The 341,486-nt window shown below is 36.3% G+C and carries 362 protein-coding genes, 2 pseudogenes, 5 riboswitches and 1 other annotated feature (1 of these 370 cut by a window edge); of the genes and pseudogenes, 123 read left to right on the forward strand and 241 right to left on the reverse strand.

The features are described 5' to 3' along the window. Positions 1 to 1,236 carry the 3' portion of a methyl-accepting chemotaxis protein gene (locus B3D94_RS20020; protein WP_291759804.1) on the forward strand. Its footprint begins 474 nt before the window's first position, so 1,236 of the gene's 1,710 nt are visible here — the last part of the coding sequence; its start codon lies off the left edge, out of view; the stop codon is at positions 1,234 to 1,236. 337 nt (positions 1,237 to 1,573) lie between these two features. On the opposite strand, the gene B3D94_RS20025 is transcribed toward B3D94_RS20020, so the two are convergent. The 6 genes from B3D94_RS20025 to B3D94_RS20050 all read right to left on the reverse strand — a co-directional run bounded on the left by B3D94_RS20025 (position 1,574) and on the right by B3D94_RS20050 (position 6,059). Further along, complete coding sequence (locus B3D94_RS20025; RefSeq protein ID WP_291759807.1) at positions 1,574 to 1,999, reverse strand: YfmQ family protein; 426 nt, start codon at positions 1,997 to 1,999, stop codon at positions 1,574 to 1,576. A 350-nt stretch (positions 2,000 to 2,349) separates the two neighbouring features. Beyond that, on the reverse strand, positions 2,350 to 2,847 hold the full coding sequence (locus B3D94_RS20030; protein ID WP_069481503.1) for a DinB family protein: 498 nt from the start codon (positions 2,845 to 2,847) through the stop codon (positions 2,350 to 2,352). Between the two features lie 210 nt (positions 2,848 to 3,057). After that, positions 3,058 to 3,705, reverse strand: a complete 648-nt coding sequence (gene catA / locus B3D94_RS20035; protein WP_291759811.1) for a type A chloramphenicol O-acetyltransferase — start codon at positions 3,703 to 3,705, stop codon at positions 3,058 to 3,060. Between the two features lie 209 nt (positions 3,706 to 3,914). After that, entirely contained in the window at positions 3,915 to 4,913 is a 999-nt protein-coding gene (locus B3D94_RS20040) for an NADP-dependent oxidoreductase (RefSeq protein WP_069481505.1), read from the reverse strand. 37 nt (positions 4,914 to 4,950) lie between these two features. Then, entirely contained in the window at positions 4,951 to 5,286 is a 336-nt protein-coding gene (locus B3D94_RS20045; protein ID WP_036126089.1) for an ArsR/SmtB family transcription factor, read from the reverse strand. 176 nt (positions 5,287 to 5,462) lie between these two features. Continuing rightward, entirely contained in the window at positions 5,463 to 6,059 is a 597-nt protein-coding gene (locus tag B3D94_RS20050) for an SCO family protein (RefSeq protein ID WP_069481506.1), read from the reverse strand. Between the two features lie 585 nt (positions 6,060 to 6,644). On the opposite strand from B3D94_RS20050, the gene B3D94_RS20055 reads away from it, so the two are divergent. From B3D94_RS20055 to B3D94_RS20075, 5 genes are all read left to right on the forward strand, one after another. Further along, on the forward strand, positions 6,645 to 6,980 hold the full coding sequence (locus B3D94_RS20055; protein WP_069481507.1) for a DUF485 domain-containing protein: 336 nt from the start codon (positions 6,645 to 6,647) through the stop codon (positions 6,978 to 6,980). Then, complete coding sequence (locus B3D94_RS20060) at positions 6,981 to 8,534, forward strand: solute symporter family protein (RefSeq protein ID WP_069481508.1); 1,554 nt, start codon at positions 6,981 to 6,983, stop codon at positions 8,532 to 8,534. Positions 8,535 to 9,015: 481 nt separating this feature from the next. Further along, positions 9,016 to 9,354, forward strand: coding sequence for a DUF485 domain-containing protein (locus B3D94_RS20065; protein WP_069481509.1), 339 nt, complete (start codon positions 9,016 to 9,018; stop codon positions 9,352 to 9,354). A gap of 8 nt (positions 9,355 to 9,362) precedes the next feature. Further along, positions 9,363 to 10,907, forward strand: a complete 1,545-nt coding sequence (locus B3D94_RS20070) for a solute symporter family protein (protein ID WP_025116303.1) — start codon at positions 9,363 to 9,365, stop codon at positions 10,905 to 10,907. A gap of 92 nt (positions 10,908 to 10,999) precedes the next feature. Further along, entirely contained in the window at positions 11,000 to 11,176 is a 177-nt protein-coding gene (locus B3D94_RS20075) for a hypothetical protein (RefSeq protein ID WP_175423030.1), read from the forward strand. A gap of 60 nt (positions 11,177 to 11,236) precedes the next feature. Here the strand turns inward: B3D94_RS20075 and B3D94_RS20080 are convergent, their stop codons facing one another. The 7 genes from B3D94_RS20080 to parE form a co-directional block, all read right to left on the reverse strand. Continuing rightward, the gene (locus B3D94_RS20080) at positions 11,237 to 11,986 is read right to left on the reverse strand and encodes a TatD family hydrolase (RefSeq protein ID WP_069481510.1); all 750 of its coding nucleotides are present in this window, start codon (positions 11,984 to 11,986) and stop codon (positions 11,237 to 11,239) included. After that, positions 11,976 to 12,725: an ABC transporter ATP-binding protein gene (locus tag B3D94_RS20085; RefSeq protein WP_069481511.1), complete on the reverse strand. Its 750-nt coding sequence runs from the start codon at positions 12,723 to 12,725 to the stop codon at positions 11,976 to 11,978. The genes B3D94_RS20080 and B3D94_RS20085 overlap by 11 nt, the downstream gene beginning before the upstream one ends. Next, a complete protein-coding gene (locus B3D94_RS20090; RefSeq protein WP_291759825.1) occupies positions 12,700 to 13,473 on the reverse strand; it encodes an ABC transporter permease in 774 nt (257 codons plus the stop codon). Before B3D94_RS20090 ends, B3D94_RS20085 begins: the two co-directional genes overlap by 26 nt. Beyond that, entirely contained in the window at positions 13,470 to 13,763 is a 294-nt protein-coding gene (locus B3D94_RS20095; protein ID WP_069481513.1) for a thiamine-binding protein, read from the reverse strand. The genes B3D94_RS20090 and B3D94_RS20095 overlap by 4 nt, the downstream gene beginning before the upstream one ends. Before the next feature lies 1 nt (position 13,764). Beyond that, positions 13,765 to 14,760, reverse strand: coding sequence for an ABC transporter substrate-binding protein (locus B3D94_RS20100; protein WP_069481514.1), 996 nt, complete (start codon positions 14,758 to 14,760; stop codon positions 13,765 to 13,767). Between the two features lie 155 nt (positions 14,761 to 14,915). Further along, positions 14,916 to 15,026, reverse strand: a riboswitch (TPP riboswitch). Positions 15,027 to 15,149: 123 nt separating this feature from the next. Further along, positions 15,150 to 17,588: a DNA topoisomerase IV subunit A gene (gene parC, locus B3D94_RS20105; protein ID WP_069481515.1), complete on the reverse strand. Its 2,439-nt coding sequence runs from the start codon at positions 17,586 to 17,588 to the stop codon at positions 15,150 to 15,152. After that, positions 17,585 to 19,561: a DNA topoisomerase IV subunit B gene (gene parE / locus B3D94_RS20110; RefSeq protein ID WP_069481516.1), complete on the reverse strand. Its 1,977-nt coding sequence runs from the start codon at positions 19,559 to 19,561 to the stop codon at positions 17,585 to 17,587. Before parE ends, parC begins: the two co-directional genes overlap by 4 nt. A 542-nt stretch (positions 19,562 to 20,103) precedes the next feature. Between parE and plsY the strand changes: the two genes are divergently transcribed. The 6 genes from plsY to B3D94_RS20140 all read left to right on the forward strand — a co-directional run bounded on the left by plsY (position 20,104) and on the right by B3D94_RS20140 (position 25,712). Further along, positions 20,104 to 20,706, forward strand: a complete 603-nt coding sequence (plsY, locus tag B3D94_RS20115; protein WP_069481517.1) for a glycerol-3-phosphate 1-O-acyltransferase PlsY — start codon at positions 20,104 to 20,106, stop codon at positions 20,704 to 20,706. A 19-nt stretch (positions 20,707 to 20,725) separates the two neighbouring features. Beyond that, a complete protein-coding gene (locus B3D94_RS20120) occupies positions 20,726 to 21,016 on the forward strand; it encodes a HesB/YadR/YfhF family protein (RefSeq protein ID WP_291759831.1) in 291 nt (96 codons plus the stop codon). A 147-nt stretch (positions 21,017 to 21,163) separates the two neighbouring features. Beyond that, positions 21,164 to 22,708, forward strand: a complete 1,545-nt coding sequence (locus B3D94_RS20125) for a spore germination protein (RefSeq protein ID WP_291759834.1) — start codon at positions 21,164 to 21,166, stop codon at positions 22,706 to 22,708. 27 nt (positions 22,709 to 22,735) lie between these two features. Continuing rightward, positions 22,736 to 23,935, forward strand: a complete 1,200-nt coding sequence (locus B3D94_RS20130; RefSeq protein WP_291759837.1) for a Ger(x)C family spore germination protein — start codon at positions 22,736 to 22,738, stop codon at positions 23,933 to 23,935. A gap of 4 nt (positions 23,936 to 23,939) precedes the next feature. Beyond that, on the forward strand, positions 23,940 to 24,173 hold the full coding sequence (locus tag B3D94_RS20135; RefSeq protein ID WP_036227300.1) for a hypothetical protein: 234 nt from the start codon (positions 23,940 to 23,942) through the stop codon (positions 24,171 to 24,173). Positions 24,174 to 24,206: 33 nt separating this feature from the next. After that, entirely contained in the window at positions 24,207 to 25,712 is a 1,506-nt protein-coding gene (locus B3D94_RS20140; protein WP_291759844.1) for a GerAB/ArcD/ProY family transporter, read from the forward strand. A gap of 53 nt (positions 25,713 to 25,765) precedes the next feature. On the opposite strand, the gene metA is transcribed toward B3D94_RS20140, so the two are convergent. After that, a complete protein-coding gene (gene metA / locus B3D94_RS20145) occupies positions 25,766 to 26,701 on the reverse strand; it encodes a homoserine O-acetyltransferase MetA (protein WP_036227305.1) in 936 nt (311 codons plus the stop codon). Positions 26,702 to 26,799: 98 nt separating this feature from the next. Then, a riboswitch (SAM riboswitch) is annotated at positions 26,800 to 26,909 on the reverse strand. 202 nt (positions 26,910 to 27,111) lie between these two features. On the opposite strand from metA, the gene B3D94_RS20150 reads away from it, so the two are divergent. Then, positions 27,112 to 27,483, forward strand: coding sequence for a nucleotide excision repair endonuclease (locus B3D94_RS20150; RefSeq protein ID WP_025116318.1), 372 nt, complete (start codon positions 27,112 to 27,114; stop codon positions 27,481 to 27,483). A gap of 46 nt (positions 27,484 to 27,529) precedes the next feature. Here the strand turns inward: B3D94_RS20150 and B3D94_RS20155 are convergent, their stop codons facing one another. Both B3D94_RS20155 and B3D94_RS20160 read right to left on the reverse strand, forming a co-directional pair. Continuing rightward, a complete protein-coding gene (locus B3D94_RS20155) occupies positions 27,530 to 27,913 on the reverse strand; it encodes a hypothetical protein (RefSeq protein ID WP_254664286.1) in 384 nt (127 codons plus the stop codon). A 21-nt stretch (positions 27,914 to 27,934) separates the two neighbouring features. Further along, positions 27,935 to 28,717: a TrmB family transcriptional regulator gene (locus tag B3D94_RS20160; RefSeq protein WP_291759858.1), complete on the reverse strand. Its 783-nt coding sequence runs from the start codon at positions 28,715 to 28,717 to the stop codon at positions 27,935 to 27,937. A 126-nt stretch (positions 28,718 to 28,843) separates the two neighbouring features. Here B3D94_RS20160 and B3D94_RS20165 point away from each other — a divergent pair, with 126 nt between their 5' ends. Beyond that, positions 28,844 to 29,614 (forward strand): TSUP family transporter, encoded by a 771-nt coding sequence (locus B3D94_RS20165; RefSeq protein WP_008178734.1) that lies wholly within the window; start codon positions 28,844 to 28,846, stop codon positions 29,612 to 29,614. A 44-nt stretch (positions 29,615 to 29,658) separates the two neighbouring features. Here the strand turns inward: B3D94_RS20165 and panF are convergent, their stop codons facing one another. From panF to B3D94_RS20240, 14 genes are all read right to left on the reverse strand, one after another. Beyond that, positions 29,659 to 31,104 carry a sodium/pantothenate symporter gene (gene panF / locus B3D94_RS20170; RefSeq protein WP_069481524.1) on the reverse strand — a complete coding sequence of 482 codons (1,446 nt, stop codon included), beginning with the start codon at positions 31,102 to 31,104 and terminating at the stop codon, positions 29,659 to 29,661. Then, positions 31,104 to 31,367, reverse strand: coding sequence for a YhdT family protein (locus B3D94_RS20175; RefSeq protein WP_069481525.1), 264 nt, complete (start codon positions 31,365 to 31,367; stop codon positions 31,104 to 31,106). Before B3D94_RS20175 ends, panF begins: the two co-directional genes overlap by 1 nt. A 321-nt stretch (positions 31,368 to 31,688) precedes the next feature. Further along, on the reverse strand, positions 31,689 to 33,167 hold the full coding sequence (locus B3D94_RS20180; RefSeq protein ID WP_291759868.1) for a class I adenylate-forming enzyme family protein: 1,479 nt from the start codon (positions 33,165 to 33,167) through the stop codon (positions 31,689 to 31,691). Between the two features lie 15 nt (positions 33,168 to 33,182). Further along, a complete protein-coding gene (fabG, locus tag B3D94_RS20185) occupies positions 33,183 to 33,914 on the reverse strand; it encodes a 3-oxoacyl-ACP reductase FabG (RefSeq protein ID WP_069481527.1) in 732 nt (243 codons plus the stop codon). Beyond that, positions 33,898 to 34,809, reverse strand: a complete 912-nt coding sequence (locus B3D94_RS20190; protein WP_291759872.1) for an alpha/beta fold hydrolase — start codon at positions 34,807 to 34,809, stop codon at positions 33,898 to 33,900. Before B3D94_RS20190 ends, fabG begins: the two co-directional genes overlap by 17 nt. Before the next feature lie 12 nt (positions 34,810 to 34,821). Then, the gene (locus B3D94_RS20195; protein ID WP_291759875.1) at positions 34,822 to 35,826 is read right to left on the reverse strand and encodes a 3-oxoacyl-ACP synthase; all 1,005 of its coding nucleotides are present in this window, start codon (positions 35,824 to 35,826) and stop codon (positions 34,822 to 34,824) included. Then, positions 35,823 to 36,839: a branched-chain amino acid ABC transporter permease gene (locus B3D94_RS20200; RefSeq protein ID WP_291759878.1), complete on the reverse strand. Its 1,017-nt coding sequence runs from the start codon at positions 36,837 to 36,839 to the stop codon at positions 35,823 to 35,825. Before B3D94_RS20200 ends, B3D94_RS20195 begins: the two co-directional genes overlap by 4 nt. Beyond that, complete coding sequence (locus B3D94_RS20205; RefSeq protein ID WP_193832124.1) at positions 36,836 to 37,708, reverse strand: branched-chain amino acid ABC transporter permease; 873 nt, start codon at positions 37,706 to 37,708, stop codon at positions 36,836 to 36,838. Before B3D94_RS20205 ends, B3D94_RS20200 begins: the two co-directional genes overlap by 4 nt. Before the next feature lie 16 nt (positions 37,709 to 37,724). Further along, positions 37,725 to 38,432, reverse strand: coding sequence for an ABC transporter ATP-binding protein (locus B3D94_RS20210; protein ID WP_193832125.1), 708 nt, complete (start codon positions 38,430 to 38,432; stop codon positions 37,725 to 37,727). After that, entirely contained in the window at positions 38,407 to 39,183 is a 777-nt protein-coding gene (locus tag B3D94_RS20215) for an ABC transporter ATP-binding protein (protein ID WP_291759884.1), read from the reverse strand. Before B3D94_RS20215 ends, B3D94_RS20210 begins: the two co-directional genes overlap by 26 nt. Positions 39,184 to 39,242: 59 nt before the next feature. Then, a complete protein-coding gene (locus B3D94_RS20220; RefSeq protein ID WP_291759887.1) occupies positions 39,243 to 40,481 on the reverse strand; it encodes a substrate-binding domain-containing protein in 1,239 nt (412 codons plus the stop codon). A gap of 800 nt (positions 40,482 to 41,281) precedes the next feature. Beyond that, complete coding sequence (locus B3D94_RS20230) at positions 41,282 to 42,118, reverse strand: alpha/beta fold hydrolase (RefSeq protein ID WP_291759891.1); 837 nt, start codon at positions 42,116 to 42,118, stop codon at positions 41,282 to 41,284. A 92-nt stretch (positions 42,119 to 42,210) separates the two neighbouring features. After that, a complete protein-coding gene (locus tag B3D94_RS20235) occupies positions 42,211 to 45,399 on the reverse strand; it encodes a BTAD domain-containing putative transcriptional regulator (RefSeq protein ID WP_291759894.1) in 3,189 nt (1,062 codons plus the stop codon). Between the two features lie 144 nt (positions 45,400 to 45,543). Then, the gene (locus B3D94_RS20240; protein WP_291759897.1) at positions 45,544 to 46,524 is read right to left on the reverse strand and encodes a diaminopimelate dehydrogenase; all 981 of its coding nucleotides are present in this window, start codon (positions 46,522 to 46,524) and stop codon (positions 45,544 to 45,546) included. Between the two features lie 283 nt (positions 46,525 to 46,807). Here B3D94_RS20240 and B3D94_RS20245 point away from each other — a divergent pair, with 283 nt between their 5' ends. Then, positions 46,808 to 47,122, forward strand: a complete 315-nt coding sequence (locus B3D94_RS20245) for a hypothetical protein (protein ID WP_069481538.1) — start codon at positions 46,808 to 46,810, stop codon at positions 47,120 to 47,122. A 79-nt stretch (positions 47,123 to 47,201) separates the two neighbouring features. Here B3D94_RS20245 and yeiL read toward each other — a convergent pair whose 3' ends face one another. Next, positions 47,202 to 47,864: a transcriptional regulator YeiL gene (gene yeiL / locus B3D94_RS20250; protein WP_291759900.1), complete on the reverse strand. Its 663-nt coding sequence runs from the start codon at positions 47,862 to 47,864 to the stop codon at positions 47,202 to 47,204. Positions 47,865 to 47,963: 99 nt separating this feature from the next. Between yeiL and B3D94_RS20255 the strand changes: the two genes are divergently transcribed. Further along, positions 47,964 to 49,115 carry an MFS transporter gene (locus B3D94_RS20255; protein ID WP_291759903.1) on the forward strand — a complete coding sequence of 384 codons (1,152 nt, stop codon included), beginning with the start codon at positions 47,964 to 47,966 and terminating at the stop codon, positions 49,113 to 49,115. Positions 49,116 to 49,152: 37 nt separating this feature from the next. Here B3D94_RS20255 and B3D94_RS20260 read toward each other — a convergent pair whose 3' ends face one another. Next, positions 49,153 to 50,328: an oxalate decarboxylase family bicupin gene (locus tag B3D94_RS20260; protein ID WP_291760688.1), complete on the reverse strand. Its 1,176-nt coding sequence runs from the start codon at positions 50,326 to 50,328 to the stop codon at positions 49,153 to 49,155. Between the two features lie 188 nt (positions 50,329 to 50,516). Then, the gene (locus B3D94_RS20265; protein WP_291759907.1) at positions 50,517 to 51,953 is read right to left on the reverse strand and encodes a PLP-dependent aminotransferase family protein; all 1,437 of its coding nucleotides are present in this window, start codon (positions 51,951 to 51,953) and stop codon (positions 50,517 to 50,519) included. Positions 51,954 to 52,060: 107 nt separating this feature from the next. On the opposite strand from B3D94_RS20265, the gene B3D94_RS20270 reads away from it, so the two are divergent. Continuing rightward, positions 52,061 to 52,663: a LysE/ArgO family amino acid transporter gene (locus B3D94_RS20270; RefSeq protein ID WP_069481543.1), complete on the forward strand. Its 603-nt coding sequence runs from the start codon at positions 52,061 to 52,063 to the stop codon at positions 52,661 to 52,663. A 41-nt stretch (positions 52,664 to 52,704) separates the two neighbouring features. Here B3D94_RS20270 and ileS read toward each other — a convergent pair whose 3' ends face one another. After that, positions 52,705 to 55,797 carry an isoleucine--tRNA ligase gene (ileS, locus tag B3D94_RS20275; protein WP_291759912.1) on the reverse strand — a complete coding sequence of 1,031 codons (3,093 nt, stop codon included), beginning with the start codon at positions 55,795 to 55,797 and terminating at the stop codon, positions 52,705 to 52,707. A gap of 61 nt (positions 55,798 to 55,858) precedes the next feature. After that, positions 55,859 to 56,097, reverse strand: a binding site (T-box leader). Positions 56,098 to 56,448: 351 nt separating this feature from the next. Next, entirely contained in the window at positions 56,449 to 56,895 is a 447-nt protein-coding gene (locus B3D94_RS20280; protein ID WP_291760690.1) for an Lrp/AsnC family transcriptional regulator, read from the reverse strand. A 139-nt stretch (positions 56,896 to 57,034) separates the two neighbouring features. On the opposite strand from B3D94_RS20280, the gene B3D94_RS20285 reads away from it, so the two are divergent. Further along, a complete protein-coding gene (locus B3D94_RS20285) occupies positions 57,035 to 57,619 on the forward strand; it encodes a DJ-1/PfpI family protein (RefSeq protein WP_291759914.1) in 585 nt (194 codons plus the stop codon). 57 nt (positions 57,620 to 57,676) lie between these two features. On the opposite strand, the gene B3D94_RS20290 is transcribed toward B3D94_RS20285, so the two are convergent. The 10 genes from B3D94_RS20290 to B3D94_RS23105 all read right to left on the reverse strand — a co-directional run bounded on the left by B3D94_RS20290 (position 57,677) and on the right by B3D94_RS23105 (position 66,997). Further along, positions 57,677 to 59,173, reverse strand: coding sequence for an S-layer homology domain-containing protein (locus B3D94_RS20290; RefSeq protein ID WP_291759917.1), 1,497 nt, complete (start codon positions 59,171 to 59,173; stop codon positions 57,677 to 57,679). 250 nt (positions 59,174 to 59,423) lie between these two features. After that, positions 59,424 to 62,129, reverse strand: coding sequence for an aconitate hydratase AcnA (gene acnA / locus B3D94_RS20295; RefSeq protein WP_291759920.1), 2,706 nt, complete (start codon positions 62,127 to 62,129; stop codon positions 59,424 to 59,426). Between the two features lie 607 nt (positions 62,130 to 62,736). Then, positions 62,737 to 63,093 (reverse strand): aconitate hydratase, encoded by a 357-nt coding sequence (locus B3D94_RS20300; RefSeq protein ID WP_291759923.1) that lies wholly within the window; start codon positions 63,091 to 63,093, stop codon positions 62,737 to 62,739. Further along, entirely contained in the window at positions 63,087 to 63,311 is a 225-nt protein-coding gene (locus B3D94_RS20305) for a transcriptional regulator (protein ID WP_069483361.1), read from the reverse strand. The genes B3D94_RS20300 and B3D94_RS20305 overlap by 7 nt, the downstream gene beginning before the upstream one ends. 519 nt (positions 63,312 to 63,830) lie before the next feature. Then, positions 63,831 to 64,511 carry a hypothetical protein gene (locus tag B3D94_RS20310; protein ID WP_069481550.1) on the reverse strand — a complete coding sequence of 227 codons (681 nt, stop codon included), beginning with the start codon at positions 64,509 to 64,511 and terminating at the stop codon, positions 63,831 to 63,833. Between the two features lie 384 nt (positions 64,512 to 64,895). Further along, on the reverse strand, positions 64,896 to 65,612 hold the full coding sequence (locus B3D94_RS20315; protein ID WP_414674004.1) for a peptidoglycan recognition protein family protein: 717 nt from the start codon (positions 65,610 to 65,612) through the stop codon (positions 64,896 to 64,898). Next, the gene (locus B3D94_RS20320) at positions 65,612 to 65,869 is read right to left on the reverse strand and encodes a phage holin (RefSeq protein WP_069481551.1); all 258 of its coding nucleotides are present in this window, start codon (positions 65,867 to 65,869) and stop codon (positions 65,612 to 65,614) included. The genes B3D94_RS20315 and B3D94_RS20320 overlap by 1 nt, the downstream gene beginning before the upstream one ends. Positions 65,870 to 66,002: 133 nt before the next feature. Then, a complete protein-coding gene (locus tag B3D94_RS20325; protein ID WP_291759929.1) occupies positions 66,003 to 66,131 on the reverse strand; it encodes a hypothetical protein in 129 nt (42 codons plus the stop codon). Between the two features lie 179 nt (positions 66,132 to 66,310). Beyond that, a complete protein-coding gene (locus B3D94_RS20330; RefSeq protein ID WP_175423121.1) occupies positions 66,311 to 66,718 on the reverse strand; it encodes an STAS/SEC14 domain-containing protein in 408 nt (135 codons plus the stop codon). Positions 66,719 to 66,778: 60 nt separating this feature from the next. After that, positions 66,779 to 66,997: a hypothetical protein gene (locus B3D94_RS23105; protein WP_414674005.1), complete on the reverse strand. Its 219-nt coding sequence runs from the start codon at positions 66,995 to 66,997 to the stop codon at positions 66,779 to 66,781. Positions 66,998 to 67,178: 181 nt separating this feature from the next. Between B3D94_RS23105 and B3D94_RS20340 the strand changes: the two genes are divergently transcribed. Both B3D94_RS20340 and B3D94_RS20345 read left to right on the forward strand, forming a co-directional pair. After that, on the forward strand, positions 67,179 to 67,565 hold the full coding sequence (locus tag B3D94_RS20340) for a hypothetical protein (protein ID WP_291759932.1): 387 nt from the start codon (positions 67,179 to 67,181) through the stop codon (positions 67,563 to 67,565). Between the two features lie 227 nt (positions 67,566 to 67,792). Next, positions 67,793 to 67,954: an SHOCT domain-containing protein gene (locus B3D94_RS20345; RefSeq protein WP_193833692.1), complete on the forward strand. Its 162-nt coding sequence runs from the start codon at positions 67,793 to 67,795 to the stop codon at positions 67,952 to 67,954. 386 nt (positions 67,955 to 68,340) lie between these two features. Here B3D94_RS20345 and B3D94_RS20350 read toward each other — a convergent pair whose 3' ends face one another. Together B3D94_RS20350 and B3D94_RS20355 are read right to left on the reverse strand one after the other, a co-directional pair. Then, the gene (locus tag B3D94_RS20350; protein ID WP_291759935.1) at positions 68,341 to 69,561 is read right to left on the reverse strand and encodes a stalk domain-containing protein; all 1,221 of its coding nucleotides are present in this window, start codon (positions 69,559 to 69,561) and stop codon (positions 68,341 to 68,343) included. 265 nt (positions 69,562 to 69,826) lie between these two features. Beyond that, positions 69,827 to 69,925, reverse strand: coding sequence for a hypothetical protein (locus B3D94_RS20355; protein WP_291759936.1), 99 nt, complete (start codon positions 69,923 to 69,925; stop codon positions 69,827 to 69,829). A 1,023-nt stretch (positions 69,926 to 70,948) separates the two neighbouring features. On the opposite strand from B3D94_RS20355, the gene B3D94_RS20360 reads away from it, so the two are divergent. The 5 genes from B3D94_RS20360 to B3D94_RS20380 all read left to right on the forward strand — a co-directional run bounded on the left by B3D94_RS20360 (position 70,949) and on the right by B3D94_RS20380 (position 76,081). Beyond that, positions 70,949 to 71,578, forward strand: a complete 630-nt coding sequence (locus B3D94_RS20360; RefSeq protein ID WP_291759938.1) for a LysE family translocator — start codon at positions 70,949 to 70,951, stop codon at positions 71,576 to 71,578. A gap of 73 nt (positions 71,579 to 71,651) precedes the next feature. Next, positions 71,652 to 72,878 (forward strand): MFS transporter, encoded by a 1,227-nt coding sequence (locus tag B3D94_RS20365; RefSeq protein ID WP_291759940.1) that lies wholly within the window; start codon positions 71,652 to 71,654, stop codon positions 72,876 to 72,878. Positions 72,879 to 74,054: 1,176 nt separating this feature from the next. Further along, complete coding sequence (locus B3D94_RS20370; protein ID WP_069481558.1) at positions 74,055 to 74,564, forward strand: DUF3231 family protein; 510 nt, start codon at positions 74,055 to 74,057, stop codon at positions 74,562 to 74,564. Between the two features lie 34 nt (positions 74,565 to 74,598). Next, a complete protein-coding gene (locus B3D94_RS20375) occupies positions 74,599 to 75,456 on the forward strand; it encodes a manganese catalase family protein (protein ID WP_069481559.1) in 858 nt (285 codons plus the stop codon). Positions 75,457 to 75,814: 358 nt separating this feature from the next. Continuing rightward, on the forward strand, positions 75,815 to 76,081 hold the full coding sequence (locus B3D94_RS20380; RefSeq protein ID WP_069481560.1) for a gamma-type small acid-soluble spore protein: 267 nt from the start codon (positions 75,815 to 75,817) through the stop codon (positions 76,079 to 76,081). A gap of 896 nt (positions 76,082 to 76,977) precedes the next feature. Here the strand turns inward: B3D94_RS20380 and B3D94_RS20385 are convergent. The 7 genes from B3D94_RS20385 to B3D94_RS20415 all read right to left on the reverse strand — a co-directional run bounded on the left by B3D94_RS20385 (position 76,978) and on the right by B3D94_RS20415 (position 79,427). Then, complete coding sequence (locus B3D94_RS20385) at positions 76,978 to 77,274, reverse strand: hypothetical protein (protein ID WP_291759943.1); 297 nt, start codon at positions 77,272 to 77,274, stop codon at positions 76,978 to 76,980. A 68-nt stretch (positions 77,275 to 77,342) separates the two neighbouring features. Then, entirely contained in the window at positions 77,343 to 77,573 is a 231-nt protein-coding gene (locus B3D94_RS20390; protein WP_291759946.1) for a YqaI family protein, read from the reverse strand. Then, on the reverse strand, positions 77,570 to 77,779 hold the full coding sequence (locus tag B3D94_RS20395; protein ID WP_291759949.1) for a hypothetical protein: 210 nt from the start codon (positions 77,777 to 77,779) through the stop codon (positions 77,570 to 77,572). Before B3D94_RS20395 ends, B3D94_RS20390 begins: the two co-directional genes overlap by 4 nt. Before the next feature lie 282 nt (positions 77,780 to 78,061). Then, a complete protein-coding gene (locus B3D94_RS20400; protein ID WP_291759952.1) occupies positions 78,062 to 78,328 on the reverse strand; it encodes a hypothetical protein in 267 nt (88 codons plus the stop codon). Further along, complete coding sequence (locus B3D94_RS20405; protein WP_171364974.1) at positions 78,316 to 78,591, reverse strand: helix-turn-helix domain-containing protein; 276 nt, start codon at positions 78,589 to 78,591, stop codon at positions 78,316 to 78,318. The genes B3D94_RS20400 and B3D94_RS20405 overlap by 13 nt, the downstream gene beginning before the upstream one ends. A gap of 220 nt (positions 78,592 to 78,811) precedes the next feature. Then, a complete protein-coding gene (locus B3D94_RS20410) occupies positions 78,812 to 79,108 on the reverse strand; it encodes a hypothetical protein (RefSeq protein WP_291759960.1) in 297 nt (98 codons plus the stop codon). A 16-nt stretch (positions 79,109 to 79,124) separates the two neighbouring features. Further along, positions 79,125 to 79,427, reverse strand: coding sequence for a hypothetical protein (locus tag B3D94_RS20415; RefSeq protein WP_414674006.1), 303 nt, complete (start codon positions 79,425 to 79,427; stop codon positions 79,125 to 79,127). Positions 79,428 to 79,656: 229 nt separating this feature from the next. Here B3D94_RS20415 and B3D94_RS20420 point away from each other — a divergent pair, with 229 nt between their 5' ends. From B3D94_RS20420 to B3D94_RS20435, 5 genes are all read left to right on the forward strand, one after another. Further along, the gene (locus tag B3D94_RS20420) at positions 79,657 to 80,019 is read left to right on the forward strand and encodes a helix-turn-helix domain-containing protein (RefSeq protein ID WP_291759963.1); all 363 of its coding nucleotides are present in this window, start codon (positions 79,657 to 79,659) and stop codon (positions 80,017 to 80,019) included. A gap of 187 nt (positions 80,020 to 80,206) precedes the next feature. Next, a complete protein-coding gene (locus B3D94_RS20425) occupies positions 80,207 to 80,851 on the forward strand; it encodes an SHOCT domain-containing protein (RefSeq protein ID WP_291759966.1) in 645 nt (214 codons plus the stop codon). A gap of 348 nt (positions 80,852 to 81,199) precedes the next feature. Then, positions 81,200 to 82,417 (forward strand): type I restriction endonuclease, encoded by a 1,218-nt coding sequence (locus tag B3D94_RS20430; protein WP_291759968.1) that lies wholly within the window; start codon positions 81,200 to 81,202, stop codon positions 82,415 to 82,417. Positions 82,418 to 82,779: 362 nt separating this feature from the next. Continuing rightward, positions 82,780 to 82,920, forward strand: coding sequence for an ImmA/IrrE family metallo-endopeptidase (locus B3D94_RS23110; protein ID WP_372429052.1), 141 nt, complete (start codon positions 82,780 to 82,782; stop codon positions 82,918 to 82,920). A 298-nt stretch (positions 82,921 to 83,218) separates the two neighbouring features. Next, positions 83,219 to 83,758, forward strand: a complete 540-nt coding sequence (locus tag B3D94_RS20435) for a hypothetical protein (protein ID WP_036227381.1) — start codon at positions 83,219 to 83,221, stop codon at positions 83,756 to 83,758. A gap of 279 nt (positions 83,759 to 84,037) precedes the next feature. Here the strand turns inward: B3D94_RS20435 and B3D94_RS20440 are convergent, their stop codons facing one another. After that, on the reverse strand, positions 84,038 to 84,586 hold the full coding sequence (locus B3D94_RS20440; protein ID WP_291759974.1) for a hypothetical protein: 549 nt from the start codon (positions 84,584 to 84,586) through the stop codon (positions 84,038 to 84,040). Positions 84,587 to 84,961: 375 nt separating this feature from the next. On the opposite strand from B3D94_RS20440, the gene B3D94_RS20445 reads away from it, so the two are divergent. Then, positions 84,962 to 85,351, forward strand: a complete 390-nt coding sequence (locus B3D94_RS20445) for a spore coat protein (protein WP_069481562.1) — start codon at positions 84,962 to 84,964, stop codon at positions 85,349 to 85,351. A 674-nt stretch (positions 85,352 to 86,025) separates the two neighbouring features. On the opposite strand, the gene B3D94_RS20450 is transcribed toward B3D94_RS20445, so the two are convergent. The 3 genes from B3D94_RS20450 to B3D94_RS20460 all read right to left on the reverse strand — a co-directional run bounded on the left by B3D94_RS20450 (position 86,026) and on the right by B3D94_RS20460 (position 88,548). Beyond that, the gene (locus tag B3D94_RS20450; protein ID WP_291759978.1) at positions 86,026 to 86,739 is read right to left on the reverse strand and encodes an ABC transporter ATP-binding protein; all 714 of its coding nucleotides are present in this window, start codon (positions 86,737 to 86,739) and stop codon (positions 86,026 to 86,028) included. Beyond that, positions 86,740 to 87,861 carry an ABC transporter permease gene (locus B3D94_RS20455; RefSeq protein ID WP_291759981.1) on the reverse strand — a complete coding sequence of 374 codons (1,122 nt, stop codon included), beginning with the start codon at positions 87,859 to 87,861 and terminating at the stop codon, positions 86,740 to 86,742. A 168-nt stretch (positions 87,862 to 88,029) separates the two neighbouring features. Further along, positions 88,030 to 88,548 (reverse strand): PadR family transcriptional regulator, encoded by a 519-nt coding sequence (locus B3D94_RS20460; RefSeq protein WP_069481565.1) that lies wholly within the window; start codon positions 88,546 to 88,548, stop codon positions 88,030 to 88,032. Positions 88,549 to 88,900: 352 nt separating this feature from the next. Between B3D94_RS20460 and B3D94_RS20465 the strand changes: the two genes are divergently transcribed. Beyond that, complete coding sequence (locus B3D94_RS20465; protein ID WP_291759987.1) at positions 88,901 to 89,131, forward strand: hypothetical protein; 231 nt, start codon at positions 88,901 to 88,903, stop codon at positions 89,129 to 89,131. Positions 89,132 to 89,279: 148 nt separating this feature from the next. On the opposite strand, the gene B3D94_RS20470 is transcribed toward B3D94_RS20465, so the two are convergent. The 4 genes from B3D94_RS20470 to B3D94_RS20485 all read right to left on the reverse strand — a co-directional run bounded on the left by B3D94_RS20470 (position 89,280) and on the right by B3D94_RS20485 (position 92,356). Continuing rightward, positions 89,280 to 89,417, reverse strand: a complete 138-nt coding sequence (locus B3D94_RS20470) for a hypothetical protein (RefSeq protein ID WP_175423033.1) — start codon at positions 89,415 to 89,417, stop codon at positions 89,280 to 89,282. Positions 89,418 to 89,512: 95 nt separating this feature from the next. After that, positions 89,513 to 90,172 (reverse strand): hypothetical protein, encoded by a 660-nt coding sequence (locus tag B3D94_RS20475; protein WP_069481566.1) that lies wholly within the window; start codon positions 90,170 to 90,172, stop codon positions 89,513 to 89,515. 46 nt (positions 90,173 to 90,218) lie between these two features. After that, entirely contained in the window at positions 90,219 to 90,692 is a 474-nt protein-coding gene (locus B3D94_RS20480) for a GNAT family N-acetyltransferase (RefSeq protein WP_069481567.1), read from the reverse strand. A 188-nt stretch (positions 90,693 to 90,880) separates the two neighbouring features. Then, positions 90,881 to 92,356 carry a methyl-accepting chemotaxis protein gene (locus B3D94_RS20485; RefSeq protein ID WP_291759992.1) on the reverse strand — a complete coding sequence of 492 codons (1,476 nt, stop codon included), beginning with the start codon at positions 92,354 to 92,356 and terminating at the stop codon, positions 90,881 to 90,883. Positions 92,357 to 92,492: 136 nt separating this feature from the next. Here B3D94_RS20485 and B3D94_RS20490 point away from each other — a divergent pair, with 136 nt between their 5' ends. Beyond that, positions 92,493 to 93,455, forward strand: a complete 963-nt coding sequence (locus B3D94_RS20490; RefSeq protein ID WP_069481569.1) for an MBL fold metallo-hydrolase — start codon at positions 92,493 to 92,495, stop codon at positions 93,453 to 93,455. Between the two features lie 107 nt (positions 93,456 to 93,562). On the opposite strand, the gene B3D94_RS20495 is transcribed toward B3D94_RS20490, so the two are convergent. Next, positions 93,563 to 95,380, reverse strand: coding sequence for a DNA ligase D (locus tag B3D94_RS20495; protein WP_291759995.1), 1,818 nt, complete (start codon positions 95,378 to 95,380; stop codon positions 93,563 to 93,565). A 108-nt stretch (positions 95,381 to 95,488) separates the two neighbouring features. Here B3D94_RS20495 and B3D94_RS20500 point away from each other — a divergent pair, with 108 nt between their 5' ends. Further along, positions 95,489 to 96,310 carry a Ku protein gene (locus B3D94_RS20500; RefSeq protein ID WP_291759998.1) on the forward strand — a complete coding sequence of 274 codons (822 nt, stop codon included), beginning with the start codon at positions 95,489 to 95,491 and terminating at the stop codon, positions 96,308 to 96,310. A 17-nt stretch (positions 96,311 to 96,327) separates the two neighbouring features. On the opposite strand, the gene B3D94_RS20505 is transcribed toward B3D94_RS20500, so the two are convergent. After that, the gene (locus B3D94_RS20505) at positions 96,328 to 96,873 is read right to left on the reverse strand and encodes an AAA family ATPase (protein WP_069481572.1); all 546 of its coding nucleotides are present in this window, start codon (positions 96,871 to 96,873) and stop codon (positions 96,328 to 96,330) included. A gap of 83 nt (positions 96,874 to 96,956) precedes the next feature. Between B3D94_RS20505 and B3D94_RS20510 the strand changes: the two genes are divergently transcribed. After that, complete coding sequence (locus B3D94_RS20510) at positions 96,957 to 97,709, forward strand: class I SAM-dependent methyltransferase (RefSeq protein WP_291760000.1); 753 nt, start codon at positions 96,957 to 96,959, stop codon at positions 97,707 to 97,709. Between the two features lie 60 nt (positions 97,710 to 97,769). Then, the gene (locus tag B3D94_RS20515; RefSeq protein WP_291760003.1) at positions 97,770 to 98,792 is read left to right on the forward strand and encodes a serine hydrolase domain-containing protein; all 1,023 of its coding nucleotides are present in this window, start codon (positions 97,770 to 97,772) and stop codon (positions 98,790 to 98,792) included. A 105-nt stretch (positions 98,793 to 98,897) separates the two neighbouring features. On the opposite strand, the gene B3D94_RS20520 is transcribed toward B3D94_RS20515, so the two are convergent. After that, a complete protein-coding gene (locus B3D94_RS20520; RefSeq protein ID WP_291760698.1) occupies positions 98,898 to 99,428 on the reverse strand; it encodes a dihydrofolate reductase family protein in 531 nt (176 codons plus the stop codon). A gap of 101 nt (positions 99,429 to 99,529) precedes the next feature. On the opposite strand from B3D94_RS20520, the gene B3D94_RS20525 reads away from it, so the two are divergent. The 3 genes from B3D94_RS20525 (at position 99,530) to B3D94_RS20535 (ending at position 102,080) form a co-directional block, all read left to right on the forward strand. Further along, entirely contained in the window at positions 99,530 to 100,474 is a 945-nt protein-coding gene (locus tag B3D94_RS20525; RefSeq protein WP_291760006.1) for a helix-turn-helix transcriptional regulator, read from the forward strand. 88 nt (positions 100,475 to 100,562) lie between these two features. Next, entirely contained in the window at positions 100,563 to 101,606 is a 1,044-nt protein-coding gene (locus B3D94_RS20530) for a DUF418 domain-containing protein (protein ID WP_291760009.1), read from the forward strand. Positions 101,607 to 101,834: 228 nt separating this feature from the next. Beyond that, entirely contained in the window at positions 101,835 to 102,080 is a 246-nt protein-coding gene (locus tag B3D94_RS20535) for a hypothetical protein (protein WP_069481577.1), read from the forward strand. Positions 102,081 to 102,276: 196 nt separating this feature from the next. On the opposite strand, the gene B3D94_RS20540 is transcribed toward B3D94_RS20535, so the two are convergent. The 7 genes from B3D94_RS20540 to queF form a co-directional block, all read right to left on the reverse strand. Beyond that, a complete protein-coding gene (locus B3D94_RS20540; RefSeq protein ID WP_291760014.1) occupies positions 102,277 to 102,669 on the reverse strand; it encodes a RidA family protein in 393 nt (130 codons plus the stop codon). Between the two features lie 776 nt (positions 102,670 to 103,445). Further along, positions 103,446 to 103,616, reverse strand: a complete 171-nt coding sequence (locus B3D94_RS20545) for a hypothetical protein (RefSeq protein WP_175422963.1) — start codon at positions 103,614 to 103,616, stop codon at positions 103,446 to 103,448. Between the two features lie 159 nt (positions 103,617 to 103,775). Next, the gene (locus tag B3D94_RS20550) at positions 103,776 to 104,315 is read right to left on the reverse strand and encodes a VUT family protein (RefSeq protein ID WP_291760019.1); all 540 of its coding nucleotides are present in this window, start codon (positions 104,313 to 104,315) and stop codon (positions 103,776 to 103,778) included. Positions 104,316 to 104,360: 45 nt separating this feature from the next. Beyond that, entirely contained in the window at positions 104,361 to 105,089 is a 729-nt protein-coding gene (queE, locus tag B3D94_RS20555) for a 7-carboxy-7-deazaguanine synthase QueE (protein ID WP_291760023.1), read from the reverse strand. Further along, complete coding sequence (gene queD / locus B3D94_RS20560) at positions 105,082 to 105,555, reverse strand: 6-carboxytetrahydropterin synthase QueD (RefSeq protein ID WP_291760026.1); 474 nt, start codon at positions 105,553 to 105,555, stop codon at positions 105,082 to 105,084. The genes queE and queD overlap by 8 nt, the downstream gene beginning before the upstream one ends. A 2-nt stretch (positions 105,556 to 105,557) precedes the next feature. After that, positions 105,558 to 106,217: a 7-cyano-7-deazaguanine synthase QueC gene (gene queC, locus B3D94_RS20565; protein WP_069481582.1), complete on the reverse strand. Its 660-nt coding sequence runs from the start codon at positions 106,215 to 106,217 to the stop codon at positions 105,558 to 105,560. A 120-nt stretch (positions 106,218 to 106,337) separates the two neighbouring features. Continuing rightward, complete coding sequence (gene queF, locus B3D94_RS20570; protein WP_069481583.1) at positions 106,338 to 106,838, reverse strand: preQ(1) synthase; 501 nt, start codon at positions 106,836 to 106,838, stop codon at positions 106,338 to 106,340. A gap of 123 nt (positions 106,839 to 106,961) precedes the next feature. Then, positions 106,962 to 107,008, reverse strand: a riboswitch (PreQ1 riboswitch). 451 nt (positions 107,009 to 107,459) lie between these two features. On the opposite strand from queF, the gene B3D94_RS20575 reads away from it, so the two are divergent. Together B3D94_RS20575 and B3D94_RS20580 are read left to right on the forward strand one after the other, a co-directional pair. Next, positions 107,460 to 109,814, forward strand: a complete 2,355-nt coding sequence (locus tag B3D94_RS20575) for a M13-type metalloendopeptidase (protein WP_291760031.1) — start codon at positions 107,460 to 107,462, stop codon at positions 109,812 to 109,814. A 521-nt stretch (positions 109,815 to 110,335) separates the two neighbouring features. After that, positions 110,336 to 110,485, forward strand: coding sequence for a hypothetical protein (locus tag B3D94_RS20580; RefSeq protein ID WP_164908719.1), 150 nt, complete (start codon positions 110,336 to 110,338; stop codon positions 110,483 to 110,485). A 317-nt stretch (positions 110,486 to 110,802) separates the two neighbouring features. Here B3D94_RS20580 and B3D94_RS20585 read toward each other — a convergent pair whose 3' ends face one another. From B3D94_RS20585 to B3D94_RS20635, 12 genes are all read right to left on the reverse strand, one after another. Then, positions 110,803 to 112,482, reverse strand: coding sequence for an SPRY domain-containing protein (locus tag B3D94_RS20585; RefSeq protein WP_291760035.1), 1,680 nt, complete (start codon positions 112,480 to 112,482; stop codon positions 110,803 to 110,805). 756 nt (positions 112,483 to 113,238) lie between these two features. Further along, the gene (locus tag B3D94_RS20590; RefSeq protein WP_291760037.1) at positions 113,239 to 113,442 is read right to left on the reverse strand and encodes a hypothetical protein; all 204 of its coding nucleotides are present in this window, start codon (positions 113,440 to 113,442) and stop codon (positions 113,239 to 113,241) included. A gap of 8 nt (positions 113,443 to 113,450) precedes the next feature. Next, entirely contained in the window at positions 113,451 to 113,993 is a 543-nt protein-coding gene (locus B3D94_RS20595) for a discoidin domain-containing protein (RefSeq protein ID WP_291760040.1), read from the reverse strand. A gap of 16 nt (positions 113,994 to 114,009) precedes the next feature. Continuing rightward, the gene (locus tag B3D94_RS20600) at positions 114,010 to 115,281 is read right to left on the reverse strand and encodes a discoidin domain-containing protein (protein WP_291760043.1); all 1,272 of its coding nucleotides are present in this window, start codon (positions 115,279 to 115,281) and stop codon (positions 114,010 to 114,012) included. 873 nt (positions 115,282 to 116,154) lie between these two features. Next, positions 116,155 to 116,346 carry an SPRY domain-containing protein gene (locus B3D94_RS23115; RefSeq protein WP_414674007.1) on the reverse strand — a complete coding sequence of 64 codons (192 nt, stop codon included), beginning with the start codon at positions 116,344 to 116,346 and terminating at the stop codon, positions 116,155 to 116,157. Positions 116,347 to 116,366: 20 nt separating this feature from the next. After that, on the reverse strand, positions 116,367 to 116,492 hold the full coding sequence (locus B3D94_RS20605) for a hypothetical protein (RefSeq protein WP_291760046.1): 126 nt from the start codon (positions 116,490 to 116,492) through the stop codon (positions 116,367 to 116,369). Positions 116,493 to 116,502: 10 nt separating this feature from the next. Further along, complete coding sequence (locus B3D94_RS20610; RefSeq protein ID WP_291760048.1) at positions 116,503 to 117,714, reverse strand: SPRY domain-containing protein; 1,212 nt, start codon at positions 117,712 to 117,714, stop codon at positions 116,503 to 116,505. 8 nt (positions 117,715 to 117,722) lie between these two features. Then, positions 117,723 to 118,253 (reverse strand): hypothetical protein, encoded by a 531-nt coding sequence (locus B3D94_RS20615; RefSeq protein ID WP_291760051.1) that lies wholly within the window; start codon positions 118,251 to 118,253, stop codon positions 117,723 to 117,725. Between the two features lie 277 nt (positions 118,254 to 118,530). Next, positions 118,531 to 119,796: a hypothetical protein gene (locus B3D94_RS20620; RefSeq protein ID WP_069481591.1), complete on the reverse strand. Its 1,266-nt coding sequence runs from the start codon at positions 119,794 to 119,796 to the stop codon at positions 118,531 to 118,533. Positions 119,797 to 119,811: 15 nt separating this feature from the next. Next, complete coding sequence (locus B3D94_RS20625) at positions 119,812 to 120,828, reverse strand: DUF1565 domain-containing protein (RefSeq protein WP_291760055.1); 1,017 nt, start codon at positions 120,826 to 120,828, stop codon at positions 119,812 to 119,814. A gap of 956 nt (positions 120,829 to 121,784) precedes the next feature. Beyond that, positions 121,785 to 122,177 (reverse strand): VOC family protein, encoded by a 393-nt coding sequence (locus B3D94_RS20630; protein ID WP_414674008.1) that lies wholly within the window; start codon positions 122,175 to 122,177, stop codon positions 121,785 to 121,787. A gap of 205 nt (positions 122,178 to 122,382) precedes the next feature. Next, a complete protein-coding gene (locus B3D94_RS20635) occupies positions 122,383 to 123,144 on the reverse strand; it encodes a glycosyltransferase (protein ID WP_291760058.1) in 762 nt (253 codons plus the stop codon). 662 nt (positions 123,145 to 123,806) lie between these two features. On the opposite strand from B3D94_RS20635, the gene B3D94_RS20640 reads away from it, so the two are divergent. The 3 genes from B3D94_RS20640 (at position 123,807) to B3D94_RS20650 (ending at position 125,499) form a co-directional block, all read left to right on the forward strand. Beyond that, the gene (locus B3D94_RS20640) at positions 123,807 to 124,085 is read left to right on the forward strand and encodes a hypothetical protein (protein WP_291760061.1); all 279 of its coding nucleotides are present in this window, start codon (positions 123,807 to 123,809) and stop codon (positions 124,083 to 124,085) included. Between the two features lie 502 nt (positions 124,086 to 124,587). Beyond that, complete coding sequence (locus B3D94_RS20645) at positions 124,588 to 124,908, forward strand: DUF4183 domain-containing protein (protein WP_291760064.1); 321 nt, start codon at positions 124,588 to 124,590, stop codon at positions 124,906 to 124,908. 198 nt (positions 124,909 to 125,106) lie between these two features. Beyond that, complete coding sequence (locus tag B3D94_RS20650) at positions 125,107 to 125,499, forward strand: hypothetical protein (protein WP_069481597.1); 393 nt, start codon at positions 125,107 to 125,109, stop codon at positions 125,497 to 125,499. Positions 125,500 to 125,614: 115 nt separating this feature from the next. Here B3D94_RS20650 and B3D94_RS20655 read toward each other — a convergent pair whose 3' ends face one another. From B3D94_RS20655 to B3D94_RS20665, 3 genes are all read right to left on the reverse strand, one after another. After that, entirely contained in the window at positions 125,615 to 126,196 is a 582-nt protein-coding gene (locus B3D94_RS20655; RefSeq protein WP_291760068.1) for a hypothetical protein, read from the reverse strand. Next, entirely contained in the window at positions 126,193 to 126,693 is a 501-nt protein-coding gene (locus B3D94_RS20660) for a sigma-70 family RNA polymerase sigma factor (RefSeq protein WP_291760072.1), read from the reverse strand. The genes B3D94_RS20655 and B3D94_RS20660 overlap by 4 nt, the downstream gene beginning before the upstream one ends. Positions 126,694 to 127,056: 363 nt before the next feature. Then, complete coding sequence (locus tag B3D94_RS20665; RefSeq protein ID WP_069481599.1) at positions 127,057 to 127,527, reverse strand: hypothetical protein; 471 nt, start codon at positions 127,525 to 127,527, stop codon at positions 127,057 to 127,059. A gap of 144 nt (positions 127,528 to 127,671) precedes the next feature. Here B3D94_RS20665 and B3D94_RS20670 point away from each other — a divergent pair, with 144 nt between their 5' ends. Beyond that, positions 127,672 to 128,304 (forward strand): hypothetical protein, encoded by a 633-nt coding sequence (locus B3D94_RS20670; RefSeq protein WP_069481600.1) that lies wholly within the window; start codon positions 127,672 to 127,674, stop codon positions 128,302 to 128,304. A 432-nt stretch (positions 128,305 to 128,736) separates the two neighbouring features. Here the strand turns inward: B3D94_RS20670 and B3D94_RS20675 are convergent, their stop codons facing one another. Both B3D94_RS20675 and B3D94_RS20680 read right to left on the reverse strand, forming a co-directional pair. Continuing rightward, positions 128,737 to 129,051 carry a hypothetical protein gene (locus B3D94_RS20675; protein WP_291760076.1) on the reverse strand — a complete coding sequence of 105 codons (315 nt, stop codon included), beginning with the start codon at positions 129,049 to 129,051 and terminating at the stop codon, positions 128,737 to 128,739. Positions 129,052 to 129,441: 390 nt separating this feature from the next. After that, positions 129,442 to 129,678: a hypothetical protein gene (locus B3D94_RS20680; protein ID WP_291760078.1), complete on the reverse strand. Its 237-nt coding sequence runs from the start codon at positions 129,676 to 129,678 to the stop codon at positions 129,442 to 129,444. Between the two features lie 113 nt (positions 129,679 to 129,791). On the opposite strand from B3D94_RS20680, the gene B3D94_RS20685 reads away from it, so the two are divergent. Beyond that, positions 129,792 to 130,337 (forward strand): hypothetical protein, encoded by a 546-nt coding sequence (locus B3D94_RS20685; protein ID WP_291760081.1) that lies wholly within the window; start codon positions 129,792 to 129,794, stop codon positions 130,335 to 130,337. A 359-nt stretch (positions 130,338 to 130,696) separates the two neighbouring features. After that, a complete protein-coding gene (locus tag B3D94_RS20690; protein WP_349679812.1) occupies positions 130,697 to 131,521 on the forward strand; it encodes a DUF2268 domain-containing putative Zn-dependent protease in 825 nt (274 codons plus the stop codon). Positions 131,522 to 131,837: 316 nt separating this feature from the next. Here the strand turns inward: B3D94_RS20690 and B3D94_RS20695 are convergent, their stop codons facing one another. Then, positions 131,838 to 132,707, reverse strand: a complete 870-nt coding sequence (locus tag B3D94_RS20695; RefSeq protein WP_069481604.1) for a LysR family transcriptional regulator — start codon at positions 132,705 to 132,707, stop codon at positions 131,838 to 131,840. Between the two features lie 90 nt (positions 132,708 to 132,797). On the opposite strand from B3D94_RS20695, the gene B3D94_RS20700 reads away from it, so the two are divergent. Continuing rightward, the gene (locus B3D94_RS20700; protein WP_291760085.1) at positions 132,798 to 133,997 is read left to right on the forward strand and encodes an MFS transporter; all 1,200 of its coding nucleotides are present in this window, start codon (positions 132,798 to 132,800) and stop codon (positions 133,995 to 133,997) included. 316 nt (positions 133,998 to 134,313) lie between these two features. On the opposite strand, the gene B3D94_RS20705 is transcribed toward B3D94_RS20700, so the two are convergent. The 4 genes from B3D94_RS20705 to B3D94_RS20720 form a co-directional block, all read right to left on the reverse strand. Then, positions 134,314 to 134,988 carry a phage tail protein gene (locus tag B3D94_RS20705; RefSeq protein WP_349679821.1) on the reverse strand — a complete coding sequence of 225 codons (675 nt, stop codon included), beginning with the start codon at positions 134,986 to 134,988 and terminating at the stop codon, positions 134,314 to 134,316. After that, positions 134,985 to 135,365 (reverse strand): hypothetical protein, encoded by a 381-nt coding sequence (locus tag B3D94_RS20710; RefSeq protein ID WP_291760091.1) that lies wholly within the window; start codon positions 135,363 to 135,365, stop codon positions 134,985 to 134,987. Before B3D94_RS20710 ends, B3D94_RS20705 begins: the two co-directional genes overlap by 4 nt. Before the next feature lie 96 nt (positions 135,366 to 135,461). Further along, positions 135,462 to 135,749: a hypothetical protein gene (locus tag B3D94_RS20715; RefSeq protein ID WP_069481608.1), complete on the reverse strand. Its 288-nt coding sequence runs from the start codon at positions 135,747 to 135,749 to the stop codon at positions 135,462 to 135,464. Positions 135,750 to 135,876: 127 nt separating this feature from the next. Continuing rightward, positions 135,877 to 136,104: a hypothetical protein gene (locus tag B3D94_RS20720; protein WP_069481609.1), complete on the reverse strand. Its 228-nt coding sequence runs from the start codon at positions 136,102 to 136,104 to the stop codon at positions 135,877 to 135,879. A 166-nt stretch (positions 136,105 to 136,270) separates the two neighbouring features. Here B3D94_RS20720 and B3D94_RS20725 point away from each other — a divergent pair, with 166 nt between their 5' ends. The 4 genes from B3D94_RS20725 to B3D94_RS20740 all read left to right on the forward strand — a co-directional run bounded on the left by B3D94_RS20725 (position 136,271) and on the right by B3D94_RS20740 (position 137,824). Then, the gene (locus tag B3D94_RS20725; RefSeq protein ID WP_069481610.1) at positions 136,271 to 136,615 is read left to right on the forward strand and encodes a hypothetical protein; all 345 of its coding nucleotides are present in this window, start codon (positions 136,271 to 136,273) and stop codon (positions 136,613 to 136,615) included. Positions 136,616 to 136,692: 77 nt separating this feature from the next. Continuing rightward, on the forward strand, positions 136,693 to 136,929 hold the full coding sequence (locus B3D94_RS20730) for a hypothetical protein (RefSeq protein WP_291760096.1): 237 nt from the start codon (positions 136,693 to 136,695) through the stop codon (positions 136,927 to 136,929). A gap of 212 nt (positions 136,930 to 137,141) precedes the next feature. After that, complete coding sequence (locus B3D94_RS20735; protein WP_291760099.1) at positions 137,142 to 137,285, forward strand: hypothetical protein; 144 nt, start codon at positions 137,142 to 137,144, stop codon at positions 137,283 to 137,285. 212 nt (positions 137,286 to 137,497) lie between these two features. After that, on the forward strand, positions 137,498 to 137,824 hold the full coding sequence (locus B3D94_RS20740) for a DUF3888 domain-containing protein (protein WP_069481612.1): 327 nt from the start codon (positions 137,498 to 137,500) through the stop codon (positions 137,822 to 137,824). A 38-nt stretch (positions 137,825 to 137,862) separates the two neighbouring features. Here B3D94_RS20740 and B3D94_RS20745 read toward each other — a convergent pair whose 3' ends face one another. Together B3D94_RS20745 and B3D94_RS20750 are read right to left on the reverse strand one after the other, a co-directional pair. Next, positions 137,863 to 138,393: a DUF3841 domain-containing protein gene (locus B3D94_RS20745; protein ID WP_291760106.1), complete on the reverse strand. Its 531-nt coding sequence runs from the start codon at positions 138,391 to 138,393 to the stop codon at positions 137,863 to 137,865. A gap of 114 nt (positions 138,394 to 138,507) precedes the next feature. After that, positions 138,508 to 138,663: pseudogene (locus tag B3D94_RS20750) on the reverse strand (RusA family crossover junction endodeoxyribonuclease); the annotation flags it as partial. 496 nt (positions 138,664 to 139,159) lie between these two features. Between B3D94_RS20750 and B3D94_RS20760 the strand changes: the two are divergent. Continuing rightward, positions 139,160 to 140,128, forward strand: a complete 969-nt coding sequence (locus B3D94_RS20760; protein ID WP_291760113.1) for a tyrosine-type recombinase/integrase — start codon at positions 139,160 to 139,162, stop codon at positions 140,126 to 140,128. 79 nt (positions 140,129 to 140,207) lie between these two features. On the opposite strand, the gene B3D94_RS20765 is transcribed toward B3D94_RS20760, so the two are convergent. The 5 genes from B3D94_RS20765 to B3D94_RS20785 all read right to left on the reverse strand — a co-directional run bounded on the left by B3D94_RS20765 (position 140,208) and on the right by B3D94_RS20785 (position 145,278). Then, entirely contained in the window at positions 140,208 to 141,413 is a 1,206-nt protein-coding gene (locus B3D94_RS20765) for an EAL domain-containing protein (RefSeq protein ID WP_291760115.1), read from the reverse strand. A 458-nt stretch (positions 141,414 to 141,871) separates the two neighbouring features. Then, positions 141,872 to 142,975, reverse strand: coding sequence for a hypothetical protein (locus B3D94_RS20770; RefSeq protein ID WP_291760118.1), 1,104 nt, complete (start codon positions 142,973 to 142,975; stop codon positions 141,872 to 141,874). Between the two features lie 14 nt (positions 142,976 to 142,989). Beyond that, positions 142,990 to 144,321, reverse strand: coding sequence for an SPFH domain-containing protein (locus B3D94_RS20775; RefSeq protein WP_069481616.1), 1,332 nt, complete (start codon positions 144,319 to 144,321; stop codon positions 142,990 to 142,992). A gap of 145 nt (positions 144,322 to 144,466) precedes the next feature. Beyond that, positions 144,467 to 144,841 (reverse strand): DUF423 domain-containing protein, encoded by a 375-nt coding sequence (locus B3D94_RS20780; protein WP_069481617.1) that lies wholly within the window; start codon positions 144,839 to 144,841, stop codon positions 144,467 to 144,469. An 11-nt stretch (positions 144,842 to 144,852) separates the two neighbouring features. After that, on the reverse strand, positions 144,853 to 145,278 hold the full coding sequence (locus B3D94_RS20785) for an acyl-CoA thioesterase (protein ID WP_069481618.1): 426 nt from the start codon (positions 145,276 to 145,278) through the stop codon (positions 144,853 to 144,855). Positions 145,279 to 145,662: 384 nt separating this feature from the next. Between B3D94_RS20785 and B3D94_RS20790 the strand changes: the two genes are divergently transcribed. Continuing rightward, entirely contained in the window at positions 145,663 to 147,168 is a 1,506-nt protein-coding gene (locus tag B3D94_RS20790; protein WP_291760126.1) for an SH3 domain-containing protein, read from the forward strand. Positions 147,169 to 147,610: 442 nt separating this feature from the next. On the opposite strand, the gene B3D94_RS20795 is transcribed toward B3D94_RS20790, so the two are convergent. Continuing rightward, entirely contained in the window at positions 147,611 to 148,042 is a 432-nt protein-coding gene (locus tag B3D94_RS20795) for a hypothetical protein (protein ID WP_291760129.1), read from the reverse strand. Between the two features lie 502 nt (positions 148,043 to 148,544). Here B3D94_RS20795 and B3D94_RS20800 point away from each other — a divergent pair. Both B3D94_RS20800 and B3D94_RS20805 read left to right on the forward strand, forming a co-directional pair. Further along, the gene (locus B3D94_RS20800) at positions 148,545 to 148,835 is read left to right on the forward strand and encodes a hypothetical protein (protein ID WP_291760131.1); all 291 of its coding nucleotides are present in this window, start codon (positions 148,545 to 148,547) and stop codon (positions 148,833 to 148,835) included. Positions 148,836 to 149,345: 510 nt separating this feature from the next. Further along, the gene (locus tag B3D94_RS20805; protein WP_255319037.1) at positions 149,346 to 149,474 is read left to right on the forward strand and encodes a hypothetical protein; all 129 of its coding nucleotides are present in this window, start codon (positions 149,346 to 149,348) and stop codon (positions 149,472 to 149,474) included. Positions 149,475 to 149,716: 242 nt separating this feature from the next. Here the strand turns inward: B3D94_RS20805 and B3D94_RS20810 are convergent, their stop codons facing one another. From B3D94_RS20810 to B3D94_RS20830, 5 genes are all read right to left on the reverse strand, one after another. After that, complete coding sequence (locus B3D94_RS20810; protein ID WP_175423035.1) at positions 149,717 to 149,857, reverse strand: hypothetical protein; 141 nt, start codon at positions 149,855 to 149,857, stop codon at positions 149,717 to 149,719. A gap of 240 nt (positions 149,858 to 150,097) precedes the next feature. Next, positions 150,098 to 150,364 carry a hypothetical protein gene (locus B3D94_RS20815; RefSeq protein ID WP_291760140.1) on the reverse strand — a complete coding sequence of 89 codons (267 nt, stop codon included), beginning with the start codon at positions 150,362 to 150,364 and terminating at the stop codon, positions 150,098 to 150,100. 374 nt (positions 150,365 to 150,738) lie between these two features. Next, positions 150,739 to 150,975 (reverse strand): DUF3953 domain-containing protein, encoded by a 237-nt coding sequence (locus B3D94_RS20820; protein ID WP_291760143.1) that lies wholly within the window; start codon positions 150,973 to 150,975, stop codon positions 150,739 to 150,741. Positions 150,976 to 151,411: 436 nt separating this feature from the next. Then, a complete protein-coding gene (locus B3D94_RS20825; protein WP_291760145.1) occupies positions 151,412 to 152,317 on the reverse strand; it encodes an NAD(P)/FAD-dependent oxidoreductase in 906 nt (301 codons plus the stop codon). A gap of 397 nt (positions 152,318 to 152,714) precedes the next feature. Next, entirely contained in the window at positions 152,715 to 153,590 is an 876-nt protein-coding gene (locus B3D94_RS20830; RefSeq protein ID WP_291760147.1) for a hypothetical protein, read from the reverse strand. A gap of 735 nt (positions 153,591 to 154,325) precedes the next feature. Between B3D94_RS20830 and B3D94_RS20835 the strand changes: the two genes are divergently transcribed. Then, positions 154,326 to 154,754, forward strand: coding sequence for a HEAT repeat domain-containing protein (locus tag B3D94_RS20835; RefSeq protein WP_193832231.1), 429 nt, complete (start codon positions 154,326 to 154,328; stop codon positions 154,752 to 154,754). A 291-nt stretch (positions 154,755 to 155,045) separates the two neighbouring features. Here the strand turns inward: B3D94_RS20835 and B3D94_RS20840 are convergent, their stop codons facing one another. Both B3D94_RS20840 and B3D94_RS20845 read right to left on the reverse strand, forming a co-directional pair. After that, entirely contained in the window at positions 155,046 to 155,846 is an 801-nt protein-coding gene (locus B3D94_RS20840) for a cytochrome c oxidase assembly protein (protein WP_291760152.1), read from the reverse strand. A 13-nt stretch (positions 155,847 to 155,859) separates the two neighbouring features. Next, positions 155,860 to 156,324 (reverse strand): DUF2243 domain-containing protein, encoded by a 465-nt coding sequence (locus tag B3D94_RS20845; protein WP_291760705.1) that lies wholly within the window; start codon positions 156,322 to 156,324, stop codon positions 155,860 to 155,862. A gap of 586 nt (positions 156,325 to 156,910) precedes the next feature. Here B3D94_RS20845 and B3D94_RS20850 point away from each other — a divergent pair. Then, positions 156,911 to 158,266 carry a lytic polysaccharide monooxygenase gene (locus B3D94_RS20850; RefSeq protein ID WP_069483365.1) on the forward strand — a complete coding sequence of 452 codons (1,356 nt, stop codon included), beginning with the start codon at positions 156,911 to 156,913 and terminating at the stop codon, positions 158,264 to 158,266. A 246-nt stretch (positions 158,267 to 158,512) separates the two neighbouring features. Here the strand turns inward: B3D94_RS20850 and B3D94_RS20855 are convergent, their stop codons facing one another. Together B3D94_RS20855 and B3D94_RS20860 are read right to left on the reverse strand one after the other, a co-directional pair. Continuing rightward, positions 158,513 to 158,800, reverse strand: a complete 288-nt coding sequence (locus B3D94_RS20855) for a hypothetical protein (protein WP_069481627.1) — start codon at positions 158,798 to 158,800, stop codon at positions 158,513 to 158,515. 200 nt (positions 158,801 to 159,000) lie between these two features. Then, complete coding sequence (locus B3D94_RS20860; RefSeq protein ID WP_291760764.1) at positions 159,001 to 159,162, reverse strand: hypothetical protein; 162 nt, start codon at positions 159,160 to 159,162, stop codon at positions 159,001 to 159,003. 320 nt (positions 159,163 to 159,482) lie between these two features. Here B3D94_RS20860 and B3D94_RS20865 point away from each other — a divergent pair, with 320 nt between their 5' ends. Beyond that, on the forward strand, positions 159,483 to 160,046 hold the full coding sequence (locus B3D94_RS20865) for a DUF7010 family protein (protein ID WP_089987252.1): 564 nt from the start codon (positions 159,483 to 159,485) through the stop codon (positions 160,044 to 160,046). A 242-nt stretch (positions 160,047 to 160,288) separates the two neighbouring features. Here B3D94_RS20865 and B3D94_RS20870 read toward each other — a convergent pair whose 3' ends face one another. Then, positions 160,289 to 160,930 carry a DUF998 domain-containing protein gene (locus tag B3D94_RS20870; RefSeq protein WP_291760161.1) on the reverse strand — a complete coding sequence of 214 codons (642 nt, stop codon included), beginning with the start codon at positions 160,928 to 160,930 and terminating at the stop codon, positions 160,289 to 160,291. 155 nt (positions 160,931 to 161,085) lie between these two features. Continuing rightward, positions 161,086 to 162,000 carry an EamA family transporter gene (locus tag B3D94_RS20875; RefSeq protein ID WP_069481630.1) on the reverse strand — a complete coding sequence of 305 codons (915 nt, stop codon included), beginning with the start codon at positions 161,998 to 162,000 and terminating at the stop codon, positions 161,086 to 161,088. A gap of 449 nt (positions 162,001 to 162,449) precedes the next feature. Between B3D94_RS20875 and B3D94_RS20880 the strand changes: the two genes are divergently transcribed. After that, entirely contained in the window at positions 162,450 to 163,385 is a 936-nt protein-coding gene (locus B3D94_RS20880) for an EamA family transporter (RefSeq protein WP_069483366.1), read from the forward strand. Between the two features lie 122 nt (positions 163,386 to 163,507). On the opposite strand, the gene B3D94_RS20885 is transcribed toward B3D94_RS20880, so the two are convergent. Both B3D94_RS20885 and B3D94_RS20890 read right to left on the reverse strand, forming a co-directional pair. Continuing rightward, positions 163,508 to 163,894, reverse strand: a complete 387-nt coding sequence (locus B3D94_RS20885; protein ID WP_291760165.1) for a hypothetical protein — start codon at positions 163,892 to 163,894, stop codon at positions 163,508 to 163,510. A 30-nt stretch (positions 163,895 to 163,924) separates the two neighbouring features. After that, the gene (locus tag B3D94_RS20890; protein WP_291760168.1) at positions 163,925 to 164,389 is read right to left on the reverse strand and encodes a DUF3291 domain-containing protein; all 465 of its coding nucleotides are present in this window, start codon (positions 164,387 to 164,389) and stop codon (positions 163,925 to 163,927) included. Positions 164,390 to 164,896: 507 nt separating this feature from the next. On the opposite strand from B3D94_RS20890, the gene B3D94_RS20895 reads away from it, so the two are divergent. Beyond that, positions 164,897 to 165,076 carry a hypothetical protein gene (locus B3D94_RS20895; protein ID WP_069481633.1) on the forward strand — a complete coding sequence of 60 codons (180 nt, stop codon included), beginning with the start codon at positions 164,897 to 164,899 and terminating at the stop codon, positions 165,074 to 165,076. A 236-nt stretch (positions 165,077 to 165,312) separates the two neighbouring features. On the opposite strand, the gene B3D94_RS20900 is transcribed toward B3D94_RS20895, so the two are convergent. The 8 genes from B3D94_RS20900 to B3D94_RS20935 form a co-directional block, all read right to left on the reverse strand. Continuing rightward, on the reverse strand, positions 165,313 to 165,684 hold the full coding sequence (locus B3D94_RS20900) for a hypothetical protein (RefSeq protein WP_069481634.1): 372 nt from the start codon (positions 165,682 to 165,684) through the stop codon (positions 165,313 to 165,315). A gap of 191 nt (positions 165,685 to 165,875) precedes the next feature. Next, the gene (locus tag B3D94_RS20905; RefSeq protein WP_291760172.1) at positions 165,876 to 166,460 is read right to left on the reverse strand and encodes a GNAT family N-acetyltransferase; all 585 of its coding nucleotides are present in this window, start codon (positions 166,458 to 166,460) and stop codon (positions 165,876 to 165,878) included. A gap of 137 nt (positions 166,461 to 166,597) precedes the next feature. Beyond that, positions 166,598 to 166,879, reverse strand: a complete 282-nt coding sequence (locus B3D94_RS20910; protein WP_069481636.1) for a hypothetical protein — start codon at positions 166,877 to 166,879, stop codon at positions 166,598 to 166,600. A gap of 132 nt (positions 166,880 to 167,011) precedes the next feature. Further along, a complete protein-coding gene (locus tag B3D94_RS20915; protein WP_069481637.1) occupies positions 167,012 to 167,728 on the reverse strand; it encodes a UDP-N-acetylmuramyl pentapeptide phosphotransferase in 717 nt (238 codons plus the stop codon). A gap of 75 nt (positions 167,729 to 167,803) precedes the next feature. Continuing rightward, positions 167,804 to 168,352, reverse strand: a complete 549-nt coding sequence (locus tag B3D94_RS20920) for an aspartyl-tRNA synthetase (protein WP_291760176.1) — start codon at positions 168,350 to 168,352, stop codon at positions 167,804 to 167,806. 4 nt (positions 168,353 to 168,356) lie between these two features. Then, entirely contained in the window at positions 168,357 to 168,764 is a 408-nt protein-coding gene (locus tag B3D94_RS20925) for a DUF6157 family protein (RefSeq protein ID WP_291760179.1), read from the reverse strand. Positions 168,765 to 168,843: 79 nt separating this feature from the next. Further along, positions 168,844 to 169,152, reverse strand: coding sequence for a hypothetical protein (locus tag B3D94_RS20930; protein ID WP_254664296.1), 309 nt, complete (start codon positions 169,150 to 169,152; stop codon positions 168,844 to 168,846). A gap of 180 nt (positions 169,153 to 169,332) precedes the next feature. Next, positions 169,333 to 169,812: a GNAT family N-acetyltransferase gene (locus tag B3D94_RS20935; RefSeq protein WP_069481640.1), complete on the reverse strand. Its 480-nt coding sequence runs from the start codon at positions 169,810 to 169,812 to the stop codon at positions 169,333 to 169,335. A 431-nt stretch (positions 169,813 to 170,243) separates the two neighbouring features. Here B3D94_RS20935 and B3D94_RS20940 point away from each other — a divergent pair, with 431 nt between their 5' ends. Further along, entirely contained in the window at positions 170,244 to 170,888 is a 645-nt protein-coding gene (locus B3D94_RS20940; RefSeq protein WP_291760182.1) for a pentapeptide repeat-containing protein, read from the forward strand. Between the two features lie 184 nt (positions 170,889 to 171,072). After that, the gene (locus B3D94_RS20945; protein ID WP_291760185.1) at positions 171,073 to 171,243 is read left to right on the forward strand and encodes a hypothetical protein; all 171 of its coding nucleotides are present in this window, start codon (positions 171,073 to 171,075) and stop codon (positions 171,241 to 171,243) included. Positions 171,244 to 171,344: 101 nt separating this feature from the next. Here the strand turns inward: B3D94_RS20945 and B3D94_RS20950 are convergent, their stop codons facing one another. Both B3D94_RS20950 and B3D94_RS20955 read right to left on the reverse strand, forming a co-directional pair. Continuing rightward, positions 171,345 to 172,172 (reverse strand): DNA alkylation repair protein, encoded by an 828-nt coding sequence (locus tag B3D94_RS20950; protein WP_291760188.1) that lies wholly within the window; start codon positions 172,170 to 172,172, stop codon positions 171,345 to 171,347. A 161-nt stretch (positions 172,173 to 172,333) separates the two neighbouring features. After that, on the reverse strand, positions 172,334 to 173,215 hold the full coding sequence (locus B3D94_RS20955) for a cation diffusion facilitator family transporter (protein ID WP_291760191.1): 882 nt from the start codon (positions 173,213 to 173,215) through the stop codon (positions 172,334 to 172,336). Between the two features lie 281 nt (positions 173,216 to 173,496). Here B3D94_RS20955 and B3D94_RS20960 point away from each other — a divergent pair, with 281 nt between their 5' ends. Both B3D94_RS20960 and B3D94_RS20965 read left to right on the forward strand, forming a co-directional pair. Next, positions 173,497 to 173,700, forward strand: coding sequence for a hypothetical protein (locus tag B3D94_RS20960; protein WP_193832251.1), 204 nt, complete (start codon positions 173,497 to 173,499; stop codon positions 173,698 to 173,700). 618 nt (positions 173,701 to 174,318) lie between these two features. Continuing rightward, positions 174,319 to 174,426 carry a YjcZ family sporulation protein gene (locus B3D94_RS20965; RefSeq protein WP_083244692.1) on the forward strand — a complete coding sequence of 36 codons (108 nt, stop codon included), beginning with the start codon at positions 174,319 to 174,321 and terminating at the stop codon, positions 174,424 to 174,426. 403 nt (positions 174,427 to 174,829) lie between these two features. On the opposite strand, the gene B3D94_RS20970 is transcribed toward B3D94_RS20965, so the two are convergent. From B3D94_RS20970 to B3D94_RS21000, 7 genes are all read right to left on the reverse strand, one after another. Continuing rightward, positions 174,830 to 175,552 carry an SDR family NAD(P)-dependent oxidoreductase gene (locus B3D94_RS20970; RefSeq protein ID WP_069481645.1) on the reverse strand — a complete coding sequence of 241 codons (723 nt, stop codon included), beginning with the start codon at positions 175,550 to 175,552 and terminating at the stop codon, positions 174,830 to 174,832. Between the two features lie 248 nt (positions 175,553 to 175,800). Continuing rightward, the gene (locus B3D94_RS20975) at positions 175,801 to 175,959 is read right to left on the reverse strand and encodes a hypothetical protein (protein ID WP_193832252.1); all 159 of its coding nucleotides are present in this window, start codon (positions 175,957 to 175,959) and stop codon (positions 175,801 to 175,803) included. 206 nt (positions 175,960 to 176,165) lie between these two features. Next, positions 176,166 to 176,453, reverse strand: a complete 288-nt coding sequence (locus B3D94_RS20980; RefSeq protein ID WP_069481646.1) for a hypothetical protein — start codon at positions 176,451 to 176,453, stop codon at positions 176,166 to 176,168. Then, positions 176,435 to 177,415: an anti-sigma factor gene (locus B3D94_RS20985; RefSeq protein WP_069481647.1), complete on the reverse strand. Its 981-nt coding sequence runs from the start codon at positions 177,413 to 177,415 to the stop codon at positions 176,435 to 176,437. The genes B3D94_RS20980 and B3D94_RS20985 overlap by 19 nt, the downstream gene beginning before the upstream one ends. 2 nt (positions 177,416 to 177,417) lie before the next feature. Continuing rightward, the gene (locus tag B3D94_RS20990) at positions 177,418 to 177,894 is read right to left on the reverse strand and encodes a sigma-70 family RNA polymerase sigma factor (RefSeq protein ID WP_069481648.1); all 477 of its coding nucleotides are present in this window, start codon (positions 177,892 to 177,894) and stop codon (positions 177,418 to 177,420) included. Positions 177,895 to 178,208: 314 nt separating this feature from the next. Continuing rightward, positions 178,209 to 179,054, reverse strand: coding sequence for an MBL fold metallo-hydrolase (locus B3D94_RS20995; protein ID WP_069481649.1), 846 nt, complete (start codon positions 179,052 to 179,054; stop codon positions 178,209 to 178,211). Between the two features lie 56 nt (positions 179,055 to 179,110). Continuing rightward, complete coding sequence (locus B3D94_RS21000; RefSeq protein ID WP_269781038.1) at positions 179,111 to 179,245, reverse strand: hypothetical protein; 135 nt, start codon at positions 179,243 to 179,245, stop codon at positions 179,111 to 179,113. 325 nt (positions 179,246 to 179,570) lie between these two features. Here B3D94_RS21000 and B3D94_RS21005 point away from each other — a divergent pair, with 325 nt between their 5' ends. The 3 genes from B3D94_RS21005 to B3D94_RS21015 all read left to right on the forward strand — a co-directional run bounded on the left by B3D94_RS21005 (position 179,571) and on the right by B3D94_RS21015 (position 181,076). Continuing rightward, positions 179,571 to 180,080: a DUF3231 family protein gene (locus tag B3D94_RS21005; RefSeq protein WP_069481650.1), complete on the forward strand. Its 510-nt coding sequence runs from the start codon at positions 179,571 to 179,573 to the stop codon at positions 180,078 to 180,080. A gap of 214 nt (positions 180,081 to 180,294) precedes the next feature. Then, positions 180,295 to 180,507: an RNA polymerase subunit sigma gene (locus tag B3D94_RS21010; RefSeq protein ID WP_232540606.1), complete on the forward strand. Its 213-nt coding sequence runs from the start codon at positions 180,295 to 180,297 to the stop codon at positions 180,505 to 180,507. Positions 180,508 to 180,734: 227 nt separating this feature from the next. Beyond that, positions 180,735 to 181,076: an ATPase gene (locus B3D94_RS21015; RefSeq protein WP_069481652.1), complete on the forward strand. Its 342-nt coding sequence runs from the start codon at positions 180,735 to 180,737 to the stop codon at positions 181,074 to 181,076. 112 nt (positions 181,077 to 181,188) lie between these two features. On the opposite strand, the gene B3D94_RS21020 is transcribed toward B3D94_RS21015, so the two are convergent. Next, a complete protein-coding gene (locus tag B3D94_RS21020) occupies positions 181,189 to 181,557 on the reverse strand; it encodes a DUF6713 family protein (protein ID WP_193832258.1) in 369 nt (122 codons plus the stop codon). 177 nt (positions 181,558 to 181,734) lie between these two features. Here B3D94_RS21020 and B3D94_RS21025 point away from each other — a divergent pair, with 177 nt between their 5' ends. After that, the gene (locus B3D94_RS21025; protein ID WP_069481654.1) at positions 181,735 to 181,935 is read left to right on the forward strand and encodes a hypothetical protein; all 201 of its coding nucleotides are present in this window, start codon (positions 181,735 to 181,737) and stop codon (positions 181,933 to 181,935) included. 112 nt (positions 181,936 to 182,047) lie between these two features. Here B3D94_RS21025 and B3D94_RS21030 read toward each other — a convergent pair whose 3' ends face one another. After that, the gene (locus tag B3D94_RS21030; RefSeq protein ID WP_291760206.1) at positions 182,048 to 183,130 is read right to left on the reverse strand and encodes a DNA alkylation repair protein; all 1,083 of its coding nucleotides are present in this window, start codon (positions 183,128 to 183,130) and stop codon (positions 182,048 to 182,050) included. 207 nt (positions 183,131 to 183,337) lie between these two features. Here B3D94_RS21030 and B3D94_RS21035 point away from each other — a divergent pair, with 207 nt between their 5' ends. Next, entirely contained in the window at positions 183,338 to 184,285 is a 948-nt protein-coding gene (locus B3D94_RS21035; RefSeq protein ID WP_069481656.1) for a helix-turn-helix transcriptional regulator, read from the forward strand. A 48-nt stretch (positions 184,286 to 184,333) separates the two neighbouring features. Here the strand turns inward: B3D94_RS21035 and B3D94_RS21040 are convergent, their stop codons facing one another. The 6 genes from B3D94_RS21040 to B3D94_RS21065 all read right to left on the reverse strand — a co-directional run bounded on the left by B3D94_RS21040 (position 184,334) and on the right by B3D94_RS21065 (position 187,996). Continuing rightward, complete coding sequence (locus tag B3D94_RS21040) at positions 184,334 to 184,807, reverse strand: GNAT family N-acetyltransferase (protein ID WP_069481657.1); 474 nt, start codon at positions 184,805 to 184,807, stop codon at positions 184,334 to 184,336. A 64-nt stretch (positions 184,808 to 184,871) separates the two neighbouring features. Then, positions 184,872 to 185,213 (reverse strand): aconitate hydratase, encoded by a 342-nt coding sequence (locus B3D94_RS21045; RefSeq protein ID WP_291760211.1) that lies wholly within the window; start codon positions 185,211 to 185,213, stop codon positions 184,872 to 184,874. Continuing rightward, on the reverse strand, positions 185,206 to 185,544 hold the full coding sequence (locus B3D94_RS21050) for a YolD-like family protein (RefSeq protein WP_291760214.1): 339 nt from the start codon (positions 185,542 to 185,544) through the stop codon (positions 185,206 to 185,208). Before B3D94_RS21050 ends, B3D94_RS21045 begins: the two co-directional genes overlap by 8 nt. Before the next feature lie 10 nt (positions 185,545 to 185,554). Beyond that, complete coding sequence (locus B3D94_RS21055) at positions 185,555 to 186,814, reverse strand: DNA polymerase thumb domain-containing protein (protein WP_291760217.1); 1,260 nt, start codon at positions 186,812 to 186,814, stop codon at positions 185,555 to 185,557. Further along, the gene (locus B3D94_RS21060; RefSeq protein WP_291760220.1) at positions 186,811 to 187,032 is read right to left on the reverse strand and encodes a transcriptional regulator; all 222 of its coding nucleotides are present in this window, start codon (positions 187,030 to 187,032) and stop codon (positions 186,811 to 186,813) included. The genes B3D94_RS21055 and B3D94_RS21060 overlap by 4 nt, the downstream gene beginning before the upstream one ends. Before the next feature lie 526 nt (positions 187,033 to 187,558). Then, on the reverse strand, positions 187,559 to 187,996 hold the full coding sequence (locus B3D94_RS21065; protein ID WP_069481661.1) for a carboxymuconolactone decarboxylase family protein: 438 nt from the start codon (positions 187,994 to 187,996) through the stop codon (positions 187,559 to 187,561). 322 nt (positions 187,997 to 188,318) lie between these two features. Here B3D94_RS21065 and B3D94_RS21070 point away from each other — a divergent pair, with 322 nt between their 5' ends. Further along, positions 188,319 to 188,819 carry an Rrf2 family transcriptional regulator gene (locus B3D94_RS21070; protein WP_069481662.1) on the forward strand — a complete coding sequence of 167 codons (501 nt, stop codon included), beginning with the start codon at positions 188,319 to 188,321 and terminating at the stop codon, positions 188,817 to 188,819. A gap of 102 nt (positions 188,820 to 188,921) precedes the next feature. On the opposite strand, the gene B3D94_RS21075 is transcribed toward B3D94_RS21070, so the two are convergent. Together B3D94_RS21075 and B3D94_RS21080 are read right to left on the reverse strand one after the other, a co-directional pair. After that, positions 188,922 to 189,548, reverse strand: coding sequence for a nitroreductase family protein (locus B3D94_RS21075; protein WP_069481663.1), 627 nt, complete (start codon positions 189,546 to 189,548; stop codon positions 188,922 to 188,924). 25 nt (positions 189,549 to 189,573) lie between these two features. Further along, a complete protein-coding gene (locus tag B3D94_RS21080; RefSeq protein ID WP_193832266.1) occupies positions 189,574 to 189,978 on the reverse strand; it encodes an Ohr family peroxiredoxin in 405 nt (134 codons plus the stop codon). 151 nt (positions 189,979 to 190,129) lie between these two features. Between B3D94_RS21080 and B3D94_RS21085 the strand changes: the two genes are divergently transcribed. From B3D94_RS21085 to B3D94_RS21100, 4 genes are all read left to right on the forward strand, one after another. Next, positions 190,130 to 190,567 carry a MarR family winged helix-turn-helix transcriptional regulator gene (locus B3D94_RS21085; protein ID WP_069481665.1) on the forward strand — a complete coding sequence of 146 codons (438 nt, stop codon included), beginning with the start codon at positions 190,130 to 190,132 and terminating at the stop codon, positions 190,565 to 190,567. Between the two features lie 315 nt (positions 190,568 to 190,882). Beyond that, a complete protein-coding gene (locus tag B3D94_RS21090; RefSeq protein ID WP_069481666.1) occupies positions 190,883 to 191,701 on the forward strand; it encodes a MerR family transcriptional regulator in 819 nt (272 codons plus the stop codon). A gap of 62 nt (positions 191,702 to 191,763) precedes the next feature. Then, positions 191,764 to 192,435 carry a DUF554 domain-containing protein gene (locus B3D94_RS21095; RefSeq protein ID WP_069481667.1) on the forward strand — a complete coding sequence of 224 codons (672 nt, stop codon included), beginning with the start codon at positions 191,764 to 191,766 and terminating at the stop codon, positions 192,433 to 192,435. Positions 192,436 to 192,667: 232 nt separating this feature from the next. Then, a complete protein-coding gene (locus tag B3D94_RS21100) occupies positions 192,668 to 194,089 on the forward strand; it encodes a VanZ family protein (protein ID WP_291760232.1) in 1,422 nt (473 codons plus the stop codon). Between the two features lie 273 nt (positions 194,090 to 194,362). On the opposite strand, the gene B3D94_RS21105 is transcribed toward B3D94_RS21100, so the two are convergent. Next, positions 194,363 to 195,643, reverse strand: a complete 1,281-nt coding sequence (locus B3D94_RS21105; protein ID WP_291760234.1) for a Na+/H+ antiporter NhaC family protein — start codon at positions 195,641 to 195,643, stop codon at positions 194,363 to 194,365. Between the two features lie 104 nt (positions 195,644 to 195,747). Then, positions 195,748 to 195,851: riboswitch (SAM riboswitch) on the reverse strand. Between the two features lie 117 nt (positions 195,852 to 195,968). Beyond that, positions 195,969 to 196,205, reverse strand: coding sequence for a DUF3953 domain-containing protein (locus B3D94_RS21110; protein ID WP_069481670.1), 237 nt, complete (start codon positions 196,203 to 196,205; stop codon positions 195,969 to 195,971). Positions 196,206 to 196,343: 138 nt separating this feature from the next. On the opposite strand from B3D94_RS21110, the gene B3D94_RS21115 reads away from it, so the two are divergent. Together B3D94_RS21115 and B3D94_RS21120 are read left to right on the forward strand one after the other, a co-directional pair. Then, positions 196,344 to 196,664, forward strand: a complete 321-nt coding sequence (locus B3D94_RS21115; protein WP_291760238.1) for a LysE family transporter — start codon at positions 196,344 to 196,346, stop codon at positions 196,662 to 196,664. A gap of 997 nt (positions 196,665 to 197,661) precedes the next feature. Continuing rightward, positions 197,662 to 198,576: a class I SAM-dependent methyltransferase gene (locus tag B3D94_RS21120; protein ID WP_291760241.1), complete on the forward strand. Its 915-nt coding sequence runs from the start codon at positions 197,662 to 197,664 to the stop codon at positions 198,574 to 198,576. 164 nt (positions 198,577 to 198,740) lie between these two features. Here the strand turns inward: B3D94_RS21120 and B3D94_RS21125 are convergent, their stop codons facing one another. Continuing rightward, a complete protein-coding gene (locus B3D94_RS21125) occupies positions 198,741 to 199,118 on the reverse strand; it encodes a VOC family protein (protein WP_291760244.1) in 378 nt (125 codons plus the stop codon). A gap of 162 nt (positions 199,119 to 199,280) precedes the next feature. Between B3D94_RS21125 and B3D94_RS21130 the strand changes: the two genes are divergently transcribed. Beyond that, positions 199,281 to 200,474 (forward strand): Ger(x)C family spore germination protein, encoded by a 1,194-nt coding sequence (locus B3D94_RS21130; protein ID WP_291760246.1) that lies wholly within the window; start codon positions 199,281 to 199,283, stop codon positions 200,472 to 200,474. A gap of 48 nt (positions 200,475 to 200,522) precedes the next feature. Here B3D94_RS21130 and B3D94_RS21135 read toward each other — a convergent pair whose 3' ends face one another. Then, a complete protein-coding gene (locus B3D94_RS21135; RefSeq protein WP_069481674.1) occupies positions 200,523 to 201,278 on the reverse strand; it encodes a class I SAM-dependent methyltransferase in 756 nt (251 codons plus the stop codon). 263 nt (positions 201,279 to 201,541) lie between these two features. On the opposite strand from B3D94_RS21135, the gene B3D94_RS21140 reads away from it, so the two are divergent. The 3 genes from B3D94_RS21140 to B3D94_RS21150 all read left to right on the forward strand — a co-directional run bounded on the left by B3D94_RS21140 (position 201,542) and on the right by B3D94_RS21150 (position 203,587). After that, positions 201,542 to 202,408 (forward strand): AraC family transcriptional regulator, encoded by an 867-nt coding sequence (locus B3D94_RS21140; protein WP_291760251.1) that lies wholly within the window; start codon positions 201,542 to 201,544, stop codon positions 202,406 to 202,408. 16 nt (positions 202,409 to 202,424) lie between these two features. Continuing rightward, complete coding sequence (locus B3D94_RS21145) at positions 202,425 to 203,006, forward strand: GNAT family N-acetyltransferase (protein ID WP_291760253.1); 582 nt, start codon at positions 202,425 to 202,427, stop codon at positions 203,004 to 203,006. Positions 203,007 to 203,149: 143 nt separating this feature from the next. Further along, positions 203,150 to 203,587, forward strand: coding sequence for a hypothetical protein (locus B3D94_RS21150; protein WP_069481677.1), 438 nt, complete (start codon positions 203,150 to 203,152; stop codon positions 203,585 to 203,587). A 228-nt stretch (positions 203,588 to 203,815) separates the two neighbouring features. Here the strand turns inward: B3D94_RS21150 and B3D94_RS21155 are convergent, their stop codons facing one another. Next, on the reverse strand, positions 203,816 to 204,661 hold the full coding sequence (locus tag B3D94_RS21155; RefSeq protein WP_291760258.1) for an alpha/beta fold hydrolase: 846 nt from the start codon (positions 204,659 to 204,661) through the stop codon (positions 203,816 to 203,818). 367 nt (positions 204,662 to 205,028) lie between these two features. On the opposite strand from B3D94_RS21155, the gene B3D94_RS21160 reads away from it, so the two are divergent. Next, on the forward strand, positions 205,029 to 205,253 hold the full coding sequence (locus B3D94_RS21160) for a hypothetical protein (protein WP_291760259.1): 225 nt from the start codon (positions 205,029 to 205,031) through the stop codon (positions 205,251 to 205,253). A gap of 33 nt (positions 205,254 to 205,286) precedes the next feature. Next, the gene (locus B3D94_RS21165) at positions 205,287 to 205,772 is read left to right on the forward strand and encodes a tetratricopeptide repeat protein (protein ID WP_069481679.1); all 486 of its coding nucleotides are present in this window, start codon (positions 205,287 to 205,289) and stop codon (positions 205,770 to 205,772) included. A gap of 39 nt (positions 205,773 to 205,811) precedes the next feature. Here the strand turns inward: B3D94_RS21165 and B3D94_RS21170 are convergent, their stop codons facing one another. After that, positions 205,812 to 206,024, reverse strand: coding sequence for a DUF3955 domain-containing protein (locus B3D94_RS21170; protein ID WP_291760263.1), 213 nt, complete (start codon positions 206,022 to 206,024; stop codon positions 205,812 to 205,814). Between the two features lie 285 nt (positions 206,025 to 206,309). Next, positions 206,310 to 206,549 carry a hypothetical protein gene (locus B3D94_RS21175; protein WP_291760266.1) on the reverse strand — a complete coding sequence of 80 codons (240 nt, stop codon included), beginning with the start codon at positions 206,547 to 206,549 and terminating at the stop codon, positions 206,310 to 206,312. A gap of 223 nt (positions 206,550 to 206,772) precedes the next feature. Here B3D94_RS21175 and B3D94_RS23120 point away from each other — a divergent pair, with 223 nt between their 5' ends. Further along, positions 206,773 to 206,850, forward strand: coding sequence for a hypothetical protein (locus B3D94_RS23120; RefSeq protein WP_414674015.1), 78 nt, complete (start codon positions 206,773 to 206,775; stop codon positions 206,848 to 206,850). Positions 206,851 to 207,246: 396 nt separating this feature from the next. Here the strand turns inward: B3D94_RS23120 and B3D94_RS21180 are convergent, their stop codons facing one another. The 5 genes from B3D94_RS21180 to B3D94_RS21200 all read right to left on the reverse strand — a co-directional run bounded on the left by B3D94_RS21180 (position 207,247) and on the right by B3D94_RS21200 (position 211,880). Further along, a complete protein-coding gene (locus tag B3D94_RS21180) occupies positions 207,247 to 207,660 on the reverse strand; it encodes a DUF4279 domain-containing protein (protein ID WP_069481681.1) in 414 nt (137 codons plus the stop codon). A 103-nt stretch (positions 207,661 to 207,763) separates the two neighbouring features. Then, entirely contained in the window at positions 207,764 to 208,807 is a 1,044-nt protein-coding gene (locus B3D94_RS21185; protein WP_291760270.1) for a phosphotransferase family protein, read from the reverse strand. A gap of 12 nt (positions 208,808 to 208,819) precedes the next feature. Beyond that, a complete protein-coding gene (locus B3D94_RS21190) occupies positions 208,820 to 209,596 on the reverse strand; it encodes an SDR family oxidoreductase (protein ID WP_291760273.1) in 777 nt (258 codons plus the stop codon). Further along, complete coding sequence (locus tag B3D94_RS21195; protein WP_069481684.1) at positions 209,593 to 210,828, reverse strand: acyl-CoA dehydrogenase family protein; 1,236 nt, start codon at positions 210,826 to 210,828, stop codon at positions 209,593 to 209,595. Before B3D94_RS21195 ends, B3D94_RS21190 begins: the two co-directional genes overlap by 4 nt. Before the next feature lie 158 nt (positions 210,829 to 210,986). Continuing rightward, on the reverse strand, positions 210,987 to 211,880 hold the full coding sequence (locus B3D94_RS21200) for a LysR family transcriptional regulator (protein ID WP_291760276.1): 894 nt from the start codon (positions 211,878 to 211,880) through the stop codon (positions 210,987 to 210,989). Positions 211,881 to 212,020: 140 nt separating this feature from the next. Between B3D94_RS21200 and hutG the strand changes: the two genes are divergently transcribed. Both hutG and gltS read left to right on the forward strand, forming a co-directional pair. Then, a complete protein-coding gene (gene hutG / locus B3D94_RS21205) occupies positions 212,021 to 212,989 on the forward strand; it encodes a formimidoylglutamase (protein ID WP_258269225.1) in 969 nt (322 codons plus the stop codon). Continuing rightward, positions 212,986 to 214,170, forward strand: a complete 1,185-nt coding sequence (gltS, locus tag B3D94_RS21210) for a sodium/glutamate symporter (protein ID WP_291760280.1) — start codon at positions 212,986 to 212,988, stop codon at positions 214,168 to 214,170. The genes hutG and gltS overlap by 4 nt, the downstream gene beginning before the upstream one ends. A 214-nt stretch (positions 214,171 to 214,384) precedes the next feature. Here the strand turns inward: gltS and B3D94_RS21215 are convergent, their stop codons facing one another. From B3D94_RS21215 to B3D94_RS21255, 9 genes are all read right to left on the reverse strand, one after another. After that, positions 214,385 to 215,653 (reverse strand): polysaccharide deacetylase family protein, encoded by a 1,269-nt coding sequence (locus B3D94_RS21215; RefSeq protein WP_069481688.1) that lies wholly within the window; start codon positions 215,651 to 215,653, stop codon positions 214,385 to 214,387. 290 nt (positions 215,654 to 215,943) lie between these two features. Continuing rightward, complete coding sequence (locus B3D94_RS21220; RefSeq protein ID WP_069481689.1) at positions 215,944 to 216,339, reverse strand: VOC family protein; 396 nt, start codon at positions 216,337 to 216,339, stop codon at positions 215,944 to 215,946. Positions 216,340 to 216,382: 43 nt separating this feature from the next. Further along, positions 216,383 to 216,769 carry a GNAT family N-acetyltransferase gene (locus B3D94_RS21225; RefSeq protein WP_414674016.1) on the reverse strand — a complete coding sequence of 129 codons (387 nt, stop codon included), beginning with the start codon at positions 216,767 to 216,769 and terminating at the stop codon, positions 216,383 to 216,385. Positions 216,770 to 216,940: 171 nt separating this feature from the next. Then, entirely contained in the window at positions 216,941 to 217,777 is an 837-nt protein-coding gene (locus B3D94_RS21230) for a D-alanyl-D-alanine carboxypeptidase family protein (protein ID WP_291760288.1), read from the reverse strand. Between the two features lie 182 nt (positions 217,778 to 217,959). Then, positions 217,960 to 218,487: a histidine phosphatase family protein gene (locus tag B3D94_RS21235; protein ID WP_291760290.1), complete on the reverse strand. Its 528-nt coding sequence runs from the start codon at positions 218,485 to 218,487 to the stop codon at positions 217,960 to 217,962. Between the two features lie 56 nt (positions 218,488 to 218,543). Beyond that, complete coding sequence (locus B3D94_RS21240; RefSeq protein WP_291760293.1) at positions 218,544 to 218,963, reverse strand: DUF3995 domain-containing protein; 420 nt, start codon at positions 218,961 to 218,963, stop codon at positions 218,544 to 218,546. Between the two features lie 103 nt (positions 218,964 to 219,066). Next, a complete protein-coding gene (locus tag B3D94_RS21245; RefSeq protein WP_069481694.1) occupies positions 219,067 to 219,573 on the reverse strand; it encodes a TetR/AcrR family transcriptional regulator in 507 nt (168 codons plus the stop codon). A gap of 272 nt (positions 219,574 to 219,845) precedes the next feature. After that, a complete protein-coding gene (locus tag B3D94_RS21250; protein WP_291760296.1) occupies positions 219,846 to 220,337 on the reverse strand; it encodes a DinB family protein in 492 nt (163 codons plus the stop codon). A 165-nt stretch (positions 220,338 to 220,502) separates the two neighbouring features. Beyond that, positions 220,503 to 222,191: an AAA family ATPase gene (locus B3D94_RS21255; RefSeq protein ID WP_291760298.1), complete on the reverse strand. Its 1,689-nt coding sequence runs from the start codon at positions 222,189 to 222,191 to the stop codon at positions 220,503 to 220,505. 93 nt (positions 222,192 to 222,284) lie between these two features. Between B3D94_RS21255 and B3D94_RS21260 the strand changes: the two genes are divergently transcribed. Continuing rightward, a complete protein-coding gene (locus tag B3D94_RS21260; RefSeq protein ID WP_069481697.1) occupies positions 222,285 to 222,716 on the forward strand; it encodes a DUF5301 domain-containing protein in 432 nt (143 codons plus the stop codon). Positions 222,717 to 222,974: 258 nt separating this feature from the next. On the opposite strand, the gene B3D94_RS21265 is transcribed toward B3D94_RS21260, so the two are convergent. Genes B3D94_RS21265 through B3D94_RS21275 form a run of 3 tightly spaced genes read right to left on the reverse strand, consistent with a single transcriptional unit; the run spans position 222,975 to position 224,225 of the window. Further along, positions 222,975 to 223,289: a YbjQ family protein gene (locus B3D94_RS21265; protein ID WP_069481698.1), complete on the reverse strand. Its 315-nt coding sequence runs from the start codon at positions 223,287 to 223,289 to the stop codon at positions 222,975 to 222,977. A gap of 17 nt (positions 223,290 to 223,306) precedes the next feature. Further along, positions 223,307 to 223,780 (reverse strand): nucleoside 2-deoxyribosyltransferase, encoded by a 474-nt coding sequence (locus B3D94_RS21270; protein WP_069481699.1) that lies wholly within the window; start codon positions 223,778 to 223,780, stop codon positions 223,307 to 223,309. A 10-nt stretch (positions 223,781 to 223,790) separates the two neighbouring features. Beyond that, a complete protein-coding gene (locus B3D94_RS21275; protein WP_258269213.1) occupies positions 223,791 to 224,225 on the reverse strand; it encodes a GNAT family N-acetyltransferase in 435 nt (144 codons plus the stop codon). A gap of 203 nt (positions 224,226 to 224,428) precedes the next feature. On the opposite strand from B3D94_RS21275, the gene B3D94_RS21280 reads away from it, so the two are divergent. After that, positions 224,429 to 225,463: a YdcF family protein gene (locus tag B3D94_RS21280; RefSeq protein WP_069481701.1), complete on the forward strand. Its 1,035-nt coding sequence runs from the start codon at positions 224,429 to 224,431 to the stop codon at positions 225,461 to 225,463. A 108-nt stretch (positions 225,464 to 225,571) separates the two neighbouring features. Here B3D94_RS21280 and B3D94_RS21285 read toward each other — a convergent pair whose 3' ends face one another. From B3D94_RS21285 to B3D94_RS21315, 7 genes are all read right to left on the reverse strand, one after another. Continuing rightward, positions 225,572 to 226,048, reverse strand: a complete 477-nt coding sequence (locus tag B3D94_RS21285; protein WP_069481702.1) for a DUF4259 domain-containing protein — start codon at positions 226,046 to 226,048, stop codon at positions 225,572 to 225,574. Positions 226,049 to 226,177: 129 nt separating this feature from the next. Beyond that, entirely contained in the window at positions 226,178 to 226,978 is an 801-nt protein-coding gene (locus tag B3D94_RS21290; protein WP_069481703.1) for a hypothetical protein, read from the reverse strand. 16 nt (positions 226,979 to 226,994) lie between these two features. Then, complete coding sequence (locus B3D94_RS21295) at positions 226,995 to 227,690, reverse strand: DUF4274 domain-containing protein (protein ID WP_291760307.1); 696 nt, start codon at positions 227,688 to 227,690, stop codon at positions 226,995 to 226,997. 13 nt (positions 227,691 to 227,703) lie between these two features. Then, entirely contained in the window at positions 227,704 to 229,362 is a 1,659-nt protein-coding gene (locus B3D94_RS21300) for a DUF6138 family protein (RefSeq protein WP_291760310.1), read from the reverse strand. A 60-nt stretch (positions 229,363 to 229,422) separates the two neighbouring features. Further along, the gene (locus B3D94_RS21305) at positions 229,423 to 230,484 is read right to left on the reverse strand and encodes a suppressor of fused domain protein (RefSeq protein ID WP_291760314.1); all 1,062 of its coding nucleotides are present in this window, start codon (positions 230,482 to 230,484) and stop codon (positions 229,423 to 229,425) included. A gap of 249 nt (positions 230,485 to 230,733) precedes the next feature. Beyond that, the gene (locus B3D94_RS21310) at positions 230,734 to 231,282 is read right to left on the reverse strand and encodes a hypothetical protein (protein ID WP_036126564.1); all 549 of its coding nucleotides are present in this window, start codon (positions 231,280 to 231,282) and stop codon (positions 230,734 to 230,736) included. An 811-nt stretch (positions 231,283 to 232,093) separates the two neighbouring features. Next, a complete protein-coding gene (locus B3D94_RS21315) occupies positions 232,094 to 232,531 on the reverse strand; it encodes a hypothetical protein (protein WP_069481708.1) in 438 nt (145 codons plus the stop codon). Positions 232,532 to 233,106: 575 nt separating this feature from the next. Between B3D94_RS21315 and B3D94_RS21320 the strand changes: the two genes are divergently transcribed. Further along, a complete protein-coding gene (locus tag B3D94_RS21320) occupies positions 233,107 to 233,448 on the forward strand; it encodes a DUF7668 domain-containing protein (protein WP_291760321.1) in 342 nt (113 codons plus the stop codon). Positions 233,449 to 233,929: 481 nt separating this feature from the next. On the opposite strand, the gene B3D94_RS21325 is transcribed toward B3D94_RS21320, so the two are convergent. The 3 genes from B3D94_RS21325 to B3D94_RS21335 form a co-directional block, all read right to left on the reverse strand. Next, positions 233,930 to 234,295 (reverse strand): hypothetical protein, encoded by a 366-nt coding sequence (locus tag B3D94_RS21325; protein WP_069481710.1) that lies wholly within the window; start codon positions 234,293 to 234,295, stop codon positions 233,930 to 233,932. Positions 234,296 to 234,377: 82 nt separating this feature from the next. Then, on the reverse strand, positions 234,378 to 234,593 hold the full coding sequence (locus B3D94_RS21330; protein ID WP_291760744.1) for a hypothetical protein: 216 nt from the start codon (positions 234,591 to 234,593) through the stop codon (positions 234,378 to 234,380). A 156-nt stretch (positions 234,594 to 234,749) separates the two neighbouring features. Further along, entirely contained in the window at positions 234,750 to 234,911 is a 162-nt protein-coding gene (locus tag B3D94_RS21335; RefSeq protein ID WP_175423041.1) for a hypothetical protein, read from the reverse strand. A gap of 136 nt (positions 234,912 to 235,047) precedes the next feature. Here B3D94_RS21335 and B3D94_RS21340 point away from each other — a divergent pair, with 136 nt between their 5' ends. The 6 genes from B3D94_RS21340 to B3D94_RS21365 all read left to right on the forward strand — a co-directional run bounded on the left by B3D94_RS21340 (position 235,048) and on the right by B3D94_RS21365 (position 239,286). Beyond that, positions 235,048 to 235,998, forward strand: coding sequence for an SDR family oxidoreductase (locus B3D94_RS21340; RefSeq protein WP_291760747.1), 951 nt, complete (start codon positions 235,048 to 235,050; stop codon positions 235,996 to 235,998). A 916-nt stretch (positions 235,999 to 236,914) separates the two neighbouring features. Continuing rightward, positions 236,915 to 237,352, forward strand: a complete 438-nt coding sequence (locus tag B3D94_RS21345; RefSeq protein ID WP_291760750.1) for a DUF4879 domain-containing protein — start codon at positions 236,915 to 236,917, stop codon at positions 237,350 to 237,352. A 34-nt stretch (positions 237,353 to 237,386) separates the two neighbouring features. Next, positions 237,387 to 237,728 carry a hypothetical protein gene (locus B3D94_RS21350; RefSeq protein WP_291760326.1) on the forward strand — a complete coding sequence of 114 codons (342 nt, stop codon included), beginning with the start codon at positions 237,387 to 237,389 and terminating at the stop codon, positions 237,726 to 237,728. A gap of 410 nt (positions 237,729 to 238,138) precedes the next feature. Further along, positions 238,139 to 238,390 carry a hypothetical protein gene (locus B3D94_RS21355; RefSeq protein ID WP_069481717.1) on the forward strand — a complete coding sequence of 84 codons (252 nt, stop codon included), beginning with the start codon at positions 238,139 to 238,141 and terminating at the stop codon, positions 238,388 to 238,390. Positions 238,391 to 238,492: 102 nt separating this feature from the next. After that, on the forward strand, positions 238,493 to 238,786 hold the full coding sequence (locus tag B3D94_RS21360; protein WP_069481718.1) for a hypothetical protein: 294 nt from the start codon (positions 238,493 to 238,495) through the stop codon (positions 238,784 to 238,786). 68 nt (positions 238,787 to 238,854) lie between these two features. Then, positions 238,855 to 239,286, forward strand: coding sequence for a hypothetical protein (locus tag B3D94_RS21365; RefSeq protein WP_258269156.1), 432 nt, complete (start codon positions 238,855 to 238,857; stop codon positions 239,284 to 239,286). A gap of 437 nt (positions 239,287 to 239,723) precedes the next feature. Here B3D94_RS21365 and B3D94_RS21370 read toward each other — a convergent pair whose 3' ends face one another. Beyond that, positions 239,724 to 240,488 carry a DUF7225 domain-containing protein gene (locus B3D94_RS21370; protein WP_069481720.1) on the reverse strand — a complete coding sequence of 255 codons (765 nt, stop codon included), beginning with the start codon at positions 240,486 to 240,488 and terminating at the stop codon, positions 239,724 to 239,726. A 305-nt stretch (positions 240,489 to 240,793) separates the two neighbouring features. Then, positions 240,794 to 241,006: a DUF3883 domain-containing protein gene (locus tag B3D94_RS23125; RefSeq protein ID WP_083244697.1), complete on the reverse strand. Its 213-nt coding sequence runs from the start codon at positions 241,004 to 241,006 to the stop codon at positions 240,794 to 240,796. A gap of 214 nt (positions 241,007 to 241,220) precedes the next feature. On the opposite strand from B3D94_RS23125, the gene B3D94_RS21375 reads away from it, so the two are divergent. The 4 genes and pseudogenes from B3D94_RS21375 (at position 241,221) to B3D94_RS21390 (ending at position 242,860) form a co-directional block, all read left to right on the forward strand. Continuing rightward, complete coding sequence (locus B3D94_RS21375; RefSeq protein ID WP_036126581.1) at positions 241,221 to 241,445, forward strand: hypothetical protein; 225 nt, start codon at positions 241,221 to 241,223, stop codon at positions 241,443 to 241,445. Between the two features lie 186 nt (positions 241,446 to 241,631). Further along, positions 241,632 to 241,703: pseudogene (locus B3D94_RS23130) on the forward strand (YjcZ family sporulation protein); the annotation flags it as partial. Positions 241,704 to 242,012: 309 nt separating this feature from the next. After that, the gene (locus B3D94_RS21385; protein WP_291760349.1) at positions 242,013 to 242,291 is read left to right on the forward strand and encodes a hypothetical protein; all 279 of its coding nucleotides are present in this window, start codon (positions 242,013 to 242,015) and stop codon (positions 242,289 to 242,291) included. 92 nt (positions 242,292 to 242,383) lie between these two features. Continuing rightward, positions 242,384 to 242,860 (forward strand): GNAT family N-acetyltransferase, encoded by a 477-nt coding sequence (locus B3D94_RS21390; RefSeq protein WP_012294844.1) that lies wholly within the window; start codon positions 242,384 to 242,386, stop codon positions 242,858 to 242,860. A 103-nt stretch (positions 242,861 to 242,963) separates the two neighbouring features. Here B3D94_RS21390 and B3D94_RS21395 read toward each other — a convergent pair whose 3' ends face one another. Beyond that, entirely contained in the window at positions 242,964 to 243,305 is a 342-nt protein-coding gene (locus B3D94_RS21395; protein ID WP_069481722.1) for a YolD-like family protein, read from the reverse strand. Between the two features lie 289 nt (positions 243,306 to 243,594). On the opposite strand from B3D94_RS21395, the gene B3D94_RS21400 reads away from it, so the two are divergent. Beyond that, the gene (locus tag B3D94_RS21400; RefSeq protein ID WP_414674017.1) at positions 243,595 to 244,257 is read left to right on the forward strand and encodes a cupin domain-containing protein; all 663 of its coding nucleotides are present in this window, start codon (positions 243,595 to 243,597) and stop codon (positions 244,255 to 244,257) included. A 107-nt stretch (positions 244,258 to 244,364) separates the two neighbouring features. Beyond that, positions 244,365 to 244,841 carry a DUF3231 family protein gene (locus B3D94_RS21405; RefSeq protein WP_291760354.1) on the forward strand — a complete coding sequence of 159 codons (477 nt, stop codon included), beginning with the start codon at positions 244,365 to 244,367 and terminating at the stop codon, positions 244,839 to 244,841. 146 nt (positions 244,842 to 244,987) lie between these two features. On the opposite strand, the gene B3D94_RS21410 is transcribed toward B3D94_RS21405, so the two are convergent. The 3 genes from B3D94_RS21410 to B3D94_RS21420 form a co-directional block, all read right to left on the reverse strand. Further along, the gene (locus tag B3D94_RS21410) at positions 244,988 to 247,594 is read right to left on the reverse strand and encodes a cation-translocating P-type ATPase (protein WP_291760356.1); all 2,607 of its coding nucleotides are present in this window, start codon (positions 247,592 to 247,594) and stop codon (positions 244,988 to 244,990) included. Positions 247,595 to 247,843: 249 nt separating this feature from the next. Then, complete coding sequence (locus tag B3D94_RS21415) at positions 247,844 to 248,131, reverse strand: hypothetical protein (RefSeq protein WP_193832314.1); 288 nt, start codon at positions 248,129 to 248,131, stop codon at positions 247,844 to 247,846. 88 nt (positions 248,132 to 248,219) lie between these two features. Further along, positions 248,220 to 249,413, reverse strand: coding sequence for an MFS transporter (locus B3D94_RS21420; RefSeq protein WP_291760357.1), 1,194 nt, complete (start codon positions 249,411 to 249,413; stop codon positions 248,220 to 248,222). 164 nt (positions 249,414 to 249,577) lie between these two features. After that, positions 249,578 to 249,677: riboswitch (purine riboswitch) on the reverse strand. 159 nt (positions 249,678 to 249,836) lie between these two features. Here B3D94_RS21420 and B3D94_RS21425 point away from each other — a divergent pair. After that, a complete protein-coding gene (locus B3D94_RS21425; protein WP_069481728.1) occupies positions 249,837 to 250,055 on the forward strand; it encodes a hypothetical protein in 219 nt (72 codons plus the stop codon). 19 nt (positions 250,056 to 250,074) lie between these two features. Here B3D94_RS21425 and lepB read toward each other — a convergent pair whose 3' ends face one another. The 3 genes from lepB to B3D94_RS21440 all read right to left on the reverse strand — a co-directional run bounded on the left by lepB (position 250,075) and on the right by B3D94_RS21440 (position 252,181). Continuing rightward, on the reverse strand, positions 250,075 to 250,635 hold the full coding sequence (gene lepB, locus B3D94_RS21430; protein WP_291760358.1) for a signal peptidase I: 561 nt from the start codon (positions 250,633 to 250,635) through the stop codon (positions 250,075 to 250,077). Positions 250,636 to 250,786: 151 nt separating this feature from the next. Then, the gene (locus tag B3D94_RS21435; protein ID WP_008178501.1) at positions 250,787 to 250,897 is read right to left on the reverse strand and encodes a hypothetical protein; all 111 of its coding nucleotides are present in this window, start codon (positions 250,895 to 250,897) and stop codon (positions 250,787 to 250,789) included. A 345-nt stretch (positions 250,898 to 251,242) separates the two neighbouring features. Continuing rightward, complete coding sequence (locus tag B3D94_RS21440) at positions 251,243 to 252,181, reverse strand: LCP family protein (RefSeq protein WP_036126598.1); 939 nt, start codon at positions 252,179 to 252,181, stop codon at positions 251,243 to 251,245. Positions 252,182 to 252,483: 302 nt separating this feature from the next. Here B3D94_RS21440 and B3D94_RS21445 point away from each other — a divergent pair, with 302 nt between their 5' ends. Both B3D94_RS21445 and B3D94_RS21450 read left to right on the forward strand, forming a co-directional pair. After that, positions 252,484 to 253,572 (forward strand): M24 family metallopeptidase, encoded by a 1,089-nt coding sequence (locus B3D94_RS21445; protein WP_291760359.1) that lies wholly within the window; start codon positions 252,484 to 252,486, stop codon positions 253,570 to 253,572. Positions 253,573 to 253,586: 14 nt separating this feature from the next. Then, on the forward strand, positions 253,587 to 254,801 hold the full coding sequence (locus tag B3D94_RS21450) for an aminotransferase class V-fold PLP-dependent enzyme (protein ID WP_291760361.1): 1,215 nt from the start codon (positions 253,587 to 253,589) through the stop codon (positions 254,799 to 254,801). A gap of 22 nt (positions 254,802 to 254,823) precedes the next feature. Here B3D94_RS21450 and B3D94_RS21455 read toward each other — a convergent pair whose 3' ends face one another. The 5 genes from B3D94_RS21455 to B3D94_RS21475 all read right to left on the reverse strand — a co-directional run bounded on the left by B3D94_RS21455 (position 254,824) and on the right by B3D94_RS21475 (position 258,804). After that, a complete protein-coding gene (locus B3D94_RS21455; protein WP_069481733.1) occupies positions 254,824 to 255,597 on the reverse strand; it encodes an IclR family transcriptional regulator in 774 nt (257 codons plus the stop codon). 322 nt (positions 255,598 to 255,919) lie between these two features. After that, positions 255,920 to 256,354: a MarR family winged helix-turn-helix transcriptional regulator gene (locus B3D94_RS21460; RefSeq protein WP_069481734.1), complete on the reverse strand. Its 435-nt coding sequence runs from the start codon at positions 256,352 to 256,354 to the stop codon at positions 255,920 to 255,922. A 25-nt stretch (positions 256,355 to 256,379) separates the two neighbouring features. Further along, positions 256,380 to 257,135: an SDR family NAD(P)-dependent oxidoreductase gene (locus B3D94_RS21465; protein ID WP_291760363.1), complete on the reverse strand. Its 756-nt coding sequence runs from the start codon at positions 257,133 to 257,135 to the stop codon at positions 256,380 to 256,382. Positions 257,136 to 257,306: 171 nt separating this feature from the next. Next, positions 257,307 to 258,311, reverse strand: a complete 1,005-nt coding sequence (locus B3D94_RS21470; protein WP_291760366.1) for an anti sigma factor C-terminal domain-containing protein — start codon at positions 258,309 to 258,311, stop codon at positions 257,307 to 257,309. Then, complete coding sequence (locus tag B3D94_RS21475) at positions 258,301 to 258,804, reverse strand: RNA polymerase sigma factor (protein ID WP_069481736.1); 504 nt, start codon at positions 258,802 to 258,804, stop codon at positions 258,301 to 258,303. Before B3D94_RS21475 ends, B3D94_RS21470 begins: the two co-directional genes overlap by 11 nt. A gap of 195 nt (positions 258,805 to 258,999) precedes the next feature. On the opposite strand from B3D94_RS21475, the gene B3D94_RS21480 reads away from it, so the two are divergent. Further along, positions 259,000 to 259,368 (forward strand): hypothetical protein, encoded by a 369-nt coding sequence (locus tag B3D94_RS21480; protein ID WP_008178511.1) that lies wholly within the window; start codon positions 259,000 to 259,002, stop codon positions 259,366 to 259,368. 231 nt (positions 259,369 to 259,599) lie between these two features. On the opposite strand, the gene B3D94_RS21485 is transcribed toward B3D94_RS21480, so the two are convergent. After that, a complete protein-coding gene (locus B3D94_RS21485) occupies positions 259,600 to 261,333 on the reverse strand; it encodes an ABC transporter ATP-binding protein (RefSeq protein ID WP_069481738.1) in 1,734 nt (577 codons plus the stop codon). Beyond that, positions 261,330 to 263,072, reverse strand: a complete 1,743-nt coding sequence (locus tag B3D94_RS21490) for an ABC transporter ATP-binding protein (protein ID WP_291760370.1) — start codon at positions 263,070 to 263,072, stop codon at positions 261,330 to 261,332. Before B3D94_RS21490 ends, B3D94_RS21485 begins: the two co-directional genes overlap by 4 nt. 993 nt (positions 263,073 to 264,065) lie before the next feature. On the opposite strand from B3D94_RS21490, the gene crcB reads away from it, so the two are divergent. Genes crcB through B3D94_RS21505 form a run of 3 tightly spaced genes read left to right on the forward strand, consistent with a single transcriptional unit; the run spans position 264,066 to position 265,116 of the window. Then, positions 264,066 to 264,428 carry a fluoride efflux transporter CrcB gene (gene crcB, locus B3D94_RS21495; protein ID WP_291760372.1) on the forward strand — a complete coding sequence of 121 codons (363 nt, stop codon included), beginning with the start codon at positions 264,066 to 264,068 and terminating at the stop codon, positions 264,426 to 264,428. After that, complete coding sequence (locus B3D94_RS21500) at positions 264,425 to 264,754, forward strand: fluoride efflux transporter FluC (RefSeq protein WP_291760375.1); 330 nt, start codon at positions 264,425 to 264,427, stop codon at positions 264,752 to 264,754. Before crcB ends, B3D94_RS21500 begins: the two co-directional genes overlap by 4 nt. A gap of 14 nt (positions 264,755 to 264,768) precedes the next feature. Then, on the forward strand, positions 264,769 to 265,116 hold the full coding sequence (locus B3D94_RS21505) for a hypothetical protein (RefSeq protein WP_069481740.1): 348 nt from the start codon (positions 264,769 to 264,771) through the stop codon (positions 265,114 to 265,116). Between the two features lie 321 nt (positions 265,117 to 265,437). On the opposite strand, the gene B3D94_RS21510 is transcribed toward B3D94_RS21505, so the two are convergent. The 12 genes from B3D94_RS21510 to B3D94_RS21565 all read right to left on the reverse strand — a co-directional run bounded on the left by B3D94_RS21510 (position 265,438) and on the right by B3D94_RS21565 (position 293,265). After that, positions 265,438 to 266,193: a class I SAM-dependent methyltransferase gene (locus B3D94_RS21510; RefSeq protein WP_291760380.1), complete on the reverse strand. Its 756-nt coding sequence runs from the start codon at positions 266,191 to 266,193 to the stop codon at positions 265,438 to 265,440. Positions 266,194 to 266,207: 14 nt separating this feature from the next. Further along, positions 266,208 to 267,596: a lysine 2,3-aminomutase gene (gene ablA / locus B3D94_RS21515; protein WP_069481742.1), complete on the reverse strand. Its 1,389-nt coding sequence runs from the start codon at positions 267,594 to 267,596 to the stop codon at positions 266,208 to 266,210. Next, a complete protein-coding gene (locus B3D94_RS21520) occupies positions 267,586 to 268,374 on the reverse strand; it encodes a thioesterase II family protein (protein WP_193833708.1) in 789 nt (262 codons plus the stop codon). The genes ablA and B3D94_RS21520 overlap by 11 nt, the downstream gene beginning before the upstream one ends. A 2-nt stretch (positions 268,375 to 268,376) precedes the next feature. Next, positions 268,377 to 271,574, reverse strand: a complete 3,198-nt coding sequence (locus B3D94_RS21525) for a condensation domain-containing protein (RefSeq protein WP_291760384.1) — start codon at positions 271,572 to 271,574, stop codon at positions 268,377 to 268,379. A gap of 21 nt (positions 271,575 to 271,595) precedes the next feature. After that, positions 271,596 to 276,452: a non-ribosomal peptide synthetase gene (locus B3D94_RS21530; RefSeq protein ID WP_291760387.1), complete on the reverse strand. Its 4,857-nt coding sequence runs from the start codon at positions 276,450 to 276,452 to the stop codon at positions 271,596 to 271,598. Positions 276,453 to 276,474: 22 nt separating this feature from the next. Beyond that, on the reverse strand, positions 276,475 to 277,728 hold the full coding sequence (gene fabD / locus B3D94_RS21535; RefSeq protein ID WP_051563268.1) for an ACP S-malonyltransferase: 1,254 nt from the start codon (positions 277,726 to 277,728) through the stop codon (positions 276,475 to 276,477). Between the two features lie 41 nt (positions 277,729 to 277,769). Continuing rightward, the gene (locus tag B3D94_RS21540) at positions 277,770 to 281,618 is read right to left on the reverse strand and encodes a beta-ketoacyl synthase N-terminal-like domain-containing protein (RefSeq protein WP_291760393.1); all 3,849 of its coding nucleotides are present in this window, start codon (positions 281,616 to 281,618) and stop codon (positions 277,770 to 277,772) included. Continuing rightward, the gene (locus B3D94_RS21545) at positions 281,596 to 282,909 is read right to left on the reverse strand and encodes an MFS transporter (protein ID WP_069481746.1); all 1,314 of its coding nucleotides are present in this window, start codon (positions 282,907 to 282,909) and stop codon (positions 281,596 to 281,598) included. Before B3D94_RS21545 ends, B3D94_RS21540 begins: the two co-directional genes overlap by 23 nt. Further along, a complete protein-coding gene (locus B3D94_RS21550; RefSeq protein WP_291760397.1) occupies positions 282,906 to 290,303 on the reverse strand; it encodes a condensation domain-containing protein in 7,398 nt (2,465 codons plus the stop codon). Before B3D94_RS21550 ends, B3D94_RS21545 begins: the two co-directional genes overlap by 4 nt. After that, entirely contained in the window at positions 290,296 to 291,018 is a 723-nt protein-coding gene (locus tag B3D94_RS21555; protein WP_069481748.1) for a 4'-phosphopantetheinyl transferase family protein, read from the reverse strand. The genes B3D94_RS21550 and B3D94_RS21555 overlap by 8 nt, the downstream gene beginning before the upstream one ends. A gap of 749 nt (positions 291,019 to 291,767) precedes the next feature. Further along, complete coding sequence (locus B3D94_RS21560) at positions 291,768 to 292,103, reverse strand: TRIC cation channel family protein (protein WP_291760402.1); 336 nt, start codon at positions 292,101 to 292,103, stop codon at positions 291,768 to 291,770. Between the two features lie 241 nt (positions 292,104 to 292,344). Further along, on the reverse strand, positions 292,345 to 293,265 hold the full coding sequence (locus B3D94_RS21565; protein WP_291760405.1) for a helix-turn-helix transcriptional regulator: 921 nt from the start codon (positions 293,263 to 293,265) through the stop codon (positions 292,345 to 292,347). A gap of 158 nt (positions 293,266 to 293,423) precedes the next feature. On the opposite strand from B3D94_RS21565, the gene modA reads away from it, so the two are divergent. Both modA and modB read left to right on the forward strand, forming a co-directional pair. After that, on the forward strand, positions 293,424 to 294,209 hold the full coding sequence (gene modA, locus B3D94_RS21570) for a molybdate ABC transporter substrate-binding protein (RefSeq protein WP_291760407.1): 786 nt from the start codon (positions 293,424 to 293,426) through the stop codon (positions 294,207 to 294,209). A gap of 3 nt (positions 294,210 to 294,212) precedes the next feature. Beyond that, positions 294,213 to 294,869, forward strand: a complete 657-nt coding sequence (gene modB / locus B3D94_RS21575) for a molybdate ABC transporter permease subunit (protein WP_069481752.1) — start codon at positions 294,213 to 294,215, stop codon at positions 294,867 to 294,869. A gap of 37 nt (positions 294,870 to 294,906) precedes the next feature. Here the strand turns inward: modB and moaD are convergent, their stop codons facing one another. From moaD to B3D94_RS21600, 5 genes are read right to left on the reverse strand one after another with little or no spacing between them, the layout of a single operon-like run. Beyond that, positions 294,907 to 295,140 (reverse strand): molybdopterin converting factor subunit 1, encoded by a 234-nt coding sequence (gene moaD / locus B3D94_RS21580; protein WP_069481753.1) that lies wholly within the window; start codon positions 295,138 to 295,140, stop codon positions 294,907 to 294,909. After that, positions 295,133 to 295,612 (reverse strand): molybdenum cofactor biosynthesis protein MoaE, encoded by a 480-nt coding sequence (locus B3D94_RS21585; protein ID WP_291760410.1) that lies wholly within the window; start codon positions 295,610 to 295,612, stop codon positions 295,133 to 295,135. Before B3D94_RS21585 ends, moaD begins: the two co-directional genes overlap by 8 nt. Continuing rightward, the gene (gene mobB, locus B3D94_RS21590; protein ID WP_291760413.1) at positions 295,609 to 296,133 is read right to left on the reverse strand and encodes a molybdopterin-guanine dinucleotide biosynthesis protein B; all 525 of its coding nucleotides are present in this window, start codon (positions 296,131 to 296,133) and stop codon (positions 295,609 to 295,611) included. Before mobB ends, B3D94_RS21585 begins: the two co-directional genes overlap by 4 nt. Further along, a complete protein-coding gene (glp, locus tag B3D94_RS21595; RefSeq protein ID WP_291760415.1) occupies positions 296,097 to 297,386 on the reverse strand; it encodes a gephyrin-like molybdotransferase Glp in 1,290 nt (429 codons plus the stop codon). The genes mobB and glp overlap by 37 nt, the downstream gene beginning before the upstream one ends. Before the next feature lie 13 nt (positions 297,387 to 297,399). Further along, on the reverse strand, positions 297,400 to 298,416 hold the full coding sequence (locus B3D94_RS21600; protein WP_291760418.1) for a thiazole biosynthesis adenylyltransferase ThiF: 1,017 nt from the start codon (positions 298,414 to 298,416) through the stop codon (positions 297,400 to 297,402). Positions 298,417 to 298,591: 175 nt separating this feature from the next. Here B3D94_RS21600 and B3D94_RS21605 point away from each other — a divergent pair, with 175 nt between their 5' ends. From B3D94_RS21605 to moaC, 3 genes are read left to right on the forward strand one after another with little or no spacing between them, the layout of a single operon-like run. Then, positions 298,592 to 299,086 (forward strand): MogA/MoaB family molybdenum cofactor biosynthesis protein, encoded by a 495-nt coding sequence (locus tag B3D94_RS21605; RefSeq protein ID WP_069481757.1) that lies wholly within the window; start codon positions 298,592 to 298,594, stop codon positions 299,084 to 299,086. Continuing rightward, the gene (locus tag B3D94_RS21610) at positions 299,083 to 299,673 is read left to right on the forward strand and encodes a molybdenum cofactor guanylyltransferase (RefSeq protein ID WP_291760422.1); all 591 of its coding nucleotides are present in this window, start codon (positions 299,083 to 299,085) and stop codon (positions 299,671 to 299,673) included. Before B3D94_RS21605 ends, B3D94_RS21610 begins: the two co-directional genes overlap by 4 nt. After that, positions 299,666 to 300,148, forward strand: coding sequence for a cyclic pyranopterin monophosphate synthase MoaC (gene moaC, locus B3D94_RS21615; protein ID WP_069481759.1), 483 nt, complete (start codon positions 299,666 to 299,668; stop codon positions 300,146 to 300,148). Before B3D94_RS21610 ends, moaC begins: the two co-directional genes overlap by 8 nt. 46 nt (positions 300,149 to 300,194) lie before the next feature. Here the strand turns inward: moaC and moaA are convergent, their stop codons facing one another. The 3 genes from moaA to B3D94_RS21630 are packed head-to-tail and all read right to left on the reverse strand — an operon-like array spanning position 300,195 to position 302,391. After that, complete coding sequence (gene moaA, locus B3D94_RS21620) at positions 300,195 to 301,211, reverse strand: GTP 3',8-cyclase MoaA (protein WP_291760427.1); 1,017 nt, start codon at positions 301,209 to 301,211, stop codon at positions 300,195 to 300,197. Continuing rightward, positions 301,212 to 302,030 (reverse strand): formate dehydrogenase accessory sulfurtransferase FdhD, encoded by an 819-nt coding sequence (fdhD, locus tag B3D94_RS21625; protein ID WP_193832336.1) that lies wholly within the window; start codon positions 302,028 to 302,030, stop codon positions 301,212 to 301,214. 13 nt (positions 302,031 to 302,043) lie between these two features. Next, positions 302,044 to 302,391: a DUF2294 domain-containing protein gene (locus B3D94_RS21630; RefSeq protein WP_291760431.1), complete on the reverse strand. Its 348-nt coding sequence runs from the start codon at positions 302,389 to 302,391 to the stop codon at positions 302,044 to 302,046. 580 nt (positions 302,392 to 302,971) lie between these two features. Here B3D94_RS21630 and fdhF point away from each other — a divergent pair. Genes fdhF through B3D94_RS21645 form a run of 3 tightly spaced genes read left to right on the forward strand, consistent with a single transcriptional unit; the run spans position 302,972 to position 307,447 of the window. Further along, the gene (fdhF, locus tag B3D94_RS21635) at positions 302,972 to 305,908 is read left to right on the forward strand and encodes a formate dehydrogenase subunit alpha (protein WP_291760434.1); all 2,937 of its coding nucleotides are present in this window, start codon (positions 302,972 to 302,974) and stop codon (positions 305,906 to 305,908) included. A gap of 4 nt (positions 305,909 to 305,912) precedes the next feature. Continuing rightward, complete coding sequence (locus B3D94_RS21640; RefSeq protein WP_291760438.1) at positions 305,913 to 306,392, forward strand: DUF1641 domain-containing protein; 480 nt, start codon at positions 305,913 to 305,915, stop codon at positions 306,390 to 306,392. Positions 306,393 to 306,403: 11 nt separating this feature from the next. Further along, positions 306,404 to 307,447 carry an Mrp/NBP35 family ATP-binding protein gene (locus B3D94_RS21645; protein WP_069481764.1) on the forward strand — a complete coding sequence of 348 codons (1,044 nt, stop codon included), beginning with the start codon at positions 306,404 to 306,406 and terminating at the stop codon, positions 307,445 to 307,447. 96 nt (positions 307,448 to 307,543) lie between these two features. On the opposite strand, the gene B3D94_RS21650 is transcribed toward B3D94_RS21645, so the two are convergent. From B3D94_RS21650 to B3D94_RS21665, 4 genes are all read right to left on the reverse strand, one after another. Further along, entirely contained in the window at positions 307,544 to 307,831 is a 288-nt protein-coding gene (locus B3D94_RS21650; RefSeq protein ID WP_069481765.1) for a hypothetical protein, read from the reverse strand. A 126-nt stretch (positions 307,832 to 307,957) separates the two neighbouring features. Next, entirely contained in the window at positions 307,958 to 309,070 is a 1,113-nt protein-coding gene (locus B3D94_RS21655) for a PA2928 family protein (protein WP_291760441.1), read from the reverse strand. A gap of 27 nt (positions 309,071 to 309,097) precedes the next feature. Then, on the reverse strand, positions 309,098 to 309,928 hold the full coding sequence (locus B3D94_RS21660; RefSeq protein ID WP_069481767.1) for a CbrC family protein: 831 nt from the start codon (positions 309,926 to 309,928) through the stop codon (positions 309,098 to 309,100). Between the two features lie 29 nt (positions 309,929 to 309,957). Next, complete coding sequence (locus B3D94_RS21665) at positions 309,958 to 310,266, reverse strand: antibiotic biosynthesis monooxygenase family protein (protein ID WP_069481768.1); 309 nt, start codon at positions 310,264 to 310,266, stop codon at positions 309,958 to 309,960. A gap of 86 nt (positions 310,267 to 310,352) precedes the next feature. Between B3D94_RS21665 and B3D94_RS21670 the strand changes: the two genes are divergently transcribed. Next, positions 310,353 to 311,039, forward strand: coding sequence for an ArsR/SmtB family transcription factor (locus B3D94_RS21670; RefSeq protein WP_291760445.1), 687 nt, complete (start codon positions 310,353 to 310,355; stop codon positions 311,037 to 311,039). Positions 311,040 to 311,073: 34 nt separating this feature from the next. Here the strand turns inward: B3D94_RS21670 and B3D94_RS21675 are convergent, their stop codons facing one another. The 4 genes from B3D94_RS21675 to B3D94_RS21690 all read right to left on the reverse strand — a co-directional run bounded on the left by B3D94_RS21675 (position 311,074) and on the right by B3D94_RS21690 (position 315,257). Next, on the reverse strand, positions 311,074 to 311,940 hold the full coding sequence (locus B3D94_RS21675; protein ID WP_291760448.1) for a DMT family transporter: 867 nt from the start codon (positions 311,938 to 311,940) through the stop codon (positions 311,074 to 311,076). Positions 311,941 to 312,088: 148 nt separating this feature from the next. Then, positions 312,089 to 313,027, reverse strand: a complete 939-nt coding sequence (locus tag B3D94_RS21680; protein ID WP_291760451.1) for an alpha/beta fold hydrolase — start codon at positions 313,025 to 313,027, stop codon at positions 312,089 to 312,091. A 200-nt stretch (positions 313,028 to 313,227) separates the two neighbouring features. Then, on the reverse strand, positions 313,228 to 314,586 hold the full coding sequence (locus B3D94_RS21685; protein ID WP_291760454.1) for a sensor histidine kinase: 1,359 nt from the start codon (positions 314,584 to 314,586) through the stop codon (positions 313,228 to 313,230). Continuing rightward, the gene (locus B3D94_RS21690) at positions 314,583 to 315,257 is read right to left on the reverse strand and encodes a response regulator transcription factor (protein WP_291760457.1); all 675 of its coding nucleotides are present in this window, start codon (positions 315,255 to 315,257) and stop codon (positions 314,583 to 314,585) included. Before B3D94_RS21690 ends, B3D94_RS21685 begins: the two co-directional genes overlap by 4 nt. A gap of 207 nt (positions 315,258 to 315,464) precedes the next feature. On the opposite strand from B3D94_RS21690, the gene B3D94_RS21695 reads away from it, so the two are divergent. Beyond that, the gene (locus B3D94_RS21695) at positions 315,465 to 316,346 is read left to right on the forward strand and encodes a hypothetical protein (RefSeq protein ID WP_291760460.1); all 882 of its coding nucleotides are present in this window, start codon (positions 315,465 to 315,467) and stop codon (positions 316,344 to 316,346) included. 102 nt (positions 316,347 to 316,448) lie between these two features. Here B3D94_RS21695 and B3D94_RS21700 read toward each other — a convergent pair whose 3' ends face one another. The 11 genes from B3D94_RS21700 to B3D94_RS21750 all read right to left on the reverse strand — a co-directional run bounded on the left by B3D94_RS21700 (position 316,449) and on the right by B3D94_RS21750 (position 326,420). Beyond that, a complete protein-coding gene (locus tag B3D94_RS21700) occupies positions 316,449 to 317,237 on the reverse strand; it encodes a lipid II flippase Amj family protein (RefSeq protein WP_069483376.1) in 789 nt (262 codons plus the stop codon). A gap of 383 nt (positions 317,238 to 317,620) precedes the next feature. Beyond that, positions 317,621 to 318,073, reverse strand: a complete 453-nt coding sequence (locus B3D94_RS21705) for a hypothetical protein (protein ID WP_069481775.1) — start codon at positions 318,071 to 318,073, stop codon at positions 317,621 to 317,623. A gap of 263 nt (positions 318,074 to 318,336) precedes the next feature. Beyond that, a complete protein-coding gene (locus tag B3D94_RS21710) occupies positions 318,337 to 319,602 on the reverse strand; it encodes an MFS transporter (protein WP_291760463.1) in 1,266 nt (421 codons plus the stop codon). Between the two features lie 70 nt (positions 319,603 to 319,672). After that, the gene (locus tag B3D94_RS21715; protein ID WP_291760467.1) at positions 319,673 to 320,323 is read right to left on the reverse strand and encodes an ArsR/SmtB family transcription factor; all 651 of its coding nucleotides are present in this window, start codon (positions 320,321 to 320,323) and stop codon (positions 319,673 to 319,675) included. Positions 320,324 to 320,478: 155 nt separating this feature from the next. Beyond that, positions 320,479 to 321,666, reverse strand: coding sequence for an MFS transporter (locus tag B3D94_RS21720; protein WP_069481778.1), 1,188 nt, complete (start codon positions 321,664 to 321,666; stop codon positions 320,479 to 320,481). A gap of 224 nt (positions 321,667 to 321,890) precedes the next feature. Beyond that, positions 321,891 to 322,760: a metal ABC transporter permease gene (locus B3D94_RS21725; RefSeq protein WP_069481779.1), complete on the reverse strand. Its 870-nt coding sequence runs from the start codon at positions 322,758 to 322,760 to the stop codon at positions 321,891 to 321,893. Then, complete coding sequence (locus B3D94_RS21730; protein ID WP_291760472.1) at positions 322,757 to 323,632, reverse strand: metal ABC transporter permease; 876 nt, start codon at positions 323,630 to 323,632, stop codon at positions 322,757 to 322,759. The genes B3D94_RS21725 and B3D94_RS21730 overlap by 4 nt, the downstream gene beginning before the upstream one ends. Positions 323,633 to 323,641: 9 nt before the next feature. Further along, positions 323,642 to 324,370: a metal ABC transporter ATP-binding protein gene (locus B3D94_RS21735; protein WP_069481781.1), complete on the reverse strand. Its 729-nt coding sequence runs from the start codon at positions 324,368 to 324,370 to the stop codon at positions 323,642 to 323,644. A gap of 9 nt (positions 324,371 to 324,379) precedes the next feature. Further along, positions 324,380 to 325,294, reverse strand: a complete 915-nt coding sequence (locus B3D94_RS21740) for a metal ABC transporter solute-binding protein, Zn/Mn family (RefSeq protein ID WP_291760476.1) — start codon at positions 325,292 to 325,294, stop codon at positions 324,380 to 324,382. Positions 325,295 to 325,458: 164 nt separating this feature from the next. Continuing rightward, a complete protein-coding gene (locus B3D94_RS21745; RefSeq protein ID WP_175423046.1) occupies positions 325,459 to 325,614 on the reverse strand; it encodes a hypothetical protein in 156 nt (51 codons plus the stop codon). Between the two features lie 197 nt (positions 325,615 to 325,811). Then, complete coding sequence (locus B3D94_RS21750) at positions 325,812 to 326,420, reverse strand: TetR/AcrR family transcriptional regulator (protein ID WP_291760479.1); 609 nt, start codon at positions 326,418 to 326,420, stop codon at positions 325,812 to 325,814. A gap of 161 nt (positions 326,421 to 326,581) precedes the next feature. Between B3D94_RS21750 and B3D94_RS21755 the strand changes: the two genes are divergently transcribed. Both B3D94_RS21755 and B3D94_RS21760 read left to right on the forward strand, forming a co-directional pair. After that, positions 326,582 to 327,319: an SDR family NAD(P)-dependent oxidoreductase gene (locus B3D94_RS21755; RefSeq protein ID WP_193832352.1), complete on the forward strand. Its 738-nt coding sequence runs from the start codon at positions 326,582 to 326,584 to the stop codon at positions 327,317 to 327,319. 126 nt (positions 327,320 to 327,445) lie between these two features. Further along, positions 327,446 to 328,474, forward strand: a complete 1,029-nt coding sequence (locus B3D94_RS21760; protein ID WP_193832353.1) for an S-layer homology domain-containing protein — start codon at positions 327,446 to 327,448, stop codon at positions 328,472 to 328,474. 22 nt (positions 328,475 to 328,496) lie between these two features. Here the strand turns inward: B3D94_RS21760 and B3D94_RS21765 are convergent, their stop codons facing one another. The 3 genes from B3D94_RS21765 to B3D94_RS21775 form a co-directional block, all read right to left on the reverse strand. After that, entirely contained in the window at positions 328,497 to 329,396 is a 900-nt protein-coding gene (locus B3D94_RS21765; RefSeq protein WP_291760485.1) for a LysR family transcriptional regulator, read from the reverse strand. Between the two features lie 177 nt (positions 329,397 to 329,573). Beyond that, positions 329,574 to 330,113 (reverse strand): flavodoxin family protein, encoded by a 540-nt coding sequence (locus B3D94_RS21770; protein ID WP_291760489.1) that lies wholly within the window; start codon positions 330,111 to 330,113, stop codon positions 329,574 to 329,576. 348 nt (positions 330,114 to 330,461) lie between these two features. Further along, positions 330,462 to 331,040 carry a TetR/AcrR family transcriptional regulator gene (locus B3D94_RS21775; RefSeq protein WP_291760492.1) on the reverse strand — a complete coding sequence of 193 codons (579 nt, stop codon included), beginning with the start codon at positions 331,038 to 331,040 and terminating at the stop codon, positions 330,462 to 330,464. 250 nt (positions 331,041 to 331,290) lie between these two features. On the opposite strand from B3D94_RS21775, the gene B3D94_RS21780 reads away from it, so the two are divergent. Then, a complete protein-coding gene (locus B3D94_RS21780) occupies positions 331,291 to 332,484 on the forward strand; it encodes an MFS transporter (RefSeq protein ID WP_291760494.1) in 1,194 nt (397 codons plus the stop codon). A gap of 175 nt (positions 332,485 to 332,659) precedes the next feature. Here the strand turns inward: B3D94_RS21780 and B3D94_RS21785 are convergent, their stop codons facing one another. The 5 genes from B3D94_RS21785 to B3D94_RS21805 all read right to left on the reverse strand — a co-directional run bounded on the left by B3D94_RS21785 (position 332,660) and on the right by B3D94_RS21805 (position 338,586). Beyond that, a complete protein-coding gene (locus B3D94_RS21785) occupies positions 332,660 to 333,802 on the reverse strand; it encodes an alpha/beta hydrolase (RefSeq protein WP_069481790.1) in 1,143 nt (380 codons plus the stop codon). 119 nt (positions 333,803 to 333,921) lie between these two features. After that, positions 333,922 to 335,319 (reverse strand): right-handed parallel beta-helix repeat-containing protein, encoded by a 1,398-nt coding sequence (locus B3D94_RS21790; RefSeq protein ID WP_291760499.1) that lies wholly within the window; start codon positions 335,317 to 335,319, stop codon positions 333,922 to 333,924. 46 nt (positions 335,320 to 335,365) lie between these two features. Beyond that, a complete protein-coding gene (locus B3D94_RS21795; RefSeq protein ID WP_291760502.1) occupies positions 335,366 to 335,983 on the reverse strand; it encodes a DUF2306 domain-containing protein in 618 nt (205 codons plus the stop codon). Between the two features lie 339 nt (positions 335,984 to 336,322). Further along, positions 336,323 to 338,068, reverse strand: coding sequence for an adenine deaminase (gene ade, locus B3D94_RS21800; protein ID WP_291760505.1), 1,746 nt, complete (start codon positions 338,066 to 338,068; stop codon positions 336,323 to 336,325). Between the two features lie 95 nt (positions 338,069 to 338,163). Next, positions 338,164 to 338,586, reverse strand: a complete 423-nt coding sequence (locus B3D94_RS21805; RefSeq protein WP_291760508.1) for a pyridoxamine 5'-phosphate oxidase family protein — start codon at positions 338,584 to 338,586, stop codon at positions 338,164 to 338,166. A gap of 163 nt (positions 338,587 to 338,749) precedes the next feature. On the opposite strand from B3D94_RS21805, the gene B3D94_RS21810 reads away from it, so the two are divergent. After that, a complete protein-coding gene (locus tag B3D94_RS21810) occupies positions 338,750 to 339,376 on the forward strand; it encodes a YczE/YyaS/YitT family protein (RefSeq protein ID WP_008181003.1) in 627 nt (208 codons plus the stop codon). Between the two features lie 85 nt (positions 339,377 to 339,461). On the opposite strand, the gene B3D94_RS21815 is transcribed toward B3D94_RS21810, so the two are convergent. After that, positions 339,462 to 340,097, reverse strand: coding sequence for a 50S ribosomal protein L25/general stress protein Ctc (locus B3D94_RS21815; protein WP_069481795.1), 636 nt, complete (start codon positions 340,095 to 340,097; stop codon positions 339,462 to 339,464). 143 nt (positions 340,098 to 340,240) lie between these two features. Further along, complete coding sequence (locus B3D94_RS21820; protein ID WP_069481796.1) at positions 340,241 to 340,942, reverse strand: YjjG family noncanonical pyrimidine nucleotidase; 702 nt, start codon at positions 340,940 to 340,942, stop codon at positions 340,241 to 340,243. Between the two features lie 275 nt (positions 340,943 to 341,217). Between B3D94_RS21820 and B3D94_RS21825 the strand changes: the two genes are divergently transcribed. Then, the coding region (locus tag B3D94_RS21825; RefSeq protein WP_291760517.1) for a radical SAM protein at positions 341,218 to 341,486 on the forward strand (269 nt) is incomplete at its 3' end.

Here is a 341,486-nt window from a genome sequence, read left to right on the forward strand (position 1 = left end):
TTATACGGTTCTATGGATGTAGGTATTTTTGAGGGCGATATCACAAAGGTCACGAATGAAATTTTAATAAAGGAAATTATGACAGTTGGTGTTGGCTGTTTAATCATCATTATACTAATGATTGTTATTTTTAATAAAATGTTCAAACCTTTGTTGTTAGCAGTTGATAAATGCAATGAAATGGGAAAAGGAGAATTCACTGAGTTAATCAACCAAAAGTATACAAGTAGAAACGATGAAGTAGGCAAGCTTACATATGCATTAAATGAGATGCAGAACAATTTTGTCGATTTACTTAATGAAATCAGTCAAACTTCAAAAAAGGTAACTGCATCTTCTGAAGAACTTAAAGATACTACAAGTATTTCTTTAGAGTCTTCAAAGGATTTATCATCCGCTGTTGAAGACATCGCTAAGGGTGCAGTGGAACAGGCAAAAGATACCGAATATGGGACTACAAGTATTGGAGAGCTTGGAGAATTAATTGAAAATAATCAAGGTCATTTAGAAAACCTAAATAAATTTGTCGATGAAGTAAGCAATATAAAAGATGAGAGTTTACTCATATTAAAGGAGCTTGTTGCTACAACAGAAGAAAATAATATGGCAGCAAAAGAAATTTATACTATCATTCTCACGACTAACGAAAGCTCTGGGAAAATTCAAAATGCAAGTCAAATGATAAGAACTATTGCGGAACAGACGAATTTACTAGCCCTAAATGCAGCTATTGAGGCGTCTAGAGCTGGTGAAGCAGGAAAAGGATTTGCGGTCGTTGCGGACGAAATACGGAAGTTGGCAGAACAATCCAATCAATTTACTAAGGAAATTGCCACGGTGATAGGGGATTTAACAGGAAAAACGGGACAAGCAGTTCAAACAATGCAAGAAGTGAATAATCTTGTCAATTCGCAAACAAAAAGTGTTGAAACTACAAATGGTAAATTCGAAGATGTTGCAGTTTCTATTGAAAAAATAAAAACGGTAATTGAGGATTTATATAACTTAGGCAATACTATGGGTGAAAAAAAAGACGAAGTCATAGATATTCTACAAAACTTATCTGCCATATCCGAAGAAAATGCAGCTGGGACGGAAGAAGCAGCCGCATATTTACAGAATCAAACAACCTCCATTTATGAAGTTGCCCATTCTAGTGAAGAATTAGCAAAGTTAGCTAATACAATGGAGGAAAATGTCTCTAAGTTTACAATTCAAACAAATGCAAATCGATAATAAAAGCAAAGCTCAATTTCTCTAATTTTATACAGAGAAATTGGGTTTTTTTCAAAAAAACAGCTTTTAATTCTTCCTTAGCACTACCTATCCGTTATACATAAGGTATCTGTAAGAATGCAATAAAAAAAGACGATTTATTGTAAGAACCTTTACATAAAAACTGAAAGATATTGTCTTGTGCCTGTATCTTTTGGTTCTTTTGTAATTCCTGCAAAAAAATAGTTAATTACTATACAAATGAGTGGAGAGATCAGCAGTTTGTGTAGAAGAGGGATTCTGCACCGAAACCGCAGTTTTAACCGAATCCCTACTTTTCAAAAATTTAATTAGTTGTTTAAATAGTGAACTTTTGTAAATTTTCTGAACTAAGACTATATGAAATCACTTTCTTTTTACGCTTCTTGACTACATCCACATGATCATCGTAGGGAAAAATTAAGAAATCCACATCTTTTTTGCCACTTTTTAAGTTGATGACAAATGGAGTAACATTCGTCTCAGGTCGTAAAAATAATTTTTCATTGCCCGGAAATATGTAATATTTTTTCAAAAAGATAGCTTTATTAAAAACATCTATAAATCTTATTTTTTCTCCCTCTTCTAAATTATTTCCATTAAACGTGACCGTAACTTCCTTTGAGTCTAGTTCTTTGTGAAGTTCAAATTTATTTACTATCCATGCCACAGCTATACTTGGTGGGCTCATTAACAATTTAATAATAGATCCAATCACTATCGTAATGATCAATCCTGCTGTCATCTTTTATCAACTCTTTCAGCCATTTTTTCTTCATAGCTATTACTTTATTAATTATTTGATTTTTCACTAATATGTAATGTGGCTATATGGATGTTTGATCATCCGCCTTTCAATAATAAAGGATTTATATTTTTTATCACCATCCAATTTTAAATTTTTTTGACCATCCACTTAGGATTAATACAATTTCATCAAAATAAAAGGAGCGTTCAAAACGCCTTGTCTTTTATAAGACAATTAGTTTTGGACGTTCCGTTTATACTAAGCATTTTCATGTAAGGTGGCAGACATTTGCTAAAATATGAGCTTTCAATCTAGGTTTCTACCTTTTTCGAATGAAGAACCTTCGCTCAAGGTGTTTGTTCGTCGGCCGAGGGACCGTAGATGCCAGGGACGGGAATATCGAGAAGGCGCAAGTATACCCCGAGTTGCGCCCTGTGGTGGACCATATGGCTTAGTCCGAAGGTACGGAATGCAAGTGCTCGTGGCTCGCAGCGGATGATATGATCACCTTGACGCAATGTCCATTCTTCACCTAGCATTTTCTCGTCACATTCAGCAAGCAAATGTTCAAGTTTGGCAACGTTTCCATCAAACTCATTTAGAATATCAGATTGTTTTTCTAATGGATCTCTTCTTAGCGGTACGGTTAAAAGATCAAACTCTAAGTATTGAAGTATAGCGATTTGCCAGTTCAATATGTTAATCAAATGTGTGGCTAGCCCACCGAGCGTCATCGATTTCTCGTGTGGTTTCCATGACAGATGCTCCTCAGGCAAACGTTCCAAAATGCGACGTGTAGCGGTCAATTCTTGCGATGTGTCACCGACGATTAGTTGTTTAATCATGATATCTCTCCTCCCTTTTGGTTAGTTTACTATAAATTGCATTTAAATAGAAAGTCTCTCTAGTTCCTAGACTGTTATACATAAAACGGTGGTTTCAAAAACATAACATTGGTGTCTTCAGCTATGACGGACGCTTCCACCTTCTCTTTACAAATAGTCTGCTAAGTCCAAGAAAAAAAGAAGCTGCAATCACAGCTCCTTTTATAAAAACTATAGCCACTCTGCACTATTATCAGCAAGTTTTTGCAGCTCATTCATAAAAATTCCTGCATGATAACCATCACAAACAGCATGATGAAACTGTAGTGAAATTGGTAAGCGGTACTCCCCATTTATAGAAGTATATTGAGCACCCGTTATTATCGGTAATAGATAATCTCCGCCATTATGAATGTTCAAATTAAATCCGGTGAAAGAACACCATGGTATCATGGAGATAGGGATATTATTTTCAGGTATAGGCATTTTTGGAAACATTCGATCTGTACCATTATATGTTTCTATATCTTGCTCATATTGCGTGTAGAATTCAGTAAATGTAGTGTAATTGGATGTCCAAACGCAAGAAAATGTGCATGACTGTTTATCAAAAATTGTGTATGAAGGCAACATTTCCTCCCAATACCCTAGCTGCCCTTCTGCGTTAAAGTTAGTTCTGAATTCTTGATGTGCATTGACAATTTTAGTTATCATAAATATAAACGCGGGATATAGTTTCAAATTCTTTTTCTTTAAATTCTCCATCAAAACAGTAATATTAATATCATTCGTTATACTGAATGATGTTTGTTGTTGCAAATAGTGTTCAAAATACTCTTTCCGTTGCCAATTCTCGCGGTCTATCAAATAAAATTTCATATTTTCACGCCTCCTAAAATGTTGGTTGGTTTTAGGAGGCTATTTTCACTGTTTTCTTCATTTAAATCATCCTTTTTTTCTAAATCAACCTTAATTATTTTCCTAATTCTAGCACTTATTTTACAGCAAAATTTGCTGTAATAAAACGAAATTTATAAGTGAGCATTTGCTTTGCCAACATGGGATAACAACCTGATTCTCTTAGACCATTACTTGATTTTGACAATAATCTTCCCCTTAGCCCTTCCAGACTCGGCATATTCCATTGCTTGTTGAGCTTCTTCAAATGAAAAAATTCTATCTATGACAGGTTTGATTTTACCTGATTCAATATAGTCCGCAATTATACGTAATTGCTCACCACTTGGCTTCATAAATAAAAATGAATAGTGAGCATCATGCTTCTTTTCAAGTGCCGTCAGTTTATAACTTGCTGCTGAAAACAATAATCTTTTAAAAAACCCTGAGCCATGCTCTTTCGCAAAGCGGGCATTCGGTAAGCCTGAAACTGAAACGATTTTTCCTCCACGTTTAATGATCTCAAAGGATTTTTCGAGTGACGTCCCTCCGAGTGTGTCGAAAACTGCATCGTAATTTTCTAATAGCTCCTCAAACTTTTCTGTCTTATAGTTGATTACTTCATCAGCACCGAGAGTTGTTACTAGATTTGCCCCAGCTTCACTAGCAGTCGTTGCCACAGTTGCCCCCATTAATTTAGCTAATTGAATAGCAAAAGTACCGACACCACCAGACCCTGCATGAATCAACACTTTTTGTCCTGTTTGTAATTGCATGATGTCATGCAATGCTTGATATGAAGTTAAGCCAACGAGTGGGATGGACGCAGCTTCCTCAAAACTTAAATTTTTAGGCTTTAACGCTATGTCATCCTCATGAATTGCGATAAATTCGGCAAAGGTACCAATTTTGCTTTTACGTGGCCGTGCATATATTTCATCTCCTACTTTAAATCGATTTACCTTTGTACCAACCCTTACCACAACTCCTGAAAAATCATTTCCGAGGATTAGAGGCATTTCATACTTAATTAATAGTTTTACTTTCCCATCCCGTATTTTAAAATCGATCGGATTAATACTGGCCGCACGAATTTCTGCTAGAATTTCATATTCACCAATATTAGGTGTAGGCACTTCTGCTAAACGCATGGGAGCATTGCCATATTTATCAATCACCATAGCTTTCATTGTTGATTCCTCCAATTCATGTCTGATACCAGTCGTTTCAATAATATTCCTTTAACAACGATTCAATATCTATAACAAGTGTTTTTAATAAACCTAATTTCGTACGTATATCGATATAGTAAAAATTTTTTGTCCCTTCTTTACGCATTAAAATAACGCCAGCATCTCGTAAAATTTTAAGGTGGTGTGACACAGCAGGTCTAGAGAGATGTGTTTGCTCTGTGATTTCACCAACACGCAAGCCTGTTTGACAATCTGTTGCCATTAGAACAAGTAAAATAGATTGACGTGTTTCATCACCAATTGCCAATAATACCTTTTGACAGTTCATAAAATTTTCTTTAATGGTGTGCAGTTGTTCCTCTTTAGTCATTGAGTGAATACCTCCTGTAATTAGTTGAATAGTTTAAGTTATTGAACCGTTGTGCATACAACAATATAATACAGGGCTACTCCGTGCAATATTGAGAAAGTAAATCGAGACGAATCAATTGAAGCATGCGTGTCCCTAAACAACAAAAAAACACAGAGGTCACATGGACCTCTGTGTTACTTGCTTTCATTGATAAGAGCCTTCATATCTCCAACGATTGTTTCAACTGGTACGTTTGTCGCGCCATCATAGTCTTTTACAACTGTGCCATCTGCATTCACTAAATAATAGCTCGACATATGTATGACTTGGTCTGAGTTAGGATCATTTTTGACTAATGAATTGAATGATTTACGTGCAAATTGCTCGATAAATTTCTGCTGATAACCTGTTAATAGCTGCCATTTGCTTTCATCTACAACGTTATACGTATTTAAGTAGTTTGTTAATACGTCTGGCTTATCCACTTCCGGATCTACACTAAATGCAACAATTTGATAATCTTCAAGGCCTTCATCCTGTAGCGCCTGCTGTACTTCTGTCATATTAAATGTCATAGGCGGACAGATTGTCGTACAGTTTGTAAAAATAAACATGGCCAACCAAGGCTTGCCCTTTAAATTATCTAGGCTCACTTGTTCATTTTTTTGATTGGTTACATTAAAATCTTGAACCTCAATATTTAGAGATGGCTCAAACTTGTAACTTCCGCAAGCAGCTAAAATGCTACTAAATGCTAGTACTAGAACTAGCAGCATGCTTTTCTTTTTCATTTATTTTTGCACACTTCCCTTCATTTCTTCACCTTATTTTATGCATTCTAGATGCCAAATACAAGATAATGAACTTATCCAATCGATGCATTTTGTGTAAGTTGTGAACATTAACTATTTTTGGCATTACATCACTCTACTTCTTCCAAATGACTCTCCTTTTCAAAAAAAATTTCAAAGCTTTTTTTTATTATTTTCGTTATTTCCCAAAGAAAAAAATCATTGTTATATAACAAATAATTTCACACTTTCAAACGTCGCTGGATATTAATAGCAGAATAATAAATTACAGAATATTCTCTTTTAAGTTCATATTTTCTCCTGTAGTCATTTTTATTAGCAACAATCTATTTCAAGAATATTATATCAATAGAAATAAACACTCTCTTCCATACAATATTTTTCTAGTAAATCCTTAATATTTCTATGTTATTACCATAAAAATGAAATGACTAAAAATTATAAAAACTCAAAAATTAGTATTGCATTATAAGAATATCCCCCATAAAATAAGTGAATATAACGGCGAATGAAAAAGAAATATGTCGTTTAAAACAGAAATATATAACTTTAGGGGGAATAATAATGGCGAATGTTTCTAGTGAAAAACAAGCACAACCCATTGATTATCATGCAATTGAGGCAATGGAATCGTTCAATAGCTTTGTAAAAAAGAAAAACACCTTCCTTTTTTCGATTACTGCAGTGTTTCTTATTCTTTATATTTTGCTTCCGATTCTTGCATTTCAGCCTGTACTACAACAAAAATTATTCGGAAATATTACAGGGGTATGGGTGTACTCAGCTGGATTATTTGTAATGACCATCGTGCTCTGTACAGTATATGTAAAAAAAGCTGCTTCATTCGATAAAGCTGCAGCTGCTGTGTTAGCCGAATATCGTGCGAAAGGAGGTAACTAAATGAATATTGTATCCGTAGGTTTCTTTCTAGCTATTGTTGGTTTAACACTTGTTGTTACCTATGTTGCAGCAAAGCGCACTTCCTCAGCAGCTGATTTTTATACAGCTGGCGGCGGATTAAAGGGGTGGCAAAATGGCTTTGCAATTGCTGGTGATTATTTATCAGCTGCAGCCTTTCTTGGGGTGTCTGGTGCGATTGCTTTAACTGGCTTTGACGGTTTCTTTTTCTCTGTGGGCTATGTGGTAGCCAACTTAGTTCTTCTATATATTATTGCTGAGCCTATGCGTAATTTAGGCCGCTATACACTTGCTGACATGTTAACGGCTCGTTTTAATGAAAAGCGAATTCGTGGCGTGGCGGCATCAGGTACGATTATTATAGTCATTCTTTATATGATTGCACAGCTAGTAGGTGCTGGTGCATTAATTAAACTACTATTCGGCATTGACTATTGGATTGCCGTGTTAATTGTAGGTGTGATGATGACTACCTACGTATTATTCGGTGGCATGACAGCAACTTCGTGGGTACAAATTATAAAAGCTAGTTTACTATTATTCGGGACAGGCTTATTAGCTACATTAGTATTAGTGAAGTTTGATTTCTCACTAATGAAAATGTTTGACACCATTGCTGTCGATCATGGGGAGGAATTCCTTATACCAGGAATTAAATACACAAGCACGATTGATTCCGTATCGATGATGATGGCCTTAGTTTTAGGAACATCTGGTTTGCCACATATTTTAATGCGCTTCTTTACTGTAAAAGATGCCAAAACGGCACGCTCGTCTATATCTTGGACAACTTGGATTACGGCTATCTTCTTCTCATTAACAATTTTTTTAGGCTTCGGTGCGTTAAACTTTGTAGGCTTAGATCAAATTTTAGCTGAAAGTAAGGCTGGTAATACAGCTGCCCCACTGCTGGCACATTATTTAGGTGGAGATGTGTTAATGGCATTTATCGGTGCGGTAGCCTTTGCGACAATTTTAGCGGTTGTTTCCGGCTTAGTTTTAACAGGAGCATCAGCGATTTCACACGATATATATGGAGAAATTATTAAAGGTGGAAAATTAACGGAAAAGCAGCAGGTGGTAGCAGCACGGACAGGCTCTATCTCAATTGCAATTGTCTCTATTGTTTTAGCGCTGTTTGCACAAAGCTTAAACGTTTCGTTCCTAGTGTCATTTGCGTTTTGTATTGGTGCATCCGCGAATTTACCTGTAATTCTTTATACGATCTATTGGAAGAAGTTCAACTCTACTGGTGCTGTAGCAGCGATGCTAACAGGTTTAATTTCTTGTTTAATCTTAGGAGCGATGGGACCAAATGTATGGAGTCCTGTTGAAGGTGCAGCTATTTTTGTTGGTAAACCACTTGTACCTCTAGCTGTTCCAGCCATTATTACCATCCCATTAGGCTTTATTGCAGGTTATTTGGGATCGGTCCTGTCATCTAGTAAAGTACCAACTGAAGAAGCCGAACGTATTTATAAAGAAATTCGTGTAAAAGCGAATACTGGAGTTTCTGTATCTGATATTTCACATTAATTTTTATACACCGTATGCATAATGAATCGAAATTCAAAATATACAAAAAAATAGGCAAAAAATTCGATTTTCGGTCGAGTTTTTCGCCTTTTTTGTTATTCCACAACTAGCAAATTACTTATCGAACAATATTATTCAACTTCCAAAATACAGAAAAAAACCAATTTTCACTAAGGCAATAGTATTTAAATATGGATAAAAAACCAAGGCATTTTTGTGGATTTATCGTTCTTTTTTTGTCAAGAATCTAGATTTCTCTTTGCTTCATTTATTTATCTGAATATTCTAAAACCCTAGATATTCTTGGTTTAGGAGGTTTTTTTCTCTTTCAGGACTATTTTCAGAAAAATTTTTTTTACATAATTTTTCTGAAATGTATTGCAATTTTGTGAACTCTTTCATAAAATGAGAATGTGAATTCACTAAACTAGCAAAATCAAGTCTTAAGGCAGAAAAAATATACACAAAATGGGGAATGTTAATGGCAAACAATCAAGCAAAAAAAGGTGTCGTGATTGACTATGATGCAATTGCAAACCAAGAATCGTTTAAGTCTCTTGTACGCAGAAAGAACTCTTTTCTTTGGTCTATAACTGCCATATTTTTATTGGCCTACATGTTGTTACCAATTCTGACATCGTACACAACAATTCTACACCAAAAGGCATTTGGGGAAATTACTTGGGTGTGGATTTATTCCGCAGGGCTATTCATCATGACATGGGGGTTATGTCATTTATATGTAGCTAAAGCAAACAACTTCGACAGAGAAGCAAAAGCGATTATCGCAGAATACGAGAACGGAGGTGGCCGCCGATGAATAACGGAATGAGTTTTACAGCCATATTCTTCTTCGTAGCCATTGTTGGTTTAACATTAGTTATCACATGGTGGGCATCTAAACGTACATCTTCTGCAAGTGACTTCTATACAGCTGGTGGGGGTTTAACAGGCTGGCAAAATGGACTAGCTATCGCAGGTGACTATTTATCAGCAGCCTCTTTCTTAGGGATTGCAGGTGCAGTAGCATTATTTGGATTTGACGGATTCTTCTTCTCTATTGGTTATTTAGTAGCTTACTTAGTGGTATTATACATCGTTGCTGAACCATTACGTAACCTTGGAAAATTCACTTTAGCTGACATGATTACAGCTCGTTTCAATAACTCAAAAGTACGTGGAACAGCTGCTTTAAGCACTATTACAATTGTTTTATTCTACATGATTGCACAACTAGTTGGTGCAGGAGCACTTATTCAATTACTTTTAGGTATCGACTACTGGGTAGCTGTATTGATCGTAGGTTTCATGATGACAACTTACGTATTATTCGGTGGTATGACAGCAACTTCATGGGTTCAAATTATTAAAGCTTGTCTTTTAATGCTAGGTACAGTTATTATCTCATTCTTAGTATTAAAAGAGTTTGGCTTCAGTATTGCAACAATGTTTAAAGAAATGACTACAGCAACTGACAGTGGTGCTGCTTATTTAAACCCAGGTCTAAAATATACAAATGGACTTGACACAATTTCTATGTTAATTGCATTAGTATTAGGTACTGCGGGTCTTCCACATATCTTAATGCGTTTCTTCACAGTAAAAGATGCAAAAACGGCTCGTTCATCTGTTATTTGGGCTACTTGGATTGTAGGTATTTTCTACGTTTTAACAATTTTCTTAGGTTTCGGTGCAGCAGCATTCGTTGGAAAAGAAGATATTATCGCGGCAAACGCTGCTGGTAATATGGCTGCCCCACTTCTTGCAGAAGCACTAGGTGGCGACATTCTATTCTCATTCGTATGTGCGGTAGCATTCGCAACAATTTTAGCGGTAGTAGCAGGTCTTGTACTTTCAGGTGCCTCTGCCCTATCACATGATATTTATGGTCAAATCATTAAAAAGGGTAAAATTACTGAAAAAGAGCAAGTTCTTGCAGCTCGTATCGGTTCAATTACGATCGCTATAATTTCCATTTTATTAGCACTTGGTGCACAAACATTAAACGTTGCGTTCTTAGTATCTTTAGCATTCTGTATTGCAGGTTCTGCTAACCTTCCAGTTATTATTTACACAATCTATTGGAAACGCTTTAATACAGCTGGTGCTGTTACAGCGATGTTAACAGGTTTAATCTCTGCATTAGTATTAGTAGCTATGTCACCTAACGTATGGAATCCAGTTGAAGGCAAGGCGATTTTTGTGGGTGATCCGTTAATTATGTTAACGAACCCTGCTCTAATCTCTGTACCACTTGGTTTCCTTGGTGGTTTCATCGGCACATTACTTTCTAAAGAAACTGATGATGCAAAGTATCGTGAAGTTGACGTTAAAGCAAACACAGGTATTTCTGTACAGGACGTATCTCACTAAATCTATGTCATAAACCTCGTAAGTTTTTGCTTACGAGGTTTTACTTTTTCTTTCGTTTTCGTTACTATAATTGTTAAAAGGAGGGAATGAACATGGCTCAATCTAGGGCGAAAAAAAAGCGAATGCATATAAAAAGAACTGTTGGCAAGGATGTGGAGAAAAATCGCCAATCCAATTCCTTCAGTACACATGAACGCACCACCAAAACAAAGACGGAGAAATTGATGCATGATTTCACTAAACATAAAAAGCAGTATACGGATAATTAGTTTGTATCCTATACTGCTTTTATTATTGCAGAAAACACATTTGTCACTTGCAAAATTAGTTTAAAGTCGATAAAAGTTTGTCGTATTCTGAGTGATAATTTGAGCCGCTTCTTGTATAGACAATCCTTTGATGGCTGCAATCACCTCAATCGTCGAATGCATCATCCACGGAGACGTAGGTTTATTTGTAAATGGTCCTTCAAACGGCCATGGACCATCTGTTTCTACCATCATCAATTCGATCGGGTAGATTTGAATTAACTGCTGAATTTCCTCTTCATACAATGCATCAGGCGTAATGGAGATAAAATAACCTTGCTGAATCATGCGTTTCACAACTACCTCGTCCCCTTTAAACCAATGGAAATGCGCCTGACGAAGCTGGTGCTTTTCTAGTAAATCGCACACGACGGGAGCGTCTTCATACACAGCATGTAAAACAATCGGTTTGTCCAGCTCCTTAGCCAATACGATAAATCGTTCCAATAAAGCCTCATACGGACGAACATCCAAAGCTTGTTCTTGCCTTAAAAAATAGGGTAAACCGACCTCACCGACTGCTATCATCTCATCACTATGGGAGCGAATCCAATCAAATAAAGCTTTCTCTTCTATTTCACTTGGTAAAGGCTGCTCAGGATGGAAACCAAAAGCCGCCTTCACCTTGGGATAGACCTTCGCTAAATTCAACGTATTTTGACAGGAAGACAGCTGCATACTCACCGCAATTAATGCCTCTACTTCTTCCAATAAAGAAGGTATTTCCACGTCCTTATACTGATCTAAATGAATATGGGCATCAATCAACATTCAGATCCCCCTTTTCTTCCTGTAAATACATGAATAATTGTTGCTTCAAGGCTGTGAATGTGGCCGAATGACGAATTTCTTCTTTGCGGGGACGCTCAAACGGCACAATGATTTCTTTTTTCACCGTTGCAGGCCGTTTTGATAAAACAAGTATACGATCTGCTAAAAAGAGTGCCTCTTCAATACTATGCGTGACAAATAAGATGGATTTTCGATACTCTTCCCAAATGGACAGTAGCCATGCCTGCATTTCCAGTCTTGTAAATTCATCGAGCGCAGAAAATGGTTCATCTAGACATAAAATAGGTTTATCACTGACAATGGCACGGATAAAAGATACACGTTGTTGCATCCCTCCAGATAGCTCGTTTGGATAAGCATGACTAAAGGAAGCAAGTCCTACCTTTTCTAGCCACCCCTTTGCACGTTCAACATTAGGCTTTTGCTGCAATTCCTCGACAATGGTTACATTCTCTAAAATGGTACGCCAAGGCAATAAACAAGGCTGCTGTGGCATATAGCCAATTGCTCCTCTTTTTCGCTGGATATCCTCTCCATTTAATAAAATTTCCCCTTGATCAACCGGGGAGACCCCACCAATTAATTGAAAAAGGGTACTTTTACCACTGCCTGATGGTCCTACAATGGCCACAAACTCACCATCCTTGACATCAAAGGAAACATGGTCAAGAACATGTAGACTGTTAAAGGACTTATCGATGTTTTGTATGCTGAGCATGATAACCTCTCCCCTTTACCATTAATTTTTCAAGCAAACGAATACTACTAAACAGCAATAAGCTTAACAAGACAATCGCAAAAATTGCGACAAACACTCGATCTGTACGAAAGGAGGATTGTGCTAAGGTCATGTATACACCAACTCCCTTTTTCGCACCAAGCCACTCCGCAATGACTGCCCCCATTACGCTATAGGTAGCAGCAATTTTTACGCCCGAGAAAATTGCTGGGTAGGCATGTGGCCATTCTAATTTCCAAAACGTTTGGGCCTTCGTAGCACCAATCATATCAAAGTAATGCTTTAACTCGGGTGATGTTTGACGAAAACCGTCCATTGCCGCAATGACAATAGGGAAAAAGCACACTAGACAAATAATAATGAGCTTTGGTAATAAGCCAAAGCCAAACCAAATAATAAGGAGCGGTGCTAACACAAGAATGGGTATGTTTTGCGACATAATGAGAATCGGATAAAATAATGACCGAATGAAAGCAAAACGATGCAAAACAATTGCCACGGTTAGACCACAGCCCACCCCAATAGCAAGTCCTAGTAAAGCTAATTGCACGGTAGCCAGAGCATGTGGCAGGAATGTCTGATACGATTGAAAGCTTTCTACTACAATTATGCTTGGTGCTGGAAGGAGCCAAGGAGGAACATCAGCGATATGCACAACAAGCTCCCATATGAATAAGAGGAAGGCGATAAAAATTATCGTCCTTCCCTTTTGTAATGCCCGTTTCATGACTGATATTTCTCCGTTAAAGTAGCCATTGTAATCCCATTTGGTTGATATAAAATTTTTACTTGTGTAATGACATTAATGGCTCCTAGCTCGACCATCTTAACATTCATTTTTTCAATGATTTGAAGAAGCGTTGTAAGCTCACCTTCCATTGTTGTTTCAAGGGGATGAACCTCATATTTCACACCTGATGCATCAATAACTGCAATGGCCGCATCTACATAAGGAATGACATCCTCATACTTCTCTGTCTTCGGAATGATTTGGACACTGATCAATGAATTTGCCATGTTAATTGGCCTCCTTTTTTGGTAAAAACTCATTCGTAAACGCTTGTTTTGCCTCAAACTCGCCTTCTAATACTTTGTTGCTCGACATCCATTTAGCATAGTTTTCCCACACTGAAAGCTTTTGCTCTCCCCATTGTTTAGCATCGTCCTGATATTTATCAGCCAACCACTCTTGGCTTTTATGCACTAACTCCTTATCTAAGTCCGGTGCCGCTTCTAGTAAAATATCAGCAGCTTCATTCGGATACTCGATTGCATATTCATAGCCCTTCGATGCAGCCGCAACAAAAGCTTTGACGATGTCTGGATTGTTTTGAATCATTTTTTCATTAGTTGCTAAAACAGGTGTATAGTAATCTAACTGATCACTGTAGTCCGTTAAATACAGCATATTAATCTTTTCCCCACGAAGCTCTGCCTCAATCCCTGTCCAAGCATAATAAATCCAAGCAAAATCGATATCCTTTTTCATCATTGTGAAGAAATCTAAATCTCCTGCATTGACAATCTCTAATTTATTTATATCAGCGTTTTCTTTTTGCATTAATGATTGTAATACGGCTTGTTCGAGTGGCGCTCCCCAACCACCATATGTTTTTCCTTCAAAGTCCTTTGGAGATGTAATACCCTTTGATGCTACAGAAGCAAATCCAGATGTATTATGCTGGATGATGGCCGCTATTGAGACAAGTGGCACATCCTGAACACGAGCCTGTGTAATGCCCTCCTGATAGCTCACGCCAAATTCTGCCTTACCAGAAGCTACGAGCTGATCGGCTCCTGCCTCTCCTGGCATAATAATATCAACATCTAAGCCCTGTTCTTCAAAATAACCGAGCTTTTTCGCAACATACAATCCTGTATGATTCGTATTCGGTGTCCAATCGAGAACCACTGACACCTTTTTCTTTGTATCAGCAGTTTGCTTGTCCTCCTTGTCGCTACAGCCTACTAACGTCAATAGCGCAGCTAATAGGATAAATAACCATTTTTTCATGCTAGTTCCTCCCAGTTTGTAATATGAAAGTGTTCATGAATGAATGTTGTCACCAGAAGAAAGCGTAATATACAGTTGGTAAGATATTGCTTGGAAAACAAAAAAACGCCTAGGATTCCTCCCAGACGTATTGCAATCAATCTCCAAAACTTTTGCTTTTTTGAATAGATGTTCCCTACGCTGGTACGAGCCAAATCAGGTTCAAAGGGTCAGTGTCTATCGGACACAATCTCAGCTAGCCATAACTAGCCCCCCTACATTCTTTCGCTATGAACTTTTCGTTGATTATTATACCCATAGTTGATCTAAAATGACAAGATGCTATTTTTGGATAGTTGTTCCACTCATACAAATAGCCCAGCTCTCCTATATAGAGACTGGGCATAATTTTAGCTTGGTTTTTGTTCTTTTTTGGCCGTTAAGACATGTGAAATGGCTCCATCTGTTGCAATATCCACTTTAAATGAACCATTAGAATGGCGATCAGCACGCGTCAATGCTTGAACATCAATAAACTCTTGGACGCCTTTTTCAGTTTCGATCACAACCTGCTCATCGTCTGTTGCTTGAATAACAGCGACAATTCGGTGAGGATTTGCTTTTAATTCTGTCAGGACTTTAAGACCACGTTTGGCACGACTTGCTACTTCTACCTCTGCGACATTCATTTTCTTAACAGCCCCTCGTTGTGTCACAATAACGACATATTGTGTTTCATCTGGCTGTAGAACATTGACCCCTACTAATGCTTCTCCATCTTTTAGCGTAATACCTTTAACGCCGCCCGTTTTCACACCAGTAACCGGCAATTCCTCAATAGGGAATCGAATAGCATACGCCGTATCAGTTGTTAAGAGCAGTTCCACATCATCCGTCATAAACGATGCATAAATCATGGCATCGCCGGCTTTAACATTCATTGTTTTAATCGGCTTCGAGTAACGCGTCACTGCATAATCTGCAAGTGGTGAACGTTTAATTTGACCATCTTTCGTAGCAGTTAAAATATACGTATTTGGCTGTTCAAATGTTTCAAAGCCATAGACCGCAATAATCGATTCATCTTCACTTGTTGGCACAATACTAGAAATATGCTGACCAAGGTCCTTCCAACGAATATCAGGCAGTTCGTGGACTGGCTGATAAATATAATTCCCTCTATTTGTAAATAACAATAAATGATGTTGCGTATTTAAGTTTGCTTCATACAATAAGTAATCGGAATCCTTCATCGCAAAATCTTGACCATTAGAAGCGGCATGAGATCGTGTAGATGTACGTTTAATATAGCCATCTTTCGTGACAGTCACCACAACCTCTTCACTTGGAACAAGGACATCTAATGTAATTTTAATTTCTTCTATCTCTTGTTCAATTTTCGAGCGACGTGGCTCAGTGAAGCGTTTTTTTATATCTAGCAATTCTTGTTTAATGACGCGTACAAGCTTGGCCTCGCTTTGTAAAATCCCTTCCAGCTTGGCAATCAATTTATTTAAGTCATCCTGTTCTTGGCGGAGCTCTGTAATATCGGTATTCGTTAAACGATATAATTGCAGGCTCACAATCGCCTCTGCTTGTACCTCGGTAAAATCGAACTTTGCTTGTAAATTGAGCTTGGCATCCTTCTTATCGTTAGAAGAACGGATCGTAGCAATGACTTCATCTAAAATAGATAGTGCTTTAATTAAGCCCTCCACAATATGGAAACGATCCTTTGCCTTTTGTAAATCATATATAGAACGATTTGTGACCACTTCTTTTTGGTGAGTAATATAGGCATCCAGCAATAGTGGCAATGTCATCATCGTTGGGCGACGATTATGAATCGCAATCATATTAAAATTGTAAGCTACTTGTAAATCTGTTGTTTTAAATAAGTACTGTAAAATCCCTTGTCCAGGAACATCCTTTTTCAGCTCGATTACGACACGTAACCCTGTACGGTCAGATTCATCACGAATTTCTGCAATTCCTTCAAGGCGTTTATCTACGCGCTGCTCATCAATTTTTTTGACAAGATTGGCTTTATTCACATCGTATGGTAATTCGGTAACAACGATTTGTTCTTTGCCACCCTTGATAGGTTCCACCACAGCCTGTGCACGGACAATAATTTTACCGCGCCCAGTTTCATATGCCTTTTTAATGCCGTCCACACCTTGAATAATACCACCAGTTGGGAAATCAGGACCTTTGATGACTGTCATCAATTCATCCACTGTCGCAGTAGGCTTGTCTAAGCGCATTAATACAGCATCCAGCACTTCATCTAATGCATGAGGTGGAATATCGGTTGCATAGCCCGCAGATATCCCTGTAGAGCCGTTTACTAGTAAATTAGGGAAACGTGCTGGTAAAACAGTTGGCTCCATATCCTGATCATCGAAGTTTGGCACGAATTCAACCGTTTTCTTCCCGATATCTCGTAACATTTCACCAGCAATCGCAGATAGTCTTGCCTCGGTATAACGCATGGCAGCTGGTGGATCTCCATCAACCGAACCGTTATTCCCATGCATCTCAATAAGCATATGACGAGCTTTCCAATCCTGACTCATACGTACCATCGCCTCATAGACAGAGCTATCTCCGTGTGGATGGTAATTACCGATTACATTACCGACTGTTTTAGCCGATTTACGGAAAGGTTTTTCATGTGTATTACCTTCTGTAAACATTGCATATAAAATACGGCGCTGTACTGGTTTAAGACCGTCACGTGCATCTGGCAACGCGCGGTCTTGAATAATATATTTACTATAGCGACCAAAACGGTCACCCATTACTTCTTCTAAAGGTAAATCTTGAAATATTTCTGTACTACTCATGCTTGGCCCTCCTCTTGTTGGATGAATTCATTTTCTAAAATGTTGGCATCATCCTCCATACCGAAGTCTACATTGGCTTCGATCCATTTACGACGTGGCTCTACTTTATCGCCCATTAACGTCGTGACACGTCTCTCTGCACGTGCACCATCCTCAATTGTGACACGAATTAATGTCCGTGTGTCAGGGTTCATTGTTGTATCCCAAAGCTGGTCTGCATTCATCTCACCAAGACCTTTATAGCGCTGTAATATGTAACCCTTTCCAACTTGTTTGATGGCCTTTTGTAAATCTTTTTCCGTCCAAGCATATTCAATCACTTCTTTTTTGCCAGTCCCTTTAGAAACCTTATAAAGTGGCGGTAACGCAATAAAGACTTTACCAGCCTCGATGAGCGGACGCATATAACGGTAGAAGAACGTTAATAGCAATACTTGAATATGAGCGCCATCCGTATCGGCATCGGTCATTATGACTACTTTATTGTAAGCTGAATCCTCTACAGCAAAATCTGTACCAACACCTGCACCAATCGCATGAATAATCGTTGAAATTTCTTCGTTTTTCATAATATCCTGGAGCTTGGCTTTTTCCGTGTTAATCACTTTCCCGCGCAGTGGTAATATTGCCTGGAATGTACGATCACGACCTTGTTTTGCAGAACCACCAGCTGAATCACCTTCGACTAAATATAATTCATTTTTCGCTGCATTACGTGACTGTGCAGGCGTTAATTTACCTGATAGAATCGTACTACCCTTTTTGTTTTTCTTACCATTTCTCGCATCCTCACGAGCTTTTCGAGCCGCTTCACGTACTTGCTGCGCACGAATCGCTTTACGCACAAGAGACGCTGACAATTCAGCATTTTCCTCTAGCACATATAAAATTTGCTCAGACACCACACTATCTACTGCTGAACGAGCCTCACTTGTACCAAGCTTGCCCTTTGTTTGTCCTTCAAATTGTAATAAGTGCTCTGGAATACGGACAGACACGATAGCAGCTAAGCCCTCTCGAATATCCGTTCCTTCCAAATTTTTATCCTTGTCCTTTAATAAGCCAATTTTTCTTGCGTATTCATTAAAGACACGCGTCAAGGCTGCTTTTGCACCTGTTTCATGTGTACCGCCATCCCGAGTACGTACGTTATTCACAAACGACAAAATCGTTTCTGAATAGCCATCGTTATATTGGAAGGCAAACTCTACTTCAATATCATCTTGAATACCTTCAACGTATTTCACAGGATGAAGAACATCTTTCTCTTCATTCAAATACGCAACGAAAGCTTCAATGCCGTTCTCATAAAAGAACACATCATTTTTGCCTTCCTCGCGCTCATCAATTAATTCAATTTTTAAGCCCTTTAATAAAAAAGCCGACTCACGTAAACGTTCTGCTAACGTATCATAATTAAATTTTGTGACAGAGAAAATCGTTTCGTCAGGTAGGAAATGAACAAGCGTACCAGTCTGCTTTGTTTGACCAATTTCTTCAAGTGTTGTCACTGGATGTCCACCATGCTCGAAGCGCTGGCGATATTTTTTACCATCACGATGGATGGTTACTTCTAAAAATGTTGATAGCGCATTCACGACAGAAGAACCTACACCGTGCAAACCGCCACTCGTTTTATAACCACCTTGTCCAAACTTACCACCTGCGTGTAGGACGGTAAAAATAATTTCAGGAGTAGGTTTACCCATCTTATGCATACCAGTTGGCATTCCTCGGCCAAAGTCGCGTACGCTAATACTCTGGTCTTTGTGAATCTTGACAATAATATGAGATCCAAAGCCAGCCAATGCTTCATCCACCGCATTATCAACGATTTCATACACAAGGTGATGAAGTCCACGGCCATCTGTCGAACCGATATACATGCCTGGTCGTTTACGCACCGCTTCTAATCCTTCTAATACTTGTATAGCGTCATCATTATAGACGCTAGGTGACTGTTTATTCGTCAACAAAATTCCCCTCCAAAAAACAAACACATGTTCTATTTATGTTCTCATCCTAATAATAATAGCATTTCCTGTCAATAGTTAGCGACAGGTCCAATTAAATTTTTAAAAATTGCTCACAGTTTTAATAAACATTTCAATAGTAAACATCTTCAACAGTTGCTTAAAATTGGAATTTAAGCAAGGCAGACTACCACTAGTATCCGTAAACACCTGACGCATCGTAGCTTATTTAGTTGCAGTATAGTTAATGTTTGCTGCGTCATCGTCATGTAAATGAATAAAGTTAGACTTCTATTCTACCAAAGGAATGAACGATTGACAAAATTGCCATTTTGCCTATATTTTAATAAAGAATTTTTTCGTTCCGTCATCACTCATGTCTAAAAGCCTACCTCTAACTTACTTTAGTTTCTTTTGTATTGAATTCAAGACTCCTGACGAAATCTCCTTCATAACATTGTAGATTAGCAAGAAAAAGTGTAAAATACTTGTTACAAACTATTAGTACCAAGTGATGGACTATGAATGAAAGGAGTCCAACTATGATCAATGGACTTATTATTTTATGTGCTTATCTAATCGGCTCTATACCTTCAGGGCTATGGATAGGTAAAATTTTTTATAATACCGATATTCGAGAACACGGAAGCGGTAATCTAGGAGCAACTAATACGTTCCGAACGTTAGGAAAAAAAGCTGGTATTGTTGTGACTGTGATGGATGTTCTAAAAGGGACTGCCGCTGTCTTACTAGCTGCACTTCCAATATTCTCAGACAGCTCTATCCATTCCTTAATCCTAGGTCTAGTCGCAGTGATTGGTCATATGCTTCCAATCTTCGCCAATTTCCGTGGTGGAAAAGCCGTTGCCACATCAGCAGGTGTTTTATTAGGCTATTCATGGCCATTGTTTGTCTTACTTCTAATTGCCTTTCTTGTGACATTAAAAATCACAAAAATCGTCAGCTTAACATCTATGATAGCCGCTTTAGTAGCACTTATCTATTCAATCGTTTATTATTTTGTTACAGGTGACTTTGCATTAAGCATCTTGGTAGCCTTTTTATTTACTTTTATTATTTATCGTCATCGTGCCAATATTGCACGGATTAAAAATGGTACCGAGCCAAAGGTAAAATGGCTGTAAGAAGAGAGGAGCATTCGCTATGAAAATTGCACTGACAAATGAAGCCCTACAATGGTTCAAACATGAGATGGAAGTAGAACCAGGCGATACTATTCGCTTTTATGCACGCTATGGTGGCTCAAGTCCTTTTCACGAAGGCTTTTCACTAGGCATGACGCGAGAAGAGCCCATCGCCATTGGAGCAGAAGCAGTCATTGATGGCGTAACCTATTACATCGATGAAAAAGATTTATGGTTCTTTAACGATCACAATCTACATGTGGACGTGGATGCTAGTTTAGATGAATTACAATACAAGTATCGTACATAAAGCAGTATTTTCCTTTCAGTCTCTGAAAGGAAATACTGTTTTTTTATTTGAAAAATAGTCGCTAGAATTTCATTCCTTTTTTCGTTTATCTCCGCACAAAGTTGTCCATTCTATAAATAATGAACATTCATTTGAGGAGGAAAACGCATGTCCATATCAAACAAGATCGAACCCTCCCCATCCCTTACAACGGACGATTTACTCAATACTTCCCTTGCCAAAAATATAAAAGTCATTCAAAACACTCTTGGTCATAGCAATGACATCATTATTCGAGAAATTACGATTGGTGAAGCTGAACCCCATCGGCTCGCCATTATTTCCATTGACGGCTTATCTGATAAAACGATGATTTCGGATTCTGTAATTGATAAATTAATGGCGAATATTGAGGAAGACCAAGAAATTGAAATTACTACCATTAATCAATATGTGCGAAGTTCCTATTTAACTGTTGGTGATGTGATGAATATCGAAAATTTCACATCACTGTATCATGCCATCCTTAATGGTGAAACCGTCATTTTATTAGACGGCTTTGCGGAAGGTATCGTAACAAGCACGAAAAGTGCAAAGGATAGAGCTGTTACAGAGCCTTCAACTGAATCCGTCATTAGGGGACCTCGAGAGTCCTTTACTGAAACTTTGCGTACGAATACCGCGCTCATTCGGCGCAAAATAAAAAGTCCAAATCTTTGGATTAAGTCCCGTGTCATTGGTGAAGTGACACAAACAGATGTCGCTGTAATGTATATACATGGTATTGCCAGTGACAAAATTGTTGCGGAGGTGTTAGCGCGGTTAGATCGCATTAATATCGATGGCATTTTAGAAAGTGGGTATATTGAGGATTTTATTCAAGATTCTAAAAATACCATGTTTCCAACCGTATACAATTCCGAACGTCCTGATGTTATTGCTGGCGAATTATTAGATGGCAAAATAGCCATTTTGGTAGATGGAACACCCTTTGTCTTAGTGGTGCCAGCATTATTTACTTCCTTTTTGCAATCAGCAGAAGACTATTACCAACATTGGATGATTAGTTCCCTCATTCGTATCTTACGTTTCTTTGGGATTAGTTTGGCATTGGTAGCACCCTCTCTCTATGTTGCGATTACTACGTTTCATCAAGAAATGCTACCGACGGCTATGCTCATTAGTATTGCGTCACAACGAGAAGGCGTGCCCTTCCCTGCCGTAGTCGAGGCACTCATTATGGAGCTTGCCTTTGAGATATTACGAGAGGCAGGGCTTCGAATGCCCCGAACAATCGGTCCAGCGGTGTCCATCGTGGGTACCTTGGTAATTGGTCAAGCAGCGGTAGATGCCGGTGTTGTCTCGGCTGTTATGGTTATTATAGTGGCATTAACGGCCATTTGTAGTTTTTTATTCCCTGCTTATGGTTTGTCCAATACGATTCGTGTACTGCGCTTTCCATTAATGATTTTAGCAGCTATGTTTGGTCTTTTTGGAGTTATGTTTGGCATTATTATCATTATTCTTCATTTATGCAGTATTCGTTCATTTGGTGTACCATATTTAAGCCCCTTTGCTCCTTTAATTATACAGGATCAAAAAGATGCATTTTTATTGCTCCCTCGTAGACGTTTATTAACACGTCCACGTTTAGTGAATCAGAAAAATATTGTTAGAGGGCATAAATATGTCCCTAGAACAGGTAGGAAATAAAACTACTGAACAAATGAGGAATGAAATATGGCAAAAGTAAAAGCAATTTGCTTACTATGCATCCTCACTTTACTGTTAAGTGGTTGCTGGAGTAAGCGTGAATTAAATGAATTAGCCATTGTTGTAGCGCTTGGTATAGACAAAGTGGATGATGAGTATGAGATTACCGTTCAAATAGTTGATCCTAGTGAGGTTTCCATGCGACAAGCTTCCACTCAGCGCTCCCCTGTTATCAGCTACCATTCTAGAGGGGAAACAATTTTTGAAGCCATCCGCAAAATGACGACCATTGCTGCACGAAAACCATATTTTGCCCATCTACGGGTAGTCGTTTTAGGTGAAGACCTCGCTAAAGAGGGAATCAGTGACTCATTAGATTTAATTTCACGAGACCATGAGTTTAGAAAGGATTTCGATGTCATAATGTCTCATGAAGCTACAGCTAAGGAAGTGTTAAATGTGCTAACACCTATCGAAAAAGTGCCTGCTAATAAAATTTTAAACTCCCTCAATGTTTCTGAAAAAGTTTGGGGCTCTACGATTGCTATTAATATAGACGAATTGGTCACTAGGCTCAGTGAAAAGGATAATGGGGTTTTGATTTCTGCGATTGAAGTTCACGGGGATAAACAGTTAGGTGCCGAGCAAACAAATGTCCAACGTGTTAAAACACCCGTGTTGTTAAATTATGCAGGGTTAGCCGTCTTTAAAGGGGATCGATACATTGGTTTACTTTCAGAGGGTGAAAGTAAAAGCATTAGTTTCCTTAGTGACAAAATACAAAGTACGATCGAAATCGTCACCTGTCCAAAGCAAGGTACACTCTCGACTGAGATTACGAAATCCTCCACAAAAGTAAAGGGGTCATTTAAAAATGGGAAACCGCAAATTGATGTCCAAATAAATGTGGAACAAAATGTAGGAGAGGTCGAATGTGATATCAATCTAACGAAAAATAAAACGGTGGATTATATCAATAAAAAGACAGCACAGGGCATCGATGAACGTATTGAAAAAACATTAGAAAAAATTCAACAGCAATACCAAGTGGATGTTTTAGGCTATGGTGATGCCCTACATCGTGCAGATGCTAAACAATGGAAAAAAATCAAAAACGATTGGCCAAATATCTTTCCTGATCTACCAATCCATGTTCATGTAAAAGTGACAACACAAGGTTTAGGCACAATGCAAAACTCATTATTAAAAAAGCCAAAGGAGGGATAGTGGATTGGTACTAGCAATAGCCATCTTAATCATTTCAATCATTATTGCGTTACTATATATCCCGAAACTCAAAAAGCAACAAGAGACCAAAACCATTCTTGTTTTTTCAATCCTATTACTAATTGGAACAGCGCTTAATATGGGCATTGCTCTCAAAATAGATATCCCGAGTCCTCTAGATTTTATAACCTTTATTTTTACACCAATTAAAGATTTTATCGTTTCACTCACAAAATAGTAGATACATCGTCATGAAAAGGAGGACAATTATATGGAAAAAGAAGTAATTAGTTCAAGACAATTTACAATTATCACATTCCTCCTTTCTATCGGTACTGCCATCTTAATCATCCCTTCAAGTATTGCAAGCTCTAGTAAGCAAGATGCGTGGATTGCTGCAAGTATTGGTATTGTCCTTAGTTTGCTTGTTGTGAAATTATTTGTGACGTTAGGCGACCAAACACCGACACTGAATTTTATTGAAGCAAATGAAAAACTTCTCGGGCGCTTTTTTGGAAAAATCACAGTGGTGTGCTTCCTTTCTCTTACCCTATTTGCGGGAGGAGAATTACTGTATTTTATTGGTGCTTTTATGAAAACAGAGGTAATGCCGGAAACGCCTACTATGGCATTTGCCTTGTTGTTTATTATTATAATTATGTATGCTACCTATTTAGGGATAGAAAACTTTGCTCGTTCAGCAGAAATACTTTTCCCTATGTTTGTCTTAATTTTTATTTTCTTTGTTGTCAGTATCACCCCACAAATTAAGTTTGAAAATATACAACCGATTATGGAAGCATCCAAAACATCCATCTTATATAGTATCATCCGCTTTATAAGTGTCTTTTCTTTTTCGTTAGTTATGTTATTAATGATTTACCCTGCTAGTGTCAATGTCCAGCAATCCTCAAAAAAAGGATTTTACATAGGCATGCTTCTCGGTGGATTTGTTCTAGTAACATTAATTACTCTATCCATTTTAGTCTTAGGGCCAGCCAACACGGCTTCGCGATCTTTCCCTAGCTATGCCCTAGCACAAAGAATCTCTATCGGAAATTTTTTACAGCGCATTGAAATTATCATGGCTTTTATGTGGATTGTATCCATTTTTATTCGAACGTTTATGTACTTCTATACAACTGTTGTTGGAATTGCACAAATTATGAAATTGAAGGATCACCGCCCACTAATCCTACCAATGGGTATTATTATGGTCGGACTTTCGCAAATTGTTCACCCAGACATCGTCCATTCCAACATTTATAATGATGAGATTTGGCCAATTTATGCATTTGTTTGCACCATATTATTACCCATACTTCTCCTCATTGTAGCTGTTATACGTAATCGAAAATCACTAGATAATTCAACTGAAATGGGTCATGCGGATTCTAATGAGGGGCAAATGACTGATGCAAGGAATGCGGTTTCTAATCAAGGCAATCAGACAAAACCTGGTAATATGGATTCCCTTCAGGAGAATCAGGTGAAACCAAATAATAAGGATTCCAATCAGGATATTCAGACGAAACCTGCTACTATGAATTCCAATCAGGAGAATCAGACTAACGATGCTAATACAGATAGCACTCAAGACAATCAGGATAATCAAGAAAAAACAGATAATCCAGTTTCTACTCAAGACAATCAAGATAAATCTGCTACGTCGAATTCCAGCCAAGTGATTCAGTCTGAAGCTGGCAACGCTACATCCAAACAGGACGATCAGGCGACTCCAGATAAAACGAGTTCTGACAAGAAAAATCTAGAATAACAAAGTCTAATTCCTTGCTGCTTAGTGAAGAAATTAGACTTTTTCAGTGTTATTTAAATATGATATTCAATTTCGTCTACAAAGTCCCATTCATATGGTGTCTCTTGGTATACGTAGTAGTTCAACCAGTTGGAGAACAATAAATGCGTATGGGCACGCCATGTATTCATCGGTGCCTTTGCTGGATCATCATTTGGGAAGTAGTTTACTGGAACGTCTATATGGATGCCCTTGGCAACATCGCGACTGTATTCATCGGCTAATGTTGTCGCATCATATTCTAAATGTCCAGTAATCATAATGTTTTTATTATCTTTTGATTGCACGATAAATACACCCGCATCCTCTGAATAGGATAATAAGCGTAAGTCTGGATGATTGCGAACCTCGTCAATCGAGACAGATGTATAGCGAGAATGAGGGGCTGTAAATAAATCACTAAAGCCTCGTACTAAATCTACTGTTAAATCAGTAATCACATGAGAATAAACGCCGGAGCATTTAGCAGAAAGCTCGACCTTTCCAATCCCATAATGATGATATAGCGCAGCCTGTGCCCCCCAACATATATGTAGCACGGATGTCACATTCTTTTTAGACCAATCCATAATTTCAGCAATTTCCTGCCAATAGTTAACCTCTTCAAACGGCATTTTTTCTACAGGAGCACCCGTAATAATCATACCATCATAGCGTCGATGACGAATTTGGTTAAACGTTGTGTAGAATAATTGCAAATGAGATTTACTCACATTTTTAGATTCATGAGTAGCCGTGTTTAAAAAAGTAATATTCACCTGTAATGGTGTATTTCCTAGTAATCGTAGTAATTGTAGCTCCGTTTTTTCTTTTTCGGGCATCAAATTTAAGATTAATATATTTAATGGACGTATTTGCTGTGTTCTCGCACGGTCCTCTTCCATCACGAAGATTTTTTCCTCACGTAAATGTTCTCCAGCAGGTAAATTTTTCGGAATATTAATTGGCATCTTGCGTTCCCCTCTCTTTTTTGCTCCTTTTTCGAAAAAATTAAAAAATCCTCCACATTCCATATGAGATAGAATGAGAAGGATTTTTTTCACGTTCACTCTTATCTCTCAAAGGAAAAACCTTTGCTGGAATTAGCACCTTTCTAACATTTGTTAGAGGTTGCTGAAGCGTCATCGGGCCAAATCCCTCTGCTTCTCTTGATAAGATTATTTAATTATCTTGAATTGTAACATGGACTAGTTAGAATATCAATAATTCATAGAATATTTTGTTATTCCTATGCATGTTCTCCCATCATTTGATAAACACTAAGCTTGCTGTATATGGTTATTCTACATGAAATTTTATGGTAAACATGCCGGTATTATGTTACCATATATCTTTAGTAATAGAGAGGAACGTGAATACTTTGATTAATATTGAATTTCCAAAACCAGATGTAGTCATTCGCCAACGCGAACAAGATGTAAAACCAGGTGATGTCCCAATTACACCATACTTTGGTTTCATCGACTTCCACAAAATCACACGTGATAAAGGCGGTATTTTCTTATTTTATAATGAAAAGAATGAGCTATTATTTGTCGGTAAAGCACGTAAAATTCGCCAACGAATTAAAAAACATTTTGAAGACAATGTATCTCCGATGAAAAACTATCGTGACGAGGTCTTCAAAATTGAAGTCTATGAAGTAGAAGATCCTATGGAACGTGAAATTTATGAAACGTATGCGATTAATACGTTCCGCTCCAAATACAATGTAGATAAAGTATTTTATTAATATCAACAAAAACCGAAATCTCTTTTTTAGGGATTTCGGTTTTTTATTACATCATAGTAATACGATCTATCGGCATGCTTTTTCCGTTAATATATAGTTCAATAATCGTCAGCTCCGGGCTTTTGTTGATAGCATAGACATACGGTTGAGCTTCTTTCTTTTGCTCGCTTCCTTCCTTGAAATGAATGACTAACCGATCTTCATTTGCTGCCGCGCTTGCTAGCACATTTCCTTTCGAAAACATGACAAGATAGTACGTCATGTTATCTTCATACAATAACTGAATTCTGTCTTTAGCTATAATATGTTGTTGGATATGGTCAGGAACGATTGTTAGCTCCTGAATCTTAGGAGAAACCGGCAGCGGTGCAGAATCACATCCGCCAATTAAAAATAAACAAAATAATACTGGCAACATCCATTTTTTCAAGATGCTCCCCTTCCCTTATAACTACTCTAAGAAAAATGCTTTACGTTCTTTAGCAATCCAGTCCTCAAGCTCTTTATCATCACGCTTCACTAGTCGATTGATAAGAACATCATGCCAAATATAATCCTCTAATAAATAAATATGCACTGGATCATTCGTTATAAAAGCTGTTTCCTGGTTCGACGGCGAGTGACCATAAATCATTTCTTGTCCATCAACCGATAAAATAAACCAATGAGGTGTAGAAGTCTTTCTCGTATAGTGAGTGGCTCTGTGCTGATCGATAGATGCCAGATGTTCTCCGACATATAAGGTAATGCCATGCACCTCCAAATGCTGTGATACCTCTTCGATATCCTCGCGTAAGGCATCGTACATATCCTCCCACATCGATAGGATAACTTTTGTCTCTGCTTTTTTTAATAAGGTTTGACAATAATTGAGGATCGTCTGCTTCCCTTTTAGCATTAACACTTTAGGTTCCGCTTCTTGTTCTTTCGTTTCTAATTTTTCTAGTTGATCACTAATCGACGTAAAATTCGATTGCCAGCGCTGTTGAATTTGCAGCAAAAACATCTCGACAGGAATGGAAGAATACGTCGTTTGATCCGCCGTTTCCTCTTTCAAAACGAATCCCTTCTCAACAAGACCATTTAATATGTCATAGATTCTAGCTCTTGGAATCCCAGAGTTTTTGCTAACTTGGTAGGCACTGACATGACTATTTTGTACGAGCGCTGTATAGGCCTTTGCCTCATATTCTGTCAATCCCAGTTCTTTTAATTGGGCGATTAATTCATTCATATCATCCCTCCATCTTTTTATTATAGGCTACTGTTGTGAACATTTGCCAATGAAAAAATTAGACTTTACAGCACCGAATAAATTAGTTACTATTTCAGTAGTAACTAATTAAGAAGAGGTGTAAACATGGTTTTCGATGTGGATGTACATATTTTAATACTATTAATTTCCTTTGGATTTCTGGCGGCCTTTATAGATTCAGTCGTTGGAGGCGGCGGTTTAATTTCCTTACCAGCCTTATTGTTTGTTGGCTTAAATCCCGCCGCTGCTGTAGCAACCAATAAATTAGCAGGCGCGATGGGCTCACTCACTTCGTCCATTTCTTTTTACCGTTCTGGTCAGCTTGAAATTCGATCTGTCCTGAAATATTTCCCTCTCGCCTTCATTGGATCATTATGTGGCGCATGGACTGTTCATTTAATTAACCCAGCCCTATTAAAACCATTAATGCTTATCATGCTGGCAGCTGTTGGGATTTATACGATCTTTAAAAAGGATTGGGGTGCTGTTTCAACAGTAAAAAATCTATCTAAAACCCACTTATTTTTATTTATGATGCTATTATTTGCTATTGGGTTTTATGATGGGTTTCTTGGTCCTGGAACGGGTTCTTTTTTAATCTTTAGCTTCTTGCTTGTTGGCTTTGATTTTTTAAAAGCGGCAGGAAATGCGAAATTTTTAAATCTAGCAAGTAATGTGGCAGGTGTTTGTATGTTTGCATACTTAGGCCAAATCCATTATGTATATGGTTTAGTCATGGGGGTAGCTCAAATTGGAGGGGCTATGCTTGGCTCTCGTATGGCCATTCAAAAAGGAAGCGGCTTTGTCCGTACGCTTTTTATCATTGTGACGATGACGCTCCTTGCAAAAAATGCCTACGATTATATGATTCATTAAATAAAAACAACGCCACAGTCAAAAATCTGTGGCGTTGTTTGATATTATAGGAGGAAGTGCTCGTCCTTAAATTTATGACTAGTAGCAAGACTTACGATTACAAAAATAATGAAGGAAGCTACAATAGGAATCGTAACGGTATGCATACCGAAAGCAGTCGGATAGAACCGGTCGATGAAAATATACAAAGCCATACCTGAAATCATTGACGAAATGGCACCATATTTGTTTGCTTTCCTCCAGTATAATCCGAGTACTACTGTCCAAATAAAGACTGCCTCAAGTCCACCAAATGCAAATAAATTTAACCACACTAATAAATCAGGTGGATGGAGTGCAAAGATGACAACTGCTAAGCCAATGACCGTTGTCACAATAAAACTGGCACGCTTAATTTCAGCATCACTTGCCTGTGGCTTCATATAATTCAAATAGATGTCTTTGACAACTGTAGAGCTTACTAGCATGAGCAGTGCATTGACAGTAGACATGGTAGCGGCCATTGGTGCTGCTAAGACAATCCCTGCTAAAAATGGCGGCAGTACCTTTAATGTTAAGAGTGGCATGACTTTATCACCAATATCGATGCCAGGTAGGACAGGTCGTGCTAACACACCAATTAGATGCATCCCAAACATAATTGTCCCGATGGCAATTGTGCCAATAATAATCGCTAAGTGCATACTTTTAGAATCCTTATAACTCATCGCACGCACGGCGATTTGCGGAAGTCCGACCACTCCTACACCAATTAATATCCAAAATGTCGAAACATACAGAGGCGTTAAATCCCCTTCTGCTCCAAATGGAGATACGAAATTCGGATTTTCTGCGACCAGCGAGGTCATAATTTTATCGATGCCTCCACCTGCAATAATAGTTCCGATTAATAAAATTACAGTTCCTATAACCATGATTGAGCCCTGTACAGTATCCGTTAAAGCAACTGCTCGGAATCCACCAATAATGACATACACTAAAACCGAAATCGCAAATATAAACAGTGCCGCCGTGTAATGTAAGCCTGTTAAAGACTCAATTAAACGGGCTCCTCCTACCCACTGTGCCATCATCGCTGAAAATAAAAAGACAATAATACTAATAGCAGACAGAATGACAATGACATGGCTTTTGTAGCGTTCTCGTAAAAAGTCGATGAGCGTAATAGCTTGGTAACGACGAGCAATAATAGCAAATTTTTTCCCTAAAATCATCAGGACAAAATAGCCCGCAGGTAGTTGTGCCATTGCGAGTAGCACCCAGCCGAGCCCCTTCGTATAAGCTACTCCTGGTCCTCCGATAAAGCTACTTGCACTACCATATGTAGCTATCATTGTCATCGCTAGGATAAATCCACCCATTTCTCGACCACCAAGGAAATACTCCTGTAGAAACGAGTTAGAAGAGCGGACATGTTTATTGGCCCAGAAACCAATTCCAAAAATAATAATTAGAAATAATAGCAATGGAAATACAACTTGCCAATGCATTAGCGGTCCTCCTCCTCATCTTCAAATGGAACCTCTTTAAAGAAGAGCTTCATAACAATCCAGATGAGCAGGATCATAAAGCCTGTCCCTGCGATACAGCTATAGAAAAACCAAGCAGGAAAACCCAAAACATACGAATAATTTGCGGGATCCCCTGCACCTAGTCCATAAGCAAAGCCAAACCAAATCGCAAAGTTGACAAGGACTAATCCAATTCCAATAAGCGCCTCTCGATGCGCAATTTTAAAGCGTTGATCTTTCACAAGACAATCCCCCTAACCTACTCTATTTTACTGATATGTTGGTCTGATGGGAAGAGATGTGAAAAAATAAGCCGTAACAAGAACTAAACAACGATAAATGGGGGTTCTTGCACGATTACCAGTCTAAAAAGCGCAAAAACCCTCGCCTATGACATTAGACGAAGGTTATATAAAAAGGTAATTTTTATTGGATCTTTCCCCAAACTTATAAGGTTTCAACGCTAAAGAATTGTGCATGTTGAATAAAAATAATAGGTTCTCCTTTTAATGACGCTATCTTTGATGGATCTGTCGATTCCGATAATAGAAACATGAACGCTTTTATTCACATGGCGTAGCATCTACAAGCATATGCAAAGCCTTTTTATCAATTTTACCGACGCTTGTTTTCGGTAATTCCTCTAAGAAAAGGATTTGTTTAGGAATCTTATACCGCCCTAGCTGTTGATGGCACAGATCGTGGAGTTCATCTAAAATGGTCGCCACTTGATTTTGACAGACAATGAAAGCAGTCACGACCTCTCCCCAATAGTTGTCTGCTACGCCAATTACGGCAACCTCCTGTACATCAGGATGCTGTAACATACACTGCTCGACTTCCTGAGGATAAACATTTTCACCACCAGAGATGATCATTTCTTTTCTACGCCCAACAATAAAGAAATCGCCATCCTCATCCATCATAGCTAAATCGCCCGTCTTTAACCAACCGTCTTGCATGATATTGGCCGTTTCGCGCTTGTTATTCCAATAGAAACGAAACATATGCTTACCTTTTACCAATAGCTCCCCCACTTCATGAGGAGCACAATTGTGTCCAGTCGGTTTGATGATTTTAGCTTCAATGAACTGCATGCTTTTCCCAACGGCTCCTTTTTTGGCATATGCATCCTCGCGAGCAATGAAAAAGTTATTAGGTCCTGCCTCCGTCAAGCCGTAGCCCTCTTTAAAAAATAACCCCTTCCTATAAAATGCATCGTAAATTGGATGAGGACATGGGGCACCACCTGATAAAAATACTTTCATCGAAGGAAATTGATTTTCCTGAAAATATTTCGTGGCAATCATTGCTTGATACATCGTTGGGACAAAAAGTGAGATCGTTGTTTTATATTGGTTTGTAGCTCGCAGTGCTGCCTCCGCTTCGAATTTATCGCCAATAATAACAGTCCCACCAGCCATCAGTAAGGGGATACAAAGCGCATTTAAGCCACCTGTATGAAACATGGGCATATAATTTAAAGTACGATCTTTGTCGTGCAAACCCCAACTAATAATTGTATTCATGGCATTCCAATTGACTGACTCAAAGGATAACACGACCCCCTTTGGCCGACCTGTTGTCCCCCCTGTATAAATCATGAGCCAGGGATCGTCTACTTCCATAGGTTGCTTATTAACGCTCCCATTCTTCTCTTGTTGGATACTTTGAAGCGAAAACATTTTGTCTAACACGACTGGACAAGTATCCTCCTCTTCATACAATAAGATTGAAGGGGTAGCATCCTCCAAAATTTGGGTTAGTTCTTCCTTACTCAAACGCCAATTTAACGGCACATAAATGAGCCCGCGCAGCCCACAGGCAAAGAGAACAGCAAAAAGTTGAATATGATTTTTGGCAAATACTGCGACTCTACTTCCCTTCAGTAGCTGCTGACGCTCGAAAAATTGACACCATTTACTGATTTCCTCACTTAATTGCTGATACGTCCATTGCTCTGCTGTAGCAAGATTAATCAATGCGATGTGGTGAGGTGTTAATGCAGCACGTTTTAAAATCCACGCTTGCTCAACAAACATGTAGTAAACCTCCCGTCACATCATAATGGCGCCATCCACATGAAGCGTATGACCATGGACGTAAGCGGCTTCATCAGATGCTAAAAACAAGTAAGCATTAGCAATATCTCGAGGTGTGCCTAAACGCTGTAATGGGACGATGGATCGCATTTGAGCAAGGATGTTTTCTGGCATTTTTTTTACCATATCGGTTTCTGTAAAGCCAGGAGCAACCGCATTGACATTGATCCCTTTCCGACCTAATTCCTTTGCCCATGTTTTGGTCATCCCTACAATCGCCGCTTTTGTGGCTGCATAATTCGTTTGACCAACATTGCCATAAACACCACTTACAGAGGATGTATTAATAATTTTGCCACCTCCAGCCGCAACCATATGAGGAATGACTTCCTGTGTACAGTGAAAAACGCCTGTCAAATTCACCTCTAACACTTGTTGAAATTGATCCTCCGTCATCTTTGTTAGCATTGCGTCTCTTGTAATCCCTGCATTATTCACTAAAATATCGATACATCCTACCTGTTCAATGACGGTTGCCACTAATTGTTTTACGCTCTCCCGATTCGCTACATCCACTTGTATAAATGTTGCCTTTTCACCTAATCGTTGTGCTGCAGCATTCCCCGCGTCGTTATCATAGTCAGCTATAATAACAACCGCCCCTTCTTCTATAAAACGCTCAGCAGCCGCATAACCAATTCCATTGGCGGCACCTGTAATAATAGCGACTTTATTGTTTAAGCGCATAATTTCCCCCTCCAATTTCTAAAAAGGTCTCAATTTCAGCTGTCAGCTGTGCGACATCATCCACCAATGGCGAGTGCCCACAATCTTTTAAGCTCACAAATTGAGCCTCTTTGCCTAAATCTTGAAGCAATTCTGCATTCATTTCTTCCGTAATGACTAAATCACGATCTCCTCTTAATACTAAAATGGGAATATTAATAAATAAGGCTTCCCGTGTCCCTTTAGCCACCTCATGATCAACAGCACTTATATTAAAAGTATTCAGTGCATGATAAACTTCAGCTAAATTTCGCTGTGTCAGCATATCCTCAACATATTCTTCATATTTTTCCTTGCTCGGCTGTTGATGGGTATAAATTAATGAATTCCACAGTGACTGTAAGCCTTCTCTATTTTTCGTATGATAAAAACCCTGTACAAGCTTCGTTTTCGATGTATCCACAAGTACTTCTTCATAGCTGTACGCTCTTTTGAAGGATGCAGGGTTACCCGTTCCTAAATCCGTGTAAAATGGATAGCCACGTGTGGAAGCAGATGCTAGTAAAATCAGTCGTTGACAATAGTCTGGATAATTGGCGGCAAACTGTAGACAGACTGCTCCACCCGTTGACCAGCCAATCATATCAAAGGTTTGTAATTTTAGTTCATCCACAAATAATTTAACATCCTCACTAAAATCTCTGATGGATGAAATAGGTTGATGGTAAGAAGATCCACCAAAACCTCGTAAATCAATCGCATAAATCGTAAATTTGTCGTCTAAAGCATCTATTAGTAAGTCCCAATGCTTAGAGGAGGTCATATTCCCATGAACCAGCACTAAAGGATACCCTCCACCCGAACGTTTTCGATAGGCCATCGTTTCCCCATTTGCTAACTGAACCGTTTTTAACATTCCAATTCCCCCTTATCCCCAACGTATCGTAATAGCCCCCCATACATAGCCAATGCCTGCACTAACCAAAGTAACAATATCGCCAGTTTTTATACGATTTTGTTCCAAGGCAAGCTGTAAGGACAATATTTGATCAATCTGACCAATATGCCCATAGTCTTGTAAATAAATAGATTGCTCAGGCTGCAGACTAAGCTCCGTTAAAATATAATCATGCGCGGACCTTTTCATATGCAGCATCGCTAAGTAATTTAAATTCTCTTCACTATATCCACTTTTCGATAAAGAGCTGCGAATGACCTTCAAAAAATTGCTTAAAGATTTCTGTTCTAACCGTTCTTTCATGCCAATCGGATCTAGAACATCCAACTGAAATAAATGTTCTGTCAAATGATAGGGTGTTAATGGCGTTTTCGTGCCACCAACAGGAACAACGACATCCTCAGAAAAGGTGCCATCTGTCATGATATCCGCCTCTAACAGCTGATTTTTCGGATAGTTTTTTTGTAACAGCATAGCGCCCCCACCAGCAGCCAAATTGTACATAAAGCGTGTGCGTGGATTGCGATAATTGATAAAATCAACATTGCGATAACCACCAGCGATGAGAATTGTGTTTATCGTGTCGTCGGAAGCCATTAAACTTTTTGCGACCTTCAGCGCCATAATCGTCGTGCCACAACGTAATTGCACATCAAATGCCCACGCATTGACCGCGCCAATCTCTTCTTGCATTTTGATGGAGGCTGTCCATAAAGGATATTCCTTATGCTCCTCTCCCATATAGATAACAACGTCAATATCTTTCGGCTCTATATGTGCTTTTTTAATAGCATCCTGTGCTGCCCATATCCCCATTTGCACTGTATGATCATGCTCTCCAGGAATCGGTTTTTCATGAATGCCCATTTTTTGACGGATAATATCCTCTGGAATATTGGAAAGTTCCGCAATTTCGCTCGATGACATTCTGTTTTGTGGTAGATAAATACCTGTACTGACAATACCTACTGTCATTCAAATCGCTCCTTTTCCTGCGGCAGGGCAACCTGTGTTTTTCTGTTTTTTACTTTTCCTCGCCATTTCCATATTAGCAAGCGAAGTGTACCAATAATGCCCTTTGGGAAAAAAATTACCGCTAAAATATAGAGAATCCCAAAGAAAATAATCCAACGTTCAAAAATAGGATAATCTCGTGCCAATCCAGATAAAGTGTGCTGAGCATATTCAATGACTGCTGCCCCTAATAATGGTCCCACTAAAGTGCCGACTCCACCAATAATAGTCATTAATAAAGCATCGAGTGTAATATCCATCGTCATCACACTTGTATTAACAAAGCGTAAGGATACGGCATATAATGAACCGGCGAAGCTCGCCACTATGCCTGCCACAACTGAAGCGATGACTTTATAGTGCAATGTGTTATAGCCTAATGATTTCGTCCGTTTCTCATTTTCCCTAACGGCAATTAAAATTCGACCTGTCGGAGAGTTAACGAAGCGATAAAGGGCTAAAAAGATAAGGACTAGGCTCCCGAGTACAAAAAAATAGAACGTCAGACGATCTCTAAACATATCTGGTGCTCGAAATGTAAAGCCATCATTGCCGTAAGTAACCGTGCGCCATTTTTCGGCTAGTACCAAAAATAATCCTGAAAAGGCTAATGTCAACATAGCAAAGAAATGACTTTTCAAACGAAGTGTCAGTAACCCTACTAAGAAGCTAACAAGTCCTGCTAACAGCATGCCGATCACGATGGACAGGACAAAAATAAACATTGTATTTTCCATTTGTTTAAGCATAACCGCTGTTGTATAGGCACCGATACCAAAAAACATGGCATGCCCAAACGACACGATTCCTGTATAGCCTAGTAAAATATCATAGCTCATTGCTAATATCCCAAAAATGAAAATTTGCGTTAATAAAATAAGTAATGTCCTTGAATCATTGACGAAAGGAAGTATGAGAAAAATCGCGAATAATAGGAAAAAGGCGATATGGGGTAAGGTAGTTTTTTGCTTCATGATGTTCGCTCCTTTCGCAACGCAAACAGTCCTTGTGGGCGGAAGATTAATACAATCGCCATTAATATCATATTGACTGCAAGTGATAGCACAGGCACATAATAAGCCATAAAGCTACCTGCAAGCCCTACTAAAATAGCCGCCAGCAAAGAACCTGAAAAACTGCCCATTCCACCAATGACTACCACAATAAAGCCTAAAATAGCGTATTCCATCCCCATTTCCGCATAGATTACCCCTGAATAGGGAGCCATCAACATACCACTTAGTGCTGCAAGTGCCGCACCAACCATGAAAACATATAAAAACACGCGTTTAATATGAATACCAAGAGCCTGCGCCATTTCCTTGTCTTGAACGCCTGCCCGAACAATTAAACCAATCTTCGTGCGCTTTAGCATATATTGGAAAATCCCAAAAATCACAAATCCAATGATAATAATAAATAAACGATATTTGATGATAATAATGTCACCAATTTCCCAGCTACCAGCTAAATAACTTGGTGTTTTCACGGCAACACCATTCGGGCCAAAGACTACTTTAATTAGCTCTTGCAAAACAAGCATCAACCCTAACGTGATTAAAATTTGCTGAATATGATTGCCGTAAACAGGTGTGATAATTAATTTCTCTGTTATAAATCCTAGCAATGCCCCCGTTAAAATAGCACCAATAATCCCTACAATGAAACTCTCCGTATACATATAAGTGAAGATTCCCGCATAAGCTCCCCAAACGAATAACCCACCATGCGCGAAGTTTAACACATCCATTAAGCCGAAAATTAACGTCAAGCCAGCCGCTAGTAGAAATATCAGCATGCCTGTTGCCAAGCCATTAATGATTAAATTGACGAACAGCTCCAATGATGGTCACCCCCTTTTATCCAATTCCCAAATACTTGCGTTTTAGTTCTTCATTATCAATAAGTTCCTGCATATTGCCTGAATGTACAGTTCTGCCATCATCAATTAATGTATAAGTATCACCGATTCGGCTAGCCATCATAAAGTTTTGTTCCACAAGAACAATTGACGTTTTCTTTTTCATTTCCACAATGGCCTCCATCACCTTTTCAACGACTATCGGAGCTAGCCCTTTCGAAGGTTCATCAATCAAAATTAATGGACTATCATTGATAAAAGCTCTTGCCATTGACAGCATTTGCTTTTGGCCACCTGATAAATGGCCACCAGCCTTCTTCCAAAATTTCTTTAAGTCAGGAAAAAGCTCAAGCACATATTGCTGTCGCTCTAACGTCACTGTATCCTCCTTACGCATCGCTACCTTCATATTCTCCTCTACCGATAAATCAGCAAAAATCCCTTGATTTTCTGGAACATAGCCTATCCCTAATTTGGCTACCTTGTAAGTGGGACTTCTTTTAATAGAGTGAGAGCGAAAGGCGATTTCTCCCTTTGTGGCAGGTGTTAAGCCCATGATCGTTTTCAGCGTTGTCGTTTTACCTGCACCATTACGACCTAGCAATACTGTCACCTGCCCCTCCTTCGCTTCAAAATTCACGCCCTGTAAGATGTGATATTGGCCGATATGCGTATGAACCTCATTTAGTGTCAGTAAGGTGTTCATCGTACAGCCTCCCCAAATATGCATGTTGTACGGTGTCATTATTCATGATTTCCTTAGGTGATCCGTCTGCTAATAATTGACCATTAAACAACACCATTATCGAATCCGATAAATCTAAAATCATGTCCATTTTGTGTTCAATGAGCAAAATGGTTTTATTCCCTTGCTGTTTTATTGTGCGAATCACTTCTAAAATGGTTGGTACTTCCTCTAAAGACATGCCAGCAGTTGGTTCATCAAGCAACAGAATTTCCGTATCTAACGCAAGCAGCATAGCAATCTCAAGCTTTCTTTTCTCCCCATGTGAAAGCATCGTTGTAAGGGCATCGCGTTTATTATCTAGTAACACAAGTGCTAATAGCTCTTCCGCTTTTTCAGTGATCGCCCTATAGCTTTGGTAGTGTCGAAATAGCTGATAACGAATTTTTTCCTTAGACTGCACAGCTAAACGAACATTTTCTAAAACCGTTAAGTTTGGAAAAACATTCGTAATTTGAAAGGATCGACCTAAACCCATACGTGTTCTTTCAATGGCTGACTTTTGTGCCAATGATTGCCCCTTAAAATAAACATCACCCGCAGTTGGCCTTAATTCACCACTAATTAAATTAAAGAACGTTGTTTTACCTGCCCCATTCGGTCCAATAATGGACTTCAGATGCTTTTCAGGCATTTGAAAATTGACACCATCCACAGCTGTATGCCCACCAAAACGGATTGTTAAATTATCAGTGCGTAATATAGGCTCCATCTCTACTCCCTTCCCTTCTACTAGTTATGTAGAGAGACAGAATTTCTGCCTCTCATAAGCTACTTCATAACAGGTGGTGCTGTTTCCTCAGGACTCAGCTCACGAATAAGGACTGGTACTGGGTATTCCACACCGTCTTGATTTTCTAATCGAATTGAATACATAGATTGAAGGGCTTGGTGATCCTCTTCACGGAATGTCATCGTACCTTTCGGTGTCTCAAATGACATCCCTTCCATCACATCAATTAGCTTATTAGCATCGGCATCCCCATCGGATTTCTTCAATGCCTCCACAATCGAAATGGCTGCGGACATACCTCCAGGTGTAAATAAATCCGGTACCTCATTGAAACGTTTTTGATGCTCCTCCACTAACCATTTATTCACATCATTTTGCGGTAACGTATGATAATACACGGAGAAGCCTTCCATTCCAACTAATGGATTCATAAATTGAAGCGCAATAATATCAGGCGCACCCGTAGAAATTTTAATGCCTTTTTCTTGAATTTTAAGATCAGCAATTTGATTCCAAGGAGAATTTGCCCCTGCCCATACGACAAATAAATAATCAGGCTTGGCATCCATCACCTTTTGCAGATTCGACGTAAAGTCTGTTGCGGCTGGATCAGCATACTCCTCTAGCACAATTTCTGCTCCCAACTTCTCTGCAGCTGTCTTAAATGCATCCACACCGTCCCATCCAAACGAATAATCTGGTGCAAACGTTGCAATCTTCACACCATCTCCCGCAATAGCTGCCGCCGCCGCATACGCATCCTGTGATGAATTACGTCCTGTACGGAAAATATATTCATTAAATTCTGAACCTGTAATACTATCTGCTACCGCAGGCTCCACAACCATAATTTTTTCATACTCCTCTGCAAGCGGAAGGACAGCCAGCGTATCACCAGAGCTCGACGACCCTACTAGAAAATCAACCTGATCATCCTCTAATAGCTTAGTGGCCTTTTGTACAGCAACCTCAGGTTTCGTCTCCGTATCCTCATAAACAATCTCAATTTTTTTCCCATTGACCTCCATCGTACCGCCAGTGGCATACTCTACCCCTAAATCAAACCCACGCTGCGTCTGTTTCCCATAAGACTCAAGTGCCCCCGTTAACGAAGCAAGCACCCCAATCCTAATTGTTCCTGCTTCGGCCGTAACAGCCTTCGTCTCACCATCAGAAGTGTCTGCATCCGCAACCTCTTCCTTTGTATCCTTTTCGCCACAAGCCACCAACAACACAGCTACCATCACTAAAAGAAACCAATACCAATGCTTCCTCATCCCATATCCCCCTTCAAAATTATCACCCAAGAAAGCGCTTTCGTTGCTATGACCTCACTATATATAAGTCCAGTTACAAATTAGTTACAAAAAATGCTCTGCACCTTTTAGTGCAGAGCATTTTTCTGTCCCGAAAGTGAAGCGTAGCGCAACGACAGGGACAAAACAATTATTTTCATTAAACACACAACAAACAGCTGGGGATATAAGAAATAATGCTGAAAATATTACGAATAAACCTGTCTCTTGGGTAATTAACAGTGATTTCCATAGTGATCATACATGAAATCATATTTATGGCTGACCTTGTATTTGTCGGTATGCATTCATCATTTTTCCCGTATTCCAATCCAACAAAATGGAAAAATATACAGTAGGAACGAAAAAAGATATCACTAAGTTAATAAACGAAAATAATAAAATGAAATTGGTATCGGATAAAATTAGTAATTTGGAAGAAGTTTCAATTCCTTGAGCCTATCAAAATTGGACTACTATTCATATCTACGTTATGGAATTGTTTATGAAAAATTTATATGTGTTAAAAGATTTGTAGCGAGTATTTAATTCAATCAGATAAAAAGGAAGACAAAAACGTTGAAAGGACAACATTTTTGTCTTATATATTTTGGAGCTATTCATTCGAAATTCCCGACTGCATACTGTAATTTCTAATGAGCATGCCATTGGATTTCATCATCCCAAATTTCTCATATAAAGGAACTAAGTCATCGTTACAACAGTGTTCCGTGAATTCTCGTAAAATTACTATGTTACTTGCTAGTATTAAGTCATTATTTTTAATCAATTTGATTATGCCTTCCTTGTTCTGCCTCTACTCGATTCAACCATTCACTCATTAAATTAGTAAACAATTCAGGTTGTTCAATTTGCAAATTATGACCAGCACTATCTACTATTGCGAAGGTTGCTCTAGGAAATTTTTCTAAAATCGTAAAGGCATCCTCATAGCCAACAACGGAATCCTGTTTGCCTAATAGGAAAAGGGATGGTTTAGCAAAGGACTGTTCATCCACAGCAAAAGAGAAGCCGTAACTTTGCTGAATTTTTTCTAAAAATGCATGATCTGCTATACTACATCCTACTAGAACCTCTGCTGTATATCGTTTCCAATTATAAGCATTCAGAACAACTTGATTCGACTGAAAATCTTCTAGCTCCTGCTGGCTTAATGTTGCTAAAAAGGCATGATCTGATGTCACAATACAATGTTCTGGCACTGTACGTTGCTCCTTCTCTGGAAGAATAAGAGGACAAATAAAGGCAGCCCCTAAAAGCCGCACCGCTGACTTTCGCATAATCCCACGCGCTAAATAGCCTCCATAAGATTCACCCACCAGCAAGTAGGATTCATCAGGAATCAGCGTTTGTATAAATTCATTGACCACTTCTAACATTTCATCTGAGTTCTGAATCGATGAATAGTTTGTAGTCTTTCCCATCCCAGGAAGGTCAAAATAGATACGTTTCCATCCCTCTTGCTCTAAAAAAATTGGCTCCATACAGCCCTTCATTAACCGATGATCAGGCGAAAAACCGTGTAGCATAATAATAGGTATTCCTGATCCGATTATTTCAAAGTAAATATTTGCTTTACTAGTCTGACAAAATGGCATTGTTGTACCTCCGAATATATGGTCTAAAATAAAGTTTTCTTTCTCATTTGAATCATGAGCCCCCTCACTGAGTAGCTTTTTGCCAACATTCTCTACCCCATAATCAAATCATAAACAGCCATTGTTGATTCCATTGGGGTAGTGTTCAATTCCTGAAGTAATTGTTGGACACATTTTTCATACCATCTTAAGGCTAGTGAACGGTTTTGAAGCTGGTAATGACTATACATGAGCAGGCGATACCCTTCCTCCCATAACGGGTCCTCTCGAAGCATTCTCTCTGCGTAGTCAATGGTCTTTTTATACTGTTGCTGTCTTATAGCGTTTTGGGCTAAGCGTTCAAGTATCTCAATATATAAATACTGTAGTTTTTCGCGATCGTGTGTCAGCCAGTCTAGTTGTTTTTTTTCCGCATATAGTGCGTCCGTATAACTCGCTAGAGCCAATTGTAGCCATTCATTGGACAGCTCTGGATCAAATTCCTCCATGCCTAAATGGTAGTAATAATGAAAGCGTTCTACGTCAATTTGAAGAAAAGAGATATGCTGTAACTGATACATATTATTTTTTCGCTGAATAAAAAGGCTATCCTGTCTGGCATGACGTTGTGGTTCCAGTACTTTTAGTAAGGTATTCAAAACCACTTTAAAATCTCGATCTAAGGACTCGACGCTCCGTTCAGGCCATAATGCTTGGGCAATTTCTTCCTTCGGTGTAAAACGATGACGATGACAATACAAATATACAAATAACTCCTTTGCTTTATCACGCTGCCACTCTTTATCTTCAAGCTTGCGTTGTCCCCTTATTAGGCTTACACTCCCAAAAAGATGGAGCTGAATTTCGTCATGCGAATAGCTCATACTCTCTTCCGGCTGTAAAAATTGTCGCAACCCAACGATGGCTGCATGCTCTTCACTACCGCATTGTTGATTGTATTGCAATAGCTCATAAAAAATCATTTGATTGCTTGGGCCAAGTATCATTTTCTTTTGCAGAAAATAATGATAGCCATTTGTCATGCACAATTGGGCGAACTGTTGAAATGAAGATTGAAATTGTTCGATTGACTTCTCTTGAAAGGCAATCACGGATTGATAAAATAAAACATGCATCAACCCATTACGATCACCACATTCTTGAAATAATTGCTGAGCTTTTATTAGCAACTCCTTCGCTTGTGCCGTTTCTTGCTGGGAAACAATGATTTTAACCTCTGCTATGAGAATTAGCGCCGTCATCCAAGCATCTTGGACCTGTTCTGTTTCCTGTAAGCCAAGCGCTAAATATTTCTTAGCAGCTTCCATATCTCCTAGCATATGTTTGACAATGGCCAGTCCCATATATGGTTCTGCCTTAACCCGGGAGATATTAATCGTATTCATTAATGTCAGTGCTTTTTCATAGGCATAACACGCCCCTTGATAATCTGGGTATTCCATTAATAACAAAGCATGAGCTTTTCTAATATAGCCAACAGCCTCAATGAAGACTGACTTTTCACGTAAACCCCTTTGAATACCATGCTGGGCTGCATACCAAGCATCTTTTCCTTCGCCTAACAATGTATAAACAAAAGCTGCTAACAATTCACTTTCACGATGAGTTGCGACTAGCTGAGGTGGTAATTCAAGACGTTTTCCTAATAATTCTTTTGCCTCTTGCAATTGCCCTGTGCGCAATAAGACACGTACATCGACATTTGCCCGTTGTACGACTTCCTCTGGTAAAGCCACATCATCGATAAATAATTGTGCCCCGTTTGCCTTCCCTAAATTCACTAAATTTTCAGCATATTGACGTTGAAGCTCTACTAATTCCGCCTTCGGTAAAGGAGTATATTTGGCCAGCTCTAAAGCTTTTTCTAAATGGGGTTCTGCCAATGCTGGTTGAATCGTGTCTAAGTAAATATGGGCTAATCCTGCTTGTGCTTTTGTCAAATAAACATCATCCCGCTGCTGCTGTGCAATGGTTGCACATTTCTCATAGCATTGCTTAGCTTTTTCATAAAAAGCACGGTAACGATGGCATTCTCCCTCAAAATAATATAATTTATAAAACTTTGTTTTTTCTTGTACGGTAAAGCGATTGATTTTTTCTAACAACCATTCAAATTGACCAGCTCGAATTAATGGCTCTGCATGATGCTGTAAGAGCTCTCCACAAAATTCATGATCATTTGTTTTAAAGGCATGATAAAGGGCTGCTTGAACATTATGTTGATCCACATAAAACAACGCTGCTTGTTGATGAAGGTCATTATATTGACTCGGATACTGTTGCCATTTTATTTCTAAAAAACGACTAAACAACGCGTGGAATCGATAAATACCATCTGTTGTAGCGGGCTGAATAAAGACGTGGCGTTGCGTGAATGGATTCAACATTTGTGCAAGTTCAGAGCCATAAAAATCCTCTAATAATTTCGCTGAAAAGGTTGGGAAAATCGCCAATTTTAAGATGATTTCTTGCTCAGTGGATGTCATCGTACTATAAACTTCTTCCGACAAATAACGGAAGAGATCATTTGTCGGAATGGTTAGCCAATGATCTAATTGAGTATGATGCCATTGCTCTGCTAATAAAGAAATACTAATAGCCCAGCCTTCCGTCATTTCTAAAATCTTTGCGATTTCAGAGCTAGATAAATGCACATCTACATATTCTTCAAAAAATACAGCAATCTCCTCGTTTGAAAATGCTAGCTCGTGCTCTGTGATAACAAGTAATTTTTTTTGTAGCTTTAATTTCCTCGTAATATCCCAATTGGGTAATGTTCTAGAGGCAATAATGAAATGAACAGTTGGCGGCGCAAACTCAATAATTTTCTCCATTAAATAATTTATGTGAAATACATGATCGACGAGATGATAGTCATCTAGAACAATCAGGAGCGGCTTATCTATGTTACATAAGCCATTGACAAATAGTTTATACCAGCGATTGAGCTCCTCCATTTTCGGAAAGCGAGATAATTGATCCCATGTATCAAATGTCTGACCAAAATTAGGCACAATTCGCTGTACACTGAAAATAAGATGCGTTAAAAAGGGTAAAATCGTATCATCTTCATCGGAAATATTATACCAAGAAAAACGTCGAGATTCGTGGTAAAGAAATTGAGTGAGGATGGTCGTCTTGCCATACCCTGCTCCACTATGAATAAATGTGCATGTATGCTGATGGCTTTTTTTTAAAGTTCTCATAAGCGCCGCTCGATTAATACAATGATTGGATGGATTTGGTGCTATACATTTGGATTGTATGATAATATCTGTCATGTAAACGATAACCTCCGTTTGTGTAAGGTTACAAAAATTCTGATTATTAAATTATTGACAGTTTACCATATTTTAATAGCTTTGATGGTAATAAATAAAAAACCCGACTATCAAATAAATGATAATCGGGTTTTTGTTCTATGATTATAGTAATTCTTTACGTAATTCAGCAGCTGATTTTGGTGAAAGCAAACTGAATGGGATATCAAATACTGTTTTCGCCCCTTTATCACCAGCTTGGCTTAGACGGTGTGCTGCACGTGCATAAGCGACTAAAACACTAGACGTGAAGTTAGGATTACTTTCTAATTTTAATGAGAATTCAAGAATTTGTTTATCGTTTGCACCACTATCACCACTGCGGATAACAAAACCACCATGTGGCATACCTGTGTGGTTTGCTTTAAACTCTTCTTCTGAAATGAAGTTTACAGTTGTGTTATATTCATCGAAGTAGTTAGGCATTGTCACAATTTCATGCTCAACTTTTGCCGCATCTGCGCCGTCTTCTAGTACAACCCAGCATTCACGAGCATGTTTCTCACGTGTTGTTAGCTCTGGATTTTCACCGTTACGTACACGATCTACTGCTTCTTTAATTGGTAAAGTATATTGTACAGCATTTTTAACGCCTTCAATACGACGAACTGCATCTGAGTGACCTTGACTTAGACCATCTCCCCAGAAAGTATACGTTGTACCAACTGGTAATACAGATTCACCTAATAGTCGATTTAATGAGAATAGACCTGGATCCCAACCAACTGAGATGACAGATACTTTGCCAGACTTTTGAGCTGCTGCATCAACCGCATCGAAAAATTCAGGAATTTTCGCATGTGTATCGAAGCTATCAATTGTATTAAACCATTGAGCAAAATGTGGACCTTGCTCTGGTAAATCTGTTGCTGAGCCCCCACATAAAATCATAACATCAATGTCATTTTGGAATTTTTCAGCATCCTCTACTAAATATACGCTCGCATTGCTAGCTACGTTTACTGTTGAAGGGTCTCGACGTGTGAACACCGCTACTACTTCCATATCTGGATTTTGTGATATAGCATACTCTACACCACGTCCTAAATTCCCATAACCAACAATACCTACTCGAATTGCACTCATTAAAATTCCTCCTCACGATTACGCGACTTTGTGAAAACCTTCACGTTAAATCTAACTACAATAATACTTCGTGTTAGAAAAATTCACAATAGTTTGAGTATGAGTTTTTTCGAAAGAATATATATCAGTTTTCTATGATTTTTATCCAATGATGGTATGAATACGGTTACAAATTACTTAATATTCCATGAACCTTTAAGTTTTCGTTAAAGCCTTGTAAATGACGGCTATTTTTCGAACCAGTCTTGTACAATAAATGTAACGACAAAAGGGGGCTTGTTGAATGAAAAGTACTGGTTACTCATTAAGCACAACAACGGCACAAGGAGAACTACTTGCATTCCATATGACACAAAATTCTGTGGATCACAACAGTGAAGCGATTCAAACTGTAAGGAAGCCGCTTGAAAGTTTTTCACCAAACAAACATTTATGTATCGGTGTTCTACCTTTTGACGTTATGGAAGACACCTTAGACAAATCCATTCAAAAAAACAGGGTTAATGAAGTAGACTTTTATAATAGCGGTAAGGAAATTGCTCGCTGGCTCATTAAAAAAAGTGAATACAACAAATCTAGCCATGACTTCTTAACTTGAAGTCTTGAAGAACCGTTTATTTCGAGTCTAGATCAAACGATAGCTTCATGCTCCTCCTGTTTTTAATTCCCCTCCCCTACTACTGAATCTCCTGAGCCAATTGTGCGAGGCGTACTTCATCAATAATATGATAGCCTGTCTTTCGTTTTTCTAAAATCTCCTCCTCACAAAACTGTGCCAATACATATAACAAATGGCGATAGGAAACCCCTAAATACTCACAGATTTCTGTATGTTTTTCCTTATAGACACCCTGATCCGCAGATAATTGAATAAAAGCTGCTAAACGACTTTCAAAAGGATATGCCTGATTTTGTGTATATTTGGAGGTCATTTTTGTTGCCTTTTCCCCTAAAAATACGCAAAGTCGGCGTAAGAATAATACGTCAGCAAGTAACTTTTCCTTACATGACTGAGTAATGGAGTAACAAATTGTCTTCGTTACTGTTTGAATTCCCTTCGTATATCTTGCCTCATTTAGCAATTCAATTTCTCCCATAAATAAAGGCCCCTCTAAATATTCGATAAGCGATACCTTGCCATTCTTATGCGTCATATAAAGCTTCGCCTTGCCCTCAATCATGTAATACAATGTTTCTGGAAAGGAGCCTTCCTGGAAAATCCACTCTCCTTTGTTAAATTCACAAACCTCTAAATAAGGATCAATATCAAATGAGAAAAAATCATGGATCGGATATTTTTCAAGATAATGGGTGCGATTTTCTGCTGTTAGAATATGCATTTTTTTACTCTCTCCTCTGAAAAATATGAGATATCTCACATTATTGTAGCGATGAACGTGCTATTATTCAACATAGTTAAATGGAGGTACGGTAAATTTATGAATAATCAACGATGGCTTTCTCAAAATTTCTTTACATTTTTTATTACTTGGGGCATATTCTTACCCTACTGGACAGGGTGGCTTGTGGATGCAAAACATCTGTCTGTGTCGCAGGCAAGCGTTGTAATGGGCTGTGGGTTACTTGCCCGTGCCACGTCTAATCTTTTCTTCTTCCCTACGCTTGCTAAATATGTAAACAATAAACGACTCATTACCATTTTAGCAGTCGGTGCTCTTCTGACAGCACTGCTTTACATACCTAGTTCGGGCTTTAGTGCATTATTAGTTGTAACTATTTTGTTTAGTATTTTTTACCCAGCGCTGTTACCAGCTGTAGAAAGTAGTGCCGCAACGCTTGTCCAGTATGGCAACATTCATTATGGTAAAAGCCGCTCCTATGGTTCCTTTGGCTTTGTTATTGCCGTATTAATTATTAGTATGCTAACAGGAGTATTCGGTAAAAATATTATCTTTTGGAGCATGATCATTGGTTTAATTGGCATGTTGCTCATGCAGCAATTCGCTACACCAAAGGAATTGCTTATTGTACCGACAAAAGAGCAACGTGCTAAATCATTGTCCATGAAAACACTATGGAATATTAAAGGCTTTCCTATTGTCTTATTCATCGTTATTTTATTGCAAGGTGCACATGCCTCCTATTATAGCTACGGTTATATTTACTTGGAAGATTTACATGTAGATCCATTTTATATGGGCATGATTATTAACATCGCGGTTATTTGTGAAATTTTATACTTTATGAAGGCCGATACACTATTTACGAAATGGCGTTCTTCTTCATTATTATTGTTAGCAGCAATCGGGTCTTCTCTACGTTGGTTACTAATATTTATGTTCCCAAATGTTTGGGTATTTATTGCCTCACAGACTTTGCATGCATTATCCTTTGCCCTGGCACATTTTGCTTTTATTCGTTATCTAACACAAACCCTTCCAAAGGAGCAAATTCCAAACGCACAAGGCATATATTCTGCATTAGCCATGGGGTTAAGCACAGCCATCCTGACATTTTTAGGAGGCTATTTATACGAAATATCGCCTGGTTTGTCCTTTGCAGCTATGTTAATTTGTACCGTTCCAGCCATTGCTATATTGCTCATGACACGTAGAAAATATCAATATTAATTTAAAACGCAGGTGAGAGTTACTTCACCTGCGTTTTTCATTTCGGATAATAGGAAAATCCAGGATATTTCACTACAGGCCACTTTTCTTTTCTTAGCGCTTGTATTAGCTCCGGGCCAACCTGTAGATTTCTTTGTACCAGATCGGTTGGTGTTAGCGCCATCCACTGATTTAAAGAGACGTCCTGGAAACGGTCACTTTTAAACATTTCTAAAAACCATAATGGCTCGGTACCCGTATTTTCAATATAGTGACCGGTCGCAAACGGCACATAGCCGACATCTCCTGCACGATAATCGAATGTTCGAGCAGTTCCATCTCCGGTGAATACCGTCATACGCCCTTTTCCTTGTAGATAATATTGCCATTCATCATTATTCGGATGCCAATGCAGCTCCCGCATAGCACCAGGCTCAATTTCCACTAATGCTGCCGCAATATTTTGAGAGATTGGGAAATTAGTCGAATCAACAATGCGCACACTGCCACCTGGTGTTTTCAAGGGTGGCTGAGCTAACAAACGGTGTTTAAAGGTTTGTGGTACCTTACCGTAAGGAGATTGAATTTTTTGCGAGTCAATCGATCCGGGCACATTGTCTTGGTATATATACACCTGTTCGCTCGGAATATCGTTAAAGGCACTAATCGGTACACCAAAGTTGGCTGATAGCACTTCCTTTGGCGTATGAGCAAACCAATCTGAAATCGAAAGTGTATTGAGATCAGAGAAATTCCCATCATCAAATACTAATAAAAATTCACAGCCACCCGCTAATCCTTGTATGGAATGAGGAATTCCTGGTGGGAAATACCACAAATCACCAGGACCTACATCCGCTATAAAGTTACAGCCATTTTGATCGACCGCCGTAATACGCGCATGCCCCAATAACATATAAGACCACTCTGCCTGCTGATGCCAGTGTAGCTCACGTACGCCTCCCGGTGTCAAACTCATATTAACACCTGCCATTGTTGTCGCAATTGGTAATTCACGGACCGTAATTTCGCGCGACCAGCCCCCTTGATTTAAGGTCATATGCGTGTCTGAAAATGAAAATCGTAGGTTTGGAATCAAACCTGCATCTGTTGTTGGTGGCACCAGCAAATCAGGATTTTCTAAATCTCGCATAATATCGCGTGGCCCTTTATCTATGCCTCCTGCTCCATCACTACGCATAGGCTGAGGCACCTGAAAATAACCTGACGACATATTTTCCAATCATTCACCTCTTTATGTTAGAAATCGAACTTACATGCTATGATTCTCTAAAATGTATGGGTATACAGCTTGGATTATGCACTTTACTTTCAAAGACGGTTTTCACTTATCATTTCGTTTCATCTATTTTGAATGCTCCTCTTACTTCTTGCAAACTGTACAGCCATCATGTACGGGCGTTACAAAATATCCGTAGCCTCCATCACACATTCATACAAAATGTCTAATCCTTCCTCCAATTCCTCGTAGGTTGCGTAGGCATAGGATAATCGAACATGATGCTGATCCTGAAGATCGTAAATATAGCCTGGATTAATTAAAACACGACGCTGTAATAGCTTGAGAAAGAAATCCTTATCCACAACAGGCTTGTGGAACTTAAGCCAAATGTAAAAGCCCCCCTTTGGCTTATGCCAGTCAGCCACCCCTCTAAATTTCTCTTGTAAAATTCGTTCCGTAAAATCAGCACGATTCTGTAATTGTTGACGTAAACGTATTAAATGTTTTTCATATTTTCCTGACCGCAGCCAGTGCAGCACAATTTCTTGTGAAATAGCACTGGAGCCATAGTCTGTTTGCATTTTTATATCCGCCAATCGTTCAATAACTGTCGTTGGTCCAATTAGCCACCCAATTCGTAATCCAGGGCTCAAGGATTTAGAGACACTACCAATATAAAGAACCTGTCCACTACTATCCATTGCCTTTATCGGTGGTAATGGGTCCTCAAAAAGCAATTCATGGTAAACATCATCCTCAATTATAGGAATGCGTTCTGCTTGGCAAACCTCATAGAGCTGCTTTTTTTCCAAAGAAGTCCATACATGGTTGGTTGGATTATGCAAGGTAGGAATGGCATAAAACACGGCTTGTTTTTTTCGCTTCCTTTGAGACAGCGTCTGAGCAAGCTGTTCATCACGTTGTATCCCAATCATTTGCATCCCAACCGATTGAAATGGATGAACAGAATTCAAATAGGAGGTTGGTTCCTGAAAAACGATGGACCCTTGCTCTAATAAACCAACGGCAATTAGCTGTAAAGCTTGTAGTGCGCCAGAGACAATACAAACGTTCTGAGGCTCCGCTTCGATGCCTCGTTTTTGTACATAATCACAAATAGCTGCCCGGAGTTCGTCATTACCCTGTGGGGATGAGTAGCCTAATGTTTTGGGCTGCAATGAAAGCTCCCTTAGTGAAGCTTCAATTTCCTCTGTTGGTAACAGACTCGGTGCTAGTTCACCTGTTCCTAATCGAATCACATCATCTCTCTGCTCATATTCGTTAATTAATTGGATCGTATGATAATTTGGCTTATGCAGGCTCGTTTCAATATAGTTTTGCCAATTTGGCTGTGTTTGTTGAAGGAGAGCATGCCAGGAATTGCGAGTGACATAAACTCCTGAGCCTACCGTTGCTTCAAGGATGCCCATCGCCTTTAATTCCTCTAAAGCCTGTTGAACTGTACTGCGATTCACGCCAAATTGCATGGCCAACTGTCTTTGAGGAGGTAGTTTGGTCCCTGCTGCCCAATCACCTCTTTCGACTTGTGCTGTTACCCATTGAACAATTTGTTGTTGTAATGTGCTGTCACTTTGTCTATTTGGCTGCCAGCTCATAATCATCACCTTCCATATAAAATTGGGTGGATAAAAAACCATCCAATTGGTCGTTTTCTTTTAGTTATACCATAGCTAAAATGAATAAGGAAAGGAGGGATTGATCGTTGGAAGCATTTTTTCATGGCATCATTTTAGCATTCGGTCTCATTTTACCACTAGGCGTACAAAATGTTTTTGTTTTTTCACAAGGTGCTACACAGCCAACTATATGGCGCGCTCTGCCAGCAAGTGTGACAGCTGCTATTTGCGACACAATGCTAATTTTACTGGCAGTTTTTGGTCTATCATTAATCGTCCTACAATTTGAATGGTTACGTATTACCTTGATGTCGGTTGGTATACTGTTCTTACTTTATATGGGCTATACGATTTGGCGCTCTAGTCCAGCAACTGCCGATCAGAGTGAAGCACTTCCCATAAAAAAACAAATTCTTTTTGCACTTTCTGTGTCACTTCTGAATCCACATGCCATATTAGATACGATTGGGGTCATTGGCACAAGTGCCTTAAAATATAGTGGTACAGAGCAAATCATTTTCACTACAGCATGTGTCCTAATTTCGTGGCTATGGTTTTTCGGACTTACTCTGACCGGAGCCTCTTTCCAAAAGCTTGATAGCTCTGGCAATCTGATGAGAATTTTTAATAAATGCTCAGCCATTTTTATTTGGGCAACAGCTTGTTATCTCGCTGTTGGCTTCCTGTAACCAACATAGAAAATGCTCAGGATTTCTCCTGAGCATTTCTTTTATAAGGAGACAAAAACCGTGAGCTTTTCATCAAATAGCTTTGTTTCTGCCGATCTTCCCTCTGTCCATTCTTCGCCATAATGTATAGATTTGACTAAAACATTGGCTTGTAATAACGCTTCATGCTGCTGAATGATGGAAAGTACCTCATCACTACCGCAAAAGGCGATTGATATATATTGTTCAACAGGCAGCTGCCACTTTTTACGAGAATCTTGAATGAACCGAATTAATTCTCGCATTTGCCCCTCTTGTAGCAAACTCTCGGTTAATTGAACATTCATCAATACACGGCAAGTACTATCTTCAGCTAAAATATAGTGGTCTTTCACAATCGCTTCAGCTAAGACATGACTTGATAATAATGTTAGCTGCTGCTCTTCTACCATGATCGGTACTTCCCCATTGCGCTGTAGCTGTTCTTTCTCCTCATCCGTTAACGTCAGCATATACGACTTTACTTGATTGACCTTTGAACCAAATGCAGCACCAGCTGTTTTAAAATTAAGCTTATATTGGACGCTTTCATAAGCTGAGAAATCATGCGTCCATCTGCAAGCTTTAATGTTCAATTCCTCTTGAATTAGCTCGCTATAAGTTTGATAATCAGTCAGCTCTCCAGATACAGCAACAATAAGCTCACTTAAAGGCTGTTTAACCTTCATCCCCTGACTATTACGAATACTCCTGCCAAGCTCTACAACTGTTAAAACCATAGCCATTTCCTGTTCTAGCTGGCGATTCACTAGTTTTTCGTGGTAGATTGGGTAGTCTTCTATATGCACACTCTTGCCTGTTAATTGTCGGTAAATATCTTCTGTAATAAAGGGTGTAAATGGTGCAAGTAATCGGCAAATGTTCGTTAAAACCTCATAAAGGGTACTAAATGCGCCTCGCTTATCCGCTGTCAGTCCATGTGCCCAAAATCTGGCACGTGATCGACGAATATACCAATTGCTTAGCTCTTCCATTAATTGTGCAATTTCCCTTGTTGCGTGAGTAAATTGATATTCATCCATAGCTGTTGTCACAAGCTGGATTGTGTGATGCAATCGGGACAATATCCACTGATCTAAAGGTGTTCGTGTACCAGTATTTGTAGCATCGTACGTAAATCCATCAATATTGGCATAGAGCTGATAAAATTTAAACGTATTATCCAATGTATCCACTAGCTTTGATTTAGCATCGACCACAATCTTTTTGGAAAAACGCTTTGGATTCCAAGGGGAGCTATCAACTAAAAATGCCCAACGTAATGCATCTGCTCCATATTGCTCTATTAACTCTACAGGCTCTAAAGCATTGCCTTTACTTTTTGACATCTTTTGTCCATGTTCATCCAACACATGCCCTAACGATAACACCTGTTTATAAGCAGGCTTTCCTGTAAATAACGTCGATACCGCTAATAAGCTATAGAAAAAACCGCGTGTTTGGTCGATCCCCTCAATAACAACATCTGCTGGAAACTGTTTGTGAAAAGTTTTTACATCTTCGAAAGGATAATGTTGCTGAGCAAAGGGCATTGAGCCGCTGTCAAACCATACATCAATGACCTCTGGTGTACGCGTCATATCCCCTTGACAAGTAGGACAAGTACAAACAATTTCATCAATAAATGGCTTATGAAGCTCGATTTGTTGATCGACACCTCCCTTGGCTAATTTTGTTAACGCTGCGATACTGTTGGGAGCCTCCTCATGCCCGCAATCCTGACAAATCCAGACATTCAACGGTGTACCCCAATAGCGGTTACGGCTTATATTCCAATCCACTATATTTTCGAGAAAATTGCCGAATCGACCGTCCTTAATATGATTAGGATACCAAGTCACCTGCTGATTGTTTCCTAGTAACTGCTCTTTTAAGGCGGTCATTTTGATAAACCAGCTGTCCGTTGCATAGTACAATAATGGAGAATCACAGCGCCAGCAATGAGGGTAGCTATGCTCATATTTTTCTTTACTAAATAAGAGCTCCTTTTTCGCAAGCATTTTTATAATATCCACATCACAATCTTTTACAAATCGTCCGACAAGCTCTGGCACCTCTTCTGTGTAACAGCCTTTCAGATCCACTACATTGACAAAGGACAAGCCATGCTGTTGAACCGTCTTATAATCGTCCTCCCCATATGCTGGAGCAATATGCACAATCCCTGTACCGCTATTCTCAGTGACATAATCAGCCATCACGACAACATGACCTTGCTGAACAGTTACATATGAAAATGATGGTTGATACGACACACCAGCAAATTCCTGCCCAGTATGCTCACTTAAAATTTCCACAGCTTCTGTGAAAACCTTTGATACTAATAATTTGGCAATAATAAATACTTTATCCCCTTGCTTTATCCGTACATATCGTAGGGATGGATTCATTGCCAATGCCACATTGGCAGGTAATGTCCATGGTGTTGTTGTCCAGCCTAAGAAATATTCATCACGATCAGCAAGCTTAAACATGGCTGTAACAGATAAATCTTTGACATCCTTATAGCCCTGTGCTACCTCATGTGAGCTTAAGGAGGTTTGGCAACTCGGGCAATATGGTGAAACTCGATGCCCTTTATATAAAAGCTGTTCCTTATGAACATGGCTTAAAATATGCCACACCGATTCTATATAGTCATTACTTAATGTGAGATATGGATCATCCATATCAAGCCAATAGCCAAGCTGTTCTGTAAAGGAACGCCATTTTTGTTCGTAGGTAAAAACACTATTTTTACACGCTTGAATAAAACGCTCCACCCCATAATTCTCAATCTCCTGCTTTCCTGAGATACCTAATGTCTTTTCTACTCCTAGTTCCACAGGTAAACCATGTGTATCCCAGCCTGCTTTTCGTTCAACCAAATAGCCTTGCATTGTTTTATAGCGGGCCACTACATCTTTAATCGTTCTACCAAAGGCATGCCCGACATGTGGTAAACCATTTGCTGTTGGCGGTCCCTCATAAAATACAAAGGGTTGCTGTCCAGCTCTATTTGTGACGGAAGCTAAAAATGTTCCCTCTTGCTCCCACAATGCCCGTATCCGTGTTTCTCGTTCAAGCGTCGATTCCTTCTTTTGTTCTGTTTTCATTTTATTTCCTCCTATACAATATTATTTTGTATAAAAGGCATACAAAAAACCCCGTCCCAAGGAAAGGGACGGGGTTAACCGCGAATACCACCCTAATTCTATTGACACCTTAGTCAATAGCACTCAGCAACGTACTATCATACGTGTTCTTTTTAACGGTAGACACCCGGGTTAGCTTACTATTTTCAGCTAACCTTCTCAGAGAGGATTTTCATGTAACATCTGCACACCGACTTCCACCAAATGTCGGCTCTCTGTAGAACAAAATGAAACATTACTTTTTCTCATCAACGAATTTGTATGCTTTTATTGTCACTCATCTTATCAAATTACCAATTGTCTGTCAACGGTGGACAACCTTAATTTATTTCGTTTAAACAAGTACCAATGCTAAAAGCAGTTGCATTATCCAATTGAACGAATATCAACTCTTCACCCCTTTCACTTGGCAAATTATTACAACTATTGTAACTGAATCCAACAACGAAGAAAAGCTTGGATACAAACCAAAAAAAGAGCCTGCCATTTAATGCAGACTCACTTATTGAAAATTATTAATCGAGTTACGCATTCATACTGCTTTGCCATTCATCTCGCTATACGGCCCTTTCACTCGATCACCTTTTTCAAAACAGCCGATGTATCATGAGCCTACATTGTATCGCTAAGACCTGTAAATGGTGTGATCACCTTTTTTTCATTTGAAGATAACACGATATTCGTAGAGGGTGTACCATAGGGCATGGTCGCATCAATAAATTGCTCTAATGTTTCTACTGAATAGGTAGCTAGTTTAACAATATAGCTGATCTCCCCTGCTACACGATAACATTCAAGAACATCCGGGTGGTTATTACAAAAAGCAGATAGGCTTTTACAATCGATGGATTTAAATAAAATAATTGCCTGAATGGTACGTTCCATTTTTTTGATGTTCACTTTAGCGTGATATCCTTCAATCACACCTTGTTCCTCGAGCTTTTTGACGCGTTCAATTACAGCAGGAGAAGATAAATGAACGGTAGCTGCTAATTCCTTCATTGAGATTTTGGCATTCTCCTGCAACTGCTGTAAAATTTGAGTATCAATTTGATCCACCATTAATCACCTTTCTTAATCAAGTTTTTTTCACATAATTCCTGTTTTAATAAGGAGATTTATCTAAAATACATTATACAGCTTCTGTTATCGGTTGGCCGCTTTGATTACAATAAAAGCATAAAGGAGGCAGAAACAAATGAAAAAAATAATGTTACTTTTAGCAAATGGCTTTGAGGCTGTGGAAGCAAGTGTTTTTACAGATGTGCTTGGTTGGAATAAATGGGAGGGTGATGGATCAACAGAGGTTGTCACTGTAGGATTACATACACAGCTTCAATGCACATGGAATTTTAAGGTCGCTCCTGAAAAGTTACTCCATGAAATTGATTTAGCAGAGTTTGATGCTTTAGCTATCCCAGGTGGATTTGAGGAAGCGGGCTTTTATGAGGATGCCTTTAGCGAGGAATTTCAAACGGTTGTCCGGCATTTTCATGAACAGCAAAAGCCAATTGCAACGATCTGTGTAGCTTCCTTAATATTGGGACATAGCGGTATTCTCCACAATCGTCAGGCGACAACCTACAACCATCCAACTAGTAAACGATTAGCACAGTTAGAAAGCTACGGTGCGACTATTGTCAACGAACGAATTGTGCAAACAGATCATATAATTACTTCCTCCAATCCAGGAACAGCCTTTGATGTAGCCTTTCGCTTACTAGAAACACTAACATCTACCACCAATACAGCAAGAGTAAAAGACTTTATGGGTTTTCACTAATTGGTAAAAAAGTAGGCTACACCATGTATTTGGCGTAACCTACTTTTAAATTCATTTTTATTTGCTTACTGGTGGTACTGTTTCAGTTGTGCTTAAATCTATTTCCTTTGCATTGTCTAGCACATCTTTTGGAATTGTAATTGTCGTCACAGCATTGAAATCATGGTATTTGATGGTCATTTGCTGTTTTGTTTTGATCGTATTGCCCTCTACTTTCATGCTTAATGTCATATCCATAGCAATTTCTTCTACATCAAATGTTTTTTTATTAATTACTAATTTGTATGTGAGGCTATCAAAAGACATATTGCCTAATTGTCCATCCAAATCAGCATCCATTCCTAAATCCATGGAACCAATCTGTTGCTTCACCAGCTCTGTGAATTTATCACCAGCACCTTTCAAGGTTAATTCATAACGGTCCGCTGTTTCCTTTAAAGTGAAATCCTCAGCAAATGATTGAAGCATTTCTAATTGCTCAGCTGCATCTGGCTGCATGCCTGTTTGACTTAGAACATCTTCAAATAATTGTTTCGGGAATTTTACCCAAGCCTTCTGGTCTGCCTCATACATATACATACCATCTTTAGCCGTCATATACATTTTAATTGGCAAATTAATCGCTTCACCACTTGTTGGATCTGTTAATGACATGGTACCATCTGCAAAGAACTGCATTGGCTCTGTAACAATTTCCATCTTCATATTGCCTTTAGAATCCATTTTCATGGTTTCCTGACCATCATTTGCTTCTACTGACTGTGAAATCGTCATAGAAGCCTTCATGCTTTTTACCTCTTTTTGCTTGGCTAATGCTTTAGTAAACACTTCCTCTAACAAAGCACTATCATTTGTTGTAGTAGGTTTTTCTTCCGTTACTGGCTCATCTTGAGGTTTTTCCTCTTTTTCTTCCGTTGTAGGCTGTGTATCCACAGTTAAGCCTAAGGCGTTAACAATAAATGTCGCCAACTGACCACGCGTTACATTTTTATCCACCCCAAATTCTGTTGCCGTAATGCCCTTCGCAATTCCTGTTTCATACAAGGCTGTTACAGCATCTGCAAATGGGCTATTTTGTGGTACATCCGTAAATGGACTCTTTCCTTCTGCTGTCAAGCCTGTTGCCTGTGCCAACATAACCGCCATTTGACCACGTGTAATTGTCTCATCAGGTCGGAAAGTATCATCCTCATAGCCATTTACAACACCTAAATTAACCAATGTAACAATCGCCTTATAATATGGACTAGATGAATCTACATCTTTGAAATTAGGATTTTCAACATTTTCCATATCCGTTGTCGTAAGATCGAAAGCCCCTGCAATCATCTTCACGGCTTCTCCGCGTGTTACGTCCTGTGTTGGTTTAAATGTTCCATCAGGAAAACCATTAATTATATCAGCTGCATGTAATGTTGAAATACTTTTAAAATGTGCATAATCTTCACTTACATCTTTAAATGGACTAACTGCTGATGCAGGTACAACAGCTACAGCCGTAATGGCTACCGCCGAAGTTGCCGCCATAAAAAACTTACTTTTTTTCTTTGTCATGATAATTCTTCCCCCATTTATGTAAAAATTTAAAGACTTACCCTTTAATTTTATATAAACATTTGGGAAAATGCTATGTATTTGGAAATTTTCAAGCTTCTTGTTTTTTCTCTCTGTCACATTTAGCGCTTTATTCGTCACTTTTGCCTCTCTATCCATCAAATTCCTTTTATCTTCATCACTTTATAAGGATTTCAAGACCAAACAAAAAAAGCCGACCTCTTAAGAGATCGGCTTGTGAATGTTATGATTATTCAGCAGCTTTTGCGCGTAGAACCATTTGTAGGATACCACCATGACGGTAGTAGTCTACTTCTACTTCTGAGTCGAAACGAGCTAAAGCTTGGAAAGTTTTAACTGTGCCGTCTTCAGATTTAGCAGTTACTGTTAAGATTTCACGTGGTTTCACGTTATCAGTAATGTTTACAGAGATTTCTTCTTTACCAGTTAAGCCTAATGTTTCAGCAGATTCACCTGGCATGAATTGTAGTGGAAGAACACCCATCATTACTAAGTTAGAACGGTGGATACGCTCGTAAGATTGTGCGATAACAGTTTTCACGCCAAGTAGGAATGTTCCTTTCGCAGCCCAGTCACGAGAAGAACCCATACCGTAGTCGTTACCAGCAAGTACGACTAAGCCAGTACCTTGCTCTTGGTATTTCATACATGCGTCATAGATGTACTCTACTTCGCCTGTTGGCCAGTAAGTAGTGAATCCACCTTCTGTACCAGGAGCAACTTGGTTACGGATACGGATGTTTGCAAATGTACCACGCATCATTACTTCGTGGTTACCACGACGAGAACCATAAGAGTTGAAGTCACGGATTGCAACACCGTTTTCAATTAAATATTTACCTGCAGGTGTATCTTTACCGATCGCACCAGCTGGAGAAATATGGTCAGTTGTGATTGAGTCACCGAACTTCGCCATAATGCGTAAGCCGTCTAAGCCTTTAATAGCTTCTGGCTCTTTTGCAAGACCTTGGAAGAATGGTGGGTTTTGGATGTAAGTTGATTTGTCATCAAATGTGTATAGAGACTCAGTTGATGTTTCAATTGCATTCCATTTTTCGTTCGCTGTGAATACAGTTTCGTATTCTTTTTGGAATAATTCACGGTTAACTACAGTACCTAATACTGCGTTAACTTCTTCAGTTGAAGGCCAGATATCAGCGAAGAATACTTCGTTGCCATCTTTGTCTTTACCGAATGAATCTTTTTGTAGGTCAACATCCACTGTACCAGCAAGTGCATAAGCAACAACAAGTGGTGGAGAAGCTAAGTAGTTAGCTTTTACAAGTGGGTGTACACGACCTTCGAAGTTACGGTTACCAGAAAGAACTGATGTTACAAATAAGTCATTTTCTTTAATTGCATCTTCGATTTCAGGTAATAATGGACCTGAGTTACCGATACATGTTGTACAACCGTAACCTACAGTGTTGAAACCGATTTGGTCAAGGTAAGTTTGTAAACCTGAATCTTCAAGGTAACCAGTTACAACTTTAGAACCTGGTGCTAAAGAAGTTTTAACCCATTTAGGTACTGTTAGACCTTTTTCTACAGCTTTTTTCGCTACTAAGCCCGCAGCAATTAATACGTATGGGTTAGATGTATTTGTACAAGAAGTGATCGCAGCGATTGCAACAGCACCTGTTGGAATTTCTACATCGCCTTCAGCGAATTTTGCTACAGTTGTTTTTGCAAATTCATCTTCTGTTAAACCGAAACCTTGTGTACCTTGTGGTGCCACTACTGCTTCTTTGTAACGAGAACGCATTTGAGATAGTGGAATTAAGTCTTGTGGACGTTTTGGACCAGAAAGGTTTGGTTCGATTTCAGCTAAGTTTACTTCTAGTACGTCAGTGTAAACTGGCTCTAAAGTTGGATCGAAGAACATGTGGTTAGACTTTAAGTAAGATTCTACAACCGCGATGTGCTCTTCGTCACGACCAGTTAAACGCATGTAGTTTAATGATTCTTCGTCAATTGCGAAGTAACCACATGTAGCACCATATTCAGGAGCCATGTTAGAGATTGTCGCACGGTCAGCTAGTGGTAATTTAGATACGCCAGGTCCGAAGAACTCAACGAATTTACCAACTACGCCACGTTGACGTAATACTTGTGTTACTTTTAATGCTAAGTCAGTAGCAGTAGTTCCGTTTGGAAGGTCGCCAACTAATTTAACACCGATAACTTCTGGAATTGGGAAGTATGAAGGTTGACCAAGCATACCTGCTTCAGCTTCGATACCACCTACGCCCCATCCAAGAACGCCAATACCGTTGATCATTGTTGTATGAGAGTCAGTACCTACTACTGAATCTGGGAATGTTTCGAATGTGCCGTCAGCATTTTCGTTTACGTGTACAACTGGAGCTAAGTACTCTAAGTTTACTTGGTGAACGATACCTGTTGCTGGTGGTACAGCACGGAAGTTATTGTAAGCAGTTTGAGCCCATTTTAAGAAGTTATAACGCTCAGCGTTACGTTCAAACTCTAGGTCCATGTTTGCTTGTAATGCAGATGCATTACCGTATTTGTCAACTTGTACTGAGTGGTCAATTACAAGGTCAACTGGAATAGCAGGGTTGATTTTGCTTGGGTCGCCGCCCATTTCCTTCATTGCTGAACGAAGAGATGCAAGGTCAACAACTACTGGTACACCAGTAAAGTCTTGTAATACAACGCGAGAAGGTTTGAATGGAACTTCTGCTTCTGGATCAGCACCATTGCCCCATTTTGCTAATTCGTTTACGTGCTCTTCTTTAATTACATATGCATCATATTGACGTAAAACAGATTCTAATAATACTTTAATTGAGTAAGGAAGGTTTGAAACTTTTGCAACGCCAGCTTTTTCAATCGCAGCTAAGTCATAGTAATTGTAAGTTTTACCATTCACTTCGAATGATGCACGGCTGTTGTGTAAATTACCTTGTGCCATTTGCGGATCCCCCTAAATATATCTTTTTGAAAAGGCTTTAAAAAGTGTAGCATCTTTTCTCCAATACCCATGATAACGCATTTATATTCATAAGTAAATTACATTAATATTATCTTTTTTGATAAGCATAACTTATGACCTTAGTTTCTATCCTGATGTTTTTAATTTTTTGATGTGCATAATAAAAAGGGTTTGTTTTTATAAGGGTTTCTATACCTATGTAACTAAGTGTATTTAAATGTATTTAACTGGGGTACGATGTGGGGTACAAATTGGGGTACTCTAGGTTTTTTAAAAAAAGGTGCCCAGTTAGTAAAACTAAAATGTAAAAAAGTTTGGACAGGTACTATTTTATAATAGAAGAAAAAATTTAACGGCTTAAAATTAATATTATTTCTTTGCCACATCCCGTGGCATTTTTTATGTACTGACAACAATCTACAATATCGATACAATTTTATTATTACAAATAAGTCCCAAGGGAGTAAATACCTTAAGAAGAAATTCTTTATTAATTCAACACTTCTATTTTCAGACGAAAGTAAAGTTGACGAATTTAATGTTTTGATAAATGATTCTGTATTAAAATAGAAAAATAACCAGGTACTCATTCGAGCGCCTGGTCTTTATTTTGGTGACTGATTAATAATTTTTCTATCTGGGTTTTTAGTGCCATATTAGCATAGCGAAGCACTACGTCATTTCCTGCTGTAGCTATATGCACATCACTAAAATACTCGTCTATCTTTTCTACCTTTACTAACCTAATTTTGTATTTTGCCAACCACCTCTTTGAATCGTAATAATCTAGGGTTATGTCTTTTAGTAACCTTTCGAGGATTGGCAAATAAATTTTACTCAGTTTTAAATTTTCTATTACTGGTAAATCACGTTGCAATGATTGTACTGCCATTTCTAGAATTAAAAATTTATGAAAAAGTTTCCGTTGTTCAGGTTTCAGCATACAACCGAACGATCCTTGTGGCTGATTGGAACAACTGCTAATACATTATCAATCATAAATGTGCGCTTGGCTTGCCTTGTAAAACAATACGCCTGAAACGAATCACCAACAATTTTAATAATCTTGATACGCCTTTTTGACACGTTGCTGTCCTTAGCTATGTACATCATATTTAATAATTGGTTCCGTTGCATTGCTTTAATTAGTTGTTCCCTCATCATTCCACACCTCTCAACAGGAACATTTGTTTGCATTATTTTAGAACAAACGTTTGTATTTTGACAAGTATTAATTTGTGGGAATAAAAAAGACAAGGTACTCAATTGAGCGCCTGGTCCTTTTGGGTATGAGAGTTTTGTTAAAATAAATTCGATAATATCAACAATGTTGGAACTTGATTATTTTATGATGGTTGGTATTATTAATAGTAATATTGAAGAAGAAATTAAAGTTAAAGTTAATTTTTTTGATAGTTTTTTTTGATTGGGACCTTCATAAAATCCTGAGAATTGTAATTTATTACGATATAGAACGAACAGTATAATGTATACTGCTATCCCTGGCAACCAGCCATTATCATTACCAATATTTATTTGTAAAGTTGAATAAATGGACTTTACTACTCCCCAAATAAGAAAACCAAAAACTATACAAATAAAAATGATTCTTATTAATTCTAAGAATACACTCATTGTATTCGATCTTTTCCCACTAACTTTAATCATCCCCTCTTATTCCTATTCGAATGCTCGTACTGAATAAGTTGAACCAGACGTTGTTGTAATGCGTATTTTAGCATTAGTATATGTATATACAACGCCTACTGCACCATAATCTTTCATTTCATTAAGAGTAAAAGCCTTAGAAAAATCCTTTGTTTTTGTACTATCTATTGAACCATCATAAACAACCCCAAATCCATTACCTCCAACAACTCCATAAGCAGAATTAGTTACCGAAAGTTCAGCTTTAGAGGTATCATGTCCAGAATTGAAATTAACAGTTATTCTTCCACCATAGCTATGGCTTAATAGATTGATATTAGAAGTAATAGCTCCCGAAAATTTAATTTTACCAAATCCGCCAGTTTTATCAAACTTCTCTGTATATGAGCTTTCAAACATACCCATCCCAAAAGGTTGTATATCACCTGTTTGACTAGTTTGCTCAACTTTATTATTAGCATAGTTTTGAACAAATTCAGTATCTTCCATAGAGAATGGTTCATATAATTCATATGTAGAGTTTATTTGTTCAAATCTATCATAAATTTCTTCTGATGTTAAATTCATATTAGCATCGTATACTAAATTTTCTTTATCTGTATTTATCATTTCTTCTGCAAAAGCAGGGGCAGTGGTAACACTAACTATTGCTGCAGTCAAAGCAGTTGCAGCTACAAATTTTTTATAAAACATTAATATCTCTCCCATATTTGAATTAATTTTAATATAAAATATATTTTTTTTGCTATAGCAGCTTAACTTTCCCTCGAAGTCATTTATTAACTTACCATCCAGGATAATACAATTTCAACAGTGAGTTCACGCCATTTTTTTGGCGTTACACCGCCATTTATTAACCATTTTTCTTTAATTCACGCCAAATCACGCCACTCAATGTATTTTTTTTTGGCGCACTTCACATTTCTTATACTATAATAGTAATGATATTTGTAAAAAATATGAATAAAGTGGTTTAAATATATATTTTGTGATTAAAAATCATTTAATCCCTGTTCACATATTTTACATATTTAAATAAAAAAGCCCATTACCAATTAAGGTAACAGGCTTCTGCTGCTAAGCGCTACGTTGTGCAATGATAATCTTCAATCCTTCAAAATCACCACTTGTCATAGTTCCTTTATCGAACTTCTCCAACCAAGATTTATCTATCAACTTTTTATCGACTGCTTGTTGAATGTAATCATGTACTGCAGCTTTAGTTGTCTCGTTTGTAAATTTCATTGCGTCATCATCCTTTTCTGTTGGTTTCTCAGAATCTTTTGGTTTCATTGCTTCTTCAATTCGTTTTAAGAATCTACCCCAACGATCTTCACTTAAGATTCGGTGAGGGCAATATTTACCGTTCCAGTCTTGGTGCTTTTTCACTCGGTCAATACCCCAACCGAACTGTTTTAAAAGCACTGCAATGTATTGAACAGCATTTTCCTCTGCTACTCCATAACGTACACCACCACTTTTGCTGTAACAAATTTCAATACCTATTGAAAGGCGATTACCTTTCTTTAAAGCGTTAGGGTCGGTACTACCTCCACCGTCCCCACAATGCCAAGCGTTACGGTTGAAAGGAATTGCTTGAATGACCTCTTTATCGTCTACAGCAATATGATAAGAAACCTGATTATTATTGCTAATCATGTACGAAATTTCATTAGCAGCAGGTTTGTCATTGGCTGTATTGTGTACTGTAATGAATTTTGGTGTCATGATGAAAGGTGCCTTAATTGAATACTTGTTTGAAGGTAAAAAGCATTGTTTGAATGTATAAGCCATTATTCATCATCCTTCGGTTTGTGATATGTTAACACCTGTTCACTATCTGACGTCCCACTAGTCGTTGGTTCAACGAAGACACCAACTAGAACTAAAAAAGCGAGTACAGTGTTAAATAACTCTGTAACTCGCTCATTATAAATTGTTGTATCGTAGCCGAATAGCGCCCCGATTTGTTGCACTAATAGTAATAGTAAAGCAAATGCGCCCACTAAGAATGGTTTGTGTTTTAAACGTACTTTCCAGTTAATTTTCATGAATTCATCCTCCAAAAATTGAATTTTGTAATGCTATAAATAAAACTCCAACGACACCACTAATTGCAGCAGCTAAAAAATAGCCTTTGATTTTATCACTGTTCTGTTCCATTTTTTCAACAGATTTTTCGATTTATTTAACACTTGAAGCTGTGTTGTACACAATAGGCTTAATCGTTGATACGTCTTTTTCTAGTTCCTGCAATCTTCTTTCATGGTCAGCTACAGTAACAGCTTGTTGAAAGGTTGTTTCTTGACTCATGCCCTATTCCCTCTCCTTCGTCCTTTAAAATAAAAAGACATGAGGCGAATCGAGATTCAGTACAGTGTACCTTTGCCCCATCTCGATTGCTCCCATAACTCATAATAAAAGCCCTCCACTGATTGATAGTGGAAGGCGCATTACTGTTGTTAAATCATTCATCAATTATATAATGACTCTTATATTGAATACTCGACCAACCATTTGAAAGCTAGTCCGTAATTATCGAAAAATTCAACAGACTCTTTTGTGTTGGATTGCTTTAAGTGGTTCATTATCTCTCCTTCTTCAAGGAGAAACGCAATTGCTTTGCTGTGTTTTAGAATGGTACTATTAAAAAACTTATCTTTCCATTCTTTCTGTACAGAAAAATGGTCTGGAATATAGCCTTTTCTATCAACCAACAATTTGTACTTTCGACCTTCAGAAATAAATTGCTGACACACCTTTTCAAAACCATTAAACCAATCATCAACATCTTCAATTTTTATGTGACCTATTAGGTGAGTAACTATTATATCTCCAAAAACTTCGGTGTTGATGCTTTTTTCTATCAACTTTGAATCATCTCCCTTAGTTTCTATTATCCGTTAAAGCTCAAGAAAATCAAATACTCACCATCTAATGTTTAGACAATAAAAATAACGCTAAGCTTCTGCCTGCGTCTCGAAATCTTGTTTTGTTATAGCCTTATATTGTTCAGGGGTAATCTCACCAAACGGATTGGCCTCCGTTTTCACTGCAATTCTTAATTGTTCAGCAGTCACCCACTTAAACATGAAAGCAATTTGCCGTTCAGATTGGTCTTTGTCAGAATCATAAGCATTTCCTGCGATGCTCATAACATCGTTTGCATACAAAGTCATTAATGATACTTATTTTTGTGCACTAGTAAACTGATGTTAATAGTACTGAACGAATTTTCAAAAACCTCCATTTATTAACTTTAACGGTTATAATAAAGTATAAAAAATACCAAATTAAACCTTATCCAAATTTAACTAAAGTGTTTGATTTAAAGTATTTTGTATTTAAGGAGAGTTATTAATGAAAATTCAAACCAGTAATACACTAAATTATTTGAAAGCAGAGGTAACTAAAAATATAAAAAGTGAAAGTCTCTTAGATTTATTTGGAATTAAAAATTTACATAAAGACGAAGACGAAAACGAGAAAAATATCAAACCTAAACTCGAAACCAGATATGAAGATGGTTATATACGTACATATCTTGTGAAATCGAATGGACAAAAATTAGTTAGACTACTTGTTAAGGAGATTAAACAAACCCAAGAAAACATGAAAGAGTCCATAGATTTAGAGGATATGTTGATACAAGAGCTTGAAAAGTTATCTAATCTCAAAAAATATGAACAGAATACTTCTATTTTTGAAAAAGAAAAAAATATTTATAAATATAAAACAGGTATTTGAAGACGAAACAGTAAAAACTATGATTAGAATTGATATTAATTAGCGAGGTTAAGAAATCCTTATTTATTGCTTATTGCCACAATCCTTGGAATGTGGCAATAAATTCCTATAATGCACACATCACTCCATTATCTGTTTTACAATGTTATCCTTAATACGCTTAATGCTTGTTGCTATAAAGCCATATGTTGACCTATCTAGCTTCACATTCCATTGTGCAAAAACAAATGCAAGATAGCAAAGATAACCCTCGTATGACTAATGATAAAAAGAAATTATCTGCCTCAGCCGATCCATATAGTGATTTAGAAAAAATTGCGAATTTACGAGATAAAGGGATTTTAACTGAAGAAGAATTTTTAGAAGAAAAGAAAAAAATTTTAGGCTAGCTCAGGATGCCATGTGGAAAATAATAATTAATACTAAATTTCATTTACAAATATTTAGTAAAATTATCAAAAGTATTTGAGAAGCTGGGTAAGTTGTGAGAGATATTAAAGATAAAGGTGCTTTAAAAACTAATTGAACATTCTAGTAACAGAACATGACATAAACATGTCCTGTTAAAATCGATATCTGACCATCTTAAACCACCTGCTTCGCCCCGTCTCATGCCAGTGGCAGCTAGAATTGACATTGTGCATAGCCCTAATAGGTTGACTCAAGCGATCTTCAATTTGTATCGCAGTGTGAATTGTTGACATGATCTCACCCCCTTTTGGCATAATAAAAAGAACACCATAAAATCACTGTTTTGGTGTTCTTGAGTTACAAATTATAAAATGCCTTTATTTTTTAAATCTTCACGGTTAATGTAAGTATCTCCATTATAAATTTTAAATCGTATTCCATTAAAAGTATTTTCAACATCTTTTTCATTATCCAGATAATCTATGGGCATATCTGGAACTTCGTATATTACTTTTTCAACAGTGCCAGTAAGAGTGCTAGTTTTTGAGAAAGCCATTATTAAAACGGTTTGATCCCCTACTCGTTTAGCATGTGCAGAGAAATTTATTCCCTCTGAATTCATATGAAACTCTTTCAATGAAATCCATTCATTGGGTTCTATGTTTTCTAAATCTATATCATTAAATGGATCTCTATCCAGAATATTAATACCTTCTTTAACTTCTAGATATCTATCAACTATTCTAGTGGCTTCTTGTGAATACATACCTTGGGTTAACCAATCCCGGTATGTTTCACCGAATGTTTTTGCTAACCAATTTTGATTTATTATACCGTCATTCTGCCCCAATAAACGCTCTAGAGAAGTAATATCTGAGAAAAAACTATATAGTTGACTTCTTGTATGAGTATAAGTTTCCCCATCGTATATCCAACTGATTTTCTCTTTCAAATCTTTAGGCTTTAAATCTTCATAGGTGACACTGTAAGAAGAAGAGTTTCCAGTATAGTAAATAGAATAATGATTTTCATATGGATAGCCAATTAACTTTTTATAATCAGAATATTTTCCTGTTCCATTAACTTCATAAATTTTTCCAAAATCAATACTATTTATATCTATGATAGTATCAAACTGAGTTGAAACGTTTGCTTGTTTGTCAATTATAGCTATATCTGTATCAATTAAAATGCGCTGGGTGGCACTATCCCATATAACATCGTGCCCTAAATATTCAGATATAAAGCGTAAAGGCACATAAGTACGATTGGATATTACTTGTGCAGGCGCGATTAAGTTTACAACCTTAGCATCAACTAATGCACTATTTTTCCCGATTTCTAAAATTATTTTATGACCACCTTTTACAATTTCCACCTGTTGTTTGGCTTGATTCCATTTTGTTTCGCCTTTTAAAGCAGTATTAATAGCACGTATCGGAACTAATGTACTACCATTAATAACTTTTGGTTGCACGTCCATTACCACTTTTTCATTTTGGTAAAATACGTCGATTGCGAAAGCTGTAGTAGATATACTCAGTGTTATAACTACAGTGAATACAAGTATTAAAATTTTTTTCATAATACCCCTCCTTATACACAAATATACATAATAAGAAGAGATTACTCTATAGCTATCTAGCATAATTATCTAATTTTTATCGTTTCTTACCTTTTCTAGATCCATGTTTCACTTCGTGTTCTTGCTTTTTGTCATCTGCAATTTTGACTTGTAGTGACGTGATGACACATGCTTTATCAGTCATTGATAGTGACATGTACTCAGACGGGAGACGACGCATTTTTTGTCCCACCAGTACATTATATTAGCTTCAACATCGCCGTCCTCAAGCTGCTTCATAGCCATTCGCTTCTTGAGCTTCGGCTGCCGCATTCGCAATTTCACCGATTGTCAGCATGTTCCCTAGTAACTGATCTGAGCCCATTGCGTCATAAGAGTCCTGTAGCTCTCCTCGCACTAACGAAATACGATTTGATACCTCTGCTATCTTTTGCTCATATTCCTTTAATTCAGCGAATGTACACGACGTTGTGCTTCTGTGAACACTGGATCACTAGTTCCACCACTTGCTTTTGGTAATGTTGCTTCAAGGCCATACATAGCTGTTTTAGCTCCAATCTAGCTGTTGTTATCAGCCTTTCGCTACTGGCTGCTTTGAATTATACGCTCGAAATTTGAAAGTAACAATTTTCTTCTTTTACCTTCTCCTTTTTCCCAAACACTATTCCTTTCCTTTGAAAAAGAGTGGTACGAGGAGAAAACACCATTTGCATCATCATCCTTCTCAGTAGCAAGCCCTAATAGTGCGTATCTTCAATTAAATCAGAATAATAATTTTGTTATCCTGTAACTGTATTTCTAAACGTCTGATAGCATGTTCGGCCTTTTTAATCCGCCCGCGCATTCTGATGCTAAGTTGTATGTACCGTGCTGTTTATGAAGTAAGTCGCTTTCCTCATGTTGGTTCACATTTTGGAGCTTATCAAAAAGGCCATTTTGAGTTGGTAGAGACTGTTATGCATTTATCAACACCCGTTGTAAATAAATATCTGGCACGTGTGGTTAAGCCGCCCGTCACACTTTTACCAAATATCAGAGGAATACATTAAAATCTAGCAAACTATCAGCTTAAAGGCGCATTGATTGGGTTAGAGGTCTTCATAAATGCGATGGGGCTTTTTAATTTGCTTTGAAAACTGCATCGAACAGCCAAAACACGATGAGTTGAGAGGACTGAGTTTGGTGTGGCTTTGAGAGTGAATTTGTAGAAAATTGTTCCAATAAACTTTTTTAATCGTATGATAATCAATGGGTGATTTTATGAAAAAAGCTAACACAAAATACCTCTAAAAACAAATCCTCCTATTAGAATTGTCCTTTTAAATTGTCCTAAAAGTTATTACTTTGGAATAAAATGCAAGTACATTTGATAATTGGAGGCTATTTTATGAATTCTTTATTTACCTTTATCTTTTTAGGAATATCAATGGCTGCAACAATAGGACCTGTTAAGACTGTCCTATTAAATACAGGTTTAAAAAATGGCTTTTTTCATGCATGGTTTTTTAGTTTGGGTGCCATAGCGACCGACATTATATATATGTTTATCGTATACTTTGGGATTGGCCAATTTATTAATTCCATCTGGTTAAAAACAATACTTTGGTCTTTCGGCTGTTTTGTTCTTTTGTACACCGGTATCGAAAATTTACTGTCACTACATAAAATTGAGATGGATTCGAAAACCGGTAAAAGAACACGACTGAGACAATCCCTCATGACTGGATTTTTCATGTCTTTTTTGAATCCACTAACCATCCTTTTCTGGCTGGGAATATACGGCTCCATACTTGCAAAAACAGCTGGTATCTCTACAGGGTATGAAATCATTTTGGTAAGTATCGCCATTTTGATTGGCATTATTTTAGTTGATTTTATTTATGCCTTTTTATCCAGTGTCGCTCGAAAATTATTATCCACACAGCTTTTGAAAACGGTCTCTTTTATCTCAGCCATATTAATGATTGGTTTCGGAATCTACTTTGGCGAGCAGGCTTACCAAGTGTTATTCCAATAAACTCAACAACAGCGAATAAAATGTACCCGAAAGGAAACCATACCTTTAAAAGAATTTTAGTCGAGGTGTGGTAATGGACAAAGAGAGGGTAAATGTCAGTGTCTGGTGTATTGTAAGTTTGACTTCTATTCCACTCATCATGACACTGGGAAATTCGATGCTTATTCCTGTGCTCCCTATACTGGAAGATAAGGTGGGGATCACATCATTTCAGTCTAGCATGATCATAACAAGTTATTCAGTCGCAGCCATTTTTCTTATCCCAGTAGCTGGCTATTTATCGGATCGCTTAGGCAGAAAAATAGTAATATTACCGAGCTTAATTTTAGCTTTAATTGGTGGTCTGATTGCTGGATTTGCTTCATGGAAAATGGATGACCCGTACACAATAATTATCGCTGGAAGAATTATTCAGGGAATAGGGGCCGCTGGTGCCATGCCGATCGTATTGCCTCTTGTAGGTGATCTTTATCAAGATGATGACGAAAAAATAAGTTCTACATTAGGGATAATTGAAACATCTAACACGTTTGGGAAAGTGTTAAGTCCCATTTTAGGATCATTATTTGCCGCTTTTTTGTGGTTTCTGCCCTTCTTTTCCATTTCAGCGCTTAGTCTGATTTCGATTGTCCTTATTTTTTTCTTCGTTAAAGCCCCAAAAGATGATGATAAACCATTGAAGCTCAAAGAGTTTTTACGTAATACAAAAAAAGTTTTCAAGGAAGAAGGAAAATGGTTGTATACCGTATTCCTTAACGGGATCCTTGTGATGCTCATATTATTTAGTATGCTATTTTTCTTGTCAGAAAACCTCGAAAAAGTTCATGATATAAAAGGTATAAAAAAGGGGTTTGTCCTGGCCATCCCGCTTTTATTACTTTGTATAGCTTCATTTATATCCGGTCGAAAAATTAAAGGAAACCTGGGAAGGATTAAAAAAATAATTATTGCCTCTTTAATTGCAATGTCTGTCAGTATTGTCTTCGTTGGGTTTACAAGCAAAAAACTGATTTTTTTATTAGTTGTAACGAGTATAGTGGGGATTGCTATCGGTGCATTATTGCCTGCACTTGACACAATTATTACTGACAATATTATAAAAGAGCTTAGAGGAACAGTTTCCTCTTTTTACAGCTCCGCACGATTTATAGGCGTTGCAGCCGGCCCTCCTATTATGTCACTTGTCATGAAAAACTATCTCAATGCCAGTTATATTACGGCAGGTGTATTGGGCTTCATTCTCCTGTTTGTTGTTTTGAAGTTTATCAAAGTAGAAGATATTGAAAAAACAATGAAATAGCATAAAAAATAAGGACCCTGACAGCTTTTGAGACTGAAGATCTTTTTGAAAGCACTTAGTTTTATCCTGATCTCATACTAAAAATAATAATGAAAATTTCGCTGAAAGAAGTAGCCTCTCGGCTACTTCTTCATTTGTTTCAATATATTGTTTCTGACCCTAAATAGTGTTGTACGAGATAATTTCATGCAATAGAGCGCATACTATTTCCATTTAGTAGTCTATGAAGGATCTCACACTCTCTATCTCTAAGTTCCAATGGAATACGCTTTTGCACCTCTGCAATTATTTACTCGTAATCCTTCATTCAATAGTTTAACAAATATACACGACATTGGCTTCTATATACACTGGATTATTCGTGCCTCTACTAGCTTTGGCAATATTGTTTCAATGACAAATACATAGCTGTTTTCGCCCCAATGTAACTATGGTTATCACAATCTTCGCTACTAGCTGGCGTGTTTCCTCAATGGTTTCAATCTTCCAACGATAATTCTACATCCAATGAAGTAAACCCTATTTCGTAACCTTAATTTCCCTGTTAACATAGGTTTGCCCTACTAAGTTGTAATGCTAATGACAAAGCCATATTTCAAAGAGCATGTAGCGTCTGCTAACGGTTTTTTATGTTTAAAAAGTTTATTACATGATGAATTTTGTGTGATGTCTTGCGATCATAAAGCTATAAGGGAAGTAACAGCTTTTTTATGTACCACAACCTGAAGATTGTGTTTTTAATTTGGTTGTTGTTGTTCTCCCTTTTGCTCTTTTCTTCATTTCTTTCTAATTCTACAGGAGTAAACTCAATAGCAATTTCCTCTGCTCGTTTATACTTTATTGGGAAGATCTATACTTTTAAATCTATACCAATATAAATCAGATGTATAAAAACTTAAAAAGCCAAAGTAAAGGAGCTGCAGAGATTTCACTCGCTCTGGCTTTTTTCAAAGTAAACGCCTATCATAGTCATTTTTGGATACATAATATAATCCTAGGTATTGTTACTCCTAACATTCACTTAGTTACTTGATCACTTTCTGAATAGAAGGTGGTCCTTTTTAATTTTATTTTATTAAACTCGACCTTAAATACTTTTTTTAAAAGTGAATGGTAATTATTATTTCACCCATACTAACCATGCTTTAGCCATAAAAAAGAAAAGGATGTGTAAGTATGGGTATTCTTGGTGGAAATCCAAAAGATGAACCGTTACATTACGGTGAGGTATTTGCTGTTTGGTCTAGCTTAATTGCTGACTATGGTATGATTTCAGGCTATCAAACATTTTATAATCACGCTGGTGATGAGGATTTAAAAAAAATAATTGAAGATATCATTGAACTTTGTAGAGATGAAATAAAACAATTAGAAAAAATCCTTAAAACAAATGGAATCGCTTTACCCCCTGCGTCACCTGAACGACCTGTAGCTAGAATGGAGGATATTCCTGCTGGTGCTAAATTTAATGATCCCGAAATAAGTGCTGCTCTTTCCGTAGACCTAGCTGCAGGATTAGTTGCGTGTAGCCAAGCAATGGGGACTTCTACTCGCGAAGATATCGCGTTAATGTATGGTCAATTCCATGCCTCAAAAGCTCTAATCGGGGGCAAATTACTGCGACTTAACAAAAATAAAGGATGGTTAGTTCCACCACCATTACATGTTAATTATCCAGAAAAATAAAATTGACTCTATTTCCCCGAATCGAGGAATGTAAATGTATTATTACAAAGAAGAATTAATTAACATCATTAAACCTGACAAACCGGATCCACAAGCAGCACGTGTCATGCAAGAAATATTAGGTGGTCATTACGGTGAAATGAGAACCATGATGCAATATTTTTTCCAAAGCTCTAATTTCAGGGGCAAAGAAACACAATATCGTGACTTACTTCGTGGCGTTTTCTTAGAAGAGATTGCTCACGTAGAACTTGTACAAAACACCATTAACCAATTACTAAATGATTCTGGAGAATCTTCTGCCCCAGGTAATAACGGTATGGACCAAGCTCCTTTAGACGAGGCCGTTAGACATGCTAACCCACACCATTATATTGTGGGAGCACAATCATCTTTACCTGTCGACGCTGCAGGTAACCCTTGGAATGGCTCTTGGGTGTATGCTCACGGAAATCTCATCGCAGATTTATTAGATAATTTAGTGCTTGAGTCAACTGGTGTACTTCAAAAAACACGTATATATGAAATGAGTTCTAATCAGACATTTAGGGAAACGCTTGCTTTTCTAATAGTTCGTGACAATGCTCACCAAAACGCTTTTGCCAAAGCATTGGAAACTTTAGGAGTAGATTGGGGAAAACTATTCCCGGTACCGAACTACGATATCAACAAATATCCTGAATGTAGGAAGTTCGTTGAAATGGGCTATCATAATGCTCAGTTTAACTTTAGATTAGATCCAACTCGTATCGGTGAAATCTTCCAAGGACAAACTCCTAGTAGAAATGGTGGAGAACTAAATGTGACTCCACCGCCTGAAGGATTCGCTGTACCAGCTATGCCAGAGATGCCAAACGAACACAGCCCTGGCCTTAAAGATATGAGAAATTAATTAACACATTTTAAGCTGTAGCGTGCGACGACGTTGCAGCTCTTTTCAATGTATGAATACTAATATTCTACACATACTAATAAAAGTGTTTCGCACACACTTGCTGTGGCGTTGGTTGACCGTCACGGCCTCCTAATTACTTAGAGTCACTACCAGCTCAGTGACTCTTTTTTGTTTCTTTCCTTAATAGTTCACTATTAGGCTAATGTACTAAACATATATATTTTAGTGCTAACCTAAAGAGAAACTTTCTTATTAGGTTAGTGCCCATATATACCACCATAATATTTTTTTAATATACAAAAATACGGATACTAACTCACCTTCTGTACAAACTATTTTCAGGAGGTGATTTTCAATGGTGAACAACAATCAAAACTTTAACTCACAAATTCCGAATGCAATGAGCCAAGAATTTGGAAACGAAACTGATGTTAATCAAATTAAACAACAAATCCAAAAAGCTGAAGCTAACAAAAAACAAGCTTCTGGTTCAACGAACTCGATGAGCCAAGAATTTGGAAATGAGACTGATGTTAATGAAATCAGACAGCAAATTCAGCAAGCTGAAGCTAACAAAAAATTTGCTTCTGGTCGTTTTTCAAACGAAAACAATACAAAGTAATTTTAAAATCCACAACCGGCAGCCTCTGCCGGTTTTTGTTTCATTCGTTTTTAAGTAAGAAACTATCTTCAAAAATCTATTTCACTTTTTACTATCCGAAGATTGTTAACCCTTTACCAATGAAATAATAAGTATAAATGTTAAATAAACAACCAAAATAAGATCGCGTAGTGCACCATACTTAAGGAGCTGCAGAGACTTCACACTCTTTAGCTTTTTGTTTTAGAATGATAAACACCTATCTTGGACTGTTTTATAAACGTAAAGAAAATTGAACTCCAAAAGATCACATCTCAACTTGTTGGAACATGGATATGGACGTTTAAAGCAACTGGATACGCAGACACGACTGTGACAGTATCTGTGCAGTAAAAAATATTTTTGAAGAGCGCCCATTTGTGCGTTCTTTTCTTTTTTGCCAATCTCCTCATCTTACTACTGAACATTTTGTTTCAACTAATACATAGTACAGCTCTTTTTTCTAGGAGCATATACGCATTGAAAATACGTTATTCTATAATTGAAATATGCTATTTGTTATAGGTGCCCTTGTTCTTTCAAGTAGAATGGGGAGATTAACAGGTTCCCTCGATTACAATTCAATTATTCCAAATAATTATGTTGCGATAGCATTCATTGTTATGGGACTTTCTGTTATGTCCATTTACTTTGATAAGCCCAGAAAACAAAAATGATTTTACTTAACCATATTTTCTATAAAACCTCTTCTAATCTATCACAAACTCGAAATTATCACTAATCTCCATCACCCTATAGTTTGGGTATCTACACGTGTAATCCAGTACCAAGCACCTGATTTCATTTCATCGTTATCCTTCTCCTGTTGAAATATCCAAGCAGGCAGAAAGACTTTGTGTGGTACGTTATGATTTGCCTCATTCGAGTGGTAATTCTGGCTTTTGTGCAATTGCTTCAGCTAATCGAATAGACGGGCCTGTTACACGTTGTCCACCACGAGGATATTGATACATGGCAACCTGTGCTAGTGCCGGACGTTTACAAGTGTCTAATACACGTTGCTCACCCTGGAATACGTTTTCAGGAAACTGTTTCGCCATAAAGATTTGTCCTTTGACTTCTGCCATCTCACAGGAGGAACTAACTTGTGCTAGTACCCCTTGTGGTTGTTGGAAAGGAATTGGATTATTAAATTGTTCTGCTAAGCTACTCATTGAAATTCCTCCTATAGTCCGCTATAATTGCTCTAATATTTGTTTTGTAAGCCACTCTGCCAAGTGGTTTATTTTTTTGTGAAAAATTTGGCATTATAGTGATCCTCTAAATACGTATGGATGTTATCTAGATGAACGATATCCCCATTTGAAAACTCCATATAATCATCATTGAAAACTATTAGACTACCATAGATATCACGGAAATCTGTCTCTATATATCGAAATGTAGGTACACTATTTACAGCTTCAATTGTTCCTAACACCATCGGATTCTCGACTTCAATAAGTTGTTTCACGCTATCGCCTCCTTTTGTTTACGTAAAACTTCTGCATATGATTTTGTGACAAAGCTTGTGTAGCGTACATTGTCCTCAATTGCTACTAATGTAAGTATGATCCCGGTAAACTCACTGATGATGTCATACTCAGCAAATCGTTCCTCAAACACTTCTGTTTCTATACGTACCTCTCGCATCTTTGGATTGAATTGATCAATACTCAAGATTCCCACCTTCTTTCTGATGGTGTCCCATCAAGCAACTCACAGTGGCAAAGCTATACCGTAGGGAGACGGTACTGTAAGCTGCTTGACGAGAGCGAGATAACACTCGCAAACGTTCAATTTTCATGCTATAATGCTTCTATATTCCATAGTTTATTGGCTGTTTAATCCCGCAATGATTAAACAGCTTTTTTATTGTGAATTAATTTCTCCAACAACTTCTTATCACAAAAGAAATGTACATAAATTAACCTCTGCTTTAACGTCATGTGTCGCCACGCTCTAGGCTTGATACGCATACTTTTTAATCACCTCACTAAGTAGCCCTCTTTCTTGTAAATCATTAATAACCCAAAGGAAATTTTGTTGATCCAGTATATGCGCTTTTAATCTCTCAATTTCATATGTTGCTTTCTTGATTTTTCTCATGCACTCTGCTGAAAGATGATATTCCCCCCGCTCGTTATGAACGCCAATAGCCACTAATAAATCCTCATTACAAGCCTCTAACATAGCTATTTTCAGCTTTAATTTTTCTACAATATCCATAAAAACACTCCTCCCATGAACATAGGTACTGTTTGTAAAAATTGAAGTGCTGCATCAGTACTAAACAATGTAGCTACAACAACATCTTGTGAATTTGTGACTGCTGCTGCTCTGGCTAAGAATTTAGCCTCACAAGCAATTAAATTTTGTTCTATACGACTAATCGTTGATTGTGTCGTGTGCATCAAATCTGCAAAAGCCTCTTGTGAAAGCTTGGCTTTCTTACGACACTTTTTTATTAATGTCCCAATGTCAAAGTCCATATTTATCCATCCTTTTTATGCGTATTGTGCATACTATGCAGCCGTTGCATAGTTTCTTTATGAAGTTAGCTTTAGTATTGAGATGAGAGGTAGTTGCCCCTACTTCTTGAATTTTTACTAAATTGGTAGTTTGTTTTATCAAGAGGCCATTTGCCCTGGCCTCTTCTAATACCTTGTTTCCTCAAAATATTACGTACCTGTCCGGGTAGTTTTATTGAAATTAATTATTAAGTATTTCTTCTAAAACAATGGCAGTTAGCTCGGATAACCATACTCGTTTAAATCTTGGTCCAAGCTGCCTTTGATTTTCCTTCATACGAGGATCACAAATAATATATTTTTCTAATGAAGCTTTACTGTATCTAGTTTCTCTAACTAGATCATCAATATCCCAATACATCGTTCGCTTTCTGAATGTGTCTTGTGCCATACGATCATACCTATCTAATAAAACCTTTTTATTAAGACCAGTTTTTTCTAAAACTAATTGAGATAAGTCATTTTCTTGAATAGCCATTTCAAACGGCCTCTCCTCAACAAGTATTAACCTTTTGATTTCTTTCAGTAATCAAACACTGTCGCTTAGTAACTGTTAGAAGTCCTAGATTTATCGGAGTATAAAATTTGTTTACATATTTACTTCCATTCCATATCCTCACCAACTTCTTTAGTGTAGAGAAATAGGTTATTTTGTGTACAAGATTCTTGTATATATAACCAAATAAAAAAGCCACATCTTCGTCTAAAATTTCAGAAACAATTAATGCTATCTCTAATCTTGGTTTTGAATAGCCTGTCTCCCTATTAGATATTGTTGCTTTACTAACAAATTTCAATAATTTCGCTAGTTTAGCTTGAGTAAGTTACTTCTTTTTTTGAGGCATTTATAAAATTCAAGATCTTCATTACAACTCACCTCCTTTTTGTATGGATAACTTGTACTTATATAGCAACATCAAGATTTTCATACGTCAATATAAATGTATGAATTTCTCATACTTTCAACTTTCTTTATGTATTTTGTTAAAGAAAATAGTACAATTTACTTGTACAGGGAGTGATATCATGTTGAGCCATCGTTTGAAGGTAGCAAGAAAGTCTAAAAAACTTACACAGGAACAATTAGCAATAAAAGTTCAAACTACTAAAGGTACAATCAGCAACTACGAAAATGGACATAGCACTCCTTCCAATGAAATGCTTGTACTTTTAGCCAAAACCTTAAATGTTACAACAGATTATTTACTTGATAATACAGATGAAACTATACAACTTTCACAACAAGAAAAAGAGGAAGCTGAGTTCCAAGCTTTTGCTAACAATCCATCCCTTGAAAAATGGTACAAAGAGTTACCTAAATCTAAGGAAGAGGACTTAGAAAAGCTACGTAAGATGTGGGAGATTTTGAAGGATAAAGGGGAATTGTAATCGTTATTTGGAGAAAACCTAATAAACGATTTTTAATTAAGACTAAAAGTAACATAATGATATCTATGAAAAGGACATGTTATAAACATGTCCTTTAATAGCACCATTATTAGGAAATTTACTTATTTATGTTTATATACTATTCTTTTACCTAATCATTTCAGGAAAATAAATACGAGGTGACAAAATGAGCTTTTTCAAAAAAATAATGGGGACATTTGAAAATACTCCAGAAAGACAAGCTGTTATAGATGCAAAAGAACGTACAAAACAAGAGGATATCCAACAGCGAGAGAAATATGTGGGGACTAGTTTATATAAAGGGATGAAGTACACCTTTTATAAGCCAGCAATCGATTATTTCGAAAACACTGTGCAGTTGGCCAATGAAATTGTTCTCTCCTCTTTACCAGCTGAATACGATTTTGGAAATTTAGAAAAAAAAGGTCTTTTGATAGCAACAAATATGCGAGTAGTTTTCGTTACAAAAATTGGTAATATCCAATTATATACACCTTTTAACTATAAATATATGGAAGGTGTTTTACTTGCCTCTGATGGTATTGCTCAAAAAGAATTGACCATCCTCACTCCATCTTTACGTGCAACATTTGATGATATTTTAAATGATAATCGTTTAAACAAGTTTATAGATGTTGTGCAAAAACAAATGCAAGATAGCAAAGATAACCATCGATTGACTAATGATAAAAAGAAATTATCAACCTCAGCAGATCCATATAGTGACTTAGAAAAAATTGCGAATTTACGAGATAAAGGGATTTTAACTGAAGAAGAATTTTTAGAAGAAAAGAAAAAAATTTTAGGCTAATTCAGTATGGCATGCGGAAGATAATAATCAATACTAGATTTCACTAACAAATCTTCGGTAAAATTATCAAAAATATTCTAGAAAATGGATAAGATGTGAGCGATATTGAAAGATAAAGGTGAGCTTTATTGAACATTCTATTAACAGGACATGACAAAAACATGTCCTGTTATAGAACTATTATTGGAAAAATTATTTAATTATGTTATATTATTTTTTTGTCATCACTATAGGTATATTTACGCAATAATTATTGACTATTAATATGAAAATGGATTTAATACAATAAGAAATTCTTTTTATTCCGAAGATTGCGCCTTGTATTAACCACAAAGGGAGAGTGTACAAATGAATTTAAAAGAAACTATAGAATTATTAAACAATGTGATATCCGAAAATAGTGAACTAATTAAAAACGAAGAATCTACAAAACAATTTCTTGTTTTACCATTGCTTAAAGGGTTAGGTTACGACACCTATAGTCCCCAAGAAGTCACTCCAGAATTCACAGCTGATTTTCATAAAAAAAATGAAAAAGTAGATTATGCTATTTCAATCAATGGGCAACCTCGAATTTTCATTGAGGCAAAATCGATCAATATAAAAATTAATAAAAGCGCCCCACAATTAAGTAGGTATTTCAGTACATTCCCTAGTGTCAAATTAGGTATCTTAACAAATGGGATTGAGTATCACTTTTTTACTGATTTAAATAACTCAAATATAATGGATTCTAAGCCCTTTTTTATCTTCAATATTATAAATCATAATGAGGAGGATTTTGAAAATCTGATTAAGTTTTCTAAAAATTTATATGATGAAGAAACAGTAAAAATCCTCGCTGAATCGTTAATATATTTTCAATCATTTAAATCTGTAATTAAAGAAATTTTTGAATCCCCAAATGATGATTTTATCAAATTTGTTATTAAAGAACGGTTTAAATTTAAGGTAACTCAACAGTTTATTAACACCTCTCGCCCTTTAATAGTAAAGAGTATTCAAGAGGCAATATCTGAAGTGATTAGTGAAAAATTTAATATAGATACATCACGATCTTCTCAAGAGATTGCTGTTACTAGCATAGATGCTATTACTAAAGAAGAGAAAAGGGTTTACTATACTCAAGATGAAATTGACTCATTAGGGAAATTTGAAGAGTTTGAGGGAGTAACGATTGTATTACCAAATCCAAACACCTACATAAAATTATTAAAGTTAACATCTGAAGAATACTCAGTTGAAAAAGGTAATCCATTAAGTGATTTCTTTATTTCTTCAGTTGTAACACAGGGTTCTACCATCGTAGGATATTTAGTTGGTCAGTATGTTAATCAAAAGGAAGATATAAAACTATATACAGTTAAATCAAACGAAATAGCAAATTTTTTGGGTGAAAACCCTATTCTTAAAGAGACTGGTTTCATTAACGCCCGATTAGGTTCCCGATTTAATAAAAATAATAATGAGACTACGTACTTCTTGAAAAGTTGCCTAAACAACCTATCATTTAGAGACATACCTAACCTTATTTCTAAAATTGAAGACACAGAGAAGTTTTTTTAGAAACATCATGTAGTCGAACTCTTAAATGACAACTTGAAAAAAGTCGATGCTGAGTTCAAGGCTTACGCCAACAACAAAGAGACTTTAATTGCAACAATTGCCATATACCTTTTATTCAAGCATTCATCTCCAAGTAGCCCCACTTCCCAAAAGTGGGGTTTTATTGTCTCTTTAAACAGAACACATATTCTCATTTTCTTATTAGGGGTTGATTCACTTGCACTATACTCACCTTGAAGATTATGTCCAACAGTTTTACACTTGTTTGGGTATTATGGACCCTGTCCTACTAAATTTTGAAGAAATGGCCTTTAGATGGGCTTGAAATTTTTTATTAGTCAGATAAGAGTCAAGCCTTATTTATTGATGGTCGATACTATATTTTCATTAATAAAAGCCAATCGCCAGAGCAACAATGGCAAGATTTTTGCCATGAGCTATCCCCTGGTATCCTTACTCGTATAAGTAGTCTTGTCGTGCTTGACTACGGTATGTCTCTGTAATGGATATATCCACTATACCGTAAGTACTTTTGCCTGACAGTCAAAAGGAGGAACTTTCGATAGTCACTTTTCAAGGCAAAATAAAACCATCCCGGAGGAATGCTTTTAACTTAATTTTTATAATCTTTAATCCATTCCTGTTCAATTTTTAGCCCCACCTCTCCATTCGCAGTTAACGCTCACTATTATTATATAGACATAATTCTTTTTATTTCAACCTTGGATATTTTTGTATATACAACTACCTACAAAACCTCTAAAATAGGTAGTATATTAAATTTTAGGAGGTAACTTTACTGTGAAGAAATTATTATACATAGGAGCATTGTCAACATTATTATTGGCAGGCTGTAGTGAAGAGAAAGCAAAGGAAGATACTTCAACATCCGATCATGTTGAAACTACAGAGAATGAGTTGGCTATCGATATGACTATTGCAAATGATAAAAACATTCCTTTAGAAGAGCGTATTGCCAAAATAGCTACTGATTTATTCGGAACTACTACTACTGATGGAAGTGAACGAAACATTATTGTTGAAGGCATGGGAGATTACTATTATTTATCGATGATGAATGACGATGCAATAACAAAAAAGAAAGCGATAGATTATGCTCAACAAAATACAGTTGAATTAATTAGAGTATTAAAAGGTGTAGAGGATTTGAGCAATATCCGTATCAATTGGCAAGCTAACTTTAAAGATGCATATGGTAACATCAATCCTGGATCTGCTATGACTGTCCTTCTTAAAAAAGGAGATTTTGATAAGATCGATGTAGCTAATTTTAAAGCTTCTGACTTAAAAGAGATAGCTACCTATTATCATGCTACATAATGATTTGAAGTAAAATAAAATAACTCGAAAAGTCACTCACGTTTAAATTTGAGTGACTTTTCGTATGTAAGCCATAAAATTCTGCCCATAATGTAGAGCCGCCCTCTTCCCCTACTAGCGGATGGGGCGACTTTTTTTGATGGCAAAGCATTCAAACAATACAAGGGAACGATTGAGGGTATTGTAGTAATTAAAAAAATGACAAAAGCCATCGAGTATGAAATTCTCGGCAACTTTTGTCAATAGGCTGAACTAACACTGTTGTAAATATTATTTACATTATTTCTTCTTATTCACATCATCTGGATAAACTATGGTATTAATCACTTCTCCACTTGATTCGTCTTTAAAAATTACTGTCACTTTATAATTCTCAACGTCTGAACCATTAAATAATTGATAGTACATGCCTGTTAGACCAAGTCCAAATGATGCCATTGTATCGAAACTAGTTTCAAATTCTTTTTTGTTTACAGATACTGTGAATTCTGAAAAGGATTTGTTATATGTAATATCTTTTACAGATTTGATATTATCACTAGTTTTAAGTTCATCTACACTTGCTAATATCCCTTCTTTTAAACCTTTCATCATTTCTTCGTGCTCTGGTTTAGGCATTTTATAAGTTAAAGATCCATCATCATTTTTAATGACTTCTTTAATCCCACTGTTTTTTGCCTTTGAAATAACAGAATCGATGTCTTGTCCTTCGAAAAATAAAGCGGGGATGGTTACTTCTACGTCCCCACCCTTTTCTTGATCCTCACTACATGCAGCCATCAAAGCACCTAGTAATAAAAGTAATGGTAACATCCATTTTCTAGCCATTAAATCTCCTCCTCATACACAAATATACAGAATATGAAGGGATTTCACTATAACTATTACAAAAAAACATTTATTCATATAGTAAATACTTTTCATCGGTCGCTATTATCTGTGTACGAATGCGGATAGAATCCTTCGACTCTTCATTAAAGATCACCTCCTGTTAATAAATAATAAAATCTATTTTTAGGATTATATTTTCACGATTGAAAATAAACAATATACATGTATTCATCGTATCCATCTTTAGCAGTCATACTGAAACCGACTCTTATGAATATTTTTATTAATAATTCTTCACTCTTCCTTCCTTATAGTCTAGAGAATCGTATTTCATATGAATAACTTATTTATAGGAATGGAGGTGAAAATAAAATGGCATCATTTGAAATTGGAGCAAGAGGGCTTTTCAATTTTAGAAACGAGCGCTTTTTCCTATTAGTTGAAGATGAAATTACAGTTCCAGATAAAGGTGTGGAGATTGATCCAGTTAATATATATGAGATTGACCAACAAACTTTCAATTTTATCAGAGATGAAGGAGATACACCTGTAGTTGTACCACGCTTTAATCTTCCTCCTGTACCACCTGGATTTGAATTAGAACGAAAATGTATTTTTACAGTCGATAATTCATACTTTGTCATCTATGAATTAGAAAATAGCACTGATAACTTTGTTATTTTAAGAATCAGTGCAGCTTTATTTAACTCATTGAGAAATTCGGGTGTTCGTGAATGTATTCCTCAGAATTTCATTAATTAAGAATGTTATAAGAAACAAGTAATCAGTTTATTTTTATTAAGCTGAAACTATTTTAAATAGAGAATTCTTGGTTAATGATTAAAAAGGATAGAAGAGCTTAAATAAAATTCGCTCTATCTATCCTCTTTTTACTACAAATGACCTTATTTATTACAACAATTAAATTAATCTAATGTTTTTTTACTCCACAATCGGGCATTTTTGTAGAGAAAATAATGTATAGCATTTTGCAATTTAAACTGTACTATTAGGCTTTTAAAATGATTTAAAGCTCTTTCCTGATTTATTTACTTTTTATTTTTACTAGTACTCAAATAAAAGTAATTATGCAATTGGCCCTAAAGCCGAAACAACCTCTGAAATAATTCCACTTCCCAAGATTGGAGATTCCCGTTCCGTGTTATTTGATCCTGCACGGGTTTCTTTGAAAGTAGCGCTATTTTTCTATTGAGTAAAGTCTTCAATCGTGTTCCAATACATATTTACATTCATCCTATATGGTTAGGTGTTTAGTAATTAAATCCTCCACTTATAAGCCCTTCCGTTTTTTGTAAAGGTCTTGACCTAGTGAACATGGGAGCCATCTTTGCAGCAAAACCTAATTTCGTTTTAATACTGTTTGTTACAATAATCATTGATTAATGCTCTTTAATTTTCTACAAAAATTTCTATTCTTACGTAGAGGTAATTTTCAAGTTTTCACAATTAAAGGATTCATCATGTTTAAGTCTGCCATCTTCCATTCGATACACTTTATCACAGTATTCAAGCATTCGTTCGTCATGGGTAACCATAATTGCTGCTTTGTTTCTTGTTTTTGCTTGTATAGCTATGAGTTGAACCACTTCATGAGCTCTTTTTGAATCCAGACTAGCTGTTGGCTCATCTGCCAGAATAATAGATGGGCTGTTTATAAATGCGCGGGCAATTGCAGTACGTTGGCGTTCTCCTCCAGATAACTGTTCGGGCAATTTATTCAGTTTTTCTGCTAAACCGAGACTTTGCAATAATTCCTTTGCATATTCCTTATCCTGTTTTAGAAGTTTCCCTGACATTCTTTTTACTACAAGTAATTGTTCAAGAACATTTAAATAAGGCACAAGATTACTGGTTTGTAAGATAAATCCTATTTCATCCAGCCGCAATTGAGCTAAGTTCTTTTGGTTTAACTGATTAAGGCTCTTGCCGTTAAGAATAACTTCACCTTCAGATGATTGGAGTAAGGCGCCTGCAATTGCAAGAAAGGTACTTTTACCCGAACCTGATGGGCCAATAACAGCAATAAACTCACCTTGTTCCACAGTTAGGGAAATATTATCAAGGGCAAGAACTTGATTTTCTCCCTGTTGATACAGTTTGGAGACATTTTCTAATTGTATACCTGACATTTATTCCATCCTCCCAATCGCTTGAAGTGGGTCTATTTTTGTAATTTTCCGAACTGAAACTAATGAACTTAAAATAGAAATGACAAGTAAGGACAGGGCATAAAGGACAACTATTTTAAGGTCAAGTGAAAATGGCATTTCATCAGGAAGAATAAGGGCTGTCCCATAGGTTAACAAGATACCTGCGGCAATACTAATAAATGATAATAGAAATACTTGTGATACAATAGCTTTCCCGAGGAAACGATTGCTGGCACCAATGGCCTTCAATATGCCAAACTGATTCGATTTTTGCAAGGTAAGTACGTAGAAGAATACCCCCAGTACAAATGCCGAAATGGCCAAAAGGAAAGCAAGCATCATCATAATTGTGCCATTCTCTTCCTTATAACCGGGCATTCCCTGTATGGCAGTGGCCTTAGTTACTGTTTCAGTATTTTTGAATACCTGGCTTAGTTTCTCGGAGTCAATTTTCTCCCCCTGCAGCATAATTGCGTTTACAGGTTTCTCAATACCTTTATCAGAACCAGGTGCTGCAAATTGAATGGAGCGCCATTTATCCAAAGTAGTAAAAATTGCAGGCAAATGATTGTATGTTTCATTTTTTACAAACCCGACAATTTTCAACTTCTCTAATGATCCCTCTATTTTCAGCGTATCACCAATTTTAAACCCCTTTTTCTTTAAAGTATCATTAGCGATAACTTCCAAAGACTGATTTGCATCGAGGTGCTTTCCTTCTTCAACATTAGGTTCCAGAAAACTACCGGGATTGATTCCTAGAATGGCAATATCTACTTTTTCATTTTTATTCGAACTTGAATTATTTGTTACTGTTCCCATAGTGGCACCCATTGCTGATACCGCTGAAACATTAGGTTGGCTTTCTAGTTTCCCTGCTAATGATTCACTCAATAGCGATCGGCTCATAGAGGCTCTTGATTCCTCTTCAAAGGTTACATAATCGGTATCCATATTTTTAAAAGTTGCTGCACTAAGAGTGGAAAGGCCGTTACCTAATCCAGATAAAATGAATACTAGCCAAGCAATTAGAATAGTTATAACGCCAATCATCAGAAAGCGTAATTTACCATACTTTAATTCTCTAATAGCAAGAAACAATATACGTCACTCCTTTATCATAAATATATAGTCATGTTTGACTAATTGAATTCTAATAGTTTATTAGTGATTAGTCAAGTATGACTATATAATTTTAATATGCACCTTTTTTTGATCCAAATAAAAAAAGGAACCCACTTTGGTTCCTTTTTTATTTGGATATACTATTTAATCCGAATGAATAAAATTTTGAATAGTATTTTCAAGAAAGACTATTTCTGCTTCTAACATGGTAATTTTATGTTTGACCGCTAGATTAACACCGGTTCGTATCCCATGTGTAGGAGTTTCCTTAAATACATCTATACGTTTTTTGTTTTTCTTTAATCGTTCTTTCAAGGCTGGTATTGCTTGATCCATAGGAAGGAAATCAATAAACATTAACCCAATATCTCCTTGATAATTAACACTTTCTGCAGAGGATAGATTATCCAATAGTAATTGATAAAAATACGTTCGGCCGCTTTCATTTATTGAGTATACTTTTCTGGTAGGCCTATTTCCTTCTTGCACTAGTTGAATATCTATATAACCCTTTTGATTTAGTCTATCCAGAGTAGCATAAGCAGTTGGCTTTTTCATATCTGTAACTGTACTTAAGTTTCTTTCGATAAATTCATTAATTTGATATCCATGTTGACTTTGTCCCATTAATAACCCAAGCAGAATTAGTGAGCGATGTTCCACAGAAATCCTCCTTTCTTTCAGCATTCTTTATATATTCTCTCTTAAATTCTACTTGTAGTCAATTGAGTGTTAATTTAGTGCTTTATCAGTGAATGGTTTTAAAATAAAGGGAACTTTTATATCTAGAAAAATAACATGTATATTTTCATTGCTTTCTATTTTAATTTTAAATTAACCTTATAGTGAGCAAATTATTATATTTTCACTATCATGTTATTTACAAAATGGCGCGATTATTTACTAAAGAGATGTGTATTTTTAAAAATTCCATTTATTGGTATTAAGTACTAATTTCTAAATACATACTCTAGAATAATTGGGGTAGAAAGTAACCAAGAAATGAGGTGTTAAAATGAATTTGTTACTTTGGATAACACTTGTTTTAATCGTAGCTGGACTTTTTGTCCTTATGTCAAAGAAAAAAAGCATGGAGGAAAGAGTTGCCTTCGCAATAGAAAACAAGGACAGTAAAGAAGAAAAACAGACATCAACTAAACCCGTAGTTTGGTGGATAGTAGGAGCCACTGTGTGGGGATTAGTAAGTATGTTATTAATCGTGTGGATTTTTTCTGTTTATGTATAAATCATGGATTTACTGTAGATAGGTATTGTAAATAATTGATTTTTGTGATAGTCCATATTTAAGGAAACGGGAGGGTGGTTTAATCCTCTTCAACTAACGGGATGCTTTAGTTGAGGAAGAGACAGCAAACGCTGTCTCTTTTTACTATTTAAATGAAATTTTCATCTGCTTGCCAGTGCGTAAAATAAATATGGACACCATCGGCCGCTCTACAAATGGCAGTTCCTATATCTCTTGGATTACTTGCGCCTGTTATGATCGCAATAGTATTTTGGACTTTACCCATTCTTTCTCCCCTTTCTTTCTACAAAAAAAAGAGCAAAACCATAATGGTCTGCTCAGCATTTAAAAATGAACGCTTGAAACCCGGCATTTCTTTATTCATTTATCGTACGCAAATATTTTATTTTGTATTTCAATATGGAATTGCTGTAATTCAAATTGATGATGCTTGATGATATCTTCAGCTACTTGTCGAGCTTCCATTTGAATCACTTCATCTTTCTCTTCTGTTAAATTGATGATGATATGGACATTTTCTGATGAAATCGTATAGTCGATGCTAAAGGCACCAACACGTTGTGCGGTCATCGCTTCAAATAAATGAGCCATAACATCATTATAGCTAAGTCTGATCGAGTTCGTGGCAGCAGGATCAGAAAGATTTTTAAGCGTCATTTGAAATGATATCGGGTTTAAATCATTTTTTAGAATACAATTAAGCATCATTTCCTCTATTTTTTGTTTGGACAACTGATCTATTTTTTCAGGTATTGACACAAGGAGCTCTATTTTCCCATTCGGCAGTACACCATAATCTAAATAGAAAATAAAAGATTCTTTTTGCAGGGCCATAGCAATATCACTCATTAGAAATTGATAATGCTGCATATAACCTAGTAGTTCATCGTTGCTGGGTTGCGATAGAGAAACATTTGATTTCTCTGCATATTGAATAGGTACATTGGCAAAAAAGAAAAAGCCACCACAAACGATGATGGAAAGAAGAAACCATAAGGTAAATAGTTTTTTGATAAACATTTATAGCCCCCTTATTCGGGACTATATGCAAGTTCAGTACCGTAAATTACGGTAGAATTTTATAAAATAACACACGGTCTTGATTTTCGCCGCCATAATCACTATGGATAGATATATGATCCATCACCTTGTCACCTTTCTCCATTCTAAACCCCATATTTGTGTGAAAGGCAATGGACACTTCGTTTATAGGTGATGTCACACACTTAACGATATTACGATGATATTGTTTCACCACATGGAAGAATACATCATACAACCTTTTTGCAATATTCTGTTTTCTATAATCAGGGTGAACCCCTACAAAATGAATGAACGCTTCATTTGTGTTGGATTGCGATAAAAAGCCGACAAGAAAACCAATAATCTCGCCATCCTTTTCCATAATGAGGCTTGTATTCGTAAAGTGATCGAAAAATAATTTAGGCAGTTTATCTGACATATTCCTTCCGCCCCACCACTCATTAATCACTGGTGATAACGTATAATAATCTGCACTTTGTAAGCTACGAATATTCATGGTATCCTTCCTCCCTTTCAACTTCACCTTTTCATTGGTCAGCATTATACAAAACACGCTACCAATGCATATAAGTTTAATTTGCAATTCAGGTATCTCAGATGAATAACAACACTATACCCTCGATCTAAGATGTTTAATCATACTGTTATTTTAACCTACCAATTATTTCAATTTCAATATTTCCCTTATATCTTTGCCATGACCAATGATTTTAATGTATCGCTTAAAGTTTGAATGCGATTTGTCGTGTCCGTCATCTTCCCTAAGAGCTGATTTTCGTCCTCCACAGAAAGTAATATATCACCTGTTGATGAGGCATTTTGCTCTGTCATTTTATTCAGCTTTTCAATTTGCAATTGGATTGCCTCAAACTGTAAGATAGCACTGCTTAATTCGTGCATGCCCCTCGTCAATTCTGTATTCGTTTCGGTAAATGAATCCTTTAAAGTAGTAAAGAAATGACTGACATCCTGTAATAGCTGTTCTCCGTGCTGCAATGCTTTTTCACCATCATCAGAACGTTGATGCGCCTCCGTCGATTTCTCAAACAAGGTTTTCGTCACATTCGTAATACTGACTGTAATGGCGGCACTTTCCACAGCCAGCTTTCGCACCTCTTCCGCTACAATAGCAAATCCCTTTCCATGCTCCCCAGCCCTAGCCGCTTCAATGGCTGCATTTAGTGCCAATAAATTTGTCTGCTGTGCAATATGCGTGATTCCCTGCAACAAGCTATCCACTGTTTGTAAACTATATTGAAGCTCGTTGACGGTTTCTGCGGTTGAACTCATCGCATGACTCATTACGCCTATTTGAGCCATCGCGTCTTGCATTTTAGCCCATCCTGCCAAAACCTCTTGCTGAAGTTCAGTAGATTTCACCACTGTGTCCTTTGAAATCGTCAAGGTTTCATTGACAAAATGAACAGAATCACTCATAGTGCCATGAATCATATGCAAGCTAGAAGCCTCTTGCTGAATACTTGCAGAAATATCCTCAGTCGCTAACAATATTTGTTTACTAGAGCCTGAAATATTTTGCATGGTTTGCTGGAATTGTGTCACATGCTCATCCAAAGCCTGGCTACTTTTCTCGATTTCCTGAAATGTATTTTGTAATTGATTGAAGGAAGCTTGGACCTCATTTTGCTGAATTTTCGCATGTTTTATTAGCTCATTGCCCCATTTAGCTAGTAAATAAAAAGCAATAATGACGCCGTTCATAATCGCTAGAAGTGTGACGAAAACAATGATGTCGTCAAAGGGCCCTAACAAAGATGACGAGTTGACCAAATATAAAATGATAAAACTAATATTAGTAAGTATTCCAAAAAACACGATTAATTCCTTCTTAAAATAAAGCGCGATAATAGCGATGGTGCACAGCAAAATATAATGTTTATTCAATGAAAAACTATCAAGTAAAAATAATGTAAACACTACACTTGAAGGAATAAGACCAAAGATAAATCCCTTCACATAAGTTTTAATCGGTAAGAAATAATTGCACACGGCTAAAGCGATGACAGCTAGTCCAACAAATAAAAATAATATTCCTTTTGATAGGATCATAGGTCCACAAATTAGAATGGCTAAAATCGATATTATTGCCAAATTAACTCGGTGCACTTTCCTTGTATCATAACGAATTTTGTTCTCCATAACGATCCCCCTAAAAATGAATGGACATTCAGTTTGATTTTCTATTATTATATAGTATAACTACTACTTTTTGTAGCTAAAATTTGACTTTTAGAGCATATGTTTCACATTTTCGAAATTAAAGGGGGAAATGCATTTGAGTAGAGTCCAACAAATCGCCGCAAATTTTTATTGTATTGATACACATGATTTAAATAGGGAACAGCGAACAAGCTCCTATCTATTAATTGATGAAAAAATAACCTTAATTGAAACGTCTGCTAGTCCATCCGTTCCATACATCATGGAAGGGTTGAAGGAATTAAATATTGCTTTAGAGGATATTCATTATGTCATTGTGACACATATTCATTTAGATCATGCTGGTGGTGCAGGCTTATTTTTACAGAGCTGTCCTCATGCAAAATTAGTCGTTCACCCTAGAGGGTCGGCACATATGATTGATCCGAGCAGACTCATTTCCAGCGCCAAAGGAGTTTATGGGACTGAGTTTGACCGTCTTTTTGATCCGATTGTTCCCATTGATGCAGCCCGAATTATTGAAATAAGTCATGAACAACAACTTCATTTAGGACAACATCATTTAACGTTTTATCATACAGAAGGTCATGCAAAGCATCATGTTTCTATGCTTTATTCCGCTACTAATGGCCTTTTTGTTGGAGATACAACGGGTGTACGTTACCCAGAAATGGACGGTGAATCAATTGATTTAATCATACCTTCCACTTCCCCAAACCAGTACAACCCTGAAACGATGGAGCGATCCATTCAATTGTACGAAAAGCTACAGGCAAGTGAATTATATTTTGGTCATTATGGAGCTTATAAAAATCCACCAGAGGCATATCGTCAAGTACGCTATTGGACACCTATTTTTTTAGAAGAAGGCCGGAAAGCACAAGCAGCATCCAGCCAGATTCAGGAACAAGTTCACTATTTAGATGCTCGATTAAAGGAGGTTTTATTTAGCTATTTACAATCAAATGATATACCGCCAGATCACCCTGTCTATCAAACCATCCCTTTCGATACGATTGTGTCATCGATGGGAATATTGGATTATTTAGAAAAAGTGAAAGCACAGGTACCACATTAATCGTAAAAGGAGATGTCTCAGGCTTCTCCTTTTTTAAATAGATGAAAAAAAAGCCATGAAGTAGCTTACAGTACTTCATGACCTTGTAAATTTTTTTGATAGAGCATTTATTCTTTTAAACGCTCTAAAACCGCTTGAAAATCCTGTTGTTCCCCTACTTCTCGAAAGTGTTTGAAGGGATTATTTATTTTCTTCATTCGCTCCATAACAGCAGGAATCGAAAAGTAATAAGGTTTTAAGTCGTCATTAACCTCTTCCCAATGGAGTGGCGTTGCGACTAAGCCTCGTTCATTTCCACGAGTGGAGTATGGGGCAATAATAGTCTTGCCTTCAGCATGCTGCACATAATCTAAATATAATTTATTATGGCGATTCTTTTTTAATCGCTCAATCGTATATAGATGTGGCTTTTGTTGGCATAAAAAACGACAAACAAATTCAGTAAAGACGCGAACTTCCTCATAGGTAAATCTGTTTGCGGGTAATGGGATATAAAGCTGTAAGCCTTTCCCGCCCGAAGTTTTGACAAATGACTGTAGCTGAAAATAATCAATAATTCCTTTTAGATCCAGTGCACCTGCAATCGCCAAAGAAAAATGTTCCGTTGAAGGGGGATCTAAATCGAAGACAATTTCTGTTGGATACATGGTTTGTCGTGTTTGAAACGGAATGTGCAATTCTAATGCCAATTGATTGCCCAGCCATAATAATGTTTCAAGGTTATTACAGACAATATAATCAATCTCATCCATCATCGCTGTGGCTACAAAATTAGGTAGTTTATCTGGTCTACTTTTTTGATAAAAGCTTTCCCCCGGCACACCGTGTGGATAACGTATTAATGTTAATGGTCGATCTTGAAGAAACGGCAATAAATATGGTGAAACACTTTGCAGGTACGATAAATAATAATCCTTTGTCACACCTATTTCTGGCCATACAGGTTTGTCAGGATGTGTAATGGGAACTGTTTCAGGAATAGGAAACAGCTGACGCTGCATATGCTGCCATTGACAACTATCTGGTGATAATTCCAATCGAAAGGCATGAAATTTTGGCTCACGAAGCTTACTACCATCAAAATCTATGCAGGCAATATCAACACAAATAGAGGGCTCTAGCTCCCATAATTCTTTCTTACGTTGCCCTTGAGCCTGAAAAAAGGCGACGAGTGTTTGATGCTCTTCTTCCTTCATGCCATGTTTAAATGTAACGACCACTCGTAAATGTCCCCCATCATAAACCGAACCTTGGAAGTAGCCATTACTATGATCATATTGCGTCACAATGACCGTCACATAACGCCAGTTTTTAATTTTTAACCAATGGCCTGAACGTGTGTTATCCAGCCACTTACTTGTTTTCTTCTTTGCAACTATTCCTTCCCCATTGTAGACCTTGATCGCCTGCCATAAAATTTTACTTTCCTCACTAGCCTGCACAATTTGTATAGCCATTCCATCTTCATAATCTACATTTGGAAGCTTTACCTTTGCCGCTAGCTTCGCCAATTGCTCTTTACGAGTTTTTAAATAACGATTGCTGTACGATTCTCCTTTCAACGTTAACACATCAAACACTAGAAACCGCATTGGAAAAGCTTGTGCATGTTTTGCAATGACATCTTGATTTTGCATTCTCCCCCTTTGTTGGACAACGGAAAATTCACTCTTATATGGATTGCTTAAATACACAAGCTCCCCATCAAAGGTGAGTGGTAAAAATGCTTTTACTGAGGCATATAGTTGGTGACAATAATCTATAATTTCCGGAAACGTATGATTTAAATTGCGCCCATTTCTACTAATAAGTACCGGTTGTTCATCCCATATTAAGAGGCATCGAAAACCATCATATTTCGTTTCATAAAGCCAGTCATCTCCTATTGGAATTTCATTTGATTCCGTTAAAAGCATTGGTTTCATGTCACAATACCTACCTTGCTTTTTATCTACAGTGTTTGACGATTTTGATTTACGATACATAAAAAACTGCAAAATATATCATAGTAAGAAAAACGAGGTGACAATTGTATGCATACAGTATGGAAAGGAAGCATTTCCTTTGGACTTGTCAATATCCCAGTAAAGCTTCATGCCGCTACAGAAAATAGAGATATTAAACTGCGACAGCTTCATAAGGAATGCCATACACCCATTAGCTATAAAAAGGTTTGCGAGGGCTGCAATCAAGAAGTAAAAGATGAGGATATTGTAAAAGCTTATGAATATACAAAAAATAAATTTGTCGTACTGGATCAAGAGGATTTAGAAAACCTACGAAAAGAAAATGAAGAGAAAGCCGTTGAAATTATTGATTTTGTACAATTAACGGAAATCGATCCGATTTATTTTGAACGCACCTATTTCCTATCCCCTGATTCAACGGGTGCTAAAGCCTATTCGTTATTGCGTAAAACGTTAGAGCAATCAGGTAAAATTGGTATTGCTAAAATCATTATTCGTTCAAAAGAACAGCTTGCGGTCGTGCGAGTGTATCAAAATGCCCTAGTGATGGAGACCATTCATTATCCTGATGAAGTAAGAAGTGTTGGTGATGTCCCGAATATTCCAAGCGAGCAAGACGTTGTACCAAAGGAATTAGAGACAGCTCTAATGCTTGTCGACCAATTAACGACCACATTTGACCCGGAAAAATATACAGATGATTATCGGAATGCATTGCTGGAATTAATTGAAGAGAAGAAAGCAACCAATATGGTAGCCACGAGCGATCAACAACGACCAGTTCCTGATAATGTCACAGATTTAATGACAGCGCTACAGGCATCCTTAGATAAAACGAAAAAGCCTACGACAAGAAAGCGTACAACACGCACGAAGAAAAATGCCTAAGCAAGAAGCGTATCCATTCATCGGGATACGCTTTTTATTGGTTGAAACTGACGAAAATAATTATCTACATCCTTTTTATGCCGAACGACTACTAGTTTATCTACTATGCCTTCCTGATTGCTAAAAAATTTAGGCTTCCCCACCTCCTCAAAACGTTTATTCCATCGAAACATTTTAAAAAAAATCGAAAAGGTTGGCTCATAATGAGCTTTTTCAATCCCTATTTTTTGTTTAAAAAATCTCTTAATAATTCGAGCAGTACGAATTTTATAAGGCGTATCCAAAAAGATGATACAATCCGCTTGCTGGAAGCTTTGTGTCACCCATTCCTCTTGATGAATTCCTTCAATAATCCACCCATCCGTTTGGATAATACTTTGTAGATATTCCTGCCTTTCTTGCTCCGTCCTTCTCATATCCCCGGATGATTTGCGAATCCAAACGACATTGTCTAATTCATGAAAAGGAAGCTGGAGTGTTTTGGATAATGATCGTGCTAATGTCGTTTTTCCACTACCAACAGAGCCAATAATATGTATTTTTTGCGGAAGTTCCATTGTCATTGTAGAATCACCTCTCATGTATCTTTGTAGAAATTTTACCTATATTATACAATAATATTAATAATAGAAAATAGGAGGACAAGATGAACCCACACAATTTCGAAAATAATTTACAGACTTATAATAATCCATCCGATTATGACTCTCTTTATGCCCACTACCAAGACGACCTTCACTATATTCAACGCTATCTTGGTACGAAAAAAGACCCAATTATTGAATTAGCCTGTGGCACTGGCCGTATAGCCATTCCATTAGCTGCTCGTGGAATTCCTGTCTTTGGGATAGATCTTCATGAAGGGATGATTCAGCATGGTATCGAAAAATCAAAAAAACAAGATGTGGAAGTGCAATTTATCATACAAGATTGTACACAGCTACAATTACCTATCACCACAAAATTTATGTATATGACAGGCAATTCCTTTCAACATTTTTTAACGAATGACAGTCAAAATGCATTATTGCAATCTGTTAAAAAGCATTTACAGCCAGGGGGTGAGTTTCTTTTCGATACAAGAAATGCTATTTTAAGTGAGCTTTCGAGCATTGATGAATATGAGGAACAAATGGTCACTAGCAACAGCGAACAACGATTTACTTTCTATCGTGAGGAATATGACCCTGTCACGCAAATTTTAACGTGCCATGCTGTCCATCAACAGGATGGAACAACCTACGGGGATTCCATTTTACTGCGCTATACATACCCTATGGAAATGATGAGACTATTGCAGCAAAATGGCTTTGAATTGGTACACCTATATGGTACTTGGCAAAAACATGAATTCCGTGCACAGAGTCCCTCAATGATTATTCATGTACGTTCAAGATAAGTAAGAACGTACATTCCTTTCTCATGTTATAATACAAGAAAAACTAGGAGCCTATATTATATGCTAACTATTTATGACCTCATGGTGCAAAATCAAATTGCAGGGCTTAGTCTTGCTTTTATTGAACATGGAGAGATTCGAAGAACAGAGTGCCTTGGAGTGTTAGAGGTTGGAACAACGGATTATGTAAATGAAGAAACCATTTTTAATGCCTGTTCGATTAGTAAATTATTGACAAGCATTTTAGTGCTAAAGCTAGTAGAGCAAGGAAAAATCGACTTAGATGAGGATATTAATCGTCATCTTCTTTCTTGGAAGTTGCCAGAGAGTGATTATACTTGGGCAAAAAAAGTGACATTGCGAAATTTATTAAGTCATCAATCTGGTATAGTTGATCCAGAAGATAGCTTTTCTCCCCTACATTCTTTGGCTCAATGGCCATCTATGAAGGATTTATTACAAGGTGCAACACCTTATTGCCACAGTCCAATCGAGAGCACACTCGAACCAAATCAAGAATATCATTATTCGGATGCAGGCTATTGCATCATTCAATTGCTAATTGAGGACCTCACAAATACGCCATTTTCATCTCTCATGGGCGACCTTATTTTTCAACCATTAGCCATGCATCACAGCTTTTTTTCATCTGCACTCCCAATAGCTCATACAGCAAGTGGTCACCATAAGGATGGCACTAGAACAATACCAAGCCACCCGCTGTATCCTTACGATGCAGCATGCGGCATTTGGACGACACCTTCGGATTTGGCTAAGTTGTTAATCGACATGATGCAAACACTTAGAGGAAAAGGAAAACTAGGTCTGACAGCTCCTACAATGCATGAACTCATGCATACAAAGGGTTGTAATGAATCTGTAGGACTTGGTGTATTTTTTGATGGCCAAGGTGAGCAGGTTGAAATTTCCTCATTAGGCTGGGGTGTTGGCTATCAATGCATGCTAGTTGCTTACCCCTATTTAGAAAAAGGCTTTGTTGTCATGTCTAACTCAGATTCAGGTGTTCATCAAATGCAAGGAATTATGGGTGATATTTACCGCTCCTTTGTCTCGTCGGTTTAGCGTAAGGTGAATGACTACATAAGATTTCTTACATTTATATAAATGATCTCACGAAAAAAAGGATAGATTTTCATCATCTATCCTTTCCTTTTAATCCGTAGTATCCTACTCCTCTTTCTTCACCTTGTAATGCATTTGAACCATTTGACCGTATCGTTTTGTCTCAAGCAGCTTTAAATCTTCAAAAGGTCGGGGCTGTTTAAATAATGGAATACCTGACCCTAATAAATGTGGGGTAATGGTAATGATCCATTCATCAACCAACTGCTCCTGTAAAAAAGCATCCAATATATCAGCACCACCGACCATCCAAATTTTTGCGCCGGGTTGTTCTTTTAATTTCTTAGTAAACGCCACCACATCCCCTTGAACAAACTCCACATGCTCATCTTTCCCCGTTTGAGATTTGCTGAACACATAACATTTCTTATCAGAATATGGGAATGTATCAATATGCTCTATGATATAATCATAAGTTCGTTTTCCCATTATAACGGTATCAATTGTTTGATACATATCCGTATAGCCATTATCCCCTTCTCCCTCTGTTTCTTCCAGCCACTGTAAGTCATCATTCTCTTTCGCTATAAATCCATCTAAACTTATTCCGATAAATACCACTATTTCTCGTGACATCATGTCAGCTCCTCTTCTTTTGAAAATCTTTTGTACAACGTCTATACTAAACATAAAACATGACAACTATTGACATGATTAATTAAAAAAGGTGAAGAAATATGTCCAAGGCTAAACGATTAATTGATATTTTGTTATTTGTCAGCGCTAAAAAGCAATTTACAGCTCAGGAAATTGCCGATGCCTTCAACATTTCGGTACGAACCGTGCATCGTTATCTGCTAGATTTAAGTGATATGGGGCTGCCAATTTATGCGGAGCAAGGAAGAAATGGTGGATATACAGTGCTTTCAAGTGCAATACTTCCCCCTCTTTTATTTACAGAGGAAGAAGCGGTCGCTATTTTCTTTGCGTTCCAATCGTTGCACTATTATCGTGATTTACCTTTTAATACGGAAATGAAGTCTGTGTCACAAAAACTATATGAATCCTTACAGAAGGATGCTCAAAAAAAGGTAGATAGTTTGCAATCCTATATGGCCTTTTGGAACCCTAAACGTGCCATATCTACCCCCCTATTATCAGACGTATTGGAAGCGGTTATTAACCATTCACAATTAGACATTCAATATGAATCAAAATCAGGCATCACGACTAAGCTTGTCCATCCTATTGGCGTATATGCGCATGATGGCTTGTGGTATATGCCAGCCATTCATTTACAAACAGAAAAAACCCTTTTATTTCGAGTCGATCGCATTCATTCAATGCATGTAAGCGATAAAGGCTATGAGACATCTGTTCATTTACAACAATGGCTAGAGAGTCCCCATGAACCTCAGCAGCCTATACGCTTGCATGTCGAATTAACAAGAGAAGGTGTAAGACAGTGCAGAAGTGAGCCAAACTTTGAGAAGGCAGTGATTACTCATGGCAATGGAACTGGCTATATCGATATGATGATCGATCAAGGAGAGATTCACTTTATAAGCTCCTTTTTTTATCGCCTAGGTCCGGATGCGATTGTCCAAGAACCACCTGAATTAATTCAGCATTTGCGGAAACATGCGCATGCTATATTATCGACATACCCTATGGACAGCTAATTCCAATATGACAATTTTGTAAGATTCACGTAACATTCTTCGTTACTAATTTTTAGGAAATGTCCTTATACTTGCTTATAAGGAGGAGATGACGTTGCAACCAACCGACAACAACAAACGTATTGATACATTAGATTACTTAAGAGGATTTGCCTTACTTGGGATTATTTTAGTAAATATTCCTGCATTGATGTGGATTGCACCACCCCAATTTGCTAGCGATATTGCCTATAGTCACTTTCTTACACTTTTTATAGAAGGTAAATTTTTCATTATTTTTTCTTTTTTATTTGGGATAGGATTTTATCTTTTTCTTTCCCGTGCAATGGCTAGAAATGATAGAGCCTATGTTTTATTTAGTCGCAGACTTCTAATCTTATTACTAATGGGTATTATCCATTTCTTTTTTCAACCAGGAGAAGCTTTAACTGTTTATGCCATCTTTGGCTTTTTAGCCTTAGCTTTTTATAAAGTGCGGAAAGAAATTAATGTAATAATTGGGCTTATCCTATTAGCCCTTACAGCTTATTTTGGGATGAAAATCTTCATGCCTTTCCCACTAATTTTATTAGGTTTAGCTGCTGGCCAATATCACCTATTTGAAAATATCCCACTACATCGAAAAAAAATCCTGATAGCGACAATTGTCATGTTCCTTGTAAGCATAGGAAGCTGGTTGTATCAATGGCAGTATGTCCCTACAGCCAATGTGGATATCCATCAATTATCCAAAATTCAGCTAGAAGAGCATATTACTAATATGGAGCAATTTGCGTTAATTGGACTACAGTTTAGCCCGTTTGTTTCAGCGTTTTACATGGGAGCCGTTATCCTATGTTTACAGAGTGCACTATTCCAACAACTATTATCACCATTAAAGGCTTATGGACGCATGGCCTTAACGAATTATTTAGGGCAAACGGCACTCATTTTAATCATTGGTCATACATTCCAACTAATAGGTCAACTTCGATTCATCGAATCACTATGGATTTGTCTAGGTATTTATGTGTTCCAATTGATTTGTAGTAAGCTATGGCTACACTATTTCCGCTTCGGCCCACTGGAATGGCTGTGGCGAATGGGCACCTATTGGACAGTGCCTCCCATAAGAAAAAGAAAAGATTCTTAGCCAAGGATATATACCTATCAACCTAAAGTGAAACGTCATATATTGGTAATGTACCCTACTCGCTTTCCATCTTTGCTCATATCTTCAGCAAGATACACATCCCCATTTTATTTGGTCACTTATTTTTCAATAAGTGACCTTTTTTGCTGCGTGACTCCCATGTTCTGCACCTGTCTCTTACAACATGCATACTATGCAAATAATACCCTTTTTTGCAGGGAGGATTGTATGAAAAATAACAAAGGCAATCGAAATAGTGAAGGAACTGAATCAGTGAGTCAAGCAGCTAAACTGGCTGTTATTGCGGGAGCCATCACAACACTAGGTGATGCACTAGCGACCATTGCAGCAGGTCTTGCTTTGGAAGATGAGATACAGGAGAACGAAAGTAAAAATAATGATATTAATAAACTGCAAAAACAAATTGATGATTTAAATTATGAAATGAAGCAATTAAAAAAAATGTTCCGATAATCTCGTGGCAATGGACGAAAAAAAGACGACAATATTCAAATGATATTGTCGTCTTCTAATTGTACAATGAAATAAAGTTAAGCAAGTGATTTTCACTACTGGCGGACGCTTTTCGCAGACGAGACCGCCCTCCCGTTCCAATCATCCTCGTAAAATAAACATTTAAAGAGATAAACGATGATGACGAAGCGTCGAATTAGTTAGCCGCCCAAATATCAAGCTCTATTTTAATTTCAGGTAAACCTAGTGCCGATACGTAGGCTATGGTCATTGATGGATAGGATTCGCCAAACATACCTTCCCATTGCTCGTAGAAATGATCCCAATCTATTTCCTCTGTAGCCCAAATATTGACCTTTACAATGTGAGTGGCATCAATTCCCTCTGAAGCTAAAATCGTTTCAATATGTTTAAAGGTATTTGTAATTTGTTCCCATAATGTCTGTGGTAATTGATCATCTTGGTCCAAACCAATTTGTCCTGAAAAAGCATACATTGTCGCATCTTTTGGAATAATTGTGACATGACTATATTTCCCGACAGGTTTAGGTCCCTGCATCGGATTTTTACGTATTAGTTTTGATTTCATGTTGAATCTCCTTTAGGTTTTTTTCTAAAAAAGGACAGACTTATCCCTTGATCAACCTTCTAGAAAAAAACAGCAGTGGAGAATCCAATGCCCATGCTTAAAAAACGTATAGATCTTTTTTTCATAAGCTATCTCCCCTTTACCTAAAGTTATTTCCATTTTACCATTTCTATCCCTCTATTTTCAATTTATAACTGAAACTATTCAGGAGTTTCTTTTTATGATCATTCAGGCAATTAACTATTTAACGATACCGAACCTAACATATACTTAATAGTGTAAAGCTAAATTGGCCTTACACCTCCGAATTGTTACTAGGGTTACTCCATCCCAAGTGACCCTTCCTTTTTTCATAATTAAAACTAGGTACTTCTTAGTGGAGTACCTAGTTTTTTGTTAGTATGCGTGTTCATCCATAGAATATCATGTCATCCTCTACAATTTTTCAACAAACTACCTTTAAGTGCTAGCGATTGTCTATGATAGCAATAATATTCTTTTCTCTTTTTACAAGTTACATGGTATACAATTTACAAAATAAGTAAATAATATATTTTGTAAGGGGGGAATCGCTATGAACACTAATGTGACTAAACCCTTTATTCCATCCCCTAGTTCATAGCGATTACCATTCTTAAAAATACAGGTCTCATTAGAGTACCTGTTTTTTATAGTTTTTATAATTTTTTAGGACCATACCAATTACTACGTATTGACAAGCATAACAAAAGGACTTGTAGTGATTTCAACTTCAAGTCCCTTGATAGTATCCATTGTTATTGTTTTATACTTTCTTTAATTTCTTCTAATAATTTTGTTTGTCTTTTAAGTTGCTTAGTCGTACTAATAGCAAACCAAATAATAAAAACAATCGGAATTATGTAAAATAGCAGTCCTAAAATAGAAAATAAACTAAAAATAATATCTGCACTGTTATATTTATTCAAAACCAAAAATCCCCCTATCTTTTCTATCTATAAAGAAAATCATAGCATACTTGAGTTGGTTTTGGCATAAAAATGGAAAAATCAATGTCATATAACTATTACTGAATGCAGGCTACTCACTTTTCCGATAAGACGCGAGTAGCCCTCTACTACAAAGAATTAGCCTGAAATAAGACGCTTTTCTTTTATTGCTCCCACTTGACCAAGAACTAGGGCACCGAACATTTGTATAATTGTCTTCACAATAATTTGCCCTAAAATAGCGGCTGGTACTGCTCCCCAAGGCAATATATTGGCTCCAAGTGGGCTCAAACCAATTACAACGAAGATTGCAGAATCTAGAAACCCTCCAACGATTCCACTGTATAACACTCGCCAAGCCATTGGTAATTTCAGTCGAGTATAGATTTCTGTATCAGCTGTTTCAGCGACAACAAATGAGACAGCCGATGCTACCACAATTAAAAGTGTATCCCCCAATATGAATGACACGACTGCTGATAAAATTAAAGCTGCAATAATAAATATATATGTCTTTGCTCTACCATATTTATTTTGCACAAGGTCCCGAAAAATAAAGGTTGCCCCAATTAAAAGCGTCCCCATGGGAACAATAAACATTCCAAACTGCAATGGCGCAAATGCCGCCGTTACCACATTAGCGATGACAATCGATAATAAATAAAATAAAATTCTCAAAATACTACTCCTCCAATAAATTTATAGACATTTTGTATCGGCACACTATACACCTCTTTTATTGCCCCATACAAGTGCATGCAGCTGTGGCAATACTTTGACATCTTTTAATTCATCATCTTTCATCACTCTATCAATCAATGCATGATATTTTTCTAATAAATCGCTTATTAAGCATGAATTGTCAACCGTTGTGAGATCATCATTTCCGACTTGCAGATAAAAAGGAATCATTGGATATTGAAAGTGAATTTGTTTGGCAAAATCGTAATCCTCTTGATTAAAAACGACTATTTTGAGTGAAGTATGGTGATTCCTATTTCGCCTTTTAAGTTTTTCGAAAATATCAGCGAGCACCGAATGATCGGTGGTCATTCCAGAACTAGGAGGCTTTGGTGAAATTGTTAATTCATCAATGTCATACATCCAGTTTTGCCACCTACTATCCTGTGTTTCGACTCCGACCTTTATGTCGTTTACTTTTAAAATGGCAATAAGTGCTTCTAAATTGGGATAAAGGGCAGGATTCCCGCCTGAAATCGTTACAAATGAAAAGCCATTACCTCCAAGGCGCTTCAACTCAGACCAAATCTCTTCCGCTGTCATTTGAACAATAAGATGTTTTCCGCTCCCGTCCCACGTAAAAGAAGAATCACACCAAGAACAAGAATAATCACAGCCCGCCGTTCTTACAAACATGGTCTTTTGACCAACTACCATTCCCTCACCTTGAATTGTTGGTCCAAAAATCTCGATAACAGGTACCTTACTCAACCTCCATCCACTCCCGTCTCGCTTCTGCATAGCTCGTCGGAGTTTCATATAGCCTGATAAACTCTACGCACGCACCGTTATCTCTTTGTTCTTCACGCAAGGCCTCTGCCAATTGTTCGTATATCCAAACAACTATATTTTCTGCTGTCGTATTCATAGGTGGAAGCGTTTCGTTTAAATAACGATGATCCAAATGAATCTCGATTTTTTGTTTCCATATTCTTTTAATATCGCCAAAATCAATCATCAAGCCGCGTTCATCTGTATATCCACTCAGCCCCAATACGACACGATACGTATGACCGTGTAAATTTTTGCATTTCCCCTCATATTGATGTAAATGATGCGCAGCGTCGAAGGTAAATTCTTTGCTTACAAGCACACGCTTAGCATGATAGTGCAATTGATTGCTTTGAATATCTTCACCTATTTTTTGAAGTTTATCGACAATTTTAAAATCTAACATGCCTAAAACTCCTTCCTATAGCTTAAATATTCATCAAGCCCTTTTTTTCGCAGTTTACATGCTGGGCATTCCCCACAACCATCTGCTATTACACCGTTATAGCAAGTCAATGTTCTCTCCCGAACAAATTCTAGTGCCCCAAACTGATCAGCAAGCTCCCATGTCTGTGCTTTATCCAGCCACATCAACGGTGTATCAATTACAAAGGAATCATCCATCGATAAATTTAACGTTACATTCAAAGACTTAATAAAAACGTCTCGGCAATCTGGATATCCGCTAAAATCCGTTTCACATACACCAGTTACGATATGCTTAGCTCCTACCTGGCTCGCTAAAACGCCGGCGAATGAAAGAAAAAGAAGATTTCGTCCAGGTACAAACGTCGATGGAAGCTCACCATTTTCACCGTCTTCCACCTTAATATCTTGGCGCGTTAATGCATTCGGAGCGAGCTGATTCAGGAGTGACATATCAAGGATGTGATGCTTGATACCAAGCTCCTCTGCTATCAGCTTCGCACAATCAATTTCAAGATGATGTCTTTGACCATAATCAAAAGTGACTGCCTCAATCTCTGCAAAACGTTCTTTTGCCCAGAACAAACAAGTTGTACTGTCCTGACCTCCACTAAATACAACAATTGCTTTTTCCTGCTTCATCAATAAAAACTCCCTTTGATTGAAAAAACAGCACTCTAAGAAAAAGTGCTGCCTTCCCCTTAGTTTTTTTAAGAGGGTAGCTAAAAACCTCTTTCTGGATTGCACTTACCAATTCCTCATTTATCGATTATCAATTTTTTCCGGATTAAGATCATGGTTCATTAAACGATAATTTGCGATTTCCTCGTATTTAGTTCCTGGTTTCCCATAGTTACACCAGGGATCGATTGAAATCCCCCCACGTGGAGTAAATTTCCCCCAGACCTCGATATATCGAGGGTCAAGCAATGTAATTAGGTCATTCATAATGATATTAACGCAATCCTCATGGAAATCACCGTGATTTCTAAAACTGAATAAATACAACTTTAGTGATTTACTTTCAACAATTTTTTTGTCCGGAATGTACGAGATGTACATCGTTGCAAAATCAGGTTGATTGGTAAGCGGGCATAAACTAGTGAACTCTGGACAATTAAACTTGACGAAATAATCTCGATTGGAATGAAGATTATCTACGGCCTCCAATACCTCAGGTGCATACTCAAATGAATAGTTCGTCCCTTGATTACCTAATAATGTTAAATCTTTCAATCCTTCTTCATGGCTTCGACCAGACATAAAAAAACCTCCTTGTTAAATGTTTCCCAACACTTTTCAAGAGAGGCTTCACCCATTAATCTATTCAAACATACGTCTAAACATAAAAAAGCCACGTCCGATATGGACATGGCATAATGTCATGTTTCCATAGTTTTTTATAGAGGGTATCAGCTATGAACCTCTCCCGTTTAAGTCCGGGCATTCTTTTCCTCCATATAATACGAAAAATAGTATGAAACGTCAATTGGTTTTTTTCATTCAAATTTCTCCGTAATACCTCTTTGGTAAACAAACACAGTATTACTACCCAATCATTTAGCAGTGCATGATGCCTTCGCTGAGCATAGATTTTTTATTATTCGTATACAATAAAACCTTAACCATTTATTTCATCGGAATGTATCTTAGTACATTATTATGTAAACCCTATCAGTCATTCTAAAGTGATTTTTAATTAAAAAAGTTACCTTTCTCAGCTCTATTAGCGCAAAATTAGCTAGATAATGCTCTCTTGAAATGAAAAAACTCCTAACATATTTTCAAACTAAAAAAAATCAACTACAATGTAAAAATGGTAGAAATTCTAAAATCTACCCAATTCCCTTTATTTATACAAATTCACTAAGAAGGAGCACGAAGATGAAAAAGAAGTTTTTATCCTTACTCATGGCCATTATAATGGCCCTGTCAGTAAGTGTAGCGGTATATGCCGATGAAAAGTCCCCAGCAGCGACAAGAGGAGAGATTGTTAAAACCTTGTTGCTAGCAGCAGATGCATATCAATCAGGACTAAATAAAGAAGCGATTATACAAGGCTCAAAAAACAAAGATTTACGAGAAAATGAGCCAGCTAAGAAAGTTGAAGCTTTAGTTATGTTGAGCAGAGCATTCGGCGAATTGCCAGAGCCTGTTGGAAATGATCTTCGTAGTGGCACATTTGGAGTTGAGTACACTGATATACCTACTTGGGCTAAGAAAGATATTGATAATCTGACAAAAGCAGGCGTACTGACGGGCAACCCTGACGGCACATTAGGCGCAAACGACCCTATTTCAATCGATGAGTTCCAACAGATGATCGCCAGAATATGGACACTCAAAGGCTCCCATTTACATGACGATTTTTACGAAGCAATCAATAAGGAATGGTTAAATAAATCAACAATTCCAGTAGGAGAAATCATGGGCGGTGGATTTCCTGAGCTTCAAAAACAGAATACAGATAAAATTGAAAAAATAATTACTGAGCTTTCTGGCAAACAATTTGCTGAAGGAACAAAAGAACAGAAAATTGCCGACTTCTATTCGACGGCATTAGATACAAACAATAGAAATAAACAAGGGATTGAGCCTATTCAAAAATATGTAAAGGCAATTGACGATGCTAAAACCCTTGGTGATCTTGTGCAAGCAGATCTTACCCTAGAGAAAGAATTGGGCCTAAGCTCACTATTCAGCTTTGCCATCATGAACGATGCAAAGAACAGCAGTAAAAATGCTCTGTATTACACTGGATTAGCTACTGGTTTAGATAAGAACAGTTTTGTAACAGAAGACTCTAAAGCGAAAAAAGCCTATATTCAGTATATGACTAAACTTTTAGTCGTGTCAGGCGAGAAAGAGTCTACTGCAAAAGCACTTGCCGAGAAAATTTACGAAATGGAAAAAGTCTTAGCTTCCGTATCGCTTGATCCTCATGAACAAGGCGACGTCAATAAATACTATAACCCATATTCAATCCAACAATTCGATGATATGTTCAAAACCGTAGATATGAAACAAGTTTTGAAGTCGATGAAAGTTGACAGTGCTGATAAAGTAATTGTATTTGATGTAAAGCTAGCACAAAAAGGCGCGGAGCTCTTAACTGACACTAATCTTAATGTGCTTAAGGCTTACTCTAAAGTGCAACTTCTTATGGCAACTGGCGGTCTGTTGTCAGATGAATTCGGAGATGCTGCTAACGAGTTTGCCGCAACATTATACGGAGTTACAGGAGAAAAAACAGAGCAAGAAATCGCAGTAGCTAAGACAACTAGCACAATGAGCGGCTATTTGGAGCAAATGTTTGCCGAACAACATTTTTCTCCAGAAGCTAAAGAAGATGTTGAACAAATGGTAGATAAGTTAATTGCTACGTATGAGGAAAGAATCAAATCTCTTGATTGGATGTCAGAAACAACAAAAGCTAAAGCCATTAAAAAACTGGATACGATGATTGTTAAAATCGGTTATCCAGACAAGTGGGATACGACATTAGACAAAGTAGCTATCAAAACATATGACGAAGGTGGTTCGCTATTCTCTAATACCTTCACAGTAACAAAAGCATATATTGATAACACGAAAGCCAAACTAGATAAACCGGTGGATAGAACGCAATGGGTAACAAGCGTATATACTGTAAATGCCTTTTACAATGCTCTTAATAATGAAATTACGTTCCCTGCTGGTATTCTTCAAGCGCCTTTCTATGATATAAATGCTAAACCTGAAGAAAATTATGGTGCCATTGGCATGATTATTGGCCATGAAATCAGCCATGCATTTGATAACAACGGCTCTTCATACGACGAAAATGGCAATGCTAATAACTGGTGGACAGAGGAAGACTTTAAGAAATTTGAAGAGAAAAACCAGAAACTGATTGAGTTTTATAATGCCATTGAGATTATCCCTGGTGTTTTAAATGACGGTCAGCTTACATTAAGCGAAAATGGTGCTGATTTAGGTGGAATGGCGGCTTCATTGCAAGTTGTATCCCAAATGAGTAATCCAGATTATAAAGCATATTTCGAAAGTAATGCAGAAATGTGGAAATCTACAACAACAAAAGAATTTGCAGCAATGCTGAGCAAAAACGATGTACATTCAGCTAATAAAGTTCGGGTAAACCGCACAATTGTTAACTTCCAGGAATTCTATGATACCTATGGAATTAATCCTGGAGATGGCATGTATATAGCTCCGGAAGATCGAGTTTCTATTTGGTAAAATGCAGAGTAGATAGAGTTAATTTCCGATAGCTCTTATTTCAGAGTATAAAAGCTAAGTGACTGTCCTAAGAAGCCCTTTTTAGTCTGGCTGCTTTCTCTAAGATTGTTACTGTTACAACAAAAAGACAGATTTAATCTAGAAAATTTTTAGATTAAATTCTGTCTTTTTGTTTCATGAGGTATCCATCTTTAATGAGTAATAGACAGAATAAAACTCAGATCCTTGGTGGTCATTTGAATAATTGCCCCTGAATTTATCACCACTTTTTAAAGCCTTGAAAATGTTCCTTCTTAGCTACTTTTTCGTTTTTGCACGCAATGATCTTTAATTAAAACACCCATTAGTGCAATAAAGAAGTATTCGTTTAATTTTGTTACCAAATCTTCATCCTTTAAAGGATGGACAAAGTTTTGTGGAATGAAAATGTTACTCAATCAAACCTTTTGTAATCACATATTGTAAATTAAGCGGATAAAAAATCATCTTTCACTCACACTAATGGTGGAGGTGAGATGATCATGGGTAATAATAAACATAAGAATAATAAAACTCAAGACAACAAAAAACAACAGAATCAAAATCAAAATGCTAACAGAGAGCGTAAAAACAGAGAAGAGTTCGCTGAGGAAGTAGATTTCAGTCGTATTCAAAATGAAAAAAATAAATAATTAATGTGGAACTGCCCCCCAATATTCACTTTTAACAAAATGTGTATTGGGGCTTTTCTTCGATTTCTTAAAGTACAAAAAACTAGAAATAGACCGGGCTAATTAACACTTGCTTTTTTTCCATACTACCATGTCTTGCTTTTACATATGTTCTTAAGAAAAACCTAAGGCAACCGGCTTTATTTTTCATTTGAAAGGGTTTATTCTCAATTGTGAAGTCATCTTCTTCGGAATTATTGCTTGTGTAGTAATTGCCTTGCCTTTAACGAAACTAGATTAAAGCTAAAGCACCTTGATATTCGGCTATTTAGGCATTTCTATTTAAACGTTAGAGATAATGGCTTTCGTGTTAATTGTACCTTTAGTGAATTTTGTGGTGTTAGCACATATTCCTTATGGATCATGATGTTGTTCAATGCGTTCATCTCTTGATTACCGTAATTAATAAAATTATGCACAGTGGCTTCTTGTAGCTCCACAAGTTTGAGATGCTTGTAACCAAATATGATTTCACCTATACCGACATAATCAGCACCTCCATTATTCGCTAATACATTTAATCGATAATAGCGATAAGATCGATGATTATTGATTGTATATGTTCTGGATTCATTCATCTTCCATCCTGTCTGATTTCTGATTTCACCAATTTTGTCGAAGTCGGTACCATCAGTGGATGCTTGTACATCGATATCCTTTGGTGCATTCAGTTCCGAACCAGATGCATTTCTACAGAATAAAGTGATTACGTTTATTTTGCGAAGAATACCAAAATCTAACTGTATGTATCCAGTTGTCAATCTATTAGAAGTGGCCCAATAATCATAGACATCTAAATTAGTTCCATTAAATGCTTTCCAGGGTAAGTAGTCTGTACTCCAGTTGCTACTAGCACTTGCTACTAGAGGGGCTGGTGAATTATTCGATGTCATCTTTGTGCCATATGCACCATCTTCTCCTACAACGGCATATGCTTTATTATCAAAACTAAATAAGATCTTCTCTTGTTTTACAGTTTCAAAATATAGCTCGTTAAATTGCACATAGGAGGCTTCACATTGGAATCTATAGGTTCCTTTTGGTAAATGATCACAAAGAACATACCACTTTTCTGTTATTGTTGTTGGCACAGTTTTATACAATGAATAAGTTTGAGATGCTTCGTCTAATTTGTAGATAAGGAGATTCTTCCCAGATGGTCCACCTGAATCACTATAGAGCCCACTAGATGCCCAAACTTTACAGTCATCTTCTACTGCAAATACAATCGTAGATGTGACTGGAACTCTAAATAACACAGCACCGTAATTCCCTTGTTTAGTAATTGTTCCATCATGTAATAGAGAAATCAACTGTTCAGGTGTTAATGAGACACCGTTTCCAAGTGGAGTTGCTAAATTACTAGACGACACATATCTAAATTTGACCGGGTCTTTTGTTGGAATGTTATCTGTTATTGAAAGAATTTTACTTTCATCATACGAAAGTGTGCCTTTCGGTAGATCTTTTGGCAAGAATCTAAAATCAGTTGCACCAAAGTTTGCAGTACACTGTACCCCTACAGCACTACCCCCAGAAGAAAATGCAGCAAATACTTCACCCATTGTTAAAATGTTTGTGAAAGCATACCCTTGTGACACTCCATTTTTATAATATTCAAGATGGCCATTATCTAAATCTAATAAAACACCGATAACATCGTTGAACGTATAAATGTTACCATATGCCAATGCACCTGGATATTTCCCGCCAGTGTAAGAATAATAATACCGTATATTATTTGATCCAAATTCTCCGGCAATTACTGAGGCCAACCCATTTATAATACCGACCATAGCATTTGTACTACCACCGCTTATATATGTTATTTCCCAAAAATACTTTCCTTTTGTTTTCCCAACGTTTGCTTTTGCAGCATAGCTTGAGTTTGCTACACTCGCTGTTAAATTATTATTGCTTAGCGTCACACCAGTACCAGCATTCCAAAAAACATCCATTTAATCTCCCTCCCTATTTGTTAATGACTTTTACTTTTTTGTATGTAAAAAAAAAGACGATAGTATTTCTTAAAATTTTAATTTTGATACAGTATACATCTGTCAGAGAACTAAAGTTCTAATACAAATCTGGTAAAGAGTATTAATTACCAAGCGTTCAATTATCTATGGGAAAAACAATTCCTTACTAAAATATACAGGAATTAAAAGTGGACATTGTACACTATTATTCATGAAAATGCGATAGTATCTATATTTTTGTCAATTTCCACGTAATATGTTTTAAATAGAATTGGCTACATGTTTGATTAGTAAATCCACCTAGCGTTTCGTAATTTACATCATTTTTATATGTTTGCAACGCAAGGATCTTAGGCAAATAGTTTAATTGCATAGATTTAAAAGACGTTTACTAGTACTTCTTCACTTAAGTGAATAGATAAAACTATTATTGGCACCAGCACTACTTGTTAAGATAGTTTTCAGAGTATAATTGACTCTATTAATTTTCGATAGGGTCGATAACCTTCACTTCCTTGTGTGCTACTATAGATGGAATTTGTAGCGAGAGGAATAACGCATGTTATCTTACTGATTTCATTCCAAATGTTGATTTGATATACAGTCTGTATTTTGAATAGTAATTATTGTTTTCAAAGTCAAAAAATCTCGTCTCTCCTGCACTCCATGGGGTTGTCGTGAATTCTGCTAGATCAATATAAGCTCCATTTTTAAATGCTTGAACTACGAAATCCTTTACACCCTAGTGATAGTCACTCGATCTACTTTTCTCGGTGTTCCGGTGTCATATGAAATCCATTGTGGCGTTCTTGCACCTGTATGCCAAGAACCGTTAGCATGAACAGTTAGCTTTTTATCAAAAGCCCTATAACCCTCATATGCAGTTCCGTATATACTACTTTGCTCAACAAGCCCAGATGGAGTCGTTGCAGATGTCATTGCTGGTACTATGCTATGGTAAATACTCTTGTTGCAGGGATCCACTTCTTATACCTTCCATTATGAAAGATGAGCGTCTTCTCGATGTGTGGAAAATAAGCGAACCTAATTTCTCCTATGTCCAATCTCACCCTACCATTATTCGCAGTAACAGTTATTCGTATATATCTTGTCAAATAGTTAAATGCAAGCATATATCTTCTCGACTCTGCAGAAAACCAATTCACTTCTTCGGTTAATGACCTCACCGTCATCCAATTGTTATCATCATTTGATATTTCTATAGTAAAATCTTTTGGAGCACCTCCAAGTGTACCGAGTCTTGCAGAAATTTCAACACCCCCTACCTTCTGTTGATTATTCTCACCAAAGTCAAATTTAATCCATCCGGCATTGGCATTAGCTGACCAACAAATGCTTCCATTTGTATTCACGCCATCAAAAGCTGTCCATCCTGCATAACCATTAGAGTAATCTGAATTAGTCATGACCTTATATGGTTTTGGTGTATTACTGGATTTCATCTTGATATCATGCCAAATTAAATCCAAGATTGATTCACCCCCTTTATTTTTCGATATTTAATTTAACCATTGGCATTGGATCTAACTCTATGATTTTATATTCTGCTAATGGAAGTAATGAATCCAAGCCTTGCTCATTGACTTCATTAAGCTCGATCGTTGACCAATAAGGTTGTTCGTTGGGTTTGCCTTCTCCTATTAATTCTAATTCCTGTATCGAAACACGCCCACTACTTCCAGAGTATTTAGTTATTAAAACTCTAACATATCTAAAGCTTACTGAAGGAAAGTTGATATAAGTTAAAATTTCTGTCAAAGGACTATTAACACGTGAATGTATGGTTTCAAAATCTATTCCGTTGTTAGACCCTTGGAAGTAGTGGGTATTGATATTATAAGTAGTGCGAGCATAAATACTAATAGCATATCCTGTTAAGGTAGTAGGCTTTCCGAGATCAAGCATCAACCATACAGGAGCAGTTGCAGTAGGTACACCGTTTGATAGCCAATAGGTATCTGTCTTTTTGTCTAAAGCTTTATATGCGGAATAGGTTGTATAGACACTATTTGAACTTGCAACTATACCGTCTTGTGTGTCACTGATGAAAACTGGTAATATACTACCTCCCTTTTCAGCAAGTTTCTCTTCATTCCATCTTTTATACTTGCCATCATGAAAGATTAGCATTTTATTCTTAATACCTTCAGACTTTGCTCTAATCTCTTCATTAGATAGAGATACTTCATAAACTGTTAGTTCTGTATAAGAGCGATTGACCATTGAATGTATTCCAGAACTATTGCAGTATTGACCTGTAAGATATGGAGCTCTTGCATGTGCAGAATGTGCAATAATGGTATGAATGAGTTGACCATCTAAAAATACATCGATCACATTTCCTGTCTTTCGATAAGCAATAATATACCATTTCCCTTTTTGAATGCTAACAGTTGATGGCACTAATACGTGACCTGTTCCGTAATAGCCTACACCTATTTTGTTTCCCCTACTTACTGTAATGGCACTACCTAAATAAGTACCATCAGTAATACCTAACACTTGGCATTCATAATGAACCGTATAAATAGAATCAACATTTAATCGGAAGGCACAGATAGCAGTTACGTTTGTATTATCTGTAAATCTCTGTGCGGATATAAAACCACTCTGAGAGCCAAATGTAGCCAATGTTTTCACTTGACCCTTTACTTTATCCGTGGTGAATGTAGGATTCCTATAAACATTTAATTTACATCCTCCCTCCCCTAAAAGGCTGGATTCTTCGAATGTCCATTTATCAAATAAGGCCGCCATATGTTCACCTACTCTCTTTTCATCATTACGATTGGCTCTAATTCTTTTGTGAATCGACCCAGTAATGGAAGTAACGAATCTATACCCTTTTCTGCTAATTGCTGTTTAGGAACCGTTATCTTTCCTCTAAGAAAACTTCATTCTCTTGTCCTATAAACTCTAAATCCCCAATGATAGAATATCCATTGGCAGCCCCGTTATTCTTTTCTACTAAGACTCTAAATGCTTTGAAATACGATGGAGAAATAGGAAACTCTCTTCTTTCTTTTGGGGATTTCCAATCAGTTATATATTGAATATCTATTACAGTCCAGTTTACTAAATCATCGCTTCCTTCGAATTTTTAAATTTGAGGGGCATATGTCGGACTACTTATATTGCCTAGAGTAATAATATATTTACAAATAATAGCTTTATTCTTAAAATTAAATCCTACCCATCCTCCGCTAGTAGAGAAAAAAACATCGCCGCCACTAGTATTTGCATTTACTTTATCAAACACAGAATAGTTGTATACTACAGAGCCATTAGAACTAGTGGAAAGACCGATTGCTTCCCTCCTGGATATGAAGTATTGCTTGTTAATGCGGGGATTATATTTTTAAAATCATTTTTGTTATATGATGGAACCCATTTTTTATATTCGCTATCATGAAGTATAAGGGCTTTATTAACAACTTTGATCATTGAGAAACCATCAAGAGAACGAACTCCCTTGTCTTTGATTAAGCCCTCCTGGTAAATGAATGGCGTCGCCCCGAAGTTCGCCGTGACAGTTGATGTTCTTCCTGTAGCTGCATTCGTAAAGTGAGCGAAGATGCCTCCTAAATTTAGAAGGTCTGTAAATGGTGTACCCATTAACTTATTGTTTTTTTAATACGTCAATGTGCCATTATCCATATCCAGGTAGACACCGATGACATCTCCCTTAGCATAACGCTCTCCAAAATTTTTATTGGTTGTTGTGCTACCTGTTCTGGTATATCCTTCTGATGAATAGGATCTTTGATATGGTGATACCTGAGTGTTTCCAGTTAGACTAGCACCAATATCTTTCCCTAACACACCTATGAATACTAGTCCTGCTAAATCGATAGTAATTTCCCAGTACCATTTACCACTGGTGATCGATCCTTTTTGTTAGCATAGTGAGTCGTTGCTAAGTTTCTTGCTGTTGCTGTTAGTTCTCCAATATTCCATTTTACGGTCAATAATGCTCACCTACTCTTGTTTAATCATTGCGATCGGATTAAATTCTTTTGCGACACGATTCAATAATGGCGATAACGAATCCATACCCTGTTCGATTAATTCAATAGAATCTGGAATCGTAGAAGAAACTACTGACCAACCCTCACCTTCCTCTATATCATACATCTCCAATTCACTCATTGAGATAACCGTAGTTAAGCTTCTTATTCTATATTGGAAGAAGCTTTTATTGTTATCAATGATGAATTCTTTAGATATATAAGGCAATGTGAATCCTGCGTTTTTTTGTTCGTCTAAGTTCTCCCAATTGACTCCATCATCAGATGCTTCCAACACAAAGTTATTACTACTACCTGGATCTATAACAGTCCCTTTTTGATAAGTACAAGAACTTGTAATTCTATAGAAGTTTACTCTTTTCTTTTTGCTGAACTTAAATCCAATGAAAGGTTGACCAGCTGTACCAGTGCAGTAAAACAATCTTCCATAACCCGTTCCTGCATCAGCTAAAGTCTTCTTTCCATCAAAAGCCCTCCATGCTGGATAGTTAGTATCGTCCACTCTAAACATGATTACATCTCCTGCTGCACTTGTATTGGATGTTAAAATAGGAATAAGACTTTCTTTCTTTGATTCTGTCCACTTCTTGTACTTATCCTCATGGAGCAATAATGTTTTATTTATTGAAGTTAAGTTTGTTGATCCATCATAAGAAAATGTGTTCTTTGGAAGATTCGATGGAATCATTTGAAATGGCGTGGCTCCGAAGTTTGCTCGAATTGTCATAGCATAGCTACTAGAACCACCGTTTATAGCTGCATAAACAAGCCCGAGCTCTTTTAAGTTATTGAAAGTAATACCTTGTGCCACACCATTTTTATAAAATGATAGGGTTCCATTGTCCATGTCAAGTAAAACTCCCATGATGTCTCCTATTGAATAACCAGCTGCGTAAGAAGCGCCACCTGGATATTTAGCGCCATTGTAATAATAGTAGCGGGCATAGGGATTTGTATGCGTAAAGCCTACACCTCCAGCTTCTCCGATAACTCCGACCATAGGATAACTCCCAGAGATATGAACCGCCTCCCAATACCATTTACCAGAAGTCTTACCGACTGTTGCACGAAGGGTTCCTGATGCAAAAGTCGTACCTGTTAAGCAATCCGCTGCCAAGCTTGACCCTGGGCCTAACATTTGTCTATCCCAATAAACTACCATGTATTCACCTACTTTATTTCTTCTTTATTCATTGGAATGGAATCATGTTCTTTCAATTGATCGATTAAAACTGTTGACCAGTATGGATTTGTTGCAGGGATAACAAGGCTAAGTAGTTCCAATTCGGCAACATAAATATAAGTACCAGAAGTTTTATTTTTAGTATCTTTAAACCTAAATACTTTATATTCCGCAACTTTATTCACAGTGAAAGGTTTTTTCTCTAGTGTTCCAGACCAGCTATGACCACTTAGAATATCTAAAAGATCCCAATCACCATTTACTCCATCTGTTGTATTATGAGAGCCCTGTAAAACCCAACTGGACGGAAGATTACCATTAACGCCAACAGTAGTATATCCAACAAAAACATATTTACTGAGATTCTTTTTTTCAGTGAACATCACACCAAAATCTGCAGTGACTGCTCCACTATCAAAAAACTCACTTGAACTTTTTGTTCTATCAAATGCCTTCCAAACAGGTGCTCTTGAACATTTGCTATTGTTCTTGATATAGAATTTGTAGCAATGCTCCATTTACTTAAATCGCCATAGAAGTCCTCATGTATTTCCACCATAATTCCACCTACTTATCATTTCATTGATCGATATCACCATTTCGATTCCTCGGTCTTAATCGATAACGTAGTGCCACCTTGAATTAGATCATTGGGTGCTTTGCATTTGCTAAGCTTCGCTCTTTTTGAGAAGATTATTCAGAATGCTCTTTAGTACTTCTAAGGTAGCCGTTTAATCTAAAAGATGCATGTCATCTAGTTGTTTTAGAAAGTAATGTAATACCCTTTGAATGTTGTCACGTTGACACATCCTCTAGCTTCATTTGTACAGCAAAACTTGCTTGAATTCTTTCTGAAATTTTTTGTATAGAATCGGATCGAAGAAGTCTTAATTCCTCTACAGTGAACATAGATAAGTCAATATCAAACCATTGATTATTATATCGATAGTAGGTTTTATTTTCGTATTTAATAAAATATTTGTCGAGATTTAAAAAATCTATAGAGATTGAGCCTTTTCCTCCTGTAGAGTGATCCGTTGACCCCCACCCACCGATACCTCCGTCTGAGTTGACACCTGAATAATCTAGGTCGGAATTTGGATCAGTGTAAAAAATGTTGATACTTCCTCCACCAGAACCTGATCCTGCTGCATCTGAAGCACCGCCTCCATTTGAACCTTTGGATGTAATCCGCCCCATTTTTCTGACTTCAGTTACAAAAAGAATGAGCAAACCCCCTGTGCCATTTTGACCTGGTTGTGGCACTGTCGGCATTGTTCCTGAACTTGCTCCATAAGTACCTGTGCCACCATTGTTGCCTGCACCGCCACCTGCAGACAAACGAGAGTTTGTTCCACTTACATTGGATTGGAGAGCATAACCTTTTCCTCCTACACCACCGTTTTCTTCTGGATTGTAAGGATGAGTGTATGTCCAGCTACCACTAGTATGCTTAACAATACCTCCTGCACCTGTACCACCCGAATAAGAAGTTCCGTTTCCGCCTTTTGCTCCGATTAATCTAGCATAGGAACTTGTCCATATATTTGTACAGGAAGATCCTCCGCCACCCGATTGTCTATTATTCCCATTATTTCCGTTATTCCCATATGTGATTTTACCACCATAACCACTAAAGGAAGAATCAATGGCTGCTCCACCCAAAGCTCCCCCAGCAGGAATAACCTGCATGACATTGTCTATTTCACATAGATTGATATTATTGCCAATCCCTTTTGCTCCAAGTGCAGTCATCGATATTTCACCGTGATTAATTAATATCCCCTGAATGAAAACTGCGAACCCCTTGCATCTCTTTTTGGGCCTAAGTGTTTGACCTTCGTTAATTGTTAGATCGCCTTTTATATTTAAAATGGTCAAAGGCCCATCATCTATATCATTGCCAAATTGTTCAACGCCATCATATATATAACTTTCAATTTTGTTAATAATATTAATATTTATCAACGTACCATCGATATCTATAGAGTGTAATCCATCTGGTATATCGATTAATGATAGATAGTCATGAAGACTTTTTAATCCTGTATAAGTCGCCATGTCTTCACATCCTTTCTAAGCAGACGGTTGTCGAACAGGTGTCACATTAACTTTGATAATGTCTTTATTTTTTTTGAGATTAATTTTTTGAGAAAATATAGCCATGACTTTCATCTCCTTATTATCTTTATTCATCCGTCCTTTTTGTATTTCAGTCGGCCTTCTGTCTAAATCACTAGCTGCTATCATCGCCTGATTTTCGAAATCAATAGACTCAATATTATCATCGAGTGTAACCCATTTCTTGGTATCATCTATTTTCTTGTATACATTGTCATGCTTAATTAAGAAATGATTTTTCATGCCGTTCCACGGATACAGGCCAGCGTACAATCCATAAACTTCATTTTTTGTAGGATCATTCAATACCAAAGTCACTGGATCGAAATTAGTTCCTATACTAATATTTGTGGCATCTTGCCTACTTAGAATTGTTGTACTTCGTGCAGCACAGTATTGAAAAGTCCCACCAGTAGTGGAGGCTCCTGTCTGTATGCCACCTAAATTGGGCGTGATCAAACAATTTTTAAATAGGAGTGGATTTAATATTGAGCTACTATTATTCGCTGTATATACAACATTCGTAGTTGGTATTAATGGCCCACCTGTAAATGCACAGTTATGAAACTCCATCATAAATGTAGAACCGTTATACCAATACTCCCATACACGTGCGTCTCCAGCAGCCCCACGCCTAAATATAATACCTAAGTATCGATACTTAGCTTTCATCTTGTATGCTGTGTTATATGTGCCTAGTAAATTGATTGCCGATTGCCGTTTTGCATCAAACAATGCATGACCTATAATATCTACGGAATAAGAGCTTCCTGAAATAGTAGCTAATGAAGCTACATCGTATGTCCCTTCTGCTAAGATAATCGCCGTGTTATTTGCCTTTACTTTTAATATGGCTGTAGGCAACGTTCTTAATGGTTTACTTTTACTGCCATCATTTGTGTCAGCACCTTTTACGACATCCACATATATAATGTTGCTATATGAATTCAAATCTAAATTTCTTCGTACCATCTTGTATTCCTTTCTTCAAAAAAGCTAAGGTCTACCCTTCCCGCCTATACACTCCAATAGGATCACTGCGATTATTTTTCTCACTAATGAAGAACACTTTTTAATGAAGTGAAGATTCATCGATTGGGAGTCCCTCCCATTCTTTTGTTGCCACATTACGCTGTAGTTTGAATTGACAATCCGCAAAGCCAATTCAGCAAATGGTATTTCTTTTCCGTTACGCCCTACCGGACTATTGGTTCTATTCACATTCCCCTCGATATCTGTCTTCACCTATTTTTCTTTTCACCTTATGTTTTTACGCCTGCTTCGCTTGCAAAAGATGATAGTCATACCATAGGTGAAGCATCATATGATAATTTCATTTACGTAAAATGTATTTTAAAAAAATATAACTCGTTCACCTATTTCATTACTGTTAGGATATGAGTTAATACACATAGTAAAATAAATTCTTTACCTGGCTGGTAAATATTCCAGTTAGGTCATCAGGCTGGATCGCCTAAACCCTAATAACCAATATCAATTATCCTGAAAGCATCCTTCTTTTGACATTCCACAAGAATAAGGTGTGTAATCTCCGCCTATCAGAGTTATATCTTTATTTCAAGATATCTCTTTTTCCTATGAAATCAGAAAATTTAAATTTAGATTCTTTTCGTATATAGCTAATCATCTCTTCACGAGAAATACGTACCTTTAGTTTCAAAACTTTCCTTACTTTCTCCTGCAATAGACTGGCATTCAACAAGAAATAAGACAAGTTCTTTTACTATCCCTATAACCAATCCAACATGAATACTATTACTGAAATAAACTATTTTAATAAAAACGAAATTCGTAGTTCAATCGTATGTATGTTCACTTCTTAAAAATAAAAAAAGATAGGATCTTTGTAGAATCCCATCTTGATTTATAGCCTTTGTTAACCAAAGTGCAATAAATTGTTTTTAATCTTAAATTACTGCTTTACAAATCATTAATAAATTTCCATCTAAATCTTTGAACACAAAATAAAAATCATCCAGTATTTCTGTAACAAGGTCAACATTATTGTCTTTCATAAATTGATATGCGGCATGAATATCGTCTGTTAAAAACTGGATTGAAGGAACTTGGTAAGTGGGAATATCACCATCTTCTTTTCTCCACTTTGGCATGGCATCTAACATTAAACTAGCTGTTCCTTCCATGGGTGCCACGAATAAATGCCCAAAATGTTCTTCTCCTCCTTCCAAACCAAGTATTTTTCTGTACCATTCTATTGCTTTCTCTAAGTTACGAACTGGAATAAACACAGCACCGATTCTATTTTTAATGAAGGTACTATTGTTAGGTGTAGTCAACATACATTCTCCTTTCATTAAGCTTTACATCTACTTTTGAATTCTATATCACCTTATTTTTCACCTCTATTAGTTAAGTAATAATCTATTACAGCATCACTAGATCATTAAAAACGTCAAAAAAAAGCGTTAATCGAATGAGGATTAACGGCACAATGGCTTCTTTATTTTTTTCTCTCATCTTGAAATCTAACTTAAGAACAAGTCTTTATCTATCTTGATTTTCATAATAGGCCTCATCTGCATATTTCCGGTCAGTCCCTTTCAGATAGGCTAAGATAATTGACGGACGTTTAAGTAAAATCCAATCTCCGTTTTTATCAAATTTCCTACTTGAAGTGATCATTCCATTTTGAATTGTCCCATATTTCTTCCCACTTTTTTGGCCCCACACTTTTAATCGTTTAGCGAAATCTGCATCTTCTGCCATAAGCATTTCTTCATTAAATCCATTAATCGATTGAAAGTCCTTTTTGTAACACCAAAAGATTCCCACAGAAATAGCTCCGTATTTAAAGAATAATGGGCCAATTAATAACAATGCCGAAACAAAAATTCCTAAGGACATTCTTTCAAACTTTCCTGTTACACCGCCGCCAATGTACTTTCCAGAGCTTAAATGCTCCTCTGCCTTAGACAACACATGATCATTCATCAGTGTATCTGCATCAATCGTAACGATGATTTCACCTCTCGCTATTTCAACAGCAGCGTTCCTAATTTTAGATAAGTTCTTGTCGTTATTCTTTAATACAATACAATTATACGATTTTGCAATTTCCTCCGTTTTGTCCGTACATCGATTTAATACAACAATGATTTCAACTTCATTTTCAAATGGTTTAGAAGCTTTTAAGATAGATTCTATGCATTTCCCAATGTACTTTTCTTCATTATGCGCGGGTATTACAATTGAAAATTTTATATGCTCCTTATTTTTTTCTTCTAAAGAGTTCTCCTTTTCGCTCATACAATATCTCCCCTTTTAATGAAGCCATTTTGACTTGACACAAGAGTGAACGAGATGGAAATGAAGTTGAAGTGACACTATCTATTTACTTCCCGCTACCAAACATCACCCTTATAAGGAATATTATCTCATTAAATATTGACTTGAACTAATCAAAATTTGAAATTTTTTCTAATTATTATGTATGGCAGTTATAAGACACTTAGAAGTCTTATTCGCACCAATTAGGAAATAAATTATTTTATACATTTATAGAGCTCTTTATTAAAATCCATACAGACAAATGTAAAAAATGGCAACTAGTCTTTCCTCCTTTGGAGCCATATCATCTCATTTTAGCTCTTTAAAAATACCATGGTTATTGTAATTCACTTTCCGGTCTCACGATTAAGATTGTATTATATTCTTCATCTGGAAAAGAAAATACTCTTTTTTAACCAAAAATGGTACATTAAAAAGGTATGAATGTATGTTTCGAAGAATGAGCTCCACAATAAACTATTTCGAGAGTAACGTGCGATGATGCTGCGACTTTTTGTAAAAAGGACTGATAAGATGAAAAGATTTATGTGGAATATCAGCTACATACCAAGCTTGTAGGGAGTGCCGATACATTCCTTGACCTCTCTGCAAGCTTGGGTTTCTCAAGGGAGCTGATATGGATGAAAAACCGATCAAAGGCCTATATTCGCCATCAAAGAGAGCGAACTATTCAAAAGAAATGGGCTATTTTACAGAATGTTATGTTACGGGAAAATGCATACATGCCTGTACGTGGTACATTGAGTAAAGATAAAGTGCACTGCTCTTGTAGAATGTGCCGGTATGAGCAGTATCACTCGATACCAAAAGCCAAACATAAAGCAAAGTTAAAAGCTATGGAACAGGAAATAGACGATTATGTCTGTTTCCTTTTAATTTGCTATTCTTGCATTCAATAACGATGTTGTATGATATTTCCCCTCGCTTGGAAATAAAAAATAATTTCCCGGGTAAGCGCAAGAAATGACAAGTTTAGTCTTCCCTACTAACACTAAGCGACTGATTTCATCATTATTCATGACTTGCTTAAGTAATTAAGCAAGCATTTTCCCTCGTAATAGTCCATTTCAATACTAGTAGATAATTAATTTCCTCATGTTGTGTTTATTGCCTGACCATGAATGTCTTGCCCTAAGCACGTTAATGTAGTGTTGGTCGGGCATCTGCCACTCACTACCCTATATTTCTTATCCTATATCAAATTTTCTTTAATAGACATATCGCCAAGCCATCCTCCATATTCAATTCATATAATAATAGTGGAAATAAGATAAGTTGTTTTTTCTTGAAAACTTTCATTTTCTGGTGTGAAAATAATCTACTTTTGGACCTGTATAACAACTTCGTAAATCTGAACTATTTTTTTCACTAAAGATTATTTTTTTGAAAGGAGGTGAAAAAATGGCACTTTCAATTATAAATATCCATGTAAATGTTACAGGAACTTCCACTAAATTCTTTAATATTTTAGCAGCAAATTTAGCTGTCACAGATGGCACGACTATTGCTGCAACTGCATTTTTAAATGATAGTGGAAATGCCGCTACTGCTTTCCCAGTAGTAACTAATGGCTACTATAATTTCTATATTAATGGGGTATTACAAGAAGGTGGCTCCTATACAGTTTCTTCAACAGAGTTAACCTTTAACGACGTTACGGGTACACTCACTGCAGGTACGCCTTTAGTAATCGAAGCAGTAGAATTAGTTACACAAACGTAATAAGTTAGTAAATCCCATTATTATTTGTTCGAGGGTCACTACATCCCCAAGTGACCCTTAAATTGCTTAAAGGATTAATAACATTAATTTTTCTCATACTTTTATAAAGTAATAAACTAATAAAACGTTCATAAAATAGCATTGCATCATTCATTTGATTAGGATGGATACTAAAATATTTAACGAAGGAGAATAACTATGAGCATTGAAATAATTAAACTCGCACCAACATTATTACATGTATTTAAAGCTGGAGAGTCGAATCCCCAAAAAGAAAAGCGCATTATTTATGGACAAGCTACATCAGACGCAAATGGTATCGCTACATTTTATGTTACAGACAATGCATTAGCGAATGGCAATCCTTTGTTATCAACTATTGATTTCGCAGTATCAAGCGTATACTCTACAAATGCATCGATTAATTTAAGACCTAGAGTACAAATGAGAGAAAAGAATATTGCTGCAAAATATGTCTCTGCTAATGTGACAAATATTAGTGGTGTAACGGTATTAGGCATTAATGTATTGGGGTCTGAAAATCCAGTAAGCGGCGTTGTTGTCGACTTTATGGTTCTAGGGAACCTTTGATCAATAAAAGAGGGTATGGGTGTTTTTCATTGGAATCCATCTATTTCACACTGTTTAATTACCACAATTATAAAAAAGTTGCCCAAAAAAGAGAGCCTTTTTGAACATCGGAACTTTATTGCAAGGGAATATTCAGTTCAATATTTTTCCCAATAGGATTGGCGTAATAGTTCAAATATAGTTTAGCCCTTCCATTATATTCTTCAAATTGTGTTGTCTCCACTACGTATTGCTCATCTCGTGAAATCGAAATACCTTTGAACTCTAACATCGTACCATCTTCTTTTATTGCATCAGAAAACATTAAAAATTTACCTTGATTATCCTTATTCATCGTTACTGAAACACTTTGCGGCGCTGCGGAAATATCACCATTAAAATAGTTAGGCTTCATGAGTATTTCTTTTGTGCCAAAATCAACTTCGATAAAATCCTCACCCTTTGGCACAATATCTTTTATTCCTTTATCTATTGCTATCGCTGATACAATTGCTTGAAAGCCAGATATTTTTGCAACTCGGCTAGCAATCGTTGGAGAAACGCGAATAGATAATATAAGACTTAAGCAAAGTATGGCGATGAATGTAACCGAAACAATGCGCTTCTTTATCTTTTTTTCTCGCTGGACTTTCCGAAACATGTCCATTCGAACTTGTTGAAGTTTCTCCTTTGGAACGTCGATCAATGGTTTACTCATAGCCAGTCCTCCTTTTCTTTAGCAAAGCTTCTAAGTTTCTTTAATATGTAATGAAGCTTAGACTTTACAGCACTCTCAGGAATTTGATTTAGCTCAGCAATTTCTTTATTCTTTAGCTGCTGGAAATATTTCGTATAGACGAGTTGCTGCTCCGACAAATATAAATGCTCCAATAATCTCTCCATATCTGAATAAATGACCCATTCAGATAGGTGGTGTTCCTCAATCTGAACAGTAGGTGGACGTTTTCTTAAATGGTCTTTACAACAATTAATGAAGACGCGCACAAGCCATGTTCTGGCATATTCTTGTTGTTGAACGGTATGCATTTTTTTTAGTGCTTTGTAAACAAGATCCTGCATTACGTCCATAGCATCCTGCTCATTTTTCATATATGTAAAGGCCATGCGATACAAAATATCCTCATCCATTTCAATAAGGGAAAGTATCGCTTCATGATCCCCGCGTATAGCACGTTGCTCTAATTCAAATTTCATCTTTTTCGCCTCCTTCCTCCATTAGACGGAGCGATTCTTCATTTCGTTCAAAAATTGTATAATTTTCTTTTAAATTGGAAGTGCTATGGTAGTATTTTTCACAAATTGAATAAAACCAGTAAAACACATCTACTGTGCCTTACTGGTTTTATAGAAGCCCACATTTTGTGAGATAGAGAATTCTAAGTTTGATGCTTCTGTGTTCCACTCATTGTCATTCTCGGCTACCAAAGCGCAAAATGTTGCATATTCCTTTCTCTGGTAACCCCTCGGTCATCGGTTCTCCTACTATCGTTTGTAGAATCATCGACCGTTTACCACCCCTGTGATTTAACCCCACGATAAAACGTTTACAAATATTGTTTACTGTGTATACACTCCTATGAAACCATCATCATTCCCATTATTAAGGAGTTTGATTTCCTCATAAGGATTCTTCTTGTTACTCTCTAAAAGAAATAGCTTTTTTTTATTTGCACTATTCCCTTCTGTAGTTGTATACGTAAGTGTTAAAATTTTCTTTTCCTTATTAAATTTAAATGAGTAATCAGAGTAATTCCTAGTAGTTGAATTTATCAAAATATATGTTTTATGTTCATTTTCATCATAAGCATAAATTCCATCCTTTAACTCATCTCCAAATATGTTAAGAACCTTTTTACTTTCTTCATGATTAGCATCCAGTTCTAGTACTCTTAAATTTTCTAATTTTGTATTTTCAGAAAGAACAATTTCGGGGTTGTTCTCTTCATAGTTAACATCCACACTATAGCTACAAGCCGTTTGCATTAACAATAATCCAAGTAAAGCACAAAATGTTAATCTCTTTTTCACGACTCTTTTTCCACCTTTTTTTAAAATTTAATAACCTTGGTTAATACTTACATATTATACAATAACCAAACCTAGTATATACAAATATTGCCACTTAGTATATAATGGAAATTGAATTACAAATACAGGGGAGGTTGTTAAAAGATGACAGCAATAACTGGAAATAAGTTACTTAGTTCGTTGTTCTTTAGCTTTGTGTTATTTTTAGTTTTTAGTTGCAGTAGCCTTTTAGTCCATGCAGCCGAGAGTGATTCAGAATTACTACCCTTTGAAGAATTAGAATTTGTGCCAGATGATAGGTATAGCGTACCAACAGAAGATGGCGGCATGATTCTGTTTGAATCAGAAGAAGATTACCAATCTTATGTGAATAACAGCATACAACCTTTATGTGCTACATGTAATCAGACAACACAGACAACACTTGAAAAATACACTGTTTCACGTGCATTTATTGGTTATCATCCTGCTACACCAGGTTGGGATAAAGTGAAAAGTGTATCCATCGCTGGTGGAATTACTTGGAGTATAAACGGCTCCTTTGCACAAGGTTCATCGACGTTCGGTATTTCATTTTCACATAGTTTCACGTCTACAAGGACTTATGAATCGCAGTACCCTAATAAATATATCCGAGTGGGTGTTAGAAAAGACGTTATTTACCACAAAGTAAAAAATGTAGTAAGAAATCCTATGGGTACAATTATCAACACGTATATAACTGAAACCGCAACACCATATGGTGATACGTATACTGAGTTAATGTATAGAAATTAAGTAGCTATTAAATTGTAGTACAAGTCATAAATATCATGTTACGAAAACCCAACTACAAACTTTTTTGTAGTTGGGTTTTTAATTTAACGAATGTATGGAAAGCAACTCAAACACACTCTTTATTAATTAAAATAGACTACTTAATTAAAATAGAATAAATCCAGGCGTCAATTGAGGGGTACAATCATTAGCTCATACCCCTTAATAGTTAACCATTTCTAGGCTTACCTAAAAATATTGTGTTCGTAAATGCCAGGTTTTTAATTAAGGTTCTTTAATTTTGAAGAATGGTGTAGTTAAAGTAATTCTAAAAATTATTTTTAAATCAATGTTTGTAATAAGGGGTTATTAAAGTCATTCAACTGGGGTAAAAGTGGAGTACGACCATTTTAAAGAGATTGTACCCCACTTTATTAGTTTGCATAATAATTATTATATGGCAGGTGTATAAAACTGTTCATGGCCCCTTTTGTTTCTATTGAGTATGGTTTCTTCTAGGCCTGTAACTTTATCAAAATCAAAACCATTAAATGAAACAATTCTTAAAGAACCCGATGCTGTTCTTTCTAAATATTGAACTTTGCAATGTAATCTTGGTTCCAACCAGATCATATCACTTTCAACCTTAGTTACAATTTGTTTAGCAATTTCCCTGAATGCGGTTTTTTCTTCAGGTTTAAAGCCAAACTCTACATTTGCCAGTGGTTTATATTTACCACTACTTAATTGTTTACCCACCAACATCATAAAAGGATTCTCTTTGTACCCAAGAATCACAACATCTGCAATTTTGAAATGTTTATATTTTAACCATTCATGTGAACGATGATTTGTTTTGTATGTTGAATTGCCTCATTTTCCTACAATTCCTTCCATGTTTCGTTCTTTAGTCAATTGAAAGATATTGCTGCCGTTGTCAACAACAGATGGTGTGACAAGTATGCTATTAGAAGGTTCAATAATTGATGAGAGGATTTCTTTCCGTTGTTCTAGTGGCTGCTGTGTATGAGGTTTATTCGTTGCCTGTACATCGAACGCAATGAAAGTAGCTGGATGGGTAAAGTAGCCTGTTCAATCTTGCTTGTATTTGTTAGTCTGCCATGATAGGCAAAGACATCAAATACCGAAATGCCATTTCTAAGACTCAATAATTGCTGTATGTTCATTTATTGAACGACCAACATCCTGTAACTCTGGAAACTTGGCAGTAACATTATTACCATGGCGAGTGTAAGCCTCTAGTCTGTCACCTTGTTTATGCAGAAGAATGCGCCAACCCTCCCATTTTATATCGTAAATCCATTTTGAATTATCTTCTATTTCTTCATTATTACCCATTGAGAGTAACATTGGTTTAATTGGAGTAAATAACATAACCTATTCCCCCTCAAATATAGAGTAAGGTAGTAAAGTTTCTCACTAACTAACGAAGTAGGATAGTTAAAGAACATTTGGGGTACGTTACTTCTAAAAAAGGAGCAATCTAAATGAAAAATCCATTCTTAATTATTTCGTTTGTTTTTATATTTTTGTTCAGTTTTTCTACGTTATTAGGAAATCCTGTTTATTCACAAACACCTACAGATAAAGATGAATATTTACATCCTGCAAATAAGGAAAAAGTTGTTGATGAAACTGTAGATGAATTTTACCAGGCATTAAGAGATCTAAAGTACCCTATACATCAGGAGGTTTATCAAACATATAAGCAGAAGCCAAAGCAACAGCAAAGACATTTGAATACTGTTCTTTTTAAAGAAATGCCAGGTGCATCTGTAAATGTTAGAAAAAAATTATTGTTCAATGAGGTAGAAAGATTAAATTATATAACTTTTGATGGAAATATTCTTCGTACCTACCCTGGTATAGATATTAACTATCATCAGACTGTTAGCCCCGACAGGCAAGTTTATTTCTTTTATTCCTTTAAAGATACAGAAAAGGAATTTAGAGGTAATTATGCAATTTATGATGTTGAAACAAAGGAAATGCTAGCAGGTGGAAGTACTTATATGCCAAAACTCAATCTTTAAAAAAATTTAGGTGAAATAGCAAAAGGGGTGTGTTCGTCTTATTGAACTAACGGTAACGTTAGTTCAATAAGCATAAGCTATAAGCGATTTAAGAAATAAGCTCAAATTTTAGTTATTCCTTTAAAGGGCGCTTTCTAAGGAAAGCGTCTTTCTTTATGAAAAGGGCTATTTAATTGAATAACACTTCTAAATTAAAAATAGGATTTTATATTAATCTTGATGTGAGTTTGTGAAACAGTGTACTTAAGGTAACGAGGCAGATTAGTTCAATAAGAAATTCAAAGTAATACGAGAATTAATACTAAAATATGGTAAAATGATTAGTTGAATAGTCTGTTTTTTACATAGGAGGATTTTATTTGAAAAATTATCAAAAAACAGTTGTCATATTTCTTCTACTAATTACGTTGCTAACACTTACTTCCTGCACACAAGCTGAAGAATCGAAAGCAAAGCAAGATATTGAAAGTATCGTTTTATCATTCGAACACCCACAAACAGGTCAAAAATTTAAAATAGTCAATGCCTATAAACTTTATCAAAACTATGCAGATAAAGTTGAAATTAATCCAAAACAATCACAATTGGAAATTTATAATGAAGAGATAATTAAACCAGTATATAGTGCTTGTTTTGAGAATGGTGAATATCCTAATATGGCAGAGGAAGTTCTAAATGTAGCTCCTGACCTTTTAACAGAAAATCAACTATTAAGTGAAAAAATTGATAGGAAAGTAATTGAAAATATTATTAAAGAAGCTCTTTTAAAATCTTCTGACTTTATTCCATCTGGAAATGAAACAACTGTTTGTGTTTTTCCTGCCACAAATACAAATACACTAATGACTACTGTGGGGGCAGGAAAAATAATAGTACTTTACAACAAATATTATAACGAAGATGTTTTAAGGTCTAGCATGGCTCACGAATACCATCATAGTGTTTGGACAGAGAAGTACTTACGTAATGCTCCATCTTTTACCGTTTTAGATAGCCTAATATTTGAAGGAAAGGCGTTTATGTTTGAAAAGTTAGTTTATCCTAATATTTATTATGTTCCAATTTATTCAACATACAACAAATATTATTGGTCAAAAATTGTAGTAGATCTCGAAAAGCATGATCTTAATCGGTCATACGAAATTATACTGGGAGGTAATGGCCTTCCTAATCGTTATGGTTAAAGTGAGGGCTATAAAATGGTAAAATCCTATCTTGATTTGCACCCAAATGTAACCCCAGAGGAATGGACTGCCTTAAGTGCAAAAGAAATTTTTGAAAAAGGAAACTATCTTGAAAACTATAAATAACAAATCTATGAATGAATTGACATATATGCTAGGGGTAAATATATGTTAATGATTAGTTAAAAATCATTGAGTTGCGTATGCAGCTCTTTTTTTCTTATTGAACTAAACAGGGGCTTTAGTTCAATAACGATATTCAACAATCGGGCGCTTTTCTGAATAAAGGAAAGTCCTGTTTTATCGCTGCAAATGTTCACTTAAAAACATTTTTTGCCACATGAAGAAATTCCTTAACTGCAGGCGAAGCATTTACAATAGAATGACAGGCAAGCGCTACTTCACGGCTGTTTTCAATATTTAGTGTGCTGATTTTTATGTTTTGCTGTGTCTTTAAATATAATTCTGGACCTATCGTAACGCCAAGTCCTTCCTGTACCATATTAGCGATGGTTGTACAGTCGTGTACTTCAAAAAGAATAGAGGGTTTAATTTGCGCTTCTGCAAATAATTCCTCAACATGTGATTGGTACATCCCTGTTGGCATAATAAAGGATTCATCCATTAAATCATTCATTTCTACTATTTCTTTAGAATGAAATTGATGAGCAGGGTGATAAGCGACTACCATCTTGTCCTTAATCAAAGGAATCAAATCGAAATTTGGGTTTGATTTTCCTTTTACTACAAATCCAATGTCAATAATACCTGAACCCAACCATTCCGTAATTTCTTCATAGGTTCCTTCATAAAATTTAAATTCTATTTTAGGATGCTTTTTCTGGAATTTTGCAAGTAATTTAGGCAATAAACAGGAAGAAGCACTTGCAAAAGTGCCGATACGAATAAGACCTGTTTCCAAGCTTGTCATAAGCGCAATTTCTTGATTAATAACTTCCACTCTTTTCAATATTTCTCTGATATGCGGCAGAATTTTTTGCCCCATTTCTGTAAGTATTATTCCTTTTTTTCGATCACGAATCAATAAAGAAACTCCCCATTCAGATTCTAAACTCGCAACTGCATGGCTCACGGCTGATTGAGTCATATTTAATGTTTCAGCAGTTTCTGTAAAGCTTCCTATCTCGACTACTTTTGCAATGATTTCGTAGCGCACAATTGTCATGAGTGATTACTCATCTCCCTTATTAAAAACATCAATTTTACTTATGTTAACATGGAACTTACAATAAAACAGTAGTTAAATTATAAGGAGATGTACAAATTGAAAAATAATATAAATCAACTAATCATCATACTTTTAGCTTTAGGGGCTTTTGTCACAGGAACAGCGGAGTTTGTTGTTTCTGGAATTTTAGAACTGATTTCTTTCGAATTAGATGTTTCAATTTCAATTGCTGGTCAGTTGATTACGATTTATTCCTTATCTTATGCTATTGGAGCATTGGTATTGGTCATGCTAACGTCTAAATTTGACCGTAAGAAAGTGCTTTTATGTGCCATCTCTATATTTATTCTAGGAAATCTAGTTGCATTTTTCAGTTATAATTTCGTCATTCTTATGTTATCCAGAGTTATTATGGCGATGAGTGGAGGGCTGTATATTGTTGTTGCCACCAATTATGCCGCTCAAATTGCAGTTCCAGAAAAAAGAGGTAGTGCTATGGCAACAGTCATTACAGGTTTCACGGTTTCATTAGTACTTGGGGTGCCTATTGGAACATTTTTAGCTGGATATTTTGATTGGCACTATATTTTCTTGATCATTGCGCTTGGTACAGTTTTTTTAATGATAGCACTATATAAATTACTACCAGCTATAAAAGGAAACCAAACGCTGCCATTTACACAACAGCTACAAATCATGAAAGATAAACGAGTCCTTACTGGTTTAATGACAACGATCTTTTGGATTTTAGGTTATACGATGGTGTTCGCCTACATTGCTCCATTATTAAGTCATACTGCTGATTTTTCTATAGAAATGACAAGTATCGCATTATTTGTTTTAGGCATTTTTGCTTTTATTGGCTCACGCTTCGGTGGATATGCGGTAGACAGATGGGGACCTAATCGAACAATATCATTAAGTTTATGTGTTCATATCATTTCTTTATTTGTACTGGCATTTACTCAGTATAAGACAGTGGGTTTATTTGTCACGCTAGCTTTTTGGGGAGTAGCAACTTGGACTACGACACCAGCAAAGCAGTTTTATCTGATCTCACTAAAACCACAATCCTCTGAAACAGTACTCAGTTTTAATACCGCCTTAATGAATGTTGGCATGATGCTGGGCTCTGCATTAGGAGGAATCATAATTCAATATACTAATATAAGAAATTTAAGCTGGATTGGTGGATTATTCGTTATACTTGCACTTATTTTTATCAGATATTCTTTCTACCTAAATAAAAAAAGTTATGAAGCACCCTCGACTTTAATAATTAAATAGTGGTTTCTAAACTCAACTGTCTTGATATTCAGTTGGGTTTTTATTTTTTAATATTTTCCGATATTTGGCATTTTATAAAAAATTTTGTTGAATGTTATAAAAGGGGGAATAACCACCCACATTTGGAGTTGCGAAGGGAGAGGAAATGCATGTTAGAACGAACGTATCCTAGTTATAGAACCAATATCTTCACCAACCTTTAATTGCGCCAATAATCGAGCCTCCTAAACCTAAGGAGTGTACCTTTGGCAGGAGGTGGTATTCTTTGGTGCTAAATTGTACGTTGTAGTAATTTAAAAAGTTTGATGCTTTATTCTTATTCTACAATCTCTATGCTTTTATCAATACGTTCCACTTCTAAGCGAATATTGGAGTCTGTCTGAGTTATGGCTGAGCGATACTCTTTAATCGACTCTTTTAAAATCTCCTGTGTCTCCGTTAATTCATCCGATAATGTTTGAGGTATTGCGTTTCCAATGACAACAGCCACGGTTTTAAATTCATCCGTTTCTTCATCGAATACTTGAGTGACCTCTAGTATTCGAGTCTGCATTTCATAATCCCATGGTTCGTAAATTAGCCATATACGTTCCCCAAGTTCTTTATCCAAAAGCTCAATTGAATCCAGCTCAATAGATAATTCTGGTTGAACTTTTAACGACTTTCGAGCTTTATCCATAAAATTCTCTGAATCTGAAAATCGTTCATCACTTATATCATCTGCATCCCGAAAACCCCATTTAGCTGCCTGTTGTGACGTGTATCTGACAACTAGATTGTCTTTATCCTTGGCACTAATGCGAGTCCTTAGGTTGTCTGTATTAACTGATTTAGATAGTTCAATAATATTGTCTCCATATTGGTATACGAAATCATTATTTGGACCAAGCATTTTACTGAAATGAATGCTGCTGTTTGGTGTGATCTCATACTCACATTCGAATGATTCACATATTTGATTCACTAATTTAACGATATTATAAGCCTCTATATAGCCATCTTCATTAAAATCACTAGTAAAGGTACACCCTGTATTCCGTAATGCAAAAGTGGCAAATTATTAAGAGTTTTATGTCCTCCGTTGGTTCCTTCTTGCCTGCGCCAGATGTTATCGAAAAAAATATGTTGAGCCTTTACAGACTTCACATTTCCCCTCGACTTCTGTTGCATTTGCTTAATCCTAAATTGAAAGCCCGCTGCCTCGATAAACCCTTCCTCTGCTATCAAATTGAAGGAATGAGGGTTATCACGTTCGCTGGCATCTAAAGTCAATTTAAATACACCATCGATGTTTTTTCTTACTACTGGCTTGCCTCTACATACCAACGCCTCTGTTAAAGTACCTTCGTAGTTAGTAATTGATAGCATTAAATCACCTTCTTTCGCAGTAAAAATACGCTACTCAATTGAGTAGCGCTTACTGAACAAAATCGAAAAATGATTTATCTGAGATAGCCATTCTCGTTATTTATTATCATCTTTTGTAGTATTGTTAGAAAAATGTCCCCAGCCTTCTGCTCTTGCTTTACTCATTAAAGCTTCAGCAACATATAAATTTGGGATTCTAGCTTGACCCATAGCAGGCTGCAAATGACCGTTAGGTCTTCTCCAAATAAATCTATAACCTTCTTCAGATGTTCCATCGCTATAATTATACTTACACCACTGTAGACAAAGTACCCAATCTTTCTTTAATCTACTTTCATCATAGACTACCTCATGTAATACATCCACTTCAGCACTAACAGCCATCTTCATCCATCCTTTCTTTTCATACGTATTTCTACGTTGTTGATAGAAAAAAGAATTCAATAATTATTTATTACTTACTCGCTAATACTGCTATCTCACGTTCTGCAATTTCTAACCCCACATAATGTTATAGTTCTACTGGCTTAACCTCTGCAACCGTCCTTACTTCACCCATGACACTTGTTGGCAATGTTGATTCAATGCCATACATAGCTGTTTTTGCCCCAATGTAGCTGTTATCACTAATTTTCGCTACTGGCTGCCTTGCTTCCTCAATCGTTTCAACCATCCATCGATAATTTTCAATCCACTGAAGTAAATCTTCTTTCGTAACTTTAATTTGCCCTGTTAACATAGCTTTGCCCTCCTGGGTTGTGTTAAAATGACTTATCTGACTAGCCTAAAAGGGCATAAACCAATTCGAGCTGTAGCGTGTGATGACGTTGCGGCTTTTTTTATGAAACTTTTTTTACCTTAAATCGTATATTAAGGAAAAGCAAAAATATAAGGAGGAAAACTCAATGATAAGATTTTGGCATTTTCCTGTAAGCGCAATTCTACTAATCATTGGTATAAATGCTGCAATCGATTTTATTACTTTTTTAGCTATTAACACGGAAATAAAAACTACGATATCTCAATTCTTTCCTTCATTAACAAGTTCAATTTATAATGCAGATGATTTTGAGATGTACAGTGAAAAACTTAATGAAACTAATATAGCTTTAATGCATAGTATTATTGATATTCGTTCTATACCATCTGCCATTATTTGTTTAATTACTGGAGTACTCCTCCTTATAAATCCCATCCGCGAAAGTATTGAGGATTTCGTTAAAAGTTTATTTAAACATTATTTCACATGATTTTAAGCTGTAGCGTGTGCAAACGCTGCGGCTTTTTTACGTTATAGTTTACATAAAATACATAACGAGGCAATTTAATGGATATTTTTACAGATATATCGAGCGCCGGGAGTCTGTGGTTTTTTATACCACGAATGATCTTGCTGCCAATTGTAATGATAGGATGCGCAGTAATTTATAAAATCCTATTAGGCAAAATTTTACCAACGAAGATTTATAATTTCTTACTTGGACCAATTGCCTTGCTTGGTTTCTTTATTTGGGCTATCCCAATGAACATGGGATTTTATGAATTTTTTAGAGCGATATTATAATCGCTCTATTTTTCATTTAGTCCTCATATTGTTCAATTGTACCTTTGTAAAAAAGGTTGCCGTTTTATATAAATGACTGATAATTTTCTATTCACCTCGTTAATTTTTCTTGGAAATATTTTTCATATTTATAGTAAAATTAAACATTGTAAAGAAAACTACATAATCTAACAATGCAGGTTTGTAATAAAAGATTTATCGGAGGGATTTTATTGAATAATAAAAAAGTTGGAATAATTTTCTCATTAATATTTGGTATTTTAACTATTTTAATTGTACTAATACTATTGTCTATTGCGTTTTTCGGCGAAGAAATATTAGAATTTTTCAAAGATGCTCTTTCTGAAGATTATTAGTATTACACGATCCTCATATTGTGCAGTAAGGTTTCAAATTCATATACATAAAATTTCTTCTATCTGCAAATAACAAAAACAAATGCAGAAAGGATTAAAATGTATGAAGAAAATAATAATCATCTCTTTACTTTTAATGAGTTCCCTAGCAATAAATTCTGCTTTAGCTAAAACGGATATACAATATTTCCCTCAAGACCAACCCCCCTAGTGTGATTGAGTTAGCCTTTTTACGTGAATTAGGTTTACCTATTCTTGAAACAATGTCTTCATATGGTGATAATCAATTATTCGAGTATGCAAGAATTGAAAAAATTGAACGAAATAGACAAAACGACTACTATGATATTAGTTTAAGGGTTATTTCTTTTGAAGGCGCACACGATCAACCATATAAACTAATTAACATCACTTTTCGTATACCTCCTGGTGAATCTGCAAAAAAATATAAAGTGATTTCCAATAAGGCCATCATTTCATATAAGGTTAAAAATATTACTCCTGAAGAAGTTGAGCAGTTATCTAAATTCACTAAGTAACTCATAAATTTTCTAAAATGAATTTAGAACTTCAAACATTATCCTTTTCCTATAAAACGTGTAACTTTCTTAACTTGCTCCATTGTAATTCGAGGAGTAACACCTTGTATCCAATGCTCTTTATATTTACCTGCCCATTCAATCGGTCTACTTGCTAACCACTCATGGTCAAATAATCGTTCCCAAGTTTTTGTAACTTCTTTTTTAGGAAATCCTCTTTCATTTAAAGAATCCCATTCTTTTTCACTATAAGTTATTGGATTATTATTTAGAATGGCATGCCAATCCTCGAATGATGACCATAAAATTTTATCTTCTGGCACATCTAATTTTAAAATAACCCATCTTTCACCTTTTGTTGCAAGTGCTTTTTCATTTCCGCTTGGCTTCCGTTGCCATAGCCATACAGGGTTGTTTTCCACTTTGCAATTGGTTATGCGTTTCTCCATTTGATTTATCATCCAAGCATAGGCTTCTGGAAACATAGCAAATTTCTTATCTCCTTCTAGGTATCCTCGCTCTCGCATTTTCTTATAAATAAATTCAGGTTGAACAGTGTATACAATCAAAAATAATCCTCCCCATACTATAAACCTTCCTATTATTTCATCAATATTTAAGTTGTACCATTTCATGTTCTGATTGTGAAAATAGAATGTATCTACCCTTTACTTTTCTGACCACTAAATCGTCACCTCTGCCATTGGATGCTCTGAATAAAACCTCCGAACATTCATCTCAACAATCTGTGAATCATCATACCAAATCACTTTGTTACACCCATCTTTTATGCCCTTTATCAGGTTATCCGCATCGGGTTTAGTTATTGGTCGTAAAAGAATATCAAGAACATAAAGCCAACAATTTTATGTATCATGCTTGTATACCTACTTTTATGTTAGATGAATTGCAACTACTTGATTGCACACCAAAAAATGGTGTTGAGACTTCAGGATTTATTTAATGTTGAGTACGAATTTGCTTTGAATCGTTTAACACAATATTACAATAAACAAATTATGCGAAACTTGAATCATATATCCTTATAAATTAATTAATGATTGAAAGAACGGATATTGAAAGGAGTGATGTCACATAAGCTTGCCCTTCTGTACACCTGCCCGTGTTGAAAAGGAGATGTATAATGGCTAGACAAAAACTAACTAAAACTAAAAAAGATAGTATCTATAGTTATATCGACACAGATAAAAAAAGAAATATGCTTATCGATATAAATTTTACGACGACAATAATAAAAGAAAAGAAAAATCAAAACATGGTTTCCTCACAATTCAAGAAGCTGAAAAAGCACTAATTGCAATTAAAGCTAGCGTTATGAGTGGTAATGAACAAACTCTGATAAACGAAAATATTACTCTTGATCAGTGGTTCATAAAATGGATGAAGTTAAAAGAAAATAGCTGGGAAATTACGACACAGCGTCATAAGGAAATGCTCTGTAGAAGGCACCTGTTGCCGCGTTTAGGTAATCTAAAACTTACTAAAATTACTAAATTAGTTGTACAAAATCTTATTGTTGATGATTTGATTGCAAATGAATACAGCAAAAATACAATTAAATCGGTTTGGGCTACCTTAGGTTCCATGTTAAACGATGCAGTAGCCGAGGAAATTTTAGATCGTAGACGATATACCAAATTAGATATGAAAAAAGCTAAGCCTACACGCAAAAAAGATGCGTTAACTGCACCAGAACTCGAAAATGTAATATTGACTACAAAATTTACTGAAAATGCTACACGTTATGCAATTTTACTAACTTTGGCTACTACTGGGATGCGTAAAGGTGAATTAGCAGGCCTTACATGGAACGATTTGGATTTCAAGCAAAATACCATATCAATTACTAAAACACGTGATGAATATGGAGTTCGTTCACCTAAGACCCTAAATAGTATCCGTACTATTAACATGAGTGAAGAATTATCGGAGCATCTAAAAAGTTTTAAAATATGGTGTAATGAGATGAAAAAAATTTACAACGATGAATTAAAAGAAGATGATTATATATTTATTACGGCTAACCTAGAACCAATTAGCAGTAATTATATATCTAAAATGTTTAATGCTTTAAAGATGAAACATAATTTTGAACGTTTCTCAGCACATATTCTTCGCCATACATTTGTAAGTATTCTTATTGCAGAGGGAACCGCTGTAACTACAGTTGCAAAAATCATTGGGGATACTCCCGAAATGGTGATGAGGGTATATGCACATTCCCTCGCGGATGAGGAATTAAAAGCAACGCAAATTCTTTCTTCTTTAATTAAAATTGAATAAATCATGATAAACATCAAATTTGGGGGGGTACAATCATAAATTATACCCCACAACCCTTGCTATATAAGCATTTCTAGGCTTACCTAAAAATATTGTGTTCGTAAAGATAGTCATAGGAAAGGTCAACAAACAAGTATTCATGTTCGTTGATAGCGATTGAAAAGGTTCTTGTAATTTCGCCTGTTTCAATATCACGATAAAGCTCAGAGATTTCTCCACTTTGATCGTTTCGCATTTTAATAATCGTTTGTAAGAAGTATGGGCGCCAGCTCCAATTTTTATTGATGGCACGTGGCTGCAACTCCCAATTTCCCTCTATTCTCATGACGTTCGGCGTTAATTGGAAACCATCCTCATTACAAATGTATAGTCTAAAAGAATAGTTATCCAGTAATTCAGCTAAATGCTCTAATTGTGAGGTATTATCACTCGTTGGTTTTACACGGTGAACAATAGCCTCCAATTCTTCTCTTAATTTCTTTAGCTGCAAAAATTGTGCCTCTAACATTTTCTTTTCAGACGTAATAAATTGCTGGCATTCCTTTTTAAAGCGTTCCTTTAATACCTCTTTATCAACAAGGTTCATATCAGGATTGGCTAAATAAGGGCCTTGATAATAGCGTCCTCCGTTTTTCCATGCAAATTGTAGCTGATAAACCGTTTCAATTTCTTCGAATAATAGATTCGCACCTATTTTATAGGCAAGACTGCCAATAGCAGAAATCATATCGGATTGAGCAGACCAAGAATCATAATTTAAATCACGTGTATTCACTTTTAAAATATGGGGCGCCAATAATGCAATATGTTCTAAATGACTTTCAGCTCCTACTTCCTGAACAGCAATTTTTACCCCAAACGTCGTAAAATACCTCAGTGCATGGTGCAGTTTATTAATATCTCCTAAAAATCGATGCTCAGACACGACAAATACGATACGGTGTAAATCTTCTTCCCCAATATATTGTTGGATAATATTAAAATGGCTTTCACCAAAATCTTGCATCAATAAATTGGGGTTACTAGGAATGTATATATCAATATCTGATGCAATTTCCCCAATTTGGGCTAGTGCTGCATGCAAAATTTTATGTTCCATATCTATTCGATATTCTTCTGGAATATCTTCATTATTGACGAAATCCTTTAAATTAATTTGCTGACCTTCAATTTGTAGATGTCCGGAAATTTCGTAGGCTATCACCGTATGCGCGTCTGCGCTAAATATCGGCTGATAATACCCATGTATTTGATCTAAATTCGTTAACACTTCAATTGCGTCCATCTTCGAAACCTCCATTATGAATAACCTTTTATTTGTTATTCAAAAATAACATTAAATAGTCTTTTAACAGCTAAAAAAATGCTCTCTGACTGTATAATAAGTTGTTTATTGTAAAATCGCAACTTCACTTATTAACATTAATGGCGTATCTGTCTGAAATTTTTACACCGTCTTCGTTGTCATACTAATAAATTTCCCATCATTTCTAACGGGATAGGCTACTTTTTTACGCCATCTTGTCATTTTATGCTTTCATTCTAACTAACATGTTATTTATTCTAGGCTGTTCGCTCATTTTACTATTCATTATAATTTATGCTACAAGCTTCCCTATCGGCTGGGAAAATGGATGATAATGATTTATAAAGTAGTCATTTCCCTAGCATCAAAAGACAATTTTATGAAAAAAGCAGTATTCCAAATGGTCAACTAAGCCCCTGATGGAATACTGCTCGTCATTATTCAGACATGAATAAATACCAAATGATGGCTATCACCATTAATGATAAGATAACAGCTATCGTTACACGCAGAGGTGATATAGGAGCATCCCCACCTACTCGACCTGTTTGCCCGTTGACCATAAAGCGATAAATTTTCTCTTTATAACGGAAGGAAGACAACCAAATCGGTAACATTAAATATTTGTATGTAATATCATCATGATTGGTCGAAAAGCGTAAATTCGATACTACATCCGCGCTATTTTCCCAACGAATTTTTGAAGTGATCTGCGCATGAAGATGATCATGGATATCCCTCTTGGCATGATGCCAGCCATCCTGTAAGCCAATGCTATATCGTTCAGACAAAAAGCCGGATACATACTCTGGTTTATAAGCCTTATTGTTTAAAAGATTAAAAGGCTCAATTTTTCGCATCATATTCTGATCATAGCGAGTAGTTGCACTTATTAAGTGATCGTCAATAAATTCCTGATAAAAACCACTTGTTGAATACCAATCTGTTTCTGTATGTGTTTTACCATCTTTATCTGTAACGGTGCGATGTCGTCCATATCGAGCAGAATATCTGGAGCTTGTTTTCGTATCAAACGTCCAGTATGGAAGATAGACCCCTTTAAAGGCATCCGGCCTAGCACTAATTTTGGCAGCTTTCGGTGTAAACAATCTACCTTTTATCCACTTTTGAAAATGTTCCCCAGCTTGCTTATCTGTTACTTCAAAAGCACATACACCATTTGGCGCTAATGTATTTTCAGCACTTGCTTCCATTACTTGATGGGAACCACAGTAAGGACAACTGTCAGCAACCTGTAGTGCATCGTATATCGTTTCTGCCGCACATGCTTCACAGATCACTGTTTTTTTCTCCACGCCCCAATTGAAATTGCCTCGTTCCTCCGCTGTTAAAAAATCCATTTCTTGAGCAGCTTTTTCTTCTTCTTGCTCTGGCGTAGCAATTTCTGTCTCAAAGCCACAATAGGGGCAAGTAAGCTTACCTGTCGCAGGGTTAAATTCAATTGATGCACTACATGAAGGACATTCCGCATCAAAATCAAGCTTTACTTGTTTGACATTCTCAACTTCTTGCGTTGACATGAATCATCCTCTCCTTACTTCACGTCGTTTTCATCAAACACATCGCCACATTCAGGGCAGAATTTTGGCGGATTAGTAGGATCTTCTGGCGTCCATCCGCATTTATCACATGCATATAATAACGCTCCTGTAGGTTTTTTTGTCCCACATTCACTACAGAACTTTCCTTTATTTACCGCACCACATGCACATGACCACCCTTCTTCAACCGGTTTCTCTGTCCCACAATTCGAACAGAATTTCCCAGTATTTTCATGACCACATGTACATGTCCACGCATTAGCTTCTTTTGTTGTTTGATTTTGCATAGCTGCTTGAGCCATTTGAGCTTGCTTATTTTGTTCATTCAATTGATAAAGTTGACTTGCATTAACGCCACCAGCTTGTGCTGCCATGTTCATGCCCATAAATCCTGACATTGCACCCGCATCATTGTTGGCAGCCGCAATCATCGCATCTGCCTGTGCCCCTGTTAAATGAGCCGCAGCCATCCCAGGATCACGCATCACAGCATTGCGTTGTAATTGTTTAATCATTGCCTCATCTTCTTCAGACGCTTTTAGTGTACTAATGCCAAATGACACAACCGCTAATCCTCGTGTCGCAAGCCATTTCTCTGATAATACTTTGTTAAGAGCATCTGCTAATGCAACTGTATGGGCAGGTATTTCACTATACCGAACGCCACTTGCTGAAATTTGTGCGAACGCCGGTTGTAGTGCTGTCATTAACTCTGATTTTAACTGGCTATCAATAGAGTCACGAGTATATTCACGCTCTACATTGCCACAAACATTTGTATAGAATAATAGTGGGTCTATAATTTTATAAGAATATTCCCCGTGACAGCGAATGGCAATATCAATATCTAAGCCAATATTGCGGTCAATTACACGGAAAGGAACAGGTGCAGGTGTTCCGTATTTATTACCTACAATTTCTTTTTTATTAAAATAATAAACTCGCTGATCTTTTGCAGGCTCTCCCCCAAATGTAAAACGTTTGCCAATTTGCTTGAAAGTCTCCATAATTCCCTGAGACAGGTCTGAACCATACATAATAGAAGGTTCAGTTGACGTATCATAAACATACTCGCCTGATTCTGAAGAAAACTCCACGACCTTCCCCTGCTCAACGATCATCATGCATTGCCCTTCATTTATCGCAATAATTGAACCATTACTAATAATATTGTCATTGCCTTTATTCGACCCACGTTTGGACGTGCGCTTCACTCCTTTAGTCACAAGCACATCTGCCGATAATGACTCACAATAGAAATATTCACGCCATTGATCCTCTAAAACACCAGATAATGCGCCAACTCCCGCTTTTAATAAACCCATTTGATTTCCCACCTTCACTTGATGTTTAGCTTATTTTATCATCTATAAACAATATGTAATACGCATAATCAGACAAATTGTTTCACTTTTCTTTATTCTCGCATAAAAAAACGAGCAGCTCTTGTGAGAACTGTCTCGTTTTCTTTTATGAGAATGCGGCAATCGCTACAAGTACCCAAGCGACAATAAATAGCATTCCGCCTATGGGTGTAATCGCCCCAAGTTTTTTCACACCTGTCACTGCGAGGACATATAAGCTACCAGAGAAGAAAACAATCCCTGTAAACATTAAATATCCTGCCCATGAAAGCAGGCTAGAACTTCCTAAAAGCGCCTCATTCGAAAGAATACCTAACCCGATAATCGCTAATGCATGATACATTTGATATTGCACAGCTGTTTCCCAAATAGCTGCATAATGAGGCGATGCAAATTTATCCTTTAGTGCATGTGCCCCAAAAGCACCTAAAATTACACCAAGACAGGCCAAAACCGCGCCTAATGCTAAAAACATTTCCATTTATGGCTCTCCTATTTTGCCACAACGGCAATTTCTTTATATTTTGCATCCCAAGCAGGATCCACTTTGCTTAAAGATACCGGACGCAATGTATCCTTATGAGCTAAAATATGTACAGACTGTGCAGTGGCCGCCACTGTACCATCCTCATGTAAAATTTCATAGCCATAAGTTGTTCGTAAACGATCATGCTTTTCTATCCAAGTACGAACCGTTGCCACCTGCCCGTAATGCATCGCAGCCTTATAGGAAATCGATAAATCCATAACCGGTGACACATAACCATCTTCTTCTAACGCCGCATACTTAAAGCCCGCATCACTCACAAGCTGTGTACGCCCAATTTCCATCCAAATGATATAGTTTGCATGGTAGACAACGCCCATTTGGTCCGTCTCTGCATATCGAATCTCAATCTTTTTTTCACTCACAAACATTTTCTTCACCTCGTCCTACATTATAGCGTAAAAGTGTTGATTTGGTGGGGTTTTTGCTCTAAGGAAATTGGAACGGTGAAAAATAGAACGTTGCTTTTCTTGGTATTTAAAATAAATATCGATTTTTCTAATATAAATTTTATTCAATATAAACTCATATAAACACTTTCAAGTGGGGTACTATCTGGGGTACCTCTTTATGATTAATAAATAAACATGCACGAGCAGTTACAAAACAACCTACAAAAACACCAGGTACTCATTTGAGCACCTGGTTATTTGTTTTTTGCTTATATTACCCCTATCCCAAATATTGGGTTTGTGATAACATATATCTGAATCTTTTAACTTTGGAAAATATGAAAGGAAGTGTAATAACCAGATATGAAAAAGATATTGAAACCATTGATTAATGTTATTGTCATTGGTGCCCTCTCTCTAACTATCAATATAGATAAAAATGTATTAGCTAATGATATTGCAAATACATGTAAGTATGATTCGGCATCGAAGGCCAACCCTGATTATTCCACAATGAACTGTTTGTTAACCGAAACAGCACTGAGTTATAATGTTCCTCCTGAAATTGTGAAGGCAATAGCGGAAGGTGAAAGTGGAAATTGGCGTCATTTCGATATTAATGGTGAAGCGATTGTGACAGCTGATAATGGAATTGGCATTATGCAAATTACAAATCAAGCTGGCTACAATCAAGATAAACTAAAAAGCGATATTGTCTATAATATTCGTGCTGGTGTAAAGACTCTAGATGATATGTTTAAGCGGAAGGATTTGCCTAGCATCAATGGTGGGGAAAGAGATGTATTGGAACATTGGTACTTCGCTATTATGGCTTATAACGGTACTAAGCCAGTAAATAGTCCATTTGTCCAAGCAACTGGTGAAATAAATGCAAATGCCTATCAAAAAAGAATTCTCCGTATTATTGAGAAATTGGAATTAATAGACTTAACAGAGCTGCCTTTTACACGCGAACATTTTCAATATGACTCTAACAGCAGGGAAAATATTAAATTTTCAGCGATGAACTATGATTTTGATTTACCATTAACAAAATCAAAGTACTTTTTTAAAACAAATCAAAAAGTTAGTTCAATAACTAATGTAACAGTTAGGACAAGACCTACTACGGATAGTCCTTCTAAGGGTACTTTACATAAAGGAGAAATTGTTACCATTACGGGCCCTTTTGAATATGAAGAAGTATCAACGAAGAAAAACCATTTTGTTTGGTATCCTGTGAAAAGAAATGACGGGACAGAGGGGTATGTAGCATCAAGTTATTTAAACTACTCAGCTTCAACACCAACGCCAACACCTACAACTCCAGTAGGTAGTATAGAAGTATCAAAGTTCGCTGATTACAAGGCAGACCAGTACTGGGCAGAGGATTTTCAATGGGCAGTAAACAAAGGTCTTATCAGCGGTTATCAAAACGTATACAACCCTGCAACAAAGAAATACGAAAACTTACTGAAACCAAACACAAATTTAACAGAAAATCAGATGTTATCTGTACTTTTCCGTTACTTTAAGTCTGATGAATTAGCTTCAACAAAACCTAGTTCTTCATGGAGTGCAGATGTAAACTATCAACTAGCAAGTAAGTACGCTCTACCAACGCTTGGTGGAAAATCAGCGTCTAAACAGGTATATGCAGTCAAAGATATCACACGTGGTAATTTTGCTCGTATCCTAGCATCTATGCATTATGGAAAAACAGTATCTCAGCCAGAAGCTATCCAGTTTCTACGTGACTTCGACTTAACAACTACTAAAACGGATGCAGAGTTTAAACCAAATGATTCTCTAACAAGAGCGCACGCAGTGGCATTCTTCCACCGTTTTGAGCAAATATTCAATAAATAAATTGCTACATACAAGTGATAAGGTGACTATAAAATTTTATTAAAAGTCAAGTTATTTTCTACTGTTAAAGATTTAATTACATGACAAATAGAATGTTACACATTATAATAGCTTTTTGCAGAATTAGTTGAAGGACTAATTCTGCTTTTATTTATATATAGATGTAGCTTTTTAATAAAGTTCGATTAAAAGTAAGTTGCAAACGCTGATTTTATACAGAAAGAAACCAACTGTTTTGAAACAAAGTTTGATCAAAACAGTTGGTTCTTGATTTATCTAGATAAAGATTGATTATTTCTGGTTGCGAATTTTCAATTAAAGCCCTCGTTAGTTTAAGTACATTTCTTCACATTCTTTTCTTTAAGGCTCTGTTAAATAATATTGTTGATTTTTAATATTTACAAAGAACTTCAGTATTTAGAAGTCCTTTGTACTCAATAAATTACATTCCTAAAACGGAAATGAACTTAGCTGAGACACTTTTTTCATTTATCCACGATTGAAATTCGGTAATCATCGAGATAAGCTGCTTAAAGTTTGTATCATAGTTTTCCAAAAATTCTTCCTCGGAATTGACGAACAGAAACCCTAAAACATCCTTCAGTGAATGTGGATTAGGATTATCAGATAGATATTGTTTCATTTTTTCTAATTCCCAAATAATTAACTTCCAAGTTTCTATATCTATTTCATTGAAAGCATAATAATCGAATTTCTTATAGCACTTTTCGAAGGCAGGCATAATATAGACAAAGTTTTCTTCTGTAAAGAAAATTGAAGATGTATTCCAACATTCTCCTTTATACTTATCAGGAAGAACCTCTATATAACAAGAGCCTTCCAGGGTTCTGGCATCATAAATTATTTCAATCATTTTATCACCCTTTTAAACATTAAATCTCAATAATCTGAGCTTTTTAAAAGTTGCATCCGTTGAGAATAGGAACCTATCAATCACCATTTTGCTTACCGATGCAATAACCTCTAATATTATCCACATAACTATATCTCCATATATTTTAATTTATGTAGTGTAATAATACTAATGTACATCATCTCAAATTTTTGCATTACTTTTTTATTAGACAAATTAATACGTCAAATCTTATTTTACAGTAAATGCTCATTCCTTTTGTGATTTCTTACTGAACAAACCTGCCTCGGTAGTTTAAGTACATTTCATCACAATCTTTATAGTTACATTAACATAAATATCTAAAAAAGAATAAATTTACAGAGGAAGGATGATTTTAATCAATCTTTATTACAAATTATCGTTCTTTAATATAAATAATCAATCTTTATACAAGCTACAATAGATAAGAATCAATTTATACTGTAAAATACTAGTAATAATAAGAGTGGTGGTGTATTTTATGAGTGATTATACATACTGTTTACCGGTTAGTGAGGAGAAATTCTTTCAAGTCATGATAAGTGAACTGAAAAGAAAACATTCAGATATGTCATGGGAGATTTTGAGAACAGCTACTTTATCTATTGAAGATTTAGGTACATCTTATTATGTTGATGGGGCAAGAGGAAGTCGTTGGGATGCTAAAGGTATAAATATAAAATTTGCATTACCTTCCGCAGCGATTGAAGAATTAGATAAACCCCAAATTAAATCAACCTTATTTGATGTTTGCCAAAGTTTAATTCCATAAGAAGTCGGCTATGATTTAAAAGGTATTATATTGATTTAACACTTGAATTTAGCTTAGACAGTGATATTGATACACTTTCAACAATTGACGTATTTGGTTCTGCCTCTCTTCAAATCCTTTCAGATGAAACAAAGAAAAATCTAAAAGAAGATAAACCAGAACTTGCACTAGTAGATTACATACATTCAGTAAGCTTTTTTTCAGACAACTATGTACTAAATATAAATTACCTTATGATAAAGAAGATGGATTACACACCTTATTCGGTAAGTATCGTAAGCACTTAGAGGCAAGTAATATTGTATTTTAAATGCCTTATCTCGATTTGGATCTCTAGCTCTAGCCATTTCTCATACACCTCACCTCCATCATTTGTTTTTAAACTACCTCAAGCTAGCTCCATACTTTTCCCGAATCTATTTAATATAAGAAAATAATAGATTTTAATATATTACTAGGTAATATTTTTCCAATTCATAGAATATAATTAAATAAGGAGGTGTTAGTAAAATGAAAAAGAAACTAGGTATGATTTTATTAGTTGCTGCCCTTTTCGGAGCTGCTGCTGCTTCTACAGCCCCTACTGCATCTGCTGCTCAGTGTTACTGGGTAGGGAAAGCTTGGATATGTGATTACTAAAAGATAAAGATAACAAATAAATATATATTTATTTGTAGCCACATTAATAGTGGCTTTTTTTATTAGAGTTGAACTTCTATAGCTATATCTCATAAACACTCCCTCCTGATACATGTCTGTACACGATGAACCAGACCTATTATGTATTTCACTCTCAAAAGTAAGTACCGTTGCCCAAAGGGGAGGAAACTACTCACTATACAGAGTAAAAGCCATATCCTTTGATATGACTTCCTAAAAACTTATTCACCTAATTCTTTATAAACACGCTCGACAAATTCTTCATACTCAATTAGACCTTTATCATGTAACAATTCAGCTAATGCTGCTACTGTATCAAAAGCTACATTTGCAAAGCTTATTTCTTCAGTCCTTTTTAACATCCGTTCTTTGAGTTCAGGGTATTTCTCTTATCCATAATATCACCTTCCATCCAATCATCCAGAAGATGAATATATGTAATAACTTTTTGCTCTCAAAACCACCAAACTCTGCACTCTCAAATAGTAATGTTTTGGCTGTTTGATGCAGTTTCTAAAGCAAAATAAAAAGCCACGCTCGAAAAAACGTGACCTGAAAGCTATATTTTATTTAGAAAACTAAAAAAACACTAATTCTGTATTTTATTCATACGGTAATGTCTCTATGGAATCACTTTTATTACAAGTAATAAGCTTAGCTTTAAATTCTATACTTGTTGAAAGTTTCTGTAACATACTTAACTCATTAGAAAACTTTTCTATCTCAACCAATCCTTCACTTTGCAATCCAGATATGACTAGCTCAAATTGTTTTAATGACTTTTGAATTAATTCTATATTCTCCATATATTTCCCTATAATAATTTCAGTGTCCACTATTTCTTCCTGATTGTTTGTGTCTTTAATCATTGATCGACTCTTCCTTTCTCTCTATTAAGTCATCTCTTCAGTGTGTACCTCAATACACTAGATATTAATAAACATATTAGGAAATGGAATAAAAACACCTCTTAAATCCTATTTAATTAGCACTATTATAAAGTGATTTAACTTTATTAACAATCTAATTTAATTTCATAGTTAATTTCATAATAAAAAGCCTCCATCCGAAGATGAAAGCTTAATATTGTGGTAATCCTATTGTCGAGTACTCACTTTTGACATCGTAGCAGAGCGTACCACGTTATTTCGTAATTGTGTTTTAGATTTATAGTGCTTTCCGTACACTTTGTTGATGTTATAAAGCGGACGAAGTTCACATATAAACCACTCCATTATGTTGATCATAGTGAAGCTGTGAATTGATACATTGATATATAAACCGCAAATAAAAATAGTCCGATTAATAACCAACCATAAACTTTTCTCTCGCTTTGAAATGCTTCAATACCTTTTGTTAACATGAATAAACCTGAGAAGAATACCATTAAAAAAATCAGATCGTAATCACGTGTTATAAGTAGGTAAGCTGAAAGAGAGACAGCTATGATAGCGAAAACAATTTGTAAAATGTTCATCATAATATTCCACTCCTCTTTAAATATCATATAACAAATAAGAAGTCGTGGAAATGATTGTAAATATTTTATCTTTTATAAGATACCTAATCTCTAAAAAAATATGACCCGGCCGTGTATGTCATGCTCCGAACAAGTTTGCTCAGCGCGGGTCGGTCGTCGGTCTGCCTTTCCCTAATATTTAGGTTTTCATAAATACCGAGGGAGGAAAACCCTATTCCGTCGACCTACCTCCGAGTTTTAATTTTTTGTACCCTAGTGTACCCCAATAAAGTTGCGAGAAATTTTATCTAAATTAAACCTTTTAAACAATGGTATCGAGAGCGTACCAGTTTGGGTTTCTTATACTAATCCCAACCAATGTTTGAAGTGTATGTCACAACCCATTAGCACTGATGTATAGTTCCTATTTAGTCGGAGCAAAGGTGTTATAACGTAATTAAAAGCGTTCCATCGTCAGATCAGTATTTACTGAAACCGCAGCTTTATTACCTTTCGCAGCTGAAATCATTAAAGAGGATGGTTTAGATCTTTCAGTTTCCCCTGCAATATATACGTTTTTTTGGGTTGTTCTACCAACACCATCTGTTATAACTTTTCCATTTTCATGAATTTCACAACCAAGCTTCTCTGCAAATTGATTGGGGCGATAATAAGATGGGGCAACAAATCCGCCCGATCTTAAAATTGTTGCTCCTGTTTCAAACTCTATTTTTTGTAAGTAACCATCATTACCTATGAAGTTTTTTATCTTTTCCGATATAATTTTGATATTGTGTTTTTGTAACTCCATTTTACCTTCTTTAGATAATTGAACGCCATTTGTTAAGACAACCAAATCCTGCGACCAGTTATAAATTAACTTAGTCAAATGCAGTACGTGCTCTTCTTTTTCTGCAATAACCACTAATGGCTTATCTTTTTGCTCCCAGCCATCACAATATGGACAACTAAATAGACTTTTCCCATAAAATTTTCTTATACTCGCTATAGTAAATACTTCTTGAATGCCGGTGGCGAGAATTATTTTTTCTGAAACAAGTTCCTGATTAGTGGATGTTTTGACAGTAAATCGCTCATTACCTATATCCTTAATAATTTCAGTAACTGTTGAAGTAAAATATGATACGGACGGGTAATTCTCCAACTCTTTTAACACTATTTCTTTAAACGCTTGTGGTCTTATCCCATCACGAGTAATAAATCCATGTGATGCTTGTGTCACTCTATTCCTATTCGTTCTATCGTCAAATAATGCAATGTTTCTCCTAGCCCTTCCTAAAGTTAAGCTAGCACTTAACCCAGAAGGACCTCCACCTATAATGATACAATCAAGGACATCCATTTTTTATCTCCTTATTGATTTGGTTTTATTCTGAATTGTGATTTGCATAAGAGAACTCATTATTTCCCACATCATGAATTTTCATTCTTTACTCGTTATTATTGGTTTGCTTGTTTTTTAACGGATCATTTTTGTTTATTCCACTATCCTCCCCGTTAATTTAAGTATATTTGTTCACAATCTTTGGTATACAGTCTAATTCGGTTATTCATGAATATGGCCCTATTTTTAAGAAAGACGCATTCCTTACTAAAGAAATGATCCCAATTGTTGAAGATCGTCCGTTAGCTTTAGTACAATTTCCTAAACTTAATATTACTTGGATTATAGAAAATAACTTAAATAAAAAGAAGCGTTCCTTTTTCTGAAAGAAACACCCCTTATGTCACAAATATATTTAATCAAAAGATCGGCATTGATTTTCGCTTTCTTCTTGCGAAATATATTTCTCTATTTTCACATCTGTCACTTTTAAGCCTGTTAGGTTCGAATCACTTATAGAAAAAGTAAGTTTATCATAATCTCCACCGTGGTGTCCTGAATAGTTTATGGCACTGCCAAAAATTAGATGTCTCCTAGGATCTCCATTAATGGGTTCAATTTTAATTTTTGGACACATAAAAAAGTCCGAAAAAGATGGACCCAAATGATATAAATAACGTGTAAACAATGCTTCTTCCAGTAATTTTTCTTTAGTAAGCCCATCCACTTCTTTTCTCCATCCTACAATGAGCCAATCATAAAGAGATTGTGACTTTAATCGCACTTTCTGTCTATTTTCCGAAACAATTAATTCTCCTTCTTTAGTTGTGCAGATTTCGTGTTTATTGTGAACTACACAAGTATATGCTGGTTCAATAGTGATTACTTCATTATCTGCCATTTTTAACGTCAATTTATTGGATGGATTATCTAAAGATACCTCAATTTTTTCATTCACTCGATCAGAGTTATTAAGCCAGTAAACCACTTTTCTAAGCACACGTTCTTGAAAACCATCATAGTTACTGAATAGACGCTGAATCCCTGAATTATTTTCAACTTTAATGTATTGAACATCATTATACTCTAATGAATGCGTCCTTAATTGTTCTAAAAACGGTTGATTGGGATTCTTCTTTGTTTCAGCACTTTGGCTGACTGAATTAATAAAATGTACATCAATAAAATACTTATTAATAAAATTTTGTTTAGGTACTTCTTGATTCGCAAAAACAGTAGTATTATTTACGAGAAATAAAATACCAAAAAGGATGTATAGTGTTTTCTTCAAATAAAGCCTACCTACCTTTTTTATTGGTATCTTTCCCGAATGTTCTTCAACTATCCTTTCCATTAGCTTAAGTGTAATCCACTACATTCTCGATAAAATATCTGTTCACTATATAAGAATATGGCCACTTTTATCAGAAACGACCGTTTATGGAAAGGTTAAAGAAACCTAAACCAGGCAAACAGCAAATGATCAATATTCCTAAAATACTCGTGTAAATAATAACTCTTATAATGATTCATCTCCCCCTCGAATAGTAAAGTAAGGAGTTTTTACGCTAATAACTGTAATTTACAATCTGGCTGGCCTTAAAATGGAAAAAGACGCATTCCTTATTAAGGAAACGCGCCAGATTGCTGAATAACAAATAAAAAACCTTGTTACCACATAGCCTTGATATTTAACTTTGATACGTTTCAGCATGATACACGATAAAAATTAATCTGTTTAAAAAATAGGTACAATACCTTCTTATATTATCAAGGCCGTATTAATGAAAAAGGCACAATGCCTTTTCAAGTAGGTATTGCACCCCGTTAGTTTAATAAAAAAGGCAAATCTAATAAAGAATAGTACATACTTTTGATAAGGTTCACCTTAATGTAGTTAATTTCCAATTTTTTCATATATACTTACCAGTGATTCATCGCTATTTTCACCAAGACAACGTATAATAAGAGAAGCAGAAGAAAAAGAATTCATTTTTCCTCTAGTTAAAAAAAGAGGTGCAATTACTTGAAACAGTTTGAAAAAGCATTACCTGAGCAGTATGAAACATTAAAAAAGCAGGCCAATTATACGTCTAGCTGGCGAGAGCGTTTAGACGCAGTCGAAAAGTTATCGGCTTATCAACATGACAAAATCATAGATTTATTAAAAAATCGTATGCAGCATGATACTGTCAACAAGGTGCAATTAGCAGCCTATGAAGCACTTGTGGCGCTTGGCGAGGACGTAGAGAAGCCATCACCTGCACGTTTTGATATCATCAAAGGAACAGACAAAATTTTCCTGCGAGTTAAAAAGAGCTTGCCAAAGGACCATACAGTGGCAGACTTTGCGGATAAGCTAAAACGTATGCGTTTAGATGTCTTTGATGCGTATGAAGGCGACAAAGGTGTACAATTTATGAATTGGTTAGAGGAACGTTGGGCAAAACTGTAATCAGTAGTTTTGCGATTTATAAAGGAAAGTCATTCTCTCCACAAGTGGAGAGAATGACTTTTTCTTATCTTACGCTGCCGTTTATCGAAACTCATATTAAATTGTATTACTTCTTCTTTATCATCTATCTTTTAATGTGGTCAATAGAAGTAGTTCAGCCTACACCGTTTAGGCTTCGTTAATGGCTGAAGACATTATCGGAGCAGGTGCCACATCGGATTCTCCAATCAAAAGTTACGCAAACCGTTCCTTAACCATTATTTAATTAAGTTAAAAATAGCTCGTTAACAATTATGGTAATGAGCTAATGGTCTTTGCAACAACAGTATTTCTTGTCCTTTTAAACCATTGGTAAAATAGTATAGAAACAAGTGCAATTTCAATTAGATCTCCGCCGTAGTACATAATCATAGCACCCTGCTCTGCTTGCTCAGGAGATACATGACTAGGAGGATACGCATAAATATATTTGGACAATATCGAATGAGCTGTTAAAGCTATCAATAAAACGACTGAACGAAAAACATAAGATAATGGATGTGGAGTTGGATCAATATAGATAAATGCAATAGTAAACAAATAACCTGCTAGAAAAATATGAAGGTGAATCAACATATACAAAACAGAGTTTTCGTGCATCATGTTAAATAGAGGGGTAGTATAGAGCAGCCATAAACCACCTACATTCAGTATAGTTGCTATGATAGGATTCGACACAAATCTGAAGTAAGAGTTACGTAGTATACGTGAAATAAAACGAGCCTTTTTCACAGGGATAGCCCTTAAGAATAAGGTAATAGGTGCCGATAACGCTATAAGCAGTGGCGCTAGCATTCCAAGCAATAAATGACCAACCATATGGGCTGAAAAATTTACATGTGCAAGCTCTGCTAATGGACCGATTAATGATAACATGGCACATAGATGCCCAAGTATCCAACATAATGTCCGAACAGTAGGCCATTGTTTTTTATGCTGATTGGAGAGTACGACTGCAACAATATAGGAAATAAAAGAAATAAAAAACGGGAAAACTATTAGGAGCTGTGCAATGATAGAAAAATTTTGAATGTGAGGTTCATGTGTATGCAAAGGTGGTACCCCCTTATTGATTAGTTTTAAATAATAAGACTATACCAATTACGATTAAAATAGCCGCTAGCACATTCCAAACAATATCATAGGGGACAATATTAACATCATATCGAATTTGATGTAGCCTCATGAATTTATGTTGAATTATACCATCGTAAAGTTGAAATGTTCCTGCACCTAGAAAAATTCCCCCAAGCCATCTTTTTAACCAAAATCCATGTTTTCGATGAAGATCTGCCAGTAAAAAAGCAGAACCAATTGTGGCAAAGAAGCTAAAGGCATGAAACAATCCATCAGAGACTAATCCCATATTAGCTGTAGATTTATCATAGAAATGATGCCAATGTAATAATTGATGAAAAACTACCTCGTCTATAAATGCTACTACACCAAAACCAAATAATATACCGGTCCACATATTACGTTGCCCATACTGAAAACGATTTTCGTGTTTATGATGTTTCTCCTCATACATTTTTGATATATCCAACCCATTCACCTCAATTTAAATTTTTATTAGTCTACCCATGAAATAAAAGGATTTAAACAATTTCAAGGAATCAACTCCTTTGTTTACACCGTGTAGTAAACCCACAATTCCTATTGGTAATCCCCTTTTCAACTTATTGCTTCATTCCCTTTAACCTCATAAATGGGTTTTCTTTATAGTCCAAATACAACCATCAGCGGTGATTGTGCCACTGCTACCACTTCTTGAGATGCTATTGGTTTGTTACTACGGGGCGAAACTGAGTCTGTCTTTTATTGACATCTCTAATGAGCTTTACAAGCCCAAACGGCTGTATATTTCGAAATAATATCAATTAGTACGAAAATAGACAAATTTAAATATTTTATTAGAATTTATAGCTTTTTTTAATAGAAATTAGCTTATTAAAATAACATTTTCAACTAAAAAAGAACTTTATACCTATATTTCCACAAAAATATTTTTTTACAAAATAAAACTATTGTATTATTTATCTCTAGTTTGAATAATTATTAATCTATTGCTATCATACTAGTCGCAATACAATTTCAAAATAAGGAGACGATGGATGATGAACACTAAATTTACAAAATTAAGCAAAAAAGGTCTGAGTGCTGCCCTATTAGCAGCTGGAATCATAGGGATTTCGACAGCTCCAAATGCATATGCACATGGATTTGTTGAAAAACCAGCTAGCCGAGCAGCCTTATGTACTCAAAATTATGGAGCTCTTAACTTAATGTGTGGAAGCATAATGTATGAACCACAGAGTCTAGAGGCGCCTAAAGGATTTCCGCAAAGTGGACCGATGGATGGAAAAATTGCATCTGCAGGAGGTCTTTTTGGTGGTATCCTTGATCAACAAACGACAGATCGTTGGTTTAAGAATACAATTACGGGAGGGCCTAATACGTTTACATGGAAGTATACTGCGCCACATTTAACAAGCAAATGGCACTATTATATTACTAAACGTGATTGGAATCCTAATAAACCATTAACCCGTGCTGATCTTGAGCCAATTGGAGCTGTAGCACATAATGGCTCTGCTGCATCGACTAACTTAACTCATACAATTAACGTGCCAACAGATCGTAGTGGCTATCACGTGATCCTAGCCGTTTGGGATGTCGCTGACACTTCAAATGCGTTCTATAATGTGATTGATGTAAATTTGGTGAATAACAGTGGTAATGTAGACACGGAAGCCCCAACTCAGCCAAATGGGTTACATACAACAAAAGTTACTTCTACTAGTGCCGAGCTAAAATGGAACCCTTCTACAGATAATGTAGGTGTAAAAGAATATCAAATATTACGTGATGGCAAAGTAGTTGCCACTATTCCAGGAACGACATTCACAGATAAAAATTTAAATTCCAATACAAAATATACTTACTCAGTAAAGGCAGTAGACGCAGCTGGGAATGTATCTGCAGTAAGTGAATCTCTAGTTGTAGAAACATTGAATGCTGCTCCAGATACAGAATCACCTACGCAACCAACTTCACTACATACAATGGGAATCACTTCTTCAAGTGCCGACTTAATGTGGGGTGCTTCAGAGGATAATGTAGCCGTTGACCATTATGTTATATATAGAGGGTCAACAAAAGAACAAATGACTGCTGTTGGGACTTCAACAATCACGTCATTTATGGACATGAATCTTCAATCAAATACTTCCTATATGTATGCAGTAACGGCCGTAGATGTAGCTGGGAATGAGTCCATTAAAAGTTCCATTTTAACTGTAACAACTAAAGAGCAAAGTACTTCTTATGAGCAATGGAGTCCATTTAAGGCGTACAAAAAAGGTGATATGGTAGAGTATCAAGGTAAGAATTATGAAGCGGTTCAAAGCTATCAAGGCTATGGAGATCCAAATTGGATAAACGCATTGTCTTTATGGAAAGAAATTAAATAAAAAATCAGTTTTTCTAAGAAGAGAATTCAGCATCGTTTTATTCCAATAGAAATTATTCAAGTAAAAAGCAGCTTGCATGCAAGCTGCTTTTTACACGCTAATAATCCAAGGAGATTACCCAACAAGTTAGGTACATATAATTTCAATGAAGGAACCGTTTTATGATTGAAAAGAGTTTTCACCGCAACGTTTAGACTACAGTTCGAAGAAATAACCCCACCATCAACTGAAGTTCATCTAAATTAATTATAGAGCTGTAATTTCCATCAAACTCCATGTTTCAGAAACTTCATTGTATATTGCTTTATACATGCTTATTGTACTATTACTTTGTTGAACACTAAATTGGAGGCTAATTTCACCAGTAGTTGAATGGATGTCCACTTTAAAATTAAAGTTATTATATGGAACTATCTCATCAAGACGAAATTCATTTTGTACCATTATCAGACCATCAGACCATCCTGCCAATTGCATATGGACTGTTTCTGAAAATAATACAGAAAAGCCATCTCTATTATTTGTTGTTCCCAAAGTAACTAAAGGTGCTCCTGGCACGCTATTCTCGTCTTATACATTCAGATGCTTTATAACGAGCCTTCACCATACAGGCGACTTTCATCGCATACGGTGATCCGTAAACAAAGTAGTCTTATTTTTAGTTTAATCAATAGTATCGCCACAAGGGAAAAATTTTTAACCTTCATTTGCAAATTCTCTATGTTGAAGGTGTATTACGGTCTCTTTTCAACAAATAACAAAATTAGTGTGGCGATTGGACCTAATATAACAGAAAGTAAGAACCAATTTAAACCCCTTCTATTCTTCCCTTGCGCCAATCCAGCATTGATTAACGCTAATGTACCCCAACCTACAAAATATTGATTATCCATCATCTGTCCCCCTATTCCATTTAACCATACTGACCGTTAGTAAACATTTTTCACAAATTTGATCATAACATATCCAAATGCTTCACATTGTGATTATGAACGTTTAGTTTTCAAAAGAATGTAATGGAAGAACAACTGACGAATGCAATGCTGGCTACCCCTTCATTTGACTGATTTTTTACGTTTCCCCTCCATTGCCATTTCCCTATATATTCCGCTAAATCAACAGAAAAAAATACCATTTTTGAGATAATTAAGTTAATATAATAATGAACTGTTATACTATACTATCTTCTTCCCATTTTATGAAAGGTGGTACATTTATGAGTAAAACTCTTGTAAATTTACAAAATGAGCTTATAGCTGAAACGAAAAAAGGATTCCCCATTCTACTATCTGGTGTCCTAGTCTTTTTAATTTTCACCCTCATGTATTTTGTTCTTCCAATAGAGGCTGTCCGTTTAATTTGGATATTTGGTTTGGGCGCTATTTTCCCTATTGGCATGTTCATTGGTAAAATTCTCGGCGTCAGTTTAAATTCTACAGACAATCCTCTAGGAGTTTTAGGAGGAATAGTGGCAGCTCCTCAAGCTTTTTATATACCTGTATTTATCATCGTGTATATGAAAATACCTGAATACCTTCCCTTCACAATTGGTTTACTTGCAGGCTCTCATTTTCTTCCATACATATGGATTTATAAAAGTAAAGCCTATTTATTCGTTACTTTAGGAACCTGTTTTTCGGCTCTCATCTTAGGTGGTTTCTTTGTTGATTATGCTTTCACTCTTGTACCTTTAGCTATTTCGATTGTGTATGGGATTGGCGTTGCTTTAATTCAAGGAGAACTTAAAGCCAAATCAGTATCGTCATCTGTTATAAGGTGATTTTTATGGAAGAAATTATATAAGTAAATTCCGAAAAAGTTATTTGCTTTATCATTGTGCTTGATGCTATATTTTTTCGGGATTTGTTGACTTTTTCCTTTTTATGTTTTATATTTACAATATCCATGTGCTGTTTAATCTCTAGTCAGATTAAGCAGCTTTTTTTATTGCTATGTATCGTTCCTGCTCCTTTTCATAATACTCTCTTTTTACGTGTATATAAAAAAATTACCAGGCTCAAGTCATTGAGTACCTGGTTTTATTTCTGATGAGCGTAATAAAATTGTTAGTCCCATCCCCCACACGAAAATTACTCCATAATAAAGTCTTTGTAATAAACCTGCTGGCAAAGGAAGGAAAAATAAAAGACCGATAAGGATAAGTAAAGCTATCAGTACCATTAAGTTATAATAAGTCCACCGTTTACCTTTAACCAATGATTTTGCATAGATCCCCATTCCAATTAAAACAGTTATCATGCCTATTTGAGCTAAAATCGAATGCCAAAATAAATGAACATCTGCTGGTATAACACCAGATACACTATTTCCTAGTGCAAAAATAAGAATACATACTGTTGCTAATTTATTGATTAAATTCTTTTCTAAGTATTGGGATAGATACAATACACCAACCGAAAATGATAAACCATTTACAATAAACAATACATTCATCCAAAAATGATACGGCGAACAAATTTCATGTGGCGCGATTGCGTAAGTATACTTCCCACATGAAGTCACTCCTAAATCACTCATAGCTTGTTGCATCATATTATAAGGTACAAGTGAAGTCATAATAAAAATTGGTTCTATTACAAAATATAAAATGGTAACAATCCAACTCACTATTCCTATTTTTTTAGATACATATATAATATCCATCCCCCTTTTTATAATTATATAGTTATTTCCATCATTAATTACCAATAAGTAGCCATTAAAACAATACGTTCTTCTTTCTTACCATATAAAAAAGCCTTCATCCAAAGATGAAAGCTTCTATTTAGGCAAACTACGTTTTATATTTAGATTGCATTTTAAAATTCCGTGGTTTCATGACCAAAACTGGCTATTTGCCTCTCTTTTCGTACATTTAACATTTGAGGTATGAAAATCCCCAATAAAATACATATAATACCTAGCCATTGCAGAGGAGACACGACCTCATGAACAAGCGTAATGGAAGCGATAACGGCTGTTGGTAGCTCGACAGCTCCTAAAATTGTTCCTAAACCCGTCCCTACTTTTGGGATACCAATAGAAAAACAAATAACTGGTATAACGACACCAAAAAAACCTAGGATTAGCGCATATTTCCATAGTCCAGCCTGCAATGTACCATCCATCAAGTATGTTGGGGGGAACATGATACAAACAAAAAGTGTTGCACTCGTTGTCATAAGAAAGCTTTTTGAATAGATCGGTACTTCGGTAGAAACACGTCCACTTGCAAATATATATAAAGAAAAAGTTATAGCTGCTAGTAGTCCAAAGAGTATTCCTTTCATAGATAATTGTTGTCCTAACCCTTCAAAAACACCCCCAGCGAACATCGTTCCTACAAATAAGATAACGATCGACAAAACCTTTTCGCGACTTGGGAAGGTTTTATTAGTAATCGCTTCAATGAGAACACCCATCCATGTGAATTGAAATAACAACACAATCGCAATAGATGCTGGCAGTTCTTTTACAGAAAAACCGTAAAAGATACTCGTTAAACTCATCGTTGTCCCAACCGCTAACAGTGATACTATATTTTTTGAGGATACTTTATGACGAGAAAAAGTAAGAACGAGTAATAATAGTCCAAACCAACCGAATACATATTGTCCCCCTAAAAGTTCAGGAAAAGTATAGCCATTTGAAAATCCAACTTTCAAAATGGAAGATAGGATCCCATAGCTACAGGCACCTAATAAAACCACTAAAGAAAACTTCAATTTTTTCAAAAAATCCCTCCAAAAAATAAAAAATCTCGTCGTCTATAAATAGACAACGAGCGAATGAAACAGAGTGGAAACTCTACAAAATTCCGCCACTCACGAACTTGCGAGCGTTTGCTTATAAAATTAGGACAATTGTATAAAAAAAGCTTCGAAGTGTCAATACTATTAATTTTCTCTCGCTAGCAAATCCAATACTCCCTTTTGAAAAATGTTTTAGTCACTATGTTAAGCCAAAGCCTTGGTATATATGGTTTTGGCCTTTTTACCTTTTCTAAAAATCTTCTTTCCTCCACTTAAAAATTCTTTTTCAACAGCCATGATTATCGAAAAAAAAGATTGTAAAATAGCAATCTGTGATTTATATTGGAGATTATGATTTTTTTTCTAAATCTCAAAATCATAACCAAATTCAATTTATATAAACGTTTTAGGAGGGAAGTGGATAAATGAAGATGTATCTTTATCCCCTACTAGTCATTATCGCAGCTAGTAGTTTTGGTATCGTTTCAACTATTATAAAACTGGCCATGCGTAGTGGGTTTTCTGTCTCTGAGGCCGTGACAAGTCAGTTTTTTATAGGCTTTTGTATAGCGGTATGTATCTTCTTAGTTACAAACAGATCTAAATTAAGCTTTAAAGGCGTTAAAATCCTTATATTCGCAGGTTTTTTAACAGGATTAACAAACATTTTATATGGTCATTCTTTGAACTTTTTGCCCGCTTCGTTGGCAGTTGTACTACTGTTTCAATTTACATGGATTGGTATGTTAATTTCTTGTATTACAAAAAGACAATTTCCAAGTAGAATTGAATTAATCTCTTTAATCATATTGGTAGCTGGAACCATACCAGCTGCTGGCATAATTGATGTTGATTTATCCCAAATCCCTATGCAAGGATGGTTATGGGGATTAGCAGCTGCTCTTTGTTATTCCTTATTTTTATATGTGAATGGAAAAGCTACAGCAAGTATGTCCACATCTAACCGTTTAGTGTTTGTTTCGTTCTTTGCCTTTATGATTACAGCGATTTTTCAATCTCCAGAAATTATTTGGAATGGGACTTTGTTTAACGAAGGACTTTGGGTTTACGGATTGGCATTGGGATTATTTGGTATGATTATACCCGTGTTCTTATTCACTATTGCCGTCCCTAAAGTTGGATTAGGGATGTCATCCATTTTAAGTGCTGTTGAATTACCAATCGCAGTGATGGTATCTATTATCTTATTAAGCGAAACGGTTACAATTTTGCAAATAGCAGGTATTGTAACGATTATTATTGGTATATGTTTACCAACCATATTAGATAAAGATAGCTTGTTAAGAAACAACCAAACAACATACAAAAAATCAAGCAAAGAAATAGCAAAAGGATCTTCGATTTAGATCCTTTCAGACTGTAGACAAACTCAATGAATTTTGAGCTTGCCTACAGTCTTTTTTCTTTTACAATAAAATAAACTAAAGCCGTTGATTTCCACTATGGGCGGGGTCGAACTGCTTAGAAATTAGTCCTGGTTGAAATGTAGCAAATGCTTTAAAGGAATTTTTTCAAAAAAATTATCATTCATCTTACCAGTATAAAACGTAAGATGAATATCACAATGAGCTAATGCAACATGATCCGTTAATTGTTTAGCAAATTGATCGATTAATTCTATATGTTCTCTTTTTACTTGTTTTTCGGAGTATACCTTCACAGTGATTAAATTCTCTCTTAAATCTTCTTCAAATACCCTTGCATTAGGAGGCAAGTTCAGATCCTTTATTTCAGAAGCACGGTTTTCATCTACAATTAACATCCTATAAATATCTTTTCCAAATCGAATATCCCATATTTCCATATCTTTAAATCTTAATTTACGTTCAAAATAATCAATCATAAAACCCTTCATTTATATTCATCCTTGCTCTATATGAATAATTTATGGTATACAAATAATCTCACCTTTTTCATCGAATGTAAGCTTAAAATCAAATGCAAAAGGAGTTGAACCATGTTCAATATAGTAGTTGTACCTCTTAAATGCCTCATCCCATGAGACACCCTTTACATACTCTGTCCACCAAACTACATAAGATAGGTGCTTTTCTGGGTATGGCTCGATCCATTTGCTCCTATCCCTTAATGCCTGTATATGCTGTCCTGAATAAGTAAAGCGATATAAAGATTGAAGGCTTCTCCATACTGTGAGCGTTAGAATTGGAGAACCCTTTCCCTTTACAGTTTCTTCGGGGAAAGTGACCCCTTCAGGTGAAAATGCCTCTATAAGTCCAGATTTAGTCGCCTGACGATATACTTCATTCCCCACTTGATAAAAATCACGAGAGATTGGGTGATCATAGGGATAGTTTAGCCTACCAACAGTATAGATTGAAACTAATGCCATAAACAGCCCTCCATATATACCCTTTTTTATAGATGTATTCAAGTAAAATTACGAAAATCCCTTCTTAATTAAATTGACTAGAAAGTTTTATTAAGAAAAATGCTACATATGTAACTCCATGGTTATTAATTAAAAACTTTCGGTTCTCAAGTTGTTCCTATTATCACTAATGGTTCTTTTTGATATTGATATAAATTTCCTTATTTGAAATTTGCACATTTTCTTCAGTTCTCCAGCTTTTAGCACAAGAAGTGGTGTACTCATTAACAATAACCTATTAAAAAAGGTAATAATATTCAAAACCTAAAGTTTCTTCAGCTAAATCCATTTGAGACTCTGAAGAAAGGCTACAGGATAAGCTTATGTGCTTTAATGATCGTCTCCATTAGTTAAAGGACAATATTTTCAGAAATAACTAAAAAGAAGTAGCCTATTGGCTACTTCTTCATTTATTTTAATATCTTAAGTGAAAATGTTAATCTAATCATTATAGGAGGTGGAACTATAATGGAAAAGCTTATAAATTTCTTTTTAAGTTTAGTAATCGGTTTAACTGCAGGTATTCTAATAGTTAATAATCCACTTAATATAACTAATAGGGTCTTCTTATTATTAATCTTACTATTAGCAACCGGTTTATTGATGATGGCACTTTACCGTAATCATAGAATTAAACTTAAAAAATAATAAAAGTACCATGAACAATAATAATTTTGTAACTGGATTTGCATTTAGTCGTGTAATACAAAATACAGCATGATAACACATACACATACTTTAATTCTACATTTCTTTTCATTATGTATGGCACCTTGAAATACTTGTTAGCGATTTGTTTATATGTGAAAGCCATTATGTCTCAACATAATTTTTGCTTGCTGTAACAAACGTACCCAAACGTACTTGTGTGAGTTTTAATTCTTTTATCTACCACTTTTTAATCTTTTCAACAAATAATCAAAAATTACAAATATAGTTATATAAATACTTCCCATTAATGAAGCTATATAAATAGTATCCTTAAAAGTATTAACATTAAAATTAATTAAACTAAATAATAGTGAAAAAATTAATGCACTTAATAAATGCTTCATATACATGAATATAACAATTTTATTTTTACTGTTTTTTTCAATTAAAAATGACACTACAACAGCTATAAGCATAGCTGGTGCAGTAAATGCTGTGCCATAAATACCGTATGAAATGCTGTATGTGGCTCCAATAAATAATGGAATAATAAATGCACCTATAATTAATGTAATAACAGCTGAGATAATTTTATTTTGTAACATCTTTTCACAATCCTCTTATTTTTTAACAACAATATATCTTACACAAATCATCAAAATATTTGTTAATCATTCCCTTCTCTCCTATTTTATATTAAAGCATAGTCATAGAACACAAATTTTGGTAATTAAAAACTTCAAACATTATAAATCTATGCTTCTTTATATTAAGAAAAGAAAAAAGCCACTGCTCATTACAAGCGTGACTCTTCATTTAGCTCGATATATTCACTTTTCAAGATTGAAAAAAGGACAAGATCAACATATTTCCCTTTTTCAAATTCATGTTGTCTTAAAACACCTTCTTGGCAAAAATTTAATTTTCCCAGCAATCTTATTGATGCTTTATTTTCAGGTTCAACTTTCGCTTCTATTTTATTTATTTCCATCGACGTAAAGGCAAAATGTATAATCTTGCCTAAAGTCTCTTGCATAATACCCTGCCCCCAATAATCCGGTTTCAAATCATAACCAATTTCTATACGGTTATGTTCTTTTTCATAATTCAAATAGCCACATGTTCCAATCACTTTTTTCGTTTTGGCTTCTTCAATTACCCATCTTAAACCGATTTGTTCCTTAAAAATTTTTTCATACCAATTGATTTCAACCATTGCGTCTTCGACTGATTCAAATAAATTTAATGGAAGATACTTAACCACATTTTCATTAGCATAAAGCTCAAAAATATCACTACAATCATCTACTGTGCCTTTTCTTAGAATGAAGCGTTCTGTTTCCAATTTAGGGAAATCTTTAAATTCGAACTTATTTTTCATAATAACTCTCCTTTTCACCATAAAATAGCATAATTGAATAGTAACATATTCAATTTAGAAAATTTTCAAAATTAATGATGATCCTTAACTATTAAAAAGCCACATCTAATTTTGGATGTGACTTGGTAATTGATTATTTATAATAGACTTCGTGACTTAGCATTGTTACCAGATACTATAAACTTTTCACTTTCTTCGTCAAAAAATAGATTGAATCTAAATTCGTTCATTATGCTTCCTGTATAATCACTAAGTCTTAATGTAGGACTTACCCAAAACACAACTTCATTTTCATCCATTTTCCAACCTTTTTCAAAGCCTTTGTGCTTTTCTTCAAGTCGTTCTTCAATAGATTGTCCGTTATTACTAATCGTATTTTTTACTAAATCAATAAAATTAGTTTGTGCCTTCATTTTCATTTACCTCACCCCCACTCACACTAATAGAAGCGCTTATGGTATTATATGGTTACAAATACAAAATTAAAACATTTAAGAACTTATATTCTGTAAAAAAAGCATCCATACCCATATTAGGGAAGCAGAACGATGTTACCAAATGATACGAAATTTACGTGAAGATTGCATGATGACCAAAATAATTGTTATCCCAACAACAGGATACCACAATAGATGAGCAGGGATGATGAATATGAATGCACCAAATAGTACAGCTGTTAAAGTGCTAATTGTAATGGCTTGGACATTCGTAAATTTATTGTGAATAAAATAATATAAAGTGAATGGTAGAGCTAACGTAAATATCGGAATATAAATGAATACAATAAAATGTTTAATGAGCGATATTGAAAGTACCGCTATGATAAAACCTATTGTTGTAGTAAGCGATTGTCCTATAAATAGGTTACCTGTGAAATAGCTATAAAGCAGAATAAGCATGATTGCTAAACAAGTAGAAATCCCGATTATTAAAATAAATGAATGGCCCATAAAGAAGGCTGCCATGGAGAAGCAAACTAAAGAGACCAATGGCAATAGTAATATTAAAGGATTTTGTCCTCTTTCTATATTCATAACATTTGTAAAGCCTACGAGAAATAATAAAGTAAAAGGAATCGCCAAATACCCTAATTCGATGTGGTTACTTAGATTAATATAATTCACCTCAAGACTGCCAACCATTATGATAACAAGTGAAGCAAAAATTTGACTAATTAATCTCCAAATGCTTGATAATTTAAATGCTTGAGTAAGCTTATCGGCTATTATAATAACTACGATGCCAATTAATAGAGCTGTATATAACAATTTTTTCCCTCCTGAAATACATTTTTAAAATAAATATGTAGAGCTATTCTCGCTTTAAACTATTATTCCATGCATTTAAAAATACGCATCTAGTTCTTCCTGAGTAATTTTATTAATGAGTGTTATTTCCTCTTCGTTCGGAGATGTATGGCCTTCAAAATACCAAATAAATAGACCTTCTAATCGATAGTTTTCTACTTCACTTGGTGGCAGTATGACGGCTAGATCTAGTATAGTAGCGTAACTTTCGCCGATTTTAACAAGTCGTTCGTCTCCATTCCTAATGAGTCCATAGATTAGACTATCGCCATGTCCTTTTATATCGTCCAATTTTTCATAGCCTCTCTCCATGTCCATTTGGCTCCAAGTAAGCATTTGGGCATTCCATCCAAAGAGCCCTTTTTCAACATAAGCAGCCCCTATATGATTCGTCTTTTTTATAAAAAAGAAGAGTGCCTTATCCTTTAGCTGATAGCTGGGGATTAACACTAAATCACTATCCTTTGACAATAACGCTTCTTGAGGTTCTGAGTAGGATTCTGATTTCGCTATCATCCCCCAAGCATAAGCAATGAAGACAAATGAGATTACTAGTAACCATTTTTTTATGAAGAATTCCCTCATACCGTTATTTACCCCTTCGTTTAGAACGCATACCATTTAATAAAGTGATTTGATCCGAATGGAGAAATCGCTCATACCCTTCACTATTAACATCATATAGTGCAAGTTTCCCTTCATCATCATAGTGTATTCCCCACCCGTATCTCTTTACTAAAGGTGAGGCTCTAAAACACGCTTTAGACTTTTGGAAAAATTGTTTTCTGATTTCATCTAATGAATTCGATTCAATTTGATTTTTAATCAAATACGTTTGGAATTGCACATCTTCCTCTTTGTATTTGTATGGGTTATGTCTAATTAAATCAAATTCAATTGAAGCAATAGTAGGCTTGTTGTTCCTTGGGAGAGGAGTAACTGCGGAAGTAACTTCTGAATCCTCTGAAATTTTAATAAAGGTATTTTTATAACTCATCGAATGAACCCTCCTTTATATTACCATAATTGTAAAAAGTGTAAAAATAAAGTTTGAAAGACCTTCCATCTCTAATAATTTAATAAAGCTTAGAAACACTCTTACAGTATTCTTCTAACTCTCTCCGTGTATATAATGATGTAACAGGGTATTCCCTTGAAGTTTCTATCGAATAGGTTAAATGAACGACTGCGTATTTATTCATCTTTTCAATCCAAAAAATCACATCATCATTATCTTCTCTTCTAGCCACCGCTATTGCCTCTTTCCCATAAAGAATATGTTGTTGTGAAATTTCTTTCTTTAACTCTTCATTTAATGCTTCTGACATACCTTTTGAAATCAGCCACCACGGATCGTTCATAAAATGATTGACACTTTCTCGCATCTGAGATCATCACCTCCGCTTATTAAATTTTTACATTTAGCCATAATTTAAAAAGAAGTAGCTACTTGGCTACTTCATCATTGTTTTCAATTTACTGTTTCTGCTACCGAACATCGTCGTACTTCCGTACATAGTCGTTCTCATACATAAAAGTTGGTCGTTATGTACTAGTTGCGTGTATTATTTTATGAATTGTCTCATAATAATTTCTTCGCCAATCCGTCCTATTAATCGCTCGTTCGTATCTTCAAATCCTACCTTTAAATATAACTTTTGTGCGGGGATATTATCTTTATCTACAACTAAGACAAGCTCATTACAATGAGGGAATTCTGATTGAACAAACTCAACTAGTAATGACATTCCCTGTTTTGCGTACCCTTTTCCTTGTTCAGCATGATTAATTGATAGTGCCGATATTAACAAAGCGTTCGAATTATTAGAGTATTTCTTTACTCGTTCATTTGAATTCAATAGAAAAAAACCAACAGGTGTATGATCACTTAAAATGACAATACGATACTGTCCTTCGTTGATTTCCTCAAAATTGCTTGGAAGCGCAGAGAATTGTTTTTGTTCCTCTGTAAGGACAAAAGAGTTTAACTCTTCCTTATATTCACTTGAGAAATGCTGTAGTTCAACCCTGTTCAATTTTTCCATATGACAATTCCCCCAATCACTTTTTCTATACTTTACCATTTAATGTGGTTTTGGTCATTCATTTATTTGAAATTTCTAAATAAACAATGCCCGCGCACTCCATTAGTGAACTGTTTCGGATCCTGTTTGTTGACTTTCAGTACCACTGAGACACTTATGCTTACTCAGTGGAACATCACGTAGGTATTTGTCATATGTTATAGAATGTTCTTCTACTGAAGACACTGGAGTCAGCAACAGATGGATTTATGTACGCTGGCTATTGGTAAGCCTATGCCTCTCTCCCTGCTTTGCAATATCATTGGAATGAACACTTTAATCCAAAATTGTGATAAAAGATTTGCTCACACTTTCCCTTAATATGAAAGACTTTTTATTTTATTTATTTTTCTATAAGATAGGTGCTAACTACATTCGAAGGGTGTGCTTATATGTCACTTAATTTCCAACTTACATCACCAAAAATACCTACTGATTTAGAAAAAGCCAATTTTCAAGATATTTTTTACGAGGAAGAACCTTTTTTATCAAATTGTATGATCGCAGATACAGTCATTGATAAGGAGGTTGTTGAGAGATTAATCGTATCTAAAGTTATTTTTAAAAATGTCACATTCATCAATTCTTCTTTTAAAAAAATGGATGTAACAGATGTCATTTTCGAAAACTGTGATTTATCTAACTTAAACTTAAAGGAAAGCCTTATACATAGAGTGGTTTTTAAAAACTGTAAATTATTAGGTGTGAATTTTTCCGAGGCTAATCTTGGAAATGTTTCTTTTGAAAATTGTATGGCAACCTTAAGCAATTTTCCTGAGGCTCGTTTAAAACAAGTAGTATTCGATAACACCAACCTACAAGGAGCGAATTATTTTGATTGCTTACTCAATAAAGTGGCATTCCATGAATGTGATATTAATGAAGTGGATTTTACTGAAACCTCTTTAAAGGGGATAGATATTAGTACGTGTACCTTTCAAAGACTTCAAGTATCTCTCGAAAGTTTGAATGGGTGCGAAGTATCTTCTGAACAAGCTATCGGCTTTGCTTCACTACTCGGGTTAACGGTTAAATGATACGACCCAGCAATGATTGATAAACTACTCAAAACAGCCTAGCATTTAAAAATAATTATGTTACGTTACAAGTAGCCCTTGAAATTTATTCCTTTTTGGCTACCTTTTTGTTTTATGAAAAAAAAAGCGTTTCTATTATAAAGCCTTTTGTTATAAGATAATCCGACTATTAGGAGGTGTCATAATGACCCTAAAGATGATTAAAACACTTTTATCTATTATTATGGTGTTCATGTATTATTTGGGCTTTTGGACAGAAACCTTCACGATAAAAATAGTTATCTTCTTTCTTATGCTCATCTTTATTTTCGAGGCAGGAGTGGAATCGGGGAAGAAACAAAATAACAGCATTTAATCAGAAAGTTTAAGGTATTTTCCTTCCCCTACCACCTATTCAACTAGTTCACATCAAGAACCTGTTGCTTTTGCATGAGCTATATTTTTTCCTTTTTATAGTTAATTGCCCTTCACTATTGTTCTTTTAGCTTTCTTTATAATTTTTGAAGTTTCTTTTGTATCAGATTCTTTACTCCATTTTTCACAAAGCATCATGACAAAATCAGGTTGGGTTTTACTGGCATCATTTAACCAATTCCCTACAGAATCTTGTACATACTTTGATGGATCTGATTTCAGTTGGTTTAAAATAGGAAGGGCTTTACTAGGGTTCTGTTTTAAATCTTCGATATGCTTGGCCCAAACACCACGAGGACGAATAACTTCCATGGAAAATCTCCGTATATTTTCATCCTCTTCTTTTGCCCATTCGGTTAACAATTCAATACTTTCATCAAGATGTTGCGCTATATCCTCTCTAATAGACATCCAAGAAATTTCTCGAACTCCAAAATGATGATCCCCAGCAAAGGGATAAATATAAGCTAATTTTTCTTTCAAAGAGGAGCTTCCACTTTTATTCATAAACGCTGCCCAACAGCGAACACTATCAGAAGGATGCGTCGCAAATTGTTTAATCATTTCTTCTTTTGTTTGGTCATTTTCTTGCTCTATAGCTGTATTCAATAGTTCACCAGTTAAACGAATTGCTTTCATTCCCGATTCAGCATTCTGTTTTAACATTTCTTCTACTATACTTTCTAATTTATGAGATAATCCTACTTTAGGTAAAACATGTTTCACTAACGTAATATGATTGATCCCCAACCATTCAGTTAAATTCACACTCTCTATTTCTCCTTCATTCAATAACGTTAGTACCTCTTCAGGGATTTCACTAACTTTTCTAGCCCCTTTTCTGTTTACTATGTCTATATGAATTGGCATGAAGACTTCCTCCCACTATAATCATTTTTCCAAAGTAAGTTTATTATACTAATAATTTCTATTTAATTTAAATAATTCACTTAAATATGGACAAATAGAGAAAAGCTTTTGACAAAGTAAAAAAAGATTAGGACTCAAATTCATTGAGTTCCTAATCCTTTTTATCGTTTTTCTTCATTGGGTTCCACATGAACATGAACTTCATATACGCCCTGCTCATGTATCATTTTATCTTCAACATGACAAGCTACATCATGAGCCTCTGTAATATCTAAATTTGCATTGACTAGAATGACAACATCGATGACTTCATTGTTGCCATAATTTCTGCCTCTAATTTCTTTAATACCAATGACACCGTCTAACTTTAAAATAATATTTTTGTAGTTTTGAAGTATTTGCTCATCAAATCCGTCAGATAGTTCATGAGAAGCTTCTTTGAAAATATCCCAAGCGGTTTTACAAATTAAAAAACCTACAATAATAGCTGTTACTGTATCTAACCATGGCATATGTAATTGTGATCCAAATATCCCTACTGCTGTTCCAATACTTACCCATGCATCTGATAAGTTGTCTTTGGCAGCGGCCATAACGGCTTTACTATTTATCTTGTCAGCCAATTTTTTGTTATAACGATATACAAAATACATGACCAATGCTGATCCAAGTCCTATATACGCTGCGAAAATGTCAGGTGATTCTTTTCCACCTTGAAAAATGGAAGTACATGCACCAAATAATACTTGAATACCTACTGCCATCATAATAAACGAAGCTACCATAGAGGCAATGGTTTCACTTTTCCAATGGCCATATCGATGATCATGATCGGCAGGTTTTTGTGAAAGCTTCAGACCTATAAGTACTGCAATTGAGGCAATAATATCAGTCGTATTATTTAGCCCATCCGCCTTTAAAGCTTCTGACCCACTCATGTAGCCAATACCAACTTTTACTACGGACAAAATTATATAAGCAATAATACTTATCATGGCACCACGTTCACCTAATTTAAGATTATTGTATTTTTCTTCTTCCAATTCATTACCTCCCACTTACGTACTTTTTTATAATAACAGCCCCACCCCGAGTGGGTCTACAGCAACCTTTTTGCCTAAGCCTACATAAGTGGAAGGGATATAAAAGAGTTGTTTATAGGAAAAATTCATTTCCTAAAGAAGTAGTATTCGGCCACTCCAACATTTATTTCAATATATTATTTTTACCCCTAACTTTCTTCGTATGGATCTCCTCTTACAACTAGAAATTGTTGCAGTTTTTTATGCTTGAATTTACATATACTGCATCGTGAGGTGATGAGATGGACAATGAAAAATTAGTCTGCAAGGCTTGTGGGAAAGATTCTTTTGCAACCGGTCAACTTGGTCATGGGAAATTATCCACTGATAGTAATGTCAGACCTATAGGCTCTTTTATGGCTTCAGGCTCCCCACTTATTTTGTCATTTTGTAAAAATTGTGGTGAAGTGGCATCATTCAAGGTAGCGAAACCTGAAAAGTTCTGATGGAAGGATCTTATGAGGTAAATGATTGAATATGGGGTATCACTCAATTCTAAAAGCGAAGCATCAAGCACAATTCAAAGCCACAAAAATTTTCTCTACGGAGCACGGGCAGGGTCCGACTCCCTTCGTTTCAATCAACTTTTGGGGTGATAAAATAGGTGGACCATACACGACTAAAAATGTTAACAGTTGTCCTATCAGTTCCCCAAGATCACTATTTATTTTTCGCTTATTTATCCAGCCTCTATTTAGGCATTCACAAAGTAAATATGGAGACAACATGATAAAAGCCGTCGAGAATGTTTCTTCTCGATGGCTTTTGTTTACAGAAGACAGGTTGTCTGTCCTTCTTTATGTCGCATTCGTTCTACTAAAACCAAGACGGGGCATTTTACATAACCTTTCAAGTAACCATTAAGATGTATTCTTTTTGGTTACTTTTTTGTGTGAAGGGCTAAATCAACCCTTTTCTATTGATTTTTTCTTTCACATATCGCTTACCCCATCTAGCAAATGATTCATCTGCTCAAGCTCTTTTCCCTATACGTCTGGATAAATACCTTTAAACTTCCTCTAACGATACATACTATACATATAGAGAGAAAGGAGGGATACTTTATGAGTTATTACGGAGGCAATAACGGCAGCGGTTACGGTTCAACATTCGTTCTAGTTGTTGTTCTATTTATTCTATTAATTATTGTCGGCGCTTCAGTTTTATATTAATCTCCCATTACTCATTTGTCCTTTATAGGAACAAATCGTAATGATAGATAGCCATTTTAAAGCCATTTATCTATCCCAAATCACCAGACTAAAAATCTATTCCCCTTCTCCCAACACAATATTTTCACATTTTCATATGAACCTCTATTCATGAACAATTAGAGAATGGGCGAAGGAGATTAAGGTAAAGGTTATGGCTCTAAATCATCATTTAGTTTAATATTGTCGAGATAAGCCTTATATCTAAATATTAAAAAAATCCGACACTTCTCTGATGATATTGTTCGCCTCTAATGTTCATAACTACTAATACCACTTATTGTGTAAAGGGTCACAATCCTCTTTGTGGCCCTTATTAATTCACACATGTACAATCAAAGCTTCTAACACCAATACGGGAACATCAAGCATTTACATCTGTTATGGCAGGGACATTAATTTCCTTGACACATGAAGCGGGTGATAAATTAACCACACATTGCACAATAGCTACAATATCTTGGACAGGGATACGTGTACCTTCATATAATTGAATGGCCTTTTCTGCTCCTTCCTCATAAGGGACTTCTGCTGCTAGCTCCCCAGGATTAATACAAGTGACAGAAATTTTGTCTTCTCTTAAATGTTCACGTAAAGCATTTGTAATGCCTCGTAAACCGAATTTAGATGTGACAAATGAAACCTGTGCATTGTTTGTATGGTCTAACCCTGCCGTTGAACCAATTAAAATAACTTTTCCATGTTTCGCTTGTCTTAAATTTGGTAAAAGTGCCTGAATATATGTAATAGTGGATGTTAGATTGATATTGATTAAATTTGAAATATCCTCGACTTCATCTCTATCAAATGAATAATCATCCTCGAAGCCACGCTTTTCCCAAACCCCAACATTATAAATTAATACATCTATAGCGATATCTTTTAATTGTTCTTTTAATGACGGTATTTGTTGTTGGCTAGACAAATCAATGGAAAGCCATTGACGATTTACGCCATCATTGATATCTAAACTTTTAGGTCGTGTACGTGAAACTACCCATACAGTATCCCCCTTCACGGGTAAGCCTTTTACAAAAGCGTCGCCTAACCCCTGACTTGCTCCGAATACAATAATATTTTTACTCATTTTTACCATCCTTTCAATACCAGCATTAATTAGTAGATTATAGTAACTTTAACATTAAGTCCATTTTGAGCTAGACTTGGGTCATCAACATTAAAAACAATATGTATGAAATATGAACACGGAGATAGCCTATACTTGTTCGATGAGTCGTTATTAATAATGGCTTGGCAATAAAGCTTAAAAATAAAAAAACCAGGTACTCCGCAGAGCGTCTGGCTTCCTTGTATTGGATTGCGTTTTAAACATAGTTATTGGGGTAATTCAGAGGATTTTTCAAATTCTAGTATATACCCATCTATTTTTGCTTTTTCTAATACTTCCATATATTCTTCTTTTCTTTCATCAAGTCTAGAATCTTGTGTGTTTTGATAACCTGGAAATAGATTGTAATCTACTGGTTTACCCATAAGTCCACCTCTTATTCTCTATTTTTTTACTCATTATAGAATATATTGATATTTTCTGACAATTACTTTCGCTATTTTTGATTACATAGGCTGACATGACATTCCAACTGTCGACTTATAAAAAACTCGTATCTATACTTTATTACCTATACATATTATGCTTCAAAAATCTTACAACGCATAGGTTATGGCCATGCTTGCTTGTATTAAGGAAATGGAGTAATAGACCAGCCAACAAAAAATAGAACTGTCATAAACAAAATAAGATAGCCACCAATAAAGAGTCCCCACTTGCCTAGAGAACGACTGGGTCTCGAAAGGATCGCAATGAACCCAAAAACGATTGTCAAGGTAATGAAATTTTTACTTGTAAATGGAGCACCATAGCCAACGATAATCCAACTATTAACCATGATAAGCGTCCATAGGCCAGTGCTAACACTAGCCCATCCAAAAACGTTGAAAATAATCTTTTTTAACGCACCCAATTCCATAATTTAACCTCCCCTAGTCTCATATGCTTAATCATTGTTAGACTTTGTAGTTGTTCAACCTCAGCTTTTGGCCCTGTAACGACAACCCCATATGTTTTCATATCATGCTGTTTTAAATAATGGATTCTCTCTTTTAGGTCCAGATTTTTATGAGCGGAAACAGCAGTAGCCGTCTCCTCATAATCAACTAGAAAATTTAAGATGGATAAAAAAGTTTGTTCATGAGAAGTAGCACCTTTAAATGGCGACCAATTTGTTTGATCAGGTTGTACAGGATAGCCAATAGGCGATACAACATTCCCATTTGCACTTAGCATGGTGTCCTCTACTCCTGTATAGATTGCTGCCCATGTAACATCTACATTTGGCATTTGCTGAACAACTTGATCTACTGTATATAAATCATTGAAAGAAAGATACGCTTCTACAACGGTTTCATTGGGTAACCCTTTTAATTTTGTTTGCTCCTCAATTGTATTAAATTCTCCTCGATTATTAGGATGTACTAACCATTGATTCGTTTCAGTTGGATATTTTGGATATGATTTTTCAAGTTTTGAAGTAATCTTCTTTCCCACTAAATTATTTAACATATAGCGTGTATCATAATGCTTCACGGGGTAGACCTCGTCACCAATTTGCTTGTATTGCTCAAATGATAATCCCATTGAAAAGAGCGAGAATTCCATATCAAATTCAAGTTCCTCCAATGTCGTATTCGGTTCCGTTACATAAAGAGTCTGACTTGTCACATCCATTAAGGTTGTAGACTTTGTACCAAAAGCATAGTACAAAAAAGTTAGCATATAACAAGTTGGGACAATTAAAAGGGCAATTGTCAGTGTTGTTACAATCAGTTTCCACTTAGATGATGCAATGGCTTTTTTTATAACATTTGTTGAAGGTGCCTCCCCTTTTTCACTATTCTTTGCTTGCTGTAATAATTGTTTATAAGAATCCACCTTTATTCCTCCCTTATAATTAGTGCGCGCAGTTTTTTGCGACCTCGCGCTAAATGACTTTTCACCGTATTCACATTTAATTGCAAGATGTTTGCAGCTTGCTCATTTGTACAGTCATGTACATCACATAACAAAATAATTTGCTTTTCGATTGGTTTAATTTGTTCTAGTAGGTTGATTAATTTCAAATAAGCATCTTGTTCGACTATGATTTGCTCCGGTGTATTGGAATAAATTTGTTCAATTTTATCGGAAGTTACATACCGCTTCTCTTTTCGTGTACTGTCGATATATGTATAGTAAGCTACTTTAAAAAGCCAAGGTTTGATGTCTTGAATTTCTTGGCCAAGAAGGGTAATATGCGCTTTTGTAAATGTGTCCTGAAGCAAATCCTCCGCTGCACTATGATTTTTCGTAAGTGAATATAAATAGCGATATATATCATTCATATAGGTGATATATATTGTTTCAAGTTCCATCTCTTCCCACCTTTCAACCTATCCTCGTATAAAGGCCACAAAAGGTTGCAAATAATTTAAAATTATTTTAAATGTTTACTTCAAAAAAGTGGTAACACATCAAAAAACGGCAAATATCCATACATAATAAATGGATTTTGCCGTTTTATCTATTTTAGAAATCAGTCAGTTTACTTAGAAACACTATTGCCAGACAGTCAAATTATCTGTATAGCAAAACAGTGCCTTACAAACTTCTTCAATGTTCATAAAAGACATAGCTAATCCCGAGCTATTTAATGTGACAAGACAACGCTACGTTTCTCAAACATAAATTAATGAAGATATTTACCTTGTTTTGGGAGAGCAATTTGTTCAAAATTATCTACAAGTTTTTTTAATTCTCTTGTCAATTCTTTACCTTCCATTGGTAATCCATGACCCGTGATCGCAACAGAGGGTTTTAATGCTTCTAATTTTTCAACAGACTTTCGAGCAGCTTGCCAATTCGTTGTTAAATATCTAGGTGGACCACTAATTTCCTTTGTCTGTGTAATAACTTTATAAAGGGATTCTTGTTTGACAGTCACAAATGCATCTCCAACAATAAGAGCTTTATCCTTTTCGCGATATAATGATATATGACCGGGAGTATGCCCAGGAGTGTGAATCCATTGGAAATCTTGCATAAATGGTACACTACCATCTGAAGGAATTGCTTGAATGTTCTCCCCTAAATTAATGGCTTTGTTTGGAAAAAGAGGCGACATTTTTGCCACCAACCCGCTACTTACAGCAGGGTCAGCTTCTGGATAGCTTTCTGTTCCAGTTAAATAGGGCATTTCCAAAGCATGGGCGTAGACAGGGACATTCCATCGGTTTATTAGTTCGATAATTCCTCCCACATGATCAAAATGCCCATGCGTCAGAATAATCGCTTTAGGCCGAGCATTGGGACCAAAACGTTCCTCAACTACTGAAATTATCTCCTCTGCGCTTTTGGGCATTCCTGCATCAATGAGCACAAATTCTTTTGTATTTGGGTCACCATAAAGTACAATATTCACAATTTGAATAGTATATTGATATAAATCAGGCACTACTTCTAGACCAACGCCACTCCCTATAGAAGTTGCCGGAATAAATTTATAGTCACCACCATAATTTAAATCTTTGTCCATATAAACCCTCTTTCTTTATAAATGAAGCCACAACCCGAGGATTGTGGCTTCATCTCTTACTTCTTTTCTATATTAGGAAATGGCTGTTCTTTTTTTTGCTCTTTTTCTTCTTTTATTTCGAGTTCTTCTGGATTCAATTCCATTCCGATTTCCTCTTGCTCTAATTCATTCTTTTGCTTTTCTTTTGTCAATTCATTCACCTCCAATAAGTTTTAACTTATCCTTCTGGTGACATTCTATACTTTTAATTTTATGTTTTCATATAAATATAACGTATAATTTGACAATAAACAGCCAATATAAAACTGCGTAGTGTCTCACTACTTAAAGAGCTGCAGTGATTCCGATCGCTGTGGCTTCTATTAGTGAATGCAATAAATTTTCTTGTCGGCTAGATACTGGTATAACAAAAATTGATACCTCAAATAATTTTTTAAAAATGGGTATTCCATTTCCCTTTTCACTCATACTACTCTTGGATAAAAAAAGGTGAAAACCAGAAAAGGAAGTGAAAGTATGGGTATTCTTGGTGGAAATCCAAAAGATGAACCATTGCATTACGGTGAAGTATTTAGTGTTTGGTCAAGTTTAATTGTAGACTATGGTATGATTTCTGGCTATCAAACGTTTTATAATCACGCTGGAGATGAAGATCTAAAAAAAATCATTGAAGATATCGTCGAAACATGTAAAGAAGAAGTAAAGCAATTAGAAAAGATTTTAAAAACAAATGGGATTGCTTTACCTCCAGCTTCACCTGAAAGACCTGTAGCAAGATTGGAAGATATTCCACCGGGCGCAAAGTTTAATGATCCGGAAATAAGTGCTGCACTTACCGCTGACGTTGCTGCTGGATTAGTTGCATGTAGCCAAGCTATGGGTACTTCTACACGAGAAGATATCGCTTTAATGTATGGTCAATTCCATATGGCAAAGGCTCAACTTGGTGCTAAACTTTTACGCTTGAATAAAAATAAAGGCTGGCTTGTTCCACCACCATTACATGTGAATTACCCAGAAAAATAAAATTAACTCTATTCCCCGAATCGAGGAATATAAATGTATTATAGGCTGTAGCGTGTGACGACGTTACAGCTAGTTTTTTTTATGTATAAGTAATCACAAATGACACACACTATGATAGAGTGTATCGCACGCACTGATTAAGGCTGTGGCGCTAGTTGACCGTCGCAGCCTCCTTAGAGTGATGAGTAGTACACCATTATAATTTACATAAGAGGTGTTTCGGTTGACCACATTAGGAAAATTACTGTATTTTGCTTTCCTTGTAACATTATTTTTAATTACTATGATATGGGACTATTTCATAAATGATAATTGGGCTTTGCTCGAAAATTTATTCTTTTCCTTTTGGGTAGCGAGTTTTATATTTATGGCATTGCTACTTAGAAGTAAAAAAGATGACACAGAAAAAGCTAAAAATAGAAGCTGATTAGAATCATATCTAATCAGCTTTTTTTCTATGTATAGTCTCCTCTTCATTACCCTTTTCACATTAGTTATTTTGATTTAAATATTGATAAATCTTCTACTAATCTACCCACCTATTTCTTAATCAAAGATGAATGATGAATACAACTAGAGATTTAACAAGGAGCTACATATTATATAAAGGTAATCTGCAGATTATATATTTTCTAGTTGCAAGGAGGTGAATACATGCCTTTAACTACTGGTCCAATTGAAAACACAGGAAATCAACCAGCTAATGCAAGTAGTGTTCGTGTTAAAGTTCTTAATCTCACTGGAGGTTTGCTAACTGGCGTAGTAAGAGTTTTTAGACTAAACGGTTCGAGACAATTATTGTCCACTACACCTTTTGCGGCAGTTGCGAATGGTTCTACTTTTGTAACTCCAGGTGTTGGAAGTTCGCCTCAGTATGAAGTTGAAATTGTTCCCAATCAAAATGGCGGAATATATAGCGTTTATGGACGCACAGCTTCAGGTACTATCATTGCTGCCCAACGGTTTGTAAATTCGGAATTAACACAGATTTTCTAGATTTTAGTTCATGCTGAAAAGCCTTATACATTAGTATAGTATAGGGCTTTTCATTTTTTCCTTTGTACCAAAGGATAGTCTCCATTTAAATTTAATGCCTTAAAAGATGTGACTAAACATTTATTAAAAAATATAAGTGGATGGCTGCAAGAATTCCCATCGGATAAATGATAGCTCTTGAAAACGAGTTTTTAAATCCATTTCGAGGATGTCTTTCAAATAATAGGTGTAGGATTGTATGTATGATAAAGAATATATCCAGAACCCAAAAAGTTATTGTTTGATAGGGACTGAATAATAAGGAAAGAATAATGACATAAAGAAAAAGATGAATGACTGTGAAAACTTGATAAGCCTTTGAATCTTCCATATCTTTTAATACGATAAATAATCGCCACTCCGAGCGCCTTATCGCATCCATTTCATGCAAAAGAAATATAGACAGGTTTAATAAAAAAAGGATTAGCAATAAATCAGGCATATAAAACCTCCTCATCTTTATACACCCTATGTTACTATAAAACCATTTTTCAAATTCCAAGTAAATCCTCTAAAATATGTCGATATAAAGTTGTGAATAATGTTGAACTATGAGCTAGAATGTCAAATTACCCTTTTTATGATACAATTTACATATATTACATAACGAGGTGATGGCGTGGAGGATACAAAGTTAGTTTGCAAGTCCTGTGGTAGTAATTCTTTTACGATTGGACAAGTTGGTGGCGATTTTAATCAAGGTAATGTTAGACCTATTGATTCTGTCTTTTCAGTTGGCTCCCCGTTTATTTTTAACTTTTGTAAAGACTGCGGAGAAGTAGCCTCTATTAAAGTAGAAAAGCCACAATTTTTTAAATAATCTAGTTAAATGGGGTCACTCCCATCTCAGTGACCCTTAAGTGGTTTATTAGCCTCCTATATGTCTCTTCAATACTTTCATTAAAGTCGCTCATCCAACCAGTATGGTTACTTTAGCGTTCAACGCAAAATTCTGTTGTAGCTAGCTCCTTTCCATTTATTATTACCGCTAGCTTATGTCGACCTGGATAATGCTTTCGGGTTGTTAAATCTTGAAAATGGTGATTCCGTGTATATTGGTGACTCTCTTTTTCGAAGGTGCGTTCCGTTACTTTGAATAACTTCCTTGAAGTCGTTCCATTTGCTTTGACAAAATCTATCGCATATTCGATACGGAGCTTCTGTGGTGCTGTAGAATTAGTCTGAACTGTAAATGCAAAATCAAGGGTTTGTCCAATCGCCAACCTATCTTTTCCTAGCGCTAACTCATGGATTGTTACATCTGGAGAGTTGTCAAAGCCGAACAAGAAAAGTACCTCAGCATCTCCTTTTCTCAATAAACCTCGACATCCATGCTTAATAATCCAATCTGTTATTGAACTCTCTCCGTGCCATTCACGCGCAAGGCGTTTCACTAGTTCGGGATGGTCCTTGGAAATATCATTTACATTATTAGCGACACTTTTCTGTACATAGACAGATGGATCCTGTTTGAGCAGGTTCAATATCGGTAAGATTGGTGACGGGTCCAATTTGTATATTTCCAATGCCGATGCCCAAGGTAACCTAGGGCGACACCCCTCACTAGCTAATCGTCTAATATGAGGATTAGAATGGCTCGCCCACTCTAACATTTGATCCATCATCTTTTGAGGGTCCTTTGAAATAAAAGGCCGAACAGCAAACTCTGCGCTGGAGAATTCCGTAAACACTTCTAATCCATGAATGGAAGTTTGCCAATCATCTAGTCCATTTACTTCTACAAAATCAGGTAAAAATAAATATTCCACTCCCTTACACTTTGGTGCAATTTTCATCAATATTGATAATGCCTCACAGTAGGATGTCGGCAAAGTTGTCCGTAAAGAAGTACTGATATGCCTAATACGCTGTTTGAATTTTTTCATTTCCCAATCGTCATCATAGATTAAATTCATGAACTTATGTGAATCAAAGGCAGGGTATTCAGCCTGTAATATAGTTATAAATTGATGGAAAAAATCTGTTGTATATTTACCCTCAAATGTGTCAGCCATGACCCATCCCCCTTTTCGTTAACATCACTTCCACTTCAAAGTTGTGTTTGTCTTGTGCCATTTTTTCTCCTTTTATGCTCTTCATGATGTGGTCAATGTACTTTTTATTAAAAGTTCATAAACATTGACTTCAAGTTTTACTATACCGGATAATGGTGACAACTACTGTCACTATTAATTTAGTTTTTTAATGAGGAGGAGCTTTTGATGCACAAGGCGCAAAGACTTATTCAGCTCATGATGAAGGTCAATGAACGTAAAAAGTTTACCATTCAGGAGATGGCTGAAGAATGTGGTGTTTCACGCCGAACAATGATTCGTGATTTAATGGAACTGAGTGAACTAGGTGTACCGCTTTATTCCGAAGTTGGGCCTAATGGTGGTTATCGTGTTTTGCATGAAAAAGTGCTACCACCTATCAGCTTTACCGAACACGAGGCAATTGCATTGTTCTTTGCTTGCCAATCATTACATAATTACAAAGCTCTCCCCTTCAAAAATGAAGTAAATACGGCATTGGATAAATTTTTCTACTTTTTATCAAGTGAGCTAAAGCAAAAGATTGAAAGTATGCAGCAACGTCTTTTATTTTGGGTGCCTCCGCATGAATTAAAAGTGCCCTTTTTAAAGGAATTACTGGAGGCTGCACTTGAACAGCATGTTGTCACAATTTTGTATGAAGCGGCCACTACTAAAAATAGAACTATTCAACCTCTTGGGATCTATACGATGAATGGGCTTTGGTACTGTCAGGCTTATTGTTTCCTAGCAGAGGATTATCGAGTATTTCGCATAGATCGGGTGAAAGATTTTTCTTTAGCTGAAGATCAAAGCCTGAAATTGGACATGACAAATGAGCACATCAAGTCGTGGATCGTGCCAGCGAATGAAGAACATATGTTAGATCTTGAGGTTGAGTTAACACCAGAAGGAGTAAGACGTTGTCAATCAGAACTATGGTTATCCCAGTGGATGGAGCTTCGTGAGAATGGATACGGGAAGATACTCGTAAAAGTGAACTCTTCCTTTACACCGTGGTTAGTCCATTTTTTTCTAGGCTTAGGCACGGAGGCCAATGTAAAACATCCCCCAATAGTACGGGAGCAAATTAAAAGCAAGCTACAGGAACTTATGAAGCAATACAATGAAGAATAAAAACCAGGTTCACAGTGAGCACCTGGTTTTATCTTTTTTGCCGTAGCTTCAAATATTCATGTTCATTTTTCTACTTATCCCCTTCATTCCTATATGTTCGTAAAATGCAATTGCATTGGCATTAAACTCCCAAACATTTAATTCTATAGATGTAGCTCCCCTTGCTTTTGCCCATTCCTTACAACCTGTAAATAATAATCCTCCAACACCTTGATTTTGTAGAGCCTTTCTCACACCAAAATCATGAATATAGCCATATTTACGTCGTACTAAAGATTGAAATGAAGGCGAATGTTCAATGCTAATTATTGCAAATCCTACAACTAATTCATCGTTCTTGGCGATAAAAATATGACTGTTTTGATCTTCAAGTAAGTCTTTAAAATAAGATTCAGGCATAACCGATTCAACGCTTTTAAAAATGGCTGGTTCTTCTATAACATGCTCTTCGTGCCCTTCTCTCACAAGGCTATTCACGGCATAATAATCATTGCTAGTAGCTGTACAAATAGAAATGCTCACAGTTATCTTCCCCCAAAATATCCCTTTTGGTATATTGTAACTTATGACTCATTTTGAAAACCAATCATTTATCGAGATAACGGAGGACGAGCTTTTCCACCTGTGTCTTCAAAGCCTGGTTAGCATAGCGGAGGACTACATCATTACCTGCCGTTGCAATTTGGACATCGCTAAAATATTCATCCACACGATGCCAGCCTACCACTCGTATATGTTGCTGGTTAAGCTGCCTTTTGAGATCAAAATACTCTTGGCGTAAATCTTTTAATAATGCATCCATTAAAGGTACAAACACGATTTTCATTTTAAATTGTTCAGCAAATTGGTAATCATGCTGTACTGATTTTACAGCTAATTCCAACAATAAATACTTGTGTAATAGCTGGCGTTGTTCCGCTTTAATCATAATAATCAGCTTCTAGTTGAGCTGATTGGATATGCTGGATTGGAACACGTCTCGTTGTCAGTAGTGTTTCAAGTAACAGTTCGCTTGTAGATAGGTTGATGGCATGAATGATTCCCGTCCAATACATGATTTTTCCATCGTTCCAAACATTTAATTGAACATCTTGCCGTTGATGATAGGCTGTATCGATTGTTTGCTGTAACTCTTCCAATTCCCACTCTGTCAGCTCTCTTGGTTGCGCTGTATAGACTTCTTTGCATTCCCTTAGTAGATCCAAATGCTCCGGCATCATCATAGATGCCCATTTTATATTACCTCTGTCTTTTATCATTCAATCACTCCTATGCCAAATGACCACCAACTAAGCGATCACGCTTGATGGCTGTCCCTGCTCCAGTAAACGAAACCGCTCGTAACAATGCTGTTGCTCCAAACCTGTTGCGTATGGCATCCATCGTAGGTCCAATGAGCTGCCGTTGTGGTTTTCTTTCATCAAATAAATCCAATTGGATACTATGCTCCCTCTCAAGATTGGATATTCTTACCGATAACTGCCTTGCCGGTTCTCCCGCAAAGTGTTCATCCAGCAATTCTATGCACGTTTTATACATGACAAGTGTTTCATTTGTTGGTGTATCAATCGTTCTAGATCGATGAAACCCTTTGGTCATCGCATTTCGACTATATGAAAGACCCAGGCTAATTGTACGACCAACAAAACCAGCATCTCTCGCTCGCTTCATGACATCCTCACACATTTCTAAAAGCACTACCGATAGATCTTTTCGTGTATGATAATCTCTCATTAACATTTGACCCTTTCCAAAACTTAATGCTCCATTGGTAATTAACGGTTCTCCTAGCTTTGATAGATCAATTCCCCATGCATGATGATATAGCTGATTGCCTATAACACCAAATTGCTCTTCTAAATCATTCAAATCTGCATTGGCTAACCCACCAACTGTTTGAATCCCCATCTTATTTAGGTTGGCTTCCATCTGTTTGCCGATTCCCCACATTTCGGATAAAGGTCTTACTGGCCAAAGCTTTTTTGGTATATCATCGTACGTCCATTGAGCAAAACCCGTTTTCTTTGCTTCAAGGTCCAATGCCAATTTAGCCATTAGCATATTGGGACCTAAGCCAACAGCACTTGGTACATTATATTGATCCAAAATGGCGGCCTGTATTTCTCGAGCTGCTTTTTCAGGTGATCCCCAAAGCTTTTCAGTACCTGTTAAATCGACAAAGCTTTCATCTACACTGTAAACATGTATGGCATCCACAGGAACATAATTAGCGATGAGCCTAGTAATAGTCATCGACATCTGTATAAAAAAGGACATTTTAGGTTCAAATAATTGGATATCGGGATGTTTCGGAATTTCGTAACGTCTGCTGCCAGTCTTGATTTTATATTTTTCCTTCATCAATGGTGATGCAGCAAGGACTACACTGCCTGGTTGGTCGAAATTGGCTACTACAGCGACAGGTGTTTCTAAAATATCAATCCCATGTAGCATAGCGATACAGCTGGCATAAAAGCACTTCATATCTATACACATAATAGGTTTATTCGGCATTTCCTCATAGTTCATACAACCTCACGCTCTTTTCGGAAAACAGGAGTAACCGCGAGAACATTTCTGATGATAAAGGAACGCTTTGCTTGCCTCGTAAAACAAAATGCTTGAAATGAATCGCCAACAATTTTAATGACTCTTACACATCTTTTTGTGACGGAACCATTTTTGGCTATATACATAATGTCCACTAATTGATTGCGCTGCATAGCTTTAATCAGTTGCTCTCTCATCGTAGTTTCCTCCACTATCTCTCAAAATTTTGGTGTACCTTTAGTTTCCATTCCTACAACTAGTAACAGCTTCAGTGAACCCAACTTTATCCAATTTAATGAATGGATTTCCCTTCACTTATCATATGTAAGAACATTTGTTTGTATACATATTAGAACAAACGTTTGTTTTTTGGCAAGATGAAATTTTTGGAAACAAAAAACGGGAAAAAAATAAACTAAATTTTAACATTCATTTTCATGTGTACGATAGGGTTTACCACTTATTTAAAGATGAAATTACAGAAAAACGCGGAAGTATAATGGAAATTTGCTGAAGTGATATTAATATTGGAGATGAAACAGCCATTGGAGCTCACCATGTTTGCTCAACGTAAACATGAAAAATGTGACGTGGAAAATGAATTAACCATCAATTCATTAGATCATATCGAGAAAGCTGATTTCCAATGAAATAAAAAAGCAGAAATGCTGGTTTATCAACATTTCTACCTACTATTGATTCATTTAGAACAAATCCTTTATATTATTCTGCGAAGTTGCCCATAGCAATCGAGATTCTATTCCAGCTGTTGATTTGGTTAATTAGAATGACTAAATCTACATATTCCTTCTCTGTATAATAATTACGAACTCGTTTATATAAATCATCTGGTACACGCATTTCAGACACTAAAGTAATGTGTTCGGTTAACTCTAAAGCGACCTTTTCTTCTTCTGAATAGAATGTACATTCTCTCCAAGCACTTATGCAGAATAGACGCTGTTCAGTTTCCCCCATTTTTTTTGCATCAGCAGTATGCATGTTTATACAGAAGGCACATCCATTTATTTGTGAAGCACGGATTTTAATTAGCTCACGAAGTTTTCTATCGATACCATTCTTTTTCGTGTATTTCTCCATTTCCATCATGATCTGCATGGCATCAGGTGCAATATGATAATAATCCATACGTTGTTCCATGTTACATTCCTCCGATTCAATTAAATTCCTTGATTGATGATCGTTTAGTAAAATTCATTCTTATTCAATCACGCCATTCTTGGGCATGAAGAATTTGAAAATTATTTGTTCCGATTAAATTTACTTACCACACTGCCTCCCTACAAGAAATTAAAGACAATCATAATCGTCGATTAATCTAATCGTTGATTACTAATGTCTTTAATATATGCCTGTTTTTAATTTTTGTCAAATTGATTTAATTTAGATGAAGTATTTTTGAGGTATGATAATATACAAGGTACATGTAAGTTTTCTAAAGGGATTAGAAGTAGGTGAATAAATGAAATATAGTGTCATGGTAGAGTACGCATTACACAGCCTTGTCTATTTAATAGATGTACCACCAGAAGAAAGTATTGGAATTAAGGATTTATCAGAATTTCAAGGGCTATCAGAAACATATTTATCAAAAGTATTAGGTAAGCTATCTAAAGCCGGGATTGTCAGTTCAGTATCTGGTGTTAAAGGAGGATATAAGCTTAGTAAAAAGCCTGAAGATATTTCTTTTTGGGATGTTGTAAAAGCTGTAGAGGGTGAAAGTCCCATATTTCAATGTAAGAACATCAAAGCAAATTTTGCAAACCAAACTGGAAATTGTGATTCCTGTGCATCAGGTACATCCAATTGCACCATTAATATAGTGATGTTAGAAGCTGAAGAGCAAATGCGGAACTATTTACGAGGTAAAACAATTGCATGGTTAGAAGAAGAGCTTAATCGTACATTGCCAAGTGAACGTATAGCAATGGCAAAAGAATTCTTCCACAAGAAAAATAATTAAATCAAAACAAGTACACATACCGAAACAAAGCACAGCCTCTTAGCGACTGTGCTTTGTTTTTGCTTTATTTACTCATCCCGCAATGAGCGAACTGCCTAAAAATTATTGATTAAACCTTACAAGGCGATCTATTGGAAGACGTGAAGAACCGTAAGCAGGTGCCGCCGCTTCACCAATTGCTAATAATAAAATAGGTATTTCATTTGCAGGTAATTTCATGTATTCCGCAAACTTAGCTTTATCAAACCCACCCATCGGAACTGTATCATAACCCATTTCTTTCGCTAATAACATAATTTGCATCGTTATTAAGCCAGCATCAAAATGGACGATGTTCTCTAATGTTTTTGTCGAAGCTGACCCATACATTGTTAATGCGTCCTGAGCCAGTTTTTTCGCAATCTCTTCTGGCATATAGCCTAACTCCACATTTTTTGCATAGATTTCCTCAGCATTTACATACATCTCCATATCTCCAATGACAGCAATAATAGCAGAGGCTGTTTCGATCTGCTCTTGATTAAATGAAAAGAAATTAATATTCTTTTGGATTTCCTTATCATCAATGACGATAAATCGCCATGGCTGCATATTGCTCGAAGAAGGCGCTGAAATAGCATCTTGTAGTAGCTGCATGATTGTTTCACGAGATATTTTAGTATTCGCATTGTATTTACGAACAGATTTACGCTCCTGCATAATTTGTTTTAGTGTTGAAGTTGATAGCATATGATTTCCCTCTTTTTCAAAAAATTTAAACTGCTTTAATTGTTACATCAATATTTCCCATTGTCGCTTTTGAATAAGGACATACAGTATGTGTTAGCTCTAATAATTGCTGTGCCTCTTCCAGCGTTACCCCTTCAATATGTCCTTCGATATTCACAGCAAGTACATAATCAAAAGCAGCTTGCTCCATTAACTTAACGGTTACTTGAATTGTTGATGCATTTTTAAGCTTTTTTTGGCGTTTAATCAAATCTAACGCACTATTAAAGCAGGCACTATACCCCGCAGCAAATAATTGCTCTGGGTTTGTTACATTGTCTAATTTTGAGCCTGGTGGTGCAATTTTTAAAGACAGGGATTGATCCTCTGCATAGGATGTGCCACTCCGCCCACCCTCATTAATCATAGTCGTTGAGTATAATTCTTTCATAAACGAAAACTCCTTTTCTATATCCATTATTTTAAATTGTACACAATTTAATTTTTACAAATTGAATTGTACACAATTTAGTTGCGTTTGACAAGTAGGAACTTTATTTTTAATATAAATGTTAATAGAAGAACATGAAGAGGGGATTTTTATGCCTAATCATTTAGATAATCAACTATGCTTTCTTTTGTATGCCACATCAAAGGAAATCATTCGACACTATACATCATTATTGAAGCCATATGATTTAACTTATACAGGCTATATCACCATTTTAGCGTTGGAGGAAAACGAACAAATAACGGTAAAAGAATTAGGACAACGTTTATTTTTAGATTCGGGTACATTAACACCATTGCTAAAAAAATTAGAGACAAAGGGTTATATTTGTCGTGAGCGTTCCAAAGATGATGAACGTCAAATGCAAATCTATTTAACAGAGGTGGGCAATGATGTTCGTCGCAAGCTACCTGAGGTATCGCGCCAAGTCATGCAACAATCAAATATTTCAGAGCAGCAATTTATACAACTAAAAAATGTTCTTCAAGACATCATACACAATGATTGGACCATGAAAAATAAAAATTAAGCAATGAATAGTATCACCTAAAACTTTAGATTCATGCTAGTGACAATCATTTTATACAATTAACGATAGAACCGTAATTGCACTGCATCTCATCCAATACGGTTCTTTTCAACATATCTGGGCAATTTGTAAAACACATTCACTTATCTCCCCTCTCTAATCTGGCGGTCTATACCCTACCCGAAATGATGCTCTTTTTTGTCCAAACAAACTCGATAGCATATCGACGCTCTCGTACAATACCTAATTTTTATCGGGCTCGGACAAAATCAAGTACTATAATGATAATAGGACGTTTTTTAAAGGAAGATATAAATGAAAAATAGATTTTCAATTGGTGAAATGGCTAAGCTCCATAAAACAACTATAAAAACCCTTAGATATTATGATGAAATTGATTTATTAAAACCCATGCACACAGATAAAAACAACGGCTATAGATACTATTCAACAGAACAATTTGAGCAATTAAATACTATCAACTATTTAAAGGAATTAGGCTTTTCATTAAAGGAAATTAAAGGGCATTTAGATCACAGGGATATCGACGACTTTTTGCATCTCTTAGAGGAACAGAAACGATTAACCGAAGAAAAGATTCAAGAACTGGAACGAATTAATCGAAGGTTCCAAGATCGAATTAAGGATATTAAATGGGCACGAGAGATAAAGGCATTGGGAGTCCCATTCATAATGGAAAAACAAGAGCGAAGAATCGTACGATTAATGGAAAAAATCAGTTCCGAGCATCAACTGGAAATTTCTTTGCGACAATTAGAGAATTTGTCGAATATGAATTCTTCTATATTTATTGGGGGCGTTGGCCTAACCGTAAGTATTCGTCATCTATTAAATAACCAGTTTCATGAATACAATTCAATATTTATTTTAGTCGAGGAGGAGGATAGGCATAGTCCTTTATTGGCCACGCTTCCTGAAGGAAAATATGCCTGTATTTATTTTAACGGCAATCATAATCATTCTCCCGCACATTATAAAGCCTTACTGAATTTTATTAAAGATCAAGGTTTCCAAGTGATTGGAGATTCCATTGAAAGAACCATAATTGACCATTATATTTCAGGAAGTAAAGAAGATTATTTAACAGAAATACAAATACCAATAAAGTCTTGACCCTCCCCTTACCGGAGGGTTTATTTTTTTACGTAAGAACACTTTTTTAAGGAGAATGAATTATGTTAGGAACAATATTTAATACAATGATGATTATAGTCGGAAGCATCATTGGAAGTATTTTTAAAAATGGGATAAAAGATGAATACCATCAAATCCTCATGCAGGCCATGGGATTAGCAGCAATGGGATTAGGAATAAATGCTCTAGTTCAACATTTACCTTCCAGTAAATATCCGGTACTTTTTATTGTCAGTCTAGCTATAGGCGGATTATTAGGTCAAAAACTTAATTTAGAATCAAAATTTAATGCTTTAGTGAATAAATACTCTAAGGGGAATTTAGCTGAAGGATTATCGACTGCGATTTTATTATTTTGTATTGGGTCATTATCTATATTAGGTCCTATAGAGGCTGCATTAAAGCAAGATTATACATATCTGCTCACGAACGGTATATTGGATGGAATTACTTCGGTTGTTTTAGCCACTACATTTGGTATTGGGATAGCTGTTGCAGGTATTGTACTATTTCTATGGCAAGGTTCCATTTATTTAATAGCTAGTTTAATGGAGAATTCCATCAATAATGATCTTCTAAATGAATTGACGATTATAGGAGGTATATTGATATTAGCGTCTGGTTTAAGTATTTTAGGCATAAAAAAATGTAATACCTTAAATCTTCTGCCATCATTAATAATCCCTATTATTGTATTTTTGTTTATACATTAAAGAGCGATCAAAATCCTTATTAACAATCAAGTTTATTGTCTATAACGAACAAGTTAACTGCCCAAGCACAAAATAATTGCGTGCTTGGGCTTTCCCTTTTCTTAAGAAATCTTCATAAATATTCTCTCTAATTATTAATAATTTCCATTTACAATAATGAAGGTCGACATTACTGAGAATTATCTGGCATATAGCATTTGAAAATCATCATCAGAAAAAGGAGTATCACATCTTGGGAATTACTGAAATCATGAGCAACATCAAAATTTTGATGCTGCCCGTCATTATAATTATTGGCCTTGAATTTTTACTAATTGGACTTTATTTCTTTTATTATCAAAGACGACGATCAGATCACCAAAAACAAATTCCTGTAAAGAAGCTTCTTCTTGGAGCAGTCTTTATCGGATATATTGTATTTGTTTTGGAGCTAACAGTGATTGGCCGTGGAACTTCACATTTCATGCAGTTGAACCTTCAGCCATTCAGCGGTTATATAGACGCGTGGAAAAAATACTCTTTACGTGATCTCCAAAATTGTCTATTTAATATATTAATGTTTGTACCATTAGGAATGTTTTTACCTTTACTTATGGCTAAATTTAAAGAGTTTAAGTGGCTTCTTCTAGTAGTTGTAGGTGCGACAGCCTCTATCGAAACTTATCAAGCACTTTCAGGAGCAGGGATTTTTGAGCTTGATGATTTAATCAATAACTCACTTGGCGGTATTATTGGCTACCAATTATACAAACTTGTCACTTCTATTGTCCATAACAAAAAGGTAAAGGTAAAAACACTGATTGGAAACCTTGCTATACCTCTATTGATGGGCTTAATCTTTATCGTTATGAACATTGTCTACGCCCAACAGGAGTTTGGTCATCTAGCAATAAACGCATATACAAAATCAAAAATGTCAGATGTTCATGTATCCACATCATTGGAATTAAGCGCAGCACCCATCGTTGCTCCTGTCTATAAGAAAATCATTCAAGAGGATGACGTAAAAGACCTATTACAACAGAAACTAGGGTTATCAGAGATGAATGCATCTGATGCCAAGGAAAATGACGAAACGCTAGTGGAAGATAAAAATGGGGTCCCGTATACATTGGTTACAAATAATTCAGAGGGACAATGGTGGTTAACCGAGAATAATTATTCGCCGGAGCAAACTTCAGCTGAAGGGCAAGAAGAAAAGGCGAAGTCATTGATGGATGAACTTTCTATACTACCACCTCAAGATGCAGAATTTGCTGTACAGGAGGATGGTGAATTTGAATGGACGTTACCAGACCGTCCTGATGTAAATAAAGATTACTGGACTGGAGAGGCCAGTCTTGGCCTAAAGCCGGATGGTCACATTTATTCATTAACATACAGTCTTCATGAAAATCAATTTATACGGGAGGTAAATATACTGTCTCCTGCAGAAATATATGAACGAATAAAGGAAGGCGATTTTCCTCAAATAAAGTATAACGCACTCGTACAGGAGGAAGACCTGATTATAAAAAAAGGAGACCAAATTGAGATTGAATCGATTGAGCTTTCGTATATGTATGATACAAAAGGATTCTATCAGCCCATATACAATGTTTCTGGCAAGTTCAACGACAATGATTGGTTTACTTTAATTCAGGCAAGAAAGTAACAGCTCGTTCCAAATACTTAAACAAAGCCCAGGCTCCAATTAATAGAGCAACTGGGCTTTGTTATTTTCGACTGTAAAGGGCTTCGATGACGAAAAATCAAATCTATGAGCGTGAACAATTAGAAATGTTAACGAATGATCAATTAGGTTTAGAGAGCATCTACCTTCAAAGAGTATGTTGAATTTGGTAGTATATTACCAAATATTAAAAATGACAAAAGTCATCGAGAGTGAACTTCTCAACGGCTTTTGTCTACAGTCTGAAAATAAAGTTTAGGCTTTCTTTTTTTTCGGGTATCCAATGAGTATCGCTATCATACCACAAATACCAATAAGAATTGGATAGAAAGAGTACGGCAAGATACTAACTGGCGATATTTTAGCTACGCTTGCGGCTACAAGGAATTGGGCTCCGTATGGGAGAAGACCTTGGACTGTACAGGAGAAAATATCTAAAATACTTGCGGACTTTCTCGGCTCAATCTCATACTGGTCAGCAATATTTTTGGCAAGCGGCCCGGCAATTAAAATAGCAATTGTATTATTAGCCGTAGATAAATTAGTTAGACCCACAAGGCCAGCTATACCAAATTCAGCACCCTTCTGCGATTTAATCCTGCGCGTTACAAGACGGAGCAAAAAGTCAATTCCACCATTAAATTTAATAACCTCCACCATTCCAGCTATTAATATAGCTAGAAAGGCGATTTCATACATCCCTTCCATTCCTTCGCCAATCTTTTGTATAAGGCTCATTATGTGATAGCTACCATCTGCTAAGCCAACAGCACCGGCGAGAATAATCCCTAATGCAAGAACGAGGAAAACATTCATTCCAGATAACGCTAAAATAATAACTAAAACATAGGGAATAATTTTTATCCAATTATAGCTTAGATGCTCTACTTGAGCTGCTTCCCCGGATGTCATAAACCCTAAAATAATGCTTGTGATAATAGCTGCTGGCATTACAATCCAAAAATTGACCTTAAATTTGTCCTTCATTTGCGCGCCTTGTGAACGAACGGCAGTAATAGTAGTATCTGAAATAAAAGATAAATTATCACCAAACATCGAACCGCCTACAACCGCTGCCATCACTAAAGCAATAGATAGCTCCGTAAGATCGCTTATCCCAACTCCAATTGGCGCCAGCGCAACAATCGTCCCCACTGATGTACCCATGGATAGAGAGATGAAACAGGCAATGATGAATAAACCTACGATAAGCAGGTTTTGCGGAATAATCGATAAAGCAAAGTTAACAGTGGAATCTACGGCCCCCATCCCCTTCGCTACCTCTGAAAATGCCCCTGCTAATAGAAAAATAATAACCATCAGCATGACATTTAAATTTCCCGCACCTTGGCAAAAAATATCAACCTTTCGGGAAAACGATTCTTTTCGATTCATCGCTAGAGCTACAGCACCCGAAATACTGATGGCTACAATGACAGGGAACGCATAAAAATCACCCATTATAACCCCTGAACCAATAAATAAAATCATAAAAACAACAAATGGGATTAGCGCCCATGGATTCTCTTTCTTCATTGTCTACCTCCAAATATTAAAAATCAGCCATGTTTTTTATTTTTTCACCATAAGAAAGGCCTCATCTTGAAATAACAAGAAGAGGCCTTATATTTAAAACGCTCCTCTTATCTATCAAGAACATTGCTTGCTGGATTTGGCACAGTAACTTAATAGTTCCGCTGCCGAGATTTCATCGGGCCAGTCCCTCCATCTCTCTTGATAAGAAGAAAAAATATTATTTTTGACACAATATTAAAATACTAAAATAAAATATCCATAATTGCAACATATTTTTAATTAGAAAAAATTCTCAGAATTATCATCAAGTGCGGAATTCAACTTTTTAGACTAATAATACGAAGCTTTGAATGGACACATAAACAGAAAAGATAAATACCCCGACTAGAAACCAACCATATAATTTTCTCTCTCTCCGAAATTCATTAATTCCTAATGTTAACATAAATAAACCTAGAAAAAGGATCATTAAAAAGTTTAACCGATAATCATGTGTCATAAGTCCGTAAATGGAAAGCGTGATGCCTATCATTGATGAAATAATTTGTACTGTTTTTAACAAAATGATTCCCCCTTTTTGCTTGAACGAATACTATCAATTATCTAACCTTTTTTGAATAAACAAATTCTATGATGGGTGAGATGACAAATGTAAGCCCAACAACTAAGATCAAGAGATATTTTTCATGTCATTTAAATCATGCTTTGCCTTTTAACCTTCCAAGCTTTCCGAGATACGTTTGCGCCTAAAAAGCTAGATTTACATGGAGAAGCGATTGAAAAGACATCATTATGGGCCTATTTTTTTACAGGCGTTTGGTTAGTAGTTTCTGCACCAACTGCAATCGTTTGGTTCGCAACGGTTGGTAGCAGTGTAGCATGTACAACTATTGGACATTCAGCTACTGAAAGCTTACTTCCCTTCTTCTTCGGATTTATCACCGTTTCAATCCTTTGGGAGCTAATCCTTTCATATTTAAGTAGCATAGGTGGTAAAATAATGGGGAAAAGGCTTATGTAAATAGGTTCGTTTATTTCAGAATTACTCTTTTTGTACGTTACTTTTTATGTATTCTTGAATGGTTTTGAAAAACCTATGTTTTTAATGTTGGTGGCAGAGAAAAAATAAGCGCTTATCCGTGTGTTTATATCTGTCACATTAGCACATTTCATTGCATGATGCCTGCCAAATACTAGTAGTGGTGGTAGAGGGCTAGATTACCCCATAAATTAATTCTCTTAAAATCTCATAAAACAAAAAACCAGATGCCCCTCATAGAAGAGCGCCTGGTTTTATTGTGAAAGTGAATCTTACTAACTTACTTAGTTTTGATTCGTATTAATACTACGCTAAGTTGGGGCGTGGAACAAGTTAAAATATTTTCCATTCAATTTTTGGTAGGAATTTATGTTTTTTCGAGCATAGGAGTTACGCATGTCCTATGTATTTTGCAAGTAGGAAACCTACAAAAAAGACTAGATACCTACATAATTTATGCAAGTTCTAGCCTTTTAAGTGAAAGTGAATCTTACTAATTAATATTGCTTAGCTTTAGATTCATTTATGAATACGCATAAACAGCTAAAAGGTTTCATTATTTGTCCTATTTTTTCGTAAAAAATAGGATTACCCGCACAAAAAGACCAGGAAGTCACGAAATAAGTGAATCCTGGTCTTTTTGAGAAAAGTGAATGTTACTAGCTTGCTTTAGTTTTTTTGTATTCTACTAATGAGATAGACGGTTGACGTTGCAATAAGTTACATAAAATTTAAAAATATTTTAATCGATTACTTGAATGGCAAACCAAATATACCCTCTACCCCATCTTCTGTAATACTACCTTTTTTATAAATAAAAATATCCAATTATATTTTAATCACATTCAAACTGCTGGACATACACAAAAACTTGACAAAAAAAGTTATTTGTTCTATAATTTACATTTGATATTTTTTCTTATATAATAGGATTCTCCTGGCCAGGGGAATCCTATTTTTTATTGTAAGGAGTGTTCGGATGAAGAAGCAGAAATCTAGTATAACTTCATTAATAGCCGCCTTTAGCAGAGCCCACCATAGTCAATTTGATACGCCGAAAATATTTGATGATTATCTAGCACAGGAATTAATCTCCAAGGATGAATTTCAAAGCATTGAAGACAATATGGTGCAAGGTATTGAATTCTTCAACGAGGAAATTGCCAAAAAATATAAAGGCAAATCGAGAGAATTATTAAAATGGATTACGCAAGTTCAACTAGCGCCGACTCCCTTGGCACGTTCCGCATACTGTGAAAGAGTCTTACAAAACGAAATACAGCTCGGTGTTGAGCAATATGTTATTTTAGGTGCTGGTTTGGATACATTCGCTTTTCGACACCTCCACTTAGAACATGTATTAGAAATATTTGAGATTGATTTCCCAACCACACAAGCATTCAAAAAACAAAAATTACAAGAAGCGTCACTCAACCGCATCAATAATTTACATTTTGTGGCGATGGATTTTACGAAACAATTTCATAGTCATCCTCTTTTGGATCAAGGCTTTCAGTTTAAGAAAACATTTTTTAGTCTCTTAGGTGTCTCCTATTATTTAACGAAAGAAGAACTGGCTAGCTTATTAGACCATCTATTTGCGCTAGTTCCAGCAGGTAGCTCACTTGTCTTGGACTATGCTGATGAATCGCTATTTAGTGAAAAGGGCATCTCTAACAGAGTAGATCATATGGTGAAGATGGCGGCCGCTGGTGGTGAGCCCATGAGATCGTGCTATCGTTATGAGGAAATGGAGAAGATGCTAGATCAATCAGATCTACTTATTTATGAACATCTATCTCCATCTACAATTCAACAGCTTTATTTCCAACATCGAACAGATTATCTATCAGCTTTTGAAACGGTCCATTATATGCACATTGTTAAAAAATAAGGTCTACCCCATTCATTTTTAAAATAATTCTTAATTTTCTATCTATTTCCCGGGCAATTAACTATTTTAATATAAGAATTATGTATATGATAGTAGTGTAAAGCTAATTAGCCTTACACCTCCTAGATTTGTTACTAGGGTCACTGTTTATAACAGTGACCCGCTTATGATTGGCAAACCCCTAATGGATTTCCATCTAGATCATAGAAGGTGAAATATTTTATTTGCCCTTCACCTCCCATAGGATTTACGTTCACTTGTTGCTCAACTAGTGATTGGTAGGTCTCTTCAATTGATGAAGAAAGAAAATTGTAGTATTTCCCAACCCCAAAATGGTTATCTGGAAAATGTAATGGTTGATGATTTTCCGTTTTTACTAAGCATACGACCGTAACAGATCGTTCCGCTATTTTCATGACCGCTGCGTCTTCTTCTATATATAAAAGCTTAAATCCAAGCTTTTCCTCATACCATTTGGCTGATAATTGAGGGTCTTTTATCGGGATAAAAATGGCCTCTACTCCATTTAATAATGATTGCATCTCTTTTCTCCTCCTATTTAAAATGATTTATATACTTTTTCTGTATATAGACTTGAATGTCCTCTAAAAAATTTCACCCTTGCATCTCTTCTTGTTTATTTTCCCTATTATTTGCTTATCCTAATTAGTATCGGAAATGTCTTTGCCCTTTTCCTAGAGGAGGTGCCAATCATTAAACACACGGTGTCATTTTTTCTCATACTTCTAGTCGTTTTGTTGTTAACTGGGTGTTGGAATAAGCGGGAGTTAAATGAATTAGCCATTGTCACAGCTGTTGGAGTCGATAAAACGGATGAATTCATAGAGATTTCCGTTCAAATTGTTAACCCAAGTCAAATTGCGCCGAAGAATTCAACAAGCTTTCAAGTCCCTGTTTTTACCTATCACGCAAAAGGGAGAACCTTATTTGAAGCTATCCGAAAATTAACAACACTGACGCCAAGGAAACCCTATTATGCACATGTTCAAGCTATTATTATTGGTGAAGAGATGGCTGAATATGGTATGAATAGTATATTAGATTTATTTCAAAGGGATCCTGAGGGAAGAAGCGATTTTAATATTATTGTTGCTCATGAATCAACAGCGCAAGATATCTTAAGTATTTTAACACCATTAGAGGATATTCCTGCTAGTAAATTGTTAAAATCCTTAAAGGACTCTGAAGATGTATTGGGAACAACTGAGTCAGTGATTTTAGACGATTTAATCGAGTCTTTAGGGAGTATTGATCATAGTGCTGTTCTGCCCTCCATTCAAATACTTGGAGATGCAGAAGCCGGAAAAAGGAGCTCCAATATAGAAAAAATGGATAGCCCCGCCAATTTAAAATACGGTGGACTTGCTGTTTTTAAAAACTATAAGCTTATAGGCTTCTTAACAGAGGAAGAAAGCAAATACTATAATTTCTTACACAACCATATAAAAGGGACCGTTCAAAAAGTGCCTTGTTCGGAAAAGGGGAAAATATCAGCAGAAGTTTTAAATTCCTCTACAAAAGTTACTGGTAGCATAAAAAATGACAAACCTTCCATCCATATTCAGGTTGATCTTGAACAAAATATAGCGGAAATAAGTTGTCCAGTGGATATAACAAAGCCAGAAACGATTGATGTTATTAATAAAGAAACAAGTAAATTAGTTCAAGAAAATTTAGAACAAACAATGCACACGATTCAGAAAACCTATCAAGCTGATATTTTAAAGTTTAGTGAGGTACTTCATCGTGAAGACCACCAAGCATGGAAACGTATCAAAAAAGATTGGGCCACGCTTTACCCTAATCTACCCGTGCATATTGAGGTAAATGTGAAAACAAAAGGTATTGGTACAGCTAGAAAATTAAAAGTAGATTAAACAATAAAAAATGACCAGACACTCCTTGAGAGTGCTGGTCATTGCTAATTAACGTATAGCTTCGAATGTAATAAATGATGAATGTTCATCAGGCTGTTGCTGAAATGTGTAATTAGCAGAGCATGTGATACCGGAAAAGCCTATACTTTGTAAAAGCAGTTTAAATTCTTCTAGACCGTACCAGCGTAATAAAAATTTTTGTAGCTCTGTATCAATCAATGTACCACTCTGCCATTTTTCATATTTTAAAACCGATAATGTATATTGGTCCATCCAATTAATCGCAATCGATTTCCTTTCAATCGATATCCCTTCATCTTCGGAAGTTGGATGATAACTTGTAGTAATTTCTCCAGTTTTCCAGTCTGTCGGTACGATTAAATCTAATAGAATACGTCCACCTGGAACAAGGTGATGATACATATTTGTTAAAGTCGACACGGCATCTTGATAATTTTCTATTAAACAGAAAGAGCCTGCTGGCATGATGATAGCTTCATATTGCTGATCTAATGTAAAATGACAAACATCGCCTTCATAAAGAACTGGTGTAAGCCCTCTATCGTGACATCGTTTACGACAGGACGCCAGCATTTCTGAAGAATTGTCAATCCCTTCTACATCAAAACCACTCTCCATGAAAGGAATATAGAAACGGCCTGAGCCGACACCTGCCTCAAGAACCTTACCTGTTAGTCCCTGTAAACGTTCCTTATAATATTCAATATCCCCACCAATAGAATATCCTACTGGTTTTGTTAAATCGTAAAGTTCCGTACATAACGGTCCATAATTACTATACATATTGTCTCCTCCGATTATTTGCGGAAGAATAATCCTTTTTAATTCTTCCACACCTTCATATTATTTAATGGAAAATTAGAGCTGACTATCATTATGGATCACTCGCTTTCTTGTAAATTTAAATAAATTATACCTTTATTTGTCATTCATTTCAATATATCTATTGATTTCGTTTCCAGTCCACTATAATGTACAAATTAGCATAAATTATCAAAAAACATTCCCATGTAAACGGTACGATGAAAATAAGAAAGGATGATCGTATGGATTATTTTGGAAAAATTCAAAACGCTATAGAATATATAGAGGATAACCTACAAGAAAAAATGTCGATCATAGATATTTCTTCGCAATCGTATTGTTCAGCCTTCCATTTTCAGCGACTGTTTCAAGCGATAACTGGATTTTCCGTACAGCAGTATATTCGCAATAGAAGGCTTTCTGAAGCAGCCGTTTTATTAATAACAACCTCTCAAGCTATACTTGAACTGGCAATTAGCTTTCAATACGGTTCTCAAGAAGCTTTTACAAGGGCATTTGTTCAGTACTTTGGGATATCACCAGCTAAGTACAGGAAGAGTGCTAATTCTATACCATTACAACACAAAATAAACTTTTTGGATTATAAAATGGATGGTGAACTCCCTATGCAAAAACCAACAATTGTACAGGTAGGTAAAAAGTTAATCACCGGCTATCCCTATCAAACATCATTAAAAGATGAGAGGTATTATGCTGAAATTCCAGGCTTTTATCATGATTTTGGTCGCCAGCACTATTATGAATGTATTACACAAAAAGTGGCACCTAATATGGCCTATGGAATCTCTACAAGCTTTCAGGAGGATGGTGAGTTTTCTTTTATTGTTGGTGAGGAAGTCCAAGTATTTGATGAGCATGTTCAGCAAGAATTTATCCATTTAGAATTACCTTCTGGTCAATATGCTGAATTTATCTTAAATAGTAGTGCAGAAGGTATACAGAATACAAGACGTTACATTTACGGGGTATGGTTGCCTAACTCTAATTACGAAAGAGATATGGGTCCTGATTTCGAAATAACAGATGTCATGCAATCTATCTATCCACATAATATGAAAATGAAAATTTACATTCCTATTAAAGGTTAAGAAAGGAAGCCAAAAAATGATGATTGAAAAGGTTTTTACTCAATTTCCTCTGCTACATACGACTAGTATAACATTAAAGAAAATAGAAGCGTCTCATGTAGAAGAGTTGTTTGCCATTTATGATAATACTAAGGTTTTCGAGTTTTGTGGTATTATTCCAAAACACAACTATCAAACCGTACAGAAAATGATTGAGCATTTTGAAAGAGACTTCAAGAAGAAGAGTAGAATAAAATGGGGTATTTTTGAAGCGTCCCAAAGCGAGAAATTAGTGGGTATTATTGAGGCTATGGACTTTAATCAAAAAGTAAATATGGTGACAATTGGATATTACTTGGCGGAAGATTTTTGGGGAAAAGGCATTGCTACGAAGGCAGTTGAAATGGTCGTGAACTATTTTTTAGAGGAGGTTCAGGTGAATCGAATTCAAGCTGAAGTTATGCCATTAAACGAGCCCTCGAAAAAAGTACTACTAAAGAATGGCTTTATAAAAGAAGGTTTATTACGACAAGCAACATTCTGGTCCGGCAAAGGCATTGTTGATCTAGAAATATATGGATTACTGAAAGAAGATTATGTAAGCCATTCAAAAGACTAGACTCTATTTAGGAGTCTAGCTTTTTCTTTTATATGACAAGTAGATGGACATATTACCAACTCGAGATAGCTCTTTTACATAGATTAGAAATAGAAGACTAGCGCTAGAATTTACATTCAAAACCATAAAGGAGCGTATCAAAAATGGATGAAAATCGATATTTAACACGATTGGATAGAAATTTAAATAATTATCATAAATTTTCTAAATGCTATTGTGAATCAAAGAACTATTGCACAGGTCACTATTACGGCACGGATGATATGGCAGAAGAAGATTCATATCGCATCAAGTATTATAATAGTTCTCAGGATGGGAAAAAACAATTGGAGAGCCACGTAAGAAACAAAGATAAAAAACATTGCGAGGGTTGTATTTGTAGTCAGTTAGAATGTTTCGATCCGGGGACATTAGTAGATGTCTATCTTTCTGATGGCCATTGTTTTTGCGGTATTTACTTTATCTATCTCGATCCACATAGCTGCTGTGCCTATTTCCTTCAAATCGATGACACGGCTAGACCCGTTATTATTGACTGCCAGCAAGTGAATGCTATTAGCAAAACTAATACGGTAAGCTAGTGCATTGGCTCTTCCCTTTTGGAAGTAGCCTTTTGTAGGTGTTTAATAATGATCTTTCACCTACTTGGATTCCTGTTGATCAGCATGTGCGCAACGAATGATTGGACTCTCCTACCTTACGATAGGGTGAAAGATTTTCACCGTTAACGGCTATCTCCTTCCTATTTCTACATGAAAAAAAGAGCAGGATGATAACATATGTTACCAACTGCTCTAAGTTTTAAAAAATTATCCTTCGTTTATCCAATTAATGAGCTGTTCATCAAATGACTCAGGCTCTTCAAACATAGGGTTATGACCACTTTGTTCAAATATAACTTTCTTAACCTGAGGAGCATCCTCTATTGCCTCCCATAATGAAACAGGAGCAACTAAAAAATCATACCTCCCTAGTCCAACAAAAACTGGTTTAGTGAATGATCGAGTTAGTTGTAAAAGATTCTTCTCAGCGAAAGCCCTCCCCCAAAGATAATCTATGACTGCCATATTCGTATAAACGCCTTCCCACATAGCTGTAGCATTAAATGAATAATCATAGAAACTATGTGCACCCATACGAATACACATATGAACAAAACGTCGTTCAGGTTCCATCTTTAAATCTTGCGCTAAGAGAGCAATTTCGCGTTCAAATTGTTTTTTTCGCGCGACACTAGCATTAGCATCAAAAAAGGACAGACTTTGCTGTTGTCTTTCTTGGCTATTTGTTGTAGCTGTATTTAATAGAATCACCTTCCGAACATGCTGAGGGTATGTGTTAGCATACGCCATCGCCATAAATGCATGCCCTGAGTGCCCTAAAATAATGAAATGTTCCAACTTTAACAATTGTCGAGCTTGTTCAATATCATCGACAATTTTCTCTAAAGTATAATCCTCTTGTTTTAAAGGACGAGGAGGCTTCACAAATCCACGATGATCTAAAAAAATAAGCTGAAAATGCTGGGAAAGGTTTTCTGAGAACAATCGCGGGTAATACACACTGCTTCCTACGACTAAAATAGGCTCACCCTGTCCCTTTATACAATAGTGCAATTCAAATCCGTCACAAATAATCTTTTGGTCTCTTGTCATTTTTTATCCTCTTTTCTTATTAATCTATCACTCCCTTTCCTCTTTGCATTCCCGTGTCTTTTCCATCGAACGCTCTAGCATTCTATTCACCTCATGGATTTTACTTTTACACAAACAATACCATTACTACTGGTTTCTAGCAAATTATTGATTATATAATAAGGGAAGCATCTAAAAAAGGGTGGGAGGAAATGAAATAAAGTGTATTAGAACGTTTGAAGGTATTTCTACTCAATAAGGAACACCATACATTATTAGGCGAACCAGCAAATTATCTATGCTCAACAGAGGCTCGGTGTACAATTCGGTAAAGATTACGTGCAGTTCATGAAAATGTTTGGTGGAGCCTATGCAGGATTAGCCGTTCATGCTTTTTCTAATGGTAGTCATCGATTTAACACTAGCATTTCGTCAACAATTCAGCGAGGTCCTTTCTCCAACTAGCTATGTCATTTCGATGGATGGTAGAGGGAATCCCATTTTTATGGACTCATTAGGCAAGGTTTTCCTTTGTGATCATGGAATAAACCAATTATTAGCTGAATCTTTCGAGCAACTGATCGAAGAAAATTTTTTTGAATGGTACCCATAGGATGCGAAACATTACAAACAAGAGGTTTAATCAATGGATAAACAATTAGAGCAAGTCCTAACATTAAGAGAAAATGGCCAACTTAAGGAAGCCAACCAATTAATGGTGGCATTGGTCAAAGAAGAACCTGAAAATGCTTACTATCAATTTCAATGTGCCTGGACCTACGATTCTTTAGGACAAGAAAAAGAAGCTGTTTCCCACTATGAAAAAGCCATTCAATTAGGATTAGAGCCAGCTATTCTAGTGGATGCCTATCTAGGTTTAGGGAGCACGTATCGGACATTGGGGTTGTACGAACAAGCGAAACGGACATTGGAACAAGCTATGCACAAATTTCCTGAAGCCGAGCATGTAAAGGTCTTTTATGCCATGACACTTTATAATCTTGGTGAACACGCAAAATCAATGGAAATATTATTGAATACTTTAGTCATCACCACCAACCATCAAGGCATTAAAGATTACAAAAAAGCTATTCATTATTACAGTGACAAGCTCGATCAAATATGGTCTTAACAAAAAAAACAGGCTTCTATAAAAGCCTGTTTTTTAGCGTTATTTTGCGATATTTTGTTTTTTTACCGTTGAAAAGAAGATCAATGTTAGTATACCGCTAAAGAAAAATAAATAGCTCAATGGGATTAAAAAGAAGTTCTTCTCCACAATCACTCCGTTTGCTAGTACCTCATCGCCAAGAATTCCTTTTATAAATAAACATAAAACACCTATCATCATAGGTATCGTTGCTAATAAATATTTCTTCATCATCTTTTCCTCCATATAATTTGTCTATTGTAAATGATCCATTTCCAAGCATATCGTCTGATTTGCTATAGCTATAATAATCCCCAACACATCTCAAGTCAATATTTTTTTATCGAAAAACAATAAATCATTATTGTTTTCAGTTTTAACAAAATGATAGAATCTATGATAAAATAAGAACATACATTCTATCTCTCTTATTTTTTCACGTGTGATAGATTAGTTATTTGAATAAATTTTAGTGCGAGTGGCATTAAATAATACTATAATATAGTGTCGGATAATCTGTTATGAAGTATTAATTGGTTGTTTAAATTCATCTTTAACGATAGCAATTTCATACACATTTAGATGGTAAACTTCGCTTAAAATGCTTTCAAAGTTCACATGCTGAACATCCAAAATGACACGACAACCACTATTCGTCTTTCCTGTTTTGTTTCTGGACAGGATAAATAGCTTGGATTGCTCCATGTACTTGAAAGCTGTAGAGATTGTGTTGAACCCAACCTCTAATTTGTTGCTCAAATGCTCTCGACTTCCTTTGATAATGCCATTGTATGTAAGATCATAAATCAATTTTTCTAGCACTCTATGTACTTTCCCTCCAGGATAAATACCTTGGGTTGCTAGTACTTCTTCTAATTGCTGCAGGCGATCTTCTTTGAGTTGCCGATCTCCTTTTTGATTGCCGTATGTAATAAATGTTTGGACTGCTTGGTTTATAATAAAGATGAAAAAATGATGAGAAATTGCTCGAATACTAGGTGTTTCAGAAGCAACTATTAGGAGATGGTTGAAAGAACTAAAATGTGGATACTCTATGTAGAAAACATATAGAAACGAATAAATGTTTGTATAGAAAACATGTAGAAATGCGCTTTTTTATGGGGACATCGAAATACTAGGCTCTGCCTAGTCTAACACCCCAAGTGATAGCAGATTTCCCTTATGACGTTTTATGGCTTTTCTTATGAACATTGTTTATACATCTTTTTATACAAACAGCGTAAACGTTGGTATAACAATATTTTTACTTGTTTGTTTTGTCCTTTGCATTGCATAAAATCGTGTATATTTCATATGACAAATGTGGCTATTTCTTATTAGTAATGATTGATCCAGAGATTTCAGCTAAGTTGATGGTGTGAAAGTTCCTGAAAAAGCAAAAAAATTGAAAATAAAAAGCCTCTGTTATATCGTTAGAGGCATTTTTATTTTCAATTTATATTTCATCACGATAAATATCAATATCATATTCTGAGTTGGTGTCATAAGCAAATTTGATAAGTTTTTGGTCGAAGAAAAGGCCTGATGTTTCGGGGAAAATAAGGACAACTGCTATTTTACATTTTAAATTAAATTCTTTTTGAAAGTGATTAATGATATTTACTTTATTTGTGAAAATATCAATTAGTTCATTAATTTGTAAAGTAGGATCACTTGTCAATTGGTAATCTATTTCGTAAGTCCATGATGTGGTATAACTTTCGTGTTGTGTCTTTCCAATTGTATAAATTTCTCCCTTTGTACGTGTTTCTGTTGGTGTTATTACTATTTTTTGTGTGAATTCATCTAATGGAAAATCATCTCCAAATATACAGAAATAAGTTCTTATATTAGTAGTTGGCTTTTGCATTTTTTCCCCTTTTCAGCGTTGATATAACAGCGTTTTTAACCAAATCCTGATGTTTAGTAATAAAAACAGCTACTTCAATGAAAAGTAACTGTTTGTTAAACGGTTAAATAGAAGCTGACGCTTGTTTTATTAAGGCAGCAACCATTTTATCCATTTGAGCAAAGCGATCATCCTTGGTTTGCCCTTTGGCATAACGATAATAGATTTGCTGACAAATGACCGCTAATTTGAAATAGGCAAATGTACAGTAATATTGAATGTCTGAAATACCCCGCCCACTTTTTTCAGCATAGCGTTCAATAAATTGCTGACGGGTATAAAATCCTGGCAATACCGTAACGGGTGGGTCACCCAGTGCATGTAACAGCATTTTGGGATCATCCGCTTGCATCCAGTAACTCATTGCGACACCTACATCAGCAAGTGGATCCCCTACTGTGGTCATTTCCCAATCAAATAAACCAATCATTTCGGAATAGTCCTCAGAAAACATAGCATTATTCAATTTATAGTCATAATGAATAATGGTTGCCTCCTCATTGTGAGGAATATGTTTTTTTAACCAATCTGTTAAAGCTTTTACTTCAGCGTACTCTGCTGTTTTAGCTTTATCATAGCGCTCGATCCAAGCATGTACCTGTCGTTCCATAAATCCATCAGGCTTCACCATGTCCTTTAATGGTGTGTTCTTATATGGAATTGCATGGAGTGCTACTAATGAGTCAACCATCTTTTCAGACAGCTGACGGGTTAGTTCCTCAGTCGGTTTTATTCCTTTTGGAAAAAAGGTGTCGAGGACGATACCTTTTTTGCGCTCCATTAAAAAGAAATCACTGCCAATAATATCTCGGTCCTCCACATAAACATAAGGTTTTGGAACCGCAGGCAAAAATGGATGCAATGCTGATAAAATAGTAAACTCTCTCTTCATATCATGGGCCTTCTTAGCAACTGGGCCAAGTGGCGGCCTACGAAGGACCACTTCAAAATCAGCTATTTTCAAGCAATATGTTAAATTGGAGTGACCAGCACTAAATTGTGAAATTTCCAATTGCCCCTGTGGTAGTTCAGAAAAATGGCTTTCTAAAAAAGCGCGCAATTTGACTACATCTAGTCGTTCACTTGCCCTTACTTGCATTGTATCCATCTTATCCCTCCCTTAAATAATGGAGCTCATGCCCCCATCAACAACAATGACATCACCGGTCACATAATCTGATGCTGCCGATGCTAGAAATAACGCCACACCCTTTAAATCATTTTCGGAGCCAAGTCGTTTTAATGGCGTAGCGCCCATCAAATAATCTTGACCACGTTCAATTAATACATTAGACATTTTCGTTGGGAAAAAACCAGGTGCAATGGCATTGACATGGACACCATGAGGTCCCCATTTGACGGCTAAATCCTTCGTTAATGTTATAACAGCCCCTTTGCTGGCATTATAGGCAATAGTATCCATAAATGCAGGTAGTGTACCACCAAGCCCTGCGATAGAAGCAATATTAATAATTTTCCCGCTTTTCTGCTCTAACATCAATTTGCCGACTTCTTGGCTCATTAGGAATGTTCCATTCACATTGACATCAAATACTTTTTGCCAGGCTTCATACGGCATATCGATAGCAGGTGTTCCCCATGAGGCCCCACTGTTATTGACTAAAATATCAATTTTGCCGAACGTAGTCATCGTTTGTGCCACAACATTGGCAATATCCTCTGGTTTTGTTACATCACAGGCTAACGCTAATGTTTGAACCCCTAATTTTTCAAGAGCTGAAGCGACCTCCTCACATGCTTCCACTTTTCGCGAGCATAAGACAACATTGGCTCCCGCTTCGGCAAAGCCTTGGGCAATTTGCGCTCCTAGTCCACGTCCCCCACCTGTCACAATGGCTGTTTTCCCCTGTAAGCTAAATAACTCCATTACAGTCATTTCACCAGCTCCTTATGTTTTTTCGCATGCTTTTTTAATTCCAGCTTGGCAACTGTATTACGATGCACTTCATCTGGCCCATCTGCTAAACGCAATGTTCGAGAATTTGCCCACTGTGCAGCAAGTGTTGTGTCAGGCCCTACTCCAGCGGCTCCAAATGCTTGAATCGCTCTATCTATGACTCTCAGTGCCATATTCGGAGCAACAACCTTAATCATCGCAATTTCTGCTTTTGCCTCTTTATTGCCCACCGTGTCCATCATATAAGCAGCCTTTAATGTTAAAAGTCTTGCTTGCTCAATATCAATACGTGACTCGGCAATTCGTTCACGCATCACACCTTGATCTGCCAGAGGTCGGTGAAACGCATGACGCTCCTGTACACGTACACACATTTCCTCTAATGCCCGTTCAGCCGCACCGATAAGACGCATACAATGATGAATTCTTCCTGGACCTAAGCGACCTTGGGCAATCGCAAACCCTTTTCCCTCTCCCCATAAAATATTGTCTACAGGTACGCGCACATTCGTAAAGGTCACCTCTCCATGTCCCTCTGGTGCATGGTCATAGCCAAAAGCCGTTAACATGCGCTCCAATTTTACCCCTGGCGTATCCATTGGTACGAGAATCATAGATTGTTGCTCATGAATAGGGGCTGTTGAATCTTTATGTTTACCCATAAAGATAGCTACTTTACAGCGTGGGTCGCCAGCACCAGTTGTCCACCATTTATGACCATTTAAAATATATTCATCGCCATCTCGTTCAATACTTGCCTCAATATTCGTAGCATCACTTGACGCTACTGCAGGTTCAGTCATCGCAAAGCAAGATCGTATTTCCCCGCGTAATAACGGTTCAAGCCATTGCTTTTTTTGTTGTGAGGAACCATAGCGAACAAGTACTTCCATATTACCTGTATCAGGTGCATTACAATTAAACACTTCTGGTGCCAATAGTGAACGTCCCATAATTTCACATAATGGAGCGTATTCTAGATTTGTTAACCCCGCTCCATATTCACTATCTGGTAGAAATAAATTCCATAAACCTGCTTCCTGTGCTTTCTGTTTTAGCTCATCCATAATGGGTGGAATCGCTCCCCAACGATCCTCCATCGCCTCGATTTGTGCAGCATAAACGGCCTCATTCGGATAGATATATTGCTCCATAAAATTCGTCAGCTTGTCCTGTAACTTCACAACTTTTTCACTATATGAAAAATTCATTGGAAGAAACCCCCTTTGCTTGAACTCCGAAAAAAATGAATCATTATTCATTTTTATTCTTACATTAAATGTTACCGCTATTTTTCTAGTAAATCAATTCCATTTCGCGAATTTTCTAATTAAAAGGAAAATTTCATGTATATAGCAATTGGATTAATTTATATTGTTTTCGTTTCGAAAAACTGCAGTATATCTTTCAGCAATTGACGGATAGCAAATGGTAAATGGCGGTTTTTTAAGTACACCAAATAAACATTCCGACTTAGATTCGCTCCTTCTATTTCCTTTTTAACAATGGTTTTAGCTGTTGGACCCTGTAAATAGTTTTCTGGTAAGATGGTTATCCCTAAATTTTCTCTTACAAGAGATACAGCCGTTTCAAAACGTTCAATTTCAAATTGAATATCGATGCTCTTACCTGCTTGTTCAAAAGTATTCAAAATATCACGTCTTGTTTGAAACCCCTCTGTACTTATTATAAAAGGCTCTGCACTAATGTCTGAAATCGATAAAGTCTCTTTCTTCGCTAATGGATGATGTAGGGGTAAAACAGCTACTAAACGTTCCTCATATAAGGTTTTAACTTCAAGCTCTGGATCATCCATCAACTGATTGGTAATAATTAAATGGGTTTTATAGCTTTTCAAGGATTTTTTTACACGCTTACTGCCTAAAATATCCACTAAATGGATCATCATTTGGGGATACTCTTTTTTATAGTTAGCAATTACTTTAGGAAGCCAATGCTTGATTGATTCCATTACACCAATAGTGATTTCACTTGTGCCATGAACAACGACTTCATCCATTTCTATTTTTAGCACTTCCATATTTTTCACAATAACTTTTGCACGTTCAAATAGCACCTCACCTGCTTCCGTTAACTGCAGATTTCTAGTATTTCTGTCTAACAAAGGTGAGCCTATCTCATGTTCTAGTTTTTTAATGGCATTACTTAAGGAAGGCTGCGAAATATGCAGTCTTTCTGCGGCTTTTGAGAAATTCATTTGCTCTGAAACAGCGATAAAATATTGTAATTGTTTAATATCCAATACGGTGATCCTCCCTCATTTATAGTTTAAAGCTATAGATTGATATTAATTATATATTAGTAATTATAATTATGTGAATATATAATGAATTACAACAATATTTTTTCTACAATAATATTTGCAATGGGGATGATAAGATTATGTACACAATGACAGATCAAAAACAATGGAAAGGCCGTATAGATTCAACAACAAATAAAAGCAGTTTCCGTTTGCATCAACAAGTAAAACGAATCGCGATTAATGATGTAAGCGCTTCAGATAAGAAAGGTGCTGCAATGATTGGCTTTATGTGCGATGAGGGTGTACGTCGAAATCAAGGTCGAGTAGGAGCAGCAAATGGACCAAACGCACTACGTGAAGGACTATCTAGTTTACCGTGGACGTTTGAGGAGGAGCAACAAATTCTTGATGTAGGGAACATCATTTGTCTCAATCACGCACTAGAGGAGGCACAGCGAGAGCTTGGTGATGTGGTTAGCATCCTCTTACAAAAGAAATTACAATGTGTTGTACTCGGTGGTGGTCACGAAACACTGTACGGTCATTATTTAGGTGTTCGTGCGGCATTACCAAAGGAAGCAAAAATCGGCATTATCAATATCGATGCTCATTTTGATTTACGACCATATGACGAGCAGCCTTCTTCTGGTACAATGTTCCGTCAAATTTTAGAACAAGACCCACATGTCGATTATTTTGTTGTTGGCATACAACGCTATGGCAATACAAAAGAGCTATTCGAAAAAGCAGATGAGTTACAAGTGAAGTATGTAGTAGAAGATGACATGACATCATCGGCTAACCTTCAGCCATTAATGGATGATTTACAAAAATATATGGATCAACACGATTATGTGCTTTTAACATTATGTATGGATGTATTAAACGCAGCATCGGCGCCAGGCGTAAGTGCACCTTCACCGTTTGGACTTGAACCGACAACTGTGCGTACGATTCTTCAAAAAGTAACTTCGCATCCGCATACTCACTCTTTTGATATTTGCGAGGTTAATCCGTCATTAGACGAAAACGGACGTACGGTGAAATTAGGTGCTTATTTTGTCTATGAAGCACTGAACAACTTACTTGGGGGGCAAGGTTCATGATCGAAATTAATCAAATTACAACGGTGTTTCTAGCCGTTGCACTCTTTGCATTAGGTGGCTTTCTCATTAATAAAATTGGATTCTTAAAACGTTTTTGTATACCAGCACCAGTGGTTGGTGGCTTGCTGTTTGCTGCACTAGCGACCATTTTAAAGACTACAGGAACTCTAGAAATATCACTGGATACATCATTACAAAGCTTATTTATGATTACGTTTTTCACAACCATCGGCTTAGGAGCAAGCTTTAAGCTAGTTAAGCTTGGCGGAAAATTACTTATTATTTACTGGCTAGCATGTGGCTTCCTTGCCCTCATGCAAAATGTCATTGGAGTTTCTCTTGCGTCACTGATGGGAATTCATCCTCTGATCGGTATGATGGCCGGTGCCGTATCCATGGAAGGTGGCCATGGTGCTGCAGCAGCATTTGGACAAACATTAGAAGATTTGGGCATTTCCTCAGCAATGACAATCGGTGCTGCGGCTGCAACTTGTGGTTTAGTGGCTGGTGGTTTAATTGGTGGGCCAATCGTTAAATATTTAGTTGGTAAATACAATTTAACGCCCGATGAACAAGAAGCTGAAGAAATCGAATATGAAAATAAACATGAACAAATTACATCTGATTCCTTCTTTACACAAGTCTTATTAATTACTTTCTGTATGGCTGTCGGTACCTATGTTGGAACATTATTCTCAGAAGCGACAGGCTTCGTTCTGCCAGGCTATGTAGGAGCTATGTTTGTAGCTGTCTTAGTCCGCAATGTTATGGATAAATTTAAACCAGAAGCAATCAATATGAAGAGTATTTCATTAATTGGTGATGTGACATTAGGTATCTTCCTTTCAATGGCACTAATGAGTGTTAAATTATGGGAAATTGCTGATTTAGCACTTCCATTATTTATCATCGTCTTTGCGCAAGTATTCTTTATTGTTATATTTAGCACTTTCGTCTTGTTTAAATTACTCGGCAAAAACTACGATGCTGCCGTGATGGTTGCTGGTTTCGCAGGACATGGTCTAGGAGCAACACCGAATGCCATGGCCAATATGTCAGCCGTTGTCCAACGCTTTGGGCCTTCTAAAAAAGCCTTTCTCGTTGTACCAATTGTAGGCGCCTTTTTAATCGACGTATTTGGTATTCCTATTATTATTACAACTATTAATTTATTTAAATAAAAAACAAGCCGTACTTCGTCTCTAAAAGACTAGTACGGCTTTTTCTATTATTATTCCCCTCATGTAAACTATACTCTAAAAGTTCTTACAGCTGAAATTACTAGAGCTGCGTGTCAATTGCCCCTATTATGTATACAAGGCGTCACAGTTCACTGAAAGGATTCATCAAAAAAATCTAAGTCAGATAACTATCAAACTTAGATTTCATCGAATATTATTGTAAAATCTCACTAACCGTAACAAATTCATAGCCTTGCTTTTGTAAGTAGAGTAGGACATTATCTAAACCATTGGCAGTCGTTTGATGGATATCATGCATTAAAATAATACTGCCGTCTTTTACAGATGCTTTCACATAAGCTAAAATTTTATCTGGATTATGATGCTTCCAATCAAGCGTATCAATTGACCATAAGATCGAAGGAATTGTCATTACCGAACGAACTTGATCATTTGTCGCCCCATACGGTGGACGGAAAACAGTTGGATACTGACCAATCGCTGCATAGATTGCATTGCTTGTGCCATTTACTTCTTGTTTGACACCAGCGATGGATAATGCAGTTAATTTTTTATGGTTTGATGTATGATTGCCAATTTCATGCCCACCGTCATAGATTTGCTTAACGATCGGAGCATTTTTTGAAACATTTTTCCCTACCATAAAAAATGTTGCCTTTGCATCATATTTTTGTAATGTAGCTAAAATTTGCGGTGTTACTTTGGCATCTGGCCCATCATCAAAGGTTAAAGCTACACGTTTTTTTGAACCCTTTGGTGCTGGCACCCCTTTATTATAAACTTTATTATTAGTAAGCTGGATATTGGCTAATTCAGAAGCTTTGACATACCCTTTTTGGTCACCCGCTTCTACATAAGCCCAGCCCGCAAGCGTTATGTAATGCTGCACAGTCATCTTATTCGCAATTGTTCCTAGAACTTCTCCATTTGGACTAGCCGTCAAGCGTAACACAGCACCGTTTGGAGCATTAATTCGTTTCTTTGTTGGTACAGGTTTCTTTAGTGCATTTGTTGCCACATAGCCTATATCCTCTCCATATTGGACGAAAGACCAACCACCAGGTGCTGTACCATAGACATAGACCATGCGTCCTTCATATAGTTGACCAGCATGCTGAGCATTTTGACTTGGTGCCGTAAATAAAGTAGTGCCACCCTTCTGAATAACTAAGTAGCTCTCCGACTTTACCTTCACTAAAACGTCAGATGTTACATAGCCAGCCAGCTCTGGCGTTTGAATATGCGTCCACCCTTTACTTGCTTGTATCACTATGATGAAGCTACCTTTCGCAACTTCACCGATTTCCGCACTATTTGTGGATGGCTCATCGTAAATAACCGCATCTTTATTGATCTTTTGAATCTTCTCTAATCCTTCAGCACTTGCTGACAGCTGCCCCACCATTAAGCCTAGTAAAAACGTCAAACAAAAAGCATAAGCATAAGGTAAAAATTTTTTCATTATTCTACACCGCCCTTGATGTCTTTCCATGTCTGTAAATTGCTAAGATTTAACTTTAATTATAGAGGAATCGTCTATACCAGAAAATAGTTATAATCAACTAGATTCCTAATTCAAGTTTTTTAGAAAGGCATGGATACAGTACTCCTACCCTATTTTCTATAAAACTATTCATTAATCAAGTTGATTTCAGCATCAATGTTTGTTAATTCGATAAAAGGACAGCGATTGCCTATATTAGTTGCGCTGTAACAATTCGAACAAACGGTTGCCTGCTATGAGCACAAAAATTATGGTGCTACTAATTCAACCTTTATTCTATCAGGGTCCTCAAAAAAAACTGCATAATGATCTTCTCCTCCTCCAAATGGATGCTTATTAGCATATAGAATATGAACGCCCTTTTCTTCCAACTTCTTTGTCATATCATCAATTTGTTTCCTGGAACTTGCGTGAAACGCCAAATGATTTAAACCTACACGACTTCGATGATAAGCGATATCCATAAACTTTTCGTTCGTTTGGACAAAAACAATATAGGTGTCGTCTATTTTCCAGCTCCGACCACTTTCCCATTCCTGATAAGGTTGATAACCCAATTCCTCTAAAAACCATCCCCAAAAATGTATGGTGTTTTTCAAATTAGAAACATTTATTTCTATATGGTGAATAAGTCCTTGTGACAAATGGATAATCTCCTTTTCAACAAAGTTTTGAACTGCTATATCTTCATTTATCTATCCATTCATATTGAATATCTGGTAAATTCTCTTCATTTTCATGTCCTCTTCCAATGATGGTAAATCCATTCTTTTCATAAAACCGTTGTGCGTTTTTATTTACTTCGAACGTAAATAGCGTTAATCTTCCACTTGATTGTTTTTTTACATGGTCTAATAATGTTTGGCCTACTCCTAATCCTTGATAATCAATATGAATATAGAGCTGACTAATCTCCTTCTCGTTATAAGCAATCATTCCGATTACTTGATTATCCATGAACGCTAAATCGATTTGAAATGCTTCAAGTAATATATGGTTTAAAAAATAAATGTGGCTTTCCATGCTATGCTGTTCTTCCTGCCCAATAGCCTGTTTCTTGCTGTCTCGCCACATCACCACTGTTTGTTCCGCATATATGGGATCATATGGGATGATTTTAAATGGGTGTCGGTTCACTACGACTCTACCTCCATGACATTTGGTCACTGCTATATAATTTCTTCCATTCCTCGCAAACATGTATAGTTTAACATAAATAGCCAATCATTAATGAGCTAAGCCCTATTAAAGAGCATCGTAGGCTGTCAAAGCATCTTCGATATGTGGGGGTGGTGTCCAAGCATACCCTGGAGCATTTGTCGTAATGAATAGAAATTTACGTCCATTTTTTTCCATCAAAGACGCTAGACATAGCCCTGCTTCTGGCGTATATCCCGTTTTTCCCCCCAAGATGGTTCCATCCATGCTAGGTATTCTCGTAAATAACGTATTTGCTATTAGCAATTCTGTTGGAACGTGTGTCATGTAAGTTTTCGAAGTAAAAATATGATAAAATGTCGGGTTTTCTAATGCATAACGGAGAAGCTTACTAATATCCTGTAAGCTTGATACATGTGCCTCATCATGTAGGCCGCTTGTATTGACAAAATGCGTAGCATCCATGCCAAGTGCCTGTGCTTTATTATTCATGTAAGTGACGAATTCATCCTCGCTGCCAGCAATGGCTTCAGCAAGTGTACTCGTTGCATCTGCACCTGATGCAAGCAATGTGCCGTATAATAAATCTTCAATCGTGACAAAATCTCCTGCATGAAAGCCTGCCATAGATGCATTTTGAGCAGTATATTTGGCGATTGTTTGAGGTTTGACAATCGTTTGCATTTGTAAATCATCCGTCATTTCAATCGCAACAATAGCGGTCATAATTTTTGTTAATGAAGCAGGATATATGATGGCATCCGCATTTTTTTCATATAAGACGTCGCCCTGTTCATTAAGTAGCAAGGCATTTTTGCTATGTAAGGACGGTAGCTCAAGATGTGCAAACTCTTGTGTTTTGTTTGTATAATATAAAATGAAAATCACGATAACTAAACAGCAAAATAAGACCCATTTTTTCATAAAAAAACGCCTCCTACACAATTATAATAGGCGGCAATTTTGAATATTCCTTAAGTTTAGAATAAAAGCATATAAGAAAAGGCTCCAATACGCTATTATCCGTTAATAGACATCTTCGAAATTAGAACAAATTCTTGTCACTTCTTGATTAGCTAATTTAAAAAACACATCTTGAGTAACTTCTAATTTAAGTGCATCTTATGAAGTCTTGCATACATCCCTCGTAAAATACGGCCCGTTAGTCCGTGTGAGACAACGATCACCTTTGGATGATGTTGGATCTCTTTATGCCAAGAGGATAGTCTGCTTACTACCGCTTCATAACTTTCCCCATCTGGCGCATGGAAATACCAATTAAAAGCATCTGTGTTCGCCAATAAATCTGGCCAAGTTTGCTGAATGTCTGACATTTTTAAACCAGCCCATTGTCCAACTGCCACTTCTGTTAATCGTTGATCAAACTCCACCTTATTCTTATCGTAGCCAATCGTTTCACAAAGTATTTCTGTGCTCTCCACGGCTCTTCCAAGTGGGCTTGAAATAATTTTCCACTCATGAGCATGACCAATAAAGGTTTTCAGCATCCGAGCATTTTGTTGCACTTGCTCTCGACCAAGCTCCGTTAATGGTGAATCTAGTTGTCCTTGATATCTTCCCTGCGTATTAAATTCAGTTTCGCCATGACGAAGTAAGTAAATCATTTGCTGCATTAATTGGTTCCCCCTATCCAATAGCTTACTCTCATCATGTTAGAGGATTCATTCTTTTAAAGCAATAACAGGATATAGACGAAGCCCAAAAACAAACATAAGGGACTGTATAGCTTCGTATCATTTTTAGCAAATTGAGAATGGTTGATTGTTTTAAAAAAACCAACATATTTGAAATCACCAATTGCTCGTATACTAAATACAATGGCACAGACGATACATCCTATTTTAGAATAGGTGGAGGCAGGTAGGGCTGTCATATATCCCCCTTGGACAAAAATGATAACACTCGCTAATAGAACTAGCAAAGCCACACAGAGTGTTCCCCATTTTCTAGGACTGAAAACTGCTTGTTGACTGCCTTCTCTACTGGGAATAGCTGCTCCAGTCCCCCATTGCCCACCGAATGCCCAATACACATGAATAATACTTATCAACCATAATAGACACACTGAAACTAGTGATAAAATTAACATAGTCCGTTCCTCCTTTTCCATCAATAACATACGCCATCGTATGTTCAGGGTATAAAAAGGGTCCCTAAAGATTTGTTATACCCTCTTAGGGACACATAAAATTCTATAACAGCAGCTTCACCATTTTCTCTAAATCAAAATGGGGGTTGGCTTCATAGCGAGTCATCCAGCCAACATAGCTTAAATAAGCAAGCCTTGCTCGATCGTTTGATTGTTCTTCATCTATACCTTTTTTTTGATAAAGCTTGGCAACACAGTCAATTCGTTGTTCTTCAATTTGAACAATTCGAGTAGCGACATGAGCATCATATTTGGACCAAGCATAGATACCCATTTCTATTTTCTTATCTTTATGAAAACTTATGCGTAAGAGCTGCTCTAAAGTAGCCCCTTCCTGCTCCATACTTTCAATAATGGCTTTTGTCGCATGTGTTTCCCAATAATCAAGCATGGCATCTAATAGTTCTTGATGATCACGAAAATAATGATAAAAGCTGCCTTTACTAATTTTTAAGGATCGAGCTAGTGCCTCGATACGTACTTTATGTATACCGTCTTCCGCTAATTGTTGTAGGCCGGCTTTTATCCAATCTTCTCTTGTTACTTGCATGATCATCCTCCTGAAGAATACGTTGGCGTATGTTTTGTCTTATATTACCACTTTATTGATGACTCATCAACTTTTCTGGTCTTTCTGATGTACATTGATATGATTATTCACTGTAAGATTAATGGTGATAACACGTGGTAAGATAGCACACACTAGAAAAATGCCAATGAACTTTTTCATTCGCTTCCCTCTCTTCTTTCGGATTGTTATTGCTCTGGTATAAAATATAGGAACATCCGATTTGGACATTCCTATTCTCTACAGAATCCTTTTTAACAGTCGCGTTGCCCTGGCCAAACTCCTTGCATTTTACTTAGAAAGACGATTTGCCCAATATGATAGGCGTCATGCATTGCTATACTCTTCAGCTCAAGCACTAATGTTCGTTCTCCACGGACATCTGTCTCTAAATCCACTTGTGTTGATTTTGCTAGTATTTTTTCAAGTTCACGGTGTACATACAAATATTCTTCTTTTGTTTCCTTCCAATTTTGCAACGTCAAAGTTGGTAGACGGAAAGTAGCGTCATTATTTTCTGCCTGCGGTTCATTGTCTGTTTCATCAAGATATAGCATGAGAAGTCGTTTTTTATAGAAAAGTAAATGAAAAACTATTTCCCAAATGGAATTCGTTGTCCCCTCAGTTGGTTTCCAAGTTGCCTGTTCAAGCGTAATATCCTCTAGCACTTTTTCAAGCGGTGGAAACCAGTCCTCTTGATCTAAGCAACTTGTCCATTGTTGTAGCAAAAGTGTCTTTACATCCATTTTCTTTTCCCTCCCATTTGGTGAATGCGTTTTATGTGTTGAAAAAGCCTTTAGTGAAAGTGTCTACGAATTAGGTTATTTTCTTTTGCCACTCGCTTTTTACATTTTTAATATGATTATCCGCTAGCCGACTTGCTCTAGAACAGACGTATAACCAAACTATCTTTAAAAAGTATTATCAAATAAATTTTCTGCCATGCCCAATAAGATGTCCTGCTCCTCAAATGTCATCAGCTGTTCTTTTGTTATCGATGCCTGTTGAATTAGTCGGTTTGATTGAATGGTTACCAGTTTTTCGAACAAGTTTCGAATATAACGGCCGTTCGAGAAATTAGGAATGCTTTCAATTGGGATTTGATCTAGCTGCATTTTCATATGATGTGCAAAGGATTCACCATATTGATAGTCATTCGTTTGACAAAGCATAGCAAAAATCTCATAGAGTTCCTGCGTACTAAAGTTATCAAACTGTACAAAATGATTAAAACGTGATTTAAAGCCTGGATTAGATTGTAAAAATTCCTCCATAAGCTCTGTATAACCGGCAACGATGATTACTAAGTCATCTCGTAAATCTTCCATAGCTTTTAATAAACTATCAATGGCTTCCTTGCCAAAGGCATCTTGTTTATCATTGATCAAGGAATAGGCTTCATCAATAAAAAGAACACCTCCTTTTGCTTTATGGACCACTTCTTGAACCTTTAGCGCTGTTTGTCCCACATATCCTGCCACAAGCCCTGCACGATCTGTTTCCACAAAATGACCGCTTGATAGGACACCAAGATGCTTATAAATTTGACCGATAATACGTGCCACTGTTGTTTTACCTGTGCCCGGATTACCAGAGAAAACAAGATGATAGGTAATGGGAAAACTCGTTAAGCCATGATCCACCCGCAAACTTTGAATTTTAATAAAATTGATTAAATTATGTAGTTCTTTTTTGGCATTTGGTAGACCTACAAGGCTATCTAGCTGCATTTGCAGTTTCTCTATCTCTTGCTCGATTTCAGGTGTAATCCGTAGCCGTTCATCATCGATAAATTCGCCACTATAAATGATCTTTCCTTCTTCATTATAAAAGTCCCCTCGTCCATGCTTTTTGCCATGCACCAACTCCCCTTTATAAGAGGCCTGTCCATTTGCGTAATAAAGTACCCCTTGTCCTGTCATCGCATCCTCTTTAAATTGGCCTTCCGCTTCTAGAATTCCTTGCCGAGAATAGATTTTCCCTTTACCATGCTTCATATCCTCAAAGAAGTAGCCATCATATTGGAGCGCTGTCACACCAAGGGAAAGCTCCTCAGCGGTCGGTGATTCAGTAGGATAATAGAGCTTCCCTGCCCCCTGCATATGATGCCAAATAAAATCACCCTCGTATTGTAAAAAACCAGTTGGATAGTATTGTTTGCCTTTGCCCTTTTTCATGCCATGAACAAAATCACCCTCATACTGAGGCTGATTTAAATGAGGATATTTTTCTCGCAAAGCTTGATAAGGGGCAATAAGATCCTCTTCATAATATAAAATGCCGTAACCATCCATTAAATCATTTCGAAAATGCCCTTCATAATGAATGGAACCGTCCTTATATAAAATGCCATGGCCTTGTTTTTTATTTTGAATAAATTCGCCCTGATAAATAAGTTGCCCTTTTAAATACATGATGCCATTTCCTTGTTTCATATGATTGACGAATTCACCCTCAAATAATCGTTCACCATCTTGATCAAATAATATGCCCTTGCCATCATAAATATCGTGACCGAATTCATTTTTTTTGAAACCACCTTGATACATGATCGTTCCGTCTGGGTAAAAAAGTTCTTTTTCTGCATGATTATGTGTCATTTTATTGCCTTCCTTTATCATTTCAGTATATGCTCAATTATAGCGTGGATAAGAATACATATGTGCGAATTTTTAGAATTTAAGGAGAAGAGCATGAAAAAAAGATATAAAATACTTCTAGGCATTTTACTACCTCTACTAATTCTGTATATCTCTACAATGCTGTTAACGCGTGACACGGATTTTTCAAAGGAGGTTACGGAACGTCTAGATGTAGAGGAAATTAAGTCGATTGAAATTATTCGTGCCTCAGATGAAAAGACAATAACAATAACAGATGAAGCTGAAATGAATCAAATCATGCAGCAATTAAACGAGCAACCATTAAAAAAGGTTTGGTTTACTAAATCTAATTTTAAAGAGGCTTATTGGATCACTTTAGCGATTAATGGCGATCGAGAAGTTGGCTTACGTTTAGATGATGCCGAGCATTTATTCGTTTATTTATATGAAGAAAATTACATGAAGGATTACAAACTTACTAGTGATTTCGATACGTCATTCATTGAACAGCTTTTTCAGTAGAATAAACATAGACAGCCCTCCATGCTAATGATGATTCATGTCAATGATATAAGTTCAAATACCTTTTGAATGGTGTATTAGATGACATGTAAACTTTTACTATTTCATTTTGTTTGTTGTTCTAATCGGTTGTAACCTAAGGCTTTGACTTTTTCAGACGAAATAAGAACTGGGAAGTACAGCTTGAGGTTACGGTGACAACAGAAACGTGAAATAAAAAAAGGACTTTAATCCATTCGATTAAAGTCCTCATACTATTTATTTTAATCTGACAGCCGTGCCATATACTAATACTTCTGATGTGCCATCCATCACGGAAGACGTTGCATAGCGTACGCCAACAACTGCATCTGCGCCTAAATGCTTGGCCTCTTCCTCCATTGCCTGTGTCGCAATTTCACGAGAGCGCACTAGCATTTCAGCATACTCTTTCATCTCTCCGCCCACAATATTTCGAAGTCCAGCCATCATATCACGCCCAATGTTTCTTGACTGTACAGAATTCCCCTTTACTAAACCTAATGTTTCAACCACTTCTTTTCCTGCCACCACATCGGATGTTGCTAATAGCATCGTTTTTCCTCCTCGTGTTACAATTTTTGTATAGCCTCTACAGCCTCTTCAATAGTAGATGTAATAACACCATTACGTTTAATTAAGCCTATTACAAATAAATTACGGTAGACAAATTGATTCTCGAGCCCATCTCGTACCAATGCCTCTATTTTTTGCATATTGTCCCGTCCTTGTTGGCGAACATCTGTCATTACACCAATAATAGGACGATTCAGCATAGAAAACGCCCCAATTTCAGCGGCTACACCAGAGTCAATCTCAACCCCATCTAATACGGCAATTAATACATCACTATTTTGTAGCATTTCTAAGTCTGCCTGAGCAATCGCTAAACTATCCGCATAAGCCGACTTATCATTGATAGCCTCGTTCTCCTGTGGAACATATAAGGCAATGCCTGGGACAGCTTCACGAATTGCTGCTGCTAGTTGTTCATTTACTAAACGATCTCCTAAAGAAAATAATCCATTTGCTAAATATGCTTTCATGTTGAACTCCTCAATCTATTGTTTTTTCAAAAACGATTTTATGTCTTCCCTTTTCATCCACAAATGTTGAAGCAATATCAAAACCATGCTTGAGATTAGCGATGAGCATGGTTTTGAAAGTATTTCTGCCATATGTACGAACTTTGTCAAAGCCCAGTGTTTTAATATGTTCATGCTGTTTTATCATTAATTGGCTAGCAATCCCCTGACCTCTCTTCGTGACATGAACACCACCCAACCAACTATAAAAAACACCATCTGGATGTGGATATCCTAGTTTAAAGCCGATGACACTTGCATCCTCCACCGCCAAGAGGCAAAGTAGGCCCTCTTTCTTCGCTAGCTTTTCAACAGTTAGCTTAGCACCATCAAATACATGGGCGTGTAGTTCTTGCAATGACTCGATCCAATCATAGGGTAGACCTTCTATCGTCACAATATACATGTTCATCACCTCTATCTGTTTGATAGTATAACAGAAATACTCTACCTTGGTGATGCTTTAAAAGAACCCGATGCTATGCTGTTCTATTCATCCATGGAAGGTCTATGTCATTGCCCACGCTGGAAGTTAGTTGATTTCAGCTAATAATTCCTTATAATAGAAAGATATCATCCATCCACAACATCACTAGAGGTGTATTTTTTATGTATTTTGGTATTATTCCACTAATTTTATTGTTCATTTTTCTCTTTTCTTATTGGAAAGACCCGAGAAGGATGATTAACGGACTACTATTTAATATGTTTGTCTGTTCATTTCTGTTATTCTGCTTCATTGTTTCCTTTTCATCCGATCTTTACTTATTAAGAATGGCTGTCGTTATTCCACTAATTGCCCTTTTTCTCCTTATTCCCTTTGCAATTATTGCTTTAATGTTTGGCCTATTTTTAAATGCTAGAGTATTAATGAAACGGGAAGGTAGACGCTTGGCTAATTCATTAACCTTGCTAGTAGCTATTGGCATTTTAATATTTATTCTGTTACCGATTATCAATCCAGCTAGCTTGTTTTCAAGTCATCTCCAACCAATATTTGCTGGGGTATCCCTTATTACATTTTATTTCTTTATCCATTTATCTAATTTCTTATCAGCTTATTTTCTCTATCAATTTAATCGCCCCAAGTATAATCAAGATTTTATCATTGTACTGGGAAGTGGCTTAATTAATGATAAGGTACCGCCCCTTTTAGCTAGCCGCATTCAAAAAGCGATCGATTTCTATCATAGACAAGCTGCAGTAGGTACCCCTCCCACTATTATCTTTTCTGGTGGACAAGGATCTGATGAGAATCTACCTGAAGCAGAAGCCATGCAAAGGTATGCGATTGAGAAAGGGATCCCTATAGAGCATACGCTACAAGAAAATCGTTCTGTCAATACGTATCAAAACATGTTATTTTCGAAACAAATCATGGACAATATCAAACAAGGCAAGGCATATAACAGTATCTTTACAACAAATAATTTTCACTTGTTTCGTGCAGGAATTTATGCAAGACTTGCTGGCTTAAAGAGTCAGGGCATTGGTTCGAAAACGGCCTTTTACTATTGGCCAAATGCCATGATTCGTGAATATGTAGCGATTGTTGTTTTAGAACGGAAACGACATATGAAACTGATTGCCCCAATCATTATTATTACCATCTTATTAGCCCTATTCAGTTTTTTCTTGGTCTAATCAGTTGAAAGGATTCAATACACGTATTTGAATCCTTTCATGGTGTTTTATAGCAAGAACTCTGCCATCCCCTAATAGAAGCTCTTTATCAAAAGTAAAGGATGTTTTCTATCCGCCCATTTGTTGCAAGCGGCTAATATCTAACTCTATTCTCTGTATGAGATAGGCAAGATTAGATGACCATTCCAGCCAATTCTCAGACTCACGCCATAGTTCTATAATTTCTCTTTCTCCGTATTGATCTGGAATCTCATTTTTAATGTCTTTCAGATATTTTAAAATAAATGCCAACGAGTCTTCATCTGCCAGCAGTTGCTTTTGTGGATGAACGCTTTTATGACCACAAAATTCTCCACTATCGAGAAAGTCAATATAAAGCTCTGCTAACGCCATTGCACTAACATCAAAGAAAAAGTCGATATCATCTAAGGTCTCACCAAAAAATCCTTTACTTTTCATTTCTTGTACAATGTTCGATAATGGTACATACTTTGATTCTTGATGATGTTCTATATAATCCCGTAACATACCAACTACATCTAAACCTTCATCGCATTCCAACGCTTTATAACCCCATGCCCCCATCGTGTCGCACCTCGCCCTTCATATAGGATATTTTTGTACTTGTTAAGCCGATGAAGTCGTCATTAAAAAGGACCACAGCAAACAACGTGCTCCGAACCATTCTATATTCATTGCAAAAAAAGCTCTGTTTTATAAATAAGAGCCAAAGTAGAAATTCACTTTCTCTTCTGAATAGCCGTCCTGACCTCTCCAAGTTGCCATAGACATAAAATCAGTTCCCCGCCCGCGTTCCTTGCGATAATCGTCTGTCGATACTAGTAGGCCAGCATACCCCCATATTTCCATAACGGCATCTCGCTCATATTGATTGGATTTGAAAACATCCTTCCACCGCTTTTCTAATTGTCTAGCAGCATCCGTATCTTTACAGGTCTTTATAGCCCCTAGCATCTGTTTGAAAATTTCTATATCTGCCTCACAAACGATTAACGACTCTTGTTCTTGTATTAAACATTCTAGATCGAGCAAACAATACACTAGCCAGTTTAAGCGAACACCTCCCCACTTCACGCGTTCAAAATTCAGGACATTTAGATCTTCGTTTATATAGTTTTCATTCGACATTATTTTATGTTCATTACAATAGCCACAGGCACTGTAGGATACTAACTCTTCAGGTCGCTCATGATACGTATGAATCGGTAGTTGTGCAGTAAGAGCCCAGCTTGATAACGCACTCCGTAAATATACTTTACGGGTCGAAAGGCTGTGCAAAAAGGCCTTCACCACAAGATCCTTAGTTAGCATGTCATCATGAAGCTGTCGCAGTCTTTGTATACATTCATCATGGGAAATCGTTAGGCGATCAAACATCAAGCCCAGCCTTTTCGCATACTGAAAATCCTCCTCTGTATACGTATACTCCCCTTCTCTCCATCTACCAGATTGCCAATATGTTTGCATTAAGATTTTCTTTGCCTTTTGATCCATTAAAAATTTCCTCCTACTAAAGTCCTAACTTGACCTTTAGGTTCTCCGCCATCTCTCTCCATTGCTGCTTCCAAGGCAAGCCATCCAGTTCCTCTACTGCTTGCGCGAGCCAATAATCACCCTCCATTAGCTCAAACATGTCCATAAAGGTTATCACCGCACATACTGGATTGTTTAATGCCGCTATCATCGGCTCTGGCCCATCATCCCAGTTGTAATGATTGACAATGGCATGCAAAATAATAGACGAGGAAACCTTGCTAATTTCTTGACACATCTTCTCGAGATTTTCTTCATAAAGGATAATATCCACTTGTCGCCGGTCTTCCGAATTCAAGGTCAATCTAATGGCGCCTGGTGTATCTAACAATAAATCAGCCATTTCGCTTTGCGCTCTTGCGGCATACCAGGCAGTGGCTGTCATTCCTTCTGTAGCCTGTAAAGAAATGCCTCTAGCAAGGAGTAATGAAATAACTTCTTTTTGCTTAAATTTCACAGCTTTTTTAAGTGCCGTATCACCCAGCTTATCTCGTACCTCCAAATCTATATTTTGCGCAAGCAGAAGCTTAATCCCTTCCATTGACATCCGATTTGTGATGAAAAGCATTAACGGTGTTCTTCCTCGTGCATCACGTTCATTTACATCTAGCTTGCTCACAGCTTTTCGCACCGTCTCCAGATTTTTGGATTGACTAACCTCCGTCCATTCCATTTGACTTTCCCTCCTAATTGACCCATTGTTGTAATTTTTCTAGCTCTTCCTTCCTTTCCGAAGTTCCTTGTTTTATACGCTGGGCAAGCTTCTTAGCACCGCCAAATATTCGGTACAAAACAAATTCACGCTCATAGCTTTCTTTCGTTTCTAACTCCTGAACAAGCGCCTTTAGTAGGTCTACTTCCATATTTTCAATCCCTTTTAGCGGCTTTGCTGATTCATTAGCACCAAGAAGAATGGATACAAATACAGGAATGAGGTCTACCGATAAGCCATGAGCTTCAATAAAAGCCTCCCCATAGGAATCCTGTACAGACTGATGCTCAGAATCGACGAGGGTCATATAGCTTTGCACAAGCGGAAAATAATCCTTACTATATAGCCCTAAGCCCAAAACCGCATAGGTTCCAGGCATGGCTGATTTTTCACTTGGCTCTACATCCTGGTACCATGCATATTCCTTCATTGCCACCTGAGCATAGTCTGCTAATAAAGGAAAAAGACTAGGATAAGCTAGGCAATTAGCAAAAAACTGATGAAGCTTCGATTTGGCTAACTTTTTAAGCGGAAGGAAATTTTTCACTTTCGTCTTTAAGGTCATTTTATAGCCCTTCGGAAAGCCTTCCTGTAAAAGATGAATGATATAATGAAGCGCTTCACGATAAGCCGCTTCCTCTTCCTTTTTTATTTGTATATCAATCGTTTGCAAAATATCATTGGCTCTGCCCTCAATTAAAGCACTTTTGCACTTACTGTCAAAACGTCCACTTCCATTTAGTAAATACTCCGTTGCCTGCTGTGAGCCAAGCTGTTTAGCAAGTCTGAGATATAGCAAACGAGTAGCTGGTTCTTTATAACCGATTTTGACCGCCACATAGAGAAAGAAATCTAGCTTTTCCTGCTCCATATAAGGTTCTATGTCTTGGTTTTTAAGTACCCACGCATTGGTGTAATCATCTGTTTGCTCAAAATAGCCCTTTAAAAAGTGGTCTTCTGCCCAATGTTTAAAAGCATTTGTAACATAATGGTTCCACTGTTCTAAACGCTCTTTATTCGTCAAATGTTTTTCCTGTAGCTGACGAATAATCGGTTCGATCTCCTCTGCTGTTTGTTGAAAAAAATGTGGATTGACTAAATGCTGTGCTAAGAAAAACTCATCATTGACACTTGGACGCACAGGGAGCTCTGCCATAACTTTCATTTCAATAAAAGACACTAACTCCTGTTTCATGAACGCTAGCTTTTGATCATTAAGCAGCTCCTTTTGAAATTCCCACATCGTCTCACCATACTCAAATTCAAGCAACACCTGAAAATGATAATCAAAAAACCAGGGACCATATGGCTGTGCCTGAAACATTTGCTCCGTCTTTGTACATAAAGCAAAAAAAAGATCCTCAACATAGTTTTGTTCTATAATTTCCTGTATGTATGTCCCTGCATCCACCTTATAAGCACTATCACTCCAGCTAAATGGTTCATAGACATCTATATAAATAGTCCCGTATTGACTTTTGCCTTTTTTCCATGTGATTTTTAAATAGTTAAAGATACCTGCTTGTAGTCGGCTTTGATGTTGAATACCATCAAGACGTTTACTCTCTTGCTGATAAATGGTGGTAAGTTGATCCCACACATCCGCTAAAAATAATTCTATAGACTGCTGCATATGCTTCATCCTTTCTTAGAGAAAAATCTCTCGCCAAATAATATTTAGCGAGAGATTACCTTATCCGATTGTTTTCACAACCGCTCCTTCTTGATTCTTTATATGTGTTTTCATAATTTGAAAACTAACACCATCTAAAGAAGATATGGCAAATTGCTTTTCTTGCGGCACTAGATTTTGACTTAACTCCTCAACTGCCTCTTTGTTCAATGTAATGGTAATTTCCTGTTCATTTTCCCGATAACCTACTATATTATCTGGTTTAAATACTATAGTTAACTCTTGACCGACTAAGCTAAGATTTTTGTCCTTTACGATTCGTCCACGTAATAATTTGCCAATGACATCTGCCTGCTTCGCTCCTAATTGAATAACATTGGATTGTTTGTTAAACCAGCCCTTTTTCCCTACTTGCCAAGCTAGTTGATCGACGAATAAAAAGCCTGTACTTGAACCATCTTCCATCATCCCTCGCTCTACTTGCTCAACAATCTCAGGGTTTTGTAATAGCGAGGGGCGTGTTAAGTCAGTTATATAACTTGGAATTTGGTTAATACTCGCCTGTAGCACACCTAGAGTTTTCCATGTCTGCATTGCTTCTAGTTCATCCTCTGTAATACCAACCATTTGGATAAACTCCACCTTGCCATTCGGCGTATCTATTTCAGCAAGCTCAGGATCATGCGTAAAGGCTAGCGCTGTTAATTGCGTATCAGCATCCAGACAGATCGGACCATTTGCATCCAAATAATCACCTGCTCTAAAAACATTCCCACTATTAAAAACATATCTACCCATATTCTGTAATAGATTCAACGCCCACGCTGGTGGTTCTTCCTCATCTTCGGAGCGCACTAAGCGAAACGTCAATTCAAATCCATAACCACTATAGTCTTTATTTTCAAGCTCTTTTTCATATAGCTCCGAGAACCCATATGTGACAAAATGCCAATGGGGGACTGGAGTTTCACTTTTATAGGCACTTATACCATCCAAAGGGTCTTGTCCACCTAATGAATAAGGAATCATGGTGCCGTAATGCTTTGGCTCCTGTTCCCCGTATACCTGTGATACAGCTTCATCAATCGCATCCCAGCCTACCGCCATAACCTCTTCACTCATTTACGCTTCCTCCTTGCAATCGTCGCTATCGACTCTACTAACCTATTCTTAATGATACCAATTTTATGGTAGCTCATTAACAGCATTAGGACTCATTTTCACCTTTCGTGCAACTAGGTTTATTTTCATTCCAAATGAGGAAAATATGACTAACGCAAAAAATCAGGCCATCTTCTGTTTCCAAAAAGATCGCCTGAATAGCCTACTATTCTGCCATTTAAATTTATACGTTCTATCAATCAAAATAGGTTAACCATACATCATAGCTGGCTCACGCACAACATGTAAATAGTCTGCCAGTTTACCTGCAAATACTTGCTCTAAGTATGGTAATTGTGCTAGGCAATGAGGCGTCATTAATGCTGGATTTTGATAAATCTTTAAACCTCCCACTTTTAATAGCGTCGCTACAAACTGGGAACAAAAATAAGCGCGTTCTCTTCTTACTTCCTTTTGCATCATCACACCAAAAAGCCCGATAAAGTTGTATTTATAACGATCTCGATTCCAATACATATAACGCACGATTTTAGCCATTTCTAAATATTGATAATGAGAAATTCTACAGCGATAAATGACACAATCCGCTGACTCAAATAGCCCTCTTTCCGCATCCTCTCGCAAAAAGCCACCACTTAAAGGATTGTTTAATTGCCTACGTCCAAAGCTAAACATTTCGTATAGCCCATCATCAAATGCGATTGACGCATGATTCATCTCTTTCCCAGTATACATACCTATCGCTTTGGATAATAATGTCCCTGTTTTAGTTAATACTATGTAAATCGTATGTGCCATTTCTTCACCTACTCCAATATTCTTTCTACAACTACCAATACGTTTTAAAACTTCAAATGGTTTCGTGAATTTCCTTTTTTATAAGTATATACGATAAACTTAAATATTTTCTTAGTAGAACCTGAAGAATTTCTTAAGATTTAGGATTATCGACTAGTATTTAGAGTTAATGAACTACCATTAAATCAACTTTCTGAAAGTTCTATTTTTGAACTACCTTTATTTATATGCCGTTAATTGTATTCTTATGTGGGGTACAAATGGGGTACAGAAAAACAAATGGACAAGTACAGGTAACTAGAATACGATACAAATAGTCCCTCAGTTTTTGTAATTCACCCTAAAAAAGAAAGGTGTTACTCCTCTCCACTATGTTTTTTCTCCAACAATCATAGCTTATAAAGGGTACTTGTAACCATGGCGGATTAACCTTTTTATACGCCTTATTAAAAGCATGTTTGTAGGTCAATCCTTAATCAGATATGTAAACTTCAATTCGAGTAGCTAATATCTTTTGGTAAGTATCATCCATGTAGTTTCCACCTCGTCTGTACTTAGGAAGTTTATCATTGGCCATGTAAATAGTATAGCAACGGCACTAAATATCGATCGATCAATTCCCCATAACCTCGGTGCTTTGAATTTCCACTTATCCATAATGGTAGTAGCCCTCTCTATCAGCTTTCTGACCATCAAGTATTCAATGAGACTTCATAACCAATCTCCGCCCTCTCAACTCATAGTGTTTTGGCTGCTTGGTGCAGTTTTCAAAGAAAAAGAAAAAGCACCTGAGATAGGTGCTTTGAAGAAATTACCAACCAATTGAGAAAACAAATGGTTGAGTCGAAGTTTTTCCTGGAGCTGTTTGGATGATTTCTACATAATTCCATCCGTATGTTAGACCAGAAGCTGATGTATCGTAACTATTATTAACCTTAATTAAGTTACCGTTTAAAACGTTTAATTTTTGATTGCCTTCTGGATGGAATAAGATAGCTGCATTTCCGTTATATCCATCATAGTAAAATTTATAACGTTGAACAGGATATGTATTACTTGTTTGACTATTTAATTTGTATCCGTTTTTAAGCTCAGGTGCATTATCATAAATGCTACTAGTAGTAATAGCTTGTACGTGAGTTTCAGCAGCTTGAATATTAAGATTCAACTCTTGTGCAGACGCATCATTAGAAACTCCAGTGAAAATACCAAATGCTACAGCAGGTACTATAAATAAACTTTTCTTCATTAAAAACTCCTCCTTAGATGTGTTACAAACATATTTTACCATAACTTTTTATGTTTTTTACCTTTAATTCAAAAATATGTAATATTAACTATCTAAGGATAATATTACTTTCAATTTTAAAACATTTTTTGTATATAAAACAAATAATTGCAATAATTTCATGATATAAAAAACCTTCATCTCTGGACAGATGAAGGCCTGATTGTAATAAATTATCGAGAGCTCACTTGAGTCATCGTAGTAGAGCGCACCACGTTATTTTGTAGGAAATTGCGTTGAGTGCATTTCCGTGCACTTTGTAACTATAGTAAGTTTATATTAGTAAGTTTGACTGAATTAAATGGTAAGTGGACGAAGTTCACATATAAACCACTCCTTCAGATTTATTTGCCTGTTCCCTTTATCACTTACCTGTCCGCCCTCCTCATTAATTTACAACTCTCATTTTCTTTTTACCTAATGTTGGAAGTATGGAAATTTTGGCAAGTATGGTAACTATGTAATTTGTGAGTTATAGGTTGCTTATGATAATATTAAATTAGTTAAATTTACCATATTATTGGAGGAACCTATTAATGACCTTAAAAGAAAAGATAATACAATTAACTAAAAAAACATACGTTGATCTAGTAAACCTTCGTTATGAAAAACTTAAAGAAGAGAATAAATTAAACGATGAAACTGAGAGGTTATTAAAAGAAGTTATTTCAATGCAAGGTACTCTTACTTTACCACCTAGCAATGAAGAAATGGACATAGATGTGTACGAATACAATGATGGTAGTGGCTTTGGTTCTGAAGTACGCTATCTATGGTTTGATGATGAGGAAATCCCTATAGTACTTCATTATGAAGCTAAAACAAATGCTGAAAAAACTCAAGTAACTGAATTTTATATCAAAACAATTGATGCATAGGAAAAGGGGCATCTGTCCCAGCTTTTTCCCGATAATTCGTAGTTTTTGAGAAAGCTATGTGGTCCTGCTGATTGTTTAGCCTGGCTCTACGTTGTTTAACTTCCTTGCGCACATGTTTCAAGAACAGACGCTGCACTTGCTAAAAAGATGGCTACTAACTACAGCTTGTCCATAAACACTCATCCTTGCATTTTCAAATGTGAGTACGTTCATATAACCATGCATATACGAAACATTGTATAGAATTTACAATGTTTTTGTTTTTCACTAAATTTAATATGATTTTAGATTGAAAAGGTCAGTCGTTTTATAGAGTGACTCAAACTGTCTTTCCTTAATTTTTGGATCTTAATAGAGGACGATACACTTAAGGCGCCGACTCCCTTTGAGCTTACATCCATTTTCTATTCTTCTTTAATCGATTTTTAGCTTGGTTATACTGTAATAAAAAAGACACTCCTTAATAGGAATGTCCAGGCATTTATCTATAGATATCTAATAAATTTAATAAGTACATTTCTGTTTCATTGATTGAAAGCATTATTTCCTTATGCAGGTGATCCTCAATACTATCTTCAGAAATAAACTGTAAGTATTTATTTACTTCCACAAAGAATTTTTCAAACTCTTGTAAGAACTCATCAATTTTTTGATCGCCAGGTGTTACAGATAAATAAATAGTTTTGAATAAATTAAAGTCACTATATGCATTACTTAAAAAATAGATTGCCAATATTTTATCGCTAGTGACATATGATTTTACAAAGGTCAGATTTTGCTTTAATTTATTCAATGAATTTATAAGATTTGTAGTTTGTTTTAGCATATTTGCAGTATTACTATACATCTAATAACCACCTCCAATTTAATAATAAGCAAAAAATCACCAAATTGGAATAATATTCTGCATTTTTCATCTCTTAAAAATATTATAGGATCTGCCATTGGATGATGGCATCGGTCCAAACACCAATGATCAGTAATACAAATACCCAACCTACAAACTGGATGTAGATTTTTAATATTAGGCTATCCGCAAATCCTATTGAAAAGGGGCTCACCTTTAAAACATCATGAGGATATTTCAACAATATATATGAAAAACTGCCAAAAATGAACGTTACCCAAATAGCGGTCATGAACATTTCCAAGTGTCACTCCTAAACATCAAGATTCAACTATCGCATACTTATTATATTGATCCTCCTACTCTCTTGTGCCATCAATGCTGTAATGCCCTGCATCCTCATTTAAAACAAAATAAAAATGAGCTCGATCAAAACTTGAGCTCATAGATTCTTTTATCTTAATGGGTAATAAGGTTCGTAAATTGGATGCCAATAATATGGGGGTCTAACACCAATACTCGGTGTAAACCAGCTGTAATTTAAATAATGAATGTTTAATTGGTTTACGTTATTTTCTAGTAACCTTGTCACTTCTGGGAAAAATTCAATCTCCATTCTAACAATCCCCCTGCGATGATAGTCGTTTCCTTGCTTTAACTTAAGAAGGGTATTAATCATAGTATATGTTGAAAAGGAGGGATTGGTTATTAACAATCCAAGTGACGGGCCAGCTAAAGATAACCAAGATTTAATGGAACAAATCCGTTTATATCAAAAATGGTTTGAGGACAATAAAAAAGAAGATCCATACCCTCAATATCCTGTCTATGGAAAGATTACGCAATATAAAGAAGTACCCCTTACCCAACCTGAACAAAGGCAGCTTCGTCAGCCAGGTCTCGAAAGCTTAATGGTGCCGAAGCCTATCATTGAAAACCCTCATTATAAAGGTAGTGGAAAATTAAAAGGGAAAGTTGCCCTTATTACTGGGGGTGATAGTGGAATGGGTGCAGCTGCTGCGATTGCCTTTGCGAAAGAGGAGGCTGATGTAGCAATTGCTTATTTAGATGAGCATGAGGACGCTACTCGAACTAAAAATAGAATTGAGGAACTAGGAAAAAAATGTTTACTCCTTCCTGGGGATCTCCGTGAAAAAAAACATTGTGCAGATATTGTTTTTGAAACCATTCATACGTTTGGACGCTTAGATATATTATGTAACCATGTTGGCATTCAGTTTCAACAAAATGACCTGACTGACATTACAGATGAACAATTTGATGAAACGTTTAAACTTAATATTTATTCACATTTTTATACGACAAGAGCAGCCCTCCCTTATTTACAAGCTGGTAGCTCCATCATTGGGACCGCTTCAGTTGTAGCTTATGCTGGGGAGCCTTTATTAATCGATTACTCTGCAACAAAAGCAGCTGTCGTCGGCTGGACTCGTTCTTTAGCAAAGAGCATTGCTAAAAAGCTGATTCGCGTCAATGCTATTGCCCCAGGTCGTATTTGGACACCACTGATTCCCTCCAGTTTTTCCTCTGACGAAAACGCATTGCACGGAGGAAATCTTTTTAACCGAATGGCACAGCCCTTTGAGGTGGCCCCTACATTCGTTTATTTAGCATCGGATGATTCTAGACATGTAACGGGGCAAGTTTTACATGTGGATGGCGGAGAATCCACCCATTCGTAGCTCGTAAAGAAAACTTAGGCAACATTTAATCGTTGCTGAGTTTTTTAATGGTTCCAAAAAATATTTTAATTATTCAACTTTGCCTCTTTATTTCATTTACTTTTCAATTTATTGACAGTGGTTATGTTCATAACTACGACAACATACATTAATTGCGGGATAGCAACTTTAACATCGCCCCCAAGATGTTTTTGTACAACGCTATCCCACCTTTACATCGTGTATTTTTGGGGATCATATTTCTTTCCTATCCGCTTTATCAATCCATTCTCTTCGTTGTTATCCCTTCCGTAGTAAAGAATAGATCAACATATCTCTACATTCGCCAGTCACACTATGACATTCATATTGTCTTAAATAGCCCGCTTCTTTAAAATTGAACTTGGTTAGTAACTTCCTTGATGCTATGTTTTCTTCAGCAACAGTGGCTTGTATCCTCACTAACCCTAACTGATTAAATCCAATTGCCAATACTTCATTCATAGCTTTATCACATTGTCATAGATACATGCGGCAATCAGCATTTCGGAAGCAGCAGTACAATGTTTAGAATCGAAAGTTTTGGTAGAGTTTGATGATTCATTACATGGTTACTACTTGGTTTTTAAAGGTGCTGTTTTATCATTTTCTGAAGTGGCATTTAATTAATAATTATCTATTTTGGAAAATAGTGTTAAACATCCAATTTATTATCCGATAATTATAATGTGTTACAAATAATGTAAAAGAGGAAGTTGGATATGAAGAAATATTTACTAACTGTAGGAATTTTAGCAAGCGGTTTGCTGGGCTAAATACAGCTGAGGCTTCAGAGATAGAAAAAGATAAGATTGCTGTAGATCCATTAATTGAAGATTTAAAAACAAAACATCCTGATTGGACTGTTACATTAGTTACTTCAGATGAGGATGCTAAAATTAAAGAGGAATTAAAAAACAGTCAAAATAGTCCCGTTCTTAGAGGTCCAGCACCACCTTTAACATCTGTTTATATTGACAAAGTAGTATCTCAAGTTGGAACAAGCAATCAAGTAACTGAGGATATTGGCATGCAGCAAACTTCTTATGCAGTTTCAGGAACTGTTACTGTAGCAGTTATGGAAGTTGGCTATGGAAGTGAAAATCAATGGTTAGATGATGAGCGTATTACATATCAAAATCGTGATTATAAACTTAATGAAGCTGCTATAGATTTTAATAATGACAAAATTATAGATGCGTTTTATCATACAGTAACTTTTAATTCAGACTTAAAAATTTCAAGTGGAACTTCTGCTTTATATAAGTTTAGATCTACTTCACAAAATTCCCCTTGGAATACCATTGAAAGAACTATAAATTTTCCACATTTATAATGTAGGAATACTATGAAGAGAGGTGTATTTAAAGATGGTTTCTATGGAAGATATGAGTATAAGGTTAACTATCCTTCAAGGAGCTTACGGATATAAAGGTTTTACTCAACAAACTGGCGAGAATATGTATAAAACAGACTTGAAAGCTTTTCAAGAAACAATAGAAAATGCAAAAGAACCGATTGATACGAGTAAAGTTTCAAAGTTATCATCTAATCAAATCAAAGTGCTACAAGGTGCTCCAAGTGGAAGTTGGTTGATTCCTTTGCTGAATAAAATGGGACAATTAGGGATGATGGATTTACGTGAGGGACTAGTTAACCCTAAAATATTCCAATATACCTCGACTATGAGTGCTTATAAAAGATCCATTTAAGCTAAGTAAGTAAAATAAAGAGCATTAACGAAAAGGATTTTCCCCTTCTTGTTAATGCTTTTTTATGTTGTTATGTAAGCTTTTTGCTGATTTGAAATAATATTTGATTAAAAAAATCCTACAAACAAGCATTTGACAATAATTATGATGATCCTATTAAACAAAGTAATAGGAAATCTGTTCGCGTTACGATAGTTTATTTGTGTAAAATGCACAAACATTGTTTCATGTTTTTTTCTAGTGATGTTTTTAAAATTACTTATATTTTAAACCCTCTGTAAAACCTAATATATAAGATAAAGAAAAAATTATTTTAATATCCTTTTTTTAGTAGTATTATGTAATAGTATAAATAAATGTATTTTAAAAGAATAATAATTTTATTCAAAAAAAGGAGTGTTTTATAAAAAATGTTAGGTTTAATTATAGGTATAGTACTTATCATATTAGGTTTTCTAATAATTCCTATAGGTGTTGTTCAATTAAAAGATGAATTAGGAGATTATAGCGATAAGCCAATATATAAGAGAATATTTGTTTACACTATTGAAATTTTTAGTTTTTTAAGTCTTAGTAACATCGTCGGTTGGTTATTAGGTATAGGGTTAATACTAGTTATTTCGGGTTTCTATTTTGTAATTTTATTTTTTTCTAAATTATAATACTAATATCTATTTTTTGCATTTCAATTACATATTAGGTAAAAAATAGTTGAATATTTTTTTTATAGTGTTATAGTGATATAGTCTAGGAGGTGAAATAAAATGGGAGCTATTTCATATGCAAAATCAACATTAGATAGTTGGAGTAATTCAAATACAATTACAAAAAATATTGTTTCCTCATCTGCTCAGGGAGCTGCAATTGGTGGTGTTGCTGGTACAACGGTAACAGCAACTTTTTCTTCTCGTGGCTTTACATCTAAAGGAAGTGTTACAGCAGGTGGAGCTGCAGGAGCAACTCTAGGGGCCAATGTGGGCGCTATTAAGGGTGCTGTTACTGGATCAGTGAAATATGCAGTTGGTTCTACAGCAAAGTATTTTGGATTGACAAAGTAAGTAATAATTAATGCTGGATGCAAAATTACATATATGAGCATCCAGTTTGCCATTTTGGGGGTGCTCACTTGATTAACTCGATTACTATTTGTGAAAATATAACTGAAGAATTTAAATCTGTTAAAGAAAAAAATATATTTACACCAAAAGATGCACATGTTTGTGCTTTAATTGAGTTAAGTAAGATTGAAGAGGATACATACATAAATATAGAGTGGACAATTGATGATAGTAAACAAGAAATAATCGGCATTTATCAACTACCTTTAATCGGGAAAGAAGATGCTTCTAGATTTGCTGTTGCAGGTTTAGATATTCAATTGTTGTTATCAGAGAATATTATATATAAAACTTCTCAAATTAAAGTTACCGTTTACTTAGAAAGTAATATTGAGTATAAAGTAAGTAATAATTTTATATTAAAACCCTATATTGCATACAAAAGGAATAAAATAGAAAGTATAAATTCACATACATCATCCAAAGAGTGGAAGATTTAAAAAGTAAAATTATTTCTCAATGAAAAAAATGCTCATTTAGTTTAGAAACCTTTGCAGAAAATACCAGAGATAATTTAGATTGTAGTAGAAGCAAATTCTTTTGTTGTCCTTTTTATTTTAGCCAAAGGAATAGAGCTTAGTGGGAAAGAGTATTATCAGAAGTGAGATATTTGAAATCAATAATATCCGACATTCAGACAATTCGAGATAGGGAACTATACGTTTTAACGAATCTCGATGCGTCTGACATCACACTTTTCATTATTTGGTAATTCATTTGCTTTATTAATAATAATGATGCATAACCTACATGAGCGCCTATTAGCATCCTTAATATTCCAAAAAGTACAAAAGGATAAAATTTCATCGATTAATTTTATAAATTTAACAGGAATAGAATAATAATTCTTTTTTGTCGAATTTACCGTCAAAGTTCTTTAATAAACAGTCTTCGATAATTTTATTAATGAACTTATATCGACCTCATATTTATTGCCATATGTTCTAGGTGAAGATATTTCCTCCTTTGCTCCATAAAATAAGATTTTAAAATCATCGTCTATGAACTGAACTACGAACAAATCATCAAATTGGTTGAATGTATTTTTATTGATTGTAATAAAACTTTTTTCTTGGGCAGTTGTTTTAACACTAATTCTTCTACCGTTTTTCACCACATCAAATCCATGTTGATTAGTTACTTTAGCTAGTTCTCCTTTTGTGTAAAGAACACAAAAGAATTCACCTAGCCGACCTATAAGATGCCTTAATTCGGTAGCCTTGCATCCAAGTACATTCATTTCAAATCGTAACATTTCTAAGTATTCCTCATATAACTTTTCTATTTGTGATATTCCTATTGTACCTTTATTAACAGTCTGTTCATTATAGAGTAGAAGTTGCCCTTTATCCCACTCTCCTACAACACTTTCAAACTCTACGCCTTTAGGATTGTGAAAGATTAGTCCAGTATAAGGATAATTTTCACCAACAAATCTATATGTACTTCGATTAATATATATAAATAGATGTTTATTAAAAGATATACCTTTGTTGTAACGGTTATAACAATAATCTGATGGAATAATACTCTTTAGATTTGTATTAAATCTTTTTGATAATCTATCTTTTATCTCCGTGGATGTTAAAATATTACCTATTTCTTCTTTGAGGACCTCTAATAGTTGTTCATAAATTGTCATCATAATGCTCTCCTTCTGGTAATCTTAAACGTATAAAAACTTCACAAGTAATTAAATTTTCAGTTCATGAATTTGACCTTGGTATGTATAACAATATTTTAAATGAAACAATGTATATTGAAAAAAATTTTAAACTAAATAAAGTAAGCTACCATTAGTTTATAGACTAATGGTAGCTTACTTTATAACTTTGCACTATAAACAGTAGGTTTTAAATTTAAGGGGCTTTTAGGTCACCTTCTATTCTAAAGAATTTGCCAGAATTAAATTCATGGTTATATTCATAGACTCTATATAATTCGTAGTTACTTGCATAAATTGAGGGAAATGCCAGATATCATAAACGACGTATTGATTCCACCTTTTGTTGTTTTAACCTCTATATATCTAGAAGTACCATCCTTTTTAATAGCTTCTATATCGTACCCAGCTCCATCACCTTCTATAAAAGAAGTATGAATTGTATCGTAACCCAATACATTTTGGAGATGGTTAATTACTAATAATTCGCCTTTCAGCCCAAGCTCAGAATTTTTTTACTAATCTCAGTATAATCTACTTTAGTAGCAAAAAAGTTTCTGGATTCGCTTATTTTGTTTGGCATTGAACTAGGTGCCTTGGTTACTGTTAAAAGATCCTGATCCTGACCTATATTCTCATGATACCTTAGCCATTACCCTATGCACCTTTGACCATTACATTCATATAATTATATTGAAGGGAGTGGCAATAGTGCCTTGGCAACATAAAATTTACTATTTAATCGGGCAACCGGTCGGTGTTTCGTTGACGAATGGGCAAGGAACATCTGGTGTTCTTTGTGGTGTTTCAGGTGGGAAGCTTCTTGTTCTCGAATATTTGTATCAAAGCCAATTTGCTTTAAAGCAATATGATTTTCATATGATTCAAGATGTTAATGGTTTTCCGCCTTGTCAAATGCAGCAGCCGTTATATTAAAAACATCCGTGTAGGATGTTTTTTTGATGGCACCATTTTAATACTAGTTACTTGGATGATTATCGCTCCTCCATTTGAATCTTATACATACAATAGATATGGAGAGAGGGGGTGTCCTTTGTGGGATACTGTGGAAATGTAGGTAATTTTAATAATTATTGTGGCGGAAATAATGGCAATGGTAACAGTTCAACTTTCGTGCTAATCGTTGTACTATTTATTCTTCTCATTATTGTTGGTACAAGCTTCATTTGCTAATGGTCGTATTAAGGCTTTAGCTTCTGTTCATTTCTAATGATGAAGAAGCTTAAGCCTTTTTTATTCCCCTTCCTCCTAATTATTTGCTTGTTATGAGATAATAAAAATATTTCTTACGCCATTGAAGATAGATAACTATCTCCAATTGATAACTTATCATAATAATAGTATTGTAAAGTTCTTTCTACTTTACATGACACTCCTTTATTGGTTCTAGAGGTCACTTACATCCAAGTGGCCTCTTTTTGCATCCTTTTACTCTATTATAGATTTTATAGAAATATCGTTTTAGCAGAGAGGAGGAAACAAGTGGGAATTAATCTAAATTTCTGGTCCTTTATTTTATCTTTAGGTTGCATCCTATTATTTTTTCTATCCGGTTCCTTAAAAGACTTTTTTGTCACCTATGTCCATCTTCACCCATTGACACTGACATTGCTATTGTCAATCGTATGTTTCTACCTAAGTGTTGTAGGAATGAAAGATGTTAGAAATTTAGCGACCTTACTGAGAGGTATTGTGACAATTGCTTTAACACTGATTCTAATTGTGAGTATTTCCTTTATTTTATTTTTTGGTAATTTATAAAGTAAAAGAACTCTAGCTTGCATGATTATTAAACAAGCCTTCTTGACGAACACCTGTTCCATAGATACAATAATAAAAAAGGAGGCTTGTTTATGCAAGACACAATTAACATTGAATTAGTACATTTTTCAGAAGACTATGTAGAGCAGTTAAATGAGTTTGAATTGCCAGCAGAACAACACCGATTTACTGCCTTACCAAAAGAGATTACAATCGAAAAAGTTGGACAGTACCCTATTGTGATTTTAAGTAATACAATACCTGTTGGTTTTTTCGTACTTCATGCAACCGAAAGAGTACAAGAATATTCTAGTAATCCTCAGGCGATGTTACTTACTGCTTTATCTATGGATCATAAACAGCAAGGTAAGGGTTATGCAAAAAAAGCAATGCTTTTATTGGCTGACTTTGTCAAGCATGAATTTAAAGAATTTAACGAAGTAGTGTTAGTAGTAAATCATAAGAACATCGCTGCGCAGAATTTGTATACCAACGTAGGTTTTGAAGATAATGGTGAAAGACGAATGGGACCCATTGGTGAGCAAATAGTGATGCAATTGCACCTATAAGGAGACAGTCACTCATTTGTGATGTTCAAATGAGTGACTTTGTCATCCGCTGTCATTCGTACCATTCATTATCAGGCACTAAATTAACTCACTCGATTTTGTATCAAATACCGCTATTGCCATCCACCTCTATATATGCAGCATAAATATATTTCAATGCGATATGTTTCGTTGTTGTAATCGTTTCTAGCAGAAGTTCCAACTCGTTCATCCCTTTAATAATGCCACCATATTGTACAAAATTAGCCTCTTCCCAAATAGTTAACATAATATAGTTACGTTGCGATAATGCATGTGTGATGGTTTGCTGTAATTCCTCCAGTTCCCATTCTGCACGTTCCCTTGGCGGTTCTGTCAGCACCTCTTGTTTCCACTTTTTCAAAAGCATTAAATGCTCTGGAAGCATCATCGATGTCCATTTCATGGCTCCTCGATCTTTGATCAAATTGTCTCACCCTTTCTGCTAAGTTTCGGGGGAGCGCTTGCGAGAAAACTTCAACATTGAAAGTCATGGCTGCTTTGCTATGATTTCCATCCCCCAAACAAAACATACGTTCTTTTTATTATACGCACATACGTTCTTAAATAGCGGTGGTAATTTCATACAATTTCTCTAGTATGTGCTTGCGAAGAGTTCTAGACAAACGCTAGGCATTTGTATAAGTCTATAAACATTTCAATCATAATCTGTGGTGATGATGAATATCACAATTTTAGTGTGAAAGGATGTAAGTATTAACACAAATGTCGATTATACATCGTCTTCTGCAGAGTTCACCTTTGATGTCAATAAAAGTACGCTTTTTAAAAAAGATTCACGAAACTACATTAATATTCTTGGCGTAGAACAATTAAATACTTTAGAAAATACATCTTTACTGGATATTTTTTTAAGTAAAGACAATGTCATTGAGCCACACTATCATCAAAATGCAGCCGAGCTTGTCTATTGTATTTCTGGTACAGCAATGGTTTCCCTATTAAATCCCTTTACAAAAAAACTTCAAAACTACCCGATTAAGCCTGGGCAAGTAGCCAATATACCACAGGGCTGGTGGCATTATGAGATTGCCACAGAAGATAACACCCATTTACTTGCTATCTTTGATGCTCCAACACCAGAGGTTATTTTAGGCTCTGATATATTGAAATTCACACCTGCCAATATTATGGCGCATACCTATTGTCTAGATGAGGAACAATGGAAAAAAACCATTGCACCGATTGTTCCATCTACTTATATTGGGCCCCCAAAAGGTTGTAATCGAGTGGAACCGGCAACTGATAATTCTTCATGCAAGCAAAAAAAGCCTTCCATGAAACCATGCCAATACCCATACCCTTATCCATACCATTACCCTTCCCCACATATGTATCCTTATGGCGCCTATTATTAAAATGCCCCTTTTATTAAACTTTTATTGTAAAAGATGAATAGAATGTCATAAACTGTTCCATCCTAATCTTAGATAAATACTAGGAGTTAGGAAGTGTCACAATAACGATGATAAATGACAATCTAGCATCATTACAATTTAAGGAGATGTTTAGGCTTTGGTCGCAGCTCGGTGTCAATCAAAGCTATATTGCTTCAAGCCATGCCTTTTTTAACCATACCCGGGATAAAAAATTAAAGATTATGATTTTGGAATTCATTCAATGTTTAAAAGAGGAAAATAAACAGCTGACATTATTATTAAAGGAAAATGGCGTGCTTGCCCCCACTACAACAATGGTATACAGTAAAATGAAAATGACGGATATACGTGGACAATCCATCATTAATGATAGTGAAATTAGTGCCATTTTATCTATGAATATTGCTTCCTCTTTACTTGCTGTAAGCCAAGCATTGGAATTGTCAGTAAAGAAAAAGCACCTTGCCAAATATGGGCAACTCCATATGCGCTATGCTATACTTGGGTCTAAATTAATTGAACTCAGTAAAATTAAAGGTTGGCTACTAGCACCAGCCCAATAAAAATGGCATGCTGGACGATCTAATCATCCATTATGTTGCACATTATTAAATATAGTGCGTTTTTTTGTAGATTTTAAGCTTGTCATTAAACAATAGCAAAACCACCTACTCGTTATATGTAGGTGGTTTTGACATTCATTCCCCTTCTATCGACTTCTTACAAACAGGAGCTTATACCATTGATTTACGAGGAACGGTAACACGGATAGACTATAAATAAAGCCTAATTGGGCAATTGTTAATGGCGCCACCTCAAAGACCGTTGTAAGCATTGGCATAAACAATACAATGTGCAAGCTTAGGACACCGATTAAAAATGCAATCCATGCATATTTATTCGAAAATACCCCAATCGTAAAGATCGATTGTTTGGCTCTGGAGTTAAAGCCATGCACTAATCTTGATAAACAAAGTGTTGTAAAGGCCATTGTACTTGCCGTTAATGTATCTCCAGTTGATAATCCAATTTGAAAAGCAATGATGGTGGAGATAGCAATTAAAATTCCTTCAAGCACCACCTGTGTCGTAAATGATTTATTTAATAGAGGTGTATGAATATTTCGAGGCTTGTCCTTCATCGTTTTCTTATTATTCGGCTCTAATCCGATTGCGATTGCTGGCAGACTATCTGTTAATAGGTTGATGAATAATAGATGCACAGGCGCAAACGGAACTGGTAAGCCAAGTACTGTGGCATATAGCACTACAAAAATAGCTCCCGCATTTCCTGATAATAAGAACAAAATGGCATTTTTTATATTTGTATAAATACTACGACCATTGGCGATCGCCTTGACAATCGTAGAAAAATTATCGTCTGTTAAAATCATGGACGAGGCATCTTTTGCGACCTCCGTCCCAGTCACTCCCATTGCCACCCCGATATCTGCTTGTTTTAGCGCAGGTCCGTCGTTGACGCCATCCCCCGTCATCGCAACAACATGACCCTTATCCTGCCACGCTTTGACGATACGAATCTTTTGAGCAGGTGTAACACGCGCATATACAGAATAATCATCTATTTTTTCCTGTAATTCTTGATCTGAGAATCTTTCGAGAGCATGTCCTTCAATGGCTTCATCTGGGTTTTTTAAAATCCCAATTTGTTGGGCAATCGCTGTAGCCGTAATTTTATGATCACCAGTAATCATAACTGGCTTAATGCCTGCCTTAATACAATTTTCCACTGCCTCTTTGGACTCTTTTCTTGGAGGGTCCATCATAGCCACTAAGCCGACAAATATTAAATCTTTTTCCACTCTTGTATCAATTGTTTGCTGCGGTAAAACATCTTTGTAGGCAATGGCTATCACACGTAAACCATTCCTCGAAAAATCATGATTGACCGCTTCGATTTTTTGACGATGCTGAGCTGTCATCTCAAAAATGCCTGTTGCCGTTTTTATTCTAGTCACTTTAGGCAAGAGAACATCTAATGCCCCTTTAGTAATCATAACAGGCTTTTTATCTATTTGATTTACAGTACTCATAAGCTTTCGCGCCGAATCAAATGGAATTTCAGCCAGTCTTGGATATTGCTCGCGAATCATCAATTCATCTAAGCCGTACTGCTTCCCTAATTTCACAAGCGCTATTTCTGTCGGATCACCAATTTCCTTGTGATCACGCTCAACAGCATCACTACATAAAAGTGCCTTAACCATCAGCTCTTTTTCCACTGAATTTGTTGGGTTTAGCCAATCATGAGGAATTTTTTTCTGATCGACAAAGACTTCCTGTACAACCATTTTATTTTCTGTTAAGGTACCCGTTTTATCAGAACAAATAACAGATACACTTCCTAAGCTTTCTACCGCATAAAGCTTACGAATAATTGCATTTTCCTTCGCCATCTTCTGTGTGCCAAATGCTAAGACAATCGTAACGATGGAACTCAAAGCCTCAGGAATAGCTGCGACAGCTAGAGATACCGCAAACATAAAGGACTCTACTAACGCTCGTCCACGAATAAGGTCAATTGTAAAAATGGCTAAGCAAATGATTGTAATACCTAATGCTAATTTTTCACCAAATTGATCTAGGCTCATTTGTAAAGGTGTTTTCTTTTCCTTTGCCGTATCGAGTAAATTAGCAATTTTCCCGATTTCAGTCTGCATCCCGATAGCTGTAACCATTACAATCCCTCGTCCATTGGTCACGAAGCTACCTGAATACACCATATTTTTCTTATCCGCAATCGTAACATTGTTTTTTCGAATAGGCTCAGTACTTTTGGCAACGGCAATTGATTCTCCGGTCAGAGAGCTTTCATTGATGTGCAAGTTATGACTTTCCAATAGTCTGCCATCTGCATTGATGTAATCGCCAGCCTCTAACATAAGAAGATCCCCCACCACAATCTCCTCAGAAGGAATTTCCATAAGTTGATTATTACGCATTACTTTAGCAATCGGTGAGGTTAGCGCCTTCAGATTGTCTAAAGATTGTTCAGCTTTAACATGCTGTACCGTGCCTAAAATAGCATTTAGAAAAACAACAATCATGATGACAATTGTACTTTCTACCTCTCCTAGTAGAAAGGAAACGAAGGCAGCGACCAGTAAAATAATGACTAATAAATCTTTGAATTGGCCCATAAAAACAGCCCATGTACTAGTCTTTTTACCTTCCTCTAATACGTTATAGCCATAGACTTGTTGCCTCTTTTGAACGTCCCCATCGGTCAAGCCTTCTGTGGTGACGTTCAATATCTTCATGACTTCAGTAGACGATTGTTGATGATATTCAGTCATAGGGTTCTCCTTCCATTCACAAGATTTAAAGGTTGTATACTATTTTCTGGAAAATAATAGGCACCTTAAAATCTCAAACTCCGTAAGTCTGTGTGAAATTCATTAACTACAACAATCTATTCGATAGATAACTAGAGTATGATAATAAACTAGTAAGAAATTAATTTTTAAAGAGAAAACTCAAATAGATTCACTTAGACAAAAAAAAGCACTGGGAATGGCTTACTTTCCCAATGCTTATAAATGCAGTTATGATTGTATGGGTCTCTCTTTATGAGCCACTAATAAGTAATCTAAGGCACTCATGCGCGTAAGTTTGTGCGTGAACTTAATGGCATCAGCATGAGAGGCAAATGTAAAGTGTTCGAGTTCGTCTGTTGGTATATAATGATCGACTGTTTTCCGAGTCAATTTTCGTACAGATAATGTGTGTGAATCCTCTTCATATAATATGATAGCACCTACATTTCTATAAAAAGTTTGATCAATCGTTGCGATGACTTTGACATTTTGAAAATCGGTTAAATCTACTTGCATCTATTACCAACCTCCTCTATCCTTACATTCGCTATCAGGCTGCTATTATCCTGCTATAGCAGGATCGTTTTTTGGATAATTTCACCAATTATGATGAATGATGTTGCGCTGATGAATAATCCGGAGAATGCTCTTGTGAGACAGGTGCTCTTTTAATGGAGAAAATAGCACATCCTAAAGCACAGAGAACTAATAGAGTTCCGAAACTTGCTAAGTGCATGACAGATCCAGTAAAGGCAAATACGGCACCACCCAGCGCTGAGCCGATGGAAATCCCGATTTGGAGCGCAGCGGTATTTAAGCTTTGCTGTATATCGGATGATTGAGGATCTGCTTGAATTAAATAATTTTGTAATGGCGGTGTTAAAGCCCAACTTAATGCTCCCCATAAAACAGTAAACAGTAAAAAGACCGGTAAGGCAATGACTGTATAAGGGATACTGAACAAGACAAGCGCAAATGTAGAGACGATTAGAATAAGGGCTTTACTTGTCCCAATTTTATCGCTCACCCAGCCACCTACAGCATTACCGCTAACAGAGGCAATACCAAAGATTAAGTAACAAATACTAATCCATGAGGCATTCATATCAAAGGCTTCCACTAAAAAAGGCGTTAAATATGCGTAGAGCATATAATGACCTGCTAGCATAAACAAAGTCGTTAATTGCGCTGTAAGGATTTTTAAATTCGCCAATGATTTCATTTGCTTCCTCAGTGGTACAACTTCCCCGATTGGCATTTTGTCTAATAACAAAGCTATTAAAACCATTGAGATTGTTGAAAGAATACTAATGCCTAAAAATACGGCTCTCCAACCGAAAGCTTCTGTAATAAATATCCCCATTGGCACACCGATAACAAGTGCAGAACTTACGCCCATAAAAACAAGCCCCAATGCTTTGGCACGGTGTCTAGGCTCTACAATTCTCGTTGTAATCGTTAATGATAGCACGATGACTAATGCTGTACTCATCGCTGTAAAAATTCGGGCAATTAGAACAACGGTGAACGTTGTACTAAAGAAGGTCATCAAATTACCTAATGTAAAAATAAATAAGGATATAAGGAATAAGCGTTTCCGTTCTACCTTAGCTGTCAAAGATAGTAGAACGGGCGCGGAAATCGCATAAACAAGTGCAAAAATAGTGATTAATTGCCCTGCTGTTGCTAAAGAAACATTCAAATCCTCTGCAATATTTGGTAGGATTCCACCTACGATTAATTCAACTAAACCTACTGCAAAGGTAGTCACCGCAAGAATATAAACTCTCCAATTCATTGTAATCTCCCTTTCGTTACATTTCATTTTTATAGGAGATCTTTCAACAGCCTTGATACCTCTGTGTCCAGATTTTGCAGACATATGTCTGAGGTTCATGAGCTTAATTCAGCAGACATTTCTATATCAACATAGGCTGCATCAAAATAAAAAATCCTGACTACAAAAATGAAACAAAATTTTGTAGTCAGGATTTTATGGTTCCTGGTAGAGACCCTCAATCCATATTATTGAGGTTATACAGTTCAAATATTTACTTTAGCTATAGTAGCACATGAAAAATTTATTGACAATACCTTTTTTTCATAGAATCTATTTCATAAAAATTTCGATACTCGAGAGAAAATTTCGATTTTCTGCTTATATTTTAATGAATTTGACCATACATAATAACATACAATAACTATTTTACGAGGTGATTGTTTGCGAATAGTAGGATTTGTATGCTATTTTTTATTACTATTTTATGGTGTTGAATTAGTAGCCGAAGAGCTCACAATCGAAGAAACAGCTCTTAACATGAGAAGTTATCAAACCCCTATTAAAGAAACCGTTGAAAATTCAATGATTTGTGTTTATTATCCCTCTTATAAAATATGTAAAGATGTAACATCCAATAAAGAGAAAGAGGCCACTTTTTAAGTAGCCTCTTAATCATTTCTTATTTTGAGCCAACGTGAAAATGCTTAAATGGATAGACGATTAATTTCGACTCCCCATAAACAGCATCCTCTGAAATTAAACCATAATGGCGACTATCACTACTTTTTAGGCGATTGTCTCCAAGCACAAAATACATGCCTTTTGGTACCTCTTTTTCATTGACTAATTGCTCTAATGTAAAGTTTTCAGTAATGCGTAATTGGTTAGGATCATCTGTTTCACGATTGACGTAATTTTCTTTGTAGGCTTTGCCATTCACATACAATACATCATCTTTCATTTCCACTTTATCACCTGGTACACCGATGACACGTTTAATATATAATTCATCTTCTACAGGTGATTGGAAAACAATTTGATCGAATCGCTCGATTTTACTTGTTTTACTTACAATTATAATATCTTTATCATGGTAGGTCGGGTACATCGATGCCCCTTGTACTTTAATGGGCGCAAATAAAAATTGCTTACAGCCAAACACGACAATTGCTGTAATGACAATAATTTTGATGTAAGATAGTATTTCTTTTTTAAAGTTTGTTGTTTTTTCCTCTTGCATGTTCATTCCCCGATACTGTTTTTTTAATAGTATAACATTTTCTACACTTCATTGACGAATGAATCACGCAAATTGTTTCATTCTCCATAAAAAATAGACAATGCTACTATGTAGCATTGTCTAGAAATATCTGATTTTGTTCAATTGACAATTAAGAATGGTTAGATTGTGGGGCAACCTGTTGCTGCTCGTTCAATAAATCTACTGCTAATACGATACCCACTGGTAATGCAATTGCTAATAAAATTGTGCCTATAATCATCACAATCACTCCTTTTAACCATTTCTAATGTCAGTATACAACGAATTTTCTGACATTTCAAGAAATATAGATAAATGATTAACGTCAAAAAAATCATTCACCTAGGCATGCACCCTACATGAATGATTTTTTATGCACTACATAAACAATTTTAAACATAATACTTGTAGGCCTCTAATAGTTGATCGGACTGGATTTCTTCGCGTTTTACGTTTAGGTACATAGCTTTGCATGCAATGATTAAGAGCCGTATACCTAAGGACCTGGGTCCTCCCATTCATTCATCTCCCTCCCTTCATGGCCAAAAATTTCACATATATGTTATCACTTGTAGTAAGCAAAAGCTTACTTGCTTTGTAAATGGTTTTTTAGATCGGCTTGTATTTTTTGAAGCTCTTCCTCGTTCGGAATGTAGTACCAAATGCGGTTAATCCTTTCACCATCACCCTGTTCAAACGATAATTGCTCAATACCCTTATCCATTTTCTTATAAATACCCTGAAGCTGAATAAGCTCTTTTACAGAGAAATTCATGCGAACATTATCGCCTAAAACCGTCAGCATATCTGTTGCCTTTAATAATGTAGACGGAGTTGAGGCCTTTTTCATAACCGCTTCAATAATTTGTCGTTGTCGAATTTGACGTCCAAAATCTCCTCGTGGATCTTCATAACGAATACGGGAAAAAATAAGTGCTTCATTACCATCTAATGTGATTTCTCCTTTTGGGTAATGATATTCGTCATAGGTTAACTCCATATCATTGTTAATTGTCACGCCACCAAGCGTATCTATAATTTGTAAAAAGCCCTCCATATTAATAAACACATAGTAATCAATCGGTATATTTAGAAAGTTTTCTACCGTATCTACAGCCATTGGAACGCCACCAAAAGCATAGGCATGATTAATTTTATCAACGGTATCATGACCGACAATTTCTGTACGAGTATCACGGGGAATACTAAGCATTTTCATTGTTTGCTTTTCCGGATTCACAGTAATCACAATCATCGTATCAGAACGTCCACTATCATCTTTTCGTTCATCTACGCCGAGCATCAGAACCGAGAAAGGTTCTTTTTTAATCACTGTTTTTTCTTCTAGCTGTGCTGCATCTGTTGTTTGTAAAAGTGGTGTATTAATTTTGTTCATTGTTTTTTGGATGGTAAAGTAGGCAGTTCCTATAAAAATTAAAAAAATAGTTAGTAGGCTACCAACGATCCACAGCCATAATTTTTTCTTGCTCTTTTTCTCTTTAGAGCGTTTCATGTTTTTTTCCATACGTTAGTCCTCTCTTGCTTAACAATTTTGCCCCTCTTTTTGACGTATTAAGTTGGAAAAAAGTTTATCTAGTCTACTTATATGCATATTAGACGAAAAAAAGACGTACACTAGTATTTACTTTATTTACCTCAAACTATTCCCACATTTGTTATTTCATTTCCTTTTCTATTGTATGTTTCTCCGCTTTAATAAATTGAAAATTCATTATTGTTGATTTATACTATTTTTAAGATACAACGTCTCTATATTAGAAACGTTATACCGACTTATTATTGCTTACCTTTAGGAGGAATCGCCCTATGTTTCAAACAAGAAGAGAGAAGTTAGTTTCCCGTATGCAGCAGCAGCACGTGGATATAGCTATTTTGGTACCAGGGCCAAATATGCATTATTTTACTGGTCTTCATCTAAAGCAAAGTGAACGGCTAACATTTGCTGTTATAACGGCTACTCATGATTTATATTTTCTTTTGCCACAAGTAGAACTAAATAAAGTTGATCTTAGCAATGGTGGTGTTATTTTATCCTATTCTGATGAGGAAGGGCCTACACAGGTGATTCAGCGACTAAAAAAGGAAATGGGAACATTGCAGTCCATTGGTGTAGAATTTGACACTATGCGTGTCCATGAACAGAAATCGATTGAAATGCTTACATATGAAAACTTATCTGATATTGGCGAGTCCATTCGCGAATTACGCATGAAAAAAGATCAACAAGAACTAGCCTATATGCGGCAGGCTGTACAAATTGTCGAGGAAAGTCTTGCAGCTACTTTACCGACGATTCAAGTGGGTGTGACAGAAATGGAAGTAGCAGCTCAATTGGAATATGAAATGAGACGTCGTGGATCAGAAGGAACACCTTTTGGCACTATCGTTGCTTCAGGTTATCGTGGTGCACTCCCACATGGCAGAGCAAGCACTAAAAAAATAGAAGCAGGCGAATTCATTGTCATTGATTTTGGTGCTATTTATAAGGGCTATGTGGCTGATATGACTAGAACAGTAGCTTTAGGAGATGTATCTCCAACGTTACAAAACATGTATAGCCTTGTTAAACAAGCCAATGAAGCAGCAATAGACGCTATTAAGCCAGGGACGACTGCCCAAAGCCTAGATAGCATTGCAAGAGAAATTATTCGGGATGGTGGTTATGGTGGCTATTTCACACATCGACTTGGTCATGGCATTGGTTTGAGCGCTCACGAAGAACCTTACTTAATGCAACGTAACTCACTAGTGTTAGAAGAAGGCATGACATTTACTGTGGAGCCTGGAATTTATATACAGGATGTTGCTGGGGTTCGGGTTGAGGATAATCTCATAGTTACGAACAATGGTTACGAGAATTTAATGACCTTTTCAAAAGAACTAATCATTTTATAAGGCTGGTGAATGCAATGATGGATATAATGACCATTCAAAAGGATATGCCCCTGTTAGAGCAATATATATATTTGAATACAGCTGCCGCTTCGGCCATTCCTCAGCCTGTAGTGAATGTTATGACAAGTTATCTTCAAAAACAGGCGAGTATCGGCCCTTATTTACCTTCTTTTCGTAAAGAAACGTATGAACAGGTAGAGCAAATTCGGGAAAAAACTGCTTTATTTATCGGTGCCAAAAAAGAGGAAATTGCCTTTGTTCCCAATGGTTCAATGGCTATTAATTATATTTCAGGTGGCATAGATTGGAAATCAGATGATGAGGTGATCGTACTTGATACAGAAATGTTAAGTAATTATGTACCTTGGCTTGCCCTTCAGCAACAAGGAGTTCACTTAAAAGTTTTGAAAACGAATGCGGACTATATGGTGGACTTACAAGAGCTTGAACAGCTCATAACGCCTCGCACAAGATTAATAGCCTTTGCCCATATGTCAAACGCGGCAGGTGCCCTTCAGCCTGCAAGGGAAATCTGTCAGCTTGCCCAGCAATACAGCGTGCTTACGTTAATTAATGCCAATCAAACAGTTGGTTTACTCCCTATTCATGTGGCAGAGCTAGGCTGTGATTTTTTAGTCGCTAGTGGGCGAAAATGGCTACGTGGTCCAGAAGGCTCTGGCTTTTTATATGTACGACAAGCCCTGATTTCAAGCATTACGCCCTTTATGATCGGCTGGGGTAGCACTAACTGGGATTATGAAAACAACGATTACTCATTCGTTGAAACAGCTAAACGTTTTGAGCCAGGCTGTCCTGTCATTCCAAGTATATTAGGGTTAGGGGCGGCCATCGATTACGCAAATACGATTGGTATGCAGCCGATATATCAGCGTGTTCAACAGCTGACGAAGTATTTAATAGAGCAGCTTAAAACGATTCCAGGCATTGTCCTCTATGGCCCACAAAATAGCGAATATCGATTATCGGTTACACCGTTTAATATTGAGGGACTTTCTCCAGATGGTGTCACTAATTTTTTAGCGGATCGAGGCATTATTATAGAAGCTGGAACTTTTATGGCTAATACCATCATGGAGCGCAATCATATTCGTAAAATGGCTCGCTTTTCACCTCATTATTTTAATACATTTAAAGAGATCGATAGGGCGGTATCCAGCATCAAGGAATTCATCGAACTAACCAAAACAAAGGCCCCAGATAGTCATTAACTATCTCGGGCTTTTTTCAACCTTATTCTTGGTACAATTTAAAGCTATATTGATCGAAATATCGTTGAATATTCATCGCGCCGTACTGAAGAACATTGATCATTTCAGGTAGCTTCTCCTCTGTTGGTTTACGATAAATCGGACCCGCAATGGTTAGAGAAGCAATCACTTCTTTTTTGCTATTAAAAAGAGGGACCCCTACCCCAAATACCGAGTGAGAATATTCTCCCGTAGTAAAGCACCAGCCTTGCTGTCGGATTTTCTCTAAATCGGCTAACATTTGATCAGGGTCTGTAATCGTTTCTGGGGTTACTTTTTTCATGCCATGGTCCATAATCTCTTTTTTCTTCTCCTCTGGAAGAAAAGCCATGATTGTTTTACATGATGCCCCGATATGTAATGGGGTGCGTGTGCCAATCGACACAGAAAACTTAATAGTTTGAGAACTCTCTGCAATTTCTACTGTCACGCCATCTGTGCCATCTAGCCATGTTAGAAATACGGATTCCTTAATGGCTTCAGCCAGATTTTTCATAATCGGTAACACAAAATCAGAAAGATTTAATTTGTCCTTTACCATCTGACCGTACTCTAGAAAACGAAGCCCAAGTTCATACTTCTTTGTCTCAGGGTGTTGAATTAGAAAGCCCTGATTTTCAAATGTTGCTAAAATCCTATAAATAATAGAATGGCTAATGTTCATTTCTTTCGCTAATTCTCGAACACCCCATGTAGGATTTTCTTTATTAAAATATTTTAGAACCTCTAATGAGTTATCTAATGTTTTTAATGTCATCTTGCACCTCATATGTCTCTATAATAGAACCGTAATTGTATTATAAAATGAAGGCGGACAATTTTCAATAAATTCAACTATTTTACAAATAGGGGCTACTATTTTTTCTGCAAAGATTAAACACCATTTAGTAGATGACTAGATGTACCTCTTGGCTTACGGTCAATCCTGTTTATGGTATTTGACTAGCCTTGAGGCTATGCATTTTAGCCCGTCTAGTAAGCTAATCAATAAAAAATCAACTCACCCCACCTCTAAAAAATTGATCGAGGTGAGGTGAGTTGATTTGGATAGGTCCTTCTTACATAAAATAAATTTTTAGCTATTCATTTTTATTTTGAATGCCCTGTACTAGCTTCTCTTGAATCTGTAAATACTGGGCAATTTCTGTATCATCTAATACTTCAAATAGTTGTACAAAGACTTCTTTCCCTATAGATTGAGCCTTTGATAAGGCTACTTTTCCCTCATCGGTAATGTCAAGACGAATAGTGCGGCGATCAGCTGGGTCATACAGTCTTTCTGCTAATCCAAGCTTGACTAATTTTTCAGCAATGCTTGTCATTGCTCCTTTTGTATAGCCAATGGTTTCAGCTAATTCTGCCTGTTTTTGAGGGCCTTTAACATGCAGCTCATTTAATACTAAAATCGGTGAAATTCCTAATGGATAAGGAAACGCTTTTGTAAAACGTATAATATTGGCGTTATTCACCTGTTCAATCATATGAATCAGTTTAAAAATACTTGTCTGTTTCAAAAAAATCCTCCTCAAACGCCTAGCATTAATGAAGCATTAATGAACCACCATCTACCATAATCGTTTGACCTGTAATATATTGCGAATCGTCGGAAGCTAAGAAGACAGCTACTCGTCCAATATCCTGCTCAATATTACCAAAACGACCTAGTGGAATTTTACTTCTCACTGCTTCATAATACTCTGGCTGTGCTTTTGCCCATGCTTGTACACCTGGTGAATCTGCAAGTGGGCTAATGATATTAACGTTAATACCAAATCTGCCCCATTCATTTGCAGCAACACGAGAAATGCCTCGGATCGCTTCTTTAGCTGCGGCATAGGCTGCCTGTGTTTCGTGACCTTGAATACCTGCTCCAGATGCAAAGTTAATAATATTACCTAGTGTTTCTTTTAAGTGTGGTAATGCAGCCTGCATTAAATAAAATGTCGGATAAAAACCTGTTCCAAATGATAAGTCCAAATCCGCTTGGGTTGTTTCTTCTATTGTAACTTGTTTCGCAGCATGAGCGTTATTAACTAGCACATCTAGTTTACCGTATTTTTCTACAACTGTATCGATAATTTTTGGTAATTGATCTCGTTCCATTAAATTTGCTTGTAAGAACATAGATTTTGGAGAAATTTGTTGTAAATCTTTCTCCATTGCTTCGCCTGCTTCTGCATTTAAATCAACAATCGTGACAATAGCGCCTTCCTTTGCCATTGCTTTAGCCATACCACTACCAATTCCACCTGCACCACCAGTAATAATAACTACTTTGTTATCTAATTTACCCATTCATACACATCTCCTTCATGTCTATTCGAATATAGTTTAACATTAAACTATTTATTTTTAAACTAAATTACTTCAGATAAATAGCCTATTCTGGAGAAGAGTAATCCAAAATAAGCTTTTCTAAAATTGATCTTTCCTACATGATTGTGCCGATTACTCTTTTCGACCGCTTTATTTCTGATTTGATATTACACCAAATATAGACCCTTTAATGTATGTTTGTCCTTGTAATGACTTCAACTGCTCTGGTGTACCAGTTACTACAGCCCCAGTTATTTTCACATCACTTTTCTCCATGGCTCCATTTTCTCCTACTAAAGCTTGATAAACCTGGTTTGTTTCCCACTCAAAGTTCTTGCTTTTGCGAAGAAGCTCAATATTTCGAATAAAGGTCTCAACCTCGTCGTTTGAAGAACGTCGGGGTTTTGGTTTGGATTGCTCTGATTGGAAGCCGTAAATGTATGGGTCATTGACTGAAATAGTATTCTGTCCTTGCTTAAAAAAATCTAGTGTATCATCTGTATATGCATCCACCCACCACCAATCTACTTGTACTTCAGAAGGAAGCTTGCTTTTAATTTCACCAAAACTATAGGAATCATCAAAAGAAATAGCTAATTCTACTAAAGTATTTTTCTCCAATTGATTCAGTTCACTAATATTATCTTTATAATGGTCGTAAGAAATTTTGGGATGATAAAAAAACATTTCTCGATCACCTGTGTAGTCATTAAACCGTTCGATTTGATAAGTTTCTGCCAGTGATTCTGAACCTTCTATTTGAATGGGGCTAGAAGTGGCAGATCGTGTAAGCGTTCCAAATAGATTATAATTGCTTTTAATAGGCTTCCAAATATATGGCCGATGCTGAACTCCAAGCACCTTATAGGTTGTTGTTGTTATTTTCCCTCCCAACAAATTATCGTCATAAACCTGATTACTAATTTGTACATTGGGCGCACTTATTTCGTTAAATATATGAATATCATCCATTACTTTTTGCGCACTATTTAACGATAAAGTCCTCAGCCCATACCATAATGCTATTAGCACAATGGGTGTAACGACCAATGTAACCCCAATCATTTTGACTGTTGACCAAAACCTTGCCTTTCTCATTATTTTTTTCGTTTTTTTATCATCAAACAAAAATTCTTCTTCTTCTTTATTCATCATGAATATCCTCCTTAAATCGTTCCGTAAATTCTTCTCTAGCACGTCTGACATGCGTTTTTAATGTGTTTTCATTCTTATTCATCAAGGCTGATATTTCCTTGTACGATAATCCCAACTCATATTTCAAGATTAGTAATTCCTGATGCAAAATGGATAACGTTTCTAATGTGTTCTGTATGTCCTTTAATTTTTCTTTTTTTAGCATCTGGATCTCAGGAATATGAATTAATGAAGTCAATTGAACTTCATCTAATTCTGTTGTTGGATGACGTGTTTCTTTTCTCTTGAGATCATAAAATTGATTGGTTGCTACACGATATAACCAACTCATTACTTTGTCTGACTGAATTCCATTTTTATGTAATAAAAATTTATAACATGTATCTTGGATGATATCTTCTGCATCCTCATGGGCTAATCCACGTTTTCTCAAATAACGATATAGCAGAGTTCCTGCTTGCTGTAAAAACGCATTCATTGATTGCTTTACCATGTCCACCTCCCTTCTGCCTATACAACGCAGAACTCCATGAAAAGTTTACATATTACAAAAAGTTCCCATTAAATATTTTAGTTTAATGAAACCAAACAACATTTATTTTCAAATACATACAAGCATCATTTTTATTTGACATGAATATACTGTAGCAGCTAGCTAAATTCACTTTCAGGAAAGGAGTTGTTGAAAATGGGTGCTAAATGGATAAAGCTCTCAGTCTTCTATTTATTGATTGTTTTTGCTTTTGGACTGTTTATGCATTATACTGTTCAACTTCAATGGAAAGCGACGCATGCTCATATTGGTGTGGTAGGTTGGCTGACTACTGGATTCATTGGTTTAATTTATTCGACTTATAAAGATGCTGCGGAAACAGGTCTCGCTAAAGCACAGTTCTGGCTTTACAATATTGGTCTACCATTCCTATTGGTTGGAATGATGATGGTCTATCTAGATGTGCCACGGTGGTTATTTGAGCTATTTGTTTCAGGTGGTGGCATTGCTGTAGCCCTTTCCGTACTGTTATTCTTTGTCAATGTCTTTAAATATGTGAAATAAATAATATGCCCTAATTTAATAGAAGAGAGATTAGACTATAGATCAACTCTAAAATTTTTGAGTTGCCTATAGTCTTTTTTCTTTTTCATGACAATCAAGAGCAGTTAAACTCGTGAAGAAAAGTACCATTCACCTCAGGAGCGTCCTGAAAGAAAATGACAAAAACCATCGAGAGTTAACTTCTCGATGGCTCTTGTCTACGGTCTGACCCGTAAGATTTTATTATCTAGATTATTGTAAGGAATTGGCTTGCATTTGATACATTTTTTCATAAATTCCACCAAGCTCAAGTAATTCATCATGTGTGCCATTCTCGACAATTTCCCCTCGATCTAACACTAAGATTCGATCTGCGTTTTTAATCGTAGAAAGTCGGTGGGCAATAATAAATGTTGTTCGTCCTTTTTTCAGGACATCCATTGCATGCTGAATAATCTCCTCTGTCTCTGTATCAATATTGGATGTTGCTTCATCCAATATTAAAATTGCTGGATCGAAGGCAAGAGCTCTTGCAAAGGAAATGAGCTGACGTTGTCCTGAAGATAGTGTACTTCCCTTCTCGATTACAGGTTCATCATATCCATTTGGTAAATTCGCTAAAACACGTTCTCCTCCAACAGCATTTAAGGAATCCTTAATCTTTTCTGGAGAAATGTTTGGGTTATTTAAGCTCACATTGGAGGCAATGGTTCCCGTGAATAAATACGGGTCTTGAAGTACAATTCCCATATGCTCCCGCATTGTTTGACGAGGGACCGATGTTATATCAACGCCATCAATGGTAATTTTACCTTTCGACGGATCATAAAAGCGGAAAAGTAAGTTCATAATCGAACTTTTCCCTGAGCCTGTATGACCAACTAAGGCGATAGTTTCACCTTGATGTGCCTCGAATGAAAGGTTCTTAAGTACGTATTCATTATCTTTATAAGCAAATGAAACATCCTCGAAAAGCACATTGCCCTTATATCTTGGCAAACTTTTTTCTGAGACAGGCTCACCATCTGTATCTAGCACCTCAAACACACGTTTCCCTGCAATAAGAGAACGCTCAAGCTGAGAAAATTGGTTCACGATATTCGTTATAGGATTAAATAGCTTTGTTAAATAATCGACAAACGCATATAATGTACCCGCTGTAATCACTTCTGTGGCTGTATAGGATTGTGTACCAAAATAGACAATAAAGACTGTAAACATAATCATCCTTAACGTATTCACAAGGTTAAAGGATGTAGCTGAATCAAGAACTAAAAGCTTTCGCTCGTAAGCGTAATGCTCATTATTCATATCATCAAATTCCTTCGTCATTTGTTGCTCACGTCGGAAGGCCTGAATAATGGTCATCCCTTGAATAGATTCATTAATCATGGCATTAATATCAGCAATTTTCGTACGGATAACATCATTATATTTGGAAGCAAATTTTCGATATAAAATCATCCATAAATACACAATAGGAATCATCGTTAAAGCAAGCATTGCCATTTTCCAATTTAAAATAAAGAGTGCTATATAAACTCCAAAGATGGATATGAAGCTCGTCACAAAATTGGAAAGTACCTGTACATATAAATTCCGAACCGCCTCTGTATCATTTGTAACACGTGCAACAATTTTGCCCGCTGGTAAATTGTCAAAGTACTGGATCGGTAATGTTTGAATATGTTCAAACACATCTTTACGTAATTTTTGAACAACCCGATTCGCACCAATTTGTAAGTAAATATACATGAAATAGCGTAATATCGCTGTAGCAATGGCTAATAGTAAATAAACAATTAGTAACCACGTAATCGGTTTGATTTCAATATGACCAATCGTCATGTAATTATCAATAATATGTTTAGCAATAAATGGCCCGACAAGCTCCGTAAAAACGGCGATTGTTAAGAAGAATAAGCCTAGAAAAATAGGCTTTTTAAAATACATTGCATAGCGCATTAAACGTTGACTCGTACTCATGAGGCACCTCCTTCTAGCTGCTGACGGTCAAATTGCTCCTTGTACCATCCTTGTCGTGAAAGAAGTTCCTCATGTGTCCCTTGCTCAACAACTTGCCCATCATCCAACACGATAATAATATCAGCATGTTGAATACCCGATAATCGGTGCGTGGTAATAATCGTTGTTTTCCCATCACGTTCTCGCTGAATATTTTCAATAATTCTAGCTTCTGTCTTCGCGTCAACAGCTGACAGTGAATCATCTAGCATTAAAATTTCAGGATCTTTAATTAATGCGCGAGCAATGGATACACGTTGCTTTTGACCGCCCGAAAGAGATACACCTTTTTCACCTACAAGCGTTTCAAGACCCATTGATAGATTTTCTAAATCCTTTTCAAAATACGCCGCACGTATCGCCTGCTGCAATTCTGCTTGTGTCGCATCTTCTTTCCCGAATAATATATTTTCACGAATAGTCCGTGAGAATAACACATGGTCTTGTGGTACATAGCCAATCCAATCTAGAATCTGCTCCTTCGTTTGAGCAGTAATATCAATGCCGTCAATGGAAAGCTGTCCCTGACCGATTGGATATTCACGTAATAATTGACGGAGGAAGGTTGTTTTCCCCGCGCCTGTCTTTCCAACAATTCCAAGCGTTTGACCCTTTTTCAATGACAATGAAACTTGTTGTAGGTTTTTCACTTGGCTCATTGGATATTGGAATGTTAAATCATCAAAGCCAATTGCTTTAGGTGTCGCAATCATTTGGGGATTCGGAATATTTTGAACATCCGCCTCATAGTTTAACGTTTCCTGCACACGATCGAGTGATGCATTCCCTTGTTGCATGACATTGATCAGCTCTCCAATGGCAAATATTGGCCAAACCGCTAATCCTAAATAAACATTAAAGGTAACAAGTTGCCCAACTGTCATAGCCTCTGTCGCCACTAAATGAGCACCATACCCAAGCGCAACAACATAGCTGATTCCAGTGCCCACTTTAGTAATCGGGCCAAATAAAGCATTAATTTTAGCCGTATGAATATTTTTCTCATAAACGATTTCACTCATATTCGCAAAATTAGCCTCATCCTTTTTTTCCTGCACATAGGCACGCACTACTCGCACACCTGCGACTGATTCAAGGACACTGTCGTTTAATTCCCCAAAAGAATCCTGAGCCTTCATATAACGTTCATGAACAATTTTTCCTAAATATTGAATGAGGATGGCCATAATAGGAACAGGTAGCATGGCGAAGAGTGTTAACTTCCAAGAAATCATATAGCCCATTGCAAAAATAATAAAACCCATATAAATTGTGGAGTCAATCAACGTCATAATCCCAAATCCTGCCGTCGTGGAAACGGCATTTAAGTCATTTGTTGCCCGAGCCATTAAGTCCCCTGTACGATTTTTTTCATAAAAGGTTGGAGTCATACGTAAAAAATGCTGCATCAAATTTCGACGTAAAATTTTTTCAAGGTTAATAGCCCCTTCAAATAGTCGGAATTGCCACACAAAATTTAGCAGATAGCCCCCAATAATAATCCCGACAAAAATAAATACATACTTTGTTAAAATAGCTGGCGTCATTTCCCCTGCAGTCAATATATCAATAATAGAGCCCAGTAAATACGGTGGAACAACTTCTAATCCACTGGCAATCATCAATAGCACAATCGCTACTGTATATTGTTTCCAATATCGTTTAAAGAACCAGCCTAATTTACTTAAAACATCAAACATACATGATAACCTTCTTTCTTCCGTGCTGTTGTGGCATTGCTACCCACTTTCTAGAAATTCCTTTTTGAAAGTCATTCGTCGTACAGTGTTTCTCATAAACATACACTCCTTTTTGGTTTTCACTATAACCTTTTTAGGCACCAAAAAAGACACATACCCCTCCAAAGAGCATGTGTCTCTTATAAAAGGCCGGATCAAATCCATACCTTTATGTGCAATCTTAAATAAGCATTAGGCATGGACAATGTATGTAGCTGTCATTGAATATGATACTGATGAAATTAACATTGTCATGCCCTCCTTTGGTTTATTTGTTATAGTGTTCTTGAAGATTATCACACTATAGAAATAATTGTCAACTATCCCCCAGTTATTTTTTATCATTTTCAGGAAATAGTTAGCGCTTTAAAGCACTAAAATACAATTTTATACCAAAAGCCCAAAAGGAAAGCATGTTCGTCATTTATTACTTTTAACATTACATTATTTTTTAATAGCTTACATTAACCTAAAGACTGAAATGAACTGGTAGTGAGAAAAAGATTGCTACGCGCTATGTCTATATATCATCATTATTTTATTTATTATTATTTAGTTATTTATTAATTAGTAGTGGCGGATTTTCCGTTACTGGTTTAGCCGTTTACGGATAACCCGTAAGCGGTGTTTTTTACATGTATTGCCTGTCACTCTTTTTTAGCTAGCAGCTTTACTACAAATTTTCTCAAACCAACCTTAATTCTATCTTTGTATACTATATTTATATATTATATCGTTACAGCATAATCATTAATCATTCACCCTTTCTAAAGTACGATCTATCAACTATATAAGGAGGTAAACACCATCTAGGGACATATTAATTCATTTTGTTGGAAGTTTTTTAGATGTTGAAAACTCTATTTATTGAAATTCCCAATATCGAATATTTCTAAAATTTTCTTCTCGTGATACACTTTTTAATAATAGTCATTTTAGTAAGGGGTCTTGACGTTGAAATCATTTTTCACAGTTGCAATTGGCGGCATTATTGGAGCCATTTTCCGATATGGCCTGAGTATTGCCGTTCCAAACTCGGAAGGATTTCCATCCACAACATTATTGATAAATTTACTTGGCTGCTTTTGCCTAGCATGGCTTTTCACTACTTTTACAAAGCGCACACCTCTTGTACTTGGGATTGGCACTGGTTTTTGTGGAGCCTTTACTACTTATTCGACATTTTCCTTAGAGACATTATTACTCGTTCAACAAAATGAGTGGCTCCTAGCAGTTCTCTATGTTTTCATAAGTGTTGTAGGCGGTTTAATATGCGCCTGGTTGGGTATTCGTCTTGCAAGGGGGCGACTGGCATGATTTTTGTCGGGGTTGGTGGATTTTTGGGCGCTATTTTAAGGTTTTATTTAGGTAAACTATTGGCCCATCCGTATCCGTGGGCAACTTTTATCATCAATTGTACAGGTTCCTTTGCACTCGGTCTTGTTTTTGCCCTCCATCTCAGTGATTGGTTATGGCAGCTGATTGGCATTGGCTTTTTAGGAGCATATACAACATTTTCGACTTTTGGATTTGAATCATTACAGTTAATTGAACAGCAAAAATGGGGGCAAGTAATAAGCTATATAGCTAGTACCCTGCTGTTTGGCATACTATTTGCCACCATTGGCTATTTTGCCGTGTAAAAGAGGTGATAGGAATGACACAGCCATCCAATGAGCTACTACAAGAATTGGAACTTGAAATTGAACAAGCACTCTATACCCTTATCGACCTAGAATTGGCAGAAAATTATGCGGCTATGAACACCCAATTTGCTCAACTACTGGCAAAGGTTCAGGCAGCACAGCTAATCGACTATAAGCTTGATGTTCTCGTAGAGCCTCAAGCCTTTGCAACGGAGACTTGTATTCTACTACAAAGCTTAATAGAAGCGAAGGCAAGGCCTAATAAGCGACATAGATTATTAACACATCGGATGATATTAAAAATATGGTTACGTAAAAATCAACGATTCATAAAGGAATTTTTACCTCAAATGTTTTAGGCGTCTCTTCGTTTTATAAGGGCGCCTCTTTTAAATGTATAAGTTCTTTTATTTTCCCATCCACTGTCGAATCAAATGCTTTTGTCTGTTGTGAATCTTAGCCTTTTTCATTCTGTCATCATGTGCAGTTGATTGACGAGATTTACCTCAAAACTTGACCCACCATATACTTTTGCCCTTGACCTACTGAAATTGGGTCCCATACAACTTTCAACAAAAAAGGAAAAAGTTCGATTTGGTAAACAAATCGTTTACCAATCGAACTTTTAAGGACTTGAAGAACAAACACTTTTTATTTCGGGGTTCTATCATTATTAAGTGCTATTCTTTTATTGCTTCATACGTAAATACCTGTGAACCATTTGTTGGGTATTTATTATATTCATAATCTGAAGAAATCGTTACATCCTTAAATCCAATATCTTGTAAAATTGCTCTAAACTCTTCTACTCCATACCACTTTAATGGGAAGATCTCTAACTCAGTATCAATTAGTTTAGTATTTTCCCATTTCTGATATTTATTGTGAGTAATCGTAAATTGATTAATGTAATCCACATCTACTAATACTTCTTCCAATGTTATAGAGTCACCGTCTTGATTCTTAAATACTCTAGTTGAAACATACCCCTTCTCAAACGACTCAGGAAGGAAAGTATCTACTATTAAACGGCCTCCAACCTCTAAATGATCATAAAAACACTTTAAGGCTTTTAAAGAATCTTCTCTTTGATGCAATAATAGGAATGAACCAGTCGGAATAATAATCGCCTCATATTTTTGTTCCAAAGAAAAATTGCACATATTTAATGAATATAGATTGGGTGTAAACTCACTTTCTGCACAATTTTTTTTGCATAATTGTAACATGTCATCAGAAAGATCAAAACCTTCAATATTTAGTCCTTTATGCAATAAAGGTATTAGGATACGACCATTGCCAACGGCAGGCTCTAATATCTTTCCCTTAACACCTTCTAACCTTTTTGAATAATACTCTACATCTCCAAATGATTTACCAATATATTTATCTATATCATATAATTCTGTAGATAAACTACCATAAAAGCTTACCATCACTATTCCCCTATCTAACATTTATTTGTTTTCTGTGCTTGTAATATTTTCTTTTGTTTTAACACATCTCTATTTTCTCTTTTATCCTTTAATGTCTCCGCTCCCTCTTCTTTATATCTTTCTCTTAATTTATATCGTTGAAGATTTGTAGGTACTAAGCTTTTCGAAGGTTCAGGCTCTAAAAGCTTTGAAATGCCTGTTGAGTCATATGATTTTAAATCATAAACTTCAGAAAAATAACTATCGGCTGTACCTGATTCATAGTGCTTTATCTCTGGATAAGAAGAAATAACGCCTTCATAATTTCTTAAAACTACTTTCTCAGGACTCTGGGAAAGTATATAATTTGGCTGTAACGCTATCTTCCCACCTCCGTTTGGTGCATCTACCACGAATGTTGGCACAGCATAGCCAGAAGTATGTCCTCTTAAAGATTCAATTATTTCCAATCCTTTAGAAATAGGCGCTCTAAAATGGCTAATCCCCTCAGACAGATCACACTGATAAATATAGTATGGTCTAACACGGATTTTAACTAAATCATGCACTAATTTTTTCATTATTGGCACACTATCATTTATCCCCGTCAGAATAACAGACTGATTCCCAACTGGAACCCCCGCATTGACTAACTTCTCGCAGGCTTCTTTCGCCTCATCAGTTAACTCGATCGATGTATTAAAGTGTGTATTTAGCCATACAGGATGATATTTTTTTAGAATCGAACACAACTCAGTCGTTATTCTTTGAGGAAATACGACTGGTGCTCTAGTACCAATTCGAATTATTTCAACATGCGGTATATCTCTTAAACTACTTAAAATATATTCAAGAATTTTATCGTTAATTAATAAGGCATCTCCGCCAGACAATAAAACGTCTCTAATTTCTTCATTATTCCTAATATAATCAATAGCTCTATCAAGCTGCTTTTTAGGTACTGCCATCCCCACCTGTCCAGAAAATCTTCTTCTTGTACAATATCGACAATACATGGAGCATTGATTGGTAACTAGGAACAATACTCTATCAGGATACCTATGAGTTATACCTGGTACAGGGGAATCTTCATCTTCATCCAATGGATCCTCTAGATCATAGTGACTCTTCATAATTTCAGCAGATAATGGCACAGACTGCATACGTATTGGACATCGTACATCATCCGGATTCATTAAAGATGCATAATAAGGAGTTATATTTAAAGGAATCGTTTGTAGAGAAATTTTAACTCCTTCTTCTTCTTCTTCAGTCAAGTTTACAACTTTCTTTAAATCATCTAAAGTTTTAATAGTGTTCGTTAATTGCCAATGCCAATCATCCCATTGCTCTTTAGTAATATCTTTCCAAAGTTCAATTTCCCTATAATGTCTTCTTTCACCTGGTTTAAGTTTAGTCTGCATGAATCACCCCTCCTTTGATGTTGGTATTAATATTCATGAGTTCCTGTCTCAACTCTTTAGCAGGCTCCTCATTCTCACTCAAGTAAAAATGACCACCATTAAAATACTTACACTTATAGTCATTGAGCGCCATTTTCTCCCACAGTTTAACTTCCTCATCAGGAACTGCTGAATCTTGTGTACCTAACCAAAGTTCCATTGGATAGTTGACCAATGCTTTATCATCGAATTTAAATGTATCAAGCAAATGAAAATCTCTGCCTGTAACATCCACTATTGAATTGAATAGCCTCGAGTCAGACTCAAGCTCATTTGGCACTCCACCTAGCCTTCTAATATCTGCTATAATACTTTCCCTCGTTCGCCTCGTAAACGGAGCTTCAGGATGCGTCGCATGATTAGCTACGGTTATGGGGGACCTAGCAGCTGAAATAATTAATTTTTTAATATATTGACTTTTCTCATCCAGTAAACTTGATAAAGCATAGACAAATAGTCCTCCTAAACTATGACCAAATAAAACGGCTGGGCGATCAATATAATGAAATACTGTTTTAAATAGATATTCTTTTGCCTCACAAAATGTTGATAGAAAGGGTAAATCATTTGTCATTCCTCTACCAGGTAATTCAAACAAACATACTTCTACATCTTCAGATAAATCTCTCACTAAAGGAACCATTGAAAGTGCTGAACCTCCAGCATGATGAAAACATAGCAATTTTAATTTTGCATGTGGACTTGGGTTATATACTAAATATCCTTTTTCTTGTTTCATCTTCACAATCTATGACCACCTATTATTTTCATAGCTTCCTCTACTGTAAGCTCGCCTTGTTTCACTTTTTCAAGTACTTCTATTTTGCTGTAAGATGGAATAGTACTTTCTGCAATAGGCTCTGCCTCTTTTCTAGCCGTAATTTCTTCTACAAACCGATTGATAGTTGGATATCGGAAAAGATCACCAACTACAAACTCATAAGAAGGTAACACTTTTCGAAGTAAGTTATATAATTTAAGTACAATTAAAGAGTGGCCACCTTGATCGAATAGACTCCGATTCAACTGTACTTTTTTTCCTAAAACTACTTCCCATGTCTCTCTTACAATATCAACCATATCGCCTGACATTGAGATAGTCGACGTAGCGGTTAATTGATTCAGTAATTCTTCAGCTTTTTTCCTGAGCGACACTCTATCAATCTTGCCATTCGTATTGCGAGGTAGCTTTTCTAATGGAACGATTACATTCGGAATAGCAAAATCCGGAAGTATCTTAGAAATCCTACTATTAATTGTCTCAATACTTTGGTCTATCCCACTGATAAAGGCAATTAAAGTATTTTCACCGTTATTACTTGGAAGACAGCTAACAAAGCATTCCATGCCAGGTTGAAGTGATAATAACGCGTTCTCTACTTCACCTAATTCTAATCGATAGCCTCGAATTTTTACTTGCTGATCACTGCGTCCATAAAATTCAATCACTCCATTAGCATTTAATCTTACTAGATCACCAGTCCGGAAATAGCTAACACCATCCAGAGTATAACAAGTGGAGGTAACTAATCCCTCCTCTGTTACATAGCCTTTTGTTACTTGTTTCCCTCCAATGTGTAATTCACCTATCATGCCAGGGGCTACAGAATTACCTGTTTTATCAACAATTCTCAGCATTGTTCCCGGTAATGGTTTACCTATTGGACAAAGTCCTGATTTAGAACTATCCTGATTGTTATTACACATATAAACTAGAGACTCAATTGTACATTCACTTAGACCATAACCATTATAAAAATTGACGCCTTCCCAAAGCATGTCACATATTTCATTCTTTTCTTCAAGTCTGAACGTATCAGCACCTACTACGATTGTTTTTAAATCTTTTAAGACCCTATTTTCTTCATTTAAAAAGTGGATAAATTCCCTTACTAAAACAGGTGTTGACTCTAAAAATGAAACATTATATTTAGCTGCCATTTCTGCTAAATAGGCCATATCAATTCTTTTTTCTTCCTCGCAAACAAACAAATATCCATTCGTTGACCATGCCTTCAGCAAATCACCTAAAAAAACATCAGATGTCCAACTCCCTAGTTGAAGAACATACTGTTCACTATCAAGGTGATAAAATTGTTTCCAACTTTGTATGATTTGTGACAACCCTTCTGCTTTTAATGAAACGATTTTAGGTTCTCCTGTACTACCAGAAGTAGAAATATAATATGCCACATCTCCGGAATTAAATTTGTAGGCCTCACTCATTATTTCTGTCTCATCCGTACTACGTTCAACAATGGTTGGAATGTTATCTAGGAATAATAATGTTTTTGGCTGCAATGTCTCTAATGTACGTTTAGTTCTTGCTTCAGGTATACTCGTATCAATAGCACACCATGCAGCCCCTATTGTCCAAGCAGCAAAAATACCGATTGCTGTTTCAATACTTTTTTTCCCTACCAATGCAACAGTATCCCCACTCTGTACTCCTTCTTTGAGTAGTTCATTAGCCACGATATTGATATATCTTTTCACATCTTGATAACTTAAATTTCTTTGACCATCTGAAATGGCTAAAGAATCTTCCCTGTAATCTCCTAAAATAGATTGAATCGAAAAATTTTCAGACGTTGCATAAACATCTGTCGTTAAAACATTTTTTAAATATAGCTCTTCGATTTGTGTTAAGTTAATATTTTTAACCAACATATTATTATAGGTATCTATATTTTCAAATATATACTCAAGAGAATCTAGAAGTCTCATAAGCTCTGTTTGCTCATAACGTTGTTGATCCCAACCTAATCGTAAGCATATGGAGCCTTGTGTAATATCAAATGTTACGGATAAAGGATCAGAGCTTGTTCCATACTGGTGAACCAAATCACCATTCTTTTTATGATTTAAGCTTCCCTTGAAATTTTGGAAAATGACAGAGGTTTTAAAGATTTCTGTATTTCCAGACACACCACCAAACTGTAATAATTTAGAATACGGAATTCCGCTATTTTCAGAAACATCTTGCAGATGATCCATTGTCTGGAGGCATACTTCTTTTAATGTTAGTTCATCTTCTATACCTATTTTGACTGGTAATGTGTTTATGAGCATCCCATTCATGTCACTCGACTCTATTAATTGATACGGCCTTAATGCAAAAGTCGAACCTACGTATAGCTTATTCGTATGTTGATATCGATTAATCAACACGCCCCATATTGTTAAAGCGATGCTTGAAGTAGTCACTCTGTTCTTTATGCTATAGGCATGAAGATTTTCTGCTGCTCTCTTACTTAACTCTTTATCCAAATACTCAAATAATGGCTTTTGACCCCTATGTTGTGACTTTTCTATAGCTAATGTTTCTGCTTCAGCTAAATCACTTAACACATTTCCCCAATATTTTTCCAGCCCTTTTTGATACATTGGATCATTAATATAATGTAAATATGGTTCGATATCTGGACGAATTGCTAATGAAGTGACATCCTTATTTAACAGCTTAAAGAAATCTTCAAGTGTCTGAGCAATTGACCAACCATCCATAATAATATGATGGTGCACCCATACTAATAGGTTTTTAGAAGGTTTCCAGTTTTGAATAAGGTAAAATTGTTGTGTCTTATTTAGAAACGTACGCTGTAGCCTACCAATCTCACTTTTAAACCAATTCTCTATATTCATAAATTCATCTTGAATCCTTAAATAATTAACCTCTATTACATTAATTTCTTCTACATTGCTTTGAATAATTTGGATTGGTTCTATCTCTTGCTCCCACTCAAATTTTGTTCTTAATGCTGGATTGGCTCTGGCAGTATTTAACCAAGCTTCTTGAATCTCTTTGAATGTAAATGAGTTAGGAATTTCATAAGACAGAATTTGCCAATATGCTTCTGAATCTGGGTCTTTTAATGTTTCCATTAACATAACCAATTGCAATGGTGTTAACGGGAGTTTTTTTTCATTTTGTACCATCTATGCTAACCTCCTTCCACATTATTTAAGTATGAGAGACATCTCTGATACCGTAGGGTGCTTCAAAAAGTCTTTCGGAGTAATGTCAATACCATTGGTACGCAATTTAGATACTATTTGAAGTGATTTAATGGAATCTCCACCGATTTCAAAAAAGTTATCATCGATACCTATTTCGTTAACCTTTAGCACTTCAGCCCAAACCTCTACAATTGATTTTTCCAGTTCGGTCGTTGGCTCCCTAAATGTATTTTGAGCACCGTCTGCAAGGTATTGCGAAGCTTCTAAGCTAAGTAGTTTTCTGTCTCTTTTTCCGCTAGATGTTAATGGTAATTTTTCTAACTCAACGAACATCGATGGAATATACGTTACTGGTAAGTCTTTAGAAACAGCTTTTTTCAAATCATTTCTGCTTAGACTATCTTTCACATTTAAAGTGTAGAAGCAGACTAAGCATGGTTTGTTAGTTTGATCATGCCCTAATACTACTGCTGCATCGTTAACTTGTGGTTGCTGTATAACACAAGCTTCAATCTCTTCTATCTCAATCCTTACACCGTTTACCTTAACTTGTGAATCTTTTCTTCCTAGAAAATCTAAACTGCCATTCGCTGAAATCTTTACCAAATCGCCAGACTTGTAAAAGGTTTTTCCATTTCGCTTTACAAAAACTTTATCCGTTTCGATTTCATTCTTGAAATAACCTTTTGCTAAAGAAGGTCCTCCGATCATTAATTCACCTGGAAAACCTTTTGGAACTGGTAGCCCGGCTTCATCGACCACTTCCATTTCTACATACGGTAATGGAAAACCTATATTATAATGATCTTTTGTTACCTGTTGAACAGTAACTTCAATCCCCGCCTCAGTTGGACCATATAAATTGAATGCTTCGACTTGTGGTAACAACTCATTTATTTTTTTAGCTAATGGAGCTGGTAGTGCTTCCCCACTTAAATGAAGATACTTTAATGGCAATTTGTAATCTTTTTGAGAGTCCATTTCATTAAGCATTAATTGCAACACAGAAGGGACAAAATGACACAAATCAATTGACTCATCACAAATAAATTTCAATAAACCTAAAGGATCACGATGCAAGTCTTTAGGAGCAACAATTAACGTAGCACCTGTACAAAGGGTATAAAATATTTCCCAAACAGATACATCAAATGTATATGGCGTTTTAAATAATGTTTTGTTACCAGGTTTAAGCTTATTTTGATTTTTTTGCCATTCAATACGTAAAGAAGCCCCTAAATGTGGACATACTACACCTTTTGGCTCACCTGTCGATCCAGAAGTAAACATAAGATATGCTGGATCATGAACAGAGACAGGTCCCATTGCTTTTACATTATTTTTAACTATATTTTTTTCTAGAGTATTTACAATTTCCCATTCTCCATATGGTATTTCATCTATTGTATTTACCATTAAAACCTTTGGATTTAATCGCTCTAATAATTTCTGTGTTCTTGCTATAGGATGCTCCGTATCTAAAGGAACATATACTGCGCCTGCTTTCAGAACACCTAGTATTACTGCAATGGCATCTATTCCTCTGTCCATATACATAGGCACGTAATCGCCTTTTTCAATACCCATTGATAGCAGTAATGAAGAATATTTTTCTGCTTCTTGATTGAGTTGTTCATATGTTAATGCTCTATCCAGCTCTTGAATGGCAATATAATCCTTATATTTTTTCGCTGCCTCTTCAAATTGACAGTGGAGTGGCTTAGCCATTTGTAATAGTTCCCCATTATCATTGGAGGATATAATGGAACCTTTAGTAAATGCAGTACCCCACAAATGATCTGGTTCATTTATTAATGAGGCAAGTAAACTCAAATAATTCTTCGCCAACAATTGAATCTCTACGTCTGTAAAATGGGCAAAAGAATATTCTATATGTCCTTTTACTTCTCCATTTTCCACATTGAAGAAACAACTTAAAGGAAATCTTGATCCACCAGTATCTTGCTCGATAAAGCTTGTGTTGATATTCTTTAAATCCATTTCAAGATTCACTTTAAGACTGAATGTATTATTTACTACATCAAGATACTCTCTTTTATCAATGTTAGCCGCAATATCAACAATTGAGAAATCTCCATGAGCAATATTTTCATGTACAGTGTTACTAATTTCACGCAAGAGCTCTTTAAAGGAGGCCTTTTTATTTAATGAAAGTGTTAAAGGAACTAAATTAACAAACATTCCAACATCATTTAAATTTTCATTTGTTCTGCCATGATAAGGAATTCCAATCGTTATTGTATCTTGCATGCAATATTTTGCTAAATTTAGTGCCCAAGCAGTTAGTAATATTGTAAACTGACTCAATTTCATTTCCTGTGAAAATTGATCAATTTTTTTACCTAGCCCTCTATTGCTTTCAATCTCTAAAATCTTTCCAATTCTTATATATTCTTCGGATTTCTCTTGAATAGGTAGTTGAGCAAGTTTAAATGCCTTAGATTGCTCAAACCAAAAATCTTTCAAATTTTGATCCTGTGATTTATTAACCAATTTATTGATATTATTATATAAATTTTCAGAACTACTTGGTTTTATGTCATCTATTGTAATTTCCTCATTATAAACTTTAGCTATATTTTGCAGTATATTTTTTAAAGATAAGCCATCACATACAATATGATGAGATACAAGTACAAAAACAGCTCCTGCATTCTCTGTATGAATGACTGCCCCTCTAAACAATAAATCGCTCTCTAACTGGAAAGGTTGATTATAAATTGTCTTTGCAAGTGTGCGCGCCTCCTCCATATTTTTCACCTGCAAGATTTGTATGTGATGATCCACATGCTCTACTATTTCATCTATATTTCTAATTTTTTGTTCAATTCCATAGGAGGTATTTTCTCTAAAATTCACAAAAAAGGCGGCATTTTTCTTTATTATATTGATAAAGGCACTATAAAACTTATGTTCATCAAAAAGACCGTTAATTTGAAAAGTAGCGCCTACATTATAAAATGGATTTCCTTCATTTGTTTTCCACAAATACCAAAGACCTTTCTGCATACTCGTTGCAGGAAACCACTCGTTTTGATCAAACATAGTAGGTTCATTATTTGATGATAAGGCTGGTAAAGTAGAAAGAATATCCAATAAATTACATGGTTTTCTCTGTTGCTGTACTTGCCATGGTAAACAATCAACATTAAATGCTTTTGAAACATTCATAGCAATTTGTGCTGCGTCTAAGGAATTTCCTCCAACTTCAAATAAATCTGTTTTTGATGAGCATTTCAAGTTTAAGGTAGAAGAAAAAATATCAATAATTTTTTGCAAAGATTCACTTATATTCATTGAAGATTCAAGTAATTGTTTACTATTGAAATATTCTATATGCTGTTTGTTCAACAATTCACGATCTATTTTCCCGTTTCTAGTCAACGGTAAATGTTTATGAAAAATAAGTTGAACTGGTATCATATTTTTAGGTAGCTTCTCTTTCAAATAGCTAAATAGTTCAAGTTCTGAAATCGAGGATTCCTCTTCTAATACAATGGATGCTGTTAATAGCGTATTTGAAGCTATATGTAATGGTAGTGCTATAGCTTGACTTACTCTATTATGTTTTTGAAGAGTACTCTCAATATCCCCTAATTCAATTCTCACTCCATTAATGCTTAATTGAAAATCTTCTCTACCATGGAAATTAAAATTTCCTTGAGCATCTCTACTTACGACATCTCCAGTGTTATAGACTCTTACATTTTCACCGTCAATTTCAAACTGTTTAAATTTTTCATTTGTCTCATGTGGCAAATTAATATACTCTCGTGCTAATCCATCACCAGATATCCATAGTGTTCCTTTTCTATCTACCTCATGAATGATTTGTAAATTTCGATCTAAAATAAAACACTTTACATAAGGTAAGGCTGAACCAATATGAGGTAGCTTTTTCGCCTTACCAACTGCTCTCTCTATAATCCCAGAAGTACTTACAACAGTCCCTTCACTTGGTCCATAATTGTTTACCACATGAAAAGGTAAATCTTTTGAAGGGTATTTTGTTAGTTTATCTCCCCCTACTAAAAGATATTTTAAAGCTACGTGACTATTATCCCAGTCCAGTTCCATTAGTCGCTCAGCAATAGGGGTAGATACAAATGAATGCGTTACTTGGTGCTTTATCCAAGTATTTTTTAGAAGCTCTGGATTAAGTCTTTCATCTATTGTCGTCATATATATGGACGCTCTTGAAGCTATTGCACCCCAAATCTCCCAAATGGAAGCGTCAAATCCAGGTGAAGAGGTTAAAGATACGATTGAATCTTTTGTCACATCAAACGTTTTTGTATGCCAATCGATTAAGCGATTTAAAGAATTCCATTCAACGACTACACCCTTAGGTTTGCCTGTAGTACCTGATGTAAAAACAATATAAGCAGCTGATTTCAAAGAAAAATGAATATTTATGTTAATTTCCTTATGATCTAAATTAAAATGCTGAAGAACGTCATCAAGCTTAAAAGTGATCTGATTTTGAAAAGCATTTGCCTCATAAATATCTGGATGCGTAATGATGATGCTAGGTTTGATATCGTCAATGATGTTGTCGATTCTGTCCCTTGGTGTTTCTGGATCAATACAAACAATAACCCCACCAGCAATAAATGTTGATAAATGTGCAACAAGAAGAGCAGGTGACCTCCTAAGAACAATTAAAACCTTTTGTTCACAGCCCGGTATAATCCCATTTTCTTGCATAGCGGTTGCTAACTTAAACGATTTATGAGTCAATTGTTTTAAACTGTATTTTTTTTGATTGAACCATAAGCTTTGTCCGTCATAGTAATCGATTTCTTCACTAAAAAAACTTTCATAGAAATTTGACATTCTATTACCCCAATCTAGCAAATTATTTAAAACTATTAATTTTTAGATATTTAGAATATAAATTCGGATTTGCGATTGATAATTTTAAAATTTCCAATGTTTCATTTTTATGAAATCCTTTATGCGTTAAAATAGAGAAAAATTGTTGAGATAAACTTGCCACTCTGTGAGAATCTACTGTAATCTGTTTGCTCTCTTTCATCTCTTTCAATTCCTGTTTAATAAGCTGATAAGGAGAATGGATTTCTCTTTCAAAGTCTTGCTTATCGATTTTCGCTTTAAAAGGTGTTCCAATAATAACTCTTAAACAGGCTTGTAAAAAGTGGATAGTCTCTTCTACTTTTAACATATTCTCATTAAGATTATTTAAAATAGAATGGATGCCATTTTTCTCGTTAACCGGTATCGCTCGATAATCAGGATATTCCATCTTTATAATATCCGTTAGAATTGTTTTAGGACCCATCTCAATAAATGTGTCAACATCTTTATTAATGAGAACGTCCATAACTTTTGGCCATCTAACACTTTCGGTAAGTTGTTTACTTAATTGATCTGCTATTTCGTCAGCCTTACTGTATAGTTGACCTGTAGCGCAGGAAAATATAGGATATTGACAATCATTCATCTGTGTTTGTTGTAGAGCTGCTTGAAATCTTATTTCTGCAGGCTTCATGAGTCTACTATGAGCAGGAACACTAACAGGTAGTATCTTTGTAACGGCTCCCTTTTTCTGTAACTCAATGGATGCCAGCTCCAATGCGTTTTTATGACCACTTAGCACAATTTGATTTGTCGAATTAAAGTTTGCAACAGTTACATGATTATCGTCCGTATCTAACCTTCGACATACTTCCTCTACTTCTTCTCCACTAAGTCCAAAGCAAACAACCATACCGCCTTCTTGAGTACATTCACTCATAGCAGTTGCACGAAGCTTTACTAATTCAACGGACTTTGCAAAAGGGATACCGTCGGCAGCAACTACTGCCGACAGTTCACCTAGACTATGTCCAGTTAAATAGAGTTGTTTTACATCGTTATTCTTTTTAAATATCTCCCAGCAGGCAATACTATAAACTAGAATTGCAGGCTGAACTATGACCGTATTACGAAGCTCTCCATTTTTGTTTTCACATGCTTTCAATAAATCGTAGCCCAAAATATCGCTAGCTTCATTATACAAATCGCGAGCTATTTGGTAATTCTCGCATAATTCTTGTCCCATAGAATCATATTGTGAACCTTGACCTGGAAATACAATTGCAGTGTTCAAACGATATCCCTCCAAATGTTAATAGTCATTTCCCTTTCAACTCAATGCTTATTCAATAATAGAGACAGTGCCTCTTCTGATGAAATATCATCACTTTCAAATGCATCTAGAATATCGCTTAATTCATCTTTTGCGTTATAAAAATGATCACAGTATACAATTTGGTCTTGGAATGTAGGATTGCTATATAAATCAGAGATTTCAAATTTTAAACCCATGAATTTATTTTTAAATAAATGAACAAATCTTAGAGCACTTAAAGAACTTCCTCCTAAACTAAAGAAATTATCAATTTCTTTAATAGTTGAAATGCCTAAAACTGTTTTCCAAATTTCACGTATACTTGCTTCAATCTCAGATAGTGTAAACTCACTTTTCACTACTTCTTCTTCCATCGAAATACTTTCGTTTTGATTATTTTTTGAATGATTAAAGTGTTCTACTTCGCTCCAGAAACTCTCGCCAAATGGGATTTTAATGACTGGTTTAAGATAATGGACTTGCTCTAAATCAAAACGTGAAATTAGACTCCATTCATAGCCCTTATTGAAGAATAAGTTCAATGAATTTTGGAAATCTACAAAATCAATCGGAGGTATGGCCGTATCACTTCCAAAATCTTTTTTATCATCTAGTATTAACGTAAAGTTCATCGTTTTACCTTTAATTCCTTTTTGATTCAAATACCCAGCCATTGAGTCTAAATATTGATTCACAGCGCAGCATTCACTTGCAGATTTCGTCCCCATTAAAGAAGAGATTGAAGAAAATAGGATAAAGAAATCTAATGGTTCTGGATTTAATTCTTTTTCTACTAAATAGGTGCCGATTACTCTGTTATGAATGCCTTTTTTGAATTGACTAAGCTTTAACTCTTTTATCCATAGATGGTAAAGTTGTTTGACCAACATAAACGCACCATTGATTTCACCGAAATCCTGTCTAATTTTCGCAAATGTTTCTTTAACAGCGTGTTCCTCAGTCACATCACACTCCATGATTGTAACTGTAGAACCTCGACTTTCAATTTCCATAATTGATGTCAGCTTATAAATCAACATGTCATCTTCAGCTTGATTATTCTCAATAATTTTTTCCCATTCCATTCGGTCTGGTAATAAATTTCTAGCCAATAAAATGATATTGACGTTTTGCTTTTCACTTAAAAACTTTCCTAATTGAACACCTAAATATCCTGTACCACCGGCAATAACATAATTTCCATTCTCTCTTACTATAATTTCATTGCCATTAAAGTCATCGCTTTGTCTTTCAATAACTTTTGTATATCTTTTTGATTGTCTAAATGCCACTAATTCTGGTCTATGATCTTTATCTTGTTGTAACTCTTTTAATAATTGGGAAGCAATGTCTTGAGAGCTTCCGTCCAAATCATGATCGATAGAGTAGGATGAAATAGTCGGTTGTTCCTGCGAGATAACTTTCGCTAAGCCAAAGGTTGTTACCCTAGCAGGAATTATTTTTTCATTGTCCTTAACTTGCTCCGTTAATGATGATATGACATTTAATTGAATTGGATGTGTAACCTCAAACTCTAATAACATTTTTGTTATATTGAATAGTGAGAAAATACCTTCTTCTTGGGATTTTTCCATATTTCCTTTTGATTCCATTGTTTCATCTAAATGCTTAAATGTGTAAGAGTGGATAATCCCTTTTAAATTTCTTAATTCTTCCACACCTATGTGTTCAAACAACTTATACATATCTTTTTCAGAATTGATGTCAATACCATATTGTTCAGATGTATATTGCACAAATTTATCTGCTTCAAGTACTTCAATTATTTTTATACCTAAAGCAGTCATTCTATTCTTTAGTGCAACGATATTTTCATCATCTTTATTCATAAAGTATAGCCAAGTCGTTCCTTCTTTTAATGCTTCATGTGTAGTCTCATTATCATGTGGATAATGTAGCCATTTCTTTTCAAAGAACAGCTCTTTCGTCTGATTTTGGAATGTCTCTTTACTAGATGGCCATATTCTTTTTGTATTAAAAATACTGACTGGTAACGGTAGTAATTTCCCATTATTAAATAATTCGCGACACTCCTCCATAATATTGTTACCTTCTAGGTATCGCTTAATAAGTGCTTTATCTGCTGGAGATGTAGCGGTAAATTCATCTAAATTTTTAATACTATCAACTTTCGTTTCATGTTCATCAGCTAAAAATATACCTTGCGTATAAAAATTCTTCGGTACCTTTTCGAATGTTCTTACATTTAGTAATCTTTCGACTTTTCGAAGTAGTTCATGACAATTGCTTGCAAAAATACATACTCTAGACTGCTCATGGCTTCTTCTATTATTGAATGTATAGGCTAAATCTTGAATACTGTAATTTTCATTATCTTTAAGATGAATAGCTAAGGTTTTGATTTGATCCCAAAGCGCTCTACGAGTTTTACTTGAAATAAACAATGGTGTCAATTTTTCAGTTAATTGCTCCTGTTTATTGTGTCGATACTCCTCTAGTATGACATGAACATTCGTACCACTTATGCCAATAGAATTCACACCTGCGCTTAAAATTTTATGTTCATCAAACGTTTTATTTTCTGAGCTAACTTTGAACGGCGTTTCTTTGAAGTTTATTTTAGGATTTTCTGCTGCAAAATGATTAAGACCTGGAACTGTTCTTTTTTCTATGGATAGTACAGCTTTTATTAATCCTGCAATACCTGCTGCATCACCCATATGGCCAAAATTCGACTTAATTGAGCCTAATTGACATTCCGTTGTCTTAGTTGATTTTTGTAGATAGGCCTTTTTAAGCCCCTCCACTTCGAGTAAATCACCTACTTGAGTACCTGCTCCATGCGCCTCAACAAAATCAATATCATTAAATGATAACTTTGCATCGTCCAGAGCATCCATTATTGCTTTAGATTGAGCATCAGGATTTGGGACTTGCATTCCATTTGATGCACCATCACTACTTATACTCGAACCCTTTAACACAGCATGAATGTGATTGTTGTCCTTTATAGCATCAGATAATCTCTTTACAACAATAGCAGCAACCCCTTCACCTCCGATAATCCCATCTGCACTTTCATCGAATGGTGAACATCTATATTTTGTGCTCCTTACAACATAATCAGGTGCTTCCTCTTCCCAATACGGAAATAAATTCAAATTCACTCCCGCAACTACTGCTAAGTTACAATCCCCCTGCTTAAGCGCATTTTTAGCAACATGAACAGCAGCTAAAGAAGAGGAACAACTCGTATTAATAGTCATAACTGGACCTTTAAGATCAAATGCATATGATAAATGATAGCCCAGATTAGCAGGTATGTTTGAAATAAAAGCTCGTTCATCTTTTTCTTCAAATAAATTTAAATAATCAAATGCAGGATGAGGTGTATGTGCTATAAATACGCCAGTATTTGAATCCTTTAGATGATTTTCCTTGTAACCTGCCATGTATAAGGACTCTAATGCCACCTGTAAAAACAGACGCTCCGCTGGCCCCATAAATTGAGCTTCATGTTCATTCAATCCGAATTGTTCAGGATCAAACTGTTCAATGCTAGATAGCCATGAGCCATACGATCTTGGATCATTTGTTATATTATTTTTTAAATGGCTATACAATTCATGTAATTTAGGATTAGAATTAACAATCAATTCAAAACGCTCTTTCGAAAATTCAGTCACAAAATCCTTTTTATTTATAAGACCTGTCCATAAATCATCCAGATTTGAGACATTAGGAAACCTTAAAGACATACCAACGATTGCGAGTGGTTCACTTGTTTCTTTTTCTATTTCATCTAGTAAATTTAATGCTAAATTTGTATCTAATTTATTTTCTTCTACTAAACTTAATATTTTTTTAGACATTGTGCTGTACATCATTTTCTTCTCTCCTATCCAATTCTTTAATGTATTTTAGTTGAGCGAAAATTGCCACAGTTAATATAATTAAGCCTCCAGCTAGTAAGAGTAGCGTCCCATACACTCCTCGTTCTCCACTACCTAAATAAGGGATAATATTTACGTTTGAGGCAACTAATTTATCAGCAAGTATTCCTCCTATAATATAAGCGAGGGGTAATGAAATCCAAGCGAATGTTCTAGCAATTGAAAAAACTCTTCCTAATAATTTGGGTTCTGTATGGAGTTGAATTAAAGTGAGTGTACCTGTATTCACCACTGGCAGTAATAACCCTAAACCACCCCAAAAAACTGCAATTAGTAGCATATTATTGAATAACCCTGTTAGCGTTATAAATACACCAATACCAAAATTTGAAATCAGTACTAACCATATTATGTGCTTCTTTAGCTTGATGAATGACATTAGTACCCCGCCTAATACCATTCCTCCGCCATATATAGAGCTTAGTAAGCCAAATTGTTCAACAGTTCCAAAGCTCAATATATATGGCTGTCCAACTACTTGATTGAACCCTAGTGCAAAATTTAAAACCGTGAATAATAACACTAAAGTTAGAAGAGATTTATGCTCGATTAAATAATTGAAACCATATTTTAGATCACCTAAAATGGAGTTATTTTCATGGCTATCTTCATTGTCATTGTTCACTTTTACACTTAATTTTGTCCAAAGTATTAAAAGAATAGGAATGGCAATACAATAAGTAACTAGCTCTGCACCAATGATATAGACAATACTTCCAAACCCCATTATTACACCACCAATTACAGGCCCCAGAACATCACTAGTCGATGATGCCATAGAAAATACACCATTTGCTCTTGATAACATTTCTTTAGGCACTAGATTAGGTGCTAATGTTTGTAATGCTGGCGTTTGCATTGAGCTAACTATCGAAAGCGATATAGCACCTGCAATTACATGAACCATACTTATATTCCCTAATAAAAGGGAGGAGAAAATTATTGAAGAAATAATTAGTCCAATAATATCTCCTAATAATATTAATAATCGCGGACCTTTCCTATCTATCCATATTCCTATAAAAGGCGATAGCACAATTGCTGGAAGAAATCCTGCAACTAAAACGACCGCAAAACTAGATACTTGACCTGTACTTTGGTAGGCCCAGACACCAAGCCCAAACCTTGCAACAGAAGAGCCTAATAAAGATATAAAGTGAGTAGCTACAACCATTAAAAAGATTGTAAATCCTCTGTTTGTTGGTTTACTAAAATAAGTTATCATGTATTTTGGGGCTCCTTTGCATTTCCACTACATTCAACCAAAGCTTCTTCAAATTTTGATAAGAGGAGTTGAGCTTTTTCATTACTAATAACTTGTGTATCTACCTCTAAGCTTAGATTAAGTTTTCCATCCAAAATAAAGATGTTTATTTCCAAAATATTAGAAAGTTCATTATCAGGATGAATAGCAGGGGCCTGAGGAAGATTTGAGGAGTATTGTAGCACCCCGTTCCCTCCATTTTTACTATTTGCAGAAGTACTAATATCGTTATCAAAATCCCCTAAATAATTGACCAATATGGATGGTTGAATATGCATAATGTTGTTATTTTCTTTGATCCATCTTGCTATCATAAAGTCCAAACCACTGCCAATTTCGCTCAATGATTGTCCAACTGTGTAAAGCATTTCTTCTAGAGTATTAATTGTCACCTGTAGTGGATACATCGTAGTAAACCAACCTATTGTTCTACTAAGATCTAACGCTGATTGGCGACTATCTCGTCCATGCCCTTCAAAGTTAAATAACACATCTTGTTGACCGAATATTTGACTAAACGCTTGAGCAAATGTTACTGCAATAAGAACATCAGGTTTGTAAATTTCTGAATGTTTTCTAGCATTTAAAAATTGCTTTGTACTTTCCTCACTCAGAGTTTTGGTTACATGATATCGATCCTTAAATAAATAATCTTTTCTGACAGGCTGAATGCATAATGGATGTACATTTTCCACATCTATATTTTCCCAATAAGAATGATTCGTGTGTAATTCTTTTTTATACAATTCTCCTATCCAATCAGAAAACTGCGTCATTGGGAAGCTGATTTTATCTTCACCATTTACTATAGCTAAATAATTATTTTCTAATTCCTCTAATAAAACCCTCCATGAAACTCCATCAACAACAAGATGGTGAATAAAGAATGTCAAAATAGGCTTCTTAGATGTTAGGAACACTACTGCTCCTATTGGTAATACCTTTCCAAAATTAAAGTTATTTTGTAATTGGAATTGAATTTTCTCAATTTCCTCTTTTAGCCTACTTGGAGGTGTTAATTTTAGATCCTTCACAATTAGCTTAAATGTGTTGACTAAGCTTGGTTCAACAAAAGCCTTTGGTTTGCTCTCGTTCACATCGAACCATGTCATCAAGCTCTCATTAACCGAAATAATTGATTGGAAAGACTTTTCTAAAGCAGCTACATCCACTTTCTCAGGCAGTTCTACTGACATTAATAAGTTCCAATAGTGGGCATGTTTAAATGTTTGTTGGAAGAACCATCTTTGCATTGGAGCAAGTGGAATCTCCTTAGAACTTAATTCCTGCCATTCTTTTTGAATGTCCATTTCTTTAGTAGTGTTCATAGCTATTTTTCGAATACTTCTACAATTAAAGATATGGTCAATTTTCAAATTAATATTTTTTTCCTTAGCCTTTGAGATAAACTTTAATGCCTTGATGGAGTCCCCTCCAATTTTAAAGAAATCAGAATCAATGTTAAATTGACGGTCACTTAAAATCCCTTTTAGTATGGACAGCAATTCTCTTTCAATCTCTGTCAAACTACTAATATCATCCGTTTGAACTATTCTATCGTCGTATAATTCAGGACTTGGCAGTGAAAGTCTATCTACTTTTCCACTATTAGACATTGGAATTTGTTCTATTTTTTGATAATACGTTGGAATTAATGATTCTGGTAAATATCGTAAAAGATGTTTTTCAATATCCCTTTGATTAATTTCTTGTTGACTGACTAAGTAAGCACAAAGCTGTTCACCATCTTCATTTTTATATAGTTTAACTACGGCATCCTTAATACTTGGAATTTCTCGCAAATATCTTTCGATTTCTTCCAGTTCCACTCTGTGGCCGCGAATTTTAACCATATTATCCTTACGTCCATAACAAACAATTTTACCGTTAGGCAATACTTGCCCTAAATCCCCTGTCTTATATAAATATCCTGATTGTAAATGATTAATATGGTTAGCTATAAACTTATTTCTAGTTAAATTAGGCTCTCCCAAATAGCCTAGGGCAACACTCTCACCACTTAATACGATTTCTCCAACCCCGTATGAAGGGACTAGCTGATTCTGATTATTCAAAATGTAAACAGACGTGTTATGAATCGGTAATCCGATTGGCGCATGAATATAATCTGAGTGTAAATCTTCCTCTGTTACTTCATGATAAATCGTTCCAACAGTAGCTTCAGTTGGCCCATATTCATTAATGATACGAGCATGAGGGAATTGATCTCTCAACGTTTTACATAAAGTTATATCTAAAGCTTCTCCCCCTAGGATGAAGCATTCTACATTTGGTGCAAATCTCTCATCCTCAATTAAATACTGGATCTGTTTAGGTGTACCCTTTATCGTTATGGTTTCTTTTATCTTGGCTACTCTTTCAAAAGCCTGATCGATTTCCCCTTCACAGCAAATAATTTTTCCGCCCGTTATCAATGGAATAAACATTGAAGTAATCGTTAAATCGACAGATATGGAAGTGAAAAATGGCATATCTAACGATTTTCCAGTAGGTGAATAGTATGCAGTAGCCCAGTTTAAATAATTATTAAGATTTTTACCTGAAACAACTACACCTTTTGGTTTTCCAGTACTTCCGGATGTAAAGAGAATATATGCAGGGGAAGTTTTAGCAAAAGAATTTAACTCAATTTCTACATGCTCATCTAGATGAATACCTTCACTTAGCATATTTTTAGTGCTGCTTTGCTTATATTTTTCGCCCTTATCTTTAACAATGATCACAACATCAAATCTATATTGATTGAGCTCATTGCTTACAGTGTATGTCTTCTCAGAACATTCAATTTGTATATCAGCTCCTACATCACTGAGAAGCTCTTTTAAAATTTCTTCATTAATAAATAAATCTGTATCCCAATCTAATTTAGTATTCTTATCCATATTTTCTTCTTTAAATGCTTGTAAAGAAGAGACAAATTCATCTTTTTTATCAATATTTAATAAATCCCCCAAGAAAATTATTCCGCCCTCTTTTAAAGAGTCAATAGCTTTTTGAAGGACTACCTTTAAATAGCCATAGCTTGGGAAACAATGAATAACACTATTAATGACAACTGCATCTAATGCTGTTTCAAACTTCTTAAAGGCATGAGCCTTCGAAATGTCAAATTTAATATTGCTAAAGTTAGATTTCTGAGCAATCTGTTTATTCCTCTCGATAATGGAGGAAGATAAATCCATAGCTGTATACGTTTTTGTATATGGAGCAAGTGCAAATGTTGTCAAACCTGAGCCACATCCAAGCTCTAATACATTTGAATCTTCAGGTAAATACTTTCTTATTTTGTTTACTGCGTTTTCCGCATACTCCTGCATTTCTAAGGCACTGAAAGCTTCACCTGTATAACTACTATTCCAACCACTAGCCTCTATTTCTGTTTTCTGTCCTTCTGCAAAATAGTTCCACAAAGATTCGTTCATTAATTCACTTGAATCAACAACAGCACACTGATCTAAATCTGTTTCTCCTAACACCATAACCGTTTGAATATTCTTATTTTCAAATAACAGCCTATTACACAAGGAATAGAATTTCTTTTCCGAAATAATAAAGTTAGCTTGACTTTGTTTGATAATAGATTCAATTCTAGCTCTTGGGTTTTTAGGTGATACAGGTATAAATGTGACATTACTCATTAAACAAGATAAAATACCTAAAATTGCCGTTCTATTATTGTCAGAAATAATGACAGCATTTTTAATTTCGCTGTTGCTGTTCAACATTTTTTCTGCTATTGATTTACTTCTATCTACTAACTCTCGATATGTTAACGAACCTGCATTATCTTCCAATGCTGTTTTTTGTGGATTATTTTCTGCCATCATTAAAATAGTAGTTAAAAAGTTTTTGCCATCTTCGAAAAATTGACCATTTATAGCACTTTTACTTTTTTCTACATCAATATTAGTTAATTCATGCTCATGTAAAATCATATCTAGTATTTTTAAATACGTTTCAATTAATGAATCAATAAATCTTGATGAATATACACCGTCATAATACTCAAGATTACAGAATAACTCTCCATTTGGTAATTCAACAAATTCGAATTCAAGATCCCATTTACTAGTTTTGTGTTCAGAAAGAATAGGTGTTAACTCTGCATCATCAAAAGCTGACGTCGTATTTTTAAATTTAAAATTTTGAAGTGCCACGTTTATATTAAATAAAGGTGAACGACTAGTATCCCGAGGTAAATCTAATTTCTCCACTAATAAATCGAAAGGATATTCTTGATGTTTAAAGCTATCCAATAACATAGTCTTAACATTTCTTAATAAAGTAAGGAAATTATCATGTTCTTCGTAATTAATCCTTAATGGGATAGTATTCGTGAATAAACCTATGATTTTTTCCAATTCTTCATTTACTCTTCCAGATACCGGTGTACCGATCACCATATCTGTATCACCAGTCATCTGATTAATAAGTTTAAATACACTCGACACTAAAACCATGTATAATGTACTTTCTTGTGTATTTGCAAAAGCTCTTAATTTATCTGCTAAGCTAGCACTAATATCAAATCTTTTAAGCCTTCCAGTATATCGGAAAGTGCTTGGCCTTAATTTATCGCCTGTTATTTCTGTAATAGGTAGACTTCCTCTTAATGTATCAAGCCAGTAATCCTCATGTTGTTTAAACCTACCACCTTCTATATTTTCACGTTGCCATGCAGCAAAATCTACATACGTATTTTCTATTTCCGGCAAGGTTTCATTATTACTACTATTGTACAAAGTGAAAAGTTCATCCGATAATAGTGATAATGACCAGCCATCTACAATAATATGGTGCATCATTAAAGCAAACAGACTTTTATTTTCTTCTGTTTTATACACAAATACTCTTAAAAGTGGTCCCACTTCTAAATCATACGGAGTTTCTTTCCAACGATTTATTTGATCCATTGCTTTTGCTTCTGCGTTATCTTCTATACTAAAATCTTTGTATTCAAATAAATAGTTTGGTTTTTGCAGTATTTTCTGTTTATTTCCATCCTCATGCTTTACAAATACCGTTCTTAAAGATTCATGTCTTTGTGAAAGTACATCGAATGTTTGACGTAACCTCTCAATGTCAACTAACCCGTTAACTTTAAAAATAAATGGAGTATTGTAAACCATTTTTTGGTCTGTTAATTGTTCTATGATGCTCAATCTGTTTTGACCGTATGATAGTGGAAATTCATAGTTTTCTACACTAATTTGAGGTATGACTTCTGTCGATTCTAAATGATCATTGTTTACTTGTTTACTTAGTTGTTCGAATGTAAGAAATACATCATCTAAGACAAAGTCTCTATTAAATTGTTTTTTCAAACGGGTAATAAATTGTAGCCCTGAAAGAGAGTTTCCACCTACTGAAATAAAACTATCCGTTTGCTTAATATTCTCAGTTTCTAAGATTATTTCCGCTAAACTAATGATTTCTTCAAGAGCTGTTTTTCCTTTTACCTCTATAGCTTTTACGCTAGCATCACTCTGTAACCAATAAGATTTTTCATCAAAGTAGTATGTAGGTAAAGAAATTTTATAATTATTCTCATCCTGAAATTGTTTATGCCAACTACATTTTTCACCTGTAATAAAATTTTCTGCTAATTTTTTGATAGTGTTATCGTCATCGGTTGTCCTATCAATAATTTTTTCCCAATTAGTCATATCAAGATTGACTAAATTTTTACAGGCACCTATTAAATCGTCCATTGTCTCAGCAATAATAGCTAATCTTATTTCATGATGCTCCCTACCTGTACACATCGTATATGCTAAATTACTTAGATTAATCATATCCCCAGATAAATTAGAGAAATGTTCAATAGTACCTCGCAAAGATAATTCAGATTTTGCTGAAAAAGGAATGACATATGCTTTTCTTTTATGATCTTTCTTATGAATTTCAGCCTTCGTTGGAGCTCCCTCTAATAGTAAATGAACATTTGTACCATTAAAGCCAAAGCAACTTACACCAGCTATAATAGGATCATTTTCTTTTTTATTCTCTTTAATGTTAAATGGTACTGTCGGAATAAAAACTGGAGAATTTACAAAATCAATATGTGTATTTGGTTCAACTAAATTTATTGTAGGTGGAACTATTCCTTTTTTTATTACATGTAGCGCTTTGATTACACCCGATAAACCTGCAGCTCCATCAAGTAAATGGCCAATATTTCCCTTCACAGAACCAATTGGTAAAAATTGCTTATCGTTATTGCTTCGTTCAACTGCTTCTTGAATGCCTTTTATTTCAATAGGATCACCTAAATGGGTACCTGTGCCATGCGCTTCAATGTAGTCAATTTGCTCAGGCTTAATGCCCGCTAAATCCCATGTTTCAGCTAATAAATCTGCATGTGCTTTAGGATTTGGCGCCGTAATACCCGCTGAAGTCCCATCATTATTTACCTTGGAGGCAATTATAACAGCGTGGATATTATCATTATCTTCTATTGCTTGATCTAAAGGTTTTAATAACAGCGCTACTGCCCCTTCTCCTCTTCCTATCCCACTAGCTGAGTCGTCAAAAGGTTTACACTTTTGTTGCTCAGACATAATACCCGCAGCATTCATAAACAGTTTTTCACTATTTATTGGATAAGGAAAAATATTAACACCGCCGACTAAAGCCGTTTCACAATCATTATTCATTAAACCCACACAGGCCTCATGAATTGCCAACATGGAGGAGGCACAGGTAGCATTCACAACATAAGACGGTCCTTTTAAATTAAAAATATAAGAAATTCTTGAAGCCGTAAACGCAGGAATATTCCCTGGAACACTTAATGGTGTGAATTCAGCCAATCCTTCAGAGTAATTGGTCATAGCTGCTGAAATGTAGACACCGGTATTTGAGTTTTTTATTCGACTCCCTGCATAACCAGCATCTTCAAAACATTGATATGCGATTTGAAGAAATCTACGCTGTTGTGGATCCATTACTTTTGCTTCAGCAGCTGAAATATTAAAAAATCCAGCATCAAATTTATCAACTTCATCTAGCCACGCTGCATCCCAAAACGGCTTCTCTTTTGAAATTTTAAGCTTTTCCATATTATTAACAAGGAACCCCTCACACAACGATCTCCTACTATCACTTAATTCTGTTATTTTGTCCTGTTCATTGCTTAAAACATTCCAAAATTCATCAAAATTTTTAGCACCAGGTAATTCCGCAGAAATGCCGATAATGGCAATCTTTTTATCAACTTTCGGTTTAGACTCATTTTTAATTTCATTCACCGATTCAATGATTTGCTTCGCTGCATCTTTTGTTAGTTCTTTATTTTTAAGAAGATTTAAAACTTGAGGTATTAATTTACTCATAATATTTATCCTCCTCTAATATTAGATTATTCAAAAAAATTTTTTCTAAGGCCGAAAACTCTTTTATCTTTAGTTGTTGCTCTGATGGAAATTCATTCATTTTACTACATACAGAAATTTTATAACCATTAATGAAGTTATATTGCTTGAAATAATAAGGATAAGGACTAATATCTTGTACAATTGAAATTCCATTATGACTAGTCTCTATGGAGAAAGAATCTAAAGGAATACTTAAACCTAGTCCAATATTTTTCACAAAAGCTTCCTTCAAAGTCCATAAATCATAAAAATGTTCTTTTTTCATTTCAGTTGGGGTTTGATTGTACGAAGCGTTTTCTATACTTGAAAAATAATTTTTAATTATTTCATCTTCGTAATTAGCTTTCATTTCTTCAATATCGATTCCTACATCACAATTGCCAATGACACCTATAACCCATTCACCTGAATGAGAAATGTTAAATTCATAATCCCCATTGATACAGTATGGCTTCCCATATGTATTCGTTTGTATATTTATGTCGGAAGGATGACATTTTAAATGCTTCATCAATAAATATTTCATCAGCAATTCAGATAGTAAGGACCTATATGCATCTATTTTATTTAAGTAAGATTCTATTCTTCTTGCTTTTTTTGTACATACAAAATTCATTAGTTCAGAATAATTTGAAATATGTACAGGTACTTTAATTAAACAAATTTCTATCACCTATCACGCCCCCAAAATTTTCTTTACAACCTCAGAATATAAATTCCTTAAAATTACATTAAAGTAAATTAAATTGAAAAAATAAACCTATTTTCCATTTATAATATTAAACACCATGGAATAAATAGTCAATAAATAACCTACCATATTTTATAAAAAATACCAATTCAGTTATATTTAACATTCATTACTCTTAGTCTACGAGTATTTCCATAGAGTCTTGTTAAAACTCTAAAAAATCACAAAAAAAAGGATTCTACTCATATAGAATTCCTTTTAAAACAAAATTGTACTATGTTGAAAGTTATAAGCATGTATGTTTATTGAACAAATAGTCGAATGTTCGATTACTAAAATAAATTACCAATCCAACTCCAGCAGAGGAATATCCTTCATGATGAAAAACAACATCATAAATTAAACGTTTAAATCTCCCTTCTTAAAACCATTTGTACTAGATACAGCAAACATTCTTTCATTTAAAGCCACAAGGAAATTTGGGCTAATGCAAAAATTTCCAAGGAAGCTTCAATTTATTATTCACAGATAACATTCGAAGGACCACAATCAAAATAACAATTGCTGACAATTTAAGCGGGCTGCTCCATCCTACCCGGATGCAAAACCTACAAAAAAATGTCAAAACAGCATGGATTTCTTCTCTTAGTGCGTGCGGCGTTCTACCTGCTAACAAATCTCGGATCACGCCACCACAACACAGGTAAACATGGAAGCTAGAATAATAATACCTAGATCATGATGAGGCTTTGCGCTAACAATCCTCCTTGTATTCCAAAGGAAACAAGGTCAATAGAATCAAAGAAATATCCCAAGCGGTTCCAATGATGTATCCAACTCCTTTTAACAAATAAAATAGTCGTCAGTGTAACTAAAACGACAAGTAAGGTTTGCCGCTCCCATATATTGGACACAAGTATATCAAGTACAATGTTATGAATAATGGACCCACCATAAGATGTAGTAAGACCAAGCACAAATATACCTATAAAAGAATACTTGGCCTGTAAGGCAACAAAAGCGCCGCTAATAGCGTAGGCAATAATGTGTAATACTGTCCATGTCACTTAATCCAACTCCTTTTTATAAACGAAAAAAGGCCCGCCATAAAATAGTTGCATGTTATTACGCAAACTATTTTATGGCGGGCTAATATCTTAGCAGTTTTACCTATTAAATTGTCCATCTCACCAAATCTTCATTCGAAATTTCATAGACATTCTGCAATGTACAGAAAACACAACGACCATAAAATTTCCAGGTAAAATTGTAATCCATTTATTCGAGAAATACAAACGATAATTAGAGTTACAGTGTTTCATAGATGACCTGCCCCATTTGAGAAACATCATAATCTCCTAATGCAGTCACTTCAGATTGGAAATCTGCTGAAGTCAAAATTTCCTTCACCGTATCAATTAATTGTTGATTATCAGGTGTTTTTAACAGCACAATATCATAGCGCTCTCTAATAACAGGAATAAAATCAACGTTTACTAGTTTAGCAATTTTCTCAACCCCTATGCCAACATCTGCGCGCCCATTTGCTACAGCCGATGCGACATCGAGATGGCTCATTTCTTCTTTGTCATATCCATCAATCATAGAAGGAGCTATGTAATGAATACGCAATTGTTCATCTAATAAAGTACGTACACCCGATCCTTTCTCACGATTGATGAGCGTACAGGATTTTGTCTTAAAGTCTTTAAAGGATTCTAGTTGGAGAGGGTTTCCTTGCTGAACATAGAAACCTGCTCTACGGGACACCACATTAATGAGCAAAAAAGCATGGCTCACAAAAATCTTTTTTACATAGGGTGTATTGTAGTCTCCTGTGTCCCCATCAAACATATGTAAACTGGCTATATCGCATTCTCCATTATACATCGCCATGAGACCATTAAAACTACCTTCATGAGATCTCAATACTTTACTAGACTGTCTTTTCTCCATGTATTTTGCTAATACATCTAACACTACATCTTGTCCACTAATAATAATTCTTGGAAGTTTTTTTGTTTGGCTGGCTACTACTGGCGTCGATGCGGCATTACCGGTCTTACGTTTTTGTATATAGTCCTGTAAATCAGCACGGTCCACCCTCATCTGGCGTCCTACTCGAAAAACGGGCAAATCTCCTTTTTTCACTAAATCATAGACCGTTAATTTCGAAACCTTTAATAATTGTGCAACCTCTTCAATTGTATAGGATTGTTCTTGTGACATATCATTCTCCTCCTATAAGCCTCTTCTTACATGGTAACTTATTTATTTACGTGTGAACATCTTGAAATTTTCTACCAATTACAGGTTTCTTTTTCACTTATAACTTATTATAATTAGTTATGTCTTGTTATAACGAGTTATAAAAGGAGAAAAATAAAGTGAAAAAATTTTATAGTTTCTTTGCATCCATACTCATTCTAGTTGGTCTATTAGCTGCTTGTGGAGACGAAGAAAAAGATCCGCAAGTAAAAGAGTCGATTGAATTAACCATATCTGCGGCTGCTAGTTTACAAGATGCCTTAGAAGAATTAAAAATAACTTATGAAAAAGAACACGATACAATTAAAATTCTCTATAACTTTGGAGGTTCAGGCGCTTTACAGCAACAAATTTTACAAGGTGCTCCTGCAGATCTTTTCTTTTCTGCAGCCGAAGATAAATTTGATGCGCTTGTAGAAAAAGAGATGATTGACCCTAAACAGGGGATGGATCTTTTAGCAAATGAATTAGTATTAATCGTCCCTAAGAAAAATGACAAACAAATCCAATCCTTTGAAGATTTAAAACAAGCTGGAAAAATTGCATTGGGTACACCTGAAACAGTGCCTGCTGGGCAATATGGGGTGGAAACGTTAAAAAATATGCAACTTTGGGAGTCACTTGAATCCAAGGTAGTGTATACGAAAGACGTACGCCAAGTCCTTACTTATAGCGAAACAGAAAATGTAGATGCAGGAATTGTTTATAAAACAGATGCGCTTGTATCAGATAAAGTCGAAGTCGTTGCAACTGCAGATGATCAAACACACACACCGATTATCTATCCTGTTGGTGTCATTAAAAATAGTAAACATGTACAAGAGGCTGAAGATTTTTATCATTTCTTACAAAGTGATGAGGCAATGGAAGTCTTTAAAAAGTATGGGTTTAAAGGAGCGCAATAAAGGATGGGTACCGATTTTTGGTCTCCCCTTAGGCTTTCGATAGAAATTGCCTTTGTTGCGGGTATGATTGCTATATTGGCAGGTATTTTATTGGGCAAATGGATGGCGTCTCATCATTTTAGGGGAAAGCTATTACTGGAAACGATTTTGCTAATGCCCTTAGTATTACCTCCAACTGTAGTAGGTTTTCTGCTCATTGTTATATTTGGGAAGAATAGTTTGTTAGGAAATCTAATTATCTGGCTTTTTGATCAGCCTGTCATGTTTACATGGTGGGCAGCCGTCATCGCCTCTACCATCGTTGCCTTTCCATTAATGTATCAATCGGCCAAAACGGGCTTTGCCTCGATTGATCGCGATATTGAACATGCAGCACGTGTAGATGGGGCTAACGAATGGCAAGTCTTTATGTTCGTTTCCATTCCACTTGCATTAAAGGCTCTTGTTTCAGGGGGCATTTTGAGCTTCACTCGTGCATTAGGTGAGTTTGGGGCTACGTTAATGTTTGCGGGTAATATTCCTGGGAAAACACAAACAACCCCATTAGCTATTTATATGGCGATTGATTCAGGGAACATGACTCTTGCCTGGACTTGGGTTTTGTGCATGATCGCTATTTCTTTTCTGATGCTTCTTAGCATTCATTTCCTAAAAGTATAAAAGAGGTAGCTGGTTTAAACCAGCTACCTCTTTTTCGTCATCCACCACTAATAGGTGGAATAAAGGCGATTGTGTCGCCCGATCTAACAATGGTTGTATCCGTTGCAAATTCCTCATTAATGGCTGTCATCATCTGCTGTAATGTCAATTGAGGATAGTGCTGTTCCATCCATTCTTTTACTGAAGCAACCGTCACGTCTGATAGATCTACTGATAGTGTTGACGCACCAACCGCTTCTTGTAAATGAGCAAATAATAAGATATTAATCACAATTTCCCTCCTCATCAATCACCGGTTTTCCTTCAGGATACGGGACATTTTCTAATTGATCCCCCATCCATTGCGTACCATCTTCCCAATGTTCTTTTTTCCAAATGGGCACAATCTGTTTAATGCGGTCAATTGCATATTCATTTGCCAAATAGGCTACTTTTCGATGTGGGGATGATACAGCAATGACTACGGCTATATCCGTAATATCCAATCGCCCTATGCGATGTGTAATCGCTATTTCTGCTTCTGGCCATTGCTGTTTTAGTTCTTGTGCAATTTGCTCAAACATTTTAATTGCCATAGCCGGGTAAGCCTGATATTCCAAGTACAAAGTTTTCTTACCTTGTGTAATTTCTCGTACAGTTCCGATGAATAGCGTAATCGCTCCAGCGTTTCGACTAATTACTTTGTGCCGTACTTCCTCCACATCAATCGGCTTATCAATAATTTCAAACATAGCTGTCGTCATAGTTTTTCCCTCATTTCATTCAACAAAAACTCCATATATTCTGTTTCTTCATTAATAGAAAAGGCTGGAATCATTAGGTTTTGATCAATTGGATAGCTTGGCCAATAAATTACACAAAGGATATTAGACATTTGTTGTAGCAACAGATGGTCCTGCGCTGTTCGTAGTAACACGACTTTCGGGTAATGTTCTCTTTTATATCCTTCAATCAAAATAATATCCATTGAAAGGGTAGCATAAATTGCAAGTATATCTGCAAGTTGCCAGCTATCTTGGTGAATACTTAACCGTAAAGTACCTTCTCCTTCTACTGCTGAAACACGAGCACCTGCCTGTTCGTGTCGACTACTATCCTTCGAAGAATTTTCTACTGGCGCTCCACCATGCCCGTGATGTTTAATGGTCCCTACTCGTAGCCCTACTTTCGTGGCTTGCTTGATCAATTGCTCCATCAAAGTCGTTTTTCCACTATTTTGATAGCCAACTATCTGTATGATTTTTCGATGTTGTGCCAAGGCCACTCACTTCCTTGCAAATCTTCTAGCAATAAAACTGCTACTTGCATGTCTTTTTCATAGCCACGGGAGCCACCAGGTAAGGCAATAAATGCATTAGCTGACGCTAAAGACGAAACGGCACTCGATTTATCAAAACCAGATGGTACAGCCAATAGCTGACCGTTTTCATAGTATACACGAGCTCTTACAAAGCGAGTAAATGGATTGGGCTTTGTAAAATCTGCCCCTAAAATAGCTTGCTCTCTGCGGACATGTGGCTGTTGATTGCCAAATGCTGTGCGAATAATGGGACGTACAAATAGCTCAAAGCCAACATAGCATGCGGAAGGATTACCGGAAAGTCCAAATAATAATTGATCATTTCTAGCAGCAACTGTTGTTACACTCCCTGGACGCATCGCCACCTTATTAAATAATACCTTAGCGTCGATAGCTTGATAGATAGCCGGTAAATAATCATAATCTCCAACGGAAACGCCTCCCGTTGTCAGTAAAATATCGACTTCCTGTAATGCTTTTTCAACGATATGAATACATAAATCAAGATCATCGCTAAATTTGCCAAAGTATCGAACTTCTGCACCTGTTCGTTCGATTTGTGCCATGATCATATAAGCATTGCTATTTCGAATTTTTCCTGGCTGTAAAGATTCCTCTGGCTCTAGTAACTCACTACCAGTGGCAATGACACCTACCACTAATTTACGGAATACAGGCACTTGCGCATAGCCAAATGTAGCTAGTAAGGCCATGACACCGGGGTTAATATATTGTCCTCTTTCAATTAGAACCGTATGCTGCTGTACATCTTCACCTTTATAAGAAATATTAGTGCCCGCTGTAAACGCCCGTTTAATTGACATAAATGTTTGCTGATGTTCCACAAATGTCTGGGTTAATTCTAGCATTACAACTGCATCGCAACCTTTTGGTATTGGCGCCCCCGTCATAATACGTACAGCTTGGCCATATCCAACTTCATCTTCGTAAACAAAGCCAGCACCAATTTCTCCAATGACTTGAAATATGGCTGGCTGTGCTGACGACGCTTCTTGACTATCGATAGAACGAATGGCATAGCCATCATAGGGGGATCGATCAAAGGCTGGTACATCATGATCGGCGACAATGTCCTCCGCAATAAAGCGTCCATATGCCTGTGATAATGGCACAAACTCCTTTTTGGCTTGAAAAGCATATTCCATTACACGATGTACAGCTTCTGACACTGGAATTGGTTGTCTCTTTTCTAACATTTGGCACACTCCTTTATCCTAACAAACGATAGTAAATGGTTTTTGCTTGTTGTATCTCCTGAATTCCATGAATCACTACACGCCCATCCTGAAAAATGACAATGCGATAATCTTCTGTTTGGCAAGATAGCAAATAAGGATTAATTTGAATATCTCCATACGAACGAAGCTGATCTGCCAACTGCTCTAAATTGTAGTGAGTCGGATTTGGCGGTCGGATTTGTACGGCATCACGACCACAAAGCACCTCTAGTTTTGTTTGATTTTCATAAGCTAAAGATGGATACGTAGGGTGGTGACCACAGGTTGGACAATCATCCTGACGTATTTTATCTACGTTGATTTCATAATGTTGATTTTGCCAAACATCAAACGTCAAATAGCTTTTTCGTAAGGCCTTTTCATCACCAACTAGCAGTTTTAATACCTCTGCTACTTGATATGCCGCTACTATTTGGACAGTAGGGCTAATAATTCCTACTGTATCACAGGTCATCCCTGTTTGAGGCATTACCTTCAGCAAACATCGTAAACATGGTGTTTTCCCTGGCACAATCGTATAGGTAGCCCCATAACTACTTACACAAGAGCCATACACCCATGGAATACGATACTGTTGTGCAAGATCATTCATCAGAAAGCGAACATCGAAATTATCAGTGGCGTCTACCATGACATCTATATCGTCTAGCAACGGTAGCAATGATTCTGTACAGGCATCCATAATAGCAATATGAATAGCCACCTCTGCATTAATTTGTTGCAGTCGATTTTTGGCTGCGATCACTTTCGGCAATTTCTCTTGTGCGTCTTTCTCCGTATATAATTGCTGTCGTTGCAAATTACTCCATTCCACATAATCTCGATCGATCAGCGTTAATTTTCCAACACCTGCACGTACGAGTGCTTCTGCGCTAGCACTGCCTAAGGCGCCAACCCCTATAATGAGGACATGTTTTTGTTTTATTGCCTGCTGCCCTGTTTGTCCAATAGAGCTAAATAATTGTTGTCTCGAATATCTATTATTCATAAGTATTTTGCCTTTCCTTCTATGAATTTTCGTTTGACCTTTTCGTCGATAGCATTATAATAAAGTGAAACTTACTCAGAATATTTTTCTCTATTTCGTGCTCGTTCTTCACTTCATCAATCGAGCCTTTTTTGTAAAAAACTCCAATAACGCAAGAAAAGGAGGTTATTCTACCTTGCATCCTACACATCATCAACAACCCATCCATGCTGCCATTTTAACTGTGAGTGATACACGGACAAAGGGAGATGATATAGCAGGTCAGCGCATTCATTCTTTACTTCAAGAGGCTGCTTTTGAAGTAGTTGACTACCAAATAACAAAGGATGAACCGCTTGATATCTCAAAACTTATTCATCAATGGTGCAATCATGCCAACATCAATGCCATTATCGTCACTGGTGGAACTGGTTTTACACCAAGAGACCAAACCTACGACACCATTTTGCCTCTTTTTGAAAAAGAAATGATGGGGTTTGGAGAATTATTTCGAACGTTAAGCTATGAGGAAATTGGTCCAAAAGCTATGTTTAGTCGGGCCACAGCTGGGTGCCGCCATCAAACGGCTATTTATGTTTTACCAGGTTCTACTAACGCTGTCACATTGGCCATGACCAAGCTTATTTTACCGACCGTACAACATTTTGTTGGAGAATTGAATCGCCTATGAATGTTGCTGGTGTTATCTTTGCTGGTGGTCAATCCTCTCGATATGGTCAACCGAAAATGTTTGAGACGTTTGCGGGGCTGCCTTTATATAAGCACAGCCTCAACGCCCTCCAAGAAAATCAACTAAATCCTTTGGTGATTGCTACAAACGCTAGCCTGCAACCAAGGTTTGGCCCCGAGAATGTGCAATGGATTATAGAACAGCAGCCCCATCAAGGGCCACTTTTTGCCCTGCATCATATACTGGCATCTTTTCCTGAGGTAGAATGGTTTTTTGTCGTCGCTAGTGATATGCCCTATATGAACGCACCGTTTATTGAAGAGATGCTAGGCAATATAAATGATTCTTATGATGCGATTGTTCCAAAACAAAATTCGCGCTACCAGCCATTAGCAGCCTTATATCGACGCACTGCATTACCCATGGCAAAACAATTGACGGAACAAAACAAACGGAGTATGAAAGTGCTTTTAGATCAGCTTCGTGTTTGTTATGTTCCTTTTAATGAGAACTGTCCAACATTTATTAATATCAACGCTCAACATGATTGGCTACAAACAGTAACAAAGGAGTCTAACAATGAATAATTTTACCCACTGGAACGAAGCAGGTCGTCCCAAAATGGTCGACATATCTGAAAAAGAAATAACAACGCGCACAGCCATAGCACGCAGTACCATTACATTATCCAATGAGGTCTATCAGGCCATCCAACAAGGTGGTATCAAGAAAGGTGACCCTACACAAGTCGCTCAAATTGCAGGAATTATGGGCGCTAAAAAAACGGCTGATATCATCCCTATGTGCCACCCTATTATGCTACAGGGCACGGATTTGCAATTTGACTATCAGAAAACGGAACTTGGTTATGAGCTACACATTCAAGCTACTGTCAAATGCAATGGAAAAACTGGTGTCGAAATGGAGGCTCTTACAGCTGTGTCCATCGCTGCCCTCACTTTTTACGACATGTGTAAAGCGGTAGATAAAACGATGGTCATTAAAGAAACCTATCTTGTAGAAAAAACAGGCGGAAAAAGCGGTACCTTTACGCATAAATAAACAGAAAAAATTCGGCGGCTTGCCGATTTTTTTCTGTTTTTCATGTTTACCCCCCGATATGAGACATTTCAACTTTAGCCTTTTTCCTGTTTGCCATCGTCTGTTCGTTCCGCTCGTCTGAATAGCGATCATTTCTTTCTGTCCATACATTTTTTATACAATTAATAATTGCTGTATCATCTTGTCCTGATCTTAATAGCTCTCTTAAATCCGTACCCTCTGTAGCAAATAAACAAGTATATAATTTGCCCTCTGCTGAGAGGCGGGCACGTGAGCAAGAAGTGCAAAAAGAATCTGTGACTGATGATATAATACCAATCTCCCCTTGATTATCCTTGTATTGGTAACGTGTCGCCACTTCCCCTTGATAATTAGGAGCAATCGGTTGCAACGGTGAATGCTGATGGATTTGCTCAACAATGTCTTTTTTGGCCAACACATCATCCATGCGCCAACCATTCGAATTCCCAACATCCATATACTCAATAAAGCGTAAAATATGTTGTTTTTCTTTAAAAAATCGTGCCATTTCTAAAACATCTTGGTCATTTTTTCCTTTTTGAACGACCATATTAATTTTTACTTGTAAACCTGCTTCCGCTGCCTTTTCAATACCCTCTAACACAGTTGAAACCATCCCTCGATGTCCATTCATCTCAAAAAAACGCTCGTCGTTTAGTGAATCTAAACTAATTGACACTCGTGATAAGCCTGCTTGTGCCAATGGCTGTGCATATTTTTTTAATAAAGTGCCATTTGTTGTTAAGGCAATATCTTCTACACCTTCTAGGCGATGAATTCGGGCAATTAATTCCGTTAAATCACGGCGTAATAAAGGCTCTCCACCTGTAATGCGAACTTTTTTAACACCTAATGAGACGAAGATTTTGACTAATCTTTCAATCTCCTCGAAGTTTAATATTTTATCAGACGGTAAAAATGCATAATCTGGACCAAATACTTCTGCTGGCATACAATAACGACAGCGAAAGTTGCAGCGATCTGTCACGGATATTCTTAAATCTCTTAACGGTCTGTGTAGTTGGTCTTGTAGATCCGTCATTTAATCTCCTTCTTTCCGTACATTCTGAGCTGGTATGATGATGCGTTGTGGATGTGTATAAATATTCAATGTTTGTTGTCGAATAAAGCCTACCGTCGTAATACCAAGCTGTTCGGCCAATTGCAAGGCTAATTCGGTTGGTGCTGATTTGGACAATACTATTTCGCAGCCTATTTTAGATACCTTTAGTAAAATCTCTGATGATATCCGTCCACTAAAAACAATAATTTTATCTTGCATACTAATATTTTGACGTAAACAATAGCCGTAAATTTTATCTAAAGCGTTATGGCGACCAATATCCATGCGACTTAAAACAATGCCATTGACATCGCATAGCGCTGCATTATGCACACCACCTGTTTTTTTAAATATATCAGCCGTCTCTTGCATTGCATGCATTAAACGAAAGCAATCTTCAGTCGTAATTTGCACATGAATATCTTCCATTTTTTTTGCTACTAAAGCATCGTTTGTGAAAACAAAGCCTTGTCGACTCATTCCACAACAAGACGTTATATAGCGTTTGTTTTGTGTTTGCTGATAGTAAGGATTGACATGCTTGGTTTTAATGTGCACAAAGCCTTCTTGTTCTTGATGCCAAATGTCCTCAATATCCTCGTAACTACGGATCACCCGTTCAGACGCTAAATAACCGATGACCATATCCTCGACATACTCTGGCGTACAAACCATCGTGACAAATTCTTGTTGATTAATTTTCACGGTCACAGCATATTCTGAGACAATTAAATCATCTATTTCCTTCACTTGCTGCCCCTCAACCCGCACAATCTTCCTCGTAACGGCTCTCTCCATAAGGCATCCTCCTTTATTCATTTATATGCTTTTCAAAAACAAAGACGGAAATCGCAAAATCCTCTTCAATTTTAATATCTGAAAATAAATGGAGTAATTTACTGCCCATTAATTCTTCCATGCCCTCCGGTGGCGATTGTGCATATAAATCTTGAATCATGCTCGTCCTTGCGGCATGAACCATTTTCAATCCTTCGGGTGAACCCGCAATGAATTTTTCAGTTGGGGTGATATTCCCGTATAAAGTGGAAACAGCCATATTTTCAACAAAAACCGTATGAATACGTTCTGGTCCTTTACCAAAAACTTCTTTTCGTAATTTACGAATCATATCGTTAAATTCATGAACTTTTTTAGACATCGTAACGATTCTCCCATCATCATTATACTTTTTTAGGCAATCACTATGGGGGTCACCCTTACAGTTTGTTAATCATATAGTAACTTTTAAAAAAATAAAAGGGAAAATGTTTTTGATAATTATTCTCATGTAAAAATATTTATGATTCATATTGTTCCTTTTGCGGGAAAGGGCTATAATAATAGCACAAATGGAATTTATGTATTTTGATCCCTATGTCGCATCTACTTAGAAATCGCATAGTGTTTATGAATATTTGAATTCTATTATGACCAAAAAATAAAAGCTGATTGAGTTTTTAGCAAGGCCTGCTAAGAATTTTATCCACCATGAATGTATTAGCATGTCTTGGACGTGCCATTTCATGGTGGATTTTTTTATTTTTTAATCCGAGACATGGATAACTTGTTATGTTCTAACAATTACCCTATTTTGAGGTAGCTTCAAGGTCATTTGGGAATTACAATGATAACAAGACAATCTTTTCATCATTTATAAAAACTCGCAATGTAATTCCCTTTTGTCTTAAGCCGTAACAGGTTGTCCGAGTAGTCTCATAGTGTAAAAGGAGGAAGTTACCTTGACTCAAATTCATATTAATGGCGTAACGTACGATGTAAAAGAAGGAGCTACAATCCTGGATACCATTAATCACCATGACATCCCACATCCACAAATTTGTCATGTACCTACCGTTGATCCAATCGAGACTTGTGATACATGTATCGTTGAGGTGAACGGCCAATTAGTTCGGTCATGCTCGACGAAGGCAGTCGATGGCATGAATATATTATTAACTTCTGACAAAGCAAAGGCGGCACAAACGGAAGCGATGGATCGTCTTCTTGAAAATCATTTATTGTACTGTACAGTTTGTGATAATAATAACGGGAATTGTACGTTACACAACACAGCTGAGTTAATGGAAATCGAGCATCAAAAATATCCATACAAACCAAAAGTCGAGCCACATGAAGTGGATATGTCACACCCATTTTACCGATATGATCCAAACCAATGTATCGCATGTGGACAATGTGTAGAGGTTTGTCAAAGTTTACAGGTAAATGAAACGCTATCTTTGGATTGGGAGGCAGAAAGACCTCGCGTAATTTGGGATACTGGCGTTGCGATTAATGATTCTTCCTGTGTCAGCTGCGGTCAATGTGTAACCGTTTGCCCATGTAATGCGTTAATGGAAAAATCCATGCTTGGAGAGGCTGGATTTATGACTGGTCTTAAACAGGATATGTTAGATCCAATGATCAGTTTGATAAAGGAAGTAGAGCCCGGCTATAGTGGTATCTTTGCTGTTTCTGAGGTGGAAGCGGCGATGCGTAGTAAACGGACGAAAAAGACAAAAACAGTTTGTACTTTCTGTGGTGTAGGCTGCTCGTTCGAAGTGTGGACAAAGGATCGTAAAATTTTAAAAGTACAACCTTCCGATGGTCCTGTCAATGCGATTTCTACTTGTGTTAAAGGGAAATTCGGTTGGGACTTCATCAACTCTGAAGAACGTATAACAAAGCCATTAATTCGTAAAGAAGATGCCTTTGTGGAATCCTCTTGGGATGAAGCACTTGATTTAATTGCCACTAAACTGGGAGGCATTCAACAACAATATGGCCCTGGTTCTGTTGGCTTTATTTCATCATCTAAAATTACAAACGAAGAAAATTACTTAATTCAAAAAATGGCACGTCAATTGTTTAAGACAAATGATGTTGATAATTGTTCCCGCTATTGCCAATCACCGGCTACGGACGGTTTATTACGCACTGTAGGTATGGGTGGAGATGCAGGAACTATCAAAGATATTGCCAAGGCAGGTCTTGTCATTATTATTGGGGCAAATCCGGCTGAGGGTCATCCCGTTTTGGCCACTCGTGTCAAACGTGCCCATAAATTACACGGTCAGAAACTGATTGTTGCTGATATACGTAAACATGAAATGGCTGAGCGTTCAGACATATTTATGCGTCCGAAGCAAGGTACTGACCAAGTATGGTTAATGGCTGTAACCAAATATATGATGGATCAAGGATGGCATGATGAAGCCTTCATTCAGGAAAATGTCCTACACTTGGATGATTTCAAACAAGTTCTTGAAAAATATACACTTGATTATGCACAAGAAATGACTGGTATTTCTAATGAAACCTTAATTCAGGTGGCAGAAATGATACGTGACGCAGACGGCACTTGCGTTCTTTGGGGTATGGGCGTCACGCAAAATACAGGTGGTTCTTATACATCAGCTGCCATTTCTAATTTACTTTTAGCAACTGGTAACTACCGTCGTCCAGGTGCAGGTGCCTACCCTCTTCGCGGTCATAATAATGTTCAAGGCGCATGCGATATGGGTACACTACCAAATCTATTGCCAGGCTATCAAAAAGTAACAGATGATGAAGCTCGTGCTAAATTTGAACAAGCATATGGTGTCAACATTCCACCACAGCCAGGTCGTAATAATATGCAAATGTTAGATGCGATTATGGAAGGTAAAATGAAAGCGATGTATTTAGTAGGAGAAGATATGGCGCTTGTCGACTGCAATGCTAACCATGTGGATGAGGTGCTATCCCAATTAGACTTCTTTGTGGTCCAAGATTGTTTCCTATCACGCACGGCACAATATGCGGATGTAATTTTACCAGCTGCTCCTTCACTTGAAAAAGAAGGTACATTCACTAATACAGAACGTCGCGTTCAACGTCTGTATCAGGTTTTACCGACACTTGGTGAGTCGAAGCCAGATTGGGAAATTCTACAAGCAGTTGCTCGTCGTCTTGGTGCTGACTGGCATTACAATCACCCAAGCGACATTTTCGACGAAATGGCTAGCCTTTCTCCCCTTTTCTCACAAGCCAACTATGATGTATTAGAGGGCTGGGGTAGCTTCTGCTGGGGTAGTCATGATGGGAAAGATACTCCTTTACTATATGACGATGGATTTAACTTCCCTGATAAAAAGGCACGCTTTGCATTAAATGACTGGGTGGAACCAGTTGAATTTGAGGCACAGTATGATTGTCATATAAATAACGGGCGTATGCTTGAACACTTCCATGAAGGCAACTTAACGAATAAATCGAAGGGTATTCAATCAAAAGTTCCTGAGATTTTTGTAGAAGTATCACCAGAATTAGCGAGAGAACGAGGCATTGAGGATGGTGCCCTACTCCGTTTAGTATCGCCATATGGTGCATTAAAGCTAAATGCTCTTGTCACAGATCGCGTACAAGGTAACGAGCTATTCTTACCAATGAACTCTGTTAGCAAGGATTCCGCTATTAATTTCTTAACGGGTCCAGCCGCAGATGTGAATACGTCAACACCTGCCTATAAACAAACGAAAGTTCGAGTAGAAGTGCTAAAAGCAAAAGGAAAATCACCACTTCCTCGAACAAACCCACGCTATAAAAAGCGCCATCCTCAAAATGGCGTCGAGGTACAACGAAAATGGAATCGTCCTGGCTACGTTCACTTAACAACTACTAACGAAAGAGAGTGAGAGCATGGCTGTCCCGATTACAAGCATAAAAAAGCAACAATTTACGGATGAACAACTAAAAGAACAAAAATTAGATAATCTAAAACAACTACTTTCTGATCATGAAGAAGCAGTTCAGCAAGTATTTACCATTATGGCAGAACTAAATGATATTGGAGCATTAGAAGCCGCTACTAAGTTACTTGAGGCGAAAGAGGATGTTGCTCATATAGCACTTGGGCAATTAACACGAAAGCCTGTGACGAATATCATTAATAATTTGATGGGTGTTGCAAGAGCCTTGACAGAGCTAAATCCTGACACAACAACAAAACTTATTGAAGGCTTAAATGCTGGGGTAGACGAAGCTAACAAAGCTCTAGAAACTGATGAAAAAGTGAGTGCTTTTAAGCTAGTTAAAATGTTAAATGATCCAGATGTTAATCGTGCACTCAATTTCGGTGTCCATTTCTTAAAAGGACTTGGCAAAGGCTTAAAAGATTAGGTGGTGTCTACATGTTAACGAAAGAAATTATACTCAACACCTTGAAACAGGTTGAAGATCCAGAGCTTCACCAAAGTATTATAGACTTAAATATGGTGCGCAATATTCAAATCAATGGTACAGAAGTATCGCTTGATATCATTTTGACTATTTCTGGCTGCCCTTTAAAAGCAAAAATTCAGCAGGATGTGGAGGAGGCATTAAAAGCGATTGGTGTCTCCCCTGTCATCATTAGCTTTGGGGCAATGACTGAACAGGAGCGCCGCACCTTAACCGCCTCTCTACAAGCGAAAAATGTGACAGATAAAGGGATGCCAAAAATGCTATTGCCCCATTCTGGTGTTCGATTTATTGCAGTAACTAGTGGTAAAGGTGGAGTTGGTAAGTCTACCGTAACGATCAACCTAGCTGTTGCTCTTGCTCGTCTTGGGAAACGTGTCGGTATTTTAGATGCAGATATTTACGGCTTCAGTATACCAACAATGATGAATGTTGACCAAAAACCGACCATGCTTGACCAAACTGCTATCCCTGTAATGGTTCAGGGCGTCAAAATCATGTCGATGGGCTTTTTTACAAATGACAACCAGCCTGTCATGTGGCGTGGGCCTATGCTTAACAAATGGATTCGAAATTTCCTGGTCAACACACATTGGGGAGAATTAGATTATCTCCTCATCGATTTGCCACCAGGTACAGGCGATGTGGCAATTGATATGGCGGCGATGATTCCTCAAGCACAGGAAGTAATTGTCACAACACCTCATCTTGCTGCATCTCATGTTGCTTCGCGAGCAGGTTTAATGGCTCAACATACCAAACACACCATACTTGGTGTCGTCGAAAATATGGCCTATTTTGAAGGGGCAGATGGTCAAAAAAACTATCTTTTTGGACAAGGTGGAGCTGAACAATTAGCCGAATTACTGCAAACTAATGTTTTAGCACATATTCCTTTTGCTCAACCTGAAGAAAATACGGGCTCCTCCGTATACGATGCAGATACAATTATTGGCGAAGTGTTTACTCACCTAGCAGAAGATATACTCTATTAATAAAAAAGAATCCCTTGATTTGTGTATAAGCAAATCAAAGGATTCTTTTTTATTCCCTGTTATTTTTTTCGAGCATTCACCGAATTTAACGGATCACTAATAGCCAGCCTTTTTTAATACTTGCATGAAATAAAAACGATACGTATTTTGGACAAATGTATCTAATGGAAGCCCCACATTCACCTGATATTTCGTAAAAATAAAATAAAATCGTTTATCCCAGTTTAAACGTAATAACTGCCCCGCCTCTTCACCATGCTTCCATGTAAATTCCTCAATTAAAGGTTCAATCATCGCAAAACAATAGTCTTTTAAACGAGCGAGAGCTTCGATATCTTTATCCCTTTGAAAGCGTGTAATCCAATCTATTATTTGCTCATTCATTAGCTTACTCCATTCTTATTTTACAGAGTTTCTTCCTATTAAATTATACTCTTTTTTATGAGAAGCGAATAATGCTTTTCTGAGCTTAATGATTTTTTACCATAAGTTATTTCAGCACACTGTCATTTACATTTCATCAATTGGTCGATTCCAACGTAGGTGATATTGAACAATCCTATCCCTTGAATGTTTGTCTAGGACTAAAAGCTGATCCCCTGTATGGATGATATAACCCTTCTCCACTGTTCGTACTTTAGGCTGCTGTTGATAGGAATTAATGGCACCAATCTTCTCTTCCCATAGCAATTGATGCTTTTTCATATCGTACAGCACGAGCATATGATCTGCACTCTCTCGCTGGGTCCGTCGATATGAAACGAGGGCAGTGCCGTTAGCTAAATCTACATCCATCACTTTTGGCTCTAAATTTTGATAGTTTAGTATAGCTGGCTCTGACAACACCTGATGACTAAAATCTTGAATCTCCTCATAATCTTCTAAAGGCTGCTGATGCGTAGCAAAATAACCCGACAAATCCGACTCAATAAAGAAACGAGCAGCTATATAATTTTTGGCATTGTCATCTTTGTTTAAATTCTTACCATCATAATGATAAAAATGACCATCTACACCTTCTAAATAAAGTTTGTTTTGTAAAGCTATCAGTTGTTGCGCACCATTGCTCAAAATATCTATTAATGGCTGGTGCTGCTGGCGAAATTCCTTTTCAGAAAGGATTTCTTTTCCCGTTTTTATATCTAAAAGTGACAATTGCCCATACTCACCATCTCGATGGTGAACAAGTAAGCCACCCATAAAGTTTCCAATAAGCGTTTCTTTATAGGAAGCCGATTTTGTCCATTGTTTTTCACCTGTCTCCATATTCACAGCTACAATGAGATAGTGTGAAATCACGTGTGTAATGCCATTTGTTGTTCCATTATTTTCAGAGCCCTGCACCATTTGGACAGCTATTTGTTGTGATTCATCTGTATAAATGGAGGAGTCCGATTTGATTGGAAAGCCTCGTCCTGCTAAACCGAAAACTATCATTAGTCCATTACTTACTACTAAATAAATGACGAGCAAGCTGATAGAAATAATAAGACGCTTTCGTTTAATAGCAATAAATAGTAGCAGTAACAATCCCAGTCCAAAGACAACCCCTAAAAAAATATCGTGAACAAGCCAGCCATTTAAACGCCAAGAATACATGTACCGTTGAAGAAATTGATCCACTTTAGTAACTCCTCTACCAAACAACCATTAGCTAAAATCTGAATAAAGCACATAGCGGTCACATTCCAGACATTGAAATAAATACCCCTGATGATGCCCATTGTTCATTAAGGAAGCAGAAAGCTCTTCTAGCGAAAAGCCCGTATAATTGTCAAACTGATCGTCTATGCCTAGCTCCACTATATCACTCCAACCAACATAGCCAATAAATGCACAATAATCTGAACAATGGGCTACCCAATTATTCCCTTGCCAGCTCACATAACCAGGCGTTCGATACAGCACTTCCTCTGCTAATGTAGGATTTGAAATATGTTCATCATGAATTAAATCTTGCTGGTAAGAACCATCATATTTTCGGGCGGCTTCTCCACTATGGATACAAGAAGGACAAAGATAATCAACATCCTCTATCGCGTAAATACCACCTGTATAATAGACATCCACTTCCTGTTGACAACAATCGCATACAACGATTTCATCTGTTTCAAAAATTTTCGATTCTAATGGCTTTGGTAAATACTTAAACGTAGGGATGAACGTTTGGATAGACCGTTGATCTCGTATCTTTTGTGGCATCAACGGAACCACCGAATTTGGTTGATTTATGTAGGTTTGTAGCGTTCCTAATTTTTTTCGATCTTTTTTATCATCACTATTCATAATAGCTGTAAATAGTCGATAAGCCTCTGGATACATCCTTAGTAAACAATAGACCTCGACTAGTATTCTCAATGCTTCTTGCGTTTGTGGCCCATTCTTTAATTGCTCTTTAAAAATATGCAACCGGTTAACCGTTATTGGTTGAGAAGGATTAAAATTATTTCTAAGCTCTTGCCATTCTTCAGCAATTGTCATCAAAATCTGCCTCCTTCGTTTCTCTAATTTTAATGTTTAAAAGAATACTCTTTCATAACTTGGCAAATTTCAACTTGATAATGAGTGTACCATTTTTCTTTTCCTAATTGCTGGGCCATTAAATGCTTGGCATTGGCTTTCCATGCTTGAATAGCCTCTAGCGATTCCCAATAGGATACGGTAATGCCCTTCCCCTCCTCCTCCCTTACACTTTCAACACGTAGGAAGCCAGGCTGTTGCTTGGCTAAATCATCTATTATTTCTGCCATCTTACCATAGCCCTCCCCATCATGTTCGGTTCTTTGTGAAGTAAAGATCACTGCATAATATGTTTCCATTTATTTCTCCCCCTCTATAACTCTTATTGTAAACGATAATGACTTTGACTAAAATCAAAATATAGTAAACGAAAGGATTGTGACATATGGGAATTAATCCAAATATGGCTGAAGTCGCAGCGCTCCTCGGTGAAACTTCAAGAGCTACCATACTCGCTAGTATGATGGACGGTCGTTTCCATACGGCTAGTGAACTAGCCTATATGGCCTCTATTAAACCTCAAACGGCTAGCTTTCATCTAGCTAAATTAGTAGAAGGAAAACTAATAAAAGTGGAAAAACAGGGTAGACACCGCTATTTTCAATTAGCTGACGAGGAAATTGCTCAATTTCTTGAATCCTTCCTAGCCATTTCACCTCCCCCTGAAATACGATCTTTAAAACAATCTAGCCAAATAAAATTATTGCAGGAGGCTCGAACTTGCTATGACCATCTGGCTGGTAAATTAGGTGTTCATTTGACAGAATCGATGATGCGAGCGGGCTATTTAAAATTAGAAGAAAAGCAGTTTGTTTTAACAGAAGAAGGCGCATTATTTTTCACATCATTTGGTATCGACTTACCTGCAGTAAAAAAGAAAAGAAGATCCTTCTCACACGCTTGTTTAGATTGGAGTGAACGTCGCTATCATTTGGCTGGTGCTCTTGGTAGTGAGCTATTCAATCATTTATTCCAGCTTGGCTGGCTTACTCGTGTCCCTTCTATTCGTGCCATTCAGGTGACGGAGAAAGGTAAAATTGGATTGAAAGACGTATTTCAAATAGAGATGTAAACAAGTATGGGACTTGAGGAAAAACGTTATGACCTCAAGTCTTTTTTCGACTAAACGTACGATTGACTAGGTAAATACCAGCTAGTATGAATAATCCCCCTCCCATGAAAGATGGTTGTAATGGTTCATCTAATAACAGCCAGCCTGTTAACACACCAAAAAAAGGCGCTAAAAACAAATAGGCACTTGTTTTCCCAGGGTCACTATTTTGCAGTAAATAATACCAGCCTGCAAATTGGATGATGGAGGAAAAGAGGCTAAGCCATAATAAAATCAGCAATGAAGATTGATTGACTATAAAAAAAGGTTGTTCTAATAATGTACTCGCTAGCAAAAGAAACAAGCCCCCAAACAGCATTTGATAGGCTGATAGAACCCAAGTATCAAATAACGCACCCCATTCTTTCGCTAATAATGTGGCAATAGCCCAAAAAACAGCCGATAAAAATCCAAATAGAAGCCCTATTTTCCATTCAACCTGAGCACCCATCGTGATGATCACACCGATTAAACCAAGAAAAACACCTATCCATTGATGAAAATCGTAACGTGCTTTAGTAAAAAGGGTGGCAAATATGACAACAAGTAGTGGGTTTGTAAATGTTAAAATAGAGGACTCACTTGCTGTAATGGTACGTAGGCTTAGAAATATACACCCCATTACTCCCGCCGTTTGAAATCCGCCAACGATTAATAGCTTACCCCACTCTTTCCATGTAGTTGGATGCGGTCTTTTCAAGAGGATAACGATGATAGCCATGATGATTCCTGCCAGTATAAATCGCAGGGCAGCCAATAATAAAGGGGATGAATAAGGGTACCCTAATTTTACGACGGCGAAAGATGAACCCATTAAAAAGGTTGTTACTACTAATAAAGCTATAAATTGATAGTTTTTCATACAACATACTCCTTAGCTGTTTTTTAATCACTCTATAAGGATTATATACAGGCAATGATTCAACATTTATCGAAGTATGGATTACATCTAGTATTGAAACATAAAAAATCTTACCTCCATCATGCATAGAGGTAAGACGCTTTAACGATTAATGATCCATAAATTTTTTCAGGTTTTCAGCGATTTCTCGTGATTTTGTATGATGCAAGTAATGATTTCCATCCATAGTGATGACTTTGCCATGTACTGAATTTTCAACCTGCTCCTCATGGAGTGGTATCCAGTTTTTCTCAATCCCTCCGCTGTTTGCTTGAACAAATAACAATAGAGGTAAATCTTTAGGGAATGTAAGATTTTCTGCTTCTTTAAATTTTTGATATATACCCTTCAGTTCATTGGATGTACTTGTATTATAAAAGTTTTTAAGGGTAATCATCCTAATTTGCTCTTTTGTTTCATCATCATAAGGTAATCCAGCATATGGGTCAGTTCCTGATAATTTTAGAGCTACTCGAGCAATGCCTGATTTTTTCAGAAACTGTAACGACTTAATTGGGAATTCCGTATCCATACCACCCTGAGTAGGAACACTGCTATCAATTCCGATAAATGCAGTTACCTCATCCGGATATTTATTAACATAATCGAGTCCATAGATCCCTGCTATCGAATGTCCCATTAACATATACTTGTCAATTTTTAATGTCTGTAGCGCTTCATGAATCTCACTAACTATATTCTCTGTGCTGCGCTCTTTCTTAGTATCATCGCTTAGCCCATAGCCAAAAGGCTCTACAGAAACTACCTTATAATGTGGAGCTAGTTCCTCAATCAGTGGCTTAAAATCAAGCGTTGGCGCTGCTGTTCCGAAGCCTGGTAGTAAGACAATGGTTTCTGTCCCCTTCCCTTGAATAGTAATATTCATATTTTCTCCATCAACAGCAATGAGTTGACCATAGGGCTCTATTTTACCTTGTTCAATTTTGTTGCAAATAATGTTAACTGTAAAAACAATAGCGAGTAGTAGCACTCCAATTGCACCTATAATCGCTATCGATTTCAATAAGATTCTAGTAAATTTTTTCATATTTAACGCACGAGGGGGTTCACCTTTACTCGTGCCTCCCTCCTTTACACTGTTGATAACGGCTATAAGGTAGCTGTTATCAACAGTGTAAAGGACGAAGATGTCTTCCCCATGAAGGTAATATGAACGCAATATGAACAATAAAAAAATGTTACGATATCCTATGTAAATAACTACATAGGTATCATAACATTTATCTTTTAATTGGCTGTGATTGGCAATGTAATAATAAATGTCGTTCCTTGTCCAAGCTCACTCTCCACCCAAACGTCCCCTTTGTGCAAGGAAACGATTTGTTTCACAATAGCAAGTCCCATCCCACTTCCCTCATATTTTCTACTGTGGGAACGATCCGCCTTAAAAAATCGCTCGAATACTCGCTTCTGATCCTCTTGAGAAATGCCAATGCCCGTATCTGTTATACGAACTAACACATGATGAGCCTCTTGAGACATGCTAATATTTATCGTGTCGCCATCCTTTGAAAATTTAATACTATTCGTAAGAAGATTTGTCCATACCTGATTTAATTGATCATAATCTGCCATGATATAAATCGACTGCAACTGGAGGTTAAAGTGGATGTTTTTAGCCATCCATTGTGGCTGGATCGCGACGATTACACGTCTAATTTGTTCGTCTAGACTCAACGACACAAGTTGCATCGGCGGTGCCTTGGATTCAAGTAAACTTAGTTTTAGTAGGCTATCACTCATTTTAGACATTCGTTGAGCTTCAGCCATAATAATATCAAGATAACGGTTTTTTTCCTCATCCGTTAAGTCTACTTGCTTTAGTGCCAGAGCATAGCCAGATATCGAGGTAAGTGGTGACTGTACCTCATGGGACACGTTCGAGACGAACTCTTTCCTCATTTGCTCTAATTGCTGCAAATCGTAAGCCATTTCTTCAAAGCTTCTGGCCAAAACACCTAATTCTCCTGATTGCTTAATGTTGAGCTCGACATTGAAATCTCCACCTGCTATATGTCTCGTGGCTTTTGTTAATTTTTTTATCGGTCTCACTAAAAACATAGCTGCTATTAGAAATACTATACTACCTATGACTAGCGCATATGTTGAAAAATTTAAAATTAATGTGAGCGCAAAAGAGACAGAGGATTCAGCTTTTGGTTCGATAAACATCGCTTTGGTTCCTTTGTCAGTTGTTAAAGGCATACCGACAAGTCCTGAGGAAACGCTCGGATTCACTTGCACAACTTTACCATCCAACACGTCTCGAATCTGCTTCTTAGTCACGTCAACCAATTTATCGCTTTGAGCGTCTCCATAAGCCTTAATCCCCCCTGCTTCATCATAAACATAGACATCATACGATTTAAGTTGATTCATTTGGCTTAGTAAATGGTCTGCCTCCTGAAAAGGCATTGTGTCAAATATTAAGACAATGTCTTGTCCAAAATTCAGCAAGGGGATTTGTAAGTACTCATTCAATCTATCTTTAAATATCCATGTGGCTACGAAGAAGGAAACGACTGTACCTCCAATGACCGCAACAAGAAATGTCAACACAACACGTGTATATAAAGATTTGATCATTCATCAACCTCTAGCCTGTAGCCGAGACCTCGTATCGTCTCAATATGAAAATCAGCTATCATCGCGAAGCGTTCACGCAAGCGCTTTATATGTACATCAATTGTTCGATTATCGCCAGCATAATCTATTCCCCAAATTTGATCAATCAGCTGTTCACGTGTATAAACCTGTCCAGGTGTTTGGGCTAGCTTGTATAATAATTCGAACTCTTTAAGTGGCAACGTAATCGAATTCGTTCCCGTCAAAATTTTATAGGTCTGACGGTCAAGTGTAATAGCACCAAGCTTAATGGTTTGCGAGTAGCCAATCCTGTAGCGCTTTAATAAAGCCTTTACACGTACCGTCAATTCTAAAGGATCGAATGGCTTGGTCAAATAATCATCTATACCGAGCTCAAAGCCTTTGACTTTTTCCCACGTTTCCCCTCTTGCCGTCAGCATGAGTAATGGGATTTCAGCATTCGCTCTCCGGAGCTCCTTACATAAAGTCCAACCATCCATCGTTGGCATCATAATATCAAGCACTACGAGATCAACAGGTGTTGAGTGATAGATGGATAATGCTTCCTTACCATCTTCGGCTTCCACTGTTGTGAACCCTTCCTTGCGCAGAAACAGGCATACAAGTTCGCGAATATTCGCATCGTCGTCAGCAACAAGTATAGTCGTCATACATCCGTTCCCTCTTTTCCAATGTAAAATTCAACCCTATTATACTATAAATGAACTTCACTTCTCGCCTACATGATTCACCTTTCTTAGAGAAACCCTTCCGTTAAGAAAAAGAATCCTTTTTCCTTATTTATATTTTACAGAAAATGAAACTTTTGGGTTTTAGGTTCGTATTAATTAGAAAATACTGATTTTTCTGGAGGTCATATGATTAAAATTAGAGGCTTTTCCCTTATCTTTATATGCTTATTAGCAGCCTGCTCTCAGGAGAATGTAGTTCCTAAAGAGCAACTACAAGAAGAAAAAATGGATGAAAATATCGTGGTAACAACAGATGGTAAACTTACTTTTAAAATTATGAATAACATCGATGCTCCCAAAGAAACTGTGGATACGATAAAAGGTGAAATCCAAAAGGCTTATGATGATATTATGCAATCCATCCATACATCATATGTTCCATCTGAGCAAATAACAGTATTTCTAAATGGGGAAGATACTGAATCATGGGGTTTAGCATCGAGAATAGAATTAGCTATCAGTCAAGAAGGTTATTATCCACTTGTTCATGAAATGACACATTCCTTACTTGGTTATGGGGGCAATTTTGATACTGATCATGGTTATTTTACACAAGAGGGTTATGCGGTCTATATGGACGAACAATTTAGTAAAAGTGAATATGATATCGAAAAGTATATGAAGTATTTTATGGATTCAGATAAATTAATTCCCATTAGCAAATTGATTGATCCAAATCAAGACGATGCCTATTTTCGCCCCAATCTTACAAATCTAAATGAGTTGAATACCCTTAGATGGATGAGTTATACTCACGCAGCTTCATTTGTTAACTATTTAATTGATACCTATGGACTCGAAAAATTTGAAAAGATATACGATAAGAAGGACTTGGCAAATAAAATAGAAGAAGTATACGGAAAAGGTGTTCATGAAATTGAAATGGATTGGTTAGCCTTTATTAACAATCAACCAGGGTTTACCTATGAAGAAAAGTTTAAATTGCCTGATTTCTATGATACTAATACAATTATTCTCCAGCTTGATCCTACATATTTTGAAAAGTAGTAAAGAGACCTACGTTCAGCACAAAAAATCTAAGTTCGGACCATACCGGACTTAGATCTTTCCTTGTTGCCTATAAGTAGCATTCCATCCCCTCAACTTCAATTAGGCAATTAGCTTCGCAAACCATGCCACATAATGAGCTCCAGGGATGAATAATAACTGTGCCACAATCGTTCCTAAAAATCTTGAAAACATCATCATGACCGAGGCTCTTTTTAAATCTAAATAGCTTCCCCTTTTATTAATTACATCATCGGCCAAAATGGAGATTTTTGGGTCGATGAATAATATTAATAGAATGGTCGCTATGCCATTAATTAAACCAGATGCCATAACGGCAGTTGTTTTTAATTCCGGTACTAATAAAGTTGCATACAGAGCAGATAAAACGCCGATGGTATAGATTGCCGTAATGACTATATTGGTAATAAATAATTGTAGAGGGATATCTCGTAATCCAATACCTTTTAAATAAGTAAAGCGAGGCTTATGAATATGCTTCAAGCCACGTCTTACATATTCATACGTAAAGCCTTTTTTCAGTAATGCTGGGATGGAACCCCTTTCCTCAGCCAAATGGACGATAGCTCTTGAAAAAATGGCTACGAAAGTTGGGATGAGTAAGATTCCTATGAGTGTTCCAAGAGATGCCGCTCCAATAATTATTCGAAACTGCTGTTCTACATGTGTCAAGGCATCGTCCACAGGTGCAGCATCGACCAAACTACCAGTAAATGGTTGTTGCATCATATTAGCGAGCCGTGAAACCATGACCATTACATTAAAAAGAGCTAAAGCAGATGCTAGTAATCTGACACGCGCTCCAGATAAACGTACCGCATAGGCAAGCGTTTCAATGGCATGAATGATTAAAATAAACAAGGCAATCATTATCAATTTATTTGTTATTAAATCCACACTGTGTACCTACTCTTTGCTTTCTAACGATTTTACATACTGACGCAAAACAATCAAAATAGTTCCGATAGAAAAATCTTACCCTAAAAATGCAAGGGGAAGAATTTTTATCTATGTTAATTTTTGTCGTCGCTGATTTATTAGTAATTTTAATAGTTCTTCCTGGGTTATATTGTTTGTCTGCAACGTTGAACCATTTACGCCAAGATATGCATTTGATTTCAACTAGGCCATATGGAATCAATAGCATCTTTATTTATAAAACTTCTTCATAACTCCTTTATCCGCCACTATTCAGTTGGTAAGTGTACGACAAAAAAGCCGCCATTATTGACGACTCTTTCTATAATTGAAATTTATTCACTATATATTAATTTCAGATCAAATGAATAGCGAGCAGTTGGGTCATTTTGCGTAGAGTCGTGACCAATTACATTAAAGTAAACTTTCTCACCTGGACGCAAAATAATGTCAACTTTGTCTGTTTCTCCTGCTCCATTATCTGTAGCCAGCATCAACATATCTTGTTCCCCATTAGCCTTATAAGTAAGGAAAAAGAAGTCATAATTGAGTCCTGATGGCGATTCCAGTATAGGACGAAGAACAAGACTTTTACCAGTGTCATTAAAGTAATAAGTCCATTCTGAATCAAAGGAGTTCTCAATAGTGGACCCATATCCGTAACCTGGCGGGATTAATACTGCAGTACTTTGAGTATCTCCCCATCCAATCTCAGCAAAAGCAGATTGCGAAACAGTCATAAGACCAGTAGAAACAAAAAGGATAAAAAATACCTTTTTCAACTTCATATGTATTCCACCTCTCTATATTTTATATCGGCCGATTAATATAATAATACCATTATTGTAAAATATTAGTATACAATACAATAGCTTTATATTAATTGTTATTTTATGTAAATATAATAGTTATAATATCGAGTTTTAATACGATTGATAATAAAAAAGCCGCCTATTGGCGACTTATTTTGTTAAGAGGTAACTTTTCGGAATATATTTCGGTTCAACTACTATATATAGACGTTTAACTACAAGATTTATTACAGGTTAACTCAAGCTCTTCTAGACCAAATAACTACGGGAATGAGCAGTAACGACAATAGCCCCCCTGCCAAGGATAATGCCGCATAACTAGCATTCGCTACGACCATTCCTGAAAGAGCACCACCAGATGCCCCTGCCAATGCCACAAAAACATCCATTTTCCCTTGTGTTTTGGCGCGTGTAGACGGCTCGGTCGCATCCACGATTTGTGCGGTACCACTAATTAAACCGAAGTTCCAGCCTAACCCCAGTAAAGAAAGTGCTACTATCAATAAAACCATCGAATCGCTTGGAGCGAATGCCGCTAATAAACCCGCTAGTAACAACGTAACACCGGCGGCAATACTCATGGCTGTTCGTCCAACTTTATCAACAAGAATACCTGTTACAAGCGATGGTAGATACATAGCACCTACATGAAATCCAATAACAATGCCTACTTCCGATAAACCATGACCATGATGTTTCATATGTACAGGTGTCATCGTCATAATCGCTACCATGACAATTTGTGTTAAAACCATCACGGTTGCCCCTACCGCTAAGCCACGTTTATTCCCTGTTGGATGTGTGGAATGTACTTGATGTTCTTGAGCATATTTTTGCTTATGTGCCTCTATTCCTTTAGCAATTTCTAAGGGATCCGGACGCAGCATCACAAATAGAACAAGTCCTGCTACTATAAAAGCGGCAGCAGATAATAGAAAAGGACCAGCAAGCGCGGGAATACCAATCGATAGCGCCACTTTTCCCATCAATTCTACTAAATTAGGACCTAAAACTGCGCCGAATGTTGTCATAAGCATAGTCGTACTAATTGCTGTAGCACGTTGTTTGTCATTCGCTAAGTCTGTGCCCGCGTAACGTGCCTGTAAATTGGTTGCAGTTCCTGCTCCATAGATTAATAGAGATATAAACAGCATAATAACACTATTAAATATCGCAGCCATGACGACTCCAATGGCTCCTAGCCCCCCAACAATAAAACCAGTGGATAACCCTGTTCGACGGCCATGACGTTGTGATAATTTACCAACAATGAAAGCTGCCCCAGCTGACCCTAACGTAAATAATGCAGATGGTATTCCTGCATAAGCATCAGTTCCAAGCATTTGTTGGGCTAATAAAGCGCCTACCGTAATACCAGCCGCTAGTCCTGCTCCCCCAAATATTTGAGAAAGGCTTACTACTAGTAGTACACGCCTATATAAGCTTTTTAGTTTTTCTGGTGACTCTATATATGATTCTATCGTAACTTCCACTTTTCCAGACATTCTTTACCTCCTCTTTCTAATTTGCACAAGATTTTATTTGCCCCTATCTTTCGCTCCAACTAGCTATCCGTTATTCTCCAGTCATCCTCTGCCAATCTAAAACCCCCTCTTCTAGCCGGAAAGCCTTGATCCCTTTTGCCTTCAACATTTTTACAGCTTCGGCTGACATTAAACAATAAGGTCCTCTGCAGTAAGCTACAATGTCAACATGAGTGGGTAATGTAGCTAATTGATCCTCTAACTCTTCAATAGGCATAGAAACGGCACCTGGAATATGTGCTTGTTCAAACTCTTCTTTTGGTCGAACATCGAGTAATAGCACTTCTCCCTTATCCATCCGTGTTACGAGATCCGAAAGCGTTAATCCCTCTATGCCAAGATGCTCATTAAAAAATTCTTCTTTTATTTGTTGAACCTGAATCAATTGCTTTTCAGAGAGTGCATGTAATGTCGTTAAAAATTTAGCAATCACTTCATCTGCTAATTCGTAAATGACAAAATTACCTTCCTTTGAAAACTTTACTAATCTGGCATTAAATAGTGTCTTTAAATGCTGAGACACATTAGCAACGGACATATCTGTGCTTTTGGCTAATGCATCAACAGACTTTGGACCTTGAGATAGAATATCAAGTATTTCTAATCGTTTAGGACTTGATAAACTTTTACCAATTCTAGCGAACTCTTGATATAACAAATCCTTTAAATGTCGCTCATGCAATTTTGAATACCACCCTTCAACTATTCAATTAATTTATTGAATAGTTGAATCTTAATGCTTTATTTTACCATTGTCAATTACTTAATGTTACGAAGAAAACTATTGTTTAAGCACAAAAAAAGAACACGTTTTAAAAACATGTTCTATCGATAGAACTAGAGGGCATGCATAACGACTTTTTTCTTCTTAGAATACAATAAAAAGGTTGTCGTTAAGCTTAAACTGATAATGCCGAACACAAGTCCCATTCCACTTAAGCCAATTAAATCTAGCATCATACCTGTAGACAATAGCACGACCTGAAAGACGACCGAATCGATCATATTTCGGAAAGAGAAAAAACGCCCATGGAATTGTTTTGGAACCTGTTTCTGAAAAATAACCATCGTCGTTGGGAAGAAACAGCCTACTGTAAAGCCAAATATCCCAAAAGCTACTAAAGCAAAAAGTTTGATATCTGCTAGTAACAGCAAGAGCTCCATAGACCCAATAATAAATGCCAATGTAAAGAGGAGCGTGCCCATTTGTACTCGATCAGCAATTATTTTTAAGCCTGCAGCACCTAGCATAAAGCCGATGCCTTCCACTGTATACAACAAACCTGAAATCGTTGTAGATTGATGCATTTCCGAGATTTTCATAATGACTAAATTAAAAGAGCCTAAAAATAACGTTGGAATTAACATAAGAACCAATGTCATTAGCACCATTGGATGATCTTTCACCATCGGTAATACCTCTTTAAAGTTCCCTTTTTCTTTATTTGTTACTGTTGCATTCGTCGCTTCATCTAATTGCAATAAACTAGTAATAACAAACATGACGATATAAACGATAAATGAAATGATATATAACCACTTTAATTCAAAAAAGCTTAGCATAAATCCTGCTGCGGCTGTGCCGATGATTCTAGAAATAGTTCTAGCGTTCATTTGCCAGGCATTCAGCGTAATTAAGTCTTGCTCCTTTGCAATCATTGGAATAATCGATTGCAATGCAGGCATATAAAAGGCAGCTGCTATTTGCAATGTAATTAAAAATAAAATCATCCATACGACCGAATTTGTATAAAGAGCGATAAACATAAATAAAACACTCACTATTCGCCCAATACTCGCCATTTGTACAACCGTTTTTTTCTTCGATTGATCAATAATGCGACCAGCCATAGGCCCTACGACCAAGCCCGCTAAAATACCACAAGAAATAATTAATGATTTGTGAAAGTCTGAAGGTACTACCTCTTGCATAAAGGCGAGATTTCCAATAATACCAGCCCACAAGCCTAGACCTACGACAAATTCACCTAATAAAATAATCCATACATTTCGATTTCGCCACATGCTGTTCTCCTCGTTGTTCTTCCAATGTCATAAAACCTATCGTAACAAAATTTTAAATATTCGTACATAGCGATATAAAAATATTGCTAGTTTCTATGCCACTCCACCCAATTCAATCTTTTTTTAAGAGTATACTATTTTTCCTATAAAGAATACTCATCCAAAAGTTTGAATTATACAAGCAAAAAACAACGTTTGATGAAAGTATCAAACGTTGTTTTTTATTAAGATAGTTCTAGTTTATGCACAAGCGCTTTTCTTTTACGCTCGATTATTTTTTGACTAATTAATGTAATGATAAATAGTAAGCCTACAATTGTAGCCATCATCCCTGCTATAGAGGTATCCCATAGCTTCGCTAAATAATAGCCAATGACAGAAGCACCAGCACCAAAGAGCATGCTGTAGATAAACATTTGCTTAATCGTCTTACTAATTAAATAAGAAGTTGCCGCCGGTCCAATTAACATGGCAACGACTAAAATGGCTCCTACGCTATCAAAGGCTGCAACCGTTGTAAATGAAATAGAGGTCATAAATCCATAGTGGAGAAAGACTACGGGTATACCAATTGTTGCGGCATAGACAGGGTCAAAGGTTGCAAGCTTCATTTCCTTAAAGAATAGTAGCAAAAATACAATATTGATGACTAATACAAGTAAAAGCATCCACACAGCCTTAGGCATTGCTAGACCTAAAATCGTCCATCGATCCCATGGGACGAAAGCAATCTCTCCCATTAAGACATGTTCTACATCCAAATGGACATTACTTGCAAATAATGTAATTAACAGCACACCCGCCGCGAACAAGGATGTAAATACCACCCCTATCGCTGCATCCTCTTGAATACCAGAAGAATGTAATAATTGTACGAGATAAGCAGTTAAAATACCCGCGACTGCTGCACCTATTAGCATCCAAAAGCCATTCAATGATTGGGTAATGATATAGGCCATCACAATACCAAACAGTACAGTATGACTAATGGCATCGGCTATCATAGACATTTTACGCAAAATAAGAAAAACGCCTGCAATCCCACATGTTACACCCACTAATAAGCCCGTTAATACAACCCAAAATTCTATCATCCTATATCACCCTGCTTTCGAAATTGCATTTTTCTACGATATTTATTAATTTGACCAGCAGGACTTATAAAATAGGAGATAAAGAATATACCTGCCGCCACTAGAACGATAATTGGACCGGTTGATAATCCTGTTCGAATCGCGCTTATAAAAGTACCTGTAACACCTGAGATACCTCCAATCGTTGCACTCAAAAGGAGCATCGTACTCAATTTTTTCGTCCATAATTTGGCGCTAGCAGCAGGAATAATTAATAGAGCCGACATTAAAATTACGCCTACAGCTTGGATACCTGTAACAATCGTCATGACAATTAACACTGTTAGGGTGGCCTTTAAAGCCTCAATCGGTAAGCCAATTCCTTTTGCATAAACAGGATCAAAGATGAGTAATTTCCATTCCTTATAAAAGAAAAGACTAACTAAAATAATTATGGCTGCACTGATGAACAGCCACATTAAATCCGCTTTTGTCATCGTTGCCGCTTTACCAAAAATAAAGTTATTAAGACCACTCTGGTTTCCAATTGGACTTCTGTTAACAACAGTTAAAAACACAACGCCGATGCCAAAAAATACGGTCAGTACTAATCCAATAGCTGCATCCGCCTTCAACTTTGAAAAAGATACAATCCATTGTATACAATACACAGATAAAGCAGATGTAATACCCGCTCCGAGCATTAAAATTGGTAATTCCTTTTGCCCTGTGAGGAGGAATGCGAGCGCGATGCCTGGTAATGCTGCATGTGCCGCAGCATCTCCCACTAAGCTTTGTTTTTGCAAGAAGGAGAAGGTACCTGTTATGCCTGCAGCTATACCGAGTAACATAGTGCCACTAAGTACCCACAATAAGTTACCACTTATCATCATGAACCCTCCCTATGCATGCTGCATCATGAATAGTTTACCACCATATGTTTTTTGCAATTGTTCTGGTGTAAAAACATCTTCTGTTGCACCTGATGCTAATATCGTTTTGTTTAGTAGAATTGTATAATCAAAATATTCTTTGACCGTTTGAAGATCGTGATGCACGACAAAAATACTTTTTCCCTGAGCCTTTAATTCTTTTAAAATATCAATGATCGTTTTTTCTGTTGCAGCATCTACGCCAGCAAATGGTTCATCTAAGAAATAAATATCTGCATTTTGTGCTAGAGCTCTTGCTAGGAATACACGCTGCTGTTGTCCACCCGAAAGCTGTCCTATAGAACGATCTGCAAAGTCCAGCATCCCTACACTTGCTAATGCTTGCCGAGCAACTAGTTTATCCTGTTTCGTCGGTCTTTTAAATAAACCTGTATGGCCATATCTCCCCATTAACACAACATCGAGAGCATTTGTCGGGAAATCCCAATCAACGGCATTTCGCTGTGGTACATACCCGACTACTAAACTTTTTGGCTCAAAGATTTTGCCTAAAATTTCTACTTTTCCAACTTTATTAGGAAGTTGGTTTAATATAGCCTTTAAAAACGTTGATTTCCCGGCACCATTTGGCCCGATAATCGCAGCTAGATGACCTTTAGGAACCGTCACACAGGCATTTTCCAATACTGTTTTCTTATCATAAGCTACTGAAAGATTTTCCACTGTTAATGCATCCATTTTATCCACCTACTTTAATGCATCGACAATTGTGTCGATGTTATATTGATACATCCCTATATACGTACCTTCTGTCGTGCCTTCCGCACCCATTGCATCCGAAAATAGTTCTCCGCCAATCACAATGTCATGTCCCTTTTCTTTAGCCCCTTCTATAACCGCCTTCATCGCTTTATCAGATACACTAGACTCGATAAAAATGGCCTTGATTTTATGAGCGACTAAGAAATCAACCATTTCCTGAACGTCTTTGACTCCGTACTCTGAATCCGTACTTAACCCTTGTAACCCACGCACTTCAAAGCCTTGACTTCGACCAAAATAATTAAAAGCGTCATGGGCAGTTACTAAAATCCTTTGCGGCTGTGGAATTTCTTCGACTCGTTTTTTTGCATAGCTTTGTAAATCATCCAGCTTTTTTAAGTAAGACATTTCATTTTGTTGAAAATCCTCTTTGAATTCTGGGTATTCTTCTTGGAGTTGCAAACTGATTGCTTGGACAACTCCCTTCCAAAGCTCAATATCGAACCAGATATGAGGATCATGTAGCATGGCATCACTATCACTAGCAAGTAATTGCTTAGTATCTAATGTTTCCCCAACAGCTAACACGGTTTTATCTTTTCCCATTTGTTCAAAAATGTCGAGCATCTGTCCTTCTAAATGTAAACCATTGTAAAAAATAACTTCGGCCTTATCCAATTTCGATAAATCGCTTTGGGTAGCCTTGTATAAATGGGGGTCTACCCCTGGTCCCATTAATGCTGATACTTGTAAATGATCGCCACTAATTTCTTTTATTGCATCTGCAATTTGTCCTGTCGTGGCGACAACGATTCCCTTTTTTTCTCCCTCTGCTTCAGTTGAACAACCGAATAACAGAAGTGAGAGTGATAGTACGAATACACCTAACCATTGTTTCATTGACTTACCTCTACTTTCATTTTATTAGCTATTGCTTGAAAAAAAGCAGTCATGATGCACCATAAAGGGGGTGGCGGACATGCCTTATTAAATCTTTCGGATACGCCCGCCTTGTCAGACTTGCATCATTAATGGCATCGCTCTTTCTCATACAGCCACTTTATTTATATAATTTTCCGAATAAACTGGCGCCAGCTCATCCAGAAAAGGATTAATATTATGCCCGCTCCTACAGACTCTGTAAGTTTCCAAAGAATTGTAAGAATTAATAAAACAACCATTGGAAGAATCGTCAGCTTGAAATCACCTAACTCTTTCATTCACGCACTCTTCTTTCTTTAGAGATATTTTGTTTCCCTTAGGAAAAATATATGCTTAATACAAAAATAATTCAACCATTTTATGAAAATTTCTTTAAAAAAATTTTTTTCTAGAGGAAAATTTACTTTCGCCCAAACAAAAAATCTCTAATGCTATGATTAGAGATTTTTTATAAAATAGTGATATTAAATACGGGTCAATCGTTGACTCCCAGTGGTTTTCCTATATATTCAAATGCATAAATATGCGTTCGAGTCAATTCAATGACGTCTTTTATTAAAGCTTCTTCTGATTTTTCATAGCCGCTTGCAATCCATTGCATCATTAATCCGTAAAAGCCATAAGAGGTATAATGTTTAAACATATCCATATTCACTGGTTGATTGTTTATGGTCTCAAAGTTAAATTGCTCTTGATAAATTTTCGTAATCGTCAAAGGCATGCGCGTATGCAATCCAGGAATCGTATCTTCAACATTTAATAGCTCAAAAAATGTACGATTCTTATAAATGTAATGAATAATATTAAATGAAGGAGCTTTGAGCTTCGTTGTATACACTCTTTCCCCAAAAAGGTATGGTTCACCTACTGCTTCTTCTAGTCCATTTAACATCTGCTCTAGCAAATTTTCCGCTAGCTCAAATTTATCCTGAAAATGCACATAAAAGGTACTACGATTATAGCCTGCTTGTTCTACAATATCCTTTACTGTAATTGCCTGAAATCCTTGTTTTTTAATTAAATCCACTAAAGTGCTATAAAAATAACGACGGGTTCTTTCTTGCCTTTGTGTCCATTTTGTCACTATTTCTTCCTCCCCTTTTAGACATTTTACATAGATATGTCTACTAGTTAGACACTTGCCCTAACATTAATGATTGTTTCCGTTGTATAGAGTTTTACAATAAAAGTACACCGTGATCGACGCAGTGTGCAAGAAAATTTACTTTTAAGGGAGTGTCATATATGGGGAAATTACAAGATAAAGTCGCAATTATTACAGGTGGTGCTTCTGGAATTGGAGCAGCAACTGCTGAATTATTTGTAGCAGAAGGTGCTAAAGTGGTACTTGTGGATCTTAATGAAGAAAAAGGTCAAGCATTTGCAGCCCAACTGCAGGCAGGCGGAGCAGAGGCTATCTTTATTAAAGCGAATGTAACAGATGAAAATGAAGTAGCCGCTATTTATCATACAACACTAGAGACATTTGGCAAGGTCGATGTTCTATTTAATAATGCAGGAATTGGACGAGTAACGCCAACCGAGGAGTTACCTTATGCAGAATGGCGTCAAACAGTAAATGTGGATTTAGATGGTGTATTTTTAATGGCACAGGCAGCCATTAAGGAAATGCTAAAAGCGAATGGTGGGACAATTGTCAATACTGCCTCCATGTATGGATGGGTTGGTTCACCAGGTTCTGCAGCCTATAATGCAGCGAAAGGTGGCGTTATCAACTTAACACGTTCACTAGCACTAGAGTTTGCTACGCGCGGTATCCGTGTCAATGCCCTTTGCCCTGGTTTTATTGATACACCGATTATTCCTGAAGAGAGCAAAGAGCCATTACGTCAAGTAACACCCATGCAACGTTTAGGTCAACCAGAGGAAATGGCAAAAGCCGTTTTATTCATGGCCAGCGATGATTCTACATTTATGACAGGCAACACATTAACAGTGGATGGTGGTTATACTGCCCAATAAATAACACTAAATAATCGCTTTCTCTGTAGAGGGTAGCGATTATTTTTTTATTGAGAAAAATTTGCAGTTTTTATCCATTTCCTGCAAACTATTAACATATCGAGCAGGAAAGGATGAAGATGACAAATGAAAAAATTAATAGGTATATTATTATTTTCCATTCTTATCGTAGGTAGTGCAAGCAATGTACAAGCTGCTGGTTTTAAAGATGTGTCAGAGGATCATTATGCCTATGAAGCTATCTTATGGGCAGAAGAATATGATATTGTGAATGGTTTTGCAGATGGTACATTTAAACCGAATGCTACCATTACCGAACAGCAATTAGCTAAACTTTTAGCTATCTTTTACGAGCTTGAATCTCCCATCGATGAATTAAAAAAACAGACCCCTTCTGCCATCTGGTCGGATGAATTTTATAACCAGCTTGCTAGCTATGGTGTCCCTTTAAACGGCTATTTCGATAATCGGCTACGAGCTGCTACCGTGAAGCGTGGTGTCGTTGCACAGGCTATTACTCATTTAGCTAGTGGCAAAAAAGGATTAGATTCATCTATTCAATTTTTACTTGATTACTATATTTCATCTGGGCAAAATCCACAGTATGAAGACCGTAATTTACAAAAGTTTTATGGTGTGACCAACAATATGACACGTGCACAAGTTGTGACAATGCTGTATCGCATGGATGAACGAAATTTTTATGAAATTTCAGGGGATGCACAAGCTATTCATGACAATGCCAACAAATTATCGTTAAATACACGTGCTAAAAATGCCCAAAATCAGCTCGATAAATCATTGCAACAAACTACACCTAGCAAGAGTGCTTGGGAAGGCGTTTATACGTATTATTATAAATGGGGTAAAGGAACAAATGACTTTAACCGTCGAGATGCTATCATTTCAAACGCCACAAACAATAGCTTTTCTATTGCTTTAACTGCGAATGATGGGACAGCTACAGGAAAAGTCAACGGAACTGCCACGATAACAAGTTCAAATAAGGCATTAATGAATAAGTCCTCAAACGGCAATCGCTGTGTCGTCGAGCTAGAGCGATTAACGAATAATGCGCTGAAAGTTACGGAAGTGGATTGTCGTGCAGAGCGTAGTGAAGGCACCAATTATTCTGGTACGCTAAAACAACAATAGTACACAAGAGAGTCTGATTCGATCAGGCTCTTTTTTGAGCACCCCAAATTTTATATTGCTCCTTGGCTATGGCAATAAAATCCAGAAGGCAAGGCTGCATATGCTTATCTTTATGCCAAGCAATGTCTGTAAAAATTGGTGCTAAGCTGATTGTCGAGCGAATTTCCTCTAATTGTCCATTTGCTAATTCCTTTTCTACGACCATTCTTGGTAAAAATGTAATACCTAAACCAGCTATCACACATTGCTTAATCGCTTCTATGCTCCCAAACTCTATCATTTGTAGCGGCATACTATTTTCCTGCTGTAGCTGTGCTTCTAAATGATTGCGATAGGAGCACCCTGTTTCTGTTAGTAGCATGGTTTCAGTTGAAAGATGAGAAGCGACGAGAGGCTCCCTTCTATCTTTCGAGGTACTCACAAAAATAAGCTGTTCTTCGAGTAAACGCTCTCGATGTAGCATCGCTGTTTCCTGATACGTATCTGTTATAAAGGCCACATCTAACTTACCTGATTGCAATAACTCCTTGGCAATCGCAGTCGTATGCACAGGCTTAAATATAATTTTCACATGGGGATGCGCCTGTTGAAATTGCTGTAAAATGCTTGGCAGTCGATAAACACATTGACTTTCCTGTGCCCCTACTTTTAACACCACTTGTTCTTGTTTATTGGACATTGCTTTTTTCATTTCACGATCTAGCTCTAACATTTTTTCGGCATATTGTTGTAAACGCTTGCCTTCCTCTGTTAATATGATCCGCTTCCCAAGCCTCTCAAAAAGTATAACCCCTAACTCTTGTTCCAATGTTTTAATCTGCGCAGTAATACTTGATTGAGCATAGTCTAGACGCTGTGCCGTTTGTGTAAAGCTTAATGTTTCTGCTGCAGTTAAAAATGTTTGAAGCTGCTTTATATCCATTTACGCACCTCTCTTAATCAACTTTTCCGATACATTTTTATAAATCATTCACTTTTATTGCTAGTAAATCCAGTTTACACTAGCTTAGCAAAAGTGAACAACCTATCAACCAAACGAGGTCCATTAAACAGAAAAGGATTTGGAAGCTTTATCGTCCAAATCCCTTTTAATCTCATGCTATTGTAGTTCTTTTCTAAGACATTCAGCTGCTGACATCGCTTTTAAATCTTGAACTATATCTCCGGGTTTATTTCCTTCTCCTAAAATATATCCTTCAAATGATGTCCCCATAAAATCAAAGATATGTTGAAACTGCTGGATCATTGGTAACCCTTTTATATAGGGCATATCACCACCAACTGCAATGACATACGCTTTTTTAGAAGACATGTTGTCCTTGAAATTGGGGTAATTTGAATCTCTTAAAGTTTGTGACCATCGATCAATAAAGTTTTTCATCGCCCCTGTCATGCTATACCAATAAATAGGTGTAGAAAATAATAGAATATCATGTGGAAGTATACGTTCAATGATGGAATTATAATCATCATTGACTTCAGAAAAGCCCTCCTCTGTATGGCGGTTATCTATTATAGGTTGAATTGAATAATCCTTTAGATAAATTTCTTCAACTTTTAAATCTTGTGTTACTAATTTTGTTAAAGTTTCTACGTTCCCATTCGGACGATTTCCACCATAAATAACGGCTATCGACATGTTGCTGATCCCCTCTTCCTTAAAGTTTTCTAGTATTGTTCCCGAATAGTTTTATCTTATAATGATTTTACAAATCGATAAAGATGATTATTTCGATAAAATGAATCGAAAAAACCGATTTTATATAAGAGGAAAGCAGATGTCTTTGGATAGGTTTTATTTTTGTTATATCGCCCAGGGGGAGAATTATCATTTTTAAAATCAGAAAAAACGTTAATTAATATCCCACAAAGATATTAAAAGCATCTTTTACATTTATCCTTGTCAAATAAAAAACCAGGTACTCACTATTATCATAAGGCCTGGTCATTTATTTAATGCGATGATTCGATTAAACCTATTTTACAATTAGGTAGTACGAATTCCTTCGAAAGCATTTAATATTAATTGTTGGACATATGGTTCATCTAATGTGTCACCAGTCACAAGTAATCGATAGAAGATCGGACCATAAATTAAATCAATACATATATCAATATCGATACTTTTTTTCAATTCACCGCGTTGAATCCCTTTTTCCAAAAGACTCCTTGCTTCAAGTCGGCGGGGATGGAAATATCGAGCACGATAGGCATCTGCCAATCCTGAATCAAACTGTCCTTCCCCCAATAACTGCGTAATTACAGTCCCCTCGCGACTCGTCAAAAACATGGTTAAATTTGTGGCGTGAGTTAGAATATCATTGTACGCCGAACCAGTATCAGGCACCGGCAATCTTTCAGAGGCAGCATAAAGGAAACCATCCATAACTACTGCAGCTTTGTTTGGCCACCATTTATAAATAGTTGCTTTACTAACTTGGGCGTATTCTGCGATTTTATCAACCGTAACAGCTTGAAATCCATTTTCCAACAATAAATCATAGGATGCGGAGAGGATTGATTTTTGTGCTTCTAAATTACGAGGTCTGCCTCTTTTTCCATTCATTATAAATACCACCTTTCTTCAGAAATTAATAAACTGTTTGTTCAGTATATCAATTTTATAAAAAAACAGAAAGTTGAAATTCCTTATTTACAAAACTGAACGTTCAGTATATCATATAATTAATTATTTTATATACTGAACGTTTAGTATATAAAATAAAAATAATTGACTAACTATGGAGGGAAACTACTCGACTTTTTAAATTATTAACTGTAAAACATTCTATTTCTCGTACAAGGAGTTGGATAAAATGACTGCTATAAAGAAACAAATAATCGAAAACAACATTCCTTCGTGGTTAACCATTCTTTTGGCTGCCGCATGCGGTATCATTGTAGCTAATTTATATTATGCTCAGCCTTTAGTTGGGGTAATCAGCTCATCAATGGGGTTGTCTCCAAATAGTTCTGGCTTAATCGTTACGTTAACGCAAATCGGTTACGTAGTCGGTTTGCTATTTATCGTTCCGTTAGGAGATATTCTTGAAAATCGGAAGCTGATTATCTCATCTTTACTTATTACGTCACTCGCCCTTGCAATTACAGCAATGACCAAACAAATTTTGTTGTTCTTAGTCGCTTTGTTTGTCATAGGTTTAGGTTCGGTAGCTACGCAAGTACTCGTACCTTTTGCTTCATATCTTTCTTCTGATTCTTCACGTGGCCGTGTTGTCGGCAATGTCATGAGTGGTTTGTTACTTGGAATCATGCTCTCACGTCCTTTGTCGAGTTTAGTCGCTGAGTTTCTTGGCTGGCATGCGATATTCATTTTGTCTGCCATAACTATTATGATTTTGGCTATTGTACTTTCAAAGGTGTTACCTACAAGAAAGCCTTCAACGGATACACGCTATATAGCTCTACTCGGTTCTATGTGGCATTTGTTACGAACAACACCGATATTACGGCGTCGGGCTGCATATCATGCAGGTGTATTTGCATCTTTTAGTTTGTTTTGGACAACAGTTCCACAACTGTTAACTAGCCCTGCCTTTCATTTTTCTCAGAAAGATGTTGCGTTATTCGCGCTTGTTGGAGTCGCTGGTGCAGTAGCTGCGCCTATTGCAGGACGAATTGCTGATCTTGGCTTGACTAGACCTGCAACAGGAATAGCACTTCTTACAGTTGTCATTTCTCTTTTATTGCCGCTTCTTATTCAAACTAGCTCAACTATTGGAATAGCTGTTCTCGTAGTTTCATCCTTATTGTTGGATGCTGGAGTATCCGCAAATCTTGTGCTCAGCCAACGTGCACTTTTCTCGTTGAGTCCCGAAGTTCGTAGTCGTCTGAATGGGCTATTTATGGCTATTTTCTTTTTTGGTGGTGCAATTGGCTCAGGGATTGGGGGATGGGCCTTCGCACTAGGTGGATGGGGTACTGCATTATGGATCGGAATAATCCCACCTATACTTTCCATACTTTATTTTGCCACAGAGAAGAAGTAATTCTAAAAAATTTTAAAGAACCTCTTATCATTACTTAAAGAAAAAGAAGCGAATTCGGAATTATTATCTTCCAAATTCGCTTTATTCTTAATCATCCAAACTAATAGATTTTCATTTCTATTTATGATAAATAAACAAAAACGCTTTTCCATTCTTGGTATTTTTTAGTATGGTTTCACTTTTCATTCTCTTTTTTCAACTCTTCTTTCAAAGACACATTAGAAGAGTCGAAAGCTTTTTTTACCCATTCAAGATATTCCCTCATATAGTGTTGCTGCTTAAAGCCATGATTCTGACCTTCTGCTACAATTACAGTGACATCCGCATCTGCAGTTCGTGCGGACTGAATATATTCCTGAGGGCCTTTTACCCCAACAGCTGAGTCCTTCGTTCCATAAGCAATAAATTGAGGGATATGAGCAGTTCTGAAATGCTTCGATAAATCGGTCTTATGCAAAAGCTCTTCACGTTCTTCTGGATTCCTAACAACTTTATCATCAAAAGAAGCAAAGAGCATTGGGACATTATAGCGGTACGTCAATGCAGGGTAAATCATGGCTGCAGTTGCTACTTGGTCATCAACTGCATCGATAGCATCTAGCTGATAATTTTTTGGTAGCATTTTTTCCCCCTGAACGAGATTAATAAAACTCCCTGTTTGAAAACCACCTGCACTAAAGCCTATCAATCCAATTTTATTAGGATGTATACCATAATCATTTGCATGATAACGTAAGTAACGGACAGCACGTTGCACATCTAATTGAGGAATGGGCCATTCATAGGGATTGGAACGGTAGTGTAGAACAAACGCATTGATACCTGCCTTATTTAATGATTCAGCAACATCTTTTCCTTCAGTAGTTCCGCCATCCATTTCCTTAAAGCCATACCCCCCACCTGGGATGACAATGACAGCACTATCACTGTTTGACACCGTATAAGGAATCAAATATGGCTCATCCTCATAGGTAGACTTTTCATAGCCTCCCTCCATTTCATGGACATATGTAAACGTATCAATGGAAGCCTCATTATCTTCATAGTCTTCTCCTACAATATTGCCGATAAATTTAAATGTAGCCAGCAGTCTATTAGGATTACCTTTAATATTCATATCGTCTAGCTTACTTCCAGAATGATTACCTGCAACTTCTTCTCCCCAAATTTCAACCTTTCGTTCAATATCCGCAACTGGTTTACCTGGTTTATTGCCAAAGGGATTAATCTCAAGAAAAGCATAACCAAACCCTATAATCAAAACCAATATAACTAGCAATATTCCCACAAACTTGGCTGTTTTCTTCATTATTTTCATAATCATTAACCTCCGTAAGTAGTGAAAAAAGTTTGACACACTTCCACAAAATTACCTTTAGTTTAACAAATGGTTTTTCGATAACTCGATTGTCTTTTTAGCTTTAGCCTTCCTATTTTTTACTTCACTATATGTTCCGCAGGTGAATCCTTTTCAAGTCTAAAATCATATTTGTCCATGTTTTTATATTGAGGATCTAGGTAACTAGATGTCGCATCACTATTGGAAGCATTTGTAAACTTTTTAAACGAGTCATACTCCTTATCCTTCCATATCCAAATACCATTCTCCCCTTTTTCTTTATGAAACACATTCCTCTTCAATTTGTTTTTTTTATTACTAGTAAAATAGTTGGCTATAAATATTCGAGAAGATCCAGCTGTTAGTATATTTTTTTCTATTACATTATTTTGAGTATCATACTGTAATAAAAGCTGTCCTCCATTTAATTCCATCGTATCATTACGGTAAATAATATTGTGAGAGATGATCGAATTTTTCGTCCCTCCTCTTTCTTCATCATACCCACCAATCGATATTCCTGTAAAAAAATTATTATATACTGTATTATTTAGTACCTTTATATTATCCGCATACTTATTTGCATGTTCAGATGTTACTTCAATTCCTATATCATTCTTATAAAGAGTATTGTTCTCAATCGTTATATTCTTTCCACCATCGACATATATTCCCCCAGCAGAATAATTCTCGCCATATGCTGGATTACCATAAGAGGAAATTTCATAAACTTGATTATTTTTTACAACACCGTTTCGTACATAGTCCATTTTTTTATCATTTGAAATTCCTTCAAACCCAATCAGATCAATTCCGATATTATTGCTCCGACGGACTACATTATTTTCAATTTTAAATCCATCAATGTTTCCATTCAGGACCAGTGATTCACTTGCACCTAACATTAAATCTTCCACTGTATTACCTACAATATTTATATCTCTCATTGAACCTGTTCCGTAGACAGCGATGCCATGCCCATTTCCATCCTCAGCAAAAGTTTTTATCCTTTTCACATGATTATTCGCTACGGTAATATGGCTACTGGAGCCTGTTACATAGATTCCCATTACTGTTTCATCTAGTTGTTCTGTCGTTAAATCCTGGATAGTGAATCCACTAATGGTAATGTAATTTTTATTCTTTATCGTTATAAGAGTTGCATCATCGTCAGTATTTTCCATCGATTCTCCACTAAGAATAACTTCTTCATTTTCATACGCCTTGAAAATAACGGGGTTTAATTTTGTACCACTATGTATAACAGAAAGCTTTTCCTTATAAATGCCTTTCCGTATCAATACGGTTGTCCCTGCTTCCGCTTCTAATGCCGCCTTTTTTAGTGTTCGGTATGGGCTTAATTTTGTACCATTATTGGAATCATCTCCATTGCTGTCTACAAATATTGTCCTATCCTGTTTTGTTTCTGTATCATTCGTCGTTAAAACGATTACCACAGCAGCTATAATCAAAAAAAGTAAAATCCATTTTTTCATATAATCTTCCTTTTCACGATAATTTCTAAATTTTTTTGAAACGACGTTAAATGGTCGATTTTCTAATCACAAACTCTGCTAATACTAAATTAATCATAAAGGCTAACCACGCTCCTAACGAATACGAAAATCCATATGGAAGACCCGCTACATCATGCAATATCGTCACAATTATGTAAATAGTTAGATTAGCAAACGTTAAGAAAAAACTTCTTAGCATCCAGCTCCGATGACGATGAACTAGTCCTTTTCTTATAAAACGATAACCGTTTATCGTCGTAAGCAACCAGAGCGTATTTAAAATGAAGAAACCAATCGTACTCCATATACCCCCATTTGCGTATAGCGCTACATAATATCCTGGAAGTATATTAAATACAATCACCGTTACGTAGATTCGACCATTCCAGCGGTGTAGAATAGGGTTTTTCATTCTTATCGCTCTCGAAAGACCAAATGGCCCAGTAATTAAAGCAATAATGGCTAACACAATATGTAGTTGGATCATGACAATCCATAATTTTGCATTCGGAATTTCTATTTCCTTGTTCGCAAGAAATGCCGAAAATGTCGGGTCGACTATAAAATTTTTTGATGTTGTATGTAAAATCCACATTATAGCTATCACCGATAAACTAATGACTAAGCCTTTTCTACTTCTCATGTCCTGCTTCCTCTCTGTTTGTAAAAGTGACCTTAAAAATTGTGCTAGATACACTTGTGCCCGATCGATTTCGTTTCTGCAAGATAGACAGATCTACTTGTCATCATAGAATGGTAAATCTGTATATCTCAAAGTATCTAAAAACAGTCTATCATTAAGGACTCTTCTTCCGATACCAATCATTATAAAGCCGCTTGTTAAACTCCATTTAAATAAACTTCGGATTTGTTATTTCAATCTAATTTTTACCCTGAGACAGCTTTCTATCTTTTGTTATTAGACAATTTTAAGCGAAAAAAATGACCTAATCGCTCTCCGCAACTAGGTCGATTTTTTTGTCTATGCTTCCACTGCTATATGCTGGAAGGTTGTTACATCAAATAACCCTGTGTCTGTTAACTTTAATGCAGGAATTACTGGTAATGCTACAAAAGAAAATGTCAGTAGAAAATGAAAATCTAAAGTTGGGTTGAGCTTCTGTAAAGCACCGTGTAAGCCAGCTAGCTGTTCCTTCGCCTGCTGTGCTGGTACATCTGTCATTAAGCCCCCGATTGTTAAAGGCATCTCCGCGAGTATTTCACCGTCCGCTACAATAACGAAGCCACCTTGGATTTCCTGAATACGGGAGAGCGCCAGAACCATATCCTCATCATTTGTTCCCACGACAAGAGCATTATGTGAATCATGGGCTACTGTGGTAGCTACTGCACCTTTTTGTAAACCAAATCCTTTCACAATGCCTAAGCCAGTCGTATGCAAATGATGATGGCGTTCGATAACGGCTAATTTCAGTAAATCTTGTTCTACCGATGGCACAAATACGCCTTCTTTCACAGGTACATCTATGACTAAATGATTGGTAATCAGCTGATTCGGCACAATTTCCATCACATTCGCCTTCGTTCCCTTGGTGAATGATAGTTGTAGTCTATCCTTTGTGATGCTTGGTAAATGAACAGAGTGATGAATATGGGCAGGAACTATTGGCTCTTGACGACTTGACAGCATTTCCCCATTTTCAGCAACTTTATGACCATTCTTCCAAACTGCTTTTGCCTGCATTGTCGATAAATCATTTAAAAGTACGAAATCAGCCTTATAGCCTGGTGCAAGTACTCCTCGATCAAATAAACGATAGCATTCTGCTGTGTTCACGGTTGCTAATTGGATTGCCTGCAAAGGTGTCATCCCTTCCGCTATTGCCATGGCAACATCGTAATTGATGCTACCTTCATCAATCAGCTCATCCACATATTTATCATCCGTACAAAAACCAAAGCGACGTGCAGTGTGTGGCTGAACGGCTGGTAATAAATCACGTAAATTTTTCGCTGCTGATCCCTCTCGTATAAGGACATACATCCCCTGCTCTACACGATCAATGGCTTCTTCGGCTGTCACACATTCATGATCCGTCTGAATACCTGCAGCCCGATAGCCCGTTATTTGCTCACTTTGTAAGCCCGCACAATGCCCATCAATAACTAGATCTGCTTCCTTTGATAATAAAATTTTTTGAAGCATCCCCTCTTCTCCATTTAACACAGCTGGGAAATCCATCACCTCCGCTAAGCCACGAACTTGTTCATGGTGCAGAAATGGCTCCAAATCTTGGGCTGTTAATGTTGCGCCAGCATTTTCAAACTGTGTCCCTGGTACACTTGAAGGAAGCATCACAAAAATATCCATATCAGCTTTTTGTGCATCATCCAGCATAAATTGGATTCCTTCTGCTCCTGCTACGTTTGCGATCTCATGTGGATCTGTAATCACGGTTGTAATTCCATGAGGAATTAAGACACGACTGAATTCCCCCGGTGTTAGCATCGAAGATTCAATATGTATATGGCCATCTATTAATCCAGGAATGACGTAGCTCCCCGCTGCATCCTCTACCCCTTTTGCATGAAATCTGTTGTTAGTATCCAGTGCCACAATCATGCCATTCTTCACAACAATGTCCGCTTTCTTCCACGTTAATGTAAAGACATCGGCAACTTGTGCATTTTTAAGAATAAAATCTGCCTCTAATTTACCTTGAGATGATAATATATTTTGCGTTAACTGTTGTAATTTTGTTGTCATAGCCTATACTCCTTTTTCTTTTAAGAACTATCATGCCTGAAAGATGTCTATCATTGCAACTATTAATCGTCAAGTCAGTAAAAAACGACCATTGATTAATGGTCGCTCGAAAATTCTAGCTCTTTTGGTGGTTGTCCTTTTTTATTCATCAGACGCATACGAATAGGTTCAATTTTTAAGGTCACCATTTCATCCTGATTGCCAATAAAAATACTCGTAAAAAATTCTGCAATTTTATTTTTAATTCCTTCTTCGTGTACTTCAGTGAGCTTGCCCTCTATTTCCACATAGGTATCACCAAAGCCTCCATTTTCATAGCCATATAAAATATGGGTATATGGATTTTTACGGAGCTCCTCCATTTTCTCAGAATGCTTATTCGTCACAGTATATAACACAAAATCCTCATGTTGGAACGTCATATAGCGCGAATAAGGTTTCCCGTTTTCTACAGTAGCCATCGTTCCAATTTTTTCACGGTTCAAAACTTCTAAAATTTCATCGCGTACAGAAGTCATTTCATCTCATCCTTTCTTCTATACCTATATTTTGCCCTCTCCACCTAAAGCTAAACGGTTTTTTTTGAAAAATGTGAAATGACAAACTTCTGGCAATTTGAAAATCTCTTGTTATAATAATTGGATGGACAACAGGAATTTACGGATGAATGAGGGTTAAAAAATGAAACAAGCTTTTTTTACGCGCTGTTTATTTTTCATAACAGGCATTATCGTGCTATCTTTTGGCATCACATTAACAATTAAAGGGCAGCTTTTTGGTGTAGGCTCTTGGGATGTTTTACATATTGGCTTAACTAAAACACTCGGGTTAACAATCGGTTCATGGTCTATTATTTTAGGACTGGCTATTCTAGCGTTTGATATGCTAATAACGAAAAAATTCCCATTGCCAGGAACTTTTATCGATATGTTTTTAGCTGGCATCTTTATTGATATTTTTAATTATTGGCTACCTGATATCGATGGCTTTTGGATGCAACTTGTTTCTTACCTAACAGGGCTAGTATTACTGGGCTGGGGCTGTGGTATGTATATGGTGGCTAATTTAGGAATTGGTCCACGTGATACCTTAATGCTAATGATGGTTCATAAACTTGGCTGGAGCGTAACACGTTCCCGTACGACCATGGAAGTTACAGTCGCTGTACTTGGCTTCCTACTTGGCGGTCCTATTGGTATTGGTACGGTGATAATGGCCTTTGGACTTGGACCAATTGTACAATTTGCCTTAACTTATAACGAAAAATTATTTATGAGATGGACGGGCGTGAAAAGCGCCGTCATTTAAGCTTTAAGACAATGCAAAAAATGCATTGTCCTTTTTTAGCGAAATAACAAGGAGCCATGTTGGAAAATGGCTCCCTTTTTTCATATTATGCTTCTGGCTCAGATGTATTTTTCCCTGTGGCTTCAATCACTTCAGGCGTGTCGTCCACAGTGTCATCTTCTTGAACATTTTCAGCAGATGGTGGTGTAATCGTCACGAGTGTGTAGTCATCTTCTTGTAAAATTTCAAATGAAAATTGTTGACGAATATCTCCCACGTATAGGGACGTCCCAATTGCTACATTCGTGACATCAATTTCAATTGTTTCGGGAATTTCTGTTGGCTTCACTTTAATACGAACCTCGCGATTAGGCTGTAATAGGAAACCTCCATCTGCTACTCCGATGGCATCCCCGATTACGGTTACTGGAATTTCTACTTCCAGCTCTTCTGACATATTGATCGATTTAAAATCAACATGTTTAATATTCCCCTTTAAAGCACAACGCTGAACTTCTGATAAAACAGCATTAATACGCTTTCCATCAACATCTAATTGAAAAACACTTTTTGTACCATGCGCTGCAAGTAATTTCGCAAATACTCTTGCGTCTAATGTAATGGCTGTTGATTCCATTTGAAAGCCATAGACAACACCAGGAATGGCGCCATTTTGTCGAAGCTGTGTTAGTGAGGATTGACGTCCTTTTTGGCGTTTATTGGCTGTTAAAACCGTATTCATCGAATATTTCCCCTTTCATGGAAACTAGTCTCATAAATGGTTTTGCCCTTTCCTCAGTTTTTTATACCTGAATAACCTGTTCAAAAAATGAACAAAAAAAGCACCCCTCCGTCTATAGTACAAAGAAGGTGCCTGATAATTACTTATAGCGCTACTTTTTGATTCAGTAAGTCATGTAAGTCGTGCAATTTTTTAATTTCATAATGCGGTTCAATGCCGCTTGTGTTTTCAACATTGCGGATATTAAACCAACAAGTATCAATACCGGACTGTAAACCGCCCTTTATATCGGATGTCAACGAATCTCCAATAATTAACGCTTTTTCTTTATCAAAATTATCAATTCGTTCAAACACATAATCGAAAAAGTCCGGCATCGGCTTTTGATAGCCCGTTTGCTCCGAAATAAAAATGCCTTTAAAATATTGCGCTAAATTCGAATCCACAAGACGTTTATTTTGTGTAACGGTTACCCCATTCGATACTACATATAAATGATAATGATTGGCTAGCTGAGCGATCACCTCATAAGCACCCTCAACATAATGGTGGGCCTCACGCAAATATTTTTGGAAAAGTGATTCGAAATAGGTCCCATCGACTTCTATGCCAAATTCCTTTAAAGCAATCGAAAAACGGGTATTATGTAATGTATTTTTCGTTACTTCTCCACGCTCAAAAGCTCGCCACATCGACTCATTAATTTCTTTGTAACGTGCAATCATCTCGGAAGTAACTACTAAGTTTTCTTCTTTAAACATGCGGTCAAGTGCAGCATTTTCAGCCAAATCAAAATCTAGTAACGTATCATCCACGTCAAATAATAATATTTCATATTTCGTCATGTCCGTACCTACTTTCTATGATGCATTGTGCTATTTTCTCTATCCATGATAACGTTTTTTTAGAAAAATAACAGTAAAACCACCTTTTTCAGAATAGTAGGACTTGTAGGCGCTTTATCCTCATCCATTTCGGAGTTAATGGATTTGCGAGCATTTTCCTTTATTGGGTAAAAAAATGTTCATCTAGTCCTAAAATAGCCCTTTCAGTAATTTCATATTTGAAATTATCGATGAATATGAGACAATAGAATGCTAGAAAGGAAGATGTACGAAAGATGACGACCTTACAAAAAATAACGCCTGTCTTTGATCCATGGGAAGCGTATTTAGATGTTGAACAACATGGACAAATGACTCTATCTAATATTGAATTTACAACAACTAACCTTTGTAATATGCGTTGTGCACACTGTGCAGTCGGCTATACATTACAAAATAAAGATCCTGAGGCATTGCCAATAGATTTAATTTTACGTCGCTTAGACGAAATACCTCATTTAAAAACACTTAGTATTACAGGTGGAGAACCTCCTGTTGTAAAGAA

Source organism: Lysinibacillus sp. UBA5990 (genome assembly GCF_002429815.1).
Lineage (GTDB): Bacteria > Bacillota > Bacilli > Bacillales_A > Planococcaceae > Lysinibacillus > Lysinibacillus fusiformis.

Bases quoted from the DNA above. Each gene is read 5' to 3' on its own strand.
- B3D94_RS20025 (WP_291759807.1), bottom strand. From the start codon at position 1,999: ATGACAGCAGGATTGATCATTACGATAGTGATTGGATCTATTATTAAA.
- B3D94_RS20030 (WP_069481503.1), bottom strand. From the start codon at position 2,847: ATGATTAAACAACTAATCGTCGGTGACACATCGCAAGAATTGACCGCT.
- catA (WP_291759811.1), bottom strand. From the start codon at position 3,705: ATGAAATTTTATTTGATAGACCGCGAGAATTGGCAACGGAAAGAGTAT.
- B3D94_RS20040 (WP_069481505.1), bottom strand. From the start codon at position 4,913: ATGAAAGCTATGGTGATTGATAAATATGGCAATGCTCCCATGCGTTTA.
- B3D94_RS20045 (WP_036126089.1), bottom strand. From the start codon at position 5,286: ATGACTAAAGAGGAACAACTGCACACCATTAAAGAAAATTTTATGAAC.
- B3D94_RS20050 (WP_069481506.1), bottom strand. From the start codon at position 6,059: ATGAAAAAGAAAAGCATGCTGCTAGTTCTAGTACTAGCATTTAGTAGC.
- B3D94_RS20055 (WP_069481507.1), top strand. From the start codon at position 6,645: ATGGCGAATGTTTCTAGTGAAAAACAAGCACAACCCATTGATTATCAT.
- B3D94_RS20060 (WP_069481508.1), top strand. From the start codon at position 6,981: ATGAATATTGTATCCGTAGGTTTCTTTCTAGCTATTGTTGGTTTAACA.
- B3D94_RS20065 (WP_069481509.1), top strand. From the start codon at position 9,016: ATGGCAAACAATCAAGCAAAAAAAGGTGTCGTGATTGACTATGATGCA.
- B3D94_RS20070 (WP_025116303.1), top strand. From the start codon at position 9,363: ATGAGTTTTACAGCCATATTCTTCTTCGTAGCCATTGTTGGTTTAACA.
- B3D94_RS20075 (WP_175423030.1), top strand. From the start codon at position 11,000: ATGGCTCAATCTAGGGCGAAAAAAAAGCGAATGCATATAAAAAGAACT.
- B3D94_RS20080 (WP_069481510.1), bottom strand. From the start codon at position 11,986: ATGTTGATTGATGCCCATATTCATTTAGATCAGTATAAGGACGTGGAA.
- B3D94_RS20085 (WP_069481511.1), bottom strand. From the start codon at position 12,725: ATGCTCAGCATACAAAACATCGATAAGTCCTTTAACAGTCTACATGTT.
- B3D94_RS20090 (WP_291759825.1), bottom strand. From the start codon at position 13,473: ATGAAACGGGCATTACAAAAGGGAAGGACGATAATTTTTATCGCCTTC.
- B3D94_RS20095 (WP_069481513.1), bottom strand. From the start codon at position 13,763: ATGGCAAATTCATTGATCAGTGTCCAAATCATTCCGAAGACAGAGAAG.
- B3D94_RS20100 (WP_069481514.1), bottom strand. From the start codon at position 14,760: ATGAAAAAATGGTTATTTATCCTATTAGCTGCGCTATTGACGTTAGTA.
- parC (WP_069481515.1), bottom strand. From the start codon at position 17,588: ATGAGTAGTACAGAAATATTTCAAGATTTACCTTTAGAAGAAGTAATG.
- plsY (WP_069481517.1), top strand. From the start codon at position 20,104: ATGATCAATGGACTTATTATTTTATGTGCTTATCTAATCGGCTCTATA.
- B3D94_RS20120 (WP_291759831.1), top strand. From the start codon at position 20,726: ATGAAAATTGCACTGACAAATGAAGCCCTACAATGGTTCAAACATGAG.
- B3D94_RS20125 (WP_291759834.1), top strand. From the start codon at position 21,164: ATGTCCATATCAAACAAGATCGAACCCTCCCCATCCCTTACAACGGAC.
- B3D94_RS20130 (WP_291759837.1), top strand. From the start codon at position 22,736: ATGGCAAAAGTAAAAGCAATTTGCTTACTATGCATCCTCACTTTACTG.
- B3D94_RS20140 (WP_291759844.1), top strand. From the start codon at position 24,207: ATGGAAAAAGAAGTAATTAGTTCAAGACAATTTACAATTATCACATTC.
- metA (WP_036227305.1), bottom strand. From the start codon at position 26,701: ATGCCAATTAATATTCCGAAAAATTTACCTGCTGGAGAACATTTACGT.
- B3D94_RS20160 (WP_291759858.1), bottom strand. From the start codon at position 28,717: ATGAATGAATTAATCGCCCAATTAAAAGAACTGGGATTGACAGAATAT.
- B3D94_RS20165 (WP_008178734.1), top strand. From the start codon at position 28,844: ATGGTTTTCGATGTGGATGTACATATTTTAATACTATTAATTTCCTTT.
- panF (WP_069481524.1), bottom strand. From the start codon at position 31,104: ATGCATTGGCAAGTTGTATTTCCATTGCTATTATTTCTAATTATTATT.
- B3D94_RS20180 (WP_291759868.1), bottom strand. From the start codon at position 33,167: ATGTTTGTTGAGCAAGCGTGGATTTTAAAACGTGCTGCATTAACACCT.
- fabG (WP_069481527.1), bottom strand. From the start codon at position 33,914: ATGCGCTTAAACAATAAAGTCGCTATTATTACAGGTGCCGCCAATGGA.
- B3D94_RS20190 (WP_291759872.1), bottom strand. From the start codon at position 34,809: ATGTTAAAAACGGTTCAGTTAGCAAATGGGGAAACGATGGCCTATCGA.
- B3D94_RS20195 (WP_291759875.1), bottom strand. From the start codon at position 35,826: ATGACAGTAGGTATTGTCAGTACAGGTATTTATCTACCACAAAACAGA.
- B3D94_RS20200 (WP_291759878.1), bottom strand. From the start codon at position 36,839: ATGAAGCAAAAAACTACCTTACCCCATATCGCCTTTTTCCTATTATTC.
- B3D94_RS20210 (WP_193832125.1), bottom strand. From the start codon at position 38,432: ATGAACACCTTACTGACACTAAATGAGGTTCATACGCATATCGGCCAA.
- B3D94_RS20215 (WP_291759884.1), bottom strand. From the start codon at position 39,183: ATGGAGCCTATATTACGCACTGATAATTTAACAATCCGTTTTGGTGGG.
- B3D94_RS20220 (WP_291759887.1), bottom strand. From the start codon at position 40,481: ATGAGGAAGCATTGGTATTGGTTTCTTTTAGTGATGGTAGCTGTGTTG.
- B3D94_RS20230 (WP_291759891.1), bottom strand. From the start codon at position 42,118: ATGCCATTTTGTCAGACTAGTAAAGCAAATATTTACTTTGAAATAATC.
- B3D94_RS20235 (WP_291759894.1), bottom strand. From the start codon at position 45,399: ATGACAGATATTATCATACAATCCAAATGTATAGCACCAAATCCATCC.
- B3D94_RS20240 (WP_291759897.1), bottom strand. From the start codon at position 46,524: ATGAGTGCAATTCGAGTAGGTATTGTTGGTTATGGGAATTTAGGACGT.
- B3D94_RS20245 (WP_069481538.1), top strand. From the start codon at position 46,808: ATGAAAAGTACTGGTTACTCATTAAGCACAACAACGGCACAAGGAGAA.
- yeiL (WP_291759900.1), bottom strand. From the start codon at position 47,864: ATGCATATTCTAACAGCAGAAAATCGCACCCATTATCTTGAAAAATAT.
- B3D94_RS20255 (WP_291759903.1), top strand. From the start codon at position 47,964: ATGAATAATCAACGATGGCTTTCTCAAAATTTCTTTACATTTTTTATT.
- B3D94_RS20260 (WP_291760688.1), bottom strand. From the start codon at position 50,328: ATGTCGTCAGGTTATTTTCAGGTGCCTCAGCCTATGCGTAGTGATGGA.
- B3D94_RS20265 (WP_291759907.1), bottom strand. From the start codon at position 51,953: ATGAGCTGGCAGCCAAATAGACAAAGTGACAGCACATTACAACAACAA.
- ileS (WP_291759912.1), bottom strand. From the start codon at position 55,797: ATGAAAACAGAACAAAAGAAGGAATCGACGCTTGAACGAGAAACACGG.
- B3D94_RS20285 (WP_291759914.1), top strand. From the start codon at position 57,035: ATGAAAAAAATAATGTTACTTTTAGCAAATGGCTTTGAGGCTGTGGAA.
- B3D94_RS20290 (WP_291759917.1), bottom strand. From the start codon at position 59,173: ATGACAAAGAAAAAAAGTAAGTTTTTTATGGCGGCAACTTCGGCGGTA.
- acnA (WP_291759920.1), bottom strand. From the start codon at position 62,129: ATGGCACAAGGTAATTTACACAACAGCCGTGCATCATTCGAAGTGAAT.
- B3D94_RS20300 (WP_291759923.1), bottom strand. From the start codon at position 63,093: ATGCTGAAACCTGAACAACGGAAACTTTTTCATAAATTTTTAATTCTA.
- B3D94_RS20305 (WP_069483361.1), bottom strand. From the start codon at position 63,311: ATGAGGGAACAACTAATTAAAGCAATGCAACGGAACCAATTATTAAAT.
- B3D94_RS20310 (WP_069481550.1), bottom strand. From the start codon at position 64,511: ATGTTTTATAAAAAATTTGTAGCTGCAACTGCTTTGACTGCAGCAATA.
- B3D94_RS20315 (WP_414674004.1), bottom strand. From the start codon at position 65,612: ATGGCTTATACATTCAAACAATGCTTTTTACCTTCAAACAAGTATTCA.
- B3D94_RS20320 (WP_069481551.1), bottom strand. From the start codon at position 65,869: ATGAAAATTAACTGGAAAGTACGTTTAAAACACAAACCATTCTTAGTG.
- B3D94_RS20325 (WP_291759929.1), bottom strand. From the start codon at position 66,131: ATGAGTCAAGAAACAACCTTTCAACAAGCTGTTACTGTAGCTGACCAT.
- B3D94_RS23105 (WP_414674005.1), bottom strand. From the start codon at position 66,997: ATGACTTTGTATGCAAACGATGTTATGAGCATCGCAGGAAATGCTTAT.
- B3D94_RS20340 (WP_291759932.1), top strand. From the start codon at position 67,179: ATGAAAATTCAAACCAGTAATACACTAAATTATTTGAAAGCAGAGGTA.
- B3D94_RS20345 (WP_193833692.1), top strand. From the start codon at position 67,793: ATGCAAGATAGCAAAGATAACCCTCGTATGACTAATGATAAAAAGAAA.
- B3D94_RS20350 (WP_291759935.1), bottom strand. From the start codon at position 69,561: ATGAAAAAAATTTTAATACTTGTATTCACTGTAGTTATAACACTGAGT.
- B3D94_RS20355 (WP_291759936.1), bottom strand. From the start codon at position 69,925: ATGGGCTCAGATCAGTTACTAGGGAACATGCTGACAATCGGTGAAATT.
- B3D94_RS20360 (WP_291759938.1), top strand. From the start codon at position 70,949: ATGAATTCTTTATTTACCTTTATCTTTTTAGGAATATCAATGGCTGCA.
- B3D94_RS20365 (WP_291759940.1), top strand. From the start codon at position 71,652: ATGGACAAAGAGAGGGTAAATGTCAGTGTCTGGTGTATTGTAAGTTTG.
- B3D94_RS20370 (WP_069481558.1), top strand. From the start codon at position 74,055: ATGGGTATTCTTGGTGGAAATCCAAAAGATGAACCGTTACATTACGGT.
- B3D94_RS20375 (WP_069481559.1), top strand. From the start codon at position 74,599: ATGTATTATTACAAAGAAGAATTAATTAACATCATTAAACCTGACAAA.
- B3D94_RS20380 (WP_069481560.1), top strand. From the start codon at position 75,815: ATGGTGAACAACAATCAAAACTTTAACTCACAAATTCCGAATGCAATG.
- B3D94_RS20385 (WP_291759943.1), bottom strand. From the start codon at position 77,274: ATGAGTAGCTTAGCAGAACAATTTAATAATCCAATTCCTTTCCAACAA.
- B3D94_RS20400 (WP_291759952.1), bottom strand. From the start codon at position 78,328: ATGGATATTGTAGAAAAATTAAAGCTGAAAATAGCTATGTTAGAGGCT.
- B3D94_RS20405 (WP_171364974.1), bottom strand. From the start codon at position 78,591: ATGGACTTTGACATTGGGACATTAATAAAAAAGTGTCGTAAGAAAGCC.
- B3D94_RS20410 (WP_291759960.1), bottom strand. From the start codon at position 79,108: ATGGCTATTCAAGAAAATGACTTATCTCAATTAGTTTTAGAAAAAACT.
- B3D94_RS20420 (WP_291759963.1), top strand. From the start codon at position 79,657: ATGTTGAGCCATCGTTTGAAGGTAGCAAGAAAGTCTAAAAAACTTACA.
- B3D94_RS20425 (WP_291759966.1), top strand. From the start codon at position 80,207: ATGAGCTTTTTCAAAAAAATAATGGGGACATTTGAAAATACTCCAGAA.
- B3D94_RS20430 (WP_291759968.1), top strand. From the start codon at position 81,200: ATGAATTTAAAAGAAACTATAGAATTATTAAACAATGTGATATCCGAA.
- B3D94_RS20440 (WP_291759974.1), bottom strand. From the start codon at position 84,586: ATGGCTAGAAAATGGATGTTACCATTACTTTTATTACTAGGTGCTTTG.
- B3D94_RS20445 (WP_069481562.1), top strand. From the start codon at position 84,962: ATGGCATCATTTGAAATTGGAGCAAGAGGGCTTTTCAATTTTAGAAAC.
- B3D94_RS20450 (WP_291759978.1), bottom strand. From the start codon at position 86,739: ATGTCAGGTATACAATTAGAAAATGTCTCCAAACTGTATCAACAGGGA.
- B3D94_RS20465 (WP_291759987.1), top strand. From the start codon at position 88,901: ATGAATTTGTTACTTTGGATAACACTTGTTTTAATCGTAGCTGGACTT.
- B3D94_RS20470 (WP_175423033.1), bottom strand. From the start codon at position 89,417: ATGGGTAAAGTCCAAAATACTATTGCGATCATAACAGGCGCAAGTAAT.
- B3D94_RS20475 (WP_069481566.1), bottom strand. From the start codon at position 90,172: ATGTTTATCAAAAAACTATTTACCTTATGGTTTCTTCTTTCCATCATC.
- B3D94_RS20480 (WP_069481567.1), bottom strand. From the start codon at position 90,692: ATGAATATTCGTAGCTTACAAAGTGCAGATTATTATACGTTATCACCA.
- B3D94_RS20485 (WP_291759992.1), bottom strand. From the start codon at position 92,356: ATGGAGAACAAAATTCGTTATGATACAAGGAAAGTGCACCGAGTTAAT.
- B3D94_RS20495 (WP_291759995.1), bottom strand. From the start codon at position 95,380: ATGAAACCAATGCTTTTAACGGAATCAAATGAAATTCCAATAGGAGAT.
- B3D94_RS20500 (WP_291759998.1), top strand. From the start codon at position 95,489: ATGCATACAGTATGGAAAGGAAGCATTTCCTTTGGACTTGTCAATATC.
- B3D94_RS20505 (WP_069481572.1), bottom strand. From the start codon at position 96,873: ATGACAATGGAACTTCCGCAAAAAATACATATTATTGGCTCTGTTGGT.
- B3D94_RS20510 (WP_291760000.1), top strand. From the start codon at position 96,957: ATGAACCCACACAATTTCGAAAATAATTTACAGACTTATAATAATCCA.
- B3D94_RS20515 (WP_291760003.1), top strand. From the start codon at position 97,770: ATGCTAACTATTTATGACCTCATGGTGCAAAATCAAATTGCAGGGCTT.
- B3D94_RS20520 (WP_291760698.1), bottom strand. From the start codon at position 99,428: ATGTCACGAGAAATAGTGGTATTTATCGGAATAAGTTTAGATGGATTT.
- B3D94_RS20525 (WP_291760006.1), top strand. From the start codon at position 99,530: ATGTCCAAGGCTAAACGATTAATTGATATTTTGTTATTTGTCAGCGCT.
- B3D94_RS20530 (WP_291760009.1), top strand. From the start codon at position 100,563: ATGACGTTGCAACCAACCGACAACAACAAACGTATTGATACATTAGAT.
- B3D94_RS20535 (WP_069481577.1), top strand. From the start codon at position 101,835: ATGAAAAATAACAAAGGCAATCGAAATAGTGAAGGAACTGAATCAGTG.
- B3D94_RS20540 (WP_291760014.1), bottom strand. From the start codon at position 102,669: ATGAAATCAAAACTAATACGTAAAAATCCGATGCAGGGACCTAAACCT.
- queD (WP_291760026.1), bottom strand. From the start codon at position 105,555: ATGTTAGATTTTAAAATTGTCGATAAACTTCAAAAAATAGGTGAAGAT.
- queC (WP_069481582.1), bottom strand. From the start codon at position 106,217: ATGAAGCAGGAAAAAGCAATTGTTGTATTTAGTGGAGGTCAGGACAGT.
- queF (WP_069481583.1), bottom strand. From the start codon at position 106,838: ATGTCTGGTCGAAGCCATGAAGAAGGATTGAAAGATTTAACATTATTA.
- B3D94_RS20575 (WP_291760031.1), top strand. From the start codon at position 107,460: ATGAAAAAGAAGTTTTTATCCTTACTCATGGCCATTATAATGGCCCTG.
- B3D94_RS20580 (WP_164908719.1), top strand. From the start codon at position 110,336: ATGGGTAATAATAAACATAAGAATAATAAAACTCAAGACAACAAAAAA.
- B3D94_RS20585 (WP_291760035.1), bottom strand. From the start codon at position 112,482: ATGGATGTTTTTTGGAATGCTGGTACTGGTGTGACGCTAAGCAATAAT.
- B3D94_RS20590 (WP_291760037.1), bottom strand. From the start codon at position 113,442: ATGACATCTGCAACGACTCCATCTGGGCTTGTTGAGCAAAGTAGTATA.
- B3D94_RS20600 (WP_291760043.1), bottom strand. From the start codon at position 115,281: ATGGCGGCCTTATTTGATAAATGGACATTCGAAGAATCCAGCCTTTTA.
- B3D94_RS20610 (WP_291760048.1), bottom strand. From the start codon at position 117,714: ATGGTAGTTTATTGGGATAGACAAATGTTAGGCCCAGGGTCAAGCTTG.
- B3D94_RS20615 (WP_291760051.1), bottom strand. From the start codon at position 118,253: ATGGAGCATTGCTACAAATTCTATATCAAGAACAATAGCAAATGTTCA.
- B3D94_RS20620 (WP_069481591.1), bottom strand. From the start codon at position 119,796: ATGGCGACTTATACAGGATTAAAAAGTCTTCATGACTATCTATCATTA.
- B3D94_RS20625 (WP_291760055.1), bottom strand. From the start codon at position 120,828: ATGGTACGAAGAAATTTAGATTTGAATTCATATAGCAACATTATATAT.
- B3D94_RS20630 (WP_414674008.1), bottom strand. From the start codon at position 122,177: ATGTTGACTACACCTAACAATAGTACCTTCATTAAAAATAGAATCGGT.
- B3D94_RS20635 (WP_291760058.1), bottom strand. From the start codon at position 123,144: ATGAGCGAAAAGGAGAACTCTTTAGAAGAAAAAAATAAGGAGCATATA.
- B3D94_RS20640 (WP_291760061.1), top strand. From the start codon at position 123,807: ATGAAAAACCGATCAAAGGCCTATATTCGCCATCAAAGAGAGCGAACT.
- B3D94_RS20645 (WP_291760064.1), top strand. From the start codon at position 124,588: ATGGCACTTTCAATTATAAATATCCATGTAAATGTTACAGGAACTTCC.
- B3D94_RS20650 (WP_069481597.1), top strand. From the start codon at position 125,107: ATGAGCATTGAAATAATTAAACTCGCACCAACATTATTACATGTATTT.
- B3D94_RS20655 (WP_291760068.1), bottom strand. From the start codon at position 126,196: ATGAGTAAACCATTGATCGACGTTCCAAAGGAGAAACTTCAACAAGTT.
- B3D94_RS20660 (WP_291760072.1), bottom strand. From the start codon at position 126,693: ATGAAATTTGAATTAGAGCAACGTGCTATACGCGGGGATCATGAAGCG.
- B3D94_RS20670 (WP_069481600.1), top strand. From the start codon at position 127,672: ATGACAGCAATAACTGGAAATAAGTTACTTAGTTCGTTGTTCTTTAGC.
- B3D94_RS20675 (WP_291760076.1), bottom strand. From the start codon at position 129,051: ATGATGTTGGTGGGTAAACAATTAAGTAGTGGTAAATATAAACCACTG.
- B3D94_RS20680 (WP_291760078.1), bottom strand. From the start codon at position 129,678: ATGTTATTTACTCCAATTAAACCAATGTTACTCTCAATGGGTAATAAT.
- B3D94_RS20685 (WP_291760081.1), top strand. From the start codon at position 129,792: ATGAAAAATCCATTCTTAATTATTTCGTTTGTTTTTATATTTTTGTTC.
- B3D94_RS20695 (WP_069481604.1), bottom strand. From the start codon at position 132,707: ATGACAATTGTGCGCTACGAAATCATTGCAAAAGTAGTCGAGATAGGA.
- B3D94_RS20700 (WP_291760085.1), top strand. From the start codon at position 132,798: ATGTACAAATTGAAAAATAATATAAATCAACTAATCATCATACTTTTA.
- B3D94_RS20710 (WP_291760091.1), bottom strand. From the start codon at position 135,365: ATGCTATCAATTACTAACTACGAAGGTACTTTAACAGAGGCGTTGGTA.
- B3D94_RS20715 (WP_069481608.1), bottom strand. From the start codon at position 135,749: ATGGCTGTTAGTGCTGAAGTGGATGTATTACATGAGGTAGTCTATGAT.
- B3D94_RS20720 (WP_069481609.1), bottom strand. From the start codon at position 136,104: ATGTTAACAGGGCAAATTAAAGTTACGAAAGAAGATTTACTTCAGTGG.
- B3D94_RS20725 (WP_069481610.1), top strand. From the start codon at position 136,271: ATGATAAGATTTTGGCATTTTCCTGTAAGCGCAATTCTACTAATCATT.
- B3D94_RS20730 (WP_291760096.1), top strand. From the start codon at position 136,693: ATGGATATTTTTACAGATATATCGAGCGCCGGGAGTCTGTGGTTTTTT.
- B3D94_RS20760 (WP_291760113.1), top strand. From the start codon at position 139,160: ATGAGTGGTAATGAACAAACTCTGATAAACGAAAATATTACTCTTGAT.
- B3D94_RS20765 (WP_291760115.1), bottom strand. From the start codon at position 141,413: ATGGACGCAATTGAAGTGTTAACGAATTTAGATCAAATACATGGGTAT.
- B3D94_RS20770 (WP_291760118.1), bottom strand. From the start codon at position 142,975: ATGTCAACGCAAGAAGTTGAGAATGTCAAACAAGTAAAGCTTGATTTT.
- B3D94_RS20775 (WP_069481616.1), bottom strand. From the start codon at position 144,321: ATGGGTTTATTAAAAGCGGGAGTTGGCGCATTATCTGGTGTTTTAGAG.
- B3D94_RS20780 (WP_069481617.1), bottom strand. From the start codon at position 144,841: ATGGAAATGTTTTTAGCATTAGGCGCGGTTTTGGCCTGTCTTGGTGTA.
- B3D94_RS20785 (WP_069481618.1), bottom strand. From the start codon at position 145,278: ATGTTTGTGAGTGAAAAAAAGATTGAGATTCGATATGCAGAGACGGAC.
- B3D94_RS20790 (WP_291760126.1), top strand. From the start codon at position 145,663: ATGAAAAAGATATTGAAACCATTGATTAATGTTATTGTCATTGGTGCC.
- B3D94_RS20795 (WP_291760129.1), bottom strand. From the start codon at position 148,042: ATGATTGAAATAATTTATGATGCCAGAACCCTGGAAGGCTCTTGTTAT.
- B3D94_RS20800 (WP_291760131.1), top strand. From the start codon at position 148,545: ATGAGTGATTATACATACTGTTTACCGGTTAGTGAGGAGAAATTCTTT.
- B3D94_RS20805 (WP_255319037.1), top strand. From the start codon at position 149,346: ATGAAAAAGAAACTAGGTATGATTTTATTAGTTGCTGCCCTTTTCGGA.
- B3D94_RS20810 (WP_175423035.1), bottom strand. From the start codon at position 149,857: ATGTTAAAAAGGACTGAAGAAATAAGCTTTGCAAATGTAGCTTTTGAT.
- B3D94_RS20815 (WP_291760140.1), bottom strand. From the start codon at position 150,364: ATGATTAAAGACACAAACAATCAGGAAGAAATAGTGGACACTGAAATT.
- B3D94_RS20820 (WP_291760143.1), bottom strand. From the start codon at position 150,975: ATGATGAACATTTTACAAATTGTTTTCGCTATCATAGCTGTCTCTCTT.
- B3D94_RS20825 (WP_291760145.1), bottom strand. From the start codon at position 152,317: ATGGATGTCCTTGATTGTATCATTATAGGTGGAGGTCCTTCTGGGTTA.
- B3D94_RS20845 (WP_291760705.1), bottom strand. From the start codon at position 156,324: ATGTATGAGGAGAAACATCATAAACACGAAAATCGTTTTCAGTATGGG.
- B3D94_RS20850 (WP_069483365.1), top strand. From the start codon at position 156,911: ATGAACACTAAATTTACAAAATTAAGCAAAAAAGGTCTGAGTGCTGCC.
- B3D94_RS20860 (WP_291760764.1), bottom strand. From the start codon at position 159,162: ATGATGGATAATCAATATTTTGTAGGTTGGGGTACATTAGCGTTAATC.
- B3D94_RS20865 (WP_089987252.1), top strand. From the start codon at position 159,483: ATGAGTAAAACTCTTGTAAATTTACAAAATGAGCTTATAGCTGAAACG.
- B3D94_RS20870 (WP_291760161.1), bottom strand. From the start codon at position 160,930: ATGGATATTATATATGTATCTAAAAAAATAGGAATAGTGAGTTGGATT.
- B3D94_RS20880 (WP_069483366.1), top strand. From the start codon at position 162,450: ATGTATCTTTATCCCCTACTAGTCATTATCGCAGCTAGTAGTTTTGGT.
- B3D94_RS20885 (WP_291760165.1), bottom strand. From the start codon at position 163,894: ATGAAGGGTTTTATGATTGATTATTTTGAACGTAAATTAAGATTTAAA.
- B3D94_RS20890 (WP_291760168.1), bottom strand. From the start codon at position 164,389: ATGGCATTAGTTTCAATCTATACTGTTGGTAGGCTAAACTATCCCTAT.
- B3D94_RS20895 (WP_069481633.1), top strand. From the start codon at position 164,897: ATGGAAAAGCTTATAAATTTCTTTTTAAGTTTAGTAATCGGTTTAACT.
- B3D94_RS20900 (WP_069481634.1), bottom strand. From the start codon at position 165,684: ATGTTACAAAATAAAATTATCTCAGCTGTTATTACATTAATTATAGGT.
- B3D94_RS20905 (WP_291760172.1), bottom strand. From the start codon at position 166,460: ATGAAAAATAAGTTCGAATTTAAAGATTTCCCTAAATTGGAAACAGAA.
- B3D94_RS20910 (WP_069481636.1), bottom strand. From the start codon at position 166,879: ATGAAAATGAAGGCACAAACTAATTTTATTGATTTAGTAAAAAATACG.
- B3D94_RS20920 (WP_291760176.1), bottom strand. From the start codon at position 168,352: ATGAGGGAATTCTTCATAAAAAAATGGTTACTAGTAATCTCATTTGTC.
- B3D94_RS20925 (WP_291760179.1), bottom strand. From the start codon at position 168,764: ATGAGTTATAAAAATACCTTTATTAAAATTTCAGAGGATTCAGAAGTT.
- B3D94_RS20930 (WP_254664296.1), bottom strand. From the start codon at position 169,152: ATGCGAGAAAGTGTCAATCATTTTATGAACGATCCGTGGTGGCTGATT.
- B3D94_RS20935 (WP_069481640.1), bottom strand. From the start codon at position 169,812: ATGGAAAAATTGAACAGGGTTGAACTACAGCATTTCTCAAGTGAATAT.
- B3D94_RS20940 (WP_291760182.1), top strand. From the start codon at position 170,244: ATGTCACTTAATTTCCAACTTACATCACCAAAAATACCTACTGATTTA.
- B3D94_RS20945 (WP_291760185.1), top strand. From the start codon at position 171,073: ATGACCCTAAAGATGATTAAAACACTTTTATCTATTATTATGGTGTTC.
- B3D94_RS20950 (WP_291760188.1), bottom strand. From the start codon at position 172,172: ATGCCAATTCATATAGACATAGTAAACAGAAAAGGGGCTAGAAAAGTT.
- B3D94_RS20960 (WP_193832251.1), top strand. From the start codon at position 173,497: ATGGACAATGAAAAATTAGTCTGCAAGGCTTGTGGGAAAGATTCTTTT.
- B3D94_RS20965 (WP_083244692.1), top strand. From the start codon at position 174,319: ATGAGTTATTACGGAGGCAATAACGGCAGCGGTTACGGTTCAACATTC.
- B3D94_RS20970 (WP_069481645.1), bottom strand. From the start codon at position 175,552: ATGAGTAAAAATATTATTGTATTCGGAGCAAGTCAGGGGTTAGGCGAC.
- B3D94_RS20975 (WP_193832252.1), bottom strand. From the start codon at position 175,959: ATGGGTAAACCAGTAGATTACAATCTATTTCCAGGTTATCAAAACACA.
- B3D94_RS20980 (WP_069481646.1), bottom strand. From the start codon at position 176,453: ATGGAATTGGGTGCGTTAAAAAAGATTATTTTCAACGTTTTTGGATGG.
- B3D94_RS20990 (WP_069481648.1), bottom strand. From the start codon at position 177,894: ATGGAACTTGAAACAATATATATCACCTATATGAATGATATATATCGC.
- B3D94_RS20995 (WP_069481649.1), bottom strand. From the start codon at position 179,054: ATGGACAAAGATTTAAATTATGGTGGTGACTATAAATTTATTCCGGCA.
- B3D94_RS21005 (WP_069481650.1), top strand. From the start codon at position 179,571: ATGGGTATTCTTGGTGGAAATCCAAAAGATGAACCATTGCATTACGGT.
- B3D94_RS21015 (WP_069481652.1), top strand. From the start codon at position 180,735: ATGCCTTTAACTACTGGTCCAATTGAAAACACAGGAAATCAACCAGCT.
- B3D94_RS21020 (WP_193832258.1), bottom strand. From the start codon at position 181,557: ATGCCTGATTTATTGCTAATCCTTTTTTTATTAAACCTGTCTATATTT.
- B3D94_RS21030 (WP_291760206.1), bottom strand. From the start codon at position 183,130: ATGGCTGACACATTTGAGGGTAAATATACAACAGATTTTTTCCATCAA.
- B3D94_RS21035 (WP_069481656.1), top strand. From the start codon at position 183,338: ATGCACAAGGCGCAAAGACTTATTCAGCTCATGATGAAGGTCAATGAA.
- B3D94_RS21045 (WP_291760211.1), bottom strand. From the start codon at position 185,213: ATGATTAAAGCGGAACAACGCCAGCTATTACACAAGTATTTATTGTTG.
- B3D94_RS21050 (WP_291760214.1), bottom strand. From the start codon at position 185,544: ATGATAAAAGACAGAGGTAATATAAAATGGGCATCTATGATGATGCCG.
- B3D94_RS21055 (WP_291760217.1), bottom strand. From the start codon at position 186,814: ATGAACTATGAGGAAATGCCGAATAAACCTATTATGTGTATAGATATG.
- B3D94_RS21060 (WP_291760220.1), bottom strand. From the start codon at position 187,032: ATGAGAGAGCAACTGATTAAAGCTATGCAGCGCAATCAATTAGTGGAC.
- B3D94_RS21065 (WP_069481661.1), bottom strand. From the start codon at position 187,996: ATGGAACAACGTATGGATTATTATCATATTGCACCTGATGCCATGCAG.
- B3D94_RS21070 (WP_069481662.1), top strand. From the start codon at position 188,319: ATGAAATATAGTGTCATGGTAGAGTACGCATTACACAGCCTTGTCTAT.
- B3D94_RS21075 (WP_069481663.1), bottom strand. From the start codon at position 189,548: ATGCTATCAACTTCAACACTAAAACAAATTATGCAGGAGCGTAAATCT.
- B3D94_RS21080 (WP_193832266.1), bottom strand. From the start codon at position 189,978: ATGAAAGAATTATACTCAACGACTATGATTAATGAGGGTGGGCGGAGT.
- B3D94_RS21085 (WP_069481665.1), top strand. From the start codon at position 190,130: ATGCCTAATCATTTAGATAATCAACTATGCTTTCTTTTGTATGCCACA.
- B3D94_RS21090 (WP_069481666.1), top strand. From the start codon at position 190,883: ATGAAAAATAGATTTTCAATTGGTGAAATGGCTAAGCTCCATAAAACA.
- B3D94_RS21095 (WP_069481667.1), top strand. From the start codon at position 191,764: ATGTTAGGAACAATATTTAATACAATGATGATTATAGTCGGAAGCATC.
- B3D94_RS21105 (WP_291760234.1), bottom strand. From the start codon at position 195,643: ATGAAGAAAGAGAATCCATGGGCGCTAATCCCATTTGTTGTTTTTATG.
- B3D94_RS21115 (WP_291760238.1), top strand. From the start codon at position 196,344: ATGCTTTGCCTTTTAACCTTCCAAGCTTTCCGAGATACGTTTGCGCCT.
- B3D94_RS21120 (WP_291760241.1), top strand. From the start codon at position 197,662: ATGAAGAAGCAGAAATCTAGTATAACTTCATTAATAGCCGCCTTTAGC.
- B3D94_RS21125 (WP_291760244.1), bottom strand. From the start codon at position 199,118: ATGCAATCATTATTAAATGGAGTAGAGGCCATTTTTATCCCGATAAAA.
- B3D94_RS21135 (WP_069481674.1), bottom strand. From the start codon at position 201,278: ATGTATAGTAATTATGGACCGTTATGTACGGAACTTTACGATTTAACA.
- B3D94_RS21140 (WP_291760251.1), top strand. From the start codon at position 201,542: ATGGATTATTTTGGAAAAATTCAAAACGCTATAGAATATATAGAGGAT.
- B3D94_RS21145 (WP_291760253.1), top strand. From the start codon at position 202,425: ATGATGATTGAAAAGGTTTTTACTCAATTTCCTCTGCTACATACGACT.
- B3D94_RS21150 (WP_069481677.1), top strand. From the start codon at position 203,150: ATGGATGAAAATCGATATTTAACACGATTGGATAGAAATTTAAATAAT.
- B3D94_RS21155 (WP_291760258.1), bottom strand. From the start codon at position 204,661: ATGACAAGAGACCAAAAGATTATTTGTGACGGATTTGAATTGCACTAT.
- B3D94_RS21160 (WP_291760259.1), top strand. From the start codon at position 205,029: ATGCTTTTTCTAATGGTAGTCATCGATTTAACACTAGCATTTCGTCAA.
- B3D94_RS21165 (WP_069481679.1), top strand. From the start codon at position 205,287: ATGGATAAACAATTAGAGCAAGTCCTAACATTAAGAGAAAATGGCCAA.
- B3D94_RS21170 (WP_291760263.1), bottom strand. From the start codon at position 206,024: ATGATGAAGAAATATTTATTAGCAACGATACCTATGATGATAGGTGTT.
- B3D94_RS21180 (WP_069481681.1), bottom strand. From the start codon at position 207,660: ATGCAAAAGCCAACTACTAATATAAGAACTTATTTCTGTATATTTGGA.
- B3D94_RS21185 (WP_291760270.1), bottom strand. From the start codon at position 208,807: ATGGATACAATGCAAGTAAGGGCAAGTGAACGACTAGATGTAGTCAAA.
- B3D94_RS21190 (WP_291760273.1), bottom strand. From the start codon at position 209,596: ATGACTGTAATGGAGTTATTTAGCTTACAGGGGAAAACAGCCATTGTG.
- B3D94_RS21195 (WP_069481684.1), bottom strand. From the start codon at position 210,828: ATGAATTTTTCATATAGTGAAAAAGTTGTGAAGTTACAGGACAAGCTG.
- hutG (WP_258269225.1), top strand. From the start codon at position 212,021: ATGTACACAATGACAGATCAAAAACAATGGAAAGGCCGTATAGATTCA.
- gltS (WP_291760280.1), top strand. From the start codon at position 212,986: ATGATCGAAATTAATCAAATTACAACGGTGTTTCTAGCCGTTGCACTC.
- B3D94_RS21215 (WP_069481688.1), bottom strand. From the start codon at position 215,653: ATGAAAAAATTTTTACCTTATGCTTATGCTTTTTGTTTGACGTTTTTA.
- B3D94_RS21225 (WP_414674016.1), bottom strand. From the start codon at position 216,769: ATGTGGCGAGACAGCAAGAAACAGGCTATTGGGCAGGAAGAACAGCAT.
- B3D94_RS21230 (WP_291760288.1), bottom strand. From the start codon at position 217,777: ATGAAAAAATGGGTCTTATTTTGCTGTTTAGTTATCGTGATTTTCATT.
- B3D94_RS21235 (WP_291760290.1), bottom strand. From the start codon at position 218,487: ATGCAGCAAATGATTTACTTACTTCGTCATGGCGAAACTGAATTTAAT.
- B3D94_RS21240 (WP_291760293.1), bottom strand. From the start codon at position 218,963: ATGTTAATTTTATCACTAGTTTCAGTGTGTCTATTATGGTTGATAAGT.
- B3D94_RS21245 (WP_069481694.1), bottom strand. From the start codon at position 219,573: ATGCAAGTAACAAGAGAAGATTGGATAAAAGCCGGCCTACAACAATTA.
- B3D94_RS21250 (WP_291760296.1), bottom strand. From the start codon at position 220,337: ATGGATGTAAAGACACTTTTGCTACAACAATGGACAAGTTGCTTAGAT.
- B3D94_RS21255 (WP_291760298.1), bottom strand. From the start codon at position 222,191: ATGACACATAATCATGCAGAAAAAGAACTTTTTTACCCAGACGGAACG.
- B3D94_RS21260 (WP_069481697.1), top strand. From the start codon at position 222,285: ATGAAAAAAAGATATAAAATACTTCTAGGCATTTTACTACCTCTACTA.
- B3D94_RS21265 (WP_069481698.1), bottom strand. From the start codon at position 223,289: ATGCTATTAGCAACATCCGATGTGGTGGCAGGAAAAGAAGTGGTTGAA.
- B3D94_RS21270 (WP_069481699.1), bottom strand. From the start codon at position 223,780: ATGAAAGCATATTTAGCAAATGGATTATTTTCTTTAGGAGATCGTTTA.
- B3D94_RS21275 (WP_258269213.1), bottom strand. From the start codon at position 224,225: ATGTATATTGTGACGATAGAAGGTCTACCCTATGATTGGATCGAGTCA.
- B3D94_RS21280 (WP_069481701.1), top strand. From the start codon at position 224,429: ATGTATTTTGGTATTATTCCACTAATTTTATTGTTCATTTTTCTCTTT.
- B3D94_RS21285 (WP_069481702.1), bottom strand. From the start codon at position 226,048: ATGGGGGCATGGGGTTATAAAGCGTTGGAATGCGATGAAGGTTTAGAT.
- B3D94_RS21290 (WP_069481703.1), bottom strand. From the start codon at position 226,978: ATGGATCAAAAGGCAAAGAAAATCTTAATGCAAACATATTGGCAATCT.
- B3D94_RS21295 (WP_291760307.1), bottom strand. From the start codon at position 227,690: ATGGAATGGACGGAGGTTAGTCAATCCAAAAATCTGGAGACGGTGCGA.
- B3D94_RS21300 (WP_291760310.1), bottom strand. From the start codon at position 229,362: ATGCAGCAGTCTATAGAATTATTTTTAGCGGATGTGTGGGATCAACTT.
- B3D94_RS21305 (WP_291760314.1), bottom strand. From the start codon at position 230,484: ATGAGTGAAGAGGTTATGGCGGTAGGCTGGGATGCGATTGATGAAGCT.
- B3D94_RS21310 (WP_036126564.1), bottom strand. From the start codon at position 231,282: ATGGCACATACGATTTACATAGTATTAACTAAAACAGGGACATTATTA.
- B3D94_RS21315 (WP_069481708.1), bottom strand. From the start codon at position 232,531: ATGAAGAAAAGTTTATTTATAGTACCTGCTGTAGCATTTGGTATTTTC.
- B3D94_RS21320 (WP_291760321.1), top strand. From the start codon at position 233,107: ATGACCTTAAAAGAAAAGATAATACAATTAACTAAAAAAACATACGTT.
- B3D94_RS21325 (WP_069481710.1), bottom strand. From the start codon at position 234,295: ATGTATAGTAATACTGCAAATATGCTAAAACAAACTACAAATCTTATA.
- B3D94_RS21330 (WP_291760744.1), bottom strand. From the start codon at position 234,593: ATGTTCATGACCGCTATTTGGGTAACGTTCATTTTTGGCAGTTTTTCA.
- B3D94_RS21335 (WP_175423041.1), bottom strand. From the start codon at position 234,911: ATGGAGATTGAATTTTTCCCAGAAGTGACAAGGTTACTAGAAAATAAC.
- B3D94_RS21340 (WP_291760747.1), top strand. From the start codon at position 235,048: ATGGAACAAATCCGTTTATATCAAAAATGGTTTGAGGACAATAAAAAA.
- B3D94_RS21350 (WP_291760326.1), top strand. From the start codon at position 237,387: ATGGTTTCTATGGAAGATATGAGTATAAGGTTAACTATCCTTCAAGGA.
- B3D94_RS21355 (WP_069481717.1), top strand. From the start codon at position 238,139: ATGTTAGGTTTAATTATAGGTATAGTACTTATCATATTAGGTTTTCTA.
- B3D94_RS21360 (WP_069481718.1), top strand. From the start codon at position 238,493: ATGGGAGCTATTTCATATGCAAAATCAACATTAGATAGTTGGAGTAAT.
- B3D94_RS21370 (WP_069481720.1), bottom strand. From the start codon at position 240,488: ATGACAATTTATGAACAACTATTAGAGGTCCTCAAAGAAGAAATAGGT.
- B3D94_RS21390 (WP_012294844.1), top strand. From the start codon at position 242,384: ATGCAAGACACAATTAACATTGAATTAGTACATTTTTCAGAAGACTAT.
- B3D94_RS21405 (WP_291760354.1), top strand. From the start codon at position 244,365: ATGATAAATGACAATCTAGCATCATTACAATTTAAGGAGATGTTTAGG.
- B3D94_RS21410 (WP_291760356.1), bottom strand. From the start codon at position 247,594: ATGACTGAATATCATCAACAATCGTCTACTGAAGTCATGAAGATATTG.
- B3D94_RS21415 (WP_193832314.1), bottom strand. From the start codon at position 248,131: ATGCAAGTAGATTTAACCGATTTTCAAAATGTCAAAGTCATCGCAACG.
- B3D94_RS21420 (WP_291760357.1), bottom strand. From the start codon at position 249,413: ATGAATTGGAGAGTTTATATTCTTGCGGTGACTACCTTTGCAGTAGGT.
- lepB (WP_291760358.1), bottom strand. From the start codon at position 250,635: ATGCAAGAGGAAAAAACAACAAACTTTAAAAAAGAAATACTATCTTAC.
- B3D94_RS21435 (WP_008178501.1), bottom strand. From the start codon at position 250,897: ATGATTATAGGCACAATTTTATTAGCAATTGCATTACCAGTGGGTATC.
- B3D94_RS21440 (WP_036126598.1), bottom strand. From the start codon at position 252,181: ATGGAAAAAAACATGAAACGCTCTAAAGAGAAAAAGAGCAAGAAAAAA.
- B3D94_RS21445 (WP_291760359.1), top strand. From the start codon at position 252,484: ATGTTTCAAACAAGAAGAGAGAAGTTAGTTTCCCGTATGCAGCAGCAG.
- B3D94_RS21450 (WP_291760361.1), top strand. From the start codon at position 253,587: ATGATGGATATAATGACCATTCAAAAGGATATGCCCCTGTTAGAGCAA.
- B3D94_RS21455 (WP_069481733.1), bottom strand. From the start codon at position 255,597: ATGACATTAAAAACATTAGATAACTCATTAGAGGTTCTAAAATATTTT.
- B3D94_RS21465 (WP_291760363.1), bottom strand. From the start codon at position 257,135: ATGGGTAAATTAGATAACAAAGTAGTTATTATTACTGGTGGTGCAGGT.
- B3D94_RS21470 (WP_291760366.1), bottom strand. From the start codon at position 258,311: ATGATGAATAAAGAAGAAGAAGAATTTTTGTTTGATGATAAAAAAACG.
- B3D94_RS21475 (WP_069481736.1), bottom strand. From the start codon at position 258,804: ATGGTAAAGCAATCAATGAATGCGTTTTTACAGCAAGCAGGAACTCTG.
- B3D94_RS21480 (WP_008178511.1), top strand. From the start codon at position 259,000: ATGGGTGCTAAATGGATAAAGCTCTCAGTCTTCTATTTATTGATTGTT.
- B3D94_RS21485 (WP_069481738.1), bottom strand. From the start codon at position 261,333: ATGAGTACGAGTCAACGTTTAATGCGCTATGCAATGTATTTTAAAAAG.
- B3D94_RS21490 (WP_291760370.1), bottom strand. From the start codon at position 263,072: ATGTTTGATGTTTTAAGTAAATTAGGCTGGTTCTTTAAACGATATTGG.
- B3D94_RS21500 (WP_291760375.1), top strand. From the start codon at position 264,425: ATGATTTTTGTCGGGGTTGGTGGATTTTTGGGCGCTATTTTAAGGTTT.
- B3D94_RS21505 (WP_069481740.1), top strand. From the start codon at position 264,769: ATGACACAGCCATCCAATGAGCTACTACAAGAATTGGAACTTGAAATT.
- B3D94_RS21510 (WP_291760380.1), bottom strand. From the start codon at position 266,193: ATGGTAAGCTTTTATGGTAGTTTATCTACAGAATTATATGATATAGAT.
- ablA (WP_069481742.1), bottom strand. From the start codon at position 267,596: ATGCAGACTAAACTTAAACCAGGTGAAAGAAGACATTATAGGGAAATT.
- B3D94_RS21520 (WP_193833708.1), bottom strand. From the start codon at position 268,374: ATGAAACAAGAAAAAGGATATTTAGTATATAACCCAAGTCCACATGCA.
- B3D94_RS21525 (WP_291760384.1), bottom strand. From the start codon at position 271,574: ATGGTACAAAATGAAAAAAAACTCCCGTTAACACCATTGCAATTGGTT.
- B3D94_RS21530 (WP_291760387.1), bottom strand. From the start codon at position 276,452: ATGTCAAATTTCTATGAAAGTTTTTTTAGTGAAGAAATCGATTACTAT.
- B3D94_RS21540 (WP_291760393.1), bottom strand. From the start codon at position 281,618: ATGATGTACAGCACAATGTCTAAAAAAATATTAAGTTTAGTAGAAGAA.
- B3D94_RS21545 (WP_069481746.1), bottom strand. From the start codon at position 282,909: ATGATAACTTATTTTAGTAAACCAACAAACAGAGGATTTACAATCTTT.
- B3D94_RS21550 (WP_291760397.1), bottom strand. From the start codon at position 290,303: ATGAGTAAATTAATACCTCAAGTTTTAAATCTTCTTAAAAATAAAGAA.
- B3D94_RS21565 (WP_291760405.1), bottom strand. From the start codon at position 293,265: ATGTCACAAGAACAATCCTATACAATTGAAGAGGTTGCACAATTATTA.
- modB (WP_069481752.1), top strand. From the start codon at position 294,213: ATGGGTACCGATTTTTGGTCTCCCCTTAGGCTTTCGATAGAAATTGCC.
- B3D94_RS21585 (WP_291760410.1), bottom strand. From the start codon at position 295,612: ATGACGACAGCTATGTTTGAAATTATTGATAAGCCGATTGATGTGGAG.
- glp (WP_291760415.1), bottom strand. From the start codon at position 297,386: ATGTTAGAAAAGAGACAACCAATTCCAGTGTCAGAAGCTGTACATCGT.
- B3D94_RS21600 (WP_291760418.1), bottom strand. From the start codon at position 298,416: ATGAATAATAGATATTCGAGACAACAATTATTTAGCTCTATTGGACAA.
- B3D94_RS21610 (WP_291760422.1), top strand. From the start codon at position 299,083: ATGAATGTTGCTGGTGTTATCTTTGCTGGTGGTCAATCCTCTCGATAT.
- moaC (WP_069481759.1), top strand. From the start codon at position 299,666: ATGAATAATTTTACCCACTGGAACGAAGCAGGTCGTCCCAAAATGGTC.
- moaA (WP_291760427.1), bottom strand. From the start codon at position 301,211: ATGACGGATCTACAAGACCAACTACACAGACCGTTAAGAGATTTAAGA.
- fdhD (WP_193832336.1), bottom strand. From the start codon at position 302,030: ATGGAGAGAGCCGTTACGAGGAAGATTGTGCGGGTTGAGGGGCAGCAA.
- B3D94_RS21630 (WP_291760431.1), bottom strand. From the start codon at position 302,391: ATGTCTAAAAAAGTTCATGAATTTAACGATATGATTCGTAAATTACGA.
- B3D94_RS21640 (WP_291760438.1), top strand. From the start codon at position 305,913: ATGGCTGTCCCGATTACAAGCATAAAAAAGCAACAATTTACGGATGAA.
- B3D94_RS21645 (WP_069481764.1), top strand. From the start codon at position 306,404: ATGTTAACGAAAGAAATTATACTCAACACCTTGAAACAGGTTGAAGAT.
- B3D94_RS21650 (WP_069481765.1), bottom strand. From the start codon at position 307,831: ATGAATGAGCAAATAATAGATTGGATTACACGCTTTCAAAGGGATAAA.
- B3D94_RS21660 (WP_069481767.1), bottom strand. From the start codon at position 309,928: ATGACAATTGCTGAAGAATGGCAAGAGCTTAGAAATAATTTTAATCCT.
- B3D94_RS21665 (WP_069481768.1), bottom strand. From the start codon at position 310,266: ATGGAAACATATTATGCAGTGATCTTTACTTCACAAAGAACCGAACAT.
- B3D94_RS21670 (WP_291760445.1), top strand. From the start codon at position 310,353: ATGGGAATTAATCCAAATATGGCTGAAGTCGCAGCGCTCCTCGGTGAA.
- B3D94_RS21675 (WP_291760448.1), bottom strand. From the start codon at position 311,940: ATGAAAAACTATCAATTTATAGCTTTATTAGTAGTAACAACCTTTTTA.
- B3D94_RS21680 (WP_291760451.1), bottom strand. From the start codon at position 313,027: ATGAAAAAATTTACTAGAATCTTATTGAAATCGATAGCGATTATAGGT.
- B3D94_RS21685 (WP_291760454.1), bottom strand. From the start codon at position 314,586: ATGATCAAATCTTTATATACACGTGTTGTGTTGACATTTCTTGTTGCG.
- B3D94_RS21690 (WP_291760457.1), bottom strand. From the start codon at position 315,257: ATGACGACTATACTTGTTGCTGACGACGATGCGAATATTCGCGAACTT.
- B3D94_RS21695 (WP_291760460.1), top strand. From the start codon at position 315,465: ATGATTAAAATTAGAGGCTTTTCCCTTATCTTTATATGCTTATTAGCA.
- B3D94_RS21700 (WP_069483376.1), bottom strand. From the start codon at position 317,237: ATGATTGCCTTGTTTATTTTAATCATTCATGCCATTGAAACGCTTGCC.
- B3D94_RS21705 (WP_069481775.1), bottom strand. From the start codon at position 318,073: ATGAAGTTGAAAAAGGTATTTTTTATCCTTTTTGTTTCTACTGGTCTT.
- B3D94_RS21710 (WP_291760463.1), bottom strand. From the start codon at position 319,602: ATGTCTGGAAAAGTGGAAGTTACGATAGAATCATATATAGAGTCACCA.
- B3D94_RS21720 (WP_069481778.1), bottom strand. From the start codon at position 321,666: ATGTGGCGAAATCGAAATGTATGGATTATTTTATTAGGTGAATTTGTC.
- B3D94_RS21725 (WP_069481779.1), bottom strand. From the start codon at position 322,760: ATGATAGAATTTTGGGTTGTATTAACGGGCTTATTAGTGGGTGTAACA.
- B3D94_RS21730 (WP_291760472.1), bottom strand. From the start codon at position 323,632: ATGATGATAAGTGGTAACTTATTGTGGGTACTTAGTGGCACTATGTTA.
- B3D94_RS21735 (WP_069481781.1), bottom strand. From the start codon at position 324,370: ATGGATGCATTAACAGTGGAAAATCTTTCAGTAGCTTATGATAAGAAA.
- B3D94_RS21740 (WP_291760476.1), bottom strand. From the start codon at position 325,294: ATGAAACAATGGTTAGGTGTATTCGTACTATCACTCTCACTTCTGTTA.
- B3D94_RS21745 (WP_175423046.1), bottom strand. From the start codon at position 325,614: ATGAAAGAGTTAGGTGATTTCAAGCTGACGATTCTTCCAATGGTTGTT.
- B3D94_RS21755 (WP_193832352.1), top strand. From the start codon at position 326,582: ATGGGGAAATTACAAGATAAAGTCGCAATTATTACAGGTGGTGCTTCT.
- B3D94_RS21760 (WP_193832353.1), top strand. From the start codon at position 327,446: ATGAAAAAATTAATAGGTATATTATTATTTTCCATTCTTATCGTAGGT.
- B3D94_RS21765 (WP_291760485.1), bottom strand. From the start codon at position 329,396: ATGGATATAAAGCAGCTTCAAACATTTTTAACTGCAGCAGAAACATTA.
- B3D94_RS21770 (WP_291760489.1), bottom strand. From the start codon at position 330,113: ATGTCGATAGCCGTTATTTATGGTGGAAATCGTCCGAATGGGAACGTA.
- B3D94_RS21775 (WP_291760492.1), bottom strand. From the start codon at position 331,040: ATGAATGGAAAAAGAGGCAGACCTCGTAATTTAGAAGCACAAAAATCA.
- B3D94_RS21780 (WP_291760494.1), top strand. From the start codon at position 331,291: ATGACTGCTATAAAGAAACAAATAATCGAAAACAACATTCCTTCGTGG.
- B3D94_RS21785 (WP_069481790.1), bottom strand. From the start codon at position 333,802: ATGAAAATAATGAAGAAAACAGCCAAGTTTGTGGGAATATTGCTAGTT.
- B3D94_RS21790 (WP_291760499.1), bottom strand. From the start codon at position 335,319: ATGAAAAAATGGATTTTACTTTTTTTGATTATAGCTGCTGTGGTAATC.
- B3D94_RS21795 (WP_291760502.1), bottom strand. From the start codon at position 335,983: ATGAGAAGTAGAAAAGGCTTAGTCATTAGTTTATCGGTGATAGCTATA.
- ade (WP_291760505.1), bottom strand. From the start codon at position 338,068: ATGACAACAAAATTACAACAGTTAACGCAAAATATATTATCATCTCAA.
- B3D94_RS21805 (WP_291760508.1), bottom strand. From the start codon at position 338,586: ATGACTTCTGTACGCGATGAAATTTTAGAAGTTTTGAACCGTGAAAAA.
- B3D94_RS21810 (WP_008181003.1), top strand. From the start codon at position 338,750: ATGAAACAAGCTTTTTTTACGCGCTGTTTATTTTTCATAACAGGCATT.
- B3D94_RS21815 (WP_069481795.1), bottom strand. From the start codon at position 340,097: ATGAATACGGTTTTAACAGCCAATAAACGCCAAAAAGGACGTCAATCC.
- B3D94_RS21820 (WP_069481796.1), bottom strand. From the start codon at position 340,942: ATGACGAAATATGAAATATTATTATTTGACGTGGATGATACGTTACTA.